388 protein-coding genes, 13 tRNA genes, 2 pseudogenes and 3 riboswitches (1 of these 406 only partly in view) are annotated in these 461373 nt (G+C 57.5%); of the genes and pseudogenes, 241 read left to right on the top strand and 162 right to left on the bottom strand.

Translation table 11 applies throughout. The features are described 5' to 3' along the window. On the top strand, positions 1–187 hold the 3' portion of the coding sequence (locus tag G449_RS16465; RefSeq protein WP_022658712.1) for an acyl-CoA dehydratase activase. The gene continues 4160 nt to the left of window position 1, outside the view; only the last 187 of its 4347 coding nucleotides appear in the window; its start codon lies off the left edge, out of view; its stop codon occupies positions 185–187. A 134-nt stretch (positions 188–321) separates the two neighbouring features. Here the strand turns inward: G449_RS16465 and G449_RS0107605 are convergent, their stop codons facing one another. Beyond that, positions 322–618: a TRASH domain-containing protein gene (locus G449_RS0107605; protein WP_022658711.1), complete on the bottom strand. Its 297-nt coding sequence runs from the start codon at positions 616–618 to the stop codon at positions 322–324. Between the two features lie 105 nt (positions 619–723). After that, positions 724–1239: a 2-amino-4-hydroxy-6-hydroxymethyldihydropteridine diphosphokinase gene (gene folK, locus G449_RS0107600; protein ID WP_027180803.1), complete on the bottom strand. Its 516-nt coding sequence runs from the start codon at positions 1237–1239 to the stop codon at positions 724–726. A gap of 155 nt (positions 1240–1394) precedes the next feature. Here folK and xerD point away from each other — a divergent pair, with 155 nt between their 5' ends. The 10 genes and pseudogenes from xerD to G449_RS0107545 all read left to right on the top strand — a co-directional run bounded on the left by xerD (position 1395) and on the right by G449_RS0107545 (position 12183). Next, positions 1395–2324: a site-specific tyrosine recombinase XerD gene (gene xerD, locus G449_RS0107595; RefSeq protein ID WP_022658709.1), complete on the top strand. Its 930-nt coding sequence runs from the start codon at positions 1395–1397 to the stop codon at positions 2322–2324. 53 nt (positions 2325–2377) lie between these two features. Next, positions 2378–5110 (top strand): CBS domain-containing protein, encoded by a 2733-nt coding sequence (locus G449_RS0107590; RefSeq protein ID WP_027180801.1) that lies wholly within the window; start codon positions 2378–2380, stop codon positions 5108–5110. Positions 5111–5130: 20 nt separating this feature from the next. Then, the gene (locus G449_RS0107585) at positions 5131–5673 is read left to right on the top strand and encodes an HIT family protein (protein ID WP_022658707.1); all 543 of its coding nucleotides are present in this window, start codon (positions 5131–5133) and stop codon (positions 5671–5673) included. Between the two features lie 157 nt (positions 5674–5830). Continuing rightward, the gene (locus tag G449_RS0107575; RefSeq protein WP_022658705.1) at positions 5831–6271 is read left to right on the top strand and encodes a LapA family protein; all 441 of its coding nucleotides are present in this window, start codon (positions 5831–5833) and stop codon (positions 6269–6271) included. Positions 6272–6381: 110 nt separating this feature from the next. Beyond that, the gene (gene mutS / locus G449_RS0107570) at positions 6382–9135 is read left to right on the top strand and encodes a DNA mismatch repair protein MutS (protein WP_022658704.1); all 2754 of its coding nucleotides are present in this window, start codon (positions 6382–6384) and stop codon (positions 9133–9135) included. Further along, on the top strand, positions 9128–9532 hold the full coding sequence (locus G449_RS0107565; protein WP_022658703.1) for a DnaJ family domain-containing protein: 405 nt from the start codon (positions 9128–9130) through the stop codon (positions 9530–9532). The genes mutS and G449_RS0107565 overlap by 8 nt, the downstream gene beginning before the upstream one ends. 97 nt (positions 9533–9629) lie before the next feature. After that, positions 9630–9941, top strand: a pseudogene (locus tag G449_RS16460) (integrase core domain-containing protein); the annotation flags it as partial. A gap of 314 nt (positions 9942–10255) precedes the next feature. Then, positions 10256–10744 (top strand): methyltransferase family protein, encoded by a 489-nt coding sequence (locus G449_RS0107555; RefSeq protein ID WP_022658701.1) that lies wholly within the window; start codon positions 10256–10258, stop codon positions 10742–10744. Beyond that, the gene (locus G449_RS17775; RefSeq protein WP_022658700.1) at positions 10741–11214 is read left to right on the top strand and encodes a MarR family winged helix-turn-helix transcriptional regulator; all 474 of its coding nucleotides are present in this window, start codon (positions 10741–10743) and stop codon (positions 11212–11214) included. Before G449_RS0107555 ends, G449_RS17775 begins: the two co-directional genes overlap by 4 nt. Before the next feature lie 33 nt (positions 11215–11247). Further along, positions 11248–12183 carry an alpha/beta fold hydrolase gene (locus G449_RS0107545; protein ID WP_022658699.1) on the top strand — a complete coding sequence of 312 codons (936 nt, stop codon included), beginning with the start codon at positions 11248–11250 and terminating at the stop codon, positions 12181–12183. A gap of 1232 nt (positions 12184–13415) precedes the next feature. On the opposite strand, the gene G449_RS0107535 is transcribed toward G449_RS0107545, so the two are convergent. Together G449_RS0107535 and G449_RS0107530 are read right to left on the bottom strand one after the other, a co-directional pair. Continuing rightward, positions 13416–13760 (bottom strand): hypothetical protein, encoded by a 345-nt coding sequence (locus tag G449_RS0107535; RefSeq protein WP_022658697.1) that lies wholly within the window; start codon positions 13758–13760, stop codon positions 13416–13418. 363 nt (positions 13761–14123) lie between these two features. Further along, positions 14124–15203 (bottom strand): ATP-binding protein, encoded by a 1080-nt coding sequence (locus tag G449_RS0107530; RefSeq protein ID WP_027180800.1) that lies wholly within the window; start codon positions 15201–15203, stop codon positions 14124–14126. A 1191-nt stretch (positions 15204–16394) separates the two neighbouring features. On the opposite strand from G449_RS0107530, the gene G449_RS16450 reads away from it, so the two are divergent. The 4 genes from G449_RS16450 (at position 16395) to G449_RS0107510 (ending at position 27329) form a co-directional block, all read left to right on the top strand. Then, positions 16395–24950 carry a glycoside hydrolase family 94 protein gene (locus G449_RS16450; RefSeq protein ID WP_211215143.1) on the top strand — a complete coding sequence of 2852 codons (8556 nt, stop codon included), beginning with the start codon at positions 16395–16397 and terminating at the stop codon, positions 24948–24950. Between the two features lie 164 nt (positions 24951–25114). Next, complete coding sequence (locus tag G449_RS16445; protein ID WP_022658694.1) at positions 25115–26269, top strand: DUF6051 family protein; 1155 nt, start codon at positions 25115–25117, stop codon at positions 26267–26269. A 211-nt stretch (positions 26270–26480) separates the two neighbouring features. Further along, positions 26481–26696: a hypothetical protein gene (locus G449_RS0107515; protein ID WP_022658693.1), complete on the top strand. Its 216-nt coding sequence runs from the start codon at positions 26481–26483 to the stop codon at positions 26694–26696. Positions 26697–26954: 258 nt separating this feature from the next. Further along, entirely contained in the window at positions 26955–27329 is a 375-nt protein-coding gene (locus tag G449_RS0107510; RefSeq protein WP_022658692.1) for a site-specific integrase, read from the top strand. 32 nt (positions 27330–27361) lie between these two features. On the opposite strand, the gene G449_RS0107505 is transcribed toward G449_RS0107510, so the two are convergent. Continuing rightward, a tRNA-Glu gene (locus G449_RS0107505) sits at positions 27362–27438 on the bottom strand. 320 nt (positions 27439–27758) lie between these two features. Here G449_RS0107505 and G449_RS0107500 point away from each other — a divergent pair. The 6 genes from G449_RS0107500 (at position 27759) to G449_RS0107475 (ending at position 36151) form a co-directional block, all read left to right on the top strand. Next, on the top strand, positions 27759–29366 hold the full coding sequence (locus G449_RS0107500; RefSeq protein ID WP_022658691.1) for a sigma-54 interaction domain-containing protein: 1608 nt from the start codon (positions 27759–27761) through the stop codon (positions 29364–29366). 542 nt (positions 29367–29908) lie between these two features. Beyond that, positions 29909–31117 carry an ammonium transporter gene (locus G449_RS0107495; RefSeq protein WP_022658690.1) on the top strand — a complete coding sequence of 403 codons (1209 nt, stop codon included), beginning with the start codon at positions 29909–29911 and terminating at the stop codon, positions 31115–31117. 29 nt (positions 31118–31146) lie between these two features. Then, entirely contained in the window at positions 31147–31485 is a 339-nt protein-coding gene (locus G449_RS0107490) for a P-II family nitrogen regulator (RefSeq protein WP_022658689.1), read from the top strand. A 48-nt stretch (positions 31486–31533) separates the two neighbouring features. Continuing rightward, on the top strand, positions 31534–33726 hold the full coding sequence (locus G449_RS0107485) for a glutamine synthetase III family protein (RefSeq protein WP_022658688.1): 2193 nt from the start codon (positions 31534–31536) through the stop codon (positions 33724–33726). 326 nt (positions 33727–34052) lie between these two features. Beyond that, a complete protein-coding gene (gene dapF / locus G449_RS0107480) occupies positions 34053–34910 on the top strand; it encodes a diaminopimelate epimerase (protein ID WP_022658687.1) in 858 nt (285 codons plus the stop codon). A gap of 14 nt (positions 34911–34924) precedes the next feature. Then, complete coding sequence (locus tag G449_RS0107475) at positions 34925–36151, top strand: LL-diaminopimelate aminotransferase (protein ID WP_022658686.1); 1227 nt, start codon at positions 34925–34927, stop codon at positions 36149–36151. A 343-nt stretch (positions 36152–36494) separates the two neighbouring features. Here G449_RS0107475 and G449_RS0107470 read toward each other — a convergent pair. Continuing rightward, positions 36495–36572 (bottom strand) — tRNA-Pro (locus tag G449_RS0107470). Between the two features lie 126 nt (positions 36573–36698). On the opposite strand from G449_RS0107470, the gene G449_RS0107465 reads away from it, so the two are divergent. The 10 genes from G449_RS0107465 to G449_RS0107420 all read left to right on the top strand — a co-directional run bounded on the left by G449_RS0107465 (position 36699) and on the right by G449_RS0107420 (position 48543). Beyond that, positions 36699–37763, top strand: coding sequence for a protein-glutamate methylesterase/protein-glutamine glutaminase (locus G449_RS0107465; RefSeq protein ID WP_022658685.1), 1065 nt, complete (start codon positions 36699–36701; stop codon positions 37761–37763). 23 nt (positions 37764–37786) lie between these two features. Beyond that, complete coding sequence (locus tag G449_RS0107460) at positions 37787–39718, top strand: HEAT repeat domain-containing protein (RefSeq protein ID WP_051135397.1); 1932 nt, start codon at positions 37787–37789, stop codon at positions 39716–39718. Positions 39719–40359: 641 nt separating this feature from the next. Beyond that, the gene (locus G449_RS18275; RefSeq protein WP_051135416.1) at positions 40360–41196 is read left to right on the top strand and encodes a CheR family methyltransferase; all 837 of its coding nucleotides are present in this window, start codon (positions 40360–40362) and stop codon (positions 41194–41196) included. 10 nt (positions 41197–41206) lie between these two features. Further along, a complete protein-coding gene (locus G449_RS0107450) occupies positions 41207–41983 on the top strand; it encodes a ParA family protein (protein WP_022658682.1) in 777 nt (258 codons plus the stop codon). Beyond that, complete coding sequence (locus G449_RS0107445) at positions 41977–42678, top strand: chemotaxis protein CheW (protein ID WP_022658681.1); 702 nt, start codon at positions 41977–41979, stop codon at positions 42676–42678. Before G449_RS0107450 ends, G449_RS0107445 begins: the two co-directional genes overlap by 7 nt. Positions 42679–42789: 111 nt before the next feature. Then, complete coding sequence (locus G449_RS0107440) at positions 42790–43158, top strand: response regulator (protein ID WP_022658680.1); 369 nt, start codon at positions 42790–42792, stop codon at positions 43156–43158. 68 nt (positions 43159–43226) lie between these two features. Next, positions 43227–46406, top strand: coding sequence for a chemotaxis protein CheA (locus tag G449_RS0107435; protein ID WP_022658679.1), 3180 nt, complete (start codon positions 43227–43229; stop codon positions 46404–46406). A gap of 110 nt (positions 46407–46516) precedes the next feature. Next, the gene (locus G449_RS0107430; RefSeq protein WP_022658678.1) at positions 46517–47044 is read left to right on the top strand and encodes a nitroreductase family protein; all 528 of its coding nucleotides are present in this window, start codon (positions 46517–46519) and stop codon (positions 47042–47044) included. A 257-nt stretch (positions 47045–47301) separates the two neighbouring features. Next, the gene (gene rpmB / locus G449_RS0107425; protein WP_027180796.1) at positions 47302–47511 is read left to right on the top strand and encodes a 50S ribosomal protein L28; all 210 of its coding nucleotides are present in this window, start codon (positions 47302–47304) and stop codon (positions 47509–47511) included. Positions 47512–47568: 57 nt separating this feature from the next. Then, the gene (locus tag G449_RS0107420; protein WP_022658676.1) at positions 47569–48543 is read left to right on the top strand and encodes a rhomboid family intramembrane serine protease; all 975 of its coding nucleotides are present in this window, start codon (positions 47569–47571) and stop codon (positions 48541–48543) included. 203 nt (positions 48544–48746) lie between these two features. Here the strand turns inward: G449_RS0107420 and G449_RS0107415 are convergent, their stop codons facing one another. The 3 genes from G449_RS0107415 to G449_RS0107405 are packed head-to-tail and all read right to left on the bottom strand — an operon-like array spanning position 48747 to position 51052. Then, positions 48747–49256 (bottom strand): threonine/serine exporter family protein, encoded by a 510-nt coding sequence (locus tag G449_RS0107415; RefSeq protein WP_022658675.1) that lies wholly within the window; start codon positions 49254–49256, stop codon positions 48747–48749. After that, positions 49253–50155: a threonine/serine exporter family protein gene (locus G449_RS0107410; RefSeq protein ID WP_022658674.1), complete on the bottom strand. Its 903-nt coding sequence runs from the start codon at positions 50153–50155 to the stop codon at positions 49253–49255. The genes G449_RS0107415 and G449_RS0107410 overlap by 4 nt, the downstream gene beginning before the upstream one ends. 3 nt (positions 50156–50158) lie before the next feature. After that, on the bottom strand, positions 50159–51052 hold the full coding sequence (locus tag G449_RS0107405; RefSeq protein ID WP_022658673.1) for an aspartate/ornithine carbamoyltransferase Asp/Orn-binding region: 894 nt from the start codon (positions 51050–51052) through the stop codon (positions 50159–50161). Positions 51053–51314: 262 nt separating this feature from the next. Here G449_RS0107405 and G449_RS0107400 point away from each other — a divergent pair, with 262 nt between their 5' ends. The 8 genes from G449_RS0107400 (at position 51315) to G449_RS0107365 (ending at position 58842) form a co-directional block, all read left to right on the top strand. Beyond that, positions 51315–51977, top strand: coding sequence for an HAD family hydrolase (locus G449_RS0107400; protein WP_022658672.1), 663 nt, complete (start codon positions 51315–51317; stop codon positions 51975–51977). Between the two features lies 1 nt (position 51978). Next, on the top strand, positions 51979–52686 hold the full coding sequence (locus G449_RS0107395; protein WP_022658671.1) for an ATP-binding protein: 708 nt from the start codon (positions 51979–51981) through the stop codon (positions 52684–52686). Positions 52687–52892: 206 nt separating this feature from the next. Further along, the gene (gene metA, locus G449_RS0107390) at positions 52893–53828 is read left to right on the top strand and encodes a homoserine O-acetyltransferase MetA (RefSeq protein WP_022658670.1); all 936 of its coding nucleotides are present in this window, start codon (positions 52893–52895) and stop codon (positions 53826–53828) included. Positions 53829–53869: 41 nt separating this feature from the next. Further along, the gene (locus G449_RS0107385) at positions 53870–54313 is read left to right on the top strand and encodes an RrF2 family transcriptional regulator (RefSeq protein ID WP_027180794.1); all 444 of its coding nucleotides are present in this window, start codon (positions 53870–53872) and stop codon (positions 54311–54313) included. Then, a complete protein-coding gene (gene nifU / locus G449_RS0107380) occupies positions 54297–55133 on the top strand; it encodes a Fe-S cluster assembly protein NifU (RefSeq protein ID WP_022658668.1) in 837 nt (278 codons plus the stop codon). Before G449_RS0107385 ends, nifU begins: the two co-directional genes overlap by 17 nt. A 5-nt stretch (positions 55134–55138) precedes the next feature. Then, the gene (gene nifS / locus G449_RS0107375; RefSeq protein WP_022658667.1) at positions 55139–56293 is read left to right on the top strand and encodes a cysteine desulfurase NifS; all 1155 of its coding nucleotides are present in this window, start codon (positions 55139–55141) and stop codon (positions 56291–56293) included. Between the two features lie 251 nt (positions 56294–56544). After that, a complete protein-coding gene (locus tag G449_RS16430; RefSeq protein WP_022658666.1) occupies positions 56545–57804 on the top strand; it encodes an HD-GYP domain-containing protein in 1260 nt (419 codons plus the stop codon). A 33-nt stretch (positions 57805–57837) separates the two neighbouring features. Next, on the top strand, positions 57838–58842 hold the full coding sequence (locus G449_RS0107365) for a bacteriohemerythrin (RefSeq protein ID WP_022658665.1): 1005 nt from the start codon (positions 57838–57840) through the stop codon (positions 58840–58842). 91 nt (positions 58843–58933) lie between these two features. Here G449_RS0107365 and nrdG read toward each other — a convergent pair whose 3' ends face one another. The 12 genes from nrdG to rplM form a co-directional block, all read right to left on the bottom strand. Further along, complete coding sequence (gene nrdG / locus G449_RS16425) at positions 58934–59449, bottom strand: anaerobic ribonucleoside-triphosphate reductase activating protein (protein WP_022658664.1); 516 nt, start codon at positions 59447–59449, stop codon at positions 58934–58936. Next, entirely contained in the window at positions 59442–59612 is a 171-nt protein-coding gene (gene nrdD / locus G449_RS18270; RefSeq protein WP_034605181.1) for an anaerobic ribonucleoside-triphosphate reductase, read from the bottom strand. The genes nrdG and nrdD overlap by 8 nt, the downstream gene beginning before the upstream one ends. 52 nt (positions 59613–59664) lie before the next feature. Beyond that, positions 59665–61920 (bottom strand): anaerobic ribonucleoside triphosphate reductase, encoded by a 2256-nt coding sequence (locus G449_RS0107350; protein WP_022658662.1) that lies wholly within the window; start codon positions 61918–61920, stop codon positions 59665–59667. A 121-nt stretch (positions 61921–62041) separates the two neighbouring features. Beyond that, positions 62042–62220: riboswitch (cobalamin riboswitch) on the bottom strand. Between the two features lie 605 nt (positions 62221–62825). Beyond that, positions 62826–65441 carry a M16 family metallopeptidase gene (locus tag G449_RS0107345; RefSeq protein WP_022658661.1) on the bottom strand — a complete coding sequence of 872 codons (2616 nt, stop codon included), beginning with the start codon at positions 65439–65441 and terminating at the stop codon, positions 62826–62828. A gap of 269 nt (positions 65442–65710) precedes the next feature. Then, positions 65711–66433, bottom strand: coding sequence for an ABC transporter ATP-binding protein (locus G449_RS0107340; RefSeq protein WP_022658660.1), 723 nt, complete (start codon positions 66431–66433; stop codon positions 65711–65713). A 154-nt stretch (positions 66434–66587) separates the two neighbouring features. Continuing rightward, the gene (locus G449_RS0107335) at positions 66588–67409 is read right to left on the bottom strand and encodes an ABC transporter ATP-binding protein (protein WP_022658659.1); all 822 of its coding nucleotides are present in this window, start codon (positions 67407–67409) and stop codon (positions 66588–66590) included. Then, positions 67406–68443, bottom strand: coding sequence for a branched-chain amino acid ABC transporter permease (locus G449_RS0107330; RefSeq protein WP_022658658.1), 1038 nt, complete (start codon positions 68441–68443; stop codon positions 67406–67408). The genes G449_RS0107335 and G449_RS0107330 overlap by 4 nt, the downstream gene beginning before the upstream one ends. Next, positions 68443–69336, bottom strand: coding sequence for a branched-chain amino acid ABC transporter permease (locus G449_RS0107325; RefSeq protein ID WP_022658657.1), 894 nt, complete (start codon positions 69334–69336; stop codon positions 68443–68445). The genes G449_RS0107330 and G449_RS0107325 overlap by 1 nt, the downstream gene beginning before the upstream one ends. Before the next feature lie 123 nt (positions 69337–69459). After that, positions 69460–70605, bottom strand: a complete 1146-nt coding sequence (locus tag G449_RS0107320) for an ABC transporter substrate-binding protein (RefSeq protein WP_022658656.1) — start codon at positions 70603–70605, stop codon at positions 69460–69462. A gap of 117 nt (positions 70606–70722) precedes the next feature. Continuing rightward, positions 70723–72537, bottom strand: coding sequence for a YcaO-like family protein (locus G449_RS0107315; RefSeq protein ID WP_022658655.1), 1815 nt, complete (start codon positions 72535–72537; stop codon positions 70723–70725). Positions 72538–72709: 172 nt separating this feature from the next. Next, on the bottom strand, positions 72710–73102 hold the full coding sequence (rpsI, locus tag G449_RS0107310) for a 30S ribosomal protein S9 (protein ID WP_022658654.1): 393 nt from the start codon (positions 73100–73102) through the stop codon (positions 72710–72712). 13 nt (positions 73103–73115) lie between these two features. Next, positions 73116–73550, bottom strand: a complete 435-nt coding sequence (gene rplM / locus G449_RS0107305; RefSeq protein WP_022658653.1) for a 50S ribosomal protein L13 — start codon at positions 73548–73550, stop codon at positions 73116–73118. 371 nt (positions 73551–73921) lie between these two features. Here rplM and G449_RS0107300 point away from each other — a divergent pair, with 371 nt between their 5' ends. Both G449_RS0107300 and G449_RS0107295 read left to right on the top strand, forming a co-directional pair. Further along, positions 73922–75160 carry an HD domain-containing protein gene (locus G449_RS0107300; protein ID WP_027180790.1) on the top strand — a complete coding sequence of 413 codons (1239 nt, stop codon included), beginning with the start codon at positions 73922–73924 and terminating at the stop codon, positions 75158–75160. Positions 75161–75174: 14 nt separating this feature from the next. Continuing rightward, a complete protein-coding gene (locus G449_RS0107295) occupies positions 75175–75927 on the top strand; it encodes a hypothetical protein (RefSeq protein WP_022658651.1) in 753 nt (250 codons plus the stop codon). Between the two features lie 175 nt (positions 75928–76102). Here G449_RS0107295 and G449_RS0107290 read toward each other — a convergent pair whose 3' ends face one another. The 6 genes from G449_RS0107290 to G449_RS0107265 all read right to left on the bottom strand — a co-directional run bounded on the left by G449_RS0107290 (position 76103) and on the right by G449_RS0107265 (position 82502). Beyond that, positions 76103–78130 carry a methyl-accepting chemotaxis protein gene (locus G449_RS0107290; RefSeq protein WP_022658650.1) on the bottom strand — a complete coding sequence of 676 codons (2028 nt, stop codon included), beginning with the start codon at positions 78128–78130 and terminating at the stop codon, positions 76103–76105. A 341-nt stretch (positions 78131–78471) separates the two neighbouring features. Further along, complete coding sequence (locus tag G449_RS0107285) at positions 78472–78678, bottom strand: hypothetical protein (protein ID WP_022658649.1); 207 nt, start codon at positions 78676–78678, stop codon at positions 78472–78474. An 8-nt stretch (positions 78679–78686) separates the two neighbouring features. Then, positions 78687–79427, bottom strand: a complete 741-nt coding sequence (locus G449_RS0107280; protein ID WP_022658648.1) for an RNA methyltransferase — start codon at positions 79425–79427, stop codon at positions 78687–78689. Between the two features lie 7 nt (positions 79428–79434). After that, on the bottom strand, positions 79435–80043 hold the full coding sequence (locus tag G449_RS0107275) for a DUF456 domain-containing protein (protein ID WP_022658647.1): 609 nt from the start codon (positions 80041–80043) through the stop codon (positions 79435–79437). 18 nt (positions 80044–80061) lie between these two features. Then, a complete protein-coding gene (locus tag G449_RS0107270) occupies positions 80062–81360 on the bottom strand; it encodes a phenylacetate--CoA ligase family protein (RefSeq protein WP_022658646.1) in 1299 nt (432 codons plus the stop codon). A gap of 83 nt (positions 81361–81443) precedes the next feature. Beyond that, positions 81444–82502: a DUF1786 domain-containing protein gene (locus tag G449_RS0107265; protein WP_022658645.1), complete on the bottom strand. Its 1059-nt coding sequence runs from the start codon at positions 82500–82502 to the stop codon at positions 81444–81446. A gap of 117 nt (positions 82503–82619) precedes the next feature. Between G449_RS0107265 and G449_RS0107260 the strand changes: the two genes are divergently transcribed. Next, a tRNA-Leu gene (locus G449_RS0107260) sits at positions 82620–82704 on the top strand. A gap of 534 nt (positions 82705–83238) precedes the next feature. On the opposite strand, the gene aspA is transcribed toward G449_RS0107260, so the two are convergent. The 4 genes from aspA to G449_RS0107240 all read right to left on the bottom strand — a co-directional run bounded on the left by aspA (position 83239) and on the right by G449_RS0107240 (position 88662). Further along, positions 83239–84642, bottom strand: coding sequence for an aspartate ammonia-lyase (gene aspA / locus G449_RS0107255; protein WP_027180788.1), 1404 nt, complete (start codon positions 84640–84642; stop codon positions 83239–83241). Between the two features lie 697 nt (positions 84643–85339). After that, positions 85340–86344, bottom strand: coding sequence for a beta/alpha barrel domain-containing protein (locus tag G449_RS0107250; RefSeq protein ID WP_022658643.1), 1005 nt, complete (start codon positions 86342–86344; stop codon positions 85340–85342). A gap of 37 nt (positions 86345–86381) precedes the next feature. Further along, the gene (locus G449_RS0107245) at positions 86382–87689 is read right to left on the bottom strand and encodes an MFS transporter (RefSeq protein WP_022658642.1); all 1308 of its coding nucleotides are present in this window, start codon (positions 87687–87689) and stop codon (positions 86382–86384) included. Between the two features lie 37 nt (positions 87690–87726). Beyond that, a complete protein-coding gene (locus G449_RS0107240; RefSeq protein WP_027180787.1) occupies positions 87727–88662 on the bottom strand; it encodes a hydroxyacid dehydrogenase in 936 nt (311 codons plus the stop codon). 268 nt (positions 88663–88930) lie between these two features. Here G449_RS0107240 and G449_RS16420 point away from each other — a divergent pair, with 268 nt between their 5' ends. The 11 genes from G449_RS16420 (at position 88931) to G449_RS0107180 (ending at position 103602) form a co-directional block, all read left to right on the top strand. Beyond that, positions 88931–90916, top strand: a complete 1986-nt coding sequence (locus G449_RS16420; RefSeq protein ID WP_022658641.1) for a sigma-54-dependent Fis family transcriptional regulator — start codon at positions 88931–88933, stop codon at positions 90914–90916. Positions 90917–91113: 197 nt separating this feature from the next. Continuing rightward, positions 91114–91286: riboswitch (cobalamin riboswitch) on the top strand. Between the two features lie 122 nt (positions 91287–91408). Then, the gene (metE, locus tag G449_RS0107225) at positions 91409–93673 is read left to right on the top strand and encodes a 5-methyltetrahydropteroyltriglutamate--homocysteine S-methyltransferase (protein WP_022658640.1); all 2265 of its coding nucleotides are present in this window, start codon (positions 91409–91411) and stop codon (positions 93671–93673) included. 21 nt (positions 93674–93694) lie between these two features. Then, the gene (locus G449_RS0107220) at positions 93695–94828 is read left to right on the top strand and encodes a 5-methyltetrahydropteroyltriglutamate--homocysteine S-methyltransferase (protein ID WP_022658639.1); all 1134 of its coding nucleotides are present in this window, start codon (positions 93695–93697) and stop codon (positions 94826–94828) included. 448 nt (positions 94829–95276) lie between these two features. After that, positions 95277–96695, top strand: coding sequence for a heme anaerobic degradation radical SAM methyltransferase ChuW/HutW (gene hutW / locus G449_RS0107215; protein WP_022658638.1), 1419 nt, complete (start codon positions 95277–95279; stop codon positions 96693–96695). Next, positions 96679–98787 carry a TonB-dependent receptor plug domain-containing protein gene (locus G449_RS0107210; protein WP_022658637.1) on the top strand — a complete coding sequence of 703 codons (2109 nt, stop codon included), beginning with the start codon at positions 96679–96681 and terminating at the stop codon, positions 98785–98787. Before hutW ends, G449_RS0107210 begins: the two co-directional genes overlap by 17 nt. Positions 98788–98863: 76 nt before the next feature. After that, entirely contained in the window at positions 98864–99409 is a 546-nt protein-coding gene (locus G449_RS0107205) for an MptD family putative ECF transporter S component (protein ID WP_022658636.1), read from the top strand. Next, positions 99387–100166, top strand: a complete 780-nt coding sequence (locus G449_RS0107200) for an energy-coupling factor transporter transmembrane component T (protein WP_022658635.1) — start codon at positions 99387–99389, stop codon at positions 100164–100166. Before G449_RS0107205 ends, G449_RS0107200 begins: the two co-directional genes overlap by 23 nt. Continuing rightward, positions 100166–101665, top strand: coding sequence for an ABC transporter ATP-binding protein (locus G449_RS16415; RefSeq protein WP_022658634.1), 1500 nt, complete (start codon positions 100166–100168; stop codon positions 101663–101665). Before G449_RS0107200 ends, G449_RS16415 begins: the two co-directional genes overlap by 1 nt. 11 nt (positions 101666–101676) lie before the next feature. Continuing rightward, positions 101677–102201, top strand: a complete 525-nt coding sequence (gene hutX / locus G449_RS0107190; RefSeq protein ID WP_022658633.1) for a heme utilization cystosolic carrier protein HutX — start codon at positions 101677–101679, stop codon at positions 102199–102201. Then, positions 102198–102707, top strand: a complete 510-nt coding sequence (locus tag G449_RS0107185; protein ID WP_022658632.1) for a flavodoxin family protein — start codon at positions 102198–102200, stop codon at positions 102705–102707. The genes hutX and G449_RS0107185 overlap by 4 nt, the downstream gene beginning before the upstream one ends. A gap of 73 nt (positions 102708–102780) precedes the next feature. After that, positions 102781–103602, top strand: coding sequence for a TonB family protein (locus G449_RS0107180; RefSeq protein ID WP_159060450.1), 822 nt, complete (start codon positions 102781–102783; stop codon positions 103600–103602). Between the two features lie 103 nt (positions 103603–103705). On the opposite strand, the gene G449_RS16410 is transcribed toward G449_RS0107180, so the two are convergent. The 8 genes from G449_RS16410 to G449_RS16390 all read right to left on the bottom strand — a co-directional run bounded on the left by G449_RS16410 (position 103706) and on the right by G449_RS16390 (position 115538). Beyond that, the gene (locus tag G449_RS16410) at positions 103706–104224 is read right to left on the bottom strand and encodes a metal-dependent transcriptional regulator (protein WP_022658629.1); all 519 of its coding nucleotides are present in this window, start codon (positions 104222–104224) and stop codon (positions 103706–103708) included. Between the two features lie 74 nt (positions 104225–104298). After that, complete coding sequence (locus tag G449_RS16405) at positions 104299–105642, bottom strand: MATE family efflux transporter (RefSeq protein ID WP_022658628.1); 1344 nt, start codon at positions 105640–105642, stop codon at positions 104299–104301. A 362-nt stretch (positions 105643–106004) separates the two neighbouring features. Further along, on the bottom strand, positions 106005–106460 hold the full coding sequence (locus G449_RS0107165) for a hypothetical protein (RefSeq protein ID WP_022658627.1): 456 nt from the start codon (positions 106458–106460) through the stop codon (positions 106005–106007). A 328-nt stretch (positions 106461–106788) separates the two neighbouring features. Next, positions 106789–107229, bottom strand: coding sequence for a hypothetical protein (locus G449_RS16400; RefSeq protein ID WP_159060449.1), 441 nt, complete (start codon positions 107227–107229; stop codon positions 106789–106791). Between the two features lie 90 nt (positions 107230–107319). Then, on the bottom strand, positions 107320–107802 hold the full coding sequence (locus tag G449_RS0107150; protein ID WP_022658624.1) for a hypothetical protein: 483 nt from the start codon (positions 107800–107802) through the stop codon (positions 107320–107322). Positions 107803–107814: 12 nt separating this feature from the next. After that, positions 107815–108630 (bottom strand): hypothetical protein, encoded by an 816-nt coding sequence (locus G449_RS17770; protein ID WP_022658623.1) that lies wholly within the window; start codon positions 108628–108630, stop codon positions 107815–107817. 62 nt (positions 108631–108692) lie between these two features. After that, positions 108693–113846, bottom strand: a complete 5154-nt coding sequence (locus G449_RS0107140; protein WP_022658622.1) for a hemagglutinin repeat-containing protein — start codon at positions 113844–113846, stop codon at positions 108693–108695. Positions 113847–113957: 111 nt separating this feature from the next. Continuing rightward, entirely contained in the window at positions 113958–115538 is a 1581-nt protein-coding gene (locus G449_RS16390; protein ID WP_425387159.1) for a ShlB/FhaC/HecB family hemolysin secretion/activation protein, read from the bottom strand. Between the two features lie 433 nt (positions 115539–115971). Between G449_RS16390 and G449_RS0107125 the strand changes: the two genes are divergently transcribed. The 3 genes from G449_RS0107125 (at position 115972) to G449_RS0107115 (ending at position 117573) form a co-directional block, all read left to right on the top strand. Beyond that, entirely contained in the window at positions 115972–116313 is a 342-nt protein-coding gene (locus G449_RS0107125; RefSeq protein ID WP_022658620.1) for a hypothetical protein, read from the top strand. A 62-nt stretch (positions 116314–116375) separates the two neighbouring features. Further along, positions 116376–116852: a GNAT family N-acetyltransferase gene (locus tag G449_RS18105; protein ID WP_081640494.1), complete on the top strand. Its 477-nt coding sequence runs from the start codon at positions 116376–116378 to the stop codon at positions 116850–116852. A 238-nt stretch (positions 116853–117090) separates the two neighbouring features. Further along, positions 117091–117573: a GlcG/HbpS family heme-binding protein gene (locus tag G449_RS0107115; protein WP_022658618.1), complete on the top strand. Its 483-nt coding sequence runs from the start codon at positions 117091–117093 to the stop codon at positions 117571–117573. 251 nt (positions 117574–117824) lie between these two features. On the opposite strand, the gene G449_RS0107110 is transcribed toward G449_RS0107115, so the two are convergent. From G449_RS0107110 to hpsG, 9 genes are all read right to left on the bottom strand, one after another. Beyond that, complete coding sequence (locus G449_RS0107110) at positions 117825–118679, bottom strand: NAD(P)-dependent oxidoreductase (protein ID WP_027180784.1); 855 nt, start codon at positions 118677–118679, stop codon at positions 117825–117827. 14 nt (positions 118680–118693) lie between these two features. Next, complete coding sequence (locus G449_RS16380; protein ID WP_051135395.1) at positions 118694–119251, bottom strand: DUF4125 family protein; 558 nt, start codon at positions 119249–119251, stop codon at positions 118694–118696. An 18-nt stretch (positions 119252–119269) separates the two neighbouring features. Then, positions 119270–120091, bottom strand: a complete 822-nt coding sequence (locus G449_RS16375) for a tetratricopeptide repeat protein (protein WP_022658616.1) — start codon at positions 120089–120091, stop codon at positions 119270–119272. Between the two features lie 81 nt (positions 120092–120172). Continuing rightward, positions 120173–121108, bottom strand: a complete 936-nt coding sequence (locus G449_RS0107095) for a DUF4037 domain-containing protein (RefSeq protein ID WP_022658615.1) — start codon at positions 121106–121108, stop codon at positions 120173–120175. Between the two features lie 114 nt (positions 121109–121222). Beyond that, the gene (locus G449_RS0107090) at positions 121223–122620 is read right to left on the bottom strand and encodes a sigma-54 interaction domain-containing protein (protein ID WP_022658614.1); all 1398 of its coding nucleotides are present in this window, start codon (positions 122618–122620) and stop codon (positions 121223–121225) included. Positions 122621–122724: 104 nt separating this feature from the next. Beyond that, positions 122725–124104 (bottom strand): MFS transporter, encoded by a 1380-nt coding sequence (locus G449_RS16370; protein ID WP_245170746.1) that lies wholly within the window; start codon positions 124102–124104, stop codon positions 122725–122727. A gap of 182 nt (positions 124105–124286) precedes the next feature. Further along, the gene (locus tag G449_RS0107080) at positions 124287–125117 is read right to left on the bottom strand and encodes an amidohydrolase family protein (protein WP_022658612.1); all 831 of its coding nucleotides are present in this window, start codon (positions 125115–125117) and stop codon (positions 124287–124289) included. Positions 125118–125680: 563 nt separating this feature from the next. Next, positions 125681–126577: a (2S)-3-sulfopropanediol dehydratase activating enzyme gene (gene hpsH, locus G449_RS0107075; RefSeq protein WP_022658611.1), complete on the bottom strand. Its 897-nt coding sequence runs from the start codon at positions 126575–126577 to the stop codon at positions 125681–125683. A 303-nt stretch (positions 126578–126880) separates the two neighbouring features. Continuing rightward, positions 126881–129355, bottom strand: a complete 2475-nt coding sequence (gene hpsG / locus G449_RS0107070; RefSeq protein WP_022658610.1) for a (2S)-3-sulfopropanediol dehydratase — start codon at positions 129353–129355, stop codon at positions 126881–126883. 583 nt (positions 129356–129938) lie between these two features. Between hpsG and G449_RS16365 the strand changes: the two genes are divergently transcribed. Then, a complete protein-coding gene (locus G449_RS16365; RefSeq protein ID WP_081640493.1) occupies positions 129939–131138 on the top strand; it encodes a GGDEF domain-containing protein in 1200 nt (399 codons plus the stop codon). 111 nt (positions 131139–131249) lie between these two features. On the opposite strand, the gene G449_RS0107060 is transcribed toward G449_RS16365, so the two are convergent. From G449_RS0107060 to G449_RS16360, 3 genes are all read right to left on the bottom strand, one after another. Beyond that, complete coding sequence (locus G449_RS0107060) at positions 131250–132389, bottom strand: double-cubane-cluster-containing anaerobic reductase (protein WP_022658608.1); 1140 nt, start codon at positions 132387–132389, stop codon at positions 131250–131252. Between the two features lie 31 nt (positions 132390–132420). Continuing rightward, positions 132421–133329, bottom strand: coding sequence for an acyl-CoA dehydratase activase (locus G449_RS0107055; protein WP_022658607.1), 909 nt, complete (start codon positions 133327–133329; stop codon positions 132421–132423). Positions 133330–134110: 781 nt separating this feature from the next. Continuing rightward, a complete protein-coding gene (locus G449_RS16360) occupies positions 134111–134485 on the bottom strand; it encodes a hypothetical protein (protein WP_022658605.1) in 375 nt (124 codons plus the stop codon). Between the two features lie 162 nt (positions 134486–134647). Between G449_RS16360 and G449_RS0107040 the strand changes: the two genes are divergently transcribed. Then, positions 134648–134734 (top strand) — tRNA-Leu (locus tag G449_RS0107040). Between the two features lie 432 nt (positions 134735–135166). Next, positions 135167–135242: transfer RNA gene (locus tag G449_RS0107035), tRNA-Lys, on the top strand. Positions 135243–135404: 162 nt separating this feature from the next. Here G449_RS0107035 and hslU read toward each other — a convergent pair. Then, positions 135405–136718: an ATP-dependent protease ATPase subunit HslU gene (hslU, locus tag G449_RS0107030; RefSeq protein WP_022658604.1), complete on the bottom strand. Its 1314-nt coding sequence runs from the start codon at positions 136716–136718 to the stop codon at positions 135405–135407. A gap of 254 nt (positions 136719–136972) precedes the next feature. On the opposite strand from hslU, the gene tpx reads away from it, so the two are divergent. Beyond that, positions 136973–137476 (top strand): thiol peroxidase, encoded by a 504-nt coding sequence (gene tpx, locus G449_RS0107025; protein ID WP_022658603.1) that lies wholly within the window; start codon positions 136973–136975, stop codon positions 137474–137476. A 119-nt stretch (positions 137477–137595) separates the two neighbouring features. Here tpx and G449_RS0107020 read toward each other — a convergent pair whose 3' ends face one another. From G449_RS0107020 to G449_RS0107005, 4 genes are all read right to left on the bottom strand, one after another. Continuing rightward, positions 137596–138459: a metal ABC transporter permease gene (locus G449_RS0107020; protein WP_022658602.1), complete on the bottom strand. Its 864-nt coding sequence runs from the start codon at positions 138457–138459 to the stop codon at positions 137596–137598. Continuing rightward, positions 138452–139390 carry a metal ABC transporter ATP-binding protein gene (locus tag G449_RS16355; protein WP_022658601.1) on the bottom strand — a complete coding sequence of 313 codons (939 nt, stop codon included), beginning with the start codon at positions 139388–139390 and terminating at the stop codon, positions 138452–138454. The genes G449_RS0107020 and G449_RS16355 overlap by 8 nt, the downstream gene beginning before the upstream one ends. After that, entirely contained in the window at positions 139380–140426 is a 1047-nt protein-coding gene (locus tag G449_RS0107010) for a metal ABC transporter substrate-binding protein (RefSeq protein WP_022658600.1), read from the bottom strand. The genes G449_RS16355 and G449_RS0107010 overlap by 11 nt, the downstream gene beginning before the upstream one ends. 87 nt (positions 140427–140513) lie before the next feature. Next, the gene (locus G449_RS0107005; protein ID WP_022658599.1) at positions 140514–141374 is read right to left on the bottom strand and encodes a pirin family protein; all 861 of its coding nucleotides are present in this window, start codon (positions 141372–141374) and stop codon (positions 140514–140516) included. 124 nt (positions 141375–141498) lie between these two features. Here G449_RS0107005 and G449_RS17765 point away from each other — a divergent pair, with 124 nt between their 5' ends. Beyond that, positions 141499–142395, top strand: a complete 897-nt coding sequence (locus G449_RS17765; protein ID WP_022658598.1) for a M23 family metallopeptidase — start codon at positions 141499–141501, stop codon at positions 142393–142395. A gap of 117 nt (positions 142396–142512) precedes the next feature. Here the strand turns inward: G449_RS17765 and G449_RS0106995 are convergent, their stop codons facing one another. Next, positions 142513–142836, bottom strand: coding sequence for a hypothetical protein (locus G449_RS0106995; protein ID WP_022658597.1), 324 nt, complete (start codon positions 142834–142836; stop codon positions 142513–142515). A gap of 2 nt (positions 142837–142838) precedes the next feature. Beyond that, on the bottom strand, positions 142839–143687 hold the full coding sequence (locus tag G449_RS0106990) for a 50S ribosomal protein L11 methyltransferase (RefSeq protein WP_022658596.1): 849 nt from the start codon (positions 143685–143687) through the stop codon (positions 142839–142841). A 229-nt stretch (positions 143688–143916) separates the two neighbouring features. Between G449_RS0106990 and G449_RS0106985 the strand changes: the two genes are divergently transcribed. From G449_RS0106985 to queD, 4 genes are all read left to right on the top strand, one after another. Then, positions 143917–144693: a class I SAM-dependent methyltransferase gene (locus G449_RS0106985; RefSeq protein WP_022658595.1), complete on the top strand. Its 777-nt coding sequence runs from the start codon at positions 143917–143919 to the stop codon at positions 144691–144693. Beyond that, positions 144690–146438, top strand: a complete 1749-nt coding sequence (locus G449_RS0106980; protein WP_022658594.1) for a YcaO-like family protein — start codon at positions 144690–144692, stop codon at positions 146436–146438. The genes G449_RS0106985 and G449_RS0106980 overlap by 4 nt, the downstream gene beginning before the upstream one ends. Before the next feature lie 359 nt (positions 146439–146797). Next, positions 146798–147436: a 7-carboxy-7-deazaguanine synthase gene (gene queE, locus G449_RS0106975; protein ID WP_022658593.1), complete on the top strand. Its 639-nt coding sequence runs from the start codon at positions 146798–146800 to the stop codon at positions 147434–147436. 8 nt (positions 147437–147444) lie between these two features. Then, a complete protein-coding gene (gene queD / locus G449_RS0106970; RefSeq protein ID WP_022658592.1) occupies positions 147445–147801 on the top strand; it encodes a 6-carboxytetrahydropterin synthase QueD in 357 nt (118 codons plus the stop codon). Positions 147802–148359: 558 nt separating this feature from the next. Here the strand turns inward: queD and G449_RS16345 are convergent. Further along, on the bottom strand, positions 148360–149550 hold the full coding sequence (locus G449_RS16345; protein WP_022658591.1) for an HlyD family secretion protein: 1191 nt from the start codon (positions 149548–149550) through the stop codon (positions 148360–148362). Positions 149551–149725: 175 nt separating this feature from the next. Here G449_RS16345 and G449_RS0106960 point away from each other — a divergent pair, with 175 nt between their 5' ends. Beyond that, positions 149726–150448 carry a hypothetical protein gene (locus G449_RS0106960; protein WP_027180780.1) on the top strand — a complete coding sequence of 241 codons (723 nt, stop codon included), beginning with the start codon at positions 149726–149728 and terminating at the stop codon, positions 150446–150448. A 456-nt stretch (positions 150449–150904) separates the two neighbouring features. On the opposite strand, the gene G449_RS0106950 is transcribed toward G449_RS0106960, so the two are convergent. The 4 genes from G449_RS0106950 to ybgF all read right to left on the bottom strand — a co-directional run bounded on the left by G449_RS0106950 (position 150905) and on the right by ybgF (position 155878). Beyond that, positions 150905–151822, bottom strand: coding sequence for a manganese-dependent inorganic pyrophosphatase (locus tag G449_RS0106950; RefSeq protein WP_022658589.1), 918 nt, complete (start codon positions 151820–151822; stop codon positions 150905–150907). A gap of 184 nt (positions 151823–152006) precedes the next feature. Then, on the bottom strand, positions 152007–153128 hold the full coding sequence (locus tag G449_RS0106945) for a tyrosine recombinase XerC (protein WP_281166537.1): 1122 nt from the start codon (positions 153126–153128) through the stop codon (positions 152007–152009). Then, on the bottom strand, positions 153125–154522 hold the full coding sequence (gene dprA, locus G449_RS0106940; protein WP_027180779.1) for a DNA-processing protein DprA: 1398 nt from the start codon (positions 154520–154522) through the stop codon (positions 153125–153127). The genes G449_RS0106945 and dprA overlap by 4 nt, the downstream gene beginning before the upstream one ends. Before the next feature lie 42 nt (positions 154523–154564). Next, positions 154565–155878 (bottom strand): tol-pal system protein YbgF, encoded by a 1314-nt coding sequence (ybgF, locus tag G449_RS0106935; protein WP_022658587.1) that lies wholly within the window; start codon positions 155876–155878, stop codon positions 154565–154567. Between the two features lie 459 nt (positions 155879–156337). Between ybgF and G449_RS16340 the strand changes: the two genes are divergently transcribed. Continuing rightward, a complete protein-coding gene (locus G449_RS16340) occupies positions 156338–157357 on the top strand; it encodes a hypothetical protein (RefSeq protein ID WP_225529783.1) in 1020 nt (339 codons plus the stop codon). A gap of 122 nt (positions 157358–157479) precedes the next feature. On the opposite strand, the gene G449_RS0106925 is transcribed toward G449_RS16340, so the two are convergent. Both G449_RS0106925 and G449_RS0106920 read right to left on the bottom strand, forming a co-directional pair. Beyond that, the gene (locus G449_RS0106925) at positions 157480–158766 is read right to left on the bottom strand and encodes a CgeB family protein (protein WP_022658585.1); all 1287 of its coding nucleotides are present in this window, start codon (positions 158764–158766) and stop codon (positions 157480–157482) included. Next, positions 158766–160046: a glycosyltransferase family 9 protein gene (locus tag G449_RS0106920; RefSeq protein WP_022658584.1), complete on the bottom strand. Its 1281-nt coding sequence runs from the start codon at positions 160044–160046 to the stop codon at positions 158766–158768. Before G449_RS0106920 ends, G449_RS0106925 begins: the two co-directional genes overlap by 1 nt. A gap of 233 nt (positions 160047–160279) precedes the next feature. Between G449_RS0106920 and G449_RS0106915 the strand changes: the two genes are divergently transcribed. The 5 genes from G449_RS0106915 (at position 160280) to tilS (ending at position 164723) form a co-directional block, all read left to right on the top strand. Further along, complete coding sequence (locus G449_RS0106915) at positions 160280–160987, top strand: precorrin-2 dehydrogenase/sirohydrochlorin ferrochelatase family protein (protein ID WP_022658583.1); 708 nt, start codon at positions 160280–160282, stop codon at positions 160985–160987. Next, the gene (gene ccsA, locus G449_RS0106910) at positions 160974–161801 is read left to right on the top strand and encodes a cytochrome c biogenesis protein CcsA (RefSeq protein WP_022658582.1); all 828 of its coding nucleotides are present in this window, start codon (positions 160974–160976) and stop codon (positions 161799–161801) included. The genes G449_RS0106915 and ccsA overlap by 14 nt, the downstream gene beginning before the upstream one ends. 13 nt (positions 161802–161814) lie before the next feature. Then, positions 161815–163107 carry a glutamyl-tRNA reductase gene (hemA, locus tag G449_RS0106905; protein ID WP_022658581.1) on the top strand — a complete coding sequence of 431 codons (1293 nt, stop codon included), beginning with the start codon at positions 161815–161817 and terminating at the stop codon, positions 163105–163107. After that, positions 163107–163445, top strand: coding sequence for a hypothetical protein (locus G449_RS0106900; protein ID WP_022658580.1), 339 nt, complete (start codon positions 163107–163109; stop codon positions 163443–163445). Before hemA ends, G449_RS0106900 begins: the two co-directional genes overlap by 1 nt. A gap of 138 nt (positions 163446–163583) precedes the next feature. Then, positions 163584–164723: a tRNA lysidine(34) synthetase TilS gene (gene tilS, locus G449_RS0106895; RefSeq protein ID WP_022658579.1), complete on the top strand. Its 1140-nt coding sequence runs from the start codon at positions 163584–163586 to the stop codon at positions 164721–164723. Between the two features lie 915 nt (positions 164724–165638). Here the strand turns inward: tilS and polA are convergent. After that, a complete protein-coding gene (gene polA, locus G449_RS0106885; RefSeq protein WP_022658577.1) occupies positions 165639–168398 on the bottom strand; it encodes a DNA polymerase I in 2760 nt (919 codons plus the stop codon). A gap of 94 nt (positions 168399–168492) precedes the next feature. On the opposite strand from polA, the gene G449_RS0106880 reads away from it, so the two are divergent. Genes G449_RS0106880 through G449_RS0106860 form a run of 5 tightly spaced genes read left to right on the top strand, consistent with a single transcriptional unit; the run spans position 168493 to position 173197 of the window. Continuing rightward, a complete protein-coding gene (locus G449_RS0106880) occupies positions 168493–169620 on the top strand; it encodes an MlaE family ABC transporter permease (RefSeq protein ID WP_027180778.1) in 1128 nt (375 codons plus the stop codon). Between the two features lies 1 nt (position 169621). Beyond that, positions 169622–170542 carry an ABC transporter ATP-binding protein gene (locus G449_RS16335; protein WP_022658575.1) on the top strand — a complete coding sequence of 307 codons (921 nt, stop codon included), beginning with the start codon at positions 169622–169624 and terminating at the stop codon, positions 170540–170542. Beyond that, positions 170539–171507 (top strand): MlaD family protein, encoded by a 969-nt coding sequence (locus G449_RS0106870; protein WP_022658574.1) that lies wholly within the window; start codon positions 170539–170541, stop codon positions 171505–171507. Before G449_RS16335 ends, G449_RS0106870 begins: the two co-directional genes overlap by 4 nt. Then, a complete protein-coding gene (locus G449_RS0106865) occupies positions 171507–172103 on the top strand; it encodes a PqiC family protein (RefSeq protein WP_022658573.1) in 597 nt (198 codons plus the stop codon). Before G449_RS0106870 ends, G449_RS0106865 begins: the two co-directional genes overlap by 1 nt. Continuing rightward, a complete protein-coding gene (locus tag G449_RS0106860; RefSeq protein ID WP_022658572.1) occupies positions 172100–173197 on the top strand; it encodes an HD-GYP domain-containing protein in 1098 nt (365 codons plus the stop codon). Before G449_RS0106865 ends, G449_RS0106860 begins: the two co-directional genes overlap by 4 nt. 105 nt (positions 173198–173302) lie before the next feature. Here G449_RS0106860 and G449_RS0106855 read toward each other — a convergent pair whose 3' ends face one another. Continuing rightward, a complete protein-coding gene (locus tag G449_RS0106855; RefSeq protein ID WP_022658571.1) occupies positions 173303–173689 on the bottom strand; it encodes a carboxymuconolactone decarboxylase family protein in 387 nt (128 codons plus the stop codon). Between the two features lie 105 nt (positions 173690–173794). Here G449_RS0106855 and G449_RS16330 point away from each other — a divergent pair, with 105 nt between their 5' ends. Further along, complete coding sequence (locus G449_RS16330; RefSeq protein ID WP_022658570.1) at positions 173795–174775, top strand: LysR family transcriptional regulator; 981 nt, start codon at positions 173795–173797, stop codon at positions 174773–174775. Between the two features lie 65 nt (positions 174776–174840). Here the strand turns inward: G449_RS16330 and grpE are convergent, their stop codons facing one another. Next, positions 174841–175494 carry a nucleotide exchange factor GrpE gene (grpE, locus tag G449_RS0106845; protein ID WP_022658569.1) on the bottom strand — a complete coding sequence of 218 codons (654 nt, stop codon included), beginning with the start codon at positions 175492–175494 and terminating at the stop codon, positions 174841–174843. A 206-nt stretch (positions 175495–175700) separates the two neighbouring features. Between grpE and hisD the strand changes: the two genes are divergently transcribed. From hisD to G449_RS0106820, 5 genes are all read left to right on the top strand, one after another. Continuing rightward, entirely contained in the window at positions 175701–177005 is a 1305-nt protein-coding gene (hisD, locus tag G449_RS0106840; RefSeq protein ID WP_022658568.1) for a histidinol dehydrogenase, read from the top strand. A 27-nt stretch (positions 177006–177032) separates the two neighbouring features. After that, positions 177033–177914: a phosphoribosylaminoimidazolesuccinocarboxamide synthase gene (locus G449_RS0106835; RefSeq protein WP_022658567.1), complete on the top strand. Its 882-nt coding sequence runs from the start codon at positions 177033–177035 to the stop codon at positions 177912–177914. Positions 177915–178133: 219 nt separating this feature from the next. Further along, complete coding sequence (locus tag G449_RS0106830) at positions 178134–178904, top strand: enoyl-ACP reductase FabI (RefSeq protein ID WP_022658566.1); 771 nt, start codon at positions 178134–178136, stop codon at positions 178902–178904. A gap of 81 nt (positions 178905–178985) precedes the next feature. After that, the gene (locus G449_RS18440) at positions 178986–179126 is read left to right on the top strand and encodes a hypothetical protein (RefSeq protein WP_022658565.1); all 141 of its coding nucleotides are present in this window, start codon (positions 178986–178988) and stop codon (positions 179124–179126) included. 288 nt (positions 179127–179414) lie between these two features. After that, positions 179415–179506: transfer RNA gene (locus G449_RS0106820), tRNA-Ser, on the top strand. Between the two features lie 129 nt (positions 179507–179635). On the opposite strand, the gene G449_RS0106815 is transcribed toward G449_RS0106820, so the two are convergent. Beyond that, the gene (locus G449_RS0106815; RefSeq protein WP_022658564.1) at positions 179636–179932 is read right to left on the bottom strand and encodes a hypothetical protein; all 297 of its coding nucleotides are present in this window, start codon (positions 179930–179932) and stop codon (positions 179636–179638) included. Between the two features lie 303 nt (positions 179933–180235). On the opposite strand from G449_RS0106815, the gene G449_RS0106810 reads away from it, so the two are divergent. After that, positions 180236–180502, top strand: coding sequence for an RNA recognition motif domain-containing protein (locus G449_RS0106810; RefSeq protein WP_022658563.1), 267 nt, complete (start codon positions 180236–180238; stop codon positions 180500–180502). A gap of 350 nt (positions 180503–180852) precedes the next feature. On the opposite strand, the gene G449_RS18435 is transcribed toward G449_RS0106810, so the two are convergent. Both G449_RS18435 and G449_RS0106805 read right to left on the bottom strand, forming a co-directional pair. Next, entirely contained in the window at positions 180853–181065 is a 213-nt protein-coding gene (locus G449_RS18435; RefSeq protein ID WP_159060448.1) for a hypothetical protein, read from the bottom strand. 163 nt (positions 181066–181228) lie between these two features. Further along, the gene (locus G449_RS0106805; RefSeq protein WP_022658562.1) at positions 181229–181516 is read right to left on the bottom strand and encodes a hypothetical protein; all 288 of its coding nucleotides are present in this window, start codon (positions 181514–181516) and stop codon (positions 181229–181231) included. 1328 nt (positions 181517–182844) lie between these two features. Between G449_RS0106805 and G449_RS0106800 the strand changes: the two genes are divergently transcribed. The 11 genes from G449_RS0106800 to tolR all read left to right on the top strand — a co-directional run bounded on the left by G449_RS0106800 (position 182845) and on the right by tolR (position 199371). Then, positions 182845–185787 carry a M16 family metallopeptidase gene (locus G449_RS0106800; protein WP_022658561.1) on the top strand — a complete coding sequence of 981 codons (2943 nt, stop codon included), beginning with the start codon at positions 182845–182847 and terminating at the stop codon, positions 185785–185787. After that, positions 185787–186683, top strand: coding sequence for an ABC transporter ATP-binding protein (locus tag G449_RS0106795; protein ID WP_022658560.1), 897 nt, complete (start codon positions 185787–185789; stop codon positions 186681–186683). Before G449_RS0106800 ends, G449_RS0106795 begins: the two co-directional genes overlap by 1 nt. A 65-nt stretch (positions 186684–186748) precedes the next feature. Continuing rightward, complete coding sequence (locus tag G449_RS18430) at positions 186749–187417, top strand: hypothetical protein (RefSeq protein ID WP_022658559.1); 669 nt, start codon at positions 186749–186751, stop codon at positions 187415–187417. Continuing rightward, positions 187417–188730, top strand: a complete 1314-nt coding sequence (locus tag G449_RS0106785; protein WP_022658558.1) for a DUF4857 domain-containing protein — start codon at positions 187417–187419, stop codon at positions 188728–188730. Before G449_RS18430 ends, G449_RS0106785 begins: the two co-directional genes overlap by 1 nt. Before the next feature lie 118 nt (positions 188731–188848). Then, on the top strand, positions 188849–191440 hold the full coding sequence (locus G449_RS0106780) for a TonB-dependent receptor plug domain-containing protein (RefSeq protein WP_159060447.1): 2592 nt from the start codon (positions 188849–188851) through the stop codon (positions 191438–191440). A gap of 21 nt (positions 191441–191461) precedes the next feature. After that, positions 191462–193396, top strand: a complete 1935-nt coding sequence (locus G449_RS16325) for an extracellular solute-binding protein (protein WP_051135393.1) — start codon at positions 191462–191464, stop codon at positions 193394–193396. Next, positions 193396–194493 (top strand): microcin C ABC transporter permease YejB, encoded by a 1098-nt coding sequence (locus G449_RS0106770; protein WP_022658556.1) that lies wholly within the window; start codon positions 193396–193398, stop codon positions 194491–194493. Before G449_RS16325 ends, G449_RS0106770 begins: the two co-directional genes overlap by 1 nt. After that, entirely contained in the window at positions 194490–195560 is a 1071-nt protein-coding gene (locus G449_RS0106765) for an ABC transporter permease (protein ID WP_022658555.1), read from the top strand. Before G449_RS0106770 ends, G449_RS0106765 begins: the two co-directional genes overlap by 4 nt. Then, positions 195557–198130, top strand: a complete 2574-nt coding sequence (locus tag G449_RS18100; RefSeq protein ID WP_081640489.1) for a dipeptide ABC transporter ATP-binding protein — start codon at positions 195557–195559, stop codon at positions 198128–198130. The genes G449_RS0106765 and G449_RS18100 overlap by 4 nt, the downstream gene beginning before the upstream one ends. A 117-nt stretch (positions 198131–198247) precedes the next feature. Then, positions 198248–198937: a MotA/TolQ/ExbB proton channel family protein gene (locus G449_RS0106755; protein WP_022658554.1), complete on the top strand. Its 690-nt coding sequence runs from the start codon at positions 198248–198250 to the stop codon at positions 198935–198937. A gap of 2 nt (positions 198938–198939) precedes the next feature. After that, complete coding sequence (gene tolR / locus G449_RS0106750; RefSeq protein WP_027180776.1) at positions 198940–199371, top strand: protein TolR; 432 nt, start codon at positions 198940–198942, stop codon at positions 199369–199371. 268 nt (positions 199372–199639) lie between these two features. Here tolR and G449_RS0106745 read toward each other — a convergent pair whose 3' ends face one another. From G449_RS0106745 to G449_RS0106700, 10 genes are all read right to left on the bottom strand, one after another. Beyond that, on the bottom strand, positions 199640–200728 hold the full coding sequence (locus tag G449_RS0106745; RefSeq protein WP_022658553.1) for an ABC transporter substrate-binding protein: 1089 nt from the start codon (positions 200726–200728) through the stop codon (positions 199640–199642). 203 nt (positions 200729–200931) lie between these two features. Beyond that, complete coding sequence (locus G449_RS0106740) at positions 200932–201699, bottom strand: ABC transporter ATP-binding protein (protein WP_022658552.1); 768 nt, start codon at positions 201697–201699, stop codon at positions 200932–200934. An 18-nt stretch (positions 201700–201717) separates the two neighbouring features. Continuing rightward, a complete protein-coding gene (locus G449_RS0106735) occupies positions 201718–202590 on the bottom strand; it encodes an ABC transporter permease (protein WP_022658551.1) in 873 nt (290 codons plus the stop codon). A gap of 4 nt (positions 202591–202594) precedes the next feature. After that, positions 202595–203407 (bottom strand): ABC transporter permease, encoded by an 813-nt coding sequence (locus G449_RS0106730; protein ID WP_022658550.1) that lies wholly within the window; start codon positions 203405–203407, stop codon positions 202595–202597. A gap of 16 nt (positions 203408–203423) precedes the next feature. Beyond that, positions 203424–204125 (bottom strand): ABC transporter ATP-binding protein, encoded by a 702-nt coding sequence (locus G449_RS0106725; protein ID WP_022658549.1) that lies wholly within the window; start codon positions 204123–204125, stop codon positions 203424–203426. 559 nt (positions 204126–204684) lie between these two features. Next, positions 204685–204939 carry a hypothetical protein gene (locus G449_RS0106720; RefSeq protein WP_022658548.1) on the bottom strand — a complete coding sequence of 85 codons (255 nt, stop codon included), beginning with the start codon at positions 204937–204939 and terminating at the stop codon, positions 204685–204687. Next, positions 204939–206003, bottom strand: coding sequence for a DMT family transporter (locus G449_RS16315; RefSeq protein ID WP_022658547.1), 1065 nt, complete (start codon positions 206001–206003; stop codon positions 204939–204941). Before G449_RS16315 ends, G449_RS0106720 begins: the two co-directional genes overlap by 1 nt. A gap of 11 nt (positions 206004–206014) precedes the next feature. Continuing rightward, complete coding sequence (gene gcvH, locus G449_RS0106710; RefSeq protein WP_022658546.1) at positions 206015–206416, bottom strand: glycine cleavage system protein GcvH; 402 nt, start codon at positions 206414–206416, stop codon at positions 206015–206017. 4 nt (positions 206417–206420) lie between these two features. After that, positions 206421–207848 carry a dihydrolipoyl dehydrogenase gene (gene lpdA / locus G449_RS0106705; RefSeq protein ID WP_022658545.1) on the bottom strand — a complete coding sequence of 476 codons (1428 nt, stop codon included), beginning with the start codon at positions 207846–207848 and terminating at the stop codon, positions 206421–206423. Between the two features lie 8 nt (positions 207849–207856). Beyond that, on the bottom strand, positions 207857–208294 hold the full coding sequence (locus tag G449_RS0106700) for an OsmC family protein (protein ID WP_022658544.1): 438 nt from the start codon (positions 208292–208294) through the stop codon (positions 207857–207859). A gap of 205 nt (positions 208295–208499) precedes the next feature. Here G449_RS0106700 and G449_RS16310 point away from each other — a divergent pair, with 205 nt between their 5' ends. Then, positions 208500–209918, top strand: a complete 1419-nt coding sequence (locus G449_RS16310; RefSeq protein ID WP_022658543.1) for a sigma-54 interaction domain-containing protein — start codon at positions 208500–208502, stop codon at positions 209916–209918. A gap of 52 nt (positions 209919–209970) precedes the next feature. On the opposite strand, the gene G449_RS18425 is transcribed toward G449_RS16310, so the two are convergent. From G449_RS18425 to G449_RS0106680, 3 genes are all read right to left on the bottom strand, one after another. Next, positions 209971–210951: a hypothetical protein gene (locus G449_RS18425; RefSeq protein ID WP_159060446.1), complete on the bottom strand. Its 981-nt coding sequence runs from the start codon at positions 210949–210951 to the stop codon at positions 209971–209973. 605 nt (positions 210952–211556) lie between these two features. After that, entirely contained in the window at positions 211557–212105 is a 549-nt protein-coding gene (locus G449_RS0106685) for a hypothetical protein (protein ID WP_022658541.1), read from the bottom strand. A 91-nt stretch (positions 212106–212196) separates the two neighbouring features. Further along, positions 212197–214083 (bottom strand): alkaline phosphatase family protein, encoded by a 1887-nt coding sequence (locus G449_RS0106680; RefSeq protein ID WP_022658540.1) that lies wholly within the window; start codon positions 214081–214083, stop codon positions 212197–212199. Between the two features lie 658 nt (positions 214084–214741). Here G449_RS0106680 and G449_RS0106670 point away from each other — a divergent pair. Beyond that, positions 214742–216316 carry an outer membrane homotrimeric porin gene (locus tag G449_RS0106670; RefSeq protein WP_022658538.1) on the top strand — a complete coding sequence of 525 codons (1575 nt, stop codon included), beginning with the start codon at positions 214742–214744 and terminating at the stop codon, positions 216314–216316. Positions 216317–216502: 186 nt separating this feature from the next. Here G449_RS0106670 and G449_RS0106665 read toward each other — a convergent pair whose 3' ends face one another. Next, entirely contained in the window at positions 216503–217351 is an 849-nt protein-coding gene (locus G449_RS0106665) for a MerR family transcriptional regulator (protein WP_022658537.1), read from the bottom strand. A gap of 495 nt (positions 217352–217846) precedes the next feature. On the opposite strand from G449_RS0106665, the gene G449_RS18775 reads away from it, so the two are divergent. The 18 genes from G449_RS18775 (at position 217847) to G449_RS0106565 (ending at position 233234) form a co-directional block, all read left to right on the top strand. Then, positions 217847–218443, top strand: a complete 597-nt coding sequence (locus G449_RS18775; protein WP_022658534.1) for a BMC-T shell protein — start codon at positions 217847–217849, stop codon at positions 218441–218443. A 20-nt stretch (positions 218444–218463) separates the two neighbouring features. Beyond that, entirely contained in the window at positions 218464–219915 is a 1452-nt protein-coding gene (locus G449_RS16305) for an aldehyde dehydrogenase family protein (protein WP_022658533.1), read from the top strand. Between the two features lie 58 nt (positions 219916–219973). After that, on the top strand, positions 219974–222532 hold the full coding sequence (gene cutC, locus G449_RS0106640; RefSeq protein ID WP_022658532.1) for a choline trimethylamine-lyase: 2559 nt from the start codon (positions 219974–219976) through the stop codon (positions 222530–222532). A gap of 57 nt (positions 222533–222589) precedes the next feature. Beyond that, on the top strand, positions 222590–223522 hold the full coding sequence (cutD, locus tag G449_RS0106635; RefSeq protein ID WP_022658531.1) for a choline TMA-lyase-activating enzyme: 933 nt from the start codon (positions 222590–222592) through the stop codon (positions 223520–223522). 204 nt (positions 223523–223726) lie between these two features. Continuing rightward, positions 223727–224266: a BMC domain-containing protein gene (locus tag G449_RS18720; protein ID WP_022658530.1), complete on the top strand. Its 540-nt coding sequence runs from the start codon at positions 223727–223729 to the stop codon at positions 224264–224266. Between the two features lie 3 nt (positions 224267–224269). Beyond that, on the top strand, positions 224270–225781 hold the full coding sequence (locus G449_RS0106625; protein ID WP_022658529.1) for an acetaldehyde dehydrogenase (acetylating): 1512 nt from the start codon (positions 224270–224272) through the stop codon (positions 225779–225781). A gap of 130 nt (positions 225782–225911) precedes the next feature. Continuing rightward, on the top strand, positions 225912–226199 hold the full coding sequence (locus G449_RS0106620; RefSeq protein ID WP_022658528.1) for a BMC domain-containing protein: 288 nt from the start codon (positions 225912–225914) through the stop codon (positions 226197–226199). 212 nt (positions 226200–226411) lie between these two features. Then, positions 226412–227083 carry a phosphate propanoyltransferase gene (locus G449_RS0106615; protein WP_022658527.1) on the top strand — a complete coding sequence of 224 codons (672 nt, stop codon included), beginning with the start codon at positions 226412–226414 and terminating at the stop codon, positions 227081–227083. A gap of 1 nt (position 227084) precedes the next feature. Beyond that, positions 227085–227915 (top strand): ethanolamine utilization protein EutJ, encoded by an 831-nt coding sequence (eutJ, locus tag G449_RS0106610; protein WP_022658526.1) that lies wholly within the window; start codon positions 227085–227087, stop codon positions 227913–227915. 49 nt (positions 227916–227964) lie between these two features. After that, entirely contained in the window at positions 227965–228558 is a 594-nt protein-coding gene (locus G449_RS0106605) for a hypothetical protein (RefSeq protein WP_022658525.1), read from the top strand. 7 nt (positions 228559–228565) lie between these two features. Further along, positions 228566–228853, top strand: coding sequence for a EutN/CcmL family microcompartment protein (locus tag G449_RS0106600; protein ID WP_022658524.1), 288 nt, complete (start codon positions 228566–228568; stop codon positions 228851–228853). 3 nt (positions 228854–228856) lie between these two features. Then, the gene (locus G449_RS0106595; protein ID WP_022658523.1) at positions 228857–229429 is read left to right on the top strand and encodes a BMC domain-containing protein; all 573 of its coding nucleotides are present in this window, start codon (positions 228857–228859) and stop codon (positions 229427–229429) included. A gap of 29 nt (positions 229430–229458) precedes the next feature. Beyond that, complete coding sequence (locus G449_RS0106590) at positions 229459–229788, top strand: hypothetical protein (RefSeq protein WP_022658522.1); 330 nt, start codon at positions 229459–229461, stop codon at positions 229786–229788. Between the two features lie 45 nt (positions 229789–229833). Further along, on the top strand, positions 229834–230112 hold the full coding sequence (locus tag G449_RS0106585; RefSeq protein WP_108702565.1) for a BMC domain-containing protein: 279 nt from the start codon (positions 229834–229836) through the stop codon (positions 230110–230112). A gap of 201 nt (positions 230113–230313) precedes the next feature. Then, positions 230314–231639: a 4Fe-4S dicluster domain-containing protein gene (locus tag G449_RS0106580; protein ID WP_022658520.1), complete on the top strand. Its 1326-nt coding sequence runs from the start codon at positions 230314–230316 to the stop codon at positions 231637–231639. A 17-nt stretch (positions 231640–231656) separates the two neighbouring features. Then, positions 231657–232208: a BMC domain-containing protein gene (locus tag G449_RS0106575; RefSeq protein ID WP_022658519.1), complete on the top strand. Its 552-nt coding sequence runs from the start codon at positions 231657–231659 to the stop codon at positions 232206–232208. A gap of 239 nt (positions 232209–232447) precedes the next feature. Then, positions 232448–232795: a BMC domain-containing protein gene (locus G449_RS0106570; RefSeq protein WP_022658518.1), complete on the top strand. Its 348-nt coding sequence runs from the start codon at positions 232448–232450 to the stop codon at positions 232793–232795. A gap of 19 nt (positions 232796–232814) precedes the next feature. After that, positions 232815–233234 (top strand): EutP/PduV family microcompartment system protein, encoded by a 420-nt coding sequence (locus G449_RS0106565; protein WP_034605172.1) that lies wholly within the window; start codon positions 232815–232817, stop codon positions 233232–233234. Positions 233235–233698: 464 nt separating this feature from the next. Here G449_RS0106565 and G449_RS0106560 read toward each other — a convergent pair whose 3' ends face one another. Further along, positions 233699–233986 carry a hypothetical protein gene (locus G449_RS0106560; RefSeq protein ID WP_022658516.1) on the bottom strand — a complete coding sequence of 96 codons (288 nt, stop codon included), beginning with the start codon at positions 233984–233986 and terminating at the stop codon, positions 233699–233701. Between the two features lie 86 nt (positions 233987–234072). On the opposite strand from G449_RS0106560, the gene G449_RS0106555 reads away from it, so the two are divergent. From G449_RS0106555 to G449_RS0106525, 7 genes are all read left to right on the top strand, one after another. Next, positions 234073–234549, top strand: a complete 477-nt coding sequence (locus G449_RS0106555) for a cytochrome c family protein (protein WP_022658515.1) — start codon at positions 234073–234075, stop codon at positions 234547–234549. Positions 234550–234640: 91 nt separating this feature from the next. Continuing rightward, a complete protein-coding gene (locus G449_RS16300) occupies positions 234641–236605 on the top strand; it encodes a methyl-accepting chemotaxis protein (RefSeq protein ID WP_022658514.1) in 1965 nt (654 codons plus the stop codon). Between the two features lie 143 nt (positions 236606–236748). Continuing rightward, positions 236749–237099: an ArsR/SmtB family transcription factor gene (locus G449_RS0106545; RefSeq protein WP_027180771.1), complete on the top strand. Its 351-nt coding sequence runs from the start codon at positions 236749–236751 to the stop codon at positions 237097–237099. A 74-nt stretch (positions 237100–237173) separates the two neighbouring features. Next, positions 237174–238316, top strand: a complete 1143-nt coding sequence (locus G449_RS0106540; RefSeq protein ID WP_081640509.1) for a permease — start codon at positions 237174–237176, stop codon at positions 238314–238316. A gap of 18 nt (positions 238317–238334) precedes the next feature. Beyond that, positions 238335–238577 carry a thioredoxin family protein gene (locus G449_RS0106535; RefSeq protein WP_022658511.1) on the top strand — a complete coding sequence of 81 codons (243 nt, stop codon included), beginning with the start codon at positions 238335–238337 and terminating at the stop codon, positions 238575–238577. Between the two features lie 153 nt (positions 238578–238730). Then, the gene (locus G449_RS0106530) at positions 238731–239762 is read left to right on the top strand and encodes an acyltransferase family protein (RefSeq protein WP_022658510.1); all 1032 of its coding nucleotides are present in this window, start codon (positions 238731–238733) and stop codon (positions 239760–239762) included. Positions 239763–239860: 98 nt separating this feature from the next. Continuing rightward, positions 239861–240430 (top strand): hypothetical protein, encoded by a 570-nt coding sequence (locus tag G449_RS0106525; RefSeq protein WP_022658509.1) that lies wholly within the window; start codon positions 239861–239863, stop codon positions 240428–240430. 126 nt (positions 240431–240556) lie between these two features. Here the strand turns inward: G449_RS0106525 and G449_RS18095 are convergent, their stop codons facing one another. After that, on the bottom strand, positions 240557–241435 hold the full coding sequence (locus tag G449_RS18095) for a PhzF family phenazine biosynthesis protein (RefSeq protein WP_022658508.1): 879 nt from the start codon (positions 241433–241435) through the stop codon (positions 240557–240559). A 214-nt stretch (positions 241436–241649) separates the two neighbouring features. On the opposite strand from G449_RS18095, the gene G449_RS0106515 reads away from it, so the two are divergent. Then, the gene (locus G449_RS0106515; RefSeq protein ID WP_051135392.1) at positions 241650–241871 is read left to right on the top strand and encodes a YgdI/YgdR family lipoprotein; all 222 of its coding nucleotides are present in this window, start codon (positions 241650–241652) and stop codon (positions 241869–241871) included. 258 nt (positions 241872–242129) lie between these two features. On the opposite strand, the gene G449_RS0106510 is transcribed toward G449_RS0106515, so the two are convergent. The 3 genes from G449_RS0106510 to G449_RS0106500 are packed head-to-tail and all read right to left on the bottom strand — an operon-like array spanning position 242130 to position 244630. Beyond that, the gene (locus G449_RS0106510; protein WP_022658506.1) at positions 242130–242906 is read right to left on the bottom strand and encodes a MetQ/NlpA family ABC transporter substrate-binding protein; all 777 of its coding nucleotides are present in this window, start codon (positions 242904–242906) and stop codon (positions 242130–242132) included. 51 nt (positions 242907–242957) lie between these two features. Then, the gene (locus G449_RS0106505) at positions 242958–243653 is read right to left on the bottom strand and encodes a methionine ABC transporter permease (protein WP_022658505.1); all 696 of its coding nucleotides are present in this window, start codon (positions 243651–243653) and stop codon (positions 242958–242960) included. After that, on the bottom strand, positions 243650–244630 hold the full coding sequence (locus G449_RS0106500; protein WP_022658504.1) for a methionine ABC transporter ATP-binding protein: 981 nt from the start codon (positions 244628–244630) through the stop codon (positions 243650–243652). Before G449_RS0106500 ends, G449_RS0106505 begins: the two co-directional genes overlap by 4 nt. A gap of 366 nt (positions 244631–244996) precedes the next feature. On the opposite strand from G449_RS0106500, the gene G449_RS0106495 reads away from it, so the two are divergent. Next, positions 244997–246055: a 4Fe-4S binding protein gene (locus G449_RS0106495; RefSeq protein ID WP_022658503.1), complete on the top strand. Its 1059-nt coding sequence runs from the start codon at positions 244997–244999 to the stop codon at positions 246053–246055. Positions 246056–246146: 91 nt separating this feature from the next. Here the strand turns inward: G449_RS0106495 and G449_RS0106490 are convergent, their stop codons facing one another. The 9 genes from G449_RS0106490 to G449_RS0106450 all read right to left on the bottom strand — a co-directional run bounded on the left by G449_RS0106490 (position 246147) and on the right by G449_RS0106450 (position 256177). Beyond that, positions 246147–248216 carry a cytochrome c3 family protein gene (locus G449_RS0106490; protein ID WP_022658502.1) on the bottom strand — a complete coding sequence of 690 codons (2070 nt, stop codon included), beginning with the start codon at positions 248214–248216 and terminating at the stop codon, positions 246147–246149. A 35-nt stretch (positions 248217–248251) separates the two neighbouring features. After that, positions 248252–248824, bottom strand: a complete 573-nt coding sequence (locus tag G449_RS0106485; protein ID WP_022658501.1) for a hypothetical protein — start codon at positions 248822–248824, stop codon at positions 248252–248254. A 13-nt stretch (positions 248825–248837) separates the two neighbouring features. Further along, entirely contained in the window at positions 248838–248963 is a 126-nt protein-coding gene (locus G449_RS18685; protein WP_022658500.1) for a hypothetical protein, read from the bottom strand. Positions 248964–248976: 13 nt separating this feature from the next. Further along, positions 248977–250155, bottom strand: coding sequence for an NrfD/PsrC family molybdoenzyme membrane anchor subunit (gene nrfD, locus G449_RS0106475; RefSeq protein ID WP_022658499.1), 1179 nt, complete (start codon positions 250153–250155; stop codon positions 248977–248979). Beyond that, positions 250149–251159, bottom strand: coding sequence for a sulfate respiration complex iron-sulfur protein HmcB (gene hmcB, locus G449_RS16295; protein ID WP_022658498.1), 1011 nt, complete (start codon positions 251157–251159; stop codon positions 250149–250151). The genes nrfD and hmcB overlap by 7 nt, the downstream gene beginning before the upstream one ends. Before the next feature lie 96 nt (positions 251160–251255). Next, positions 251256–252284, bottom strand: a complete 1029-nt coding sequence (locus G449_RS0106465; RefSeq protein WP_022658497.1) for a hypothetical protein — start codon at positions 252282–252284, stop codon at positions 251256–251258. Between the two features lie 13 nt (positions 252285–252297). Further along, on the bottom strand, positions 252298–254406 hold the full coding sequence (locus G449_RS0106460; protein WP_022658496.1) for an aldehyde ferredoxin oxidoreductase: 2109 nt from the start codon (positions 254404–254406) through the stop codon (positions 252298–252300). 81 nt (positions 254407–254487) lie between these two features. Beyond that, the gene (locus tag G449_RS0106455) at positions 254488–255255 is read right to left on the bottom strand and encodes a 4Fe-4S dicluster domain-containing protein (protein ID WP_022658495.1); all 768 of its coding nucleotides are present in this window, start codon (positions 255253–255255) and stop codon (positions 254488–254490) included. 31 nt (positions 255256–255286) lie between these two features. Continuing rightward, positions 255287–256177: a formate dehydrogenase accessory sulfurtransferase FdhD gene (locus G449_RS0106450; RefSeq protein ID WP_022658494.1), complete on the bottom strand. Its 891-nt coding sequence runs from the start codon at positions 256175–256177 to the stop codon at positions 255287–255289. Positions 256178–256775: 598 nt separating this feature from the next. Between G449_RS0106450 and G449_RS0106440 the strand changes: the two genes are divergently transcribed. The 3 genes from G449_RS0106440 to G449_RS0106430 all read left to right on the top strand — a co-directional run bounded on the left by G449_RS0106440 (position 256776) and on the right by G449_RS0106430 (position 259788). Then, positions 256776–258065, top strand: coding sequence for a molybdopterin molybdotransferase MoeA (locus G449_RS0106440; RefSeq protein ID WP_022658493.1), 1290 nt, complete (start codon positions 256776–256778; stop codon positions 258063–258065). A gap of 94 nt (positions 258066–258159) precedes the next feature. Next, a complete protein-coding gene (locus G449_RS0106435; RefSeq protein ID WP_022658492.1) occupies positions 258160–259047 on the top strand; it encodes an AraC family transcriptional regulator in 888 nt (295 codons plus the stop codon). Between the two features lie 27 nt (positions 259048–259074). Further along, entirely contained in the window at positions 259075–259788 is a 714-nt protein-coding gene (locus tag G449_RS0106430; RefSeq protein WP_022658491.1) for a LysE family translocator, read from the top strand. A gap of 148 nt (positions 259789–259936) precedes the next feature. On the opposite strand, the gene G449_RS16290 is transcribed toward G449_RS0106430, so the two are convergent. From G449_RS16290 to G449_RS0106370, 11 genes are all read right to left on the bottom strand, one after another. Continuing rightward, positions 259937–261532: a DUF4139 domain-containing protein gene (locus G449_RS16290; protein ID WP_022658490.1), complete on the bottom strand. Its 1596-nt coding sequence runs from the start codon at positions 261530–261532 to the stop codon at positions 259937–259939. A 68-nt stretch (positions 261533–261600) separates the two neighbouring features. After that, a complete protein-coding gene (ettA, locus tag G449_RS0106420) occupies positions 261601–263283 on the bottom strand; it encodes an energy-dependent translational throttle protein EttA (RefSeq protein ID WP_022658489.1) in 1683 nt (560 codons plus the stop codon). Positions 263284–263775: 492 nt separating this feature from the next. Beyond that, positions 263776–265050: an L-cysteine desulfidase family protein gene (locus tag G449_RS0106410; RefSeq protein WP_211215142.1), complete on the bottom strand. Its 1275-nt coding sequence runs from the start codon at positions 265048–265050 to the stop codon at positions 263776–263778. 116 nt (positions 265051–265166) lie between these two features. Next, positions 265167–265487 (bottom strand): thioredoxin family protein, encoded by a 321-nt coding sequence (locus tag G449_RS0106405; RefSeq protein ID WP_022658486.1) that lies wholly within the window; start codon positions 265485–265487, stop codon positions 265167–265169. Positions 265488–265578: 91 nt separating this feature from the next. Beyond that, complete coding sequence (gene trxB / locus G449_RS0106400) at positions 265579–266493, bottom strand: thioredoxin-disulfide reductase (protein WP_027180762.1); 915 nt, start codon at positions 266491–266493, stop codon at positions 265579–265581. A 126-nt stretch (positions 266494–266619) separates the two neighbouring features. Next, entirely contained in the window at positions 266620–266805 is a 186-nt protein-coding gene (locus G449_RS0106395) for a hypothetical protein (RefSeq protein WP_022658484.1), read from the bottom strand. Positions 266806–266822: 17 nt separating this feature from the next. Continuing rightward, complete coding sequence (locus tag G449_RS0106390) at positions 266823–267215, bottom strand: PPC domain-containing DNA-binding protein (protein WP_022658483.1); 393 nt, start codon at positions 267213–267215, stop codon at positions 266823–266825. Between the two features lie 49 nt (positions 267216–267264). Further along, on the bottom strand, positions 267265–268188 hold the full coding sequence (locus G449_RS0106385; RefSeq protein ID WP_022658482.1) for a dihydrodipicolinate synthase family protein: 924 nt from the start codon (positions 268186–268188) through the stop codon (positions 267265–267267). 25 nt (positions 268189–268213) lie between these two features. Further along, positions 268214–270199 (bottom strand): TRAP transporter permease, encoded by a 1986-nt coding sequence (locus G449_RS16285; RefSeq protein ID WP_022658481.1) that lies wholly within the window; start codon positions 270197–270199, stop codon positions 268214–268216. Next, positions 270199–271179: a TAXI family TRAP transporter solute-binding subunit gene (locus G449_RS0106375; RefSeq protein WP_022658480.1), complete on the bottom strand. Its 981-nt coding sequence runs from the start codon at positions 271177–271179 to the stop codon at positions 270199–270201. Before G449_RS0106375 ends, G449_RS16285 begins: the two co-directional genes overlap by 1 nt. 366 nt (positions 271180–271545) lie before the next feature. Beyond that, positions 271546–272994 (bottom strand): sigma-54 interaction domain-containing protein, encoded by a 1449-nt coding sequence (locus tag G449_RS0106370; protein ID WP_022658479.1) that lies wholly within the window; start codon positions 272992–272994, stop codon positions 271546–271548. A 199-nt stretch (positions 272995–273193) separates the two neighbouring features. Here G449_RS0106370 and G449_RS0106365 point away from each other — a divergent pair, with 199 nt between their 5' ends. From G449_RS0106365 to pgl, 5 genes are all read left to right on the top strand, one after another. Further along, positions 273194–274132: a bile acid:sodium symporter family protein gene (locus G449_RS0106365; protein ID WP_027180760.1), complete on the top strand. Its 939-nt coding sequence runs from the start codon at positions 273194–273196 to the stop codon at positions 274130–274132. 197 nt (positions 274133–274329) lie between these two features. Beyond that, complete coding sequence (locus G449_RS0106360; RefSeq protein ID WP_027180759.1) at positions 274330–274710, top strand: RidA family protein; 381 nt, start codon at positions 274330–274332, stop codon at positions 274708–274710. Positions 274711–274903: 193 nt separating this feature from the next. Next, the gene (locus G449_RS16280; RefSeq protein WP_022658476.1) at positions 274904–275665 is read left to right on the top strand and encodes a methyltransferase domain-containing protein; all 762 of its coding nucleotides are present in this window, start codon (positions 274904–274906) and stop codon (positions 275663–275665) included. Continuing rightward, complete coding sequence (locus tag G449_RS16275; protein WP_022658475.1) at positions 275662–276720, top strand: hypothetical protein; 1059 nt, start codon at positions 275662–275664, stop codon at positions 276718–276720. Before G449_RS16280 ends, G449_RS16275 begins: the two co-directional genes overlap by 4 nt. Before the next feature lie 118 nt (positions 276721–276838). Beyond that, positions 276839–277585 carry a 6-phosphogluconolactonase gene (gene pgl / locus G449_RS0106345; protein WP_022658474.1) on the top strand — a complete coding sequence of 249 codons (747 nt, stop codon included), beginning with the start codon at positions 276839–276841 and terminating at the stop codon, positions 277583–277585. Positions 277586–277784: 199 nt separating this feature from the next. Here pgl and G449_RS16270 read toward each other — a convergent pair whose 3' ends face one another. Beyond that, positions 277785–278825, bottom strand: a complete 1041-nt coding sequence (locus G449_RS16270) for a M15 family metallopeptidase (RefSeq protein ID WP_245559836.1) — start codon at positions 278823–278825, stop codon at positions 277785–277787. 122 nt (positions 278826–278947) lie between these two features. Between G449_RS16270 and G449_RS0106335 the strand changes: the two genes are divergently transcribed. Further along, complete coding sequence (locus tag G449_RS0106335; protein WP_022658472.1) at positions 278948–280420, top strand: MiaB/RimO family radical SAM methylthiotransferase; 1473 nt, start codon at positions 278948–278950, stop codon at positions 280418–280420. A gap of 126 nt (positions 280421–280546) precedes the next feature. Here the strand turns inward: G449_RS0106335 and G449_RS0106330 are convergent, their stop codons facing one another. Then, on the bottom strand, positions 280547–281128 hold the full coding sequence (locus G449_RS0106330) for a DJ-1/PfpI family protein (RefSeq protein ID WP_022658471.1): 582 nt from the start codon (positions 281126–281128) through the stop codon (positions 280547–280549). 308 nt (positions 281129–281436) lie between these two features. Here G449_RS0106330 and G449_RS0106325 point away from each other — a divergent pair, with 308 nt between their 5' ends. The 7 genes from G449_RS0106325 to recJ all read left to right on the top strand — a co-directional run bounded on the left by G449_RS0106325 (position 281437) and on the right by recJ (position 287065). Beyond that, a complete protein-coding gene (locus tag G449_RS0106325; RefSeq protein WP_022658470.1) occupies positions 281437–281697 on the top strand; it encodes an FmdB family zinc ribbon protein in 261 nt (86 codons plus the stop codon). A 114-nt stretch (positions 281698–281811) separates the two neighbouring features. Next, positions 281812–282693, top strand: a complete 882-nt coding sequence (locus G449_RS0106320; RefSeq protein ID WP_022658469.1) for a YicC/YloC family endoribonuclease — start codon at positions 281812–281814, stop codon at positions 282691–282693. Between the two features lie 2 nt (positions 282694–282695). Then, the gene (locus G449_RS0106315) at positions 282696–282950 is read left to right on the top strand and encodes a DUF370 domain-containing protein (RefSeq protein WP_022658468.1); all 255 of its coding nucleotides are present in this window, start codon (positions 282696–282698) and stop codon (positions 282948–282950) included. Further along, on the top strand, positions 282950–283558 hold the full coding sequence (gene gmk, locus G449_RS0106310) for a guanylate kinase (protein ID WP_022658467.1): 609 nt from the start codon (positions 282950–282952) through the stop codon (positions 283556–283558). Before G449_RS0106315 ends, gmk begins: the two co-directional genes overlap by 1 nt. 172 nt (positions 283559–283730) lie before the next feature. Continuing rightward, positions 283731–284453, top strand: a complete 723-nt coding sequence (gene pyrF, locus G449_RS0106305; RefSeq protein WP_022658466.1) for an orotidine-5'-phosphate decarboxylase — start codon at positions 283731–283733, stop codon at positions 284451–284453. 19 nt (positions 284454–284472) lie between these two features. Beyond that, positions 284473–285327 (top strand): tetratricopeptide repeat protein, encoded by an 855-nt coding sequence (locus G449_RS0106300; protein WP_034605299.1) that lies wholly within the window; start codon positions 284473–284475, stop codon positions 285325–285327. Between the two features lie 4 nt (positions 285328–285331). Next, complete coding sequence (recJ, locus tag G449_RS0106295) at positions 285332–287065, top strand: single-stranded-DNA-specific exonuclease RecJ (RefSeq protein ID WP_022658464.1); 1734 nt, start codon at positions 285332–285334, stop codon at positions 287063–287065. An 83-nt stretch (positions 287066–287148) separates the two neighbouring features. Here the strand turns inward: recJ and G449_RS0106290 are convergent, their stop codons facing one another. After that, positions 287149–289245 (bottom strand): methyl-accepting chemotaxis protein, encoded by a 2097-nt coding sequence (locus tag G449_RS0106290; protein ID WP_022658463.1) that lies wholly within the window; start codon positions 289243–289245, stop codon positions 287149–287151. Positions 289246–289497: 252 nt separating this feature from the next. Continuing rightward, on the bottom strand, positions 289498–290172 hold the full coding sequence (locus G449_RS0106285; RefSeq protein WP_022658462.1) for a tetratricopeptide repeat protein: 675 nt from the start codon (positions 290170–290172) through the stop codon (positions 289498–289500). A gap of 167 nt (positions 290173–290339) precedes the next feature. Between G449_RS0106285 and G449_RS17755 the strand changes: the two genes are divergently transcribed. The 12 genes from G449_RS17755 (at position 290340) to glyA (ending at position 299724) form a co-directional block, all read left to right on the top strand. Further along, positions 290340–290948, top strand: a complete 609-nt coding sequence (locus G449_RS17755; protein ID WP_022658461.1) for a hypothetical protein — start codon at positions 290340–290342, stop codon at positions 290946–290948. A gap of 21 nt (positions 290949–290969) precedes the next feature. After that, positions 290970–291245 (top strand): GIY-YIG nuclease family protein, encoded by a 276-nt coding sequence (locus tag G449_RS0106275; RefSeq protein ID WP_022658460.1) that lies wholly within the window; start codon positions 290970–290972, stop codon positions 291243–291245. Beyond that, complete coding sequence (locus G449_RS0106270; protein ID WP_022658459.1) at positions 291239–291886, top strand: LysE family translocator; 648 nt, start codon at positions 291239–291241, stop codon at positions 291884–291886. The genes G449_RS0106275 and G449_RS0106270 overlap by 7 nt, the downstream gene beginning before the upstream one ends. Before the next feature lie 43 nt (positions 291887–291929). Beyond that, complete coding sequence (gene bla / locus G449_RS16260) at positions 291930–292910, top strand: class A beta-lactamase (protein WP_022658458.1); 981 nt, start codon at positions 291930–291932, stop codon at positions 292908–292910. Between the two features lie 46 nt (positions 292911–292956). Further along, positions 292957–293526: a YceD family protein gene (locus G449_RS0106260; RefSeq protein WP_022658457.1), complete on the top strand. Its 570-nt coding sequence runs from the start codon at positions 292957–292959 to the stop codon at positions 293524–293526. 107 nt (positions 293527–293633) lie between these two features. After that, the gene (rpmF, locus tag G449_RS0106255) at positions 293634–293816 is read left to right on the top strand and encodes a 50S ribosomal protein L32 (protein WP_022658456.1); all 183 of its coding nucleotides are present in this window, start codon (positions 293634–293636) and stop codon (positions 293814–293816) included. Next, positions 293816–294850, top strand: coding sequence for a phosphate acyltransferase PlsX (plsX, locus tag G449_RS0106250; protein WP_022658455.1), 1035 nt, complete (start codon positions 293816–293818; stop codon positions 294848–294850). The genes rpmF and plsX overlap by 1 nt, the downstream gene beginning before the upstream one ends. 15 nt (positions 294851–294865) lie before the next feature. Beyond that, the gene (locus G449_RS0106245; protein WP_022658454.1) at positions 294866–295852 is read left to right on the top strand and encodes a beta-ketoacyl-ACP synthase III; all 987 of its coding nucleotides are present in this window, start codon (positions 294866–294868) and stop codon (positions 295850–295852) included. Positions 295853–296016: 164 nt separating this feature from the next. Then, on the top strand, positions 296017–296781 hold the full coding sequence (gene fabG, locus G449_RS0106240; RefSeq protein WP_022658453.1) for a 3-oxoacyl-[acyl-carrier-protein] reductase: 765 nt from the start codon (positions 296017–296019) through the stop codon (positions 296779–296781). Between the two features lie 69 nt (positions 296782–296850). Then, positions 296851–297084 carry an acyl carrier protein gene (gene acpP / locus G449_RS0106235; RefSeq protein ID WP_022658452.1) on the top strand — a complete coding sequence of 78 codons (234 nt, stop codon included), beginning with the start codon at positions 296851–296853 and terminating at the stop codon, positions 297082–297084. A gap of 61 nt (positions 297085–297145) precedes the next feature. Beyond that, the gene (fabF, locus tag G449_RS0106230; RefSeq protein WP_022658451.1) at positions 297146–298393 is read left to right on the top strand and encodes a beta-ketoacyl-ACP synthase II; all 1248 of its coding nucleotides are present in this window, start codon (positions 297146–297148) and stop codon (positions 298391–298393) included. A 92-nt stretch (positions 298394–298485) separates the two neighbouring features. Continuing rightward, positions 298486–299724 (top strand): serine hydroxymethyltransferase, encoded by a 1239-nt coding sequence (gene glyA / locus G449_RS0106225; protein ID WP_022658450.1) that lies wholly within the window; start codon positions 298486–298488, stop codon positions 299722–299724. On the opposite strand, the gene G449_RS0106220 is transcribed toward glyA, so the two are convergent. Beyond that, entirely contained in the window at positions 299710–300138 is a 429-nt protein-coding gene (locus G449_RS0106220) for a hypothetical protein (protein WP_159060445.1), read from the bottom strand. The two genes, glyA and G449_RS0106220, sit on opposite strands and share 15 nt — an antisense overlap. 42 nt (positions 300139–300180) lie before the next feature. Here G449_RS0106220 and G449_RS16255 point away from each other — a divergent pair, with 42 nt between their 5' ends. From G449_RS16255 to G449_RS0106100, 25 genes are all read left to right on the top strand, one after another. Continuing rightward, positions 300181–300672 (top strand): deoxycytidylate deaminase, encoded by a 492-nt coding sequence (locus G449_RS16255; protein WP_022658448.1) that lies wholly within the window; start codon positions 300181–300183, stop codon positions 300670–300672. Further along, positions 300665–301807, top strand: coding sequence for a bifunctional diaminohydroxyphosphoribosylaminopyrimidine deaminase/5-amino-6-(5-phosphoribosylamino)uracil reductase RibD (gene ribD / locus G449_RS0106210; RefSeq protein ID WP_022658447.1), 1143 nt, complete (start codon positions 300665–300667; stop codon positions 301805–301807). Before G449_RS16255 ends, ribD begins: the two co-directional genes overlap by 8 nt. A gap of 8 nt (positions 301808–301815) precedes the next feature. Further along, a complete protein-coding gene (locus G449_RS0106205; RefSeq protein ID WP_022658446.1) occupies positions 301816–302496 on the top strand; it encodes a riboflavin synthase in 681 nt (226 codons plus the stop codon). Between the two features lie 76 nt (positions 302497–302572). After that, positions 302573–303043 (top strand): 6,7-dimethyl-8-ribityllumazine synthase, encoded by a 471-nt coding sequence (gene ribH / locus G449_RS0106200; protein ID WP_022658445.1) that lies wholly within the window; start codon positions 302573–302575, stop codon positions 303041–303043. 3 nt (positions 303044–303046) lie between these two features. Further along, positions 303047–303544: a transcription antitermination factor NusB gene (gene nusB, locus G449_RS0106195; RefSeq protein ID WP_022658444.1), complete on the top strand. Its 498-nt coding sequence runs from the start codon at positions 303047–303049 to the stop codon at positions 303542–303544. A 14-nt stretch (positions 303545–303558) separates the two neighbouring features. Then, positions 303559–306081 (top strand): leucine--tRNA ligase, encoded by a 2523-nt coding sequence (gene leuS / locus G449_RS0106190; protein WP_022658443.1) that lies wholly within the window; start codon positions 303559–303561, stop codon positions 306079–306081. A 234-nt stretch (positions 306082–306315) separates the two neighbouring features. Further along, on the top strand, positions 306316–307359 hold the full coding sequence (locus G449_RS0106185; protein WP_022658442.1) for a DNA polymerase III subunit delta: 1044 nt from the start codon (positions 306316–306318) through the stop codon (positions 307357–307359). A gap of 186 nt (positions 307360–307545) precedes the next feature. Next, positions 307546–308238 carry a JAB domain-containing protein gene (locus G449_RS0106180; RefSeq protein WP_027180755.1) on the top strand — a complete coding sequence of 231 codons (693 nt, stop codon included), beginning with the start codon at positions 307546–307548 and terminating at the stop codon, positions 308236–308238. A 26-nt stretch (positions 308239–308264) separates the two neighbouring features. Beyond that, positions 308265–310865 (top strand): endopeptidase La, encoded by a 2601-nt coding sequence (gene lon, locus G449_RS16250; RefSeq protein WP_022658440.1) that lies wholly within the window; start codon positions 308265–308267, stop codon positions 310863–310865. A 5-nt stretch (positions 310866–310870) separates the two neighbouring features. Beyond that, positions 310871–311737 carry a peptide chain release factor N(5)-glutamine methyltransferase gene (prmC, locus tag G449_RS0106170; RefSeq protein WP_022658439.1) on the top strand — a complete coding sequence of 289 codons (867 nt, stop codon included), beginning with the start codon at positions 310871–310873 and terminating at the stop codon, positions 311735–311737. Between the two features lie 135 nt (positions 311738–311872). Next, positions 311873–311948 (top strand) — tRNA-Thr (locus G449_RS0106165). Positions 311949–311994: 46 nt separating this feature from the next. Then, positions 311995–312080 (top strand) — tRNA-Tyr (locus tag G449_RS0106160). A gap of 100 nt (positions 312081–312180) precedes the next feature. After that, a tRNA-Gly gene (locus tag G449_RS0106155) sits at positions 312181–312256 on the top strand. Between the two features lie 215 nt (positions 312257–312471). Beyond that, the gene (tuf, locus tag G449_RS0106150; protein ID WP_022658438.1) at positions 312472–313665 is read left to right on the top strand and encodes an elongation factor Tu; all 1194 of its coding nucleotides are present in this window, start codon (positions 312472–312474) and stop codon (positions 313663–313665) included. Between the two features lie 3 nt (positions 313666–313668). Continuing rightward, positions 313669–313818, top strand: coding sequence for a 50S ribosomal protein L33 (rpmG, locus tag G449_RS18090; protein WP_022658437.1), 150 nt, complete (start codon positions 313669–313671; stop codon positions 313816–313818). A gap of 44 nt (positions 313819–313862) precedes the next feature. Next, positions 313863–313939: transfer RNA gene (locus tag G449_RS0106145), tRNA-Trp, on the top strand. Between the two features lie 22 nt (positions 313940–313961). After that, entirely contained in the window at positions 313962–314201 is a 240-nt protein-coding gene (secE, locus tag G449_RS0106140) for a preprotein translocase subunit SecE (protein ID WP_022658436.1), read from the top strand. A gap of 8 nt (positions 314202–314209) precedes the next feature. Continuing rightward, complete coding sequence (nusG, locus tag G449_RS0106135; RefSeq protein WP_022658435.1) at positions 314210–314782, top strand: transcription termination/antitermination protein NusG; 573 nt, start codon at positions 314210–314212, stop codon at positions 314780–314782. A gap of 65 nt (positions 314783–314847) precedes the next feature. Beyond that, on the top strand, positions 314848–315270 hold the full coding sequence (gene rplK, locus G449_RS0106130) for a 50S ribosomal protein L11 (protein ID WP_022658434.1): 423 nt from the start codon (positions 314848–314850) through the stop codon (positions 315268–315270). Positions 315271–315440: 170 nt separating this feature from the next. Then, a complete protein-coding gene (rplA, locus tag G449_RS0106125) occupies positions 315441–316148 on the top strand; it encodes a 50S ribosomal protein L1 (protein WP_022658433.1) in 708 nt (235 codons plus the stop codon). A 168-nt stretch (positions 316149–316316) separates the two neighbouring features. Further along, complete coding sequence (gene rplJ / locus G449_RS0106120; RefSeq protein ID WP_022658432.1) at positions 316317–316841, top strand: 50S ribosomal protein L10; 525 nt, start codon at positions 316317–316319, stop codon at positions 316839–316841. A gap of 51 nt (positions 316842–316892) precedes the next feature. Next, the gene (gene rplL, locus G449_RS0106115; RefSeq protein ID WP_022658431.1) at positions 316893–317273 is read left to right on the top strand and encodes a 50S ribosomal protein L7/L12; all 381 of its coding nucleotides are present in this window, start codon (positions 316893–316895) and stop codon (positions 317271–317273) included. A 460-nt stretch (positions 317274–317733) separates the two neighbouring features. Next, positions 317734–318597, top strand: a complete 864-nt coding sequence (locus tag G449_RS16245) for a c-type cytochrome (protein ID WP_022658430.1) — start codon at positions 317734–317736, stop codon at positions 318595–318597. 3 nt (positions 318598–318600) lie between these two features. After that, entirely contained in the window at positions 318601–319953 is a 1353-nt protein-coding gene (locus G449_RS0106105) for a cytochrome ubiquinol oxidase subunit I (protein ID WP_022658429.1), read from the top strand. 2 nt (positions 319954–319955) lie between these two features. Then, positions 319956–321515: a c-type cytochrome gene (locus G449_RS0106100; RefSeq protein WP_022658428.1), complete on the top strand. Its 1560-nt coding sequence runs from the start codon at positions 319956–319958 to the stop codon at positions 321513–321515. 334 nt (positions 321516–321849) lie between these two features. Here the strand turns inward: G449_RS0106100 and G449_RS16240 are convergent, their stop codons facing one another. Further along, positions 321850–323136, bottom strand: coding sequence for a glycoside hydrolase family 3 N-terminal domain-containing protein (locus G449_RS16240; protein WP_022658426.1), 1287 nt, complete (start codon positions 323134–323136; stop codon positions 321850–321852). 11 nt (positions 323137–323147) lie between these two features. After that, the gene (locus G449_RS0106085; RefSeq protein WP_245559834.1) at positions 323148–323822 is read right to left on the bottom strand and encodes an FmdE family protein; all 675 of its coding nucleotides are present in this window, start codon (positions 323820–323822) and stop codon (positions 323148–323150) included. A 151-nt stretch (positions 323823–323973) separates the two neighbouring features. Here G449_RS0106085 and G449_RS0106080 point away from each other — a divergent pair, with 151 nt between their 5' ends. The 5 genes from G449_RS0106080 to G449_RS0106060 all read left to right on the top strand — a co-directional run bounded on the left by G449_RS0106080 (position 323974) and on the right by G449_RS0106060 (position 328361). Beyond that, the gene (locus G449_RS0106080; RefSeq protein WP_022658424.1) at positions 323974–324531 is read left to right on the top strand and encodes a cysteine hydrolase family protein; all 558 of its coding nucleotides are present in this window, start codon (positions 323974–323976) and stop codon (positions 324529–324531) included. A gap of 98 nt (positions 324532–324629) precedes the next feature. Continuing rightward, complete coding sequence (locus G449_RS16235) at positions 324630–326261, top strand: bifunctional metallophosphatase/5'-nucleotidase (RefSeq protein WP_022658423.1); 1632 nt, start codon at positions 324630–324632, stop codon at positions 326259–326261. Positions 326262–326411: 150 nt separating this feature from the next. Then, positions 326412–327353, top strand: coding sequence for a hypothetical protein (locus G449_RS0106070; RefSeq protein WP_022658422.1), 942 nt, complete (start codon positions 326412–326414; stop codon positions 327351–327353). Positions 327354–327418: 65 nt separating this feature from the next. Beyond that, a riboswitch (Fluoride riboswitch) is annotated at positions 327419–327477 on the top strand. Between the two features lie 152 nt (positions 327478–327629). Beyond that, on the top strand, positions 327630–328019 hold the full coding sequence (crcB, locus tag G449_RS0106065; RefSeq protein WP_022658421.1) for a fluoride efflux transporter CrcB: 390 nt from the start codon (positions 327630–327632) through the stop codon (positions 328017–328019). A 9-nt stretch (positions 328020–328028) separates the two neighbouring features. Next, entirely contained in the window at positions 328029–328361 is a 333-nt protein-coding gene (locus tag G449_RS0106060; RefSeq protein WP_022658420.1) for a DUF190 domain-containing protein, read from the top strand. Between the two features lie 94 nt (positions 328362–328455). On the opposite strand, the gene G449_RS0106055 is transcribed toward G449_RS0106060, so the two are convergent. After that, positions 328456–329790, bottom strand: a complete 1335-nt coding sequence (locus G449_RS0106055) for a competence/damage-inducible protein A (protein ID WP_022658419.1) — start codon at positions 329788–329790, stop codon at positions 328456–328458. A gap of 171 nt (positions 329791–329961) precedes the next feature. Between G449_RS0106055 and G449_RS0106050 the strand changes: the two genes are divergently transcribed. Further along, positions 329962–331245, top strand: a complete 1284-nt coding sequence (locus G449_RS0106050) for an O-acetylhomoserine aminocarboxypropyltransferase/cysteine synthase family protein (protein ID WP_022658418.1) — start codon at positions 329962–329964, stop codon at positions 331243–331245. A 239-nt stretch (positions 331246–331484) separates the two neighbouring features. Next, complete coding sequence (locus G449_RS0106045; RefSeq protein WP_022658417.1) at positions 331485–331940, top strand: hypothetical protein; 456 nt, start codon at positions 331485–331487, stop codon at positions 331938–331940. 99 nt (positions 331941–332039) lie between these two features. Here G449_RS0106045 and G449_RS16230 read toward each other — a convergent pair whose 3' ends face one another. Both G449_RS16230 and G449_RS0106035 read right to left on the bottom strand, forming a co-directional pair. Beyond that, positions 332040–333017: a glycosyltransferase gene (locus tag G449_RS16230; protein ID WP_022658416.1), complete on the bottom strand. Its 978-nt coding sequence runs from the start codon at positions 333015–333017 to the stop codon at positions 332040–332042. A 50-nt stretch (positions 333018–333067) separates the two neighbouring features. After that, entirely contained in the window at positions 333068–333766 is a 699-nt protein-coding gene (locus tag G449_RS0106035; protein WP_022658415.1) for a glutamine amidotransferase, read from the bottom strand. A 473-nt stretch (positions 333767–334239) separates the two neighbouring features. Between G449_RS0106035 and G449_RS0106025 the strand changes: the two genes are divergently transcribed. The 8 genes from G449_RS0106025 (at position 334240) to der (ending at position 342441) form a co-directional block, all read left to right on the top strand. Next, complete coding sequence (locus tag G449_RS0106025) at positions 334240–335010, top strand: DUF4198 domain-containing protein (RefSeq protein WP_022658413.1); 771 nt, start codon at positions 334240–334242, stop codon at positions 335008–335010. A gap of 116 nt (positions 335011–335126) precedes the next feature. Beyond that, a complete protein-coding gene (cbiM, locus tag G449_RS0106020; protein ID WP_022658412.1) occupies positions 335127–335738 on the top strand; it encodes a cobalt transporter CbiM in 612 nt (203 codons plus the stop codon). A gap of 17 nt (positions 335739–335755) precedes the next feature. Beyond that, the gene (locus G449_RS0106015; protein WP_022658411.1) at positions 335756–336460 is read left to right on the top strand and encodes a hypothetical protein; all 705 of its coding nucleotides are present in this window, start codon (positions 335756–335758) and stop codon (positions 336458–336460) included. A 9-nt stretch (positions 336461–336469) separates the two neighbouring features. Next, the gene (cbiQ, locus tag G449_RS0106010) at positions 336470–337231 is read left to right on the top strand and encodes a cobalt ECF transporter T component CbiQ (RefSeq protein ID WP_022658410.1); all 762 of its coding nucleotides are present in this window, start codon (positions 336470–336472) and stop codon (positions 337229–337231) included. After that, positions 337224–337967 (top strand): energy-coupling factor ABC transporter ATP-binding protein, encoded by a 744-nt coding sequence (locus G449_RS0106005; protein WP_022658409.1) that lies wholly within the window; start codon positions 337224–337226, stop codon positions 337965–337967. The genes cbiQ and G449_RS0106005 overlap by 8 nt, the downstream gene beginning before the upstream one ends. A gap of 302 nt (positions 337968–338269) precedes the next feature. Beyond that, positions 338270–339634, top strand: coding sequence for a GGDEF domain-containing protein (locus G449_RS0106000; RefSeq protein WP_022658408.1), 1365 nt, complete (start codon positions 338270–338272; stop codon positions 339632–339634). Beyond that, on the top strand, positions 339631–340887 hold the full coding sequence (locus tag G449_RS0105995) for an RluA family pseudouridine synthase (RefSeq protein WP_022658407.1): 1257 nt from the start codon (positions 339631–339633) through the stop codon (positions 340885–340887). Before G449_RS0106000 ends, G449_RS0105995 begins: the two co-directional genes overlap by 4 nt. Before the next feature lie 186 nt (positions 340888–341073). Then, positions 341074–342441: a ribosome biogenesis GTPase Der gene (gene der, locus G449_RS0105990; protein WP_022658406.1), complete on the top strand. Its 1368-nt coding sequence runs from the start codon at positions 341074–341076 to the stop codon at positions 342439–342441. Positions 342442–342561: 120 nt separating this feature from the next. Here the strand turns inward: der and G449_RS0105985 are convergent. Then, positions 342562–342655: transfer RNA gene (locus G449_RS0105985), tRNA-Sec, on the bottom strand. Positions 342656–342997: 342 nt separating this feature from the next. On the opposite strand from G449_RS0105985, the gene ftsH reads away from it, so the two are divergent. Together ftsH and folP are read left to right on the top strand one after the other, a co-directional pair. Then, positions 342998–345010 carry an ATP-dependent zinc metalloprotease FtsH gene (gene ftsH / locus G449_RS0105975; RefSeq protein WP_022658404.1) on the top strand — a complete coding sequence of 671 codons (2013 nt, stop codon included), beginning with the start codon at positions 342998–343000 and terminating at the stop codon, positions 345008–345010. Next, positions 345000–345878 carry a dihydropteroate synthase gene (gene folP / locus G449_RS0105970; RefSeq protein ID WP_022658403.1) on the top strand — a complete coding sequence of 293 codons (879 nt, stop codon included), beginning with the start codon at positions 345000–345002 and terminating at the stop codon, positions 345876–345878. Before ftsH ends, folP begins: the two co-directional genes overlap by 11 nt. A gap of 49 nt (positions 345879–345927) precedes the next feature. On the opposite strand, the gene G449_RS18420 is transcribed toward folP, so the two are convergent. Continuing rightward, positions 345928–346299, bottom strand: coding sequence for a hypothetical protein (locus G449_RS18420; RefSeq protein ID WP_159060444.1), 372 nt, complete (start codon positions 346297–346299; stop codon positions 345928–345930). Here G449_RS18420 and G449_RS16225 point away from each other — a divergent pair. The 14 genes from G449_RS16225 to G449_RS0105890 all read left to right on the top strand — a co-directional run bounded on the left by G449_RS16225 (position 346273) and on the right by G449_RS0105890 (position 362251). Next, positions 346273–347256 (top strand): GGDEF domain-containing protein, encoded by a 984-nt coding sequence (locus G449_RS16225; RefSeq protein ID WP_159060443.1) that lies wholly within the window; start codon positions 346273–346275, stop codon positions 347254–347256. The genes G449_RS18420 and G449_RS16225 overlap by 27 nt on opposite strands. A gap of 44 nt (positions 347257–347300) precedes the next feature. Further along, positions 347301–348035 carry a diadenylate cyclase CdaA gene (cdaA, locus tag G449_RS0105960; RefSeq protein ID WP_027180748.1) on the top strand — a complete coding sequence of 245 codons (735 nt, stop codon included), beginning with the start codon at positions 347301–347303 and terminating at the stop codon, positions 348033–348035. Beyond that, positions 348022–348954: a CdaR family protein gene (locus G449_RS0105955; protein WP_022658400.1), complete on the top strand. Its 933-nt coding sequence runs from the start codon at positions 348022–348024 to the stop codon at positions 348952–348954. Before cdaA ends, G449_RS0105955 begins: the two co-directional genes overlap by 14 nt. A 156-nt stretch (positions 348955–349110) precedes the next feature. After that, entirely contained in the window at positions 349111–350463 is a 1353-nt protein-coding gene (gene glmM, locus G449_RS0105950; protein WP_022658399.1) for a phosphoglucosamine mutase, read from the top strand. A gap of 134 nt (positions 350464–350597) precedes the next feature. Beyond that, the gene (gene galU / locus G449_RS0105945; RefSeq protein WP_022658398.1) at positions 350598–351470 is read left to right on the top strand and encodes a UTP--glucose-1-phosphate uridylyltransferase GalU; all 873 of its coding nucleotides are present in this window, start codon (positions 350598–350600) and stop codon (positions 351468–351470) included. Between the two features lie 90 nt (positions 351471–351560). Beyond that, complete coding sequence (priA, locus tag G449_RS0105940; protein ID WP_027180747.1) at positions 351561–353942, top strand: replication restart helicase PriA; 2382 nt, start codon at positions 351561–351563, stop codon at positions 353940–353942. Between the two features lie 130 nt (positions 353943–354072). Continuing rightward, entirely contained in the window at positions 354073–355344 is a 1272-nt protein-coding gene (locus G449_RS0105935; RefSeq protein ID WP_022658396.1) for an OmpP1/FadL family transporter, read from the top strand. A gap of 294 nt (positions 355345–355638) precedes the next feature. Next, positions 355639–356316, top strand: coding sequence for an outer membrane protein (locus tag G449_RS0105925; protein ID WP_022658394.1), 678 nt, complete (start codon positions 355639–355641; stop codon positions 356314–356316). Positions 356317–356925: 609 nt separating this feature from the next. Further along, positions 356926–358503: a DnaA ATPase domain-containing protein gene (locus G449_RS0105915; protein WP_022658392.1), complete on the top strand. Its 1578-nt coding sequence runs from the start codon at positions 356926–356928 to the stop codon at positions 358501–358503. 326 nt (positions 358504–358829) lie between these two features. Then, complete coding sequence (gene modC, locus G449_RS16220) at positions 358830–359609, top strand: molybdenum ABC transporter ATP-binding protein (protein WP_022658391.1); 780 nt, start codon at positions 358830–358832, stop codon at positions 359607–359609. After that, a complete protein-coding gene (modA, locus tag G449_RS0105905; RefSeq protein ID WP_022658390.1) occupies positions 359587–360339 on the top strand; it encodes a molybdate ABC transporter substrate-binding protein in 753 nt (250 codons plus the stop codon). The genes modC and modA overlap by 23 nt, the downstream gene beginning before the upstream one ends. A 2-nt stretch (positions 360340–360341) precedes the next feature. Then, entirely contained in the window at positions 360342–361040 is a 699-nt protein-coding gene (locus tag G449_RS0105900; RefSeq protein ID WP_022658389.1) for a molybdate ABC transporter permease subunit, read from the top strand. A 115-nt stretch (positions 361041–361155) separates the two neighbouring features. Further along, on the top strand, positions 361156–362022 hold the full coding sequence (modD, locus tag G449_RS0105895) for a ModD protein (RefSeq protein ID WP_027180744.1): 867 nt from the start codon (positions 361156–361158) through the stop codon (positions 362020–362022). Positions 362023–362044: 22 nt separating this feature from the next. After that, positions 362045–362251 carry a tautomerase family protein gene (locus G449_RS0105890; RefSeq protein ID WP_022658386.1) on the top strand — a complete coding sequence of 69 codons (207 nt, stop codon included), beginning with the start codon at positions 362045–362047 and terminating at the stop codon, positions 362249–362251. A gap of 80 nt (positions 362252–362331) precedes the next feature. On the opposite strand, the gene G449_RS0105885 is transcribed toward G449_RS0105890, so the two are convergent. Next, positions 362332–363156, bottom strand: a complete 825-nt coding sequence (locus G449_RS0105885; protein ID WP_022658385.1) for a nitroreductase family protein — start codon at positions 363154–363156, stop codon at positions 362332–362334. Between the two features lie 32 nt (positions 363157–363188). Between G449_RS0105885 and G449_RS18415 the strand changes: the two genes are divergently transcribed. From G449_RS18415 to G449_RS0105855, 6 genes are all read left to right on the top strand, one after another. Continuing rightward, positions 363189–363638: a hypothetical protein gene (locus G449_RS18415; protein ID WP_159060442.1), complete on the top strand. Its 450-nt coding sequence runs from the start codon at positions 363189–363191 to the stop codon at positions 363636–363638. A gap of 91 nt (positions 363639–363729) precedes the next feature. Further along, positions 363730–366150: a methyl-accepting chemotaxis protein gene (locus G449_RS0105875; protein WP_022658383.1), complete on the top strand. Its 2421-nt coding sequence runs from the start codon at positions 363730–363732 to the stop codon at positions 366148–366150. Positions 366151–366548: 398 nt separating this feature from the next. Continuing rightward, positions 366549–367187: a carbonic anhydrase gene (locus G449_RS0105870; protein WP_034605168.1), complete on the top strand. Its 639-nt coding sequence runs from the start codon at positions 366549–366551 to the stop codon at positions 367185–367187. A gap of 624 nt (positions 367188–367811) precedes the next feature. Beyond that, on the top strand, positions 367812–369839 hold the full coding sequence (locus G449_RS0105865) for a response regulator (RefSeq protein ID WP_159060441.1): 2028 nt from the start codon (positions 367812–367814) through the stop codon (positions 369837–369839). Positions 369840–370208: 369 nt separating this feature from the next. Continuing rightward, positions 370209–370817 carry a rhodanese-like domain-containing protein gene (locus G449_RS16215; protein WP_022658380.1) on the top strand — a complete coding sequence of 203 codons (609 nt, stop codon included), beginning with the start codon at positions 370209–370211 and terminating at the stop codon, positions 370815–370817. Positions 370818–370874: 57 nt separating this feature from the next. Next, entirely contained in the window at positions 370875–371744 is an 870-nt protein-coding gene (locus tag G449_RS0105855) for an MBL fold metallo-hydrolase (protein ID WP_027180743.1), read from the top strand. 150 nt (positions 371745–371894) lie between these two features. Here the strand turns inward: G449_RS0105855 and G449_RS0105850 are convergent, their stop codons facing one another. Continuing rightward, a complete protein-coding gene (locus G449_RS0105850) occupies positions 371895–373196 on the bottom strand; it encodes a serine hydrolase domain-containing protein (RefSeq protein ID WP_211215141.1) in 1302 nt (433 codons plus the stop codon). Between the two features lie 155 nt (positions 373197–373351). On the opposite strand from G449_RS0105850, the gene G449_RS0105845 reads away from it, so the two are divergent. Further along, positions 373352–374446 (top strand): NADH:flavin oxidoreductase/NADH oxidase, encoded by a 1095-nt coding sequence (locus tag G449_RS0105845; RefSeq protein ID WP_022658378.1) that lies wholly within the window; start codon positions 373352–373354, stop codon positions 374444–374446. A 136-nt stretch (positions 374447–374582) separates the two neighbouring features. Here the strand turns inward: G449_RS0105845 and G449_RS16210 are convergent, their stop codons facing one another. The 16 genes from G449_RS16210 to G449_RS0105770 form a co-directional block, all read right to left on the bottom strand. Next, positions 374583–375212, bottom strand: coding sequence for a hypothetical protein (locus G449_RS16210; RefSeq protein ID WP_022658377.1), 630 nt, complete (start codon positions 375210–375212; stop codon positions 374583–374585). Between the two features lie 160 nt (positions 375213–375372). Then, on the bottom strand, positions 375373–376506 hold the full coding sequence (locus G449_RS0105835) for a sulfite exporter TauE/SafE family protein (RefSeq protein ID WP_022658376.1): 1134 nt from the start codon (positions 376504–376506) through the stop codon (positions 375373–375375). Positions 376507–376580: 74 nt separating this feature from the next. Continuing rightward, positions 376581–377756, bottom strand: coding sequence for an NADH-quinone oxidoreductase subunit N (locus G449_RS16205; protein ID WP_245559832.1), 1176 nt, complete (start codon positions 377754–377756; stop codon positions 376581–376583). Next, the gene (locus tag G449_RS18615) at positions 377699–378088 is read right to left on the bottom strand and encodes a hypothetical protein (RefSeq protein WP_034605166.1); all 390 of its coding nucleotides are present in this window, start codon (positions 378086–378088) and stop codon (positions 377699–377701) included. Before G449_RS18615 ends, G449_RS16205 begins: the two co-directional genes overlap by 58 nt. 295 nt (positions 378089–378383) lie before the next feature. Next, positions 378384–379877 (bottom strand): NADH-quinone oxidoreductase subunit M, encoded by a 1494-nt coding sequence (locus G449_RS16195; RefSeq protein ID WP_022658375.1) that lies wholly within the window; start codon positions 379875–379877, stop codon positions 378384–378386. Between the two features lie 18 nt (positions 379878–379895). Beyond that, positions 379896–381824 carry an NADH-quinone oxidoreductase subunit L gene (gene nuoL, locus G449_RS0105820; RefSeq protein WP_022658374.1) on the bottom strand — a complete coding sequence of 643 codons (1929 nt, stop codon included), beginning with the start codon at positions 381822–381824 and terminating at the stop codon, positions 379896–379898. 2 nt (positions 381825–381826) lie between these two features. Beyond that, positions 381827–382129: an NADH-quinone oxidoreductase subunit NuoK gene (gene nuoK / locus G449_RS0105815; protein WP_022658373.1), complete on the bottom strand. Its 303-nt coding sequence runs from the start codon at positions 382127–382129 to the stop codon at positions 381827–381829. Then, the gene (locus G449_RS16190; protein ID WP_022658372.1) at positions 382126–382713 is read right to left on the bottom strand and encodes an NADH-quinone oxidoreductase subunit J family protein; all 588 of its coding nucleotides are present in this window, start codon (positions 382711–382713) and stop codon (positions 382126–382128) included. The genes nuoK and G449_RS16190 overlap by 4 nt, the downstream gene beginning before the upstream one ends. Before the next feature lie 165 nt (positions 382714–382878). Further along, the gene (gene nuoI, locus G449_RS16185; RefSeq protein ID WP_022658371.1) at positions 382879–383568 is read right to left on the bottom strand and encodes an NADH-quinone oxidoreductase subunit NuoI; all 690 of its coding nucleotides are present in this window, start codon (positions 383566–383568) and stop codon (positions 382879–382881) included. A 14-nt stretch (positions 383569–383582) separates the two neighbouring features. Next, positions 383583–384551: an NADH-quinone oxidoreductase subunit NuoH gene (gene nuoH / locus G449_RS0105800; RefSeq protein WP_027180741.1), complete on the bottom strand. Its 969-nt coding sequence runs from the start codon at positions 384549–384551 to the stop codon at positions 383583–383585. A gap of 78 nt (positions 384552–384629) precedes the next feature. Next, positions 384630–385940, bottom strand: a complete 1311-nt coding sequence (gene nuoD, locus G449_RS0105795; RefSeq protein ID WP_022658369.1) for an NADH dehydrogenase (quinone) subunit D — start codon at positions 385938–385940, stop codon at positions 384630–384632. Continuing rightward, entirely contained in the window at positions 385933–386493 is a 561-nt protein-coding gene (locus tag G449_RS0105790; RefSeq protein WP_022658368.1) for an NADH-quinone oxidoreductase subunit C, read from the bottom strand. The genes nuoD and G449_RS0105790 overlap by 8 nt, the downstream gene beginning before the upstream one ends. Continuing rightward, complete coding sequence (locus G449_RS0105785; RefSeq protein ID WP_081640480.1) at positions 386475–387017, bottom strand: NADH-quinone oxidoreductase subunit B; 543 nt, start codon at positions 387015–387017, stop codon at positions 386475–386477. Before G449_RS0105785 ends, G449_RS0105790 begins: the two co-directional genes overlap by 19 nt. Then, positions 387005–387379: an NADH-quinone oxidoreductase subunit A gene (locus tag G449_RS0105780; protein WP_022658367.1), complete on the bottom strand. Its 375-nt coding sequence runs from the start codon at positions 387377–387379 to the stop codon at positions 387005–387007. The genes G449_RS0105785 and G449_RS0105780 overlap by 13 nt, the downstream gene beginning before the upstream one ends. A 163-nt stretch (positions 387380–387542) precedes the next feature. Then, positions 387543–388049: a 4Fe-4S dicluster domain-containing protein gene (locus G449_RS0105775; RefSeq protein WP_022658366.1), complete on the bottom strand. Its 507-nt coding sequence runs from the start codon at positions 388047–388049 to the stop codon at positions 387543–387545. Between the two features lie 89 nt (positions 388050–388138). Continuing rightward, positions 388139–390256 (bottom strand): molybdopterin-dependent oxidoreductase, encoded by a 2118-nt coding sequence (locus G449_RS0105770; protein WP_022658365.1) that lies wholly within the window; start codon positions 390254–390256, stop codon positions 388139–388141. Positions 390257–390773: 517 nt separating this feature from the next. On the opposite strand from G449_RS0105770, the gene G449_RS16180 reads away from it, so the two are divergent. Continuing rightward, positions 390774–391925 (top strand): cyclic di-GMP phosphodiesterase, encoded by a 1152-nt coding sequence (locus G449_RS16180; RefSeq protein ID WP_022658364.1) that lies wholly within the window; start codon positions 390774–390776, stop codon positions 391923–391925. A gap of 102 nt (positions 391926–392027) precedes the next feature. Here G449_RS16180 and G449_RS0105760 read toward each other — a convergent pair whose 3' ends face one another. The 4 genes from G449_RS0105760 to G449_RS16170 all read right to left on the bottom strand — a co-directional run bounded on the left by G449_RS0105760 (position 392028) and on the right by G449_RS16170 (position 415844). Further along, positions 392028–393686, bottom strand: a complete 1659-nt coding sequence (locus G449_RS0105760; protein WP_022658363.1) for an EAL domain-containing protein — start codon at positions 393684–393686, stop codon at positions 392028–392030. 70 nt (positions 393687–393756) lie between these two features. Next, positions 393757–394662 (bottom strand): HDOD domain-containing protein, encoded by a 906-nt coding sequence (locus G449_RS16175; protein ID WP_022658362.1) that lies wholly within the window; start codon positions 394660–394662, stop codon positions 393757–393759. An 855-nt stretch (positions 394663–395517) separates the two neighbouring features. Beyond that, entirely contained in the window at positions 395518–399051 is a 3534-nt protein-coding gene (locus tag G449_RS0105750) for an alpha/beta fold hydrolase (RefSeq protein ID WP_081640478.1), read from the bottom strand. After that, on the bottom strand, positions 399048–415844 hold the full coding sequence (locus tag G449_RS16170) for a non-ribosomal peptide synthetase (protein WP_022658360.1): 16797 nt from the start codon (positions 415842–415844) through the stop codon (positions 399048–399050). The genes G449_RS0105750 and G449_RS16170 overlap by 4 nt, the downstream gene beginning before the upstream one ends. Positions 415845–416080: 236 nt before the next feature. Between G449_RS16170 and G449_RS0105740 the strand changes: the two genes are divergently transcribed. From G449_RS0105740 to G449_RS16145, 11 genes are all read left to right on the top strand, one after another. Continuing rightward, on the top strand, positions 416081–417217 hold the full coding sequence (locus G449_RS0105740; RefSeq protein ID WP_022658359.1) for a KamA family radical SAM protein: 1137 nt from the start codon (positions 416081–416083) through the stop codon (positions 417215–417217). Positions 417218–417226: 9 nt separating this feature from the next. After that, the gene (locus G449_RS0105735) at positions 417227–417952 is read left to right on the top strand and encodes a thioesterase II family protein (protein ID WP_022658358.1); all 726 of its coding nucleotides are present in this window, start codon (positions 417227–417229) and stop codon (positions 417950–417952) included. A 60-nt stretch (positions 417953–418012) separates the two neighbouring features. Next, positions 418013–418699: a 4'-phosphopantetheinyl transferase family protein gene (locus G449_RS17750; protein ID WP_159060440.1), complete on the top strand. Its 687-nt coding sequence runs from the start codon at positions 418013–418015 to the stop codon at positions 418697–418699. Positions 418700–418980: 281 nt separating this feature from the next. After that, positions 418981–420114 (top strand): ABC transporter substrate-binding protein, encoded by a 1134-nt coding sequence (locus tag G449_RS0105725; protein WP_022658356.1) that lies wholly within the window; start codon positions 418981–418983, stop codon positions 420112–420114. A 40-nt stretch (positions 420115–420154) separates the two neighbouring features. Continuing rightward, positions 420155–420778 (top strand): YcjF family protein, encoded by a 624-nt coding sequence (locus G449_RS16160; RefSeq protein ID WP_022658355.1) that lies wholly within the window; start codon positions 420155–420157, stop codon positions 420776–420778. A 284-nt stretch (positions 420779–421062) separates the two neighbouring features. After that, positions 421063–422745 carry an ATP-binding cassette domain-containing protein gene (locus G449_RS17745; protein ID WP_022658354.1) on the top strand — a complete coding sequence of 561 codons (1683 nt, stop codon included), beginning with the start codon at positions 421063–421065 and terminating at the stop codon, positions 422743–422745. Beyond that, positions 422742–423233: a hypothetical protein gene (locus G449_RS0105710; RefSeq protein WP_022658353.1), complete on the top strand. Its 492-nt coding sequence runs from the start codon at positions 422742–422744 to the stop codon at positions 423231–423233. The genes G449_RS17745 and G449_RS0105710 overlap by 4 nt, the downstream gene beginning before the upstream one ends. Further along, the gene (locus tag G449_RS17740; RefSeq protein ID WP_022658352.1) at positions 423230–424540 is read left to right on the top strand and encodes a prohibitin family protein; all 1311 of its coding nucleotides are present in this window, start codon (positions 423230–423232) and stop codon (positions 424538–424540) included. The genes G449_RS0105710 and G449_RS17740 overlap by 4 nt, the downstream gene beginning before the upstream one ends. Before the next feature lie 12 nt (positions 424541–424552). Beyond that, positions 424553–424720, top strand: coding sequence for a hypothetical protein (locus G449_RS18410; protein ID WP_159060439.1), 168 nt, complete (start codon positions 424553–424555; stop codon positions 424718–424720). Positions 424721–424774: 54 nt separating this feature from the next. Then, a complete protein-coding gene (locus G449_RS0105695; protein WP_022658350.1) occupies positions 424775–425920 on the top strand; it encodes an ABC transporter substrate binding protein in 1146 nt (381 codons plus the stop codon). Between the two features lie 9 nt (positions 425921–425929). Beyond that, the gene (locus tag G449_RS16145) at positions 425930–428332 is read left to right on the top strand and encodes an MFS transporter (protein WP_022658349.1); all 2403 of its coding nucleotides are present in this window, start codon (positions 425930–425932) and stop codon (positions 428330–428332) included. Here G449_RS16145 and G449_RS0105685 read toward each other — a convergent pair. Next, on the bottom strand, positions 428313–429182 hold the full coding sequence (locus G449_RS0105685; RefSeq protein WP_022658348.1) for a formyltransferase family protein: 870 nt from the start codon (positions 429180–429182) through the stop codon (positions 428313–428315). The genes G449_RS16145 and G449_RS0105685 overlap by 20 nt on opposite strands. Before the next feature lie 95 nt (positions 429183–429277). Beyond that, positions 429278–429979, bottom strand: a complete 702-nt coding sequence (locus tag G449_RS0105680; protein ID WP_022658347.1) for a M15 family metallopeptidase — start codon at positions 429977–429979, stop codon at positions 429278–429280. A gap of 167 nt (positions 429980–430146) precedes the next feature. Here G449_RS0105680 and selD point away from each other — a divergent pair, with 167 nt between their 5' ends. The 6 genes from selD (at position 430147) to lon (G449_RS0105650) (ending at position 437652) form a co-directional block, all read left to right on the top strand. Continuing rightward, the gene (selD, locus tag G449_RS0105675) at positions 430147–431205 is read left to right on the top strand and encodes a selenide, water dikinase SelD (protein WP_081640477.1); all 1059 of its coding nucleotides are present in this window, start codon (positions 430147–430149) and stop codon (positions 431203–431205) included. Positions 431206–431451: 246 nt separating this feature from the next. Then, positions 431452–431535, top strand: a tRNA-Leu gene (locus G449_RS0105670). A gap of 28 nt (positions 431536–431563) precedes the next feature. Continuing rightward, positions 431564–432907, top strand: a complete 1344-nt coding sequence (gene tig, locus G449_RS0105665; RefSeq protein ID WP_022658345.1) for a trigger factor — start codon at positions 431564–431566, stop codon at positions 432905–432907. 97 nt (positions 432908–433004) lie between these two features. Then, entirely contained in the window at positions 433005–433613 is a 609-nt protein-coding gene (gene clpP, locus G449_RS0105660; RefSeq protein ID WP_022658344.1) for an ATP-dependent Clp endopeptidase proteolytic subunit ClpP, read from the top strand. Between the two features lies 1 nt (position 433614). Next, the gene (clpX, locus tag G449_RS0105655; RefSeq protein ID WP_022658343.1) at positions 433615–434907 is read left to right on the top strand and encodes an ATP-dependent Clp protease ATP-binding subunit ClpX; all 1293 of its coding nucleotides are present in this window, start codon (positions 433615–433617) and stop codon (positions 434905–434907) included. Positions 434908–435213: 306 nt separating this feature from the next. After that, complete coding sequence (gene lon / locus G449_RS0105650; protein WP_022658342.1) at positions 435214–437652, top strand: endopeptidase La; 2439 nt, start codon at positions 435214–435216, stop codon at positions 437650–437652. A gap of 104 nt (positions 437653–437756) precedes the next feature. Here the strand turns inward: lon (G449_RS0105650) and G449_RS16140 are convergent, their stop codons facing one another. The 3 genes from G449_RS16140 to G449_RS0105635 are packed head-to-tail and all read right to left on the bottom strand — an operon-like array spanning position 437757 to position 440397. Then, a complete protein-coding gene (locus tag G449_RS16140; RefSeq protein ID WP_022658341.1) occupies positions 437757–438455 on the bottom strand; it encodes a hypothetical protein in 699 nt (232 codons plus the stop codon). Next, entirely contained in the window at positions 438449–439012 is a 564-nt protein-coding gene (locus G449_RS0105640) for a bifunctional adenosylcobinamide kinase/adenosylcobinamide-phosphate guanylyltransferase (RefSeq protein ID WP_022658340.1), read from the bottom strand. Before G449_RS0105640 ends, G449_RS16140 begins: the two co-directional genes overlap by 7 nt. Continuing rightward, the gene (locus tag G449_RS0105635) at positions 439012–440397 is read right to left on the bottom strand and encodes a hypothetical protein (protein ID WP_022658339.1); all 1386 of its coding nucleotides are present in this window, start codon (positions 440395–440397) and stop codon (positions 439012–439014) included. The genes G449_RS0105640 and G449_RS0105635 overlap by 1 nt, the downstream gene beginning before the upstream one ends. A gap of 246 nt (positions 440398–440643) precedes the next feature. Here G449_RS0105635 and thiD point away from each other — a divergent pair, with 246 nt between their 5' ends. From thiD to truA, 4 genes are all read left to right on the top strand, one after another. Continuing rightward, on the top strand, positions 440644–441447 hold the full coding sequence (gene thiD / locus G449_RS0105630; protein ID WP_022658338.1) for a bifunctional hydroxymethylpyrimidine kinase/phosphomethylpyrimidine kinase: 804 nt from the start codon (positions 440644–440646) through the stop codon (positions 441445–441447). A gap of 120 nt (positions 441448–441567) precedes the next feature. Then, complete coding sequence (gene fliJ / locus G449_RS0105625; RefSeq protein WP_022658337.1) at positions 441568–442005, top strand: flagellar export protein FliJ; 438 nt, start codon at positions 441568–441570, stop codon at positions 442003–442005. Then, positions 441962–443266: a MotE family protein gene (locus G449_RS0105620; RefSeq protein ID WP_027180737.1), complete on the top strand. Its 1305-nt coding sequence runs from the start codon at positions 441962–441964 to the stop codon at positions 443264–443266. Before fliJ ends, G449_RS0105620 begins: the two co-directional genes overlap by 44 nt. After that, positions 443266–444045, top strand: coding sequence for a tRNA pseudouridine(38-40) synthase TruA (truA, locus tag G449_RS0105615; protein WP_022658335.1), 780 nt, complete (start codon positions 443266–443268; stop codon positions 444043–444045). The genes G449_RS0105620 and truA overlap by 1 nt, the downstream gene beginning before the upstream one ends. A gap of 104 nt (positions 444046–444149) precedes the next feature. On the opposite strand, the gene G449_RS0105610 is transcribed toward truA, so the two are convergent. From G449_RS0105610 to flgF, 12 genes are all read right to left on the bottom strand, one after another. After that, positions 444150–445901 (bottom strand): methyl-accepting chemotaxis protein, encoded by a 1752-nt coding sequence (locus G449_RS0105610; protein WP_022658334.1) that lies wholly within the window; start codon positions 445899–445901, stop codon positions 444150–444152. Between the two features lie 348 nt (positions 445902–446249). Continuing rightward, entirely contained in the window at positions 446250–446669 is a 420-nt protein-coding gene (locus G449_RS0105605; protein ID WP_022658333.1) for a YbjQ family protein, read from the bottom strand. A 142-nt stretch (positions 446670–446811) separates the two neighbouring features. Continuing rightward, entirely contained in the window at positions 446812–447807 is a 996-nt protein-coding gene (locus G449_RS0105600) for a hypothetical protein (protein ID WP_022658332.1), read from the bottom strand. Between the two features lie 89 nt (positions 447808–447896). Further along, positions 447897–448532: an HAD family hydrolase gene (locus G449_RS0105595; protein WP_022658331.1), complete on the bottom strand. Its 636-nt coding sequence runs from the start codon at positions 448530–448532 to the stop codon at positions 447897–447899. Between the two features lie 79 nt (positions 448533–448611). Next, a complete protein-coding gene (locus G449_RS0105590) occupies positions 448612–449391 on the bottom strand; it encodes an acyltransferase (RefSeq protein WP_022658330.1) in 780 nt (259 codons plus the stop codon). Then, complete coding sequence (locus G449_RS0105585) at positions 449392–450162, bottom strand: 3-deoxy-manno-octulosonate cytidylyltransferase (protein WP_022658329.1); 771 nt, start codon at positions 450160–450162, stop codon at positions 449392–449394. Positions 450163–450264: 102 nt separating this feature from the next. Then, positions 450265–451179 carry an NAD-dependent epimerase/dehydratase family protein gene (locus G449_RS0105580; RefSeq protein ID WP_022658328.1) on the bottom strand — a complete coding sequence of 305 codons (915 nt, stop codon included), beginning with the start codon at positions 451177–451179 and terminating at the stop codon, positions 450265–450267. A gap of 2 nt (positions 451180–451181) precedes the next feature. Continuing rightward, entirely contained in the window at positions 451182–451973 is a 792-nt protein-coding gene (locus tag G449_RS0105575; protein WP_027180735.1) for an HpcH/HpaI aldolase family protein, read from the bottom strand. Positions 451974–452922: 949 nt separating this feature from the next. Continuing rightward, positions 452923–453642 (bottom strand): flagellar basal body L-ring protein FlgH, encoded by a 720-nt coding sequence (locus tag G449_RS0105565; RefSeq protein ID WP_022658325.1) that lies wholly within the window; start codon positions 453640–453642, stop codon positions 452923–452925. A 27-nt stretch (positions 453643–453669) separates the two neighbouring features. Continuing rightward, positions 453670–454899, bottom strand: a complete 1230-nt coding sequence (gene flgA, locus G449_RS0105560) for a flagellar basal body P-ring formation chaperone FlgA (RefSeq protein ID WP_022658324.1) — start codon at positions 454897–454899, stop codon at positions 453670–453672. A gap of 145 nt (positions 454900–455044) precedes the next feature. Continuing rightward, entirely contained in the window at positions 455045–455830 is a 786-nt protein-coding gene (flgG, locus tag G449_RS0105555) for a flagellar basal-body rod protein FlgG (protein WP_022658323.1), read from the bottom strand. A 59-nt stretch (positions 455831–455889) separates the two neighbouring features. Next, positions 455890–456684, bottom strand: a complete 795-nt coding sequence (flgF, locus tag G449_RS0105550) for a flagellar basal-body rod protein FlgF (RefSeq protein WP_022658322.1) — start codon at positions 456682–456684, stop codon at positions 455890–455892. Positions 456685–457178: 494 nt separating this feature from the next. On the opposite strand from flgF, the gene G449_RS0105545 reads away from it, so the two are divergent. The 4 genes and pseudogenes from G449_RS0105545 to G449_RS0105535 all read left to right on the top strand — a co-directional run bounded on the left by G449_RS0105545 (position 457179) and on the right by G449_RS0105535 (position 460509). After that, a tRNA-Leu gene (locus tag G449_RS0105545) sits at positions 457179–457265 on the top strand. A 121-nt stretch (positions 457266–457386) separates the two neighbouring features. Next, positions 457387–457617: pseudogene (locus G449_RS18770) on the top strand (DUF6538 domain-containing protein); the annotation flags it as partial. A gap of 12 nt (positions 457618–457629) precedes the next feature. Next, entirely contained in the window at positions 457630–459204 is a 1575-nt protein-coding gene (locus G449_RS0105540) for a site-specific integrase (protein ID WP_159060438.1), read from the top strand. Positions 459205–459207: 3 nt separating this feature from the next. After that, entirely contained in the window at positions 459208–460509 is a 1302-nt protein-coding gene (locus G449_RS0105535; protein WP_022658320.1) for a hypothetical protein, read from the top strand. Between the two features lie 510 nt (positions 460510–461019). Here the strand turns inward: G449_RS0105535 and G449_RS16135 are convergent. Beyond that, the coding region (locus G449_RS16135) for an integrase core domain-containing protein (RefSeq protein ID WP_022658319.1) at positions 461020–461373 on the bottom strand (354 nt) is incomplete at its 5' end.

Raw genomic sequence — 461373 nt, 5'->3', positions numbered from 1 at the left:
CTCGGAGGCAAACATAATGGCGCTGGATTACGACCCCGGCAGCAGTGAAGCCAATCAGCTCAACCGCATACGGCTTTTCATGGCTATCGCCAGAGAGAAGGAAAAGGAAAGGGAAGAAGCCGCCCGGCATGCCCGGCACACCTATGCGGGCACAATGGGAAACGACAGAGCTTACTGGCAGCAATAGGCCGCAAAAAAACCGCCCGCTGGGATTATCCCGGCGGGCGGTTTTATGCTACCTGCACAAAATCACATCATGCCCAGCAAACTATCTGAAGCATAAGGGAACAAAATGGCCTGTTCCAGATACGCTGAAAAAGACTATTCTTCGCGGGGGGGCAGTTCCCGGCCGCCTTCTTCAAGGCGTTGCAGGAACTTGTCGCGGCATTCGTAGCTACAGAAACGGTGAACTTTTTCGCCGTCACGCACGGAAATAGAGCCATCAACGGCCACATACGCGCCGCATTCGGGGTCTTTGACCATTTCGCCAGCGGCAACCTTACGCTCCATTTCAGCAGCGCTTTCCTGCTTGTTTTCCTTTTTCTTCTTGTTCAGATCATTGGCAAAAAGGCGATATAGGGCGTAGCCCGCCAAAATCAGAATAAGCCACTTTACCATTTGTTATGCTCCTTAATCCCGTGGCACGGGTCGCGTAAGGCTGGAGTGCAGCCCTTTCAGGCATATTAAAGCCGTTGGAAACAGTATCACAGAGGGCGGCACCAGTCACTGAAAAATTCTGTCCCCTTCCACGCGGCATACTGTACGCGCCAACCAATCCCTTACGGGCAGGCCGTCTACAACGATCAGGGGCGCAATATCAAGCAATGGCCGCATGACAAAAGCCCGCACCGTCAGCCGTGGATGCGGCACAAGGCAATGAGGATCGGTGCTCCGCTCCTGCCCAAAAAGCAACAGGTCAACATCAATCACGCGCGGCCCAAAACGCAGTACCGGGTCAGGACTGCGCACCCGTCCAAGCCTGGCTTCTATGTCCAGCAGGGCGTCCACAAGGCTGCAAGGCCGCCAGCTATCACCGGGAAAAAGTTCAACAACCTGGTTAAGAAACCAGGGTTGCTCCGTGTATTCCTGCGGTTCTGTCCGATAGACGGGGGATACTGCGCCGATGCCCATTTCCGGCAGTTCCGCAAGGGCGTCCAGCGCTGCTGCAAGTTTTTCTGCCGCGTTGTCGCAGTTGGAGCCAAGGCTCACGTAGGCCCGCAGCTTTGTTTGATCTGCCATCAGGTTTCCTTCAGATAGGTTCAGCCCGCTTTTTAGCAAGGTTTGCAGCATATCTTTTTTCGCGGAAAGGATAAAGCCCACCGCATCCAACGCATCCGGGCGGTTTTGATTGCAAAAGGCTTGCTCCGTTGCGGTAAGGCGGCTAGCATGGGCGCATGGCACATCCACGCACCAAAGCCCCTGCCCTGGCAACCCTTTTACCCCTGTGGCGGGATTTTTTACTGGCCCAGCGCGGCCTTTCGCCCAATACGGTTGAAGCCTACGGGCAGGATCTGGAGAGTTTTTTTCTGTACCGGCAGGAACTGGCTCAGGGCGCGGCGGAAGAATCCCTGCCCGACCCCGATGAGCAGGAGATTTTTCTGTACCTTGCCTGGCTGCGCGCACGGCAGAACACAGGGCGCACCCTTGCACGGCGTCTTTCTGCCCTGCGGGCATTTTTCGCCTTTGCAGTTGAAGAAGGCAGGCTGCGTAAAAACCCCGCTGAATTGCTGGAAAACCCCAAATTGCCCCAGCACCTGCCGGAGGTGCTGACAAGGGACGAAATGGAATCCCTGCTTGCCCAGCCAGACCTGCGCGACAAAAGCGGCAAGCGCGACCGCTGCATGCTTGAGCTTCTGTACGCCGCAGGCTTGCGCGTTTCTGAGCTGTGCACCATGTGCGTGCCGGATCTTGACCTGCAACGCGGCCTGGTACGCGTTTTTGGCAAGGGCTCCAAGGAAAGGCTGGTGCCCCTGCACAACCTTATGCAGCAGATGCTGGCAGACTATATCAGCGCATGCAGGCCCCTGTTTGCGCCCACAGGCAACCAGCTTTTCGTCAACCGCTCGGGCCGTGCCCTGACGCGCCAGTACGTGTGGAAAATGGTTAAAAAGTACGCGCTCGAAGCGGGCATCCGCCGCGCCATTTCGCCGCACACGTTCAGGCATTCCTTTGCCACGCACCTGCTCGAGGGCGGCGCAGACCTGCGCGCCGTGCAGATGCTGCTTGGCCATGCCGACATAAGCGCCACAGAAATTTACACCCATGTGCAGGCCGAACGCCTGCGCGGCATACACCATCAATTCCACCCCCGGAGCCGCCAGTGATCCCCGCGCCGGAAACCACCCCACAGGCGGCGTCCGCATCTGTGGCCTCTACGTTGCAGCATACAGCCGGGACAACGCTCATCACCTGCCACGCAAGTGCAGATTTTGACGCCTTTGCAGCCATGCTGGCGGCCCGCTTTCTTTACACCCCGCATGTGCTGCTCTTTCCCGGCACGCAGGAGCGCGGCCTGCAAAAACTCATTGCCGGGCTGGATACGGCGGCGCTGGGCATTGTGGAAACTCCGGCCATTCCGTGGGAGTCCATAACCCGCCTTGTGGTTGTGGATACCCGCCAGCGTGGACGCATAAGCCATGTGGCCCAACTGCTCGACCGTGATGACGTAACCGTGGAGCTGTGGGATCACCACCCGGATTCCACGGACGACATCACAAGCCCGCACACGCACATGGCGCACATAGGCTCTGTCACAAGCCTCATTGTGCAGGCCATTTCGGAGCGGGGCCTCAGCCTCAGCGCGGACGATGCCACCCTGCTGGGTCTTGGCATTTATGGCGATACCGGCTCTTTCACCTACTCTTCAACCACGCAGGCCGATTTTATGGCGGCGGCATGGCTGCTCGGGCAGGGCATGGATGTGAACCGCATTGATGCCCTGGCGGCCCACGAGCTCACGAGCCTGCACATTCAGGCCTTGAACAGCCTGCTGGAATCCACCCAGACGTACAACATCAACAATGTTCAGGTTACGCTTTCAGAAGCGGCCATGGAGCATTATCTGGGTGATTTTGCCTATCTGGCCCACCGCCTCATGGAAATGGAAAGATTCCCGGTGCTGTTTGCCATCGGGCTTATGGACGACCGCATCCAGGTTGTGGCCCGCAGCCGCAACGAGGCCATCAACGTGGGCGACATCTGCGCGGCCCTTGGCGGCGGCGGGCATGCCTACGCGGCTTCGGCCTCCGTGCGCTCCATGACAGTGCATGAAGTGCGCGATATGATTTTGCGCCACCTGTACGCCCAGGCCTACCCCGATAAAACCGCGCGCGAATATATGTCTTCGCCAGCAGTGGGCATTGAGACCACCGCCACCATTCATGAGGCGGATGAACTCATGCTCCACTTCGGGCTCAAGGCCGTACCGGTCTTCATGCCCGATACCCGCCAGTGCATCGGCCTGCTGGATGCCCTCACGGCCTCGCGGGCCAGCGCACACGGCCTTGGCGCATCCACGGTTGAAGACTACATGAGCCGCAGAATCACCACCCTGCCGCCAGACGCAACGCTCAAGGATCTGACCACAACCATCGTGGGGGGCCGCCAGCGCCTTGTGCCCATTGTGGAAGACGACAAGGTTGTCGGCGTGGTCACGCGCACCGACCTTATCAATGTTTTTGCGCAGGAGCCGGGCCATATGCCGGAACCGCGCACCACCGGCGGCAAGGAGCGCAACCTCGGCAAACTCATACAGGACAGACTGCCCCTTGCCAGCCGCAACATGCTGCATCTTGCGGGCAGGCTGGGCAGGGAGCTTGGGCTGCCGGTATATGCCGTGGGCGGCTTTGTACGCGATCTTCTGCTCCAGCGCCCCAACCAGGATATTGATCTGGTGGTGGAGGGCAACGGCATAGCCCTTGCGCGGGCGCTGGCAAAAGAACTCAACGGGCGTGTGCGCGAACACCAGAAGTTCCTCACCTCGGTGGTCATTTACATCGATGCCGCAGGGGCCGAAGCCCGCATCGACGTAGCCACGGCGCGCCTTGAATACTATGAATACCCAGCGGCCCTGCCCACGGTTGAGCTTTCGTCCATCAAGATGGATCTGTTCCGCCGCGATTTTTCCATCAACGCGCTGGCTGTGCGGCTTGACTGCGAACCGTTCGGCCAGTTGGTGGATTTTTTCGGCGGGCAACGCGACATCAAGGAGCGCGTCATCAGGGTGCTGCACACCCTGAGCTTTGTGGAAGACCCCACCCGCTGCCTCAGGGCTGTACGCTTTGAGCAGCGCTATAACTTCCATATCGGGTCAGGTACGGAAAAGCTCATCAAGAACGCCCTCAAGCTCAAGCTTATGGACAAGCTCTCGGGCTTTCGGCTGTTCCACGAATTTCAGCATATCTGCGATGAGGAAGACCCTTCGGCCTGCATTGCGCGGCTCGACCAGCTTGGCGTGCTGGAGGCGGTTTCTCCCATGCTGTCGCTTAATCCCACGCGCAAAAACCTGCTGCTGCGGCTTCAGGAAACGCTCACGTGGTACAGGCTGTTATATTTTGAAGAGGCAGCCCAACCCTGGCTGGCCTTCTTTCTGGCCCTCAACCACAACATGAGCTATGCCGATACGGCAAATCACTATCAGCGTATGGGCCTGCCCGAACCCCGGCGGGCCGACATTCTGCGCCAGCGAGAGCACATGCGCGTGGTGCGCGGCAAGCTGGAGCCGTGGCAAAAAGACCATGAGGCAGGCAAGGAGAGCATCAGCGCCCTGTGCGCCCTGCTGCGGCCCCTTTCGCTCGAATGCCTGCTCTACCTCATGGCAGACACAAGCAACGCCGCCTTGCAAAAAAACCTTTCGCGCTACATTACCCAGTGGCGCAAAGAAAAGACGGATGTGAGCGGCGAAGACCTGCGCATCATGGGGCTGGAACCCGGCCCCGCCTTTGGGCGCATTCTGGACGCCGTGCTTGCAGCCAAACTTGACGGCACGGCCGCAACGCCAGAGCAGCAGATGGATCTGGCGCGCAGCCTCGTGTGCAGTATCGCTGCAAAATCCGGCAATGGGAATGAAGAACAAACCAGTCGGAATTCTTCACTTGCCCAGCGTTTATAAGAGGTGTATAGAAACCAACTATGAAACAACTATGGGCTCCATGGCGCATTGAGTACATTCTTGGCCCCAAGCCAGACTCCTGCGTGTTCTGCCTCCCCGAGCATACGGCGGATGACGAGCAGCGCCTGGTACTGCACAGAGGCCGGATGGCCTTTGTCATCATGAACAAGTTCCCGTATAATAACGGGCATATCATGGTGTGCCCATATCGGCACGTTATGCTGCTGGCTGACCTCAATCCGGAAGAAACCCATGAAATCATGGATCTTTTACAGCAGTGCACGGTGATCTTAAAGCAGCACTTTAACTGTGAAGGCATCAATATCGGCCTGAACCAGGGGCAGGCAGCGGGCGCGGGCATTCGCGAACACCTGCATTTTCACCTGGTGCCGCGCTGGACGGGCGACTCTTCATTCATGGCAGTGTTTGACGAAGTGCGCACCATGCCCGAACACTTGAGCCGCACCTATGCGGCACTGAAACCGTATTTCACGAATGGCGCGGCCAATGGCAAGCAAGACCGCGCCGCTTCCACGCCCGGGCAGGAAGGTTGCGGCTCGTAAGGGCTGCATGACCTTGTGGCGGGGATTGTCTTTTTCGCAGGGGGCGACAAAGACCGGCTGGAGAGCGCGATGCTGTGCCCTCTTGGGCGATGCGGCATTCTCAAAAAGCCCGTGAAGTTTTTTTGAGATAGCTTTATTTAGCCTGAGGAGTATGTCTATGCGGTATATCAAAGTATTTTTGCTCGCCATCCTCTTTTTCCTCGCTCTTGTGTTCTTTTTTCAGAACCAGGGCGCGCTCTCCCAGAGCATGGTGCTCACGCTCAACCTGTTCTTTATTCCCGCCATGTCTTCCATCGCCCTGCCCTTCTATTTTCTGGTCATCGCGGCCTTCGCCTGTGGCGCCTTGATGACTCTGGGCTTTCTGGTGTGGGACAAGGTCAATCTGACCGCCCGCCTGATGAAACAGAAATGGCAGATCAGCAGCCTTGAGCGCGAACTGGAAAAAACCAAGAAAAAGCTTGGCGCAGACACAGCCCGCTCGCAGTTCTTGAGCAAGAACGGCAAGGCCGACGCACAGCCCGCGTCTATGGCCCCCGTTGCCGCAACGGCTGTTGCCGCCGAAGAATCGCTGGTTCCGGATCCTGACAAGCAGCACTAGACTTTTTGCAATCCGCTTTGTGGCGCTGTTCGGCTGAGGGTCTGGGCAGCGCCACAATTTTTTTATGGCTGCGGTAATCCGCAACCGTCACCATCACCCCAAGAATTATTATGTCTGAAGCCCCCGTAAAGCTGACTCCCATGTTTGAACAGTACATGGGCATCAAGGCCGAACACCCCGATGCCCTGCTGTTCTACCGTATGGGCGACTTTTATGAACTGTTTCTTGAAGACGCCAAGGTCGCGGCCCGCGAGCTTCAGATTGCCCTCACCAGCCGCAGCAGGGACGCAGAAAACCCCATCCCCATGTGCGGCGTGCCGTGGCATGCGGTGGAGGGCTACGTGGCCCAGCTCATCGACAAGGGCTACCACGTTGCCATCTGCGACCAGACAGAAGACCCCAAGGCCGCCAAGGGGCTGGTCAAGAGGGCCGTTACGCGCGTTATCACGCCAGGCACAGTGCTGGAAGACGCCAACCTCGCCAGCAAGAGCCATAACTTTTTGGGGGCGCTGTGCCCCTCCGCCTCGGGTGGGGCTGGCGGCCTTGCCTGGGCGGATATTTCCACGGGCCAGTGGTCTGGCGTTGAGTTCAAGCGCGAGGCCGAACTGTGGCAGTGGGTGCAAAAACTTGCCCCGCGCGAACTGCTGGTGCCGGAAGGGGTCGAGCCGCCCCAACGGTGCATTCTGGAAGGCATAAGGCTTGTGCGCATGCCCGCGCCCCAGTTTGACCTCAAACGCGCCACAGAGCGCGTTGTGGCCGCTCAGGGCGTGCGCGAGGCTGGCGCTCTTGGACTGGAAGGCAAGCCGGAGCTCATGCGGGCTTGCGGCGCGCTGCTGGTCTATCTGAGCCAGACGCAGATGCGCAACCCCGACCACCTCATGCCCTTTGTCCCCCTTGATCTTGGCCGCCGCCTGCTCATTGACGATGTGACCGAGCGTAACCTTGAAATTTTTTGCCGCCTCAATGGCCGCAAGGGCAAAGGCACCCTGCGCCATGTGCTGGACGACACCATGACTCCCATGGGCGGCAGGCTGCTTGAAGACATGCTGCGCCACCCCTGGCGAGAGCTTGGCCCCATCACCCGCGTTCAGGACGCTGTGGCCTTTTTTCATGCGGACGATGTCCGCCGCGCCGCACTGCGCGAAGCTTTGAAAAATGTCTACGACCTGGAGCGGCTCTCCACGCGCATCAGCCTGAATCAGGGCGCGCCGCGCGATTTTATTGCCCTGCGCAACAGCCTTGCGGCCCTGCCGGATGTGTATGCCGCCCTGCAAGGGGCTGGCACACCTTCCGGGGCGAATTCTGACACAACTTCCGCTCCTGCGGGTCAGATGCCCAAGAGCGTTGCCGATGTGGTCAAGTCGTGGGACAACATGGAAGACTACGCGGCCCTGCTGCAAAACGCCCTGGTGGACAGCCCCCCTGCGGTCATTACCGAGGGCGGCCTGTTCAAAACCGGCTATAATGCGGAACTTGACCGCCTGCTTGATCTGGCGGAACACGGCGAACAGAAGCTCCAGAACATGCTGGCCGAGGAACAGGAAAAAACAGGCATCAGCAAGCTCAAGCTGGGCTTTAACCGTGTGTTCGGCTATTATTACGAGCTTACGCGCGCGGCTCACAGCGGCCCTGCGCCCTTCCATTTTATCCGCCGCCAGAGCCTTGCCAATGCCGAGCGCTTCACCACGGTGGAACTGAAAGAGCTTGAAGAAGAGCTTTTGTCTGCCGCAGACAAGCGCAAGACGCTGGAGTACTCGCTGTTTCAGGATCTTCGCACCCACATGGCCGCCCAGCGCGAACGCATCATCCACGCGGCGGATATGGTTGCCCAGCTCGACTACTGGCAGAGCCTTGCGCAGGTGGGCCGCACCAACAACTGGTGCAGGCCGGAGCTTGACGCAGAGGCCAATCTGGACATCCGCGAGGGGCGGCACCCTGTGGTTGAAGCCATGCTTGGCCGCGCCAATTTTGTGCCCAACGATTTTCGCCTTGATGCCGGACGCCGCCTGTGCCTGCTCACAGGCCCCAACATGGCCGGTAAATCCACCGTGCTGCGGCAAGTTGCCATCATCAGCCTGCTGGCGCAGATGGGTTCCATGGTTCCTGCCAGCGCCGCCCGCCTTGGGCTGGTAGACCGGCTGTTTTCGCGCGTGGGCGCATCAGACAACCTCGCGCAGGGCCAGAGCACCTTTATGGTGGAAATGATGGAAACGGCCCGCATTCTGCGTCAGGCCACCCGCCGCAGCCTTGTGATTCTGGACGAAATTGGCCGTGGTACCAGCACCTATGACGGCGTGGCCCTGGCCTGGGCCGTGGTGGAAGACCTTGCTAAGCGGGCTGGCGGCGACCTGCGCACCCTCTTTGCCACCCACTACCACGAGCTGACAGCCCTGGAAGGCCGCATTGCGGGCGTGTTCACCATGAACATCGCCATCCGCGAATACAACAACGACATTCTCTTTCTGCACAAGCTGGTTCCCGGCCCTTCAGACCGCAGCTACGGCGTGGAGGTGGCCCGCCTTGCGGGTGTGCCCGGCCCCGTGGTGCAGCGGGCCAGAGCCATATTGCAGGGGCTTGAGCGTGGGCGCGACAGCGCCAGAAGAACCGTGGTTTCTGCGGTCTCCCTGCCGGGCCTGAGCCTGCCGGAGCCAGCAAAAAAAGAGCCGGAACTGCCGGAGATTGCCGCCGCGCCGCCGCGCTCGGAACACCCGCTTGTTCTGCTGCTGCGCGAGCTTAATCCTGATGAACTCAGCCCGCTGGACGCCCTGCGCCTGCTTATGGAATGGAAAAAACTGTGGAGCGACAGCCCGGAATCTGCCCCGCAAACAGACGCCCTGCCGCCGGACGAGGATGCCCATGAGTGACGCCAATCCCTGGTCTGTCATCCAGCTTGTGGCGGAACGCCGCATTGAGGAAGCCCTGTCGCAAGGGGCTTTTGACAACCTGCCCGGCGCTGGCAAACCCCTTGAGATTGAAGACCTGAGCCATGTGCCGGAAGAAATGCGTATGGCCTACAAGATACTGCGCAATGCTGGCTGCCTGCCGCCAGAGCTTGAGGAGCGCAAGGAACTGAACAGGCTTGTGGATCTGCTGGAGCAGTGCGAGGACGAGCAGGAGCGCGTGCGCCAGATGCAAAGGGTGCGCTTTATGATCACGCGGGCCAAAATGCGCTTTCAGCGGCCCATGCAGATTGAGCAGGACGATCCCTATTACGACCGCCTGCTGGACAGACTGTCCGCCAATCCGCGCAAGGCGGGCTGATATCGGCGGCAACGGACATCCACCTGACCCCACAAAAAGCACAATGGCCGGGATATGATATACTCCCATCAGAGTAGACAGCTATACATTGCAGCCAGTTGAATGGCTTTCCGACAACGGTTCCTGCTATACAGCAAAAGAAACAATTACTTTTGCCGCCGCGCTGGGAATCGTCAGCAAATTTACCATGGCTCGCAGCCCCCAAAGCAACGGTATGGCTGAAGCTCTCGGCAAAATATTCAAACTGGATTATATCTTCTGCAATGATCGACCAGATGCCGAAACCGTGATGGCGCCGCTTCCCGATTGGTCTGAAGACTACAATGAAAATGCCCCACACAAGGCCCTGCGGATACTCTCGCCTCGTGACTTTATCCATCCATTGCAAAACTCGGAGCGTCCGGTTTAGCGGGGGCAACTCCAAACAACAACTATCATGCATGCTGCTTTTCGGAATGGCTAACGTTTGCATGCGCAGTCAATGTTGTCTCAAGAATGCTCAGCGTAAAGCAGGTGCCCCCAAGTATCCTTACTGTCATGCGTTCCCGTCAAATACATACCCATTGCTGCATCCACTGTATTTTAACAGGATGCTACCAGAACCATCTTCTGGGAGATGCAAAGAATTCTTTGTCCTCCTGGCTGTCCAACCCGAGATAAAAATTGACAAGTTAGTTGTCATTATATTAGTTGAGCACAGATGCATATGCATGGAGGTGTGTCGTGTCGGTGCCAGCTATAGACTCCCCCGGTATTTCGTGGTTAATGCCGCCACGCTTTTTTATGATTTGTCTGATTGGTGGTGGCGTGGCGGAATGGTTGCTTCCTCCTTTTTTTGTTCCCTTTTCCACGGTCCCTTGGCTGTTACGGCTGGTTGCGGGAATTGCCGTGGCGGGAGCTGTTTTTTTCTTCATGATGTCGGGGCATAGTCGCTTCATTTCCGTCGGCACAGCGGTGAAAACTTGTCGTCCAGCAACCGAACTGGTGACTGGCTCCTCCTATCGGTTCAGTCGTAACCCGATGTATGTCGGGTTAGTCGCTATCCTGCTCGGCGTAGGCGCGGGGGCAAACAGCCTGCCGATGATGCTCTCGGCATTGGCGATGTATCTGTATCTCGACCGGTACGTAATCCGGCGCGAAGAGCGATACTTGCGCCAACGTTTCGGTGCCGACTACAACGCTTATTGTCGCAACGTGAGGCGCTGGCTGTGAGCACATCGCGAAAGTATGCCGACGGCGAAGCCCTGCACACCCTGTTCCGCCAAGTGTTCGCGTTGCAGTCAGCGTTGACTGTCACGATGGATGAGGTTCATGAAAAGGCAGGACTTGGTACGCCTCAGGTGAAGGTAATGGACTTACTGCTGCGGCACTGCACTGCTACGGTGCCAGAGATTGCAGGGGGACTCAGCGTTTCGCGCCAATTCGTGCAGACGGTATGCAACGGATTAGAGGCGCAGGGACTGATCGCATTTTCTGACAATCCGCGCCATCTTCGATCTAAGCTGGCCTCGTTAACCGCATCTGGGCGGGAGGTTTTTGACAGTTTTCGCCAAGCGGAAGCTGCGTTTATCGAAAGTAAATTGCAACATTTTGATTCTGTAGAGGTTGCCGAGGCAACGGCGCTGCTATGCAACCTCTGTAGTTGTATGGAGTGTTTACGGCGCAAAAAATCTTCCAGATAGTCAATTCTGAATGAAACGGATGTGAGGCATAGCATGCGACATGCGTCAGTGAAAATTCTTTTTGTTTTGATGTTGTTACTCTCAGGGTGCGCAGGCCATGCACCATCGCCACTCGAGCGGACTGCCCCTCTCAAACGTGTCGATGTGGGAGAGGTTCAACTCGCAGCACGCGTTATTCATGGTCATGGAGTACCAATCTTATTCATTCACGGGTCGTGGGATGATCACCATAGCTGGTTGCCGGTGGCGGAGGAACTCGCTCGGAAAGATGGCAACCCGATTGTCCTATACGATCGTCGTGGTCATAGTGCGAGTACGAACGTTTCACGCCAAGGGCATATTTCCGACGATGTAACCGATGCAGCTCGTCTAATCCAAAAATTGGGTATTGGGCCAGTTCATGTAGTCGGTCATTCTTATGGGGCGAGCGTGGCGATCGCGCTTGCAAACGAACACCCGGAACTTGTCGCAAGTCTCTTTGTTTATGAACCTCCCGTTTTGGGAATACTGAAAGGGAAAAAAGATTACTCTGAAGCGCTAATGGCAACAAAGCTTTCGATGCAAAAAGCCAAAGAGTATCTTGAAAGCGGCGATATCGAGCTGGGAACGATGTATTTTGTCGAAAATGCGGCCTTTGGCAAAGGTAGCTGGATAAATGTTTTTGACGAGCGTTCCCGCGCCGTCATGACTGCCAATTCGGATACTTGGCTTGATCAGTCACGTGATCCAGAACGATTGGCAATCGATGTTGCAAATCTTAATATATTCAACAAATCTATAACATTAGCATATGGCGACAGAACATTGCCGGCCTACGCATATGTAGCGGTGGAAATACATAAGACGGTGCCGGCAGTACATCTTGCCGTGTGCCACGGTGCCGGGCATGGCGGCCCGATTTCCGCGCCGGAGCAGGTTGCAAGACTCATTGAAGCCCACCTGCAGATCAATACAAAAAATAGCCGATGACGCGCATGGTTTGAAACCCTTCGCCAGCGTTTACCGCAGGATGAGGATACTCCAAATAGAAAGACATCTTGGTTTTCAGCCACCCATTGGGTATTGCTTTCCGACTTCAGGAAGCAGCCTGGAACATTATGGTGGTGCTTTTTTCTGCACTGTCACACTGCCCCCATTAACAATACTGCGCAGCAAGGGGCTTGCCCCCGTGTCTTTGGTGTAGAGCCAACATGACCTTCTGTTTCGCGCACAGGCGCGCTCAACTGGCTAAAGCCGTAAAAAAAGCTCCTACGATTTCTCTTAAGAGCTTGCTTTTTCAATTGGCGTCCCCAAGGGAATTTAAACCTCTGTCGACGGCGTGAAAGGACAGACTCTAAAATTTTGAATTCAACAAATTAGCAATGTCAGAGTGCATCCAGAAGTCTCAAAAGACATCCGCATACCCCCCGAACTGACCCTCTTTTAACCCTCCCTGCTAAAAAGCGGATGTGCTCATAGCCCGAGGGGGCAGGTTCAAATCCTGACCACGCAACCAGACTAAATGAGGCACTTAGGCTAAAAACTGAGTGCCTTTTTCCTTGCCTAATTTTTGATTTGTGCCACCTGTGTGCCACATAAAAATACTTTATTTCGTGAAAAGTCGTGAATCTGGCTTGGTGAGGCCAGAGGTTCACAGCATAAAAAAGCACATCCTTTCCCTTGCCCTGTTCGGCAACCACGAGCAATTATTGCATCCTGCCGGGGGTGGCAATCCGATTGTTCTCCTTCCATCCTTCGGGTACATACCCCAAGTAGCTATCAGCATTGAAAGTTAGTCCACGGGAGCGGTAGAAGAATGAAGAAGACATGGTTCCCCCGCCCATATTTTCCATTACCGATACTTATTACGGCAACGCATCAAGGCGCGTCCTCATGTCATGAACAAAAGACCTCAATACACTGTTAAAATGATCTTTTTTCACGATAGCGGTGTTCATTCCAAGCCCTTTGTGCAACTTCAAATCATCCGAGGCTGGTGGAATACTATCTAGATACTTTTTCCAATTAGATAAAAGACGTTCCATCTCGACACGTTGTTTTAAGCTTATATTCATTGATACTTCTCCATTCCTCTTTCTAGCCTGGGATACCCAGCGAAGAAGGAGGGAGTTTTTGACCCGCGTAACCCAAGTAAAAATTAATGAAATAGACTCAATTGTGAAGCTGTGAACTCTTTTACAAACATGGACGAATAGGATTCATTAGAGGGAGTTAATCAAGCATTTTTTGCCGGGCATATTCTGGAGTTCTTCCTGGTGCACATCTTCAAATTGTTCATACATTGAAAGAACGGTGTAAGCATTGTCTTGTCCTTCTTTCGTTTCATCCCACCATGCAACCCCCCTATTTTTTAAAATCTTTACTATCTGCGCGACAAAGCTGTTACTTCCCCTAGTCTTGTACGATTCCCCGTCGTCAATATCAATTTTCATGGTTTTTCCATCACCTGATGGAAAAATTGTCATACTGTGCCCATCTTCAAGGGTGAATGTCTTTTTGCCGACGCTCTTGAGTGCCACGTCAGCCAACTTGAATAGATAATTCATAAATTCTCCTATCTGTATTTAGACTATCTACACATTACCATGGCAAACAATTACTGTCTTTATAATTTATAATAATTATAATTATTATGCGTAATTAATGTCTCATTTCCGTCACACTAAAGCAGCTATTATTGTTCATTACAAATAATATACATATATAAATCAGAGCATATCGGCCAAATCAATTGCGTTTTATCTTGCATTACCTTGGCGATGCAGCAAAAGCCCCGGCCTTTGGAGTGGCCGGTGCTTTTCTTTGGTGCGGCAGATGTGTGCCTATTTCTGCGGGAAGGTCAGACGGTCATGCCACTCAGCTTCAATACGCAAAATTCATAAAAAGCCTTCTGTCATGACTCACATTAATTAAACCCTTGAATAAATAGCTACATCTTCTCTAAACTCAGCAATCATAGATTCCGTCAAGGACGGCCTGAAAGAAGCAATTTTTTCAGCAATCATCTCTGTGGTCACAGGCGTGTTTGCCCCTCTTTCGCATTCTTCTTCAAAGGCATACTGGGCAACAATTTGGAATAGATACTCAATATCGGCAGGTGTAAATTTTGGCGTCAAATTTACAATATGATCAACATCAACAACGCCACAGTTCATCTTCGCCAAATAGTATTCCAGAATTGTTTTTCTTCCATCGTCATCCAGAGTTCCTACCGGGATGATGCAATCAAAGCGCCCCGGCCGTAGCAGTGCAGCATCCAGCTGGCGGATGTAATTTGTAGCACATACGAGCAGAACCTTGTTTGGCTGGCTTTTTATAAGCGGTACCTGTTTGAGAAATTCGTTGGTAATTGATCGATCGATTCGGTTTGCGCTATCCCGGCTGCCTGCGAATTCCTCAAATTCATCAATGAAAAGAATAACTTCATCCAAGCTTCGCGCTTTTTCCATTATTGCCCGCAGATGTGCCCCAATTTTATCTACACCGTCGACCATAAGCATACTTGGCGCGATTTCTATAAACCACCACGCCAGTCTCCCGGCCATTGCCTTGACAAAATGGGTCTTGCCCGTACCGGGAGGGCCAAAAAAAATGATAGTTTTAGGCGGAATGACGCCATATTTTTGTGAAAGCCCCTCCTCGACCAATGGGAGTATAATCCTCTTGTGAATCAGTTGCTTGGGGGGTTGTGTGTCGGAGATAGTATCCCAAATATCTCTGCTGATGGTGCGCGCGCCCATCTGGACCAAAAGCTTTTCCTGATTGTGCGTAGAGAGTTCCTCATCCGTCCCTATGTTCTCAAGAAAATCGGTGCAGGCAATCTTGAATCCGACATCCCGATTCAGTCTTTCAGACAGAACCCACTTATGCTGCATGATTTTCTGCCAAAGATCCGTCGCTACATCCGCATCAAATTTTGCACCGCTGGCTTCAAAGATTTTGCTGGCACAAATTTCTGGGGAGGGCGTGTCTAGTAGTATTTTATCCAAAATGAACCCCTGGTTGTAATATTGTGTGGGGCAAGTGTTTTCGGAATTGGTGAGTAAATTTGCATGTAAAAACGAAAATATTGCCATATAAACATTTTTACAGTGTTGATATTTTATTTATATTGTAATCTCATAATTACTATTGTCACTATTTATTTCATAAATTATAATTTTACTATATAAAATAGTAATGTATTTTATTGTAAATATAAAAATTATCATAGCACATAGAGCTATTAAATGTATCAAATTTTTTAAATGGCATGATAAATGCCAGCCAATGGGACAAAAAGCTCGCCACAAACCTACATCTGCCATTCTGTAGCGACTGCCTGCCGGTAGGATTTTAGGCGGGTATGCAGGTCAACCCAATATTATACTCCCATCTACACCTCAGATAGCCCTAGCATGAGGCTCGCCAGTCACTAAACTAGTCAGCACGATAGTCAGCTGTCCTTATAGCAGAAATTGCGTAGCACACGCCCTGCTCGCTCACCGGAGAGAACCTTGTCAGCCGCCGCTGCTGATCGTCCCCCTCAAGCTTCAACAATACTTTTGGCGTTGATCCTTTGCGCCTGTTCTCTTTCTTTTTTTGAGAAATATATCCAAATAAGATCATGACTTGTCAGTGATGTTTGATTGTAAAAAAGTAGATCAACTAGTGAAATTTTATAGTATTCTCATTTTATATGTCAATTTTTAATAAAAAATTATAAAATTAAGTTGTGTACTGTATTATATAAATTGTTTATAAAAGATAAAAATAGTCAGTAAAATTTATTTTTACAATTAAATAACATGCATTTTTATTGAATATTTATCCCCTATGTCTTTCCAACTGTACTATTTTTCTTCAGATCGGGCACATAGGAGAGCTTAGGTGATGAGTCGCCTGCGGCATGACAGGCGGCAAGGGATTACGGGGTAATATTGCCTGGAGCAACTAAGCATACATTACAGCAATCTATATTTAACATACTGGAATTATTTGCAATGAATCTATTTAATAAGGCAGCTTCCGGAATACTATCCACGTTGCGGGCGTTCTTTCAGGTAAAACAGATACCATGGAAGTACGCCGGTGAGGTCGGGCAGTATCAACTAGAGCTATTCAGCACTGAGCACCTTGGAGAGCACGGCAGACTACTGGCAGAAAGACACCGTGTTGCAACAGAAAAACACCCGGAAATATTGCTTCCACGGCTTGTGGACAACGAAAAAATGTTTTTGTCCGTGCACAACTTGCTGAATGAAGATGTGCGACGCGGCGTACAAATAGCGCCCGCAGGAGAATGTCTTCTTGATAATTTTTATATCCTTGAAGAGCAGATTCGAGCAGTAAGGCAGCACTTGCCCAAGGGCTACAGCCGGGAACTGCCCCACCTTACCACGGGATTTTCTGCGGGGCTGCCCCGTGCCTATGACATTGCCCAGGAAGCCATATGGCATAGTGACGGGCGGGTGAATGCTGAAACTGTGGCGGCGGTTCTGTCCTCCTATCAAACCGTCTCTGTGCTCACTATGGGTGAATTATGGGCTGTTCCCATCATGTTTCGCTTTGCTCTCATAGAAAACATCAGACACATCACCGCTTTCATTGCTGCATACAGAACTGACCGTGCACTTGCGGTGCATTGGGCCAGCAAGCTGACGCACACAGCTACGGCCTCTCCCAAAGATCTGATCATGGTAATTGCGAACATGGCGCGGTCAAATCCATCACTTACGGGCTCGTTTGTCGCCGAATTCAGCCGCCAGCTCAAGGGCATGGGGCCATCCCTGGCGCTACCGCTCACGTGGGTTGAGCAACAACTTGCTGACTCTGGTCAAACGATCGACCAGCTTGTGCATGTGGAAAATCAGATGCAGGCTGCCAGCCAGCTTTCCATGAGCAATTGCTTCAACAGCCTGCGAACCATTGAATCTGTTGATTGGAAAGGCTTTGTCGATTCTGTAAGTGTGGTTGAAGGTACGTTGCGTAAGGACCCGGCAGAAGTTTATGCAGCCATGGACTTCAATTCGCGCAACTATTGCCGCACTATTATAGAAAAAATGGCGAGGTGCAGCCATCTGACAGAGGACGAGGTTGCCCAGAAAGCCATTGATCTTGCCCGCGAAGGCATGACCCTGCATGGCAAAAACGCTCGCTCCGCGCATGTTGGCTGTTATTTGACTGCAGAAGGCAAGCCTCGACTTGAAACTGCCATATCTGCCCATTTCGGCCCAGTGCAGACCCTTGCACGCGCGGCTGAATATTTACGCGTTCCCCTGTATATATCTACAATCATTTTATTAACGCTATTTTTTACAGCATCTTTCGTCTTTGTCGCCATGGCGCAGGGCGTACAGAATTTATGGGCATCTCTATTCCTTTTACCAATTATCATTGTAGCCTGCCACCTGGCCCTGGCTGTTGCCAATAAAATTGCTTCCATTGCCATCAATCCCAAGCCTCTTCTGAAAATGGATTTTTCCACCGGCTTGCCAGAACGTTTGCTGACTCTGGTTATTGTGCCAGCAATGCTCACCAGTAAAGATTCCATAAAGTGTTTGTTCGATGACCTTGAGGTGCGTTTTCTGGCCAATCAGGACACATCCTTATATTTTGGATTGCTCACGGATTTTTCTGATTCTGCAACGGAAACCGCCCCCAACGACAAACTGCTCGTCCGCATGGCCCGGCAAAAGGCAGCAGAGCTTAATGCCAAATATGCAACAGAAAATTATACCCCGTTTTTTCTTTTTCACCGCCCCCGCCTATGGAATGCGCAGGAAGGAATATGGATGGGGCATGAACGCAAACGCGGCAAAATAGAGGAACTCAACAATTATTTATGCGGCAGAGCCCCGGATGTCTTTTCGGTTGTTGAAGGTGACAGGTCAGTTTTTTCGCGTGTTCGCTACATTATAACGCTTGATGCAGATACACAGTTGCCCCGAGATTCTGCCCGCCAACTTGTGGGGGCCATGGCTCACCCACTGAACCGCGCGCGATTTGATGAGGATAAAAAGCGTGTAATAAACGGATATGGCATCTTACAGCCACGCGTAGAGCCAAGTCTGGCCGGGGCCAATCGTTCGCGCTATGCCCGTTTCAACTGTAAAAAAAGCGGCATTGACCCATACACGCGCACAGTTTCTGACAGCTACCAGGATGTATTTGGCGAAGGCTCATACATCGGAAAGGGCATTTACGACCTGAATACATTTGCCTCCATGCTGTCCGGGCGCTTTCCTGATAACAAGGTGCTCAGTCACGACCTTCTTGAGGGCTGCTTTGCCCGCTCTGGCCTACTGAGTGATGTTTCTTTTTATGAAGATTACCCCGTGGCATATCTTACCGATGCTGCAAGACGTCATCGCTGGATTCGCGGAGACTGGCAGATCATAAACTGGCTGTTGCCCCGCGTCACCGAAGGCGATGGGCAGGTACACAAGAATCCCCTTTCATTGCTCTCACGCTGGAAAATTTTTGATAATCTGCGCCGCAGCTTGACCCCAGCCGCATTGATACTGCTTTTGATCTCCGGGTGGGCCATGCTGTCATTTTCGTGGCAATGGACCTCGCTGGTGGTTGGCTTTATGTTTCTGCCAGCCTTGCTTGAAGCTGTCGTTGCCATGCTCCACAAGCCGGAGGACACGTCTTTCAGACGTCACATGGCGCTTCAATTTTCTGAAATTCCAGGGCATTTTTCTCAACCAGCAGAGGCTTTGCTCTATCTGCCTGTTGAGGCCGCCTCAAATCTGGATGCCATTTTTCGCAGTTTCTGGCGAATGCTGGCCTCAAAAAAACACCTTCTTCAGTGGAATGTATCGATCTGTTCTGGCAACGCTGCTCCCGCTCATCTGAGAGAAACAGTGGCTGCCATGTGGGCCGGGCCAGTAATCGCCTTGCTGGGTATGATTGCCTGTATTGCTTTGGGCAACGCCATGGCAGCAAGCACTGCCATGGCTGGGGTTGTTTGCCTGCTGTGGTTTTTTTCTCCGGTCATGGCATGGTGGACGAGCCTCCCTCTTAAGCGGCATCAGGAAAAGCTCACCCCAGAGCAAACTGTTTTTCTGTTCAGAATTGCGCACAAGACCTGGAAGTTTTTTGCAACGTTTGCCGGTTCTGAAAGCAACTGGCTTCCGCCAGACAACTATCAGGAAGTTCCCACTGGCAGGATAGCTCACCGTTCTTCACCCACAAATATGGGCATTGCGCTACTGGCAAATCTTTCAGCCTATGACTTCGGTTTTATAACCGCAGGGGCATTTCTGGAGCGCACATCAAAGTCCCTGTCAGTGATGGAAAGACTTGAAAGATACAAAGGCCATTTTTTCAACTGGTACGACACCCAGTCTCTGGCACCTCTGCCGCCGCGCTATGTATCGTCTGTGGACAGCGGCAACATGGTTGGACACCTTTTGGTTTTGCGCGCAGGATTGCAGGATTTTGTGGAAAAAAGAGTAAGTCATCCGCTGCTTTTTAAAGATCTGCAAAAAACGCTTGCCATCCTGGTTGAAACTGCCCCCAAACCTTTCGGTGAGGCTGCGAATTCGCCGCTAGGCTCTCTCGGCCTTGAGATGGTAGTGGCCCTACAGTCGCTTTCGCCGTCTGCAAGTCAATTCAAAAAAGATCTTGAACATCTGCAAATATCTGCAACAGAAGCCATGCCACAGCATGATCTGGCTTCAGACACAGTGAAAAATGACTGCGATGGCAGCGTGCAGGAAACATTTTGTCTCAAGTTGCAGGATGCGCTGGACGAGCTTGCGCTTTTTATGCCCTGGACATCACTTCAGAATATTCCCTCTGTTGATCTGCAAGATTTTCATGTGCTTGACTCCCATCTTTCACTGTTTGAGATCGCCGCGCTTGAAGAAACCGTTTTGCCGCGCCTGGCATTGTGCGCCGCAGAGGAGAAAGACCCATCAAGGCAGCATCTTTTTGCTGAGCTTACGGTGCGTGTTGGGGCAGGCAGCCGCCAGGCCAGGGCGCGCCTTGAACAGATAACGGAGATGATGGAGCAGTGCACTGGTCTGTCATGCCTTGAGTATGATTTTCTTTATGATTCCAAGCGTAAGCTGCTATCCATCGGCTACAATGTGGATGAAAACAGAAGGGATGCAAGCTATTATGACCTTCTGGCCTCTGAGGCCAGGCTGGCAGTATTTGTGGGCATCGCTCAGGGGCATCTGCCTCAGGAGAGCTGGTTTTCTCTTGGGCGGCTTTTGGCAACCACCACGTCTCAAAAGCCGGTGCTTCTTTCCTGGAGCGGCTCGATGTTTGAGTATCTGATGCCGCTTCTTGTAATGCCCTTTTATGAAAACAGCCTGCTTGACCAGTCCTGCAAAGCTGCTGTTGCCGCTCAGATCGAGTATGGGAAAAAATGCGGTTTGCCGTGGGGGATATCTGAAAGCGGCTACTGCATGACCGATGCGCGCGCTGACTACATGTACAAGGCCTTTGGTGTGCCGGGGCTGGGCATCAAGCGCGATCTGACCGTAGATATGGTTGTAGCTCCATACGCTTCAGCCTTGGCCGCCATGATAGCTCCACGTGATGCCTGCCTGAACCTTGAACGTCTTTCACAAGGAGGCGTGGAAGGTGAGTACGGCATGTACGAGGCAATCGACTATACCGAATCGCGATTGCCCAGGGGGGAAACATTCGAGATCGTGCGTTCCTACATGGCGCATCATCAGGGAATGAGCCTGCTTGCTCTGGAGGCATTGCTGCTTGATTACCCCATGCAAAAGCGGTTTGAAAGCGATCCTCAGTTTCAATCCGCCATACTGATTTTGCAGGAACGTGCTCCAGAAGCAATTCCAAGCTATGTACGCACGGCAACACGGTCGGGTGTGCCCGCAATCCACAGGTCTGTAAAAGGTGCAACGCGCATTATCGGTTCGCCACACACTGCAAGGCCAGAGGTTCAGCTGCTTTCAAACGGCAGATATCATGTCATGGTAACCAATGCCGGCGGCGGGTACAGTCGCTGGAACAACCTTTCTGTCACCAGATGGAAGGAAGATACGACGTCTGACGACTGGGGTACCTTTTGTTATATCCGCGATCTTGCCACTGGAGAATACTGGTCTACTACCTTTCAACCTACTCAGGTCAAAACTGAGCATTTCAAGGTGATTTTTTCAGAAGGGCGGGCCGAATTTCATTGCCGTAACCTTAAGTATGATATGCATACGGATATTGCGGTTTCGCCAGAACACGATGTTGAACTGAGGCGAACAAAGATCACGAACAACTCTCTGGAACAGAGAACCATAGACGTAACCAGTTTTGCCGAGGTAGTTCTTGCTTCTTCTGCCGCTGATGCCTTGCATCCTGCATTCAGCAATCTTTTTGTACAGACCGAAATAGTTGAAGATCAGTTTGCAATTCTATGCACACGCCGCGCCCGCTCTGAAGAAGAAAATAACCCCTGCATGCTTCACATGATGACCGTGCACGGCGTACCTGTTGACGCCATTTCTTACGAAACCAACAGACGGCAATTTATTGGCCGTGAGCGCACCATAAAAAACCCAAGGGCAATGGACCGGAAAGTTGTTGACCTTTCTGACAGTGCAGGGGCAGTGCTTGACCCGGTTGTTGCCATGCGCACTCGCATCACGCTTGAGGCCGGGCAGTCTGCAATAATCGATGTTGTTTCTGGCGTGGGGGAATCGCGGGCAACGGCCATGACTCTCATTGAAAAATACCGGGATAAGGGAATTGCCGACCGTGTTTCCCGCATGGCTTGGGTTCATGGTCAAATCTTGCTGCGCCAGATCCATGCTACCGAGGTGGAGGCGCAACTTTATACAGGCCTGTCAGACTCCATCTTATACGCCAATGCGCAGCTGCGTGCTGAAAGCTCTGTGCTTGTGCAAAACAGCAGGGGGCAGTCCGGACTTTGGGGGTACACGCTGTCCGGCGATCTTCCCATACTGTTGTTGCGGATAGGAAGCACCGATAATATCGAGCTTGTCCGCCAGCTTTTGCGGGCCCATACCTACTGGAATCTTAAAGGCTTATTGGTTGACCTGGTAATCTGGAATGAAGACAAGGCCGGATACAGGCAGCTTCTGCATGACCAGATCATGGGACTCATTGCAGAGGGAAAAGGCAGTCTTCTTGGGAAACCGGGAGGGATTTTTGTCCTTTCCGCTGATCGCATAGCTGAAGAAGACCGAATCCTGATGCAGGCAGTTGCCCGGGTCATTATTACCGACGACAAAGACTCTTTAGCGCAATGGGTAAAAGGCCGTATAGCGCCTGTCAACACAATTCCCTACCTTGCTCTGTCGGAAGGGCCAAGAGTATCCCGTACCGAAAGCGCCCTGCCTGCCCCCCGCAATGACCTTATTCTCTTTAACGGATTGGGTGGCTTTACTCCTGATGGGCGAGAATATGTTATAATTACGGCTCAGGGCCAGGCAACGCCCGCCCCCTGGGCCAATGTGCTCGCAAATCCACAGTTTGGAACCGTAGTTTCAGAAACAGGGCTCGCCTTTACCTGGAGCGAAAATGCCCACGAGCACCGCCTTACGCCATGGTCAAACGATCCCGTGAGTGATTCAAGGGGTGAGGCCTTCTATCTTCGCGATAATGACACCGGCTACTTCTGGTCCCCAGCCCCTCGCCCATGCCGGGGAAAAACGCCTTACACAACCCGGCACGGATTCGGCTACAGCGTGTTTGAACATACGGAACGCGGTATAAAATCAGAGCTCCTTGTGCATGTTGACGTTGACGCCCCGATAAAATGTATGCGGCTGACGGTAAAAAATGAATCGTCAATACCACGCAGACTGTCGGCAACGGGCTATGTAGCCTGGGTTCTGGGTGACTTGCCGGAAAAAACACGCATGCACATAGCCACAGAAGTTGACCAGATGAGCGGGACAGTATTTGCCTGCAATTCCTACAATTCTGAGTTTCCTGGTCGAACAGCTTTTTTTGGCACAGACGATAGCATTAAATCTGTAAGCTGCGACCGCGCTGAATTTTTGGGTCGCAATGGATCTCTGGACAATCCGGCCGCCATGGGGCGCAGCCGCCTTTCTGGCCGAAACGGTGTTGGCCTGGACCCGTGTGCCGTTATTCAGGTTCCGTTCGCTCTCGCCGCTGGCGAGGAGAGGGTTATTACATTCAGGCTTGGAGTCGGGAAATCCAAGGATGAATGCAGAGAACTTGCCATGCGGTTTAAAGGAGCGGAGGCAACGCAGGAATCCCTGAGCAGGGTCTGGCGGCAGTGGGATCGCCTGCTTGGTTCTGCCTATGTGGAAACACCAGATACGTCTTTCAACGTGATGGCCAACGGCTGGCTGCTGTACCAGGCCATAGCCTGCAGGATGTGGGGGCGCGGAGCCATATACCAGTCTGGCGGTGCATTCGGATTCCGCGACCAGTTGCAGGACGCAATGGCCCTTGTGCACACCGCACCCCATTTGCTGCGCGAACAGATACTTTTATGCGCATCGCGGCAGTTTACAGAGGGAGATGTCATGCACTGGTGGCATCCGCCGTCAGGGCGAGGGGTGCGCACGCACTGCTCGGACGACTACCTCTGGTTGCCACAGGCTGTTTGCCGTTATGTCAGCTCCACCCAGGATACCGGCATACTGGACGAGCCGGTTGCCTTGATCTCAGGGCGGCCCCTCAAGGACGATGAAGATGCTTATTACGACCAGCCATCCGCTTCTGGCAACACGGCAACAATATATGAGCATTGTGTGCTGGCAATCCGCTATGGGTTAAAATTTGGCGCACACGGGCTGCCGCTTATGGGTTCTGGCGACTGGAATGATGGAATGGACAAGGTTGGCGCTGGTGGACAAGGTGAAAGCGTTTGGCTGGCCTTTTTCCTTTTCGATGTGCTTGCCAGGTTTGGTCCCCTTGCGGCAGCGCGCGGTGATTTGCCTTTTTATCAGGAATGCTCAAGTCAGCTGGCGGTGTTGAAAGACAAAATCGAAACCCATGGCTGGGATGGCGGATGGTATCGGCGCGCATATTTTGATGACGGCACCCCCCTGGGCTCGGCAGAAAACAGTGAGTGCCGTATCGACTCCATAGCACAAAGCTGGTCGGTACTCTCAAAAGCAGGGAGTGCGGAGCATGTCAAACTGGCTATGCTGGCGCTGGATGACTACCTTGTGCGACGCGATGACAAACTGGTAACGCTGTTTACACCACCTTTTGACGTGCAGCCCCCCAACCCAGGCTATATCAGAGGATACACGCCTGGTGTACGCGAAAACGGCGGCCAATACACCCACGCAGCCGTGTGGGCGGCTATGGCCTTTGCCCAGTTGGGTGATTCCCGGCGGGCATGGGGAATCTTCAACATCATCAATCCGGTAAATCACTGCAAAACTGCGGAGGATGTGGCGCGCTACGAAGTGGAACCCTATGTGGCTGCCGCCGATGTTTATGCGGCTCCCGGCCTCGTTGGGCGCGGCGGCTGGACATGGTATACGGGGTCAGCCGCCTGGATGTATCGTTTGATGCTGGAATCTCTTTTGGGAATCAACATCGAAAATGGCGCCTTGCGAATTGTGCCCTGCCTGCCTGCTGACTGGGACTGCTGCACTGTCCATTATCGCCATCTTAGTGCGGTCTATCACATAAAAATCACTCAGGAATATGCCGGAGGCAAGAACTTTTCCATCACTTTTGATGGAACTGCTCAAAATGACTTGCTTGTTCCTTTGGTTGATGACCAACGGGAGCATGAAGTATCTGTTGTTGTTCAACAATAAACAATACTGGCATATTTTACCTGATTGTGTCAGCAGGTGTTGAATGGGCGCATATATGTAATGACATTCCAATATTATGTAACTATATTATTTAAACCTGGCTGGCAGTAGTCAATATATATTTATGATATCATTTAAATTACATTTATATCGTACGGAGTTGAATGGTTACGCCTATGCTTTATTCAAAACTTGTCACACTTTTTTCTGGCGGAATCAGCTTTTCAGAGGACGAAGTACCTGTTGGAGATAACTTTGTCGTCAGAAATTTCAGCTTTCACTCACCTGCACGGCAGAGGGTCGACCCGGCAGATTCCCAGACACCTGCCAGCGCCACGGGATCAGAAGTTGATGAAGAAATTCAGGAGAATAATAATTTCAGATACCACGTGATGATGCCAGCCCATATGGAAAAAGCCCGCAACGTTGTCATCATGCTTCATGGCCTGAATGAACGATACTGGACCAAATATCTGCCGTGGGCGGCATCAGTGGTTGAAGCGACTGGTCACGCCGTTGTTCTTTTTCCCCTCGCATTTCATATGAACCGTGCCCCGGCCCGGTGGGCAGATCCGCAACGCATGGCGCACCTGAGCCGCGAGCGGAAGCGTACCCTGCCAACGCTCACCAGTTCCAGCTTTGTCAATGCGGCCATCAGCGCACGGCTTTGCGAACAGCCTGAGCGCTTTATCCAGTCGGGTCTTGAAAGTTACTATGATCTCATCAAGCTTGTGGAGACAATAAAGACTGATCTTCACCCTGCTATCGATAAAGCTGCCACAATTGACTTTTTCACCTACTCCATTGGAACCCTTCTCGGTGATCTTCTCATGATGGCAAACAGGTTGGAGTATTTTTCAGCATCGCGACATGTTTCATTTTGTGGCGGGCCTGTTGTCAGCGGCCTGCACCCGGAATCAAAATTTATTCTCGACAGCGAAGCTGTGGGCAAACTCAGGGAGTGCCTGCTCTCAAAAGAAAGACTTGAAGTTTTGCTCTCCGATAACACCGAGTTTGAAAAGGCCTTTCGCTGTATGCTGGACTATGGCATAGGCAGCAGTGAGCGTGAGGAACGCCTGCGGGACATTGGGGCACGGCGCTACGTGATCGCTCTTGCCGATGACCATGTCGTTATGGTCAACGAAATTCGCAATACTTTTGGCGAAAAAGAAAAAAATGGTATCCATGTGGAAATAATGCAGTATACTTACAAATACAGGCATGAAGACCCATTTCCTGTGCTCACAAAAATGTATAGCAATATTGACAGGCAGTTTCAGCGCACATTTGACAGAATTTGCAATTTTTTGAAAAGATAGAAACAATCTGTGGTTTAATGCAGATAATCGGTCTTTAAAAATTCTTTGACAGAGCATCCATCTGTACAAAATCATAAAGAAACCGCCTTCATTGCGGTTTCTTCTGGCAAGATAGGGTTTCTCTCAATCTATATGCGCGGCTGACCTGCCCCCCTCAAAAAACTTGTCCACCTATAAAATAAGTATAAGGCGGAGCCAAGGAGGGCAGCAGATGGGTCGCAAAGCATTCACTCCAAAGCAACTCATTTTCAATCTTCCCGAAGTTGAAGTTCTTGTGGGACAATGCGAAATTATTTCCATAGCCTACCGTAAAATTGCCGTAACCGGCAAACGTATTATCGATGACGCAAAGACGAAGACATCGGTGTCGATTATCCCATTTTCTGAAATAACAGGTAAAAGTCATCCAGCTGCGAGCAATAGCTGATTCAAACTTTGAAAAAAATTTTTCTTGCGGAAGCGGCAAATGGAAACTTCTGATCTCCACCCCCCGTCGACAATGTGCTGAATATGTCCTGAACAGACCGGGAGCAGTGAGCGCAAGGTATGTACTATTGGGGCTAAAGTGGACTCCCCTGCGGCTTGCGTCCGCTATCTGTGAGTTTCCCGTGTTATCCACCCGGAGCTGCGCAAGGCTCTTGAGTGGTGGCGCGAGGCGAGGCCCTGCAAGGCGGATAACGTCTTTATGCAGATACACTGCGACGGCATGCTGGGCGAGCCCTTTCAGCAGCGCAGCAAGCTTATGGGCACGCTCTCCAAACGAGCTGGTGTTAAGCCTTTCGGCTTCCATGCCATCAGGCATTGCTCGGCAGCGGTGACATTCAAGACTATGGGCCTCAACGGCGCACAGATATTCCTTGGGCACAGCCGGGCAACCACCACCGACCGCTATGTGCGGTCTGCGGGCCTGTATGGAAGTCAGGATGGAATCTTGGCGGCATTGGGCCAGAGCCTGATCGGCTCTGCGGCAGAGAACCTGCTGGAAAAAGTAATGCCCCACGAGGGTCAAGCTCGTGAGGCATTTTGTAACCAAGGCATTGTAACCAATGCCATACAGTAATAGGGCAACTACGTTAACCCTTTGAATTCAATTGGCGTCCCCAAGGGGATTTGAACCCCTGTCGACGGCGTGAAAGGCCGTTGTCCTGGGCCGGCTAGACGATGGGGACGCGCTGTGAAGGGTGTATCTACGGCAATAGGGGGCAGGTGTCAAGCGACTTTTTAAAATTGGCATAAAATTCAGCGGTCAGGGGCTTCGCAATGGTCTGATTAAGCTAATTGTATCCCCAAACCTGTTGCTCCGCTAAATCAGTTACACCGCTATCCCCTTCCCCCACAAAGTCCGTTCTCCCACTCCCCCACTGCAACCTATAAGCTGGCCAGCCCCCAGCCCGCCAACGCAAGCGCCCTCCACCCGGCAGCCCTTTCTTGCGGCTAGTAACCCGCTGACGGATTGCATGTTTGCCCCGGCCTGGGGTATAAGCACGGCATGCAAAAATCCAGCAATACATCTCCCCGTTCCGGCACCGTGTCGCGCTCTCCCGCCAACGCAGACAGCCACCGCGAAGAGCAGCTGCGCCTTTTGTTGGATCTTTCCAATGTGGTCAACTCAGCCACGGATGTAGGGGTTGCCCTGAACAAGGCGCTCCAGCTCATGGCAGAGCATCTGCACATGATGCGCGGCGCGATCACGCTTATTTCGCCCAACAGCGGCGAAATCCGCATCGAGGCTGCCTACGGCCTCAAGCCCGCCGAGGCCCGCCGGGGCCGCTACGTGCGCGGCGAGGGCATCACCGGGCGCGTTATTGAAACCGGGCGCTCCATGTACATATCGAATGTGTCTGAAGAGCCATTGTTCCTGAACCGCACCCGCTCGCGCGATCTGGGCAAGGAGGGCATTTCGTTCATCTGCGTGCCTATCTGCCTCAACGATCAGGTTGTGGGCGCGCTGTCGGTTGACCATCTGCTGGTGGACGATGCCACGCTTGAAGACGAAATGCGCCTGCTTACCATTATATCAACCCTGCTTGGTCACGCTGCCCTTGAATCGCAGGGCCGCATGGATGAAGAAGCTTCCTCGCCCCTGAGGCCTCGCGGCTTTGTGGGCAATTCTGAAGTGATGCAAAAGGTCTACGCGCAGATTGCCCAGGTGGCCCCGTCCAGCACCACAGTTTTTCTACAGGGCGAATCCGGCACAGGCAAAGAACTGGCAGCGCGCTCCATCCATTCGGGCAGCACTCGCGCCAACAAGCCCTTTATTTCGCTCAACTGCGCCGCATTGCCAGAAAACCTCATTGAAAGCGAGCTGTTCGGCCATGAACGCGGGGCCTTTACCGGCGCAAACGCTACTCGCAAGGGACGCTTTGAACTCGCCAACGGCGGCACGCTGTTTTTGGACGAAGTGGGCGAGCTTTCGCTCATGACCCAGGCAAAGCTGCTGCGCGTCTTGCAGGAAAGGGCCTTTGAGCGCCTCGGCGGCATGGAAACGCATTATGTGGATGTGCGCTTTATCACCGCCACCAACCGCGATCTGGAAAAAATGGTTGAGGAAGAAACATTCCGGCGCGATCTGTTCTACCGCCTCAATGTCTTCCCCATTTTTCTGCCGCCCCTGAGTTTCCGGCCAGAGGACATTCTGCCGCTGGCAAACCACTTTATCAAAAAATACGCGCTGGCCAACGGGCGCAATAATGTGCGCCTCTCCCTTTCTGTTATGGATATGTTGCAACGCTATACCTGGCCGGGCAACATCCGCGAACTTGAAAACGTCATGGAGCGCGCCGTGCTGCTGCTGGGGCGCGAAGGCCTTGTGTTGCCCCAGCACTTGCCCCCTGCCCTGCACGGCAGCCGCGCCACCGCCAGTTCCGGCCTCACGCCCGGGCTGATCCGGCAGGGGCTTTCCGGCAGTTTGCAGGAACAGCTGGACGAACTGGAACGCGCATCAATCACCGAAGCGCTTGAGTTCAGTCAGGGCCAGATGGGCAAGGCCGCCGCAAGCCTTGGATTGACGGAAAGGATCATGGCTCTGCGCATGAAAAAGTACGGCATAACCTACAAGGCTTTTCGCCCCGTGTACCGTAAGGACGAAACCGAGTAGATATACAGTTTCTACAAAACGGTATTTTGAAAAAAGGCCAGGATTTGCTCCAAATACGAATTTTTTATAATAAATTCTAGTATGTTATTTAATAATTCTTCGCTCATTACAAAGATGTACCAATAATTTCTACATTTTTGCAATTCTTTTATTTTTTCATATAACATACTTAAATAACATAACTATTCAAAATCCCCCCCATGCGCCAAGAAACAGCGCTCCGGGGGGCCTCTTTTTTTCTACATCAACGTAGAAATATTCCACAGACGCCAACCTCCTGCAATTCTTCCTGTCTGCTCTTAAAAATAAAAATATACATAAAATAAGCTTGTTACATGCTTTCCCCCCACAGTGAAACACATTTGGCACACTTCATGCCTAAGCAGGGTATTGCTGTGGCATCGTGCCGCAGTGTGGGCATGGCGCCAGCCCACGAGGATGAGGTTCTATTAAACGCGGAACGGAACGACGGAAACCAGCCTGCCGCGCTGTGCGGCACCCTGCCTCCCTCGCCGGTCCGAACTACGCTGAAGGATGTCCGTATGAACGCCTCGGATACTGCATTTATTCTGATCTGCGCCTCCATGGTCATGCTGATGACCCCGGCGCTGGCCCTCTTCTACGGTGGCCTGGTTCGCTCCCGCAATATCCTTTCTACCCACATGCACAGCTACGGCGCGCTGGCTCTCATCTCTGTATTATGGGCCGTAGTGGGTTACACACTGGCCTTTGGCGAAGATGTGGGCGGCATAATCGGCGATCTTTCCTACCTCTTCCTCAAAGGCGTGGGCGGCGAATCGGCTCCTGCCGCCACCCAGCTGCCCCACACGGTTTTCATGGGGTATCAGTGCATGTTTGCTGCTCTTACCGTGGCCCTTATTTCCGGTGCCTACGCTGAGCGCATCCGCTTCTCCGCCATGCTTGTTTTCTCCGGCTTGTGGTTGCTCTTCGTCTACTCGCCCATGGCCCACTGGGTCTGGGGCGGCGGCTGGATGAGCAAGATGGGCGCTCTGGATTTTGCTGGCGGCGCAGTTGTGCACATGTCTTCCGGCGCGGCGGCTCTTGCCTGTGCCCAGGCCCTTGGACCGCGGCTTTCCACTGGCAGCTCGCATGCAACGCCCAACAACCTGCCCCTTACCCTGCTTGGCGGCGGCCTGCTGTGGTTCGGCTGGTTCGGCTTCAATGCTGGCAGCGCCCTGGTTTCCGGTCCTCTTGCTGGTCAGGCCCTTGTAACCACCCACATGGCTTCTGCCTGCGGTATTCTTGGCTGGATGCTCGTTGAATGGATTCGTACCGGCAAGCCCACAAGCCTTGGCGCTATCTCCGGCGCACTGGCGGGCCTCGTGGCCATCACCCCCGGCGCGGGCTTTGTGGAAGTGCTGCCCGCCATGCTGATCGGTTTTGTTGGCGGCATCATCTGCTACGGCGGCGTGCTCCTGAAGAACAAGTTCGGTTATGACGACGCCCTTGACGTGGTTGGCATTCACGGCGTTGGCGGCACCTGGGGTGCGCTTGCCACCGGCCTGTTCGCCTGCGCGGCCATCAACAACGCTGACGGTCTGTTCTACGGTAATCCTGAGCAGGCCTGGATCCAGATCGTGTCCATTGTGGCTACCTGGGGTTATTGCTACATAGTTTCCCGGATAATCCTCTATGTGGTTGACGCGGTTGTCGGCCTGCGGGTTACGCCCGAAGAGGAATTCACCGGTCTCGATTTGAGCGAGCACAACGAACGCGGCTACTCCCTGTAGTCCAACGGGAAACAGCAAAGGAACGACCTATGAAAAAGCTTGAAATCATCATCCGGCCCAGCATGTTTGACAAGGTTAAGGACGCGCTTACCGACATGGGCATCCACGGCTTGAACTATGTTGAAATCAAGGGCTTTGGTCGCCAGCGTGGGCACACTGAAGTGTATCGCGGCACCACCATGCAGGTGGACTGCCTGCCCAAGATCAAGGTCGAGGTCGTGCTGCACGACGACATGCTGGAAACTGTTCTGAATGCTGTGGTGTCCATCTCCCGCACAGGACAGGTTGGCGATGGAAAAATTTTCATCAGTGATGTGATGGATGCCATCCGCATCCGCACTGGTGAGCGCGGCGATGAGGCCCTGTAATCGGGCTTTGCCTGATACTAGCAACAACTTGAGAAAGGAGACGAGGGTATGAGTTCCCCCCGCAAAAAGGCTTTGTTCAAAGCAGTGAACACTGCACCGGTCATCCCCACCAGCGCTGATGAAATAGGCCGCAGCGCGGAAGACATCTTTGGCCGCTACGTGTTTGGTCTAGCCACCATGCGCAAGCGCCTTCCCAAGGATGTGTTCAAGAAGCTGGCCAAGACCATCCGCGATGGCGAACGCCTGAATCCCGAAATCGCTGATGTTGTCGCCAACGCCATGAAGGACTGGGCCATCGAAAACGGCGCCACGCACTACACGCACTGGTTCCATCCCATGACCGGCCTCACTGCCGAAAAGCATGACGCCTTTCTGTCGCCCACTATTGATGGCCAGGTCATCAGCGAATTCTCTGGCAAGATGCTGATCAGCGGTGAGCCGGACGCCTCCTCATTCCCTTCCGGCGGCATCCGCTCCACGTTTGAAGCCCGCGGCTATACCGCGTGGGATCCCTCCGTGCCGGTGTTCATCATCCCCGCTCCTTACGGGGCCACCCTGCACATTCCGACGTACTTTTACTCATACTCGGGCGAAGCTCTTGACCGCAAGATCCCGCTCATTCGCTCCATATCGGCCCTGTCGCGTCAGGCCATGCGTATTCTCAAGCTCTTCGGCAACACCACGGCCAGCTATGTGCGCGCCAATGTTGGCCCCGAGCAGGAATACTTCCTGGTGGACAAAAACCTGGCCGCCCTGCGCCCTGACCTTCTGCTTGCTGGCCGCACCCTGATTGGTGCGACTTCGCCCAAGGGTCAGGAAATGGAAGACCACTACTTCGGCTCCATTCCTCCCCGCGTGATGAGCTTCATGCAGGATCTGGAAAACGAGCTGCGTTCGCTGGGCATTCCGGCCAAGACACGCCACAACGAAGTGGCCCCTGGTCAGTTTGAAATCGCCCCGGTGTACGAAGAAGCCAACATCGCCTGCGACCACAACATGCTCTGCATGAACATGATGCGTCACATGGCTGGCAAACACGGTTTTGTGTGCCTGGTGCACGAAAAGCCCTTTGCGGGCGTGAACGGCAGCGGCAAGCACAACAACTGGTCCATCAGCGATTCTGATGGCTCTAACCTGCTCAACCCCGGCTCCACGCCGGTGGACAACGCCCAGTTCCTGGTCTTCCTGGCCGCCGTGCTGCGCGGCGTGCACATGCACAGCGCGGCCCTGCGCCTCGGCACCGTGGGCGCTGGCAACGACCACCGTCTTGGCGCCAACGAAGCCCCGCCGGCCATTCTGTCCGTCTACCTTGGCGAACAGCTTACCGACGTGCTTGACACCATCATCAACGGCAAGGGTTCCAAGAACAAGAAGAGCGCGGTTATGGAAGTGGGCGTTTCCACCCTGCCTCCGCTGCCCGTGGACCTTTCCGACCGTAACCGCACAAGCCCCTTTGCCTTCACCGGCAACAAGTTTGAATTCCGCGCCGTGGGCTCCTCGCAGTCCGTGGCTCCGGTCAATATCGCCCTGAATGCGGCTGTTGCCAGCGCCCTGGACGACATTGCCACCGAGCTTGAAGCTTCGGTTGCTGGCGGCACCGATCTGAACACGGCCCTGCAGTCTCTGCTGCCCCGCCTGTTCAAGGAACACATGCCCATCGTCTTTAACGGCAATGGTTACGCTGAATCCTGGGCTGAAGAAGCCGCCCGCCGCGGCCTGCCCAACTACAACAATACCGTTACCGCTCTTGAGCACTACAGCGATCCCGACGTCATGAACGTCTTCCTGCGTCACGGCATCCTGACCGAGCGTGAAATTCTTTCCCGTCAGGACATCCTGCTGGAAAACTACAGCAAGACCGTGTGCATTGAAGGCAATCTGTTGGCCGACATGATCCGCTCTTCCGTGCTGCCGCCCAGCATGGAAGCCCAGACCAGGGCCGCCGATGCGGTGGTTAAAACCCGTGCCGTGCTTGGCGACAAGGGCGCTGCAAGCGAAGAGGAATACTTTAACGAACTGCGCGGCCACATTGTTGCACTCCAGAAGGGTGTGGCGGTGCTGGAAAAGGCCGTGGAAAAAGCCCAGTGCACCGAAGGCGCGCTGGAACAGGCCAAGGCCGCTCGTGACGGCATCTTGCCCGCCATGACCGAATGCCGCACCCATGCCGACGCTCTTGAGCGCCTGGTTGATGACAACCTGTGGGTTCTGCCCAAATACGCAGAACTGCTCTGGGCTCACTAGGTCGTTAAGAAATAGTTGGGGGCAGGGGGTCTCATCCCGGGGGGGAAGATGGTCCCCTTGCCTCCGGCCCCTGCGGTTCTGCCGCAGGGAGCCACAGGCCTCGCCGTTCGCCGCAACGGACGGCGAAGGCCAGTGGTCATCAAGCGGAGAGTCTGGCGGCTCTCCGCTTTTTTTGCGGCCTTAAACCGCCGCCGCACGGTGGATTCACGGCAGGCGCGCCGCACTGTGTTTACTTTTGCCTTGAATCAGAATAAATACTTATTTGTGATACTGCCAAGATAATTATGGGCAGCCTGTTTCGGCCCCCCGTATGATAAGGAGTATATATGGCTGCAACACTGCGCTTTACAAAAATGCAGGGCATCGGCAACGATTATGTCTATGTGAATGGCTTTGAAGAACGTGTCGAGAACCCCAACGACCTTGCCCGACAGATCAGCGACCGCCATTTCGGTGTCGGGTCTGACGGTCTTGTACTGATTCTGCCTTCCGGCACTTCAGACGTGCGCATGCGCATGTTCAACTCTGATGGTTCCGAGGCTGAAATGTGCGGCAATGCCATCCGCTGCGTGGGCAAATATGTTCACGACCACGGCATTCTTTCCAAGGATGTTATCCGCGTTGAAACCCGCGCCGGGGAAAAAATCGTCCGCCTGCTGTTTGAAGGCGGCGAGGTTTGCGGCGCTACGGTTGATATGGGCGAACCCGTGCTGACCCCGGCCAACATTCCCGTGCTGGTCGAGGGCGACACAAGCGCCCAGCGCTTTGTGGCCCGCCCGGTCGAGGTTGACGGCGCTGGCTACGATATTACCGCTGTTTCCATGGGCAACCCGCATGCGGTTGTGTTCATGAAAGGCATAGACGACCTTGATCTGCCCAAGATCGGCCCCAGCTTTGAGCACCACAGGCTGTTTCCGCAGCGCACCAACACCGAATTTGTGGAAGTGATCTCCTCCACCAAGGTGAGAATGCGCGTGTGGGAACGCGGCGCGGGCGAAACCCTTGCCTGCGGCACCGGCGCATGCGCCGTTGCGGTTGCCTGCGTGCTCAACAACCTTACCGGGCGCGAGCTTGACGTGGAACTCAAAGGCGGCACCCTGCACATCCATTGGGACGAAATTTCCAACCATGTCTACATGACCGGCGGAGCCGTCACCGTCTTTACCGGCACTTACCACATCTGATTCAGAGGAATGTGATGACCAGCGTAAACAGCAATTTTCTCAAGCTGCAAAGCAACTATCTTTTTGCGGAAATAGCCCGCAAGGTCGCCTCCTTCAAGGAAGCCAACCCCGAAAAGCGCGTCATCAGCCTGGGCATTGGCGATGTGACCCGCCCCCTTGCCCCTGCCGTTGTTGCGGCGCTGCACAAGGCTGCGGACGATATGGGCGATGCCGCCACGTTTCACGGGTACGGCCCGGAACAGGGCTATGCCTTTTTGCGCGAAATCATCGCGGAACACGACTACAAGGCGCGCGGCGTTGACCTGAGCCCCGATGAAGTGTTCGTGAGCGATGGCGCCAAGTCGGACGTGGGCAATTTTCAGGAGCTTTTTGCCGCTGACAGCATTGTGGCAGTGACAGACCCAGTCTACCCCGTCTATGTGGATTCCAACGCCATGGCGGGCCGTTCCGGCGAATTTGACGGCAAGCAGTGGGACAGGCTCGTGTACCTGCCCTGCCTCAAGGAAAACGACTTTGTGCCGGACTTTCCCAAAACCCGGCCCGACATCATCTATCTGTGCTACCCCAATAATCCCACGGGCACCGTGCTCTCGCGCCAGGCGCTTCAAGGCTGGGTGGACTACGCCCGCCGTGAGGGCTGCGTCATTCTGTATGACTCCGCTTACGAGGCCTACATCACCGACAGCTCTGTTCCCCACAGCATTTATGAGCTTGAGGGCGCGCAGGAAGTGGCCGTGGAATTCCGCAGCTTCTCCAAAACCGCTGGCTTCACCGGCCTGCGTTGCGCCTACACGGTTGTACCCAAGGCGCTCCAGGTCAGCGATGGCAAGGGCGGCAAGGTTGCGCTCAACGGCCTCTGGAACCGCCGCCAGTGCACCAAGTACAACGGCTGCCCCTACATTGTGCAGCGTGCCGCTGCCGCCACCTACAGCCCGGAAGGCCGGGCGCAGGTCATGGACGTTATCCACGGCTACCAGCGCAATGCAGAAAGCCTGCGTAAAGCAGTAACCGGCATGGGTCTTTCCGTCTACGGCGGCGTCAATGCTCCCTACATCTGGGTGAGCGTGCCTGACGGCATGACCTCCTGGGGATTCTTTGACCACGTGCTGAACAACACGGCGCTTGTATGCACGCCCGGCGCTGGCTTTGGCGCTTCTGGCGAGGGCTACGTGCGCTTGACGGCCTTTGGCTCCCCTGCTGATACGGAAGAAGCCATCAAGCGCCTTGCCTCACTGAGCTAGGTGCATGGCGCGCTCAGCGCGCTCTAGAGCAACGAGACCAAGCATCCGCAGGGCCTATAGCCTCGGTTGCCGCAAAATAGAAGAAAGCCCGTTTCTTGGGGGATGTGATAAGCATCCCTTCAGAAACGGGCTTTCTTGCCGTTAAGAACACACAGGATTCGCGCAAAATTGCTTTTACGGAACATCCTGGCGACATAAAAACGGCCAGTCGCTAATGCATAATTCCTGTTTCCGACTGCCGCCGTCTACAATGGAGCGCTTCTTTATCCTTAAAAGGAAAGATTCGCTTGATGCAAAAACAAAAAAAGGGCTTACGGCGGTCACCGTAAACCCTTGATTTTGCTGGTCGGGATGGCGCGATTTGAACGCGCGGCCTCAGCGTCCCGAACGCTGCGCTCTAGCCAAGCTGAGCCACATCCCGTTGAGAGAGGGAACATAAGCGAGACTGAGTAGTTTGGCAAGTAATTTTTTATTTGTAAAAAAATAATGCCTGACGTAGCATACAAAAACTAGATAGAGAGAGAATTTTTTGGAGTGAGCTTATCCTATGATCAGTGTCCTCGTGGTTGATGATTCAACCTTTATGCGCAACACCATTACTTCACTTCTGGAGCAGGATTCTGAAATCAAGGTTGTGGGCGTAGCCCGCAACGGTCAGGAGGCCCTGGAAAAAGCCGAAGAACTCGATCCGGACGTAATGACGCTTGATGTCGACCTTCCAAGGCTTGATGGCCTTGGAGTTTTGCAGCAGTTGATGAAAAAAACTCCGATTCCCGTGCTGATGGTCAGCTCTCTCACACAGAGCGGCGCAGAAAGCACATTAAAGGCATTAGAGTACGGCGCTCTTGATTTTATTCCAAAAACCATGAGCTGCGACCGGGAGTGTTTTGGGGCGGAACTGCAGCGCAAGGTGCGTGCCATTGCACGGCGTAAAACCATCATCAAACTCAAGTACAGACGCATCAACCAGATTCAGGTTCCAGTTCCACGCCCTCAGCCTTCGCAACCTGCGGATTATGTGCAAACGCCCTGCACCGGGCCGCGCGATCTGGTTGTAATCGGCGTATCCACCGGTGGGCCGCCAGTGGTGCAAAAGATTCTTTCGGCACTGCCTGCCGATCTTCCGGCCTGCATACTTATTGCGCAGCATATGCCGGCGGCTTTTACAAATCCTTTTGCCAAGCGCCTCGACAGTGTTTGCCAGATCGGCGTTACCGAAGCCCAGGACGGTGACAAGTTCAAAACAGGTCACGCGTATGTCTGCCCTGGCGGCAAGCATCTGGGCATTCGCATGCGCGGCCCGCTGCCAGAAATCTTTGTTGCAGAAGAACCGCGCGATGCCCTTTACAAACCTTCGGCAAACGTGCTTTTTGAAACTGCGGGCAAAGCAATGGGAAGACGCACACTTGGCGTGATTCTCACCGGAATGGGTTCAGACGGATGCGAAGGGTCCAAGGTTCTTAAAGAGAAGGGTGGCTGCCTTATAGCGCAAAATGAGGCCTCCTGTGTCGTATACGGTATGCCCAAGGCGATTGTAGACAACAAGCTCGCCAACCTCATTCTCGATGTGGACGATATTGCCAACGCCATCATAACAACGGTCAGAGGCTGACCCCACCGTAGCAGGACATGACTATGAACATGGAAAATCCACAGCACAAAGCAATTCTTGAAGCCCTGAAGTCGGGCGAAAATGACGCGATTCGCGACGCGGCATTCAGCGCTGGCGATCAGGGCCTCCAGGATGCAGTTCCCATGCTCTGCGAACACATCAAAAGCCCAAGTGTGGGCGTACAGGAAGCAGCGGAATACGCCCTGCGCAAAATTCGCGGGCCGCAGGTGGTCGTAGCTCTCCTGCCGCTCCTGAGCAGCGATGAAGCCCCCGTGCGCAACGTGGCCATGGACATTCTGCGCGAAATTGGCTCGGACAGCATTGAGAGCATTCAGCCCTACCTGCAGCACGACGATGTGGACTTGCGGATATTTATCACAGATATTCTGGGATACTGCCGTACGCATCAGTCCTGCCTGCTGCTCTGCCGCGCCCTGCTCAAAGACCCGGAAGTGAACGTGCGTTATCAGGCTGCTGTGAGCCTTGGCACACTGGCTTTTCCCGAAGCCGTCAACCCCCTGTGTCAGGCCATGCACGATGAAGAATGGGTGCAGTTTGCCGTGGTGGAAGCCCTTGCGAAAATCAAGGACTACTCCGCCGCCAGCGCCCTCGTGAAACTGCTTTCCCAGGCCTCGTCCCTTGTGAGTTCGGCCATTGTGGACGCCCTTGGCGATATGGGCGATGTAAAGTCCATTCCCCTGCTCTTCAGTTCGCTTGAAAATGTTCGCGAAGCCCTGCGCCACAAGATTGTCAAAGCTATCGTGCAGATTCTCAACGGGCGCGGCTTGTCGCTGCTGGCTGGCAAATCGCAGGAAAGGCTGCGTTCCTACCTGCTCGACGCCCTTACAGATAACGATGAAGACGTCCTGCTGGCCGCGCTGCAAGGCTTGAGCGCCATCGGGTCGGATGCGTGCACCGAAGACATCATCAACATGGCCGCCACCCTTGACAGCGAACGCCAGGATGAACTTTATGAAGCCGCCATCAAGGCCATTGCCGCCATCGGCTACAATGACTCCGTGCGCGATGCCCTCAACAGCGTTGATGAATCGCGCACCCTGCTGGCAATGGAGGCCTGTCATCTTATGGCAGACCGCCGTTGCGTGCCTGATCTCAAAAATATTTTCTGGGATGCCAGCCCGGAACTGCAGCGCATGGCAGCAGCGGAACTGGCCCAGCTTGGCGATTGCGCCGACTCCCCATTCTTTGTAACAATCATGAATGATTCAGAAGATGCAGAAGTTCTTAAGAGCGCACTGGTCTTCTTCGGCAACCAGCCCACCTGCCCTGACGTGGAAGACCTTGTCTTCGCCCAGCTGGATCACCGCTATGTGGACGTTAAGGAAATGGCGCTGGAAGCCTGCATCAACCTGCACAGCCCCAAGCTGAACGAACGCTTCAAGGAACGCGCCAAGAGCGAAGAGCCCATGCAGCGCATGATGGCCGTGTACGCCCTTGGACGTTACGGCATCCTGGAAAATCTGCCTGAAATAACGGCAGCGCTTGAAGATGAATCCCCCCGCACACGGCAGGTGGCGGTGGAATCATTCCAGAGTCTTGGCGAACAGGCCGAGGAATATCTGCCCCTGCTGCTGCCCCGCCTTTCAGATGAAGACAAGGATGTTCGTCTTGCAGTGATCGACCTGCTTGGGCAGATCGCTTCCCCAACTGTGCTGCCCTACATTCTCAATGGGCTTGATGACGAAAACGAATGGGTTCGCATACGCGCCGTTGATGCGCTGGGCATGCACAAGGTTGCCAATGCCGTTCCGCAACTGGCTCAAATGCTTGAGAATTCAACCCCCATGGTGGCCCTCAAAATTATTGAGGCTCTTGGCAAGATCGGCGGCAATGTGGCCTTTAGCGTGCTGCTGGGTTTGATGAATCATGAAGACCCGGATATCCAGCATGCAGCGGAAGAAGCGGTGGCAACGATCCAGGCCGAACAGGAGTAGGTATGTCTCAGCCCCCTACGTTATTTCCCAAAAGCCCGCTCGGCTCTGCCCAGAACAGCGGCAACGGCTCATCTGCTGGCGGCGCGGCTACTCCCGCAGAGCAACGTCCACGGCTTGGCGTGACGCCAACGCCCGGGGTAGCGCCAGCAGCTCCGGCTGCCAAACCCGTTGCGCCCGCCCCTGCCTCGCCATTCAGAACAACGGCTCCGGCCCCTGCAAGCCCGGCGCAAGGCACAGGCCTGACAGGTTCTGCATTCCGCACACCTGCGGGTGCAGGCGGTGCCACCAGCCCAACTGCGCCTGCGGCAACACGCCCGCCCCTTGGACAATCCGGCCTTGGTCAGACCGCATCCGGGCTGTCTGGAGCGACAACTCGGCCTCCTCTCGGGCAAACTGGTCTTGGGCAATCAGGGCTAGGCCAGTCAGGCCTGGGGCAAACAGCAAGGCCTCCGTTGGGGTCTGCCCTGCCCCCGCGCGCAGCAAGCCCCGCGCCTGCTGCGGGCGGCTTTGGTGCCACACGGTCCGCGCAAAGCGCACCCGCGACCAGCGCCATGCGCCCGCCGCTCACGCCTGCTGCGGCTTTTCGCTCGCCCACGCAAGCGGCAGACAGCACCCGCGCAGCCTCGCCCTTCCGCAAGGATTTGCAGATATCGGACGAAGAATTTCTGCAACTGCGTGATTTCATCTATCAGCAGTGCGGCATTTTCATTGCTGAAAACAGAAAGTACCTTGTTGAAAACCGGCTTTCAAACCGCATCAAGGAACTGAACCTCAAAAGTTACAGCGACTATTACAACTTTTTGCGCTTTGACGGCAGCCGCCGCACAGAGCTCACCAAGCTTTTTGAAGTGGTGACAACCAACGAAACAAGCTTTTTCCGCAATCCGCCGCAGCTTGAAGTGTTTCAAAAAAGTGTGCTGCCCGACATTCTTGACCAGTGCCGCAAGGCTGGGCGCAAAAAGCTGCGCATCTGGTCGGCTGGCTGTTCCACGGGCGAAGAACCCTACACGCTTGCCATCATATTGTGTGAGGTTCTGAAAAGCGAACTTTCCAGCTGGGACATCAAGATCACAGCCAACGACCTTTCCGAGGCCGTTCTGGCGGCTGCTCGCCGGGGTGTTTACAACGATTATGCCTTGCGCACGACCCCCAAGGAAATTGTGGACGCATATTTTATCAAGGAAGACACCCAGTACAGGGTCAAGCCGGAACTGAAGTCGCTCATTTCCTTTGGGCCCATTAACCTTAATGACAGGGAACAGCTCAAACGTATTGAAAAATCGCAGATTGTTTTCTGCCGCAACGTTATCATCTACTTTGACGATGAAATGAAGCGCAAGGTTATCAACGCCTTTTACGACAACCTTGAAATCAACGGAGCTCTGCTTATCGGGCATTCCGAATCCCTGCACAACATCAGCCGCGCGTTCCAGCTTGAACACCACAAGGGAACCATCGTTTACAGAAAAATGAGCTGATGCTGATACCATGTGTGCAAAAGTTCTGGCTATTGCCAATCAAAAAGGGGGCGTCGGCAAAACCACGACATCCATTTCGCTGAGCAGCGCGCTTGCCCGCATGGGGAAAAAGGTTCTTGTTCTTGATCTTGACCCCCACGCCTGTGCCACGCTGCATGCGAGAATATACCCCGAAGGCATCACCTGCAGCCTGCACGATCTTTTTCTTGCGCAGGAAGATGCCTGGCCCGTGATCTGGCCCGATCTTATCCATGTGCAGGCGCTGCCGGGGATGGATGTGGCGCCGGGCAGCATACGGCTTTCAGAGCTTGAAGTTGACTTTCGTGAGCGCCAGGCCAAGGGAAGTGTGCTCCTCCGCAGCCTCACGCATGTGCGCGATGAGTACGATTACATAATTCTGGATTGTCCGCCCCATGTGGGCATTCTGCTGGTCAATGCGCTGGTCGCCGCAGACCTGCTGATAATTCCGATCCAGACAGATTTTCTTGCCTTGCACGGGCTCAAGCTGCTGTTCGACACGCTGCACACGTTGAACAAGGCCCTGGGCAGGCCCGTACGCTACCGGGCGGTGCCCACCATGTATGACAGAAGAGCAAAAGCCTGCACGCGGGTACTTGAACTGATGCGCCGCAAAATGGGGCAATCCATGTTTACAACGGTCATTGGGGTGGACACGCACTTTCGTGAGGCCAGCGCCCAGGGGTGCACCATTTATGATATCGACGCCCGCTCAAAGGGTGCGCTCGGGTATAATTCGCTTGCAGAAGAAGTGGTAAAACTATGGTAAAAACGCCCGAAGAGTACTTTGCAGACCAGTGCCTGGACGTGCCTCAAGCGGCAGACGCAGCGCTGAGCGCTGCGGAACAGGCCTTTGTGCAAAAATATCTGGGCAGCGATGCGTTGCAGACCATGCCGGTGCTCGAACCGGAGCAGGTGATGGCTGGCGCAGCAGGAGAAGCAAAAGACCAAGCGCGCCCAGCCCATCATGGCGGGCATGCAGAAGCAGAAACTGCCCGGCCTTCCTTGCGCACAAGGCTTGCGGCAGAAGAACAGGTACAGATGGTTTCGTTCTATGTGCGCGAACAGGTTTTTTTGCTGCCAGTGCCGGTAATTGTCGAGGTGCTGCGCTACATGCCGCTGACCCGGCTGCCCATGGCGCCCCCCTTTATTGCTGGTGTTGTCAACTTGCGCGGCAAGGTTACGCCACTGCTGCACCTGGATGCATTGCTGACCACGGACCAGACAAAGCGCTATACCGAAAAGAGCTTTATCATCGTTTGTGGCACAGAAGACATGCAGCTTGGCCTTATTATCGACAAAATACATACCATGTACATGGTTTCAAAAGACAGCATCAGCTGGAACATTGAGGCGCAACTTGGCGAAGGGGCAGATTTTCTGTGCGGCCTCGCCAATATCAAGGAACGCCTCCACGGTATTATCGACCCGGAACTGATTGTCGACAAACTTATTGAAGTCTGATCGTCTGCCTAGCTGAGACAGCATACGGTTCGACTTGCCAATAGTCTGAATAATCTCTAGAGTTCGGTGAAATTTTGTACGGCAGCCAACAACAGACGGACAGGATCACCTATGAAAAAACATATTATGGTCGTAGACGACTCCAAGACTATCCGTAATCTGGTAGCCTTTGTTCTCAAGGGCGAAGGCTTCAAGGTCAGCACCGCCGAGGATGGCCTTGACGCTATTGAAAAGCTTTACAGCCTTGAGCCGGTCGACCTGATTGTTTCGGACGTGAACATGCCCCGCATGGACGGCTTCACGTTTATCAAGACCATCCGCGCTCAGGATGCCTATAAGGATATTCCTATTATTGTCCTTTCAACGGAAGGGCAGGAAAAAGACATCCAGACCGGCATGAGCCTCGGCGCCAACCTGTATATGGTAAAACCGGCACAGCCTGAAAAAATGGTCCGTAATATAAAGATGCTTCTGGGATAGCCGATAAGAAAGACAGTATGTGTCCAATTCGGGCCTAGTGTGCTTTCAGCCATATAAAGGTACAGGTTATGAGCCAGGAATTTTTTGATCCGGAACTTTTCGCCGATTTTATCGCGGAAGCCAAAGAACATCTCGAAACCATCGAGCCTAACCTTCTTGAGCTTGAGAAGGCGCCGGACAATCTTGCTCTGCTGAATGATATCTTTCGGCCCATGCACTCCCTCAAGGGCGCATCGGGTTTTCTGGGGCTGAACCGCATCAATCAGCTTGCGCACAAGTCTGAAAATATTCTGGACGAGCTGCGCAAAGGCACAATGGTTGTGACCTCGGAGATCATGGATGTCATTCTGGCATCCACCGATGCACTGCGCCAGATGATCGACAATCTTGAATCCAGCAACGCCGAAGGCGAAGTGGAGATTGGGCACATCATGGCTCAGATCGATGCCATCATGGCTGGCGAAACAGCGCCGCAGCCAGTGGCGGCTGAGCCTGAAGCTGCGCCGCAGCCAGAAGAGATTGTCGAAGCTGCCTCTGTTGTTGAAGAACCTGCCATCAGTGCTGAACAGCCCACGAGGGATGAAGCTGCTGAAGCGTATAGCGAAAGCAGCAACGACAACACGGCTGACACCCCAGCCGCGACCGCCGGAAACGAAGAAGAGTTTACGGCCATGTCTGGCAAGGATTGGGTGCAGACACTGCCCGATCTGCCTACGTATACCCTCACCGCCTTTGGCGAAGGGCACCTGAAAGATTTTATCGATGAGTCTAACGACACCATCGAAAACCTCACAAGCTCCCTGCTGGATCTGGAAGAAAATCCCGTTGGCCGTGATGAACTGGTCAACGATATTTTCCGCTTCTTCCATAACATGAAGGGCAACAGCGGCATTATCGGCTACAGCGAACTGAATTCGCTCACGCACGAAGCAGAAACCCTGCTCAATAATGTCCGTCAGGGCAAGATCACGCCCACCCACGAGCTGATCGACCTTCTGCTTCTTGTGGTTGACGTGCTGGAAGCCTTGGTGCAGCGCATCAATATTGAGGCGGGTTCAGCCACCCCATTCAACATTTCTCCCGTGGTCAAGCAGCTTCAGGAAGCCCAGACAGGCGGCCCTATTTCCCTGCCGCAGGAACTTCTTGACGCCCAGGCCAGCCAGAACGGCAACGGCGACCACCACGAAGCCGCCGAGAGCCAGGAGGACGCAGCGCAGGAGGCCAGCGAGCAGGAAACCCCTGCAGCCGCAGAACCCCCCGCTCCGGTTGAAGTGGTCACGCCGACATTTTTTGCCGTTGGCGCAGAAAGCGACGACACAGAAGCCTTTCGCGTCACGGTGCGCCAGCAGTTTGAAATTATTCATGCCGCGCTGGAAACGCTCAAGAAAGACGGCAGCCACAAAGATTCCATTGATGCCCTCTACCGTTGCCTCATGGCGGTCAAGAACGCCTGCGGCTTCATGGAGTTTGAAGACATCAAGGTCTATGCCGAGCGCACGGCGGGCATAGTGGATCAAGGGCGCATCAGCGGTATTGACTTTGAATTGATGGTTGGCCTGCTGGATCAGGAAGTTTCCATCATCAAGGATATGGTTCAGCTTGCGCTGGACCGCCCTGCCAAGGCAGCGGCACCGAGTGCGCCTGCGACGACTCCGGCTGCCCCGGCTCCCACCGCCCCGGCGGGCGAAAAGCCTGCTGAACCAGGAGCCGAACCCAAGGCCGAAAAAGAACAGGCCGCCCCGGCTTCCACAGCCCCGGCCAGCACAGCCGCACCGAGTGCGCCTGCGTCGGCTCCGGCTACCCCCAAGCAGGATGCCCCGGCTCCCAAGCCCGTCGAACCTGCCAAACCAGCCGCTCCGGCTGCGGCAAAGCCTGCTACGCCCGCAAAACCGGCGGCACCAGCAGTCAAGCCTGCTGTACCTGCAAAACCGGCGGCTCCGGCTGCGGCAAAGCCTGCGGCACAGGCTGCGGCTCCGGCTGCCGAGAACCACAAGGGTTCTTCCACCATCCGCGTTGACCATGAGCGCCTTGATCACCTGATGAATCTCATTGGCGAACTCATCATCAACCGTAACAGGTATACCCTCATCGCCCGTTCACTTGAAGACACCGGGCATGACGTGGATATTTCCCAGGTCGCCCAGAGCCTTTCTGAAACCACCTACGCCATGGCGCGCATTTCTGACGATCTGCAAGACACCATCATGAAGGTGCGCATGGTTCCGGTTTCTTCGGTCTTTTCCCGCTTTCCCCGCCTGGTGCGCGACCTTTCGCGCAAAAGCGGCAAGGAAGTGGATCTGGTCATGGAAGGTGAAGAAACGGAACTGGACAAGAGCGTTGTTGAAGTCATCGGCGATCCGCTTGTCCACCTTATCCGTAACTCTGTTGACCACGGTATTGAACCTGAAGACCAGCGCCTCGCTGCCGGCAAGCCCGCCAAGGGCAAGGTTGTGCTGCGCGCCTTCCACAAGGGCAACTCTGTTGCCATTGAAATTGAAGACGATGGCAAGGGCATTGACCCCGCAAAAATGCGCGAAGTTGCCATCCGCAAGGGCGTCATCACACCTGAGGAAGCCGCACAGCTTGATGACCGCGAATCGCTGGAACTCATCTTTGCCCCCGGTTTCTCCTCGGCTGAAAAAATCACAGATATTTCAGGCCGTGGCGTGGGTATGGACGTGGTGCGCACCAACATCAAGAACCTCAAGGGCAGCGTCAGCACGTATTCAGAGGTGGGCAAGGGAACGCGTTTCACCTTGAGCCTGCCCCTGACCCTGGCTATCATTGACGCACTTATGGTCAATGTTTCCGGTCAGATGTATGCCATCCCCCTTGATGCAGTCTCTGAAACAACCAAGATTGAAGCTGAACGCCTCACGGATGTGAAGGGGCGCAAGGCCGTAACCCTGCGCGGTGAAGTGCTTGGCGTTGTGGAGCTTTCAGAAATGCTGGGCCTGCCCCGCACTGATCCTCTGCCAGATGTGCTTTCCGTGGTTGTTATCCACGACAACGACCGCCGTCTGGGCCTCGTGGTTGACAGGCTGCTGGAGCGGCAGGAAATCGTTATCAAACCCCTTGGCGCATACCTTGGCGACCTCAAGGGTATTTCGGGCGCAACTATCATGGGCGATGGTTCGGTCATCCTGATTCTTGACCCGCACGAAATATATATACTGGCGACCTCCAAAGCCCCCTCCATAGGTGCAGGAGGCGAACAGGGCAAACAGCCGGTTTCAGTAAGAATGTAACGCTACAGGGGGCCAAGAGGCCCCCTTTTCCATTGGAGACGCTGAGCCCGCCAAACCTGCGTCTTTTCAGCTAGCGGCGCCATGCCGCACCAGCCACAAAGGATAATGCCATGCTGGAACTGTTGAGCAACCGCCGCAGCATACGCAAATTCACCGATCAAGCCGTAAGTGATGAACACCTGGAAAAACTGCTTATGGCCGGGCTGTTGGCCCCTTCATCCAAGGATACCCGCCCGGTGGAGCTGGTGGCCGTGCGCGACAGGGCTGTTATTGCCGCGCTGGCAGATTGCCGCGATTCCGGCACCCTGCCCCTGCGCACAGCCCCCCTGGTGCTGGCGGTGGTGGCTGATACCGACAAATCGGACGTATGGGTTGAAAATGCCTCCATTGTTGCCATTCTGGTACAACTGGAAGTGGAACGCCTGGGTCTTGGCTCCACATGGGTGCAGATGCGCCTGCGCACCAGCGGCGCCGCTTCCGCCGAGGCAGAAGTGAGAAAAACACTTGGCATTCCCGGTCATTATGGCGTACTTTGCCTCGTGGCCATTGGTCACAAGGATGAAGTAAAAAAGCCCCGTGAGCTTGATGCGTCTGACTGGGCGCGTACTCACCGGGATTACTTCCGAGTAGCACAGTAACCAGCTCCTGCAGTTTTTCTTGAAAAATTCTGTTGTTCCAGAGTGTTAAGGCCTGTCCGGCTCGATGTCTGGCTGGCTACCCGGCACTTGAACCGCAACCGCCTTTTTTTGAGAAAATTTCTTGCCTTTCCATGCTGCATGAGCTATATGACCTTTTCGCGCGGTTATGCCCACATGCAACGCTGTCATTTTTCGGCGCGGGCTTTGTTCTTGCCGCATTTGAATTGAACTATTTTTTTGCATATACGGAGGAATGTATGAGCAAGGAATGCATCTTTTGCGGCAAAAAGCCCCAGGTCGGCAATCTTGTGAGCCACTCCAACATTAAGACCAAGCGTCGCTTCAATCCCAATTTGCAGCGCGTGCGTCACCAGTTCCCCGACGGCAGCGTGCGGACCCTTTCCGTCTGCACCCGTTGCCTGCGCTCTGGCGTTGTTGTTAAGCCCACGGTGCGTAAGCAGGCCTAACTGACCTCCTTTTGCAGCTTTCAGCCCCGACAGGTTTCTGCCGGGGCTTTTTTGCATATGCGCACAATTCCGCCAAGAATTTTTGCCTTTTCGCGCTACTGGCGCGCCCGCCGCAGGCCCAACAGCCTGCCTCTCGACTGGCGTCCGGTTGCCAGTTTACAAGGCACCGCAGGCTACGCCCGCTTTCGTGAATGGCTGCTTGTACTCAACGCCTGCAGCATCCCGCATCAGACCGTCCAGATGAACGGCAGGGACTACATTTATGTGCCCGCGCTGTTTGAGAACATTGCCCTCATGGAACTGGGGGACTTTGCGCGCGAAAGCACCGCACCGGTTTCCCAGCCCCCCCCGCTAAGGGTTTTTCCCCACGCATACATGGCACTACTGGCGCTGCTGCCGCTCATTCTCTGGCACGGCTGGCGCGTTGGCTGGTGGCCTGTTCCTGCCGCGCTGCCACCGCCAGACATGTGGAGCAGCGCGGGCATTCTTGACGCCGTGCGGGTTCGCGTTTTCAACGAATGGTACAGAACCGTCACTGCGCTTACCCTCCATGCCAGCCTCACCCACCTTTGCGGCAACATGGCCTTCGGGGCTATTTTTATGACCCTGCTGGCCCGCATGACAGGCATTGGCAGAGCCTTGTGGCTTACCCTGCTAGGGGGCGCTATGGGCAATGCCCTGACAGTGCTGTTGCGGCCCCGCCCGGTTTTGAGCATGGGATTTTCCACGGCGCTGTTTGCCAGCATTGGGGCTATTTCCGGCTACATGGCTTGCCAGCAGCAAGGCAAACGCAAGGCCATGCTGCCAGTGGCTGCCGCAGCCGCCTTGCTGGCCATGCTCGGCACTGAAGGCGAGAATACCGACTATGCGGCACATCTGGCCGGGCTTGGCTGTGGACTGGCACTGGGAGCGCTTGAAGCATGGCAGGTGCGGAACTGTCGCAAGCGGTTGAACCAGTGGGCGGCGGGCGCACTCACGGCCCTGATCTGCACTGCTGCATGGTGGTGGGCCTTTGCCGCCATGCGCAACTGACTGTAAAAAAGATCCTGACGTGAACACGCACATCAGGATCATATTTTTAGGCTGTATTTTTTAATCGCCGCTGGTCTGCGCAAATCAGCGCAGATCAGCGCCTTCTCACGCCAGAATCTATCTCAGTCATATCTGCTCCCATCCTCTTTGCGCCTGCCGCGAGCCGCACGGCAACACTATTCCTGCCAGAACAAGCGCCTGATTCAGACCGCATTGCCACCTTGGCTCAGCTTGTGGAATGTACGGCCAAGCGGCGCTTCGCGGTGAAAAAGAAGCAGGGGCAGTATGGCCCCGATGGCCAGAGCGCACATGATGAAAAATGCCGTGAGCCCATTGTAGACAACGCTGACAAGCACAGTCTGGCCCTGAGGCGTCCCGGCTGTGTTGAGAAACTGCAAGGTCGCCAGAATGGCCTTATAGGCAAACATGCCGGGAATCATGGGCAACAGCGCGGGGAACACAAACATTTCCGCCGGTGTATGGCAGCGGCGGGCGATGGGCATGCTGCAAAAGGAAATGATCAACCCGGCGCAGAGCGATGCGCTGGCAATCCCCATATTGGCCTGCAACAGCAAAAAACGGCTCATATGCCCCGTGGCGGCCAGCAGGGCAGCCATGACGGCTATCCGCTTGGTGGGCCGCGATATGGCTGCAAAACCAACTGCGGCAACAGCTGCAAGCGCTCCATCCACAAGACAGTCTATCAGCATCATAGCGAATCCACCCCCATCAGCAGCATGGTTGTAGCCAGCCCCAGAGCAATGCAGATAATGAGCGTACTGGCCTGAATCAGCCGCGAAAGGCCCATAAGCACATGTCCGTCAAGAATATCCAGCATGGCGTTGATCAGGGGGATGCCGGGGATGAGAAACAACACGCTTGCAGCCATGCCCGTTTGCGGCGTGTTGCCCAGATGCAGCAGCACACCCAGCGACGCCACCAAAGAAGCAGCGAACGAGCAGAGAAAAAACGTGACCTTCAGGTCAAGGCCCCAGTGCAGCAGTTTCTGGCGCAGATAAAAGCCCAGAAAGGTTGCGCAAAAAACCAGCCCCATAGCCACCGCATCGCCGTTGAACAAACCGCAAAAGGCGGCATTGGCGCAGGCCACAAGAAAACGCAGCAGCACAGGGTTAAGCGTGGGCACCGCGCAGATGGCGCTGAAATGCTCGCGCGCCTTGGCAAGACTGAGGTTTTCATCGGCAATGCTCCAGCTCAGGGCATTGAGCGCCGCCACTCGCTGAAAATTGGGCGCGCCAGACACAATGGAGCTGACCGCAGTGCGTCGCTCTGCCGGAATGCCCCCTTCGGCTGGCTTGATGACTGAAAGCATGAGGTGCTTGGGGAATATTGCCAGTTCCACCTCAAAACCATATGCCCGTGCAATGCGGCAGGCGGTGCGGTCTACCCGTGAAGTCTGCCCGCCCGCCGCAAGCAATGTGGACGCATAAACCTGTATGAACTCAATAAGCTCTTTGGCAGTCAGAACATTCTGTCCTGTTCCGCAAGCAGCATCGGCTTTCTCAGTACTGGCCTTTGCCTCGCCCGCAGCAGTCGAATCCGCCGCCAATGCAGACAGCGTATTCAGACCGCCCTGCCCGTTTTGCAAACCCATAAACTAGATCCCGCTTTCATTATCAAGAAAAACCCAGTGCAGCATGCGCTTGTGAACCCGCAAACGGTATTCTGCCTGTTGCACCAACAGTGAGGCCTTGCTGGCTAGAATGGAATCGTCAACACGGATGGCCGCTATGGGCGAAGCACTCAGCATAAGATGCGCGTCATGCGCCGCCTTGGCGAGCAGTTCCGGCGTCACTTGCCAGCTTTCGCGCTCTTCGTCCGTCAGGCCGCTACGGCAGCCCGCAAAAACATAGTTGACGCCCCGCACGGCTTCTTCCACACTTTCCACAATGGTAATGCGCGACCCATAGCGCTCCGCAGCTTCTTTGAGCGGCGCTGGGTCCACGCGGGACGGCACGGCAATGCGCAGTGAAATGGGAAACCATGCCGTTGCCGCCATCAGTGAATGCAGCGTGCCGTTGACGCAGCCCAGCCAGCCGCAGGTCACGCCGTCAAGATAGCGTGAATTGCGCAACATACAGGCGATGTCGGCCAGCGCATGCGCCGGATGCGCATCAGGGCTGCCCGCATTGATAAGCGGGAAACGCAGGCACGATGCCTCCATGTCCCACCCGCCCACGGGCATGCCGTACATGTACATGCAGTCAATGTAGTAGCTGAAAACGGGCAGGAGCTGTTCCTGGTAATCATTCATTTCATTGCGCCAGCTGCCACGGCTGCCCTCGTACACGACATTGCCGCCCATTTGCCGCACAGCGGCAGAAACGCAAAGCCTCTCAGGCAGGGAGTGCTGCGAAAACATCAGCAGGGCCACGCGCTGCGCCATAAAGTCTGTTTGCAGCTTCGGTTCCGGCATGCCCAATGCCTGCTGCACCAGCAGCCAGGACGCCTTTTCACCAAGACTCTTGATATTTAAAATATGTCTTGCCATAGATCCTCCGTGACGGTCGTCACATACAGCATCTTGAGCCCGCGATACTGTTCTATCAATGCGTGAAAATTCTGTCCAGCAAAGTACAAAAAGCAACAGGCATCACAAACCCTTATGCGCCTTTTGCGGAACAATTCTTTAACACATTGAAAAAAAAGAGAATGGTGGATTTTTTCGCATTAATACCCATTGAATACTTGTGATTTAATCCGCTTTTCAGCTACAGTACGGGTGCCCGCTTGCAGGGCCCACAGGAGCATACATGAGAGCATTCATTTTTGATCTGGATGGAACACTGGTTGACAGCCTGGAAGACATTGGTCAGGCCTGCAACGATGTTCTTGCCAGTCACGGCTATCCAGTCCATCCCTTGCCAGAGTACAGATTCTATGTGGGCCGCGGCTTTCACAAACTTGTGAATGACGCCCTCCCCGAGGGTGAAGCAGCAAAACTTTCTTCAGACCAGCTGACAGCGTTGATTGCAGAGGCCCGCGCCCGCTACGGCGAAAACATGTGCGAGCGCACCAAGCCCTATGCTGGCATCACCGATGCGCTGCACCAACTCGCAGCTGACGGCCACGCCCTGGCCGTTCTTTCCAACAAGCCGGACGACCTCACCGTTGAACTGGTGCGCCGCTACTTTCCTGATGTGCCGTTTGCCCTTGTGCGCGGCGGCAGGGAGGGCGTGCCCCTCAAGCCGGAGCCGGACGCCCCGCTCGACATGCTGCGGCACATGGACTTTTTGCCAGAGCGCAGCTTTTACGTGGGCGACAGCAACGTGGATATCTTCACCGCCCGCAACGCGGGTATGATCTCAATCGGCGTGGCCTGGGGATTTCGCGGCGCGGACGAACTGCGCGCAGCCCAGGCCGACCATGTCATCGATACGCCCGTGGCGCTGACGCGCATGGCAAAGGAGGCATAATATGAAACGTCCCATCATTGAGATTGACGAAGAAAAGTGCAACGGCTGCGGGCAATGCGTACTCGACTGCGCTGAGGGCGCGCTTGCCATCATTGACGGCAAGGCCAAACTCGTCAGCGATGTCTACTGTGACGGCCTCGGCGCGTGTCTGAACTGCCCCGAGGGCGCGCTGCGCCTTGTGGAAAGGGAAGCGCCCGAATTTGATGAGGAGGCGGCCCTTGCCGCCAAGGCAAAAAGGGATGGAACCGCCCAGCCCCACCGCCCGCACGGCGGCGGCTGCCCCGGCAGCATGGCGCGCACGTTCACCCCGCTGACCGGCAGCCCTGCAACCATGGCCCCCGCCGGATCGCAAGACCTGCGGGCGCAGGTGCCCACCTGGCCCATCCAGTTGCGGCTGGTTCCGCCCACAGCGCCCTATCTGCGCGGGGCCAACATCCTGCTGGCAGCCCATTGCGCAGGCTTTGCCCTGCCCAATCTGCATACGGACTGGATGCGCGGGCGTGTGCCCATCATTGCCTGCCCCAAGCTTGAAGACAATGAAGTGCTGGTCGAAAGGCTCACAGCCATCATCAAGCAGGGCGGCATTGCGGGCATTACCGTACTGCGCATGAGCGTACCCTGCTGCGGCGGGCTGGACAGGCTGGCGCACCGCGCCATTGAGGCCGCAGGCAGCACCTTGACGCCGGAGACGCATATTGTACAATTGTAGATATCTTACAAGAAGTATACGTGGGCAAGAAATGCCCATGTAGGAAATACCTAAAGTCCGCCTTGACAAAACATAGTGTAATGCTATGTTTTACGGGCGGGCTTTTATTACATGGATTGCCCAAAAACCGTAACCCGCAGACGGGGCCGTAAGGGGCAGTGAACGCACTGCCAAGTAAGACTGCTTTGCTGTAAAGGATCATCCACATGCCCATCAAGATTCCTGCTGATCTTCCCGCCTGTGCAGCGCTTGAAAGCGAAAACATCTTTGTGATGACGGAAGATCGCGCTGTCCAGCAGGACATTCGTCCGCTGGAAATCGCCATCGTCAATCTCATGCCCACCAAGATAGCTACAGAAACGCAGTTGCTGCGGCTTTTGAGTAATTCGCCCCTCCAGGTCAACATCACCCTGCTGCGCACTGAAGCTCACGAATCCAAAAATACTCCCGCACAGCATCTTGAGCGCTTTTACAAGACATTTTCAGAAATTCGCCACGGCAGCTTTGACGGCATGATCGTCACCGGCGCTCCGGTGGAACATCTCCCTTTTGAGGATGTGGACTACTGGCACGAACTGCTGGACATCATGACCTTTGCGCAAAGCCGCGTGTACTCCACCCTGTACATCTGCTGGGCGGCGCAGGCGGCCCTGTACCATTTTTACGGTATCCCCAAGTATGCCTTGCCTGCCAAAGTATCCGGCGTGTTCCAGCACGACATCCTGCAGCCCGGCTGTCGCCTGTTCAGCGGCTTTGACGATACCTTTGCCGCGCCCCATTCGCGCCATACAGAAGTTCGCGCAGAGGATGTGAGCAAGCAATCTGCGCTGCGCATTTTGGCAGAATCGCCAGAAGCCGGGCTTGCCCTGGTAGAAAGCCGCGATCACTCGCAGGTTTTCATGACCGGGCACCTTGAGTACGACAGGGGCACCCTGGACGCGGAATTCCGCCGCGATCAGGAACGGGGCATGACCCCCATACCGCCCAGTAACTACTATCCTGCCAACGATCCCAGCCGTCTGCCCAGCATGAACTGGAGGGCGCACGCGCACCTGTTCTACTGCAACTGGCTCAACTACTACGTATACCAGGAAACGCCCTTCAGCCTTACTGCCATTGCCCGTGACCGGCAGGGCAAGTAAGAGTTCATAATCCTGAACCCCTACAGGATACGAGGATGCCTATGCGATTTTCTACCAGAACCCGTTACGGATTGCGCTTTTTGCTGCGTCTGGCGGCCCAGCCCCAGGGCTCTCTTTTGCAACTGGGGCAGGTGGCCCGAGAAGAAAACATCTCATCGGGCTATCTGGAACAGATAGTGCGGGCACTGCGCCCCATGGGCATTTTGCGTGCTGTGCGCGGTTCTGGCGGCGGGTACTCACTTGCCAAGTCGCCAACAGATATTAACATTGAAGAAGTCTTTCAGCATCTTGAGGGTGAAATTTCCCCTGTGCGCTGTCTGAGCAAGGGCCGCCATTGTCAACGCGAATCCCACTGCTCCACCCGGGGCTTCTGGACAGAACTGGACGGGCACATCCGCTCCTTCCTGCAAAAGCGCACCTTGCAGGAAATTATAGACTCAGAGAAATGCTCCGTAACGGGAGGCAATCATGTGGAATTACACTGAAGCAGTACACGACCACTTTCTGCGGCCGCACAATGTGGGTCCCCTTGAAGGCGCCAACGCCATTGGCGAAGTCGGCAGCCTGACCTGTGGCGACGCCCTCAAGTTATATCTCAAGATCAACGACCAGCACATCATTGAAGACGCCAGCTTTGAAACATTTGGCTGCGCCAGCGCCATTGCTTCAAGCTCTGTGCTGACCGACATGGTCAAGGGCATGTCTGTTGAAGACGCGCTCAAGATCACCAACAAGGACATCACCAACGCTTTGGGCGGTCTGCCCAAGCAGAAGATGCACTGTTCCGTCATGGGCCAGGAGGCGCTTGAAGCCGCCATCCGTCAATGGAAGGGCGAACCGCCCGTACCCCATGCCCATGAAGACGGCAAGCTGGTGTGTAAGTGCTTTGGCATCACGGATGCCCAGATTATCCGAGCCATCACTGAAAACGGCCTCAAGACCGTTGAAGAAATCACCAACTACACCAAGGCTGGCGGTGCATGCGGCGAATGCCTTGATGAAATCGCCGAGATTCTGGCCGCCCAGCTCAAGCAGAAGCCCTTGGTCGAGCTCAAGCCCAAGCCGCGCCTCACCAACGTGCAGCGCATGCAGAAGGTGCTCAAGACCATTGACGAAGAAATCCGCCCGCAGCTTGCTGCTGACGGCGGCGATATTGAACTGGTGGATGTGGACGGTCTGCGCGTTGTGGTCTCCCTGCGCGGGCGCTGCGCCCAGTGCCGTTCGAGCGAAGTGACCATCCGCGATCTGGTGCAGCGCCTGCTGCGCGAACATGTTGAAGCCGACATCGTGGTTGAGGAGGCCTAACCGCCATGAAAACCATCTATCTTGACAACAACGCCACCTCGGCTGTTGCGCCTGAAGTACGCGATGCCATTCTGCCCTATCTGAACGAGCTGTACGGCAACCCTTCAAGCATGCACACATTTGGCGGTCAGGTGGCCGATGCGGTCGAAACAGCCCGTGAGCAGATGGCCAGTCTGCTGGGCGCAAACCCGGACGAAATCATCTTTACTTCCTGCGGGTCAGAGAGCGATAACGCCGCCATATGGTCTGCCATCCAGACCCAGCCCGAAAAGCGCCACCTCATCACCACCCGCGTGGAGCATCCAGCCGTGCTCAGCGTCATGCAGCACTGGGAACGCCAGGGCTACCGGGTGACCTACCTTGGCGTGGACAACAAGGGACGCCTTGACCTTGATGAATACGCTGCCGCCCTCACGCCTGATACTGCGCTGGCGTCCATCATGTTTGCCAACAACGAAGTGGGCAATATCTACCCCATCCAGCGCATGGCTGAAATGGCCAGCGAGCGCGGCGTGCTGTTCCATACGGATGCAGTGCAGGCCGTGGGCAAAACGCCCATTGACCTTGCCCATCTGCCTGCGGACATGCTTTCGCTCTCCGGCCACAAGCTGCACGCCCCCAAGGGTATTGGCGTGCTGTATGTGCGCAAGGGTGTGCGCTTCCGCCCGTTTTTGCGGGGCGGCCATCAGGAGCGGGGCCGCCGTGCGGGTACGGAAAATGTACCGTACATTGCAGGGCTTGGCGCAGCGGCTCAGCTTGCAATTGCGCACATGCAGGAAGAACGCGTCAGCGTAGCCATGCTGCGCGACAGGCTTGAACAGGGCCTGCTTGAACGTATCTCCGACTGCATGGTGAACGGCGATGTGGATAACCGCCTGCCCAACACCACCAATATTGCATTTAAAAACGTGGAAGGCGAAGCCATCCTGCTCATGCTCGACAGGCTCGGCATCTGCGCAAGCTCCGGGTCTGCCTGCACCTCTGGCAGCCTCGAACCTTCGCATGTGCTGCGCGCCATGGGTGTGCCCTTTACTTACGCCCACGGCTCCATCCGCCTTTCCCTCTCCCGCTACACCACGCAGGAAGAAGTGGACTTTGTCATCCAGAACTTCCCTGATGTCATCAAGACCCTGCGCATGATTTCTCCCTTCAAGGATTAATCCTGGCTCAAGCCACATTTGGCGCAGATTCCAATGCCTGTAGATTATGTGCCGCACTCATCCGGGTGCGGCACATTTACGTCTCCGGCAAAAACTCTGCGCAACTGCAACATGCGGCTTACGTAACGCCCATGATGCAAAAAAGTACGCTTTCTGTCAGCCTCTGTGCAAATGAGCCTATTGCCTCCGGGGGCCGGTTGTCCTATTATTTTACTTTGAATATCTGTTCCGATTGGTGAGAGTGAGGTTTCATGCGTTCAATTCGCCTTTTTGATCTGCTGATGGGTTTTTCGCGCGCGCTGGACATGGTTACGCCGCTTCTTGCCGGACACCATCTGCGGGTTGCCTTTTTGAGTCAGGTTATTGCCGAACGCATGCGGATATCACGCACCACGCGCAAGTATATGCTTATGGCCAGCATGCTGCACGATATTGGAGCAGTGCCGCTCAAAAGCGATACGCGTGACCTCATATTTGAGCGCAACAAAGCCCTGCACTGCCGGGCTGGCTGGGCCTTTTGCAAGACTGCGGGGCTGCCCAGGCCTGTGTGCGACATGGTGCTGCATCACCATACTGAATGGTGCAGTTATGAGGCCTCCGACCAGCACGCACTGCCAGCCAACTGCATCCACATGGCTGACCGGGTTGACGTGGCCCTGCGGGGCAAGCAGGCTTCTGATCTGCAAAGCATCTGCCTCACCCTGCAGGCAAAAGACAGGGAATACGCCCAAGCCTGCCTTGAAGCGCTGGCAACCCTGGCTCATGATTCGGAAATTTCAGCATTTCTGAACAGCCACGAGCGTATGGAAGAATACCTGACCACGGCATTTGGCTCTGTGATTCTTGGCCCGGTGCAGCTTGTGGAACTGTGCGGGCTTTTTTCGCAAACCATTGACTCCAAAAGCCCCTTCACCGCCACCCACTCCCTGGGCGTGGCCTATACGGCGCGCATGCTGCTCAGGCTAACCCGCATGGCCGACGCCGATGATCTCACGACCATGTTTGTGGCCGGTCTGCTGCATGACATTGGCAAACTTGCGGTGCCACTCGAAATTCTGGAAAAACCAGCGGCGCTTACGCCTGAGGAAGTGCAGGAAATCCAAAAACATGCTGAAATCAGCATGAATTTGCTGGGTTCCATACCTGGTTTTACCTGTGTGCAGGAATGGGGCGGCAGACACCACGAACGCATTGACGGCACGGGCTATCCCCACAAAATTGAAGGAAGCAGCCTGACGCTCCCTGTGCGTATCATCGCCGTGGCGGATGTTTTTACAGCCCTCACAGAAGACCGCCCCTACCGTAGCGGCATGCCTCTGGCCGAAGCCATGAGAATCATCGCATCCATGGCGGAACTCGGCTACCTGGACAAAGGCGTGGTAGCGCTCCTGGCCGATAATGTGCTACGCGTCAATAAAGAGCGCATACGCGCCCAACGCAAGGCCGCAGCAAACTTTGTGGTTATGCGCAGGCTGTGCGATGAGGCGGCAAGGGCTGCCAGGCAACCTTGAACTGGGTAGCCATACCCACTGACGGGGGGAAAGATGGGCGTTCCAATCATTTTTCTGATTATTGCTCCCCTGGCTGGCATTATCGCCATGCAACTCACCCCGCCCTTTTCCCGGCTTGCAGTTGTCCTCTCCCTGATTTTTTCCCTCTGCGGCCTTGTGCTGCTCTACCGATACCTCCTGCTGCCCCTGCGCACGTTCGTAGCTGCCCTTGCGCAACCGGACTGCACTGAAATCCCGTCCATACCCACGGCCTGCGATGTTGTGCGCGCTCTGGAAGACAGCCTCAATGCCAGAGAGGCAACGCTGCGTCACGACCTTGCCGAGGCGCGCGAAACAGCAGACAAACTCCAGCAGGAAATTCAGGAACTGCGCGAAAGACGCGTTGTGGACATGCAGACGCAGCAGACGGCCCTTGCGGCCCTGCGCAAAGCCCAGCCAGAGTTGAACGACCTGGCCACTGCCGCTGATGCGGACAAGGGGCTGCCCGTGGACAGCCCGCACATCAGGGAGCATATTCTTGCCCTTTCTGCGGCGCTGCACCATAGCGAAAGCATATTGCTGCACGCCAGCCAGCTTTTGAACGCAGCCGCCACGGACAAAGACGAAGCAGATACTGCGCTTGCAGAGGCTTTCCCCTGGGATAGCCGTTACAACACGAACATTCCTGTCATTGACGGCCAGCACAAGCTCTTGCTTTCGTACATCAACAAGCTGCACCTTGGAATGCAGAAAGGCTGCGATAAAAAGCTGCTGCTCGAAATTCTTGATGATCTGACGGGCTATGCCTTCAGCCATTTTGCCACAGAAGAAATATTCTTCAGCCGCACGGCTTATCCGCTCACGGCAAGGCACATTGAAGTGCACCAGAATTTCAGAAAAACAGTGACAGAACTCAGGGAGGCCGTGCTTGACGACAAGGCCTTTATTGATATTGCCCTGCTGGAATACCTGAAAACATGGCTGGTGGATCACATACAGCAGATGGATGTGGGCTTTGCCTCCTATGTGACCGGCACAAAGCCCACACCAGAGCAGTAAGCCTTCTGCGGCCAGACCCCAATAAAAAACCCCGCGAAAAGCGGGGAACAGACGTTACCGGCAGAACAAACTGTCAGGACTCGTAAAAAATTCAACAGCTGCGCAATGCTGCCGCTATTCGCTCACGGCTGGCGCGGTCAAGAAGGCGCTGGTTTGAACTGCCCCTGAACTGCAACTCAAGGTCGCGGAGGCTTTCCACATAGGGGCCATCCACAAGAACATCCGTCAGTTCCAGCAGCCGGTTTGTCCAGTAGTCATTGCGGGCAAGCAGGGCTTCAAAGGTGTACCCCGTGTAGGCCATCACATTTTTGCGCATGGCCTGTACACCCTCGGCCACCGCGCAGAGCGCCTGGGCCTGTTCAAAAGGCTCACCCCCAGAAAGCGTCACGCCCGCCAGAAGAGGGTTTTCCCCAATCTGGGCAAGGGCGGCCTCCGCCGTAAACGGAAAGCCGCCCTCAAAGTCGTGCGTCTGCGGATTGTGGCATCCTTTGCAGTGATGCGGGCAACCCTGCGTGAACAGGACATACCTCAGGCCCGGGCCGTCCACTATGGATTCCTCCACAATGCCTGACAGCCGCATGACCCCGGCATTACCGGATTCAGGCATGCTTGACACGATCGCGCTCTTCCGAGCGCTTGGCGTTGTTGAAACGGTCAAGCGTTCCCACAAGGTAACCGGTGATGCGGCGGGTACGTTCAAAACCCACATCCTGACCCACAAGTTTCTGCGCGGGCTTGGTTTCCTCGAACAGACGCGATTTCATTAGCATTGTCGCTCTCCTTGTTCTATAAGCAAAAGTTGATGAAAATTGTATATGACCGCTAGTCCCACTTGGGGGTGTGCGGGTATTTTTTACGCAGTTCTTTAAGCAGCTCGGCGCTCACGCCTTCGCCTTCCTTGCGGCCGCAACGGGGGCAGGCGCCGTTGATCACGCCCACATAGCCGCAGACAGGGTCGCGATCCAGAGGATGGTTGATGGAGCCGTAACCAACGCCATTATCGTGCATAAAACGGATGATGCTCTCAAAGGCCTCAAGGTTTTTGCAGGTATCGCCATCCAGCTCCACATAAGTGATGTGGCCCGCATTGGTCAGCGCGTGGTACGGAGCCTCGATCTGTATCTTTTTAAAGGCCTTGATGGGGCAGTACACCGGCACGTGGAACGAGTTGGTGTAGTAATCCCTGTCAGTGATGCCGGGGATGCTGCCGAACTTTTCCTTGTCGAGGTTGACAAAGCGCCCGCTCAGGCTTTCCGCCGGGGTGGCGATGAGTGAAAAATTGAGCCCGGTCTTTTCAGCTTCGTCATCGCACCGCCTGCGCAGGTGCGTAACAATCTCAAGGCCAAGCTTCTGGGCATCTTCGCTTTCGCCGTGGTGCTGGCCCACAAGAGCCTTGAGCGTTTCGGCAAGGCCGATAAAGCCCACGGTCAGGGTGCCGTGCTTGATCACTTCTTCAATGCTGTCGTCCCAACCCAGCTTGTCGGAATCAAGCCAGATGCCCTCGCCCATGAGGAAGGGATAGTTGCGCACCTTTTTGGCGCTCTGGATCTTGAGCCGATGCAGCAACTGGCGGAACACCAGATCGATCTTGTCGTCCAGCAGTGCGTAGAAACGGCTGATATCACCGCGCGCATCCAGCCCAAGCCGGGGAAGGTTGATGGACGTAAAGCTCAGATTGCCGCGCCCGCACGTAACCTGCCTGTCCTTGTCGTACACGTTGCCAAGCACGCGTGTGCGGCAGCCCATGTAGGCCACTTCCGTATTATAGTCGCCCGGATGGTAGTACTGGAGGTTGTACGGCGCATCAAGAAAGCTGAAATTGGGGAAGAGCCGCATGGCGGAAACATCCATGGCCTGCTTGAAAAGGTCGTAGTTGGGGTCTTCGGGATTATAGTTGACCCCGGACTTCACCTTGAATATCTGCACGGGGAAAATGGAGGTTTCCCCATTGCCAAGCCCGGCCTTGGTGGCGCGCAGCAGGTTTTTGACAACCATGCGCCCCTCGGCAGAAATATCCGTGCCGTAGTTGATGGAGCTGAAAGGCACCTGTGCGCCTGCACGCGAATTCATGGTGTTCAGGTTATGGATCAATGCTTCCATGGCCTGATAGGTGCGGCGCTCGGTGTATTTGAGGGCTTCGCCAGCAGCGTAGGCATGCGCGCGCGTCACAAGTTCGCGCTTGGCCTCGGGGACAGCCGCCACAAGGGCCTCTCCAAAGGCATCGCAGGTGCCAAGGCGCGGGCCTTCGGGCAACAGGGCGATGTTTTCTCTGGCGGCGTCAATGGCTGCCTGCTCTTCCAGATTCTGGGCAATGCGCAAAAATGCGGCAAAGGCGCGCTCATATTCCTTGCGGTAGGTTTTGATAACGCCTTCGGCCATGGCAAAATCAAAATGCGGCACACTCTGGCCGCCGTGCATTTCATTCTGGTTGGCCTGAATGGCGATGCAGGCAAGGGCCGAATAGCTCTCAATGGAATTGGGCTCGCGCAAATGCCCGTGCCCCGTGGAAAAACCATTTTTAAACAAGGGGATAAGGTCAATCTGGCAGCACGTTTCCGTGAGCATGTAAAAATCTTTGTCGTGAATGTGGATATCGCCGTTAAGGTGCGCGGCGGAGGCATCCTTGGGCAGAATGTAGTTGTCGATGAAAAATTTTGAGCCCTCGGAGCCATACTTGAGCATGGTGCCCATGGCCGTATCGCCATCAATGTTGGCATTCTCGCGCTTGATGTCTTCCTGCAGTGCCGGGGAATACGTAAGTTTTTTATAGATATCCATGAGATACGATTCCGCATTACGGATTTTCGTATGCTCGGCCCGGTACAGGATGTAAGCCTTGGCGCTTTTGGCGTAGTCGTACTGAATCAGGGTTTCTTCAACAACATCCTGAATTTCTTCCACATGCTTGAGACTGCGCGATTCCAGCTTTTTGCACACCTTTTCGGTGACAAACAGCAGGTCAGTGGGGGACATGTCTTCACCGCCAACGGCCTGATTGGCCTTGGTGATGGCATTGAGAATCTTGACCGAATCAAAAGGCACTTCCGTGCCGTCGCGCTTTATAATGCTGGCGAGCATGAACTTCGCTCCAACGTGTGGGCTATGAACAAAAAGGCCGCCCGGACAAAACGGGCGGAGAGACCATCAATGGCCCTTTTCTGACGGTTCATCTGCAAAAGCCCGTTGCAGATGCTCCACTTTCTTAGAACGGTTGAAAGCAGGTCTTCCGGCTTGCCTGCCGCTTTTCGGCCTTCCCGGTTTTATCCAGTGGCACACGAGGAAAAGCGGTGTTGAACAGGCACACGGCGGCGGGTCCGCTCCCGATTTTCACGGGAATTCCCTATTAAGCTCCATGGCGCTTTCAATGTCTAGAAAATCTCAAAAGAATTGCACCCTGTCAATAAACACACGCAAAAAAGCTCTCCTAGTGCCGTAGCAACACTGCGAATTCACTATTGAATTTTCTTGCCTGCCCAATTTTTCACTACATCAAGGCCGCAAAACAGCGAGGGCGGGAACAAAAATGTTCGCCCTGGCTGATGCCAGATCAGGCAACCCGACCCGCAACATGTGTGGCTTTGATTGGCGCTGCTGAAACATTTCGCCATGAATTCAGGCATCATGCCCACATGGCGCTGCCGCCCAGGCCCCGTCACTGCGACCGCAGCCGATACCTGGCGAGCTTTCCTCAGAAAGCAGTTCCCGTAACGCAGGCAAGAACTTACTCTACCCACGCCGGGTTTTCAAGACGGCCTCCCCCACGTAAGGGGACTTACCTCGGGCTTGACATTTTTATTTGCCCGCCCCTTGCCGAAGATATCGTTTATAAAAACTTTTTTTGTACGGACAAACAGGGTTTGAGCATTCCGTAACAGCCAATAATCACAAGGGGCCGCATCGGCCCAACTCCGCTTCCGCCGCCGTTTTGCAGGGAAGCTCAATCGTATACCCGATGCGGCCCGTCAACAAACCCGAAACGCCGCCTATGGCAGCAGGATCATGTTGTAAAGGTTTTTGTCGTCCAGATACTTCTGCGCCACGGCCTGAATATCCGCAGGGGTCAGCTTGGCCGCCTTGTCAATGAGCGACTTGCTGAAATCACGGGGCAGGCCCAGCACGGCATCTGTGGCAGCCACGCCCGCGCGGGAATCAAGGCTTTGCTTGTCGCGGTAGTATTCGCCAAGCAGACGGTTGGCTCCGGCTTCAAGCAATTCCGCAGGCAGAGGTTTTGCCTTGATATCGGCAATAATCTTGGCAAAACCTTCACGCGCCTGCGCCACCTTGTCAGGCGTTGTGCCAATGTAAAAAGCCATCATGCCAGCCTGAGGCATGGCGCGGTAAAATGCCGTGACCGTGTACCCGAGGCCCTGCTCGTCGCGCATCTGGCTGAACAGCAGGCCGCTCTGCCCGGAAAGCACAGACTGCAAAAGCATGAGCGCCGGGGCATCCGGGCTGGTGTAGGGCACAGCCTTGAACATCTGGAGCACGTGGGCCTGATTGCGCCCCGGCAGATGCAGATCAAGATTGCGGGCATCACCCCATGAGGGGGCGGGCAAGGAGAAATCCTTTTTGTCTGGCGCGGGCAATGTGCGGGCAAAGGCCAGCACGGCCTCGCGGTCAAAATCGCCTGCCACTGCCAGCACCCAGGGCTGCACGAGCTGTTTGTCCCAGAACGAGCGCACATCCTTGGGCGTAAACCTGGAGAGGTTCGCTTCCGTACCCAGGCTGTCGTAGCCGTAGGGCTGCCCGCCGGGGAAGATGAAGGGGTTCACGCGTGAGAACAGGAAGGAAGTGGGCCTGTCTGCCCGCTGGCGGATTGCGGCCTTCATGTTTTCCGCTTCGCGTTTGATTTCCTTGGCTTCAAACCGGGGCTTGCCCAGCACCTCGCCCAGCATGGAGAAATAATCGACATTAAACCGGGCCGGGCCGGTCAGGGACACTGTAAAGGTTTGCAGGCCCGCCTTGGCGGAGAGCGAAGCCGCGCGGTCGGCGAAATAGCGTTCCATGGCCTGGGCGTCCAGTTTGCCGCTGCCATCGCCAAGGGTGCTGGCCGTCAGTTCTGCCAGCCCCTGCTGGTCAGGCTTCAGCAGGGCGTTGCCGCCGGGCAGCATGAGATCAACCGCCACATAGGGCACAGTGGCATCAGGAATAAGAATGACGGTACGTCCCTGCCCCAGATCGACCACTTCCTGCTGACCCGCAGTAGCCGAAGCCTGCTGCGCAGTTTTGGCAGCGGCGCTGCCGGGCCAGTTCTTTTGCAGCACGGCTTCCAGATCGGGCAGCTTGGCATTTTCAGGAGCAAGCACACGCACCCGCGCCCTGCTGGGATCAAGCCAGAGGTCAATGGCCTGCTGCACCTGCGGCTGCGAAACATTACGCTGGGTGAAGCGCAGATTTTGTTCCGCCACATCGCCGCCCAGTTCAAACTGGACGCTGCCCAGCCAGGAGGCCAGACCGTTGAGCGTTTCCGCCGAGCGGTCCATGCTGTCTTCAAGATTGTAGCGGGCGCGCTTGAGGGCCTCGGGTTTGAAGTCTGCGGCCTTGAGTTTGGCAAGGTCTGTGGTCAGCCCCTGCCAGAAGGCCTCCAGCTTTTCCGGGGCCATATTGGCTGTAATGTACAGCATGCCCGCGCGCGCAAGGCTCATGTTGCCCACGCTGATGCTGTCCACAAGCTGCTTTTCATACTCGTATTTGCGGCTCAGCAGCGAGGTGCCATCGCCGCCAAGCAGGTAGCTCAGCACGTCCAGATCCACAGAGCGCAGGTCCCGCAGGGCTGGCGCAGGAAAGGCCATGCCCAGATAGACCTTGTTCCAGGGGCCGCGCACCACTTCAACACGCTGACCGCCGGGGGCAGTAAGCAAATCAACCTGCGGCGGCGTAACAGCATCGTTGGTGTTGGCCATAGCGCCAAAAAGTTCCTGCGCGTGTTGCATCACAGCTTGCGGGTCAATATCGCCCGCCACCAGCAGCAGCATGTTCTGCGGCTGATACCAGCGCTGCACATAGGCGCGAAGGTCATCGGCAGTGATGGCGCGCACGGTTTCCTTAAAACCAATAATGGGCCGCCCGTAGGGGGTGTTCTGGAGTGTGGACACCTGCAGGCTTTCAAACAGTCTGCTCATGGGCGAATCCTGATCGCGCTCAAGCTCGGAAATAACCACTTCTTTTTCCGACTCCAGCTCCTTGGGATCCAGAGAAGCCTGAAAGGCCATTTCTTTCACCACGTCCATGCCCATGCGCCAGTGAGCGGCGGGCATGTCCGTCATGTACCATGTTTTGTCAAAGCTGGTGGCTGCGTTGAGGTAGCCGCCAAGGGCTTCCACATCGCGCGCCACCTGACCCTTGGGTCGGTGCTCTGTACCTTTGAAGACCATGTGCTCCAGCAGATGGCTGATGCCCGCCTGCTTTGCGTCCTCATTGGCCGAACCGGTGCGTACGTAAAGACGCGTTGCCACCAGGGGAAAGCGGCTGTCCTTGATGATATACACGGAAAGCCCATTGGGCAGTTTGGTCAGGGTTCGCTGTTCGCCCGGTGCGGCAGAGGCCGCGCCAGCCAGCAAGGCCAGCAGCAGGGGCAATAACAGAAGTATGCGTTGCATGTTTGCTCCTTATGGATTTGCAGTCGCAAGGTCGCAGAGGCAAAGGCAGTAAGTGCCCTGCTCCCCGGACTGTTTTTAACCAACATGAATACTAATACCCCCGGCACGGGGTGGCAAGCCGCAGCATTTTGCTCACCTCGGCGGCATGGCTTTATGACATCGCGGGCTTGCTGAATTTTTCGAAGCTTGCAGCAACAAAAAACCGGCAGTCATACGATTGCCGGTTTGAGCGCTGATCAGATCAACGCGGTCTGTAATCAGGGGAAGGCCTAGCCGCCGAGGTAGGCGTCCTTGACCTTGGGATTTTCAAGCAGTTCGCGGCCGGGGCCTTCAAGCACCACCCTGCCAACTTCAAGAATATAGGCATAGTGCGCCACAGAAAGCGCCGCAAAGGCGTTCTGTTCCACCAGCAGGACGGTTTTGCCCTCTTCGTTGATGCGCTTGACGATGTCGAAAATCTCGCGCACCAGCAGCGGGGCAAGCCCCAGCGAAGGTTCGTCAAGCATGAGCAGATCGGGGCGGCTCATGAGCGCGCGGGCCACGGCCAGCATCTGCTGTTCGCCGCCGGAGAGCGTGCCGCCCTTCTGCCAGAGACGTTCTTTAAGCCGTGGAAACAGGCTGTATACCCACTCGATATCATGGGCTATTTCTGCCTTGTCACTACGCGAATACGCACCCAGGTGCAGGTTTTCCTCCACTGTCAGATGGGGCAGGATACGCCGCCCTTCCGGCGAAAGAGAAATACCCTTGCGCACCATGTCTTCGGGCTTGAGGCCCATGAGCGAAGCCGGGGCGTCGCCCTCGTGCCGGGTCAGCAGAATGTCGCCGCTGATGGTTTTGTTCAGGCCGGCAATGGAGCGGATGATACTGCTCTTGCCCGCGCCGTTGGCCCCGATAAGCGTCACAATGCTGCCGCGCGGGATATTCAGGCTTACGCCCTGAACGGCCTGAATGCCGCCGTAGCGCACATGGAGATTACGAATTTCAAGCATGATGCACCCTGTCCATATGTCGGTCTGCGCCGGAAGAGCTTTCCGGGCATGTCTATCTGCTGCGTATGGCCGTTTGCTCTGCTCAGGAGCGGCAAACAGCGCCTTTGCAAGCCGCAACGGGCAGGCGGGCAAGGCTCCGCCGCCCGGGCCACGGCTAACTGACTTTTTCCAGCGTAGCGTCCTCACCCAGATAGGCGCGGATAACCACGGGGTTGTTGCGTATGGATTCCGGCTCGCCCTCGGCGATCAAGGCCCCGTATTCCATGACCCAGATGTACTGACACACGCCCATGACGACCTTCATGTCATGCTCGATCAGCAGAATGGTGAGGTCGAATTCGTCACGGATATGGCCGATAAAATGCATGAGATCCAGACTTTCCTGCGGATTCATGCCCGCTGCGGGTTCATCAAGCAGCAACAGTTTGGGCTCTGTGGCCAGAGCGCGGGCAATCTCAAGCCTGCGCTGCGCGCCGTACGGCAGGCTGCCCGCCTGATCGTTGAGGTTGCCGCTCAGGTTTACCCGATCGGCAAGCTGCCTGCTTTTTTCCACAATGGCCGCTTCTTCCTTATAAAAAGCGGGAATCCCCAGAGGGGCCATCCACCAGGGGCAACGGCGGCGCACATGACAGCCGACCATGATATTTTCAAGCACGGTCATCTGTTGCGACAATCGAATGTTCTGAAAGGTGCGGGCCATGCCCAATCGGCAAATTTCCGAGGGGCCATGCCCCTTCACGCTCTTGCCGTCAAAAATCACATCGCCTTCCTGCGGGGTATAAAAACCGCTCAGAACATTGAATGCGGTAGTTTTGCCCGCGCCGTTGGGGCCGATAATACCCGCGATGGCACCCTTGGGCAGAGCGATGGAAAGATCGCTCACGGCGGTCACGCCGCCAAAACGCATGGTTACGTCCTTGGCCAGCAGCAGTGCGCCCTCGTAACTGGGGGCCTTGGGCAGATTAAAACCGCTCATGCCTTGCCCCTCCTGAAGAACGCGCCCATTGATTTCCAGGTCAGCTCACGGGTTCCCATGATGCCCTCGCGCCGATAAAGAATAATGGCCAGCAGCACCAGCGAAAACACCACCATACGCATGCCGGGGATACCGGGGATTTCAATAAAGCCCAGATCCATGGGTTCTTCAATGGCGCGCAGCCATTCAAGCAGGATGGTGATGACCGTGGCGCCGAGCAGACTGCCCGTCAGCGAGCCAAGACCGCCAGCCACAACGAACATGAGCACGTTGAAGGTCAGCAAAAAGTTGAACATCTTTGGGTCAATGGTGGAGAGGTGGGAGCCAAGCAGCGCACCGCCCACACCGGCAAAAAACGCCCCCACGCAGAACGAAAGCACCTTGTAGCGGAACACGTTGATGCCCATGACCCTGGCGGCGATTTCGTTATCACGTATACAGCGCATCACGTTTCCGAAATTGCTGAATATGAGCCGCGAAAGCACTATGAGCGTAAAGAGCATCCAGATGTAGCACGAAAGCAGGCTGGCATGCCCTGGAATGCCCTTGATGCCCAGCGAACCGTTGGTGATGGACGTAGCGTTGACGATCATGACGCGGATGATTTCCGCAAAGCCGAGAGTGGCAATGCCAAGGTAGTCATCGCCAAGCCGCAGCACGGGCACGGCGATGATAAAGGCAAAGATGGTGGCCACCAGCCCGCCAGCCAGCGCGGAAACCCAGAAAGGGGTAAACAGGTCGGAGAAAGGCCAGATGATGGGTTCAAGAATCCACATCATTTCTTTCTGCTCGGGGCTCAGGATGCACAGGGCCGAAACATACGCGCCGATGGCGATAAATCCGGCATGCCCCAGAGAGAAGAGCCCGGTAAACCCGTAGATCAGGTTGAGCGAAAGCGCCAGAATGGCGTTGATGAAAATGAGCTTGGCGATATAGATCTGATAGTCGCCGAGAAAACTTTCTGCCTGGGAGAGCACAAGGCCAAACAGCAGCATGACCATAATGCTCAGGATGGTGCTTCTGTTCAGGCGCATTAGATTTTCTCCTCCATTCGCTCGCCCAGCAGCCCTGTGGGCTTGAACAGCAGCACGAACACCAGCAGCACAAAGGCGAAGGCGTCGCGGTACCCCGAAAGCTCAGGCATGAAGGCCACGGTCATGATTTCAACAAAGCCAAGGGCAACACCGCCGATAACAGCGCCCTGAATGGAGCCGATGCCGCCGAACACTGCGGCAATAAAGGCCTTGAGGCCAGGCATGATGCCCATGTAGGGGTGCACCTGCGGGTAGCGCAAGGCCCACATGATGCCCGAGGCCGCCGCCAGTGCAGAGCCGATACCAAACGTGAGGGCAATGATGTTGTCCACCCGCACACCCAGAAGGCGCGTAGTTTCAATATCTTTTGAAATGGCGCGCATGGCGAGGCCGGGTTTTGTGCGGTACACCACATACAAAAGCACGGCCACTAGCACGATGGTCATGATCGGCACAAAGGCCGTAAGCGGCAGGATGCGTATGCCGCCAAGCTGCCATTCAGAAACCAGCCATTCTGGCTGCAACACGGGGCGGGGCTGGCCTGTAAAGACCACCACGGCAAGGCTTTCAATAAAAAACGATACGGCAATGGCGCTGATAAGCGCCGAAATACGCGGGGCGTCGCGCAAGGGTCTGTAGGCTATCCTTTCTACAAGGATGCCGAGCACGCTGGCGCCAAGAACGGCGACAACAGCGGCTACACCCCAGGGCCAGCCAAAGGCGAACGTGCCGAAAAATACAAAGTATGCGCCGATCATCAGAATATCGCCGTGGGCAAAGTTGATCAGGCGCAGGATGCCGTAAACCATGGTGTAGCCGATGGCGATCAGCGCATACAGCGACCCAAGGGTCAGGGCGTTAAAGCAGTGCTGCAAAAACATATCAAGGCTCATGGGCCACCTCAGCGCCTCGCAACGGACAAAAGGCCACAATAGGCCCTTCCGCTCGAACAGCGGCAAAAAAATGAAAAAAGCACCCCGCGGCGAATGTCGCCGCGGGGTTGATCTGTTGTTTACTTATTTGGGTGTAACTTCGCCCACGTAAACGCGCTTGCCATCTTTGTATTCAATGATGCCCACGGGCATTTCTGCGTCATGGGTCTTGTTGATGGTCAGCAGGCCCAGAGCGGTGGGCAGATCCTTGGTTTCTGCCAGAGCCTTGGCAATGGCCTTGGGATCAGAAGAGTTGGCGCGCTTGATGGCGTCAAGGATCAGGAAATAGGTGTTGTAGCCAAGAGCGCCGTTAACGTTGGTTTCCTTGTCAGGATAGGCGGCCTTCCACGCTTCGGTGAAGCGCTTGGCTTCGGGGCTCATGTTGGGCATGGCGGGGTCGTAGGGGAAGGTGGTGTGCAGGAAGCCTTCCGCAGCCTTGCCGCCCAGCTTGAGGGTGTCGGGGTTATCCATGGCGTCCGCGCCCATGAGGCGGAACTTGGCGCCCAGTTCGCGGGCCTGCTTCATGATGATGGCGCCTTCGGCAAAGTAGGCGGGCATGAAGACGATGTCAGGCTTTTTGGCAATGAGTTCGGTCAGCTGGGCGGTGAAGTCCTGATCGCCGGAGCTGTACTTGAGAGTAGCAACGACTTCGCCGCCGAGCTTTTTGAAATCGCGGGTAAAGAAGCTGGAGAGGCCCACGGCGTAGTCGCTGGTCATGTCCATGAGCACGGCGGCCTTGCGGAAGCCGAGGGTTTCATAGGCATAGGTGGCGGCGGCAGCGCCCTGATAGGGATCAATAAAGCAGGCGCGGAAGTAGTACTTCTTGCCCTGGGTCACAAGGGGGTTGGTGCAGGAGGTGCCCACGCCGGGAACAGCGGCCTTTTCAGCCACTTCGGCGCCAGCCATGGCCAGCGAGGAACCATAGGTACCGATAAGGGCCACGACCTTGTCGCGTTCCACAAGGCGCTTCACGGCGTTGGCCGATTCGACCTTGTCAGACTTGTTGTCAACCACCACCAGTTCAACTGGGCGGTCAAGAACCTTGGGCATTTCCTTATGGGCGAGACGCACGCCCTCAAGTTCGAGCTGGCCGCCAAAGGCATTCTGCCCGGTCAGGGGAAGGTACACGCCGATTTTGATGGGACCGGCATCAGCGGCAAGCGCCTGGCCGGCAACGCCGAAGGTCAGCGCCAGACCAGCCAGCGCGGCAAGAAATTTACCCAGTTTCATCCTAACCCTCCAAAGGTTGTGCGTTCAGAGCGGCCTGTTCACTTATGGGCCGGTCGCTCCCGACTATACCCGAGTTACCGCCGGGCTGCAATTGTAATTAGCCGTACTTACGGCAACTCATAGACAACACGCGGCATAACGCGCAAAAAGGCGCGCGTCCGGCCTTGAGAACCTGTCCCACTCTGCCGTGAGGGCAAGACCGGGAACAATGGCCCTGACCACGGGGATATCAAAATCCTTGCGGGTCAGATCCACATAGAGAGGACTTCTGCCGTGCGCCGACAGCACCGACTCTAACAAACGGCGGTTGGCGCGGGGGGAGGGCAGGCTGTAATCCGGCAGATCTTCTAACACACGAACGGGCAGTCCCGCTAGTCCTGAAGCTGAAGGGCATGGCGGCTTGGTTTGCGCCGTTGAATAAGGCCACGGGGTTTCGGTGAGCGCAGCCAAGGCAGCCCGCGCGCCGCAAAGATTGGCTCCTGTGGCCCGCGCGACAGTACCGTCACGCCCGGTGACAAAGCACTGGTACACAGGCAGCCCAAGTTCCGTGGTCAAATCCTGAAACTGCACGCGGATGCCGCAGGCAGCGTAGTCGTCAAGCAGCGACTGAATGAGCTGATCGCGGCTGCGCAGCATAAAGCAGCGCGTGCGACTGTAAGGAGTTGTGGCCTCGGCGTCGCGCTCGGCGATTTCCGTAAGGGCGGCAACCACAGCTTCATCCATAATATTTCCAGATGCAAGACCGGTGGAGCCACCAGCAATAAACAGAGCCTGCTCGTCCAGATTGCAGAACAGAAACACCGCCTGCGCAGGCACAAGGACTGTCGCGCCAGATGCGTCCGAGGCCGGGAGCCAGTGCAGGGGGGCATCAGTATAGGGAGCTTCCAGAGGCAGCAGATTGGGGTCGAGCGCCGCTCTGCCCTGCTCCGCCAGTTCGGAAAAACGCGCAAGCGTCAGGGGCAGTTCTGTTTTGCGGCCAAGGATAGTTCCAGCATGGGCGGCAGTGCCCCCCCCCGGCCCAACGCTCACATAGGTGCTGGCGCGTTCCACAATTTCCATGGCGTAGGATGCGCGGGCCGCTGCCAGGGACAGGCCGCGCCCGTAGGCTGTGGCCTTGCCCCGCAATGTATGGCGCACCGAACCGTTGGTTACGGCAATATCCACCTGCCAGCCGCGCAGTAGCGCAATGGGTGAAAGCGATGCCTCATGGCGCAGTTCAGGGCCATCCACGACACCGTTTTCCATCAGCGAGTCCACGGCGCGCAGGTATGTTTCCTGCGCCGGAGGCCGCTGCCAGGGTTTCCAGGCTTCGGCCTTGAATTTTTCGTGCTGCCGGGCCAGTGCATCGGCATGCTCCGCCATGCGCCGGGCTGTGGCATCGAGCAATTCCCCGCTGAACAGGGGTGCTATGCCAGCCTCGTCCGGTCGCGGCAGGGAATGATGCTCGCAGATATTGGCGCGGAACAGGGCGCTCCAGGCGGCGGCAATGGCGTGGTCAGGCAGGGTTGCAGCCCGCAGATACACGGCGGGGCTGTAAGCTGCCAGCCGCTCCGCGGCATCAGGCGGAAAGGACGCGCAAAAGCCGTGGCCCTTTTCTGGCGATTCCGCGCCGAGCAAGGCGCACTCAGCCAGCAGGGCCGCCAGCACTGGCCGGGTAAACTTGTTGCTGGCAGCGTCATAACAACTGGCGGCCAGAAGGTTCAGCTCATCCTGCGCCTTGTCCGCGAGAAGCTTTAGCAGATGCAGATGCAGAAAATCGTCCATTGGCGCGGCCTCAAGCCGTTCCAGCGCGCGGTCAAAATCCAGATTTTCTGGCGGAACACAGGAAAAATAGCCGGTAGTGGCCTGCGTCTGCTCATGGGTGTAGGCATAATCCAGCATCGGCAACACATCAGATGCGGAAGAAAAATTTGAAGTATTGTCGTTTTCCATAAGACCACCACAGATGCGGCACTCCGCAGAGTCGCCGGGATTGGAGCGGGAGCGGCCCGAGCATTCCTACAAAACTGCTCGGGAACTCCGCCAAAAAAAAGCGGGCCGACATGCGACCCGCTCAAAGGCAAAAAGGAAGCCCTCCCATAAAGAGGGCTTCCATAAAGGCATATTAACGCTTGGAGTACTGGTACCGGGCGCGGGCAGCGCGCAGGCCGTACTTTTTACGTTCTTTTTTGCGGGCATCGCGGGTAAGGAAGCCAGCTTTCTTGAGCATGGGGCGCAGGGCCGGATCAATCAGAAGCAGCGCACGGGAAATACCGTGGCGCACGGCTTCGGCCTGACCGGTAACGCCGCCACCGGCAACGTTCACGCGGATGTCAAACTTGTCGGACAGCTTGGCAAGAACCAGGGGCTGACGGATAATCATCTGCAGGGTCTTGCGAGGAAAATAATCCTCAAAGTTGCGGCCGTTTACCGTGATGCCGCCGGAACCGGCGTAGACGCGGGTACGGGCCGTAGCGGTCTTGCGGCGGCCAGTGCCGTATTCAAATTTCTCGCTCATGGCTCTTTACTCCTTAATGCGGCAGCGTCAGCGGCTGGGGATTCTGGGCCGTATGCGGATGTTCGGTCCCGGCGTAAATCTTCAGTTTCTTCAGCATGGCGCGCCCCAGACGATTCTTGGGCAGCATGCCTCGCACCGCAGTGGTCAGCACGCGGGCGGGCTTGTCGGCCAGCATGTCGCCGAGTTGGGTGGTTTTGAGGCCGCCCACCCAGCCAGAGTGCCGGTAGTACTTTTTGTCAGTCATCTTCTTACCGGTAACTTTAATCTTTTCGCAGTTAACAACCACGATAAAGTCACCGTTATCCATATGGGGAGCGAATTCGGGCTTATGTTTGCCGCGCAGGCGGTGGGCTATCTGGCTGGCCAGACGACCGAGCACCTGATCCTGAGCGTCAACCACGAACCATTCACGGTTGATGTCTTTGGGGGTGGGGCTGAACGTCTTCATCGGAGTGACTCCTCACATCTGCAAATATCAGCGGCCATAACGGCAGCAAAAAGATCCATTGCGCGATGTGCCGTCGAACGGGATGACGACAATATCGCAGTAAAGGCAGCCTCAATACTATAAACGCCAATAGCTGTCAAGCGATCGCCTTCATCAGGGGCGAAAAAATGACCACTTTGGCGATACACCGCGTCACCAGGATTCGCGAGTTGTATACGCAACTGCTCATCTCAATCGGGATGCACCCCACATGCCCTTGGCATATGCGGCTTTTTCCCGGCAACAGCGTTGAAGCTCTTGAGCTTTACTCCACTCCGCCCTATAGTGCAAACGGTTTTTTGCGTAGCCATTTTTTTTGGGGGGGGCTTTTCATGCCTGTAATTCGCAAGAATCTTCTACAGCTTATTTTTTCCGGCGCGTATCTGTTACGCTGGAATGACAAGCTGCGGCCAGTGGAACTGCTTGAAATTGACAAGCAGGCCCACAAAATGCTCCTGGCCTGCGTGCTCTGGCACGAAAACTCCCGCAACATGACTGACCCGGAGCGCACCGCGCTTGCAACAGAGATCATTGAGGGCGGGCTGTTTGATTATTTCTACCGGCTCATCATCACCGACATCAAGCCTCCTATCTACTACAGAATCAAGGAAAACCCCGAGCAGTTCCGCCTGTTGACCGAACACGTGCTCGACAGGCTTGAGCCTTCGCTTGCGCCTCTTGGCCCCTTTTGGGAACGCATGCGCCAATGGCATACCAGCCCGGATGACGACACTCTTGCGCGCCGCATTCTTACTGCTGCCCACCTCTTTGCCTCGCAATGGGAGTTTAGGCTCATAGAGCCGCTTAACGCCCCTTTTGATGATGAAATGGGCGACATCGGCCAGTCGTTTCCCGATCGGCTGGATACATTCACGGACTTGCGTGGCCTTACCTCCATGCGCAGCCAGGGTACTGCCCTCTCGCGCCTTGCCAACCTGTGCGGGCAATTGCGCTTTCAGGTGCGGTGGACGCAGGCCCCGCGCATTCCGGCCACATCAGTTCTCGGCCATATGTTTATTGTTGCCAGCTACGCCTACTGTTTCAGCCTTGCGGTCAATGCCTGCCCGGCGCGCGCCAACAACAACTTTTTCTGCGGATTGTTCCACGACCTGCCGGAAGTGCTCACACGCGACATCATCTCGCCGGTCAAGCAATCCATTTCAGACCTGCCAAAAATCATCAAGGAATACGAGGATAAAGAGCTGGAACGCCGCGTATATGGCCCCTTGCGTGCGGAGGGCTTCACCTCGCTGGTGGAACGCATTGAATACTATCTTGGCGCGGCTGTCGGTTCCGAATTTCAGGAATGCGTACGTGAAAACGGCACAGTTCGCGCAGTTGAGGGCTTTCAGGCTCTTGCCGCATGCAACCGGGACGATCTGGATCCCAAGGACGGCCAGCTTGTTAAGGTTTGCGACAATCTGGCGGCTTTTCTGGAGGCGCACAGTTCCATCCGTAACGGCGTGTCCTCCCCCCACCTGCTGGAAGCCCGCGTGCGCCTGCTGAACCGCCTGCGCGAAAGTTCACCCAATATGCTGGGGCTGGATGCCCTGCTTGCCGACTTTGATTAACCCCCACCACCTATATGAAAATTTCTACTCCCCCTGCCCGCTTTGCGGTTTTTCTGATTATAGCGGCAACCCTTGCCTGCCTGTTGCCCGCTGCATGGCCGCGCCCCTGCGGCGCTCTTGCCATATCCAAAGGATTATCCTTTTATGCCAATGATCTGGAGTATTATTATCAGCACCGCCGCACCGAGACGCTGCCAGGCATTTTGCGCACGTTTGACGGGCAAGGGGTGCTGAAAGACAGCCTCAAACAGATCATGCTGGCAACCTTTCTGGCGCAGGTGCTGCGCGATGATCCGTCTGCCCGGCAACGCCTGTTGCCGCCGCAGCCCGGTCTGAGCCGCGATGGACGGCGCACTCTGGCCTGGATGGCCCACCTTGCGCAATTGTCTGATGAAGAAGAGCTGCTTGCCACCCTGCTGCAACCGGAGGAGAAGCTGCTGCTCCAGCAAATTCGGCACAGCCCCGCCCCGCTGGTCAACTGGAACATTTACTCGGAGAAATCCGTATTGCAGATGTATTGGGCGGCCTTTATGGCCTCTGGCAGCAATGAATTTCTTGATGTCATTATCCGCGCGGCCCTGCACTACGCCAAACTGAATTCAGAAGGGCTGCGCAATGACGACACATTTTCCGGCAGCGCCGCTGCGGCGGCCTCATTGTACGACCTCGCTCCACGCCATCCAGCCGTGCAGACCCGCCTTGAACAGTTTCTTAAAAATTCCAGCGGGCCAGAGGCTGAAACATTGAAAACAATTCTGCGCAAATAGACCAAGGCGAGAGCAAATTAACGGGAATATCTGACGGGAACCAGAAGGAGGCGACAATACGCCCCCCCCGTGCCTGACAGCCGAACAGAGCGGAGAGCACAGACCACAAAGAGCAAAGGCTCTGTTCCCGGAGGAACAGAGCCTTTATGCGTTATGGCGGATAAGCCGCTGGGGCTTAAGCCTTCTTCATATGTTCTATAAGATCCATGAGGCTGCGCGCCAGGGCGCGCAGGGATTCCAGTTCCTTCATGGCGACCTGCATGGATTGCGAAGTGCTGGCCGCAATGTGGTTAACATCAGCGACAGACCTGTTGATTTCTTCGCTGGTGGCAGACTGCTGCTCGCTTGCGGCGGCAATGGCCCGCACTTCATCGGCTGTCTGATCCACCATGCCAACGATTTCTTTCAGGGCTTCGCCAGACTTGTTGGAATACTCCGTGGCTTCAGAAATGTTGCCAACGGCCTTTTCCACCTGCTGAATGCTCTGTCCGGCGCTTTGTTGAATGGCCGCAATGGCGTTGCCCACATCAGTTGTGGAAGACATGGTCTTTTCCGCTAGTTTGCGCACTTCGTCAGCAACCACGGCAAACCCGCGCCCAGCCTCGCCCGCACGAGCGGCTTCAATGGCCGCATTCAGGGCCAGCAGGTTGGTTTGATCCGCGATATCTGAAATGACGCCCATGATCTGGCTGATGGCCTTGGCGTGGTCGTCCAGCTGGGTCATGCCGTCCCTGAGGGCTTGCGATTGCCGCTGCACTTCCTGAATACCGACCACGGCCCTGGACACAATCTCGGAACCGACCTCTGCCTTGCGCTTGGCTGCGTTGGAGATATCAGACGCCCCGCCGGCATTCTTGGCGACTTCAAGCACCGTGGAATTCATTTCTTCCATGGCGGTTGCGGTTTCCGCCAATCGGCTTGCGGCATGGTCAAGGGCACCGCTGGTGTTTTCCACCTGCTCTGAAATATCACTGATGGAGGCGTTCAGCTGCCCCACGACCTCTTCTATCTGGGCGGCAGCGCTGATCATGCCCTCGCGCTTGGCCTGCTCCGCCTGTGCCTGGGCCACACGGGCCTCTTCCATGGCGAGCTTGGCTTCTTCGCCCATCTTATGGGCTTCTTCGGCCTTTTCGCTGGCTTCGTGCACCAACTTGCGCAGATTATCTTCCATCGTGCGCAAGGAATCTGCCAGTTGGCCCATGTCGTCGCGGCTGTATACGTCAAGCTGCGCTTCGTTGTTGCCATCGGCCACAGCCTGCGCATAGGCGGTTATTTTGCGTATGGGGGCACTGATCTTGAGGCCGAGAACAAACGAAATAATCAGCTGGAAGACCAGCAGGCCAACGCCAATCCATATGGAATTGCTTATGGCCACGCGTTCCAGACGCTGCAATTCATCAATGGGCATGCCCACAAACCACATACCCACGATTTTGCCGTTGGCATCTTTAACCGGCCAGTAGGCAGAATTATAGTCAATACCAAGAATATTATTATGGGAGTAAACCGTCTCCCCACGCTCAAGCACAGCCTTGAGAATTTCAGGCGATTGCAGCTTGGTGCCGATTGCGCGTTTTCCATCCTGCATGATGGTTGTCATTACGCGCATATCACCCTTAAAAATGGTGACGTTGACGCCAGAAAGCTTTTTGAGCCAGTCAAGATAGGCGGGCGTAACAAGCGAAGTGCCAATAGATACGCTGCCCACAAGCTTGCCATCGTGCATTACAGGAAAGCTGGCCCGGATGGTGAACGGCACCTCCGTGCCAGCCACCACGGCAACGGCGGGCTTGCCCGTGAGGGCAATAACCACGGTTTCCTGATTGGTAACGCTGTCGCCGTGCTTTTTGGAATGCCCACGGCCTATGACTATCCCCTTCTCATCGGTGATGGTCATAAAATCCGACCCGGCCTTTTTCATCAGGACTGAGCCAAGCTTGACCGCCGCATCAGTGTTTTTTTCAGCGACAGCCTTGGCAAAGTCATCATCTTCAGCAATAAGATCAGCGCTTTGCAAAAACTTTTGAGCTGTGGTTTCATTGGCAGAACTGATGACCTGCTGCATCCTTACGATGCCCTTGTTCAGTTCGTCTTCGATCGGAACTTTCATGAAGTAGATTGAGACAAAAAGCACAACGCCACAGCATGTAATCAGCGCGCCGAATAGCGATCCGACATATGTGTGCGCAATAGTCCAACGCATGCCATTCTCCTTGCCAGAAACGTCCACCACAAAAAATTTACCGTATCATAACGCCATGTGGCCGGTGCAGACCAGCCGCCAACGCTCACCCTCTGCGTGCAAAACTCTGCACGGGGCTTACGGCCAGCTTCATTAGAGATAAGTGATCTTCAATCTCCTTAACGGCATGGTTAAAAAAATTAATAGGCCGCAGGTCAAGTTAATTACGAAAAAACGATTTCTACTACATAAAACAGATAACACAAAACATAGGGTTATATTACCAGATACACAAGCTTGGTCAATGGGCACAACTTGTTTGCTTGTTACGTAGAAAAAAATTCACACATAAATCTAGTCTCTTAACGAACAAACTCCGCTCCAAAGATTGTGAATTTTTTTTCAATCAACCCGATTTTTAATGTCGTCAGCGGACGCTGTCCATTGCCGAAAAAAAATAGAAAAAGTTGCAGGTCAGCATTGCGCTCAATAAAATAAACCCGTTCCTGCGTCCTCACAGCATTATGCCATACATGGGGAGCAAGAACGGGCTTTTGAAAAGCCTGCATAGAAAAAATCAGTCTGGCAGCTTGTGGCGTACCTGACGGCACAGGCCCATCAGGGCATCATACTCGTGCCGCAACAGTCCAGCCCGGCTAAAAAGACGCCGCCAGGGCATGAGGAAGTAATCAGGATTGTCGCCATGCAGATAATCAAGACGCAGCAGCATATCCTTCAGTGATTCCATAAGCCTTTCCTGTTCCGCAGCAGTGGCAGCCTTGCCGCCGCGCGGCTCGCCCGAGGGCTTTTCGCCATGACGCAGGGCACGAACGGCGTTGGCGCATGCGTAGCTCAGCAGCAGCACTGCCTGGGCAAGGTTGAGGGAGCTGGCAGCCGGATCCGTAGGAATAGTCACCAAACGGTGGCAGTGCGTAATTTCGTCATTGTTGAGGCCGCGATCTTCCGGGCCAAAAACAAAGGAAACCCTCTCGCCCCTTGCAATAACGGCAGCGGCCTCGCGCGCGGCCTGTTCCGGCGAGAGCAGAGCCTGACGCCAGCCGCCCACGCGCGCGGTGGTGCCAAATACCAGTGCGCTTTGAGCCACGGCCTGCGCCACGTCTTCATGCACTTCAACGGCATCCAGAATATCCTGCCCCTTGGGCGTTGCCAGAGGGCGCGCCTTTTCCCTGTCCCACCGTTCCGGGTCAACAAGGCGCAAGGTGGGGCAGCCCATGTTGACGCAGGCGCGGGCAGCCATGCCTATATTTTCAGGAAAGCGCGTTTTGACCAATACAACTTCAAGACCTTGCAGCAGCATCATAACCTCAGCACAGGCCCCGCAGCAGCGTCAGCAAGACCTGCGTGGGAGCTTCGGGAGAAAAAGCCGGGGGCATCTGGGGCGGCAGCTTGGGCCAGATACGCCCGGCAGCCAGAGCCAGCATGGCCCCGCCTGCGCCGCACTTGCACACGGTGCCGAGAAATCGGCCCATCATGGCGCCAAAGGCCGCGTCCAGAGCCTCGCGCAGGGAGCGCCCCTTGAGGTGCTCCACAACAAAACAGCCTGTCCACGCCCCAGCCAGCGCGCCGATAAGCGCCCCAAGCCCAAAAAAGAGCGGCGCAAGCAGAATGGCCCCCGCTATGGCCCCAATCATCCCCGCAAACGTGCCGGAAGAACTGGAGCCATAGCGTTTGGCCTTGAGTATCTGCATGCCCATTTCCAGGGCTTCGCCCACAAGGGCCATGCCCACCATCATGATCCAGAACCAGACATCCATGGAGGTCGCGCCGGGATGCACCACCTTCCACAACGCCACAAGCCCCAGCAGCACCCAGTTGGCGGGCAGCCCAAAAATGTTGAGCAGCAGCACAAAGCACAGCAGCGTTATGAATGCCCCGGCCAGCAATGAAGCCAGGGGAAAAGGCAGAAAATCCATGCAGCTCTCCGGTCGCTGTTAGTTTTTGTTGCGCATATCCTGCAAGCGCACGGCCTTGCCCTCGGTACGCGGCAGGCTGTTGCTCTCCACAAGCTCGACCCTGGGCGTGATGAGGATTTCATCACGCAGGCGCGAGGCAATGGCTTTTTGCAGGTTTTGCAGCACGCGCATGTCTTCGACAAAATGCTCGTCGCGGATTTCGATCTGCACACGCATGACATCGCCAAGACCATCGTTTTCAAGCAGGATCAGGTAGCTCTGGCCCACTTCGGCAAAGGTCATGATGACCTGCTCAATCTGCATGGGGTAGATATTGACGCCCTTGATGATGAACATGTCGTCCGCGCGGCCAAGGATGCGGTCTATGCGGCGGTGTTTGCGGCCACAGGCGCATTCGCCCGGCAAAAAGCGTGTAAGGTCGCGGGTGCGGTAACGCAGGATGGGCATGCCCTGGCGGCACAGGCAGGTCATGACAAGTTCGCCCACTTCGCCCTCGGGCATGGGCTCGCCAGTTTCGGGATCGACGATTTCAGGGATATAGGCGTCTTCCCACAGGTGCATTCCCGCCTGATGCAGGCACTCAAAGCCCACGCCGGGGCCGTTCATTTCAGACAATCCGTAGGAGTTGTAGGCCTTCATGTCAAAAAGATCTTCGATGCGGCGGCGGAATTCCTCGGTATACGGCTCCGCGCCCACAAGGGCGATACGCAGGGGGAACTGGCGCGGGTCTTCGCCCATGTTGCGCAGGTGCTCACCCAGAATGAGGGCGTATGAGGGCAGAATGTGGGCCACCGTAGTGCGGAAATCCTTGGCAAGCTTGATCTGGCGGCGCGAGTTGCCAGCCCCGGCGGGGATGGTCATGCAGCCCAGGCGCTCCGCGCCAAAATGGATGCCAAGGCCGCCCGTGAACAGCCCGTAGCCGGACATGTTCTGAAAAACATCGTCCCGGCGCACGCCAACCATGTGGATGCTGCGCGCCATAAGGTCGGCCCAGGAATTGATGTCGTTCTGCGTGTGGCAGATGGCCACGGGCGAACCGGTGGTACCGCTGGAGCAGTGCATGCGCACGATCTCGGACTGCGGCACGCACAAAAGCCCCGTAGGGTACTGGGAACGCAGATCCTGCTTGGTGGTAAAGGGGATGCGCCTCAGGTCATCCAGACTGCGGATGGAATCCGGGCCAACGCCCGCTTCGTCCAGGCGCTGACGGTAAAAATCGCACTTGCGCGTCTGGGCCACTGTGCTTCTCAGCCTCGAAAGCTGGGTCTGCTCAATCTGATCCCTGCTCCAACACTCCGCCTCATCAAAGAATTCCATGCCGCCTCCTCAGCTTCATGCCGCAACGCCCCGAGGCGCGCCAGCTTGTAATGCGTATCCACCCGCCGTGGCGGGAAAAAAAGCTACTCCCCGGCCCGGGTGTGCGACCATCCCCAGATTAGGCCGAAACATCCGGCGATCATCATATCGCCGTGCGGGGCCAAAAAACGCCCCTGCCCTTGCAGCAGCGCGCGCTTTGGCCCGGTGATGTAGGTTGGCTCATAGCCGCCGGCTTCTTCACAATACGGGCCAAAAGCCGTGCCGTGCCCGCCGGAGGCCTGCACCTCTTCTGTGGGCAGCCAGTGCTTGCGGAACTGTTCAAGATCACCCAGCAGTTGCTCGAGAGTGCGCATGCCAGTGTGATGCTCGTAAATTCCGCGCACCTGCCCCTTGTACACCAGTGCGGCCACGGTATGCCCGTTGCCCACGTTGATGACCGTGATGCCCTGCCGATAGCTGCGATCCATCACTTCCTTGTCGCACAATGCGCCGAGCAGCGCACTGGCCCCGGTGTCCGCAACAGGGCCGCCTGTTTTATCGTGCAGGGGCACAAGGCGCGTCAACGATGGCGGCGGCGTTTCGTATATCCAGCGCCGGGGATCAGAAGATGCGCCCAGCAGTTCCGTCCACGCGCGCATGCGAGCCTGGCGGTTGCCGTGGGTATGAAAGCCGTGATCCTGCGCAGCGGTCAGCACCAGATGCGGTAGGGGCAGCCCGGCATGGCGCAACAAGCCCCCCCAGAATTCCGGCGAATAATCGGTGAGAAAAACCGGCACACTGCCCTCGGGGCAATTGGAACGCACTTCCACGCCGATTTTGCGCACGACTTCTTCATTATCATGAATACCGCGCGTGGCCGCTGCGGTTGCGCTGACAGAAAGGCCCGCTGCGAGGTGTTCCTTGATGGCCTGAGTAAAGCCGCCGCCCATGTTGGCGCCGTAAAGCCAGATATTGCGTTTGAGCAGGGTCAGCTCACGGATGCGCTGGGCCACCAGCCGTGCCGGGGCTGGCAAAACAAAGCGCGGCCAGTTCTCGCACTCAAGGCCGGGGCGGGCCAAAAGGGCATCCTGCGTGCCGCTGCCTATATCCACGCACAGCACAGGCCCTGTGCCGCGCAAAAACTTTTGAACTATCTCGTCCATACTCACCTCTCATGAACGAAAAAATCTACCTGTATCAACCTTCAAGCGCAAGTCTTGATAAATTTTTGAAAAAAAAGCTTGCCAAGTGTTTCAGTTTGCAGTAGTACATCTTCTCGCGCCGAGGTGGTGGAACTGGTAGACACGCTATCTTGAGGGGGTAGTGAGGATTCTCGTGCGGGTTCGAGTCCCGCCCTCGGCACCATTTGAACTCAGAGAGAGTTCAAAGAAGCCCGTTAAGCTGACAGCTTAGCGGGCTTTCTTCTTTTCAGACTTCTGTCCTGTTCAAGCGATTCTGACTTGCCTCTTCCCTCTTGGGACTCTATGCCCCGTCTTTGAGGTAGAGCCGGAAGCTTCGCCTTTCCGGCCTTTTGCCCCCCCACAAAAAAACCAGACATTCCCCCAACGGCCGTCAGAATGGTCTTCTGAGGCGACTTTTTGCAAATGGCGCAGCATGTTCGGTGGAATGAATATCTCTGATATCAGCAGTTGCCCCAGTTGGATGCAAAGCCCCCCGCCTTCATTCCAAAAAGTTACCGGGAACATTGATTCCGCAAGGTTAAATAAAAAAACAGATCCTACGGGCGCAGCCAAGCAAACCGAAGATGTTTCCGCTGTCTGATTCATTCTTCAACGTAAAATATTCCGCCTAGGTGCAGCGCGGTAACGCGCAGGCCTGAGCGGCTTTTTATTGTCTGAAGTGGCAGATTGCTCCGCAGCGGTACCGCAAGGTCGTGTTTTACAGGTGCGCGCGGCTTGGGCGTGTCATGCTTTCGGGCGAAAGCAGTTTCTCAAGTTGTTCCGCAGTCATCACGCCATGCGCAAGCGCCACTTCAGAAACGGATTTGTTGGTATCCAAGGCTTCTTTGGCTATTGCCGCCGATTTTTCGTAACCGATAACTGGCACAAGATTGGTCACGATACCGATGGAATTGATTACGAGTTCCAGGCAGCGTTCCCTGTTGGCGGTAATGCCTTCCACACATTTTTCCCCAAGCGTTCTGCATCCGATGCCCAGACGTTCCACCGCCAAAAAAAGCGTGTGGGCAATTATCGGCTCCATGACATTCAGTTCAAGCTGCCCCGCCTCTGCGGCCATGGTTACAGTCATGTCCTTGCCAATGACGTCAAAGCATATTTGGTTGATCACCTCGGGAATGACGGGATTGACCTTGCCGGGCATGATGGATGAACCCGGCTGCCGGCGCGGCAGGTTTATCTCGTTAATGCCCGTGCGCGGGCCGGAAGACAGCAGGCGGAGATCATTGCAGATTTTTGAAAGTTTGACGGCAAAACGCTTGAGCACTCCCGAAATCTGCACATAGCTGCCTGTGTCCCATGTGGCTTCAATCAAGTTGTCTGACGTCACCACATTGAGCCCGATAAGGTTACTGAGATGATTGCATACAATACGCGAATAATCTGAAGGCGCGTTAATGCCGGTGCCGATGGCAGTGGCCCCAAGGTTGATTTCAAGAAGCAGTTTACGATTTTTTTCAACGCGCAGAATGTCTTCGCCGATGGTTGTTGCGTAAGCCGAAAATTCCTGGCCCAGCGTCATGGGCACTGCGTCCTGCAACTGGGTGCGGCCCATCTTTACCACATCGGCAAATTCCACGCCTTTGCGCGCAAAGCAGCCCTGAATATACCGCATGTGCTCCATAAGGTTGGTCAGCTCGGCATACAGAGCCAGCCTGAAGGCTGTTGGATAGGCATCGTTGGTGGACTGGGAACAGTTGACGTGGTTGTTGGGGTGGCAATACTGGTAATCGCCCTTTTCATGTCCCATGATTTCCAGGGCGCGATTGGCAATCACCTCATTGGCGTTCATGTTGGTAGAGGTACCAGCCCCACCCTGAATGGTATCCACCGGAAACTGGTCATACAGCTTGCCCGCCAGCAGTTCATCGCACGCGGCGCAGATGGCCTTGCTTATGTTTGCAGGCAATGCGCCCAGTTCCGCATTGGCAAGGGCCGCGGCCTTTTTTACGTAAGCCAAAGCCCTTATCAGCGAAGGGCATTGAGAAATTGTGCGGCCAGAAATGCTAAAGTTCTGCACGGCCCGCATGGTTTGCACACCATAATAGGCATTGGCAGGGATTTTCATTTCGCCAAGAAAATCGTGTTCTACACGCGTTTTCATTTTTTGCTCCAAGGTAGCGGCCATAAGCAGACTGCGCCGCAATACCAAAATGGGTTTTGCGCTTTCCCCCGTAAAGATCCTAGGGGTACTATGCAAGTAAGACAGTCAGGCTGTGTATACCTGAACCCTACCTTGGCAACAAGCATTTGCGGCGCGAGACCGCAGAGATGCCCATGGGTTATACTTCCGCTTTCAGGATTCCAGCGGAAATGGCGGCCACGCGCGATTACGATTGGCTGTTGATTGACGGAGACATGCGCCAAACACTGCGTAGACGCTTCTAGCGCTGCTGGGGCAGATGCTGGATATTGGCGCGCAGACAGTTCTGATCCCCATGGCGATACTGCGGACGAGGCCCGCCGCATGGTGAACGCCCAGCGGTATCCCCTCATGGAGTGCGCGGCGTTGGAGCCAGCATTGCACGGGCTTCACGTGGAGCCGCGTACCCAATGACATGGCGCAGGCGGAGAAAACCTGTGCCTGCTTGTTCAGATTGAAAGCCGCAAGGCGCTTGAAAATCTGGATGAGATCATTAAGGTGATCCCTTGCACCCTACAACACCGCTGAGTATGTTCCCACCCGCGGGGGCCACGCTATTAACGGCGCGGCCCCCGCTTTTTACTACATAATATAATTGGTTGCGCACATCAAAAAAGGGATCACGCCAGGAACCGCCGTGCACGGACGGACGCAAGCCCTACAGGCAACGCGCAGCAGCAAGCTTGGATGCGTGCTGTTTTATGAGATCCTTGGAAGGGTTTTTGCGGTTTTCAGCAGAAACGGCCATGGTAAGGCGGAAGATATCCACGCCATACTCCTTTGAAGCTTCACGCAATGCCGCAGTATTGGAAGAATGACACCCAGCAAGGCCAAACACCAGATCAAGGGGCACTACAGGCCCCCTGTAACTGTGCTTTTCCATGGCGGGCGCAAGCTTTTCATCAATAAACCGCAAAAGAACGTTCAGATCAGCCGTGCGAACCCCGAGCCGGTCGAAAACGGCTACCGCAATCTCCGTGGCCAAATTACCCGCGCTGCGGGCCATACCCATCAAACCACAGTCGATTATGGCGGCACCTTCCCTGAAAGCTGCAACTGCGTTGGGCACGGACATACCCAGGTTGTTATGCCCGTGAAAGCCTACGGGAATACTCACCCGCCGTACCATTTTCTTTACATAGCTGCAGACTTCATCCGGCATCATGGTTCCTGCGGAATCCATAATGGTCACCATATCCACGCCCATATCCTGCAATCGCGCGGCCTCGTCGGCCAGGGCATCGGGGCTGAGCACATAGGCCTTCATCAATGAATAGCAGGCCTCGAGCCTGTGCTTTTTTACCAGTTCAACGGCCTGACGCGCCTTGTCGGCATCACCAGCATTGGCCCCTACGCGCAAAAAACTCAGGCCAGCCTCTGCGGCCGCCGCCACACGAGCTTCCGTAGCGTTGCCAGCAAGAATGAACATACCCAAACGAGCCTTGTCCACCAGCGGCTTGGCCAGGGCCATGTATTGGGCATCGGTCAGCGGGGCGACCTTGCCCTGCTCGTCGCCCGCGGCAATGCCATTGGCATTGCCGTATTCGATATACCGTATGCCGCAATCAACAAGCCCTTTCAGCATAAGTTCCGTCAGATCAGCCGGAAACCCGTTGCCAAGCACATTGCCGCCGTCACGAAGGGTGCAATCAAAAAGTTCCATATATTTCTCCAGAGCACAGTTGTTTAAAGAAAGGCCATTAGCGGAACCGACGCCCTTCAGCGGGGTCGGCCTTCTTGAGAGTCAGCAGGTTAACCAGGCCCAGCGCACCCACAAAAATGAGGATGTAGGCTGGAATCATGATGTCGTTGAACTTGGAGATGAGCCACGTGGCCAGAAACGGAGTGGTGGCCCCGCCCAAAACAGCCCCCATGCTATGCCCGAAGGAAACCCCTGTGCTGCGCACGCGGGGCGGCAACAGCTCCGGGTACATGGAATATGACCCAGCCTGGCACAGGGCATAAGGGATCATGGTGGTAACCAGTGCGAATATGGCCATGCCAAAGCCCCTGCCCATTATTGCGTAGCAGGGATAGCTCAGCACAATATAGCAGACGTAGCAGGCCACCAGCGTTTTAACAGGGCCTACGCGGTCTGTGATGAGGCCGAACACAGGTATGAAGAGAGCCGCGCAGGTCACGGCTATCAGCACGATAAAACCAACTTCGGTGGCAGGCATTTTCAGCACTGTGCGCATATAGATGGCGACATACACGGTACCGCAATACGTGCCCACGTTCTGAACCAGAGAGTACATGAACAGCTTGCACAGTGAAGCAGGATACTGACCTATCAGCTCCTTAATGGGGGCCTCAGAAAGCTTGCCCTCGTTCTTCATGTTGGTGAAGTCAGGAGTATCCTCGATTTTGAGACGCATCCAGAGGCAACCGAGCATGAGGGGCATGGCCACTAAGAAGGGTACGCGCCAGGCCCAGCTGGCGCTTTCGCCAACAAACAGATAGGCGGCCAGCCCGGTAAGGCCAGCGGCCCCGGCCTTGCCCAAATTGGCCACGCTGGGCACAAAGGAAAGATACAGGGAGCGGCGTTCTGCGGGCGCCCATTCACGAATGTACGAAGCCGCGCTGCCTATCTCGCCCCCGGCGGAAAATCCTTGCAATATGCGGCAAAGAATCAGCATGATAGGCGCAGCAATGCCTATCTGATCGTAGGTGGGCAAGCAGCCGATGGCCGTACAGGCCACACCGATAAGCACCACCGTAGCCACAAGCGAAAACTTTCGCCCGTAGCGGTCACCAATGTGCCCGAAAAACAGGCCGCCCAAAGGCCGGACGATAAAGGCCAGACCAAATACGGCCAAGGTGGACAGCAATGAAACCGTGGGGTTGTCGCTGGGGAAAAATTCCTTGGATATGCGGGCGGCGCAGTAGCCGTATACTGAAAAATCGTAATATTCCAAAAAAGTACCGAATGCGGCAGCCGCAGTGGCCTTTTTTGCTTCGCGCAATTTTTGTTGTTCAACCGGCGAGGTTGTATCCGTCTGAGTCATAGCGGAATCCTTTTCGGTAACAGGCTAAAACAAAAGGCTATACCGCATAGGGATAGAGCGGTTTTTCACCGTGCAACACGGCAAGCACATCGTCCACAACCGTATTGCCAACGCGCACAAGCGATTCGTGCGTACTGCCGCCTATATGCATGGTGCCGATAAAGTTGGGCAATTGCAGCAGAGGATTTTCCATGGTGGGGGGTTCCTGCACAAATACGTCGCTGGCAGCGCCGTAAATAGTCTTGCGCACCAAGGCCTCATAGAGGGCAGATTCGTCAATAACCCCGCCGCGCGCGGTGCTGACGATAACAGCCGTGGGCTTGCAGCAGGCAAACTGCGCGGAGCCTATGAGCCCTCTGGTCGTTTCGGTAAGTGGTACGCTCACGCTGATGTAGTCTGCCTCGCGCAGCATGCTTTCAAGAGTTTCATGCAAGTGCACGCCGCGCTCTTTCGCTGTGGCCGCTTTCATATAGGGGTCGTAGACATGAACCTCCATGCCGAACCCGTTCACGGCAATCTGCGCCACGCGTGAACCTATGTTGCCGAAGCCTACAAGGCCAAGCGACTTCCCGGAAATCTCAAGGCCTGTAAGAGTTGCGGGGGCTATGCGCTCTGCCCCTCGGCGTATGTGCTCCATATTGTCGCGCAGCTTGCGCGCAGTGGCGAGAATAAAGCCAAAAACCAGTTCGGCTACTGAATTTACGTTGCTCAGCGGGGTATACACAACAGGTATGCCCCGCTCCTTGGCTGTGACCAGATCAATGGCGTTCACGCCAACGCCGTGCTTGCCGATAACCTTCAGCCCCGGTGCAGCGAGAATCTGTTCGCGCGTGACGGACGCGGCGCGCACAATGACCGCATCCGCTCGGGAAAGGTCGTTTTTTTCCGGATCATCCCACGCCACTACTTCCGCTTCGGCACGCAGTTTGCGCATGGCGCTTTCGTCTATGGGTTCTATGACATGAACTCTCATGGTGTCCTCCCTATGAAACATGGCGAATGCATTCTTGCGCCAAAAAGCAAGAGACATGCCAGTAGAGTCCAGTGGTTGCAGGGCAGCACAAATAAATTAAAAAATTAATATTTTACAGTATATTACAATAAATAAATATTGTTTGGCCTTCGGCCAGCCCCAGAATACCGGCGGGCTCAGAATGATGATGTTGCATCTATCTGTTTCATTTATGTTTCACTTGATATACCATGTATCAAAAGGAAACAATTTGCAGATGGAGACGTCCATGGTTCATATCCGCAGGGAAGACATTCTGTTCATCACCCCAAGCGAACCGATTACCAACACTATCAGCAACATTTTCAGCCGCATCGGTGAGAGCTTTCTTGTTTATGAAGCAGCGCTGGAAGATGCAGTGCGCCTTGCCCAAAGCCATATCGACCAGGGACAGGCCATGGTTGTAGTCAGCAACGGCGGCACGGCTGCCCTGCTTAAAGAAGCCCTCAAAACGCATGTGCTGGAGCTTAGGTATACGAGCGTGGACATGCTGCGCGCAGTCAACCGCGCTTTTGGCCTTGCGGATAAAATCGCGGTGGTGGGATTTGAATCCTTCACCTACAACGCTCTTGCCCTAAAGGATTTTTTTGAAAAACCGGTGATTGTGGAAACCCTGACGGATCTTGCCGATATATCGGAAAGACTGCGGCAGCTCATTGCCAGAGGCGTAAAGGCCTTTGTGGGCGGCTCGCCCGTGGTAAACGCCGCACGGGCTCTTGGCGCGCAGGGCGTACATATCGACATGGATCCGCGCGTCATTCAGGACGCCATTGAAGAGGGCAAGCGCATTGTTTCGCTCCAGAAGGAAAAAGACCTGCGCCTCGGCACAATCAATGCCCTGCTCAACTCCATCAACGATGGCATTATCGGCATTGATGCCTCGGGGCATATTTCTGAGATAAACCGCATCGGCCTTGAGCTGCTTGGCCTGCGGCGGCAGGATGTGGTGGGGCGCGACGTGCGCGAGGTTTTGGGCATGCCCTGGGAATCCTGCATCCAGACGCCTGAAAACGAACAAGCCTCCGAAGTATGCCTGATAGGCGGCAATTCTCTGGCTGTTACCAGTGTGCCCATCCACGTGAACGGGCACAGCCGGGGCGCGGTGCTTACGTTGCAGGAAGTACGGCGCATCCAGTCTCTGGAACAGCGGGTGCGCAAACGGGTACGTGATTCTGGGCATGTGGCCAAAAGCACCTTTGCCGATGTGGTGGGAAAATCGGAATCACTGGAAAAAGCGAAAAAACGGGCCTTTACCTATGCGCAGTCCGAAAGCACAGTTCTCATTTACGGCAAAACAGGAACAGGCAAGGAGCTATTTGCGCAGTCTATCCATAATGCCAGTGCCAGGGCAGACAGTCCCTTTGTGGCCGTAAACTGCGCCGCTCTGCCAGAAAACCTGCTTGAAAGCGAGCTGTTCGGCTATGTGCGGGGGGCGTTCATTGGCGCCAGCGAAAGCGGCAAAATGGGTCTTTTTGAAATGGCCCACTGCGGCACCATTTTTCTGGATGAAATAAGCGAAATGCCTTTGCCCCTGCAATGTCGCCTGTTGCGAGTCCTACAGGAAAAAGAGGTCTCGCGCGTGGGCGACAACAAGGTAACGCCGGTGGACGTGCGCATTATCGCCGCCACCAACCGCAATCTGGCGAAAGAAGTTCAGGCGGGAAGGTTCAGGGAAGACCTGTACTACAGACTGGCGGTGCTCATTCTGGAGCTCCCCCCGCTGGTGGAGCGCTTGGGGGATATTGGCCTGCTGGCGCGGTTCATACTGCACAGAAAATCCAAAGAACAGCACAAGCCCATGCCACCGATAGATCCACGGGGAATGGCGCTTCTGGAAACCATCCCCTGGCCGGGCAATGTACGGCAACTGGCCAATGTTCTGGAGCGGGCCATGGTCATTGCCCCGCATGGTGTGCTTTCTGAAGACATCATGGCCGATTCCCTGCGCAGCTGTCACCCATACGAACAGACATGCCCAAACGACGTTGCCCCAGTTGTCAGCCAACAGAACTCCTCTGCCGCCAGCCTTTATGCTCTGGAAGCACGCGCCCTGCGCGACATGTTGCGGCAATGCGGCGGAAACAGGAAAGAAACTGCGCTCCGGTTGGGCATTGGGCGCGCTACGCTTTGGAGAAAAATGAAAAAATTCGGCCTGTTCGAGCAGGATATTTTGCCCGAAACCAGGGAGGAACCTGAATGGGAAAACAAGCAATAGCACCTGATACAACCATCTGCGCATGGGCCTGCTCCCCCAAGACTCTGCTCTTCTATGAATCTGCTGCGTCTCATTCTTGCGCTCCCATGGCAGGAGCACTACCTTTCAATGCATATCTTTAGGGGGGCGATTTTAGGCCACAGCATGTGGTTATTGCACAAAGTCGATTGTTGACGAAAAGAACAAAACAATATATCAATTTATCCAGATATTGTGATGAGAAACGGAAGGCAGTGAAAATCTGCCGCGGGCGCGCCACTGTAACCGGCATTTACCTGAGTCATGGTCACTGTTTGCATTAGCAGACGGGAAGGCCAGACTGCCACAGGCCGGAAGCCAGGAGACGACTTGTCACAATTGCTGCGACTGGCGCAGCTCGGCAGTGCTGTCTCGCGTACAGGCAAATGCCCGGCCTGACGGATGCCCCGCATCCTGTTCTGGACGAACGTGAAATGGACTGCCCTTTCAACTTCTATTGAAAGGAGCATCCCCATGAAAACCCACATTCTCGGGTTTCCATCAATCGGCAGACAAAGAGAGCTGAAACAAGCCCTTGAGTCTTTCTGGGACGGTACCCGATCCGCCCAATCCCTTATTGAAGTCGCAAACAACCTGAAAAAGCAACACTGGCGCATCCAGCGCGATGCTGACCTTGCTTATGTGGCCACCGGAGATTTTTCGCTTTATGACCGCATGCTCGATATCACCTGCATGCTCGGTGCAGTGCCCGCAAGGTTTGCCGCAGACAAGGCCGATTCACCGCTGGAGAGATACTTCAGCCTTGCACGCGGTGATGCCCTGCGCAATCTCCCGCCCATGGAAATGACCAAGTGGTTCGACACCAACTACCACTACCTTGTACCCGAGATTACGGACAACGCTCCATGGCAGCCGGGTGAACATCCTGTACTGGCAGACACGCTCCTTGCCGTTGATCTGGGCTTTGCGCCCAAGCCAGCTCTGATTGGGCCTTTTACCTGGCTTACGCTGGCAAAATCGCGGCACGAGGCACACAAATGGTCGCGCCTTGAGAGCATTGCCTTGGTGTACGCCGATCTGCTGACCTCGCTCGCCCCTCTCTGCGAAAGTATCCAGATAGAAGAACCCGTGCTGAGCACAGAGTTGCTGTCCCCGGCTGCGGTCAGGCGCTTTACCGAAATATACGCGGGTCTCAACGCCGCCAGCGGCAACAGGCTGATGCTCACAGCATACTTTGGGCCGCTTGAAAAAAATCTCGCGCTGGCTTTGGATTCCGGCTGCGCGGCGCTGCATGTGGACATGGTGCGCGGCAGGGATGAACTGGGCAAAATCCTGGCCGCCATCCCTGATAATATGGCGCTTTCGCTTGGAGCAGTGAACGGGCGTAATATCTGGAAGACGGATTTTGCCCGGATATTGCCGTGCATTGCGCAAGCAACAGCGGCTTTGGGCAGCGAACGGATTCTTGTCGGCTCAAGCTGCTCCTTGCTGCACTCGCCAGTGGATCTGGAGGCAGAAACAGCCCTGCCGGACCATATCCGTCACCGCATGGCCTTTGCAGCGCAAAAATGTGCGGAAGTTGCAAGCCTCGGGAAAATTGCGGAACAGGCTAATTCCGAAGGATTGCAGAGCATCACGGCTGATATGCATGATGCCGCCGCGCATCCCGATCAGTATATTGAAACTGTGCGGCAGCAGGTTGCCGCCGTCACCCCTTCGCAACTGCACCGCCAATCCGGCTATGCCGCCCGCAAAAAAGCGCAAGGCTGGCTTGCCTTGCCTCCCCTGCCCACTACGACCATCGGGTCGTTTCCTCAAACGGCAGAAATACGCAAAACCCGGCGCGACTTCAAAAACGGCAGCATAAACGAAGCCGCATACACGGCAGCCATGCAAAATGAGATCCGCCAGTGCATTGAAAAGCAGGAACAGCTGGGGCTGGACGTACTGGTGCATGGCGAAGCGGAACGCAACGACATGGTTGAATACTTCGGTCAACAACTGGGAGGCTTCTGCTTTACGCAGAACGGCTGGGTGCAGAGCTACGGCAGCCGTTGCGTTAAACCGCCCGTAATCTACGGTGATGTGTACCGCAAAAAGCCCATGACCGTAGCCTGGATACGCTATGCGCAGTCGCTCACGCAAAAGCCGGTCAAGGGCATGCTCACAGGCCCGGTGACCATTCTGTGCTGGAGCTTTGTACGGGACGACCTCCCGCGGGCAGAAGTGTGCAAGCAGATTGCCCTTGCCATCCGGGACGAGGTTCTTGATCTGGAAAAGGCTGGCGTGCGTATCATCCAGATTGACGAGGCCGCCCTGCGCGAGGGCATGCTCCTTACCCGCGCAGCAGCGGAGGATTATCTTCATTGGGCAGTGGAGGCTTTCAGGCTGGCTACCTCAAGCGTTGCCGACAGCACGCAGATACACACGCACATGTGCTACAGCGAGTTCAACGCCATTCTGCCCTGGATTGCCCAGATGGACGCCGATGTCATCAGCATTGAATCCAGCCGTAGCGGCATGGAACTTCTGGAGGCTTTTGACAGGTTCAACTACGCCAATGAAGTTGGGCCGGGCGTGTACGATATCCACAGCCCACGAGTGCCCTCAACGGAAGAAATGGTCGAACTGCTGCGCCGTGCACTCAGGCACATTCCACAGGAAAGATTGTGGGTTAACCCTGATTGCGGCCTGAAAACACGCCAGTGGGATGAAGCTTACCCGTCGCTGGAAAACATGGTTGAAGCCGCAAAAACTGTTCGCGCCGCGCTGGCGTAACCGCATATAAAGGATAAACAAATGAAGACTGAAGAAAACACCGCAGATTTTTGGAACAAACCTCCCTTCAGAGCTGACCATGTGGGCAGTTTTCTGCGTCCGGAATCCATAAAAAAGGCCAGAAAACAACTGCAAGACAAAGAAATCACCCCCGATGATCTGCGCAGGGTGGAAGACGAGGCCATTCGCCAGCTGGTAGAAAAACAGAAACAGTCCGGGCTTAAGGCCGTTACCGATGGCGAATTTCGCCGCAGCTGGTGGCATCTGGATTTTTTTGCCGGGCTTGAGGGCATTCAAAAAACTACCACCAGCAAGGGGTTTATTTTTCACGGCGTGCGCACCAAGGCCGAAAGCGTTGAACTGGCTGGCCCGGTGGGCTTTTCCAACCACCCCATGCTGCGTGATTTTGCCTTTCTCAAATCCTGCGCTGGCGAACACACGGCCAAGATGACCATTCCTTCCCCAGCCATGCTCCACTTTGTTCTGGCTATCCGCAACGAGCAGTTTACCCTGCCCAATTTCTATGGGTCTGAAAGCGCGTTGCTGGATGATATTGCCAATGCGTATAAAGACGCCCTGAAGGCATTTTACGACGCTGGCTGCCGCTACCTTCAGCTTGATGACACGAGCTGGGGTGCCCTGTGCTCCGCCGAACAGCGCGAAGCCCTGATAAAGAGAGGCATTGATCCTGATACGTTGGCGGCAAAATACGTGGACCTTGTAAACGCCGCCATCTCAGACCGGCCCTCCGACATGACGGTGACCATGCACATCTGCCGGGGGAACTTCCGTTCCACATGGTTTTCCAGCGGCGGATACGAACCTGTGGCGCAGGAGCTTTTTGGCAGGGCCAGACTGGACGGCTTTTTTCTGGAATACGATTCCAAGCGTGCAGGCGATTTTACGCCGCTCAGGCACATGCGTGACCAGCAGGTGGTTCTTGGGTTGGTATCAAGCAAGACCGGCACGCTGGAAGACCGTGGTGCCATCAGGGCAAGAATAGATGAAGCTGCACAGACTGTTCCGCTTGAGCAGCTCTGCCTCAGCCCCCAGTGCGGCTTTTCCTCCACAGAAGAAGGAAACACGCTGACAGAAGAAGAGCAGTGGAACAAGATACGCCTTGTTGTTGAAGTAGCGGAAAGCGTCTGGAAGTAGCATGCACACCGGGTCGATGTTGCACGGCCTTTGGGTGATGCAGCAACATTGATGCCCTAGACTGGCTTGATACCATAACGCCCATCTGATGCCCCCAAGCCCCTGCCCTGCGATTATGCGGGCAGGGGCTTTTGCTGGCGGCACCTACTGGCACCCTGTTGCAGATAAGCTGCCGAATTCAGGCAGCGCCCTCAGGTAATTGCAAGCATTTTCTCTCCCCCTCCCATCATCACGATCCCCCTTGCTCCCCTCGCAAATATTGCAGCCAGCAGTGCTGACGGTCTTTGGCTCCCAGCTGCTTCCCCCACCGCTTTTTCATTGGCAACCGTGCGTTGCCGTGAATTGTCGAGCTTTTTTCAAGATGATATTGACATTCTTTTTCAATTTAATTAATTGAATTTAACAGAATTAGTTAAGACTAACTTTTATTTGCAATCGAGGAACGCAGATGCATCCCCAGCCTAACCAGAAAATTTACGAAATGCCCGATCCGGGCAAATTATCGGCGGCGTCAGGGCGCGCGCCCAAAGACCTCTCCGCTTTTTTTGCCAAAGAAGGCGTATGCGCCCTCTCGCACGCCTTTGACGCCAAAATCGCCATGCACCCCGGTACTGGCGGCAACATGATTGAGCCGGAGAGCATGCAGAGCCATATGGATCTGCTTTTGGCCTCACCCCTCAAGGGAAAAACAGTGGCCTACATCCATGTGCCCTTTTGCCAGACGCACTGCCTGTACTGCGGGTTTTACAACAAGGCCTATCACGAAAGCGACAGCCGCCTGTATGCCGACGCCCTGCTGGCGGAGCTGCAAATGTGGCGCGAGCGCAAGGCCGTGCAGAGCACGCCCGTTCACGCCGTGTATTTTGGCGGCGGCACCCCCACAGCCCTTGAAACGGAAGACCTCAAGCGCATTCTTGAAGGAGTGCGAGAGGCGCTCCCGCTTGCCAACGACTGCGAAATCACGGTTGAAGGCAGGCTCACCAATTTCGGGCCTCGCAAAATGGAAGCCTGCCTTGAAGGCGGCGCAAACCGCTTTTCGCTGGGCGTGCAGAGCTTCCATACCTCCATCCGGCAGTCCATGGGGCGGCTGGGTTCGCGCGAAGACATGGAGCGCGGCCTTGAGCAGCTTTTGAGCTACGATCAGGCCGCCGTCATTGTTGACCTTATTTACGGTTTCCCCAACCAGACGCTGGAGCTCTGGCGCGAAGACATTGCCGTTGCGCAATCCCTCAACCTTGACGGGGCGGACTGCTACCAGCTCAATGTGTACCGCCAGACCCCGCTTGGGCGCGGCATCGAACAGGGAAAAATCGCCCCCACGGCGGATATTCCCCTCCAGTCGGCCATGTACGCCGCAGCGGTGGAAGACATGGAAGGGGCCTTCTACCGCCGCCTTTCCCTCAGCCACTGGGCGCGCACTTCGCGCGAACGCAACCTCTACAATCTGTATGTCAAGGCTTCGGCCAACTGCCTTGCCTTCGGCCCCGGCGCAGGGGGCAATCTGGGCGGGCACTTTTACATGAACAACAGCAATTACGCAGAATGGCAGCAGGATGTGCGTGACGGACGCAAGCCTCTGGCCTTTGTGCAAAGCCCCCAGCGCCACTACTTCCTCTACAGGTCGGTTGCCGAGTGTATGGAGCAGGGCTGGATGGATGTAAAAGGCCTTGAGCGTCGTTTTGCCCTGCCTCTTGGTCAAATATGGGAGCCAGTGCTTGCACAGTGGCAACGCGCCCAACTGCTTGAATGGCATGATGGCCGGGTGGTGCTCACCCTGGCCGGGCAATTCTGGCAGGTAAACCTCACCCAACTTTTACTCAATTTTCTCAAGGCGATGCTGGAGGAAAAGAATGTCGCTGCTGCGTAAATTAAACGCTCAGGCCCTGCCCTTGGGCCTTGCCGGTCTGCTGCTCTGGGGGGCGCCGGCCCTGGCCCAGACCCTTGAGACGGAAACCGTCAAGGTTTCTGCCTCAAGGGTGGAAAAGGAACTGCTCGACGTGCCCATGTCGGTCAGCGTGGTCACCAAGGAACAGATCAAGGAATCGACAGCGACAACTGTCGGCGGCCTTCTGGAAGACGTGCCCGGCGTGCAGGTTGTCAATTCGGGCGCGCAGGGGCTGAAGCGCATATCCCTGCGCGGTGAAAACCCCACCCGCGTGCTTATTCTCATCGACGGGCAAAAAATTGCCGAAAACAAGTCCATGGACGGCACGCCGCTGCTCGTTGACCCGGCCATCATTGAGCGCATTGAGGTCATCAAGGGCCCTGCCTCTGTGCTCTATGGTTCCGAGGCGCTGGGCGGCGTTGTAAACATCATCACCAAGAAGGGCGGCACCAAGCCCATCCAGGGGCAGATAACCAGCAGTTACAACGGGTCGACCAAGGGCTTTGACGAAAGCCTGTCCATCTACGGCGCGTACAACGGGTTCAAGTACCGCGCCACTGGGTTCAATACCTATCAGCACAATCTTTCCACGCCTGAAGGCGAGGCCCCGCATTCAAAGTTCAAGGAGCAGTCAGGCTCGGCTTTCCTCAGCTACGACTTCAGCGACAAGTTCACTCTGGGCGGCTCCTACGAGCAGTTTTACAGCGATGTCATGGCCGGAACCACGGAAGACAATTCGTTTTACGTCGATATTTCCCCCTGGGAGCGCAAAAAAGCCGCCGTTTTCATGGAGGCCAGGAACCTCACGTCCTTCCTGCCCAAGCTCCGGCTGGACGCCTTCTGGCAAGACACCCATAAAAAAATGCTCAACCATGTGGAGGCGAACTCCGGCACAACATCCGTGCTCATGAACAACTACGCGGACAATACAAACGAGCAATGGGGCGCGAGCATGCAGAGCGACTGGGCTCTGGGCGAAAGCAACTACCTTATTGCCGGTTATGAATTCAACCGCGACGGGCTGGATGCCGACACCAATACCTATTCCAACATGTCCATTCCCATAAACGCCTTCATGACCAGAAAAATCAATTCCCTCACGCACTACAAGTACGAAGGCTACATGGACACGCATGCCGTGTACGGCCTCATGGAAACCAAACTGCCGTGGGATTTCACCCTCAACTACGGTGTGCGCCAAACGTGGGTGCGCTCAACCATGAACACGGCGCGCGGCGACAAAACCACAACATCCCAGATGATGGGCCCGCCCACCACCACGTATTCCAATCCCAGCGCAGGCGGCGAGGGCAGCTCATGGGAATCGCAGCCGGTATTCAACCTGTCGCTCATGTGGCAGGGCATTGACGACATGACCTTGAGGGCCGGTTTTTCCCAAGGGTTCAGGGTGCCCAACCTGCAGGAGAAATATATCATCTCCAGCATGGGCGGCGGCACGGTTGAACCCAACTCCTCACTCAAACCCGAGCACTCCAACAACTGGGAAGTGGGCGCGCGCTACGCGGCACACGGGCTGGCTCTTGATGCGTCACTTTTCTACACCGTGGCTACGGACTACATTGCCACCGAGCAGACCGGCAACAATATCTACCGCTACCGCAACGTCAGCTCGGCCAAAACCCACGGAATGGAACTGAGCGGCAGCTATGACCTGCCCTTTGGCTTCACCCCATACGTTTCCGCTACCTGGATGAAACGCCAGTATGACAACGGCGACTACACCACGTGGAAAACCGGCGTACCGGAATGGACAGGCCGGGCAGGCGTGCGCTCGCTCCACTCCGTCACCGACGACGTGGACATCATCGGCGATGTTTACGCCCGCTTTGCCAGTCAAACCCAGACCGAAAGCGGCTCCAGCCGCATCGAATACAAAAACGATGCGTGGACAACGGCCAACGCCATGCTGGGCGTAAAGTTCGGCAAGGAAAAACAGTACATGGTTGTGGGCGAAGTACTTAACATTTTTAACCAAAAGTACAGCCTTGAACCCAATGCCGCCATTTACGAACCGGGGGTTCACGCCAACATCAAGGTGAGTGTGGAATTTTAAATCAGGTATCCGCCCTTGTATTGATATTGAATTTCGTATTCATTTTCTATATAAGGGCGGATATTGGAGTTGCACCATGAGTGAACTGGTTCGTCGATACTGGAGCGCCCACGAGCTCGTTGTCATTGGGGTTTTTGCCGCTGCGGCCAAGGTTTCCACATTGTTGGTGGCCCTGGCCGGGGGCGGCATGAATCCGGTTTCGCTGCTGCTGAAAAACCTGATCTACACGACCCTGCTGGTGGTAATGCTCTACAGGGTGCGCAAGGCAGGAACCTTGCTGCTGTTCTCTCTGGTCAGCATGCTTGTGAGCGCCCTGCTGCTGGGGGCCAGCATCACCCTGCTGCCCGCCATCTTGCTGGGCGCTCTGATGGCCGAAGCACTTGTCGCCCTTGGCGGCGGCTACAGTCGGGCATGGGGCCCGGTGCTGGCCGTGGGCGTGTTCGACATTGCGAGCCGGGTCTGTTCGCTGGGGATTTCCTGGTTGTTCATGCGCGAAAACCCTTCCCTGCTCATGGCGGCTGTGCCAGTGGTCATACTGGGGTATCTGGGGGCGGCGGCTGGTCTGTTCACCGGGTACAACGCTGTAAAGGAGCTGCGTCATGCGGGCATTGTTCGACAATAACGCGGCAGACGCCGCAGGCTGGCTGCCCAAGGTGGACGCACGCGCCAAACTGGCCCTGAGCGTGGTGGCGGCAATCGGCTCCCTGGTTGTTTCAAACATTCAGGGGCAGTTGCTGCTTTGCGGATTATCCATGTGCTACGCGCTTTCTCTGCGCAAGCCCATGGTGCTGCTCTGGGCATATGCTTTCTTTACCCTCATGTGCGGCATGGCAATGGGCTGCATGTGGATCATGGGGCTGTTCATGCCATCGCTCAACAAAGCCGGATTTACAGGGCTTGTTGTTCCCTTTTTACGTATGCTTACCATGTTGCACGTGGTTTTGCCCATGGCGCTTTCCACACGTGTGCAGGATCTGCTCAACGCCTTGCGCGGCATGCGGCTGCCATTCTGCATCTATCTGCCCGCAGCGGTTGTGGTGCGCTTTATCCCCACCTTTCTGGCCGATGTGCAGCAGGTCACGGAATCGCTGCGGCTTCGGGGCTACAGACTTTCGCCATGGGGTATTACACGGCATCCGGGGCAGAGCATGCGACTGCTGTTCACCCCCCTGCTGTTCCGCTCGCTACGTACATCAGAAGACCTTGGCATCGCGGCAGAACTCAAGGGGCTGGGCTACGGCAAAACCATGACCCCCTATAAAACCTGCCATTGGGCCCTGCGCGACACCCTGCTGCTGCTTGCGGCCTGTGCGGCGCTGGGGGCGGCTCTGGCGCTGCAAATACATCTGGGCGGAACCAGCCTTGGAGGAATGCGCTGATGCTGCGTTGTGAAAACGTCACCTACACTTACCCGCACCAGCAAACCCCTGCCGTGCGCGACCTCAGCCTTACGGTAGAGCCGGGCGAACTCGTGCTCTGCACCGGCGCAAGCGGATGCGGCAAATCCACGCTCATCCGGCTGCTCAACGGCCTGTGCCCACATTACTTCAGTGGTACGCTGCAAGGCCGTGTGTTGGTCAACGGCAGGCCCACCACGGATCAGACCCCGCCCCAGCTTGCCCGTCAGGCCGGAACCCTGTTTCAGGATCCCGAGCAGCAGTTTTTTGCCCTTAATGTTGAAGATGAACTTTCGTTTGCTCTGGAATGGCAAGGCCTTGGCAGTGAAACCATGTGCCATGCCGTTACCGGGGCCATCAGGCAGTTTGGCCTGGAGGAAATTTGCCGATCATCCATACATCAGCTTTCTGAAGGCCAAAAGCAGAAGGTCGGTCTTGCCTCCCTGTGGACCCAGCGCCCGCAGGCTCTTGTGCTGGACGAACCCACGGCCAACCTCGATCCGGAATCCACGGCCGAGCTGGCCCTCAAGCTGGCCCAGCTCAAGGAGCGTGGCATGGCGATTCTGGTGGTTGACCACAGGCTCTACTGGCTGGCCGACGTGGTGGACAGGGTTGTTGTGATGCGCGAGGGGCGCATTGAAGCAGAGGGCGACTTTGCCATGCTGCACGATGCGGAACTGCGGCGGCGCTTCGGCCTGCGCGAAGCCCGCGTTCCCGATGCGCGCCGCACCCTGCCCGGCTGCACCAGCGCCCACGGGCTGATACAGGCCCGCAACCTCACCCATGCGCACAAAGGCCGCAAGCCCCTCTACGAAGGCGTCAATTTTGACCTGCCCGGCGGCGTCACTGCCATCATCGGACACAATGGAGCGGGCAAAACCACTTTGGCCCGGATTCTTGCTGGCCTCGACCAGCAGCAGAACGGTGAAATCCTCATTCGCGACCAACAGTGCGATGCAAAGCAGCGCATGCGCCACAGCGGTCTGGTGTTGCAGAATGCCGACCATCAACTGCACATGCGCACCGTGGAGCAGGAGGTGCAGACCTGTCTGGAGCTGGCCGGGCAAAAGGATCCCGACCATGCGCGCATGCTGCTTGAAGAATTCGGCCTGCTGCATCTCGCGGGGCGGCATCCGCAGTCGCTTTCCGGCGGGGAAAAACAGCGTCTGGTCGTTGCCTGCGCTCTGGCAAAGCGCCCTTCCCTGCTCATTCTGGACGAACCGACCAGCGGCCTTGACGGGGCCAACATGCACAGGCTTGCAGCCGCCATTGAGCGGCAGGCCCATCAGGAGCGCAGTGTGCTGCTTATCACGCACGATCTGGAGCTGCTGGCTGGCATGGGGCGGCAGGCGCTGCGCTTGCCGCTGATCAGCCCCCGACAAATCGAAACCCCGCTGACGGAAACTCCCGCCCGCAGGCAGCACGGCAACACCCCGAGCATCACTGCCCAACACAACAACCCCACCGCTCAGGCGGTGTAAAGGAAGTTGCCATGACAACGGCAAACGGCAATGCACTGGCAGACAAGGTAGCGTCCCTGCTGGCAGAGAAAAAAATGGTCATGCTGGACACGCTGGCGCAGGCCTGCGGCGTCAGCGAACTTCAGGCGGCAGAAGCCCTGCCCCAGCCCATGCGGGTCTTTGCCGCAGCGGCGGACTTTGACGCCATATGGGCCGACCTTACAGCGTGGGAATCCGCCACATTTATCATGCGCCACGGCGGCAGCGTTGTGGAGATCAAGGGGCAAATCCCTGCGGGCAAGCACGGGGGCGGCTATTTCAACCTTGATCACGGCTGCCCCCTGGGCGGGCACATTTGCAGCAACAATATTGCCCACATGGCTTTTTTGTCCCTGCCCTTCATGGGGTTGGAAAGTCACAGCATCCAGTTTTTTGATGCAGCGGGCGCGGTTGTGTTTTCCATCTACGTAGGGCGCGAAAACCGCGCGCTCATCCCCTCGGTAAAAGAACGCTTTCTGGCGCTGCGCACGGCGCTGGGCATGGAGAATGTGCAATGAAAACTCTGGTGGTCTACTCCTCCCGCACGGGTAATACGGGAAAGGTGGCCCGTGCCGTGGCTGAGGGCCTGCACGACTGCGATATTTGCCCTGTAAAGGATGCCCCGAACCCCAGCGGCTATGACTTTGTGGCCGTGGGCTACTGGGTGGACAAAGGCATGCCCGATGCCGATGCCAAGCGGTATATTGAGAGCATCGAAAACTGCACCGTGGCCCTGTTCGGAACCCTTGGGGCATGGCCTGACTCGGAACACGCCGCTGACTGCAAAAAAAAAGGAGAAGCTCTGCTCAATGAGCCGCAACGCGGCAACAGGGTTTTGGGGTCATTCCTGTGTCAGGGACGCGTTGACCCGGCAGTGGTGGCCATGATGCAGAAAATGGCCAACAACGCCCACCCCATGACGGACGAACGCCGCGCCCGCCTTGAAGAAGCCGCCAAGCATCCCGACCAGGAAGACTGCCGACAGGCGCGGGAATACATCACGGCCCTTGCTGCCACGGTATAACAGAACAGGCCCGCCTGCGGCAGTGCCGCAAAGCCCTGCCGCAGGCGACCTTGCACGCATGGAGGTCAACATCATGAAAAAACTGTCAGTCTTGCCCGGTCTGTGCTCAGGATCAACCATGGCTTCGCTGACGTTGCACGGCGGCCTTATCGCCCTTGCCCTGCTGTTGGGTGGACAGGCCTCCTTGCCGCAGGAAAAGGTCTATCGGGTGTCGCTTGCGCAGATGGCTGCCAGCGTTCGCCCCTCTGCTGCCCCGGGCCTGCCGGATGGGGGCACGGCAGCTCCGGCGAGGGCGGTCACGCCGCAAGAGGAGATGAAGCCGCAGGAAGCGCCCCAGCCGCAACCTGTGACCAACATGGCGCAGGCGGCTGAAAAAATGGTTTCGCCAGTCAAAAAAAAGACCAGCGCGAGCAAGCCCCCGCAACAAGCAGTACAGCGGGCCGTGCAACGATCCGAATCGGTCAAACCTGTGCAAACCGCCGCTGCCGTGCAGACGCCGCAGCAAACTGCCGCAGAGGCTACCCCCGGCACTGGGGCTGAGCCGCAGGCCAGGGGCCTTGCAGACGGCAAGGGAGCTGCGGGGCATGGAAAAAACGGCGCGGAATCAGGCGGCGCAGCCAGCCCAAGCGTGCTGCACAAACTGCTGGGGGCCATAGAACAGTATAAAAACTACCCCAAGCACGCACGGCGCACCGGAGCCGAGGGCACAGCCATTCTGCTGGTGCAGGTGGGCAACGATGGCAAGGTCACTGGCTCCTCGCTGCACAGGGGCAGCGGTCACGGCGTGCTGGATTCAGCCACGGAGCAGTTGGGTACAAGGCTTGCCGGTCTGGATACCGAAGTTCGCGGCAGCAGCTTTAGCGTGCGGGTGCCTGTGGAATATTCGCTCCACTAGAGCGGATTGGCCGAGAGTACCCCCGCATGCGCTGATAACGCGAAAACCCGCCCTGTTGACGCATGCAAAATGCCTGCACGGCACATCGATTTGGGCCTGTCGGTCAGTCTTTTACAAACTCTTTGCGATGCACGATTGCTGGCGGCGCCTTGGGGCTTGCCGCATGTTGCTTTGTGGCGTGCTCTTCGCGCAGGGCTTCGGTTTTTTGCTGCCAATGCTCCCACTCGCTCTGCGTGTGGTGCATGTACAGCACAAACTGCCGCCAGCGCAGCATTACATCCTCAGGAATGATGTGTTCCAGCTCACAGGCCACACTTGCGGCTCTGTCTTCTGAAAGTTGCAGTACATTCTGAAAAAAATCTTTCAATACCATGTTGCGATGCGCCAGTTCCTGCCCGGCACGAAGCCCTTTTTCGGTCAGATTTACAAGGCTGTACGGGGCGTAGGTCACGTAGCCGCGCTTTGCCAGCTCGCGCAGTGCGTTGGTCACAGAGGGGCGGGCAACTCCGGCGGCATCAGCAATGTCGCTGGGCCTACAGGCCCCGGCGGCAAATTCCTGCCTGAAAATAATGGCGAGATAATTTTCCAGCGCTGGCGAAAGCTGCTTTTCGTCTTCGGGCATTGGGGGCGGCTCCTTGATATACCTCTGTCTAACATTCTTTGAATACTGTTAACTTGTAGGGTATATCAAAGAGATCACAGGCTACCAAGCCATTTTTTTTGCCTGTACAGGTACAGCAGGCACAGGGTTCCGATTGCTTCGGCGCAGGCCATGGACACAAAGATGCCAGTGGCCCCCAGATGCAGCAGATAGGTCAGGGCATAGGCCAGGGGTACGCAGATGCCCCAGCGGGTCAGGGCAGTAATGCGGCTGGTAAGGCGCGTGGCCCCTGCGCCATCCAGCACTGCCTGCAACAGCATGCCCACTACTTCCAGCGGCAGTTTTGCGCAGGCGACCAGCAGAAAAATCCCTGCCACCGTTACGGCGGCCTGGTCGTGGGTGAACCAGCGAGCAACGGCGTGTCGGCTCAAAAACAGTGCCGCTGCCGCCACAATGGCGATCATGGCCACCTGTCGGGCATAGTGCAGACCCATGCCGTAGCATTCAGCCTTGCGCCGTGCGCCCAGCAAATGCCCTGTCATGATGGCAAGGGTCATACCCATCGCCGCCACAGGAAAATACAGCATGCTGACAACCCGCATGCCGAGCGTCATCCCCGCCAGTGTTTCCGCAGCATTGCCGGGCATGTTTGCAACACAGGCCAGCAGGGCCATGCTGCCGCTCTGCCCTGCCAGACTGCCCAAGGCTGCGGGGATGCCAATGCGCCACAACCTCGGCAGGGCGGCCCTGTTCCACCGCCAGCTTGCAAAGGATGACCGGCTGATGATTCCCCGCCGCACCGCCAGAGCGATATTGCAGGCAAAACCCAGCACAGACGAGGCAACGGTTGACCACGCCACCCCTGCATAGCCCAACTGGGGCAGGCCCCAGCGGCCCAGCCCGCAGCCCACGCTGCCCACATAATTGACCAGCGCCACCAGACACAAAGTGGCAAAGGGCAGCCATACCATTTTGTGCGCACGAAATGTGGAATTGAGAATTATCATGCTGTAATAAAAAGGCAATTGCAGGGCATAGGCTTGGGCAAAGAGGGAGGCGGCAGGGGCAAGCTCCGGAGAAGACAAACCATGAAGAGGTACGATCCGCAATGCCAGAAGGGCCAGAGCAGCAACGCAGCTTCCGGCAAGCAGCGATATGCAGAGAACCAGCCCGGCATATCGCCGTGCCCGCAAGAGCAGCCCAGCCCCCACGGCGCGGCTGACAGTGGCCATACAGCCGCTGACAACCGTAGACGTGACAAGCATGAGAAAGGCGAAAACCTGAGAGATACCGCCAAGCACCGCGAGGATTCGACCATCGATCTGACCGCATACCCACAGGTCGGTCATGGAAACCGCCAGATGGCACAGCATGAGGCCCATCTGTGGAACAGTGAGCTTCAGGACTTCCCACGTTGTGACGGGCAATGATTGCGACATGCCCTGACAGTGGCGCAAAAAGTTATTCAAGTCAAATAAAGTTAGTTAAGATTAATCAATGAGTGCCACTCTGCTTGTTGAGTTGTGTGGGATGCGAACAAGTTTCCCTTCAAGGGGGCACAAGGAAGTTTGTAGAATTGGTGCTGACAGCGATGTGATTTCCAGGTTCATCAAGGCTTTTGCCAGCCGCCAACACGGCATTGCCCCGGCGGCGTGCTAGCCGCCCATGCCGCCTTATCTCTGCCCCTGCCTAACCCTGCCAGCCATGCAAACAACGAGGTTGAGGGAAAGCACGCTGACTCAAATTGCACTCCTGTTATTCGTCCATATAGGCAAGTTATGATAATTATTTGATCAATTCGTTATTGAAATCTCATGTATTTACAATTTGTAATTATGCCATCTTTATTAACTATGAAATTCATTACGGTATAGTAATCTACATTGATATGCATTGGTGAAAGATTAAACGCAGGGGCATCAACGCCAATAGACTCATCTTGATTGTAATAGTAGTAATAGGCATATACACGGCCACCGTCTGGAAGTTCTTTATAAACCTCTTTTGATTCAAACTTTTCGCCATTATAATCCCCGTTTACGCAGTAGTTGATATATTTCTGCACAACAAATGCGTACATGCCCTGGCGAGCATTCATATGTTTTGGCATCCAGAGAGTGAAGCCGTCCGTATCAACAAAATTTTCCGGATAACGGCCAAAAAGGCCGCTCTGGCTTCTGTCTGGCAATGGGCCGCAGGCACAGAGCAGAGCAAACAGGCAGAGGAGTGCAATATTTTTGTGTATGGAAGTTCTCATTTATCAGCTATCAGCTTGAAAGGGGCAGATCGTTCAGAGTACTGCTTTGGGGCCTTGATCACCAACATGCCCGCCTGCGCGCCCACATTTTGCACAAATGCAAAGAGGTCAGCCCATGCACGCAAAAGCCTGTTCCGCAGCCGTTGGCATCTGGAGCTTTACGAATCATCGTTACTGCCTGCCAATGTGCATTGCGCCCACCCCATACACGCATCTGCTAAGCCACAGACAGCCCAGCAAAAAAGATTGCGGGAATGCATGCTAGCATAAATTGCACTGCTGCTATTCGTTCATATAGGCAAGTTATGATAATTGTCTGGTCAATTATTTATTGAAATCTCTTGTATTTGCACTGCGTTATTATGCCATTGTTATTTACTATAAAGTTCATTATTGTATAATATTTAACCTTTATTTGTGTTGGTTTTAGATTGAATGCTGGCGCATTGACACCAACATCATGATCTTCTGTGTAGTAGTAGTAAGCATACACGCGGCCACCGTCAGGAAGTTCTTTATACACTTCATCTGACTTAAATTTTCCTCCATTATAGTCGCCATTTACACAATAATTTATATACTTCTGCACAACAAATGTGTACATGCCCTGGCGAGCATGCATGTTCTTTGGCATCCAAAGAGTGAAGCCATTTCCATTGTCATAGTTTTCTGGATACTCCCCAAAAAGGCCGCTCTGGTTTCTATCTGTGGATGGGCCACAGGAGCAGAGCAGTGTGAACAGGCAGAGCAGGGCAATGTTTTTGTGCATAGGTCTTCGGGGTTTTTTGTTTTGTGTATTCGTCTGCCCAGCGCAGCATTGTCTGTAAAATGGGGTGCCTTCTACGTGCAATTGCACATACTACGGGGTTAAACCATCGTCCGTGCCGTGTTTTAAATTGTATCCGCCAGGATATCTGGCCCACGTGCAGCCATAAATTTTGCCATTTTTGTCCGTATACAAATTAAAAACAGTCATACGCTTTATGTTAAACGTGTCCATTGTGACAGAAGATGCTGGCTGGTCGTAATAATAATAGGACCAAATTCTGTCTCCTTCGTCATTGTACTTCTTGTATGTATACTTTTGAGCAGGGTGCTGCTTGTTAATATACTTTCCAATATAATAACCCTCAGAACACATTTCTTCTTCAGCTCTGGCAATATATTTCCATGATTCAATCATTCTCATTTTTCTTGGGATCCACATTTCGACAACTTTCCCCGTATTAGTGTCTATTACGGGCTTTTGGGGTGCCTCAGCAGTCGAATACTTGCTCAAGTCAGGTAAGCATCCCGATAGCATGATTATCAGGGCGAAAAATATCAGTATATTGCGTAGCATTTCAGGCTCCTGTTAGTGCTGCGTGTCTGCCTGTGGCGGGGCGGGCTGCAGGGCTGGCTTTAAAAATGGCAGTGATTTTTCAATGTGAGTTTTTGCAGCACTCCAGGCCCCCTTGGGGTCTGTAAGCCAAAAGGCGACTTTATCCAGCGTAGCAGGATACCCATAGAGGCCCAAGGCATCGGAAATTTTACCAAACAGAGGGCTGATCGTGATGCTAAAATCCTGGCTATTGTTTGTTTGCATGGCATTGTTGGGGTCGCGGTTCAGCCCATCCAGCGACTGACCGGGATTATTGCGCACGATTATTTCACCTTTGCCAATGGTGGCATAGGCGGTTTGGGTGCTCTCTGACCGTGCATAGGTTAATTCGGCAGGAGAAAACATGACATCCTTCGTCCAAGTATCCCAACCTTCTTTCATGCCATCTGTTTTCGCAAAAACATCCTGCGCCCACTGGGGAAGATGCTCATACTTATTTGATTCATTTTCGTTCTGCTTGTCGCCTTGCGGTTTTGCCTTGTCTTGCTCTGCGCTGGCGTTATCCTTTTTGTCAGCACCTGTATTGTTGGTACCTTTGGGGAGAATTTCACCCCCTACAGTGGTAGTGGAGTCCCCATTGTTACCTTTATTGGCCGCATTATCCGTGTTGTTTGCAGCCTCATCCTTCGTCTCATAATCCCATTTTATCCCCCAGCCAGTGCTGGTCTGCGTGGTTTTGCCCACCACATTTTCGTAGCTAAGCGTGCCGGTATCCAATTTAAGATTGTCATTAACAGCGGCGATAACAGCCCCGGCCACATGGGTGTTGTTCTCAGTGTAGATATTCACACTATTGCTGCCCAAAATTGACGTTTGCTCGCCAACCGTTCTGCTGCTGCCGTCTGCTGACTTTACACCCAGCGATGCATCGGCTGTAAAGCCCCGCCAACGGTTGCCCCGGCTTTGATGTCATAGCTGTTGGACGAATAGGAAGATGAATTCTGAAGGCTCGACACGTTCAGGTTGCGTCCCACAGTCATGCTTACGTCCTTGCCCGTAAGGTTGGCCCCGGCAATGGTGGTGTCCTGCCCTGATGTGGTTTTCAGCGTTTCGCCCGCCAGCAGCTTGGCATTATTGTATTCGTGGGTATCGTTATCGGCAGACTTGCCGCCCAGTGCCATATTACCCTGATAGCCAAATCCAACGCCATTTTTTCCAGCCTTTGCCCCAATACCAACACTTGCACTTATTTTGCCACTGGCGCTGCTGGCACCGGAAGAAGACTCTGCCGCGTGAATGGTCAAATCGCGTCCGGCGGCAATGGTGATATTGCGTTCTGCCTGAGCCTGCGTGCCCTGCATACTCACGTCCTGCCCTGCGGCAAGGGCCATATCCCGCCCAGCGCTCAGATCAGAAAGCACAGCGGTGGATTTATGGCTTTCGCTGCTGCTCCATGCCGAGCTGACACCTACGGTCAGGCTGCCTTCTGCCTTGGAGTCTGGCAGTGCTGCGGCACTATTGACAGCTTTTTTGGCATTGGTCACGCCTTCAACAACGCCATCCGCTTGGGCAGCACCCCGAGCATTGTTGTAAATGTTCTTGGCATTGGTGGTGGCATTCTGCTTGACGGTCAGATTCAAACCAACACGCAGGCTGCGTTCGTATTCGCTGATAGATTCCGTATTTGTTGCTTGCGCAATGTGAATGTCCTTGCCTGCGGTCATGCCAAGGTCTGTTCCGGCTTTTAGGCCAGAACCCGACATGTTTACATTTTGCCCAGCATTTACGGTCATGGTGTTACCCGCTGCAAGGGTGGTGGCCGCATTGGTGCTGCTGGCCGTTTCCCGTCCCTTGGCAAGATTCTGATAACCAACAAAAAGATTGCTTTCCTCTAGCCCCAATGTGCCGCCAACGCCAAATCCCGACGAAAACTTCTCCTTGCTGGACGAGCTGGTGTTGGTGCCGCCCAGAATATTGGCGTCGCGGCCTGCGTTGATGGTAACGTTGTTGCCTGCCGAAAGGCTGGAGCCAACAACGGATGTATCGCGCGAGGAGGCAACAGTTATGTTCTGTCCGGCATTCAGCTTTGAGCCCACGCTGGTACCCTGCGCGTTTTGCTCCCGCTTGCCCTCAGTGCCAAAAATGCTGCTGAAAGAGCCGCCCCCGCCCAGGCCGAAGCCAGTCTGTTTTTTGTACGACCATGAAGCCGACTGATTGGCGGCGTCGAGCACGCTTACATCGCCATTGCGCGCGGTGAGGTTGAGGTTTTGCTGGGCGATGAAGTTGGAGGCCGCAATGCCCACACTTTTGCCAGCATCAAGAGTGATATTTTGCCCCATAAGGTTTGACGCCACCTGGGTAACAGAAGAGCTGCCGCTGGCCTTGGAAGAAGAGCTGAGGCCCAATGCGCCCGTGGTGGACTTGGTGGAAGCAAAATAAGAGCTGTTTTGCCCGGAGACCACGTTGATATTGCCAGAGGCCAGCACCGAGAGGTCTTGCGCGCTGACAAGGTTGGAGCCAACAACCGTGGCATGCCCAAGCCCGGTTACGCCCGCCGCAAGCGTAAGATTGCCGCCCGCGCCGACTGTGGAAGCCTTGTTGGTGCGGTAATCCTGCGTGACCGTTTTTTTGGAGCTGGAGGAGAACAATCCGCCGTTGCCGGATTTGGTTTTGACAAATGAACTGAAGGTGTCCTGCACCGAGACGACAGAGAGGCTCTTGCCAGCCGCCAGCACGGCATTGCCCCCGGCAACGACCTGCGAGCCTGCTACGGTCATGTCATTGGCGGCGGTCATGGTCAGGTTGTCGCCTGCGGCCACGGCTGAGCCGGTGTGCGTTACCCGGTCTTCGCGGCTGTGAACGCCGTCGCCCATATGGAACTCTTCCGTAACCGTGCCAACGGTCATATTTCGCCCGGCCCGCAAGGCAATGTCGCCGCCAGCATTCAGGGTGCTGCCCGTGATGGAAACATCGTTGCCAGCCACGGCGGTTACGCTGTTTTTGGCCTCAATGCCCGCCTGCGCCAGCACATGGATGTTAGCTGCATTGCCGGGATCTCTGGTGGTAAGGGTTTGCGAGGTTATGTTGTTGCCGGCCTGCATGGCAATGTTGGTGCCCTGCATAAAGCCGCTGTTGTTGCTGATGTTGTTCAGCGCCGTCAGATTCAGGTCGCCGCCGCGCAGCAGGCCGCCAGTATTGCTGATATCGACAGAGGCAATATTGACGCTGCCGCCGCTTATAAGCCCTTCGTTCAGCACGCCCTTGCCCGCGTTGATGTACACATTTTTGGCCTGAACGCCGCCCCCGGCGGTGATGTCCTCTCTGGTGGCCGATGCCAGATACACATGGGGCACAAGCACCTTTTGCCCCATGTATTCCTCCTCCACCAGCCAGACCATATCTTGCGTAAGGGCTGCTGCCTGCGCCGCTGTGAGGGCCACGCCCGCCGTCAGGTTCAGATCCTTCTGCTGGGCAACCGCCGCATCCATGAGCCCGCGCATCTGATCCGCATCGGTGCTGTAACCGCCAAGAAAACGCCTGCCCGTGCTTTCAAGAATCTGCTGCTGCACAAGGCGTGTTTCATAGAATGCATCGCCCAGCAAAACTACCTGCTGGCGCTTCTGGTCCAGCCCAACGCGGCTGAGAAAGTAATCCGAACCGTAAAAATTGCCCAGATTGGTGAACCGGGGGTCGGTTACTATCAGATAATGGTGGCCAGGCGAGTCTACAGCGTGGAACATGGGGCTGCCGGAAAATGGATATCCCTTGCTGGCAGAATTGCTGTTGGGCTGGGAAATGCCTTGTCGCTGGCTCAGATTGCTGAATGTGCCAGAAACGTTCATGTACAGGCCTGAATTGGCGGAAAACACCGCAGGCGAGCGCCCTATTTCGGTGAACTCTTCCTTGTACGAGCGAAAATACTCGCCGGTAAAGTCATCGTCTGAATCCCAGCCCTTCATGGTTTCACGGGTAGTTTTGGTGTGTTGCAGCACGCCGTCCTTGTTTACGGCATTGCCCGCAGTAGCGGAAAGATTCTTACCCGCCGCAATGGTGCTGTATTCGTTGTTAAGAAAATCAGCGCCAATTATGATGTCTCCACCCGCCAGCATCTGGCTTGAAGGGGAATCCTTGAGAATGTAGTCGTTATATTCGTTGACGTAATACCACAGTTGCCTTCTGTCGCAGCCGTGCCCAAGCAGTGCAGCGTTGCATTCATGCCAGGAATATGAGGAGACGTGATTCCCCCGCGAGGCAATTTCAAATTCTCGTTTCTTGTTTTCAACTGTAGCGGCATTTATGCTTAATGTATCCCCGGCTGATATTGTGCCTGACAGATTGCGCACTACATTGGAACGCGTATTGCCCATGTATGTGATGGCAATATTGCGCCCGGCGTATATTTCGCCGCCATCGTTGAGCAGCAGACCTGCCGTTGCCAGTTGCTGATCCCTTGCGGCATAGATCACGCCGCCAATGCTGCTCAGGGTTGTTGACGAGATTGCAACATCTTGCCCGGCGGAAACAAATCCACCCCGCAAGATCATGTCGTCAGAAGTAACAACAAGGTCATTCCCTGCGGCAATGCTGCCTGTGGCGTCCACCGTGGCGCTGCCTGCCTGAAATTGGGCGTCCGCAGCCGCGCGCAACACGCTGTCCTGCACTTCCATCAACGCGGCTTTCACTGCCAGATTGGTGTACGCTTCTACTGTGAATTTTCCGGCAACGGTCAACTGGCGCACATCCAGGCCAATGTTCTGCCCCTGCACCAGACTGTCTGACAAAAGGTAGGTTCCGCCAGTCAAAAGCAGGGCATCCTGAACGGATATGGTTGAAGACCGCACATTGGCTGTATTGGTAACCGCAATGCCCACACTGCCGCCAGAAAGCACCTTCGCCTGATTGGCCTCCAGCGTGTCGGCAACAATGGTTGTTTTGCCATGCTGCGTAAGCCCGCCGGAAGAATCCACGCCTGAAACGACCCTCGCCCCTGGCTCCAGTGCCAGAGCGTTTGCCTGTATGGATAGATTCTCGCCAGCAGCCAGCACGCCGGGGGTGGAAACCCTTGGCGCGGAGACTCCGAGGCTTTTTGCCGCCGCCGCGCTTTCGTCCACACGGATTTCCGTATTGCTTGCAAGCATGGCATCGCCGCCCGACGAGGCTTCGCGCAGGCGCAGCTTGCCATCGGCGGTAATAACCATCTGGTCTGCGCTCTGCACCGTGCCCTCAAGGTTGACGCCAACGCCTTTTTCTGTGGCGACCAGGGTTATGCGGTTGGCGTACATGCCGCCAAGGGCAGAGGAATCAATGGCAACCTGAGGCTTGGGATTGGCAGGATCATCCGCCAGCGGCGTAACCGTGCCATCTGTGGCAATGTTGTTTCTGCCAGCCACTACCGTGACGTTTTTGCCGCGAACCTGGGCTTCTACGGAGGCTGTACGGGCCAGCAGGGTAAAGGCATCGGTATTGTCCGCATTGATGCCAGCGCCTTCAATGCTGATATCGCCGCGCTGCACCTCGTGCCCGGTCAACGCCCCGGCGGGGTTTACCTGCGGCACGCCGGTGCTCAGCGTAGCGCGCGGCACATTGATGAAGCCGCCGCCGTTAACCGTGATGCCGTTGGGGTTTGCCAGAACAACATCCGCAGGGCGGCCGCCCACCTCGATGTAGCCCTCAATGCGCGAACGGTTGGCGCTTGTCACCTCGTTGAGAATGGTGCTGGCCTCGCGCGAAGAATCACCGTGAAAATTGGGATTGCCCGTAATAATGCCGCCAATCTGCGTAGTAACAGTCCGATAGCTGTTGTTGAGAATCAGCCCCTGCTGGTGCACATTGAAGTCTGAATACTGGTTGTGCGAAAGGCCCGAGCTGTTGGGCGCGGTAATGTTGACGAGCGGAACACCGTTGGCCGAAACATCCATGGATGGGCGCTTGCTGCCGGGCGCGTTGGGGTCGGGGGTTACCCCGCCCGCAGCAAATGCGGATGCGGCAAAAATGGGAGAAAGAATCAGTTGCGCCGAAAGTATGGCGCACAATGCCACGGAGTGTATTGGTGTACGGTGTTCCATGATGATTCCCTAAGTGTAAATATCAGGCAAATTGAGCCTGAGCTGTTCCAAACGTTTGCTCTGCTTTGCGCCGCAGGCATCAGGCGGATGCGGCATCTGCCAGTGCTGGCGTTAAAAGGTGTAACGCACGCTTACTGACCAAACATCGCCCTTATCCTGCACGTAATCCGGCACTGTCAGCGGTTTTGACCACGATGCCTGCACCGAAAGCTTGCCGCTGGTGCGCACGCCGATAGTCATGCCTGTCAGCTCGCCCCATTCGTAGGGGTCTTTGGCATCGCGGCTTATGCCGCCGTAGTCGTAGGCCGCGTAAATTTGCACTGGCCCAAGCGGCGAAGCCGTCACCGGTTCCAGAATCTTTGCCGGAACAGTCCAGGCCAGTTCGTTGCGCATATAGCCCCCGCAATCACCGCCCACGGGTGTTTCGCGAAATCCGCGCACAGTGTAGGGGCTGCCCACATACAGGCGCTCCGCGCCGTACATGGTTTGCTCGCTGGTTTGACCAAAGGCCGTAAGATTCCACGACCATTGCTGCTGGCCGAGCTCAAATGGCCGCTGCCAGCCAACCGTGCCTGTGGTTTTGCTGAACCGCGTGTGGGGAGTTGTGGAGGTTTCCGGGCCGGGAACACTCCATGACATATTGGGAATGCCCCAGATTTGCTCCGCCTGAAGGGTCAGTACGCCGCCAAGCATGCGGCGCACATAACTGGCCGCAAGCCCGGTGGTGGTAAGCCGATAGCTGCTGGCCAAAAGACGCACGTCTTCAAAGTGGTTTTCCACGTCTCTGTATTGAATAAACGTACCCAGAGAGAGCTTGCCGTTGCCGTCCCGCCAGATAACCCTGTCCAGTGCGAGGCGCATGGCAGAGGTGGTGCCGCTGCTGGTGTAGGCCTGATTCAATCCGTATATCTGCGTCGTGTAATTGAAACGGCTGGCACTGCCGCTCAGCAGCCAATAGCCTAACGGGATTGAAAACAGCCCGGTGACGCTCTCGCTCGCGCCTTCCCAGTCATTTTTGAACTGGCCGAAAACCTGGGGCATGGAACCTGTGTAGTAGAACGAAAACTGGTCGTTGCAGCCGATGAAGTTGTCTTTTTCCAAGCCCAGGGTGTATTCCGCGCGGCCTGTCGTATCCTGCCCCAGATTGTCAAAGCCAACACTTGGCCGCCACGTGCGTTCCTGCACGTTATCAATGACCACCTTGCTTTCGCCTACCTGCGAACCCGGCGCTATGGACATGATGGCCCTGTTGGAAGGCAGACGGTTGAGCTGATCCAGCCCCTGCTCAATGTCCCTCAGCTGAAGAACCGAGCCTTTCACAAAAGGGAAGATTGTTTTGAGCTGGCGGGCGTTCATGGTGGAACCGGGCGACATTTCAATAGATTCCACCCTGCCCTCGATAACGCGGATGTGCAGCACCCCAAGTGAAAGATCCTGCGGCTCCAGCACAGCTCTGGAACCAACATAGCCTTTCTGGACGTAGGCGTTGGTGAGTTCTTGCAGCACCGTATTGATGCCGCCCAGCGTAAGGCATTGCCCCTCGTGAGCCTGCGTGATCGCCCGTACCTGATGCGAGGAAAGCAGGGTGGCCCCTTCCACACTGATTGTATTGATAGGTATGCAATGACCTGTTTCTTTATGCGGCTGGGGCTTGGTTGGCTCTGGCTGCTCTGCGGGCGGGGTCAAAAGCATCCTGCGGCGCTGGTTATCTTCCATCTCTCGCAGACGCTGATCGTGTAACTCTGCAGCTCGATCAGGAGAAAAAGACGGCATTGGTGCGGCGGCATAAGCATTCTGCATAAGCAACAGAATCACCGTGAGGCATACAGCTATTTTTTGCATCGCGGGTGTATACTAGTAGCCGATAATAGATGCAACGATATATAAATATTAGTTGATTAGTCGGTTTATTATAGCTAGCTGAAACTAATTGAGAACTAGTACAAATAAAAAAATTTTAATAAAAATTATATATTCAAAACTGCATAGGATGTACTTTCGCACGGATACAACTCAAAAAATAAATATAATATTATCTTAGCGAAATTTATGCTTTTTTACTTCGACTTCTGCTCTGGAATCCTGCCTTGCAACGAAAGCTGGCAATCTTTGTCAGCAAATCGCAATGTCGCGGGGTGGAATGCGGACTAATACTTTAGAATTATACATTGATATAGAAACAATTATTATATATCAAAAACAAAAAATCAGGATGGACAATATGCTTTTAATAAGAGCTGCAACAATACTTTTTGGTGCTATTTTGGGATTTTATGCCGTACAGTTCATCCGAAAGTACAGATTGAACCTGAAAACAATTTCTGAGCTAAGACGAATAAACCTATATCTTGACCTGGAAATTGAAGACTTGAGAGCAGAGCTAAAGAAATATAAAAAAGACGAACCTGAAATCAGCTTTGAAGAAACAAGTGATGCGCACGGCAGCATTGAAAAACCTGCGGATTAGATTTTTACCGATGATTTGTAATTATTTTTTTCTTAATTGATGCGCAATGAACAAGGATTACAATGATAAAATTTATAATGAAGTCGCTTTGCCTTCATGATGTTCACTCACTGCTTCAGGGAAAGATTTTATTAAGCCAGATAAACTGTGCAGAATATCTACTTCCTCATGTTGTTCTTCAAGCGGCTCTTGATCTCCACACGCGTGGAACAGACTGGTTTTGGTGCTCCCCACGGCTCTTTATAGATGATATCACCGGGCAAACCCTGGGCACTGCATCGTTTCTGCCCACTAACGATTCTAGTGTTCATGAAATCGGTTATGGCACAGCAACAGAATTTCAGGGAATGGGGATTGCCTCACGCGGACTTGCATTGATGCTGGCAGGAGCGCAGGCCCATGATTCCGCCATGCGCTATATGGCCAAAACAGCCATCAACAACCTGGCCTCGCAGCGCGTTCTTGAAAAGAACGGCTTTACCCCCTACGGCAAAACCATAGATGCGGAAGACGGCGAGCTTGTTCTCTGGGGCAGATAGCTGCGCTGTCACCTCCAATCAGAAACACAGCGCCGCACTTTCGGCGTGTCGGACGGAACGGCCCTATCAAGGCAAACCACAGGCAGGCAATCTGCAGCCCGTTTAGCCACAAAAACGATATTGTTCTTTTTTACACAAAGGGATACTCTCAAGCATCAGGAGTCGAATCCGCATTAACGGTTTCGTCCCCACCACGGTTGAAATTCTGTTTCCTTAACATCAACTAAGGAGTAGCACCGTGCGCCGTATATTGCCTGTTTTTCTTGTCCTTTTGCTTGTTGCCTTCAACGCTTACGCCTCGGCACCCGCAAAACAGCTTCCCGGTGATCTTACCCTGGCCGAAGCACAGACAGTGCTCAACACTGCACTGGCTTTCTCTGTAAAACAGGGCATCCCCATGAACATTGCCGTTGTGGATGCCGGGGGCAACCTCAAAGCCTTTGTCCGTGAGGATGGGGCCTTTATTGGCAGCATCGATATTTCGCAAAAAAAGGCCATAACGGCCCGCTATTTCAATATGTCCACTGCCCAGCTTGGCGCTGCCTCCCAGCCGGGTAAAGAACTTTATGGCATTGAAGTCACCAACAGGGGTCTTGTCATCTTTGGCGGCGGCGAACTGCTGATCCGCAATGGCGTCATTGTCGGGGCCATCGGCGTGAGCGGCGGCAGCGTGGCTGAAGACACCGCCGTTTCCAAGGCTGGCGCGGCGGCGCTCAAGTAAACCAACACAAAAGGCATCAAGCCCACACAAAGCATATTATGGGGCCTCCCGCATGTTTTCTGCACAGAACCCGCGCGGCAAGCCCCAAAAACAGCCCCCATCAGGCAAAAACAGGTACTCCTTCCGGTATACTCTGCCCGCCTGATGGGGGTTCTTTTATCGAATTTTATGACTTGCCGCTGTTTGCCAGCGCATTTGTGCGAGCTGAAAATACTTGCCAGTCCGACAATATAATTATGCTGAATCAGCCCCTAAACTTCGTGCACCGCTGCGCAGTCCTTCTTGCCCAGCCCCGCAGCCTCGCCACGGCCGAACCGGGCAAAAACCATATCCAGCAGGGGCACATCCACATTCATGCCGTGAGCCATACCGCAGCCAAGGCGCAGATCTTTGAGGGCAAGTTCCAGCGCGAACCTCGGGGGATCATACTCCCCTTGGGCCATGGATTTTCCCCTGGCATCAAGCTGAAAACTTTGCGCGCCAGTTTCGCCAAGCAGTTGCAGCAGCAGGTTTTTTTCCACCCCGGCGGCCTCGCCTATGCGCAGCCCCTCGCTCAAAACAGCAAGATTTGCCATGCCCACAAGATTGCTGACCAGCTTGACCGCGCAGGCTGCTTCCACCGTACCCACATTGTTGAACACGCCAAGAATGGGCCAGACTTCGGCCAGCCCGGCAATGGCCTGCTGGTCGCCGCCCACAAAGAGCGGGGCTTCGCCGCGTTCCGCATGGGCTGGCGTTTTGCCAAGGGTGCATTGAATGTAGGCAATACCCTGCCTGTCTGCGGCTTCGGCAAGGGCAAAGGCAGTATGGGAATCGATGGTCGAAAGTTCCACATGCACGGAACCGGGCTGCATGTGCGCGTACAGGCCATCCGGGCCAAGCGCTTTTTCCGTCAGATGTTCCGGCAGGGCCAGGCAGGTGAATACGACTTTGCAGGGAGCCATGTCCGCCATGCTCATGGCGGGTACGCCGCATTTTCCGGCGGCAATGGTTTTGTCCCTTCCCTCGGCGCTACGGTTGTAAACGTGCACGGTTTTGCCCGCGCGAATAAGATTGCGCGCCAGCGGCCCGCCCATTGCGCCTACGCCGATAAAACCAAATTCCATATCTAGCGCCCCTGCTATTTGCCCTGCGCTGCGGCTTCGCAGGCGTCAATGCCGCCCTTGCCCAGCAGGCGCATCAAAAAGTCGTGCCGCTCCACCACAAGGTTACGGCCTTGCTGGCGCGCGCGGCGCACCTGCGCGGCGTAGAGTTCCAGCGTTCTGTCCGAAAGCGTTTCAAGCTCGCAGCGCAGGTAACGGCGAAACATACCCTGACCGTTGCTTTTTATGACGTGCGGATAGCGCGTCTGAGCCTCATGCAGAAAGGCCTCTTCGGCATCGGCGATTTCATCCAGCAGCGGGCTTGTGCTCAGGGGCGGCAAACGGTCGTCCATGCGGGCGTATTTTTCAACCATGAGGTTGCGGCTGTTCACTTCCGCCTGCCGCAAATCGGCAAGGTACGAATCCAGCACGGCATCTTCGTGCGCGGAATGGGCCATTTTGCGCATAGCGCGAAAGGTGTCTGGCCGGGTCTGGCATTCTGAAACGCCGCCCTCGTTGTTGGTGGCCAAAAACATGGCAAGCTCGCGTTCAATGATCTCGGCAAGCGCTGCTTCCCGATCAAAAATTTCCTGCATAGCCTATACTCCTTCAGCTCAGGCCGTGGGGGCCGCAGCCGCTCTGGCCTGATGGCAGATTTCAAGATTCTTTCTGTAGCCCTGCGCTTCTGCGCCCATGCCTAGACCAAGTCGGTCGTACATGCTCACAGAATCCTGCAAGGTCGCGGCGGCCTCGTCCCACTGCCCGGCAGAGGCCAGCGCCACGCCAAGATTGCCCAGAGAAAAAGCCGTTTCCTCGTGCTCGCCCAGCAGTTCCCGCCGCAAAGCCACGGACTGACGGTGCAGGGCGATGCCTTCGGCAAGCTGCCCGCGTTCTTCGCAGATGCGCCCAAGGTTATTGAGGCAAACACCCAGTTGCGGCACGCAGAAACCCTGCTTTTCCCAGATTTCCTTGGCGCTGAGCATGAGGGATTCCGCCCGGTCAAAATCGCGCTTGCGGTAATAGGCGGAAGAAAGACGCAACTGCGCTTCCGCAACCTGTGGGGAATCCGACCCGCAGGCCTCAATGGTAAGCCGCAGGGCTTCGCGCCCAAGATCAAGGCTTTCTTCTACCTTTTCAAGCCCAAGCAGTGCATGGGCAAGGTTCTGCATGGCCCCGAGGGTCATGGGCGCTGTGGGGCCCATGGTAGCGCGCAGCAGGGCAAGGCTTTCCTGCAGGGCCTGAACGGCTGCATCCGGGCGTTGCAGGGCAAAATTGGCGCGGCCCATGCCGTCCAGAGCCAGAGCGCGGCAGAGGTCATCGCCGGGATACCGCGCAACAAGCGCCTCAAGCGCTTCAATGCACTTTTGCGGTTGGCCCTGTTTCATCAGATCAAGGGCGGGGCGCAGTTCATCAAGCCATTGGCGTTGTGCGGCCATCGGCAACTCCTCATGGAATAGGTGCTCGACAGAGTAAAAAGGCTTTCTAATGCAGCCAGAGGCAAGGGCTGCGGGGCAGGATCAGCCTTGCAGCATATCCATATGCAGCAGGGCTGGCTCTTCTACATGCCGCAGAATCTGCGGCCCATGCTCCCAGAGCCAGTTGCCGGATGCACGGCTCAGGTCCACAGCGCGCAGATGCGCCGCCGCCATGCCGCAAAATTCTTCCACCGCCGCAACAATCTGCGCCCCATGCTCCTGATTGGCCGGGGTCTGCGCCACAAGGCTCAACGCGCGCGCCAGTTGCGGGCCGAGCACGGGCAAGGTTGCGGCCAGCTTGCCCGCCCATTTGTAAAAGGGCATGTAACGGCGGTTGCACAAAAAGACAAAGGAAAGCGCCGCCTCCGCAAAGCGCGCCGTTGCCAGCATGACCGCCACAGAATCATTGCGCTTGAGGCTGCGGGGCAGATTGTATTGCCCGGCCTGTGCCATGATCATGCAGCGGGCAGCCATCTTTTTGAGCAGCACATCGCGCGGATAGCAAGCCAGCAGGGCATCACGCCGCCGCGTAAATTCGCCGCCCCTGTCTTCAAAAACCTGCCCGTTGGTGCAGGCCGCAAGCTGATGCTCGGGGATGGCAAGCCACTGCTGCCAGGTGGCGGGCACGTCATCCAGCCCGGTAAAAAAGGCGTAAAAATCTTCAATGGGCAGCGGCCCTACCCTGCCCTGTCTGCGCTCGGGCGCAAGCCTGCTTTCAAAGCCCTGAAACTCGCGAGGCAAGCGGGCAAAGGCAGCCTCTATGCGCGGCAGCTCTGCCCGCAAAATCTGGCGCGGCAGCCAGAGGCAAAAGGCCGGGCCAAAGTCGTGATCCTGGGATTCCACATCATCGCAGCCAAAGCATTCCGAGCCTTCGCCCACCAGACCAGCGGCGGCCACGTCCATAATGTCGGGAATCTCCGCCCGCAAAGCGGGAAGGCAGGCCGCATAAAATTCACGCGCAAGGTTCAGCCCCTTCATGCATACTCCAGAATATTCAGTCGCGCTGCAATGGCGCAGGTTGCAACAGCCGCCGCTGCGGAAGCCCACGGCAAACAATGCCGCCCATGTGGATTGATCTGGCAGGCGTAGCCGCTAACCATGCTTGATGGCTTCAATTTCCTTAACTTTGCGAAATATGGTGCTGCGGTCCATCTGAAACTGGCGCGAAAGCTCGCTGATGGAGCCGTAGCGCTGCATGCCCTTTTCGATGACCGCAGTTTCCACTTCCTTCATGATGCTTTTGAGCGAGCGGCCTTCAATGGAGGGCAAGGCGTAGCGCCCTTCGCCGGATTCGCTCGGCGGCAAGGGGCGGATGCCCGCCAGATCGCGCACGCCCACAAGCCCATGCTTGCAGGTCACCACCAGCCCCTGCACGAGGTTTTCCAGCTCGCGCACATTGCCCGGCCATGTGTGGTTTTGCATCACCTGCTTGGCTTCGTCAGAAAGATTGACGGCCTTGCGGTACTTCTTGCCGTAAAAGGTAAAAAAGCTCTGCGCCAGCGGCAGAATATCCACGCGGCGCGAGCGCAGGGGCGGGATGTTCAGCACCGCCACCTTGAGGCGATAATAAAGGTCGGAGCGGAACATGCCCTTGGCGACCTCGCGCTCCAGCTCCTTGTTGGTGGCGGCCACAACGCGCACATCCACCTTTTTGGGCACTGTGGCGCCCACGCGCAGCACTTCCCAATCCTGTAGCACCCGCAGCAGGCGCGACTGCATGGTCATGGGCAGTTCGCCAATTTCATCAAGGAACAGGGTGCCGCCCGAGGCCGCCTCCACAAGCCCGGCCTTGCCATGCTTGCTTGCGCCGGAAAAACTGCCGGGAACATAGCCGAACAGTTCCGTTTCAATCAGGTTTTCAGGGATGCTGCCGCAGTCCACCTTGATAAAGGGCGCATCGGCCCTCAGGCTGTTGCGGTGGATGTGCCGGGCCACAACGTCCTTGCCCACGCCGGTCTCACCCAGCAACAACACGGTTGCGTCAGTCTCTGCAATGGCGGAGGCTTCGGCGTACAGGCGCTGCATGACAGGGCTTTGCACCACGCGCGGGTACTGGTTGCCCGTGACCCCTTCACTGCTGAGATTCTGAAAAGTTTCAAGCAGTTCGCGCTGCGCGGTAATTTCTTCACGCAGTTCGGTCAGCGCCGTGATGTCACGGATGACAGTCACAACATAGGCGACCTTGCCCGAGGCGTCCTTTACAGGGTGCCCGTCAAGCAGCAAGGTGCGCCCGTTGTAGAGGTTCTGTACACTTGAGACCTTTTGCCCGGTTTCCACAATGCGCGGATTAAGCACAACGTCAAAAATGCCGTTCTGGACCATGTCCTGAATGCGGTTCCCCATCATCTTTTCACGGGAAATACCGGTCAGTTCCGCATGGCGCTTGTTCACGAGCGTAACGATGCCTTCCCGGTCAGTAACGCAGATAGCGTCCCGGAAGGTATCGCAAAGTTGTTCTACATAGTCTGCTAGCATGTGGGGATTGTACATGCATTATCTCCCAGGGCGCAAGTATGCTCCCACGCCCGGTTTACGGGCATGGGAGCAAATGAAAGGCGCTGCCGTCCGGCAAAAGCCGACAGCGTGTTCCATTGTTAGAACCCTTCGGCGCTGGTGGCTTCTACCATTGCGGTCTTAGGGGTTTGGGTAACAGTATTGCTGGCCTGGGCATTGCGGCGGGCGCGGGCCATGCGGCTGAGCCACAGGGTGGAAAGCGCGCTGAGCACGCCGATGCCAGCCAGATAACCGCAGAGGTACCAGGGCGCGCCGTCGGCCATGCCGGTGAGCATGGCGGCGACCATGGGGGTCATACCGGAGGCGAAGATGGCGGTGAACTGATAAACAAAGGAGATGCCGGAGTAACGCACCGAGGCGTCAAAACTTTCGGAAAACACGCTGGACATGGTGCCGAACACGGCGGCGTGAAGGATGCCGAAGGGCAGCGCCAGGGCAAGCACCACGCACAGGTAGTTGCCGGAGAAGTTATGCAGCACCCAGAAGGCCGGGAAGCTGGAGATACCGAGCAGCACAGCGCATACGCCGTAAATTTTGGCTTTGCCGTGCTTGTCGGCCATATGACCCCAGAAGGGGATAAAGCAGGACATGACGAGAGAAGAAATCATCACGGCGGTCAGGGCTGCTGAGCGGCCAATGCCGTGCTGCTGCGTAAGATAGGTGAGCGAATACACGCCAAAGACGTTGAAGGACACGCCGTCGATAAAGCGTGCGCCCATGCAGGCCAGCATCATCTTGGGATAACGCTTGAAGGCGTCCAGCAGGGGATACTTGGCTTCAGGCATCTTCTCCTTGGCTTCAGAAAAGTCCTTGGTTTCCTGCACGGTGCTGCGCATGTAGCCGCCAACGGCAAGCAGCACGGCAGAAAGCAGGAAGGCAACGCGCCAGCCCCAGTTAAGGAAAGCTTCGTCAGTAAGAACAACAGAGAAGAAGCCCACGATGCCCGAGGCAAGCAGCAGACCAAGCGACATGCCGATCTGCGGCAGGCTGGCGTAAAAGGCGCGCTTGTCTGCCGGTGCGGATTCATAAGACATGAGCACAGCGCCGCCCCACTCGCCGCCAAGGCCAATGCCCTGGGCAAGACGGCAGACGATCAGCAGGATAGGTGCCCAGATGCCAATGGTGTGGTAGGTGGGGATAAGGCCGATGCAGACAGTGGCGATACCCATGATTTCCAGGGTCAGGATGAGCATTTTTTTACGGCCCAGCTTGTCGCCGAAGTGGCCAAAAATCACGCCGCCCAAAGGCCGCGCCACAAAGCCGACCGCAAAAGTGGCAAAAGCAAGCATAGTGCCGATACGCGCGTCAAAATCTGGAAAATACAGCTTGTTGAAGAAAAGCCCGGCCACAACGCCGTACAGGAAGAAGTCGTACCATTCGATGACGGCGCCGATGATGGACGAAGCCACAACGCGGCGCAGATTCTTCTTCTGGTCGTGAGTCATTTGTTCGCTATGCATGGTTTTCCTTTGATCCTTTTGCCTGGATGTTCATACTGGCCTTTGCGCCAAAGCGCTAGCGCCCGGGGGGAACATTCCCTGAAGCCACTTCGTTTATTCACTACCAGGACACGAAACCAATTCCGCTCCCGGTCAAAACTCACTGGGCAGATGCGCAGCCTCGCGGCCTGCGCCTGCAATCATTAAAGATTGAGCAGACGCGCCGCGTTGTTGTACATGACGTTTTCAAGCGTTTCCGGCGTAAAGGGGAGCCGCTTGTACAGCTCGATCTGCTCCTGAAAATCCATAAAGGGCGCGGCGCTGGCAAAGAGCACCTTGTCGCCGATGAGGGTATTGGCGGCCTTGATGTAGCCCTCGGAGAAAGGCTGTTCCTCGTATTCCGCAAGGTCGATGTACACGTTGCGGTTACGGTGCACGGTCATGATGACCTCGCTCACCCAGGGGTAGCAGCCGTGGCTGATAACAATCTTGAGCTTGGGAAAGTCGGCGGCGATGCGGTCGATGTGCCGGGGGTGGGCATCGTCCATCACCGCGCCATCCACCAGAGTGGCTGGGCCGGTTGTGATGACGATGGGCACGTCAAGTTCGCAGCATTTGGCGTAGATGGGATAATACCTGGCATGGCTGGCAGGAATGCGCGCAAGATACGGGTCAATGGCCGCGCCGCGCATGCCCTTGTTCACCATGTTTGTAAGCTCTGCTGTGGCATCCATGCCCTTGTGGGGATCAAGACCGGCAAAGCCGATGAACTTGTCCGGGTACTGTCGCATGAGCTCAAGAATGCCGGGATTGGCGGATCCAAGACCATAGGTGGTTTCAGCGTCACGCCCTGTCACAACCCCTTTGACCACGCCCTGCTTTTCCATGTCGGCAACGATCTTTTCAATAGGCTCTGGCTTGGCCCGGTCAGCGTATTTGAAAAGTTCAAACATGCCGCCGAACACTTTGTTGGAAAGCATTCCCTTAACGGCGTCAGGGGTGCTGGGGCGAAAACGGAAATCAATGATGTTCATGAAACATTCCTTTAGGAATAAAAATTGTGCCTCGCGGCTATGCATCCCTAAAGGCAAGAAGCGTGCCTATTGTGAAATTGAGTGCAAAAACAAACCTCCTAATAGTGATGGCAATTGATATTGTTAAAAAATATCTATAATATCAATGTATTATAAAAAATATGGAGGGAAAATATATTTCTGAAAAAACTGCACCGGTTGGCTGCACTCACACATAGTGCTGCACACTGCCCTCAATCTGATTACAAATGGCAAAAACTAAGAAGAATTATTTTATAACTACATAGAATAATTCTATATTTTAATCAGGAATAAGAATTGTTTATAATTTCCCCCCGCATGCATCCACTTGTTGCAAAAATGCAACAAACCAAAAAACAATATTTTATTATTATAAATAAGCATGTTATATAAAAACTGAGCAACCAACTTGTGCAAAAAAACACACACCAAATAGCTGGCTGTGCATTTTTACACAACCACGAATATTCATCCCCAAAAACAGAACGCCAGGGCCTTGCGGTCCTGGCGCTTGATTCCATAAAAATACAACAAATTCAGCACTAAGAAGCAATTTTTCTCAAGTGCTCCATCTTTGCTTCATCAAGCTTTGCGCCTTCCAGTTCATACTGGCGGCCAAGGTAGCCATACTTGGGCTGCCCCATACGGTGGTAGCCTAACAGCTCGTACTGAATATTGGGCCGGCGGGGGATCGACTCGCGGATAGCCAGGATATCGTCCTCGGTGTCATTGAATCCGGGGATAACCGGGGTGCGCGCAAGTATGGGCAACTGGGGAAAGTCCTCGCAGACTCGTGCAAAATTGCGCAAAATCAGCATATTATCCACGCCCGTATGCTTTTTGTGCTGCACAGGGTCAAGGCTCTTTATGTCAAAAATAAGCTTGTTCAGGTGCTTGCAGGCCTCATGCAGATGCTCGTAGGGATAGCAGCCGCAGGTTTCGATGGTGGTATTGATGTGATGTTTGCGGGCCTCGCGCAGCAGGGCATTGGCAAATTCGTGCTGCATGAGGGCCTCACCGCCGGAGAGTGTCATGCCGCCGCCGGAACGGTGATAGAACACGCCGTCCTCTTCAACTTTATCAAGTACCTGACGCACAGACATGGTTTCGCCGTATACGCTCTGCGCGCCCGAGGGGCAGGCCCGCACACAGGCAAAGCACTCGCTGCACTTGCTGCGGTCATGCGCAATCAGGCCATCCACAAGGCTAAGCGCGCCCGAAGTACAGGCATTGAGGCAGCGCCCGCAGACCTGGGCAGTAAGGCAACGCGAGGGATTGAAGGCATGCTCGGGATGAAGATTCTGCGACTCGGGGTTACTGCACCAGCGGCAACGCAGAGGGCAACCCTTGAGGAAAACCAGGGTGCGGATACCTTCGCCATCGTGCACGCTGAACTTCTGTATATTAAAAACAACACCTTGTACTTGTGCGTCAGTCATGGGGTCATCCTTGGTGTGCGGCCAGCCCTGGCGCGCCGTTTGAGTAAATTCAAAAGGGGAAGGGATTGCTCCCCTCCCCCCGGAGCGTTGGCAAGGTCAACGCGGTCAGAAATCAGGAGCAGATGGCGGGCTTGCGCTCTGTTAAACGGCTGATGTCTGCGCTGAAAATTTGCGGGAGGGGACTTGCCCCCTCCCCTGACGGTCTGTTTGTTTGAGGGTTTTGGAGAGTATCGCTGCGAGGGGCCTTTGGTATCCGGCAAGAAACTTGACGCAGTCCGGCAAAAGCCCCTCGCGGCGATATATTTAGAACTGGGCGTGTTCGGTACGGTCGATGATGTCGTTCTGCAAGTCGCGGGAAAGATCGCAGAAGTATGCACTGTACCCTGCGATACGCACCAGCAGGCTGCGGTAGTTGTCGGGTTCTTTCTGGGCGTTGAGCAGGGTCTGCCTGTTCACGATGTTGAACTGCAGGTGCCACAGCTTGAGGTCGCACCAGGTGCGGATAAGGTTCACGATCTTCTCCGTGCCTTCATCGCCGGAAACGCACTTGGGCGACAGCTTGATGTTCAGCAGGCGGGAAGCGCGGTTGGTCATGCCGTAGTTCTTGGAATGGTAGTTGGAAAGCAGAACCGCAGTGGGGCCGTTCTTGTCCGCGCCGTGCGAAGCGGAAGAACCGTCGGAAAGCGCAGTCCAGGCATGACGGCCATTGGGCGTGGCGGAAACCACCTTGCCAAAGGGTACATGCGAGGTGATGGGCACGTAGCGCACGTCCACATGCACGCCGCGATCGCGGGAGCTCTTTTCGGCTTCCACCTGGGTCACGCGGTCAACGTCCTTGGCAATGCTGTCCACGTAGGGATCATTGTTGCCGTAGCAGGGGGCGTTGCGCAGCATTTCGCGCACGGGTTCGGCGCCCTTGAAGTCGGCCTTGCAGGCTTCCACCACTTCTTTCATGCTCAGGCGTTTTTCTTCAAACACCAGCTTTTTGATGGCGGCAAGGGAGTCCACAACAGTGCCGTAGCCCAGGAATTCAAAGTAGGAGTAATCCACGCCGCCGGGGATCTTTTCGCAGTGCAGATCCATGAGGTTTTCCATGCACAGGTTGTGCAGCACGGAAGAAAGCGGCGCGGCAAAGTGCTGCGGGCGCAGCTTGTCCACCACATGCTGCTGCTGGAAGGCCTTGCGCAGCAGGTTGAGGTGCTGGGCCTTGTAAGCTTCGTAAAAGTCTTCCCAGCACTTGAAGGAGGTCGCTTCGCCCGTTTCAAGGCCCACAACCTCATCGCCGTAGTGCTGCATGCGGCCATTGTACATGGTCATTTCAAGGGCGGTGGCAAAGTTCACGTACACGCAACCGGAGGTGTAGGTATCGCGGTTGGGCATGCGCGTTTCTGTGCAGCCGGAAACGGCGTAGTCCAGAGCTTCGTTGACCGGGCAGCCCTTGATGGTGTTGAGGAACACCACTTCTTCATCGTTAATGAGCTTGGGGAAGCCGGAGCCGTCCTTGATGGTCAGGGCCACTTCGCGCAGGAAGCGTTCGGGCGAACGGGAGTGGATGCGCGCGGCAAGGTCGGGGTAGTTGAGCGGGAATTCGCGCTTGGATTCAAGGAACAGGTAGGTCAGATCGTTGGTGGCGTCTTCGCCATCGGGGGTCTGGCCGCCGATGGTCACGGCTTCCCAGTGAGCATAGCCTTCCTGAAATTCAACGCCCGTGGGGTTGATGTACAGGTCGATGAACTGGGCCATATCCACCCACATGCATTCAAGCAGTTCCTTGGCTTCTTCGCGGCTGATGATGCCTTCTTCAATGTCCTTTTTGTACAGGGGGTACAGGTACTGGTCCATACGGCCATTGGAGATGATGGCGCTGGCCTTCTGCTCGATGCGCGAGAACATCTGCACAAACCACTGGCACTGCATGGCTTCGCGGAAGCTGCGGGCAGGGTGAGCGGGCACGTGATCGCAGGTTTCGGCGATCTGGAGCAGCTCGGCCTTGCGCTTGGGGTCGCCTTCCTTGGCGGCAAGTTCACGGGCCAGATCGGCGTGGCGCTTGGCCCAGATCATGATGGAGTCGCACACGATGATCATGGCTTCGAGGAAGGGCTTCTTGTCCCACAGATCAACGGAGTTGGTCAGATCAAGGGTGGCAAGCTTTTCGCGGGCTTCTTTCTGGATGTCGAGGAAGCCGCGCTTGATGACCTTTTCGTAGTCCGGCACCCACTGAAGGGCCGAGCGGTAGGACGAGGTTTCGCTCACCACGAACTTGGACTTGAGGCCGCGTTCGTCCACATAGGTGACGTTGCGGATTTCGGCAGGCAGGGTCTTGTTGAGGTGTTCATGGTAGGTCTTGCCTTCCCAGTAGGGGGCAATCTCTTCCATAACAACCTTGATGTCTTCCTGCGAAATCTGGAAGGGGCTCTTGTCGCGGTGCTCCAGGTCGGCCAGTACTTCGCGGTAAAAGTCGCCGTCGATTTCAGGGTACAGAATGCCGTAACGGCCAAACTTGCCCACGCGGCCAGCAATAAGCTGGTTGGGGGTAATGTATACGGTGATTTTTTCGGCCACGTTTTTCAGGGCCTTGGCCCAGCGCAGGGTCAGCAGTTCACCTTCGGTTTCGCGCATGGATTCGGTGAAATACTTGGCGCGCTCAACGTCCACGTGGGGAAGGCTGAACTGGTTCTGTTCCAGAATGCCGTAAACGCGCTCGCGCCCTTTACGGTCAACGCTCTTATTGACAACGCGTTCTTCCTGGGGGGACATGCAGCAACCGCACTGACTCATGATGAAACTCCTGAATGGTGATTATGTTCAAGCGAGATGCTTGTGATATTCATCTCAATGACCACCTATGAGCATCATCCGTGCCATTATATTTAACTATATGTAATATTTATATTTTTTAAAAATATCTCCAAAATTTCAGAAACCGCCATCAATTCTCATTGTTGCAAATTTACAACATATTTTTTATAACATACTAAATTTGCAATATAATTTAAAAAGGTGTTTTTTTGCAACAGTGCAAAAAAACACTTTTTCACAATCTCACCTTTTTGCCATCGCTTGTACTGCCAATACCGCCAGTTCACCCACTACAGGCATATCCCTCCCAGACAAAAAACGTAACTGCGTGGTTACTTATGCAAGCTGGCAATAACTTCAACCACACTTTCGATGTTAATATTTGCAGATTAAGTTAACTTATATTTACGCAACCAATTTGACTCATAAAAAATTTTGCTTCAATATCTTGTTTATTATAAGATAATTATTTCGAAAAGTTGAGATGCTTGATCTCAAATATAGTTTATTGTAGCGTATAAATTGAGAAGCCATCATCGCATTTTTTTCAAGGGAATATGATATGCTTAAGAAGTACTATACAGAATCAACAGACAGAAACAAATTTGATAAAACCTTCTCACGCGCAGAGTTAAAATTACTCTCTCTCGTTGTTATTTCCATAATAATAACTGCGGTGTTGATAACTTCAATTTTCTATTATTACAGAAATCTTGATTTAAAACTCATAACAACCATGAGGTCAGACGCCATTTTTTCTCTCCTGCTTGACCGCATACCGCCAGAAAACTTCACTGCAATTTATAATGACAAAGATGCGGACTCGCACCTTTACAATAAGGTGCAGCAAGAGCTTGACGACGTTCGTAAAATAACCGCCGTCAGGTATCTCTACACGGCAAAGCGCAATTCTGAAGGCAATGCCATATATGTTGTTGATGGCCTGCCACGGGATTCAGAAGATTTTCGTGCCAGCGGTTCGCCCATAGAAGCCGAAATTCTCCCCGCTGTGAACAAATGTCTGGATGGTGATGTTTTTCATGGAACAGAGATCCTTAATACATCATGGGGCATGATCATTCCGTCTTGCGAACCGATCAAAAGCAACGGAGTCACGGTTGGCGCTCTTGTTATCGAATTTGACGGGGAATATTTTGCTGAAAATACCGCAAGCTCCCAGCGGTATTACATCATTGCTTCCATTTGCATTGCCATTGGCGTTGGCTTTGTGGCCATTGTGCTGATTCGCAGCTTTTCCATTCCGCTCTATCAATGGCTCGCATATACAGATTTGCTCACAGGCGCAATGAACCGCAACGCCTTTGAACTGGCCACCCACAAGCTACGCGGCGCAGAGCAGCAAAAAAACATTACTGTGGTGTCGTGCGACCTGAACAAACTTAAAGCCATCAACGACCAGTTTGGTCACTCGGCTGGCGATGAACACATCAGGGCCCTTGCCCAGCTTCTTATGAAAAATTTCAGGACTCAGGGCTCAACGTACCGCATTGGCGGTGATGAGTTTGTTACATTGCTGTTCAACGCCAGCCTGGACGCAACAGAAAAAAAGATTGCTGAAATTTGCGTTGAGGCACGACAAGTTACCATTGGAAACTTCTGCCTGTGCTTTTCGTACGGCATTGCGCAATTTGACCCGGCGCAGGATGACAGCATTGACGACACCATTTCGCGGGCAGACGTTAAGATGTACCATTACAAGTGCGCAAAAAGAGAAGCTGAGGCTGCCAAGACCATAATCTGAGGCCCCAAGCGCATCCGCATCCGCAAAAAAAATCAGGCGGCCTGCCCTGCCCCGTAATTACATTCGGGAGCAGCGCGGGCCGCCTGACGCTGGCGGGAGTAACCGCAGCTTTTACAGCATTTCGATAAACGCCTCTACGCGAACCTTGAGCTGCTCCGTATCCGTTTCAGAGTAGTCTGTTTCGATTTGCAGGAAGGGCAACTGCAAGGAATCCTGAACAAATTTCTTGAGAGAGGACGATTCCACCGCATAGGTCTGGCAGCCCTGCCAGGTCTGGTCAACCACAGCATCCACCGCGAAATCTGCCGCCAGTTCCTTGATGGCCTCGTAGCGGCGCGGATTGGGCGACATGACGGCACAGGGCACATCCAGATAACGGCGGGCCATCTCGGTCAGCGGGTCGCCCTGCTCGTCCATCATCACGCGGGTTTTCTTGTAGCCGGAGCAGTTATCAAGGCAGACCACGCTGCCGCCGCATTCTTCAATCAGGCGCACAACCTTGTGCGACCCCATGCCCACAGGAACGCCCGTCAGCAGTATGCGCGGCGCGCTTGCGGCAACGCCTGTCTGCCCCGCATCGGCCATTTTGCCAAGTTCGTCCGCAAGCTCCAGCATCATGGAGATGCCTTTTTCCTTATCAGGGAAGAAGGACGTTTTGAACCCGATTTCCAGCAGCTCCATGCCCGTGATGGGCGAGGGTTTGCGCTTTGCCAGATCCATAACGGCCTTGAGGGCCATGCGCTCACGGTTCATGAGCTTGATGGCGTCGCGCAGTTTCTGCTCTGTGATGGATACGCCAAATTCTTTTTCCAGATAGGCGATGAGCAGCTCAAACTGATGCCGCCAGTATGCAAGGGCGTCATCATTCTGCACCTGGGGCAGTTGCAGCAGAAAAACGGGTTTGTAGGCTGCAAGCAGCTCGTACATTTTCTTTTTGCCGTCACAGGTGGTGTCGGCCACAACCACATCTGCCGCGCTCAGGTAGGGGCAACTGTCTTTAAGCGCAAAGCCGAAGCTGCTCTTGATGAGCGGACAAAGGGCGCGGGGCAGCATTTCTTCTGCCGCGGGGATGGAATCGTTGCGGGTGCCGCACAAGGAAACCGGAATGGCCCCTGCGGCCACCGCTATTTCAGAAGGGCTGTACAGGCAGTACTGGCCCACAACTTTTTTACCTTCCCTCTTGGCCTCCTGCACTGCCAGAGCGTTTTTTTCAAAAGCGGTAATAATGCGGTCAAAGCTGGCACACTTCATGATGCTTTCCTTCCTTGCGAGGTTATTGAGGTTATTGCTGTGTATTGAGAGCGCGGTCTTTTTTCGCGCACAAATCTGCGGCAATCAGGGCCGCCCCGAGCGCACCCACAGTCTGCGGGTCGTGCGGCACCTGAACGGGCAGGCCGAGTTCGTCTGAAAGTATGGCGGCAAAGGCGGGGCTGGTTGCCAGACCGCCGGTAAATACGCATTCCCCCTGCATGGGGATGCGCCGGGCAAGGGCGCACATTCTGCGGGCAATGGCGCGGAACACCCCTGCTGCTATATCTTGCGGCGGCGTACTGCGGGCCAGCAGGCCCACAATTTCCGTTTCTGCAAACACGGCGCACATGCTTGAGATGGCCACAGGCTTGCCAGTAGCGGCTGCCTTGCCCAGTTCGTCCAACGGCATGTTCAAAATACCCGAGAGCACCTGCAAAAAACGTCCGGTGCCTGCCGCGCACTTGTCGTTCATCAAAAAATCGCGCACTGCGCCCGGTTTGCCCGCGGATTTGAGCGCGCCCAAACTGGCCGCGCCGCCAGCTGCATCCAGACTGCCCGCATCCAGATTGGCCGCTTCCGATTCACGCGGGATATCCAGGCTTATTACCTTGCTGTCCTGCCCGCCGATATCGAGCACAAGCCCGGCGCGGGGGAAAAGATGTGCAGCGCCCCGCGCATGACAACTGATCTCCGTAACCGTTTTGTCGGCAAAAGGCAGGGCAATGCGCCCGTAGCCCGTGGCAGTGACATGCCTCAGATCGTTGCGCGCCATTGCGGCAGCCTCGCAGGCATTGTTGAGCGCAAATTCGCCCGCCTCGGCGGTATTCCAGCCTGTGGGCAGCACTGCCCGCCCGGCAATCTGCGAGCCGCCGTTGGGCAGCAGCTCAAGCACAACGGCCTTTGCAGCCACAGAACCCACATCAATTCCAGCTACATACATAGCGCATACTCCTGATCGTACCCATTGCTGCGGTACAAAAACGCAAAACAAAACCCGCCGCACAGCGCAAGGCTGTGGAGCGGGCAATATGACAAAAGCGCCAGCAGCGCAGTGCTGCAAGGCGGTCAATACAATGGAAAGCCTCGGCAACTAAACTGCTACATGGGGAAACGTGGGGAGATATGGAACAAGAGCAGGGGTACGGCAGGCAATAAAAAAGCCCCCGCTTCCTGCCTAGGCTATGGGAAGGGGAAACAGGCGGGCGCTGACACGCCGCCTCGAATGAGGGCCTCCAACCTGAAGGCGCTGATGCTGTCATGACCCGCCGCCCTTAAAGGCAGGCAAGACACGACAATCCCTATAAGAAAACACAGGATACCTCGCTGTTGCAGATGCCGCCGACATGATTCGGCCTAAAACTGTGTAACAAGTTAGCGTAAGGACATCAGCTTGTCGATAGGGATACACACGCCATTGAGTAATAGTGCCACAACCTGTTCTATGGCGCTGGCAATCAAGATATTAAGAGCAATCACGAGACGTAAGTACAGCAGCTGGCCCCTACATAAGCAGCAGACGGGTCATCTGCGATATTATCTTTATATGTTAGTACATTAAATGCCATTCGTCTTGCAACATCGACATCAGAATATCATCCTCATACCTGCCATTATACATAATAGAATCGCGCCGGATGCCTTCTACCCTGAGCCCTGATTTTCATACACGCGTTGCGCTTGGGTGTTGTATGAAAACGCATTCAGCTCAAGACGATGCATCTTTAATTCATCAAAAACAAAGCTGCAAACGGACTGAACTGCCCATGTTTCAAGTCCTCTTCTCTATATGCATTTTGAAGGATAGCAATGCGAAAATGAGCACTGCGAAGAACAGGATCAATTTCACTCACCACGCATTCACCAATAATATTTTTGTCCGGTGCCATGAGTAAAAATAGATATCTGTCGGCAGCAGCAATAGATTTACTAAAAAAAGAAGTGACTTCTTCTCTTGTAAAGCTAGCTTTGCACCCTGTCATTTTCACAAGTTCTCTGTCCAATGGATTGTAAATCTGTCCATAGTAAGGTTCTGAATCTTCAAGACTGGCAGACCGTAATAAAAATCCGTCTCTTTCCAATACAATGTTGGTGATCATTCTCGAACTCTCAGCCAGCCAATGCTGTACTGCGGCGCCGGGCTGCTTTTGGCCCAATCAGAGAGCCAACCGCGCTGAGGGCTTGACGAATCGGCGCTCCTTGGGCTACAAAGCCACTCACGTCATGCATATGCGGCATTGCCCATGTGTCTTGGTCAGTCTGCCGGGATGGTGGAATTGGTAGACGCAGCGGACTCAAAATCCGCCGAGGGCAACCTCTTGCGAGTTCAAGTCTCGCTCCCGGTACCAGCAAAAAATAAGGGCTTGCAAAAATGCAGGTCCTTTTTTTTGTTTGCTGCGTGACCCCATAGAGAAAAAAGCCTGCGCTGGTATCCGGCTTGCCCCGGTTTTGGTGTAGAGCCATTTTAACAGACTGCGCTTCGCTGAATCAAAATCACGGTCTTTTAATGCCCGCTCCTGTCAGGCACACCAATCAGGCTGTGTAATTTTACTAAGTGGATTCACGAGGGAGTCAGCCGCGGCTGGATTGCCATGCCTCACCGGCAAAAAGCTTTTTTGCCTTCACAACTTGAAAATCTCCCCGTCCAGAGCGGAAATTTAACGGTTCTGCCGCGTCGATATTTGCAGGTAATGGCCTGACGCGCAAAATAATTTTACAAAAAAAATCGTATCCGCTTGACACTTCCCCCCCATTTGCGTAAACACCTCTTCACGCAATGCGGGTCATTAGCTCAATTGGTAGAGCAGCTGACTCTTAATCAGTTGGTTCGGGGTTCGAGTCCCTGATGGCCCACCAGAAAATCCAGGTTCGCGGTTATACCGCGAACCTTTTTTCTTTTGTTCTCCATGTAGTTACAATAAAACCGGCCAGTGGCCGGTTTTATTGATCTTTGGTACTTCAATTCCTTGTGCTCTGCTTCCGCTGTCACGTTGCCGAAGCCGCGCACAGACCCAGAGCCTACAGAATATACTGGCTCAAATCCTGATCGTCGCGCACATCCTGCAAGTGCTCTTCCACATAGGCCTTGTTGACCACCACCTGCGCGCCGGGCATTTCAGGCGCGTCAAAGGATATGTCAGCCAGGATCTTTTCCATGATGGTATAGAGCCGCCTCGCGCCGATATTTTCCGTGCGGGAATTGGTGTCTTCCGCAAAGGCCGCGATTTCTTCCAGCCCGTCATCCGTAAAGCTCAGGCGAATCTGCTCCGTGCCCAGCAATGCTTCATACTGCTTGGTCAGGGCGTTGTCCGGCTCCTTGAGGATGCGCAAAAACTCTTCCTTGCCAAGAGGCTGCAATTCAACCCGCAAGGGAAAACGCCCCTGCAATTCGGGGATCATGTCCGATGGCTTGCTGAAATGGAAAGCCCCCGCCGCGATAAACAGGATATGATCCGTGCGGATCATGCCATACTTGGTGTTGACCGAGCTGCCTTCCACAATGGGCAGCAGGTCGCGCTGCACGCCCTCGCGCGAAATGTCTGACGTGCGGTTTTGCGAGGAACTGGCGATCTTGTCGATTTCGTCAATAAAGATGATGCCCGTCTGCTCTACCCTTTCGCGGGCCTTGTCCACCAGAGCCTCCTGATCCACAAGCCTGCCTGATTCTTCCTGCACCAGCACGGAAAAAGCGTTGCGCACCTTCATTTTGCGGCGGCTGTGCTTGGGCGGAAAGGCCTTGCTGAACATGTCCTTAACCTGCCCGCCCATCTGCTCCATGCCGGGGATGGCAAACAGGTCAACGCTGCCGCCTCCCTGCTCGGTCACATCCACTTCCACTTCACGGTCGTCCAGAAAGCCAAGGCGGAACTGCTGCAAGAGCTTTTCGCGCGTGGAGGCGCGCTCTTCCGACCCAAAGGAGCTGGGCAACAGCAAATCCATAAGGCGCGATTCCGCAGCTGCCTCGGCAGCCTTGCGCACACGGGCATTTTCCTCATCGCGCACAAGGTTTATGCCGATTTCCATGAGGTCGCGCACCATGGATTCCACATCTCGCCCCACATAGCCCACTTCGGTAAACTTGGTGGCTTCAACCTTTACAAAGGGCGCGCCTGAGAGCTTGGCCAGCCGCCGGGCAATTTCCGTTTTGCCCACGCCCGTGGGGCCCATCATGATGATATTCTTGGGCGAAACTTCATCGCGCAACTCCGCCGAAAGATGCTGCCTCCGCCAGCGGTTGCGCACCGCCACGGCAACCATGCGCTTGGCCTGTTCCTGTCCCACCACAAATTTATCAAGCTCGGCAACAATGCCGCGAGGTGTCAAAGTACTCATCAAATTCTCCTGCTGTAGGCACATTCTTATGTAAATATAGGCATTGCCGCGCGCATGGCAATGGAGAAGCAAAAGGTTTTCTCCACCGCCGCAGCGTACCGCCGCGCACTGCCCTTGCGAACACTTTCCTGCAACGATACACTGAAAAGGTGAGAGCGAGAAATCTGGAAATCCTACCTCGCTAATAATAATCATTGACAATAAAGCCTTGATAGCACAGAATCCAAGAACCCTGAAACAATAAGGAGTTTCCTATGGATACAGTTACGTTCAAAGGCAATGCCATGCATCTTGAAGGCACCCAGCCCGCCGTTGGCGGCAAGGCTCCCGACTTCACGCTGACCGCCAACGATATGAGCCCCCGCAGCCTGAAAGACTACGCTGGCAAGGTGCTTGTGCTTGTATGCGTTCCCTCGCTGGATACTCCCGTATGCGATATGGAAGTTCGCCGCTTCAATACCGAAGCCGCCGCCCTGTCCGACAAGGTGCGTATTGTGGCCGTGAGCCGAGATCTGCCCTTTGCGCAGGCCCGTTGGTGCGGAGCTGCTGGCGTAACCGCTGTTGAAGCCCTCTCCGACTACCGCGCTGGCGCCTTTGGCAAGGCCTATGGCATCCTGATCAAGGAGCTGGATCTGCTGGCCCGCACGGTCTTTGTGGTCGCCCCCGACGGCACCCTGGCTTACAGCCAGCTTGTGGGCGAAGTTACCCACGAGCCTGACTACGCCGCCGCTCTGGAAGCGGTCAAAAAGCTGGCCTAGCTCGAACAGCTACCCCAAAAGCCAAAACGCCTTCCCCAACTGAAAGGGGAAGGCGTTTTTTTTGTGGTATCGGCCAGAGCGGGCCAGAGCAGGCGCAAAGATGCGCTGCGGCACTGCCGTCAGGAGCGTCTGCGGCCCGTGGCCTGAGCGGCAAAGAGGCTCACCGCAAACCAGCAGCAGGCCACAAGAATAATGGTGGCCCCGCTGGCCGTAGCCAGCCATTCCTGAGCGGAAAGGGTCAGCCCTGCGAAGGCGGATGATGTGCCCACCAAAAGCGCCCACCAGAACATGCCCCCGGCAGAACGGGCAAAATTGCGGGCCGTGGCGGCGGGCACAATGAGCATGGCCGTCACCAGCAGCACGCCCACCGCCCATACAGAAAACATCACCACCAGTGCCAGCAGCCCGGCAAAAGCATACTGCCACATTGCCACGCGTACACCGTGAACCCGCGCCATAACCGGATTCAGGGCAATATACATCAGCCTGTTGTAGCCCACGGTCTGAAACAGAAGCAGGGCAATAAAGAGCAGGGCCAGAAAGCCAATTTCACCATCGGTGATGGTAAGGATATCGCCGTACAAAAAGCGCTGCATGTCCCTACCTACGCCCTCGGCACGGCTCACCACGGCAAGGCCAAAGGCCACCACGGCAGAAAAAACAATGCCGATGACTGTGTCGGACGAAAGGTCGCTCTTGCGCCGCACAGCCATGATGCCAAGCCCCACCAGTATGCCAAACAGGGGCATGGCAAGACGCGGCGGCACAGCCAGTATCAACCCCAGCGCAACCCCGGCAAAGGCCGAGTGCCCGATGGCGTCTGAAAAAAAGGCCATGCGAAAATTGATAACTTCCACCCCGAGTACAGAGGCCATAGGGGCCAGCAGCAGCACTCCGAGCAAGGCCTGCTGCATGAAACGCATTTGCAGGCAATCGAGCGGAATCATGGAAATAAGCGCATATATTGGGCTGAGATCAGGCACGGGAACCTCCCTGATCCGACGATTTTTCGCCGCAGGGTTCACTTTGTGAGGCGCTCATGCGGGCAGACAGACGGGAATTCAGGCGCGCATTCAGGCGGGCGGCCTCCCGCCGCTCTATGGACGCATAGTTGGGCAGCAGGCCCTCGGCTTCGCTCACCACGCCGCACTGCGGGCAGCCGGGGTCTTCAGGGTCGCACTGGTCCGGGTACAGGTGGATAGGCACGCCAAAAAGTTCCATAAGGGTGGAAGATGTCAGCGTGGCGCGCGGCGCGCCTGTGGCGCATACTGTCTTGTTGAGGCAGATCACGTGGGTTGCGTAGTGCGCCACCAGAGGCAGATTGTGGCTGACCATGATCTGCGTAAAGCCGCGCTCGTGCCGGGCGGCATCCAGCAATTCCCAAAAGAGCCTCTCGCCGCGCACGTCTACGCCTGCCGCAGGCTCGTCCAGCACCAGCAGTTCCGGATTGCGACCAAGAGCCGCAGCCAGCAGCACACGGCGCAGTTCGCCGCCAGAAAGGTCACCCATGCGGCTCTGCTCCAGATGCTCGGCCTTGACCATCTGCAAAAGCTGCCGCCCCTCGCTGCGCGCCCAAGGGCGCAGGCCCAGCCACAAGGGCTGGCGCTGGCGGCTCAGGGCCAGAAATTCGCATACGCGCAAGGGCAGGCTGCGATCCATAATCAAATGCTGCGGCACATAGGCCATGCGGGGCTGATGCTCTAACCCAGCGAACTGGATACGCCCTGTATAGGCCATTTCGCCAATAAGGCAGAGCAGCAGCGTGGTCTTGCCCGCCCCGTTGGGGCCCACAAGAACCGTGCTGCCGCCAGCGGGCGCGGTGGCGCAGATATTGTTCAGAATAAGATTGCCCCCCCGGCTGAGGCATACATTCTCAAAGCAGACCGAGGGGGCAAGCAAGCTGTTATTTGCCAAAGTACTTCTCTAACGTGGCAATATTTTTTGACATAACGGTTTCGTAATAATCAAGGGGCGCGCCAGACGGCCCCGAGGCCAGAGGGTCAAGCTGCACTGCCGGAACACCCGTTTCCGCCGCAAGGGCGAGCACGGGCTTGTCCGAATACTGGGGCTCGCCAATAAGCACAACCGGCTTGAATTCTTTTATCTTTTTTACGAGATCAAGCAGACGCGCCGCAGAGGGTTGAGCCTCTTCATCTTCCTGAATCACATCCACAAGGTTCAGCCCGGCATCGCGCACAAGGTAGGCCATGCCATCGTGCAGGGCCACCACATTCTTGTTGGCGGCATTGGCCCCTACGGCGGCAAGGCGCTGGCCCAGAGCCTCAAGCCTTGCGGCATAGGCATCCGCAACCTGCGGGCAGTTTTTTGAGGCAACCGGCGCAGCAGCAGCAAGGCCACGGCCAATATTGCGCGCCATCACCGCAGCTTGCAGCGGGCTGGAAAAAGCATGCGGATTCAGGCCGCCGTGGTCGTGCCCATGGTCATGGCCGTGTTCGTGAGCATGATCATGCCCTTTTGCCGCTGCCGCAGGGTTGTGGTCATCCTTATGGGCTGCGTCCGCCTTGCCGTGGTCGGCATCGTGATCTTCGTCATGTTCTTCAACAATGGCGTTTATGCCCTTGCTGCTGTCGATGACGGCGATCTTCTTGCCTGCGGCGGCAAGGGGTTTTTCCAGAAAGGACTCCATGCCCAGGCCGTTGATGATCACAACATTGGCCTTGGAGAGTTTTTGCATGTCCTTGGGGGTCAGCGCGTAGTCGTGCGGGCAGCCGGTCTGGGGGGGAATGAGCAGATCAACCTGCACATCCGGGCTTGTCTGGGCAACAGCGCGGGTCAACAGATATACGGGATAGGTGGTGGCAAGAACGCGCACCTTGGGCTCAGCGGCAAACGCGCCAGTAACCGCAAAAGCGGTTACGAGCAGCGTGCATAAAAGTGCCAGGCCGTGATGTTTGCCCTTGCGAAACAAGACAGAAATACAATTGCTCATGGTACTTGCTCCTGTTTGCAAAGCAAAATGGTCAGATAAGACCCCGCAGCAGCCGTGTCAAGCCGGGTATTTTCAACCCGACAGCGGTTAATCCTGAGCGGACGGAAGCCAGTGTTTGATGAATCTGCCTTCTTCAATTTCAAAATACGCCTGCATCAGCTCCTCATCCGTATTCATGACAATGGGGCCGCCCCAGGCAACCGGTTCCCGCAAGGGTGCGCCGGAAACCAGCACAAAGCGGCATTCCTCTTCGCCGCCTTCAAAGGCCACGGTGTCCCCATCGCCCAGCAGGTAGGCGTGCCGGGCCAGCATCGGCTCCCTGCCCTCCATCAAGAAGCAGTCGCCAGCATACAGATAGGCAAAAACAGTGTGGGCGGGGTTGGTCTCCACCTGCCAGCGCGCCCCGGGTTTGAGCCGCACGTCAAGAAAACGCACGTCCACATAGTCGCCCCTGGCAGCGCCTTCAACGCCCTTGTATTCACCCGCGACCACGGCCACGGAAGCGGCCTCTTCCTCAACACGCGGCACCATGTCAATGGTGATGTCGCGGTACTTGGGATCGGTCATCTTGTGCGTGGCTGGCAGATTGATCCAGAGTTGCAGACCGAGCATGCGCGGCGAGGCAAGGGGCATCTCCTGATGCAGAATACCGCTCCCGGCGGTCATCCACTGGCAGCCGCCATCGCGGATAACGCCAGCATTGCCCAGGCTGTCCTTGTGTTCAATGACGCCATTCACAAGATAGGTGAAGGTTTCAATGCCCCGGTGAGGATGCATGGGAAAACCCTTTACGTAATCCTCCGGATTTACGGAATCAAAGGCATCAAGCATAAGAAAGGGATCAAATGTTTTGACTGTGGGCGAACCAAGCACGCGCACAAGGCGCACACCTGCGCCATCAATAGTGGGACGCCCCGTGACGTCTCCGGTGATGGATCGTAACTGCATGTGCTGCCTCCTTGTGCCGGGCTTTTCGCCGTATGTGCAGTAAGCCTGGCTTGCATTTTTTACAGTGCACCGTATGCTGCCGACCTGTTCGCGCTCAAAACGCAGCCACAGACGGGGAGAATACGTGTCGAAATTTCTGAGCAGACTCGCGCTTGGTGCCCTCTGCATAGCCCTTGGCTGCCCTCCCACGGAACTTGTTGCCGAGGGCGCATCGGTCGCGCCCGCTGCCGACAGCGCAAAACCTGCCACGGAACTTGCTGCGGAACCCAGCGCGGGCCAGCCAGACAGCCCAGAATCCAAGGCCGGACAAACAGACGCGCAAAAAACATCTGCCAGCAGCCAGCATGCAGCGCCTGAATCTTCCCCAGCAATACCGGAATCAGCCCATCCCGGATCAGCCGCCAATGCCGAGGTTTGCCGTTCCTTGCCGCCCCTGCGAGAGCTGATTACATCCCCCTTTGGCAACCGCCGCATGCCCGGCTGGCTCAGCAGGCGCGGCGTGGTCATGCGCGATCATGGGGGTGTAGACATCCGCGCGCACATGGGCTGGCCTGTCACGGCCTTCAAGCCCGGCACAGTCATCCGCGCTGGAGAAAACGGCCCACTGGGCATCTCCGTTGACATCCGACAGGAAGACGGCATGACGGCGCGCTACGGGCACATGTCAAAAACTCTGGTAAAAACCGGGCAGCGCGTTACCGCAGGCGAACCCGTGGGGCTTGTGGGGTGCACCGGCAGAACCACCGGGGCCCACCTGCACTTTGGCCTGCTGGACGCCTCCGGCAAAGCCGTTGATCCTCTGCCCTATCTGCATTCTGCTGATGAAGTGCTGCGCCCCGACCCGGCGGACATACCGCCTGTCATTGAAGCGCAGTCTTGCGGGCCTGTGATGCGCGGCCCCAACGGACGCCCTACCCGCATGGGCAATACGCGCATGGGCAATACGCGCATGGGCACTACGCTGAAAGAGCTCGACAACTACACTCCGCCGCCCATCCCCACCTGGGATCAGCGCCGATAGCAAGAACAGCCTGCATCTCGCGTTGAGTTCCGGGCAGATTCCCGCCCCCGATCAGGGTGGAACGCCGCGCAAAGCAACGGCCAGATCAATGACCTGAGCAATGCCCTGATTCCAGGCCTAATTACGGGTTCGCCGATCTGCCGCCGTGCGGGACTTCTTGCGCGCCTTGGGCCACAGGGCCGCCACAAGCACAAGCTGCCCAACCACCAGCACCGGGTCGCGGTCAAACAGGCCCGCGCCGAGCACAAGGCCCGCTCCAAGCAGGGCTGCGCCACGGCTAGCGTAAAACCTGCCCGCAAACTGCAAGACCACACCAAGCCCGACCAATATGGCAAAGAGCATTGCCGGGGCGGTTTCCGGCGCAAGAACAATGGGCAAACCGGGCAACGCAGACGAAATATCCGCCTGCGCCGCCGCAGTTGCCAGAGCAAATACCGTCAATGCTAATCCCAGACCAGCGCGCACCACTCGCCGTCAATAACGCGGCGGGGCTTGGGCAGGCATTGGGCCATGTAGGCTTCTTCCACGCTGTCGGCCTGAATTTCAAGCAGGCCGGAGAGCACCAGGCATGCGCCGGGCTTGCAGGCCCACACAATGCGCTGGGCAAGATCAATCAGCGGGCGGGCCAGAATATTTGCCAGCACCAGATCATAGGTACGGCCTTCGAGCGCGTCTATGCTGCCAAGGCCCACTTCAAAGCCCTCGATTCCGTTGATCTGCCTGTTTTCAATGGCATTTTCCACGGCGAGCATGTCGATGTCGTAACCTTCACCGGTCAGGCCGCTCTTGCAGCAGGCAATGCCAAGCACGCCCGAGCCAGTGCCGAGGTCCAGAAAATGCTGGCCCGGCTTGACGCGCCCGGCTTCCACAAGCTCGCTCAGCACGGTGAGGCACAGGGCCGTGGTGGCATGATGGCCCGTACCAAACGCGCTCTTGGGCTCGATAACAATCTTTTCCCGGCCAGGAAAATCATTGCTGTCGGCAAGCCAGGGGGGCAGCACCACAAAACGGTTGCCGCAGGGCACAGGCGTAAAAAACTGCCGCCATGCTGCCAGCCAGTCCTGATCCTCAAGCGTGGTCAGGGTGTATTCCGCAGCGGGAATGCGGGCCTGAAGGTCGCTTTGCAGGTTGTTGATGAATTCGGGGTTTTCGCAATGCACGCGAAAGCGGGTTTCACCAGTGGGCAGGGTTTCTTCTTCCCAGCCAAAGGGCACACCCAAGGTCAGCAAGCCGGTGGCGCGGTCTGCATCTTCTTCGGCCACAACCATTTCCAAACGAAAAATCTGCTTCATAATCCTCTCGCTCAGTGTTTGCGGCGGGGCCACTGGCACACCAGCCGACCAGACAACAATGCCAGACTTCCCCTGCCGGGTCGAGTCCCTCTGGCGGGCTGAACCTCTTTTGCGGGGCGCTGGCCCTCCGCAATACCTACTTAATCAATAAGGATTGCCATGCACCTCAAATGCGGGTATAGTAACTAACTTATCGAAGCCTTTGTATTCCCCTTTGCAAGGAACATCCATGTCTGACCCCCAGTGCACGCCTCTGTCACCCGAGGAAACATCTACCAGTCTTTCCCCAGCCCATGCCACCGAACTTGAGACCCTGCTGGAACGCATCCGCACCGATTTTGATGTGGAATTCGAGCCGCTGCATGTGGACGAAAATCCCCTTCAGGTGCTCTCCATACAGAACATGAGCGCCCATCTGGACAAACTGCTGCAACGCAAGGCCATCCATGATCCGCTCAAGGATCTGCCCCTGTGGGCAAAGCTTTGGCCCGGTTCTTTTGTGCTGGGCCGCCTGCTGCGCAAGTACGAACCGCAGGGCAAAAGCCTGCTGGAGCTTGGCGCAGGCTGCGGCGCGCTGAGCCTTGTGGCAGCCCGCTACGGCTTTGCGCGCGTGGTGCTGAGCGATGTGGTGGAGCAGGCCCTGCGCTTTGCCAGGGCCAACGTGTTGCGCAACGGCCTGGGCGACCAGATTGAAGTCACCCATGTGGACGTGACCGCGCCGGGGCGCGACCCGCGCTTTGCCAGCGGTTTTGACATTATCGCCGCCTCGGAAATTCTCTATCTGGACGACCTGCACAGGCCGCTGGTCAAGTTTGTGGATCGCCACCTCGCGCCCGGCGGCAAGGCATTTTTCTGCACTGATGTAGCCCGCGCCAAACCCCATTTTGGCAAAATCGCGGCCAAGACCTTCAAGATAACCGAAGGCCGCATCGGCGTTAAATCCCACGATGAAAACGGCGAAGAACAGCGCCGTCTGTACAGCATTCTGATTCTGGAGCGGCCATGAACGAGCAGTTGCCCATTATAACTCTGACCCCCTGCCCCAAGGGCTACACGCGCGATCTGGACAAAACCATGAGCCCCGCGCAGACCATTGCCCGCGTTCGCGAGCGGCTGGATTCCTCCCGCCTCGACATTTTGTCAAAAACGCGCCGCGTGGACGTAGGCAGGCTTGGCATACCCGTGTTCCTGAGCGTGTGCGGGGCCGATGCCCGGCGCATCATGCCCACCCGCAAACAGATGGGCAAAGGCTCCTCCGCCGAACAGGCCGAAGCTTCGGCCCTTATGGAACTGATGGAGCGTTTTGCCTTTTTCAGCTTTTGGGAAGAACGCCCCCACATGGTCAGCGCCACATGGAGCGAGGCCGAGGCCCGCTTTGGCAACGACCTGCTATCCATTGAGGCCATGCTGCGCTCGGTGGACGACACCCTTTCGCCGCAGGATGCCCGCCGTGTGCTTGACCTCACGCACTGGCAGTTCTACCCCGCCACCCGCCTGCTGGACGGCAAAACCGTATGGCTGCCGCTGGACTGGTTCAAGCTGCTTGGCGAATTTAACGGCACTTCGGCTGGCAACAGCCGTGAAGAATCGCTGCTGCAAGGCCTGAGCGAACTGATTGAGCGCCACGTGTGCTGCCGGGTTGACCGCAACCTGCCCACCACGCCCACCATCGACCCGGCATCCTGCGCCTTTGACCCGGTGCTGGCCGAACTGCTGGCGGCCTTTGAGCGCGAGGGCATACGCATTGTGCTGAAAGATTTTTCGCAGGGCATGCCCCTGCCCACGGTTGCCGCCGTGGCCTGGGATCCCAAAACCTTTCCCGACAGTTCTGAAATCATCTATACCGCCGGCACTGCGGCTTCTCCTGCCAAGGCGGCCATCCGCGCGGTTACGGAAGTTGCCCAGCTTGCAGGCGATTTTTGCACCCGCGCCTGCTACGAGGCCTCGGGCCTTTCCAAGTACACGGCCCTTGAGCAGATCAACTGGCTTATCGAAGGCCCAACCGTCTCCCTTGCCAGCCTGCCCACCGTGGAAAACGCCGATATCCGCGAAGAACTGCTCACTGCCCTGCGCGGCCTTGCCCCGCTGGAGCTTTACGCGGTAGAAACCACGCATCCGCGCCTTGGCATCCCCACCCACTACAGCATTGTGCCGGGCCTGCATTTTCGCGAGCGCGACCGCAACCAGAGCCTTGGCCTCTTTGTGGGCCGCAAGCTCGTAGAGGAAGCCGATGCGGAGACAGTGCTGCACGGGTTGAAAGTGCTGGAATCATGCTATCCCGGCGCGCATTTTCTGCCTTTTTTTGAAGGCATGCTGGCCCTGCGCGCGGAAGACTTCAACACTGCCCGCAGCGCCTTTGCCGCAGCCGTGCCCCTGCAACCGGACGCCGATTCCCAGGCTCTGGCCTCCTTTTACCTTGGCTATACAGACACCCTTGAATGCCGCTGGCAGGAGGCCCTGCCCGCGCTGGCAGCCGCAGCCAGGCTCTGCCCGGACATGAAGGAATACGGCAACCTGCTTGGCGTGGCCCACTTCAAGACTGGCGACTATGCCAAGGCGGCTGAGGCCTTTAAGGCTGTGCTGCGGGTGGACAAAGGCTCTGCAATGGATCTGGCCAACCTCGGCCTGTGCGAAAAATTCATGGGCAATGCCGGGCAGGCCCGCGAATATCTGAGCGCCGCACTGGAGCTTGACGCCAGCCTGGATTTTGCCCGCAATCATCTCGCAGAGCTGGAAGGACAGGCGAACTGATCAGACTCCATAACTGGCTCCATAACTGGCTCCATCCCCCAATCGGGAATTGGCGTGCATGTCTGGCGTAATGCCGCAAACACGGTTTTGCCGCACTGAATGCGTTAGCGCCGGGGTTTTGATGCTTCCGTGCAGGAGTACGGGCGCGCAAAAATCCCGGCGCTTGCTTTTCAAAAACTGCAAGTCCTTTACCTGGATGCTGCCAGCACTCCACCGATATTCTTGATAAAATACACATTTTGCCTCAGCATGTCTCTGAGGGTATAAGAATACGCGCTTCACGCAAAAAAATTGCGGCTGCCTGCCTGTGAGGTAAAAGGCAGCGCATGGCAACTGTGCGGTGGAACTGGAGAAATATAGTGAGCTTTGCAGTCAAGGAAATTTTTTATACGTTGCAGGGGGAAGGGTTCCACGCGGGCCGCCCCGCGGTTTTCTGCCGTTTTTCCGGCTGCAACCTTTGGTCAGGGCGGGAAGAAGATCGCAAATTTGCCAAATGCCCATTTTGCGATACAGACTTTCTCGGGGCCGAGAAATCGGGCGGAGAATTCAAAAACGCCCCTACGCTGGCCCAGGCGATCTGCTCTTTTTTCCCCAGCTATACGCATCCGGGCTATCGGCCTTACGTGGTCTTCACAGGTGGGGAGCCTGCCCTGCAACTTACGGAAGAATTGTTGCAGGAGTTGGGCCGCTACGGTGTGGAAACAGGAATAGAAACCAACGGGACGCTCGCCCTGCCCAAAGGCCTGGACTGGATTACGGTCAGCCCCAAGGCGGGAACGAAACTGGTTGTTACATCCGGGAGCGAGCTAAAGCTCGTCTGGCCTCAAGAGGGCATCTCCGTACAGGATTTTGAGCAACTGGATTTCAAACATTTTTTTCTGCAACCGCGCGATTATGCAGGTCAGTCACAGGCAACAGAAGATGCTGTCAGAATCTGCCAGGATCGCCCGCTGTGGAGGCTCAGCCTCCAGACGCACAAGTTTATCGACATTGCTTAGGAGAACATATGGATATTTACGTTACTATGACGTTTGACGCGGCGCATCGGCTGCCCGCTGTACCGGCAGGCCACAAATGCGGCAATCTGCATGGGCATACTTTTGTTGTTGAAGTTTATGTGCAGGGCGAAGTGTCTGAAACCAATGGCTGGGTTGTTGATTTTGGCGACATTAAAGCGACTGCGAAGTCGTATGTTGACCAGCTGGATCACACGTATCTGAATGATATTGAAGGGCTTGAAAATCCCACCAGCGAAAATATCGCCATCTGGCTCTGGGGCAAGCTGGATCCCCAGATCAGGGGGCTTTCAAAAATCGTGGTTAAGGAAAGCCCCACGTCTGGCGCCGTGTACACCGGGAAGTAGGGGGAAGATAGCAACGACAGATAGGAGGGGCGGGCGGATTTTTCTGACTCTCAATTTATCCATTTGATCATGGCTGAACGAAATATTCAGAGAGCTGTTTTCAGCACATCAGAAGAATCTTCAATCATGGCTGAAGCAGCTTTTGATTCAAAGCAGAAGCGTTCTCTGGCATTAACGCGGCGCGGAGGGAGATCACCTGAGCGAGCGGAGCGAGGGAAGGAAGCTCCCGCAGCTATAGCCGCGTTGCCCTCGCCCTTTTGGGGGATTTGAAAACCTCAAGGGGGTGCTCCGGGGGGGATGCAAGGGGGGCCGCGAAGGGGGCGAAGCCCCATAACCGGCCCCGCCTTGCCGCGCGCCGCGCAGGCTTCCAAAATTTCGCCGGAGGGCGAAATATCGTGCCCAAAGAGCAAAAAATTTAATCAACCTCAGTGGGTAAGCTGAAATCGCGTGCCACACAGGCGTCCCAAACTCCGCCAGAAGACGGAATCCTGTGCCCACAGGGCAGAAAATTTCAGGAATTTCAGTTAGCCGCCCGCCGCGCAAGCCCCCAAACGTCCCCTAATTCCAGAAAACCCTCGTCATAACCTCGCACTTCCCCAACATGCCAGGTTCAAACTGCTTGCCCTCGCCATCACTGATGGTTATGCGCACGGGCACGTAAACTTCCGGGCGGGTCGCAGTTTCACTGGCATCCTTGCTATCCGCAAGGGCATTGGGCGGCAGGGGCTGCGGGTCGAGCCTGTCATAGACGCGCCCTTCAAGCTTGGTATCGTTTTTCAGGGTGATAGAACACTTCTGGCCCGGTTTGAGGGCATTGGCGGCATCCTGCGTAAAAAAGGCCAACAGCCAAAAGGATTTTTGCGCTTCTTTGCCCTCGGGCAACAGCAAGACCACGGATTCGCCGCGCTGCACAGACTGCCCCGGCATGGCGATGCCGCGCAGAATGCGCCCATCTTGCGGGGCGTAGAGATTGCCGTCCACAGCATTTTGCGGCACTGCATTCATGGCAGCGCCCAAGGCCCCTGCCACATATTTTGGCGCATAGCGGTTGCTTGAGGCCAACTGTTTGTACCGCAGTGCTTCCGCGCGCACTCGGGCAAGCTCCTGATCTATAGCTGCGCGCACAAGGCTGACCTGTTCAAATTCCACAATGGCCCGTTCCTTGGCAAGGCGGGTCTGAGCTTCCACCTGTTTGGCGGCTGCGTAGCGCGCTCTGCCCACAGCGTGTTCACCGCCCTGGCTATCGAGGGTGCGCAGGGCAAGCTGGGCGCGCACATGCTCTGCCACGCGTTCTTCGCGCGCCTTCTGTTTGAGATCTTCATCATGCCTCGCCAGTGCAATGCGGCGCACCATCTCCTGTTCCGAATCCTGCGCCTGTCTGAGGCGGGCTGCGGTTTCTTCAATGCTCGGCGGGCCAGCCATAGCGCGCAGACCGGCTGCCTCGCGCCCGGCTTCGCCCACACGGCCAGCATAAGTTCTGGCGTCCAGCCGGGCCAAGACCTGCCCTTTTTTGACGCGGTCGCCCTCTCGAACAGCCACGGATTCGACCTTGGCGGGGAATTCGGACGAAACGGCATACACCATGCCGTCGAGCATGGCCCAGGTGCTGGTTACACGGCCAGATTCAATCCACCACCACCCGGCGGCAACCAGACAGCCTATCACCCACAGGGGCAGCAGGCGCAAAAACATGCGGCCATGCTTTTTCAGTCTGGGTTCGGGCATTTGCAAATATATTGGTTCGGGCATGTCGTGTCCTGTGGGGTTGGAGCATTTTCATGACATTATCATAAAAACATGCAGATACCGTACCATACTGCCCGCAATGCTCTTTACAAGCCGCGCGCAGACGCTTACAAAAGCTGCATTCACGGAGAAGCGGCTTTTTGCCGTCAAATCTCCGCCAGGGGAGTCGACACATATCATGGTCTTATCGCGAATCTGCGCCCTGCTTTGCCTGGGCTGTCTGCTTGCCGGCTGCGGTACCACCCGCCCTGTAGTTGTGGTGGAAAAAGACGAATTCATGAAAATGGCGCATAACATGCCCAAGGAACTCCAGGCCCGAGACCTGCTGGACAAGGACGGCTCCTACACGGCCCCCATGTCGTTCAAGGGCTTGAAAGACTACGGCGACATACTCTTCACCCGCCTTTCGCCCTCATTTATGCTGCAAAACGATACGGCGCACGATGTGTATCTTGGCGAGACATTTTCCGCCACCATCCTGCCCGACAGCCGCGTGCAGCGTTTCCCTAACGGTTTCAGCATCAATCATGCCACGCAGAAGCTTAAAGTCAATATGGTCGGCATTGCGGACTGGAACGGGGACGGGCAGGATGAATGGATAGTTTCCTGCTTTGTAGAACCCAAGAGGGGCGGGCGCACCCGCATTTATTATGTGCTTGTTCCGCCGCCGCTCAATGATCAGGAAAAACTCAAGGGCACCGTTGCTGCCGTATATGAATGCTTTGGACTTTCCTGCACGCTGTACGTGCGCGACAGCAAGGTCATTCAGCGCGATGCCGCCGATCCGCTCTTGCCGCCTACGGAAGTGCATGACGTGGTGCCCGGCTTGCAGCCTGTCACTACCCCGCCCGACAAGGCCAAACAAAAGAGCGGCGAAGGTCTGGAAGAGCGCAGCCTCTAGGCCGCACACTCGTCCAACCCTGCAGTATAAGAATCAGAGGCTGTCGGTTCGCACAGAACTGACAGCCTTTTTGCATCCGAGCACCAAGTAGCGTCGTCCAGCTCCCAACTGGGTTGCGTGTCAGCAATACATGTACTGGCCCCGAATAGACCAGCACAGAGCTGCTATCCCCCCGATTTTGCCGCAAGTTGCGCGCCCCTGCATGGCAAATGCCGCCAAGGGGTAACGGAACAGTGCGGCATTGTTCAGCAGTATCACCACAAGCCGCAATGGCACAAATCGCTCCCTGTGCGGACTATTATGCCCCCCGCCCACCCACAAAGCAAAAGGCAGCCCCTGCCGCTCAGAGCGCCAAAGGCTGCCGCAATAAAAAAACCCGCCAAGGCAGGGGTTCGGTTCGCAAAAACCTGCTTCCCTGCCCCGGCGGGGCAAAATCATTTCAAGCTTAGCTAAAGCTTACTTGAAAGCCTTTTCAAAGTTGGGCACGACCTGCTTTTTGCGGCTCATCACGCCGGGCAGCCACACGGATTTGCCTTCGGCCTTCACGCCAAAAGCTTTTTCCACCACGGAAGGATCGTCAGAAACGATCAGCATTTCAGAGCCTTCCTTCATGATGTCGGTGAGCAGCAGGAACACGCTGTGACGGCCTTCGCCCTTCACGCGGGCGATTTCGGCCTGAAGGCCGGCCTTGACGGGTTCCAGAATGGAAAGGTCGACCACTTCGAGCTGGCCGATGCCAACTTTCTTGCCGCCCATGTCGAAGTCCTTGTAGTCACGGAAGACCAGGTCCTTCATGGAGGTGCCTTCAACGGCGCTCTTGACCTTGAACATTTCCATGCCCAGAGTCATCACGTCGCTCACGCCCGCGATCTTGGCCAGTTCTTCAACGGCCTTCTTGTCGGCGGGGGTGCAGGTGGGGGACTTGAAGATAACGGTATCGGAGAGGATGGCGCACAGCATGCCGCCAGCGATGCCCTTGGAAATTTCCACGCCGTAGAAGTCAAACATGTTCTTCAGCACGGTGCAGGTGCAGCCCACGGGCCAGATCCAGGCTTCCAGGGGCGCGGAGGTGGTCACATCACCAAGCTTGTGGTGATCAGCGATACCGAGCACACAGGCGGAATCCATTCCCTTGGGGGCCTGAGCCAGATCGGAATAGTCCACCAGATACAGATTTTTGCCAGCCACATCGGCAACAACCTGGGGAGCGGTGAGACCGAACTTCTTGAGCACGAATTCGGTTTCAGGAGTGGGCGCGCCCTGGGCGGCAGGGGTAACGTCCAGACCGCGCTTGCTGTACAGGTCGGCGGCGGCAATGGCAGAAATGATGCTGTCGGTATCAGGATTCATGTGACCAATAACTAATGCGGACATGACAGTCTCTCCTTCCGGTATTGTTCGGGTATGCGGTTCAGTACGACCGCTTTGTTCTCTTTAGCACAAAGTCCTGTCCATGCCAAGGTCTTCGCACAAAAAAACCCGAAACAGATTAGTGAACACTCTACCCCACAAAACACATCTATATGAAAATAAACAATATTTTGACTTAGTGATTTTTTTATTTTTTCGTCGCCTTGGGATGGGCCTTGTCGTAGGCTTCCATCAAATGCTCAAGGCTTACCTGCGTGTAGCGCTGGGTGGTGGTCAATCTGCGGTGCCCCAACAGCTCCTGCACACTGCGCAGATCGGCCCCTGCCGAAAGCAGGTGCGTGGCAAACGAATGGCGCAGGCTGTGCGGCGACACTGTAAAATCCAGCCCGGCCCGGCGGCACAGGCGCTCCACAATGCGCGCGGCCTCCCTGCGGTTCAGGCGCGAACCGCGCGAGCCCACAAACAGGGCCTGCTCTTCCGGCAGGGCCAGAAGCGGGCGTTCGTCAAGCCATGCCTTGAGGCTCTCGCACGATGTGTCGGAAAGCGGCGCAAGCCGCTCGCGCGAGCCTTTGCCCATAACGCGCAACACGCGCGATGAAAGCTGCACATCATCAATATCGAGGCCAAGCGCCTCCGAAATGCGCAGGCCAGAACCGTAGAGAAGTTCCGCCAGGGCAAGATCGCGGCACAGCAGGCGCGCGGATTCGGCGCTCTCTGTCCCGGCCTGCCCATGCTCCGCATCCAGCAAGGCAAAGGTTTCGTCCACATTCAGAGCGCGGGGGTGGCGTTTTTCCTGCCGGGGATTGCGCACCTGTGCGGCCACATTTTCTGTTACCACACCATTGCGCTGTTGAAAACGGAAGAATGAACGCACAGCCGCCAGTTTTCTGGCCATGGAGCTTTTGGCCTCGCCCTGACGGAACAGCCAGGCCAGATAGGCCTGCACGTGCCGCCGGGTGACGGATTCAGGCCTTCCGAGGTCAGCATCCTGCCCGCGCAAAAATTCGATGAGTTGCGCAAGATCGCTGCCGTAGGCTTTGAGCGTGGCGGGCGAAGCGCCCTTCTGCACTTCCATCCAGGCCAGAAAGGTATCAACAAAGAGCTTTGCCCGGTCGGGGCCGGGTTTGCGTTGCCCGCCAGCGGCCTGTTCCTGCGTGTTTGGCGTGGCTGCCTCGGTCAACGAGCCTTGCGTTTGCTTGCCCGCAGTTTTTTTGCGCGCTGTTGTTTTGGCCGCAGCAGCACCGCCCCCGGCCTTTTGGCTGGCGGTCGCGCCGACCGGGCCTTTTTGCCCGCCCTGCGCCCTGCTCATGCCGTTACCTCATAGCGCGCGCCGGGCAGACGCCGCACCTTGCCCAGCATCTCAAGCCCCACAAGCGCGGCATTGGCTGCCGCAGCGCTCAACCCTGTGGCATCAGCCAGGACATCGGCATGGGTGGGGCCATGCTGACGCAGATACGCAAGCAGACCAGCGTTGCCATCAGCGGCAGCGGCGTTTTCCGCAGCGGCGCGCTCGCCCTCATTGAGGGGCTGCACTGTGCTGCATGCATTGCTGCTGGCATCATCTATAATAGGTGCATTTTCGCTGGCATGCTCCCCGGTTGGGGCATCCTGCCCATTGGCCTTGCCGGGTTTGCCAGCCGCCGCGCCCTTGTCTGCGGTGCCCCGGCCCGCTGCGCTGGGTGCTGACGCTCTGGGCGTGCCTGCCGCCTTGGATGATTCCGGCGCAGGCACATCCTCCAGCAGTTCTTCCTCTTCACCGGGAACACTGCCCTCGCTGATGCCAAAGGGCCGCAACTGCTCCGCCAGATCGCGCAACACGTCCTCCGCGCTGAATACGGCATGCGCGCCCTGACGCACCAAATCCTGACAGCCAAGGCAATGGGCATCCAGCGCTGGCCCCGGCACGGCGTACACTTCGCGGTTTTGCTCCAGCGCCAGCCGCGCCGTGATAAGACTGCCCGACCGCTGGGCGGCCTCCACCACCAGCACTCCCAGCGAAAGCCCGCTAATAATGCGGTTGCGGATGGGGAAATTGCCCGCATGCGGCAGCATGCCGGGTGCAAATTCAGAGATCAGCAGGCCCCGGCGCTCCATTTCATCAAAAACAGTCATGTTGCCAATGGGATAGAGCATATCAATGCCCGTTCCCAACACGCCGATACTGCGACCAACGCGCTCAAGCGCGGCCTCATGAGCAACCCTGTCTATGCCCAGCGCCATGCCGGAAACAATGGCAATACCGCAGGCCGAAAGGCAGCGCGCCATGTATTCGGCCACAGACCTGCCATGTTTGGTGGCCTTACGCGAGCCAACCACCGCAAAACCCGGCGATTGCAGCAGGGAAAGATCACCCCGGCAATAGAGCAGCAGGGGCGCGTCAATAACCGGGCGCAGCAGCACGGGGTATTCAGGGTCTGTCCACAGGACTATGGATGCGGCAAGATCGCGGGCGCGATCCCATTCTTCTCTGGCAGTGACACGCCACGACCCCGTAGCCAGTTCGGCGGCCTGCCCCTTGTTGACGCCCGCCTCAGGCCAGAGTTCGCGCGCCTGCACGGCGGCGTAGGCCGAGCCAAAGTGCCGTGCAAGGCGTGCGGCAGAACGCGCGCCCAGCCCACGGCAGTGCCGCAAGGCAAGGCTGGCCCAGTATTCCTTGCGGGCGGCCTCGTCCATTGCAGCCAGAGTTTTACACGGCTGGCTCATGCCGCCACCGCTGTATGGCCCAGCGCCGCTGTGCAGCCCATTTTACCGGGCCAGACCACGCGACCGGGCAAGCCCCGCCGCTTCTGAGTTGGGAAACTGCGACAGCAGCTTTTTGTACGCCTGCGCGGCGCCTTCCTTGTCGCCCATACGGCTCAGGGTCATGCCGGTTTTCAGCAGGGCATCAGCATTCTTATGATGGCGCGGCCACTGACTGTTGACCTTTTCAAACTGCGCCAGCGCATCCTTGTACTTTCCCTGGGCGTAGTATCCCTCGCCAATCCAGTATTCCGCATTGGCGGCAAAACGGCCCTGCGGATATTCCTGCAAAAATGTCTGAAAACGTCCAATGCTGTCTGCGGCCCGGCCAGACATGGCAGGCTGCAGGGCTGCCTTGTATGCGGCCTCCTCGCCCTTGCCGCTCTTGGGCAAGGCTGCGGGCTGGGTTTGCGCCGAAACAGCAGGCGTGGCGGCAGCGCTTGCCGCAGAAGCAGGGGCCGAAGCAGGAGCAGGTGAGGCAGCGGCTTTGGCAGCTTTGCCCTTTGCGCCGTTTTTGGCGGCGGCATCCCCAGGCAGGGGCGGCAGGCCCAGCCCCGGGTGCTCGGGCGGCAGAGCAAGATCAGAGACCGGCACAGAAGGCACGGGAACATCAGGATTGCCCCCGGCTGCGGCAACGGGAGGCAGCATGGGCTGAACCGCCCCCTTTCCGCTTGCGGCAGAAGCCGCAGGGGGCAAAGCCGACTCGGGCGGCAGAGCAAAAGATGCAGCGGATCCGCCAGCCGCAGACCCCGCCGCGCCCTTGGCGGCAGCTTGCGGCTTTTCTGCGGGGCTTTGCTGTGCAGCGGTCTTTGCCGCAGGAGTTTTGGGCATGGCCTCGGCTTCGGCCCTGGCGGTCTCACGCGGGGCGGCAGCGGGAATGGGCCTGATTGTGGCGGCGGGATCAATAGCACGGGCGTTGGGCGTTGCGGAATTTGCCGATGCGGCGTTGGTTGCGGGCTGGCTTTGGGGGCGCTCAGAGCTTGCCGCAACCGGGCCATGTGCGGAAAGCTGGGCGCTTTCCGGCTGGGCAGGCGCAACCACAGCGCTTTTGTGGGGCTGCGGCGGAATAATGGGCACCACGGTCATGCCGGTTTTTTGTCCGCCACGGGTGCGCACTTCGTAAACCCTGTTATTGAGCTGGGCAACCTGGCTATCAAGCGTGTTTACGCTTTGCTCCAGCGTACGCAATCGCTGGTCGGTCTCGCGCAGCAGCTTCTGGTTGGTTTCGCTGGTCGATTCCACCTGACGCATTTTGTCAGAAGAAGCGCAGCCAGCAACCAGCGCAACGCAGGCCAACGGCACAACAATCAGTGTTTTCATCCCGGTCTCCAGCACAAGAGCATTCTTGCGTTGAAATATCGCTCAATGCATCAAAAGCCCGCAACAGACGCCCATCAAAAAAATTTCGGCCCGGTCTTGTCGCTTGCCCGGCTGCTAAAGCCGCCAGAACTGCAAACGCACAAGCCCATCAACCTGCCAACCTTTCTTGTGCCTCAACCCCGGCCATATTTCAAGAACTCTTGCAGCGGCAGCGTTTTTCAGGCAAGAACAGGCTTGCTCACGCTCGTACTACATAACAGATACGGACAACCGGAGCATCGCAGCATCAAAAAGTCTGTTCCGCAGCTTTTGGTGTGCCCTGCGCCCGGCTGCAAACGGGATTTTGCCTTCATTCGCACGTGCACAGGTGGCTCACCCGAAACACGGCAGGCAAAAGGCGGCAATAATCCGCATGAACAGTTCCTATCCGGCATCAAGCCAGACCGGAGGCGAAGCCAGATGAATTTTTTCCAGGAAATGGCAGCGGCCCTGACAACTTGGATGGACGCGTTGCGGCATCTTGGACAGTCCTTTCCCATGGCGCGCATGGGCCTTGACGCCCTGAGCATAGCCCTACCGCTCGCGGCCCTGCTGGCCTTTGCGGGCCTGGGTTTCATGTCTGCCACCGCACGGGCGCTGGCGGTTACGCGCAAGCGCGCCTCCTATGAAAAATGCGCGCGCCAGCTGGCCTTGCTCTCATTGCTGCTTGGCTGGGCGCTGCTCATCTGCGGCAGGGTCTGGCTCTTCTTTACGCAAAGCTCCTATACGCCCGACTCCATCTCCGACTTCATGGTTGAAATGAGCTGGATCATGCTCGGTCTGGCCGTGCTTATCAACAGCATGTATTTTGCCTTGTGGAAATTCTTGCTCAAGCTGCCCATGCTGCATGTGGGCATGGGCGTGGTCAGCGGCATTCAGGGCATCATCGCCACCGTGGCGTCCCTGGCTGCGGCTCGCCTGCTCACGGCACTGGCCCGCCCCGATGCGGACTTGCTGACCCTTGGGCACATTTATGTTCCCGGTTTTGGAACCCCCTTCTGGTGCGCCCTTTTCTGGTCGCTGCCCCTGATGCTGGCCGTGGCTGGCGGCATGGGCGCTTTCTGGCTTGTGCTGCGCCGCAAATATGACGACTTTGGCCGCGACCACTACAATACCATGCTCCCCTGGTGCGCCACATGGGCGCGCAACGCCTGGGCTGTTTTCTGGGTTATTTTGCTGGCATCCTCGGTGTTTGACGTGCAGAACGCCTGGCAAAACGACACGTTTACCGCCACTGACGCCATTATGGAAAGCGCAGAGCTGCTGCTCTGGCTTGTTCCGGCCCTGCTCTGGACATTCGTGGCCCGCAGCGCCACCCCCATGCGCCACAAGATCACCCTGCTGGCCGCGCTGGTGCTGGCAGTTGCCATCATGCTGCCCTTCTACCTCAACATGACGGAAATCACCCTGCCCCCATCCATGACCGATATTGTGCAATAGCGGCTAATTGCCGCATGGATATGACGTAAAAACCCCGCCTCCACGGCGGGGTTTTTCGTATCTGCGCGCTGCTGGCAAAACCGGGCATGGCGCACAAGGAATTATGCAACGATATTGAAAAGTTATTTTTTGCCGTACTGCCTGCGCCATTCATCGAGAAACAGCAGGGCAGCCTCGGTTTCTGTCAACACGCCGCTACGGGCGCGCAAGGCATTGATGACATCGTCAAATCCGGCATTGGGGCCAAGGCCAAGCCCCTGCAACATCGCCGCCATGTCCCTGCGAATCTCGGGCGAAAGCACGGCCTCAACATCGGACGGCATGCCGCCGGAAGAACCCAGCTCCACCGGCCAGGGGCCGAGGCGCTGCTCCACAAAGTCGAGCAGCGCGGCCATGCGTTGCTCATACGTATGATCGCGCAACACCCGCTCCCGTGCGCAGGCGGCAAAGGCATGACGTTCGTCCGGATGGGCCAGAAAATACTCAATGCCCGCGTAAAATTCTTCCAGCGTGCCAAAGGTTGCCAGTTCATCCTGCGCAAACAGCTCGGGCATGAGCGCCCGCCTGTCCACAAGCTGAAAGGCCCCCATGCACGCCAGTTCAAAAGTGCGCGGATTGACAAAATCACCCTTGCTCACAAGCTCCGCAGTGCCAAGGCTCGAGTGCAGATTCAGGTTGACGCGCGTGGCATTGTAGATTTTGACGCTCTCATCCGCATCAATGCGCGCGCCGCCGCGCTGCACGTGGGGCGCAAGCAGGCTCTCGCCGTCCCAGTCCGACCCCCAGATTTTAAAATCACGCCCCACAAGCTGACGAAAAGCCAGCCGACGGTTGGGGTAACCCGCGCCAAGAAAGCCGATATCGGCCCCATATTCGCGCTTTTCCTGCTCGGTCAGCTCCAGTGGCTTGTGGAAATCCGGCTGGGCCGCCAGCGGCAGATACAGGGCATTGCCCTGCCCGATGCCCGAGAGCATGGATAAAAAAGGCTCTTTCTGGATAACGGCAAAAACATCGTACAGTGGTGCGTAGGCCTTCCAGTAATCAAAAACCTCGTGATCTTCCACAAACCACATGGCTGTACGCACGCCCGACCTGCGCAAACGCTGCAACAGGCTGCGCCCTATGGGAGCCTGCGCCAGGGCCAGCACCAGATGCGGCTCCTGCGCCTGAACCTGCGCCCACACGGCCTGAGAAACCACCTGCAAAAAAGAATTTTCCAGTTGGGCAGTCTGCGTCGGGGCCAACCCAAGGCCGCGCAGCCCGGTAAAGGCCGGATGCAGCAAGGGAGCCTCAAACACGCGCACGCTGTGCCCCAGCCCGCTGAGGGCGCTGGCGCAGTAGCGGCCGATGGGCAGCGAGCCGCCGTACATGGGCAGCACCACAAGAATTCGCAGAGGAGCGGCGGGCATCAGCAGTATCTCCCTGGCGGCAACATCCAGTCCGCATCGTTATAAAGCCATTCGTCAAGATTCGGAGCTTGCGGGGCAAGAGCGGCGCTTTCGTCCGGCATGGGCAGATGCAGGCGCGCAGCCAGAAAATCGCGCACGCGCCTGCGCTCCTGCGCATGCGGGTCACTTCCCGCGAGCAGGTGCGGCAGCGTGCCCAAGGAGTCCATGCCCGTGCGCCACAACTGCAAATCCGCTGGCAGGGGCGGCCATGATTCCGCCTGTGCGGCGGCAAAGGGCGCGCCCGATTTTAGACGGGCAAGTACTGCGGCAATGGAGCGCAAAAGCTCCACCTGCGCCAGGGGCTGACCACAGGCTACATCGTAGGGACAAGGGGCGGTTTCAAGACACGGCCCGCAGGAGCGCGCCGTCTGCCACACATGATGGCCCTCGCCGTATGGCCCGGTTTCGTGCAGCCAGGCTGAAGAGAGAAAAAAACCAAGCACAGGCACGCCAAGGTGCGCGCCAAGGTGCATGATGCCCGTATCGGGCGTGATCAGCGCATCCAGCTCGTCTACGGCGTCCACAAGGGCGGGCCAGTCTGTTTTGCCGCTGCAATCTTCAACCCTGTCGAGCATCTTGCCGGGCAAATGCCGCATGAGCTGACGGGCAGCGGGCTGCTCCGTCCTTGAACCCAGCAACAGAATGCGCGGGCCGCCCAATGCCCCAAAGGCTGTGCGCACCACCTCGGCCAGCACGGGCACGGGCAACGAGCGGCGCGATTCGCGCCCTGCCAGCACCACGCCGAGCCCTCGCCCGCCGGGGGTCGCCGCAGGGTTGACCCTGCGGGGCTCAACCGGCTCTGGTGCAAAATGCGCCCAAAAATCCACAAGATTCATCGTTGCCAGCGCGCGCCGCTCACTGAGGCGGAAGCCAAGACGCGCCCAGGGCGAGCGCGAAATGCCCCCGGCCTCTGGCCGGTACCCCTGAACCTGTTCCACCTCAAAAACTCGGCACAGGGCCGCAGTAGTGCCGGAAAAATTGCAGTTGTACACGGCTTCAAAGGGCAAGCCCTGCCAACGGACCAGCAAAGCGGTGTTGCGCGCCAGCGCTTCTGCCTCGGGCCTGCCGTGCACCGACAGGGCGTGCAGCTCGGCAAAGGGATAGAGCACCCTGGCCAGCGGAACCAGGCTGACATCCACGGCAAGATGAACCTCGCCGCGCAAGGCCAGGCTCAACAACAGGCGCTTGGTCTGCACCAGATCGCCAAAGCGTGCCGCCTGTATGACCAAAAATTTGGGCATGTCGTTCCGTATGGTTGTTGATGGCAGTAGTCAGTCAATAGCCGCAAGCATGCGTAAAACTGCCAATTGCCCACAATCTAAGGCAATCGGGCCACCTAGGCAAGCAATGTGCGGCGCAGCTGCGCTGCACAACAATCGGAGCTGCGCAAATACGGTGGAGCGCTGGCCCTTTGCAAAATATTTCGCGCTGCTGTATGCTCACCTTCAAGCTTCTTTCACCATCTGGATCACACATGCGCGCACAACAGCCCCCCGCCCCGCTCTACCCCATATTTATCTCGCTTTCAGGCATCCGTTGTCTGGTGGTGGGCCTTGGTCAGGTGGGACAACGCAAACTTTCCGGCCTGCTGGCCTGCAATCCGGCATCCGTGCTGGTGCTCGACCTTGCCGGGCCTGCGCCGGAATCAGCGCCGGAAGCGGCGGAACTGCTGCGCGACCCAAGGGTACGCTTTGAACGCCGCGCCTGCGAGGCTGCCGACCTCAATGGCTGCGGGCTGGTATTTGTCGCCACGGGCAGCGCTGCAGAAAACAGCCGCATTGCCGCCCTGTGCGCTGCTGCGGGTATTTTGTGCAACAGCGTAAGCAATCCGGATGAAGGCTGTTTTCAGGTACCAGCGGTGGCCCGCAGCGCCCCGCTCGCGGCGGCGCTTTCCACTGGCGGGGCAAGCCCCGCGCTGGCCCGCCGCTGGAAGGGCGAACTTGAGCGCTGGCTTGAACCGCGTTCGCGCATGGCAACCCTGATGGGTCGGCTGCGGCCACTGGTTCTTGCCTTGGGGCACGATACAGGGCAGAATACCAGATTGTTCCGCAAGCTGGCAGAATCACCTCTGCAACAGTGGCTGGAAGAACACGACCATGAAAACTGTACGCGTTATTTGCAGGCGGCGCTTCCGCCCGCACTGCACGCCAATATAGCGGAGTTGCTCCATGATCTCCCCTGAATTTTCCACCGCCGTAACCCTGCTGCTCTATGGCTCTGCCAGTGTTGCAGGGCTTGCGGGCATTGCCGCGCGCAGCGCCCTGTGGCGCAAGATAGGCTGTAGCGTGGCGCTGGCGGGCTTTGCCTGTCAGACGCTCATGCTCTTTCTGGGCTTTCACAAGGTCCTGCCCGGCGGCCTGAGCGCTGGCGCGTACTTTCAGCTCATGGCCTGGTTTGTGGTGCTCTGCGGCATTGCCGCCTGGGCCAAGCTGCGGCAGGAGATTCCGCTGGTATTCGCCACGCCGCTTGGGCTTATGCTCTTTGCCATGTCGGCCCCGTATCTGGCGTCAGTGGTGCAGGTTCCGCCCTCGCTCAACACCTCATTTTACGCCCTGCATATCGGCACGCTCTTTTTGAGCCTTGCCCTGCTGGCGCTGGCCTTTGCCGCCGGAGCACTCTTTCTGTTCATGGAGGGGCGCATCAAGAGCAAACTGACCATGAAGGGTTTTTGGCTCGACATGCCCGCCCTCTCCATGCTCGATAAAATCAACGCCATCACGACCATGATCGGCTTCCCCATGTATACTCTGGGCATCGTTTCCGGGCTTATCTGGGCCAAGCCGGTATTTGGCGGCACGGTGACGGGCGACCCCAAGGAAGTTATCAGCATTGTGATCTGGCTGTTCTACTCCGTGCTTTTCCACAACCGCCTCACCAAGGGCTGGAAGGGCCGCAAGCCTGCGCAACTGGCTGTTTTTGTATTTATTCTCTGCCTCTTTTCAATCATTGTGGTGAATACCTTCATGGAAACACACCACGCATTCATCCGGCGCTGACCGGGCTATCATCATGGACTGTGATATCTTTCTTGTCGGCCTGAATCATCGCACTGCCAGCGTGGACGTGCGCGAGCGCTTTGCCCTGGTCAACCACTGCGATGAAGAGCATTGGGCCGTGCCGTGTGTTGGCGCGGTGAGCGAAAGCGTAATCCTTTCCACCTGTAACCGCGTGGAGCTGCTGGCCGCCGGCAACGGCGACGTGGCCGGACAGGTGCTTGAAAACTGGGCCGTTGCGCGCGGCGCAAAGCCCGAGGAACTCAAGCCCTACGTCTACGTGCACAAAAATCTGGAAGCGGTGCGCCATCTGTTTTCTGTGGCGTCCAGCCTTGATTCCATGGTGCTGGGCGAACCGCAGATTCTGGGCCAGCTCAAAACCGCCTACCGCAAGGCGGTCAAATGCCACGCCACGGGCGTTATACTTAACAGACTGGTACACAAGGCTTTTTCCGTAGCCAAAAGGGTACGCACAGAAACTGCGGTGGCCTCCAGCGCGGTTTCCATCAGCTATGCCGCCGTGGAGCTTGCCAAACGCATTTTTGGCGACATGAAGACCCACAAGGCCATGCTGGTGGGCGCGGGCGAAATGGCCGAACTTGCCGCCATGCACCTTTTGCAGTCGGGCATTGATGAAATTCTGGTTGCCAACCGCACCCTTGAGCGCGGGCAGGAGCTGGCAAAGCAGTTCAAGGGACGGGCCATCCCCTTTGAGGACATGGCAGAGCACCTGACAGAGGTGGACATCATTATCACCTCCACCGGTTCGCAGGAACCCATCATCCGCGCGCGCGACATACGCGCCGTGCTCAAGGCCCGCAAAAACAGGCCCATGTTCTTTATCGACATTGCCGTACCGCGCGACATCGACCCGGACGTCAACGGTCTCGACAACGTGTATCTGTACGACATTGACGACCTCAAGGAAGTGGTGGAAGAAAACCTCGCCACCCGCCGTGATGAGGCCGCCAAGGCCGCGGATATCGTCAACGAGGAAGTACTGCTGTTCTCGCGCTGGCTTTCAAGCCTCGATGTGCAGCCCACCATCGTTGACCTCATCCAGCGCGGCGAGCGCATGGGGCAGGAAGAACTGGCCAAAACCCTCAAAAGGCTCGGCCCGGTGAACGATGAAACCCGCGATGCCCTTGAGGCTCTGGTGGGTGCGCTGGTACGCAAGCTCAACCACGACCCCATCATGTTTCTCAAGCGCGGCAGCATGTCCCAGGAGGGAAACGGCCCGCGCATCAGCATTGCACGCCGTATTTTCAATCTGGATAAAACTGGCTGCCCCTATTCGGAGGAACATTGATGCGCTGGTACGGAATTGATGACATTACGGAAGAAGATACCGCAAAGCTGAGTGCCACCCTCACCCAGATGGAGCTTACCTCGGGCATGGACGGCCTCTTCTGGCTGCCCGTTCCCGCCGACATGCTTTCGCCAGTGCAGCAGGAGCATGAGGAAAGCTGCGGCCCCCACGTTATGGGGCTGGAAATTGAAGAAAATTTTGTCCGCCTTGAACTGCTGGTGCGAGCGCGTGGCCGTATGCGCTGCGAGTGCGTGCACTATGCCTCGCCCGAATTGCGCGACCGCATGATCGTATGGCTTGAGAACCTGCTGGTGGAACTGGGCATCAATCCGGCCTAGGCGCTGCTTTTCGATATGGCTTTGGGGACGGCGCTCACTGCCCCCAAAAGCCCTTCCCCCACTGGTCATTCCCAGCCTTACAGACGCAAATCTCTCCGGGCCGATCTTCTGCCCATATATCCTTGCCGCAGGCATGCCATGATCAAATACGCGCCTACGCTGCAAAACATCCCGCCCGCTGCGGCCCGTCTTTGCCTTGAGGTGGAGCGCTTTTGCCTGACGCGGCTTGGGCTTGCACGAGGTTCGCGGCTGCTGCTTGCCCTTTCCGGCGGGGCCGACTCCACAGCGCTCGCCCTCGTGCTGCGCCTGCTGGCCCCAAGGCTGGGGCTGAACCTCCACGCCCTGAGCGTTGACCACGGCTTGCGGGACGAATCTGCGCAAGACGCTATATTCACACTCCAGTTATGCAACATCCTGAACATCCCCTGCATCGTGCGACAAGCCGATGTGCGAGGTCTCGCCGATAACAGCGGCATTGGCATTGAAGATGCCGCCCGCCAGTTGCGCTATGCCCTGCTTGAGCAGGAACGCAGCGCCGTTGGGGCCGACTTTATCGCCCTCGGGCACCACGCTGGCGATGTGAGCGAGGACGTGCTGCTGCGCCTCACGCGCGGCACAGGCTGGCCCGCCCTTGGCGGCATGGCCGCCCGCGATGACGAGCGCCATCTGCTGCGCCCTCTACTGGCAACGGACGCGCAAGCTCTGAAAGCATTGTTGGTCGAATGCGGCATTGACTGGCGCGAGGATGCCAGCAACCAGAGCCGCCAATACAAGCGCAACAGGCTGCGGCTGGATGTGCTGCCCCTGCTGCGCGAAGAAAATCCCTCCCTTGACCGCACCCTGCATGACCTGTGGCAAATGGCGCGCATGGATGAGGATTACTGGAATACGGCGCTGGACGCGGCTCTGGCAGAACATCCGTGGATTGTGAGGGGGCTTGCAACGAAAATTTCTGGGATGAAAGATGTTGCCGAAGGCCCCAGCCTGACCTTGCCCGCGAAGTTGCTGGCAGGGCTGCACCCTGCTGCCCGATTACGCCTGTATGTGCGGGCTGTGCGTTTTTTGTGCCGCCCTGCGGCAGGGAGTGGTGTTGAGGATTCTGACAGTACGGGACAGATTCACGGTCAGGCCCGGGCGCGCACTTTGTTGGCTCTGGATGATGCTCTTGCCAAGGGGCGAGGGAATACGCGGTTTCAGTTGCCCGGCGGGCTGGAAGCGTATCTTAAGGGTGGGAGTGTTGTTTTTCATCGCTGTGCGGTGCGGGATAATCGCGCTTAGTAATTTTTTCGCCCTTCGGACATTTGGTTTCGTCCCCAGCTGAATGGCTGACTTAATTTTTTGAGTTTTCTGCCCTTCGGGCACTTGGTTTCGCCTCCCGGCGAAGGTTATGCGCCTCCCCGGCGCGGGGCAACGAGGGCAACGCGGCTATCGCTGCGGGAGCTTCCTTCCCTCGCTTTGCTCGCTCAGGCGATCTCCCTCCGCGCCGCGTAAATGCCAGAGTGCGCTTTCTCTTCGAGTATATTTCGTTTCAGCCGAATACCAGTGATAAATTATATAGTTGCAAGCAATTCTCTGGACTGATTTCTGACGCAAAACGTATACTTGCATTCTTTCAGAAGCAGCGAAAAAAAATTCGTGCCGTCCCTGCCTCATCAAGCTACCACCAAATCGGGAACTGACACTTCGCATATCGGCCTCACAGCCTCAGCCCGCGTTACAACCTATCCGCCGCTCTCCTTCCCATTGCCTTTCTTGTTTTTTGCCTTCATTGCCTTTTCCCCGTCATTCGCCATCAGGAGCTGGTCGAGAAGTTGCCTTCCTTAAACTCGCCGAAGCGGATGCGAAGGCGATGGTTGGTGTTGGGCGAATTTGCAAAATACGCATTTTTCTGGCCTGACAAGGAAAAATCCTGTTTTTAAGCGCAGCGTACTCAAGTACGTGAGCATTAAAAGCAGGATTTTAACGCAGTCAGGGCAAAAAAGTCGGGTTTGCGTAAATCAGCCTGACAGGCTCACCCCAAACCGCAAATCAACCCAAAAGCAACCCAGCATGGCGGGGTTCATTCCCGGCGCAAGATGGATTTTGTTCTCAGGCAAGGAAGACAAGGCGGCTTTGAGGGAGTGTGCTCTTTGGCACTCGACCGAAAAAGCCGCCGCAGTCTGACGCAGCCTGAGAACAAAAGACGCTTGCGCCCTAGTGGGCGGAACCCCAATCACGCCCCTGCCCCCAGTCAACAACCAAAGGTACAGACAAAGCCACGCCGCCCGGCGCAACCCCGCCCATAAGCGCCGCCACCCGCTCACCCGCGGCAGCCGCAGCCTCCGTGGGCACTTCCAGCAAAAGTTCGTCATGTACCTGCAAAAGCAACCGGGCATCCAGCCGCTTCAACTCCGCATCATGGGCCACAGCCAGCATGGCGAGCTTGATGATATCCGCCGCTGACCCCTGAATCACGGTATTGATAGCCTGTCGCCGCGCCAGCGCGTAGTTCTGCCCGTTGGCGGAATGGATATCGGGCAGCAAGCGCCGCCGCCCGCCAAGGGTGGTCACATAGCCTTGCCGCTTGGCAACAGCCTCCACCTCTTCATAAAACTGCTTAAGGCCTGTAAGCCGCTCAAAATAGCGCGCAATGAATTCCTTGGCCTCGTTGGTCGTGATTTTCAGTTCCTGAGCCAGTTTTTGCGCGCCCATGCCGTAGATAAGACCAAAGTTGATGGTCTTGGCATTGCGCCGCTGGTCGGGGCTGACCTCGCTGGACGGCAGGTCGTACACCAGCGCGGCCGTGCGGGCATGGATGTCCTCTCCGTTGCGGAAGGCTTCAAGCAGGGCCGTATCCTGCGACATGTGGGCCAGCACGCGCAGTTCAACCTGCGAATAGTCGGCGGAGACAAGGGCATGATCCGGCCCGGCGATAAAGCACGAGCGCATGCGCTTGCCCAGCGGCCCGCGCACGGGGATGTTCTGAAGATTGGGATTGCTGGACGAAAGCCGCCCCGTGGCCGTGGCCTTCTGGTTAAAGGTCGTGTGGATGCGCCCGCGCGGGTCCACAAGACGCGGCAGGGGATCCAGATAGGTGGAGCGCATTTTTTCCAGTTTGCGGAACTGAAGAATGCTCTCTACCACAGGATGTTGCCCGGCCAGTTTTTCCAGTGTTTCCTGATTGGTGGATGCCTGCCCGCCACGGGTTTTGCGCGGCGAGGGCAGCTTGAGCATGTTGAACAAGACCTCACCAAGCTGCTGGGCCGAGCGGATGTTGAACGTGGTTCCCGCTGCGGCAAAAACCTCCTGCGTGAGCCTGTCGATCTCGCCCTGCACGTCTGAAAGAAAGGACTGAAAGGCCGCTGCGTCAATGGCGACGCCGCGCGCCTCCATCTGGGCCAACACAGGCGTGAGCGGCAGTTCGAGCGTGCGGTACAGGTCGAGCAGGCCGTCAGCCTCCAGCCGCTGCTCCATGGAAGCGGCCATGCGCAAAGCCATGCAGGCGGGGCCGTTGCCGCCCTGCCCTTCGTGCAGGGGTATGCCCCAGCGCACAGCCAGACGGGGCCAGCCGTAATCGCTTTCCTCAGGGTTAATGAGGTAGGCGGCAAGGCCAAGATCAAAGAAAAACGGCGGATTGGCCTCGGACGGCAGCTTGCGCCAGCAGGCGGCGGCTATCAGCTGGGCCTTGAGGTCAGACGTCACCAGCCTTTGCGCCCCGGCAAGCCACGTGCAAAGATCATCCACAGTGCCGCCCCAGCGAAAATCATCGCCGCCAGCCACCGCCACATGGGGCGGTTTACCCGGCCCGCCGGGCCAGATTATTGCGGCCTCAAGCCCTGCGCAGAGGGGCAACTGCCCTGCTTCGCTCAGGAGCGGAGCTTCGGGTTCGTCGGCCACATCCAGCAGGCTCATCTGTGGGCCTGCCCCGGCTGCGGGCCGGGTTTTTGAAGGAGACTTTTCGGCAGGAGCCATCAGCGAACCCTGGGCAGCGGAGCGAGACGCGGCGACATCCGCACCAGTATTTGAGCCAGCATTCGATGCAGACTCGGCCGGAGCCGCTGCCGAACCTGGGGGGGCGCTGCGCTGCAAACGGGCCAGCGTTGCCATGTCGCGGCGCAGGGCGTGCAGTTCAAATTCGTCCGCCATGCTGGCGCACTGGGCTTCATCCAGCGGGTTGACGGTCATGTCGTCAAGGGTCAACCCCGTGCACACATCCAGCGAAAGAGAAGTGAGCTGCCGCCACAAAAACATGTTTTCAAGGTGGTCGCGCAGCTTGTCCTGAATCTTGGGCCCAAGCAGGGCGAAATGGTCGCGGATGTCTTCAAGCGTTGGACATATTTCAAAAATTTTCTGCGCTGTCTTGGGGCCAATGCCCGGCACGCCGGGGATATTATCGCTCGTGTCGCCCACAAGGGCCTGCACATCAGCCCACTGGTCGGGTCTGAGGCCGCTTTCCGCCGTAAATTCTGCGGCAGAGAGCAGTTTTTCTTCCTTGAATGCAGGGTCCCACATGTACACGTTGGGGCCGAGGCACTGCTTGAGGTCTTTATCTCCGCTCACGATAACCACGGGCCGCTGGACGGAAAAACGCGCCGCCAGCGAGGCTATGCAATCGTCAGCCTCGCAGCCGTCGGAAATTTCAACAGGAATGCCAAGGGCCTTGACCATACGCACAATGGGGTCCATCTGCCGCACCAGATCTTCGGGTGTGGCGTCACGGTTGGCCTTGTACAACGGGTACAGATCGTGACGGAAGTTCTTGCCCTTGCCGTCCTTGACGAAGAGAAAATGGGCGGGCCGTTCATCGCGCAGAATGCGCAGCAGCACGCGCGTTACCACCACCAGCGCGTTGGTGGGAAAACCGTCGGAGCGCTGCATGTTCTTGTTGGCAAAAAAACCGCGATATATAAAGGCAGAGCCGTCCATAAGAAAGACAGGTTCGGCAGAAAGATTGAGGCGTTGTTTCAGCGACATGACAGCCCGGTGGTTTGGGGTTTCAAAAAGGTTTCAAAACGGTTCGCAGGCCAGGATGCTTGCGAAGATGTTGTGCTACGCGTATAGTATAGTGATGGAAACAAGTCCGCAAGTGACCGTATCTGTTCAAGGGCCGCTGCTGCGCGTGAGCGTTGGTGGGCGCTGGAATCTGGACGAACCCTGGCCTCTGGAGGCCATGGCCGCCCTGAGTCAGGTAGCCGACCAGCGCATCCGCGAAGTACGCCTTGAAAACGCCGACCTAGGCCAGTGGGACAGCACCCTGCTGGTTTTTCTGGTGCAGATGGTCAAGGCGGCGCGCGCCCGTGATCTGCCGGTTCATACTGAACTGCCCGAAGGCCTCGAGCGCCTTATCAAACTGGCCTTTGCGGTTCCTGCCAAGGCAGGCTCCGAACGCAGCAAAACCGATATGGACTTTGTGACCCGCGTGGGCGAAAGTGTGCTGGCCCTGCCGCCCAAGATCGCGGACTTTCTGAATTTTCTTGGCGAGATTGTGCTTTCCATCTGGCGGCTGTTTCTTGGCAGGGCCAAGATGCGCCCCATGGATCTGTTTGCCGCCATGCACGAATGCGGCGTGGCCGCCCTGCCCATCATTTCACTCACCAGCCTGCTGTTTGGCCTGATTCTGGCCTTTGTGGGCGCAGTGCAGCTCACCCAGTTTGGCGCGCAGATTTACGTTGCGGGCCTTGTAGGCATTGGCATGTTGCGAGTCATGGGGGCCATCATGGTAGGCGTGGTCATGGCGGGCCGGGTGGGCGCTGCCTACGCCGCCCTTATCGGCACCATGCAGGTCAACGAAGAGGTGGACGCCCTCTCAACTCTTGGTATTTCTCCCCACGATTTTCTTGTGCTGCCGCGCGTGCTGGCCCTCATGGCCATGATCCCCCTGCTGACCCTGTATGCCGACCTCATGGGCATTATCGGCGGTTTTCTGGTGGGCACCACCATGCTGCGGCTGAACCCGATGGAATACATCAACGCCACCATCCAGATGGTGCCCTTCAAGCATCTGATTATCGGCCTTGTGTACGGCACGGTTTTTGGGGCCATTGTGGCCGTGGCCGGGTGCTATCAGGGCATACGCTGCGGGCGCAGCGCCCAGGCTGTAGGCCAGGCCACCACCACGGCAGTGGTGCAGGCCATCGTGGGCATTATTGTGGCGACCGCCATCATCACCGTTATCTGCAACGTGCTGGATGTGTAACATGCCTGACGCCGCCCAGCCCTCCATTATCCTGCCAAACACGGACGCGACCAGCGCTCCTCCGTCCCGCCCAGCCCCTGCCGTGCCGGATGAAGACGTGCGCATCAGGGTGCGCGACCTTACGGTGGCCTTCGGCTCCTTTGTGCTCATGCGCAACGTGTCGTTTGACGTGCGCGTGGGCGACATTTTCATGGTCATGGGCGGCTCAGGCTGCGGCAAAAGCACCCTGCTGCGTGTGCTCATGGGCCTCAAGGAGCCGCAGCAAGGGCAGATTTGCTATAACGGCGAAGATTTCTGGGCTGGCACGGAAGAAAGCCGCAGCCGCATCATGCGCAACACGGGCGTGCTCTTTCAGGGCGGTGCGCTGTGGAGCTCCATGACGCTGGCGGAAAATGTGGGGTTGCCCCTGCAACAGTACACTGACCTCACCGATGATGAAATCAGGGAACAGGCCTCGCTCAAACTGGCTCTTGCGGGTCTGGCCGGATTTGAGGATTATTACCCCTCAGAGATCAGCGGCGGCATGCGCAAACGCGCGGGGCTTGCCCGGGCGCTGGCGCTCGATCCGCAGATTCTCTTTCTGGACGAGCCTTCCGCAGGGCTTGACCCTGTCAGCTCCCGGCTGCTGGACGACCTGATACTGGAGCTACGCGACAGCCTTGGTACAACTTTTGTTATTGTTTCTCACGAGTTGCCGAGTATTTTCACCATAGCCAGAAACAGCATCTTTCTGGATGCGCAAAGCAGAACGGTCACTGCCAGCGGCAATCCCAGCGAGTTGGTGAAAGACCCCAATACAGACCAAAGCGCAAAGCTCTTTCTGACCAGAGGCGGCATGCGCGACCGGAATGAAGACGCAGGCGAAAGCGCTACGGCGGCAACTTCGCACGCTGCAACTTCGCACAAGGAACAATCCCGATGAACTCGCAGTCATACAAAACAACTGTCGGCGCTTTTGTGCTGGGGGGCCTGGCCCTGCTGGTGCTGGGCATCATGCTGCTCGGCGGTGGCCGCCTTTTCAGCAATGATCTTGAATATGTGATGTACTTTGATGGCTCGGTCAGCGGGCTTTCCACGGGCGCACCGGTTGTGTTCAGGGGCGTGCCCATGGGCAGCGTCACGCGCATAAATCTGGTTGCCAACGCGCGGGATTCAAACGTGACCATCCCCGTCTATATCCGCATTGACGAACGCAGCTTCGTGCGCGCCAGCGGCGCTGCCGCGCCCTCCGAGTCATTCCAGCAGGAAATCATACGCCGCATGGTGCAGCGCGGCCTGCGGGGGCGGCTGCAACTCCAAAGCCTCATCACCGGGCAATACCGCGTGGAGCTTGATTTTTATCCTTCCACGGCGGCCAACTTCCGCTCCGCTACGCCGGATATGGAAATCCCCACCATTCCTTCGCCCATTGATACGCTGCAAAGCACACTCTCGCAGATGCCGCTGGAACAGATGGTAAATTCTTTCAGCGCCGTGCTGCAAAACCTTGCCCTCGGCCTCAGTGACGACAAGCTGGGCAAGGCGCTTACGGCATTCACCAACACCTTTCAGGAAGCCCACGGCATTCTGCACGAAGGCTCCATGCGCACCAATACGGAACAGGTTCTCAAAAGCCTGAGCACGGCCAGTGCCTCTGTTGAAAAAGAGCTGCCGGCCACGCTGGTTTCCTTCCGCGAAGCCATGCAGAGCATGGCGGTTGCGGCGGATCAGTTACGCGTGGTCACAGCTTCGGCCCAGGGTATTCTGGGGCGCGATTCGCCCACCATGAACGACCTGCGCCGCCTTCTCAAAGAGAGCACCGATACCATGCGCTCCATGCGCGCCCTGGCCGAAATGCTTGAACGTAATCCCGAAGCTCTGCTACGGGGCAAGCAAGGAACACGCTGATGCAACGCAAAATCCTTCTTCTTTCGCTGGTGCTGCTCACACTTTTGAGCGGCTGCGCGCGCAGCACTCCCACGCGCTACTATCTGCTTGAAAGCGCCCTTGACCCGGTCAAGGCCGACACGCTGCCCAGCAAAAACCTGCGCGTGGCGCAGGTTACCGTGCCGGATTATCTTGACCGCAACAGCATTGTCAGCCGCGTGAACGGCGAAACAGAGCTTGTGGTTTCGCAATTCCACGCCTGGGCGGAGCCCGTGGGGCATGGTGTGCGCCGCGTGGTGCAGGAAGTGCTGACCCCGCCCTTGCTGGCTGTGGGGCTGAACGTGCTGGCGCCGGGCGACGACACTCGCGCCGACTATGTGCTGCTTGTGGATTTGCAGAGGCTGGACGGCAATTTCGACTCCAGGGCCGTGCTTGAAGCGCGCTGGACACTCAAAAACCGCCACGACGACGTCATCGCCCGAGGCATTTATGCCGATGCTGAACCGGTGGCGGGCAAAACCTATGATGTGCTCACAGCGGCAGAAAGCCGCATGGTGCGCCGCATGGGTGAACATCTAGCCGCCCGCCTGCCCGTACTCACACGGGGCAAGTCATGAGCTGGGCAGAAGAATCCGCCGATCCATCCCAGGTAGACAGGCGCAACATCATCCTGCTTGTGGATGACGCGCCTGAAAATCTGCGCATTCTCAGTGAATGCCTGCGCGACAAATACACAATCATGTTTGCCAAAAACGGCACGGACGCCCTGCGTCTGGCCCTGCGGCACCCCCCGCCAGACCTGATCCTCCTTGACGTCATCATGCCCGGCATGGACGGGTATGAAGTCTGCAAACGCCTGCGCGGCGATGCGCAGACCCGCGACATCCCGGTTATGTTCATTACGGCGCAGAATGAAGAAACTGACGAAGCCAAGGGCCTTTCTCTGGGCGCGCAGGATTACATAACCAAGCCTTTCCGCTCTTCGCTGGTGCGCAACCGCGTAGCCAACCAGCTCAAATTCAAACTCTACCGCGACCATCTGAACGATCTGGTGCTTGCCCGCACACGCCAGCTTGCCCTTACGCAGGAAGCCACCATTCACGCCATGGCAAGCCTTGCGGAATGGCGCGATACGGAAACCGGCGCGCACATCAAACGTACGCAGAACTACGTGAAGGCGCTGGCCGTCTATATTTCGCAACTGCCCGAGTACAGGGACGAACTGGACGCCGATGCCATTTCGTGGCTCTACCTTTCAGCGCCGCTGCACGATGTGGGCAAGGTCGCCATTGCAGACACAGTGCTGCACAAGCCCGGCCCCCTCACCGATGAGGAATACGAAGCCATGAAGGAACACACCACGCTCGGGCGCGCGGTGCTGGCCTCGGCTGACAAGTTTCTGGGAGAAAATTCCTTTCTGCGCATCGCCAGCGACATTGCCTACTGCCACCACGAGCGTTGGGACGGCAAGGGCTACCCGCGCGGGATTGCTGGCAAGGACATTCCGCTTTCAGCCCGCCTTATGAGCGTGGCCGACGTGTATGACGCACTGCGCAGCAAGCGAGTCTACAAACCCGCCATGCCGCACGAAACAGCCATGCGCATTATTGTGGAAGGACGCGGAACCCAGTTTGACCCCGAAGTGGTGGACGCTTTTTTGGCCATGCAGGAGCAGTTCCGCAGCATCGCCGCGAAATATTCAGACATATAGCTGCTCCCGAACTTTGCCGCATAATGGCGGGCTTCTGCTTCCGCCCTGCATTTCCCCATTTTCTGACGCAGCGGCTGCCAACAGCAACCGCCGCGCCTGTCTGCCCTACACTTTCTGCCCATCCTGCCCGTCAAAAACATCCCTGGCGACAAACAGGCCGTTCAACGCGGCGGGAAAACCCGCGTACACGGCCATCTGCATAATGACCTCCAGTATTTCCTTGCGGGTGCAGCCCACATGCAGGGCAGCCGCAATATGCACGCGCAGTTGCGGGGCCGCGTTGCCCATTGCTGTCAGGGCCGCCACAACGGCGATCTCCCGCTTTTTCAAATCCAGCCCTGGCCTTGAATAGATATCCCCGAACGGAAATTCCACAAGGTATCGCGCAAAATCGGGGCAAATAGCCCGCACGCTTTCCAGCACTTCTTCTCCGCCGCGTCCATCAACCTGTTCCAGCATGGCAAGCCCTGCGGCATAACGATCAGTCTGCATGACATTCTCCGGTGTAATGGCCTGGCTCAATGCCGTGGCCCTGATCAGACTTTTATGCCCATGCCCGCGCTTTGCCTCTTGCCTTTTTGGTGATACCTTTAAAGCATGGCTAACGATCTTTTTGACATCCCCGACTGGCGGCTGCTGCGCTATTTTTCTGTAGTTGCAGAAGAAGGCAGCCTGCGGCGCGCCGCTGACAGGCTGTATATGACCCAGCCGCCCCTGAGCCGCCATATGCGGCATCTGGAAGAAATGCTGGGCCTCACGCTGTTTGAGCGCCACAGCCGAGGGCTGACACTCACGGAGGCAGGGCTGGAAGTGCTGCGCATTGCCCGCCCGGTACTGGGAGCACAGGACGCCGCAGGACTGCGTTTGCGGAGGCTCGGACATGGCAGGAATGGATCGGAAGCGCCCTTGTCCATTGGTCTGACAACAGCCTTTGAACAGGGCATTTTTGCGGGCTTTATAAAAAGACTTGATACTCTCAACGGCAGCCCGGTGCGGTATGTGCGCCAGCCTTCGCCCCAACTTGCGCGGGGAGTTCGCCGGGGCAGGCTGAACGCGGCGCTGGTGGCTCTGCCTCTTGATGCTGCGGGCGTGCATGTTAGCCCCCTGCCGTATGCGGAACCTCTGCTTGCAGCTTTGCCCGCAGCATGGCTTGCAGGCCTGCCCCCTGCAGGCAATGGCGCAGCAAAACTGCAAGACCTGAACGGCAGACCTCTTTTCTGGTTTCGGCGCGAGAACAATCCCGCGTACTTTGACCATATGCGTGGCATTTTCACCCATGTGGGCTTTGCACCAGTATATCTGGAAGAACCGGAAGAGCACGACGTGCTGCTGGCCCGCATTGCCCAGGGGGATGGCATGGGAATGCTGCCGCGTTCATTTTCCGCCATTGGGCGGAGAGGTGTTGTCTTTTGCCCGCTGGCGGAAGGGGAACTGCTGGAACTACGCCTGGGCCTGGCGCTGCAAGTGGGTGGTGCTTACGACACGGACGGCAGCGCCCATGAGGGTGACGAGCCGGATACGACATTACAATTACGGCAGATCATTGCCGAAGCTGCCCATTTTCTGGGCACGGCATAACCAGCGCAAAAAACAGAAAAGCCCGGCATCCGAAGACGCCGGGCCCAAAAACCGCGTAAAAAAAATTACTGTTTTATCATCACCTTGGCGGGGCGGAGCAAGCGGTCGCCCAGCTTGAAACCCCGTTGCAGCACACGCGCCACAGAGTTGGGGGCAAAATCGGGGCGGTCTTCAAAACCCACGGCTTCATGCACGTTGGGATCAAATTCTTCGCCTTCCTCACCCATAGGCCTGAGGCCGTGCTTTTCCACCGCATCAAGCAGGAGCTTGTGGGTCATGGCCACACCCTGCAACATGTCCTTGCAGGCTTCGCTCTTGCTGCCGTAACGCAGGGCCAGATCAAGATTGTCGAGCGTGGGCAGCAGGTCGCCCAAGACCTTTTCAGCCGCGTAGCGCATCTGCTCTTCATGCTCGCGCGTGAGGCGCTTCTTGAAATTGTCCATTTCTGCGGCATTGCGCAGGCGCATTTCTGTCAGCTCCGCCTTGCAACGTTCTTCAAGGCTTTCGGCTGAAGCCGCCTTGTCTGCCGGGGCAGTATCAGACTCCTGCACGGAATCGGCAGCGGGGTTTTTGCCCGCATTTTGACCGAACAGAATACCATCTTCTTCAAGAAAACCATCTTCCGGTCTTTCGGGCTGGCATTCTGCCCGGTTATCCGCCTGGCCGCCCTGCTGACTGCCCTGCTGTCCGAATGAGTGGTTCATTTTATGACGCTGCATGCTTCCTCCTGAGTCGACCCCGGCGGGGTCACGATGCTTCCCGTTAAGTAAGTATGCTTGTCCACCCTGTCAAGGCGCTGCCGTAACTGCAAAAAGTTTTGTTCCGGCTCCACTGCCCCAGCACTTGCGCCAGTTGACAGACATCTGCGCCTCGACATTCTGCGGCGGCTTCTGTATATTGCGCGAACCAGAAGAGGAACAGCACTATGACATGCCGAATTTTGACGCTGCAACATGAACAGGAATGGCCCGCGCTGGCCCAGTGGCTGCAAGGGCGGCACAATCCCGGCAACGGGGTGGAAAGCGCCGTAACCGACATTATCAACGCTGTGCGGCAAAAGGGCGACGATGCCCTTGTGGAGTACACGCGCAATTTTGACTGCCCTGACTTTGCCCCGCCCCTGCGCGTGAGCGAGCAGGAAATCGCCAAGGCGGCAGCCTCCGTTACCATTGAAAGCCGCGAAATCATCGGCGAGGCTGCGGCCAATATTCGTTCTTTCCACGAAGCTCAGGTTGAGAAATCGTGGTTTCTCACCCGCCAGGACGGCAGCATTCTCGGCCAGCAGGTTACATCTGTTGACGCGGGCGGCCTGTATGTTCCCGGCGGTCAGGGCGGCAATACGCCCCTTGTTTCCAGCCTGCTCATGAGCGCCATACCCGCCCAGGTGGCCGGTGTGCCGCGTCTGGCCGTATTTACGCCGCCCCGCAAGGACGGCACGGTTAATCCGCACATTCTTGCCGCAGCGCATCTGCTTGATATTGATGAAGTTTACCGCGTTGGCGGGGCATGGTCCATTGCGGCCATGGCCTACGGCACGCAGACCATTCACCCCGTGGATGTTATTGCCGGGCCGGGCAATATTTTTGTCACCACTGCCAAGCGCTTTGTGCAGGGCATTGTGGGCATTGATATGATCGCCGGGCCGAGCGAAGTGCTCGTGCTGGCCGATTCTTCCGCCAACCCCGCATGGCTTGCTGCGGATATGCTTTCGCAGGCGGAACACGATGCCCTGGCCTCGGCCATCTGCATCACTGACGATGCCCGTCTGGCCGATACCCTCCAGCAGGAGCTGAAAAAGCAGTGCGCCGCCCTGCCCAGAGCCACCACCGCCGCCCGCGCGCTGGAAGACTGGAGCGCCATTGTGGTTACGCCCAATCTTTCCGTAGCTGTGGCAGTTGCCAACATGGTGGCCCCGGAGCACCTTGAGCTGTGCACCCGCGACCCCTGGGCCGTATTGCCCTTTATTCGCCATGCCGGGGCCGTGTTCATGGGCCAGCACAGCCCCGAACCTGTGGGCGACTATTTTGCCGGGCCCAACCATGTGCTGCCCACACTGGGAACGGCGCGTTTTTCATCGGCTCTTTCGGTGCAGACCTTCTGCAAAAAGACCAGCATCGTGGCCGCTTCTTCAACCTTTTTACAGCAGAACATGCAGTCCATAGCCGCCCTTGCCCGGCTGGAAGGCCTGGAAGCCCACGCCCGCTCCGTTGAAGCGCGCGGGAAGAAATAGCAAGAGCCAGAGGAATCAGGAGCCATCATGAAAGTCGTGGTAAAAACCGAGATCAGCGCCTATCCCCTTCTTTCTCGCGGGAAAGTGCGCGACATCTATGATGTGGACGAAAAAACACTGCTCATTGTCACCACTGACCGCATGTCGGCCTTTGACGTGATCATGAACGAACCCATCCCCTACAAGGGCGTGATTCTTAACCAGATCACCCTGTTCTGGATGGAAAAGTTCAAGGATATCATCCCCAATCACTTGATTGAAAGCGATGTGAACCGCTTCCCCGCCGCTCTGGCCCCTTGGAAGGACGAGCTTGAAGGCCGCGCCGTCATCGTGCGCAAGGCCAAGCCCCTGCCCGTGGAATGCATTGTGCGCGGCTACATCACCGGCTCCGGCTGGAAAGATTACAAGGCCACCGGCACCCTGTGCGGCTACAAGCTGCCCGCCAACCTGCGCGAATCCGACAAGCTGGAACCTGCGCTGTTTACGCCCTCCACCAAGGCCGAACTGGGCCAGCACGATGAAAACATCAGCGTGGCTCAGGCTGGGGAACTGCTCGGCGCGGAAACCGCCGCCCAGGTTGAACGCACCACGCTTGCCATTTACGAGGCCGGGCGCACCTACGCCGCCGGGCGCGGCATCATCGTGGCGGACACCAAGTTTGAATTCGGCTTTATTGACGACAAGCTGCACCTCATTGATGAAGTGCTCACGCCCGATTCTTCCCGCTTCTGGCCCGCTGACCAGTATCAGCCCGGTCAGGGCCAGCCCAGCTTTGACAAGCAGTACCTGCGCGACTGGCTGGAAAAGCAGCCCTGGAACAAGCAGCCCCCGCCGCCCGCCCTGCCGGAAGAAATCATTAAGGCCACGGCGAACCGCTACCAGGAAGCTTACGACATCCTTACAAAGTAAAAAAATTGAGCGCGTCCGGTACAACAGTGCCGGGCGCGCCTTTGGCGTGGGAGCCTAGGCACTTTTTTCACAAAAGCGCCGGGCTGTACCATCGACCTGCCGTCCACTGTCCGACAGCGCCGTATATTGTGCAGCTTTTTCGCCCAGGCGCGCTGCCGCTGTTCTGATACACTTTAGTGCCGACTCGTTCGGCTCGCATTGTTTTTTTCAGGAGGATCCATGCTGCTGCAAGGAAAGAAAGCTCTTATACTGGGTTTGGCCAATAATAGAAGTATCGCTTACGGCATTGCCAATGCCCTCAAGGAACAGGGTGCCCGTCTGGCGTTCAACTATGTGGGAGATGCCATCAAAAAACGCGTTGACCCCCTGAGCGAAGAGCTTGGCGGTGAATTCACCTTCCAGTGCGATGTGTGCGATGACGCGCAGATTCAGGCCGCCGCAGATCTGGTCAAAGAGAAGTGGGGCGATCTGGACATTCTTGTGCATTCCGTGGCCTTTGCCAATCGCGAAGACCTGGGTGGCCGCTTTGTGGACACCTCCCGCGAGGGCTTTCGCCTTGCCCTGGACGTTTCCGCCTACTCGCTCACCGGCGTCTGTCGCGCATTTGAACCCCTGCTGCACGAGGGTTCTTCCATCATGACCATGACCTATCACGGTTCAACCAAGGTCATTCCCGGCTACAACGTCATGGGTGTTGCCAAGGCCGCTCTTGAGGCCTCCGTGCGTTACCTCGCCTGCGACTTCGGCACCAAGGGCATCCGCGTCAACGCCATCAGCGCTGGCCCCATTAAAACCCTTGCCGCTTCTGCTGTTTCCAGCATGAAGGATCTGTGCAACATTGTTGACCGCAACGCCCCGCTGCACCGCAACGTCACCACTGGCGACGTGGGCGGCACGGCCCTGTACCTCGCCTCTGACCTTGCCCACGCTGTGACGGGCCAGGTCATCTATGTGGACAGCGGCTTCAGCACCATAGGCGTGATGGGCTAACCCCCTGCGGCCAAGAACAAGAACGCGCGCTTGCGCAATGGCGCGGCCTCAGCAGCCTGATGCCGTCAGAAGGATCAGAGCATGGACGTCCTGACACTCAACGCTGTAGGCATTACCGTTATGGCGGTCTTTGGCCTGTGGGCTTTTTATCGCGCCGCGCAGATCACCAAGAAAAAGCGCAAAGATGACGAGACCAAAAACAAGGACCGCAAAGACGATTAGCCAAGGCCGATCGCGTGCAGCCCCTGTTGATATATTATGCAAGGCCCGTCCGGGATTCCGGGTGGGCCTTGCCTCTTGGGGGGGCGCTGTGGGACTTTGCTGCGCTGTAGGGCTTCGCCAAGCCCGATGCTCTGTGCGGCGAATAGGAAAGGGGCGCTGCATTGGGGCGGTTGATACCCTTACGACAACTTTTTTTGCAACAAACTGCCCTGATTCATTTTTTTCTCTTGCAATTCCCAAATGCCTGCTATATAGGTATTCGGCTTTGAGCGGTGCACAACACCGAATGGAGAGGTGTCCGAGCTGGTCTAAGGAGCACGATTGGAAATCGTGTGTACGTTAATAGCGTACCGGGAGTTCGAATCTCCCCCTCTCCGCCAGATTTCAAGGGGTTACTGGAAAACAGTAACCCCTTTTTTATGATGGACGAAAACTCCCCGCTTAGGGAAGTTTTCGTCCATAAAAGAAATCAAACAATACTCTGCACCGTGCGCCATTTTCAGCCGCTATCACCTACGGCGCTGGCCACATCCCTCGTACATGGAAAGAATCTTGAATATATCGTCATGATTCTGAGAGGACTCATCAGCTTCGCCCTGTGCCCGCTGCTTGAGTATCTTTTCCGCCCTTTTCAAAAAGGCGTCGGCACCTTTAGTCTTGTACGTCTCATCTTCCCCAAGCGAGATATTAACTGTTTTTCCATCGCCCACGGGTTCAATCGACATTTTCTGCCCATCATGAAAGGTAAAAACTTTTTCTTCCTTGCTTGTAAGAATATTTGCGACAAGCCGTAGTTTATAATTCATACATACTCCAATTTTTTCTATTTCAATCAACAATCATACCAACATAAAATTACGGTGTCTAAATAATAATAAAAAATAATTTTTTAGATGCTATCTCACTGCCCAGACTGATGATAGTTTTATAAAAAATGTAAATTCAAGCTGTAATATCTCTTCCCCACCAAGAACATTCATTGACATTTTTCAAGCCTCGCCCTATATTTTCTCATCATTGATTGGGTATAGTAAATTTTTCGCCAGAGACTTTACATGGGTAAGGCTTCAAGCAGAAAGTCTACCTCCCTTAACCCCTTGGAGTCTCACATGGCTACTTCTATTTATGTCGGTAATTTGTCCTGGTCTGCCACTCAGGACGGCGTTGAAGCTCTCTTCAAGCCCTACGGCGATGTTCTTTCCGTGAATCTGATCTCTGATCGCGAAACCGGCCGCGCCCGTGGCTTCGGTTTTGTTGAAATGGACGAAAGCAGCGCCATCAACGCTATTTCCGCTCTTGACGGCAAAGAAGTTGACGGCCGCGCCCTGCGCGTGAACAAGGCTGAGCCCAAAAAGCCCGCCGCCCGTCGCTGGTAAGTCCAGTACGCATTTAAAATGCAGGAAGGCCGTGATTTTCACGGCCTTTTTTTTATCTGAAATAGCCAAAAGCCCTGCGTACAGAAAACTTCAAACATTCCTGAAAAGTATCAGCCAATTTGTACCAACAATTCGGCCTGAACGGGCACAGCAGTTTGCCTCAAAAAGCAATCAGATTATCCGACCGGCTACAACGCACGGGGGTGAATCCCTCAAGCAACCACCATCCAACCAAAAGGGTGTGAAGTATTTTCCCCCCAACAAGGCACAACAACGCTCAGCCCGTGGACTTTTTAGCGTTGCCTCCTATGGGGACAGTCCATCACACCCTTTTTATTTATTACCCAGCTTTATAATGACGTTGCGTCAAGACGCGTTCTCAGTTCATTTGCTACAAACCGCAATTGACTACTAAAATTATCTTTTTTCACCAACGATGTATTCATACCGAGCCATTTATGTAATTTCAAATCATCTGATGCTGGCGGAAGACTTTCTAGATATCTTTTCCAATTAGATAAAATTCGCTCTATTTCAGCACGTTGTTTTGAGTTAATTTGCATAATTCATTCTCCTGTTCATGTTCAAAAAAATTGTACCTCCTCACACAGGCAAATAATCGTTGCCCATTGTAAAATAAAAGCAAGTGCGGATTGATTGTAGAATAAGTCATCCCTGTGTAATGCTCGCAGCATCATACACCACCACAAAACGGTTCAGGAAGCGTCATTCAAGATTATTTTTGTACATGGAAAGCACCTGATCAATACTGTCTTGCCCTTCCCGAGTTTCATCCCATCCGGCAATGCCTCTACCTTCTAATATCTGCTCAATTTTTTTTACAAAATCTGCAGCTCCTTTTGTCTTATATGAAGCACCATCATCGATGATGATGTCCATTATCTTACCATCGCCCACTGGCAATATTTTCATTTCGTGACCATCTGCAAGGGTGAATCTTTTTCCACCATTGCTTTTGAGAGCCACAGAAACAAGATCAAGCGGATATTCCATAGCTACTCCCATCAATCAATACCTGCTTGCAGAGTACCACAACAAATTAACAGTGTCTCTAAAATCACTATAATTAAAAAAACTAACAATAACGAGCATCAACAATAAAACTACACCAGTTACACATACAATTAACCTTATTGTCACTTAACTGTACGCATTGGCAGACACTGAAATCTCTTTTCACAAATTTTCGGGCGAAGTGCGCTTAACCATATTTAATAATTATATATTATTATTATTTTCATCGTTCCTTTTATCCCTGTTTGCAAACAGAAAGTCCCAAATACCGGTCAAACTAACCTATGAGCTAGCAGGGAAACAAAAAGATACTCTGAGATGTCCACTTTCATGCCATCCAGGTCTATGTCTCCACTCAAACGCATGGCAGGCTTTCGTGGTTAATCCCTTTTGACTACTGGCAACAAGAAGATTATGTTGCCCGCATGAACAAAGAAAATCTCCCTGTCATTCATCCCTGTATCAAATGTGGAAAAGCCCCCAAGGTTGAAGTATCCAGACCTGAAGGCAGAGTTAACGACATATATCGGCTTGTCTGCGAATGCGGAAACTGCCCTTTGCAGTGGTCTGTCAGCGAATCGGCTGCCATCAGGCTATGGAATTCATACGTTGCATCCTGATAATCAGTAGTGCTGCCATTTTTGTTGGAGTCTGCAAAGAACAGAACAATAAACAGAAGTATGCATGATGCCCTGAGTGCCTTTGATTATCATACCATTACCTCATTAATGCAGACTTATTAGCTAGTTGCGGCTTCGCGCAGCATATTCTGGCAGATCAGATACATTTTCAGCGAATCTCAGCAGGATTGCGTCCCCGCAGCTTCAGGACTGATGCCGGGAAAACGCTCAGCAGCCATTCAGCCACCACAGGCAAGGAGGAGGAACACAACTCCTCCTTCTTTTTTTACGCACCCGCAACTAATTGCAGCCACTGAAAATCCGCCATAGAAAAAAATCCCTGACACCGCCCTAGCAGCAACCTGCTTCCCCCCTCTCTCAACGGCAACCGCCACACTTTCATTCCTCGCCGCCTTTCAAAGGATATTCCTTTTTCAATTGCAATCTACAGTCAACATTTTATAAAAACTATTTTAATTTAGCCGGTTATATAAACGCTTCAGCTACAGGCCTCTGTGCAGATTTTCTGATATTTTTTATTCAATCATAACGCCTTACAAATAACTCATCATTATAATTGACACTATCCAAGTTTCTGGCTACTTAGCTAAGTCAAAAGAAATTCAATTTCATTTCCAGATAGCGACTTTCATTACTCCAAGCACTCAAACATGCGGATATGAAGACATGCCCTTATTTTTGACAGAATCAATCCTTGCCCTGTGCATTGTGTTAACATTCTTAACTTCCACATCATTTGCAAAAAATATTTTTGCAAACAGCCCCTCGGAAGCTTTTTGGTACGATGGCAAATGGGCGCACGAGCATTCTGACCTGCCGCCAGACCCTGCCATCACCTTTGGGCGTCTGCCAAACGGTTTCCGTTATGCGATCATCCCCAACGCCAAGCCAGCAGGCCGCGTTTCCATGTATCTGGATGTTCAGGCCGGTTCGCTGATGGAAACGCCCAGCGAGTTAGGCTACGCCCACTACATTGAACATATGGCTTTCAACGGAACACGCAATTTTGCGCCAGGATCGCTCATTCCCTTTTTCCAGCGCCACGGCATGAGCTTTGGGGGCGACACCAATGCCCATACCGCCTGGGCAGAAACCATCTTCAAGCTCAACCTGACATCCTGCGACACCAGCACTCTTGCCATGGGGATGAAAATCCTGCGCGACTTTGCGGATGGCATCCAGTTTGCCCCAGAAGAGGTTGCCAAGGAGCTGGGCGTTATTCTGGCAGAAAAAAATGTGCGCGACAGCGAAGCCATGGCAAGCAAACGCCAGCGTACGGCCCTGCTCTATGAAGGCACAGCCTTTGTGAACCAGCCCATCGGTACGGAGGATTGCATCCGTGGGGCTACCTCCGAGCGCCTGAAGGCCTTTTACCGCAAATGGTACCATCCGGAACGCATGATTCTGGTTATCGCAGGCTCCGTCACTGCCGATCAGATCAGCCCGCTTGTGAAAAACAGCTTTGCAGACATGACGAACCCCGGCCCGGTGCCCTTCCCCTCGTCATGGGGCGAGGCGAGGCTTGGCGGCATCCATGCGCAAGGGGAGCAACGCGCCATCAGCGGCGAGGAAATTTCCGTGATCATGCGCTTTCCGCGCATGCACCAGCGCGACACGCGTCTGAATCAGCAAAACCAGCTTGTGGATTCAGTACTCGGTTACTGTATGCAACGACGCCTGCTGGAGCGCGACCAGCACGACAATCTCTGGAACAACGCCCGCTTTGCCAGTAACTGGCGGCAGGGCCTTACCCCTTCTGCCGCTATCGGCCTGACAACGCACTCCGGCGGCTGGCAACAGGCGCTGCCTGCCCTGGCGCAAGAAATAAGGGCGGCGGTAACGCACGGCTTCACCCGGCAGGAGATAGCACAGGCGCTTGATTTTGCAGAAAAAAGAATTTCCCGCTTCAAGGAGCAGCGCGCTGGCATGAGCAATGCCGATGTGGCAGACCAGTTTGTACGCACCGCCAATGCGGACTACGTTCAAACCGCCCCCGCCTTTGATCTGGACCTCTTCCAGCAGTTGCGGCCCGCCATCACCGAAGATGCGGTCAATGCAGCGCTTCGCTCCATGCTGGCAATGGACGATGTTTTCCTTGCTGTGGGCAGCGCCACGCCGCCCGATGCAGCCGCCATCCTCGCCGCATGGCAAGAGGGCCTTGCTGCGCAGCCAGCGCCCAGGGTGCAGACAAAATCCATTGCCTTCCCCTACCTTGAACTTCCGCCGGCAGCATCGGCAACTGCGGCCCCCACAGATGCGCCCATAGCCAGCCGCGATCTCTCCCAGCCAGGCAGCCCAGCCGTAACCCTCCTCCAGACCCGTCTGAGCGATGCCGTTGAATGCTACGTGCTTCCGCTTAATTTTGAGCCCAACAAGGCCTCGGTGCAGCTTCTCTTCGGCAAGGGATACGCCAACTTGCCCGACAACGTCATAGCCCTTGCCCAAACAGCCAGCGCAACCCTGGCAGAAAGCGGCCTCGGCGCGCTCTCGCGCCTTGAAACGCAAAAACTGTCGGAGCGCATGGGCGGCAGGGTCGGCGAGGTGCACGGCCCCAACAATGCCATCATCAGTGTTGAAGGCGACTCCCGCCAGCTTGAGCTACTGGTGCAGGCGGTGTGGACGCAATTCAGCGACCCGCAGCCAGAGGGTGCCGACCTCCAGCGCGCCCTGCGCAAACTTGAGGCTCAGAACCGCAAACAGACTGAAACAGTTGAAGAAGTTTCAAAAATAGCCGGGCAGACATTTTTTTACAGCAATGCCCGCAGATATCAGCCCCTCAGGCCCGAGGAGGCAGCCAGCCTTGGCATTGACGATGTGCGCAGCTTTATCGCCGCCAGCCGTAAAAAAGAGCCTGTGCGTGTGATCATCAGCGGAGATATTGACCCCAATGCGGCAATTTCACTGGCAAAACGCTACTTCGGTCACATCACAACCCAGACTGCGGCTGCGGAAGAAAAAACAGCCCCGCTGGAATTTCCTGCTGGCAAATCCGCAAGCATTCTGGTTCCGGATTCTGTAGATCAGGCCGTTATCCGCAAGGCATGGCGTCTTGACTTCGCGCCGCAGGGCAACAGGGAGGTTCTGGCTGCCCGGCAGCTTGCGGCAGCGCTGCTGCGCGACAAACTGCGCCGCGATCTGCGGGAGCGCATGGGCGCAAGCTACAGCCCCAGCGCATTTTATCGCACCATGTCCAATGAAGACGGGTATTCCCTGCTCCAGGTCGATGTGCACACCAAAAGGGAGCAGATGGGTCAGGTTACGGAATATCTGGGGACTCTCGCCCCCTGGAAGGTGAGCCAGCAGGAGCTGGACCGACTGCGCCTGCCCATGCTCACCCAGGTTCAGACCAGCCGCAGCAACACCCAGTACTGGCAGCGCATGCTGCTGACAGAACTGGCTACAGGCTACCCCTATCTTGAATGGAGCAAAACAACAGAGAGCAACCTGCAAAACTGCACAAAAGAAGCTGTAGCGGAAGCTCTGAAAGACCTTCTGGCAGCTCCCTCCGCCATATGGACAGTTGCGGCGCATTCCCAGCCCAGTGCCGACCAGGGCAATATCGCCAGGCCCAGCCCCAGCAAGGCCAATACAGCCAAGGAGGGCAAGTGATGGAAGAGCTTATTTCATGCAAGGCTCTTCGCCACAGCTACCACGGCACAGAGGTGCTGCACGGTGTTGATTTCAGCGTGTCGCGAGGCGAGATTGTGGGCTTGCTGGGTAAAAACGGCGCGGGGAAAAGCACCAGCATCAACATCCTGATGGGCTTCATGCAGCCGGATTCGGGCCGGTGCATGGTCATGGGGCATCCAAGCCACGCCATACCGCCGCAGGTGCGCGCACGTATCGGTCTGCTGCACGAGGGCTTCATCCAGTACAATTTCATGACCATCGGCGAGATTGAACGCTTCTATTCCAGCTTTTATCCACAGTGGGACAGGGGCATCTATTATGATGTGGTGGGCCGCATGGACATACCTTTCACCCGGCGCATCACCAGACTTTCCTGCGGGCAGCGCTCGCAGGTCACCTTGGGCCTCATCTTGGCGCAACGGGCCGAACTGATGATCCTTGACGATTATTCCCTAGGCCTTGATGTGGGCTACCGCCGGCTGTTTCTCGACTTTTTGCGGGATCACGTGCGCCGCTACGGCACCACGGTATTGCTGACCTCGCACGTGGTGCAGGAGCTGGAAAACCTGCTTGATTCACTGGTGGTTATCCACAAAGGAACAGTTTTGGCCAAAGAACGTCAGGCGGATTTCATGCGTTCATTTTTGCGCTATGATCTGCCGCTTTGCACTGCCGCAGACGAATTGCGCAACAACGATGGCCCCCTGCTGCGGGTCGAGCGCGGCGCAGACCGGATGATGCTGTTCAGCCGGGCCCAGCCGGATGAAATGCGAGCTTTTCTTGAAGCACGAGGGGTAGCTTGCCCGGATGGCGCGCCCCAACCCGTGCCCATGACCTTTGAGGACGCTTTTGTGGGTCTGACGGGCAGATACTAGGCATCTTCAGCGGCAATCTGCCCTGAACGGCGCAGCAACACGGCATAGAGCAAAGCAGGAAGGACATGATCAAGGCACTGTTTTTTAAGGAATGGATCAAACTGCGCTACTTCTGGTGCATCCCCTTTATTTTCGCTGGCGCGGCCCTTGCGGATTACCACCTGACGTTCAAGGGCGTGCTTTCCATGCACGGAGCCGTGGACACATGGAACGGGCTGATATTCAAGGAGAGCATCTATTTTGGCTCTCTCCAGTGGGCCTTTATTCTTGGCGGCATCTGGCTTGCCTCGGTGCAGATGGCCCCTGAATGCGTGGGCAAAAGACTGCGCCTGCTCTTCCACCTCCCGGTCAACGCCATTCCTGCTCTTGCTGTTCAGGCCGTCACCGGTCTGGGCCTGATGGCGCTTGTATTCTGCGCCGCATCCGCAGGCTTTGCCCTGATAAACAATCACCACGGCCTGCCGCCGGAGCTTTCCGTACCCATGTTCAAAACCCTTTTGCCCTGGGGAATGGCTGGCCTCACAAGCTGGTGCGCCACTGCCGCCGCCATTGCCGACCCTTCGTTCAAACGCAAGATATGCTTTGCCTTGGCGGGATTCGCCTATGTAACCATGCTGACTGGTGGGCGAGGCTTTGCGTCCATGAGCAACAGCATATGGCTTTACGCCGCCGCCTGTCTGCCCTGGATTCCGGCTGTGGCCGCTGCCGCCCTGCGGGTCAAGGAGGGAGAATAATGCGTATTTACTGGCTGCGCCTTGCCCCGGTGTTTCTGGGTATTTTTGTTCTGGCCTGGTTTGTTCCGCAACTGTACCTGCGGGCCACACGGGCGGATTATCTTCAGCTAAGCGCTGTGTACAGTTCAGTAAAAAATAACTTTATCATTTTTGAAACCGGGCCTTCGGTGTTCCAGTTCAGGGACGAGGAAGGCAACCGCATCAGCCAGCGCGATGGCCGCATGACCCTGCCCTACATGTTTTCGCGCGATGTGGAAAAATGGGGCGGGTTCCCCATGAGCATTAACGGGCGCTCCGTCACCTTCAGGGATGCGCAGGAAGGTGTCCGCCTGCGGGCAACCCCGCGCGAGGTCATGCTCCCGCAGTCCCGCGTTCTTGTTCTTATGGAATCCGCGCCTGAAACCGCGTCCTTTTCCCTGCCGCCAGACATCCTGCTGCTGGACGACACCCGCCTGCGCTTTGTGAATTGCGCCGACGGCAAGGAAAACACCGGCAAGGGAACCGCCTTTACCGCCGCAGTGCTCACCGCCGGGGCGCAGTTTCCCCTTCAGGCTGCGGGCAGCAATGCCGACCCCTTCAAAAGCATGGATGAAGGCCTCTTTTTCGTGGATGCAAAGGGTATGCTCTTCCAGTTGCTCATGGTGCGCGGCAAGCCCGAATGCCGCAACACCGGGCATCTCATCCCCGGCAAAACGCTGCGCGTGGATGTGCGCGAAAACAAATACAGCGACCTGCTGGGCACCATCGCCACAGAAACCGGTCTGTACATCAACAGGCGCAGTCAGGCCCCCATGCGCCTGCCTTTGCAGTATCTGCCTGATGTGCAGAATGTTTCGGTGTGGGCCACCCCGCTGGACGCGACCTTTAACGTGAGCACTCTTGGCTCGCGCCTGGCGCAGGATGTGCTTGTGATCGCCGCCGACGGCAACCTTAAAATCATCCGCAACCTGCTGCTCAGCCCCCCCGCAACGGTTGTTGAACGGCAAATGAACCAGCAGCGCTGCCTTTCATTCCTCTGCCCGCTGACTGTGGTGCAGTTTGAACCGCATATTGCCGGAACCAGCCTGAAAATCGCCCTGCCGGAATATCCCCTCTGGGCCGCAGGCGGAAATCTGCTGAGCCTGATCCTGCTTCTCGCTGTACGGAAGCGGCAGGACAACAGACGCATGGAATCCGGTACGCTGCTGCGCACCTGCGCACCCGAAATCCTGCTTGTACTTGTTTTTGGTCTGCCTGCCCTGCTGACGCTTCTGGTTGCAGGCCCTCTGGCACGAATGCTGCCCCAGGGCTGTAATTGCGGCAGCGCCGCTTAACATACACGGGTTGATGCTGCGCTCACGCGCGCGAAAGGCAGTGCGTCTGCAATATAGTGCACGGGCTTTCGGTTTGTCTGTCACAGGAAGAAAGGTAGCCTTAAAGATGAAAAGGAAATTGCATTCTTTTTTTAAGAAAAAAGCGCTCTGCGTGCAGCTTATTCTGCTGGCTGCGGCGCCGCTGGCGCAACTCCCCTCTGCGCGCATGGCGCTGGCTGTGGAATCGGAATCGCCTGATGACGCCGCCATTGAGGAGGCCCTGCGCCGCAATGGCGCACCCGCCCCAGCTCAGCAGGGCAAACCGGCGGAAGGCGCAGCTGCGGAGGAATCAGCCGGAAAAGTACACCGGCTGGAAGGGGTGCAGGTTCGCGGCCAGACAGAACAGCCCGGCGAAATTTTGATCGACCGCCGCACCATGGACATGACCCCCTCAGCCACCAACAGCATCAATGACCTGTTGCGCGGGCAGTCCAACGTGCAGTTTGACTCGTCCTCACGCAGCGGCATGCTCGGCGGCGAGATCACACCGCCCAAGATCTCCATCCGCGGCGCGAAACACTACGAAAACAACTTCATCATCAATGGTCTGGGCAACAACAACCTCATCAATCCCGGCGGGTATGAACACACTGCCAATAGCGGCATCCCCACCGGCGATTCGCAGTCCATCATGATCAGCACCGACATGCTGGACACCGTGAAGGTTTACACGGAAAACGTGCCCGCCAAGTACGGCGACTTTCTTGGCGGCGTGATTGACGCCAAGCTGCGCGACGCTGCCTCCGACAGGTGGCGCGGCATGGCGGCCCTTCGCTATACGGACAGCAACCTGACGCAATTTCACTACACCAGCAGCGACAGCAACGTTCAGCCCCTCGCGGGCAACAATTACCAGCCGGAATTTTACAAATATTATCCTTCACTGCGTCTGGAAGGCCCCCTGTGGCAGAACGGCCCCGGCGTCATGATGGCCTATGCCAACACCACATCCATCATACCGCTCAAGCTCAAGGCTGGCGATGGCTCCGTGACCGAACGCCGCCTGAATGAAAATTACCTCTTCAAGATCAACACGCCGGAGAGCAGCCCGCTGTATCTGAGCCTTACCACCATTTACGCGCCCTACAAAGCCACACTCTTCAACGCCAATTTCAAGGACGGCGGCGAATACAGCGTAAACGGCGGCGGCGTTGATATGATGCTCAACAGCCACTACGACTTTCCCATCGGGCGCTGGAGCAACGACATCACCTACAGCAAGAACAATCTTGACAGAAAAAATAGCAAAGATGTCAATTATGTATGGAAAATAAGTCCTTCCACCAAAAATTGGGCCTATAACAACAATCTGGCAACGGAAGGCGGCTACGGCAACTACACCCAGCAGCAAACTACCCTGAGCTGGGCCAGCAGCATGGACTTCAAGGCCTTTGGTCCCAAGTACTTCACCCATCAGCTGGAAACGGGTTTTGAACTCAAAAAGATCATGCTGGAGAGCGAACGCGGCGGGTACACGATTTTTACCAACGCCGCACTGGCCAGCGGGGCATCAGGATCGTACGGCAACGGCGTCATAACTGGCGAGCAGTATGCCAAGACAAAGCAGGTTTACAACGACCTTGAGCGCCGCGAGAGCGTGTTTGCCCCGGCATTTTATTTACAGGACACCATCAAGGTTGAACGGGTGACTCTCCGCCCCGGTGCGCGCGTTTCCTACGATTCGCTGACCGAAAACACCGATGTGGCTCCGCGCTTTTTTGTCAATATCGACCTGCTCAACGACAACCGCTTTAATGTTTTCGGCGGTTACAACCGCTATTACGGAACTCAGGTAATGGAACGGGCCTTGCGCGGCAGCTCATATTATCAAACCTTCACGCGTCCGAACTGGAACTCCCCCTGGGTTGCAGGCCCCAAAGCGCCCCCCGGAGCGTTCCGTCTTGGGTCCCTCAAAACGCCGTACAACGATGAATACACGTTTGGCGCCTCGGCTGACGTGTGGGATACGCTGTTCAAGGCCACCTACGTCAAACGCGACTACCGCAATCAGCTCAAGGGTGCAATGGTCAAGGAAAACGGCATCAGCTACTCCCAGTATTCCAACGACGGCAAAACCGACTACAAGGGCATCACGCTTTCTGCCGAGCGCACCTTTGATTTTGGCGACTGGGGCAAGCACACGGGCGAGCTTTCCGCCACATGGTCCAAAACCGAAGGCAACTATACGGACTGGACAAACGATTCCTACAATGAAACGGATTCCACCATCCGCGATCCAAACTTTGTGCTGCTCAACGGCGTGGTCACGCCAAAAGGCGACATGCCTGCCAGCAACTTCAACTCTCCCTGGGTTATCGCCTATACCCACAGCGCCCAGTTCTGGGAAGACCGCCTGCGCCTCATGGGCCAGTTGCGCTGGGAACAGGGCGGAAAACGCCTTTACAACGATTCCGGCTCCACCAGTGTGGTCGGGCCTTCCGGCCTTATCCTTTCGTCCTACAGAACGGCCTATCAGGAAGACAGCCTCAACGTGGACGCCAAGCTGAGCTTTGACGCCATCAAGTACAAAGATCAGACCCTTACGCTGGAAGTGGAAGCGCTCAACCTGCTGGACAGAAAAAACCTGTCCAACCTCAGCACCAGCGCCACATCGCAGGGCACTTACGCTCTGGGCCGCCAGTTTTACTTTGGCGTAAAATACACCTTTTAACGCATCTGGAGCCAACACGTCATGCATGCTGAAACGGCAGCGGCAGCCGCCACCCCACGTCATCCAGCAATGAATCGCGCGCCTTACGGGCCGCTGCGCGGTATTCTGGCTGCGCTCATGGCTGGCATGTGCGCGGCGCTGCTGGCCACCGTAACAGTTTCACCCGCCCTGGGCGCGCCCCATGAAGTTCTGGGCCTGTGGGAGGATGCGCTGCAAAGCGAATCACTCCCGCCATTTACCCACGTCAACCCGGACGCGCCCAAGGGCGGGAGGCTCCGCCTGAGCGCCATTGGCACATTCGACAGCTTCAATCCCTTCAGCCCCCGCGGCGTCAGCGCGGCGCAGCTTGGCCTGACCTGCGAAACGCTTGGCGTAAGCCAGCGCGGCACGCAGGAGTTCATCATGCGCGGGCTGCTGGCCGAAAGCTTTGATCTCTCTCCTGACCGCACAACCTTGCGTGTGCGCCTGCGCCCGCAGGCCAGGTTTTCTGACGGAACCCCTGTTACAGCGCAGGATGTGGCCTTTACGTTCACCGCACTCATCAAGCAGGCCTCGCCCGTCTACCGCTCCTATTACGAACAGGTACAAGGTGTAGAAATTGTTGGTGAACATGAGGTGATCTTCAAGCTTTCCTCCGGCACCAACCGCGAACTGCCGCTCATTGTCTGCCAGATGCCCGTGCTGCCCGCCCACTGGTGGCAGGGCCGCAATCTGGGCGACCCGCAGACGGACATCATGCCCGGCAGCGGCCCCTACCGTCTTGCGGGCAGCGTTATGGGCTCGCGCCTCATTTACGAGCGCCGCAAAGACTGGTGGGGGCAAAATCTGCCCGTCAATCAGGGTCGCTACAATTTTGAAACGGTTCAGGTGGATTATTACCGTGATGTTTCCGTTGCGCGCGAGGCCTTTTTTGCCGGAGAAGCGGATTTTTACAGCGAAAGCAATATCAAGGACTGGACCAATGCCTACAACGTGCCCGCCGTGCGCGATGGACGCATTACCCGGCAGCTCCATAAGTATACCAGTCCTGTGGGCATGGGCGGCATTTTCATGAACACCCGCCGCCCGGCACTGGCGGACAGGCGCGTGCGCCAAGCGCTGAACCTGCTGTTTGACTTTGACTGGATGAACAGCGCCTTCTTTTACAATGCCTACATGCGCTACAGCAGTTTTTTCACTGGCTCCCCCTTTGCGGCGCAGCCCCAGCCATCCGCCGGAGAGCTTGAACTCATGGAGCGCTGGCGCGACAGACTTGATCCCGCAGTTTTCGGCCCGCTGCCCGAGCAGGCCACCGGAGGGCGCGATACCGAACGCCAAAGAATGCGCGCCGCCCTGCACCTGCTGGACAAAGCCGGATGGCGCATACAAAACGGCGAGATGCTCAACGCTCAGGGCCAGCCCCTCAGCCTGACCATCCTGACCAGTTCGCCCTCCATGCAGCGCGTGTACACGCCCTTTCGCAATACGCTCAAAAGGCTGGGCATCACGCTCAACGTGCGGCTGGTGGACCAGACCCAGTACGTCAGCCGCGTACGGGCATTCGACTTTGACCTTATTCAGGCCACGGTGCGGCAGTCGTCCAATCCCGGCAACGAGCAGCGCAACTACTGGTCTTCCACTGCTGCGGGGGCGCGCGGTTCGCGCAATTATGCGGGCATACGCGATGCTGTGATCGATACGCTGGTGGACGAACTGGTGGCGGCCCCCACCCGCGAGGACCTGCACACCCGCGCCGCACTGCTGGACAGGCTGCTGCAACAAGGCTGCTACGTCATCCCCGCATGGTACAGCGGCAGCATGCGCATTGCATGGTGGAAAGACCGCATCACCCCGCCGGCAGAGCAAGACAATGAGGGTGTGGACATCATGGCATGGCATATTCCGGCAACCGGGGCTACGCCGCCCGCGCAGGCGGTTCCCGCCGCCGCTGTGCAAACTGACAGGGAGGCGCGCTGATGCTGCGTTACACTCTTCGCCGTCTGTTGCTGATATTCCCCACTCTGCTGGGCATCCTGACCATAAACTTTTTTATTGTGCAGACAGCGCCCGGCGGGCCCGTGGAGCAGTTCATCGCCATGCTGGAAGGCAGCGGCAGCGCCTATATGGAACGGGTGGGCAGCGCCGGAGCCGACCTGCCCTCAGCAGGCATGGCCGATGCAGCGGAAAGCGCCTATTCCGGCGCGCGCGGGCTTAACCCGCAGACGCTGGACGCCATCCGCAAACTCTATGGTTTCGACAAGCCCATCCTCACCCGCTATGTGGAAATGCTGCGCGACTTTGCCATGTTTGATTTCGGCAAAAGCCTCTTCAAGGCAGATAGCGTAGCCGGGCTGCTTGTGAACGCCCTGCCAGTTTCCATAAGCATCGGCGTGTGGAGCACCCTGCTCATTTACCTTGTGTCCATACCCGTAGGCATAGGCCGGGCCGTACGCCGGGGCAGCACCTTTGACTTCGCCACCGGGGCCGTCATGGTGGCGGCCAGCGCCATCCCCGGTTTTCTGTTTGCCGTGCTGCTGATCGTGCTGTTTGCGGGCGGTTCCTACTGGCAGATATTCCCGCTACGGGGCCTGCACTCCCTGGGTTACGAAAGCCTGCCCTTCTGGCGGCAGGCGCTGGACCATCTGCACCACATGGCCCTGCCCGTGCTTTCCATGACCGTCGGCGGTTTTGCCGGGCTCACCATGCTGACCCGCAATTCCTTTCTGGACGAGCTGAGCAAGCAGTATGTTGAAACAGCGCGCGCCAAGGGCCTGAGCGAAAGAACCGTGCTGTACGGGCATGTGTTCCGCAACGCCATGCTGATCATCATTGCCGGGCTGCCCGGCGCGTTTGTACGCATGTTTTTTGCCGGGTCGCTGCTTATAGAGACCATATTCTCGCTCAACGGGCTGGGGCTACTGGGGTTTGAGGCCGCCATGCAGCGGGATTATCCCGTCATGTTCGCCACTCTCTATATCTTCACGCTCATCGGCCTTGTGACGTCCATCATTGGGGATCTGACCATGACAAAGGTTGATCCCCGCATCGACTTCGGCGGGAGGAGCAAGGCATGAACCCCATCACACGCCGCAGATGGCAGACATTCCGCAGCAACCGCCGGGCATTCGCCAGCCTGTGCCTGTTCTGCCTGTGCTTTGCCGCCAGCCTGTGCTCCGAGTTTCTGGCCAATGACCGCCCCCTGGTGGTGAGCTATGAACACCGGCTCTACTTTCCCATGTTTCACACTCTGGACGAGCGCGTTTTCGGGGGCGACCTGCCCATTGCCGCCGACTTTGCAGACCCATTCATCCAGACCGCCATTGCGGAGCGCGGCTGGGCCTTGTGGCCCCCGGTGCGCTATTCTTTCAACACCATTTCGCGGCAGGAAGGCACGACCTTTCCCGCGCCGCCAGGGCACGGCAACTGGCTGGGCACGGACGATCAGGGGCGGGACATTCTGGCGCGTCTGCTCTATGGATTCCGCATATCCGTGCTGTTCGGCTTGTGCCTTTCGTTTTTCGGCTGCGCCGTGGGCATGGCTGCGGGCGTTGCGCAGGGCTATTACGGCGGGCTGCCAGACCTGCTGTTTCAGCGCTTTATGGAGGTGTGGGGCGGGATTCCCGTTCTGTACCTCATCATCATTATTTCCAGCGTCATGACCATGGGATTCTGGGCGCTGCTTGCCCTCATGCTGGCCTTTAGCTGGATGCGCGTGGTGGGCGTGGTGCGGGCCGAGAGCCTGCGGGCGCGCAACATGGAATACGTGCGGGCGGCCCGTGCGCTGGGCGTGCCGGATAAAAGCATCATGCTGCGCCATGTGCTGCCCAACGCCGTTGTGGCCCTGATTTCCATTCTGCCCTTCCTGGTCAATGCCTCCATCGTCACCCTCACGTCACTGGACTTTCTGGGTTTCGGGCTGCCGCCGGAATACCCCTCGCTGGGTGAACTGGTGGTGCAGGGCAAAAACAACCTTTTTGCCCCGTGGATAGGCCTTGCCGCCTTTTTTACCCTTGCGGGCATGCTGATCTGCCTCGTTTTTATTGGCGAGGGCCTGCGCGATGCCTTTGACCCCGGCGTATTCTTGAGCGGCAGTGCGGCAGACGCGGAAACCCCGCAAAACACATGGAGGGAGCAGGCATGAGCCTTCTTGACGTTCAACACCTGCATGTGGCCTTTGCCAGAGCTGATGCCAAAACCGGAAGAGGCATATCCGCCCCAGCAGACCTTAGCACGACTACGCGCACGGTAGTGCGCGATGTTTCGTTCAGTGTGGAAAAGGGCCAGTGCGTTGCCCTTGTGGGCGAGAGCGGCGCGGGCAAAACCCTCACCTCCCGTTCCATCGTGCGTCTGCTCCCCGGCGGGGCGCGCGTAACGCAGGGGCGCATTCTGTTTAAAGGCGAGGATGTGCTCAACCTGCCGGAAAAGTCCGTCATGGCCCTGCGCGGACGCAAAATCGGCATGGTTTTTCAGGATCCGCTGGCAGCGCTCAATCCCCTGCACCGCGTGGGCGATCAGGTGGCCGAATGCCTGCGCGCGCACGAAAGCCTGAGTGAGGAGCAGGTGCGCTCGCGTGTGCTGGATCTCTTTGACCTCGTGCGGCTCGACCATGCTGCGGAACGCTACAGGGCTTACCCGCACCAGCTTTCCGGCGGACAAAGGCAGCGCATCATGCTTGCGCTGGCCGTGGCCAACAAGCCCGACCTGCTCATTGCTGACGAACCCACAACAGCTCTGGACGCCACCGTGCAGCAGGCCATTCTGGAGCTTTTGCGCGACATGCGTGCGGAACTGGGCATGGGCCTGCTGCTGGTGAGCCATGATCTGGGCATGGTACGGCGCTTTGCGAATACCGTTCACGTGATGCGCCACGGCGAAATTGTGGAGTCGTCCTCTTCGCTTTTTGCTGACCCGCAGCACGAATACACCCGTGCCCTGCTCCACACAGGCAGCCGCCAGTGGGCCGAGGATGTTCCCCGGCATGGCGGCAGCCCCATTCTGAAGGCGCAAGGTCTGAGCGTGGATTTTTGCCGCCCGAAAACGCGGCTTTTCCAGCGGGCGCAGCCCCCCTTTACCGCGCTGGACAACGTGAGCTTTGCCCTGCACCAGGGCGAATGCCTGGGTATTGTGGGCGAGAGCGGATCTGGCAAATCAAGCCTGGCCCTGGCAGTGCTGCGGCTTGTGGCCAGCCGTGGCGGAATCCGCTTTATGGGCAAAGAAATCCAGAGCCTGACCCATGCGCAAATGGCGCCCCTGCGCGCCAGCATTCAGGTGGTCTTTCAAAACCCCTATCTTTCGCTCAATCCGCGCATGTGCGTGCATGATCTCATTGATGAGGGCCTGCGCGTGCACGCCCCACGAGCGCAAGACAGGCCGCAGCGCGTTCTTGAGGCACTGCGGGATGTGGGACTTTCCCCGGCATATGCCAGCCGTTTCCCGCACGAACTTTCCGGCGGCGAACGCCAGCGCGTAGCCATTGCGCGCGCCCTTGTGCTGCGGCCCCGCGTACTGCTGCTTGACGAACCCACTTCATCACTGGACAGGGCGCTGCAATTCCAGATTATTGAGTTGCTGCGCGGCTTGCAGCAGCGCTTTGGCATGTCGCTGATCTTTATCAGCCACGATCTCACCCTGGTAAAAGGCTTTTGCCAGCGTGTGCTCGTGCTGGACAATGGCAAATGCGTGGAACAGGGGCCAGTGCGAAAGGCCTTTTGCCAGCCGCAGTCAGCCAAATTGCGCGAGCTGCTCAAGGCTTCCGCCCAGAGCGAAGGCCAGCATCTGCCCGCCGCTGGCCCTGTAGCGGCGCGCCCCACCCTGCGGCGCATCAATCCGCAGAAACTGGGCGCTGCTTCCGCCACATCCCGCAAAACGCACAAAAGAGGCCTGCTGTTCTCGCTGGGCGTACACGCCGGGCTGCTCGTATGCCTGTGGGGCATTCCCTTGCAGGCCTCTGGCGGCGGCGAATCGTCCATGCGGGTCTCACTCGTGGGCATGGGCATGGGCACCGCCACGCAAGGCGCAAGCCATGCCTCGGCCACCAACGGCACTGATCCCAACGCCACAGCCAGGGAGGAGCGCAACGCTCCGGTTGAGGAAAAAGAACAGCCCAAGGACAAAAAAACGCCACAGGCCGAGCCGCCGGTTGAACAGCCGGATCTGATACTCAAAAAGAAGTGCGAACCAAAGCGCCCGCCCAAAAAGGAACATCAGCAAAAAAGGCCCACGGCCAAAACAGAAGACCGCCCCCCCATGGAAACACCGCCGCCCTCGCTGGGCAGTGATACCCGGCAGGGGCCGGATGCCGAATCCGCTGGCAGCGCCGCCGAAGCTCAGGGCAGCGGCAGAAACGATGGCGGACAGGGCGGCGGCAGCGGCGGCGGGCTTGGCATGCATCAGGGGCGTGGGCAGGGAGCTGGCTCGGTATACGGCTTCAACCAGTGGGATCAGTCGCCAGTGGCAATCCACCGGGTCAAGCCCAACTACCCGCCTGCGGCAAAACGCACGGGCAAGGAAACCACCGTTATTGTAAGGGCCGTCATTGACGCCCAGGGCAAGGTGGTGCGCGCCGTGGTTCTGCCAGGCAAGGAAACGCAGCACTTCATGGAAGAAACCCTTGAAGCCGTGCAGCGCTGGCGCTTTGCCCCCGGCAAGGTGGGCGGCAAACCTGTGATGTGCGTAGTGGAATTTCCTGTCGACTTCAGCATCAACAGGTAACATGCTCAACATTATACGGTTTTACTTGAATTTATCGCTGTCTGGTTGACAAAGCTTGCGGAGCGTACTACCACACAATAGCTTTGAATTTCAATTTCATATTCTTTGGGGGATATAATGGATTCCATGATTCAGGCGGTGTTGCAGGCAACATTTGTTTCCAAGTGCGTGCTGGCGCTGCTCTTGTGCATGTCTGTGGCAAGCTGGGCCTATATGTGCAGCAAATGGCTGTTGCTGCGCACAGCCCAGCAGCGCACGCAGGCGGGGCTGGCGGCGTTTGACGAGGCCGGGGAGCTGAGCCGGGCGCTGCCTGTGCTGGCAAATGACAAGCACTCCCCCCTTTTTGGCATTGCGCGCCGCGCCATCCGCGAATTCAACCGTATTTCCCGCACGGGTGATGTTGACCGCCTGTTGAACGACAATGTACGCAGGGCCCTGCACTTTGCCGTTGCGGAAGAACTCGCCGTTCTCAAATCATCCCTGGCCCTGCTTGCCACCGCAGCCAACACGGCCCCCTTTATTGGCCTGTTCGGCACGGTGTGGGGCATCATGCATTCCTTCACCGCCATTGCCCAGATGAAGAGCGTTTCGCTGGCAACCGTCGCGCCCGGCATTGCCGAGGCGCTCATCGCCACCGCTGTCGGCCTGTTTGTGGCCATACCTGCTGTGTGTGGTTACAACGTGTTCCGCGCCAAACTGGCCCATATTGAGGGCGTATGCATCAACTTTGCAGGGCAGATGCTCAACCGCCTGCAACACGAAGCACCGCAACACGCTGACGGCATAGCCTTTTCAGAGGAGCGCTAGTCATGGCCGCATCTTCCGCCGACGACGATTTTGTTGCCGATATCAACGTCACGCCCTTTGTGGATGTGATGCTGGTCTTGCTGATCATCTTTATGGTCACAGCCCCCATGATGACCGAAGGGCTTGATGTAGCCCTGCCCAAGGTGGAAACCTCCGAAGTGCTGCCCACGGATGACGACCACGTTATCCTGACGGTCAAAACAGGCGGAGCGCTGTTTCTCAACGAGCAGGAAACAGACATGGACAATCTTCCGGATGCCCTGGGCGCGCTGGTAAAGGACAGCGGGCGGCAGCTCTTTGTTCGGGCCGACAAGGATGTTCCCTACGGCCTTGTCATGAGCGTGATGGACAGGGTGCGCGGCGCTGGCATCAAGGACGTGGGCCTTGTGACCACCTCTGTGCCGGATGATGGAGCTGAAGATAAAGGCAAATAATCAGCGGTCAGACCAATTGCTGATTGCAGGCCGGATACCCGCGATATTCCCGCACAGACTACCCCCGCAGCAATCCTCCACGAGCTTTACGGGGGGCAAGGTCTCCCCCGCCCTGCCCCCGCGCACGGCCTTTCACTTTCATCCGCTGTCATTTCCTTTCATCCCCTGCCCTGCCATAAAAAAAGGGGCCTGTTCTTGCCCGGCAATAGGCAAAGAACAGGCCCTGTACTGCCGGATTTACATCCGGCGCGTGTCCGTGGGGGAGGAGCTACTTCCAGCTGGCAATGGGCAGCTGAACCTGCTTCAGGAACTTGTCGGTATTGATCTGGGCGTCCTTGAACTTCTTGATTTCAGCAGGCGAGAAGCGCTTGATGCTGCCAAAGAAGTCGGCCACAGAATTCTGCCACTTGTCGGCCTGCGATTCGCCCTTGGACCTGTCGAGCAGAGCCATGGTTTCTTCGTAAGACCAGCGGGGGTGGATCTGGATGTCGAGCTTGGCTTCTTCGTCAGTCATGCGGATGCCGGCGAATTCGTTCATGTACTGACGGTATTCCTTGATGATGCGGGGGCTGGGGCCTTCTTCGCGCAGCATGTTGGAACCGCGCAGGTACACGCGCAGGAACTTGGCAACCAGTTCGGGATTTTCATCGCACCATTTTTTGTCGCCCACGAGCGAAGACACGGTGATGCAGTCCATGTCGGTCATGGAGCCTGCGCGCTGCCACTTGCGGGAATCAGCCACAAAGGTAAAGGGCGCCCACAGGCACACTGCGTCGCCAATGCCCTTTTCAAAAGCAGGCACGGCAGAGGGCTGTTCCATGTTCACCAGGGTCACGTCGGCTTCGGTAAGGCCAAGGATGCTCAGCCACTTGCCGATCATGTAGTGAACGGTGGTCTGGGAGGTGTACAGGATCTTCATGCCCTTGACGGTTTCAGGGCTGCCGTACACGTTGGGATACTTGGGGTTGTAGCCCTTGACCTTGGCGGCGGGGCTGTCGGGGCGCAGGTAAAGCACGTGCACTTCGCCTTCGCTGATGATGGGGGCCACGGAGTAAATATTGTAACGGATGCCGCCGATCAGCTGACCGCCAACGCCCGTGGAACCGAGCACCCATTCCTTGGCGGGCAGGGCTTCCATCTGGGCAGGGCCGCTGTTGAACAGCAACATCTTGATGTCCAGGCCTTCTTCCTTGTCCCAACCCATTTTCTTGGCGTACCAGATGTTGAAGCCCGGGGATTCGTCCATCCAGCAGGTGGAAATTTCAACGGGCTTGTCGGCTGCCAGAGTGGCGACGGGACCGCCGCAGATGACAGCGCCCATGCACAGCAGAAGCGCGACCAGAAGCAGTTTTCTCATGCATGACTCCTAATTGGTTAGTGGACAGATCCGCTTTTGACGAAAAACCTTTCAACTGCTTGAACCTTCAAACAAACCACTTGAGCAACCTCGGCAAGTGCATACAGGTTTGCCGAGAAATTTAAGCTGCCGCATGCGCGGCAAGGGCCGTACCGTTGGCAGGCGCACCCAGTGCGGCGCGGCCCTTGCTAATGTGCGCAATGCTAGAGCGTAAGCTTCTGTTCTTCCGTAATTCTGGCCCGCAGTTCGAGGAACGCGGGATCCATGGTGTCGCGCGGGCGCGGCAGCGGCACGTCATACGAGGTGTGTACATGCCCCGGCAGCTTGTCTTCCATGGTGACGATGCGGTCGGCGAGGAACAGGGCTTCATCGATGTTGTTGGTCACAAAAATCATGGTGCGCTTGTCCATGTGCCAGATACGCTCGGTTTCCTGCTCCATGAAAAAGCGGGTCTGGGCGTCAAGCTGGCCAAAGGGTTCATCAAGCAGCAGCACCTCGGGGTTGAGAGCATAGGCGCGGGCAATGCCCACACGCTGCTTCATGCCGCCCGAAAGCTGGTGAGGATAGTAATCCTCAAAGCCTTGCAGACCCACCATGCCAAGATAGTGATTGGAAATCTCACGGATCTTCGCAGGCTCAAGCCCACGCACCTCAAGGCCGATTTCCACGTTCTGGCGCACGGTCTTCCACGGAAAGAGCTTGTAGCTCTGAAACACCAGACCGATCTGCGGGCCGGGGGCCACAATCTGCTTGCCGTCCAGATAAGCCGCGCCGGACGAAGGCGCTTCAAGCCCGGCGAGAATGCGCAGCAAGGTTGTCTTGCCGCACTGCCCCGGCCCGAGGATGACCAGAAACTCCTGATCGCGCACCTCAAGGGAGATGTTCTCCAGAACCGGAACCACCTGGGTTCCCTTCTGGATGAAGGTTTTGCATATATTGTCACAGACAATTTTTGGCTGCGTGTCTTTCACGTTCAGCTCCTTGGCTCTCTAAAGATTCTCGATTTCACGCTGCCAGGGGCACAGCTTGCGGGTCAGCAGATCCATCCCCAGGGTGAACACCAGCGAAACGGCGGTAATAATGAGCATGCCGCCGATAATCATGCCGGGGTCGGACAGTTTCATACCCTGCACAATGATGTAGCCAAGGCCGGAACGGGAATTCACAAGCTCCGCAGCCACAACGCACGTCCAGGCGCTGGACATGGCGATCTGCAAACCTGCCGTAATGGCGGGCAGCGCGCCGGGAATGCACACAAGGCGGATTTCGTCCCAGCGTTTGCCGCCGATGATGCGCACCACATCGAAAAATTCGGGTTCGATGAGTTGCAGGCAGCTGTAAGAGTTGAGCACCACCGGCACAAAGGAGCCAATGACGATGATGAAAATCTTGGGCGCTTCGCCAATGCCGAACCACAGGATGGCCACAGAAATCCAGGCCAGGGGCGGCATTGGCTTGAACATATCGAAAATGGGTTTCACAACGGCGCGGAACGTTTCGTTGAAAGCCATGAACAGACCCAGCGGGATGCCAAAGCCAGCGGCAATCAAAAAGCCGATGATAACGCGGCGCGTGCTGATCCACAGATGTTCGAGCAGGCCAAGGCCGGAAAGCTTGTTGACGCTCAGGTCGTGCAGGCTTTCAACCACCTGAAAGGGCGTGGCCAGGGCGCTGCTGTACCCGAACACGTTGGACGTGGCAGCCCACTGCCACAGGCCGAAAAAGCTCACCAGTGAAACGATGTACAAGAAGTATTCGCTCTTGAGGGCACGTATCAGCGAAAACTCGTATTTTTTCGTGTTCTTGATGGTTTCATTGCAGACGCTCTGGGTCTGCCCGTTGGACGCCGAGGAAGACTGCATGGCGCTATCTCCTGATGCCGGCCAGCAGCCGGGATTCGATCTTGTCAATGATGAAACCGATGATTGCGCCGGCTATACCCACGCTCACCATGCCCACCATCACAAGGTCGGTACGGCCAAGCATGCGGCCGATGGTGATGAGGTAGCCAAGGCCCTTGTCTGCGGCCAGCAGTTCGGCGGCAACCAGTGTCACCCAGCAGTAGGCCAGGGCGATCTGCAATGCGCCAAACACCATGGGCAGCGCGGAAGGAACGCAGATGGAGGTAAATATCTGCCAGTCGGAAGCGCCATAGGTTCTGGCCATCTGAATATGTACGGGGTTGGTCATGCGCACGCCGGTATATGTATTGATGACGCACGGCACGATGCCCGAAAGCCAGATGATAAATACCTTGCCGGGCAGACCGATGCCAAACCAGAAAATGGTCAGCGGGATCCAGGCAACCGGCGGAATGGGCCGGATGATTTCAAATATGGGGCGCACAAGGCCGCGCACCGTGGTGAACCAGCCCATTGCAAGGCCCAGGGGCAGGCCCACAATCAGGGCCAGCACGTAGCCCAAAAAGGCTTCCTGCATACTTGTCCAGGCGTGGTCCAGCAGCACTGCGCCGTCAGGCGCGGGATTGGTGAGCTTGTCGAACATGAGGCTCAGAATGTCGTAGGGCGAGCTGAGCAGCGTGCCGGGAATGCGCCAGTCGTTGCTGTCAGCCGGGCCAACGCACATCTGCCACACGCCAAGGAAAATACAAACGCTCAGAACCGGCAGGATGCGAAGCCGCATGGGCTTGCGGTAGGTTACTTTTTCATTGCATTGCATAAGCTGTCCCTTTTTCCTACCACCAGCGGATGAGGTCTGTGACCTGGCGGCGAAGTTCGACAAAACGCGGATCCCTGAAATCCCTCGGGCGCGGCAGGTCAACAACCACTTCCGCCCTCACCTTGGTGGGCTTGGGGCTCAGCACCAGGATGCGGTCAGCCACATACACGGCTTCTTCTATATTGTGCGTAACAAAAAGCACGGTGCTCTTGAGGGTCTGCCACAGCTTCACAAGCTCGTCTTCAAGGTAGAAGCGCAGCTTCACGTCAAGCTGGCCGTAGGGCTCATCCATGAGCAGCAGATCAGGGTTCACGGCAAAGGCGCGCGCCACGGCGATACGCTGCATCATGCTGGCCGAAACCTGGTTGGGATACAGCTTGGCCGTATCTTCCAGACCCACCATCTCCAGGATCATATCAAGGCGTTCCCTGAGCTGCTTGGGCGGAACCTTTTTTATGCGCATGCCATAGGCCACGTTTTCTTCCACGGTAAGCCACGGCAAGGCCGTTGGTTCCTGAAACACAAAGGCCAGGTTATGCTTGCGCGGATTTGCCACTTCACCATCAATGTAGATGTTGCCGGAGGTGGTTTCCGTAAGTTTGGACATGCAGTTGAGAAAGGTTGTCTTGCCGCATCCCGTAGGCCCGACTATGCAAACCAGCTCTCCGCGCTTGATGGTAAAGTTGACCTTATCCAGAACGGTAAGATCCCCATACATTTTCGTTAGATCCCTGACTGCTATTTTAGCGTCGGAACAGGCACAGTCATCGGTTTGCTGCACGGCTGCACTCCTTGGTGAGAGTTGTTAAATGTCCCGGTCTGCCGTCCGGGTGCGCAAAAGAAGCCAAACGCCCCTGAAAGCTGCCAATGGGCTGCCGGGATAGTTGCGCGTGCTTCGAAATTCTTTGTGAGTCATTTTGCATAATATATACCATTTTTCACAACTCCTGCAAAAAACCGCTTATCATCAGCTATTACAGGATATTTTTTACTCAACATGCTCTTGTTGCGGCACTGGTTGCGACACGAACGCGCATTTTGCGACACATGTGACGCACCCGCTATTGACGCGCATATTTGGGGCTTGCGCGGGCCGCTGTACCCGATTTTTCCAGGCCACGCTAGGGAATAAAAGAACAACCCCTGCCGGGATGCCCTCGTCCCCCCCATCTCTCCGCACAAGGGAGGCGACAATTACGTCGCACTTTCCTCCGCAGGGGATGGTTTGATCTTTCCGGTTTTGATCGGGCTTGCCGTTTTGCGCGGCCTGCCCTGCGCTAGATATTGCGCAAAACACGCTGCCTGCCATCAGGGGTGATTCCGTACGCAACGCCCTGATCGGATTCATTGCAAACGATCACAATACCCACACCCTTGAGGGCTTGCAGCTGGGCTTCAATGTTCGCCGCATTGATCTGCCTTTCGCCCGCGTATTCTGGTTCCAGGGCCACGCACACCTCACTGGCCATGCGGGGGATGCCGTCCAGCAGCAATCTGCCCACAGCCAACCGCAAAGGCAGCCGGATACGCATCACCGCCGCTCCCGAGCAAGGCGCAAGGCGGTTCCGCTCTTGCCCTGCATGACAACCAGCACAATGCCCGCCACTATCACCACCGCGCCCGCCACAAGATTACGGGTAACGGTAACGTTGGTAAAAAGGGCGCTGAATAGTATGCCCCAGAGGGCATAGGTCACGTTCAGGGCCATGGCCCGGCATACGCCGGTCATGTTCATGGCCGTGTACCAGCAGCGGTACGAAACGCAGCCCACCAGGCCAGCGGCTATGCAAAAGGGCAAACCGGGGCTGGCAAGGGCCTGCAGCAGCAGGTCAGCCGCGTTCAGACCGGGCCGGGTGCGCTCCAGCAGCACAAAGGCCGCAGGCACGATCACCAGCACATACAGCAGGCTGGAAACGATCTGATAGACGTTCAGAGCCACGACGGGCTCGATAAAATCCATGCCCGCCGTTACGCACACGCCTTCCGATGCCCAGCCAAAGGCGGCCAGAAAGGCGAACCCCAGCCCCAGATAAAAGGCCTGACCGCCCACCCCGCCCTGCGGTGCAGACCAGCCCACGGTAAACGCGCCCGCCACGCAAAGCGCAAGGCCGCACATGGCCCTTGCGGAAATGCGCTCTTTCAGAAAAAAGCGCGCCAGAACCGCCGCAATTGCCGGATACAGGGTGGAAATGGGCAAGGCATAGGCTGGCCCTGCCAGCGAAATGCCCATCAGGTACCCCCCCATGCCGAGGGGAGCGCCCATAAAAGCGCCCATTATACAAAACTTGCCGGGCTTGCTGCAAAAGGTGCGGAACACCTCCCGCCCTTTGCCCTGGGCCACATTGAGAACAAGAGAAAGACAGGCCGCGCTAATGTCGTGACAGCCTGCGGCAAACAGGGGGGCCAACAGCCAGAATTCAGGTATGCTGAACGGCTCTTTCACCAGCCCCTGCTTCAGAATAGGGCCATCAAGACTGAAAATTACCCCGGTCAGCGCAGCGAGAAAAAGCCCCTTGCGTACATATGCCGCATCCCGCGCAGAGGTGCTACACGCGCCCCTGTCGCTTTTCGGGCCGTTGCCGGAAGGGCCTTTCACCGCTTTGCCTCTTAGCCCTTGCGCAAAAGGTTGAGGTAGGCGGCGCTGTCGGCCAGAGTTGCAGCCTCGGCAGGGTCGTCCATACGGATGCGCAGCATCCAGCCTTCGTTGTAGGGCTTGGCATTGACGAGGGTGGGCGTGCTTTCCAGCGTTTCATTCACTTCAAGCACTGACCCGGCAACAGGCATGAACAGGGCGTTGACGGACTTCAGCGATTCAACGGTGCCGAATTCCTGACCGTTTTTGTATGTTGTACCCACGGCGGGCAGATCAACAAAAGCGATCTCGCCAAGCTGATCCTGGGCAAAGTCGCTGATGCCTACGGTGGCGGTTTCGCCTTCCACGCACAGCCACACGTGTTCGTCGGTATAGCGCAGGTTTTCGGGCAAAGCCAATTGGTCAAGATCTTTCATGATACTACTCCTCTTCCATACGCAGGGCAGCGTCGCCAATGGCTTCGGCCAGCGTGGGGTGGGCGTGAATGGTGGTGGCTATGTCGTTGATGGAAGCGCCCATGCGCAAAGCCAGAGTTGTTTCGGCAATAAGGTCGGTGGCGTGCGCGCCAGCCATGTGCGCGCCCAGCAGGGTGCCGTCGCTGGCATCCGCCACCAGCTTGCAGAAGCCGGGCAGCGCGCCCATTGCCTGAGCCTTGCCAAGTTCGCGCACCTGCACAACTGAGGTTTTAACCTCATAGCCCGCATCGCGCGCCTGCTGCTCGCTCATACCCACGCAGCCGATTTCCGGCGAGGTGAAGATGGCCGAAGGTACAAAACGGTAATCCATGGGAGCGCCCTTGCCGCCGGTCAGGCAGTCGTTAACGGCGCAAAGAGCCTCGGCGGCCGCCACATGGGCCAGCATGACGCGCGCAGGGCCAAGGGCATCGCCAATGGCATACACGCCGGGCAGGGATGTGCGCATGTATTCATCAGCGCGTATCCAGCCGCGTTCGTCCGTGGCAACACCGGCTTCCTTGAGGCCAAGCCCGGCGGTCATGGAGGCGCGGCCCACAGAAACAAGCACCATCTCGGCGCTGATGGGGCGTTCGGGCCTCGCGGGCGCGCCGCTCACAAAGGGCGATGGCGCAAGCACGCCGCTGACGCCGTTTTCATCCACGCGCACATGGGTGAGCGTTTGCCCGAGTTCGCAGGCAATGCGGCGCTTTTTCATCTCGCGCTGGAGCAAGGTGCTGATGTCGGCATCCACCGAAGGCAGGGGCAATATCCTGTCCTGCCCTTCAATCACTGTGACAGCGGAGCCAAAAGCCCGATAGATGCAGGCCAGCTCGCAGCCAATGACGCCGCCACCCACAATGATGATGGAGGCAGGCACATGCGTGAGCTTGAGAGCATCGTCGCTGGTGAGAATGCGCTTGTGGTCGGCTGTCAGGCCCGGCAGGTTCACAGGATGCGAACCCGTTGCCAATATGACGTAATCCGCTGAAAGACTGGAGCTTGCGCCGTTGCCGGTCACCTCCACCGCGCCGCCGCAAAGCAGACGCCCCTTGCCGCGCACCAGGGTTACGCCCAGGGCGGCGCAGGTCTTTTCAAGGCCCGAACGCAGGGTGGCGCAAACGCGCTCCTTGCGCTCGTAGACGGCCTGCGGGTCAATGCTGACGCCGCCTTCAATCTTGACGCCGAACTGCACCGCCTGCTGGGCAATCTCCAGCGCTTCCGCAGACGACTTGATAGTCTTGGTGGGTATGCAACCATTGTTGAGGCAGGTGCCGCCAAGTTCGGCGCACTCCACGAGGGTTACGGCCATTCCGGCCTTGGCGGCCGCAAAAGCCGCCGTGTAACCGCCAGGGCCGCCGCCCACAACGATCATGCTTTTTTTCTGGTCGGACATGCGGGCTCCTAATCTTCGTCGTCGGCGAGCCTGAGGTTGTACTTCACGGGGAAGGCGGCCTCCAGCGAGCCCGTGACCAGGCAGCCTTGACGCATGATCTTTTCCACCCGGTCAAAAATAAATTCGTACTCTTCATCCAGATGCACGGTAACATCGATATCAATGCCCGTTACCCTGCCCCGGCCCAGATCATCGGTGCCGGTGTGCAGCGTGGCCCTGGCCTCGATTTTGTCGTACTTGGCATTGCGCGTATCCAGGGCCTTGTCCAAAGCGGCGCAATAGCAGTACAGGGCTGAGGCGGCCAGGAGCTTTTTGGCCGTGCCGGAACGTTCTTCGGGCGGAATCTTTTCGCCGTCTATGGTGAGCACGCCAAACGCGCCGCTCTCCATATCCAGATCCACCTTGCCGCCGCGGCGGCAGAGAGAAACACTGAGTTCATGTGACATTTCAAAGCCTCCAGGCTGAAAAAACGCAAGGGCACCCTGCTCTCGCGCGATTTGGCCTGTCTATTGCACTAATAGTGCCATCAGATTGCCCTTGGCTTCATAACTCCATCCGCGCTTGTGTTTTATGGCACATGCCGCTAGTATCCCGGCCCGGAAGCGACATTTGTGTCGCGACAAACGACATTTTTTGCAAGGTTGCCGCCACATGCTTTCATCGCCCCCAGTTCCCCCCATTAACGTGGAAAAAAGCTATCGCCGCTTGCTCAATCACCTGCCCGGCATGGCCTATCGCTGCCGCGTTCTCAATATCGACGCGCCGGAAAGTGATTATCTCCAGTATGAACTGGAGTTTGTAAGCCGTGGCAGCTACGAGTTGCTGGGGGTGCCAGCCGAAGACATGGTGCTTGACCACCACAACACCATTGAACTGATGACCCACCCCGATGACCTCGGCCCCAGCCGCAAAGCCATCCGCGACAGTATTGTCGCCCACGAGCCGTATCAGGTCATGTACCGGCTTTTGCTGCCCTCAGGGCGCGTCAAGTGGCTGTGGGATCAAGGGGAAGGCGTGTACGATGATTCGGGCGTTCTGCGATATCTTGAAGGCCTGATCATGGACGTGAGTGAGCAGAAATTTCAGGAAATGGCCCTGCGCGAAGAAAATCGAGAGCTGCGTACCTCTGTTATCAATCTTTACGGCCTGGGCAACATTGTGGGCAAAAGCGAGCCCATGCGCCGCGTATACAGCCAGATTCTCAAGGCGGCAGAAACAGATTCAAACGTCATCATTTACGGTGAAACCGGCTGCGGCAAAGACCTTGCCGCCAAGAGTATTCATGAATACAGCGGGCGCAAGGGCCGCTATGTGCCGGTAAACTGCGGCGCAATCCCCGAGCAACTGCTGGAGAGCGAATTTTTCGGGCATGTGAAGGGGGCGTTCTCCGGCGCGCATGCCAATAAAGAGGGCTACATAGGCGCGGCCAACGGCGGTACGCTGTTTCTGGACGAAATAGGCGAACTGCCGCTGCACCTTCAGGTCAAGCTGCTCAGGGCCATTGAAAACAAAATGTACACCCCCGTGGGCGGCAATACGCCCAAGGAATCCTCCTTCCGCCTCATTGCCGCAACCAATCAGGATCTCTCAAAAATGGTGCGCGAAAAAACCATGCGCTCCGATTTTTATTACCGCGTCAACGTGCTTTCCATCACCCTGCCGCCCCTGCGCGAACGCCACGGCGACATTGCCCTGCTGGTGGAGGCGTGGCTTGAAAAGCGCGCCCTGAACCTTATTCTGCCGCCCCATGTGCGGCTGGCTGTGGAGCAGTACGACTGGCCCGGCAACGTGCGTGAGCTGCACAACTTTCTTGACCGGTACCTTGCCTTTGGCGACGAGGCGCTTCTTTCGCTGGGGGATGCCGGGCGGGCCGACCTGCTGCTCAACACGCCCCAGGGCATCAGCCTTGATCAGGCCGTACTGCAACTTGAAGAACGCATGATCCGGCAGGCGCTTGAAAAGTGCCGCTGGCACAGGGGCAAAGCCGCGGAAGAACTGGGGCTGAACCTGCGCACCCTGCAACGCAAAATGCGCAGAATGTCCGGGGGGAGTGAAAAACTGCAAGGCTAGAAGACAATTATCTGCAATACTGGATAGCTTTTTATCTTATCCCGCATGCCTGTCACGAACGGCGTGCGGGATTTTTTTTATGCGCATTGACAGGATCAAGACCAAAGCAGCGGCATAATTCATCAGAAACCATGCGGTTTTTATCAAGCAGCATGCAATAGTCATTGTCCACCCAGGCCTCAATGGCCGCTATGCCCTCGCGGTCAATAACGCGCCAGCCAGTACCTCCTTCATTGGGGTCATCCCATACGCGCACAAATTTTAAAAACAGGGTCAGTATCTTTAATTGCGGGCTGAAATGGACTTTGACGCAAGAGCATACTGTCCATAGTGACAGTTCTTTGCGTAACGTCTTGTACAACACAATATTCAGTATGATAGGCTTGTTCAATTCCCTTCGTGGATTTTCAAAACCCTTAAAGCTATCAAGTTGCACTCTTAATCCGCCTGACGACATATTCACCACCCGTATCGAAGAACATATACTTTCATCAACATAGCTAACTGTCGCCTTATCCATATCATTCACAGATTTTGGCAACCGATTGTTGCAAATCCACAGAGAAATTTTTTTGAGCATCAGCGGCGTGAGTCCAACGCGCTCATGCCGCTGCAGATCACGCTGCACATATTGTTGTGGCATGGCAATCTCAACAATGCATTGCTTTGACTCAGTATCTATATGATTTGCGATAATCCGTGTTTTAAAAATAAAACCATGCCTGATAGCAGGATATGAAATTCCAAGATATTTTTCTGCAATTGCATGAGGTACTTTTACATACAGGCTACAACGCTCGCCTTTAAGAATATCAGGCAAAAAACGTTTGTTTGATTTAAGCAATATTTTTTGTGGAGAAATATACAGAACATCACAGGCAACGTTTTCAAGCTGGCGTTGTCTGTCTACAAAAAAGAGCCGCAACAACAGATAGTGCCTTTGTGCGGCCACAAAGATTTTACCGGGCTGAACGGATCGAAACCGGAGCGATGCCCTCCAGAAAAAGTCAACAATTGTTCTGAGAAACTTCATGTATCCCCCCAATTGTCAAACTTAAATGTACAATCGCACACTACCTTGCATTCAAACTTGGCAAACATTCGCAGTATACTCAGCCTAACGTGTTTTGCACGCCACCATCAATAATACTAATACTTCTCCATTTATTATTTACATATTCAGTTTTAATGACAAATGCTGACTATTATCAAAACAAAATAGGCATACTGCCAAAAGCACTATTGATTACTTAATTTTAACAATTCCAAATTTATCAGAGAATAACAAGTGCAGAGACAACATTTCAGCACTTAATACAAATAGTTATGCCGCAACAAACAGTTATAAAAATATAAGAATGCTAACTATTGCCATATACATCATAACCATATTTAATAAATACAGAAAAAACCTCAATCAGCAGTTATCGCAGGCTTTTTCATCAGCCAAACCGTGTTAAACAGGATTAAACTGCTTGCATACAGATAAAATAACAGCCTGCGGAGACTGAACATGAAGTTCAATCCCCGCAGGCGATTGGAGGAAGGTATGGGTCGGAACCGCAGCACGGCTGCGGTTCCAGATAACCGCGCAAGCCATGCCCCCACACGGCAGGCGCGGTCACAGCGGCAAGAAAATTAGGCGCAGTCGTGCTTGTCCCATGGCTCGCGGTTATCGCGCTGGATAACCGATTCCATGCGCACCAGGGCTTCCTTGAGCTTTCTGATTTCATCAAGCTTGAGGTTGGGATTTTTCATTGCCTGATAAATGATGCCGCCGGTGCACTGGGCGCTGACGGGCAGATCCGCAATGGTGGCAATGGTAACGGCTATGTCCTGCGCGTTAACGGCGCGGGCAACGGCACCGGCCTTGCTGTCCACAGCCAGACCATAGAAGGCCACACCGTCAGCGGCGGCAACCACCACCAGGGTGCGGCGGTCGGCGGCTTCCAGAGCAGCAGCCAGAGCGGCCTCGTCACCCTGCACCACCAGCAGCGCGTCTTCCGCGCCTTTAAGGGCGGCAGCTTCAACTTTTTTGCCGCCAAGTTCCAGGCCCAGAGCTTCCAGACCAGCGCTGTCGGCATTGGCCAGCAGGACGGCCTTTTTCTTCAGCTTGTCCAGCGCTTCGGATGCGCCGCTGAGCGCAACGGAAGGCAGCATCAGGAGAATCGCTTTCTTTTCAGCCATGATCTTATCCTTGTCGTCCACCCCGCTGACGCGGGGCTTTGTGTTTTATCGTGCCGGGGCAAAAGCCGTGCCCTTGCCCCGGTATGGTGAATTAATCAACCAGATTGGGGTTTTCCATGATCTGGTAAATGGGCGCGCCTTCGGCATCGGCGGGCACAGGATTGCCCGTGATGTAGCAGAAGGTGGGCACAATGTCGGCCAGCCAGCGCGGGCGGGTATAACGATAGCCCTTGCGGATGTTGGGGCCGCGGAACATGAGCAGGTTCTTGAGGCTGCCGCAGCCGGATTCGCCGGTGGGAAGACCGTAACCGTGTTCGGCCATGTATTCGGGTTTGAGCACGTACACCACATCGCCAGCCTGCGCGCCGCCCATGCCAAACACGTGAGCGTCTTCCTTGCGCACTGCCAGCAGCACGGGGCGGTCGCCCGTGTCGGGATGCTTGTAGTCCAGCAGGGCGTTGATGATGCGATCGCGCACGTTTTCGTAGTCTTCCTGCTCAACAATGCCGCCGGGGTAACGGCCCTTCAGGTTCACGTACACGAACATGTAGCGCTGCGGCACGGCAAGCGACTTGCTCACATCAAGCACGTAGTTGAAGCCTTCGGTTTCCTCGTAGATATCCCAGTAGTTCTCGGACTTCTTGGGTTCGTAAGAGCACAGACCCGCTTCCTTGAGGGCGTGGGCCGTGTTGAGGATGGGGCCAAGGGGTGTTGCACCGTGGTCGGAGCATACGCACATGACGGTTTCATCGCCCATGATGTCCATGAGACGTCCAAGCAGACGGTCTTCCACTTCGTAGATGTAGCGTTCCATCTTTTCGGCCTTGGTACGAACCGCATCGTCCGTGCTGTCCAGCTCGCTGAGCCAGCCGTGATAGAACCAGTCAATGGGGTGGGAATGCATGTAGAACAGATCCCAGTCCGCATTGGCCTTGATAAGCGACTCAATGGTGTTCCAGAGCCATGCGCTGTGAAAGTCCACCAGTTCGCACACGGTGTCGGTATCAATAATGCCGTGCAGATAGGCGACCAGACCAATATCGTTGGCCGTGATGTGCTTGGTGAAGTCAATCTGCGCGGCGGCTTCAGCCGGGGCGATAAAACCGCAACGGCCAGCAATGCCCGAGATGTAAAGCTTGAATTCTTCCGCATCGTCAGAAAGCTGCATGAGCTTGGCGCGGAGCACGCCCTTTTCGGTGCGGCCATCGGCCTTCACGACAAAGTCGTGCTGGGCAGGTTCGCTCCACTGGCCAAGCTGGATGGTAAAGAAGGCCTTGGCGTAGTCCTTTTCAGGGCAAAGGGCCATGCGGTCATAGCCTTCATCGCCACTCTGCCACACAAGGCAGTGCCAGGTCTGGTCTTCCAGGGGTTCGATGGCTTCCTTGAAGTGCATACGCACGTTCATTTCAAGGGGTTCTTCGCCTTCCGGCAGGTTGGCCCAGCCTTCGGCATCATCAAAGGTGCCCTGGGAACCCATGGGATAAAAATCTGTGGAGATAACGCTTTCAGAGCACAAATATTCCTTGTGCTCATTGCCATGCAGGGGCCAGCGCGTTTCGGCGGGGCTGAGGCCCTCGCCCATGATCATGACGCCGTGCTGCATTTTGGACGGCCAGGACATGGGGTAGTTGACCACGAGGCACTTCTTTCCAGCTTTGTCCCACGCGTCCCAGATGGTCTCTGCGGTGAGGATGCTGGAACCGAAAGCCTGCGAGGTTTCCTTGTAATCAAGGCTGCGGCCTTCATGATAGTAATAGTAGTCTTCCACGCCGTGGGTGCGGGGCCATGCGCCCGTGCAGATAGTGGCCCAGGACGGCGGAGTGACCGTAGGCAGATTGAAACCTTCGGGAATGTAGCTGCCCTCCTGCATGAACTTTCTGAAGTTATCGAGCCCCCCCTGAGCGAGCATTACTTCAAGCCTTTTAGGAATAAGGCAGTCGTAACCTATAAGGGCGGCGCGCTTTGCTTTTGCAGCCATGATTAAAACTCCTTCGTAGTACCGACGGGCACTGTTGTGATATTAACGCGCCCCTCCCTTCAATTTGCATGCCAAATGATTCACAACGTCCCCTGCCCTTTCGCCATGCCCGCCAGACCTCACTTTTTCCCAATCCGTTCTTTGCGGAACATGCAGCAACGCCCAAATTGACGACAAATGTGTCGTGTTTTTCAATCAAAATTGTTATAATACTTAATTTATTGAATTTTTATGAAAAATTTTTTTGTCGCAACATACGACAACTCTGCCGCGTATTTACCCCATTCATAAGCAATACAGTAAAAAAGTAAATTAATTCAGCATGGTGAAATTTGGCACACAGGATGCAAACATGCAACAAACCTGTTCTGACCAAACACACCGTGAGGCGTCCTTGGCTGCACCCATGCCTGTTGCTGCTTTCCACAGCTCCCTCTTTGCGCAAAAGCACCTGCACGGCAGTGCGCCCTGCGGCGACCTTTTTGCGCAAAGCGCCGCACCGTCCCCTTGCATTCTTTACATCCCCTGCACCAGACCAGCCGGGCCAGGCCTCGCCCGGCAGGATCGGATACGCTTCCCTTGAGCGCGGACAATTTCGCCCCCGCTCTCTTATGGATCAGGCTGTAGCAAATGGATAACGTTTAACTTGGGAGGTACTATGTCTTTGAAACGGAAAACCATTCTTTCCGCAGCAGCTCTTGCGCTTACATTGGGGTTGGCGTTTGGGCAGTCTGCCGAAGCGGTGGATTTCAAGGCACGGGGCATCTGGTCGATGGGCTTTGGCGTGGGCGATTCCAGCCTGACCAAGGACGTGACGACCAATGGGGCAAAACAGAAAGCCAACAACTCTGACCAGTTTGTTTCGCGTCAGCGCGTCCTGCTTTTCCTTGACGCCATTGCTTCTGAAAACCTGATGGGCAGCGTGCAGTTCAAGCTTGGCCCGCAGGATTGGGGCAGATCCGGTCAGGGTTCCGCCCTTGGTGCGGACGGCACCCTGGTGCGCGTGACCCAGGCCAACATGCAGTGGTCGGTTCCGCAGACCGATCTGAAGTTCAAGATGGGCTTGCAGTATCTGGCCCTGCCCAACGCCGCTGGCGGCTCTGCGGTGTTTGACACCCAGGCTGCCGCTGTGGTTGGCAACTATGCCTTCAACAAAAACGTGGGCCTCACCGCCCTGTGGATGCGCCCCTTCAACGACAACTATCAGGGCGGCACCTACAACAACGTGATCAGCAACGACAAGGCCAGTTATCTTGATAACATGGACCTGTTTGCCCTGAGCATGCCCCTGACCTTTGACGGCATCAGCATCACCCCCTGGGTCATGCCCGGCATGATGGGCCGCAACACTGGCAAGTTTGGCGCGTTCACCAACTATGGGCTCAATGATGGCTCCCCCGCCACCTCCCTGTACCCCTACCTGAACAAGATCGGCGCGGGCCACGGCCTTAACGTGACCGGCGTGACCAATGCCTCCAAGGAATACGGCACCGTGTTCTGGGCTGGCCTGCCTGTTAAGGTTACGGCTCTGGAACCCTGGAACATTGAATTCGACACCAACTACGGCTTTGTAGAACAGATGGGCAGCTTCAACGTGATGCGCCGCAACAACGCCAACGATGTGGTTCACGGCAGCACCCAGCGCCAGGGCTGGCTGGCCAAGGCCCTTGTGGAATACAAGCTCGACTGGGGCGTGCCCGGCGTGTTCGGCTGGTACGCTTCCGGCGATGACGGCAACGTCAAGAACGGTTCCGAGCGCCTGCCTTCCGTATGTGCTTACGGCAACTTCACGTCCTTCATGGGCGATGGCAACCTCGGCTGGAGCCCCAACGTCAACTTCATGGACAAGTCCCTGTCCTACGCTGGCACCTGGGGCTTTGGCGCGCAGATCCGCGACGTCAGCTTCCTCGACAGGCTCACCCACACCTTCCGCGTGGCCTACTGGGGCGGCACCAACAGCCCCTCCATGGTCAAGTACATGGACCATGCCAATGCGTGGGATTCCACGTCCAACATGTTTGACGGCCCTTACATGACCACCAATGATGGCCTGCTGGAATTCAACGTGATTTCTTCCTACAAGATTTACGACAATCTTGAGATGAACGTTGAACTGGGCTACGTGGCCAACTACATGGACAGCAGCACCTGGAACAAGAGCTACCAGAACTTCGGCTCCTACTCCAAGCAGGACGCCTGGAAGGGTCAGGTGGTCTTCCAGTACAAGTTCTAAAGATCCGGCGGTTCCTTCCTCCGGTACAGGCCTGCTGCCAACCACGCATACTGGTCGGCGGCAGGCCCATTTTTATGCACTGCGATTGTAAATATTACGCAAAAAAGGCCGTTACCCGGACTCTCCGGGCAACGGCCTTCACTTTTGCCGGGCTGTGCCAAACACCGCCCGGCGGCATGCTTCCGCCTAAACGAATGTGTCGTTGGGGCGGCGCACCCGCACTAGGACTTCGGTCACAAAAAGCGCTTCATTGTTGGTTGTCCAGTAATCGGTGACATACCGTTCAAACGCATCCGATGCATGCACATAGCTGTTGGATGCACACCAGCGTTGCAGCTTGCGGTAGGTGTCGCTGATGGTTTCGTAAGGGCCTATGTGGTAGCAGCTTGCCATGAGCACGCCCCCAAGCGTCTGCATCAGCTCCGGCTTGCAGGGGCGCATGGGGCGCTGCAAAACCTGTATGGGCTGCTCCACCTTTTTCAGCCTGTCGTCTACCGAAGAAAAATGGACAATGACCGGCCCGGCAATATTATTGTCCAGCGATTCAACATAATTGGTGAAACCCATATTGATGATGGTGGACTTGATGTCCAGAGAGAACACCTCGTCATGAAACAGCAGGTTCTGCGGCGGAACATATTTGACCGAGACCTGCCGCAGGTCGTTATCCAGTACCATTTCCGCCTCGTGCAGCAGCTCAAGCCAGTCATGGATGGAGGCCGAGCGCAAACGCAGCACGTCTTCTTCCTGCCGCAGGTCTTCCATCTTGGTAGTAAACATCTCGCGCAGTGCCCGCAGCGAGGCGTTGCTGTCCGCATCAAAGGCCGCGCGGATTTCTTCAAGCCGGAATCCCATCTGCTTGTAATATTTGAGAGGCGGCACGGAGAGCACATCTTCATGCGTGTAATAGCGGTAGTTGTTGGCTCCGCGCAGGCGAGGCGTGATGAGGCCCAGCTTGTCGTAAAAACGCAGGGCCTTTTTTGAAATATTCGAAGTCTCACTCATTTCGCTTATGGTGTAGCGCTGAGAATTCATGAAGCTCTCCTGAATGTGCGGTGTCCGGCTTGGGGCGTACCCTCCTTGATAGTGCAAAAGTCGTTCCGGCCTCTTCCTCTCATTGCCCCCACCCTCAAGGCGCTCATGCCGTCTGAACCATCTGTCTGCGCCTGCTTCCCCAAATCTGGCCCAAGGTTCCAGTTTTAGGGAAGGTCGGCGCCCATTGCCGCAAAAAACAGACATTTATGCGACAGGCCCGTAATTAAACGCAAAAATGCCGCTGATTCCTCTGCGCGCTCCGCAGCCGCCATGCGCTCGCATTGCCGCGCAGCAGGCGGAAAAATCAAAAAAAATCCATGCAAGGGGCCAAAACCCGCCTACCGCAAGGGCTGCAACAAATTTCACACACAAGACGAAAAAAATCGGGATATGGCTTGACTTTTCCCTATAGGGGAACGGCTAGAAAGGAACTAGGAGATTTGCTCCGCCCGGCTATGCCCGGACACGAACACGGGTCCCCACGAGGTGAGTTGTATGCAGTATACAGGTGAAGAAGCCCTTGGCCTGATTGAAACTCTTGGCATGGTTCCGTCCATTTACGGCGCTGACAGCATGCTCAAAGCCGCAGATGTTGATCTTGTCGGCTACGAAAACGTTGGCTCCACGCTCGTTACCATCATGGTTCGGGGCGATGTGGCCGCAGTAAAGGCCTCTGTTGACGCTGGCGCCGCTGCTGCCGCCTCTGTGGGCAAGCTTACGGCCACCAACGTCATGCCCCGCCCCGCGCGCGGTATGAGCGGCATTGTCCGTGCGCATACGCTGGACGAAATACAGGAAGACGACCCCGGTCTGCGCGCCCTGGGCATGATTGAAACCTTCGGCATTGTCTTTCTTATGGAAGGCGCGGACGCCATGATCAAGGCCGCCGACGTGGAACTGATCGGCTACGAAAACGTGGCCTCCGGTTACTGCTCCGCCCTGGTGCAGGGCGATGTGGCCGCTGTGCAGGCCGCCGTGGCCGCTGGCATCAAGGCCGTGAACAATATGGGCGCTACCGTTTACAGCTCCGCTGTGATCCCCACGCCCCACCGTCGTCTTGTCAGGCTTGTAAGGCGCTACGCCCTGAGCTGACCGGGTTCATCGGAGGAAACATGATCGGCGACAAGGATCTTATTTCCATCCAGCAGGCTCGCATCCTTGCTGAAAACGCGGCTGACGCTCAGACGCGGCTTTCCGCCATGCCTCAGGAATCACTGGACACGGTGGTGGAAGCCATGGCTGAAGCCGCTGCCGCTGAGGCCCAGTCGCTTGCCGTCATGAGCCACGAAGAAACCGGATGCGGCGTGTGGCAGGACAAAATGGCCAAAAACCTTTTTGCCTGCCGCCGCGTCATACAGAGCGTACGGGGCATGCGCTGCGTGGGCAGGCTGCCCCAGAGCGCCGATGCCGCGCAACACGTGTTTGAAGTGGGTGTGCCCGTGGGCGTTATAGCCGCCCTCAGCCCCTGCACCAACCCGGTTTCCACCACCATCTGCAATGTGCTTGCGGCGGTTAAGGCGGGCAATTCCATTGTGGTTTGCCCCCACCAGCACGCCGTGGAATGCACCAGCCGCGTGGTGGCGGCCATGTCTGCCGCTGGTCAGGCCCACGGCCTGCCCGAGGGTTCCGTGACCTGCCTGACCATGGTCGCCGACAGCGGCATTGAAGAACTCATGCGCCACCGTCTTGTGGCTCTGGTTCTGGTAACCGGCAGGGACAGCATGCTTGAGGCGGCGCGCCACAGCGGCAAGCCCTTCATCTACGGCGGCATGGGCAACGGCCCGGCCTTTATTGAAGCCACTGCCGACATTTGCAAGGCCGTGGACGACATCCTTGCCAGCAAGAGCTTTGACAACGGGCTGGCCCCATCTGCCGAACAGTGCGTCATTGTGGACGGCAAGGTCGAGCCGCAGGCGCGCCGGGCATTTGAGGCGAACGGAGCCTGTTTTATCAACGAGGCGCAGGCCCAGGCCCTGAGCGAAACCATGTTTCACCCCAATGGCCGCCGCAACCGCGCCATGTTGGGGCAATCGGCAACAGTGCTGGCCGAAAAAGCGGGCATTGCCGTGCCGCAGGGCACGCGTGTGCTGCTGGTTGAACGCCGCTACGTAGACCCCGCCGACCCCTTTATCAGGGAACTGCTGGCCCCTGTGCTTGCCTATTATGTTGAACCGGACTGGCGGCATGCCTGCGAAAAATGCCTCGAACTTCTGCTGCGCGAGGGTCACGCCCAAACCATGACCATACACAGCCAGGATGATGAGATCATCCAGCAGTTCGCGCTCAAAAAGCCCGTGGCCCGCATGCTGGTCAACACGCCTGCCGCTTTTGGCGGCATGGGCCTCACCACCGACCTTTTTCCTTCCATGACGCAGGGCAGCGGTCTGGCCGGGCACGGATTCAGCTCCGACAACATTTCACCAATGAATCTCATTTATCGGCGCAAGGTGGGTTACGGCGTTCGCGGCTTCTCGTTCAGGGAACAGCAGAGCGACCAGACCGACCCCGTTTCAGACGCACTGCGGCGCGTTTTGCGCAAGGCTCTCAATGAATTGAACAGGTGATGCGGAACAAGCCCCGGCAACAGCCGGAGCCGCCATCGCAAACCATGGAGGAATCAACGTGGATCTTCATGATTTTACTCAAAAGATAGCAGAAGTCACCAAAAGCCTGACGCCCGAAGAGCGCGAAACGCTGCGCAAGATATTTGCCACGTCTTCCGGCTCGGCTGTTACCCTCACGCCCACTGCCCCTGCGCAGCATTCCGGCCCCAAGGCTGGCGTGTCTGACGGCGTCAACGTGCCTGACGGCCCTACCGAGCGCCACCTCAAGCTCAAGACCAACTATCTTTTGCAGATGCCGCGCATCACCATTCACCGTGCGCGCGCCATTACCAAGATTGACAGCGAAAACCCCGGCATGCCGCGCATTCTGCTGCGCGCCAAGGCTTTCCGCTACTGCTGCGAAACAGCGCCCCTGGTCATTCAGGATAACGAACTCATCGTGGGCGCACCCAACGGCGCGCCGCGCGCTGGCGCGTTTTCGCCCGATATTTCCTGGCGCTGGCTGCGCGACGAGCTGGACACCATCGGCTCCCGCCCGCAGGACCCCTTCTATCTTGCTGAAGAAGACAAGAAAGTTCTGCGCGAAGAAATCTTCCCCTACTGGGAAGGCAAGTCCGTTGACGAATATTGCGAGGCCCAGTACCGCGAAGCCGGTCTGTGGGAACTTTCGGGCGAATCCTACGTGTCCGACTGCTCGTACCACGCCCTCAACGGCGGCGGCGACTCCAACCCCGGCTATGACGTCATCCTGATGAAAAAGGGCATGCTGGACATTCAGCATGAAGCGCAGGAACACCTGACGCACCTGGATTACGCCAATCCCGAAGATATCGACAAAATCTACTTCTACAAGTCGGTGATCGAAACCACCGAAGGCGTCATGTGCTATGCAAAGCGCATGTCGGAATACGCCGCCCATCTTGCGGAAAAAGAACACGATCCCAAGCGCAAGGCCGAACTGCTCAAGATTTCCGAGGTCAACGCCCGCGTTCCCGCCCATGCTCCCACCACCTTCTGGGAAGCCATTCAGGCTGTATGGACCGTGGAATCCCTGCTGGTGGTTGAAGAAAACCAGACAGGCATGTCCATTGGCCGCGTTGACCAGTACATGTACCCCCTCTACAAGGCCGATATCGAAGCTGGCCGCATGACCCCCTGCGAAGCCTTTGACCTCGCTGGCTGCATGCTCATCAAGATGTCTGAAATGATGTGGCTCACCAGCGAAGGCAGCTCCAAGTTCTTTGCCGGATACCAGCCCTTCGTGAACATGTGCGTGGGCGGCGTTACCCGTGAAGGACGCGACGCCACCAACGAGCTGACCTACCTGCTCATGGACGCAGTGCGCCACGTGCGTATTTACCAGCCCTCGCTGGCAACCCGCGTGCACAATTCCTCGCCGCAGGAATACCTCAAGAAAATCGTGGCCGTCATCCGTTCCGGCATGGGCTTCCCCGCCGTGCACTTTGACGACACCCACATCAAGATGATGCTGGCCAAGGGCGTGAGCATTGAAGACGCCCGCGACTACTGCCTCATGGGTTGCGTGGAACCGCAGAAAGCGGGCCGCCTCTACCAGTGGACCTCCACTGCCTACACCCAGTGGCCCATCTGCATCGAACTGGTGCTCAACCACGGCGTGCCGCTGTGGTACGGCAAGCAGGTCTGCCCCGACTCCGGCGACCTGAGCCAGTTTGACACCTACGAAAAGTTCGAGGCCGCGGTGAAGGAGCAGATCTGCTACATCACCAAGTGGTCCAGCGTTGCCACGGTCATTTCCCAGCGCGTGCACCGCGACTTTGCGCCCAAGCCGCTCATGTCCATCATGTACGAAGGCTGCATGGAACACGGCTGCGACGTGGCCGCTGGCGGCGCCATGTACAACTTCGGCCCCGGCGTGGTCTGGAGCGGTCTTGCCACCTATGTGGACTCCATGGCCGCCATCAAGAAGCTTGTGTACGAAGACAAGAAGTACACGCTTGAATACATGAACGAAGCCCTCAAGGCCGACTTCAAGGGCTACGATGCCGTGCTGGCAGACTGCCTTGCCGCGCCCAAGTATGGCAACGACGACGACTACGCCGACGACATCGCCGCCGACCTCGTGTCGTTCACCGAGCAGGAGCACCGCAAGTACCGCACGCTCTACTCCATTCTGAGCCACGGCACCCTGTCCATCTCCAACAACACGCCCTTCGGCCAGCTGCTTGGCGCATCCGCCAACGGCCGCAGCGCATGGCAGCCCCTTTCCGACGGCATCAGCCCCACCCAGGGCGCGGACGTCAAAGGCCCCACCGCCATCATCAAGAGCGTGTCCAAGATGTCCAACGACAACATGAACATCGGCATGGTGCACAACTTCAAGCTCATGTCCGGCCTGCTGGATACCCCCGAAGGCGAACAGGGCGTCATCACCCTCATCCGCACGGCCAGCATCCTTGGCAACGGCGAAATGCAGTTCAACTATCTGGATAACCAGACCCTGCTTGATGCGCAGAAGAACCCCAAGGACTTCCGCGATCTGGTTGTGCGCGTGGCTGGCTACAGCGCCTTCTTCATCGAGCTGTGCAAGGACGTTCAGGACGAAATCATCAGCAGAACCGTGCTGCGCCACTTCTAGGCCGCCCGGTACTTACGGCAACACAAGCGTAACGGCATACGGCAGGGGAAAAGCACCGTGATCGAAAGAAAAGCCATAGTTTTCAACATACAGAAATACAATATGTATGACGGTCCGGGCATACGCACCATCGTTTTCTTCAAGGGCTGCGCCCTTCGCTGCAAATGGTGCTCAAACCCCGAAAGCCAGCGTCGGCGCTGTGATGTGCTGTACAAAAAAGACCTTTGCATCTCCTGCGGCGCGTGCGTGCCCGTCTGCCCCTCAGGCATTCACGCGCTCGCAGGGACGCAAGGCCAGCATACCGTAAACAGGGAGCTTGACTGCATCGCCTGCGGGCGCTGCGTCAAGGCCTGCCCTCAGGGGGCGCTGGCCATCGCGGGCGAATGCAAGGGCATTTCTGAGCTGCTGGAAGTGGTGGAACAGGACTGGCCTTTTTACCAGAGCTCCGGCGGGGGCGTTACCGTTGGCGGCGGCGAGCCCATGCTCCAGCCGGAAGCCGTGGCAAACCTGCTCCTGGCCTGTAGGCACAAGGGCATCAACACCGCCATGGAAACATGCGGCTATGCCCGCCCCGAAGTGGTGCGCCAGCTTGCCGAAGTGGTTGATCTTTTCCTCTTCGACATCAAGCACATGAACCCGGAAAAGCACTACGTCCTCACAGGCGTGCGCAACGAGACCATACTGGCGAACCTGAGCTGGCTGCTTGAAAACGGCAGCAACGTGCGTATCCGCATGCCCCTGCTGAAGGGATACAACGACGATGCGGAAGAACTGCACGCCGTAGGAAAATTTCTGTATAATTACAAAGGTATGAAAAACCTGAAGGGTGTTGATCTGCTCCCCTACCACAAAATGGGCGTCGGCAAGTACGCCCAGCTCGACATGGAATACCCTATCAAGGACAACCCTGTGCTTGATGACCGGGATATGGCGACCATGGAAAGCATTTTGCGTGGCTATGACCTCGATGTGAAAACCATCAGGCATTAGAGCAATTTCAGCGTGAAATTGCTCTGCGGCTGCGAAAGCAGACGCCCGCAGTGGAGGCATAAGCGCAATTTATTTGCGCTGTTAAGTGCCGAAACTGGCGTGTCTTAAACTTTGAAAATGTACATTTTCAAAGTGAATGTGTTCCAGAGAAGACCATTTTAGACAAACCCGCGCCGCGCCCTTGCGCAGTGAAGGAGAAAAAGCATGCTGGCATTAGGACTTGTGGAAACGAGGGGCTTGATAGGGGCCATTGAGGCTGCCGACGCCATGCTCAAGGCGGCAGACGTGCGCCTGCTCGAAAAGTCCCTTGCTTCCGGCGGGCTTGTGACCATCACCATTGCGGGCGAAGTGGCTGCCGTGCAGTCCTCCGTGGACGCAGCAGCGGCCTCCATTGCGCGCATTGAAGGCGCGGAGTGCGTTTCGCGGCATGTCATCCCCCGCCCCGATGCGGAGCTTGAACATATTTTGCTGTTGCAACCGCGCAGCATTGAGATTGAGGCGGCGGCCCCGGCAGAGGCCGCACAGGAAGGCCAGACAAGCATGACTGACCCCGCCGACACGGCGAAGCCCGCCACGCAGGCCGCGCCCCCGAGCAAGGAAAAGCTCTCGGGCATGAGCATAAACAAACTTCGGCAGTTGGCCAGAGACCTTCAGGTTCCGCTCACGCGCGGGCAGATTGTCTCCTCCGACAAGAAAACGCTGATAGACGCCATTTGCCGGGCGGCTCTGAAGGAAAAGGAGTAAGAAATGGTCGATAAGGATTTGCTCTCCATTCAGGAGGTGCGCGCACTGGTTCGCGCTGCGCGCAAGGCGCAGCCGGAATTCGCACAGATGAGCCAGGAGCGTGTGGACGCCGTGATCAAGGCCGTTTCCGAAGCTACCGCTGCCCAGGCTGAAACGCTGGGCGCAATGGCTGCGGAAGAAACCGGCTTTGGCAAGCCGCAGGACAAAAAGACCAAGAACCTGCTTGCCAGCGAAAAGGTCTATGCCTGCATTCGCGACATGAAGACCGTGGGCATTCTTTCCACCAACAACCAGACCAAGGTTGTGGAAGTGGCCGTGCCCGTGGGTGTGATTGCGGGTATTGTGCCCTCCACCAACCCCACGTCCACCACCATCTACAAGTCGCTCATCTCGCTCAAGTCGGGCAACGCCATTGTGTTTACGCCGCACCCCAGCGCCCGCAAGTGCATTGCCAAGACGGTGGAAATCATTCAGGGAGCGTTGCGCAGCTGCAACGTGTCGCCTGATCTGGTGAGCTGCATCACCATTCCCACCATCGAAGGCACCAACGAACTGATGAAGATCTGCGATCTCATCCTTGCCACGGGCGGCCCCGGCATGGTCAAGGCCGCGTACAGCTCCGGCACGCCCGCACTGGGCGTGGGCGCTGGCAATACGCCCGCCTTCATCGAACGCACCGCTGATATCGAAAGCGCCGTGACCAAGATCATGAGCAGCAAAACTTTCGACAACGGCACCATCTGCGCCTCCGAGCAGTCCATCGTCACCGAATCCTGCATCGCCGCCAAGGTGCGCGCCACGCTGGAAGCCCAGGGAGCCTACTTCCTCCAGGGCGAAAAGCTGGAAAAGGTCAAGAACGTCATGGAACGCGGCAATGGCAGCATGAACCCCGCCATTGTGGGCCGCGACGCCCAGACCATTGCACGCATCGCCGGCATCGACGTACCCCAGGGCACGCGCCTGCTCGTTTCGGACGAAAAGGGCGTTGGCCCCAAGTATCCTTTCTCCAAGGAAAAGCTCACGGCCCTGCTCGGCTTTTACGTGGTGGAAGACTGGCATGAAGCCTGCGAACTGTGCACCGCTCTGCTGCACAACTGCGGCGCTGGCCACACCCTTGCCATCCACTCCAACAACGAAGAAATCATCCGCGAATTCGGCCTCAAAAAGCCTGTTTCGCGCATCATGGTCAACACGCCCGCCACACAAGGCGCGGTGGGCCTCAGCACCGGGCTGTTCCCCTCGTTCACCCTGGGCTGCGGCGCCGTTGGCGGCAGCGCCACTTCCGACAATGTCACGCCCATGAACCTGATCAACATTCGCCGTGTGGCCTATGACCTCAACTCCCAGTGCTGCTGCTCCGGCAACGGGCACGGCGCGGCCAGCCATTCTGCCCCTGCCGCCTCCTGCTGCTCCAGCAGCGGTCATGGCACGTCTGCTCCGGCTGCGGGCGCTGGCAACATTGATATCAACGCCGTCACCGAACTGATTGTGGCCGAGCTGAAGAAGGTTCTTTAGCAGCAGCTACACCGGGCTGGCCTGCGCCAGCCCAATGTAACCGTAACAGCCCGTTATTGCGGAATGCCCCCAACGGCATGACCCGCTCAGGGGCACAACAACATACGCAAATAACGCAAGGAGAATAGCTATGACCGCTTCCGCCAACGCTCTGGGCATGATCGAAACCCGTGGTCTTGTGGGCGCCATTGAAGCCGCCGATGCCATGGTGAAAGCCGCCAACGTAACCCTTATTGGCCGCAGCCAGGTGGGTTCCGGCCTTGTCACCGTGATGGTGCGCGGCGATGTGGGCGCTGTTAAGGCCGCCACTGACGCCGGTGCCGCCGCTGCCAAAAAGGTGGGCGAACTCGTGAGCGTTCACGTGATCCCCCGCCCCCACAGCGAAGTGGAAATGATTCTGCCCAAGCGCGAAGCCTAGTCTTTGCCGTATTTGGCCCCCCGGCGCACACTGGCGGGCAGCGCGCTGCACGTGAGCAGTGCCGGGGGAGCCACAGGCAGAACGCCTCTACGGAAACGGCGCGGCGTTGCCCATGAAAAGACGCCCGCCAAAGGAATTTGAGCCTGCGGCCCAATTCCCGCGTATTTACAAGGCGGTTGCCCAATGCGCAGCCGTTGCATGCTGGAGCCAAGATGAACGAACAAGCGATCAAGGACATTGTGACAGACGTTGTGCGCAAGGTGCTGACAGAGCAGTGCGCCAGCAGCGGCAGGGAAGAAACCATGAACGCCGGGCCTATCCCGGTGGAGATTTCCGCCCGTCACGTCCATCTGAGCGTCGAAGATGCGCTGTCGCTGTACGGTGAGGCCCTGCGACCCGAAAGGCCGCTCTCGCAGCCGGGACAATTTTTGTGTGTTGAACGTGTGCGGCTGATCGGCCCCAAGGGCGTCATGGACAAGGTGGCAGTTCTTGGCCCAGCCCGCAGCGTTTCGCAGATCGAGCTTTCCAAGACCGATGCCCGCATTCTGGGCATCAATCCTCCGGTGCGCCAGAGCGGCGACACCAAGGACACCCCTGGCATTGTGCTTGCATCTACCACGGGCATTGTGGGCCTGGAATCGGGCGTGATTGTTGCCGCCCGCCACATCCACATGCACACCGATGATGCCGAACGCTTCGGCCTCAAGGACAAGGACAAGGTCGCCGTGCGTCTTGATACGGAACGGCCCATGATTCTTGAAGACGTGCTGGTGCGCGTGAGCGACTCCTTCAAACTTGCCATGCACATTGATGCGGACGAAGGCAACAGCGCAGGCTGGAAGCCCGGCGTCACCGGCGTCATCGTGCGGCGCTCAAGGGGCTGATATGGACTTTGCCGCAGCGGACAAACTGATCGCCACGCTTGACCAGTGCCGGGAAAATCCCCGCAAGGTCAGCCCCACGGAGCCTCTCTATGTGGGTGTAGACCTTGGCACCGCGTACATTGTGGTGGTTGTGGTCAATGCCAAACGCGAGCCCGTGGCCTGTGCCATGCGCTTTGCCCAGGTGGTGCGTGACGGTCTGGTGGTGGACTACGCGGGCGGCGCGCGCATTGTGCGCGAGCTGACCGAAGAGCTGGAAGAACGCCTTGGCCGCAAGCTTGAAAATGCCGCCATTGCTGTTCCGCCCGGCACCAGCGAGCGCGACTGCGCAACCCACCGCCATGTGGCGGAGGCCGCTGGCTACCGCGTTACCGCCCTGCTTGACGAACCCACTGCGGCCAACAGCGTTTTGCAGGTGCGCGATGGCGCCATCGTGGATATCGGCGGCGGCACCACCGGCATTGCCCTGTTGCAGGACGGCAAGGTTGTGTACGTGGCGGACGAACCCACGGGCGGGACGCACGTTTCGCTTGTGCTGTCGGGCAATTACGACATCCCCTTTGACGAAGCTGAAGACCTGAAAAAGGACGCGAGCCGCCACAAGGAACTTTTGCCCGTGGTGCGCCCCGTGATTGAAAAGATGGCGGCCATCATCAGGAAGCACATTCAGGGGCGCAAGGTTTCGGCCCTGTACCTCGTGGGCGGCACCTGCTGCCTCGCTGATATGGAATCCATCATCCAGAAAGACACAGGCGTGCCCACATTCAAGCCCGCCAATCCTTTTCTGGTGACGCCGCTGGGCATCGCACTCAACTGTACTGACTCGAGCCTTTAGCTTTTACGAATATAATTCAAAGCCTTAAATGATCATAGGAGCGCGGCATATGCCCGTGGAACTGAACACACTTATTACCGCCGTGGTGCGGGCCGTGCTGGATCAGCTTGATACCAGGCCCGCGTCCGTGGCTCAGGTGCTGGCCCCCAGGGACGAAGCCCTCGCCCGTCAGGTGGAAAAGCGCCTTGGCAGCGCCATGCAGGTGTGCTTTCAGGGGCAGAGCGCCGGGCAGGAACCGGCCCTCTACATCCTGCCGGAGCTTTCCTGCCCGGATATGGCGGATCTGGCGCTGGGGCGCGGTTCAAGCCTTGCCCAGCGCGAAGTGCTCGACCTGCTCTTGCAGGGCAAGCAGGTGCGCACCCTTGGCTTTGCCTACCGCGCACACGCCGCCACTGCCCCGGACGCGCTTTTGCGCCTGTATGAAGAATATGAAGCGCGGCTTGCGGCTTTTGGCCTGACGGAACTCACCGAGGCCGCGCCGGAAGCGTCGCGCACGCGCGATTGTCTTATAACCGCAAACCATGTGGCCGAGGCCGCCGCAACGGGCGCGCGCACCCTGCGTGCTCCCCAAGGGGCCGTTGTAACACCGCTGGCGCAGGATGCGGCGGCGGAACGCAACATGACCATTTTGAAAGATCTGTAGGTGTCGCATGCTGATAGGCATTGTCGTCGGTAACGTATGGGCCACGCGAAAGGAAGATTCCCTCAACGGGCTCAAGCTCATGGTGGTACAGCGCCTTGACCTCGCCCATAACAGGCTGGCCGAAAGTTTTGTGGCGGTGGACTGCGTGGGAGCCGGTATTGGCGAGCGCGTGCTTATCACCACCGGCAGCCCGGCCCGCAAGGCTCTGTACAATCAGGAATCCCCTGTTGATGCAGCCATTGTGGGCATTCTGGATCAGGAAGAAATGATGGGCAAAAGCCCGGAGAGCGAATAGCTCATGGATACGCTGGGCATTGTGGACAGCCGCAGCATAGCCGCTGGGGCGGAGCTGGCCGATATCATGCTCAAGGCCGCTCCGGTCACGCTGGTGCGCGCTTCCGTTGTCTGCGCAGGGCGCTTTCTCATCCTTGTGGGGGGAGACAGAGAGGCGGTTGACGCCTCGGTGCATGCCGCCAGAGCAACGGAAGCGCGCCTTGCGGGCAGCTATGTTGTTTCCAATGTGTCCAGCCAGGTGCTCAATGTTCTGCGGCGCATGCCCGCTGAAATCGGCGGCGCGGCCCTGGGCGTTGTTGAATGCCGCAACGCGGCGGACAGCGTCATAGCGGCAGACAAGGCCGTCAAACAGGCGGCTGTGTCGCTCATGCGCATGGTTCTTGGCCAGGGCATTGGCGGCAAATCATACTTTGTGCTGACAGGCGATGTGGCCGCCGTGCGTGAAGCCGCAGCCGCAGCCGCTGACGTGCTGGGCAACAACCTGATGCATATGGTGGTCATTCCCCAGCCCGACCCGGAAGTGGTCAGCGCGCTGGCGGGCACGGCGCGGCGCAGCGCCAATGACGCCCAACAATAACCCGCGCCTGCGGAACGAACGAGGCACATATGGGAAAAACGCTGATAACCATTGATAATCTTGATCAGTTCATCCACGGCAACAAGCTTGTGATGGACTCCGCAAAGATTCTGACCCCCGGAGCGCGCGATGAACTTTGCAAACGCGGCGTCCAGCTAAGCTACGATGAGGCCGCCGCGCACTGCGCACATGGCGAATGCTCGCAGCACGCGCATGACGGGCATGACGAACACTGCGATGACCTGCTCATCGGCGTGGCCGCCATCATCAAACAGCACTATGGCATCACCGACCCCGATGAACTGCGGAAGGTGACGCTTGAAACCGTGGCAGTGATCGGCAAGAGCCTTCACGCTTAACCCTCTGCCGCGCATACGCAAACATAAAAGGAGATTACAATGGCTATAATGACTGACGCTCTCGGTATGGTTGAAACCCGTGGTCTTGTTGGCGCTGTGGAAGCTGCCGATGCCATGGTCAAGGCTGCCAACGTGACCCTTATCGGTCGCGAACAGGTGGGTTCCGGTCTGGTGACCGTGATGGTGCGTGGCGATGTGGGCGCTGTTAAGGCCGCCACCGATGCGGGCGCTGCCGCTGCCTCGCGCGTGGGCGAGCTTGTGAGCGTGCACGTGATCCCCCGCCCCCATGAAGAAGTGGAAATGATTCTGCCCAAGTGCAAGTAAAGCCTGAAGCCGGGCAGTGTGATTGCGGCGGGTGCGGTTAGGACAGTTTACGAAGGGAATGGGGTAACTGCTCTGCAAGGATTTTTCTGAAAATCCTTGCCACGAAATGCGAGCAGGCAGGCTTGGCCTGTCGCAAGCGAACATTTCAGGAGTGAAATGCTCTGGCGGCCCGCTTTGCGATAATTCCAGTGAGAGGACATCATGGGAAAACCAATTGTTGACGCCATTCGCGCGGCTGGCGTGGTAGGTGCGGGGGGCGCAGGCCTGCCCACACACGTCAAGGCCGACGCCGCCGCGCAGACGGTGCTGGTCAACGGGGCTTCGTGCGAACCGCTGCTGATGAGCGATCCGTATCTGATGGAAACACAGGTGGACACTCTGGTGCGCGGCCTCGAGGCCATGATGGATTGCACAGGGGCCGGGCGCGGCATCATCTGCCTCAAGGGCAAACACGCCCATGCCATGCAGAGTGTGCGCGAAGGCGTTGCCCGCCTTGGCAAGGGGCGCATCGAGGCCTTTGAACTGGGCGACTTCTACCCCGCCGGCGACGAGCAGGTGATGGTGTATGAAGTGCTGGGCGGCATTGTGCCCGAGCGCGGCATTCCCTTGCAGATTGGCGCGGTGGTAAGCAACGTGGAATCGCTCTGCAATGTGGCCCACGCGCTGGACGGCAAACCTGTGACCCACCGCTACCTCACCGTGGGGTGCGAGGTGCGCAGGCCCATGGTGGTGCGCGTGCCCGTGGGTACCAGGGTTGCCGAGGTGCTGCAATTTGCGGGAGGGCCGACCATTGACGAATACCGCGTGGTTGACGGCGGCCCCATGATGGGCCGCGTGCTGCCCGACACGGATCAGCCCGTCACCAAGACCACAAGCGGTCTGCTTGTGCTGCCGCCCGATCACAACGTGGTGTGCCGCAAGGTCATGGACCCGCACACGGTCAAACGCCTTACGAACACCATTTGCTGTCAGTGCTCGCAGTGTACCGATCTTTGCCCTCGGCAACTGCTTGGTCACAGCCTGCACCCGCACCGGCTTATGCGCGTGCTCGACGGGCAGGCCGTGGATTCACCCATCGCGCGCGAGGCCCTGCTCTGCTCCGAATGCGGCATCTGCGAAAAGTTCGCCTGCCCCATGGGCCTTTCGCCCAGGGAAGTGAACGCGCAGCTCAAAAAGGAACTCATGGCCGCCGGGGTCAAGTGGGAAAACAGGGGCGAACCCCTTGTGGCCTCGCGTTTCCGCGACGAACGCAGGATTCCCACCACCCGCCTTGTAAGCAGGCTTGGGCTTGCGGGTTATGAAGCACACCCGCACTTTGCAGGCGACTACACGCCTTCGGAAGTGCGCATTCCCCTGCGCCAGCACATAGGCGCGCCCGCCCTTGCCGTGGTGCATGCGGGCGATCACGTCAAAACAGGCGACCTCATCGGTGAAATCCCCGAAGGGGCCATGGGCGCGCGCGTACACGCCAGCATTGACGGCGTGGTCACTGCCGTTGAAAACGGCATCATAACCATCAAGGCGTGAAGCAACAGGTGAGCGGCATGAAATTACGCACTATAGGCTGTGTGGAACTGAACAGCATCGGCGTGGGCATTCAGACGGCGGACGAAATGGTCAAAGCCGCCAATGTGGAGCTGGTTATCTCCCGCCCCACCTGCCCTGGCCGTTATCTTGTGGTCATCACCGGCGATACCGGAGCCGTGACCAGCTCCGTGCAGACCGGGTTGCACCTGGGCGCGGATATGGTGGTGGATTCCTTTATCATCCCCAACGTGCACGAAAGCGTTATCCCTGCCATGAACGGCACCGCCATCAGGGAAAAGATCAACGCTCTCGGCATTATTGAAACATATACCGCGGCCTCCTGCGTGCTGGCGGCAGATGCCGCAGCCAAGGCGGGCGATGTGCAGCTTGTGGAGCTGCGCCTTTCTGCGGGCCTGGGCGGCAAAGCCTTTGTGCTCATGACGGGCGAGGTCAGCGCCGTGCAGTCATCCGTGGACGCTGGCGCTGCCAACGTGACGGACGGCGGCCCGGTGGTCAGCAAGATTGTGATCCCCTCGCCCAGCGACGATCTCAAAAAGCAATTGCTCTAGAAGCAGATGAACTTTGAAATGCTTCACATTTCAAAGTTGTCATTCTGCCGAAAAATGCGATTTTCGGCAGAATCCACGCCACGGTGTGGCGCGCTGCGCTCGCGTGCAGCGTTAGAGCATTTAACCTTTTTCAAAGTTGAAATGCTCTAACCAGTTTATTCTCGGGCAACCCCTTGCGCGGGGAGTCTGACTCCCCGCGCGCCCATCAACATTCCCTCAAGCAAACAGGCAGCCGCACCATGGAAGAAGCGAAGCAGCGCGTCATACAGGAGTATGTGCCGGGCAGGCAGATCACTCTGGCGCACCTTATCGCCAGCCCCCAGCGCGACATTCCCCTCAAGCTCGGCCTTGACGAAAGCGCAACGGACGCCATCGGCATCCTCACCATCACGCCCAGCGAAGGCGTGATCATTGCCGCAGATATAGCCACCAAGGCCGCCGATGTGCAGATCGGCTTTCTGGACAGGTTTGGCGGCTCCCTGCTGCTCACCGGCGATGTCGCCAGCGTGGAAGCCGGGCTGCGTGAAGTGCTGCGCTATTTTGGCGATGTGCTCCACTACGACCTGACCGATTGCACCCGGTCATAGGCCTGCCGTGCGCCGCATTATGCTTATGGGTGAGAGGGGCGTGGGCAGACGCACCGTTGCCCGCCTGCTTGGCTGCACCGTGCCGGATCTGCGGCGTACCATGGCCGTGGAATACGCCGGAGAATTTGTTTTTCCTCCGCCGGAATTTCTCGAAAATCGCCGCTTTTACTGCGCCCTCATCACCCTGGCCACCGAATGCGCGGCCATTCTTTTTGTGCAGGACGCCACCCGCCCCACCTCCGCCTTCCCTCCGGGTTTTGCCCGCATATTCAATCGCACCGTCGTTGGCGTCATCAGCAAGACAGACATGGACGCAGCCAACACGGAACGCGCACGACGCTTTCTGCACAGCGCGGGGACAGCGCAAATTGTTGCGCTGAGCTCCGTCACCCTCGCTGGCGTGGACGAACTACGCGCCGCCCTGCCGCTCAAAGCCTGATCCCTTTCAGGCACGGGCCATCGCAACATATACGGTCAGGCCATCCCCCCCCCCGCATCAACCATTCCCCAGAATCTGTATCAATTCAGTCAATATCCGTGCGGAGGTTCATTTCTCCAGCAGGATCCCTCCACGCGTACGCACCATACCCGCGCCCATGATTTGTATTTCATGGCTTTTGCATAAAAAGCAAAAAGAGTTCTATACATATTTTCTTATCACACGATACAAGATAGCAGTGTTCAATCAACATTGTGCCAAAAACTTTATGTATTGCATAAAAAATGCTCCACATATTGCAACTTTACTATCATGATATTTATGACATGATCTTGCCTGCTTTCGGGAGTCTATTCACTTTAAAAAACTTTTATGCTAACCACCCAAAAATGTGCTTATTTTCGGCGCTATTTTAGAAAATTGCCAATACAATCTAAGAAGATATTTTTTTAGATTAAAAAAAATTATCCATAAATAATACTATTATCGCTTTTCGGTTTGTTCATTGCTTGATCAGTGAGTGCAATTTTCAAATTTATGGGTATAATAACGTCAAAAAACGGCATTATAGAGTCTGCATCGCATCCAGGCAAAGCTGCGGCTTTGGCCTGATCAGCGTCCATAACAGCAGGAAAAACAGCATAAATTTCAAACTGGGCATAATCATTTAATAAAACATGCCGAAAGCCACTGCTATACTGCGGCATTGCCCGCGTAAAATTATAGGGTTTCCGCACAGATTCACGATTCATGGCTTTACGTTTTTTGAAGTGACAAAGTCTCCGCTCCTCACTGGCGCTACTGGCTGGCTGCAAAAACAACCATCAAAGAGAACGTGATGATGCTGTATTTATCTAAAAAATGTTTACTTTCAGCCTTATTTTTAGCGTTTATTCAACTATTTTTTATTCAAACGGGCAATGCAGACAACACCAAAACCTACATTGGTTCTAAAAACTGCGCCCCATGCCATGAAGAGCAGTACAATTCTTTTATCAAGCATTCCAAAAAAGCCCATTCATGGAATTCCGTAGCCATCATGAAGCCCAAGCTCAAGGAGCACGAGCTTCAAAAATGCTACGAATGCCATACTACAGGCTATAACAAGGGTGGATTCAAAAGCATAGAAACAACGCCGGAGCTGGCCGATGTTGGTTGCGAAACCTGCCACGGGCCAGGCAGCGAACATGCGGAAAACCAGGACCCTCAATCCATCAGCAGAAAGCCTGCCGTGGAAACCTGTACGGCATGCCATAATCCCGAGCGGATTCAGGATTTCAAATTCAAGCCACTGATCTTTTCCGGCGCGCACTAGTTCGGGGGTAGCAATGCTTTTATCCAGATCGCTTAATTTCAAAATTACTGTATCTATTGTCACCATTACGTTTCTCGTCATAAGCTGCATAATGTCCCTGGAATATGCCGGGGTTAAAAAGCTTATGACTGATGAAATCCGCTCCAGCGCGCATATGGAAACAGGGCTGATCTACATGGGCATTGAAAAGCCCATGATTGTGGGCGACAACAAGGGAACTGCCGACGAGTTCGGCAAGATCAAAAGTAAATTCAGGCATATTACCGCCTACATGACCTCATACACGGGCAATATCACCTACAGCACGGACGACACCACCCTGCGCAAGGATTTTGCCACCGTAGAAACGGATAAGGAGCTGGCGGGCCTGCATATGCGCGGCCTCAAACAGCCCATTGAAGAAGCCGTTTTTATTGACCAGAACGGAAAAAAAATTCTGGGCAGCGTTTTTTCCATTGCCAACCAGCGCAGGTGCCATCATTGCCACGGCGAATCTGAACCAATCCTCGGGCAGCTGGTGATGAAACTTGACGTCACCAATGCCTGGACTGCCATGGAAAACCAGTTGCTGCGCACGTCCATTATGGGGGCTGTGGGCCTGCTGGCCCTCATTGCCTTTACGGTGCTGGCGATCCGCCATTTTCTCATTGGCCGGATTTCGCGGCTTGTTGCCAATGCCGGGCAGGTGGCCGCAGGCAACCTTGCCGTGGAATTTGACCAGCAGGGCAAGGACGAGCTTGCCACGCTCTCCACCGACATTGGCAAGATGGTGGCGCAGCTCAAAGACAAGCTTGGCTTTTCAGAAGGCGTGCTCAATGGCATTGCCGCCCCCTGCCTGATCATTGGCGCAGACAAAAAAATTCTCTGGCTTAACCAGCATCTGTGCGATCTGCTGGAAAAAACCGCAAAGCCCCAGAGTTTTCTCGGTCTGACATCGGGCAGATTTCTGTGGAATGACGAAAACCGCGAAACCACAGCCGTGCGCGCCGTGCTGCACCGCAAAAAATTTGTGGCCGAGCGGGAGCTCCCTACAGAGAAAGGCAACCTGCGCCACGTCACGGTTACTGCCACGCCCTTTTTTGACATGGATAATACCCTCATGGGTTCGGTAACATTCTGGAACGACATTACCGAGATCAGAAAGAATCAGCGCCAGATTGAAAAGAACGGCGCCATGGTTGCCAGAGTGGCGGAAAATGCTGGCGAAATTGCCACCCACCTGGCCCATATATCCGACCAGTTGCTGGAACGCATAGGCCATACCAGCGAAGGTACAGCCAACCAGCAAAACAGAATACGCGAAACCGCCACCGCAATTGAGGCCATGAACGCCTCCATAGTGGATGTGGCGCGCAACGCTGGCGATGCCTCCGGCAATGCCGATCAGGCCCGGCAACGCGCCCAGAGCGGCCAGAAGATCACCGACCATTCCATTGAGGCCATAGCCGATGTGCGCAAGCACACCACCACCATGAGCACGGGGCTGCACGATCTTGGCAGCAAGGCGCAAGACGTGGGCAAAATCCTTGGCATCATCAGCGATATTGCCGACCAGACAAACCTGCTGGCGCTCAACGCCGCCATTGAGGCCGCCCGCGCTGGCGAGGCAGGGCGCGGATTTGCCGTGGTTGCCGATGAAGTGCGCAAACTGGCGGAAAAAACCATGCAGGCCACCATGGAAGTTTCCTCCGCCGTAAAGGGCATTCAGGACAGCGCCCACAGCAATATTGCGCTGATGGACGAAACTGACGCCAGCGTACGGCAGAGTGTGGAGCTTGTGACGCAGGCCGGAGAAGCCTTGCAGGAAATTGTCTCCCAGGTCATGCAGACCGCAGACATGATCGGCATAATCGCCACCACGGCTGAAAAGCAGTCTGCCGCTTCTGAAGAAATTAACGGAAACATCGGCACGGTTGATTCCATTGCGCTGGATATTTCCAATGCCATGACAGAGCTTGGCGTCACTGCCCGCGAAGTGGCCCAGATGGCCGCCGACCTGCGCGAGACCATTGCCTCCATGAGCAATGGGAATGGCAACGGACACAGCGGTTCCTAGAAAGGCACAACCGCTGCCAATGGCGCGCCCGGCGCACCACAGGCCCCAATATATCACTTACTTAAAAGCTGCGGCGAAGGCTTGTTTGCCGCAGCTTTTTTCGTCCTCTTGACACTGATCAATTAATGTTGAAATATCATTTTATGGAAAGCAAAACTGCCGCCAATATCTTTGAAGCCCTGTCGTCCGAGGTACGCCTCGACCTGTTCAGGCTGCTGGTCAAAAACGCTCCGCAGGGGCTGGTGGCTGGCGAAATCGCCCGTCAGCTGGATATTCCATCCACCAACCTCTCCTTTCACCTCAAGGCCGTTGTGCACAGCGGCCTGGTTACGGTTGAAAAGGAGGGACGATTTATGCGCTACAAGGCCAGCATCCCCCTGATGCTTGAAGTGATTGCCTATCTGACGTCAGAATGCTGCTCCGCCAACCCCGGCGAATGCCAGAAGTTCCGGACGGCGAGCGGCGTATTACCAGGCATCCTCCCGAAATTATGAATATAAGGGCGCTGCCCTTTTTTTCGCCTCAACAAGCCAACTATCCAACAAATATCAAAATGAAGGCACTCGCCATGAACACGCCTCTTCAACAAAAATGCTGCTGCAAAAACAATGCGGTGCAGCCCCACAAAGCGCCAGAAGCGCGCGCCTGGAACCTCAGATACGCTGCGGCTATTACCGCCCTCGGCGCGGTGTGGTGGCTGGCCTATTCCGTCATCCAGCCTGCGGCGCACTGGCTGACTGTGGGCCTTATGGGTTTTGCCCCTGGCTCGCCCATTGCGGAATCCGTGGAGTTCTTTTTCTATGACACGGCAAAAATTCTGCTCCTGCTGGCAGCGCTTATCTACGCCATTGCCTGGGCGCGGGCAGGGCTCAACGTGGAGCGGGTGCGCGATTATCTGAGCGGCAAGGCAAAGGGTGTAGGCTATTTTCTCGGCTCCGCCTTTGGCGCGATTACGCCATTTTGCTCCTGCTCAAGCATACCGCTGTTTCTTGGCTTCACCACGGCCAGCATCCCCATGGGCATCACCATGTCCTTTCTCATTACCTCGCCGCTTATCAACGAGCTGGCCGTTGTTTTACTGTGGGGCCTGCTGGGTTGGAAGATCACCGTGGCCTACGTGGTTGTGGGCATGATCGCTGGCATCATTGGCGGCTGTCTCATGGACGCCATCAAGGCCGAGCGCTGGCTGCACCCCTTTATTCTTGAGGCCATGGCCAACATGCCCGCGCAGGCGGAAGAAGCCAGCGGCACGGATGCCGCCCCGGCCTGCTCCCCGCAGATCACTCTGCGCCATCGGCACGATTTTGCTTGGTCTGAAACATCCACCATCTTCCGCCGCGTGTGGAAGTGGGTGATCATCGGCGTTGGGCTGGGCGCGGCCCTGCACGGCTTTGTGCCGGAAAACTGGTTTGCCGAGCATCTTGGCGCCGGGGAGTGGTGGTCGGTGCCGCTTTCCGTCCTGCTGGGCATCCCCCTGTATTCCAGCGTTACGGGCATCATCCCGGTTATGGAAAGCCTGCTGACCAAGGGGCTGCCCATCGGCACCACTCTGGCCTTCTGCATGAGCACGGTTGTGGTCAGCCTGCCGGAAATGCTCATGCTGCGGCAGGTCATGACAGGCAAGCTGCTGGCTGTTTTTGTGGGTTATCTTTTGCTTATGTTCACCCTGGTGGGCTGGCTGTTCAATCTGACAGGAGCATTCCTGGCATAACTTTCAGGAGCAAAACAAATGGAAATCAAGGTATTCGGCCCCGGCTGCGCGCGTTGCGTAGAGGCGGAAAACGTGGTGCATCAGGCTGCGGAACAGGCAGGCGGTGAAATTTCGGTGCTCAAGGTATCTGATTTCAGAGAAATCATGGCGGCGCGCATCATCTCCACCCCGGCGGTGATGGTCAACGGCCAGATCAAATGCACGGGCAGGGTTCCCACTGGGGATGAGGTCGCCAGCTGGATTGCGGAGGCCAAGGCTTAATCCCTGGCTCCCGCCCCTGCCATTGCCAACACATACTCAGACGTTTTCGGCCCGCCGCGCAGATGCAACCCGCTTGCCCTGCGCGGCGGGTCACGTTATTGTCGGGCATTGTTCCGGGTGCTATTTCGCATACTTCCACCAAGGCCGCCCCCAATGCACTATCCCCACATTGCCCTGCTGAAAACCAAGTGCCTTTTTCTGGTTGTGGTCATGCACTGCGTCATGTTTTACGCCACGCCCTTTCCGTTCTGGAAGCTCTATGCGGATACCCCGCAGCCCTGGGCAGATTTGTTCACGGCCATCTCCGGCTCTACCCTTATCCAGTGTTTCATGTTTGCATCGGGCTTTCTGTTTGCCGCCTCGTGGGATGCCGGCAAGCGCACCCCCCTGCAACACGCGCTGCACAGGGGGCGCAGACTCCTGCTGCCCTGGTTTGGCGTGGGCATGCTCTGGGTAGCCCCGCTCTACACGCTCTTTTCCATCCCCGCGTTTGGACATCCGGCGGACGCAACACTGCTTGAAACATGGAAATCCGTTTCACTCGGCCTGTTTACAGACCACCTGTGGTTCTTGCTGGTGCTGTTCTGGCTCACCCTGTTCTGGATTATCGCCCTGTGGGTGCTGCAAAAGCTGGGGCGCGACACGGCCCTTACCGGCGGCATGGTGGCCCTTGTGGCCGCGCTGTACTTGCAGAACTATGGCGGCTGGCTCAAGTGGTATTGCCTGTGGGAAGCGCCTTCGTTCATTCTTTGCTACTACATGGGCATTGTTGCGTTCAGAAATCACGAGGCCCTCAATGCCTTGTGCCGCACCCGCCCGCTGGCACTTGGGCTTGGGCTCACGGCGCTGATCGTTCTGCTGTGGCCCTATGCGGGCGCGCCTGTGAGCGGCTGGATTGTTTCATTGCTCTGCGCCCTGCTGGTGTATCATATGTTCTTGCTCACAGCCGGGCTGTACCCGCTGTTGCAGTCATTTGCGCCTTTTGCCTGGTTTGAGCGCAACGGTTTTCGCTTTTATCTTTTTCATCTGCCAACGCCCCTGCTGGTCTTCATGTGGCTTTACAAGCCCTTGCAACTGCCGCCCGTTGCCTTTGTGCTGCTGAACATTGCCATTACCCTAGCGGTGACGACTGCCCTTGTGGCCGCAAGCCGCAAGCTGGAAGAAAAGTTGGGCATAAGATTATAAAAATTCAGTTAGTTATAGCACCCCCCGTTTTTTAGATCTGACTTTTGGGGGCACTTTGTTGCGGCACTGCGCGGAATCTTTGCTCTGGAGAAAATACCATGATGGGGTTCTTGAAGCTGGTGTTGGCCTTCGCGCCCTGGCTGTCGTTTCTGATCATTGCGCACGGCAGCCTGTTTCGGTTGGAGCTTGGCCTTGGCATCGCTCTGGCCCTCAGCATCCTCATGGGTGTGCTCAAGCTGCACCGAGGGGTGATACTGTGGGTGGGGCTGGCCTTTTTTAGCGCGGCATCCGTGCTTGTGATCGGCTTCCAGAACATGTGGACAGTGCGGTACATGGGCGTGCTTGCCAATGGTGCGTTGGCGCTTGGCACATGGGCAGGGGTCGTCATGCGCAAGCCGTTTACCCTCGATTACGCCAGGGATCACACCGATCCGGCGCTCTGGGATTCCCCCATTTTTCTGCGCACAAACATGATTATTACTTCTGTCTGGGGTGGGGCCTTCACCTGCAATGCCCTGCTGGCGTGGCTGAAAATGAAGGAGCTCTTTTTTTCAGAACTTACTTACGAGCTGATCTCCTACACCTTGCTCATAGGTGTGGCCGTATTTACCCAGTGGTACCCGGCCTATCTGCGGCAGTTGAGGGCCAGTCAGCAAGCGGCGGCGTAACGCCGCACACGTATTTTACAAATCACGCACGGCAACACTCAATAATAAACAAAGGACTGCACCCTATAATCAGGCGCAATCCTTTGTTTATTTGCAGGTGCGGCTTCGGCAACAAAACCGCAAAGGTCAGAGTAAATATCTGCCCTCAATTCTGATTGTCGCACTGCCGCCAAACAGCACTTTGCCCGCTGTTTCCTTCAGCTTGACCACGTTAAACGCCACCTTTTCCCCATTTTGTTCGATTGAAACAGCGCTGCCGTCCCACAGGGAATTTTTAAGCATATAATAGCCAAAAGCCGAATTCCCCGACCCTGTCGCCGGGTCTTCAAGATAGCCAAAGCGGGGCGCAAAAACCCGTGTACGCATTATATTCTGGCTACATGCAACCTCTGAGCTGAAAACAAGAATAATATCCACATCGCTGTCGATGCAAAACTGCTTCAGCGCTGCTTCATCCGGGTGCATGGCGAGGACTGTTTCCAGCGAGGCAATGGGCACAATCAACGTGCGCAGGCCAGCATCAATACATTCCACATTCAGATCTTTTCTGATTTCTGAATTTGAAACAGCCAGATGTTGCGCGACGGCGTCCCTGTGTGGCTTTACAGGCAGTTCAACCTTGTCTGGCGCTGTAATAAACACCGCGTCGGAGGTGGAAATTTCGTTGTAAACCTTCAGGCCGCCCTTGCTTGTGGTGATGGTTATTTCCGGTTTTTGCAGCAGCATGGGGTCGTTGGCGATCAGATCGTACATGCAGGCAATGGTGCCGTGCCCACAAAACGCAACCTCGCATTCAGAAGAATAATAGCGCAAATGATAGTGCGCGTCTTCAACCGGTGCGCAAAATACCACTTCTGATACAAAGCCTTCATGCTCCCTGGCCACAGCCAGCATGTCCTTATCCGCCAGGGGCCGCCCTTTTTCAAGATACAAACAGGCTGCCGGGTTTCCAGACGAAAAATGCGAGGTAAAGGCATCTATCTTTTTATACGGATAACTGCTCACTTTTGCTCCTTATGCCAAAAGGGATGTGGAGTGGGGGCTGACCATTATGGGTCGAGGCACCCGCAAGCTGTTTCGGCATGAATATTTTACGCCATGAAAAATACTGCGCGCATTGCGTATTGGCAAGCATTCCGATTGGGTGTATGCGCTTTACCGCGTCATGAACGAGCCCGCCAACGGCCCATATTTTTTGCAACAGCCGAGGATGTTACGCATGAAAAAAATCGCCCTGATCCTTGCCCTGATGATGAGCACCTTTATGCTCACCGCCTGTGGCTCCAAGTACATTGCCGTTACCAAGGATTACACCATCTACATCGGCACCAAGAAGCCCGTTATCAATCCCGAAAACGATTCCGTGAGCTTTGAGGACGACACAGGCAAAACCCACACCATCCCCCGCGAAGACTTGAAGCAGGTTCGTCCCCTGCCCTAGCGCATTTTTTGCCGACCGCCCAGCGCGGCAAGGGTGCAAAAGAGCAGCCGCCTTACAGCTCCATCTGGAACCGTAAGGCGGCTGCCTTAATTTACGCCGTAAAACGAATACTAGAGCATTTTAACTTTGAGAATATACATTCTCCAAGCGTTAAAGACGCCAACTCCGGTGCTTAACAGCGCAAATAAATTGCGCTTACACCACCGTGGCGGGCGTTTGCTCACGCAGCCGCCAGAGCAATTTCAAGATGAAATTGCTCTAGAACACAGGCACGATGCCGCGTTCAACCAGATTCTTCTGGATGTATTCCTTCACTTCAGGGGACTGCACGGCCTTCATGAGGGCCTTGGCCTTGGGGCTGTCCTTGTCTTCATTGCGCACAACAATGATGTTGGCGTAGGGGGATTCGCTGCCTTCCATCACGAGGGCGTCACGCGAGGGCACCAGACCGGCTTCACCAGCAAAGTTGGTGTTGATGACCGAGGCGGTCACGTCGTCAAGGGTGCGGGGCAACTGGGCCGCGTCAAGTTCGTGGAACTTGAGGCCAAGGGGGTTCTTGGTGATGTCGGCCACGGTAACGAGCGCGCCGGACTTGATGGTGATAACGCCGTTGGCTTCCAGCAGGCGCAGGGCGCGGGCTTCGTTGGTGGGATCGTTGGGCACGGAGACGCTGTTGCCCTTCTTGAGATCGGCAAGCTTTTTGATCTTCTTGGAATACACGCCCAGGGGTTCGATATGCACCTTGCCGATGGAAACAAGGTCAAGCTTCTTTTCCTTGTTCATGTTGTCAAGGTAGGGTTCGTGCTGGAAGAAGTTGGCAAAGAGCTGCTTGCTGGCCAGCGCCATGTTGGGCTGCACGTAGTCGGTAAATTCCTTGATGACCAGGTTGTAGCCTTCCTTGGCAAGCAGGGGCTTGGCCGCCAGCATAATGTCCTTATGCGGGAAGGGGGTCACGCCGACAACAATGTCTTCAGCGGCGAACGAGGGGGCGGCCAGCGCCAGAACCATGGCCAGAGACAAAAGCAGACGTTTCATAAGCGCTCCTGCAAGGGTAAAGGGTAAAAAAGTTCACACGCCGCCGCAGGGCTACCGCAAAATCTTGTACAGAAAATTGCAGACGCCCTGAATGAGCAGCACGAGAAGGCAGAGAATAATGACCGAATACACCATGATATCGACCTGAAAGCGGTTGTAGCCGTATTTGACGGCCAGATCGCCCAGCCCGCCGCCGCCCACGGTTCCGGCCATGGCCGAATACCCAAGCAGCGTAATGGCGATAACAGCCACGTTCAGCACAATGGAAGGCAATGCTTCAGGAATCAGCACACGAAAGATGATCTGCGTGTTGCTGGCCCCAAAAGACCGCGCAGCCTCAATAACGCCCCTGTCCACCTCAAGAAAGCAGGTTTCGATAAGCCGCGCCACAAAGGGGGCGGCGGCGATGGTCAGCGGCACGATGGCCGCCGCGCTGCCAATGGAGGTGCCCACCACAAAACGGGTAAAGGGAATGAGCGCGATGAGCAGAATGATAAAGGGGAAGGAACGCAGCAGATTGACCACAAAATCCACGGCCTGATACACCGAACGGTTGGGCTTGAGGCCGATGGGGTTGGTGACGATCATGAGGATAGCCAGCAAAAAGCCCGAAATGAGCGAAAACAGCGTGGAGAGCAGCACCATGTCCAGCGTTTCCCACGTTGCCGTAATAATTTCCGGCAGCTTGTCCAGAAACCGCTCCCACAGCGGGTAGTAGGCCGCAAGGCCGCTCATGTTCTCAATCATGCTTGTTCACCCGCGTTTTCAGAATAGGCCAGAATCTCCCAGAACAGGTTCTGCGTTTTCAGATAATGCAGCACTGCGTCCAGGTCTTTGTCCTGCACGTTGATGATAAGAAAGCCGAAAACATCGTCGAGGTAGCGTTCAAGCTTGCCGCCAACGATGGAAAAATCGATTTCCAGGGTGCGCGCCATCTGCGTGATGACGCTCTGCTGCGAAATCTCGCGCGGGAACATAAGGCGGATGTTGGTGCCGCCGGGAATGAGCGTATACTCGTCCTCCACCATGGCGTGCATTTCCTTGGTGGGCGACAGAAAGAGATTTTCCGTCTTGCCCATGGCCACGGTTTTGCCGCCATCCAGCATGAGCAGGCTGTGGCAGAGGCGTTTGACCACTTCCATCTGGTGCGTAACCATGATGATGGTAAGGTTGAGCCGCCTGTTGATGTCTTCCAGCAGGTCGAGAATGGACGAAGTGGTCTTGGGATCAAGGGCGGAGGTGGCCTCGTCGCACAGCAGCACGCGGGGATTGAGCGCCAGCGCACGGGCAATGCCCACGCGCTGCTTTTGCCCGCCGCTCAGGTTCTGCACACGCTGTTTGGCCCTGTCGGCAAGGCCCACAAGCTCAAGCAGCTCCATAACACGCTCTTCGCGCTTGGCAACGCCCCACAACGAAAGCGGAAAGGCCACATTGTCGAACACGTTTTTGCGGGACATAAGATTAAAATTCTGAAAAATCATGCCCATTTTGCTTTGCAGCATACGCAGGGCCGTGCCTTCAAGGGAGGCAACTTCAACGCCCATAACTTTGACACTGCCCATCTGGTAGGGTTCCAGGCCGTTAAGGCAGCGTAACAAGGTGGACTTGCCCGCGCCGGAATGCCCCACTATGCCGAAAATCTCCCCCTCGTGCACGTGCATATTGAGCTCTTGCAGCACGAGGTGACTTCCGTAGAGCTTGCCAAGATTGGTTACCTGAATCATGCGATGGTTCCTGAGCCTGTTTTCGGTGTCGCCAGACAATGCGATATTTGTCCGCGAAAGTAAAGAATTCACGCAGGCACAGCATGAATAACCCGGCATTCTACCCCAAGGCGGCGTTCAAAATCAAGCTGCCAGCTGAGGCCCCGCATACGGCGGCGCGCAGGGGCAAACAAGGCCCGCGCAGGTTAATGTCGTAAGGGTATTATCCGCGATGCCCCGCGCAGTTCCGTGACCACGCTCCCCTTGCCGCCCTCGCGCCACGGGATGCCAGCCAGCATGTGATGCCGGTCATGGACAGCCATACGCAATGGTGACACAACCAGTGGCGCAATTGTTTACCTGAACAGTCTGAAAGGATATTCCGCCATGAACCAATCTGCCGATTCCGCGCAAAAGGCTGCACGGCCTACAGCGCCAGCGTATACCCCCCTCGCAAGCAAGTCTCCCAAACGCCGCCTCACCCCCACCCTGCTCCGGCGCGGCATACAAGGTGCATTCGCCATTTTTCTTGCTTGGGTGGGCTGGAATTTTTACCTCTACGTGCAGTGGGCCACGGGAAAAAGCCAGACGTTCACGCCCAAACCGCCCTCGGTGGAGGGCTTTTTGCCCATCAGTGAACTCATGGCCGCGCGCCGCCTGTTTGAAACCGGCATGTGGGACGTTGTGCACCCTGCCGGGCTGACGCTCTTTTTGGCAATCGCCCTCATGTCCCTGCTGTTCCGCAAGGGATTTTGCGGTTATATCTGCCCTGTGGGCCTTGCCTCCAACCTGCTGGGCCGCCTTGGCGAGCGCCTGGGCCTGAACCGCAATCCGCCGCGCAAGCTGGAGCTGGCGCTCCAGGCCATCAAGTATATTCCGCTGGCATTACTGTGTTATTTCAGTTTTTTTGCCATGAGCGTGGACGAAATTGATGCCTTCATGGGCGCGCCCTTCAATATGGTGGCCGATTCAAGCATGCTGTTTTTCTTTTTGCGGGCTTCAACCACCACCTTGATTGTGGTTGGCGTGATTGTGGCGGCCTCGCTCGTGGCGCGCAATGCGTGGTGCCGTTTTCTCTGCCCTTACGGCGCGTTTCTGGGAATTCTGGCTCTGGCAAGCCCTGTGGCGGTGCGCCGCAATGCGGCCACCTGTACAAGCTGCCGCCGCTGCCAGCGCGCCTGCCCTTCGGCCATCGCCGTACACGAAAAAACGCGCGTCAATTCGCCGGAATGCCTTGGCTGCACCGCCTGTATTGAAGCCTGCCCGCAAAAAGACTGCCTCCACCTTTCTGCGGCCCGCAGCCGCGTGCCCTTCTGGACAGTTGCCGCTGGCTGCCTTGTGCTGCTTTTTGCCGCGTACCTCTGGGCCGTGGGCACCGGGCACTGGGTTTCAGAAATTCCCCCGGCCATGCTGCGGCGCTTCCACATGATCCAGTTTGGCGGGTAAGCGGTCATTCCCTCAGGGAGTTATAAAAACAGCATGGCGGCAAAGGGAATACCTTTGCCGCCATGCTTTCATTTATGATTGCCGTGGCCTTTTACCAGACCGGGGCTTCCGCCGGGTCACGCTTGATGTGGCAGGCCTGACAATCCGTTGCACGGGGCTTTTCAAGCTTCATGCGGGTGTGGCAGTCCATGCAGCGCTGGTGGTAGGCAGCCTTGAGCAGTGGTCTGCCGTCCGGCATGGTGGTTACGCCTGCGGGCAGATTTGCGGGATGGCACGAAACACAGCGCGGCGGGGTCATGCCCTCTTTAAGGCGCGGGCTGTTGTGGTGGCAGGCGGCGCACTCCAGACCATCCTTGGCATGCATGCCTTGCAGACCTGCGGCCTTGCGGCCAATGCCAGCCCGCAGCTTTTGCAGATGCTGCGCATGGGCAAAGTCCACTGGGCGGAATTCCCTGCTCATGAGTTCTATGCGTACCTTTTCGGGCAGGCCGTCAGAGACAGGCCCAAGCTTGGGCGCGTCAGATACCTCAACGGCTGGCTGAGCGCCTTGAACGGGAGGCGGCGTTACCGCAGGTTGCAAGGCCTTGGTCGCAGCAACGTTGGCTGCAGGGTCGGGCTTTGCAGTCTGATTTTTGTCCGGCGGCGGCAACAGGATGGCAGAAGACGCAAGCGCTGCTTCCGAAGCGTCGGCAGACTGCTGCGCAGCCTTCACCGCAGCGTCCACGGGCAGCAGGATTGCCGTGGGCGCGAGCTTGGCGTTCTGCTGTGCATTTTGGGCGGGCAGGTTTTGCGGCAGGGCCGGGGCATCCAGCCCAACAGTTCCGTTTGCCTTCTCTGCGTCCTGGGGCGAAGGCAGATTGCTGGGCAGCATCAGCCCCACAGTGCCCTTCACGCCGGGGGCGGCGCGGTGGCAGAAGGCGCAGTTACTGCCGCTCTTGCTCACGGGCCTTGGAGTATGGCAACCCGCGCATTCCGACGCGGAGGTGGTCAGGCTGGTGTGGCAGTTCACGCAGGAGTTTTTGGACGTAACAGAGTGCATGGCCTGCGCCAGCGGAATATTCTTGCCCTTGGGGTCGCCGCTGGGCGTGTGGCAGGTGATGCACGACTGCTTGACGCTGGTGTGGTGGCAATCCACGCAGTTGAGTGCCCTTTCGTGCAGGCCGTGGTCAAAAGGCACGGCAGGCATGACCGTAGGCCATTTTGGCCCTTGCGGATACAGAGGCGAAAGCGGCACCTGAGGCGGCGTAACCTTGTCGGTCAGCACCACGCCCGTGGGCCTGTTCATGGTCATGATGGAGGGGCTGGCCTCAAAGCGGGGCAAGGCCTCAAAGCGCGCCTTGTCATGACAGGTGGCGCAGTCCACAGGGCCGTGCGGCAGCTTTTGCTCCGCCAGCGAGGCGTGGCACTTCATACACACTTCATGCGCGGCGGCGCGCAGGGGCGGCGGCGTATAGGCGGCATCCCTGGTGGCAAGTGCCGAGCCGGGGCCGCTTTCGTGACAGGTGCGGCATGAATCGATATTTGGCGGCAAGGTGGGTGAAAAATCCTTGGCATGGTGACAGGTCACGCAACGCTGAGGATCGTTCTCCGCCAGGATTGCTCCGGGGGCCAGACCGGGCTGCGCCTTTACAGGGAACGCGCCGGAGGTCAGATGCCGCTGGTGCAGGGAGGCGTCCATCTGCGGTTTGTAAGGCTTTTGCACGGGCAGCTTTGCGGCATCGGCAATGGTGTGACAGTCGCGGCACTGCGCAAGGGACGGGCCAGCGCCCTTTTGCGCGTGACACGTGGCGCAGGCCGCATGAAAGGCCTCCTTGCGCGCGGCAGGATCGCTGGAATTCATGCCAGCAAAGGCACTGAACACAGGCGTTTGCATAATATTGACCGGCAGGCCAGCGCTGTTCTTCTCCACGCCGGGATCAGCCGCGTGGCAGCTCGCACAGGCGTTGGCCTTGGCGTGGGCCGCATGGTTAAAGGCCACAACAGGCATTTTCAGTTCCTTGGCGCGCTGACCGCCAAGGTAGATGGTGTTGCCCGCCAGAGGCGCAGAAGCGGCCTGAACACCAACAGCAGAAAAACACAGCGCCGCAGCAACCAACGCGCTGGCAGCCACAAACCGCATGGCGCAAGCAAAAACGAGGGCTGTACTACATATGGTTCGCATTAACTCCCCCTTGGGGACTTTGATCAGAAAAACCATCAGCGCAGCAACCGTGCAAACTGGCAACGGGGCGCACACCACAAAAAAACATGCCCGGCAACAAGGTGCAGCAAAAGCCAGAATCCATACCCCGGTATGCCCGAGCGGGCAAGCAGGCCCGAGAAAGGCAGCAGCACCAGCAGAGCCATAAGCCGCCAGTCCGCCTTGGTGGCGGCAGCGCGCAGGTCGGCCAGCAGCAGGTGACGCAACGGCAGAGCCAGCGCCCCAAGCGTCAGCAGCACAGCAAGGCCGTCTGCCCAGCGAAAGGCCATGCCCGGCCAGTCAAAGCCCAGGCCGCGCCCGATAAGCACCGCATGGCCGGGGGCAAACAGCACCACCACCAGAGCCATAAACACCAGCCAGAAAATGGCGTCGTTGACCAGCACGCGCACAGGCCACTGCCCGCGCAGCAGATCAAGCGGTACAAGGCGCGCGCGCCAGCGGGCCGCGAAATCCGCGGGATTGCAGCCGCTGGCCTTGCACTGGCGCAGGCGCAGCACGCACCCGGCCAGACATCCCAGCAGGGATATGAGCAGCCCCCAGCCAGTGAGAAAGGATATCAGCGTTGTCATAACGTGCTCCAGCCTAATCCTTGCCGTTCAGAAAGAGGTAAAAGCCCAGCAGGCCGAACAGGGCAAAGCAGATGAAAATAAACATCCAGCCCGTGCCGGACATCAGGGATGCGTAAAGCGAATAAAATACCGTTTGCATGGCGTCCTCCCTGTCAGGCTTCGGGTTTGTAATCAGGGTGATCGCGCAAAACGGGCATCTTGGCGCACACAAAGCGGTACACCGTCACAAGCCCCACCAGCATGAACAGCGAAAGCGTGATCTCGCCCAGCGAGGGAAAATACTTGAGGTGGGTGGGCAGATTGTAGTTGTAGGCCACAAGGCTCACGTCCATGCGGTTGAGCATGACCCCAAACACAGCCAGCCCCGCCGCAAGGCGGATCATGCCGTAACGCCGCTCGCGCACGCCCACGGCAAACATGAAGGCAGGCACGATGACCAGGGCCATTTCCAGCAGCCACAAGAGGCCGTAACCGCTGAACACGTACTTCCAGCCATTGTCGAGCGTGAGGCCGCCGATCTTGATGACAAAATAGCCCATCATCACCAGCGATGCGCCCCGCGCAAGGCTCAGGCTCACGCCGTCAAAGCTCTTGGCGTGGTTCTCGTCCATGTACTTGTGCATGCCGGCGTGGGCCAGCGTGCCTTCAAAGATCACCATACTCAGCCCGGCATAGAGGCTCGACACAAAGAAATACACAGGCAGCCATGACGAGTACCACAGGGGGTGCATCTTGGAGGGAACCATCACATACAGTCCGCCCAGAGAAGACTGGTGCAGGGTGGAAAGGATGATGCCCAGCGCCACCAGCGGCATGATCAGCTTCATGAGCATGGCGCGCAGCTTGTTCCACCCCAGCCACTCGCAGGGGATTACAAACCACAGCACAGCCATGACGCAGAGGTAAAAGAACTCGCACACGCCCACGGTAAACAGGAGTGATGTGGTGCCCTGCGACACAAAGACGGGATACGGCAGCCGCCAGGGCTGGCCCACATCGTACAGCAGATCGGCAATAACAAAGGCGTAGCCGAAAAAAGCCGTGGTCAGCGCGGGCCGCCACATGGAACGCAGATTGTTGAAGCCGAAGATGTAATAGCCCGCCGCCAGCGTAAAGCCGCCAGCAGCAAGAGCCACGCCGCACAGGAGGTCAAAGCCGATCCACAGGCCCCAGGGGTAGTAATCATCAAGATTTGTGACCGCGCCGATGCCCCAGCCAAAGCGCATGACCGTGGCCACGGCTCCGCAGAACAATATGACGGCGGTGATGATGTTGCCCGGCGTGTTGAGCAGGCCAAGCGTATTTTTCAGCAGTTCCGAAGGCTTCAGCATTGTCCGCCTCCCTGGCCCTTTTCAGGATTATGGTCAGCGGGCTTGCAGCCGCAGGCCTGTGCGCTGTCTTTTGCATGGGCGTCAGCGCAGCTCTGGCCTTTTGCCTGCTGCGCACCTTCGCAACGGGCCTGCTCCACCATTTTTTTGTAATGCTTGCTCATGGAATACGCGCCGCCCAGAATCACCGGCCAGATACCGGCAATAACGGCGATGGAGCCAAGCATGCCGCGCGTAAGTTCCGGCGCGGAAACAGCGGGCACATCCGGCTGCCCCAGATCGGCATGCGGCACGGGCGAGAGGTAGAGCCAGTTGGTGCCGCCCATCTCATGCTCGCCATAGATGTGGTCTTCGTACATGCCGGGATTGTCCATGATGCGGCGGCGGGCCAGTTTGACAAGGTCGCTGCGCCGCCCAAAGACCAGAGCCTCCTTGGGGCAGGCTTCCACACAGCCGGGCAACAGCCCCTGCTTGAGGCGCGGGGCGCACATGGTGCACTTGTACACCAAAGGGTTCCAGGCGTTGTTGTAGTCGTAGGCAGGCACGTAAAAAGGACAGGCCATCATGCAGTAGCGGCACCCCACGCAGAGCTTGGGGTTATACACTACCGGGCCTTCCTCCGTTTTTACAAAGGCTTTGACAAAACAGGCCGAAGCGCAGGCCGGTTCCTGGCAATGATTGCACTGCAACTTGCGGAACACGGGGGCATGCCCTTCCGGCTGATATCTGTTGACCACCGTATATGCCTTGAATGTGGGCCTGCGGGTCTGCTCAAATACCGAGCTGTCGTCAGCGGGCTTTTCCAGAGGCGGCAGCACATCGGCATTGACCTTCTGGCAGCCTTCCTCGCACTTGCGGCAGCCGATGCAGCGCACTGAATCGTGCAGCACGCCCACGGCATCGGGGCTGCCGTCATAGACAAAGGGGGCTGCCCCGGCAGCACCGGGAAGCGCTGCTCCGGCCACGCCGCCGAGGCCCAATATTTTCAAAAACTGTCTGCGCCGCATGGCGATCCTCCCCTGCTTGCGCATTGCATCATTTCATGCCCCATGTCTGCCGTGGGGCAAGCCGCCAAGGCGGCGCCGTAAACACGCCCCTGCGGCCTATGGGCTGGCAATGGCCCCCACGTCCTCTTTTTCCGCCAGAAAGGCGGCGTAATCCTCATCGAGGTAGCGGGTGGAATACAGATACACCGTGCCCACGGAGCTTTCCGTAAACCTAATGTCCGCGTATTCCCCGGTTTCCGCCATATCGCGCAGGCACTGCTGCAAGGCTTCGGCCTCAAAAAGAAAAGGCGGGTATTCAAATATCTCAAGGGGCACAGGCCGGGGGTAGTCGCGCGAGCTGTCGCGCACCACGCTGGCGACCTGCACCATACGGTTGTTGGCTGTGGAAAGAATACCCGCATACAGGCTGCTCATCTGCGGCTTGTAATGATAGTATTCCTTGCTGTCCCAGGCGGTAAAAGCCGCCACGTCTTCACTTTCGGCCAGCAGTTCGGCCAGCAGGGCCGCCGCGTACTCGCGCTCCACCACACGGGGAGCGGCAGCGACCTCTGCGGGTTCCGCTGCGGGTGCAGATTCCTGTGCCTGCGCCGGGTCAAATCCTGGCTCCGCCAGCGCCTCTGCGGGATGCAACAGCGAACTCAGCAACTGCCTGCGGCTCAGCAGACGGCGGGTTTTGCGCAGGCCCGGCACTTCCGGGTCAGGGGCAGAGCCGGGCTGGGCCTTTTCCATGGCCTTGATGCGGGCCATATCTGCGGTCACGGTCTGGGAATCCGGCCCTTCAAAACGCGGGTCGGGCAAAGCTTCCAGCTCCTGACGCACCTGGGCAACGGTAACGGGCGGCGCAAGCGCCGCGCGTTCCATAAAAGCGGCCAGCAGTTCATCGGCGGTCACAAGGCGTTCATCACTGCTGAAATCGGCCAGTGTTTCCACCAGCAGAACCTTGTCGGCCTTGCGCTGGTCCACCAGTCGGCGGCTTTCGGCCTCTTCGACCGGGGCGGCTCCGCCGGTCTGCTCTATTTTCTGGACGGCTGCGCCGATCCGGTCTGATTCCGGGGCGACTGCGCCGCCCCCGGCAAGGGGGGCGGCCGTCTGCGACTGATTCTGGGCCTGATTCTGAATGCTCATAGACTCTCCAAGGTTACGCGCCGGGGACCAGCTTTTCCTTGGTCATGGTATCGGCCACGTCATTGAGGCCCAGCGAACGGTAGTGGTTCGCGCTGGGCAGGCCGGATTTCACATCCCAGCCCTGCACTTCGTAGAACAGGTCGAGGCTCTTTTCGATATCGGCCTTGTCCATGCGGATGGTACCCTTGGTGAAGGGAGCTTTGTTCTTTTTGTCTTCAAACAGCCAGTTGGGGTACTGGTCGTGCTTTTTGCGCATGTCCGTGGTCTGCATCTGGCGCGCGGTGTAGGCGCGATGCAGGTTAAAGGCGCGCTCGGCGCAGCGGTCCAGTTCCTTCACATCCAGATTATGGCCGGTAAGAATGCGATAATACTTACTTTCAAGACTGTTATCGCCCATGTAGCCATCCTGCTTGTTGGGGGTGGAAATCCACGGCCCCATCCAGTTGCAGAACGAAAGCATGTCGTGCAGTTCCTTGCGCTCGATGGACCACTTGGCGCGGATCATCTTGTACTTGTTGGTGGGCTTGTAGTCGCCGATGGCATCCACCGCGTCGGCAGAACCCCAAAAGTGCTCGGCAAGGCGCTTCTGCACATCAATGGGCAGGCCGCTGCGTACAAAGTTGCAGTTGGAGTGGCACATGGGGTCGCGGTTGTACTGGGTGTTGATGACGCACCCGGTCTGGCCATCGTCCTCGTTGGCGTGATGCTTGGGATGCCCCATCTTCCAGTAGACGGTGCGGTGGTCGTCCTTCCACTTTTCTTCGGGAATACCCATTTTTTCAAGCATATAGCCAGTGCCCATGCCCAAAAGTTCGCCAAATTCGCCTTCCTTGTAGGCAATGCGGTGCACGGCAGTCTTGATGAATTCGGGATTGCAGGCGTCCACCATTTCCCAGGGAATGGACTTGTATTCGTCCGCGCCGAGCTTCTGCTTCCAGATGCCGTCTTCATACATGGTGCTGAAATCGCGGAACAGCTGGCCGTAGTTTTCCCACACGCCAAGGTCGTCCATGAGTTCAATGCCCACAAAACCGGCCTGACGCGCCAGATCGCTCTTTTTGCGCGAAAGCTTGGGGAACCACTCGCGCCCGCCAAACATGCCCACGCAGGTATTGAACTGGATGGGGCTGACGCCGAACTTTGCCGCCGTGTCTTCGTCCTTCATCACTGTATAGCAGCGGATGGGGCAGGAAAAACAGCCGTTGTTGCGCACGGTGTACTGCCACACGTTGTCGCCCAAAAAATAGGCGGCATTATTGGTGCGGTATGAAATGCGGTTGAGCGAACGCACATCATTTGTGAGGGTGACGGGGGCTTCAGAAGCGCCCCAGCGCTTGCCCGGCGCGCCCACCCAGCGGGAGCCCGCGCTCCAGAACTCGAAAAGGGGGCTTGGAAAGCTGGGAACCACATGCTGGTTGTTGGCGCCAATGATTGTGCGGTGGTAGTTGATGAGCTTTTCCCAATCGGCCTTGTCGCCCGCGATGTGCACGGGCTGGCTGCCCTGAAGGGCAATGGCCTTGAGCATCTTTGAGCCCATGACGGCCCCGATGCCGCAACCTGCGGTGTGGGCGCGGCTGTTGACCACCACGGAATACGGAACCAGATTTTCACCGGCGGGTCCGATGGCGGCAACTGTACCGTCAGCCCCCACTTCTTCGCTGATAACGCGGGTGGTGCGGCGGGTGCCCTGGCCCCACACATGGCTTGCATCCTTGAGCCACGCCTTGCCATCGCGCACATGCAACCACACGGGGCGCTCGGCCTTACCCTCAATGATGAGGAAGTCGTAACCCGCGTATTTCAGGTGCTCGGCAAAGTTGCCGCCCATGTGACCGGAACCGATGAGGTGCTGCGGCCACGAAACAGGCATGATGGTTGTAACCGCCGTGCGTCCGCTGCACAAAGCGCCCGTACCGGCCAGCGGCCCCACGGCAAAAACTATCTTGTTGGCTTCGTCATAAGCCCTGGTCTTGGGCGCGACTTCGTCCCAAAAAACCTTGTAGCCAAGGCCCGTGCCGCCAATAAGGTCAAGATACTGATAGGTGTCTTCAACAGTGATGCGGCCCGTACTCAGATTGACCCGCAGGCCCTTACCCTGATAACCGCCAAATTTCCTTGCCATAAATTCCTCCGGCTCGCTGATGGAGCGTACTTCCTGTGAATGCCCGCTGCGCCTCGTTCTGCAAGGTGCAAGGGGTGCGCGCTACTGCTCGTATTTGAGGTTACGCGGCCCGCCGGGCGATTCCACATGGCAGGCGTTGCAGGCGGCGCGGCGGTCATCGGGCACCATAAGCGAGAACGAACCGCGAGTGGTGGCCTCGCGGGTGCGGTCGCTCCACGGCACATAGCGCAGTGCGGCTGCCGGGCAGGCATCCACGCACTTGGGCGCGCCATTGCACAAAAAGCACTTGTCGGCCTTGCCCTGCTCTTCATCAAAGGTCATCACGCCCCAGGGGCAGGCCTTCTGGCACAGGCGGCAGCCCACGCAGCGGTCTTTGAGCACCATGCGCGTGCCCGTGCCCTTTTGGGCGATGATGGCATTTTGCGGGCAGGCCGTAGCGCAGGGCACCGGGTGCGGACACTGCTTGCAGGTATCCTGGATCACCAGCGAGCCTGAGCCGTAAATGCCCTTGGTGGTGTTTTCCAGCCCGCCCTCCGGCCCAAACATGGCATTGCGGCTTATCTTGATGCGCGCAAGTTTGGGGTCGGCCTTGCCATCGTTAAACTCCGTACAGGCAAGCTCGCACCGCTGACAGCACACGCAGAGGGTGGGATCGCCCACGATCATGCCGGCTGCTTTTTCCATAATCACCAGCGGCGAGGCCTTCATGGTGGCCAGGGCCTCGGAAGCTTGCAGCGTGGCCAGCCCAAGAGCCGCGCAGGAAGTTACCTTGATGAATCCACGGCGCGAAAGGTTTTCGAGCAGCATATCTTCATCGGCACGTTTCAGTTTGTTCAGCATATCAGCCATACAGCGCTCCTTGTCATGATCGACAACGGCATCACGGCAGCACAAGCTGCCCGTTTTCATGATATATGTGCATACTGCCGGACTTTACATTGCCCAGCAGAGTCAACCCGTTTGCACGCGCCATATCCACGGCGCGCGACATGGCGCGAGAAAGGGATGCAAAAACCGGCACGCCCGCGCGCACGGCCTTTTGCGCGATTTCAGAGGCAATGCGCCCGCTGCTGATGATCATATGGTCAGCGGGGTTCAGCCCTTCCACAAGCATGTAGCCCACGAGGGTATCAATGGCGTTGTGGCGGCCAATATCAAGGCAATAAAAAACCATGCCCTGCCTGTTGAGCAGAGCTGCATTGTGGCAGCCGCCTGTCTGGTGGAATACTTCGGAGCGCTCTTCCAGCTCCTGCGCGGCCCGCAAAATGACTCGCGGCTCCCAGCTGGGAACTTCCGCGCGGGGCATGCGGCGCAATTTTCGGGCAGCCAGGGGAATGTTCCAACCCATGGCCGAGGTGATGGTGAGCCTGGGGGCGGCCTGCTCCGTAGAACCAGCCGCCTTGCTACAGCAGGCCCCGCGCAGCAGCACGTCCACCCGCACTTCTTCCGCCCCATCGGGAGGCATTGCCCCGGAGGCGACGGCAGGCAGGGGCGTTACATCCACCCCGGCGAGATCATGCAGGCTTTCAATGAGGCCGCAGGAATAGAGAAATCCCGGCACAAGGTAGCGCAAATGCTGCCCTGAACAGGCCACGCGCACAAAGGGCACGCCGTTGACATGCATGGTCAGCGTCTGCTCCCGGCACGACAAAAATACGGACGGAGCAACCTTGCCATTGCTGTAGGTCAGGATATCGTAGCTGCGCACCGTGGCCGGGGGAGAAGCCAGCGGCAGAACATCGCCTGCGGTTAAGTTTTTGAACAAAGCCATAGCACCCCTTCCTTTACTATGCGGAGCCGCTGCCCTTACGGGGGCGGCAATTTACGGCAATCCACAACTGCCTGCCCGTGTGCGCCAGAACTCATTGGCGGCCTGGGACAAACTGGAGCAATATCTGGGCCAAGCAAAGGCCAAATCTGGGCCAAATATGAGCCAAAACTGGCTCAAACCTTCAGACTGAACGTTGATACAATTTGTTCTTTTTTTCACATTATTCCCGCAATGAACAATGTGCTCTTTTCAATTCTGCCTGATATCTTGTACTCTGAGAACAGGTGGAGAGAATAACCCTGCGCCAGATGTTGCCCGTGAGCGGTGGGGGGGATACCGCATGGAAGACATGTGCATTCGCGCAACCAGCTGGCTATGCGCAACAATTACCTGACAATCTTCATGGTTTTTATTGTTTGCGTGAACAAAGCTTAGGTAAATCGCTTTGTGCAGTCAAGCACATGTGTTATTTTTCACCAAGCTAATTTTTTTACAACATGCTAAAATATAATAATATTTACAATTCCATTGTAAATTAGTATAGTTACAAAAATAAAGAATCAGCTACTGGAATGCACTCCACAAGGGAGGTCAAGGCGTGTCCCTGTATTTTTGCCTGCGGGAAACTGCGGATATTACCGCCTTTATTGCAGGAGCAAGCCCCCTGCAGCCTGAAGCTGTATCCGTAAACGCTGCCCTTGGCAGGGTGCTTGCAGCCGATATGCACGCGCCTGTTCCCTGCCCTTCCACGCACCGCTCCACACGCGATGGGTATGCGGTGCGCGCCGCAGACATTGCCGGGGCAAGCCCCGCAGCCCCGGTGCTGCTCCACATGACGGGTGAAAGCCGCATGGGCAGGCCCTGCGGCGGCACACTGCAAAAAGGCGAGGCATGGCGCGTCTACACGGGCAGTACCTTGCCCGAAGGCGCTGACGCCGTGCTTATGCAGGAATTTGCGATGCTGGGGGATCAGTCGGCAGAGTCGAAGGATGCTCCGCCAGTGGTGGCAGTTTCCACCCCGTGCGCAGTGGGGGAAAATATTCTCGCGCCTGGTGCGGACATGCCTCAGGGCGCACTGCTGGCACAGGCGGGAACGAGGCTTGGGGCGCACAATATGGCCCTGCTGGCGCAGTTTTTCAAAGATGTGCCGCTGTACCGCAAGCCCGTGCTGGGCGTGCTTTCCACTGGTGACGAATTTTGCGGTTCTGCTCCGCAGAACGGTTTTGCCGCCTGCCGGAGCAATACCAATGCCCTGCTTCTGGAGGGGTTGACCGCCTCTCTGGGCGCGCGCTGCCTGCACCTCGGCACTGCGCCGGACAATGCGCAGGCTCTGGGCCAGCATCTGCGCGCGGCCGTGCCGGGCGGCCCCACGCCCTGCGACGTTATAGTGGTTATTGGCGGTTCTTCCGGCGGCAAACGCGATTTCAGCGCACAAGCCATAGCAGGCCTGCCGGGCTGCGAGATATGCGGGCATGACCAGCGGGTAAGCAGTGGCCGCCCTCTCACCCTTGCCCGCATGGGGCAGACAGCCATATGGGGCTTGCCGGGGCATTCACTCAGCCTTGCGCTGGCTGCGCAGGTTTTTCTGGCACCGCTACTGCAAAGGCTCGCCGGGCAGCAGGCCTCGCCGCAGCATATGAACCGGCAACCCGCCGTACTGGCGCGTCTTGGCCTTGCCCTACCGATGGAGGGGAACGCCCCCACCCACTACCCCGTGATACTGCGGCGCGAGCTTGGGCGCATAACGGCCTGGCCTGTTGCCGCTGGCACTGGCAAAACCGCCGTGCTGCGCGACATGGACGGCTGGATAACCATGCCCGGCAGCGATGATATGTCCAGAGGCGGTTTGCGTCGTGGCGCAGCAGTGCGCGTGCGCCTCTTTGCCTGACCCCCTGCCCGTCTGCCCAGGGCGGCACCCGCTTGCCATGCCGCATGGCTGTGACTACACTTGCAGGCACATCAACTGCAAACGGTGAAAAGCCATGCCTCCCCGCCCTTCTGCCCCACAGCAAACCTTCATTTCTCCGGACAAATATCCGTATCTTGAGGTGCGCACCACGCTGCAAAGTACCCTGCCCTACGCCGAGCACTTCCATTCAGCTTTTTCTTTCGGCCTTATTCTTGAGAGCGGCACCTGCTTTACGCTCATGGGGCAAGCACACGAGGCACTCAAGGGAGACATCGCCCTGATTGCCCCCGGCCTGCCGCACAGTTGCAATCCTCTGCACGGCAAGGCGCGCAGCTACCTTATGGCCTATTTTGACGCGGCATGGTTTGCGCGCAGCATCTGCTGCCCCTTGGGCATTGCCGAAGCGTACGAAGTAACAATGCCCGTTGTGCGCGACCCGGCGCTTTTTCAGCAGGGGATTGCCGCCATGGAGGCTTTTTGCAAAGGCGCGGATGATGCGGAAATACGTTTTGCAGCGCTTTTCAGGCAGCTTCAATGGGAATACGGTTGCCTCGCCAACAGTGCGGAACCTGTTGGCAAAAAGATGGACTATCCCCTTGCCGCCGCAAACATTCTGCTGCCCGCCGACATCGCGTCCATGGCAGGTGAAAACGGCCCGCCTGCCACAGACCATGCGCCCGTTACATCTTTGGCCCGCAGGGCTGGCCTGCGGCGCGAGAGCTTTTCGCGCGCATTCCGCCGCACCGCAGGCTTGCCGCCCAAGGCGTGGCTGCACTGCCTGCGGCTGGAAAAGGCCCGCGCCATGCTGCGTCAGGGCAAGAGCATTGCAGATGCGGCCCTTGCGGCAGGCTATGCCGATCAAAGCCACTTTCACCGCATGTTTGTTAAGTTTTATTCTGTCACGCCCGGCTGTTATCAACGGGGACGGTCACATTCGTACAATACGCGCAAACAAAAATAGGGTGTGCTGTCCGCAAGGAGGCCACCCATGTCTGTTTCCACACTGATCCCCGCTGCTTTTCCCGCGCTGGCTCTGGCGCACTTTCTTGCCCTGCTCAGCCCCGGCCCGGATTTTTTCCTTATTATTGGGCATGCCGTGCGGCATCGGCTGCGCGGCTCGCTGCTTATCTGCCTTGGCATCGCCCTGGGCAATGCCCTGTATATCTGCCTGGCGGTTTCCGGCTGGTCGGTCATGCGGCAGATGCCCGCCCTGTACCGGGTGCTGGAGCTTGCGGGCGCGGCCTATCTGGCATGGCTGGGCTTTTTGCTACTGCGGGCCAGCCGGGAGGCCGCCAACAGCAAGCCCTCGCCAGACCAGCCCACACCAGACCAGCACGCGCCAAGCCAACCTTCACATAACCAGACAGGCAGCCTCGCCACAGGCCATGCAAGCCCCCTCTCTCCCGGCAGACAATTGCTCACGGGACTTGGCTCTGCCCTGCTCAATCCCAAAAACGCGGTTTTTTACCTCACGCTTATGACTGTCATCCTCGGCCCCTCCGCCACCCTGCCGCAGCAGGCCTTTGCCGGAGTGTGGATGACCCTGCTGGTCTTTGCCTGGGATGCCGCCCTTGCCGCCGCCATATCGCTGCCCGGCGCGCAGCGGGCGCTGGAAAAACGTATTCCGCTTATTGAAGGGCTGGCAGGGCTGACGCTTGCCAGTATTGCCCTCTGGCTGACGCTACGGCCCCTGTTTGCCTGAGCATGCCGTAACAAAGGCAGAAAGCCCGCGTCATTGCAACGCGGGCTTTCATTGTATCAGGCAGATATATCTCAGGATAATGGTTCGACGAACTCGGGCTTGCGGGGAAGGAATCCGCCCCCGTAACGCACCTTACCGCCTCCGAAAACTAGGGCGCATCGGGATTCAACTCAATCTCCACAGGCGAGGTGATGGTCAGCTCATGCTTGACCTCGGCCTTGCCGCCCGCTGGCGCATCCACATTCCAGAACAGCAGATGTTCCTTGGCATCCTGCTGGGCCTGCGGCTTGTCGCGGTAGGTCACGGTAACGCCCTGATCCACCAGCATGGGCATGGGCCGTTCAAGGCGTACGGTCACGGCCCTGTCGCGTGTGTTGCGCACGGTGTACGTCCAGCCCCATGTCCAGGTACGGCTCTTGCCGATAAAGCCCTTTTCGCCGCGCTGGCGCAGATCGGCAACGGCATTGACCTGCACGCGCGGATCCGCGCCAAAGTAGAGCGTAACCTCGTTGCCCTTGGGGCGGAACTGCCCCATGCCCACGCTCTGCCCGTCCACGCTGAATTCGGCCTGCCCGTCAGGCCAGGCCTGCCCCTCGGGCAGGGTGTGACGCGCCATGAGCCACACGCGGCTGTCGCCCACGGAGGGACGCGCCAGCCACTGCAAGGGAGCCTTCCATTCATCCGCCAGCACCAGCAGGCGCGAGCGGCCTTCGGGCAAGCCCTTTTCTCCGGGCGTCCAGGCGGCGTACATGCCGCTGGTGTCGGCCTCCACTGGCGCGGCGGGGGCAGCTTCGGGCATGGCGGCATCCGCTGCCATCAGCATGCGCGGGGCCGACTTGGCAAGGGGCTGGGCCACGGGCTGAGGCTGTGAATCAATCACCCAGTGCGGCAAAGGCATGGGTTCACGCGGGCCTTGCCCACGGGAAACAAGCGTCAGGCGCGTATCTGTCCAGTCCATGCCGGAAAACTGCCACACCTCGGCCATAAAGCGCACGCTCACGGCATCGCCCTTGTCGGGCTGTACGTCAAAAACATAGGCAGGCCGCCAGCCGCAATTGCGCAGCGTATAGCTGTAACGCACAGGCAGCGTGGCAGCGGACACCGGCTTTTGCAGGGTGATCAGCACTGTCTGCCCAAGCTCGGGGCTTGGCGGCAACTGCTGCAATTCCTGCTTCAGCAGGGCCAGACGGCGCTCCAGATCAGCTTTTTCGTAGCTGAGGGCCGGCACTACCTCGGCCACGCGCTTTTCGCGCTGGGTCATATCCTGAAAACTGCCCTCGGCGGGCGCGCCTTCCCACAGGGCCAGCTGGGCCTTTACGGCATCAAGCTTGCCCGCAAGGGTCATCAACGCGTGCTGGCACTCTTCGCGCAGTTTGGCAAGATTGCCGCCCTGATCGAGTGTTTGGGGCAAAAATGCCCAGCGTACGATGGTATGGCCCGGTATGGATATCTGAAAATTTTCGGCCCCGGCGGGCAGCACCACGCGCACCTGACTTGCGCCATCGGCGGAAACCACAGCTGCCTGCTGCTCCACCTCAAGCAACCCGCCGGAAGGCGTGAGACGCGCGGCCTGCGGCGCTGCTGGCGTGTTGGGCAAGGCTGCGGCCTGCGCGCAGAAAGGGAACAAGCCACTCAAAAAGCATAGCATCAGAGCAGGCAGCACATGCCGCCCACTGGCAGATTTGCGGCAAATGCCAAGACCGGAAAGAAAAAAACGCAGGGGAGAAAGGACGGTGTACGACATTGGCCCTCCGGCGAAAACCGCCGCATACAAAGCCGCCGCGCCGCAAGATACGGCGCGGCGGCGGGCGGCTAACGCGTCAGTTTGCGGTACTTGATGCGGTGCGGCGTGTCGGCATCCTTGCCGAGCCGCTTTTTACGGTCTTCTTCGTAGTCCGTATAGTTGCCTTCATAAAACACCACGCTGGAATCGCCTTCAAAGGCCATGATGTGCGTGGCCACGCGATCGAGGAACCAGCGGTCATGGCTGATGACCAGCACGCAACCAGCAAAATTGTCCAGCGCGTCTTCAAGGGCGCGCATGGTGTTTACGTCAATATCGTTGGTGGGTTCGTCAAGCAGCAGCACGTTTGCGCCAGACTTGAGCATGCAGGCCAGGTGTACACGGTTGCGTTCACCGCCCGAAAGCACGTCCACCTTCTTCTGCTGGTCAGCACCGTGGAAGTTGAAGCGCGTGCAGTAGGCGCGGGCGTTGACTTCGCGCCCGCCCAGCTTGATGGTTTCAGCACCGTCGCTGATGATCTCGTACACGGTCTTGCCGGGCGTGAGCGATTCGCGGCCCTGATCCACATGGGCAAACTGCACTGTTTCGCCCACCTTGAGCGTGCCGGTGTCGGGCTTTTCCTGCCCCACAAGCATCTTGAACAGGGTGGTCTTGCCCGCGCCGTTGGGGCCGATAATGCCCACAATGGCGCCGGGGGGGATGATGGCGTTGACGTTTTCCATCAGTTCCCTGTCGCCCATGCCCTTGCTGACGCCCTCAAGCTCAAAGACAACCTTGCCAAGGCGCTGCCCCGGCGGAATGTAGATTTCCAGATCAGCCGCGCGCTTTTCACTCTCGTGCGAGAGCATGGCTTCGTAGGCGTTAAGGCGCGCCTTGCCCTTGGCGTGACGCCCCTTGGGCGACATACGCACCCACTCCAGTTCGCGTTGCAGGGTCTTCTGGCGGTCGGCTTCGGTTCTTTCTTCGTTGGCGAGGCGCTTCTGCTTCTGCTCCAGCCAGGAAGAATAGTTGCCCTTCCACGGAATGCCCCGGCCACGGTCCAGTTCCAGAATCCAGCCCGCCACATTGTCGAGGAAGTAGCGGTCATGGGTAACGGCAATAACCGTACCGGGGAAGGTGGAAAGGAAGCGTTCCAGCCATGCCACCGATTCGGCGTCAAGGTGGTTGGTGGGTTCGTCAAGCAGCAGAATGTCGGGCGATTCCAGCAGCAGGCGGCACAGGGCCACGCGGCGGCGCTCGCCGCCCGAAATCTGGGCAACGGGCATGTCGCCGGGGGGGCAACGCAGGGCGTCCATGGCCATTTCAAGGCGCGAATCCAGATCCCAGACGTTCTTGGCGTCCATGAGTTCCTGCACTTCGGCCTGACGGGCGATGAGGGCGTCCATCTCGTCCGCTTCCATGGGCTCGGCGAACTTGGCATTGATCTCTTCAAATTCGCGGGCAATGGCGGTGAGGTCGCTCACTCCGTCTTCAACCACTTCGCGCACGGTACGGGTTTCGTCCTTGAGCGGCTCCTGTTCCAGATAGCCGATGGTGTAGCCCGGGGCCAGCACGGTCTTGCCGTCAAAGGCCTGATCCACGCCCGCCAGAATGCGCAACAGGCTGGATTTACCCGCGCCGTTCAGACCAAGCACGCCGATTTTGGCCCCGTAAAAGTACGAAAGAGAAATGTCTTTCAGCACTTCCTTCTGGCCATGACGCTTGGTGACGCGGATCATGGAATAAATAATCTTGTCCGGTTCGTTACTCATGATGCTCCTCAAAATTTGGTGACGCTTCCGGCCCTGCGGCGTTTGAGATAACGCGGGGCGAAGCGCGCGCCAAATGGGCGCGCTGGATTGATGACAAACCCGGCCATGCAGGCCAAGGGTTTGCGCCGCCAAAACGGCAGCTCCGTCAGGCGGATAAACGGGTGCCCTGTGCTGGCAGCCCGCAGACATATGCGGTTTGCCGCGCACGGCGTACAGAGGAAGCCTTTGGTCAGACAGAGAGGCCCGCAGGCCCGCCAGACTCGCCAATGCACTGGGCGCTCGTGTAATATATGAGCCTATCCGTTAGCGGATTGTTTTTCAAGTGGCCTCGCGCTCCAGCAAAGACGCGCCCTGCGCAGAACTGCGATCTGCTGCCACCACAAAAGCAAGCGCGCCTGTCAGGCCAAAACCCGGCAGGCGCGGCAATGGCGCAGCAAAAACGGCACGTCTGTAGATCAGGCGCAGGCCCAGAACCAGACGCAGGCCTGCCGCCTAATCAATCATGATATGCAGCACTTCAATATCCGTTTCGCGCATGCCCTCGCGGGCCAGACGGGAAACACCGCGGATGGTTTCTTCCACATCGCCCTTCACAATGCCCTCGCCAGCGGGAAAAACCTTGCCCTGCATGGAGAGATCGTGGGCAGTGATGGCGGCATCCACCGCCGATGAAATCTTGGCCGCGCACGAGCTTTTTGCGCCATCGCACACAATGCCCGACACATTGACCAGGGTGTTGATGATGGTGTCGGCAATCTGCTGAAAGCTGCCGCCGTGCATCCAGGTAATGGCCGCCCCGCTGCCGCAGGCGGCGCTGACAGCCCCGCAGTAGGCCGAAAGCCTGCCAATGCCCGACTTGTTGTGTATGGCCACAAGATTGCTGATGAGCAGCGCCCGGTAAAGCTTTTCGTCCGGCAGGCCCAGTTCGCGGGCGTATTCAATGACCGGCAGCGAAACCGTGATGCCCTGATTGCCGCTGCCGGAATTGATGATAACCGGCAGATCGCTGCCTCCCATGCGGGCATCGGAGCCAGCGGCTGCCACCGCCGTGGCCCGGGTGCGCACATCGCTGCCGCGCGAATCAAGCAGGGAGCGGCCAACACCCATGGAGTACTGGTGGCTCAGGCCTTCAACGGCAATATTGCTGTTGCACAGAATCTGCTTGTCCAGAATATCGCGCACATCGTCGATATTGCAGTTTTCGGCAAAATCAAGAATTCCGGCGATGCTCATGAAAGCGCGGCTTTCTTCATGACTCTGCACATCAGGCTTGTATTCCCCACCCTGAAGAATTTTGCCGTTTTTTTCAACGCGCACCACATTGGTGTGCTCTTCGGCAATCTCCACCACGGCGCTGCTTTCGCCAGCCACCGCAGTTATCAGGATGTGCAGGTTAACAATGCTTTTGAGCAGCTCCACAGTGCAGAATCCCGCCGCCACAAGCTGACGGGCGCGCTCCGCATCCGCCGGGGTGACCGGGGTGAGCACCTGCAACTGCAAGTCGGGGTTGCCCCCCACCGCGCCGAGCGCGGCAGCAACGGCAATACCCTTTTGCCCGCCGGAATTGGGCACAACAACGCTCTTGGCGTTCTTGATCATGTTCCCGCTGCAAGCCACTGTCAGGCGGTCTGGAAAGGTTCCGAGAACCTTTGCCGCCAGCGCTCCGGCAAAGGCAATGGCAATGGGTTCGGTGCAGCCCTGGGCCGGGATCAGCTCTTCGCGCAGGATTTCGAGATATTTTGCGTAGGTATCCATAGTATCCATCATGGTCATATGCGCCCAGTAAGCGAACGCAACTATGCCCCATGTCAGTTTGTATTGTCCTTGGTCTGCCTGCGGTCAGGGAGAAAACTCAGCCAGTACCGTTGCGCCGCCCTTTAAGGCTATTTCAGCAGGGATTCCGCCTTGGCACGGATGTTTTCCACGCTCAGATCCTGATTGGCGACGCGGTCAACCAGTTCGCCATTTTTGTAGAACAGGAACACAGGCACGGTCATGATTTTGAGTTCAATGCAGAGCCTGCGACTTCCGGCAATGGGTATCTTGCAGAACTTGACCCGGCCCTCAAAACTTTTTGCCAGTTCTTCCACTTCCGGCATCATGGCCACGCAAACGGAGCACTGCTCGCCCCAAAACTCCACAACTACCGGCTCGCTGCTTTGCAGCACTTCCTGTTCAAAACTGTCTCTGTCTATTGCAAGCATGGGAATCTCCTTGCCGATCTGCCGTACCGCAGATGGCGATTATTTTTACTGCACAGCCCAAGGCCACGCGGGCCGCAAGGCTGGAAATTCGCTAGCGGGATTGCAGCCAGTGATAGGCGGAAATGGCAGCCAACGCACCGTCTGCCGCCGCCGTGACAATCTGGCGCAAAGGGGTGTCGCGTACGTCGCCCGCTGCAAAAACACCCGGAACAGATGTGCGCAGGTGGGCATCCGTAGCCAGCCAGCCGCCATCAGCGCGCTGAAAGCGCTCATCAAGAAATGCCGTATTGGGTTCAATGCCCACGCATACAAATACACCCGCCACTTCAAGCCCGGTGCATTCACCGCTGGCCGTATTGCGCAGGGTCATGCCCTCGACCATCTCGCTGCCGTTGATGCTTGCCACTGCGCTGTTCCAGACAGGAATAATCCTGTCACTGGCGAGGGCGCGGCCTGCCAGCACGCTGTCCGCCCTGAAGGCATCCCGCCGATGAACAATATATACCTTGCTGGCAAAGCGGGTCAGATAAAGGGCTTCTTCCACCGCTGTATTACCGCCGCCCACAACGGCCACGGCCTCGCCTTCATAAAAGGGCGCATCGCAAACAGCGCAGTAGCTCACCCCCGCCCCGGTCAGCGTGTCTTCACCGGGGCAGCCAAGCCGCCGATGGGTAGCGCCGCTGGCGATGATGACGGATTGCGCCGCATAGTCGCCCCTGGTGGTGTGGATAATCTGGCGGTCGCCCTGCGCTTCCAGCCCGAGCACGTCGCCTCTGGCAAAGGTGCAACCCAGATGTCCGGCATGCTCGCGAAAGGATTTGTCCAGTTCCGGCCCGCTCACATTGGGCAGACCGGGCCAGTTTTCCACATCAAGCGTATTGCATATCTGGCTGCCGCCATTGCCGCTTTCCAGCAGCAGCACGTTGAGGCCCGCCCTGCGGGCATATATGCCTGCGCTGGCTCCGGCAGGGCCAGCACCGATAACGACAAGTTCATGCTCCTGCATGGTATCCGCCAACTTTTGTTTTTTTGGGCCGCGCTCCCCCTGCCGCTGCGGTTTCCCGCAGCGGATATCCGGCAAATCCATTGCGCCGGAAGGGGTGCGCCCGTATTAAATGAAGAGTGTATGCGCCTACAGTTTGGCGCAGGTTACCTGCTGGCCGCTGGCGGGCGCTGGCGAACCAGATGCAGACTTGCCGCCCGAAGTGATGGGCTTTTTGCAATGGGGGCAAAGAACCGTGCCGCGCACCTGCGAGGGGCGCAGAAAACGGTGGGATACCCTGTTGCAGTGTTCGCAGGTAAAGGTAAGAAAAGGCATGATCTTTCTCCAGAAATTTATTGTTCCAGCAGTCCCATGACCACCATCTCAACCTGAACCAGCACCTTGGCGCCATCGGCCATGCCGCCCCCAAAAAGCGTTTCGCCCTCGTGGGTTACAGAGCCGTGCAGGTGAACGCGCACCTCATTGTTCTCGCGCCACATTTCGCCTGTGATGCCGTTGACTTCCAAGAACTTTTCAATGGTTTTTGATTTCACCGGCGGCGGCATGGCTGTGCAGGTTACGGGGTAGTTGCAGATAATTTTTTCAAGGGAGCCAATGCTTGAAAGAATAAAGGCCCGTTCAAGTTTCTGCTGCTCAAAAAAATCCCGTAGTCCCTGAAACAGGTCAGAGCCTGGACCAAGGCGCAATTTGTACCATTTAGGCTGGGTCAGTTCTGTTACTTGCATGAAATCCTCGATGCTCGCCGTAATAGTTATAAGCTGTAACTACGAGGCATCACTTGAGGTTGTAGATTTTTTTGAGCTCAAATTCTTCAATCAGCCACTTCATGCCTTCCTGAATTTCGGGGCTTACATCGCGCATGGGGCGCTTGCAGTGACCGACAGGGAAGCCCAGCAGGCGCACAAAGGTCTTCACCGCCACAGGGTTGGTGGCAGCGTAGCAGGCCTCCATGATGGGCAGCAGCTCGTTGTAAATCCTGCGGGTGCGCTGCACGTCTTCAAAGTTCTTCCAGGGGCGGGACATTTCAGCCATGGCGCGGGGGTGAATATTGCCCGTCACGTTGGCGGTTCCCGCGCCACCAAAGGCCAGCACGGGCAGGGTCAGGGCATAGGCGGGCGAATCGCAGCACAGGATGGGCAGCTCGCCGTGGGTGCCTTCCTGAATGGTGGCAATCTGGCCCACGTTGGGCATGGCTTCCTTGTCGGCCACCAGATTGGGCACGGAATTGAACAGGGTGATGACTGTTTCCGCGTTGACGTTGGCCACGACTCTGGCGGGGTTGTTGTACAGGCCCACGCTGATATCCACAGAAAGGCAGACATCAATGAGGTATTCCAGGACGGATGCCTGATCCGGGCACAGATAGGGGGGCACCACAACAACAATGCCGTCCGCGTCCTGCTCCTGCGCGTAACGCGCAAGCTCGATGGTTTTTTCGGTGTCGCCGTGGGTCACGCCAAAAAACGCATGGATCTTGCCCTTGCAGTAGCGGGCCATGTCCTTGATGACGGTCTTTTTTTCTTCAATGGTCAGGGTCGTGGGTTCGCCGGTGGACCCCAGCACCAGCAAGGTGCTGGTGCCGTTGGCGGCGTGAAAATCCACAAGATCATGCATCACACCAAGGTCAATGGTGTTATTTTCGGTAAAGGGGGTAACAATCGCTACCCAGGAACCTTCAGGGTAAATCAGCTTTCCCATCTTCAATCTCCTTTAATGCTCTGCCTCAGGCAACAGCACGGGCCTGCACGGCCTTGCTGCTCATTTTACAATATGCGCCGGTAACAAATACAATGCCAAGGCCAATCATGTCTGTGATGCTGCCGGGAATAATCAGCAGACACGCGCCCACAATCAACAGCAGGGCCACCGGCAACGGTATGGGGCGGAAAAACCAGCGTTCCATGCCGCCAGCCAGAGCAACGGTGCCAATGGTGGCGGTAACAAAAACCTGGAGGATGTTCTGCCACTCGCCCTGCATGAGCAGAGCCGGGTCATACATGAAGAAAAACGGCACAATAAAGGCCACGCTGCATAAACGCGAGGCAATCAGGCCCGTGCGCATCATGGAGGCGCCCGCCACTTCCGCGCCAGCGTAAGCAGCAACAGCCACCGGCGGCGTGACCATTGAGATCACCCCGAAATAAAATACGAAGAAATGCGAGGAAAGCACGCTGAAGCCAAGCTCGCGCAGGGCGGGAACCCCCAGGGTCGCCACAAGCACGTAGGCCACTGTGGTGGGTGTGCCCATGCCCATGAGGAGCGAGGCAAGCATGATCAGAATCAGCGCGACTATGGTGCTGCCGCCGGATATGGAAATGACCACAGAGGCGAGGTTAAGCCCCACGCCAGTGAGCGACACAACGCCGATGACAATACCCGCGCCAAGGCAGGCAACCGCAATCAGGATCATGCGCCGACCAGCGGTGGAAAGTATTTCAACAAAACGGCGCGGCCCGATGGCAAACTTTTTATCGCCCCACGAAACAACCACGGCAGCCGCAGCGGCAGCCATTGCCGCCCTGAAGGGCGTGTAGCCGAACATCATGATCACAAGCAGGGCCACAATGGGCAGCAGAAGATAAAGTCTTTTGACAACATCCTTCATGCGGGGCAGCTCCTCCTTGGGAACCCCCACAAGGCCCAGCTTGGCAGCCTCAAAGTCCACCATCATGAGGATGGAGAAAAAGTACAGAAAAGCCGGAATCACCGCCGCCTTGCACACCTCAAGGTAGGGTATGCCCAGCGTGTCCGCCATCAGGAATGCGGCTGCGCCCATGACCGGGGGCATGATCTGCCCGCCGGTGGAGGCTGCGGCCTCCACCGCTCCTGCAAAAGTGGGCTTGTACCCGGCCTTTTTCATCATGGGGATGGTGAACGCGCCCGTGGCGTAAACATTGGCGGCAGCCGAACCGGAAATGGTGCCGAAAAAGGCGCTGGTAATAACAGCAATCTTAGCAGGGCCGCCGCGATAATGGCCTGTCAGCGCGCGGCCGAGATCCATGAGCACATCGCCCGCGCCGCACCTCTCAAGAAAGGTGCCGAATACAATGAAGGCGGCAATATAGGTGGCCGAAACACCAATGGCTGAAGAATACAGACCCTCAAGCCCAAACCCCAGATAATCCACCACTTCGTTCCACGAAAAACCCTTGTGCGCGAGCATGCCGGGGATGTGGGCACCCCAGAACGCATAGGCCAGAAACAGCAGGCAGACCACCAGCAACGACATGCCCACCACGCGCTGGATAAGCACCAGAACCAGCACCAGGGCAGTGATGCCGCTGATGGTCTGGCCGAGGGTCAGGTCGTCAACCATGACCAGACGTTCCGCAATCTGGTCTGCCTGAATGGCTGGCAGCGCGAAAGCGGCCAGAGCCATCAGTGCCAGCACGAGATCAAGGGGCGCAGGCCCGCGCTTCTTGCTGGAAGGATACACCAGAAAGGCCAGCGATGCGGCAAACATGACGTGGATGGGCCGATGCACATAGGCCACCGGCATTCCAAAAATCGTGGTGACGCAATGGTAGCCCGCAAACAGCAGGCAGCCAAAGAATATGAGGTATTGCACAAGCCTGGCAAACCCCTGCTGGCCAGCAACTTCGCCAAAGTCATTGCTGGCTTCGCCAGCAAGTTCTTTTTCCACAGCGCTGCGGGCCAGATTGACCTTGGGTGACGCGCCTGCAGCGTCCTTTTGCTCGGAAGAAGCCATTATTTCACCCAGCCCTTTTCCTTGTAATAACGCAGGGCACCGGGGTGAATGTATTGCACGGCAATATGATCAGCGCTTTTGCTGGGGTCAAAGACCGAATAGGTCTGGTGCACATTGCGGATCATCTCGGGCTTTTCACAAAGCACCTTGGTCAGGGCGTACACAGCATCGTCCGGCAGGTTGGCACCTACGGGCAAAACCACGGTTTCGGCCATGTGCGGCGTATCCTTTGTGATAAAGTAATACTGCCCGGCCTTGATGGTGTAGGTCATGTAGCCATCGCTGCTCAGCTTGTCGAGAACCGCCTGATCAATAGGCAACATCTTCATTTTGACGGTGGTGATCAGCTCGTTGATAGACGAAACGATGGGGCCTACATAGGCGTCCGCATGGCCATCCTGAATAAGGGAGGAGGCTTCCGCATAGGAAACGTAGCTCACGGAGCCGCCCCATTCCTTGATGTCTTCAAACGAGAAACCGTACTGCTTGAGCATGTTCTCGGAGGCAACCGCAGGGGAGGAGCCTTTTTTGGAGGTCAGCAGACGGATTTTGGGCTTGGTGCTGGCGATGTCCGCAATGGAGGTGTAGGGGGAATCAGCACGCACAAGAAAAAAGCTCATGGGCATGGGCGCCACATACATCATGATTTTTACGTTCTGCACAGGCTTGCGGCTGGCGAACACGCCCTCGGCCTTAAGGCTTTCTTCATACAGCTTGATCATGCTTGTACCAAGGTCAGCCTTGCCCGCATCAATCTTCAGCAGGTTTTCCACTGAGCCGCCAGTGTTGACGCTCACGGTAGTGCCGGGCATGACCCCGCGTGCAGCTTCGCCGATAACGCCGCCAAGGGCGTAAAAATCGCCGCCAAGCGGGCCAGAGGTAATGGTAAACGTTTTCAGCTCCGCCGCCTGGGGCATCTGGGCCAGCCCAGCCGCCAGCATAACCACGGTAACCAACAGCGAAATCAAACCCTTTTTCATAGAATACTCCTGTGTACGGTTTATCCCGGCCTTCAGTAAGGCACGGCAGGTCGCTGGCACTTGGCAATACTCTGGGGGGGGCCAAAACCATTAGCACCCTATCAAAATTCATTCCAAAATCATATACCCTCTCCCAGGCCTTGCGGCTCTAGCACTTACTGCACTTACCCCACACCGGGGCAAAGAGCTGCCAGATGCAAAATTGAAAACATCCAGAACAAATATAGTTACATTATTTAACATTTCAATGCCTTATTGCATTCTCAAATATGGGAACACATTTCTCAAATATGAGAAAGGGCCTTTCCGTTGCTGCATGCAAATGGCCTGAAAAGGCGAGGCTGCCTGTTGTGTTATTTCAGCGAGCTAATGCAGCAGATTATATTCCTGTAGTTTACGGTACAATGTGGCGCTGCTGATGCCCAGACGCTTCGCCAGAAGTTTTTTCTGCTCCGTGCTGGTAGCTACGCCGATCAGGCGTTCCAAAAGCTGTTTTTCGTGCGCCGCAAGCATTTCCTTGAGCGTTGTTGCAGGCGATGCTCCTGACCGCCTGGCAAAAAAATGCTGCGGCAAATCATTGGCCCGTATCAGTGGGCCTTCAACAACGTTAACAAGATACTCAATGATATTGCGCAATTCACGTACATTCCCCGGCCATTCATGGCCCATGAATGCGTCAAAAGCCACGGGATCAAGCCCGCGGATGTCGCGGCGCAGCTCTCGCCGGTAGCGGGCAAGAAAGCTCTCGATAAAAACAGGGATATCCTCACGCCGCTGACGCAAGGGCGGTATATGGATGGGGATGACATTCAGGCGATAGTACAGATCGTTGCGAAAGGTTCCCTGGGCGACCATTTCCTGTAAATTGCGGTTGCTGGCGCACAGAATGCGCACATTCACCGGGATGGACGCAGAACCGCCCACCCGCTGCACGCATTTATCCTGAAGCACGCGCAGCAGTTTGGCCTGCACGGGCAAGGGCATCTCGCCCACTTCGTCCAGAAACAGGGTACTTTCATGGGACAGTTCAAACTTGCCCATGCTTCCGCCTTTTCTGGCGCCCGTAAACGCGCCTTCTTCGTAGCCAAACAGCTCGCTCTCAACCAGATTTTCAGGAATGGCCCCGCAGTTTACAGCCGTCATCAGCCGCTTGCCGCGCCCGCTCATACTGTGGATGGTGCGGGCCAGCACCTCCTTGCCGGTGCCGCTTTCTCCGCTGATAAGCACGGTGGAATCCGATGTGGCGATCTTCTGCACCAGGGCCAGAATATCCCGAATGGCAGCGCTGTTGCCCAGCAGGGGGGTTTCTTCCAGTTGTTTGCGTTCACCGCTCACGACCGCATCAAGCTGGTGCTCAAGAATGCGCGAATGCTGCTGCGTGACAAGTTTGCTTTCAATCAGCATGCTCATATATTTGAGGAATTCCTGAAGTTTTTCCTGATTCCCCAGCAGCCGCCCACGCTCGTCCTCGTTAAACGCAACAATGCCAATAACGCCAGCCACCTTGTTGTTCAAAAAGATGGGGTAGGCCATGTCGGCGAGTTCATTGCAGTTCTCGCGGTTGGCGCACACGCTGCAAGCCTGATCGTTCTGCACGTTTTTGACAAAGGCCGGTTTGCCGGTTTTGAATACTTTGTCGAAAAAAGCACTGTGCGCGATCTTCCGGCTGATAAGCGACTCATATTCCGCCGTGCCGCCCACGCGCACCAGATTGCAGTCAACCACGGTAACGGGCGCGTCCAGAATGGAAGCAACCGCAAGCACATAGGCCTGCACAAAAGACTGGATTTGCATAAGGCTGGAAAGTTCTGCCATTCCTGCTGCTCGTGGGTATGAAACTGTTCGGAAGATGCAGAACGCATGGCGCGCCACGGCGAATCAGCACCTGAAAGTACCTGAGCGATACCTTTTGCCCAAACCAAGTGCAAGTGCCCTCGCTTGCCACCGTGAACGCTCTCTGCCAGTATGCGCCTCACACCATTGCGGCAGAAAACCGCGCAACAGGAGACAAAGGTTGAGTATCTTACAGCGCGCTGGCAATGCACTTACCCGTTACATGGGAGCGCTTATTCTGACATGCTCGGCTTTGGCTTTGTGGAAGCCGGAGCTGTTCCGCTGGGTGGCCCCGCATGTTACGCCGCTCCTGGGGTGCATCATGTTTGGCATGGGCATGACCCTGCGGCTCAAGGATTTCAGCATGGTATTTTCCCAGCCGCGCGCCCTGCTTCTGGGCCTGCTGGCCCAGTTCGGCTGCATGCCGCTGCTGGCCTTTGCGCTGTGCCATCTGTTCGCCCTGCCGCCCGATCTGGCAATGGGCGTCATTCTTGTGGGCACGGCCCCCGGCGGCACCGCCTCCAATGTGCTGACCTTTATTGCCAGAGGCGACGTGCCGTATTCCGTGGCGCTTACCTCGCTGACAACCGTTGTCGCGCTGGCGCTCATGCCGGTGCTCACATGGCTGCTGGGCGGCGTGTGGGTTCCTGTAGACATGGGGGCCCTGTTCGTTTCCATTCTTAAAATTGTGGTGATCCCGGTTATTCTGGGCATTGCGGCGCACCGTTACTGCGGCAGGCTTACCGAGCGGGCCATCCCCTTTTTGCCCCCGATCTCGGCGCTTACCATCACGCTGGTGGTGGCTGGCATCATGGCCATCAATGCCCCGAACATCCTTGAGGCCAGCGCCAATATCTTTCTGGTCGTCGTGTGCCACAACCTGCTGGGTTTGGCCTTTGGCTATGCCGTGGGCCGCATCTGGAAATTTGATGAACCCCGCTGCCGCGCTCTCTGCTTTGAGGTCGGCACACAGAACTCCGGCCTGGCTACAGCCCTCGCACTGGCGCATTTTTCTCCGGTTTCAGCCATTGCTGGCGCGCTGTTCAGCGTATGGCAGAATATTTCTGGCGCGCTGGTTTCAAACTACTTTCATGGTAAAAAGCTGAAACCGAACCCGTAACCGAAGCCCGGAGCAGAGCCGCCTCCCCAGACCGAACGCCACGCCACGAGCTGCCGGGCTTTGACTCTGGCGCGGTGCTGTGCCAAGTTGTCCGCAGCCGCCCGCCGCTGGCAGGTTATGCCATTGGCTACACCTTGCAGCAGGCCGACGGCTCAGTACCTTCACCCTTTACCAGCAATCTTGAAGAAGGAAGCGCCATGAGCAAGGAAGTCATCAGCACGAGCAAGGCCCCCGGGGCAGTCGGCCCTTACAGTCAGGGCATCAAGACCGGCAACATGTTCTTCTTTTCCGGTCAGATTCCCATTGATCCCGCCATCGGCAAGCTGGTGGAAGGCGATGTGAGCGCTCAGGCGGAACAGGCTTGCAAAAACGTTATGGCATTGCTGGAATCACAGGGCCTGACCGCCGCCAATGTGGTTAAAACCACAGTATTCATCACCGATATGGGCAACTTTGCGGCTGTTAACGAAGTGTACAAAAAGTATTTCACGGCCCCCTGCCCCGCGCGTTCCTGCGTTGAGGTCAGCAAGCTGCCGCTTGGCGCGCAGGTTGAAATTGAGGCCATTGCCACGCTGTAATTTTTAGCCGCAACACGGGCGGCATGGCCCGGTCTTCAACCGCAACGCGGCTCTTGTTTGCAAGCAGCCGCGTTGCGGTTTGTTTGTGACCTGACGCCTCGGCAACACCGCCGCATCAGGGTGCTTTGCCGATTTACAGATGCTGTAAAATAGTGGAATATGCAGAAGATTAACGGCAAATGCGAGGCGTGGTATGGATGACCGACAGTCGGATATCACAGGGCAGTATGCCCTGCATATGCAGAAGCAGCTTGTGCAGCACTGCCTTGCCCCCTGGCCTCGCCGTAGCCGCACCCTGCTTGAAGTGAACTGCGGGCGCGGCGAGCTGTTGCCCCTGCTGTGGGAATACGGCTTTGACATGACCGCCACGGAGCACAATCCCGAGTTGCGGGCGGAGGCAAGCCGCATGGCTGACCGCGCCGAAGTGCTGGCCGCCGCTGACGATCACCTGCCCTTTGATGATGACGACTTTGACTGGGTTGTGCTGCACCTTGCTTCACCCAGCACCGAAAGCACGCGCAAGGCCATAGCCGAATCTCTGCGCGTGGCCTCCGCAGGCCTTGCCCTCACATTCTGGAACTCGGCTTCGCTTCCCTTTATGCTCCACCTGCTTGGCGGCCGCAAAACTGCATGGCCCGGCCCGACCTTCTGCTGGTGGCAGATATGGCGGGCGCTCAGGAGCCTTTCGGCTGGCCGCATCAGCGGGGCCAGTGTTCTTGCCGGGCCGCAGGGCACATGGAATGCATCGTGCGCCCTTTCCGGCTGCAACAGGGTCTTGCCCTGGCTGCCCGTGGGAGCATGGGGCATTATCCGTATCGACATGGCAAAATCCCGCCCGGTCACGCCGCTGCCTTTACGGCTCGGACGCAGGCGCATGCGCCGCGCAGAGCCTGTTCTGGAATGCGGCCACAAATCTCAGGCCAAGGCTGCCGACACAGAGAGGAAAGCGCCATGAACCTGTCCTTTATTACCCCCATTGTGGCATTCATACGCCAGCACTTGCTGGCGCTGGCTGCAGTGCTGCTTGTGATTCTGGCGGCGGTGGGCGGATACAGCGGCTGGCGGTACTACCAGTACAGGCAGACTGCCGAATTTGCCTTTGCGCAGATAAAGGACGCACTGCACCCGGCCAAACCTGCAGAACTGGCGCAACGCGTAAACTTTGACGCCATTTCCCTCCCCCTGGCCAAGGCCGTTGCAGAGCATTACCCCTTTTTAAAAAAAGGGCCAAACCAGCTGCGTGATCTGAGCGACATGATTCAGGTCGGTCTGCTCAAGCAGGCGCGCGTCAAGGAAGAACCCGTCAAGGAAGAAACTGACGAACTGGTGCGCCTCAGAACCCCCCTGTATGTTCTGCCGCCAAACTTTTTTACCCAGTTTTTTACAACCATGACCTTGCAGAACCCCACGGAGAATACAGCGCTGATAGCCGCGCAAATTCGCCACCCCGTGCTGAACAAACAGTTTTCACTGCTGCTGCGCATGGACAAAACCCCAGAGGGATGGAAGCTGGACGACATGGTCAATGCCGAGGAGATGGTTCGCCAGTACCGCGAGTTCCAGATGGAGCGCATGGTCGCGCAACGGCAACTGCTTCTTGACAAAAATGCCAAGATAAAAAAACGCATGGAAGATACACTTCCTCTCAAGGCCTGCACAGCCAGCGCAGGTTTGATTTCAGACGGAAAGACTCTTCTTGTTGTGGTGGACGTGCAAAGCAAGAACATCAGCACAATCCCCGTCAACAACGTGGATATTTCGGTCAAAATTTTTGCGCCAGACGGCAGGGAGCTGATGCAGCGTTTTCTTAATGCCGTGCAGCCCACATTTCCGGGTGATACGTTTGAACGCAGATGGACAATTGAAGTTGACGGCACAAGCCCGCTTGGCAAATCCATTGCGGCGGCGCGCAAACTTACCTGCGAGGCTTCGTGGAAAACCCTGGGCCTCGCCAATGGAGAGATGCTGCACTTTGCCATAGCGCCTGATCTGCTGGAAGAATTTCAGTAGTTTTCACAGTCACCTGTCCACTATGCCCTTTTCTCGCGCAGGCGAATGTGTCATAGTGATGAGGTTGGCGGGCCGCACAACGCCCGTGCCAGCCTACATAAACTCAAGGAGCCGCAAAATGTCGGGCCTCAGCCGTTCCATACACCTTACGGTGCATATCCATAAAGATCCTGCCGCTATGGCCGAACGCGCCGCCCACATTCTGGCGGCAGCCTGCGAAGAAGCCATCGCCGACAGGGGTGTTTTCAGAATCGCGCTCTCCGGCGGGCAGACCCCCACGCCACTTTTCCGCCTGCTGGCGGGCAAAGACTGGGCCGACCGTCTTCCCTGGGACAAAATGACCTTTTACTGGGTGGATGAACGCTGCGTTGGCCCTGATCACCCTGACAGCAACTACGGGCTTGCGCGCCGCGAACTGCTGAGCATGGTTCCTGCCATGCACTTTTTCCGCATGCGCGGCGAGGAAGATCCCGTTGAAGCCGCCGTCAAATACGAGCAGCAGATCCGCGCCGAATTCAATCTCGGCCCGCAGGAACTGCCCCGCTTTGACTTTATGCTGCTGGGCATGGGAGAAGACGGCCACACGGGTTCCATTTTCCCCAATTCGCCCGCCCTTGCCGAACGCAAGCGCCTTGTCATTGACCAGTACGTGCCTGAACGCAAGGCCGACCGCCTCACGCTCACCCTTCCTGTCATCAACAACGCCCGCTGCTGCATGTTCCTCGTGACCGGCAAGGAAAAGCACGATGTGCTTTCGCGCGCGCTCAACCTGCTGGCCGAACCCACCCTGCCCGCACAAAAGGTGCGCCCCGGATTTGGCGAACTGATCTGGGTTGTGGACGAAGCCGCCGCCCGAGGCGTGTAAGCCACCCCATTCACGGATATCTCAATCAAAGCCACCCGCCATCGGGTGGTTTTGATTTGATCCCCCCGGCAAGCAGATGCAGGCCCCTGCGCCTTCCATCAAATGCGGCAATACTGAAACGCAAAAGCTCCTTTTTCAAGGAGCTTTTTATTATCAGCCTGCAAGTTGTATAAGCGGAAAAACTTTCTTTCTGCCTGCGTTACGGAGCGATGGCAGCATCGTCGCCAGCAGGCTTTGCCTCCACAGCAGGACTGGCGGGTTGCTGCTCTGAAGGCGGCGTTTCGGCCTTTTCCGGCTTCTGCACGGGCTTCCGTACTGTCTTGTGCGCGGGCTTCCGCGCGATATCCGGGGCTGCCTCCTGTACGGATTCCTGCTGGATATCCTGTTTGGGCAAAGGCTCCAACCCCTGCCACACGCGGGCCTTGCAGATGATTTCCGGCCTGTATTCAAAATGCATCAGGTCATATTCGTGCCATTTTCCGCCCCAGATAAAGCCCTCGTTTTCAAAGGCTTCCACAATGGCGGAGGGATAGCTTTGCTGCAATGGGTGCGGGCGCAGTTTGCTCCAGCGCCAATAGGTGGCAATGCCGGGGCTGATGTCAAAGGCAATGCCGAACGCGTGGGGGCTCAAGCGGTTCTCGCCCGCAATGCGCCGCCAGGCAAACCCGCCGTCCATTTTCAGCAGGGTTTTCAGGCGAGGATCCTGAGCGGCTTGCGGGGCAAGATGAGCGTTTGCCCTGTTCATGGCTTGCGCCGCTGCGGGCGAAAGATGCAGATGCTGCCCCAGCAGGCGGGCCTGTACCAGATGCCCCCCAACAGCCTTGGGCGTGGATCCGTAAAGGGCTTGCAGCAGATCGTAGGAGCGCCGCCGCCCCGGCGAAACACCCAGAGGAGTATCGGGCCGCTGCGGCTCCAGAGGATAGGGCTCGGCCATGCTCGTCCGCACGCTCACTACCCACTCGGATTCATGCGAGCCAGCCGGGGGAACCGCCCCCGGCGCAGCGCCATACAGCACGCGGCGGCCATCGTTAAACACCAGCCACTGGCCCTGCGCGTCCGTCGTCATGCCTGTAATCTGCGGATAGGCCCGCCGCAGACAATAAAAATCCACCTGCGCGGCATCATCAAGCCCTGCGGGCAGATCTGCGGCGTCAATCAGACCGTTGGCAGCAGCCGCCCCAGTGGCTCCGCTTGCAGGCGCTGCATTGGCAGACGCAGTTGCGGGCGCGTTCGATGACACAGCCGTCTCGGCATGCACGACATGGGCACAGCACAAAAAAATAAAAAGCAGCAATATTGGCATGAAGGCACCCTAGCCGCCCCCGGCTTGTCAAGGCAAGCGCTTTTGCGTACATCTGCGCCATGTCTGCCTGGAAATTTTATCTGGTCACGTTCGGCTGCAAGGTCAATCAGTACGAAACCCAATCACTGCGCGAAGCCTGGCTTGCCCAGGGCGGCGTGGAATGCAGCGCCCCTGCCGAGGCGGATGTGGTGTGCGTCAACAGTTGCGCCATCACCTCCAAAGGCGAAAGGGACGCGCGCAACGCCGTGTTCCGCCTGCGCAGGGAGGCTCCGTCCTCGCGCCTGATTCTTACCGGTTGCGCGGCGCGGCTCTTTGCCGATTACAAACCGCGCCCCGGCGCCATTTGGGCCGCCCCTGATCTGCTGGTGCCGCAGGAAGAAAAAAGCCGCCTGCTGCATGGCCCATGGGCCGACCTTGACGGCGAGGGCGTCACCCCGTCCGCCGGGGTGATGGAGGCTACAGCACCTGCGGCCACAGTTGCCGCCTTGACGCCCGCACAGGCCGAGGCGCAAGCAAGCAAGCAGGCATTTCCGCCATTTCAGATTTCCGCCTTCAAGCGCGCCCGTCCGGTACTGAAAGTGCAGGATGGCTGCGCCCACCGCTGCACCTACTGTATTGTTCCCTCTACGCGCGGCAAACCCCGCAGCCGCCCGGTGGATGAAGTCGTTTCCGAGGCGCGCCGTCTGTTGCAGGCAGGCCATGCGGAAATCATGGTCTCAGGTATCAATCTGGGCCAGTACGGACGCGGCACGGATACGGGCGACTTCTGGAATCTGCTGCGCACGCTTGACGCGGCTCTTGCGCCGGAATTTGCCGGGCAGGCGAGGCTGCGCATCAGCTCGCTGGAACCCGGCCAGCTCAATCAGCAGGGGCTGGACGCCCTGCTTGCCTGCCGCATGCTCTGCCCGCATCTGCATATTTCTTTACAGCACGGCAGTCAGGCGGTGCTCAAACGCATGGGGCGCGGCCACTACACCCCGACCATGCTGGAGCATGCCGTGAGCGCGCTGGCCTCGCACTGGCCCATCATGGGCCTGGGCGCCGATATCATCGCGGGCTTTCCCGGCGAGACGGAAGACGACATGCGCCAGTTGCTGGAGCTGATCGACCGCCTGCCCATGAGCTACGCCCACGTGTTCCCGTATTCGCGACGGCCCGGCACAGCGGCAGACCGCTTTGACGGGCAGATTCCCCACAGCATCAAGCTTGAACGCGCTGCCCGCCTGCGCGAAGCCGTGGGCCGCAAGCAGCAGGCATTTCTGGCAGAACAGCTCAAACTGCCCCGCATGCTGGTGGCGGCAGACAATCCGCAGGCATTTGCGGACTCCGCAACGGATGCGGCCCCCACGCCGGAATCTGCGGGCAAGAACAAGAAGAACTCAGTGAAAGGCGTGAATGAATACTACGCCGGCTGCTCCATCCGCCTGCCCGCACAAGGCAAAAGACCCGGCGCGGATGCGGGGCTGTTGCCCGCACGCCCCGTGGCCCTTACCGAAAAAGGTCTTGTGGTGGAGTTGATAGAACAAAAATAAGCGCAGCGCCTCAGTGCCTCTGTACACTGCATAAAAGAAAAGGAGAGCATGGCTCTCCTTTTCTTTTATCTGTATAAACCTGTGCTGCTCTTTCGGTGAACCCCTTACAGGCCCCCCGCAAGCAGGCTAGATGCTGATCTTCGCGCCCAGCAGCTTAACAAACTCGGCGATCAGGGCGGGATGGGCAGGCCACGCGGGGGCAGAAACAAGGTTGCCGTCCACAGTGGCGCTGGTGAGTGTTTCGTTAAAATCGCACCAGATGGCCCCGGCGTCCACCACATCGGGTTTGACCGCCGGGTAGGCAGTGCAACTGCGGTTTTTCAGCACCCCAGCCGTCACAAGAATCTGCGGGCCGTGGCACACAGCGGCAATGGGCTTTTTGGCGTCGTTGAATTCGCGCACGATTTCCAGAATGCGGGGGTTCAGACGCAGATATTCCGGAGCGCGGCCACCGGGAATAACAAGACCTGCGTAGTCAGCGGTGTTTACCTTGTCGAAATCGTAGTTGATACCGAAGTTGTGTCCGCGTTTTTCAGAATAGGTCTGGTCGCCCTCAAAGTCATGGATGGCCGTACGCACACTTTCGCCAGCCTTTTTCCCGGGGCAGACAGCATGCACTTCATAGCCCAGCATCTGCAACATCTGGAAAGGCACCATGATTTCATAATCCTCAACATAGTCGCCAGCCAGCACCAGAATTTTTTTCATATGATCCTCCAAACGGGGAGCGGCCCGTTAACGCGGTCGCCAAGACCGGTTGTTGCGCGGCGGCCGGGCGGCAAAACACCGCCCTTGCCTTGACCGTATATATACTTATATATGCACACAAAGCATGTGGGCAAGCCCCTGACGCCCCCTGGCCCGCACAATTGCGCACCTGGGAGGCTGGTCGATTTCTGACCGCAGCGGCCTGCGCAAGCTTCAGAACATTTTCAACAGTAATTATTCTGGCGCCCCCCATGTTGCGGTATGCCGCCGCAAGGGTTTCATTCCGGCAACGAATCAGGAGAATAATCATGCCCATGTACGATTTTGTCTGCACGGCCTGCGGCAATAAATTTGAAGATCTTGTTTTTGGCGATGAAGTACCCGCCTGCCCCAAGTGCAGCTCCCCCGCCACAGAAAAGCAGATGTGCGTACCCAGCCCGCTGAAAACCGGGGCTTTCCCCTACAAGCCCGGCCCGGTGCGCCCCATGGGCAAAGGCATGCCCCCCTCCTGCGCGGCTGGCGGCGGCTGCGGCGGCTGCAGCGGAAATTCCGGCGGATCGCAGGCATAATACGCTGATTTTAAAAATAAAAAATGCATACCCGCAGCGCCGGGCCAAGGGCATTTGTTGCATTCGCAAGCCCCTTGCTCTACACTGACGCATATCTTTAGCAGGAAGGAAGCTATGCTCCGCAGCATGACCGGCTTTGGCCGCTGCCTGGTGGAAAACGACTACACCACCCAGCAGTGGGAGGTTAAAAGCGTCAACAGTCGCCATCTTGACCTCAAGTGGCGTTTGCCTCTCTCTATACGCAGCCTTGAACCGCGCCTTGAAAAAGTGGTGCGGCGCTATGCCTCGCGCGGGCGCGTGGATGTGAGCCTGGTCTTGCAGTATGCGCCGGGCAACACCCCTGCCATGCGGTTTGACATGGTGCAGGCAGCAGCCATGCTTGATAATTTGCAGGCACTGGCTGATGCTCGCGGCGAGGCCTATGTTCCCGACTTCAACGCGCTGTTGCAGATCCCTTCCCTTTGGGGCGACAGCGGCGAGGAGCTGGACGAAGACACCGCCCGCTGCCTTGAAGAAGGCCTGGCCCTTGCGCTGGAAGACTGGAACGAGGCCCGCTCCGCCGAAGGCCGCTCCCTTGCCACCGACATGCACTCCCGCATACTGCGCATGGAAGAATGGACAGGCCTTATTGCCGACCGCGCTCCCAATATCAAGGAAGAACGCGCCAATGCCCTGCGTGAGCGCCTGAGCGAGGCCCTGTCCCAGAACGGGCAGGAGCTGGAAGAAGGCCGCTTTTTGCAGGAATCCGTCATTCTGGCAGACCGCCTGGATGTGAGCGAAGAACTCACGCGCCTCAACACGCATCTGGCGCGCCTGCACGACCTGCTGCAAACCGGCGGCGATGCCGGACGGCGGCTCGACTTTACCTTGCAGGAGTGCTTCCGCGAGATCAATACATGCGGCAACAAGCTGCCTGATGTGCAGCTTTCGCGCATGGTGGTTGATTTTAAAAACGAACTGGAAAAATGCCGCGAGCAGGTTCAGAATCTGGAATAAACATGCCTCGCGAACGTCTTATCAATATTGGTTTTGGCAACTATGTGCTGGCGGGCCGGGTTGTGGGCATTGTCAGCCCTGCATCTTTGCCCATGAAACGCCTTCGCGAAGACGCGCGGGCTGAGGGAAGACTCATTGACGCCACCCAGGGGCGCAAAACGCGCTCCATTCTGGTGACGGATTCAAACCACGTCATACTTTCCTCCATCCAGCCGGAAACAATCAGTCAGCGCTTTGCGCAAGAGGAAGGGGACTGATGCCCCGCGAAGGCATAGCACTGGTGCTGAGCGCACCGTCTGGCGCAGGCAAGACCACACTGGTCAAACGCCTGTTGGCGGAATTTCCGCATATTGGCTACTCGGTTTCGTGCACGACGCGGCAACCGCGTCAGGGCGAAGTGGACGGCAAGGACTACATTTTTCTGAGCCACGAAGAATTCGAGCTGCGGCGTGCACAGGGATATTTTGCAGAATGGGCCGAGGTTCACGGCAATTTTTATGGTACGCCGCTGGCTCCTGTGAAGGAAAAGCTGCATCAGGGCCAGGACGTGCTTTTTGACATTGACGTGCAGGGCGCGGCGCAGCTCAAGCTTTCCCTTTCGGAAGCCACGTTTGCCTTTATCCTGCCCCCCAGCCTGCACGAGCTTGAAAACCGTTTGCGCGGGCGCGGGCTGGATGACGAGCCAACTATTGCGCGCCGCCTTGTCAACGCGAGGTCAGAGATTCTTCAGGCCCGATGGTATGATTCTGTCATTGTAAACGACAATCTGGATCAGGCCTACGATACCCTGCGGGCGGTGTATGTGGCTGCGGGGCTTGCACCTGCGCGCAATCCGCACCTGCTGGATGAGATTCTCAACCGCTGATGCGCGCTGACCGGTACTGACAGATTCTGCTGTGGGCTGCTCCGCAGACCGCCAGCAAGAATGATCCGCCCCCGCCGCAGCACGGCATGCGTGTTGGGGCAAAAGACCTGAAACCGCATATTTTGTTCGTACAGCCGGATTTCTGGCCGCGAGCAGCAGCACAGGAAGCAACATGCCCACGCAGCAGCACAGGCCGCAGCATCGGCCACAACTGGCGGTAGCTCTGGATTTGCCCGAAAAACAGATTGCACTCGCGCTGGCGCGCAAACTGCGCGGCACGGTTCCCTGGTGCAAGGTGGGCATGGAGCTGTTCACCCATGCAGGCCCCGGCCTGCTGGAAGAACTGTCCGCAATGGGCTTCAGCGTTTTTCTTGACCTGAAGTTCTACGATATCCCCAACACCGTGGCGCAGGCTGTCAAAGCTGCGGCGGCGGCTGGGGTGAACATGCTGACCCTGCACTGCCAGGGCGGTGAACGCATGTGCCGTGCAGCGGCTGAGGCGGCAGCCGGGGTTTCCGGGCCGCGCCCCCTGCTCTTTGGCGTGACAGTGCTTACAAGTTTTGCGCCCGGCGAAATGCCCGGCATCGAGGCCTCGCCCGCCGATTTTGCTCTGGCTCTGGCCCGTCAGGCGGGGCCGTGGGGGCTTGACGGCGTGGTCTGCTCAGGGCATGAGGCTACAGCCATCAAGGCCAGTTGCCCCGGCCTGCGCTGCCTTTGCCCCGGGATCCGCCCTGCGGGTTCCGCCGCTGGCGACCAGCGCCGCGTTATGACGCCCGCTCTGGCCATTGCGGCAGGAGCTGACTATCTGGTTGTGGGCAGGCCCATCACGGCTGCGCCGGACCCGCTGGCAATGGCCCGGCAGATTACGGAGGAAATGGCCTCCGCGCACACATAAAGAAGTATTGAGGATGAGCATGGCCGGTCAAACGCCCAAAAGCGCGCAAGGCGATTCCCACAACAGCGGCAAAACCGATGTTCGCGGGGTCTTCTCCACTCAGGAAGTCCGCAGGGTGGGTACTGGCACGACCACGCGCAAGACCGTGCAAAAAACCTTCTGGTTCATAGAGCAGCACGGCAAGGAAATTGACTGCCAACCGCTCAATACCAACTATGTGCCCAGCGGCCCCAAGCGCAAAATCACCCTGGACGAGCTTATTTCCAAATTCTCGCCCGAGCCGGAATTTTACCTCAATTCCGTTTTCCCCAAAATGCAGGAGATGCAGCGCAGCATTGATAACGGCGACGAACATCGCGAAAATGGCGAAAACTTTGCCGCCGAATTTGAATACACGCGCGCCCTCAAGGTGGATGAAGAAAACGTGCGGGCCAACTTTGGCATTGGGCTGACCTATCTTGAGCGGGGCGACAACGCCAAGGCGCAGGACATTTTTCAGCGCCTGGTAAAACTCGAAGCCGCATTCGAGCCAGAGCACAAGCACCTGTTCAATGAATTTGGCATCAATCTTCGCAAAAGCAAGATGTTGCAGGAATCGTTTGAATACTACCAGCGCGCTCTTGAACTTTCGCCCACTGACGAAAACCTGTACATGAACATGGCCCGCGTACTGCTTGAACTCAAAGATATCGGCCAGTGCGTTGATTATCTGCTGAAAGCGCTTGAGCTGGCCCCACGGCACGAAACCTCGCTCAAATTCCTGGCATGGCTTATTCAGAAACAGCTCGTACCCGCCGACCGCTTAGAAGGAGTACGCGCCGCACTTCAGGCCGCACAAAACGGGGCCGCGCAGAAACCCAAAACGGCGGGCTAACGCTTTGAAAAACTGGCTGATCCGCGAGCCTGTGCAAAACATCTGCCCCACGCCGCCCCGGCAATGGGCAGATGCTCTCTCCATCTCGCCCCTTCTTCTTGAGATTCTCTGGCGGCGTGGCCTTTCCGAAAGGGATGCCATGGACGCCTTTTTGTCCGCCCGGCTTGATACGCTCACGCCCCCTGACCGCTGGCCCCAATTGCCCGAAGCATCCAGTCTGCTGGCATCTGAACTGCTGGCCGGAAAAAAACTGGCAGTCTGGGGCGATTATGACGTGGACGGCGTGACAGCCGCCACCTTGGTGCTGGATGTGCTTGAAAGCCACGGCATCCACGCGGACTGGCATATCCCCGACAGACGCAGCGAGGGCTACGGCCTTAACGTGCCGCATATTGAGGCGCTGGCCGCCCAGGGCTGCGGCGTGCTGCTCACGGTGGACTGCGGCATTTCAGACATGCAGGCAGTGCAACGCGCTCGGGAGCTTGGCATGACTGTGGTGGTTTCCGACCACCACCTGCCGCCCGAAGAGCTCCCCCCTGCCCACGCCATCTGCAACCCCCGCATCCTCGCCGCAGAAGATCTGCCCTACCCGCACCTTGCTGGTGTGGGCGTGGCCTTTTACCTTATGGGGGGCGTCAACGCCGCCCTTGCCCCGCATACGGGCAAAAAGCACAACATGGGCGATTGCCTTGATTTGGTGGCGCTGGGCACCCTTGCGGACGTCATGCCCCTCACCGGAGAAAACCGCGTGCTCGTGCGCGGCGGGCTTGCCCGCATTGCGCGGGCGGAACGGCCCGGCATGGCGGCCTTGAAAGTTGCTAGCGGAATGAACGCCGCGGCGGCGTTAAGCGCCGGACAGGCTGTTTTTCGCCTTGCGCCGCGCATCAACGCCGCTGGGCGCATGGGCAAGGGCGAGCTGGCCCTGCGCCTGCTGCGCGAAAAAGATCACGTTGCCGCCGCAGGCATGGCGCAGGAGCTGGACGAACTCAATCTGGCCCGCCGTCAGGAAGAAGAACGCATCTACGCAGAAGCCAAGGCGCAGGCATCAGACATCCTGTCGCGCGGGCCGCGCGCTGGCCTTGTGCTCTACGGCAAGGACTGGCACCCCGGCATCGTGGGCATTGTGGCCTCGCGCATTGTGGAAGATTACTACCGCCCCACCATCATCGTATGCGACGATCAGGGCAGCCTCAAAGGCTCGGGCCGCTCCGTGCGCGAATTTGATCTGCACGGAGGGCTGACCCGCACGGCAGATTGCCTGCTGAACTTTGGCGGGCACCGTCAGGCGGCGGGCGTACGCCTTGCGCCGGAAAGGCTGGAGGAATTTCGCGCACGGTTCGACGCTGTGGCGGAAGAAGTGCTTGGCCCCAACCCGCTGCTTCCCAGCATCACGCTGGAATGCGAGCTGGGCTTCAAGCTGGCAGGTGATCACAACTTTCTCAAGGAACTTGAACTGTTGCAGCCCTTTGGCCCCGGCAATCCCGAGCCGGTATTCCAGTCGCCCCCGCTGCTGGTCAAGGAACGTTCTTTTCTTGGGCGCAGCAGGGAACACGTGCTTTTGCGCCTGACGGACAGCGCCAGCGGCATTACCCTTTCTGCAAAGGCCTGGCGCATGGCTGACGAACTGCCCGCCTCCCTCATCAACAAGCACATTCTTGTGGCCTACACACCGCGCATCGACACCTACAACGGCATTGCCTCGGTAGATATTGCCATCAAGGACTGGCGGCCAGCCTGACCGTCCAGTCTTGCAACAGACGCATAAAGGGGCAGCCCGGCACCAATCAGCCGGGCTGCCCCTTCTTCAGTATGTGAGGCGCGTTATCCCCGCTTCATTTCTGCAATCAGGTCGCTCAAGGCCTTGGCCTGACGCGTAAGATCCGTCACGGCCTGGGCCGCTTCGTCCATGGCTCTGGCGGTCTGCATGGAGATATCGTTAATCTTCACTATGGTCTGGTTGATTTCATCGCTGGTGGCAGACTGCTGCTCGCTGGCAGTGGCAATGGCGCGCACCTGATCCGCCGCAAGCTCCACACTGTTGACAATGTGGGTGAGCGCTTCGCCAGACTGCCCCGCAAAATCAGAGGCAACCTCCACCTGTCGCAAGGCAACTTCCATAACCTCCACGCTCTTGGCAGTGCTGGTCTGGATGGCCTTGATGGCATTGCCGACATCATGGGTTGAGGCCATGGTTTTTTCTGCCAGTTTGCGCACTTCGTCCGCCACCACGGCAAAACCGCGCCCGGCATCGCCAGCACGGGCGGCCTCTATGGCGGCGTTGAGGGCAAGGAGATTGGTCTGATCGGCAATGTCAGAAATCACGTTCATAATGCGGTTAATTGCCTGAGCATGGTCGTTCAGTTCCGCCATGTCGCTCTTGAGCCCGTGCGAAATCTCGCGCACCTGTCCGATGCTTTGCAGGGACTGCTGCACAATGCTTGAACCATTTTCAGCGCTGCTGCGCGTCTCCTCGGAGGTGGACGAAGCAGCCGAAGCGTTACGGGCCACTTCCTGCACCGTGGCGTTCATCTGGTTCATGGCTGTGGCCGCTTCGGTAAGGCGCTGCGCTGATTCTGAGGCAGCCTTCTCTGACTGCCCTATCTGCTCGGAAAGCCGCGCCGAAGCCGAAGCGAGGATATCCGCCACGCCTTCAAGCTGCCCCGCAGCAGCAAGCATGCCCTCTTTGCGCGCGTTTTCCGCCTGGCTGGCGGCCTGCTCTGCGCGTTCAGTTGCCTGACGTGCCTGTTCTGTGGCCTTATGCGCCGCAGCGGTTTTTTCCTCGCTCTCGCCCAGCAGGCGCTTGATGTTGGCCATCATGCGTTCCATGCCAAATGAAAGTACGCTGAACTCGTCGCCTCTTTTTTCAGATGTTCGCAGCAGCCGCTCCTCCGCCGCGGAACATTCGAGCCTGCCGCCAGCAATGGCCTCGGCAATGCCGGAAAGCCCGCCCAGCAGGTGCACGATACTTCGCACACTCAAAAAGATGACGATGCCTACCACAAGGGCGCAAGCCACCGCCGTCAGCACGTTATTGACCAGCATGTCGCTGATGGACTCATAAAGAAGGGTTTTGTCCAGCTCCAGACACAATATCCAGCCTTCATCGGGCATATCTGTATAATACAGAATTTTTTCAAGCCCTTCGGCATTCACAAATTCAAGGCGGCCCTTTTTGTTTTTAAGAACTTCCGTCACCCAGGCCGAGCCTGTTTCTTTCTGCCCGATGCGCTTCAGGTCGGGGTGCTGTACAATGACGCCTTCCGTATTGATAACAAAGGCCAGGCCCACATCACCAAGATCAATCTTGTTTGTGGTGGCGTTGGCCAGCTTGTCGTTGTCTGTACCCCCGTAAATGACGCCTACTATCTTGCCTTTGTCCTTAACGGGCATGCCGATGATGGTGGTCATTTTTTTGGTGGCCACGCTGACCAGCCCCACAGAGCTGACCACGCCCTTCATGCCGTTGATAAAATAGCTGCGCTTTGAAAAATCTTCGCCAATAGTGCTGCTGAACTGCTGCGTATCGCCCTTTTTGCTGTGCATAATGACTTTGCCGTCAGGAGCAATAAGGCCGCATGTGGCAATATTGCTGTTCACATCGGTAAAGTTCTTGAGGGCGTCATGGGCGTGGAGAAAAAGCTCATCGTTGTGGTCAATGGGAGCGCCATTGGCATAAGCTTCAAGAAAGAGGCGAAGGCGGCGATTTTCGGCAATTTGGGCAAGCGCTTCCTTCATGGATACAAAGACCGCGTTCAGGCCCACTTCCTGCCCTTTCAGAATGGCCGCAATATCCTGCCGGGTCTGCTTTCGCAATGCGTCTTCAGACATACGATGACTTATGCCAGCCACAAGGGCCAGGCCAAGCATGGATGGAATAAGGATGTACAGTGACATCTTCGTCAAAAGACCCAGCTTCATAGTGCCTCCCGGTACCTGACGCCCGTTCTGAAAAAAGGAACAGTTTTCAGTTTTATCGTCATATTTCGGATATGCAATAGGGCAAAACGCACTCATGCCTGCACGAGCCAAGACTAACGGATACCTCAACATGAACGATTCTGACCCTTATGGCAATGGGCAGAAATCGTTCAGTGATTGCTTTCAAAAAACAAGATGCCCCCGGTCAGAATAACTCGGGGGCATCGCCTTGCAATAAAAAAGCGTTATCGGTTACGGCATGGTGTACACGCGTTCGGTGTTAAAGATATTGCCTTCTTTTTCAAGCCCTTGAGCTGCGGCTTTGCTGTACCATGCAGCGGCTTCTGACGGATTTACAGGCACACCTACGCCAAATTCATAGCATGCGCCCACGTAACGTTGCGCCTGCGCAAAGCCCAGGTCGGCAGAACGCTTGGCCCAGGCAAAGGCCTGATCCTGATCTTTGGCAAACCCATACCGCCCCTGGCTGTAATAAAGCGCAAGGTTGAACTGGGCTTCCGCATTGCCAGCAGCGGCGGCGCGGCTCATAAGATCGGCCACGGCTGTATCGTTTTTGGGAACCCCGGCGCCCAGTTCATACAGATAGCCCAACTGCACCTGCGCCTCGGCGTAATTCTGCTCAGCAGCTATGCGAAACCACTTGGCAGCGGTTTCCATATCCTGCGCCACGCCAAGGCCGTTTTCGTAGCAGCGGCCCAGCAGCACCTGAGCGCGCGGATTGCCATCGCCGGCCAGAGGTTGCACCATCTGCACAACCCTGTTGTATTGACCGATATTGTACGCAGTCCAAGCCTCATCCAGCGTTTGCTCGGCGCTTTTGGCGGGAGCCGCCTGAACTGTAGCACCCATTCCTGAACCCAGGGCCAGCGCTGCGGCCAAAAGGATTGCAGAACCTATTTTTTTCATAAACGTCTCCTTTGATTCCGGCTTTGCCGCCGGAGTTGCACGGCCAGACAGTAGTACCAGCGCGGGCTGTTGGCAAGCCGCCCCTTGACGCCGTAGCTGGCAGAAGGCACAAACACAGCAGGGCGCAGGGCTTGCCCAACCTTTTTTGCGCTCTGAGGAGATTTTGCATGACTGTTCCCCCAAACGGCCCGCGACACTACCAACCCGATACTTCTGAACAGGCTGCGCTGCCCGAGGGCGATGCGGGCAAGACGGGCGCGCCGCGCGTGGTTGATGTGGAAATTCTGCACGACCATGAAGGCTCACGCAATGCCGGCCAGCACACAACAGGACAAGGCAAGGCCAGAGCGCAGGGCAACGGGTGGAATAGTGCCCCCGGCTTCGGCCCCTATAAGGATGGAGCGGGCACAGGTTCGGGCCAGGCAGAGTCGGGGCGTCAAGAGTACCGCAGCAGATTTTTCTACCGTGGAACCTTCGGTCAGCCCGGAGGCCTAGGCGGCATGAACCTTGGCCGCGTGTGGATGGGCGGCAACGACCAGACAGGTTGCCTTGCAGCCAGTGTGACCTTTGCCCTTTTTATGGTCTGCCTTGCCCAGTTTGGTTTTCTTGCGGGCATCGGCTTTGTCTTCTTCCATATAATAGGCACGGTCATGGGCGTTATGCGCGATCTGCGGCAGTTCAGCACGGGCCGCCTGCCCAATCCGTGGACATGGCGCATCGGCAACTGGGCTGTTTCGTTCCTGCTGACGGCTTGGTTTGCCGGAGCCTTTGACTGAGCCGCGCCGAGGTTATGCGCAATGACTGACAGCCCTTGGCTCGTCTACCTGCTGGAGTGCGCTGACGGCACGCTGTATTGCGGCATCACCACAAATATGGAGCGCCGTCTGGGCCAGCACAATGGGCAGGTTCCAGGCGGGGCGCGCTACACGCAGGGGCGGCGGCCCGTACGGCTCATTGCCAGCCGGGCCTGCGGCTGCAAAGGTGACGCGTTACGGCTTGAACTGGCCGTCAAATCACGCCCGCGCCCCCAAAAACTACAATTTCTGCTTGATGGAGAGAGTGTTTCATGCTGACACCTGATGCAATGATGGCCTTTTTTGCCGCCGCTCTGCTGCTTAGCATTGCACCTGGGCCGGACAATATCTTTGTGCTCACCCAGTCTGCTCTTTTTGGTGTTGGCGCTGGCATAATCACCACGTTAGGGCTTGTTACGGGCCTGTGCGTTCACACTACGGCAGTAGCGCTGGGCGTTGCCGCCATTTTTCAGACCTCGGCCCTGGCCTTTACCCTGCTCAAAGTAGCGGGCGCGGGCTATCTGCTGTGGCTTGCCTGGCTCTCGTTTCGCGCCGGGGCATCCACAACAGATGTGACGGATGGAGCCGCCAGCAGCACTGGCAGCAACTTCCCCGGCTACATGACGCTCTATCGCCGGGGAATAGTGATGAACGTCACCAACCCCAAGGTTTCACTATTTTTTCTGGCCTTTCTGCCGCAATTCTGCGACCCCGCTCGCGGCAGCGTGGCCTTGCAGGTGTTGAGCCTCGGCGGCCTCTTCATGCTGGCTACCATCGTGGTTTTCTGGACTGTGGCCGCCCTTGGGGGCCGTCTGGCCGTATGGTTCAACCGTTCAAAGCGCGGGCAGGTCATGATGCAGCGCGTGGCGGGCTGCGTGTTTGTGGGGCTGGCTTCCGCCCTGATGCTCAGCGGGCGCTGATGCGCAACGCGGGCCGCTCGTTTATGAATTTACAGGTGTGCTGATGCATTCACGCTCCCGCTACTCCCGCCGCTCTGTTCTGGCTGGCCTTTGCGCCCTGCCGGTTGCCATGTTTGGAGCCGCGATGGGCGCGCCTGTCTTCAATTGCGCACTGGCCGCTGCCAGCCCCGACATCAGCGCAAAAGACCTGCCCAAAATGCTGGCCGAGCTTGAGGCGTCAAGCGGCGGCAGGCTTGGCGTGGCAGCCAGTGTCAGCAATGGCGGCAACGTATTGTCGTACCGAGGGGATGAACGCTTCCCCATGTGCAGCACCTTCAAAGTGCTGGCGGCGGCAGCTGTTCTGCGGGACAAACCGGATATTCTTGAACAGAGAATCCATTTTGCCAAAAACGACATCCAGCCCTGGTCGCCCGTTTCGGAAAAGCATCTGGAAGACGGCATGACTGTATCAGAGCTGTGCGCAGCCATGCTCCAGCACAGCGACAATACGGCTGCCAACCTTGTGCTTGCCCAGTTGGGCGGCCCTGCGGGCTTGACCACCATTGCCCGCAGCTTTGGCGACACTACGTTTCGCCTTGACCGCTGGGAAGTGGAGCTGAACACAGCCATTCCCGGCGATGCGCGCGATACCACAACGCCCATTGCCATGTGCCGCACCCTGAACGGCCTGCTTTGCGGCAATCAGCTGAAAGCGCCAGCCCAAAAACAGCTGACGGACTGGATGCTGGGCTGCGCAACCGGGGCCGGGCGCATCCCCGCTGGAGCGCCGCAGGGCTGGCGCCCGGCGCACAAAAGCGGCAGCGGAGAAAACGGCACCGCCAACGATGTGGGCGTACTGTTGCCGCCGGGCAATCCCGGGCAAGCAGCCAAGGCCCGCAATGGCAAAAACAAACCGCGGACTGTGGCCCTCTACCTCACGGGATCGCGCCTGACCGGATCGGGAAACGACAAAATCCTTGCCCAGGCAACTCGTCTGGTCTGCGCCGCAGAAGGGCTTGCGACGCCGCTTGACAATATGTATTGACATGATTGATCAGCAAAGGTATGAAGTCCGACTTTCGAGGTATCACATGCAGAACTATCGCATTTCTCTCAATGACCTTTCCCCCGAGGGCAAGGAATTTACTCTGGACGACCCCGCCATCTGGCAGGAGCCCATGGAGGAATTCCACCTGGAGTGCCGCGTGAGCAAACCACTGTGCGCACGCATTCTGGTTTTGCCCACGGACGGCGGCTGGCTTGTGCGCGGCACGCTTGAGGGAGAAGTTGTTCTGCCTTGCAGCCGTTGCGCGGAAGATTCCATAGTGGCCATTGCCGCGCGCTTTGAAGATTTTGAGAGTCTTCCTGGCGGCAGCGATGATGAAGACGAAGAAGGAAATTACGCCCCCCTGCCCGATATGGATGGCGTGACCGAAGGCCGCATTGTGTTTGAACGCAACGCCCCCATGCTGGACATGGCCGCCATTTGCTGGGAAGAATTCATGCTGGCCTTACCCCCGACACCCCTTTGCCGGGATAACTGCAAAGGCCTGTGCGCCGGATGCGGGGTTAATCTTAATGAAGGCATGTGCGCCTGCACAGAAGATGAAGGCGACCCCCGCATGTCGGCATTGCGCGGCCTCACTCTGCACAAAAACTAGACAATCACAATTTTTTTTACTAATCTGCTGTGTCTTGCGGGCGGGCATGTGCGCCAAGCCGCCCAAACCCGCACAAACATTCCGCAAGACAGGAAAAGGAGACTACCATGGCCGTTCAGCAAAACAAGAAATCCCGTTCCCGCAAGGGCATGCGCCGCTCCCATGATCGCGTGGCCGTGCCTGCCGTTATCTACTGCTCCTGCGGCGAACCAACCGTTCCGCACAGCGTGTGCCCTAACTGCGGTACCTACAAAGGCCGCCAGGTGATCGCCAAAAGCGAAAACGAATAATGAACGAGCGCCCCATCATTGCCGTGGACGCCATGGGCGGGGATTTTGGCCCCTCTGTGGTTGTGCCGGGAGCTATAGAAGCTGCAAGGCTTTATGATCTGCATGTCCAGCTTGTGGGCGACACCCCCAAGCTGGAGGCCGAGCTCGAAAAGCTCGATCTTGCCAATGTGCATTTCGACATAGTTCAGGCCGATGATGTGGTGCATATGAACGAAAAGCCTTCGGACATTCTGCGCCGCAAGAAAAACGCGTCCATCCAGGTGGCCTGCCGTCAGGTCAAGGATGGCGCGGCGGATGCCGTTGTCAGCGCCGGACATTCCGGCGCTACGGTGGCTTGCGGCATGTTCATCATGGGGCGTTTGCCCGGAGTGGAGCGCCCTGCTCTTGCCACCCTGCTGCCCACGGAAAAAAATCCCGTGGTCGTGCTGGATGTGGGAGCAAACGTGGATTGCCGCCCTTATCATCTGTTCCAGTTTGGCCTCATGGGCGATGCGTTTGCCCGTGACCTTCTGGGCTATGCCTCCCCGCGTGTGAGCATCCTCAGTATTGGCGAAGAAGAGGGCAAGGGCAACAGTCAGGTCAAGGAAGCCTACGACCTACTTAAAATGGCCCAAAACCTCAACTTTGCGGGCAATGCAGAAGGGCGCGACATCTTTATTGGCAATATCGACGTGGTTGTCTGCGATGGTTTTGTCGGTAACGTGGTCGTTAAGATGAGCGAGGGGCTGGCCACTTCTCTGGTGCGCATGCTCAAGAAGGTATTTACGTCCGGCGTTTTGCCCGCCATTGGCGGCATGCTGGCCAAGGGCGCTTTCAAACGCTTTGCCCGCACCATTGACTATGCAGAATACGGCGGCGCTCCCCTGCTGGGCCTTCAGGGCCTGGCAATTGTCTGCCACGGACGCTCCAGCGCCAAGGCCATGACAAACGCCATCAAGATGAGTGGAACCTTTGTGCGCAAGGGAACCAACAGCCGCCTCGGTGAAACCATTCTTGCCAACGAGGAACTTACACGTTTCTCCCGCGCTATATAACCCTACGGTATTTCTATGAATCCACTCTGTCATCTGCTCGCCTTGAGCGCCTATGTGCCGGATACGGTGCTGACCAATAGCGATCTCGCCAAGGTGGTGGACACCAATGACGAATGGATTGTTACCCGCACCGGCATCAAACAGCGCCACAGGCTGGGCGATGCGGAAAACGCCTCGGATCTCGGCCTCAAGGCCGCCCGCAAGGCGCTTGTGGAAGCCGGGATGGACGCAGGAGAGCTCACCCATATAGTTGGCGCAACCTGCACCCCTGACGTGCTCTCTCCCTCTGTGTCCTGCATCATTGCCGGACAGCTGGGCGCGGGCAAGGTCATGGCCTTTGATATCAGCGCGGCCTGCTCGGGCTTTCTGTACGGGCTTTCCATCTGCCGCGCCCTGTTGGCGCAGGATCCTGACGCCAAAATTCTTTTTGTCTGCACAGAGGCGCTTACCCGCCGTGTAAACTGGGCAGACCGTTCCACGTGCGTGCTTTTTGGCGATGCGGCCACGGCCTGCATTGTGAGCAGCGCTTCCAACAACGCCATGTCTTGCGTTGAAGACGTGGTTTGCCACAGCGACGGCGTGCAGCGCGACCTTATTGTGGTCGGCGGCGGCACCCGCTGCCAGTACGGCCTTGGCCAACCTGTTGGTGAAGACTTTTTCATCACCATGCAGGGCCGCGAAACATACAAGCATGCCGTGCGCAACATGGTGCACGTGTGCGAGGAAGTGCTTGCGCGCAACGGCCTTTCGGGCGCCGATGTGGACCTGCTGGTGCCGCATCAGGCAAACATGCGCATTATTGAAGCCGTGGGCAGCCGCCTTGAATTGACAGGCGATCGCGTGTTCACCAATGTGGAAAAATACGGCAACACATCTTCCGCCTCCATTCCCCTGGCACTGACCGAAGCCCGTGCCCAAGGCCGCATCCGCCCCGGCAGCCGCGTTCTTATGACGGCTTTTGGAGCAGGCCTTACCTGGGGTGCCGCATTGTTACGCTTTTAAGGCAATGCGCCTGCGGGATTGCCCCGCAGCACAGCGCCATGTATACTGAATTTCAGTCAGGCCAGGCCGTAAGCTGGGCAGCGCCGTTGCAAAATTAACGCAAAAGGGCGATCCACGGGATACGGTCTCCTTTTTTACAGGACTCAGACAAAGGCGATACAAGCATGAGCACAGCGCAATCCTCCCCTGCAGCCGGACTGCCGACAGCCCTGGTTACCGGCGGTTCGCGCGGCATTGGTCGGGCCATTGCCCAAACCCTTGCCCGTGACGGCTTTCAGGTATTTCTCACCTACGTCAGCAAACCCGAAGAGGCGGAAAAAGTCGCTGCCGACATCTGCGCCGCTGGCGGCAAGGCCCAGGCCTTTGCACTTGATGTCAGCAACAGCGAGGCTGTGGCCACTTTTTTCGCAACCCAGATCAAGGACAAGGTTGATCTTGCGGTGCTGGTGAACAATGCCGGCATTACCAAAGACTGCGTTCTTATACGCATGAAGGACGAAGACTTTGACCGCGTTATTGCCGTCAACCTTCGCGGCGCGTTCGTCTGTACGCGCGAAGCCGCAAAAATCATGAGCAAGTCCCGCAAGGGACGCATCGTTAATATTTCTTCCGTGGTGGGGCAGATGGGCAACGCGGGGCAGGCCAACTACGCTTCGGCCAAAGCCGCCCTCCTGGGGCTTACCAAGTCCTGCGCCAAAGAACTGGCCGCCCGCCAGATTACGGTCAACGCCGTAACGCCGGGTTTTATCGAAACGGACATGACCGCGACACTCAGTGCCGATGTACGGGCGAGCTACACAGATAGCATCCCGCTCAGACGCATGGGCAGCGCCGAAGATGTGGCAGAGGCCGTGGCTTTTCTTGCCTCGGACAAGGCGGCCTACATCACCGGGCAGGTGCTGGGAGTGAACGGCGGCATGTACTGCTAGGCATTTACTACGGAAGACACCCGGCCAGGGCCGGGGTTAAGCAGACCACTAATTTATCTGGAGGATACCATGTCTGACGTTACTGAAAAAGTTACAAAAATCATCATCGACCAGCTCGGCGTGACCGCTGAAGAAGTGAAGCCCGCTGCTTCCTTTGTGGAAGACCTCGGCGCCGACTCCCTTGACCTTACCGAACTGATCATGGCCATGGAAGAAGAATTCGACATCGAAATCGCCGATGACGACGCCCAGAAGATCCTGAAAGTACAGGATGCCATCAGCTACATCGAAAACAAGCAATAATAACGCTTGTTATAGTATATGCAGCGCGGGGGGGTCTGCCCCCCGCCTCAAAGGAGCATGCATGACCCGTCCCCGCGTAGTAATCACCGGCATAGGCGGCGTTACGCCCCTCGCCAATGATATTGAGAGCACCTGGAAAAAACTGCTCGCAGGCGAGTCGGGCATCGCGCCCATCACGCTTTTTGACGCCTCCGCCTACGATTCCCGCATTGCCGGTGAAGTGAAAAACTTTGTCGCCGAAGACTACATGCCCATGAAGCAGGCTCGGCGCATGGATCGCTTCACCCAGTTTGCAGTGGCCTCTGCCAAGATGCTGCTTGAAGACTCCAAGTACGAAATCACCGATGCCAACGCCTACGATACGGGCGTGATCCTCGGCGTCGGCCTGGGCGGTCTGCACACCATCGAAACCTACCACGCCAAGCTGCTGGAATCCGGCCCCCACAAAATTTCGCCCTTCATGATCCCCATGCTGATTTCCAACATGGGGCCGGGACAGATTTCCATCTTCACCGGCGCCAAGGGCTCGAACATCGTCACCACCACGGCCTGCGCCTCTGCCATCCACGCTCTTGGCACCGCCTACAGCGAAATGGTTCTGGGCCGCGCGACCGCAGTTATTTCCGGCGGTGTTGAAGCTACTGTTACGCCTCTTGGCGTGGCCGGATTTACGGCCCTCAAGGCCCTTTCCACGCAGTTCAACGATGAACCTGCCCGCGCATCCCGCCCCTTTGACGCAAACCGCGATGGCTTTGTCATCGGCGAAGGCGCTGGCCTGCTGCTGCTGGAAACGCTGGAATCCGCGCAGGCGCGCGGCGCTAAAATTTATGCGGAAATGGTTGGTTACGGCGCGTCTGGCGATGCCTACCACATGACCGCCCCCCGTGACGACGGCGAAGGCATGGCCCGCGCCATGCAGAACGCCCTGCGCGAAGCTGGCATTGACGCTTCGGCCATTGGGCACATCAATGCCCACGCCACGTCCACCATGCTGAACGACAGCACGGAAACCAAGGCCATCAAGACCGTTTTTGGCACGTATGCCAAGAAGGTCAAGATTTCGGCCACCAAATCCATGACCGGGCACCTGCTCGGCGCGGCTGGCGGTATTGAATCCGTCTTCACGGCCCTTGCCCTGCATGACGAAATGCTGCCCGGCACCATTAACCTTGAAAACCCCGATCCCGCATGTGATCTCGATTACATGGCCGACGGCTCCAAGCACATCGCCTGCGAATACGCCATGTGCAATTCCTTCGGCTTCGGCGGCACCAACGCCAGCGTGATCTTCAAGAAGTGGCAACAGTAGCCGACAGTTTTTACTCGGCCTCTGCCCTCCCCGTTTGATAATCATCTGCCCGCCGTTGTGGCGGGCAGAACATTTCAAAAGGATGCGACGTCATGGACGAAATCCTGCTGCAAGACCCGGAACTGGCGCGAGCCATCACGCTTGAATCCGACCGTCAGATGAGCAAACTTGAGCTCATCGCTTCTGAAAACTTTGTTTCCCGCGCCGTTCGCGAAGCGCAAGGCAGCGTACTTACCCACAAGTACGCCGAAGGCTATCCCGGCAAGCGCTACTACGGCGGCTGCGAATATGTGGATATAGCCGAGACCCTGGCTCAGGATCGCGCCAAGCAGCTTTTCAACTGCGAATACGTGAACGTGCAGCCGCACTCCGGCTCGCAGGCCAACATGGCCGCCTACCTCGCTTTTCTGAAGCCCGGCGATACTATTCTGGGCATGAACCTTTCGCACGGCGGCCACCTCACCCACGGCAGCCCGGTGAACTTTTCTGGTCGGCTGTTCAACATTGTTTCTTACGGCGTGCAGCGCGAGACGGGCCGCATAGATTATGACGAAGTCGCCGCCCTGGCCCGCGAGCACAAGCCCAACGCCATTGTTGCCGGCGCAAGCGCTTACCCACGCGCCATCGACTTTGCCCGCTTCCGCCAGATCGCTGACGAAGTCGGCGCCAAGCTGGTGGTGGATATGGCGCACATCGCTGGCCTTGTGGCCGCCGGTCTGCACCAGAGCCCGCTTTCGTACGCCCACATCACCACCACGACCACGCACAAAACCCTGCGCGGCCCCCGTGGCGGCATGATTCTTTCTACCGAAGACATGGGCAAAACCCTGAACAGCCAGATTTTCCCCGGCATTCAGGGCGGCCCCCTCATGCACGTTATTGCGGCCAAGGCAGTGGCCTTTGGCGAAGCCCTGCGCCCCGCCTTCAAAACGTACCAGCAACGCGTGGTGACCAACGCCGCCGTGCTTGCCAAGTATCTTATGGATGCCGGGTACGACCTTGTTTCCGGCGGCACGGACAACCACCTGATGCTGGTTGACCTGACCAACAAGGACGTCACGGGCAAAGATGCGGAACACGCTCTTGATCAGGCGGGCATCACCGTCAACAAGAACACGGTGCCCTTTGAAACCCGCTCGCCCTTTGTGACCTCTGGTGTGCGCCTTGGCACTGCTGCCCTGACCACGCGCGGCATGAAGGAAGACGACATGCGCACCGTGGGCGCGTTCATTGTGGATGCCATTGAAAAGCGCGAGGACGCTGCCGCTCTTGAAAAGATCAGCAAGAACGTTGAAGAATTTGCGCGTCAGTTCCCGCTATTCGCCTGGTAACGGGCTGATTTTCGGGCGGTTTTTCTGACGCCTCGGCCCCGCAGGCAACTTTGGGGGCAGGTGCCGGAAAAACCGCCAGATATAATCATAGAGGGGCTGCGCCCCCTTTGACAAAGCCCCGGTTTTGAGAAAAACAGGGGCTTTGCCTTGCATAGACAGGCAGATAAAAAACAGCTGTTTCACCACAGCACAGCACTGCCGATGCAGCGGGACGACCGGAACCGCAAGCGCTGCCTGACGCAGCATCACGGCAAAATAGCCCCACACTGCCAGTCGCGGATATTTTGACGTCAGGCAAAGAAGGCAAGGGCGCGGTGATGGGAGCGTACTCTTCTGGTACGCGACCGGAACCGCAAGTGCTGCCTGACGCAGCATCACGGCAAAATAGCCCGACAGGCAACTTGGCATTTTCACCAGCCGCCTGTACACTACCACCAATCAACATACGGGTGTGTTATGCAGCGAATGCCGTGGCCGGAATATTTTATGAACATCACGTACCTGGTGAGCGGGCGTTCCACGTGTACGCGGCGCAAGGTGGGTGCGGTGGCGGTTAAGGACAAGCGCATTTTAGCCACGGGATACAACGGGGCTCCGGCGGGGGTTCCGCACTGTCTTGAGGTGGGGTGCCTGCGAGAGCAACTGGGCATTCCTTCGGGGCAGAGGCACGAGATATGCCGGGGGCTGCATGCGGAGCAGAATGTCATTATTCAGGCTGCCGTGCACGGCATCAATATCAGTGGCGCAGAGATTTATTGCACGACGCATCCTTGCGTGTTGTGCAGCAAGATGTTGATAAATTGCGGCATACGCCACATTTATTATGCGGAATATTACCCTGACGAGCTTGCGGAGCAAATGCTCAAGGAAGCCGGGGTCATTGCGGAAAAGCTGGATTTTGCACCGCCTGTTATCAGCGCCCAAGCCGGAGTAGACTACCATGTCTGAACTGGATTTTGTTCCCTTTATGCGTGAAGCCATTGATCTTGCAGAAAAAGGTCGGTGGCATGCCTGCCCCAACCCCACGGTGGGGGCGGTGCTGGTGCGCGATGGGCAAATTGTGGCTCGGGGCTGGCACCACGCCGCCGGAGAGGATCATGCAGAAGTGGACTGCATCAAGGATGCGGCCTCGCGAGGCATAAATCCTGCGGAATGCACCCTGGTTGTCACGCTTGAACCGTGCTGCCATCAGGGCAAAACACCCCCCTGCACCGAGGCCATCAAGGCTGCGGGCATCAAAAAGGTGGTCGTGGGCCTTGCTGATCCCAATCCTGTTGCCTGCGGCGGCGCTTGCCAGCTGCGCGAAAGCGGCGTTGAAGTGATTGAAGGCGTCTGCGAGCAGGAATGCCGCGACCTTGTGGCCGATTTTCTGATCTGGCAGCAGCACAAGCGCCCCTATGTAATGCTGAAAATGGCCGCCACCCTTGATGGACGCATCGCCACCCGCAAGGGCCAGTCAAAATGGATAAGCTGCGATAAATCCAGAGAAGAAGTGCAGGAACTGCGCGCGGGCATCGGCCTTTGCGGCGGCGCTATTCTCGTGGGCGGCGGCACCTTTCGCACTGACAACCCACAGCTTACCGTGCGGGGCGAAAACGCCGGGCCGCAGCCTCTGGCCTGCGTACTTACCTCACGCCTGCCCCAGCCCGATGCGGATTTTCACCTGCTTAAAGACCGCCCGGAACAGACAGTTTTTATGGTTTCGCCCGCTGCGGCGGCCTCCACCACTGCCAAGGCCCTGCGCGACATCGGCGTGAGAGTTCTGGCGCTAGGCCCCGGCATGCACGGTGGGCCGGACTTTCCCAATCTGCTGCGCGCAGTGTGGGAAGAACTGAACTGCCCCTACATGCTTTGCGAGGGCGGCGGGCATCTGGCCCTGAGCCTGCTGGAAGCGGGCCTTGTGGACGACTTCCGCCTGCACCTTGCGCCCATGATTCTGGGCGACGAAGACGCCCTGCCGCTCTTTTCCGGTCGCGCGCCCCTGAGCCTGGAAGACGCCCTGCGCATGCGCGTGAGCAATACGCACCTGTGCGGCGAGGACATACACATTCACCTGCGGCCTCTTGAAGCCGCCAAGGCATAGGCGGGCGCATGTTCACCGGCATTATCCAGGGCCAGGGCGAGGTTCTCGCCCTGCGCGACACCGGCACGGAACGCAGGTTCACCCTGCGCCCCCTGTTCAGTCTGCCCTCCATAGTCGATGGCGAATCCATTGCCGTCAACGGCGCATGCCTTTCGGTGGAAACCCACGGCGAAGGCGTGTTCACAGCCTATGCCTCCGCAGAAACCCTCTCGCGCACCACGCTGGGCAAGCTCAAGACCGGCGACAGCGTGAACATGGAGAGGGCACTGGCCCTGGGTGACCGCCTTGGCGGGCATCTGGTGAGCGGGCATGTGGATTGCCTTGCCACGGTGCGCAGCGTTACGGGCGCGGGCCAGTCGCTGTGCTGCCGCCTTGCCTTTCCCAAGGAATACGGGGTGGAGGTCATTGCCAAGGGCTCCGTGGCCCTTGACGGCATCAGCCTTACCATCAATGATTGCGGACCTGATTTTCTTGAGGTCAACATCATTCCCGATACGCAGAAGCGCACCACCATGCGCAACTGGCGGCCGGGAACACTGGTGAATATGGAAACCGACCTCATCGGCAAATATGTGCGCAGCCTTTTGGGGGCCTGGGCTCCCGGCAGCAAGAGCGCGGCAGAGCAAAATGCCGCTGCGCAGACCAGCGGGTTAAGCCGCGAGATGCTCTTGCGCAACGGCTTTTTCTGAACCTTTCCACTTACAGAAATATTACAAAAAACGCGTTAGCGCGCGGGCACTTGCGCCAACGCGCCAAGGAGTTGCCATGAGCACTGTTACCACCATCGCCGGACAGTTGGACGCCAAGGGCCTCAAGATCGCCATTGTGGCCACCCGTTTCAACGATTTTATCGTAGACCGCCTTGTGGGCGGCGCGCAGGATTATCTGGAACGTCACGGCCTTGATACCGCCAACATCACCATTGTGCGTATTCCCGGCGCATTTGAAATGCCGCTGGTCTGCCAGAAGCTGGTCAATTCCGGCAAGTATGACGGCGTGTTGGCGCTTGGCGCGGTTATTCGCGGCGGCACCCCCCACTTTGACTACGTGTGCGCCGAGGCCAGCAAGGGCATTGCCCAGGCCATGATGCACTCCGGCGTTCCCATCGGCTTTGGCCTGCTGACCTGCGACACCATTGAACAGGCCATTGAACGCGCCGGTTCCAAGGGCGGCAACAAGGGCGTGGAAGCTGCGGCAGCCATGCTGGAAACCATCCGCGTTATGGAGCAGTTGTAACCCATGGCAAAAGCCAAATCAGCCACACGCCGCGGCGAACGCGAACTGGCCTTTCAGGTTCTGTACGGCCTTTCCTTCACCCCGGCCCGTGATATTGACGATCTGCGGCGCTTTTTTCGCATTTCTCCTGACTATCTTGCCCGTTGGGAAGGTCAGGAACCGCCCAGCCATCCCTCTGGTTTTGCCTGGGAACTGGTGGCAGGCGTGTGGAGCAAGAGCGACGAGCTGGACGCAGCCATCACCAATTTTTCTCGCAACTGGCGCGTAGACCGCATGGGCCGCGTGGAGCTGACCCTGCTGCGCCTTGCCGTTTTTGAAATCATGTACCGCAGTGATGTGCCGCCCAAGGTTGCCATCAACGAGGCACTGGAACTCAGCCGCCAGTTTGGCGAAGGCAACGCCAAAAGCTTTATCAACGGCATTCTTGATGCCGTGGCCAAAGCTCTGGAAACCGGCGGAATCTCCCGGCCCGCTGCCGATCCTTCAACCATATCCGAGTAATCCGGTAAAGCCCCATGACGCACGAACGCTATAATCCGCAAGCTATCGAAGAAAAGTGGCAGTCTCGCTGGCAGGCCGAAAACGCTTTTGCCTGCACCCACATGAGCAACAAGCCCAAGTATTATGTGCTTGAAATGTTCCCCTATCCTTCGGGCAATATCCACATGGGCCATGTGCGCAACTACGCCATTGGCGATGTGGTGGCGCGCAGCAAGCGCATGCTGGGCTTCAACGTATTGCACCCCATGGGATGGGACGCCTTTGGTCTGCCTGCGGAAAACGCGGCCATCAAAAACAATACCCATCCCGCCAAGTGGACATACGCCAACATAGACAACATGCGGGCGCAGCTGAAGCGCCTTGGCTATTCCTACGACTGGGATCGCGAAATCGCCACCTGCCGCCCCGAGTACTATCGCTGGGAGCAGATGTTCTTTTTGCGCCTGCTGGAAAAAGGGCTCGTGTACCGCAAAAAGGCGGCGCAGAACTGGTGCCCCTCGTGCCACACGGTGCTCGCCAACGAGCAGGTTGTCGATGGCCTTTGCTGGCGTTGCGACAGCCGCGTGGAGCAGAAGGATCTGACCCAGTGGTTCCTCAAGATCACGGCTTACGGCGATGAACTGCTGCAAGACCTGCAAAGCCTTGAAGGCGACTGGCCCGACCGCGTTATCGCCATGCAGCGCAACTGGATTGGCAAATCCACGGGCGCGGCCATCACTTTTGGTCTGGAAAACGCGGGCCTCAAGGCAGAAGGCGTCACGGGCATAGACGTGTTCACCACGCGACCCGACACGCTCTTTGGCGTGACCTTCATGACGCTGGCCCCCGAGCATCCGCTGGTGGAAAAGCTCATCGAAGGCTACGAAAAAGCCGATGAAGTGCGCGCCTTTGTTGATCGCATCCGCAATATGGACCGCATCGACCGCCAGTCCGATTCTCTGGAAAAAGAAGGCATCTTCACCGGTGCCTACGCCGTGCATCCCTTTACCGGGCAGCGCGTGCCGCTGTGGCTGGGCAACTTTGTTCTGGCCGATTACGGCACCGGCGCGGTTATGGGCGTGCCCGCCCACGACCAGCGCGATTTTGAGTTTGCCCGCAAATACGGTCTGCCCGTACGTGTGGTCATCAGCCCCAAGGATGAGCAGATTGAGCCTGAAACCTTGACCGAAGCCTACACCGCTGAAGGTTTCATGGTTAATTCCGGTCCCTTTGACGGCACCGCCAACGAGGACGGCAAAAAGGCCGTGGCTCAGGCGCTGGAAAAGGACGGCAAGGGCAAGGCCACCACGCAGTTCCGCCTGCGCGACTGGAACATTTCGCGCCAGCGCTACTGGGGCGCGCCCATCCCCGTCATTTACTGCGACAAGTGCGGCGTGGTGCCTGAAAAGGAAGAAAACCTGCCCGTGCTGCTGCCCATGGACGTGAAAATCCGCGAAGACGGGCGCTCTCCCCTGCCGGAAACGCCGGAATTCGCCTCGTGCACCTGCCCCAAGTGCGGCGGAACCGCCCGGCGCGAAACCGACACCATGGATACCTTTGTGGAATCCTCGTGGTATTTCGCCCGCTACACCAGCGCCCGCAAGGAAGATGGCCCCTTTGACGCGGAGGCCCTCAAGTACTGGCTGCCCGTTGACCAGTACATTGGCGGCGTGGAACACGCCATCCTGCATCTGCTCTACTCGCGCTTTTTCACCAAGGTGCTGCGCGATCTGGGCTTTTTCCCTGCCGAACTCAACGAGCCTTTCGCCAACCTGCTCACCCAGGGCATGGTGCTGAAAGACGGCAGCAAGATGTCCAAGTCCAAGGGCAACGTTGTTGCGCCTTCCGACATGATCGCCAAGTACGGCGCGGATACGGTGCGCTTGTTCTGCCTCTTTGCCGCGCCAGCCGAGCGCGACTTTGACTGGTCGGATTCTGGCATCGAAGGCGCGTCGCGCTTTATTGGCCGCGTGTGGCGTCTTTTTGATGACGAAAAAGACCGCCTGCTGCCCCTCAAGGCCTGCCAGTCCACGGCCGAGGACGCCCAGAGCGAGGAAGCCCGCGACCTGCGGCGCCGCGAGCACCTTACGGTCAAAAAATGCAGCGAAGACATGGGCGACCGCTTCCAGTTCAACACGGCCATTGCCGCAGTAATGGAACTGGTCAACACCATGTACCTTTCACGCGAAAAGCTTGGCGTCACGGAAGGCGACCGCCGCGTATTCTCGTCGGCCATGGCCTCCGTGCTTACGTTGCTTTCGCCCATCACGCCCCATGTTTGCGAAGAACTGTGGCAGCACCTGGGGCACGGCACCCAGCTTGCCAGCGAACTTCTGCCCAAGTGGGACGACGCCGCTACCGTTCAGGACATGCTCACCGTGGCCCTTCAGGTCAACGGCAAGCTGCGCGGCACGGTGCAGATACCCGCCGCCGCGGACAAAGCCGCCATGGAACAGGCCGCACTGGCTGATTCCTCCGTACAGCGCCACATTGACGGGCTGACCGTGCGCAAGGTGGTGGTGGTTCCCGGCAAACTGGTCAACATCGTTGCCAACTAATTGATTATCATGGCGGAAGGGACTGTTTTTCGCAGATGAAAAACGCCCCTTCCGCCTGTGTACCCCTTCCCCGTTCCCCCTTTTGTACCTATACTGACTGCGTTGGCAGTTTTACCAGATGACAAACCTGGATTTGCGGGATTTATTCCAAGGCGGAATCTATTCCGGGCGGGTTTTATTCCGAGGCTGCTACGGCAGTCTTTTTTTTATCAATTTTCAGAACCACGGAACATCATGAGCGCGGCACATCCCGGATTCAGTTTTCTTGTATGCCCTGACGGGCAGTTGCTGCGCGCGCGCATGGAGCAGCTGCTTTCTTCCTTTCCGCCCGCCAGCGGGCAGTGGGAAAGGCACGTCTACTGGGGTGACGAGGAACCCTCGCCGCGCTTCTGGGAGCAGCTCACCCTGCAAGGGCTGTTCGGCGCGCCGCGTGTGCTGGTGGTGCGGCAGGCCAACTTGTGGCCCGCAGCGGTGTGGAAAAAGGTATCGCATGCGCTGGCCCGGCCCTCAGAACAGTGCTGGCCCTTTTTTTGTATGGAAGTGGCCTGGGACAAAGGTCAGCCCAAAATTCCCGCACATATTGCCAAGTTGCGCTGCATGGCCTTTGCCGATCAGCAGGGCTGGATATGGCGGCAGGACGGCCTCAACGAACGGGCGGTCAAAAAGCACGTGCTGCAACGCTCGCACGAGATGGGGCTGCGCTTTGAACAGGACGCCCTGGAGCAGTTCTGCGCCTCTGTGCCGCCCGATGCCATGGCCATTGAAAATGAGCTGATCAAGCTGCAACTGCTGCGCAATACCGCGCAGGATGCTGCCCGGGAGAAATCACAGGCAGATTCTCACGGGGCGGATCAGGTTCCCGACCAGGGCACCATTACCCTGGCCATGACCGCCACGGCTTCGTGGAATCCAGAGTGCAACGTCTTTGACTGCATCCGGCACATGGAGGCGGGCAACCTCACCGCCGTGTGGAAGGAACTTTCGCGCAGCCAGGACGGAGACAGCCTGCTGTTTTCTTTGCTGGCCCTGCTGGCGCGCGAGTTGCGCCTGCTCTGGCAACTGTGGGCGGGCGAAAAGGTTCGCGTACATCCCAACGAGGCCTCCTTTAAAAAGCAGTTGGCAACCCGGCTCGGCCCCGCAGTGCTCGCGGAGTGCATGTCCACTGTTATGGATGCGGAGTTGCAGGTAAAGAGCGGCCGCAGATCGCCAAGCCAGAGCCTGGACTATCTCGCGGCCCGCATGACAGACCTGTTTGCCGCAGGCCGCACCCGCACCTGACGCAACCCGCCGGGCAGAACATCGCCGCGCCAGCCTCGCGCGGTGCAAATGCGGTTATTGCGGCCCATATTCCGCTGCGGCCCGCATTTATCATTTTCGCTCACATAAAAAACGGCAAAGGATTTGCGGGATGCATGCGCCTTTATCCGCCCGCCCCCTTGCGCAACCTCCAAGACTGCTTATTTTATGACAGCAAAGCCAACATCCACCCCGCCCACAAGCCTCGGGCATCGTGAGCGGCTACGGCAAAGACTGGAACTGGAACCCACAGCAGTGGCGGATTATGAAGTGCTGGAGCTGCTGCTTGGCTACGGGTTGACCCGCAAGGACACAAAGCCCCTCGCCAAGGAACTGATACAGGAGTTTGGCAGCATCCGCGGAGCGCTGGACGCAAGGCCCGAAGAACTCTTGCAGGTGCCCGGTTTCGGGCCGGGATTGCTGGCCTTATGGCGTGTTTTGGACGAAACGCGGGCGCGCTACGCCGCGGCAGAGCTGCGGCAAAAGGAAGTTCTGGCAACACCCGAGGCCGTGGCCCGCATGGCGCAGGCCCGGCTTGGCACAAGCCCCCACGAAGAATGCTGGCTGGCGCTGGTAGACAGGCGCAACCGCCTTATGGCCTGGGAGCGCCTGCGCAGGGGCGGCATTGCAGAAGTTTCAATCTACCCAAGGGACGTTCTTGAAGCGGCCCTGCTCCGTAAGGCAAGCGGCATAATTCTGGTGCACAACCACCCCGGCGGCAACCCGGGGCCTTCGCAGGAAGACCGCCTGCTGACAGAAGAACTGCAAAGACTGGCGCCCCGCATGGGGCTGCGCTTTCTGGATCATGTCATCGTTACTGATGGAGACTGCTACAGCATAACGCAATCGCAACGCATTTGAATCGAAAGCAGTCGGGGAGAATATATATGGCTGACATCAATGAAAAAGACATTTTGCTGCATCAGGAAGAGCCCATTGAGGCAGAACCTGCCATCGACAGCGAAACGGACAAGGCGGAAATGAACGCGCCCGAAGCGCTGGATCACGAGGGCAGCCTCAATACAGCGGCGCAGAGCATTCCCGACACGCTGCCCGTGTTGCCCGTTCGAGACGTGGTTATCTTCAACTATATGATCCTGCCGCTCTTTATCGGGCGCGACAAATCCGTGCAGGCCGTGGACGCAGCCCTGAAAAACGGACGGCACCTGCTTGTGTGCGCGCAAAAAGAAGAAGCCACCGAAGACCCCAAGCCGGAAGACCTCTACGAGGTCGGCACCGTGGTGCAGGTTATGCGCATGCTCAAGATGCCCGATTCGCGGGTGAAAATTCTTGTGCAGGGCGTCAGCCGCGCACGGGTTACGGGCTACCGTCAGGTGGAACCATTCCTTGAAGCGCGCATCGAAACCCTGCCCGAACAAATCCCTGTGGTAGATGCCACGGTGGAGGCTCTGTTGCGCTCCGTGCGCGAGCAGAGCGAAAAGGTGCTGACCCTGCGCGGTCTTTCCTCGCCAGACGTGCTTGCAGTTTTGCAGGGTGTGGACGATCCGGGCCGCCTGGCCGACCTTATCGCCGCCAATATGCGCATGAAAACCGCAGATGCACAGCGCATTCTCGAAGCGGAGAATCCCATTGACCGCCTCATGCTGGTCAACACACAGTTGCAACGCGAGGTGGAAGTCGCCACCGTGCAGGCGCGCATACAGAGCTCGGCCCGCGAAGGCATGGACAAGGCGCAGAAGGATTATTTTTTGCGCGAGCAGCTCAAGGCTATCCGCACCGAACTTGGCGACAAGGATGAAGACGGCGAGGAAGACCTTGAAAACCTCAAGCAGGCCCTTGAAAAAGCAGGCCTGCCCAAGGACGTGCGCAAGGAAGCCGACAAGCAGTTGCGCCGCCTTTCGGGCATGCACGCCGACTCTTCCGAGGCCAACGTGGTGCGCACCTACCTTGACTGGCTGGTGGAACTGCCGTGGAAAAAGCTTTCGCGCGACAGGCTGGATATTGTCCATGCCAAGGAAATTCTTGACGAAGACCACTGCGGGCTCGACAAAATCAAGGACCGCATCCTTGAATTCCTGAGCGTGCGCAAGCTCAATCCGCAGTCCAAGGGCCCCATCCTCTGCTTTGCGGGCCCTCCCGGCGTGGGCAAAACCTCGCTTGGGCGCTCCATTGCGCGGGCGCTGGGCCGCAGATTCCAGCGGCTTTCGCTGGGCGGCATGCACGATGAGGCGGAAATCCGCGGGCATCGGCGCACCTACATAGGCGCCATGCCGGGGCGCATCATTCAGGCCCTCAAGCAGGCCGGTACGCGCAACCCCGTTATTGTGCTGGACGAAGTGGACAAGCTGGGCGCGGATTTCAGGGGCGATCCCTCATCCGCCCTGCTGGAAGTGCTTGATCCGGAACAGAACTACACCTTCAGCGACCACTACCTGAACGTGCCCTTTGATCTTTCAAAGGTTATGTTCCTCTGCACGGCCAACCATCTGGAAACTATTCCGGCGGCCCTGCGCGACCGTATGGAAGTCATTTCCCTGCCCGGCTACACCTTGCAGGAAAAGGCCCAGATCGCCCGCAAGCATCTGCTGCCCAAAAAGGTGGAAGACAACGGCCTTGCACCCAAGGATGTGGAACTGACGGAAGAAGCCCTGGAAAAGATCATCCGAGAATACACGCGCGAGGCTGGGCTGCGCAACCTTGAACGCGAGCTTTCCTCCATCTGCCGCAAACTGGCCCGCCGCAAGGCCGAGGGCAAAAAGCCGCCCTTCATGGTTGACGTGGCCGATGTGGAAAAGCTGCTGGGCGCGCCCCGCTTTATTGAGGACGAAAAGGAAAAGAAGCTCATACCCGGCATGGCTCTGGGCCTGGCCTGGACGCCCGCTGGCGGCGAAGTGCTGACAGTTGAAGCCACTGTCATGAAGGGCAAGGGAGGCCTTACCCTCACCGGGCAGCTTGGCGATGTGATGAAGGAAAGCGCCCAGGCGGCCTTGAGCTACATCCGTAGCCGTGCGGAAGACCTTGGCGTTGACCCCGGCTTTGTGTCGCAATACGACGTGCACGTGCACGTGCCTGCGGGCGCAACGCCCAAGGACGGCCCCTCGGCAGGCGTTACGCTGACCACGGCCCTCATCTCCGCCCTGAGCGGAAGGCGTGTGCGCGCAGACCTGTGCATGACCGGCGAAATCACCCTGCAAGGCCGGGTGCTGCCTGTGGGCGGCATCAAGGAGAAGATTCTGGCGGGCGTGGCGCGCGGCCTCAAGCATGTGGTCATTCCGCACCAGAACGTCAAAGACCTCGAGGATGTGCCCAAGGAACTGCTCAAGCGCATCACCGTGCACCCTGTGCACCATTATGACGAGCTGCTGCCCATCGTGTTTGAAACCAAGGGCGGGCGCGGCAGTTCCGCAACGGGCAAGGGCGGCAAAAGCAAGGTGGAAGAATCCACAGGCGTAGCTGCCAATGGGACGGCAACAGCCAAAACCGCTGGCGCCAGAAAGCCCAAGCGGCCCGCAGAAGCCGGAGCCTGACATTCGTGCGCCTCAAGCAATATATAGATGAAGCGACAGAACAACTGACAAAGGCGGGGGTGGACAGCCCCCGCCTTTGCGCAGAAGTGCTGGCGCGCGAAACGCTAAAAGGAGATCCTTCCGGATCCGCCCGCCTGTTTTGCATTCTGGAGGCAGGGCGGGAGCTGACAAACAGGGAAGAAAAAGAGTTTCTGGCGCTGGTGGCCTGCCGGGCCACGGGGCAACCCCTGGCCCAGATCATCGGGCGCAAGGAATTTTATGGACGTGACTTTGCGGTTACGCGGCACACCCTTATTCCCAGACCAGAAACGGAACTCATTGTGGACAATGCTCTGGAGCTGCTGCCGGAAGAACGCCTCAGCTTTGCTGACCTGGGCACTGGCACGGGCTGCATTGGCATCACTCTGGCGGCGGAGCGCCCCTGCTGGAGCGGTATTCTGCTGGATATCTGCCCCAATGCCATTGCCGTTGCCGCGCAGAATGCAGAGCGGCATAGTGTGGATAGCAGGATAACGGCGCTGCGGGCAGACATGCGTACTCCGCCGCTCAAGCCGGAATCACTGCGCCTGCTTGTGAGCAACCCTCCATATATAGCTGATGCCGAGCGGCACATGGTTATGGATGAAGTGCTGCACAACGAGCCGCATAGCGCCCTGTTCTCTAAAAACAACGGCCTGCTCCACCTGAAAGCAGCCGTGGATGCAGCCGCGCTTGCACTGCAGGATGACGGTTGGGTTTTGCTGGAGCACGGCGCAAATCAGGCGGATGCCGTACACGAAATGCTGTCTGCAACGGGAATTTTCAAAAAAATTGAAAATAAACGGGACATTGCCCAACTTAACCGTTGCACATTGGCGAGGAAAGGGCTATAAGGCCAAATCGTTTCCGCGCAAATGCGCGAAAAACGGTAAAAAGCAACACGGCTCACTGTAATTTGAAAAAATTTGAGCCAAAGCGAATTTTTTGCTTGCAAAGCAGAATGAAAATCGCTAATAAGCTGTGTTGCCGCTGGCGTAGCTCAACTGGCAGAGCAGCTGATTTGTAATCAGCAGGTTGCGGGTTCGAGTCCCATCGCCAGCTCCACAAGAAGCTGAACGAAGATCGGACATTCCGACTTTTCGGCAAGAGTGGAGGGGTTCCCGAGTGGCCAAAGGGAACAGACTGTAAATCTGTCGTCGTAAGACTTCGGTGGTTCAAATCCACCCCCCTCCACCACCACTTTTCCGTTGCCAAATACTGGACGGTTGGTGGCTGGTTTGAATAAACTGCCTTGGCTGTAGGAGACAGGACGCCTGTCGGGGAACTACGGTAGCGTGCGGGAATAGCTCAACGGCTAGAGCATCAGCCTTCCAAGCTGAGGGTTGCGGGTTCGAATCCCGTTTCCCGCTCCAAAATCCTGCCTGAATCCGCCTCCCCCTCAGTCACCTTGTCCGCCAATGCACGTTCCCTGGTGTCCAGGGACTGAATGCGGATAGCGGGCCGCCCAACGGAACTTCCCACTGCCGCAGCCGTTACGCGAGGAGCAGGCGTTACAGCTCTACGAATTCAAAACGAATTTAGTAACGCAGGTAAAACGCAAACATTTTTTTCTCCAGGGAGACGTACAATGGGCAAGGAAAAATTCGAACGTAAAAAGCCCCATGTAAACATCGGCACCATCGGCCACATCGACCATGGCAAGACCACCCTCACCGCCGCCATCACCAAGATCGCCGGCCTGAAGGGCTCGGGCAAGTTCATTTCGTATGACGAAATCGACAAGGCCCCCGAAGAAAAGGAACGCGGCATCACCATTTCCACCGCACACGTGGAATACGAAACCGCTTCCCGTCACTACGCCCACGTTGACTGCCCCGGCCACGCCGACTACATCAAGAACATGATCACCGGCGCTGCCCAGATGGACGGCGGTATCATCGTTGTGGCCGCCACTGACGGCCCCATGCCCCAGACCCGTGAGCACATCCTGCTTGCCCGTCAGGTCGGCGTGCCCCAGCTCGTGGTGTTCCTGAACAAGTGCGATCTGGTTGACGACGAAGAACTGCTGGAACTCGTGGAACTCGAAGTTCGCGAACTGCTCTCCAGCTACGACTTCCCCGGTGATGACGTTCCGGTTATCCGCGGTTCCGCCCTTAAGGCTCTGGAATGCGATAACCCCGACGCGCCCGAAGCCAAGTGCATTCTTGACCTTCTGCAGGCTTGCGATGACTTCATTCCTGAACCGGAACGCGACATTGACAAGCCCTTCCTGATGCCCATCGAAGACGTGTTCTCCATCTCTGGCCGTGGTACCGTTGTTACCGGTCGTGTGGAACGCGGTATTCTGAAGGTCAGCGACGAAGTGGAAATCGTGGGTATCAAGCCCACCCAGAAGACCATCTGCACCGGCGTGGAAATGTTCCGCAAGCTGCTTGACCAGGGTCAGGCTGGCGACAACATCGGCGCCCTGCTTCGCGGCACCAAGCGTGACGACGTGGAACGCGGCCAGGTTCTTGCCGCTCCCAAGAGCATCACGCCCCACAAGAAGTTCAAGGCTGAAGTGTACGTTCTCTCCAAGGAAGAAGGCGGCCGTCATACCCCGTTCTTCTCTGGCTACCGTCCTCAGTTCTACTTCCGTACCACTGACATCACCGGCATCATCAACCTGCCCGAAGGCGTGGAAATGGTTATGCCTGGCGATAACTCCCAGTTCATCGTTGAACTCATCGCCCCCATCGCCATGGAAGGTGGCCTGCGTTTCGCCATTCGCGAAGGCGGCCGCACCGTTGGCTCCGGTGTGGTGACCGAAATCATCGAGTAGCATATGCGAATTAATATCATACTGGCCTGCACCGAGTGCAAGCGCCGCAACTACAGCACCCGGAAGAACAAGAAAAACACTACCGGTCGGCTGGAAATGAAAAAGTATTGTCCCTGGGATAAGAAGCACACTGTGCATCGCGAAACCAGGTAAAATAAACTTCCGCCGGGGGGCGATAAGCCCCCCGGACGGTGTGCAGGGCAGTAGCTCTAACGGCTAGAGCGGCGGTCTCCAAAACCGCATGTTGGGGGTTCGAATCCCTCCTGCCCTGCCATTTTTTATCTCCGGATTACACCATGGCAAAAAAACAAGCTCAAGCTGCCGACCTTAAGGCGGACAAAGGCCCGAACCCTGTCGTACGGTTTACTCGCTACGTTGAGGACGCCAAGGCCGAATTGCGCAAGGTCACCTGGCCCACGTTGCAGGAAACGCGCAAAGCCACCTTGGCCGTTTTGGGCTTTGTAGCCGTGATGGCTGTCATCCTGGGGCTGGTGGACTTTGGTCTGTCTTCCCTGATCAAGACCCTATTGTCCTGAAGGCCGATATGAAAGACCCTGTTATCGACGAAACTTCCGAGCTCTGTAAAAAAGCTCGCTGGTACATCGTGCACACCTACTCGGGTTTCGAGCAGCGTGTGCAGAAGACCATTAACGAGTTGCGCCGCACCGGACAGGATGAAGGGCTTATTGAGGAAGTTGTTGTTCCCACTGAAAAGGTTATTGAACCTACCAAGGGCGGACAGCAACGCACCTCTACGCGCAAGTTCTATCCCGGGTATGTCATGGTGCGCATGACCATGACGGATCTTTCCTGGCATCTGGTACAGTCCATCCCCAAGGTCACCGGCTTTGTGGGCGGCAAAAACCGTCCTACCCCAATGCGTGAGAGTGAAGCACAGCGCATTCTCTCCCTGATGGAGTCTCGCCAGGAAACGCCAAGGCCCAAGTTCAACTTTGACCGCGGCGACGAAGTACGCGTTATTGAAGGGCCGTTTGGCGGCTTCAATGGCGTTGTGGAAGACGTCAACTACGACAAGGGGAAACTGCGCGTTTCCGTTTCCATTTTTGGTCGTCAGACCCCTGTGGAACTGGATTTCGTGCAGGTATCCAAAGGTTAATGACTTGCCCCCGCGCGACAGGGCTTTGCCTTGAACTGCGCGAGCAGCGATGAAGGATAACTCAAATGGCCAAGAAAGAAGTTGCCAAAATCAAACTGCAGATCCCCGCTGGCGCGGCTAACCCCTCGCCGCCGGTTGGTCCTGCCCTCGGTCAGCACGGCCTGAACATCATGGGTTTCTGCAAGGAATTCAATGCCCGCACCATGGAACAGAAGGGCACGATCATTCCTGTGGTCATCACCGTGTACGCCGACCGCTCTTTCACCTTCATCACCAAGACCCCTCCGGCCTCGGTGCTGATCATGAAAGCCGCCAAAATTGAAAAGGGTTCCGGCGAACCCAACCGCAACAAGGTTGGTAGCCTGAGCATGGCGCAGATTGAAGAGATCGCCAAGCTGAAGCTGCCCGATCTGAATGCTGCAAGCATTGAGTCTGCGGTGAAGTCCATTGCTGGTACCGCTCGCAGCATGGGCATTGACGTTAAGTAAGGCCCATTTAAAGCCGTGAGCGCCCTTGGGCGCTCGTTGCATATACGGCACATTGGTCTTACGGCTGCAAAAGCTTTAAAATGCTTGGCAGCCATCGTTGAAATCAATTGTACTGCCGCCTTTGCGCAAGACAAAGTTCGGCAGGAGATGCAAAACGAAAGGATTATCTCATGCCCACACATGGCAAGAATTTCCGCAAGGCGCTTGAAGGTAGCAACCTTCAGGAACGCTTCAGCATTGAAGACGCCATCAGCAAATCGCTTGGCGCTTCCTTTGCCAAATTTGACGAAACTGTTGATGTGGCCGTGCGCCTCGGCGTTGACCCCAAATATTCCGACCAGATGGTTCGCGGCGCAGTGACCCTGCCCCACGGGCTTGGCAAGACCGTACGCGTGGCCGTGTTCTGTAAGGGCGAAAAACAGGCAGAAGCCCGCGAAGCCGGTGCAGATGTTGTGGGTGCCGAAGACCTGGTCGCCAAGGTCAAGGAAGGCTGGCTCGAATTTGACGCCGCCGTTGCCACCCCGGACGTTATGGCTCTTGTGGGCCAGATCGGTCGCGTGCTTGGCCCCCGTGGCCTTATGCCCAACGCCAAGACCGGCTCCGTCACCTTTGATGTGACCAAGGCCGTTACCGAACTTAAGGCCGGTCGCGTGGACTTCAAGGTTGACAAGGCTGGCGTGCTGCACGCTCCCCTTGGCAAGGTCTCCTTTGGCCCCGAAAAGATTCTGGGCAACCTTAAGGCCCTGCTTGACGCCGTGAACCGCCTTAAGCCTTCCGCCGCCAAGGGCAGCTACATGCTCTCCATGGCAGTGTCCACCACCATGGGCCCTGGCTTCAAGGTTGACATGACTCAGGTTAAAAAATTTCTTGAGGGCTAAGCTCTCAAGGCTGTGGGCGCACTGTATGTCAGTGCGCCCACAATCTGTCTAAGGATATGGAATTCGAGTCGAAGACGACAGGTGGGCGCAAGCTCTTAATACCCTGTCCAGACACTTCTTCTTTGGCTCGGCATTCCACCTGGCAACCCCGAACGTGAGAGGTATCACGTGAACAGGTCTGGAAAAGCCGTAATTATTGAAGCCGTTAAGGCCCGCGCCGACAAGGCTTCTTTTGCGGTTATCACGGACTTCAAGGGCATGACGGTGGAAGAGCTGACGAACCTGCGCGTTTCTCTGCGTAATGCAGGCGGCGAATATCTCGTCGTTAAAAACACGCTTGCCCGTATTGCTCTGACCGACGGTACGCACAACGCTATCAAGGATAATTTCCATGATAACTGCGGCGTAGCCTTTGGGTTCGATGACCCCGTGGCGGTGGCCAAGGCGCTCAGCGATTTTGCCAAGCAAAGCAAGCTCTTTGAGCTTCGCTGCGCCAGCCTGGACGGCAAGGCTATGACTGCCGCCCAGATTGACGCACTGGCCAAGCTGCCCGGAAGGGAACAGCTCCTCGGTCAGTTGCTCGGCACCATGAACGCCGTGCCCACCAACTTTGTTTCGCTGTTTGCAAACGTGGTGCGTGGTCTGCTTTATGCCCTCAAGGGCATCGAAGATCAGAAATCCAACGCCGCATAGCAAGCAACCATCGAATTATTTGCACTCAAGCCAAAGATCAGGAGACTTATCATGGCCGTTACCAAAGAAGAAGTTGTTGAATTTATCTCCAATATGACCGTTCTCGAACTTTCTGAGTTCATCAAGGAACTCGAAGAAAAGTTCGGCGTTTCCGCTGCTGCGCCTGCCGCCGCCATGATGATGGCTGCCCCCGCTGCCGCTGCTGAAGCCGCTGAAGAAAAGACCGAGTTCGACGTTATCCTGAAGGAAGCTGGCGCCAACAAGATCGGCGTCATCAAGGTTGTGCGCGCTCTGACCAGCCTGGGCCTCAAGGAAGCCAAGGAAAAGGTTGACGGCGCCCCCGCTACCCTGAAGGAAGGCGTGTCCAAGGATGAAGCTGAAGAAGCCAAGAAGCAGCTGACCGAAGCCGGCGCCACCGTCGAAGTGAAGTAAGTTCGGTTTATACCGTGCTTTTGAGGCGGAACCTTCGGGTTCCGCCTTTTTTGCGGTCAATCCCTGACAGCCTAAATTATACAAGCATTCCATGGCGGTGTGCCTCCCGCCAGCCACCACCCTCCTCCAATCCGCTGGTCCTTGCCAACTTGACCCAAGATTTCAGGCCCATATGAAAAAAACGCTTGTCCCGCCTTGTTGACATAGCGGGAAGTTCTGATACCCATATACAATATATCTTGAAAATTCGCGGCCTCAGCCTGTGGCCGGTCTGCCCTGTTTTTGGCTTCAAGCTGGCCTGTTTCTGTCACGGTCACCGCTGGAGCAGATCAACATTGAACATGCTTGTCTGTTCTGCATGGATTTTTGTAAAAATCCGCGCTGCGAGGTGCTTGCATGGCGAAGGTAATCCACCGTCACGCAAGCATTTCAACGTAAAAAAGCTCTAACCGGAGCCGCCATGAACAACCGCACTCTGCTTTACGCCCTGACGCTCACCTGTATTCTGCTGATATTTGGCGCATGGACGCTGGCCTTTTTCCATTACGGGGCTGCCGTGCGGCAAACCCCTGCGCCGCAGGCGCTGGCAACCTTGCAGGCAGGCCCGGCAGCAGAACCGCAGTTCAATCCGCCAAAGCCGCAGGACGCGCCGGAAGACATGCGCGAAGCCGTCATGCTCGGCTACAATATTATCAACGATACGGCGCAGTACGCCCCCGAGCACGTGGGCAACGAACTCGCCTGCGCCACCTGCCATCTTGAAGGCGGCACCAGCAAGGCGAGCATCACCCTTGTGGGCGTTGCGGCAACCTATCCTCGCTTTCTGCCAAGCCACGGCTACAGCGCCGATCTTGCCCAGAAAGTGCAGGACTGCTTTGCGCGCAACCTCAATGCCGCGCCCCCGGCCCTCGACAGCCGCACCATGCAGGCTGTGCTCGCCTATCTGCACTGGATTTCAAAAGATATTCCCGTCTATGCCAAGCTGCCGTGGGCCCTGCCCGCAAAGCTTGACAGCAACCACAAGCCCGATGCCGCCAGCGGGGCCAGCGTGTATGCAGACAACTGCGCCTCCTGCCACGGCGATGCGGGCGACGGTTCCCCCCCGCTCTGGGGCAGTGGCGCATACACTGACGGCTCCACCATGCACGACATAAACACCTTTGCCGTGTACACCCATCGCTTTATGCCGCCTGAGGCAGCTAACCTCACGCCGGAACAGGCCCTTGACGTGGCGGCCTATGTGGACGGCCAGCCCCGCACCCATTACGCGCCCGCCAAGCCCGCAACGGCAACTGGCGCGCCCAAAGCGCCGCAGGGGAAATAGGCCATGAACTTTCCCATCCTGCATATTCCTGTGGTGGGCGACGGCATGACCATTGCCCTCAATGCTGTGCTGCACGTTTATATCAGCCACGGGCTGGCCATCGGCCTCATGACCATGCTGGTGATCTTTCAAACCCTCACGTGGAAGGGCAAGGGCGCGTTCTGGGCCGACATTGCCCGCCGGTTGCTGGGGCCGCTGGTGGTGATTACCACCTCTGTGGGCGCGGTCACGGGCGTGGGAATATGGATTCTGACCGGAAGCCTCGCTCCGGAAGGCATTGGCGCGCTTATCCACCTGTTTTTCTGGCCATGGTTTATTGAATGGTTCGCCTTTACCGCCGAAGTCATTTTGCTGCTCTGCTACTACTACCAGTGGGATCGGCTGATAACGCGCAAACCCGGCACACTGGCCGCCATTGGCTGGGGCTATGTGGTGGCGTCCTTTATCTCTGCGGTTCTTATCACCGGCATTCTGGGCTTCATGCTTACCCCGCAGGGCTGGCCGTGGGCCAGAAGCTTTGCCGAGGCCTATTTCAACCCCACCTTTGTGCCGCAGTGCTTTTTGCGTGTCGCCGGCGGTATGGCGCTGGGCATACTGCTGCTCATGAGTTGGATTGCCTGGCGCTTCAAGGGCACGGCGGAAGAACGCGGCAGAGCCTTACGCGTCTGCGGAACAGCGCTGCTGCTCTCTCTGGCTGTGACGGCAGCGGCCACCTACGTGTATTTTTCGCGGGTGCCGCAAACCTACCTCACGCACTGGAAGTTCTCAGTCGCCACATCCTACCTCTCGCAAATGCCGGACTTTCTGCCTGCGGCCAACGCGGTTGCCGCGCTTGTACTCGTGCTGACGGCGCTGGCGGCGCTTGGACGCTCACGGCTGGCATGCCGATTGCTGTGCATTCCGGCCCTGATCATGAGCCTGTGCTTTGTCATGGAATTTGAGCGTGTGCGCGAATTTATTCGCGGCCCGTACCTGATGCCGGGCTATATGCATGCCAGCCAGATAACCCTTGTGGAAAGCGAAGCGCTGGCCGCCCAGAACGCCCCACTGTTGCCCCGGCTGCGCTGGGTCAACACCAGCGGCAATCTGCCCCCGGCAACCCAGGCCGCCAGAACGCTTTTTGCGGCCAATTGCGGCGTATGCCATGCGGAAAGCGGCATCAACGGCATTGATCAGCGCCTTGCTGGGCGCTCGGCAGACGGCATCAACGCCATGCTGGGCATTACGCAGAGGCTGGCCCCCTACATGACGCCCTTTGTGGGTTCGGAGCAGGAACGCGCACTGCTCACGGAGTATCTGTTCCAGCTTTCCTCCAACTATTCCCGCCGCGCCCAACAAGCCGCCAGGGAGAAGTAGCCATGCAGCAATGGACAGACCTGTTTCTCAACAAACCCTTGCCCGAAGGCTGGATGCAGGGGCTGCTCTTCGTCACTTTCGGCCTGCATCTGCTCTTTGTGCTGCTCATGCTTGGCACGGCCATACTGAGTCTGCTGTTCTTTCTGCGTGATCTGCTGCGGCAGCCCACGCCCGATCAGCACTGGAACGAACACGTGGCCCATTCCCACATGGGCCTCAAAAGTCTGGCCGTGGTGCTGGGCGTTGGCCCGCTGCTGCTCATGCAGATAAGCCATCCGCATGCCTTTTTTACGGTTACAGGGCTTTTTTCATATGCGTGGCTGGCGATTATTCCGCTGCTGATCGCGGCCTTTCTGCTGTTTGACGGTTTTGCGCACAAGCTGGGCACCAGCGCGTGGCTGGCCCTCATCTGCGGACTGGTGGGCGTTGCGGCCCTCATGACCGTACCCGCCATCTTTACCGGGGCGCTGACCCTCATGGAACGCCCTGCGGAGTGGGCCGACTTTGCCGCCCGCGGCATCCGCTTTGACGCGCAGTGGATGCCCCACTGGGTGCTGCGCTACCTGCACGTGCTGGGCGCGGCTGTGGCCTTTGGCGCGGCTTTTCACCTGTTTTTCTCCGCCAGAAATGAAAAACAGAAGGCCCCTCTGCTGCGCAAGTGGCTGCTAGGCGCTCTTGCGGCTCAGGCAGTCATAGGGCTGGCCCTGCTGGCAACCATACTGCCGCAACTGTCTGTCCCGGTGCTGTCGTTCATAAGCCTTGGAGCAGTGGCCCTTGGCGCGGCGGTCTGGATTCTGAGGCCGGAATCGTCAACCGCCGATTACCGTTTGCTGGCCCTGCTGCCCCTTATCTTCGTCTCCATGCTGCTGGCCCGCCAGCTCATGCAGAACGAGGCGCTGGCCCCTGGGCAGGCGGAGGCTACGGCCCAGCGCGAACAGCGCGTTCAGGAACTGGCCCCCTTCAGCCAGAAGGCTCTGGACGCCTTTGCCGTCAAGCTGCGCACCGTGTACGACAATGGCGACACCATCTATGACGGCGCATGCGAGCCGTGCCACGGCCTCACCGGGCATGGTGACGGGGCGGAAGCCTCACGCCTGCGCATCCCCGCCACAGACCTGACCACCATGCGCACCGACCGGGATTATGTGTATGAAATGGTGCGCGACGGCATCCCCGGCACAGGCATGCCCTATTTTCGCATGTTCGACCGCGAAAAGCTGGAGAGCCTGCTGGACGTCATGGGCAAGCGCTTTGGCATGTATGCAGCCACGCCGCCGCCCCCGCGCGATATCAGCCCTCTTTCGCTTGAAGTATGGATAGGCACCTGCGCCAAATGCCACGCGGCCAACGGCAGCGTCAGCCCCTCGGGGCGGGCCATGCAGCCCCCGCCGCCCGATTTCACGCGCAGCAGCCTGACCCACGGGCAGGCCCTCAAAATCATTACCGAGGGCTACCCCGGCACAGGCATGCCCGGCTACCGGAACCAGCCCCAGACCGTGCGCGAAGACCTCGCCATCATCTGCAACAGCTTCCGCGCTGCGCATAACAAGAACGGGAAATAGCCTGGGCGGCGGGCTGGCCCTCAGGCCTCGTTGCGCCATACAGGCTTGCCTGACCAGTTTCAAAGAGTCCCATAACAAAGCCCCCGTTCCATGAAGGAGCGGGGGCTTTGATTTCAATCAGTTACTTACACTGTTTGCGGGCGGCTTTTCTGGCCTTGCTGCGCAAACGCCGTTCTTCGTCATCAAGCAGGGCACGCTGCTTGTCAAAGGGTATTCAACCGCAATTCAGCCGGTCTGTGGGCAGCCAGCCTTTTTTGAGGGCAAGCAGGTATATGGCGGCAATACCGCCAAACACCAGCAGGAGAATCAATGTATCCATAAAACCTCCGCCGCTTTATCTGGTCCAGGGATAGAACGCCGAAGATCCATCGGCGGCGGCCCTGGCGGCAGTGGCGCGGCTTGCGTACAGGTTAGTGATGCGCAGCCATGATTCCATGATCCGCTGGCGCGAAATGCGCCCGCTTTCCACAAGCCCGCGCAAGGCATCAAAGGCTTTGCGGGGCAGGGTTTCGTCCCAATACAAGTTATTGCCGAACAGCAGAATGTCCACCCCGGCGTTGACGGCCAACAGCATTGCCTGCTCCATGCCGTAATGGTCGGTGATGGCCTTCATCTGCATGTCATCGCTGATGATCACGCCCCGCCAGCCCATGCGCCCGCGCAACAGGTCGGCAACAACAGCGCGGGAAAGCGTGGCAGGATACTGCGGATCAAGCCCCTTGTGGTACAGGTGCCCAAGCATCACCATGCCGGGCCAGCCCTGTGCAAAGGCCTGCGCGTAGGGCGCAAGGTCGGTCTTGGCATTCCAGCTGCGGGTGATGTCCGTCAGCCCCAGATGCGAATCCTTCTGCGCGCCGCCCTGACCGGGAAAATGCTTGAGCGCGGGGATGATGCCGCTTTGCGCCAGCCCCTGCCCAAAGGCCAGCGCGTGCGCGGCCACAAGCGCCGGATTGGGGCTGAAGCTGCGCTCCAGCGCGCCAATGGCCGGATTGGCGGGATTGCTGTTCACATCCGCCACCGGGGCCAGATCAACAGAAATTCCCAGCGAGGCCAGTTCCACACCCAGCTGCCGGGCGATGGCGCGGGTTTTCTCCGGGCTGGCCGCGCCCATGTTCTGGGCGGAAGGCAGATCGGCAAAACCGCGTTGCGGCTTGAGCCGCCGCACCCGTCCGCCCTCCTGATCAACAGCTATGAACATGGGGCAGGGGGACGCCGACCGCAGCGTGGCCGTGAGCCGCCGCACCTGCTGGGGCGAAATGATATTGCGTTCACCGCCGGTGGTAACATCCCGGTCAAACAGGATAATATGCCCCACATGCCCGGCGCGCACCAGCGCAAGAAAGGCATCGCCCTGGGGCAGATCCGCCCCGCGAAAGCCCAGCATGAGCATGGAGCCGATCATGACGTCCAGCGATGGCGCGGCACTGCCCGCGCTTGTCTTGGCGGGCGCGGCCTGCGCAGCCGAGGCCCCGGATCGCAGCAGGGGCGAAAAACAAAAAATCAGCGCCAGCCCAAGCAGACAAAGCGTGACCCCACCCTTGCGCGCGGCAGCAAAAAGAATCTGGCTGTCGGAACAGCGCGAAACATTGGGGAATTTGCCCCTGTTTACAGCATCAGACACGGCTTTTTACCTCAGCTTTCAGGATCAAGCGTTGTGTAGGGAGCCTGCCCCTGGCAGCCAAGGCACTGCGGGCCATGATCCAGCGGATAGGCCTCGCCGCAGCGGGGGCAAATACCGATGGTGCCCATATGGCCATGTCCCAGAAAAACCTTGTCCACCTGCACGCGTTGCACCTTGCAGATGCTGTGCCCGGCTTCTTCAATTTGCCGTTCAAGCTCCACAATATCCTGCGCATGCTTGGGCTTTTCTTTCATGAACCAGCTACGGATTTCCGGATAGGCGAATAGTTTTGCCGGGTCTATGCTCACGCGCACGCCCACGCCCGTCTTTTTATTGTACAGCGCGAGCGCGTAGAGTCCCAGATCGCGCACATGCAAACGCTTGTTGCCCGTGCTGCACAGGCTGAGCAGCTGCACCGCGTCCGGCAGGCATTTGCTGGTTTCCGCCACTGCTTCAAAAAGGGTTCCTTCGGGCAGCATACCCTTGGCAAGCTCGACCATATAGCCGCCGATAAGCAGACCGGGGGCCGCGCAACCGTGAAACTCCTCTGCGATCCCGTGGAACTGCGAAAACGTATACGCGCCGATATTCATGGATATTCCGTCGTGCTGCCCGCCGTGTGCGGAAGATAAGGTGGGGTGCGCAGGCAGGATGGCTGCGCCGAGAGGCAAAATGCCTTCCGTCACTTGGCATCATTTGCCGCCCAGCGTCAAGTACGCGCTGCAGCAGTGCTTGACCCGGCAGAGCGCGGGCTGCTATCGGTTGCACACGGTCAGATTCATGCACCAGCATTCCGCACTAACCTTTCGGGCGGCATATCCGCATGAGGCACCTCACATGCAGGCTCTTATAATCATAGATATTCAGAACGATTACTTCCCCGGCGGCAAGATGGAGCTTTGCGGCAGCGAGGCTGCGGCCAGTAATGCCGCCCTGCTGCTCCAGGCTTTTCGCAAGGCAGGAAAACCTGTTTTTCATGTGCAGCATATTTCGCTTGCGCCTACGGCCACTTTTTTTCTGCCCGGCACAACGGGGGCGCTTATTCATGACAGCCTTGCTCCTCTGACGGGCGAGGCCGTGGTGGAAAAGCACCTTCCCAATTCCTTCCGCGACACCACACTGCTTGGTCTGCTCCATGCGCAGAATATCACGGACATCGCCATAGCGGGCATGATGACCCACATGTGCGTGGATACCACCACCCGCGCCGCCTTCGACCTTGGCTTCACCTGCCATCTTGCCCACGATGCCTGCGCCACCCGCGATCTTGGGCACGATGGCAAAACCGTATGCGCCGCCCATGTGCAGACAGCGTACATGGCGGCCCTTGGGCAGGTATTCGCTCAGGTGCGCAGCACGCAGGAACTGTGCGCGTCCATCAGCCAGAGCAGTTAGGTCATTGCATCCACAAACTGCTCTGAACCGCGCAACACTCCGTTTACACTGCACATCAACGCCTATGCGCGCTGCACACTCCATCAGGGGGCAATATCATGGCGTCATTCCTGTTGCGATTCCGTTTTTCCGCACTGGCCCTGTTTTTATGGGCCAGCCTGTTTACGGGCTTTTCGCTGGATTCCCTACCCTGCCATGCGCAGGAAAAGGCAGGCCTCGAGCTGCTCTTGCTGCACACCAACGACCTGCACTCCTACCTTGCGGGCAGGGATGCCCACGGCAACGCCTGTCTGAAATCCGAAGGCTGCACGGGCGGTTTTGCCCGCCTTGCCACAGCCATGAAGCGCGCCCGCGCGGAACACGACAACGTGCTGGCCGTGGACGCTGGCGACCAGTTTCAGGGCACCCTGTTTTTTACCGCCAACAAGTGCCCCATGCTGGCCGACATCAACAGCCTGATGCCCTATGACGCCATGACGCTGGGCAACCACGAATTTGACGACGGCTGCGAAGCCACTGCCGGATTTGTGCGGGCGCAGCCCTATCCCGTGCTGGCCGCCAATCTGGATGCCCGCCCCGGCTGTCCCCTGCGCGGAACGCCGTTCCGCCCCTGGATCATCAAGGAGGTGCGCGGGGTCAAGGTGGGCATTGTGGGGCTTGCCAACCCCAGCGTGCGCACGCTTTCCGCAGCCTGCCCCGAAACGTGGTTCTACAAGAGCGAAACCACGCTAAAAAAGGCCGTGGCGGAGCTGGAAAAGCAGGGAGTGCGACACGTCATAGCCGTGACGCATCTTGGCCTGCCAAAGGATCTGGAACTGGCCCGCAGCGTGGACGGCGTGGATATCATCGTGGGCGGTCACACCCACGACTACCTTGGCCCAAAATCATCCAAGGGGCCGTACCCCATTGTGGAGCATTCGCCCTCGGGCAAGCCTGTTCTGGTGGTCACTGCCGGTGCGCTTGCCAAGTATCTGGGGCAGCTCGATGTGACCTTTGACGCGCAGGGCGTCCCCGTGCGCTGGCAGGGCGAGGCCCTGCCGCTGGATGCCTCCATTCCGCCCGACCCGGCTGTGGAAGCCAAAATCACCCAGTATGCCCAAAAGCTGGAAGCCTTCACCTCCGTTACCGTGGGGCAAAACAACCTGAATGCGCCTGACGGCCTGCACCAGTGCCGCGTAGGTGAATGCCTTTCCGGCCTGATCGCGACCGATTCCATGCTGGATTATGGCCGCGCATACGGAGCGCAGGCCGCCATTATCAACGGCGGGGGGCTGCGCGCCCCTCTGCGGCAGGGCGCGTTGAACCTTGGCGACATGCTGGCCGTGCTGCCCTTTGGCAACAAGGTCATCATTCGCGATTTCAGCGGCGAGCAACTGCTGGCAGCGCTGGAACACGGCGTGGCCGACTACAAAGGCGTGGGATCGCCCCTGCTGCACACGGCGGGGCTGCGCTACGTGTATAATCCCGCTCTGCCGTCCGGCAAACGCATTGTGCGCGCAGAGCTGCTGGACGCGGGCGGAGCCGCGCGCCCCCTTGACCCTGCCGCCCGCTACCGGGTGGTTCTTGTGGATTATCTGGAACGCCGGGGCGATGGCTACGCCATGCTTGCCAAAGGATCGCCCGTGGAAGCCCCCGACCCGGTGGATGTGGACGTGCTGGCGGCATACATCAAAAAATTCAGCCCGCTGACGGCCTTGCCGCCTGACCGCCTGATCCGACAGACAAACTGATTGCCGCAAGGGACGCAGGCTGAACCGCGCGGCTCCTGCGCACAGATGCCTGACCATGCCACGCGTGCCTGAGAGTACCAGAACATGCCTGCCCTTGGGACTTGCCAAGGGCAGGCATGTTGGGCAGTGTGGCGAAAAAGTTGAGGCCTTATGAATTCCCGCGACCTTATCATGGTCCTTTCTTCGCTGCTTTCCATGGCGGCGGGCGTTTTTCTGCCCCAGGCGGCAGAGCCGCTTGCCGCAATGCCGCGCCTTATTCTCATTTTCATGCTTTACATGAGTTTTCTGGCTGTGGGCATGGAAGCCCTGATGCGCGAAATACGCCACATGAAGGGCACACTCTGCTTTCTGGTGGCCTTGCGGCTTGCGGTGCTGCCGCTGCTGTGTCTTGCGGTCTTCCGCCTGTGCATGCCCCAGTTTGCGCTGGGAGCCTTTCTGCTGGGGGCTGCGCCCGTGGGGGTCATGGCCGCTGTTTTTTCGCTTATGGTGGGGGCCAATACGGCGCTCATTCTTGTGGCCAACATCGCCACGTCCCTGCTGCTGCCCGCAAGCCTGCCCGCCGTGCTTTCCGCTACCGATGCCGCGCTGCGCCTGCTGGGGCTTGAGCCGCTCAACATGCCCGCGCATCTGGAACTGGGGCACATGAGCCTGTCGCTCTGCGTGACCATTCTTGTGCCCTTTGCCGCCGCGCACCTTACGCGCATCCACCTTGACGGGCTGCGCAACCTGCTTTTGCGCTGGCAGTTCCCGCTCATAACCGTGTCCATCGTGGTTTCCAACATCGCCATTTTCAGCCACTACGGCGACCTGCTGCGCCAATCACCCGATTTGCTGCTCAAATCGTTGGGCGCGGCCTCCCTGCTCTGCCTCGTCATGACACTTGCCGCCATCCCCCTGGCCCGCCGCATGAGCAGGCAGGTGGGCATGGCCTTTCAGATTTCATTTGGCGTTATCAACAATGTGCTGGTCATGATCGTGTGCATGGAATTTTTCAGCGCCACAGAGGCGATCATGGCCGCCGCCTACCTGGCCCCCCTGTACGTGCTGCTGTTTTATTACCGCCTGTGCAGCCGGGATAAAAAGCAGGGCTGACATTGCAGTGAATGCGGTGCCCTTACAGCGAAAACGGGTTTACTTGCGGCCCCGGCAGATGTAGAAATCACTCAGGGGATGGAGTTCCCCTTGAACCGCATTTGCTGATAACTCCTACCAGGGCCAGGGCGTTGGTAGACTATTTTGCGACCGCGCCCAAGCGCGGTTGCTTTTTTTATTCAACGCCGGGGCATTACCGCTGCCATCGGCAAGCATGAAAACGCGGGCAGCGTGGGCCTTTAACAGCCGTACTTGCACCGCATAACGGATTGACGCATGGTCAAAAACGTTCTTGTCATCACATTGGGGGCCGGGGCCGGGGCCTGCCTTCGCTGGGTGCTTTCAATGCTGCTCAATTCCATCTTTCCGGCTATTCCGCTTGGTACGGTGGCCGCCAATTTTCTCGGCGGGTTCGGCATCGGGCTTTCGCTGGGTGTGTTCAACTCGCTGCCCGGTCTGGCCCCCGAATGGCGGCTGCTTATCATCACCGGTTTTCTTGGCGGCCTCACCACCTTTTCCACCTTCACGGCAGAGATCGGCACCCTGCTGCAGGAACAACGCATAGGCATGGCCGCCGGGGCCATAACCCTGCACGTCTGCGGCTCGCTGATCTGTTTTTTCATGGGCCTTGGCGCGGTTTCGCTTCTCAAATCCCTCTTTCGTTAGGAGCAGGCCATGAACGGCTACAAACTGACATTTTATACGCAGCAGGGGCGCTCGCACGGGCACATGAGCATTGCGGAATGGCTACTCAAGGAAGCAAAGGCCATTGGCGTTGAGGGCGCAACCTTTGCCGCGGCGCAAGGCGGTTACGGGCGCGACGGCAAATACCACAGCGCACGCTTTTTTGATGTGGGCGAGCAGCCCATGGAAGTGACCATGGCCGTGAGCCCGGAACACAGCGAGCAGCTTTTTGCCCGCATTGAGCAGGAAAATCTGCAAATCTTCTACATGAAAATCCCGGTGGAATTCGGCATCACCTGCTCGGGAAAAAATCAGCCCGCCTGACCGCAGACGGCCCCCTCCCAATTAAGACCCCCCCGGCGGAAGCGGCCTCTCAGACCGCTTTTGCCGGGGGGGGCACAGTTTCAGCCCATAGAAACTAGGCCTGATCCAGACTCCACTGGTCTTCCACTGGCAGGTCGGCAAGACGGCGGCGCAGCATGTCCAGCGCATGGCTTGAGGCAAGGCGGCGAGTCCAGTCGCGGCCCAGATAACGTCCTTGCGGGCGCATGACGCGCAGCCAGACATGCTCCGCATCACTCAGGGCAATATACACAAGGCCCACAGGCTTTTGCGGCGTGCCGCCGCCGGGCCCGGCCACGCCCGTGATGCCAATGCCGTAATCCGCGCCGCTGCACTCGCGCACGCCCTGAGCCATGGCCCGCGCCACCTCAGGGCTGACGGCCCCCTGCGCGCACAGCACATCGTGCGGCACGCCGAGCAGCCGTTCCTTGGCCTCGTTGGCGTAGGTTACCATGCCGTAACCAAAAACATCCGATGCGCCGGGCTGGTCAGTGATGCGCTTTGCAAGCAGACCGCCGGTGCAGGATTCCGCAGTGGCAAGGGTTTTGCCCTGACGCGCCAGTTCCTGCACCACCACCGTCTCCAGCCCCGCAACATTCACGCCGTACACAAAGTGCCCCAGCAGTTTGCGCACCTCCGCCACCATGGGGGCAGCCAGGGCCTCGGCAGCGGCGGCATCCTGCGCCTTGGCCGTTACCCGCACAAACATTTCCGCATCGCCCGCATAGGTTGCCGCCGTGGGATTGGCCCCACCAGTCAGCCCCGCAATGCGCAAGGCCGCCACGCCCTCGCCTATGCCAAAGGTCTTTACCATAAACGATGAAATGACCGACCCGCTCATGCTCCGCAAAAAGGGCACGGCGCTGTCGTGCAGCATGGGCAGCAGTTCGGAAGGCGGCCCAGGCAGCATGAGTACCCAGCGCCCCTCGCCCGCAGGCGTGGCGCAGCCGGGGGCCGTACCCGCCAGATTGGGAAAAGCCACGGATCCGCGCGGCAACATGGCCTGTTTGGCCTGATTGGCCGACATGGGGCGTGTGCCAAAATATTCCCGCAGCCGCGCCATGCTGTCCGCATGTTCCTCAAGCGGCGCTTCGGCCACCAGAGCTACTGTTTCCTTGGTCAGATCGTCTTCCGTGGGGCCAAGGCCCCCGGTGGTGATGACCACCTGCGCGCGTTCCAGGGCCTCGCGCAGGGCTTTCTCAAGCCTTTGCGGATTGTCGCCCACGGTATGCACCTGCAAAAGATCCATACCCAGTGCGGAAAGCTCCCGCGCCACATGGGTTGCATCCGTATTGACCGTATGCCCCAGCAGGAGTTCTGTGCCGACCGATATTATTTCCGCCTTCATGCGGCCTCCGTTTTTCTTGATGCGCGTCCCGCCTGCAAAGACGTGGAACGTGCCGTTGAGCATCCTAGTCTCCCAGCCTGCACGGCGCAAGACTGACGCGCCGCGCACGCAAGATTTCCCGGCAGGGCTTGCTTGACAAGCCCAAATATCTGGGCCAATCATTTCTTATCAATTTACTAAGAAATTATTTGTCGACTAGGATCATACAAACTGCAAAAGAATCAGGGGACAGAGATGAGCGAAAAAAAGAAACCACGTTTTGAAACCCTGCAGGTTCATGCAGGGCAGGAACAGCCGGATCCGGCTACCGGGGCGCGCGCCGTACCGATCTATCAGACAACATCCTTTGTTTTTGACGACTGTGCGCACGCTGAGGCTCGCTTTAACCTCAGCAATGCCGGCAACATATACAGCCGCCTGACCAATCCCACGCAGGACGCTTTTGAACAGCGCGTGGCAGCGCTTGAGGGCGGCGTTGCGGCCCTGGCCACGGCCAGCGGCGCCGCAGCGGTCACCTATGCCCTGCAAAATCTGGCCGAAGCAGGCGACCACATTGTGGCCGAAAAAACCCTCTACGGCGGCACCTACAATCTGCTGGCGCACACGCTCAAGGCCTGGGGCATAGACACCACCTTTGTGGACCCTGATGAACCCGGCGCTTTTGAGCGCGCCATCACACCACGCACCAAGGCCATTTTTATTGAAACCCTGGGCAACCCGCACAGCAATATTGTGGATATTGAAGCGCTGGCGGATCTGGCCCACAAAAACGGCATCCCCCTGGTGGTGGACAATACCTTTGCCACGCCCTGGCTGCTGCGCCCCATCGAGCACGGGGCAGACGTTGTTGTGCATTCGGCAACCAAGTTTATTGGCGGCCATGGCACAACCCTTGGCGGCGTGATTGTGGACGGCGGCAAGTTCGACTGGGAGGCCTCAGGCAAGTTCCCCCGGCTGTGCGAGCCGGAACCGAGCTACCACGGCCTGAGCTTTACCAAGGCAGTGGGCGCGGCGGCCTATGCAGTGCGCGCCCGGGCCATCCTGCTGCGCGATCTTGGTGCAACGCTTTCGCCCTTCAACGCATTTATCCTGCTGCAGGGGCTGGAAACCCTTTCGCTACGGGTTGAGCGCCACGTCAGCAATGCGCTGGCAGTGGTGGAATATCTGACCAAGCATCCCAAGGTTGAGCGGGTCAACCACCCGTGCCTCGCCAACAGCCCCAGCCATGCCTTGTATCAGCGCTATTTTCCCAAGGGGGGCGGCTCGATCTTTACCTTTGAGGTCAAGGGCGGCGCGGCGGAGGCCAGGGCATTCATCGACAGGTTGCAGGTCTTTTCCCTGCTGGCCAACGTAGCAGATGCAAAATCGCTGGTTATCCACCCCGCTTCCACCACGCATTCACAGCTCACCGCCGCGGAACTTGCCGAAACGGGCATCCGACCCAACACGGTCAGGCTCTCCATTGGCATTGAGCACGTGGATGATATTATTGAAGACATTGCCCAGGCCCTGGGCTAACCCGGCCCGCTGCACGGCGCACGCCGCGCACCCGGAACCGCAGCACGGTTTCAAAGGCCCTGCCGCTACACGCGGCGGGGCCTTTTTTAGCCTGGCTGGCTTGAGTAAAAGGCATTGTCTTTTCAGGGGCCATTGCATACAACTGGCTGATCCATTGTAATACACTGCGACCGGGACAGCCTGTCCCCTATGGGCAACCCCCCGCCGTTAACTGTGCGCTCTCAAGCAGGAGAATTTTCATGTTCAGAAAATTTGCGGTTCTTCTTTTTGTCATGCTCCTGGCCACGCCCGTGCTGGCAGATGAGGTGAGTACAAAGTATATTTCCGTAGACCTTCCCGACAACTGGAAGGCCGTTATGGCTCCCACAGAAAATCAGGGAACCACCACCGTTATCTTTTCAAATGCTTCGGGCAATTCCACGGTGGGTTTTGTGACCGGGCCCAACGGCGGCGCGGATACCAAAACTGTTGCCGAAATGTTCGCCAACCAGTTCAAGGCGCTCAAGCCCCCGGTGGAAAAAAACGGACAATACACCTTTGCCTTCACCCAGCAGCAGACCCCTTGCCAGTCATGGGTGGCGGCGTCTGGCGATATTTTTATGGTCACGACTATCACCGGTGACCGCAAGCTTGGCCTGGCATTTATCAAAAAATATGTAAAGAGTGCGGAATACGCCAGTTTGCTGCCTAAGTAGGCGAATTCTCTCGGCCAATTTCAAGGATTGATAAAACATCAGGGGCTGTCGGCATTGCTGACAGCCCCTGATGTTATTTCCTGCCCCCAAAAAGTGCATTCACAAGGGGGCGCATTCCTGCCCGCAGCCTTTCCAGATTCTTTTAAGACGATTCACCACGGCATCTGAATAAACGTCGTTAGTGCGGCCTGCCGCAACAAGATTGTCCAGCAGCTCCTTGCTGCGACTCAGGGCCTGTTGAATGGGCGCATAGGCGGGATCTTCCTCCAGCACGACGTTATAACCATCCATATCCTTGATGCGGTAGCGCAAGGGCACCTTCCAGTTGCGAACACACATGTTGTACAGATGATAATTCAATACAAACAATCCCATACCGCCGGACTCATCCTTGAACAGCCGGGCATGTTCCTTGCCCTTATTCAGATCCGTATCTTCGTACTCCGAATTGTCGTACTTGCCGCCGTTTACAAAAAAATCATTGGCGTCATAATAGTATTGCGGCAATCCGGCGCAGTTCATGCGGGCACCGTAATCCCCGTCATCTGCGCCGTAGAGGCCGTAATCTTCGCTCCAGCAGCCCAGTATGTCTGAAACACTTTTGGGGATGATAATGGCGCTCCCCATTAAATTGGAATTGCAAATGCCAAGTATGCCGTCTTCGCTGGTGATCGTGCCTGGGTTTTTCACCATATCATGCGCTTTGAATGTTGGCCCCAGTGTAGAAACAGGGGCCCCGTGCGCCCACAGCCTGAAAAGATTCTCAAGCCAGTGGGGCGTTATTACCGCCATATCGTTGTCGAGCTTCATGTAATAGGGGGCGTCCACAGCGCGCCAGCCGATGTTGCAGGCGCAGGATATGCCCATATTGCGCGGCAGCAGAAAGAGATTGTCGATAATCCCGTCTTTGTGCAGTTCCACCAGCCGATCACGCAGGGATTGATCGCTGCCGTTGTCCACCACTGTAACCGCAAATGAAATGCTTGGTGCTGTTTTGCGCAGAGCCACCAGCGTCTTCTGCGTAAGATGATACCTGTTAAAAACAGGTATGGTGATGTTTACAACAGGATTGGCCATCTGAACACTCCTGTACCGACCAGTGATTCAGAATGATGTGCAGACTTACTCTAGCGAACCTCTTCCATCAACCAGCGGCGCATAAAAGCCAGCCCTGCGGCCCGCGCCTGAGCGCCAAGCCTATGAGCGTCTTCGCGTATGGCGCGGGGGTCAAAGCCGTTGACGCCAAGTTCGCAACAATGGCCCACAAGCCAGGTTTCCATCAGGACCGCGTCCATTTCTGCATGAAACTGCAAGCCAAGCTGCCCCGGCCCGGGCCGGAAGGCCTGATGCGGCGTGATGGACGTTGAGGCAAGCAAATCGCTACCGCGGGGCAGATCAAACGTATCGCCATGCCAGTGCAGCACAGGTGCGCCCGCAAGCTCGGCCAGGGGGCCGCTCAATCCCGCCGGGGTGAGTTCAACCTGACCCCAGCCAATCTCTTTGGCAGTTCCGGGGTACACATCGGCATCAAGAGCGCTGGCCATAAGCTGCGCGCCAAGGCAGATGCCCAGCAGCGGGCGGCCAGAGGCAAGGCGGCTTGCTATAAGCACCTTTTCATCGGCAAGGAAGGGGTACAAATCTTCCTGATACACGCCAATGGGGCCGCCCAGCACCACGGCAAGGTCGGCATCTTTCCACAGCTCCGGCTCCAGGGGCACAACCCCGGCCTGCACATAGCTGATCGCAAAACCCGCTTCTTCAAGCGGCTGCACAAACACACCCAGATTTTCAAAAGCCACATGCTGAATAGCAACGCAACGCTTCATACTTTCTCCCGATGCTGAAATGCCTTTTACACTGACTGCCATATGGGCAAACACGACAAACAGCGTTTGCGCCCGTCACTCTGCGGGCATTCTGAACGCCACGGGGGGAAGTTGTACGCGCCCAGGAAACCAACCTCGAGCAATGCACCTGTTGGTGCAGAGGCTCACCATCCTAACATCGCAGACTCCAGCGGCTGTCGCGCAATCATAGCGATCCTGAGCATCTTTGCTGCGTCTTCCCGCACAATCTTCAGGGCAATTGCAAAACAAATCTGCCCTGATTGAACTGCGCCAGCCGTCTGCACCAGCAGTTTTCCATCTCACATAGTACGCAGCTTGTGGATGAAGCGCAAGAATGCCGAGCCTGCCCGGCAAAAACATCTTGCTACAAATTTATTTTTTTTGTTACTACACATCCAGCTACGTCATGCCATAGCGGCAACCCCCTCCACCTCAACCAACAGGAACTTTCTATGTGGAAAATTTGCTGCGCCAGCCTTGCTCTGCTGCTCATGTGGGGAACCCAGGCCCAGGCCCATTTCGGCATGGTCATTCCCTCCACCCCCACGGTTGCCGACAAAAAGGACGCCAATGTGCAGTTGGAGATTTCCTTTGCGCACCCAATGGAGATGCAGGGCATGGATATGGCCGCGCCTGCGGCGGCTACCGTCACCCATGACGGGAAAACAGAAGACATCAAGGCAACGCTCAAGCCCGCCACCGTGCTGGGTCACAAGGCATGGCAAACCACCTATGGCATCAAAAAGCCCGGCGTGTACCAGTTTGCCGTTGAGCCAGCCCCCTATTTTGAACCTGCGGAAGACAAGTTCATCATCCATTATACCAAGACCGTGGTGGCCGCCTTTGGCGAAGAGGAAGGTTGGGATGCCCCCCTTGGCCTGAAAACGGAAATCGTGCCCCTTACCCGCCCCTTTGCCAACTACACAGGCAATGTATTCCGTGGCCGCGTTCTGCTTGACGGCAAGCCCGTTGCCGGAGCGGACGTGGAAGTGGAGTGCTACAACAAAGGCAAGGCGCACACCGCCCCCAACGATTTTTATGTCACCCAGGTAGTAAAAACCGATGAAAACGGCGTCTTTACCTATGGCATTCCCTGGGCGGGATGGTGGGGTTTTGCGGCCCTGAACACCTCCGCCGAAAAAATGGAATACAAGGGTGAAGCCAAGGAAGTGGAACTGGGCGCTGTGATGTGGGTGAATTTTGCCGCACCCAAAACCAAGTAATACTGCGCCAAGTATGGCTGCGGCAAGCCGGGCCGGAAATTGCCCCTTCCGGTTCGGCCTCTGCGCCAGCGGCCTTGCAAGGTGAAGCCAGGCAAAGGCCCATCAAAGGATTGATCATGCATATTGCCGAAGGCGTTCTTTCCCCTGCCGTGCTTGCCACGGGTTACGCCCTTACCGCCGCCGGAACGGCCCTGGGCCTGAAAAAACTCGATTATGACCGGCTCATGACCGTGGCCATTCTGGCCGCGACTTTTTTTGTCGGCTCGCTTATCCATGTGCCCATCGGCATTACCAGCGCGCACCTTATTCTCAACGGCCTTCTGGGCGTGATACTCGGGTGGGCGGCCTTTCCGGCCATTCTGGCGGCACTGGCGCTACAGGCGCTTCTGTTCCAGTTTGGCGGCCTTGTGGTGTTGGGGGTCAACACCTTCACCATGGGATTTTCAGCCGTTGTGGCGGGCTATGTGTTTCGCGGCCTGTGCCGTGCGTGGCCCACACCCGCAGGACAAAAGATTGCCGCTTTCTGCGGCGGCGCTCTGGGCGTTATGGGCGCGGGCCTGCTGACGGCGGTGGCTCTTGCCTCCAGCGATGAAGGCTTTGCCACAGCCGCGCGGCTGCTGTTTTTGGCGCATCTGCCCATCATGCTGGCCGAAGGTCTTATTACCATGCTGACCGTGGGTTTTATCGCCAGGGTCCGCCCTGAAATGCTGCGCCTGAGCGCGGCCTGAGGCCATAAGGAGTCTCCATGCTTTCCATTTGCTCGCGCAGGGCATTCTCGCCCGTATTGCCCGCACTGCTGCCCATGCTGCTTTTGCTTATCACGCTGGTATTGCCCCAGGCGGCCCATGCCCATCGGGTCAATATTTTTGCCTGGACAGAAGGGGATCAGGTTGTTGCGGAATGCGGCTTTAACGGCGGCAATAAGGTCAAGCAGGGACAGGTGGTAGTGTACGATGCTGCCACAGGCGCAAAACTGCAGGAAGGCCGCACCAATGATCAGGGCGTGTACCGTTTTCCTGTTCCCGCTGAGGGCAAGACCCACGGCCTGCGCATTGTCGTCAAGGCTGGCGAAGGCCATCAGAACGAATGGATGATGGACGCCGCCGAACTGGCGGCTATTCAGACGCCCACAATTCCCGCCAGTGCACCGGAAGCGAAGGACACGGCGGCTCCTGCTGCCGAAAAAACATCTCCGGTTACACACGCAGTATCCGCCGCAACCCCCGGAGCAAAAGGCGCGGCCGCACCCGCCCCAAGCGCTGTCGGCGTCAGCTCCGGGGAACTGCAAACCATTGTCAACGCGGCGCTGGACGCAAAGCTTGGCCCCATACGCCGGGAACTTGCGGAAATGCGCGTGTCCCGCCCCGGATTTTCTGAAATTTTCGGCGGCATCGGCTGGCTGGTGGGTCTGGCGGGCATTGCCCTTTACTTCAAGGGGCGTCGGGGGTAATGGCTGGGAGTGTTTGACCAGCCCTTTGTTCGCCCATCGCTCATACAGCGTATTGACCCCCGCGTTCGCATGGCCTTCGCAGGGGGGCTTGCGGTATGCATCTCGCTGCTGCACAGCCTGACCGCCTGCGGCATGGCCCTTGCTCTGGGGCTGGCACTGCTGGCGGTGGCCAATCCGCCTGCCCGCGCGCTGCTGCAACGCCTCGGCGCCATCAATATCTTCATTGTTTTTCTGTGGTGTGTAACGCCCCTGACCACGCCGGGAACCCCGCTGGCGCAATGGGGAATGCTCACAGTCAGCGCCGAAGGCGTGCGCCTTGCACTGCTGGTGAGCATCAAGTCCAATGCCATTGCCTGCATCTTTCTGGCGCTTGTCGCCACCATGGACGCCCCCACCGCCGGTCATGCGCTGGAGCGGCTGCGCTGCCCGCCCAAGCTCGTTTTTCTCTTTCTTTTCACAGCCAGATACGTTCACGTCATCGCCCAGGAATGGCACACCCTGCTGGTGGCAGCACGGTTGCGCGGTTTTCGCCCGCGCACCAGCATGCATACCTACCGCACCCTGGCATCCTTGCTGGGCCTGCTGCTGGTGCGCAGTTACGAGCGCTCGCTGCGGGTACGCGAGGCTATGGTTCTGCGGGGATTTTCCGGCCATTTCAGATCGGTGACGGTATTCCACGCCCAAAAGGGCGACTGTATTTTCGCACTGGGCCTGCTGCTGTGCATGGCGGGGATAATCGCGGTTGAATGCCTGGGAGGCCTCAATGTCTGACCACCATCACGATGCAGCCATTTTCAGCCTTGAGGGCATCTGCTTTGCTTACGGGCAGGGCCACTCGCCGCGCACCGTGCTGTGCGATGTGGATTTTTCGCTGCATCCAGGCCAGCGCATCGGCCTCTATGGCCCCAACGGCAGCGGCAAGACAACGCTTTTCCGCTGCATCACGGGCTTGGCGCGGCCTCAGGCGGGTCAGGTACTGTTTCACGGCACCCCCCTCAAGGACGAAAAGGATTTCTACGATCTGCGCTGCAAGGTGGGCTTTGTGCTGCAACACGCAGAAGACCAGCTCTTTTTCCCCACTGTGCTGGAGGACGTGGCCTTTGGCCCGCTGAATCTCGGTTTTTCAGCCGATGATGCCAGAGATTGCGCTCTGGACACCCTGCGCGATCTCGGCCTGGCCGGATTTGAAAACCGCCTTACCCATCGGCTTTCCGGCGGCGAAAAAAAGCTCGTATCCCTGGCTTCAGTGATGGCCATGAAGCCCGAAGCGCTGCTGCTTGACGAACCCACCAACGGTCTCGATAACGATGCCCGCCAGCGAATCATCGACATTTTGGGCAGCCTGGACACGGCGCGCATAACCATTTCCCATGACTGGGATTTTCTGGCGCAAACATCCACCCAGTACCTCACCATCGCCAACAATCGACTGAGCGCCTGCGCCCCCTCCTCTGCCCACGCCCATATGCACGCCCACCCGCTGGGCAACGAACCCCACGAGCATTAGCCAAAACAATCTTGCTGGCGAAAATCTTCAACAATGCTAGAACAATACGCCAGCAGCTATCTGCTATAAAATAATTCTCCAGCCTGCCGCCTCGCCCCGCCCGTCTGTAAAGCAGTGCAGGCGTTGCCCACGGGCTTGCCCCCGGCAGGCCCCCCGTTATGATTTCCGCGCCCAATATCTACTTGTATATATAAAATGACAGTAGCATTCTTTCCTGAACAATAGTAGGGTCGCGCAGCAATTTATGCTCTGCGTCAGATTCCTGTCTTTTGGCACCATATCTTGGCCTCCCAAGGATTGCCATGCGCGAACCCCATCCCAGCCTCCCCCTGCCGCTTATCCAGACGGACACGACCGATGCCGTGCTGGAATGGCGCGTTGCCTCAGACCTCCTCAGCTTCAGCCTTGGAGCCGGGAGGCTGCTCGGCATTGAGGCAAATGCTCCTTGCAGCATGGCGGCATTTCTTGGCGCATGCCATGAGGATAAAAGGGAGATACTCGGCCAATCGTTGCAGACATTTCTCGAAGGCCACATCGGCGCGCATATGGAAATATGCTTTCCCATCAACGGTCTTATGGCGCGAACCCAGCTTATAACCCTTGCGCGCAACGGTGCCGGGCAGGCAGAGCGTGTGGTTGGCTGCATCAGCGCGGTGGAACGTCAGACGCAGCAGCTTTTGCCATCCGCGCGTTTTTCCATGCAGCACCTTGCCACGCCGCACTCCACGCAGGATGCCGCCCGCCTGATGCTGGCGCTCAATGCTTCCGGCGATGGACTGTGGGATTGGGACGCCAATACCAATACCGTCTACTACAGCCCCCGCTACATTGAAATGCTGGGCTACTCTGCCGAGATTTTCCCGGCAACGCTGCGCAGCTGGGAAGAGAAGATTCATCCGGAAGACTACGCCCACGTGGTGCCCATACAAAAAGACATCATTGCCTCGCCCTCCCACGGCGACACCTTTGAATGCACCTACCGCATGCGCAGGGCAGACAACACCTGGGCCTGGATTCTTGGCCGCGGCAATGTTACGCAGCGCGATGCCAGCGGCAGGGCCACACGTGTGGTGGGCCTGCATACCGACATCAGCGCAAGCCAGGCCGACAGAGCCCACCTTGAGGACATGGTGCGCAACGACCCGCTCACAGGTTTGCGCAGCCGAACTTTTTTTACCATGACCGTGGAGGAGCTGGAGCAAAACGCCGTTCGGCCCGTGGGGATAGTCGTTGCCGATGTCAACGGACTGAAAATGATTAACGATTACCTTGGGCACGAAGAAGGCAATACCGTGCTTTGTCAGGCGGCCCTGCTGCTGCGCGGCGGGCTGGATTCCGCAGCCTGCGTGGCGCGCATGAGCGGTGATGAATACACCGTGCTACTGCCTGGATGCGACAGACTGAAGGTTGCCGAAATTTTGCACGAGCTCATGCAGCGCTTTGAAAGGCACAACAGCCAGCAAAACCGTCCCCCGGTCTTGCTGGCAATGGGTTCCGCCTGCACAGAAAACATGCAGACAAGCATTGCCAACGCCATTGTGGAGGCAGACCGGGCCATGCTGCGGAACAAACTGACCACAAGGGCCGAGACACGCCAGCGCGTTCGGGACTGGATTGAAAACCACACCTTTGCCAAGGTTTCCATGAACGACTGCCGCTATCTGTGACGCGCAACAGGCAGGCCAGCGCAGGCCGCGCCCCCGCCGCTCTTGACGCAAGGCTGGCTTTGCGCCAGAGTATCCCCATGTCGGAAGATAACCCTCCCCCTACGCAGGCCCAGGACTCTGGCATCGGCATCAGCAGGCAATCGCCGCTGGAACAGCCGATAGTCCAGGAGACCGAAAGCGGCCAAAAGTTGTTACAGTTCCTGCAAAGGCGGCTGAACTTGCCCCCCACCCTGCTCCACCGCTGGGTGCGCACTGGTCAGGTGCGCATCAACGGCAGCAGATGCAAGCCTTTTGCCCGTGTGCAGACAGGCGACATTGTTCGTCTTCCTCCCTTTGCCTTCAAGATGGCGGAAGAAAGCGCGTCAGAAATGGCCCCCCAGCCGCTGACGGATACAGCTCTCGACACGCAGCCGGTTGACTCGCCTCCTTTGCCGCCCATGATCGGCACAGACGGGTACCTGTGGGCTTTTAACAAACCCGCAGGCCTGCCTACGCATCCCGGCACCGGGCATGACGACAGCCTCAGTTCCCGGCTGGCCGCCTACTTCGCAAGCGCGCCCTTCAAGCCCACGCCCGTGCACAGGCTGGACAAGGAAACCTCGGGCGTACTGCTGGTGGCTGCCTCGTACGAAGCCCTTGCCAAGGCTCAGGACGCCATACGCGATGGAACGATGGCCAAGGAATATGTGGTCTGGGTGCAGGGCCGCTGGCCCTTTGCCGAAACGCAGCTTCTGCGCCACTTTCTGCGTAAGGACACAGCCCAGGGCTACGAAAAGGTGCGCCCGGCTGCTCCCGGCGAGGCCGACAGCCGCGAGGCCCTGTGCATGGTTCGCCCCCTGAGGGTGGAGCAGGCGCAAAGCCTGCTGCTTGTGCGCCTGCTGACAGGCCGTACGCATCAGATCCGCGTACAGCTTGCCGCCGTGGGGCATCCTGTGATTGGCGACACCAAGTACGGGCAGGCTGCGCCCCCGCGCCGCCATGTGCCGCGCGGGGCCTACGCCCTCCCGGCCCCGGCCCGCATGGGCACGACAGAAAAATCTGCCCTGGAGCCGGAAAGCCTGCTGCTGCATGCCCTGCGCGTAACCATGCCCTGCGGACACGTATTTTCATGTCTTCCGCCGTGGCCTGGCGCGCATGCCCTTGAGCAGATGCCAGAGCCTGTCGCGGCCATGACGGCCCCGGAACATGGGGGCGGATGCGGGGTCTTCCCTTTGACGGAACAAAGTGCTAAAAATAAATTTTTACGCCAGTAAAGCAGTCTCAAAACCCAACTGTCCTGGCTGCCGCGCGGCCTGCGCGGCACTACACGCCAGAAGCCTCAGAGAGCATATGCTCCGGGCGCTTTCTTTTCATCGGAGCGCATGACCGCATGGCGGCGCACTCCGCTTCACGCTTGCAATCTCGCCTGGCAAATCCCAGGCGTACACTAAGGTATTCTCATGGCAGATACATTGCCCCGCGTCATTCTGGTGGGTCGCCCCAATGTGGGCAAATCCACCCTGTTCAACAGGCTTATCCGCAGCAATCGGGCCATCACCCATGACCGCCCCGGCGTGACCCGCGACCGTATGGACGGCGTGGTGCGCCGCAAGGACACCCCCGTTTTCGGCATCGTTGACACGGGCGGCATCACTCTTGACGCCCACTCCGCAGTGGTGGAAGGCCCCGAAGGCATTCGCGGCTTTGAGCGCGACATTCTTGCGCAAACCGAGGCGGCGCTGGTCGGAGCCGCTGCCGTGGCCTTTGTGGTGGATTCGCGCGACGGGTTGCTGCCCCTGGACGAGCACCTTGCGGCCCATGTGCGCCGCAAGGGTCTGCCCACTATCTGCGTGGTCAACAAGGTTGACGGCGTGGAGCGCGAAGATGAACTCATGGCCGAATTTCACGTCCTGGGCTTTCCGCTGCTGGCGGTTTCCGCCGAGCACGGGTACAACATCACCGCCCTGGTGGAAGATCTGGTAGCTCTGCTGCCGGAAGAAACCTCCACCGAGCCGCCCGCGCCGCCGACCCTCAAGCTTGCCATGCTTGGCCGCCCCAATGCGGGCAAATCATCGCTCATCAACGCCATTTCCCGCAGTGACCGCATGATTGTTTCCGATGTGGCAGGCACCACGCGCGACAGCGTTGACGTGCGCTTTGCGAGCGGTGGGCGCGACTATGTATTTGTGGACACTGCGGGTGTTCGCCGCCGCACCAAAATCAGCGACAGCCTGGAAAAGTATTCCGTCAACTCGGCCATCAAGTCGAGTACCAAGGCCGACGTGACCCTGCTGACACTGGACGCCGCCGAAGGCGTGAGCCAGCAGGACAAGCGCCTCATGGACATGCTGAATACACGCAAAACGCCCTTTATGGTGCTTATCAACAAGTGCGATCTGGCCCCCCGCGACTCTCTGGACAGGCTCAAAAAGAACATAGCCGAAATGCTGGCCTTCTGCCCGCATGTGCCAATTCTGAATGTTTCTGCCCTCAAGGGAACCGGTCTGAAAAAAATCCTGCCCCTGGCAACCCAGATTCACGAAGAATGCAGCGTGCGCATTTCTACCGGCAAACTCAACCGCGCCATGGAAGAAGTGCTCGACAAGCACCAGCCGCCGGTGGTCAAGCGTGTGCGCGCCAAGTTCTTCTACCTCACCCAGGCGGAAACCGCGCCGCCGACCTTTGTGTGCTTTGTGAGCGATGCCACCCGTGTTCCTGAAAGCTATACCCGCTATCTTGAACGCGCGTTGCGCAAAATATTTGGCATCACGCATGCCCCCATGCGCCTGCACCTGCGCTCAAGCCACAAGAAAAAATCTGAAAAATAGCGGCAGGACTGGCTGAAAACAGGCTGCCCGCAAGACAAAAAAATCCCCCGGGTCAAACCGGGGGACACGGCAGTCTGCAAAAGACGGCAAGCCAAATGAGCCTGGCTAATAGAGCTTGAATGGCGGAGACGTATAGGGGTCGAACCTACCACAGACCGCAAGGCCTGCCACCGGTTTTGAAGACCGGGCGCCACACCGGTGACGAAACGTCTCCGCATGGGCGCACCATAGGGCAAAAGCCCATTGCCCGCAAGAGGGCAAACTTATTTGGCCTTTGCAGCACAGCAAAAGCAGCAAAGCCCGCAGCACAGTTTGACCATGCGCAACACGCCCCGACATGCTGCTTTGACTCCTGAACGTCAAACCTCCATTGCCAAGTGTGTTTTGCGCATTATTATGAACAAGACAAGCGCAGCCGAAACCCTGTTGCCTGAACTGCAAATGCCCACAAACATTTGACACCAGCCGCATACAGGTAGTAATTTCTTAACTGTGCTGGCCATATATCCGGCCTGGCCGTGCGCCACCGCGCGCGGAAAACGTAACGGAGGCAGTGTTGAATCAGATAAGTCGCAACCTGATGCTGTGGGCGATAATCGTCCTGGCGATGGTCATGCTTTTCAATATGTTCCAGCAGCCGCAGGGGATCACCCAGCGGGTGCCCTACTCAGATTTTCTCAGTCAGGTGGACAACGGCCAGCTCCTGTCCGTGACCATTCAGGGGCACACCCTCATTGGGCGCACCTCTGACGGAAAAACCGTGCAGTCCTATGCTCCGCAGGACATCGGCCTCGTAAACCGCCTTATTGAAAAAAAGGTCGAAATCAAGGCCGAACCGCCGGAAGAACAGCCATGGTACATGACCCTGCTGGTTTCATGGTTCCCCATGCTGCTGCTGGTGGGCGTGTGGATTTTCTTTATGCGCCAGATGCAGAGCGGCGGCGGCAAGGCCATGAGCTTTGGCCGGTCGCGCGCGCGCCTGCTCAATCAGGACAGCACCCGCGTTACCTTTGCTGACGTGGCTGGCGTTGACGAAGCCAAGGACGAGCTTTCGGAAGTTGTGGAATTTCTCTCCAACCCCAAAAAGTTTACCCGCCTTGGCGGACGCATCCCCAAGGGCGTACTGCTTGTGGGCCCTCCCGGAACGGGTAAAACCCTTCTGGCCCGCGCCGTTGCTGGCGAGGCCGGGGTGCCGTTCTTTTCCATTTCCGGCTCTGACTTTGTTGAAATGTTTGTGGGCGTGGGCGCTTCGCGCGTTCGCGACCTTTTTGTTCAGGGCAAGAAAAACGCGCCCTGTCTGATATTTATTGACGAAATCGACGCCGTTGGCCGTCAGCGTGGCGCTGGCCTTGGAGGCGGACATGACGAACGCGAGCAGACCCTGAACCAGCTGCTTGTGGAAATGGACGGCTTTGAAAGCAATGAAGGCGTTATCCTCATTGCCGCCACAAACCGCCCCGATGTGCTTGACCCCGCCCTGCTGCGTCCTGGCCGCTTTGACCGTCAGGTGATGGTGCCCACACCCGACCTGCGTGGCCGCCGCCGTATCCTTGAAGTGCACACCAAACGCACGCCTCTTGCTGGCGATGTTGATCTGGAAGTGCTGGCTCGCGGTACACCGGGCTTTTCTGGAGCTGACCTTGAAAACCTGGTCAACGAAGCTGCCCTTCAGGCCGCAAAGCTCAATCAGGATCGCCTGGATATGCAAGATTTCGAGTATGCCAAGGACAAGGTTCTCATGGGCCGCGAACGCCGCAGCCTTATCCTCTCTGAGGAAGAAAAGCGCATCACAGCCTACCACGAAGGCGGTCACGCCCTGGCTGCCCGCCTGCTGCCCGGTTCCGACCCCGTGCACAAGGTTACGATCATTCCGCGTGGCCGCGCCCTCGGCGTGACCATGCAGCTGCCGGAAGAAGACCGCCACGGCTATTCGCGCACCTTCCTGCGCAATAATCTGGTGGTGCTGCTGGGTGGCCGCGTGGCGGAAGAAATTATTTTTGACGATATCACCACTGGTGCCTCCAATGACATCGAACGCGTCACCCGCATGGCCCGCAAAATGGTCTGCGAGTGGGGTATGAGTGAAGCTGTGGGTACGCTGGCCATCGGTGAAACCGGCGAAGAGGTTTTTATTGGCCGCGAATGGGTTCAGAACAAAAACTTCAGCGAAGATACGGCACGGCTCGTGGATTCGGAAGTAAAGCGCATTGTGGAAGACGCGCACAGCCGCTGCCGCAAGCTGCTTGAAGAAAATCTGGATGCCCTGCACCGCGTTGCCCAGGCGCTTCTTGATCGCGAAACCATCACTGGCGAGGATCTTGACCTGCTCATGGACAACAAGGAACTGCCCCCGCTCGACATCAACGGCAAACCCGTGCCCGCCAGCACTGCCGCGAAGGGGGGCAAGGCTGCCAAATCCGGTGCAGAATTTGTTATTGAGCCGGATACGGACGCTCAGGCCCCTGAACAGAAGGCTGAACACAAGCCGGAGCAGCAACCGGAGCAGGCGGAGTCCAAACAGTCCGAAGCCGAGAACACCCGGAACAACAGTAAAGAAAATGACCGATAGCATTTGCCCGGCCGCTCTTTCCAGGGGCGCAGACTGGCATATTCTTGGGGGGCGGGCGTTGAAGACGCCCTCCCCCTTTGGCGTCATGGGCATTGTAAATCTGACCCCAGATTCCTTTTATGACGGGGGTCGCCACAATGCCCCGGCATCGGGCCTCAACCATGCGCTGACCCTGCGCAACCAGGGTGCAGACATTCTTGACCTTGGCGCGGAATCGTCGCGGCCTGGAGCCGCGGAACTGCACCCCCAGCAGGAAACCGAGCGTCTGCTGCCGATTCTGACAGGGCTGCGCCAATCTGCGCCCGGAGCCGTAATCTCTGTTGACACCTACCATGCCGCCACGGCTGCCGCTGTGCTGGACATGGGGGCTGTCATCATCAACGATATTTCGGCCTGCGCCTTTGATCCCGCACTGCTGGACGTTCTTGCGCAGTACAAGCCCGGCTATGTGCTGATGCACAGTCAAGGCCGCCCGCAGACCATGCAGCACGATCCGCGCTACACGGATGTGCGCCGCGAAGTGCTGGAATTTTTTGAGCGCGAGATGTCGCGTCTGGTGCGGGCGGGCCTGCCGGAAAACCGCATTGTGCTTGACCCCGGCATCGGCTTTGGCAAGACGCTTGAACACAACCTTGCCCTGCTGGCCCATCCGGAAGACTGGCTTGCGCTCGGGCGACCCGTGCTCATGGCCTTGTCCATGAAAACCGTTTTTGGCGGGCTTCTGGGCCTGCCGCCGCAGGAGCGCGGTCTGGCAACAGCCACGGCCACGGCAATGCTGCGCGGCAAGGGCGTGTTCTGGCACAGGGTGCATGATGTTGTTGCGGCCCGTCAGGCCCTGACTGTTGCTCTGGCTCTTGAGGCCAGCTAGGATTCAAACCGTCAACGATTGCGAGTCTGCCGGTATGGTGCGATTTTTTTCAACGCGCCCATTCACTGGAATGCTGCTCATCACGTTGGCCTTCAACTTGCTTTTGACATGGGTTTTGATTGACCGCAAACAGCAGCTTGAGCGGGTCAAGCTTGAGAGCATCGCCCGCTCGCAGCGCGATAATCTCCAAAACGATCTGTTGCGCCTGATATTCAAAACAGAAACCCTGAACGCGCTTGTTATTGACAACAAGGGGAACATTCAGGAATTCGAGCGTGTTGCCGCTGCCCTGCGCGATGAGGACACCATTCAGGCCTTTGTTCTCGCTCCGGGCGGCACCATAGACAAGGTGTACCCATATACGCCTGCCAACAGCCTGCTGGTGGGGCAGGATATGCTTGACGGCAATCTGGGCTGCCACGAGGCAATCACAGCCCGTCACGGCGCCCCCCTGACCCTGGCCGGGCCGATACTGCTCCCCAACGGGGATGCGGCGCTGGTGGGGCGACTTTCCATATTCCTTCCTGATGCTTCCGGCCGTCCTCAATATTGGGGTATTGCTGCAATATTGCTACGTTTTCCTGACGTGCTGACAGCCTCGGACCTTTACCTGCTGGACAGCATGAATATCGATTTTGGCCTTTGGCGCACATCCTCCCATAAAGGCGATGCGTTGCTTATTGCTGGTAGCGCGGATTCAGAAAAAGACGCCGGCAGCATAGACATGCCTGTGACAATTCTTAACGCTCACTGGCTGATCCGCATGTCGGCAGGCGTTGCGTGGTTCAGATCACTGGAATCATGGCTCTATGTGGGTATGAGCGTTCTTCTCAGCCTCTTCCTGGCAACTCTAGTTCAAAGAAATCATGATCTTACGCAAATTCGTACCTATCTTGAGGCCATCGCTTACAGAGACGCCCTCACGGGTGCTCTCAACAGGCGTGGTCTCTTTGAGGAACTACAGAGGCGCATAGCCTCACCAGTTGCAAAAAAATTTACCTTATATTACGTTGACTTAAATAATTTTAAAGACGTCAACGACACCTATGGACATGAGGCGGGCGACCGAGTATTGCAACTCTTCGCGGAGGTTGTTCGCGCACATGCCCCGGTGACCCATATTCTGGGGCGTATGGGCGGCGATGAGTTTGTACTGCTGCTCACCGGTCCCCCGGCCGAGGAAAGGGACAAGGCCGCCTTTACCCGAATGCGCGCCGACCTTGCAAAGGGTTTGCCAGAGCTGAACATACCTGGGCCGATCACGTTCAGCATGGGCAGTGCAGTGTACCCTGATGCTGCCCTCACAGTGGATGCGCTGCTCTCCTGCGCGGACACTGCCATGTACCAAGACAAGGAACGCGCCAAAGCCCACAGCTGACAGCGCTACGGGTGCCCGATACACTTTGTTGCAAGGAACACACCGTGTTTGACCGTATTGCCATAGACTGGCGCGATGTAATGGATATAGCAGTGGTCAGCATTCTGCTGTACCAGGTTATCCAGATGCTGCGGGGTTCGCGGGCGCTGACAGTCCTTACAGGGCTGGGCCTGCTTACGCTGCTGTATTTCTTTTCAAACGCTCTCGGCCTGTACACGCTTACCTGGCTGTTGCAGCACATCTTCAGTTCCCTGTTCATCCTCATCGTCGTTATTTTTCAGGCCGACATCCGTCAGGCTCTGGGCGAAATGGGCGCACGGCCTATCTTTCGCCGATCCAGCATAAAGAATATCGGCGTGGAAGAAGTGGTGAGCGCCTGTGTTGAAATGGCCCGGCTGCGGGTGGGCGCACTTATCGTTATTGAGCGCAGCATGCGCCTTGGCGATATGATAAAGCGCGAGGGCGTGCGCATTGATGCGCAGCTTTCACGCCAACTGCTCATGAATATTTTTTACCCCAAGGCCCCCCTTCACGATGGAGCCGTGGTTATCAGCCGTGGCAGAATTACCGCTGCGGCCTGCATTCTGCCGCTGGCCGAAGCCAAGGGGCAGAACTTCGGCACACGGCACCGCGCGGCACTGGGCATTGCCCGTGAAAGCGATGCGCTGGTCATTGTTGTTTCTGAAGAAAGAGGCGAAATTTCCGTGGCCCTCAAGGATGAGCTTATGCGCGCCCTTGACGCTGCCCGCCTCAGGCAGGTGCTTAATGAAATCCTCTGATCCCTCACGCCGCCCCCCGCATCTGCTTTCCATGCTGCTGGCGATCTTTATCGCCGTGAGCATGTGGTACATGGTCAGCGTTCGCGACAGGCTGGAAGCGCAGATTGAAGTAAACCTTGATTATTTTGGCATCCCCGCCAATCTTGTGGTGACTGACGGACTCATCAACAAGGCCATTGTGCGCCTGCGCGGGCCGGAAACTCTTTTGCGCTCCATAACGCAGCGCAAGATTATTCAGGCTGTTGACCTTTCCTCCATCAAAAAGGGCACCACGGTAGTTCCGCTTTCGGCAGAACATCTGGGCGCAGGCTTTCGCGCGTTTGAGCTCATTGATGTGCAGCCCCCGCGCATTGTGGTCAAGGCCGACAACGTGCAGGAGCGCAGCGTACCCGTCAAGGCGGTTGTGGATTCGCCCCTTCGCAGCGGTGCCCTGACTGTGGAAAATGTCAGCGTAACCCCGGCAACCGTGGTTTTGCGCGGCCCGGAGTCAGTTGTTTCTGCCATTGCCAGCGTGCCGCTGACCATCATGCTTGACCCCAAGGCAGCGGGCACAACAACGCAGCAGACCATCACGCTGGACACGCCAGGCATGGTCACGGCTACGCCGCCCTCCGTCAAGGTGCAGTACACCATCACCAGCGGGCGCACCGTTATATCGCGCCGCTGCAAGGTGGAAATTGCCAAGGAAAGCCGCCTGGCCTATACGGTGAATCCCGATGAAATTGCCGTGCTGGTGGAAGTGCCCGAAGCTCTGGCAAAGAACAGCCATTACCTTGGCGAGATGGAAGTTTCCCTCATTACACCGGAGATCCAGCCGGGAGAGAGCGTAAAAACGCCCCTGCACTTCAAACTGCCGGAAGGGATGACTCTCTTGAACCCGGTTACGGAAGAAGTTACGGTAACAAGGAAAAAGAAATAAGCGCCGCCCTTCAACTGCCGCATCCGGCAGCCTGCAAGGAACGCAACCCCGCCTTGCCCTTGCGCCTGGGCACGGTACATACGACAAAACCCAGCAACTGCGCCCACGCTGAAACGCGTCTGAGCGCTGCAAAAGAATTAGAGGTAAGGAGTTTTCATGGCTGAGCGTCTTTTCGGCACAGACGGACTGCGCGGCACGGTCAACAACTATCCCATGACCGTGGATGTAGCCCTGCGACTTGGTCTGGCGGCGGGCGTGCGCTTTCGGCGCGGCGACCACCAGCACAAGGTGGTCATCGGCAAGGATACGCGCCTTTCAGGCTATATGTTTGAATCTGCGCTCACTTCCGGCCTGTGCGCCGCCGGCATGCACGTGATCATGACCGGCCCGCTGCCCACCCCGGCCATATCCTTTCTTACCCGCAGCATGCGGGCAGACCTTGGTGTGGTGATTTCCGCCTCGCACAACCCCTTTCACGACAACGGCATCAAGTTTTTTGATGCCGATGGCTACAAGCTGCCCGACCTGACCGAAGACGAGATATCGGCCATGGTGCTGGATTCGGACTTTAAGTGGCCCTACCCGGAAGCGCGCGGCGTAGGCCGCGCCACCAAGATTGAAGACGCAGGGGGCCGCTATATTGTTTACACCAAAAGCTGCTTCCCTCCCCAGTTGACGCTTTCGGGCCTGCGCATTGTGATTGACTGCGCCAACGGCGCCAGCTACAAGGTTGCCCCTCTGGCTCTTGAAGAACTGGGAGCCGAAGTTTTCCGCATCGGCACAAGCCCTGACGGCACCAACATCAACGAGCACTGCGGCTCGCTCTATCCCGAAGTGGTGGCCGCCAAGGTGCGCGAGGTTCGGGCCGATGTGGGCCTTGCGCTGGACGGCGATGCCGACCGCCTCATTGTTGTGGACGAACACGGCGACATCATTGACGGCGACCAGCTCATGGCCATGTGCGCCCAGGCCATGATGGCCCGGGGCGAACTGCCGGGCAATCTGCTTGTTGCAACCGCCATGAGCAACATGGCCCTGGAAATTTTTATGAAGGATCACGGCGGTTCGCTGCTGCGTACAAAGGTGGGCGACCGCTACGTTATGGAAGCCATGCGGCGCGAAGGCGCAATGCTTGGCGGCGAGCAGTCGGGCCATCTTATTTTCCACAAGTACAGCACTACTGGCGATGGCCTGCTGGCGGCCCTGCAAATTCTGCGCATCATGCGCGAAAAGGACAAGCCCCTCTCCGAACTGGCAGGCAGGCTCAAACCCTTCCCGCAGGTGCTGATCAACGTGCGGGTGGAAAAACGCCTGCCCTTTGAGGAACGCCCCGCCATTGGCGAGGCTGTTGCCAAGGTCGAGGCGGAACTGGCCGGACGCGGGCGTGTGCTCTTGCGTTATTCCGGCACGGAATCTCTTTGCCGCGTCATGGTGGAAGGCGAAAACCCCGAAAAGGTCAAAGCTTTCGCCGAAGATCTGGCCGTTGTGGTAGAGCGCGAGTTGCGCTGATTTGACTGTTGAACTTCGCGGCGGCACTTCCGCATCGGGCAGGTACTGCTTGCAGTATGGCTGCTATCCGTTTATTGCTTGCATCGGTTTGCCGCTAATAAAACTTGTTTTGTCTACCCCCCTTGGAGGCATGCATGAAGGATATTCGTAAAGTCGTCATTCCCGTGGCCGGATGGGGCACCCGTTCCTTGCCTGCAACAAAGAATATTCCCAAGGAAATGCTGCCCATCTACAACAAGCCCGTCATCCAGTATGTGGTTGAAGAAGCGCAGCGCGCCAATATCGAAGATGTAATTTTTGTCACCAACCGCGACAAGACGGTTATTGAAGACCACTTCGACTACAACCTCCAGCTTGAGGGCGTACTGGAACGCGCCGGCAAGCTCGACAAACTGGCTGAAGTGCGCAAGGTGGCCGAGATGGTCAACATCATGTCCGTGCGGCAGAAGCGCCAGCTTGGCCTTGGGCATGCGGTGCTGTGCGCACGCGAACTTGTGCGTGATGATCCCTTTGCCATCATGGTGGGCGATGACCTCATGTTTGGCGGCGCTCCCGGCATCGGCCAGCTCATTGAAGTGGCCATGGCCGAAAAAATGCCGGTCATCGGCGTGATGGAAGTACCGTGGGAGAAGGTCAGCCGCTACGGTATCATTGATGGCGACGAAGTGACCCCCGGCGTGTTCCGCGTCAAAAACATGGTGGAAAAACCCGCCCGTGAAGACGCGCCCTCGCGCATGGCTATTGTTGGCCGTTATGTACTCACGCCTGATATTTTTGACTATCTTGAAAAGGCCGAACCCGGACACGGCGGCGAAATCCAGCTCACTGACGCACTCCAGGCCATGGCTCAGGAAAGGGGCATGATGGCTGTGCGTATGTCCGGCATGCGCTTTGACGCTGGCGACTGGGCGGAATTTCTCACCGCCAACATCTACTTTGCCCTTCAGGACGAAGAACTGCGCTACGATCTGCTCAAGCTGCTCAAGAATTTTGTGCAGTTCCATTAAAACCCGCTGCACATACGTATTGCCCCAAGCCTCCTCTGGTTCGCCAGAGGAGGCTTGCCATTGGTGCCGTATTACGTAACTCTGCCCTACATGTACGCCACAGTCGCCCTGCTCACTCCGCCCTACGCCAGCCTTACCTACGCGCTGCCGCCCGAATTTCCCGCCGATTTCTGGCAGCCCGGCTTGCGCGTGGCCGTGCCGCTGGGCCGGGGCGAGCGCACCGCCCTGCGCGCCGCAGTGCTTTTGCGCGTCAGCCCCACAGCCGACGTGCCGGAAGGCGTTGACTGCAAAAGCCTTGGCTGGCCCCTGGAAAACGCCCCTCTGCTCCCCGCTGTGCTGCTGGAACTGGCTGAAGATCTGGCCCGCCGTCAGGGGCTGCACCCCGGTCATATTCTGGGGCATGTGCTGCCACAGGGTTTGCGTCTTGCACGGGTGCGACTGCGCAATATCGAATCGGGCAAGGCTGTAGCCTGGACTCTGGCGCGCATCCGTGAAGCCCTGCCTGAACAGCGTCAGGCGCTCGCCGAGGCCCTTTGCAAAGGCACTGCCCGCATGCTGCCCCCCGGCACAGACGCCGCCAGCGAAGAATTTTGCCTGCTGCGCGTTGATCCGCCCTGGCCTGTGCGGCCCTCGGCCAAACGCCAGATCGAAATTCTGGACTATCTGCACCAGCACGGCAGCGTGAGCCGCAGGCGGCTTGTGCAATCCCTTGGGCAGGCCGTAACCCCAGCCCTCCATACCCTGTTGGAAGCCGGGCACGTCAACCTCGCGCGAGACAACGGCGTTGACGATGATGACGCTCTGGACGCCACAGAGCAAAGCCTGTTGCCGCCCCCGCCTGCCCCCTTTGCCCTTAACGATGAGCAGGCACGTGCGCTTGAAAGCATGCTGGAAGCCCTGCGGGCAGAGGAGGCTTCCTCCCGCCTGCTCTTTGGCGTGACCGGCAGCGGCAAAACCGCAGTATACCTTGAACTTGCCAAGGCCTGCCTTGCGACGGGCAAAAGCGTCATGCTGCTCGCACCCGAGGTGGCGCTGGCCCACAAACTGCGGCGCGATGCCACCTGTGCGCTGCCCGATGCTCCGTTATTTTTCTACCACGGCTACCAGTCGCCTGCACGGCGGGAAGCGACCTTTCGCCAGATGGCGCAAAGCGACACCCCCTGCATCGTCGTGGGTACGCGTTCGGCACTGTTTCTGCCTGTGCCGCATCTGAACTGCATTGTGCTTGACGAAGAGCACGACGGCTCTTTCAAGCAGGACGAAAGCCTGGCCTATCAGGCCAAGGAAGTGGCGTGGTTCCGTGTTGCCCAGGCAAAGGGGCTGCTGGTGCTTGGCTCTGCCACGCCAGACCTCAAGACTTTTTATGCTTCTGAAAACGGCCATCTGCCCATCCTGCGGCTGCCGCACCGCGTGGGCGGACGCGAACTGCCGCCGGTCGAACTGGTGGACATCAGCTCCCTTGCGCCCGGCTCAACCAGCATGGACGGCCTGCTGGCCCCACAGAGCGAAGCCGCACTGCGCGAGACCATTGAGCGCGGCGAGCAGGCCGTGGTGCTGCTGAACAGGCGCGGCTACGCCCCTCTGATGTACTGCCTTGACTGCAACCGCACCCTGCGCTGCCCGCACTGCGAAATTGGGCTCACCTACCACAAGGGGCTGGAAAAACTCGTCTGCCACTATTGCGGCTATAGCCGCCCCTTTCCCTCGCCCTGCCCAGAGTGCGGCGGCATGAACTTTTTGCCCATGGGCGAAGGCACAGAACGCCTGGCCGAGCGCCTGAGCGTACTGGCCGGGGGGCCTGTGCTGCGGCTGGACAGGGACAGCACCCGCAGGCCCGGACGCATGGAAGAAATTCTCGCGGCCTTTTCCCGACAGGAGGCCCCCATACTGGTGGGTACGCAAATGCTCTCCAAGGGGCATCACTTTCCGCTGGTGACGCTGGCCGTCATCGCGGATGCGGACCTTGGCCTGAATCTGCCGGACTACCGCGCCGCCGAGCGCACATTTCAATTGCTGGTGCAGTCTGCCGGGCGCGCTGGCAGGGGCGACAAGCCGGGCCGGGTGCTTATCCAGACGCGTGATGTGGAGCACTACTGCTGGCAGTACGTGCGTACCGCGGACTATGAGGGCTTTTATCAGGCAGAGCTTGCCAAACGGCGGCTGCGCCGTTACCCGCCCTTTGTGCGCCTGGCGCTCATTCGCATATCCTACGCGCTGAACGAACAAGGCGGCCCCCCTGCTCTCAACGATCTGGCTCAGGCGCTGCGCGGCAAGGCTGCGGAACTGGGCGTGCAGCTTCTTGGCCCCGCTCCTGCCCCACTGTCCCTGCTGCGTGGGCGCAAGCGTTTTACATGCTTGATAAAAGGGCAGGACTGGCAGGCGCTGCGCTCGCTCTATTTCTTTGCTTTGTCACAAAAAGCTTCAAGACACTTGCGACTTTTCCTTGACCTTGATCCGATAAATATGTTGTGACAGCCCATTACTGTTGTCGAGGGCGGCCATACAGCCGCGTCCGTTTCTGCGACACCACAACCGTACCAGCGTGCTAAGGTATGCCGGGATGGGCTGTTGTGCGCTTTTTTTGCATCTTAGTGGAGGGGTGATGAAGGTTTTTCGTGCTGTATGTCTGGCGCTGGCTCTGGTGGCCTGCTGCGCGCCCGTGGCCTGGGGCGAAGGTTTCGCCCTGAATGAATGGAGCGCCAGAGGTGTTGCCCTGGCTGGCGGCATGGTAGGCCGCGCTGATGATGTTTCGGCCATTGCCTATAATGCCGCAGGCATTACGCAACTGCCCGGCACGCGCACGATGGGCGGCTTTGCCCTCATCAGCCCTTCTGGCGGGATTTCCACCAGTTATGGCGGCCGCGAAACCTCGACCTACACGAAGCCCGCCCTCTGGAATGCTCCGCACGCCTATCTGAGTCATCAGCTCAGCGACAACGCATGGGTCGGTCTGGGCGTTTTTTCGCGTTTCGGCCTTGGCAACAGCTATTCCGGAGACTGGGCGGGCAGGTACAATGTCTATGACATCGGCGTGCAGACTATTTCCTTCGTGCCTACCCTTGCCATCAAGCTCAATGATACTGTCTCGTTTTCTGTAGGCGTGGAAGCCATGAACGCCCACATGTACATGGGCAACAAAATTCTGACCTACAACAACGGCAAAAAATTTGACAACGACATGCAGCTTGAGGGCAACGGATGGGGTTATGGCGCTCACCTTGGCCTGCACATGCACCTCAACGACCAGTGGTCGGTTGGCCTGTCCTACAAGAGTCAGGTGACCATGAACATCAACGGCGATGTGGAATTCGCCTATCAGGGCGACAACGCCATCAGCAAGGCCAAACACCTGCCCGAGGCCAGAAACTGCGGCGCAAACACCGTGCTTCAGTTGCCCGATTCGGCAGCCCTGGGCGTTACCTACAAGCCGCTGGACAATCTGAGCTTTGAAGTGGGCACGGTCTGGACCCGCTGGTCCACCTACAATGCCCTGAACATCTATATGGACAGCGGCTACAGTTCCATCAACAACAAGGAATGGCGCGACGGCTGGAACTTCAACGGCAGCGTGGAATACAAGCCCCTTGACTGGTGGACCCTGCGCGCGGGTTTTTCGTATGAAACGCCCGTGGTCAATGAAAGCCACGCCGACTTCATGATCCCCACCAATGGCCGCAAAACGCTCAGCGTGGGTACTGGCTTCAACTGGAATAACTGGACCGTAGACCTCGCCTACGCCCACCTGTGGATCAATTCGCTTGACTACGGCGGCACCGATGCCAAGGGCATATCGCCCGAGGTAGGCATTACTGGCGGCAATTCCAAGGATGTTTCTGCAAACATCTATATGCTTTCAGTGGGTTACACGTTCTAAAAAACAAAGCTGGCCAAACGCGCCCCGCTGACGTTGCGAAGACGGCGGGCGCTTATGGCGCAATAGTATATGAACCCGGTTGTTAAAAAGCAGCCGGGTTTTTCTTTTTTGTACAGAATACATTTGGTTTCCTGTTGAGTCAAAGCGTTGCAGCATACTGTTTTGCATGGTCAACACAGTAAATATACGTCATCACTGCTGCCAATATAGAAAAAATATTGACATTTTCTAATGTTTGTTTCAACTTTAAAGCTGCCTTCATTTTTTTGGAGGAAAGTACCTAGGAGGACTGTCATGAAACGCTTTATTCTTGCGTTGGCGCTGGTGCTGAGTCTGGCACTGCCCAACATTGCCGCTGCTGAAGGCAACGGCATGTATCTGGCCCCCAAATTCCTGATGAGCTTTCAAAATACCGGCCAAATTGAACGCTCCCGCGCCATGGCTGGCTCAGGCGTAGACCAGTACAGCCAGTTCACCCTTGGTGGCGCCCTGGCCCTGGGCTATGACTTCTGGCCCCAGCAGATGCTGCCCCTGCGTGCCGAACTTGAATTCGCCATGCGCGGCAACAATGAAAAGACCTGGAGCGATGGCGGCGCGGCGATCAAGCAGGTCAAGGGCACCTGGAACTCTTCGACCCTGTTTGCAAACCTGTTCTGGGATTTCCACAACGACAGCATCATGACCCCTTATGTGGGTGGTGGTCTTGGCATGGCCTTCAACTACGCTGGCTATGACTTTACCGCCAACAACGGCGACAAGTTCAGCGGCGATCAACGCACCACCAACTTTGCCTGGAACCTGGGCGCTGGCGTTGCCTTCAACATCAACGAGCACTTTGCCATTGATGCGGGCTACCGCTTTGTGAGCCTTGGCTACAACGATGTAAGTGTCACCTCTGCTGGCAACAAGTACAACGTTGGCAACCGCCCCTACGAAAACGAGTTCATGCTCGGCCTGCGCTACGGCTTCTAAGCCGCAGATAAGCACCGCGGCCTCCCAGGAGGCACAGCAACGTGCTGTGGACGGTAGATTCAGCACGAGCACCGCTTGCGCTGTCCGTCCCTCAGGAACAAAACCCCGGCTCAGGCCGGGGTTTTTTGCATTCTGGCGCCAGGCGTATTCACCTGCTGCCCGCATGCTCCGGGCATGCCTGGATATTTTCTTAACTTTCTTTAATATCAACAGTTCTTATATAATTTTCGTGGAAATTCCGGTCCAGTCATGCGGCATGAAACCACCGAAAATTTCTTTTTCCCCCTTGACAATCTGCCTTGCCTTACGGTGCGCATAGTTTGCTGATGCCTTGTTAAAAAATGAAGTATACATGAGAAAAACAGAGAAAAAACAAATTGTATTTGTGTAAAACTTTTTGACATCATGTTTAAAACACCAAGACATCCCATGAAAGCCTTGCGCTCAAAGGATATCCCATCATAGGGGCTACAGGCCGAGTAACTAAAAAACATTAAAATTCAGGCCTATTAGATATAAACAAAGTTGGGGATAAGAAATTGGCCTCATGTCTCAAACAGCTCGGAATCATCAATTGCCCCAAAATCTGATTTTGGGCTACAAGGCTGCATGCGCGAACAATGGTCTGAAATTTCTGAAAATCTCAAGAAAATGCTGCATTCCGGCGTTTTCAAGGTCTGGATTGCACCCTTGCGGGCACAAGTGCACGCGGGGGGGCTTTTGCTTACCGCGCCCAATGCTTTTGTGGCCAGCTGGCTTGAAGGCAAGATGCTCTCCACCTTGCGTGAAGCAGCAGCCCCGGTGCTGGGACTTGACCCAGCTTCTGTTGACGTGCGCATTACCGCTGCAGGCGATACCGCCCACAGCAGCAAGCCTGCGGCTAACCTGCCAGCCCGTGACAGCCGAGATAAATCGGCCTTTGCGGCCAGCCCTATGCAACAGCCCTCTTCTTTTGCCCTGGCCCATGATGCAGAAGCCCACGCCAAACAAGCTGACACGGCAGAGCAGTTCGCACACTCATCTTCCATACTGAACGCGACATTTTCCGGTTTGGCGGCCAACGCCACGGAGGCTGCCAGCCGTCAGGACACTGCCGCACAGCAGATGGCGCGCCCGCCGTTGCAGGCCACCCTGCCCATCAGCAGCACCCCGGCCTATCGTCTGGCGACCAACTGGCGCTATGCTTTTGCGGACTTTGTAGTTGGCCCCACCAATAATATGGCTGTTGCGGCAGCTCAGGATGTAAGCCGTAGCAGCGGCTGCGTACGCACCCTGTTCATGAACTCTGCCCCTGGCCTTGGCAAAACCCACCTGGCACAGGCCGTTGGCCGCGCCATTGCAGAAGAACGCAGCGGTGCGCGCGTGGGCTACCTGACGGCAGAAGATTTTGCCTCGCGCTTTGTGGCTGCCCTGCGCACCCACGACATCGAAAATTTCAAAACCCGTTTCCGTGATCTTGACGTGCTGCTGCTTGAAGACGTGCATTTTTTCCAGGGTAAGGAAAAAATGCAGGACATGGCGCTTGCCGTGGTTAAAAACCTTCAGGCCAAGGGCGGACGCGTCATTTTTACCTCATCGTTTTCGCCGCGCGAACTGCAACGCGTGGACAGCCAGCTTGTGTCGCATTTCTGCTCGGGCATCCTCACCGATATTGGCCGCCCCACAGAAGACATGCGCCGCCACATTCTTGAGCGCAAGGCCAAGAGTTATCAGGTGCTGCTGCCCGACTCCGTTTGCGAACTGCTGGCCTGCCGCCTTGACGGCGATGTGCGCCAGATGGAATCGTGCCTGAACAGCCTCATCTTCAAGGCGCGTCTGCTCAATTGCGGTCTGAACCTTGATCTGGCCATGGAAGTGCTCAGCCAGTATGCCGAGATCAGCTGCGGGCCGGACATGCCCACCATCGTGCGTCTGGTCTGTGAAAGCTACGGCCTCAACGAGCGCCAGCTCAGCTCCCGCTCGCGCCGCAAGGAATGCGTGCTGGGCCGCAACACAGTGTATTATCTCGCGCGCAAACACACAGAACTGACTCTTGAAGAAATCGGCGAAAAATTCAACCGCCGCCATTCCACGGTTATCAAGGGCATCACCAGTGTGGAACGTGAACTTTCCAAAGAAACCAGCCTTGGCCGCCAGATTGCCAGGGCCGTCAAACTTATCGAACGCAATGCAGGCATGGGCGCATAAGCGCCCTCGGCCCTGCTGACGCCCTCTTTCCTCCTGCCCGGTCTGGGGGCGCAGAGCATCTTCTGCCTTCCATACCCAATTTTTTCGTTTCGCATGCTTGTCTGAAGTGAGGCCCCTGGCCTTGCAGGCCTCTAGCTGCGTGCAACACAGCAAACGCACAAGTCTGCTCCGCTTCATCCCTCAGGACATGCAGACTGTCCCTGCGATCGCGCCCCAACATTCACGCTTATGATCTAAACCGTGTATTTATTGATACATGGCATCACTCTCCGTATGGTCTTAATGATCGCTGGATATGACGCTACTGGCCGCACAAGGCGCCGGTCATGCCCACCCCGCATTCAGGACAGGCCATGCTGCACGTAGACATCCATAAAAAACACGGCGAGTTTGAACTGCAACTTGCATTTACGCTTGCTGAGTGCGGCATTGCTGTGATCTTTGGCCCTTCCGGTTCCGGAAAAACAAGCCTTATCAATTGTATTGCAGGGCTGGAAACGCCCGATGCAGGGCAGATACGCTGTCACGGCATCACCTGCTTCAACGCGGAACAAGGCATAAACCTGCCGCCAGAAGGCAGACGCCTGGGCTATGTTTTTCAGGACGCCCGCCTGTTTCCACACCTTTCTGTCCGCGAGAACCTGCGTTTCGGCCTCCGGTTTCATGCCGCCCACGCCAGCAAGGATGCGCCCGCCCTTGATGACGTTGCCGATCTGCTCGATATTGCCCCGCTGCTGCACAGACGCCCGGCCCATCTTTCCGGCGGAGAAAAGCAGCGCGTTGCCATTGGGCGTGCCTTGCTCTGCCGCCCGCGCCTTCTTCTCATGGACGAACCCCTTTCATCGCTGGACATGAGCCTCAAGGATGGCCTTATGGCCTACATTGCGCGCATTCCGCAGCAGTGGAACGTGCCCGTGCTGTACGTCACCCATTCGCCCGATGAGGCCTTGGCCCTTGGCAACAGCATGCTGCTGTTGCGCCATGGCCGCCTTGAAGCGCAAGGCATGGTTGAGGTTACCCTTCGCAAGGCGCACGGTCTGGGCCTGTTGCCGTACCCCACCTTTTATCTGTCAGGAGCCGCACATGAAGCCTCTGGTATTGCCTGAACGTTTTCGCCTTTTGCTGATACTGACCGCATGCATCCTCGTTTTTGCGCAGTCGGCCCATGCTGACGGGCCATCCATCACCACCGGTCTTGGATACAAGCCCATGGTGCAGCAGCTGTGCGCGGCCTATGCGCAGCAATCGGGCGTAAAACCCACAGAAATGTACAGCGGCAACATCGGGCAGATAATCGAACAGGCCAAGGCGGGGAGCGGCGTCAGCATTATTGTTTCGGAAAAAGGCACGTTGCAGGATTCCGGCCTGGCCTTTGCCGCCTATGAACCGCTTGGCGAAGCCGTACTTGTGCTGGCGTGGCGCAAAGGGCTGCACCTTGCCTCGGCGCAGGATCTCACCAAGCCGGAATTTGCCAAAATCGGCTATCCCGATGCCAAGGCGGCCATTTACGGCAGGGCAGCAGTGGCCTTCATGAAGGGCAACAACCTTCTGGAGCCGCTCAAGGCAAAGCTTTCCATGCTTTCCACTATGCCTCAGGTCTTTTCCTACCTTGTTTCCGGCGATCTTGACGCTGCCTTTGTGAACGAGGCCATTGCCCGCAAGCAGGGCGACAGCGTTGGCGGCTGGATGGAAGTGCGCGAGGGTTATACGCCCATGCTGCTGGTGGCGGGTGTTGTGGCCGGGCAGGAGAACAAGGCCGAAGTGCGCTCGTTCATGCAGTTTCTGAAAACCCCGGAGGCGCAGCGCATCCTTGCTGGCAACGGCCTGCGCCTGTAGCCATGCAGCTTCATGAACTGTGGCGCGCCCTGTGCGCGCCAGAAGTCAGCTTTTCCGTGCTGCTGACCCTGCGGGTCTGTAGCGCCTGCCTGATCTTGCACGCGCTGACGGCCATTCCTCTTGCCCGGCTGGGCATGGCGAAAAATCCGCATCTGCGGCGGGTGATCAACTTTATCATCACCCTGCCGCTGGTTTTTCCGCCCATGGCGCTGGGCTTTTTGCTGCTCATGCTCTTTGGCCGCAACGGCTGGGGTGGCATTGCCCTGCGGGAGACACTGGGCGTCAGCCTGGTGTTTTCGCAGGGGGGCATCATTCTTGCCGCATGGCTGGCAGGGCTGCCCCTTGTGGTCAAGCCCGTGCAAACGGCGCTGAACAATCCCGAACTGCTGCGCTTTGAGCAGGCGGCGCGGGTGTGCGGCGCCTCTCCCCGCAAGTGTTTTTTTCTTGTGACCTTGCCGCTCATCCGGCATGGCCTTGCCGCCGGGCTGCTGCTGGGCATCACGCGGGCCATGGGCGAGGTGGGCATCAGCCTCATGCTCGGCGGCAACATTGCAGGGCGCACCAATACACTCTCTCTGGAAGTGTTCAACGCCGTATCCACAGGCGAATTTCAGCGGGCAGCCCTGCTCTGCGCCATACTGGCGATAATCAGTCTTTTGCTGTACCTTGGCATTGACTGGTGTCAAAAAAGGTCATTCTAGAGCATTATCACTCCGCTGCTTCAGCGCAAATACACGATTCTGCGCCGTTGACGGAACATTCTCAACTGACATTGCTCTAGCCTGTATAGTGTTCTGCATTTACAAGGAGCATGTCATGCACTTTCCCTGTTCCGATACATGGCTGGAGGGCCTGCTGGCAGACGACTGCCCCGGCCTTGACCTTACGGTAGAACTGCTCGGCATTGCCGCGGCTTCTGGCGTCATGCGCTTTGCGCCCAAGGCGGATTGCACCATCAGCGGCGTGGAAGAAGCCGAATTGCTCCTGCGCAAATGCGGCCTTTCTGTCAGTCGCACCGCCGCCAACGGCGACAGACTTGCAGCGGGCCAGCAATGCCTGGAGGCCACAGGCCCAGCCGCCGCCCTGCACCGTGGCTGGAAGCTGGCCCAGACCCTTATGGAATACATGACAGGCATTGCCACGCGCGCGGCGCACATGGTGGAGCAGGCCCACACCGCAAACCCCGCCGTGCGCGTTGCCGTGACACGCAAAAACTTTCCCGGCGCCAAGGCCATCTGCCTGGAGGCGGCCATGAACGGCGGGGCCATCATTCATCGGCAAAACCTCTCGGACAGCATCCTCATTTTTGACCAGCACCGCGTTTTCCTGCCCGGCGAACAACAGACCTCGTTGCGCAACGTGGCAGCCATGATGGACAAATTGCGCGCGAAAGCGCCTGAGCGCAAGATCAGCGCCGAGGTGGACACCTTTGACGATGCCCTGCTGGTGGCAGAAGCAGGCATTGATATTGTTCAGTGCGAAAAATTCGATTGCGAGACTCTTGCCGCAACTGTGGGCGCAGTGCGCGCCCTGCGCGACGACATCGTCATTCTGGCCGCTGGCGGCGTCAACGGCGGCAACGCCGCCCAGTATGCGGCCACGGGCGTTGACGTGCTCGTCACAAGCTGGCCCTACTTTGGCAAACCGGCAGACATCAAGGTTGTTATGGAAAAAGCCCCCTAGGGCAATAATCGCGGAGGTACAGATGCCTTTTGTAAATATCAAGGTAACAGGCGGTGCAGAAGCCCCCACTGCGGAGCAGAAAGCAGAACTTATCAGCGGCGTCACGGAACTGCTGCAAAGGGTGCTGCACAAAAATCCCGCGACTACCGTGGTTCTTATTGAAGAACTTTCCACGGATAACTGGGGCATCGGCGGCGAAAGCGTTACCGTACGCCGCCGCAAACAGTAGCAGCCATCAAATAAGCACGGCGGCAGCCCGGGCATGAAACCCGGCTGCCGCCTTTATTTTTTTGCTACGGAGATAAAGCCCTACAGCCAGGTGACATCCAGCGCCTTGCGCGGCGGCCTGAAGTGGGGGGCAAGCAGTGGAAAGCCCATCATCTGCGCCGCATAGACCTGCTCATCGTCCTTAACGCCCGCAAAGGCCCGCAGAACGTGGGCAGAGTGATGCCCCATGGCAAAGCATACGTAGCCGCCCCAGCAACAGCCCACCTTGTGCCCGTGGGCCAGCAGCTCCAGATAGGCGGCGGCAATGGAGGCATCCGCAGGCCCCCAATGCCCCTTGGGGGCAACAATCAGGGCAATCTGCGGAGCAGTGCGGGTGATGACGTCATACCCAGCTTCCCATGCCCGCACGAGGCTTTCGGCATGCACATCCTTGGCAGTGGCAGGGTCAATTTCCGGCAGGGCACGCAACCAGTCAATGACAAGGGCTGCCAGCTTTTCCGTCTGCTCGCGAGTTTCCAAAACAATCCAGCGCAGCTCCTGCGTGTTTTTGGCCGTGGGTGCAAAGCGCGCGCCGTCAAGAATCCTGTGCAACAGTTCGCGCGGAACAGGTTTGTTTTTGAAATTCCGCACCGAACGGCGCGAAAATACGAGTTCTTCAACCTGCTCGGCCGAAGGTAGCTGATCACGCCGCAAGGGGCGGCTGTCTTGCGATGAAAGCCCCGGCGCGGAACAGGCATTGGCCGGGCAAAAGGCCATGCACTGCCCGCAACCAATACATACCCTGACCTTATGCAAAGACATGGAGGGGTATTCACCAACATTGCCATCAATAATCTGAATGGGGCACACTTTGGCGCAAATTCCGTCCTTGCGGCACAATTCTGTATCTACTATAAAAGAATTCATAGGCTCCCTGGCGTTATAACGCATGGTCAAAAATGCAAAATGCCGCCTTTGCAGGCATGTGCCTGCTCAGGGGCTTGTATCCTGCACATAAAAGCGGCGGTTTACAGGCTGCCGCAGGGGTGAATACTACGGTAATACCTGTCAAAAGGCAAAAATCCGCCAGCGCGCCCATGGCCCGCCCCTCAGCGGCAGGCATCGGCAGAACCTCCGCCACTGCTGCCGCCTCTTTTTTCAGCAAGCCGCTGCCACTAGTTGCAGTATCCTTCAGCTATCAGTTTCCCGCTTTTAGATTCCCACTCCCAGTTTTCAAAAAAACGATCCCGCAAAATTATCGGAATGGCAATTTTGAGAATAATTTCCCATTATTAAACAATATCATCTGGGAACTTGTTTTTTTCACACTGTTATGGTATCATTTCTTCTTGTGTTCTGAGCAAATATACTCCGCCTTATACTATTTGTTAGCAAATAATGGCGCTTGAATCTTTGTCTTTTTACACAACCTGTCACAAGCCTAAAGTTTTTTCACAAGCACGCGATAGTATTTTAAACTATTGCATATGGAGAACTCTGATGCAATTACGAGCAAAAGTCTGCATCCCCATAGCTGGCATCACACTTGCTATCGGCATTTGTTGCTATTTTGTCATTCAAAAGCAATTTGAAAGACTTAACGAAATAAATATACAGACTTTGGTCGAAGCCCGCTCCTCGCAGATGAAACAGGCCATTGAACTGTGCAGCGAACAGGCCATGCGCATGGCCGCGCTGGTGAGCAGGCTGCCCGAGGTTGAGGCCGCCTACAGAACAGCCATGGAAGGCGACATTAACGATGAAAACAGCGCCGCCGCCCAAAGGGGGCGGGAAATGTTGCGCGCTTCCCTCGCTCCCATGCTGGATGGATTCAAGGCGGTTATCGGTGAAAAACCCCAGATACACTACCACTTTCCCCCGGCCCGGAGCTTTGCGCGCCTGTGGCGCGACAAACAGACCAAGCGGGGCGACAAGTGGGTTGATATTTCAGACGATCTTTCGACCTTCCGCCCCACCGTGCTTGAGGTAAACAAGAACGGCAAAGCCCTGTGCGGGGTCGAAATCGGCAGCGGCGGCTTTGAAATCCGGGGCCTTGCACCTGTCACAAGCCTTTCGGGCAGCCAGCTGGGTTCTGTTGAAGTGCTGGTGAGTTTTACCCACGTTCTGAACGGCCTGAGCGCTGGCGAGGGAGAATCCTCGCTGCTGTACATGAACGCCGAGCACCTTAAGGTTGCCACGGGCCTGCAAAACAAGGAAAAGCACCCCATTGTTGCCGATTCATATGTTCTTGTGAGCGGCACCAAGGACGGCAAGGTTGAGGGATTGCTGGACAAGAGCTTTCTGGATGCAACCCGTAAGGGATCGACCACCCGAATTGTCGGCTCCACCCTGCTTTCCGGTATGCCCATTACAGATTTCAAGGACAAGCAGATCGGCGTGCTCGTGTTCAGCACTGATCTGTCTGAACAGCAGGGCATCATGAGCCACGCGGGGATCATCCTTGCGGCGGCCTTCCTTACCCTGCTTGTGGTGCCGCTGGTCATGACGTTCTTTGTGCTCAGCATAACAGTGCTGCGGCCAGTTCAGAGCATCCGTCAGACCATCCAGGAAATTGCAGAAGACAGGGCTGTGCTGGCCAACCGCCTGAAGTATTCCTCCTCGGACGAAATCGGCGCGCTGGCCTCATGGTTCAACCGGCTGCTGGACAAGATTGAAAGCATGCTCACGGAGGTGCAGGGATACAGAAACCTGCTGGATTCCGTGCCCGACCCCATCTTTGGCGTGGATGACGACTACCGCATTATCATCGCCAACAAAGCCACAGAAACCTTGCTTGAAAAGGATATCACAAAGCTTCGCGGGCAGTTCTGCCACGACAACTTCAATACCGAAGTGTGCCAGAGCGACGACTGCCCCATTGCGCAGTCCAAGTGCAGCGGCAAATCTGTGGTGGCGCGTATACTTGATATCGGCACTGCGGAAAATCCGCATTATATTCAGCCGTTCAGTGATGTGCTGCGCGACAACCAGGGCAATAAAATCGGCTATGTGGAAATTGCGCGCGATGTGACCACTCTGGTGCTGAAAGAGCGCGAAATTGAAGCAACCATGAAGCATATGCAGGAAGTGAATACCTCCATAAGCTTGGCGGCTGACAGCCTGACAGAAGCTGTGGGCCTGATGAAGGACCGCTTCCAGCAGGTTTCGGACGGTGCGGATGCGCAAAATGGCCGTGCGCAGGAGACCGCCACCGCCATGGAAGAAATGACTTCCACCGTGCGCGAGGTGGCGCAAAATGCTTCTTCCGCCGCTGACCAGACAGAAGACGCGCGGCAAAAGGCCCGGCATGGCGCAGAAATTGTTGATGAAGCAGTTTCTGCCATTGCAGAGGTCAACAGCCACACCGGTGCCCTGCTCAAGGAAATGGAATCCCTCGAAACCCATACCGAGGGCATTGGCAGAATCATGGGAGTTATCTCGGATATTGCCGATCAAACCAACCTGCTGGCCCTTAATGCGGCTATCGAAGCAGCCCGCGCGGGCGATGCCGGGCGCGGTTTTGCCGTAGTGGCGGACGAAGTGCGCAAGCTCGCGGAAAAGACCATGCAGGCCACCAAGGAAGTCACAGAGGCCATTACAACCATTCAATCTGTGGCAAAGGGCAACATGCAGGAAATGCGCGACACTGCCGACACTGTCAGCAGGGCCACTGAAATGGCCAACCAGAGCGGCGTAGCGCTTTCCCAGATAGTGGAAATTGTCGCCAGTGCCAGCAATAGTGTGCAATCCATCGCCACGGCAGCGGAACAGCAATCCGCCACAAGCGAAGAAATCAACCGCGCCATTACAGATGTGAAGCATGTTGCAGAAACCACCAACACCCTGACGCGCGAACTGCACGGCACCGTTGCCGAACTTTCACGCCTTGCAGCACAGTTGAAAGCGCTGTCGCAAGGATAAGTTCCCGTAGATCCCGAACAGGCGCAGATATCACAGGGCCCGCATCAGTCATGCTGATTGCGGGCCCTGTAGCCCCTTCTTGACGTTTGGCACAAGATGCCCTACCCACAAGCTATGGAACGTTGAGTCAAGGGCGTGCTCAAGCGCCAGCACTGATCCTGCGGTAGCTCAGGCGGCAGCTCAGGCGGCAGCACTGACCAGGCACCAGAGCCGACCAGGCCAACGACGGCCTGCCCTGCAGACCAAAGCAAAGAAGTCATAACCCTATTGCAGACAATCCGGCAGCCCCCCCCTTGCTGTCAGCGGCGCAATACCAATGTTTCACAAATTTCGCCCCCCCCCAAAAAAATCCCGCAACTACGCACGTCCCAACCAACCATGCTTATTGAGGTTATTTGATGAAGAACGTTGAACGCTTGCTTCAGGGAAATGCATTTTTCCAAAAAAACTACTTCTGCAAGCATGAAAATGAGCTTCTGGAACTTGTTTCCAGCGGCCAGCACCCCAAGGTGCTCTATATCGGCTGCGCCGATTCCAGGGTTATTCCATCGCTTATCACCAACACTCCTCCCGGCCAGCTCTTTGTGCTGCGCAATGTGGGCAACTTTGTAGCCCCTTACAAACCGGACGAAGACTATCACGCCATGGCCGCAGGTATTGAATATGCCGTAACAGCCCTGAATGTTGAAGAAATCATCATCTGCGGCCACACCTATTGCGGCGCCATCGCAGCCCTGTACAAGGACATTCACGATGAGGCCTTTGTGCACACGCAAAAATGGCTTTCGCTGGGCAAAAAAGCCAAGGAACTTGCCACGCTGGCACTTGGCAAGGAAGTTGGACAGGATAAACTGCTGCGCCTGACAGAAAAACTCTCCATCATTTTTCAGATAGAAAACCTCATGACATACCCGTGCGTGCGCGACAGAGTAAAATCGGGCGACCTGCACGTTCACGGCTGGCTCTACTATATTGAATCTGGCGAAATCAAATATTACGACCCAGACGAGCACGATTTTCTGGCCCTGAAAAAATAACGGCCCAGAGCGCAGGCCAACGCGCTGCTTTTTATTGCGACATGCAGTGACAGCGGATTTTCCAACCATGGAAAATCCGCTGTTTTTATATACCTTCCAGTGTTTCGCATGCTGCGATACGGGTGCAGGCATTGATGCCATTTGCCAAATGCGTCCCCGCTTGCTCGCAAGACATCTGCAACCTGTTTTGAAGGCGCACTTCTGTGCGGGTCTTTTATCCTTCAGGCGTGCCTACCAGCAATCGCAGTCATATATTTATAAATTTACAACGATACAGAGAAATTGCTTTATAAGAAAAATTCACATTTACACCAGATAAATTTTATATTTAACTAAGTTGAAATACATTCCAAGCTAGTCAGCCTCAATCAAGGGACTACTTCCATGAACAAAAATCTGACAGATCAATTCATGAAGTGGAATAGTTCAACAAATATTGCATGCTGTCTTTTAACTCGGATTGAAGGCAATACATTTTCCATCAGTGCCGCCAATACAAGATTTACTGAGCGCCTAAAAATCGCTGACTTTGAAAGCTTAGAAAAAATTATCGAAAACAGGGAGCACCTGAACAAATCGCTCTCCCAGGATATTGCGGAAGAATGGACAGTGTTTTGCGAAACCATGCATTGCTTCCTTGATTGCCGCTGCCAGCGGATTGAAGAAAACGTTTGCGTACTGTGGATTTCTGCCGCAGAACAGCAGCCGATTGATGTTCTGTCTGATATTCCAATCGGCATCATCCGCATGAAGGTCACGCAGGGGCCTGCCACGCTTCACTGCACCTACATGAACAGCGAGGCGCTGTTCATGACAGGCACATCGGGGAGTGAGGCGAGCAAGTGCTTCCACGCCAGTGATCTCATGCATGTTCACAGTGCCGACGTGTGCAGGGTAGAACACATGCTGGCAATGTTCACCTCCGGCAAGGCCGTGCCGCCTCTGGAGTGCAGACTGCGCCCGCAAGATGGGCACGTCAGATGGATTCGCGTCAGTCTCTCCTGGGTTATTCCCCAAAAAGTTCTGCAACTGGCATTTGTCAACATTTCCACTGAAAAGGAGACCCTGGCGCACAACCGGCAAAACCAGGTTCTGCTGCAAAAGATTCTGGACACCACCCAGGCTGCAATCTTCTGGAAAGACGCTGAAAGGCGTTTTATCGGCGTAAACAAGGCTTTTCTGGAATATTACGGCTTTGATTCCGAGCAGGTGCTCCTGGGCAAAAATGATGAAGACATGGGCTGGCACAGCGACCCCGACCCATACAAAAATGATGAACTGCGAGTGTTGCAGGGCGAAAACACCACGCGGGTTCCCGGCATGTGTTTTTGCAAGGGCGAAAACCGCCACATTGTAGCCAGCAAAAGCCCACTTTATGAAGACGGAAAAATTGTAGGCCTTGTGGGCAGTTTTGAAGATGTCACAAGTGAATACATGTTGCGCAAAGACGTAGTGGATCTCAATGCCAAGCTGCACACAGCGCTGAAGAAAGAACGCCAGGCCAACCGCGCAAAGTCGGACTTTCTCTTGCGCATGAGCCACGATATGCGCACTCCCCTTGCCACCATTGTGGGTTTTTCAGATCTTGAGCTAAAAAAGCACAGGGAGCCTGACCTCACCAAGGCCTTCTCCACCATAAAGGCGTGTTCAAATTTTCTGCTTGCCATTCTTTCTGACATTCTTGACCTGCAAAAACTCTCTAACGGAAAAATAGACGTTATACCTACAATTTGCACTGGCGCACATAGCGCAAAAAGCATTGAGTCCATCATCAGGCCCCAGGCGGAGGCAAAAAACATCACATTCATAACGCATTTCAACTGCACAGCAACCACCTGCCATGCGCAGATCGATACGCGCAAGGTTCAGCAGATTATCGTCAACCTTCTGAACAATGCAGTCAAATACACGCAACCCGGCGGCACCATAACATGGCGCAATGACATCAGCGGTGAAAATGCCGACAGTCTTGTTGTAACCCACGTTATTTCTGATAACGGGCCGGGAATCAGCAAAAAATTTCAGGCCAGAATGTACTCCCCGTTCACGCAGGAAGATCATGTTTCCAGCGCAGGCAGCGGGCTTGGGCTGGCCATTGTAAAAAATCTGGTCGACATTCTTGGGGGCAACATCACCTGCAAATCTGCGCCGGGCCAGGGAACGACCTTTACGGTGATTTTGCCCCACAAAAAAGCCACCGCCGCAGATATTACCGCTTTCCACAAAAAAAATTGCAAGCAGCACGCCGCAGCCTCACTCAAGGGAAGGAAGATCCTCATCTGCGAAGACAACGTCATCAACAGTGAAATCCTGAAAGAAATGCTAGAAAGTGAAGGCATGTTGTGCGAGCAGGCGTTCAATGGCAGCGAAGGGGTGGAAAAGGCCAAAGGCCGTAATTACGACATCATCATGATGGACATTCGCATGCCTGTGATGGACGGCTATCAGGCCACCCGCGAAATACGGGAGTTTGATGTGGACACCCCCATTGTGGCGCTTTCCGCCAATGTTTTTGCCGATGAAATACAGAACGCCTTTGAATCCGGCATGGACGAATTTCTGGAAAAACCGGTTGTTATGAGCAAGATGTTTTCAGTTCTTGGGCAGCTTCTTTCCCCCACGCCTGACGCGCCTTTGCACAGGCCGGATTAAAAACTCGCCAGCCCGTCAGAAGCTCTCTTTTCAGAAAAAAACCCTTCATCCCTCCCTGCCAGCTTGCGTCTGAACTGTTTTCCACCCACAGTGCAACCATAAATCACATTGTTGTAACTATCACAGCTATGCAGGGCGCATTATAAAAATGTGACTTTTCCAATCGGGTCTTGCACCCCCCGGAAACATGATTACCTGAAAAGAACGTAAAGTAGTCAACTACTATAGTGTCCCCTCTTGCTGCTTTGCAGTCTGCCCATAGTGAGGTATTATGTGCAGGACTGCACCATATGCGGCAAGCCACAGATACGGCTATAAACGGATCTTCATACCCTTCCAACCGGAGGCTGTCCCCCGAAGGAGGCCATGATGACAACTATTAAGAGCATCAGCGCGCAAGCCCTGCGGCAAAAAGACCTCAAGCAGGCGCTCATAGTGGATGTGCGCACCCCCATGGAATTTGCAGAAAAACGCCTCGACTTTCCGACCATGCTGGCCCCGGTGACGGAGCTTGATCCTCACATGGTTGCCCTGCGCAGCGGGGCATTGACAGACACCCCCATTTATACCCTTTGCGCCAGCGGAAAGCGTGCGCAAACGGCGGCGGCCAAATTTGCCGAAGCCGGATTTGCGGACATAACCGTTATTGAAGGCGGCCTTGCGGCCTGCAAGGAAGCTGGATTCCCCACCACAGGACAGGCGCTGCCCAAAACAGGCGAAACCTCACCCACGCTGGACAGGCAGGTGCGCCTTGTGGCCGGGGCGCTCACAGCCCTGTTCGTTTTGCTGGGGCTTTTTGTACACAAGGCATTTCTGGTTGGCGCGCTCTTTATTGGCTGCGGGCAGGTATTTTCCGGCCTTACCAACTGGTGCGGCCTCGCGCTGCTGCTCACACGCGCACCCTGGAACAAAAAGGGCTGCTCTGGCGGCGCCTGCCCCATTGGCGCCGGCAAAAGCCCCGGCGCAAGCTGCCAGTAATGCTGCTTCCCCCTGGTGCCGGAACTTTCACCCTAGCTTTTTGCAAAGGAGTTCGCCATGTCTGCACCCAACGTGCGCGGATTTTTTGACCCCGTTACCGCTACCTGGACATATGTGGTCTGGTCTGCAACCGATGCCCAGAAGCGTTGCGCCATTATAGACAGCGTGCTGGATTTTGACCTTCACGCCTGCCGCACATCCACTGTTTCTGCCGATGCCGTTATTGATTTTGTCCGCCAGCAGGGCTTTGTGGTGGAGTGGATTCTTGAAACCCACATCCATGCCGACCACGTCACCGCAGCCAGCTATATCAAGGAAAAGATGGGCGGGAAAATAGCCATCAGCAAACACATGCTGGATATCATTTCCACCTGGACGCCCATCTTTCAAACGCAGGAGGACACGCCCGCAGACGGCTCGGCCTTTGACCATCTGTTTGAAAATAATGAAGAATTCACCATTGCCGACATGCCCGCAAAAATCATCCACACGCCGGGGCATACCCCCGCAGACACCACCTATATTGTGGGCAATGCGGCCTTTGTGGGCGACACCATCTTTTTGCCCGATGTGGGTTCAGGCCGGTGCGACTTCCCTGGCGGCAGCGCCGAGGATTCGTATGATTCCTCCCGCAAGCTCTTTGCCCTGCCCGACGACCTGCGCATCTATGTAGGGCATGACTACCCGCCTGAGGGTGTGCGAGGCCCGCAGTGCATGGCAACCGTTGGCGAGCAGAAAACCGCCAACGTGCGGCTGAACCTGCAAGTGGGCAAGGCCGAATTTGTGGCAAAACGCAAGGCGGACGATAACGGCAAGGCTGTGCCGCCGCTCATATTGCCCTCCCTTCAGGCCAACATGCGCACAGGAAAATTCGGCAAGGCCGTCAACGGCCTGCAATTTGTAAAACTGCCCCTGAACCGCATGTAAGACCAAGGACAAATATCCAGCATACAGACAAAGCCCCTTCTTCCACCGGCATGCCGGAATGGACGAAGGGGCTTTGAGAACATGCCTGACTAAGGCCGGAGCGTCAAAAAGAAGGAGGCTTGCGACAGAGCATGGGCCTTGTAATTTGGGCTACTTTTTGCCGTACACTGCCCTTGCAAGGCCAACCGCAAACGGCCCCGCCATCCCCGTAGGCGTGGTATTGGTAAGCGCCACAAAGGATATGCCGTTGGCGCGATCCATGAAAAAATGGCTTCCGTATGCGCCGCTCCAGCTCCAGGTGTTCTGGCCCGCGGGGTATTCCGCCTCTTCAGGGTGTAGCAGCACCGCGCCGCCAAAACCAAATCCCCAGCCCGGCGCAACAACTTCGTTGGTTTTACCTGCGGTTACACTCAGCCGTTGCGACAATATGGGACAGACCTGATCGGCAGTCATGGCCTTCGCGGTATCCGGTTTGAGGATGGAGCCGCCGTTTTCGCGCACGGCCTCGAGAAATTTCAGGTAGTCTGCCGCTGTTCCAACCATCCCTGCCCCGGCGGAGGGAAAGGCCTGTTCGTCCAGCGCCCTCCCCGGCTGAAAGCGCGTTGCGGAAACAGCATTGGACACAATTTCAGTTTCCGCCATGCGCTGGGCCTTGCCATTGGCCCACACATAGGGTGCGGCAAGCAGGTCAGGATCATCTGCCATAAAGCCTGTGTGCGTCATGCCCAGCGGCCCGGTTACAAGCTCCTGCACCACATTGGGCAGCTTGTCCCCGCCAGCCCGTGATACGATTTCGCCCAGCACATCAATGGCAAGGGAGTATTTCCAGTCTGTACCCGGCTCATAATAAAGCGGCACCGTGGCAAGCCGCCAGATGTTTTCTTCCAGCGTGATGGGCGGGTCATCCAGTCCATCGGAAACTTCGGCCAGCGCCATGGGGCCATCGGGCGGCTCCGAAAATCCATAAGAAAGCCCGGCAGTGTGCGTGAGCAGGTGCCGCACGGTAATGACCGGATCCGCCTTGCCCGCAAGCGCAGGGGTAAAGGAGGGGATCCAGCGGGTTACGGGATCGTCCAGAGCGATCATGCCCTTCTCCACCAGAGCAAGTGCTGCGGCGCTCGCAATGGGCTTGCTCATGGAGGCCAGCCGAAAGCGCGTATCCGGACTCATGGGGGTGCCTTTTTCCACATCGGCCATGCCCACAGCCCGCGCATAGACCACCTGCCCCTGACGGGCAACCATGACCACAGCCCCCACTATGCGGCCCTCGGCCACAGCCTTGTTCAACACGGCATCAAGCCGCTGGGCCAAAGCCACATCGGCTGGCTTTTCGGCGTTGGCGGCGCTGCTGCCAGCCGGAACCAAGGCGCAAAGGGCAACAATCAGCAGGGCAACAAACCGGGACGCCAGTTTGCCCGCAAACAAATTCATTATTTTTTTCTGCTTCTGCACGCATCCTCCCCGAAGGCAAAACTGCCCTGCCCTATTTCTGCTGATAGAGCCATTTTTGGTCACATATGTAAATACCGGGCACACTTTTCACAAGCATTGGACGCTTAACAAAGAAAAAGCATTCCGCTAGGATTAAAACCAAGCAGGAGGACACCATGAATCCACTCTTTTCTCCCATCAAACTCAAAGGGCTGACACTGCCCAACCGGATAGTCGTCCCCCCCATGGATCAATACTCGGCAGAAGAGGGCCGCCCCGTGCAATGGCATGTCATGCACTACGGCACTCTTGCCGTTTCCGGCGCCGGGCTGCTCATTGTGGAAGCTACGGCTGTGGAAGCGCCAGGGCGCATATCCCCGCAGGATCTCGGTCTGTGGAATGAGGCGCAGGAAGCCGCCCACAAGGCCATGCTCGATTCCATCCGCTCCTATTCTTCCACGCCCATCGGCATCCAGCTTGGGCATGCCGGACGCAAGGGCGCTACCGGACTCCCCTGGGAAGGCGGCAAGCCGCTCATGCCCGGGAACGGCGGGTGGGAAATATGCGCCCCCTCCGCCCTGCCCTATGCCCCGGGCCATCAAAAACCAACTGAACTCACGGCGGCAGACATTGCCCGCCTTACAGAATCCTTTGTCGCTGCAGCAAAGCGCGCTGTGCGCGCCGGGTATGACGCCATTGAGCTGCATGCGGCCCACGGCTACCTTATGCACGAATTCCTCTCGCCCCTCAGCAATGCCCGCACCGATGCCTACGGCGGCAGCCTCGCAAACAGAATGCGCTTTCCGCTGGAAGTGCTGGCAGCGGTACGCGCTGTTGTTCCGCCCAATTACCCGGTGGGCGTGCGCGTTTCCGGCACCGACTTTGCCGAAGGCGGCTGGAATGCGGAAGAATGCGCTGTCTTTGCCAGGGCAGTTGAAAAGGCAGGGGGCGCGTACATACACGTTTCCGGCGGCGGCCTTTCGCCCGACCAGAAGATTACCCTTGCGCCCGGCTATCAGGTGGCGCTGGCTGCGGCGGTCAAGGCCGCAGTGAGCGAGCTTCCTGTTATTGCCGTGGGCCTCATCACAGAGCCGGAACTGGCCTCAAGTCTTGTGGTTACAGGGCAGGCCGACATGGTGGCCATTGGCCGCGCAATGCTTTACGATCCGCGCTGGCCCTGGCATGCCGCTGCCGCTCTTGGGCAGACCATTGCCGGGCCGTCGCCCTACCTGCGCAGCAAGCCGCATAACGTGAAGGATCTTTTTGCGTAAGGGCTGATTTCCACAGCGCACACTCTAATGCAGAAGGCCCCGCTATCTTTATTTGATGCGGGGCCTTCTGCATTGACCAGCCAGATCAATACCGCGTGGGGATTGCTCCCGGCGCAGGATCTCGGAACATATCCGACTAGGGTGCGTCCACCTTGTGGGCCGGCGCTTGCGGCTGAGCCTGCGCTTGCGGCTGGGCCTGAGGTTCTGCTCCGGCATTGGCCTCGGGGCTGTTTACGATCTGGGTTTCCAGCGGGGCCGCCCCGCTGCGCAACTGCCAGCGCGTGATGGTCTTGGTGCTGAACATCCGCAGCGGTATATAAAAAAGAATGAACCAGAAAACCATGCTCGGCTGATTGCCAAACAGCGGCAAGGAAAAAGGCAGCTCAGGGCTGATCATGCCAAACCGCAACTGCATCCAGGCCAGCATGATGGGAACGGGCCACAGCGAAGCCACAAACAGGGCGTTGCTGAGCGAAAAATAATAGCCAAAAGCCTCATGCCCCTGGCGGTTTACGGCCTTGAAGGCTTCCTTGCCGGAGTTCTGCAGGGCGGATTCGCTCAGTTCATGGTAGTGCCGCATGTCATCCTGCAATTTTTTCAGGCGCTTGCGGTGCATGCGCTGGGCCATGCGCAGTGTGGCAATGCCTATAAGGCCCGCCACCAGCGCAAGAACTGCTGTTCCCAAAAAGTAGGCTGCCTCGGGCTGCGGCACCATGCGGTACGGCAGCACAAAAAAAGGATCAAGCCAGACTAGAAGTTGTTCCATATCTCAGAGGCTCCGTATTTCGCGCCGGGCTGATTCTACGCCCTTGCGCACGGGCAGATTACCATTCTGTTGTAAAAAGGAAACACTGCATCCCCGTGGGCAGGCCAGGGGGATGCAGTGTTTTTCATGTTTTCAGCATGTTCCGGACATAGCCGGAATACTAGCCGAACATCTTGATGTTGAAGAAGCCGCGCAGGATGTAGTCGGTGCCGACGTACAGGGCCAGCACGATGAACAGGCGCTTCAACCAGATTTCGGAGAAGAAACGCGAGGTGTAGGGGCCGACAATGGAGCCCACGGCAATACCGGCCAGTTCAAGACCGACCAGATTCCAGTCCACCAGCGCGCCGTGCAGCATGAGGGTGGTGATACCGGTGATCATGCTGAGCAGCACGGCCAGAGCGGAGGTACCGGCAGCCAGGTACATGGGAAGCTGGGTCACGCTGGTGATGAAAGGCACCAGCAGGAAGCCGCCGCCCACGCCCAAAAAGGCCGCGATGCTGGCGATAACCACGCCGCCGAAAAAGGGCAGCAGGGGGTTGAAGGCAAATTCCACGCCGCAGAAGGTGAACTGGCAGCTGGTCATGGAGAACTTGATGAGCTTCACGCCCGTGGGGGCAACAACGCCTTCGCCCTTGGACTTGGCGGCAGCTTCAAAAGCCTTGGCGGCTTCCTTGGCCTTGGCCTTGGAGCGCTGACCGGCGGGGGAGGTTTCCCACATCAGGTACAGGCCCAGCAGCAGCACGAAGAGGCCAAAATAGCCCTGGTAGGACGAGAAGTTCAGCTTGCCGGCAGTCAGAGAAACAGCACTGAAAGCGCCCACGATGGAGCCAAGGCCCAAGGCGAAGCCCAGGGGCAGCACAAGACGCTTCATGCGGTAGTAGCTGAACGTGCTGATAACAGCGGAAAGACCGGCGAGCATCTGGTTGGAGGCGCGCACGGAGTCGGTGACGGACTTGTTAAGGGGCGTCTTGCCAAAAGATTTGGCATACGCGCCAAGGCCGTGCACGGTCATGTGGCCCACGCCAGCCATAACGCCGCCAAAAGCGCCCACGGTGGAGAAAATCCAGCCCACCCACAAGGCCCAGCCAAAGGCCAGAATCATGTTGACCTTGGGGCCGCCGGGGATGCCGAGATAGCCGGGTTCAGCCTGCATATTGAGGGTATTGGGAGCCGTTTCCACCTGTTTGGCGATGGCATTGGCAAGCACACTGCCGTCAGCGGCAAGGGCGACACTGGCGGTCAACACCAGAAGTGAAGCCACCACGCCGAAAAGTACCCACTTGTTTCTCATTCCAACTCCTCCCGATCAACGTCGCACAAGCGAACGGATAATAATGCCTGAAAGCGGCCAGTTGAGGCGGCTTCCTAAAAAAACACATGCACCCACGAAAGCAGCGTCTGCGGGAACACGCCCCACAACACCACACCTGTCAGACAGCACAGAAGTACAGCCCTCACGCCCGCACCGCCCGAAGCTGCCTGTATGGTGGCGGGGTGATTTGCCGGGGCCTCCTGCATGTACATGCGTCGTGCCACTCCAAGATAATACCATGCGGAAATGGTGCTGCTGATCACAGCCACAAGCACCGTTACCGTATACCCTGCCGAAAAGGCTTCTTTAAAGAGCATGAATTTGCCCATAAAGCCCGCAGTCGGCGGAATGCCCGTCAGGGAAAAAAGAAAAACCAGCATGGCCGCAGCAAGGGCGGGATGTCGTGCGGCAAGGCCCGAGTAATCATCCAGATCTTCACCCGCATCAGCCAGCGGATTATTTCCCTGTTTTTTCCCGTACACGGCAAGGTAGCCCATGATGGCAAAGGCCCCCATGTTCATGCACAGGTAAATGGTCAAATACGCCGCCGTGGCGCGCAGGCCGTCGGCTGTGCACGCGGCAAGCCCCAAGAGGGCATAACCCGCGTGAGCTATGGCCGAGTACGCCAGCATGCGTTTAAGGCTTGTCTGCATTACGGCAGCGATATTGCCCAGAAGCATTGTCAATGTGGCCATCAAGGCCAACGCCCCGCTCCACTGAGCGCCCAGTTGCGGCAAGGCCATGACCAGTACGCGCGCAAGCACGGCGAAACTGGCTGTTTTGGCCGCCACAGACATAAAGGCGGTCACGGTTGTGGGCGCGCCTTCATACACATCAGGCACCCACACGTGGAAGGGCGCGGCAGCTACCTTGAACCCCATGCCTGCCAGCATAAGCGCCAAAGCAACTACCAGGGCGGGCATGGTCTGCCCGGTTGCGGCAACAGGCAGTGCCGCAGCGATCTGCGCAAGCTCGGTATGCCCGGTAAGCCCGTACAGCAGGGACATGCCAAAAAGCAAAAGAGCTGAAGCGAAACTGCCCATCAAAAAATATTTAATGGCCGATTCACTGCTGCGCGGATCGCCAGTGCGCAGGGCCACCATCGCATAAATGGGCAGGGCCATGAGCTCAAGCCCCAGATAGAGCACAATGAGATCACCAGCCGAGGCCATTACGCACATGCCCAGTGTTGAACATACTGCAAGGCAGTAATATTCGCCCTGACGCATTTGGGCATGTGAAAAAAAACTTTCGCCATTAACGCCGTAAAAGCAAGTGCTACTACGCAAATGGCTTTAAAGAGCGCTCCAAAACCGTCAGCACGGAACATTCCGTCAAAAGAAACACTCCCGCCGCCCGCAGAAACTGCTACAATTGCTGCAAAAGCTGTTATTGCACCAACGACCGTCAGCCATTGCAGAAAAGTCCGCGCCCTTGGAAAAAACATGTCGGCGCACAGCAGGCCAATGGCCGTGGCCAAGAGCGTCAGTTCCGGCAGCAGGGCCGGAAGTTCTTTCAGCAATGGCAGGGCCGAAAGAGGCGCTACGGATATGGCTGTCATGATAGCTCCTATGGTGTTGCCCTCGTGCCGCAAGACACGTTGTCCGCCATCTGTCTGGGACATGCGCTGGCCTGTGGCGGGGGCGCAAACATTTATTGCCTGTGCGCGGGCCGGAACAGTGTCGTGCCGCCCTGCCCGCGATGTCGTCTAGACCAGATTACCTTTGAAATGCTTCACATTTCAAAGGTGTCATTCTGCCGAAAAATGCGATTTTCGGCAGAATCCACGCCACGTTGTGGCGCGCTGCACTCTCGTGCAGCGGTAGAGCATTTAACCTTTTCAAAGTTGAAATGCTCTAGTTTGCGGCAAAAACCGCAAAGGCCTGCTGGGTATCTGCCACCAGATGTTCCACCGTAACGTGCATGTATTCCAGCAGCACGTTTGGGAAGATGCCGATGCCAACGATGAGCAGGCTCATGGTCAGCAAAATGGCTATCTCGCGCCCATCAAGTTTTTCCCCAACCAGACCGCGCACGGTTTCAGACACCTGACGGAAAAACACGCGCTGATACAGCCAGAGCATGTACCACGCGCCCAATATCAGGCCGGAAGACGCCACCACCGCAGCCCAGGGCGCGCGTTCAAAACCGCCGAGCAGGATCAGGAATTCGCCCACAAAACCGTTGGTGCCGGGCAAACCCACCGCCGCCAGGGTAAAGACCATAAAAAAGGCCGCCAGCACAGGCATCACCGAGGCCAGTCCGCCGTATACCTTGATCTCGCGTGTATGAGTGCGGTCATAGAGCATGCCCACGCCCAGAAAGAGCGCGCCAGTCACTATGCCGTGGTTGATCATCTGCAAAATGGAACCTTCCACACCCTTTTGGGTCAGCGAAAAAAGCCCCAGAGTCACAAAGCCCATATGACTGACGGAACTGTAGGCGATCAGCCGCTTTACGTCCGCCTGCGCAAGGCAGACCAGCGCGCCGTACACAATGGCGATGACGGAAAGCACCAGCATGGGCTTGAGCAGCACCCATGCGGCATAGGGAAACAAAGGCAGCGAGAATCGCAAAAAGCCGTACGCGCCCATCTTGATCAGCACGCCAGCCAGAATGACCGAGGCCGCCGTGGGCGCTTCGGTATGCGCATCGGGCAGCCAGGTGTGCACGGGCCACATGGGCACCTTGACCGCAAAAGCGGCAAAAAAGGCCCAGAACAGCAGCAATTGCAGCCGGGGGGCAAAGTCGTTGCGCGCCAGCGCCATGATGTCGAAGGTATGCCCGCCCTTGAGGTAGAGCAGGATGATGCCCAGCAGCATCAGCAAACTGCCCAGCAGGGTGTACAGAAAGAACTTCACCGTGGCGTAACTGCGGCGCGGCCCGCCCCACACGCCAATGAGCAGGAACATGGGAATGAGCATGGCTTCCCAGAAAATGTAAAACAGCATGAGGTCAGTGGCGCAAAACACGCCCACCATGGCGCTTTCAAGCAGCAGCAGACTGATAAAAAACTCCTTGGCCTTGACCTTGATGCTTTTGTACGACACCGCCACGCCCATCAGGGTTATGAGGGCCGTCAGGGGCAGAAACAGCACGCTTATGCCGTCCACGCCCAGAGCGTAATTGATGTTCAGGCTCTCAATCCACGCGCAGTTTTCCACCAGTTGCATCTGCCACAGGCTTTTATCAAAGCGGCCCAGGGCCACAAAGCTCAGGCACAGCTCAATCAGGCAGACGGCAAGCGTGCCCAGCTTGATGGTTTCTTCATTGCGGCGCGCAACAGCCAGCAGGGAAAGCCCACCCGCCAGAGGCACAAAGATGAGCAAGGAAAGAACAGGTACAGACATGCGATCTCCCCGCCGTTGTTAGGAAAAAAAGCCCAGTTGCAATACCAGCAAGAGCGCTGCCGCGCCCCCGGCCAGCCATGTCAGATAATGCGCCACCTGCCCGTCCTGAAGCTTGCGCAGGCTTGTGGACAGTCTGCCGATGGCGCGCGGCACACCGTTGACAACGCCTTCAATACCGCGCGTGTCCACCACGCCCAGCAACAGGTTATCCGCCAGCCACAGCGTGGGCCGCACAAGACAGGCCACATAGATTTCGTCCACCCAGTACTTGCGCGAAAACAGTCGGTACAGGCCGCTGAAAGCCCTTGCCACCTTGCCCGGCAGTTCCGGGCTGCGGCAATACATGAGCCAGGCCAGGCCGATGCCCGCAAAGCCAGCAGCTACGGAAACAGCCATCAGCCCAAGCTCCACAGCGCCGGATACATGCACGTGCGGGTGCCCCGTCACCGGAGCGAGAAACTCCGCCCAGTGGTTGGAACCGCCCAGAACATGCGGAATGCCCAGCCAGCCCGAGGTCACAGCCCCCACGGCCAGCACCAGCAAAGGCACAGTGACCACGCGCGGCGATTCGTGCAGATGCTCGCGCTGGTGCTCCGTCCCCCGAAACTGGCCCATAAACACGCTGAAATACAGACGGAAGGAGTAAAAAGCCGTCATAAAGGCCACCAGTACGCCCACGCCCCAGGCCAGATAGCCCGTGAACGTGCCAGCGTTGAAGGCCATGAGCAGGATTTCATCCTTGCTGAAAAAGCCAGCCAGCCCCGGCACACCGGCGATAGAGAGCGAGGCCAGCAAAAAGGTGGCGCTGGTAATGGGCATGTACCCTCCAAGCCCTCCCATGGAGCGCATGTCCTGCTCGTGGTGCATTCCCAGAATCACCGAGCCGCAGCCAAGGAAGAGCAAGGCCTTGAAAAAGGCATGGGTAAACAGGTGGAACACGCCAGCGCCGTAAGCCCCCACGCCGCAGGCAATGAACATGTAGGCCAGCTGGCTGATGGTCGAATAGGCCACCACCCTCTTGATGTCGGTCTGTGTGAGCGCGATGGTGGCGGCAAAGAGCGTTGTGACCGCGCCTACTACCGTAATGACGGCCAGCGCCGTGGGCGACAACGCAAACAGGGCATTGCAGCGCGCCAGCATGAAAACGCCCGCCGTCACCATGGTGGCCGCGTGGATAAGCGCGCTCACCGGGGTGGGGCCTTCCATGGCGTCGGGCAGCCACACATGCAAAGGAAGCTGGGCCGACTTGCCCACCGCGCCGCAGAACAGCAGCAGGCAAATGAGCGTGGGCGCGCTGACCGTATAGCCGCACAGGGTAAAGGTCATGCCCTCAAGCATTCCAGCCTGGGGCAACACGTCCGCATAGTGCAGGCTGCCAAAGATGGTGAAGATGCAGAACAGCCCGAGCAGGAAGCCAAAGTCGCCGAACCTGTTGACGATAAAGGCCTTCTTGCCCGCGTCCGAAGCGGAATCCTTTTCATAATAAAAGCCGATGAGCAGGTAGGACGAAAGCCCCACAGCCTCCCAGCCAAAAAAGAGCTGCAAGAAGTTGTTGCCCATGACCAGCATGAGCATGGAAAAGGAAAACAGGCCAAGATAGGCAAAAAAGCGGTAATAGCCCTTTTCGCCCCGCATGTAGCCCACGGAATAGATGTGCACCAGGGTGCTGACGCTGGTAACCACCACCAGCATGACCGCCGTGAGCTGGTCCACCAGAAAGCCAAAGGTCACGCGCAGGTTGCCGGAGGCTATCCATGTATGCACATCGGCATTGACGATATTGCCAGCCAGCACATCCCGCAGGGCAAGCAAGGCGCAGACAAGCGAGACGCCAATGGCCGCAATGGGCAGCCAGTGGGCGCGCTCACCCCATTGGCGGCCGCAGATCAGGGTGAGCACAAAGGCCAGCAACGGGCACAGAGGAATAAGCAGCAAATATATTGGCATGTTTACCCCCGCATCGTGGTTATGTCTTCGTTACGCACACTTTTGTGGCTGCGGAACAGACAGATGACAATGCCAAGCCCCACTGCGGCCTCGCAGGCGGCAACGGTGATGATGAAAATGGTAAAAGCCTGCCCGCGCAGAGCGTCCATGAAATAGCTCATAGCCACCAGATTGAGGTTGACGCCGTTGAGCATCAATTCAAGAGAGAGCAGCATCACAATGATGTTGCGGCGCGTCAGAAATCCGGCCACGCCTATGCAGAAAAGCACTGCTGCCAGCGCCATGTACCAGGAAAGGGGAATCACGCCGCGCCTCCTTGGTCTTTGTTGCCGCTCACGCAGGGGCAGGCCTTGTTTTCGGCCTGCGCCGGGGTGGGTGTGCACACGGGCTGCCTGCGCGCAAGGGTCAGGGCAGCCACCAGAGCCACCAGCAGCAGCACGCCCGCAATTTCCAGCGAAAGAAAATGGTTGGTGAACAGCTCGCGGCTCAAGGCCTTGGTGTGCGTGACCTCGCGCAGGGCTTCAAGGGGCCATTGGCCCTTGCCGCCCGGTACAAAGCCAGCCACGCCCCAGAGCATGCCGCCGCACAGGGCAGCAGCCAGCGCGTAGCCCACGAGGGGCTTGGGGGTCAGGGCAGGCAGCCGCAACTCGCGTTGCAGGTTCACCAGAAAGAGCACAAAAAGGTACATGACCAGGATGGCCCCGGCATAGACGATGATCTGTATGGCAGCCAGAAATTCGGCCTGCAAGGTCAGGTAGACCGCCGCCATGTGGAAGAACAGCAGCAGCACCAGCAACACGCAGTGAATGGGATTGCGCAGGCTGATAGCCAGCACGCCGCACACGGTTATGACAAAGGCGCAGTATAGAAAGAATATTTCACCAAACACCGCTCCACCTCCGCAGTGGACTTGCGCTCTGTTCCGGGATGCCTCGGCAAGGAGGCCTGTCATCCACGCTCACCGCCCGTCCTGCCGTGCATGCCTTTTCCGCTACGGGCAAGGAGGCCTGCAACGTACGGGCATTGCCGCAGATCAACACAGATTTTTGGCAGATCATTGCGCAGCACCGTCCTGATTCGTCTGACCATGGCCGGGCGCGCTCGGGGTCGGCTCCGCATATTGCGTGCGAACCTGCGCAGCACGGTGATTCTTGCCCACCCACTGCTCCGCTCCGCTCCATTCCGCATCCACCGCAACCCGCTTGGTATGCGCCAGCGCGCCCTCGGGCATGTTGCGGGGGCGGCACAGGGGGTTCACATAGCCTTTCATGTCGCCCTTTTGCGCCGCAAAGTCGTCCCAATTGTCCAGCAGGGCCTGCCTGTCGAACATGAAGGCCGAACGCCCGTTGGCTGCGTAAGCATAGACTTCCGTCAGCACGATGGCGTTCACCGGGCAGACCTCCGCGCAGTAGCCGCAAAAAATGCAGCGCAGGGCGTCGATGTTGTAGGCATCCACGACGCGGCTGTTATCTGCGGCGCGGCTCCAGCGGATGCGTATGCAGTGCGAGGGGCATACCCGCGCGCAGCGCATACAGGCAACGCAACGGCTCTCGCCGGTTGCGGCATCGCGCACCAGGGCGTGCCGCCCGCGAAAACCCGCGGCGACCACGGGTTTTTCTTCCGGGTACTGCCGCGTGATGGGGCGATTGAACATGCGCCGCAAGGTCAGGGCCATGCCCTGGGCTATTTCTGTCTGCAACAGGGTTTGCAGCCAGTTGCGGGGCGCTTTGTACTGAATCTGCATCTTTGCTCTCCTCATCAAGAGGCTAGGGCCTTGCCCAGGGCGGTAATCACAATATTGAAGAGCGCCAGAGGGATAAGCACCTTCCAGCCAAGGGCCATGAGCTGGTCGTAGCGGTAACGCGGCAACGTGGCCCGCACCCAGAAAAAGAAAAACATGACGCCGTAGACCTTGAGCACCAGCCAGAACGGCGGGAAAAAGTCCACTTCCACCGGGCCGCGCCAGCCGCCCAGAAAGCAGACAACGCCCACCGTGGCCATCACAAACATGGACGTGTATTCGGCCATAAAAAACAGGGCGTAACGCATGCCGCTGTATTCCGTGCAATAGCCGGAAACAAGCTCGCTTTCCGCCTCGGGCAGGTCAAAAGGCACGCGGTTGGTTTCTGCCAGCATGGCAACGCAAAAGATGAAAAAGCCGATGCACTGACGGAAGGCGAACATGCCGAAAAACGAATCACCCTGCGCCGCCACAATGTCGCCCAGATTGAGCGAACCGGAGAGCAGCATCACGCCCACAAGGCTGAGGCCCATGGCGATTTCATAACTGATTACCTGCGCCGAGGCCCGCAACCCGCCAAGAAAGCTGAACTTGGAGTTTGAGGCCCAACCCGCCAGCACAACCCCGTAGCTGCCAAGGGAACTCATGGCGAACACAAAAAGCAGGCCGATATTGATGTTGGACAAAGCCCAGCCCTCGGCCCACGGCAATATTGCCAGCGAGGCAAAGGCAGGCACCAGACAGATGATCGGAGCCAGCATGAAAATGGGCTTGTCTGCCGCCGAGGGGATGATGTCTTCCTTGAAAAAGCTCTTGATGCCGTCCGCAATGGGTTGCAGCAGCCCAAGCCAGCCCACGCGGGTGGGGCCCATGCGCATCTGCATATGGCCGATGACCTTGCGCTCAAAGTATGTGGCATAGGCCACATGCAGCAGCACGACCACCAGAAGCACGACAAGTTGCAGCACAATTACCAGAACATTCATGGTTTCCCTGCCAGATTGGTTGTAGCCGTAAACCCGGTTGCCCTGCGCAGCCATCGGCCTTGCAGTCTGCCCCTTGGTTTACCGGTCAGATTCTCCCAGCACCACGTCCATGCTGCCGATATTGGCGATAAGGTCGGCAATAAGCCCGCCCGGGGCAATGCTTGCCAGCGCGCCGATATGGATAAACGACGGGCCGCGCACATGCATGCGGTAAGGCCTGCTGCTGCCGTCGCTCACAAAGTAGAAGCCAAGCTCGCCCTTGGGGGCCTCCGTGGCTACGTACACATCGCCGGGCATATAGATATTGTTATCGTGCATGACCTGCCGCAGGCTGCCGCCAAAAAGCGCTGTTTCAGCCTTGCTGCGCCACGCCCTGTAGGGCATGAGCAGGTCGGGGGCGTCTGCCGCAAGGGTCGCGCCGGGGGGGAGCTGATCCACGCACTGTTGCAGAATGCGCACAGACTGGCGCATTTCTTCCATGCGGCAGCGGTAGCGGGCGTAAATATCGCCATCGCTGCCCAGCGGCACTTCAAAATCCACCAGATCATAGGCATCGTAGGGTTCGTGCTTGCGCACATCGTAATCCACGCCAGAGCCGCGCAGGCAAGCCCCGGTGAGGCCGAGAGCAAGAGCTTCCTTGGCGTTCAGCACGCCAACGCCCACCGTGCGCTGCAACCAGATGCGGTTGGTATCGAGCAGGGTTTCGTACTCAAGTATGCGCTTGGGGAAGATATTGAGAAAATCCTGCAAACCTTCCATGAAGCGCCCTGTCACGTCCTGCCGTACGCCGCCGATGCGCGGATACGTCAGGGTGAGGCGCGCGCCGCAGAGGTCTTCAAAAAGATCCAGCAGCATTTCGCGTTCGCGGAAGCAGTACAGAAAGACGGTCATGGCCCCGATATCCAGCGCATGGGTGGCAAGCCAGAGCAGATGCGAACACAGGCGCGACATCTCGCAGGCAATGGTGCGGATGTAACGCGCCCGTAGCGGAGCCTGCACGCCCAGCAGCTTTTCCACCGCAAGGCAGTAGCCCGTGTTGTTGGACATGGCGGCGATGTAATCCAGCCGGTCGGTGAGGGTGAGGGCCTGCGCGTAGGTGAAGGTCTCGGCCATTTTTTCAAAGCCACGGTGCAGATACCCCACCTGCGGGTCGCAGCTCAAAATGGTTTCACCCTCAAGCTCAAGGTCGAGGCGCAACACGCCGTGCGTGGCGGGATGCTGCGGCCCGAGGCGCAGGCTGGTGCGATCCTCATCGCTTTCGTCAAAGCAGTCAAAGTCGTCAGCGTCTTCTGGCAGTTCCCTGCCCAGCAGTTCCTGCATGTTCTGACGCCCCACAGGCTGGCCGTGACGCACAGGGCATTCAATGCTCTGTTTGAGGATATCACTCATGCTTTTCTCCCCCCTGCCAGCTCAGGGCGTCCGCCGCCCTGGCGTGTTCGCGCAGTTCGGTCAGGCCAGACCATTCAGGCACGCCGCGCGAGGGGATGCGCACAGGATAGGCCTTGCGCAGGGGGTGGCCCTGCCAGTCATCAGGCAACAGGATGCGGCGCAGGTCAGGGTGCCCCTTGAAGTGTATGCCCATGAGGTCAAAGACCTCGCGCTCAAGCCAGTTGGCCACAGGCCACAAGGGCACGGCGGAATCAATGCCCGCACCGGGATCGTCCAGTTGGGCGCGCAGACGCAGGGCAATGCGCTGATTCACGGAATACAGGTTGTAGACGACCTCAAACGCGCCAAGGCCCTCCTGCTTGCGGCGGCTGTTGTCCACCCCGCAGAGCGAGCGCAGGTGCATCATGTCAAAATGCTCCCTGGCGTAGACCAGCACATCAAGGATGCGACTGTGGCGCAGCAGCACTGCCGTCTGCCCACGAAACTCCTGTATGTCGAGCACTTCCTGCGGAAAAGCCTCACGCAGCAGACGCGCTATCTCCAGGGACTCCATCGAAATTGCTCCTTGTTAATTTTCTCCTGCAACTTGATAAAGCCATCAAAAAGCGCTTCCGGCCTCGGGGGGCAGCCCGGCACATAGACGTCTACCGGGATAATCTGATCCACGCCCTGAGTTACGGCATACGACTGAAAAAGCCCGCCGCTGCAAGCGCAACTGCCCATGGCGAGCACGTAGCGCGGCTCGGGCATCTGGTCATAAACCCTGCGTAGCACCGGGGCCATTTTTTTGCTCAGGGTTCCGGCCACCACCATGCAGTCTGCCTGTCGGGGGCTGGCGCGAAAGATGATGCCAAAGCGGTCAAGATCGTGCGTTGACGCGCCTGTAGCCATCATTTCGATGGCGCAGCAGGCAAGGCCAAAGGTCACTGGCCAGATGGAGCCGCAACGGCCCCAGTTGACCAGGGCGTTGAGCGGCCCAAGCACGGCGTTGGCGCCGGGGAAAAACCGCAGGCCGTCCTTGTGCACCACAGGCGGCTGGTCGCCATGCGCGGCGGTGCGAGTTTCTACTTCACCCATTCAAAGGCCCCCTTTTTCCAGGCATAGGCATAGGCCAGCACCAGCAGGGTCATGAAGGTCAGCATTTCCGCCAGCCCAAGGCTGCCCAGATGCACAAACTCCACTGCCCAAGTGTAGAGGAAGATGGCTTCCACATCGATGATGACAAAAAGAATGGCAACGTAATAAAATTTGATGGAAAAACGCGTGCGTGGCTCGGCGGTTGGCTCGTTGCCGCACTCATAGGGCATGAGCTTTTCGCGGTAGGGCCGACGCATGCGGAAAAACCGCCCGAAAAACAACGTAAGCACGCCAAAAAGCAGCGCAATAACAAGCAGCAGCAGAATGGCAAGATACTCTTCTCCGGCAACCGTAGGCACCATAAAAAGCCACCTTGTTGAATGTCTTCGTCATATTCCGGGCAGGCAGGGCCGAACAATCGCACGACCCTGCTCCGTCACCGGCGTCTCCTGCCAGAGCCGCCGCCAATCAACCTGAACATTCTGCCGCAGGCCCTGTAAGGCACCGCAGAGAACAAAACACGTTCTAGCGGACAACAGGCCTGTTGCGCTGCATCTGCCCGGCAAATTCCTGCCGCCTCTCCTGACTGGCCGCATCCGGCGTGGAGAATTGCAGACAGCTCATGGCGCAGGTTGTTACGCAGGCAGGCTTGAGGCCCTGATCAATGCGGTCGCGGCACAGGTCGCACTTATCCACCTTGCCGGTCTGGGCGTTCCACTGGGGCGCGGCCCAGGGGCAGGCGGTAATGCAGGCCTTGCAGCCCACGCAGGCCGAGGTTTCCACATAGACAATGCCATCGTCTCTGCGGCGCATGGCCCCTGTAGGGCAGGCCTTGACGCACCAGGGATTTTCACAGTGAAAGCACGAGGTGTACACAAAACCCAGCGCGGGCTTGGGTTCTGTCTGCTCAACGGAAAGAACGCGGCAGAAAAAAGCCCCCGGGCCGCCGTTGTGCAGGCTGCGGCACTGAACCTCGCAGGCCTTGCAGCCTATGCAATCCGCCGAATTGTGCATGACAATATATTTGCTCATAACCATCCTCCCACGCGGCTCGGTGGGTTGTTCCCGTAAATTTCCTTGCAGTATCAGGCCATGCCTTTGACAATATAGGCAGAGTCCGCCTAGGCAGCGCCGGAACCGGCCACCTTCTCCAGCGTGACAAAATGCTCCTGCATGGCAAGACCGCCGCCGCCCATATCCTGCATGCCCAAGCCGCCGCGCAGGCACTTGCTGTCAGAGATACCCTGATTGATGGCCCGACTTTCGCAAGGCAGGTCGTGCCCGAAGCCGTGCACCACAAAAATGGCCTCGGGATGAATGGCAGAGGTGATCTTGACCCCGGCCTCGCCCATGGATTTGCCTGCGGCATCACGCACGCGCACCCGGTCGCCGGGGTTGATGCCAGCGGCCTTGGCCTTCTTGTTATTGATCCACACGGTATTTTCAGGAACCTGCTCAAGCAGCAGCGGATTATTGATGGTATGGCCTTGTGTATGCACGGCCACCCGCCCAAAGGTAATGCGGTAGGCCCCCTCCGGCGGCGCAACGGGCGGCGTATAGGGGGGCAGCATGTTTTGGCCGCTGCCCTTGCCGTAGCCATCGCTGGTCAGTTCCACCTTGCCCGAGGCAGTGGGGAAGGAATAATTTGCCAGATCCACATACAGAGGATCGCTGGTGAGCGAAACAAAGCCCTTTTCGGCAAAGTCCGCGCTGGTGAGGCCTGTTCCTTCAAGCTGAAAACGCCACACGTCCTCCGCGCTTTCAAAAACCAGCGGATCAAGCCCGAGGCGCTTTGCCAGACCGCCGATAATTTCCCAGTCGGCCTTGGTGTCATAACGCGGCGGGATAACGCGGTTGCGCACAAAGAACTGCGGTTTGAGGCCGTTCTTGGTGGCAATGATGCTTTCGCGCGAAAGATAGGTGGAGAGCGGCAGCACTACATCTGAATACCATGCAGTGTCTGACCAGGAGAACGTGACGCTCACAAGCAGGTCAAGGCCGTCAAAGCGTTTGCGCAGCGCATCGGGATCGGGATAGCCCTGCAAGGGGTCGTGCCGCCAGCACATATAAGCCTTGACCGGAGCTGCCCCCTGCGGAGGATTGCTGATGGCTTCAAAAGCCTTGTGCAGCAAGCCCTTACCGGAGTCGAATGCCTTGTTGTCAACGCCAAGGCCATCAGCGCGCAAGCCCTTGGGCGCGGGGAAAAGATCCGTAAACTTCTTGAGCCCGGCCTTGCCGCATTCCTTGGGGGTACGGCCCGGCACTATGCCGCCCTTGACGCCCACGCCGCCCAGCAGGGCCGTAATGACCAGAGCAGTGCGCGCAACCTGAAAAGAATCCCCGTAGCGCGAGGTCATCCAGCCGGGATGCCAGATCACATGGGGAGCCGCAGCGGCAAGCGATTGCGCAAGGCGCACAATGGCCTGCGCATCGACCTGACACTGCTCGGCCGCCCATTCCGCCGTATAAGGAGCCACAAATTCGGCCAGTTCGGCAAAACCCGTGGTGTGGGCGTCCACATAATCCTTGTTGTAGAGCTTGCGGGTAATAAGCGTGTTGATGATGCCCAGATTGAAGGCGTAGTCCGTACCGGGGCGGACAAGCAGAAAATCATTGGCCTTGGAGGCCGAAACATTGTGGCGGATATCAATGACCGTCAGCTTGCAGCCTTCGCGCAGGGCCTGCATGACGATTCTGGCCTCGCCAAGGTTGATAGCTTCAAAAATGTTGCGCGTTTGCAGTACAATGTGCTTGCAGTTGGCAAAGTCGTTCACGGCCATGCCGCGCCCGAGGCCCATGACAGCCTTGCTGGCGTGGTGGGTATTGAGGTCGCACGAGGTGCTGTGCGTACAGACGTTGGGCGAACCGATGCCGCGCATGAATGCGCGGTACAGGTCGGTAAAGGGGCCATCTCGGTCAGACCACAATACGGCTTCCTTGCCGTGTTGCTGCTGCACTGCGGCAATTTTTTGCGCAACATAGTCAAAGGCTTCTTCCCACGAAACCTTTTTCCACTTGCCCTCGCCCCGCTCGCCAACGCGAATAAGCGGGCTCTGCGGGCACTCCGACTCGCGCTCAAGGGCCTTTCCAGCCACGCCGCGCGCGCACAAGGCACCCTTGAGGGGACTGTGCGGGTTGCCGTAAATCATACCCACGGAACCATCTTTTACTTCTACAGAAATTGGGCACCTTGCGGTGCACATTCCGCATACACTCTGAACCAACTGCATACTGCCCATAGTGCTTCTCTCGTGCGAGTAAGTGATATTGTCATCTGCCGTGTCACATCGGGCCAATCCCAAAAACAGCCCGAAGTGAAAAAAGGGGCTTCAGATGTGCCGCTGCAAACGTTTCAAAGCCACCGTAACTGTACCAATCTTGTCTGATTAGATAATTAGGAAGCATTGTCGCTAGCACAGTTTTTTTTTAATTTCCAGCCAGGTTCCTGTTTTCACACACTTTCTTTAAACCTTAATTTAATTGTAGTTTTTATAACTTGAGTGCATACTCAATTTTTTTTATTTATAATTTCAGCATATTGGAAATCATATTTTTTATACGAGAGTGATAAGATATTAATTTCACATTGATGCAGAGCTACCGATCAAATTGAGATCTGACGCAAAAAGAAATTTTGAACAATCCAATCAGTTAGTTGCAAAAACGGCGCGTTTTATCCCTTTACTCCTAAAATTTTGAAGTGTTATATTATTGTAGTGAAAATCAACGCAAATACCTGCCAAAGGATCCACCAGCATGCCTGCGGAACGGATACCTATAGCAAACCTGAAGCCGGGAATGTACGTGCTCAATCCGGGCATTTCCTGGATCAATGCCCCGCTGCTCTACATGCGCGAGGGTCTTGTGGCCGATCAGGCCGAGGTTGACGGAATCATCCAGCAGGGCTTTACCGAGGTAATTCACGATCCGGAGCGCGCCATTCCCGCCTACGAACTAGGCTGCGCTCTACCACGCGTTTTTTCATGCCACCTTGCGCAGGCACGAAGAGCGCACGCTGCCGCCTACGCTCATGTAAAAGCCGCCATGACTTCCGGCGAGTGCGGCAGCGCCGCCATTGCAGGGGCGGAACCCTGCGTTAAGTCCATCATCCTTGCCCTCAAGCGTAATGCCAACGCCATGCTGACCCTTGCCAACCTGAAAGGGCGTGACGAATACACGTACAGGCACAGCGTCAACGTGGCCATTTTCGCCGTTGCCTTTGCCCGGCATCTGGGCCTCACGGATCAGCAGCAGCAACTTGCCGGCATGGCCGGGCTGTTTCATGATTACGGCAAGGCGCTCGTGCCGAGAGAAATCCTCAACGCGCCGCGCACACTTTCCCCTCCTGAATTTGCCGTCATGCGCTTGCATGTGCTGCTCGGCTATGACGCCTTGCGCAAGATACCCAATATCGCACCAGAAATTCTGGAGGGCACAGCCCAGCACCACGAAATGCACGATGGCCTCGGGTATCCCTACGGGCTCAAGGGCTCAGCCATCGGCCTTTTTGGGCGTATCATCTCTATCTGCGATGTGTATGACGCACTTTCATCCAGGCGCGTATACAAAGCGGCCCTTTGCCCCAGCCATGCGCTGGCAATCATGTACAAAATGAACGGAACGGCATGGCCGCGCGGTTTTGCGGATTCTTTCATAAGAATGGTGGGGGTCTTCCCGCTAGGAACGGCGGTTAAACTTTCAGACGGGCGCATGGGCCTCATAAGCAGCTGCGACCCCAATTTTCCAACCCAGCCAACGGTGATCATTGTCAGAAAATCCAGAGGCGTAGCCTATATGGAAGACAGGCTTGACCTGTCGGCGGAAAACAAGATTTGCGTGAGCCGGGCGCTTTCATTCGATGAGACGGAAAATTGGGATATCCCACGCCTTTTGGGCATAACGGAATGAGCGGAATGAGAGCGGATGAAGGCAGTCAGCTTGCAGGCTGAGCAGGGAGGAAACGGAAGATGGAAAAGAGAAAAAAGAAGGAGGAAAAAGAAAAGAACAGAATCAGACTGTGCGCTTGAGCGCGGTGATTTCTTCAATCTGGCTTGGTGCAAGCTCTTGCAGGGCAAATTCAGGCCTTGCCAGATAAAAGCCCTGAGCAAGATCAAAACCCAGAGCAACAACGCTGGCGAGTTCCTCATGGGTTTCCACACCCTCGGCCACAGTGAGGATGCCCTTTGAGCGGCAATATACAAGAATATTTGAAAGAAATTCCCTCTTGGATGCCGGGGCCTTGTGGATGGCGCGGATAAAAAAACTGTCGATCTTGAGAATCTCGGGCGAAATATTCAAAAGCCGCAGCGCATTTGAGTGGGCGCAGCCAAAATCGTCAATGGCGATAAAGGCCGCTAGCTCCTTGCGCAACTGGCGCACCTTTTGGGCAAGGCCCTCCTCGCTGCTGGCGGTTTCTATGATTTCAAACACCATGTTGCGGCTTATGTCTTCATAGCGCGGGTGCATGTTGCGCAGCTCCCGGGCATCCAGATACTGGGCGGAAATGGCGTTGAAAAATATCTTTCTGGCGCCGAGCGAAGGGAGGTTCTTGCCCATCCAGTCAAAAATCATCCTGAACGTCAGATGCTCCAGCTGAGGCAGTTTTGACTGCGCCTCTGCCAGTTGCAGCACATCAAGCGGCGAGGCAAAATGCGGCGTCGTGGAGCGCATGAGCGCCTCATAGCCGTAAATAGCGCCATCTTTCAGGCTCACAATGGGCTGAAAGGCAAAGCGGATCAGCTGGCCTTCAAGCAATTCGTCCAGGCGTTCCTGACGGCTCAAGATATTGGCCTTGGCCCGGTAAACTTCGGGATTGAACCGCATGAGCGTGCCGCGATTGAAGTTCTGCACTTCAAACATGGCGTGGCTGGCATAATTCATGAGCACATCGCCGGTCATGGCATCGCTGGGATACACGGCCACCCCGAGCGAGGCGCGTATGCGCACAACTTCATTGGGCAGTTCAATGGTGGTGTTCAGCAGGGTTTTGCGGTTATCCTGCGCAAAGCGCAAGGCGCTTTCTTCATTATCAAAACCGTGGGCAAACACTGCAAATTCGCTGCCTGCCGTGCGGGCCAGCAGCACGGCGTCATTTTCGCACATCTGCAAGGCTTCAACCACCTTGCTTATGTACAGATCGCCCCCATCATAACCATGTGACTCATTAACATACTTGAGATTGTCCAGACCGCACGAAAGCAGCACGCCAAATTTTCCGGGCTGCATCTGCAAGGCTTCGCGCACGCCGCGAACAAAGGCCCGGCGGTTCATGAGGCCGGTTTCCACATCGTGATTCTGGTCGTGCTCGACCTGTTTTTTGCAGGTCTGCGCCTGATTGATAAGAAAGGTCAGCCCGTCAGAGAGGTCGCCCATATCGTCAACCGCAGGCATGGGGTAGCCCGCGCTGAATATGAGCAGTTGCCGCGCCAGGCGTTTGAGCTTGGCGTGCAGGCTTTCAAGGTGCGTGGAAAAGTGACGGCAGGATTTGGGCGGGCGGACAGACAGATCCCCCTCTGCCAGTGCCGCCGCGTAGACAGAAAGATCCGCGCAGGCCCGCGTAAGCTCGCACAGTTTCTCTGCTGTGGGCTGCTGCCCGCAGCCTTCAAATTCGGCCAGCGCAGCGTCAAATTGCCCGTGCAGCAGATTATCAAGGCCGGTTTCAATATCCATGTGCGCGCCTCAAGTGTGAGCCTCAAGAAAAGTTGAAAAAAACAGATGCGGCATCAGGCCCACGCACGGGCTATGCATCAAGCTCAGCAAAACCGGCTTCCTGTATTCTGACCATACTTTCAAGCACAGCCGCGCTCACGGCATCAAGATCGCACCCCTCGGGCAGGTGTTCTCCCGCCTTGCTCCTCAGCGTGGGCGCATCGTGGCTGCAATGCGCCAGGGCGTTGGCCGCAGAAAGCAGACGCGCCTCCATTTTATACGTTGTGGCAAGTTCGGGCGAATGGTGCAGGTTTATGGGTTCGGTAAGCACCAGTGGCAGCTTCCACTGATGCATCACTGCCGCGCCGATAAGCCCGTGATCCATGCCAAGCTGCGCGGTTTCAGCCTCGGAACTGCCGCAATTTTCGGCCTGTTCCATTTCTGCCGTCTTTTCCCAGAGGTCTGGCCGTGCGGCAGCAAAAAAAATCTTGCCCACATCGTGCAGCAAGCCAGCTATATATGCCTCGTCCGGCACCATGACCAGGCGCTCGCCAGCGCAGGCGCAAGGCCCGCATACGCCGTTATCGCCGCCAAGCAGATCCGCCAGGGTTCGGGCAATGGTTGCCACACAAAGCAGGTGTTTCCAGAACGCCGCAGTATCAAAACTTTTGGGAAGCTGGGCCTCGCGTATAAACGACGACATGCCCACCATGAGCACAAGCAGGCGCACTTCGCGCAGGCCCATGATGCTGATGGCTCTTTGCAAGGTAGAAACCTTGAATTCAAGCCCATACGCAGCCGAATTGGCCACTGTGAGCACACGCGTTGCGAGCCGGGGGCTTTTTTCAATCAGTGCAACGACCGATCGCACCGAGGCATTGGAGCCTTCCTGGGTAACCGCAAACAGCAGGGGGAGCAGCTTGGGTTCAAACGGCAGTGCCGGCGGATTTTGCAAAAGCTTTTGCAAAAACAGCCTGGACTCTTTTTGAGATTGCATGGCAAAATCCTGAGCTAGGGTTTGCACTGCCCCTGCGCACGGTAACACAACTTGCCCAGGCAGATGCCTGAACCCAAAGCCTGTCATATACGAAAAGTCAGGCCAAAGACAATAGCGCGCAATTCTTGATAACTAATACCAAATTGGCCGTAAAATCGGCACAGCCTGATACAAAAGTAGATATTTATTTATTGGGAACAAGAAGGTATCAACACGAGACCACACACCCTCGCACCATATCCAGCAACGATCAGACAAAAGAACTGAACAAAAATAGCAACATCGCTGCAAAATAAAAAATAAATACCGCAACGCATGCAAAACGATTACATATATACTGTTACGCAAGAACAAATGATTACAATTACGTGCGAATATATACAGCAACCACTTCAACACTGCGTGTGTACCAGCAAGGCAAGTACCAAATGCGCACTTATCAAAACAGGTATGCACAAAACACATCGGCATACTTCTGCTTGCCTGACGGGCTGTTGCCTCAACAAGTATTCGGCTCTCAAGGGGCAGCTTCAGCAAGCTGCCACACGCCGGCAAAACATGCGGGCGACAAAATAAAAAAATGCCGGAAAAAAACAGCCTTGCAAGCGTAAGGACGACTGTTTCATTCCGGCACATAAAATTCAAGCAAAAACTTTAGGGGGAAAATAAAAAAAATCTTACAGAACCAGAAAAAGCCTTTATGGCAGCAAATACCGTGCAAAAGCTATCTGCAGAGCTGGTATCACGCCTTCCCTAAATAGAAATAACTCTCATTTTTTGCCGACAACAGTTTTACAACATTGTTAAGAAATACTCTAAGCCGATATCTAGACTTTTTATAGAAAATATTTCCGGCTATTTTTCATTTTCAAGATATTCCAAAATGAGCAGGGCCACGTTTGCGGCAAGGCCAGCAGAAAGCATGGTTTCGTGGGTGCCTTGCGCCCAGCGCAGCGAGATGTTTTCTTTTTTCAAAAAACGGCCCCACCCCTGATAATCATCATTCATTATTATCTGCGGGTTGCTTGCAAAATCCAGCGCGCGCACCAGCAACAGCTTGCAGTCTGAAGGGCTTGGCCGCTCATAGCGCGCAGCCGCCAGGGTATTGCCGCGATAGGTCAGCAGCAGGTTATCCATCTGCACGGCGCTGAACCCGGCAGGTAACAATCCGCTTTTCTCTCCGCATTCCACAAGGTAGCCCAGTTGCCGCTCGCGCGGCATGGCGCGCAGCTTTACGGGGTCAAAGGCCATGCCTTCCTGCAAAATGAGCTGCAACAGTTCAATGTCATCCTTGGCCGCCATCTGCTTTGCGCGGGTATTGTCGGCCACGGTATCAAGAATGATGACAGGCTCGCTGCGGTTGCCCAGTGCCGCATACCGCCGGGAGCATTCATAGGCCAGCAGACCGCCGAAACTCCAGCCGCCCCAGATGATATCGCGGCTCTCGACCTTGAGCATTTCGTCCAGATAATACTCCGACAGACTTTCAACAGTGTGCAGCTCTGTGGTAAGCGACGTGCGCCTTCGGCTGAAGCCTGCCGCTTCAACAGCGTAGACCGTATATTTTCCGCCAAGCAGGCGAGCGAGGTCGCTGTAGCAAAACACGCTGCCGCCAACAGGATGAAACAGAACAAGGTTCTTGCCGCCCTCGCAGTGTTGCAGCTGGATAACAGGGCTTTCGCGCTTTTCGGTCTTTCCGGCCAGCAGAGCCGCGAGCTGCGCGATGCTTGAATGCGTGACCAGCTCGTTCACAGCCACATGCACGCCCATTTCATTTTCGATCATGGCAATAAGCCTGATGGAAAGAATGCTGTGACCGCCCAGACTGAAGAAACCAGCGTCGGCATCGGTAATATCAACGCCCAGCAGGCGCTTCCATATCCCGGCCAGTTTTTCTTCCACCGGCCCGGCAGGCATGCGCCCACGCTGAATTTCCACCCCGCCCAGGGGTGACGGCAAAGCCTTTTTGTCTATCTTGCGATTGAGCGATAGCGGCAGTTCCATCATGGAAACAAAATAGGCGGGCACGCAGTACGGCGGCAGGTGTTGCTCAAGATACCCGCGCAGCACGGCCATATCCACATTGCCCACCACATAGGCGGCGAGGGTTTTTTCCTCCCCGGCGCGGAAGGTATCCGCCACCACGGCCACCTGACGCACGCCGGGAAAGCCCGTCACGGCCTTTTCCACCTCGCCAAGCTCCACGCGGTTGCCGCGTATCTTCACCTGCTGGTCTTCGCGCCCACGGTAAAAAACAAGGCCGTTCTGCACATAACCGTTGTCACCCGTGCGATAGCAGGGCTGGCCGTCTTTTTCCACAAACGCGCCGGGGCTGGCGTTGTTCAGGTAGCCGCGCGACACGCCATCGCCAAAAATCCACAGTTCGCCAGTAACGGAATCTGGCAGTTCCCGGCAATTTTTGTCCATCGCGCAGATGCGCACGCCTTCAAGCGGTCTGCCAATGGGATAGGCGGTAAAATCCTGATGATTACCCGCATCTATGCGAAAGGCGCTACTGTCCACCGTGCATTCCGTAGGGCCGTACACATTGAACAGCACCACACCCTCGTTGCCGGGGATGGCGTAAAATTTGCGGATCACATCGGGCCGCAGCACTTCGCCCGCCAGCAGCAGCGCCTTGAGAGGCAAGGGCTGACGCTGCTCGGCAAGCCAGTCTGTAAGCACATTGAAAAACGCGGGCGTCATGTCGCACAGGTCAAGCCCGCGCTCACGCGCGCAGGCGCAAAAAAGCGAGGGGTTCTTGCGTTCTTCGTCCGACAGCACGTGCAGGCTCTTGCCGCTGAAGACCGACACCGCCAACTGCTGCACCGAGGCGTCAAACGACAGGGGCGCAACCAGCCCCACCCTCTCGCAACCCGCCGCATAGGGGCGCAGGGCGCGCAAAATATGCATGAGGTTGCGGTGCTCTACCACCACCCCCTTGGGAGTGCCTGTTGAACCGCTGGTATACACGATATAGGCAGCCTGGGCGGGATCGCATGGAGGCAGGGCTTGCCCGCCCGCAGGCGGCAGATGCTGCGCCCCGAACCGCGAAACCGGAACCTGAGGACGACTGCCGCCATGGCGGATGGCCACATCATAGCGGAAGGACTGCGCCCCGTGCTGTTCGCCGCCATCTCCACGGCTTTGCTCATGGTTTTGCCCCAGAACGCAGGGAGAGAACGTCACTTCCACCGGCACAGGGCAGCGCGCCGCCCACTCCGTAAAAAACTGGCGGGGAACAAACAGCTCGGCAGAGGCATCAAGCCGCAGCAGGCCAGTTTGATTGCCGGTGGCAAGGGCATGGGCCTGCAAGGCAGCCCGCAGATCATCGCGGCAATCCAGATCGCGCACAGCACCCACAAAAACCAGACCTTCTGGCGTGAGCAGCTGCACGGCGTGATTCAGCACCCTGCGCAGATAATTGTAGCCGGGGAAATTTTCCACCACGCCGTTCATGACCACCACGTCAAAGGTTTGGCCTTCAAGAAAATGTATGTCCGCCGCCTCCATACGATACGGCGTCACCCTGGCGGCAGCGTCAAAACTGGCAAGGCGGCTGAGTTCATTGCGGGCCATATCCACAGCCGCATATTCCTGCGCGGCTCCGGCAAGCGCCTGCGCCACGCAGCCAGACCCGCTGCCCACATCCAGCACCTTGCGGCCAGCCGCAAACGACTTTGCACTGTGAGCCTCAGCTTTGCTAGCCAGCCCGCATTTCTCAAGCACGGCAGCAGCCATGACCGCGAGCTCACTTTGCGGGCAGGGGGCGGCGTCAAAATCGCTCTTCCAGCCCATGTCGCTGCCCGCCTGTGCCACCTGCTCCCAGTATTCCGTGCTTACAAGGCCTGTGCCTTTTTCGGCGGCATCGTCATAGTCCTGCGCATCAAGGCAGAGCACGTGCCGGATGCCAGGATTTCTGTAGTGAAAATACTCGGCCTCGCGCAGGCATGCGCTGTCGGCAATAATCAGGCTTGCAGGCCGCAGCATGGCCTCTTTGCGGCTTTGCGGCTGCTCGCGCTCCAGGGGCAGATACACTGCCCCGGCCCGCATAACGCCAAGGGCCGCAGCCAGGTACACCGCGCCGCGCGCGCACAGCACGCCCACCACGGGCTCGTGTCCATAACCCTGTGCACGGATGAAACGGGCAATGCACTCCGAAAGAACATCCAGCTCCCTGAAGCTCAGCCCAGGGCCGCCCCCGGTCAGGGCTTGGGCTTCTGGCCTTGCGTCAGCAATGCTGCGGAACAGGTGCTCAAGGCTGGCAAACTCCTGCCCTGCCTGCGTGGCACCCGCTGTTTGCGGGCCGGAGCCGAAAATACTGGCAGATTCAGGCCTTGCAGACTCTTTTGCAGGAGCAGCAAAGGAAAAATCCGATAACTTCATCATGCCGCCCCTTCAATTATGCCTTCAAGAAAATTCCCGTAATAGGCCAGCCAGTCCTGAGCGGTTTCCGCCCCAAGCTGCTGCGGATCGTACGCAAAATGCAGGGCCAGACCTTCCTCCTGTTCCCGAACCGAGCAGAACAGACCGCAACCCCCCTCTTGCGCATCGGGTGTGGGGACGCCCCCCCGCGCAAATGCAAAGCCCAAGCGCAGGCCGCTTTGCATGGCGGGCATGTCAGTATCAGCAAGGGCAGAATCCCCGTGGTCAGCATCTCCCACATCGGCCTTTTCCGTCAGCCCCTTTTGCGTGCAGGCCAGCAGTTCATCAAACTCCATATTGTCGTCAATGCTGAACCTGATGGTGCGCTCTGGCGACACTTCGACCACAAATTGCTCCTGCTGGGTCACCTTGCCCATCAGCACGGCAAACACCGCCAGCAACACAGCCTCGGCAGATGCCCCCTTGCCCGCCGCCACGGCCTCAATGCCTTGCCGCACGGCTGCCGGGGCCAAGGCCTCGCACGTTTCAAGGCTGACCGCACCGCCAGCGGCGCACGGCAGGTCAGTAGGCGTAAAGCGCAGCGGCGCATCCGCAGGCGCGGAGGTCATGAGTTCAAGCATGCGCACATAATCGCGGGCCATGCGCAGTACATCGGCCTCGCTGAACAGGCCTGCGTAGTATTCAAGGGCAATGCTTATGCTCTCGCCAATATCGCTCACAAAGATGGAAATATCCGTCTTGCTGGAGAATTTGCTGAACCGCAGGGATTCAAACAGGCCCTGCCCTTCGGCGGCAAATTCAAAGTTCATGTACGAGAGAATGATCTCCGAGAGGGGCGATCTGTCCGGCCATGCAGTCTGCCTGAGGTCGGCCAGCAGGCTGTTAAGGATGTACGCCCGGTGACGCATTCCCTCGTTGCTGACCTGCCGCGTGGTGCGCAGCAGGGCGGAAAGCGGCTGGTCGGGGTCAACGCTGAAACGCAGCGGCAGCACGGAGGCCAGCATGCCCGCCGTGTTGAGATGTTCGCCCCGCCCGTCCATCGAAACAGCGACCACAATATCCTGCGAGCCGGTGTAGGCCTGAGCAAGCAGGCTCCAGGCGCAGAGCGAAACCTGATAGTTGGTCAGCCCTTCCCTGCGGGCCAGGCCCTTGATGGCCTGTACAAGCTCCGGTGCAAGGTCAAATTCATACGTGCCGCCCCTGCCCGTATGCACCCGGGGGCGGGGATGCGATGCGGGCAGGTCCAACCGGGGCAATTCGCCCTTGTAAATATTCTGCCAGTAGGCTGCGGCTTCGGCATCGGGATGCGTGACCTGTTGCCAGGCGATATCCTTCATCTGCGCAGTCACAGGCGCAAGCTCCTGGCCATGATACAGGCGGTACAGCTCCACATTCAGCAGCGACATGGTTCTGCCGTCCCCAAGGGCGTGGTGCACATCGAGGAACAACACCTTTTCACCCGCATCGGTCACAAGCAGGCAGGCGCGAAAGCCCGTTTCGTTCCGCAGGTTAAAGGGCCGGATAACAGCATCCTTGTGCGCAAGATCGGGGATGCGCCTTTCTTCAAGGGTAAATCCCGTAAAGGGGTGAATAATCATGGCCGGACGCTCGGCCTCAAAATCGCAAAAGCTCGTGCGCAGCGCCTCGTGCCGCTCCACAAGCTGGACAAGGGCCTTTTCAAGCCGCGCCGCATCCGCATCGGGCGGCATCACAAGAAATGCTGGCAGGTTGAATCCCAGATCGCCCTCGCTGACCATATCGGCATACAGGATGGCAAGCTGCTCGTTGCCCACGGGGTACTTATCCAGAACTGGCGTTGTTTCCTTGGCTTTTTGCAGCGGCTGCGCTGGCTTGCGCGAGGCAAGGGCGCAGTCGATGATATCGCCGAGGGTGTCGCTTTCCAGCAGATCCGCCACCGCGAGGGCAAGCCCCGCCTCCTTGTCCAGCCGGTTCACAATACGCGTGGCGGCAATGGAATCGCCGCCCAGATCAAAAAAGTCGTCCTCTCTGGTCAGCGGCCTGTCATAGCCAAGACAATCGCGGATAATCTCAAGCAGAGCTGCCCCATCAATAAGGTCGGCATCGATGCGGGGATGCGCCTTCGGGGCATTGCCCTGCGCCGCTCCACCGCTGATTGACGCGCTGCCCAACATGCTGCCGGTCAACTCGCTCCCGGGCAGACCGTTAAGGGCAAAATCCGCTGCGTTTTCGTCCGTCATGCCCACAGCCACAAGTTCCTCGCCGCTGGCAAGCGCGGCCTCAAGCACAGCAAGGGCCTGCTGCGGCGCAAGCATGGTTGCGGCCTCCGGCCCGTTGCCAAGCCCCTCGCGGGCGGCCATGCCCACGCCCGACCATGTGTTCCAGTTAATGGAAAGCGCGGGCAGCCCAAGGCTACGGCGATATCGGGCAAAGGCGTTCAGATAGGCATTGGCGGCGGTGTAATCGCTCTGCCCCGGCGCACCCACAAGGGCAGTGCGCGATGAAGCCAGCACAAAGAAGGCCAGATCATCGCCAAGGGTTGCCTTGTGCAGGTTCCAGGCGCCAGCCACCTTGGGGGCCAGCACGGATTCGTATCCCTGCCTGTCGCTGGTCAGCAGATAGCCCCTGCCAGCCACGCCAGCCGTATGAATGACGCCCTGCACAGGGCCGACCTCGCGCCGGATTTTTGCAAAAACCTCTCCAACCTGCGCGGCATCCGCGACGTCGCAGCGGAAGTCGGCAAAGGGCACGCCCTCCAGCGCATGGGGCGGCAACTGGCTGCTTCTGTGCAGCAAAACCACGTGCGCGCCGTGGCGCTCATAAATCTGGCGCGCCAGCGTCTGGCCCATGCCCCCAAGACCGCCGGTAATCACCACGCAACCGTCCTTTGTGATGACAGGCGTGGCAGCAGAGGCAGGCGCTGACGGCAGCTTGACCAGCTCACGCACACGCACAGCCCCATCGCAAGCCGCCACATACGGCCCGTCAACCAAGCCGAGGCTGGCCGCAAGGGCCGCTACCGAAGCTGCGTTCTGCGCCTCAAGCTCCACATAGGCGCAGGAAATCCTGGGCTCTTCCCACGGCAGGCAGAGCAGCGGCCCCATGTATAACGCGCCCTGCGGCAAAGACTCCTGTTGCGGTTCATGAACGGAACAGCCCGGCACAAAGGCCCCGCTGCCCACAACGGTGACGCGCAGGGGGCGGCGCAGCCCGCCGCTGCAAACCTCTTGCAGCAGGGCGCAGAGCGGCCATGTGTCGTTTTGCGCGCCAGACTCAAAGGGGGGCAGCCAGAGCAGATGATCTGTGGGGCCAGCAAGAATTTCACGCGCCAGAGCGAGGATTTCATCCGCCTGCAAGGGCAAGGGACGGCGCGCGTGGGCAAGCGGCTCAAGGGCCTCACCCAGAATGCTACCCTGCCCGCCAAGCAGCATGATGTTTTGCGGCCCGACAACACAACCTTCCAGATCGGCCTTTTTCCATCCAATGGCGTACAGTTCCGGCTGCGGCTGGTCACGATGCAAAGGATGAATCTGCGGCGTATCCGGACCGGGTTTGCCAGCGGCCTGTCCCTTGCGAAGGGCCATAAAGGTCATTCCTTCAAGCTCCGCAACAATCTGGCCCGAGGTGTCCGTCACTGTGCAGTCGGCCACGATCATGCCCTGCTGACGGTCAGTGATACGCACCAGCGCAAAGGCCTGCGCTGTCAGGGGGCTGTGGAGCCGCACCATGCGGCAGCCAGCGGGCACAAAACCGTAAACGCCCCGCAGGGCAAGGCTTGCGGCAATGTCCATCATGGCCGGATGCCAGCGAAAGGTATTGAAATCCGCCCGATAGGCCTCGGGCAGGCACAGCTCTGCCAGTAGGGTATTACCGTCCTCCGCCACCCAGAGCGCCTTGCGGCACTGCCAGCGCCCGCTGACCATGAGCGGCGAACCTTCCGGCGTATCTTGCTGCGCAATTTCGCGCAGGCTTTCGCGCAAAGTGGGCAGATTCAACGCCGCAGGGCGGGCAATCCCGCCGCGCACAAGGCCGCTGGCGGCCACGCTCCATGCGCCGGTGGCCTGTCCTTTAGTAGAAGCCTCGCCAGTCTTGTGGACGGCAGGCTCAAAGTGGTGCAGTTCCACGGCAAGGGCATCGCCCTGCTCCTGCGTCAGCAGCACGGCGCGGCAGCCGGGGCCGCAAGTTACGGGCTTGCGCCAGCGCAGGTCGTGCAGGCTCAGAGGGGCGGCTCCGCCAATCCATCCCAGACAATCCAGCAGGCTCATGCCCACCAGCAAGGGAGTACCTTCAAGCCTGTGCTCCGCCGCAGGCCAGAAATCCGGCCTGTCCACGGCAAGGGCAAAGGCCTTTCCGGCAGGAGTCATGACAGGCTCGGAAAGAAAGTGCGCGGCAAAACGCGGCCACAGCGTAGCGGCTGCGAGGGGGGCTGCGGGCAGATGCACCCTGTAGACGGGCTTTTCTGCGGGCCACGCAATACTTGCCCCGGCAAGATAGGCGCTGGCGGCTGCCTGCGCCGCTTCCCGCGAGGCAAAGAATGCGACGGGGAGCGGATTTTCCATGCTGTCCCGGCTGTCATGGCGTGCCGCATTGCCCACGGCAACGCCCGTAACCCCTGCGCCCAGCTGTTCAAGCAGTTCCTGCCGGGAACGCGCCACACAGGCCGCGCGCACAGGCAGGGCATCCCGCCCGGTCATGAGGGTGGCGGCAACAGCATGCAGGGGCCAGGCCTCGTTGCGCGCCACGGCCGCCGCGACCGCCCGGGCGTAGCCCTGCAACAATGTTTCGTCCGGGGCGGAAAACACCACGCACTGCCAGTGCCCATCGTCCTGCGGCAAGGGCCCCGCCTGATGCTCCGCCACAATCACATGGGTGTTCACGCCGCTGAGGCCAAAGGAACTGACGCCGCAGCGCCAGGGCCGCTCCTGCGGGGGCAGCGGCTCAAGCATTTGCGCCACGCGCACGGGCGCGGCCTCAAAATCAATATGGGGATTGGGCCTCTCAAAATGCGGCTGCGGCGGCACAAGCCCGTTTTCAAGACAGAGCACGGCCTTGGCAAGGCCGGCAGCGCCAGCGGCGGCATCCAGATGCCCCAGATTGCCCTTGACCGAACCGATTAGCGCCTTTTGCCCCCGCCGCGCGCCCTGCCGGGCAAAGGCCCTGCGCAGGCCTTCGATTTCCACGGGGTCGCCCAGAACCGTCGCCGTGCCGTGGGCCTCAAAAAACTGTATGTCTGCCAGCGAGACGCCCGCATTCCGTGCAGCGCGGTCAATGACCTCGGCCTGCGCCTCGGGATTAGGGGCGGCCATGCTGGAGGACTTGCCGTCCTGATTGACGGCGCTGCCGGGGATCACCGCATGTATGGCGTCGTGATCGCGCAGTGCGGCATCCAGCGGCTTGAGCAAAAATACAGCCGCCCCTTCGCCCGCGCCAACGCCTTCGGCCCCGGCGTCAAAGGTTCTTGTACGGCCAGAGACAGACTCGATGGCAAAGGCCGCATCGGCCTTTACAGGCAGATCAATAACATGCGCGCCGCCCACAAGGGCCACGGCGCACTCGCCCTCGTGCAGGCTGCGGCAGGCCTGATGCAGGGCCGCCAGCACAGACGAGCAGGCCGTATCAACGCTGGCCGCAGGGCCGTGCCAGTTTTTCATATAGCTCAGGCGGGCCAGCACATTGGAAGGCACATTGAGCAGGTAGGTCTGCTCCGCCTGATCGGGAAAGGCCCGCGTTACGGCAGTCTGGAACAGGCGCACAGGGCTTGCCCCCACAAAAACGCCCACATCGGCGTTTTCCAGGGCGCTGCCGCCGTAGCCCGCATCGTCCAGAGCCCGCAGGGCTGTTTCAAGAAACACACGCTGGGCCGGGTCAAGCAGGCTGGCATCGTTGGGCGAAAGCCCGAACCGCCGGTAATCAAATGATGAAATATCCGAAAGATAGGCCGCCTCGCGCAGGCGGGCATCATCAAAGGCAAGGCCCACGGCATCAAATATCTGCCGCGTTTCACCGCGCCGTTTTCCGGGCATGGGAATATTCATGTCCGCGCCTCTGGCAAGATCGCGCCAGAAGCTCTGCACATCGGCATAGTCGCCAAGGCGCACGGCCATACCGATAATGGCTATGGGCGCTGTGGTTGCGCGGCAGGCTGCAACCGTGCTGCCAACCTGCTGCGTCCGCGCAATAAAGGCTGCCTGTGCGCGGATGGTGCTTTCTGAAAAAAGCCCCGCCAACGTGAATACTCCCGGCCACTGCTTGTCCAGCAGGGTGTGCAGCCGCACCAGCAGGAGCGAATTGCCGCCCGCGTCAAAAAATCCCAGATCAGGCCCGGCCTGCACCTCTGGCATGACCTGCCGCCACACTTCGCGCACGGCCTCGATCAGTGCGGGAGACATGCCGGGTTCCAGACCAGACTGAGGGCCAGCTTGCCCGTCAGACTGCAATACAATCGGGCCATGCGCACCGGGGACGGCACCCTTTTCTCCACCCGCCAGCAGAGGCTGGCCCTGCAACCGCTTGCGGTCGGCCTTGCCCGAAGGACTCAGCGGGATATCTTGCACCACAAAAAAGCGCGCCGGACACATGTAGTTGGGCAGCAGGGCCGCAAGCTCCGCGCGGATGCCCGCCAGATCAAGTCGTGCGCCGCCCTGCGGCAGCAAAAAGGCCTCAAGCGCCGCGTATTCGCCAATGCGCCCCATCCGCACCACTGCCTGCGACACGCCCCGGCAACGCCCAAGCGCCGCCTCGACCTCGCCAAGCTCAATGCGGTAACCGCGAATTTTCACCTGATCATCGTTGCGCCCGAGGTATTCAATGCCGCCATCAGCCAGCCAGCGCCCCAGATCGCCCGTGCGGTACATGCGGCTGCCGGGGGCAAAAGGATCATCCATAAAACGCTGGGCCGTGAGTTCGGGCCTGTTCAGATAACCTCTGGCAACCTGTATGCCCGAGATATAAATTTCACCCGTTACGCCCAGCGGCACCGGGTGCTTGCAGGCATCCAGCACGTACAGCCGGGTATTGCTGACCGGGCGGCCAATGGGCACCGCATGGGGCGGCGTATGCAGGCAGGGCTGCCACGACACGTCCACGGTGGCCTCGGTGGGGCCGTAGAGATTGTGCAGTTCCACCTGCAACTGCTCCGCATGCGTCAGGGCATTCCACCGCGCCACAAGTTCTCGGGGCAATGCCTCGCCGCTGGTGAACACATAGCGTAATGACCGCAGCCTGCGCACATCGCCGGGGTGCGCCTCCAGATGATCCAGAAAAGCCCGCAGCATGGACGGCACAAAGTGCAGCACCGTGACCCGGCGGGCCTCTATGGCCTGTACAATGAGAGCAGGATTTTTCTCCGCATTCGGTTCCAGCAGGGCAATGCCCGCGCCCTGCCACGACCACCAGAACAGTTCCCACACCGACACGTCAAAGGTGATAGTGGTTTTTTGCAACACCACATCGCCCTGCCCAATGGGAAAGCGCGGCTGCATCCACAACAGACGGTTGGCAACGCTGGCGTGTTCGATAGGCACGCCCTTGGGCTGCCCGGTGGAACCGGAAGTAAAGATCACGTAGGCCGGGGAATCCGGCGGCAGCGGTTCCGCTTCATAATGAGGAACACCGCCGGGCACCTGCGCGCCAGCGGTCAGCGCCTCAAAATCAGGCGAGAGTACGCGCTGCCCGTACTGCCCATTCTGGCAGAAGGCTTCCACAAAGCGCGCCTCGCACAGCACCGCGCACTGCCCGAGGTCTTCAAACACAGACCGCATGCGCTCGGCGGGCAAGGTGGCGGCAAGCGGTACATAGACGGCCCCAAGCCGCAACACGGCAAAAATGCAGGCCATCATTGCGGGCGAGCGGTCAAAGCACACGCACACATACTGACCGCGCTCCACGCCATGCCCTTGCAGCCACGCGCACACGGCATCGACCTGCGCGTTGAACTGCGCGTAGGAAACAGCCGTACCTGCGGCGTCCAGCACTGCCGGGGCATGGGGGGTGCGGGCAGCCTGAGCGCGAAAACGGCTGTCCATGTCGGCGGCGATATCCAGCGGTTCTGCCGTATCGTTAAAGCTGGCGAGTTCTGCACGCTCCTGCGCTGGCAGGATATCCAGTTCGGCCAGGGGTTTTGCATCGTCAGTCAGCGCGGCGTCCGCAAGGGTCAGCAGGCGCTCGGTCATGCGGCGGACTGTCTGCGGGCTGAAAAGCTCGGTGCAGTATTCCACATCCACCGTATAACCGCCGTCCGCCCGCTCCTTGAAGTAAAAACTCAGGTCAAACTTGCTGCACTGGTGCGGCAGGGGCAGAGGTTCCATGCACAGGGGCGCGCGGCCAAAATTGTTCCAGCTTGCGTCTTCCAGCGCGGCAAATACGTCAAACACGGGATTGCGCGCGGCATTTCTCTCCACCCCCACGGCTTCGATAACTTTTTCAAAGGGGCAGTTCTGCGCGGACAATGATTTTCTGAAGGCGGCATCCACCGTGCCTGCCAGCTCGGCAAAGCCGCCTTGCGCGTTCATGCGCGCCCGCACTGCGAGGGTGTTGACAAAGAGGCCCACAACTCCCTGAACCTGCTCATGCTCCCTGTTTGCCGCAGGGCAGCCCACAATAATGTCGTCCTGCCCGGTATGGCGGAGCAAAAAGGCATCCACCAGCGCAAGCAGCACGGGAAATACCGTTACCCCGGCCCGCAAGGCCCAGTCTTTGAGGGCGTGACTGCGCTCAAGGCCCATATCAAAACTCTGCACGGCCCCTTCAAAACGCTGCACCGCCGGGCGGGGGTAATCCAGCGGCAGGCGCAGACGCTCCGGCAAGGGAGCGAGGTCGCTGCATATCTGCTCAAGCCCTTCCGCCTCCCGCTGCGATTCCCACAGGGCGTAGCTTGCAAAATCCAGCTCCAGGGGCCGCCACTGCGGCACGCTGCCTTGCAGCACAGCGCCGTAGGCTTCGTTGAGTTCGCGGGTGATAACTTCCGCCGACCAGCCGTCAAAAATGATGTGATGGAAGCAGAACAACAACGCATGGCTGCCGTCCTCCTGCCGGAACAGGGCCACGCGCACCAAGGGCCTTTCCGGCCCCAGAGGCAGGCTCATGCCCAGATAGGCGGCATCGGTAAGGGGAGTGTCGTAGCATTCAAGCCGCAGGCCGCCAGCAGGGGCAAGTCTTTGCTCCGGCGCATCCAGCGCCACGCGCAGGCGCAGGGCGTCGTGCCTTTCCTCAAGCAGGGTAAGAGCCTTTTGCAGGGCCACGGCATCCACGAGGCCGCGCAACCGGGCCGCAAAGGGAATCACATAAACCTGACCACCCTCATGCAGCTTTTGCAGAAACCAGATGCGCTGCTGGGCTGGCGACAGGGGGTAGGCTGCAAGCCCTTCCACTCGCGGAATAACAGCATCCGGCTTTGCCAGACTGCCAATGCGGGCGGCAAGGGCGCGCGGGCTGGGATAGCCCATCACATCCTCGATGCCCACAGCCACAGAGAGGCTCTTGCTCAACTGCGAGAGCAAACTCATGGCTATCAGGCTGTGACCGCCAAGCTGGAAAAAATCCGCATCCACAGAATCCACAGGGCAACCAAGCACGGCGGCATAGGCAGCGCGCACGGTTTCCGCCAGTGCCGCCACATCCGGCCCCTGCGGGGCCTGGGCTTGCACGGCTGCGGCGGCAGCGTTATCGGGCGCATTTTCTGCCCCGCACCGCTCTGCTCCGTCCTGCTCTCCGACGGGCCTTTCTGCGCCCGCCCCAGCATTGTTCGCCGCTTCTTCCAGCGCAAGGCAGGTACGCCTGGCCCCTGAGGCCGCTGCCGCAAGCACGGCATGCAGCCCATTGCGCAGGCCAAGCGCCCTCTCTTCGGGCAAGCGCTCGGGATCATATAAAAAGCGAAAACGCAAATTCACGCCGGGAATAACCGAAATGCCCAGGGCGTAAGGCAGCTTTTCAAAACCGCGCATGTCGCACAGTTCAACACGGTTGTGATCAAAACACGTATCGACAGGATAATTTTCAAAGACCATCAGGTGGTCGAGCAGATTTCTGCCCATTGTCGCCAGGGGCACATAGCCATAGCGCATCTGTTGCAGATTCTGCTCCTTCACATGGGCCAGCAGCGCACCGAGGGAGTCGCTGGCTGTCCAGCGCGCCCGCAGCGGCAAGGTCTGGATGAACAGCCCCACGGCGGACTCAATGCCCGCCAGCTCCGCCGGACGACCGGAAGTGACCACGCCAAAGACCACATCGCGGCAGCCATTGTTGACATTGCCGAGCACAATGGCCCACAGGGCCTGAACAAGGGCGGAGAGCGTCACCGCCTCTGTTTTTGCCAGTTCTTGCAGGCTGGCGCTTCGGGCGGCGTCCAGTTCCAGTTCCACTGTCTGCGGTTCGCCAAATTCCCCGGAGGCGGCAGCGCGGGGAGCCGGTTGGGCCAGCTCAACCCCGGTCGGCCCGCTGAAATCCTGCAACAATCCGGCCCAGTATGCCCGCGCCGCACGTTCATCAAACTGCGCGCGCCAGCGGGAATAGGCCTCCAGCGGGAAAGGCTCCGGCAAACGGCTGTTTTCTGGCCCGCCCTTGGCCCCGGCCAGGGCAAAAAGCTCCCGCAGCAGCACACCCATGCACCAGCCGTCCATAAGCAGATGGTGGAAGCACCAGCTCATGACCACGCGGTCTGCACCCCGGCGGAAAAACCGCGCCCGCAGCAGAGGGCCGCGCTGCACGTCAAAGCCGCGCTGCCGTTCCGCGCGCAGCAGGGCCTGTGCTTCTGCCTCGGCCTCAGCTTCCGGCAAGTGGGAGAAGTCGTGGAACTCAAGGCTGGTGCGGCCCTTGCGCAACACCACGCGGTAAAATTCGCCCTCCACCGGCATGGGAAAGAGGGAACGCAGGCTTTCGTGCCGCGCGGTGAGCGCTTCCCACGCGCACATGAGCGCAAAAATATCCACCGGGCCGCGAAAATGAAATTCCACCTGCTGGGTGTAAACCCCTGATTGCGCAAGCAGAGACTGATATAGCAAGGGCGCATGGCCGGCATCCGGCTGCGCGGTGCGCTCCACATCGTCCGCATGGCAGCCGCAGGCGGCAAAAATGGCATCCAGGGTCTGCTGCGGCAGATAGGCGGGCAGGGTTTTCAGGGCGGCAAGCCAGCTCTGGAGCAAGCCGAAAACCCAATCCTGCGGCAGACACTGCGGGCTGAACCACGCCCCGAGGTGCAGGATGCCCTGTTGGTCAAAAAAGACCGAAAGTTCCAGCGGGGCGTCCGCCTCCATGTCGGTGTGGACAAGCTCGGGAACAAGCCCCGGCGCCAGAGCCGAAATCATCAGGGAGGCCTCTTCGTCTGGCAGGCCCGTCACGCGCCCCAGATAGTTAAAGGCAATCTGCGCCGCATAGCCAAATTCAGCAGGGTTTTCCTGCCGCAGGTACCCATAGGCATTGCAGTTTTCAGGGCTGAAATGCTGGGCCAGCCACGGGCCAAGGGCTTCGCGGGCCTGCGCGCAGTTCAGGGCTGGCTCAAGAGGCATGGGGCAAACTGCCGTAAACCAGCCAAGGCTGCGGCTGGCGTCAAATCCGGGCAAAAGTTCATCGCGCCCGTGGCTTTCAAGCGTTACGCGCACCGCCTCCTTCTGCCCTTGGGCGTGCAGGGCGCAGGCAAGCGCGGCTAGCAGATCGGCCTTGGCATCGGTGCTGTATTCCAGCCGAAAGCCCTCAAGCTGCGCGGACAGACGGGCGCGGCTGACGGCCCTGTCCCGGCCCCTACCTTGCGGCAAAAGGGCGCGCAAGGGTTCGCATGGTTCTGCGCAGGCAGCCCGCCACAAAACGCGCTGTTCCGCAGACGGGAATGCCCCGGCAGCGCGCAGCCGCTCAACCTCGCGGGCGCGCAAGGCAAGGCCGTGCACTTCATGCGGGGCAATACCGGTGCGGCAGTAATGGAGCAAGCCCTGCCGCAGGGTTTCAAGCGAGAGCGCGTCCAGCGCAAGGTGATGCCCCACCAGCAGCAAGAAGCGCCTCTCGCCCTGCCGGGCCAGCATGGCCCCCAGAGTTTTGCCGCATGCCGCATCAAGGCCCGCCGTGATCTCCGCTACAGCTTCGCGCAGCAGGCTTGTCTGCTCCACAGCATCGGCGAAATCGCGGCAGTGCAGGGCTATTTTTTGCGGTTCGGCCAGCAGCACGGCATGATCCGGCACAAAGGCCATGCGCAGGGATTCGTGATATTCCGGCAGGGTTTGCAGCCATGCTTCAATGGTTGCCGTTGGCACGTCCGCGCGAATTTCCAGTGGCAGCAGCATGAAAAACTGCTGCCAGTGGCTGGGATGCGCACCCAGGAAATAGCGGGCAAAAGGCAGCAGGGGAACCTGCTCGCCAGGGACAACAGGCGTGTAATCCATTGCCTGCGGCGCACAAGGGCCGCTGACGGCGCTTTCCAGCAGGGTGCAGAGATCGCCAAAACGGGGCTTGCGCAAAAAATCCGGCGCGCTCAAGGCGGTTATGCCGCTGCGGCGCAGAATGCCCGTTATCTGGATAGCCTTGATGGAATCGCCGCCATCGCGGAAAAAGTCGCTTTCTTCCTGCACGGAGCTGGCGGGGTGCAGGATCTCGCGCCATGCATCGGCCAGTACCTGCCGGGGATTGCGGCGGGCAAGGCCTTCGCAGGCGCGGCGCATGCTCTGCGCCAGATCATCCAGCAGGGCCGGGGCATCGGCAATGCAACCCGCGTCATACTCCAGCACAATGCGCGATGCCGTGCCCGTTACAAGGGTGAAACTGGCTGTGAGCTTGCTGGCCCGCAATTCCAGCTCCAGCCTGTTCAGTTCAAGCCCCGGAACTCCCACTGGTTCAAAATGCGCATGCGTTGCCAAAAATTCGGGCACAATATTCGTTGCGCAGTAACGGCTGTGTTCAATGGCCTGCCGCATCTGCCGGACGGCATCGGCCACGGCGGCGCTGTCTTCAAGGCCGTCAAGGCGCACACGCAGGGGGACGGTGTTGACGTAGAACCCGGCAGCGCAAAATTCGTCCTGCGTTTCGCGCAGGCCCATGGGCACACCCAGCAACAGCTCCTTTCTTTCAAAACGGCGGCAGAGCGCGCGCCCCGCCAAGGCCACAAAGCACGCCAGCACGCTCGCGCCAGAATTTTTTGCCAGAATTTCAAATCCCTGCGCGGTTTCCGCATCAAGATCAACGCCGATCATGGCGCCCTTGCGACTGGCGGCCCCTGCGGCCTGATTCACCGTGGGTACTGGCGGCGTAAGCACCGCCTGCCAGTAGGCCGCATCATCGGCGCAGGCTGGCGATGCCGCATAGGCGGCCTGCCTGCGGCAAAAAGCCTCCTGCACAGCCAGCAGGCCGCGCACGGGCGGCTCGCCGCGCAAATAACGCAAGGCATTTTGCAGCAGGATTTCAAGGGTTTCGCCATCACCCGCCACATGGTGCACCAGCACCAGCACCTGAACGCATTGCGGCAAAACTGCGGCCACAAGGCGCACGGGAGGCTCCACACGCAGATCAAAAGGCGTGTGGATCTGCTGGTCAAAAAATACCGCTGCTTCGCGCGCATCGGCAATGGCCACGCTGCACAGGTAGACCTCGCCCTTGCCCCGCGCAAAATGGGGATTGTCTATATCGCCCGCCACTGTGCAGTGAAAAAGCTCCTGCGCGTTGGCGGCCCTGCGCAGACCTTCCAAAAAATCCGCAGTTCTGTCGCCCCGCAGTTCGAGCAGAAGGGGCATGTTGTAGTCGATGGAGCCTTCGTTAACCTGCTGGTACGCCCAGATGCGGAACTGCCCGGTGCTGAGCGGCGCGCTTTCAATGCCCGCAAGGGCCGACTCCGCACGAACGCCGCCAAGCAGGGCTTCCACATCAAACAGCGTTTCGCAGCTGACAAAACTGCGGAAGGAAATATCAACGTCGAAGGTCTTGCGGATGGCATGCAGCAACGACATGGCGTTAAGGCTGTTGCCGCCCTGGGCAAAAAAGCTCTTTTCGGGATCATAGGCCCGGCCAAGTACGCGCTCAAAAATCTCCAGAAGCCCCGCATGGGGCTTACGGTCACTGCCGCCCTGAGCATCGCCCCGCCGTGCAAGGCTTTGCAGCGCCTTGCGGTCTATCTTGCCTGTGGGGGCAAGGGGCATGGCTTCCAGCACATGCCAGGCCGAGGGCACCATGTAGGGGGGCAGGTTTGTTCTGCTCCACGAAACCACCGATTCTATGGATGCGCCGGGCCGCAGCACAAAAAAAGCCGCAAGGCTGGCCTGACCGCCCGCATCCTTGACGGCCTGCACCGCCGCCTGACTGACGCTTTCGCAGCTTTCAAGCAGGCAGGCCACTTCGGCCAGCTCCACCCGGTTGCCACGGATCTTCACCTGATCGTCAGCGCGGCCCAGCAGAAGGATTTCGCCCCTGTCCGACCACAAGGCCAGATCGCCGGACGCGTAAAAACGGGCGTTTCCTTCCTGCGGCATGTGGATAAAACGTTGCTCCGTCATTTCAGGCTTGTTGTGGTAGCCGATGGCAAGGCTTGCCCCGCCTATCCACAGCTCGCCCGCCATGCCTGCGGGCAACTCGCGCCCCTCGGCAGTGCGGATGGAAAGCGTCACGTTGGGGATGGGCCTGCCCACGCCGATGGGTTGCGGCTCAAAGGGCGAAACTTCCTTCATAGTCGCGCAGACGCAGGTTTCCGTTGGGCCATAAGCGTTGAAATAACGCAGGCCCTTGGCATAGTGCAGGGCATCGCCCACCACCGGCGGCTCGCCCGCCGTTATGAGTACACGCAATCCGGGGAACGGCTCTCCCTCAAAAAGATTGAGGTACGAGGGCGGGAGGGTGACAACGGTGATGTCGTTATCAATCATGTACTGCCGCAGCGTCCAGGGCGCGTTGCGGCACTGGTCGCTCACCGGGTACAGGGCGGCCCCAGCCAGCAGAGCCATGAACATTTCCGACAGCGAGGCGTCAAAAATGGGCGGCGCAAACTGCAACACATGATCATCGGCCTGCACGCCAAAAAGCTCGACCTGCCCCTGAATCATGTTGGCAAAGCCGCCGTGCGGAGCCAGCACGCCCTTGGGCTTGCCCGTGGAGCCGGAGGTATAGATCAGGTAGGCTCCATCCCCGGCCAGAGGTGCTTGCGGCAAGGGACTTATGGGGGCTTGGCGGTAGGCAAGATCGGCAAGATCAAGCGTGATGTCTGCCCCGGCGTCTTCCACAATATAGGCCATGCGGTCGGGTGCGGCCTTGGGATCTATGGGCAGATAGACCGCGCCAAGCCGCTGTATGCCCAGCACAACTTCGGGCAAATTGGCTGTGCGCTGCGCCGCCACAGCCACAATGCCGCCCCGCCCAACGCCCTGCCCGGCCAGCCACGAGGCGCAGCGCAAAGAATTTTCGCGCACCTGCGCGTACGAAAGGGCGTTGCCCCATTCGTCCCTGACGGCAACGCGCCCGGCAAAGGCATCCGCCGCCGCGTCAAACAGTTCGGGCAGGGAACGGATATCGTACTTTCTGGCAGGGCCGCTGCGCCACTGCGCAAGCTCCCGCTTTTCTTCATCCAGCAGGTAGTCAAGCTGCGGCGGCTCAATGCCAGCGGCAAGCTGGGCCACGACGCTCTCAACGCGGGCGACAAAACGCTCCACATCCCTGTTGCTCAGATGGTTGCGGCTGTTGCGCACCGTGAGCGAAAAGCAGCCCGAGCGCAGCTCCTGCATGACCAGGGTACCGAAAAGGATAGGCTCCTTGGCGCTGTGCCGCTGCTCCGCCTCGACAATCGGGAATTCTGGCGTGCCGGGAGGTGTATTGGGCAGAAAATTGACAAAGGTATCTGCCAGAAAGGCAAAATTTTTGCCTTCAAGCTGGCGGGCAGCCAGTTGGTAAGGCGTGCGCACATGACGGTAAAATGAGCCGTTCTGTGCGCTGACGGCCTCCAGCAACCCTGCAAAGGTATCGTGCGCGGCCACGTTTACCAGCAGGGGCGGCAGCGACATCATGGCCCCCTGCCGCCGGTACAGTACCTTGCGCTCCCCATAGGCCACGGGGGCAAGAGCCACAATGTCCTTTTCTCCGCTCATGAACGACACGATGAGTGCGTAGATGCCCGTAAAAAACACCGCGGGGCTGACCTTGTGGGCGGCGATGAGCGCGGACGTTTCGCGCGAGGCTTTTTCTGACAGCACAAACTTCTGGTGGCGGCTCTCGCCAAGCACATCGGGCCGCCCCGGCAGGGCGCGCAGCAGGCGTTTTTCTGGCAGGCGGGAGAGGTGTTCCTGCCAAAAGGCCATGTCTTTCTGAAAACGCGGCGAGGCGCAGTGCGCCTGATCTTCAAGGTAGGCTTCTTCGCAGGAGCACGGCTCGCCAAGGTCTGGCGTTTCTCCGCGCGCGAGGGCTGTGTAAACGTCCGCAATAACAGCTATGTGAAAAAAGAACGCCAGCCCGTCAAGCACCACGTGCGAGCACTTCATGGCAACGATGCAGCTTGCCTCGCCAGTGATGACAAGGGCGTAGCGCATAAGGGGATTTTCGACCGGCTCTTCAAAAAACTCGTCGATCATGCGGTCGGCAGCGGCGGCGGGGTCCGTTTGCGCAGCAACGTCCAGAACCCTGAAATCAGGCTCCTGCGGCTCACCCACAAGAAAGTACGGCTCGGCTTCATCCTGGCACAGAGAGGCGGCGGGCAGAGGCGTGAAATGCAGGGTACGCTTGATGGCCTGGCGCAACAGATCGGGATCGAGCAGGGTGCCAATGTGATAACAGCCCCGGATGGAGGTTTCGGCATAGTCGGACAACGCCGCTTTTGCCGAGAGCCACAGTTCTTTTTGACAACCGGTTAAAGGCACAATCTTTGCCATTCCGTCCCCCACTGCGGCTTTAATGCGCTTAGTGCAACATGGTGGGCAAAATAGCTTACAGCCTGTATATTAGCAAGTTTTACATATACTTTGGACAGTTTTTGCCGTAAATTCACCAACAGAACAAAAACCGGATATCGAATGCATTTCCTCAACAATAACTCTGTATCCGGGTATTCAGGCACGCCCAAAACGTCTGAACAACAGAAATCCATCCGCAAACCGAGGCCGGAATAATGGACGCTGAACCTTGCTGGAAATGCCTTGACTGGAAAAAGGAACTTGCCAACAATGTCGTCACCATCGACCAGTTGAAGCAATACGCTACCTTCAGTCCACAAGAGGAAGCAACACTTCGTGAAGTCGCCAAGGTGCACCCGGTCAACATTCCCCGCTATTATCTGAGCCTTATAGATAAAAACGATCCCAGCGATCCCATACGCCGTATGTGCTTTCCTGATGCGGAAGAACTGGTGGTTGCCGGATCCATGGGCGCGACCACTGCCGACCCCTATGGTGATGACAAGCACGACAAGGGCAATGGCGTACTGCATAAATACGCCTGCACTGCGCTGCTGGTCACAACAGAATGCTGCGCCATGCACTGCCGCCACTGCTTTCGCCGCCGCATTGTAGGGCACTCCAACCAGCAGACCTTGCGCAACTTTGCCGGGGCGCTGCAATACATTGCCGACCATCCAAAGATCAACAACGTCATTCTTTCCGGTGGCGATCCGCTGACGCTGGCAACCCCGGTGCTGCAAAAAATGCTGGAGGGGCTGGCCGAGATCGACCATGTGGATTTTGTGCGCATAGGCACGCGCATTCCGGTCACCTATCCGCTACGTATCTTTGACGATGCCCTCATGGATGCCCTGCGCGCCTTTGCCGAGCGCAAGGCTCTGTACATTGCCACGCACTACAATCATGCGCGCGAGATCACGCTCACCTCGGCCGAGGCCATCAAAAGACTGCGTCTGTGCGGGGCCACCATCAACAATCAGGCGGTGTTGCTGCGCGGCGTCAACGACAGAGCAGAAGACATTGCCGAACTGATGAACAGCCTGCTTTCCATTGGGGTGAACCCCTATTATCTGTATCAATGTATGCCTGTTTCGCGGGTACGGCACCATTTTCAACTGCCTCTCAAGCAGGGCATTGCCATTGTGGACAAGGCCAAGGCGCAACTCAGCGGCTATGGCAAGCGCTTCAAGTACATAATTGGTCATGACATCGGCAAACTGGAAATCTGCGGCATCAGCGAGGGCAATATTGTTCTCAAGCAGATGCATGCCCGCATTGGACACGAAGAACAGGCCTCGCGCATCATCATCCAAAAACTTGATGACGATGCCGGATGGGTTGAACTGTAGGCGCAACACATGCAACACATGCAACACACGGCTACAACACTTTTCTGCATTCCTCACGCCGGAGGCAATACCGCCTTTTATGCGAGGTTCAACGAGCTTTTTCCGGCATGGATCACCATAAGACCTCTGGAGCTGCCAGGCAAAGGCCGCCGCTGCCGGGAGCGGCTGCTTACCAACATGGAAAGCATGGGGCGCGACCTGCTGGAGCAGATACGCCCCGCCGCCCACACTGGCCCTTATGCCCTTTTTGGTCACAGCATGGGCGGCCTGCTGGCCTTTCTTTGCGCGCGGTTCGCCTGCGATGCGGCATTGCCCCTGCCCATGGCCCTGTTCATTTCGTCCGCCACCACGCCAGGGCTGATGCGCACCGGGATTTCACGCCCTGTTGATCAGCTTCCCCCAGGCGCGCTGTGGGACTACGTAGCCCGCATGGGCGGCATCCCGCCCGAGATTGCGCAGTCGCAGGATTTCAGAAACTACCTTGAACCTGTGCTCCGCGCTGATTTTATGGCCATCGAGGGCTGGCAGCCCGCCCCCTACAGCCCATTGCCCTTGCCTATCCACACCACCATCGGCAGCCATGACCTCGTTACCGAGGCTGACGCCCTGCAGTGGCAAAACCTGACAGACGCGCAATGCACGGTACGCACCTTCAGCGGCGGCCATTTTTACGTTCAGGACCACTGGCAGGAACTGGCAGACCACATGACCCGCACCCTTCAAACAACGGATTAGGCGGTGCTGGCGCAACGTTTTTGCAATTGGCGCGCGCCGTCCGCCCCGGAAAAATCCATTTTGTGCGTTGGCCTGGAGCTTGAGAATATTGCGGACTGGCCCAGCCTGTGCGCGCCCCACACCTCCCCGCAGGAGCAGCAGGAGGCCGGGCGCTACGTACGCATAGAAGATGCGGCGCGGCATCTGGCAGGCAGAGCTTTGGCGCGGCGTTTGCTGCTCGCCGCCTTTGGGCAGAACAGTGCCGCAGAGTTTGCCCGCTCCCCTTACGGCAAGCCCTTTTGCCCCGGAATATCCGCTGATTTTTCCATCAGCCATTCGGGCAGCATGGTGTGGGTGGCCCTTTGCCGCTGCGCAAGCGTGGGCATTGATGTGGAAAGGATGCGCCCTCTGCCCGATGCGGCGGAGCTGACCAGCCAGCTGCATCCGCAGGAGCAAAAAGACCTGCTGTCCCTGCCCCCTGGGGAACTGCAAGCGGCCTTTTACCGCTGCTGGACGCGCAAGGAGGCCGTAATCAAGGCTGTGGGCATGGGCCTGAGCATGCCCTTGCAAAGCTTCAGCGTGCACACCGGGCCGCAAGAGAGCGGCTGGATAGCATCCTTCACTGCAAATGCTGTTCACGGCATGGCTGCAATGCTTGAGGGTGGCGGGCAGTGGACAAGCCGCGACATCAGAACAACAGATGGTTACCAGTGCAGCGTTGCGGCCCATAGCCCCTGCCTGAACGTCGTGGTCCACCTTGCCTGTTGATCCCTGCAACCCGCCAAAAAACATGCAGAAATGCCGATGCGCGCCCCAAATTCATGTGGACGATACCGCTTTTCCTCTGATATGTTGAAACATGCGCGCATGGTTTTGCGCCCGTGTGAAATTCCGGATGGCCCAACGCCGCCAATAGCGCAGATTACCATAAAAAAACGTTTGTCTGCTCTGCACGGATTTTGGAAGAACTCCACTCCAGTTTTGGGGTAGAACCGCCGAGCGGCGGACACTCTGTGTCACCAAGAACGCATCATAGGGTATTTTGTTCCATGAGCAGCAGCCTCGGATCGTTCTTCCCCGCACTTGCCGCAGCACTTTGCTGCGCAGTATGCCTGTGCGCAAATGTGCAGGCAGCCCCCCCCCGCGCGCCTGTGGAACAGATGGCAGCGCCAGCCCCGGCACAAGCCCAGCCCAAGCCCTCGCGCCCCAAGGTTGCAGCCTATTTTGAAGCCGGGCCGTACTGGGAATTTACCCTGCTGCAAAAAGAAATCATCAAGGCCCTGAGGCAACGCGGGGTTGCCGACCGAATCACCCTGCCGGACGAACTGTACATCAGCCCCGGCTGGGATGCCTCTGAGAGCGTTTACCGCGCTGAGGCCCGCAAACTGATGCAAAATCCGGATATCGATGTCATCATCAGTATGGGAACAGAGGCCACCAAGGCCCTGCTGGCTGAAAACAACGGCAAAACGCCCATCATGAGCGTTGACGTCGCCGACCCGGCGGGCGCTGGCATTGTGGACCGCGCCACCGGCAAGGGCGCCGCCAACCTGACCATCCGCTACACCAAGGACAAATGGTTCAAGGTCTTTGCCCTGTTTCATGAGGCGCTGCCCTTTCTTCGCCTTGGCATCATGTATCACGACAGCCCCGAGGGCCTTTCATACTCCAACGTGCGGGAAGCGCGCGAAGTTGCGCGCGAGCGTGGCTTTACCCTTGTGGAATACCCCTTTCTGGACAAGGCGGAGAGCATGGAATCGTGTACCAGGGGCGTGGACAGGCTGCTGACCGCTGGCGTGGATGCCTTTTACATTTCGGCCCTCAACTGCTTTGACTGGACGCAGGCCAATCCTCAGGCCATCTTTGACACGCTCAACGCCCACCACATCAAGACCTTTGCGCGCGACGGCAGCGTGCATGTGCGCAGGGGCGCGCTGATGGGGCTTTCGACCCTTGATTATGTTCCTCTTGGCAAATTTTATGCTGACCATATTGCCGCCCAGCTTGGCCTGTTGCCGCCCAATACCCAGCTTGAAACAGCGGCCTACACGCCCAAGATTGCGCTGAATCTGGTGACTGCCCAGAAGATGGGCATGGATCTGCCGCTGATTCTGCTCATTTCGGCAGACGAACTCTTTGACGTCACACTGGCGGGCGTTGATAAAACGGCCGTTACCCAATAGAATTCCCGTAACCCTGAAACCGGTCACAACGAGGTTGCACATGACAAAAGATACGTTGGAAAACAAGGTCGACGGCGTTGAAGATCAGATGGCCTGCCAGGCCGAAACCACTGCTGAAACGGAAACGTGCGAACGCGCCTGCCCTTCGGAAGAAGTGGTGGACGCCATCATCCGCAAGCGTGTGTACGGCGCTATCGGCCTTGGTTTTGTGCCGGTGCCCCTTGTAGATTTTCTGGGCCTCTCCGCCCTCCAGATTGAGCTTATTCACGCGCTGGCCCAGGCCCACGGCGTTGAATTCAAAAAGGAACGCGTCAAATCCATCATTTCTTCGCTGTGCGGCGGCCTGCTGACCACGGCAAGCGTGCCCCTGGCCGCCTCGCTGCTGAAAAGCATTCCGGTCATTGGCTTCACCGCGGGCGCGGCCACCATCAGTATCATGGGCGGTGCCAGCACCTATGCCCTTGGCTGGGTTTTTGACCGCCATTTCAGAAAGGGCGGCAACCTGATTGATTTCAATGCCGAAGAAGCCAAGACCTACTTCAAGGAAAAGGTTGAAGAAGGCAAAACCTTCGTCGGCAAGATCAAGAACAAGATGAAAAAAGAAACCAAGAACGAAGCCGCCGCTGAAGCCCCCGCCAAAGAAGCGGGCACAGACGCGGCCTAATATCGGCGATCTCTGACGGTTTCGGGAATCGGAGCCTTCCGTATGGGCCAGGCAACTGGCCCTTACGGAAGTGTTGGCTATTACGCCCGCCGCTCACAGCCGCGCGTATGCCAAAATTGGCCGCCAGAGCATAAATCCCAGGCCTTGGCAAAGGCCGAGGCTGGCCGCTGAGGCAGCGTTGACGATTGATTAGCCAGAGTCCCTGCACTGCAAAGGGGCGCATACAAGACCGTCGGGCATGCTGTAATGCGCGGCGCACCTGAACACCGGGGCCACAGAACCACATGCTGCAACTGAAAGAATCGCTTTTTCTGAAACTTCTGTGGGAACAGGCCGGCGAGGAAGGCAAAAAAATTGCCGCCGCGTGCCTCGGCTCAGGCATAATGCAAGGGCTTGCCGTTTTTTCGGTGCTTCAGGGCTTGCAGCAGCTTTCTGAAGACGGGCTGGAATTCAGCACCTTTCTTGCTTTCATGGTGAGCCTCGCCTCCTTTTATTTTCTCTTCCGCTACATCACAGGGCGCTCGGCGCAGATTGCCCTGCGCGGCATCATGGAATGGCGCATGCGCATTGCCGCCAAGCTGCGCGGCGTTTCCCTGCTGGAATATGAAAAGCTGGACAAAAACCGTATCCAATCCGCCCTGCTTGACGGACGCGAAATGGTTGTTGAAGCGGCCCGCATGCTGGTGGCGGCCTCGGCCAACACGGTGATGGTGGTGCTCTCTTTTGCCAAGATGGCGACTGTCTCCATTCCCGGTACGCTGGGTGTTTTTCTTTTTCTTGCTATGGGGTTCTGGATTTTTCTGCACCTTATCAACAAGGTGCATGCCCACATGGGGCCAGCCATGCAGGCCGACCAGCGCTTTTGCGCAGGCCTGCGCGATCTCTACGCCGGGCTGCAGCAGCTCAAGATGCACAAGCCCAAAACTACGGCGCTGTTTGGCGAACAGATCATCCCTGATCTTTCTGTGGCATCAGAAGCCCGCGATGCTACCGAGCACAGACACGCCCTTGGCATATCATTTTTTGCCATGTTCAATCTGCTGATTCTGGGGCTGATACTTTTTATCATGCCCAAGATTCTGAACCTCGAAACGTCGGAAACCTCCTCGCTGCTGGTGCTGTGCATGTTCAGTCTGAGCCCGCTCATAAGCCTGATTACGTCAGTGCCCATGATGGCAAAGGTAGAAATGAGCCTGCAGGAACTTGCAGCCGTGGAAGCGCAGATAGACGCAGTGACAGAGCCCTTTGAAAACGCAGGCGTCAAGGCGCGATGGCAGCAGGCCGACCCCATAGTGCCATCTTTTGATTCCATTGCCCTGCACGATGTGCGTTTTGACTACCATGACCGCAACGGCATGCGGCTTTTTGGCATTACCGTAGACAGCTTTGAGCTGCGCAAGGGCGAGCTGGTGTTTATTCGCGGCGGCAACGGTTCGGGCAAGTCCACCTTCATGAAGGTGCTGGCCGGGCTGTATGCGCCCGAGAGCGGAGAAATGTTCCTGAACACCGTCATGCTTTCCGACGTTAACATGGAATCCTACCGCAACCTCTTCACCATTGTGCCTACAGACTATCACCTGTTTTCCCGCCCCCTCGGCCTGAACATCACCCCGGCCCAGCTCACGGACGTGCTGCGCACCCTGCACATGGAAACCAAGGTGAGCCTGCTGGAAGACGGCACGTTTTCCACGCTTGATCTCTCCGCCGGGCAGCGCAAACGCCTTGCCCTGGCCTGCGCGCTGCTTGAAAAGCGCCATATCTACCTGTTTGACGAAGTGGCCGCAGATTTCGACCCTGTTTTCCGCCGCTATTTTTACGAAGAACTGCTGCCTGACATCATCCGTCAGGGCGGCACCATCCTGGCCATATCCCATGACGACCGCTACTTCCATGTGGCCGACAGGGTGCTGACCATGCGCGAAGGCGGCTTTGTGGAAGAACCCGCAGGCGAAGGGGCGCAGGCATGACCGGCCATTTTCTGCGGCCTGCCCTCTTCCTGACGGCCCTGCTGTGCCTGTGCGCCACGCCCAAGGCAGAGGCCAAAGACCTTACAGGCAATACAAACATCCAGTTTGTGCGCGAACTGTACAACAATGTGCGCGACACCCTGCCCTCTGAAGTGAATGCTGCGGAGAACATGCAGACCATTCAGAACAGGTTGAAATGCTACGAAGAAAACCACGATTACGGGCAGCGCATTCAGGTTTGCAATAACAAATACGTCAAGAGCCTCGTGCACCACGCCCGCAAGGGAATCCATTCGCGCCCCAATCTTGGCGAATTTGTGCTCAATGTTGATATGTGCCCCATTCTTTACAATATCTGTATGGGCCAGACGGAAGACGACAAAGAACGCTGCATTCTGTTTGAAAGGCAGTGCATAGACTATACGCTTGATATGTTCTGGCGCGGCTCCGCGCAATATACACAGCAAACCTATCGGTTGGATCAATGAAAAGCGTCTGTGCAAACATACGGGAAATGGTGCGCCGCAATCGCCTGCGGATCATAGTCGCGGGCGTTGTCGCAACGCTGCTGCTCCTGTTTCTCTGGCCGAGTATTGTCATTTCCATCAAGCCCGGCGAGCTGGGCGTTCTGTACGCGCGCTTTCGCGGCGGCACACAGTTGCAGCACACCTACGAGGAAGGCATACATTTCATCCAGCCGTGGAACATCATGTATATCTATGATGTGCGCGTGCAGGAAGAAACCCAGAACATTGATGTGCTGACCGTGGACGGCCTGACCATCAATGTGCAGATTTCGTTGCGTTTTCAGATCATCCGCGACCGCCTGCCCAACCTGCATCAGGAGATCGGGCCGAACTACCGCGACAAGGTCGTCATTCCCATCATGAATTCCGCAGTGCGGCAAACAATCGGCAGCTATCGGCCAGACGACCTCTACTCCACCGCGCGGCAGGAACTGCAAGACCAGATGCTGGTGGACGCAGTGGAAGAAATGGGGCGCATCCCCGTTCTTATTCAGGGTTTTGTGGTCAAAAGCATCACTCTGCCCGAAGTGCTGCGCGAGGCCATTGAACGCAAGCTCATAGCGGAACAGGACTACCTGCGCTACAAGTACATTCTGCTTGAAGCCCAGCAGGAGGCCCGCCGCAAGACAATTGAAGGCGAAGGCATCAAGGCCTACCAGGCGCTTGTCAACGAGAACATGACGCAGAACTTCTTGCGCTATGAAGGCATTCAGGCCACCAAGGAGCTTGCCACGTCGTCCAACGCCAAGGTGGTAGTGATCGGCGGCAAGGACGGCCTACCTGTTATTCTCAATGCAGATTCGCCCACAGGCGCAGCCGCGCCAGATACTGCAAACGCTGGCAAAACGGGCAATCAGGGGGCGGCCCCCAAGGCTCCCGCGCAGGGCACCCAGCAGACGCCTGCCAAACCAGATATGTCGGGAACAGATTCGGTCAGCCCAGACCAGAAGCGGCCCGAGGATATGCGGCCTGGCCAAAATCAGCCAGGGCAGATGCGGCCAGAATCCGGCAGAACGCCCCCGTTCCGCCCCAATTCCCATTCCGGCCTGCGCCCCCAAATTCAGTACGATTCCCAATCAGGGGCGCAGTATGCGCCGAAGTACGGGCCGCGTAACGACTCCGCAAAGCAGGATTCTGCCGCGTCTGCCGACGCCCAAGCCCCCACCGGGGCAGGCTGGATCGCCCCCGGAGAAAATGTATCGGATTACATCCAGAGGTTGAATAAAACACTGCTGCAACCGCACCGTGGCGGCGCTGTCAGACAGTAAGGGAGGCCCGCTGTGCTATTGTTCGCTCTCATACTGGGCATGAGCCTGCTGATCGGGCTTTTGGGCATCAATTCCCGGCTGGGATTCTGGGGTAACTTTTTTGCCAGTGTTCTGCTGACCCCCCTGGTGGGGCTGCTGCTTGTCCTCGCCTCGAACCCCAAAAAGCCCAAGGGCTGCTAGGCTGCATAGGAATACGGTTCTGATGAACACACTCTTTCACGCGGCGCAGTAGGCATGCTTTTTCCAATTACAGCCAATGGCCCATGCCCTTTGCTGCGCCCGCAGAAAAACCAGGCGCAATGCCCCCATGCAACCGCTCTTTTTCCCCGCATCGCCACGCTGATTCTTGCCATGCTTTTTCTGGGCGGCTTGTTTTTCGTCTTCTGCCAGCCCGCCTGCGCCAATCCGCCTGTAAAACGCATCGGCTATCTCGAGGCCGGGCCGTTCTGGCTGTTTGACAACACCTGGAGCGCCTTTCGCGATGGTATGGGCAAGTATGACGACATACGCTGCGAATACCCATCTGACGCGCGCTTCAGCCCCGGCTGGGAACCAGCGCAGATGCGCCGCCTGCCTGAAATGGCAAAACAGCTTTTGCAGCGCAAGGATCTCGACCTAGTGGTGGGCATGGGCACGGCGGCGGTCAAGGCGCTGCTGGCCGTCAACGATGGCCGTTTGCCCATTCTGGGCATGGGCATGGCTGACCCTGTGGCTGCCGGGGTTGTCAAAAGCGCGCAAGATTCCGGCGTGGACAACTTCACCTGCCGGGTGGAGGTTGACCGCTGGTCTTCCATGTTCCGCGTTTTTTACGATGTGGTGCGCTTTCACAAAATGGGCATCATGTTCCAGAACAGTCAGGAAGGCCGCGTCTACGCGGCACTTGGCGATGCCCAGGCCATTGCCTCGGAGCTGGGATTTTCCCTTGTGCTCTACGATGGCCTCTCCTCCACCGAAAGTGCTGAAGAATGCCGCAAGGGGCTGGATGAACTGCATAAACAGGGCATGGACGCCTTCTTTATCGGCCCGCTGAACTGCTTTGATATCGGCGGCGAGGGCATGGCCCCGCTGTTGCAAAAACTGAATCAGTGGAAGATCCCCACCTTTGCGCGTGACGGGTCGGAATATGTCAAATCCGGAGCGCTCATGGGCTTTTCCACCTGGAATTTCGGCCCCAGCGGCATAGCTCTTGCCGGGCAGGCCCACGCTATACTCAGTGGCACGCAGCCGCGCACCCTGCCCATGCTTGACCAGTCCGAACCTTCCATTGCCCTGAACCTTGGCACCGCCAAGGCCATCGGCTTTGACTTTCCCTTTGACGTGCTGGTAACGGCGGACGAACTGCACGAAACCATCAGCCAGCCGCACCCCGGTACACCCTAAGGATTTTCCGTGCTTATCCGCGCCACGCGCAAACTGCGCATCAATGCCCTGCTGCTCGGGCTTGGAGTTCTGCTGGTCACTCTGGGCTTCAACGTGCTGCTCTCGGTTTCCACGCTGAATACGCTGGCAACCGACATGGTGCTTTCCGGCTATCGCAGCGGTGCTGAACGTCTGGCCCGCGATATTGAACGCGGCATGCGCTTTGGCAAGCCGCTGGCTTCGTTCGCCGGAATGGACGAAATGCTGGCGGAACTGGGTCAGAGCGCGGCGGGCATCAAGCGTGTGACCATTATTGATGCCAGGGGTTCCACGCTCTATGTGCAGCCAGCCCAAGATTCAAAAGCTGATAGCACGTTGCCCTCCGGTGCAACATCCCAAACCAGCGAAGACAAAGACGGCCCGCAAGGCGCAATCAAAACCGCCGATGGCTACCGCCTGAGCATTCCCCTGAACAACAAAACACCTGTGGGACACCTGCTGGTGGACATTGACGGCAAGCCCATCAATGCGGCTACAGAAGATTTTCTGCGTCTGTCATCCCTGCTGCTGGCAGCGGCCTGCCTTGTGGCGGGGCTGATTCTGGCCGGGCGTCTTGGCCTGCTGACCGGGCAACGCGCGGTGGGTACAAGCCTTTCAGGCATGACCAGAATGCTGCTCGTCATCATCGGCACATCACAATTGCTCTACGCCTGCGGCACGCTGGTACTGTTCGACACCTTTGTCAAACAGGCCGTACGCACCAAGGCCGACATCCTCGCCGAAGGCACCGGGCGCGATTTTGAATACCTCATCCATAAGGGCGTGGATATTGCCAGCCTGCGCGGCAAGGATCAGGCGCTTGAGCAGCTGCTTGCAGCCAACAGCGAGCTTGCGGGTGCACAACTGCTGACGCCTGAAGGCAAAGCTGTAGCCTCTGCCGGGCACGTGCCCGACACCACGCTCACTGTTGAAAAATCACTGAGCACCTACTGGCCCAGCCGCTTCCGCCAAAAGCAGGAGGTGCTGCGCCTGCAACTGGCCGTGCAGCCCCAGGCGATCACAACCCGCATATCGGCGCTGGCCCTTGACCTTGGGGCCTCGCTGCTCATCAGCTTTTTGCTGTTGCTGGAGCTTTCAAAACTGCTGGGGCTTATCGCGCAGCGCAACCTGCCGCCAGATGCTGCGGCGAACGCCCTTGGGGGCAGCCACCACTCCCTCGCCGTGCAGGCATTGCGGGCAGCTGGCTTTGTATTTTTTTTGGGCTACGACATGGGCATATCGTTCATTCCGCTGCTGGCCCGCCAATTGTATGAACCGTTCATGGGCCTGAGCCGCGATGTGGCCATCGGCCTGCCCATCTCGGCAGAGATGGTCAGCGCGGGCATTGCCCTGCTCTTTTCCGGCGGCTTTTCGTTGCGTTACGGCTGGCGAAAGGTCTTTGCCGCAGGCACTCTGGCTGCGGCTGTGGGGCTGATGATGGGCGGCATGGCCAACAGCCTGCACCTGCTCATTCTGGGGCGCGTTGCCACAGGCTTCGGCTTTGGCCTTGTGCTCATGGCCGGGCAGATCGGCACCCTGGGCAAGGCCAATGCAGGGGCTGGGCTCACCAGCGTGTTCGCTGGCATATTTTCCGGCAGCATCTGCGGCTCCGCAGCGGGGGCCATGCTGGCGGATCATGTCTCGTTTCAGGCGGTGCTGGCGACCGGGGCTTGCACAATATTGCTGGCGCTGTTCACCGTGATGCTCGGCAAGGAACCTGCGGAGGCCGCAGCAAGCAGTTCCGATAGCGCGGTCGGCCAGGACTCTGGTGCGCAGACCGCCGCGCATGGGCACATGTTTTCAGGCTGCATGCAATTGCTGCAAGACCCGCGCATGCACATGATACTCTGGCTGGTGGGCATACCCGCCGCCATGTGCCTGACCGGATTTTTGCACTATCTGCTGCCGCTGAGGCTGGCAAACGCCCATGTGGATCAGTCGGATATTGGCCGCATATTCATGCTCTACGGCCTGTGTTTTATTACGGCGGGGCCATTGCTTGGCAAATGGATAGATCACAGAAAAGACAAATCCCTGTTTCTGACGCTCACGGGCCTGCTCTCAGGCATTACGCTGCTCATTGCGGCAACGGCCACAAATATGGCTGGAGCCGCCGCTGCGGTCATCTCCCTTGGGCTGGCCCAGTGCCTTGCTGCTCCGGCATCCATGATCTGCGTTCTCACCCTTGCTTCGGCGCAAACCCTGGGCCGCGAAAAGACCGCCTCGATTTACCGTGGCCTGGAACGCATGGGGCAAGTGGCGGGGCCTGTGGTGTTTGGCATTGCCATAACCGTCATGGCTCCAGCCAGCGCGCTACTGCTCATGGGCGGCATCGTCTGCGCGCTTTCCTTGCTGTTCCACCTGCTATGGCGGCTCAGGACTCCAGCGAACTGACCAGCGCCCGCAGTTCGGGCATGGCGGGATCAGTCAGACCGCCGGGCAAAAACCACGACAGGACTTCATGATAATCTTCAGGCAGAACGATATGCCCGCCCTTCTGGATAAACCTGCGGAATTCGTCTTCGGTGGGATAGCTGAAATATTTTCGGCCTTCGCTGCTCTGCACATGGGTTGTCAGCTCGCGCCCCGCCTCCAGTTCCGGCAGATGGCGCAGCAGGGCGTCTATACCCGCAAAATAGGTATGCACAAAGTTCCACAGCAGGGAGCGGTCGTAGTTGATGGGCCACCAGCCGATCTCCACGATGGGGCCGGTATCCAGCCCTGCGTCAAGGTGGAAAAGAGTGCAGCCAGAGCGCTCATTGCCATGCTCCATAGCCCGAAAAGGGCTGCACAGGCCTTGCAGATCAGGCAACGCGCCGGGATGCATGCCATAGGTGCCAAACCGGGGCATATCTATGACTTCCGTGGGAATAACGTAGTCGTAGCGGCAGGAGATAACAACGTCCGGCGCAAGGTCGCGCATGGCTTGGCGGGAGGCGGGCGACCGCATGGGACCCCACATCTCCATATCAATGCCGTAACGCTTTTTCAGGCCCGCATAGGTCTGGCACCGTGCCGCACTGCCATGAGCGAAGCGGGTTTCCAGCCAGGGCAGAATGTGCTCGAGCACCATGTTCCGCTCATGGGCCACAAGGCTTGCCGCGTAGGCATTGCTGCACTCCGCGTCCAGCACGTAATCTGAAAGAACCACAAAAACATCGTGCCTAGGGGCAATGGCTGCCAGCAGCCTGTTAAGGGCGACACATCCTGCAAGATCCTTCTTGGCGCAAACGACAACTTTCACGGCATATCCTTTCGTGGAACATTGCCCAGCATGCTACGCCGCAAGGTTATGCATGAAAAGAAGAAATCCACCGTAGTTATGCGAGGAACCTCAGTTTATTCCACCGCAAAATTGAAATAGGTATCCGTGTAAGGCTCATTTTTAAGCGTGTAGTGCCACCACTCTTCTTCATAGCGCTTGAACCCGGCATTTTCCATAAGGCCCAGAAGCACAGCCCGGTTGGCCTCCTGCTGCGGGCTCAGCCCCTTGGCCCCGTGGTGCGAGGCCGCGCCAAAAAAGTCAAAGGGGGTACCCATGTCCACTTCTTTGCCGCTCTGCCTGTCAACGAGGGTGAGGTCTACCGTGCTGCCGCGCGAATGCCCGGAGCGCGTGGCAACATAGCCCAGATCAAACACCCGCGCCTTGTCTACCTGCGGGTAAAAAATCGCCTTCATGCGCGTGTCGGCGGCGTTCATGCCCCAGCGCACAAAATGATCCACTGCCGACTGGGGGCGGTAGGCGTCATAAATTTTCAGAGTGTAGCCCTTCTCTTCCGCAGCCGTAGCGGCCTTGCACAGGGCATTCGCCGCTGGCTCGGTCAAGATTGCCCGGGGTGCGAGATATCCATTGATGCGCTCTCCCACAAAGTTGTAGGAAGAAAAATAGCGTATTTCCTGAATAATATTCTGGCATTTGTCGCTTACATGCACAAAACCATCGTGCATGGCCGCCTGCGCGTGCCAAGGAAACAGCATCCCCAAGGCCAGCACCAACATCTGCAAAAAAAGAAGCGGATCGCATTTACGGCGCGCAATCATGGTCGTCTCCTTAATTTTTTCAGCACCCTGCGCTGACGGTAAAACCCGGTACACCAGTTCGGCATTGCACATTATAATGGTTCTGTCGTCAACATGTCATATTTTGACCTTTTACCTTCAAGAAGGCATACTTGGCGGATGAACACAAAACTACCAGGGAGCGCAGCATGAAACTGCTGGAAAAAGCCCGCGCGGCCGGTTGAGCCGCCAAGCTGGCTCCAGGGGCCCTGGAGCGACTTTTACGCGGCCTGCCGTCCGATACGCGCCCTGACCTTGAGGCCAGGGTTCTGGCTGGTCGCGCCCGGAACGAAGACGCCGTTGTGCTGACCGTTCCCCCTGGCTGCGCCCTGGTGCAGACCGTGGATATTCTTGCGCCCATTGTCAATGATGCCTTTGCCTTTGGCCGTATTGCCGCCGCCAACGCGCTTTCGGATGTCTACGCCATGGGCGGCCAGCCGTGGAGCGCCATGAACGTGGCCTTTTTTCCGCAGGCTCTGGCAGAGGACGACCCGCAGCACATACTGGAAAACATCCTGCGCGGCGGCCTTGACGCCATGAACGAAGCGGGGGCCGTGCTGGCTGGCGGTCACACGGTGCAGGACGAGGAACTCAAATATGGTCTGGCGGTCACGGGCATCATAGATCCCTCCCACATGGCCCGCAACGATGGCCTGAAACCGGGCCAGACCCTGCTGCTGACCAAACCGCTGGGCACAGGAGTGCTCGCCACGGCGGTCAAGGCCCGCTGGGACGGTGCCGAAGAAAGCGAGGCCGAGGTTACACGCTGGTGCTCCCGCCTCAACAGTGTTGCCGGGGGCGTTGTGCGCGACCTCAAAATCGCCGCCGCCACAGACATAACAGGCTTTGGCCTTGGCGGGCATGCGCTTGAAATGGCCCTGGCCTCAGGCGTTACCGTGGTACTGAATGCCGAGGCCCTGCCCCTCATGCCGCGCGCTCTTGAATACGCGCGCGATGGGCTTATACCCGCAGGCAGCCACCTGAACAGAAAATATTGGGCCTGTTCCACTCTTGTGGAAGATGGCGTGGACGAAGCGCTCACGAGCCTCGCCTTTGACGCGCAGACCTCCGGCGGGCTGCTGCTGGCCGTGCCGCCAGAGATGGTGCCGCAGGCGCGCGAAATGCTGCTGGCTGGCGGTGATCTGGCCTGCGAGGTGGGCAAGGTTGTTGCGCCAAGGCCTGACGGCGCAGCCCTGGTGCTGCGCTGATGCCGCACGGGCGCGACCGGGGCTGAGCTGGGCATATGGCGCATGCCGTCCCCACGCCGCGTGCTCCGCACCGGGATGGTGATTTCGGCCAGTTTTTTTTTAAAAAAATGCTTGCCGTACCGCCATTGCGACTTATTTATGACGGAGATTTTCGGTTAACGCCCTCCCGCCCGGCACAGCCCCGGCATCAGGCGCGCCGCTCACGGCTTGCAGCCCACCGGCAAGTGTGCTATGGAAACACGCTTTGCGAGAGTGGCGGAATTGGTAGACGCACTGGACTTAGAATCCAGCACCATTGGTATGGGGGTTCAAGTCCCCCCTCTCGCACCATCTACCTCACCAAGAAAAGGAGTCCCTCGTGGAATATAGCGCAGAAGACATTTCGCCGGTCAGAAAAAAGGTCGTCATCACCACCGAAGCCCAGGAAGTGGAAGCAGCCATCATGGGCGCCGTGGCGCTGTACAAAACATCGGTGCAGCTGGACGGTTTCCGCAAGGGCAAGGTTCCGGCGTCGGTCATCGAACAGCGCTTCCGCGACAAGATTTATGAAGAAGCCCGCCAGGATCTGATTAACGTCCATATCAACGACGTGATGCAGAAGCTCGACGTTTCGCCCCTCGCAGGTGTTGACGTGGATGCCAAGGGCACCTTTGAGCGCGGTCAGGGCTACGAATACAGCATCGAGTTTGAAATGCTGCCCTCCTTCACCCTTCCTCCTTATGAAGGTATGGAAGTGGAGCAGGAAAAAGTGGTCGTGGACGAAAAGGAAGTGCAGGAAGTTATCGACCGCATCCGCCGCGACCGTGGCGAGCTTGTGCCCGTTGAAGGCGCTGGCCCCGCTGTGGACGGTCAGGTTGCCACCATCGACTTTGCCGCCTTTGAAAACGGCGAGCCACTGGAAGGCGTGAAGGCCGAAAGCTTTGACCTCGCCCTTGGCGAACGTCAGGCCCTTGAAGATTTTGAAGCCCTGGTGAAGACCATCCGCTACGGCGAAGAAGGCGAAGGCCAGATCACCTTCCCCGAAGATTTTCTTGCCAAGGATCTGGCAGGCAAAACCGTCACCATGAAGGTGCGCGTGCACGCCATCAAGGAGCGCAAGCTTCCTGAACTGAACGACGACCTCGCCAAGACCGTTGGCCTTGAAAGCGTGGAAAAGCTGCGCGAAGCCATCACCGGCAGCTATACCCAGAGCCGCGCCAACCTCAACAAGAGCGCCGCGCAGAAGACCCTGCTTGACCGTCTGCTGAAGATGGTTGAATTTGAACTGCCGCCCAGCCTTGTTGACACCCAGGTGCGCACCCTGCTGGGCGACATGGCCTCCCGCCTCGAACGTCAGGGCCGCAGCATTGATTCCCTTGGCAAGAGTATGGACGAACTGCGCGCCGAAGTGCAGCCCCAGGCTGACGAACTGGCCCGCTCGCAGGTTCTGCTGCTCTCCGTTGCCAAGAAAGAAGCACTTGACGTTACCGACAATGAGGTCAACACTCAGATTTACCAGATGAGCATGCGTACTGGCGAAGATTTCAAGACCCTGCGTGAAAGCTATGAACGCTCGGGCATGATCTTTGTGCTGCGTGACCGCATGCTGGCCGACAAGGCCATGGATCTGATCTACGCCAAGTCCAAGGTGACCGAAGTGGAGCCCAAGGCGCCAGCCGAGGGCGACGCCGCGCCGGGCGCACCCGCCAGCGCTCAGGACTAACTGAAGTATAAGGGAGGCGGCCTTAAGGCCGCCTTTTGGTTTTATTTTGCGGCAACACCGCACCTAACCGGCCCACACGCCGTGCCAAGAGGCTCATATGTCGCTTGTCCCCATGGTTATTGAAACCACAGGCCGCTCCGAGCGGGCCTATGACATCTATTCGCGTCTGCTCAAGGACCGCATCGTTTTGCTTGGCTCCGAGGTCAACGATACCGTTGCTTCCCTCATCTGCGCCCAGTTACTGTTCCTTGAATCGCAAGACCCCGAAAAAGAAATCTATCTCTACATAAATTCCCCCGGCGGCTCTGTTACCGCCGGGCTTGCCGTTTATGACACCATGCGCTTTATCTCTTCGCCGGTGGCGACTGTGTGCATGGGCCGCGCCGCCAGCATGGGCGCATTTTTGCTGGCCGCTGGCAAGCCTGGCATGCGTTTTGCTTTGCCCAACAGTCAGATCATGATTCACCAGCCTTCGGGCGGTTTTCAGGGTCAGGCCACGGATATTGAAATCCATGCGCGCGAGGTGCTGCGCCTCAAGGAACGCCTCAACCGCATGTTGGCCGACAACACGGGCCGTCCCTACAAGGATATTGTCAAAGCTACCGAACGCGATAACTTTTTGACTCCTGAGGAAGCCAAGGAACTCGGCATCATTGACCGCGTGCTTGTATCGCGCAATGAAATGGCTCAGGAAAAGAGCGAGTAATATGGCCAAGAACGATAAACCTACGGTGAGCGAACCCCTGCGCTGCTCCTTTTGCGGGCGCACTGAGCTTGAGGTTCGCAATCTCATCGTGCAGGACGGCGCCAGCATTTGCGACAAATGCATCAAGGCCTGCAACGAAATTATCGCCCGCGACCAGATGGAAAGCCCCGAGAGCGAAGAACGCCTTCTTTCGCCCCAGGAAATCAAGGATCGTCTTGACCAGTATGTCATCGGACAGAACGACGCCAAGAAAATCCTTTCTGTAGCGGTACACAACCACTACAAGCGTGTGTTTTACGCCAGCGCCCTGGGCGACGAGGTTGAGCTTGAAAAAAGCAACATCCTCCTTGTAGGCCCATCGGGCAGCGGTAAAACCCTGCTTGCCAAAACTTTGGCCCGCGTACTGCGCGTGCCCTTTGCCATTGCTGACGCCACAACCCTCACGGAAGCTGGCTATGTGGGCGAAGATGTGGAAAACATCCTGGTGCAGCTGCTCCAGAATGCGGACTACGATCTGGAAGCCGCCAGCAAGGGCATCATCTATATTGACGAAATCGACAAGATTTCCCGCAAGGGCGATGGCCCCTCCATCACGCGCGACGTCTCCGGCGAAGGCGTGCAGCAGGCCCTGCTCAAGATCATTGAAGGTACAGAGGCCAATATTCCTCCCAAGGGCGGGCGCAAGCACCCCCAGCAGGAATTTATCCGCATGAACACGAGCAACATCCTGTTCATCGTGGGCGGCGCTTTTGTGGGCCTGGACAAGATCGTGGGCGGCCGCATGAGCGGAGGCGCAATGGGTTTTGGCGCCAAGGTGCGCGCCAGCAAGGAAATGCCCCTTGGCGAACTGCTCGACAAGGTGCATCCGCAGGATCTGGTGAAGTTCGGCCTTATCCCCGAATTTGTGGGCCGTATCCCCATCATCACCCATGTGGACGAACTGGACGAACCCGATCTGGTGCGCATTCTCACCGAACCCAAGAACGCTCTGGTGCGCCAGTATCAGAAGCTCTTTGAGCTTGAGAATGTTGACCTGCGCTTTACGCCAAATGCCCTCAAGGCCATTGCCGCCAGGGCCATTGAGCGCAAAACTGGCGCGCGCGGCCTGCGCAACGTGATGGAACGCACCATGCTCGACATCATGTTCAAGCTGCCCTCCCTGCCCAATGTGCGCGAATGCCTGATCAATCAGGCTGTTATCGACAAGGGCAAGGAACCGGTGCTGCTGTTTGGCGACAAGGCCGAAAGCGCCGAGACGTCCAAGGCCCAGGCCGGGGGCGACAAGGCCTCTTAGCCAGCCGCCTGAATTGCGCGCTGTCTGCCATGCAGCAGGCACGTAAAGGGGTACCGTCAATGGGTTGACCCCGCAGGTTAAAGCTGGCGCGTTGGCAGCATTATTGTTGCGGCGCACCGTGCGGGTTTTCCTCAAATCCGCGCTGAGAAATGATTGCAAGGCGACCCCTTTGCGCCCCCAAAACGGCCAACCAGCCGCAGGGCAAGCGCAGAATGCTTCGCCTGAAGCTGCCATTTCAAAGAAAAATGCTCCAAGTTCCGCCGGACGGCGCAGACCGTCGTCCGGCTTTTTTTTCAGGGGAGAATTATGACAGACGACATGCGCGGCTCTGACGCTTACATTGAACTGCCCATCATGCCTTTGCGCGAGGTGGTCATGTTCCCCCGCTCCATCATGCCGCTCTTTGTGGGGCGCGAGGCCTCCATCAAGGCCATCGAAGCCGCACAGGCCACCTACAGCAAGCAGATATTTCTTGTGGCCCAGCGCGAGCCGGAGCTGGAAAAGCCCGATGCTCAGGATCTTTCGCCTGTGGGCGTGGTCAGCAAGGTGCTTCAGATGCTGCGCCTGCCCGACGGCACCATCAAGGTGCTGTTTGAAGGCGTGTACCGCGCCACGTGGGAAAACCTGCACGAAGACGAGCAGTGCACCATGGTGGGCGTGCGCCGCCGCGCCGAAAAGCAGAGCCGCCCTGAAGAGCGCGAGGCTCTGGTGCGCGCCGTGCACGAGGCGCTTGAAGAATACGGCAAGAACAACAAAAAAATTTCGCAGGAGGCTGTGCTCTCCATTCTTGCCTTGCAGGAAATCGGCCCTCTGGCCGATGCCATCATCCCGCATCTCAAGGTTGATTACCGCAAAAAGCAGGAAGCCCTTGAGATCGACGATGCCACCCAGCGCCTGGAGCTTGCCTATGAGCTTTTGCAGGGCGAGGTGGCCCTTGCCACGGTTGAAAAGCGCATCAAGAACCGCGTCAAGGTGCAGATGGAGCGCAACCAGCGTGAATATTACCTCAACGAGCAGATCAAGGCCATCAACAAGGAAATGGGGCGAGATGACGACCCCCAGGCCGAAGTTGACGAAATAGAGCAAAAACTCAAGACCCGCGACATGCCGGAAGAAGCGCGCGAAAAGGCGCTCTCCGAAGCCAGAAAGCTGCGCAGCATGCCGCCCTCTGCGGCGGAATACACTGTTGTGCGCAACTATGTGGACTGGATTCTGGATCTGCCCTGGAACGACCTCAAGCAGATAGACATCAACCTTGAAAAGGCGCGCGCAATTCTTGACGGCGACCACTTTGGCCTTGAAAAGCCCAAGGAACGCATTCTGGAATACCTTGCAGTGCAGAAGCTGTCCCAGGGGCTCAAAGGCCCCATCCTCTGCTTTGTCGGCCCCCCCGGCGTGGGTAAAACCTCGCTTGCCAAGTCCGTGGCCCGCGCCACCGGGCGCGATTTTGTGCGCCTCTCACTTGGCGGCGTGCGCGATGAAGCCGAAATCCGGGGGCACCGCCGCACCTATGTGGGCGCGCTGCCGGGCAAGATCATCCAGTCCCTCAAGCGGGTGAAGTTCAACAATCCCCTCTTCTGCCTGGACGAAGTGGACAAGATGACCTCCGACTACCGTGGCGACCCCGCCTCGGCCCTGCTGGAAGTGCTCGACCCGGAACAGAACAATACCTTCATGGATCACTACCTTGATCTGGAGTATGATCTTTCCAAGGTTTTCTTTATCACCACGGCCAACTCGCTGCACTCCATCCCTGTGCCGCTGCTTGACCGCATGGAGATCATCGAGCTCAACAGCTACCTTGAAACGGAAAAACGCCACATCGCCCGCCGCTTCCTGCTGCCCCGCCAGCTGGAGGAGCACGGCCTCAAGGAAGGCAACATCCGCGTGTCGGACAACGCCATTCTCGAGATCATCCGCTCCTACACGCGCGAGGCCGGGGTGCGTAACCTTGAGCGCGAAATTGCCGCCCTGTGCCGCAAGACCGCCATCAAGCTTGTGGAAGACGATGATACCGAAAAGTGCGTCAACATCTCGCGCCAGAGCCTGCCTTCCATGCTGGGCGTAAAAAAATACCGCCATGACGAACGCGAAAGCGAACCTCAGGTCGGGGTGTGCGCTGGTCTTGCCTATAATCAGCGCGGCGGCGAAATTCTGCTGGTGGAAACCAGCCTCATGGGCGGTTCTGGACATGTGGTGACCACTGGTCAGCTTGGCGAAGTCATGACGGAATCGGCCAAGGCGGCCCTTTCGTATGTGCGTTCGCGGGCCGAAGTGCTGGGCCTTGATCCCCGCTTCCACCGCAAGATAGATATCCACGTGCACGTGCCTGCTGGCGCAACGCCCAAGGATGGCCCTTCGGCTGGCATCACCCTGGCGACGTCCATCACCTCCGCCCTGCTGGGCATTCCCGTGCGCAATGATGTAGCCATGACCGGCGAAATCTCCTTGCGCGGCAGGGTGCTGCCCATCGGCGGCCTGCGAGAAAAACTGCTGGCAGCGCGCCGCAGCGGCATCAAAAAGGTGATCATGCCCCGCGATAATGAAAAAGACCTCAAGGAAGTGCCGGACGAAGTGCTGCGCGACCTGGAGATCGTTTTTGTTGACCATGTGGATGAAGTGCTGCCTCAGGCCCTTGCCGCCACGGCGGAAGAAATCTTCTCCGGCCGGGCTACGGCGCTGCCCATCAGCCGCATTCTGCGACCCGAAAAGCACGATGACGACAAGAATCAGCCTGCGCAGTAGCGCACGGCGACAGCGATAAAAAATCAGCGATAAAAAAAGGGAGCCATCTGGCTCCCTTTTTTTATTCCTAGCTGGTGCTTGGTCGCGCCAGTCAGCAGATTCTGCTACGGCTCCACAGCGCGGCTTTCTGCCGCCACCTTGCGCAGCAGGGATTCCATATTGGCTACAGAGGTCAGACGCATCTCGCCGTTAGCGGATGTCACCCGGCCCGTCACGCCATAGGATTCGCCGTTGCCGCCATCATGCACCACAAAGGGCACAAGCCAGCCATCGCCATCGCGTCGGGCCTGCCCCACGTTTTTGATTTCCTTGCGCCCGGTTGAGGCATCGGCAAACAGAGGGGCAAGCAGCCCCTGCGCGGTATTGCCCGAGGGCTTGCGGCCAGCAAATGCGCCGGAAGAAATACCATTGAGCACAAAGGCCCGGGTTTCGTTCAGCAGCAGGGAGCGCACGTTGCCCTCCTTGGACGCTGCCTGCGTAAAGAGCAGGGCAACCATGGGCGGCAGATCCTTTGCCGCTTCCGGATCCTGCGCGCGGCGCACAAAAAGATTCAGCGCCTGCTCAAGAATCGCGTCCACATCCACCTGCCGCTCAAAAGCGGTCACGTCAGACTTGTCTACAGCGCCGCCAGCTTCCAGAATGCACTGGCGCGGATCATTTGCGGCAAAGGCAAAGCCGGACTGCACCACAACCGCCGCCCATAGCAGGGCCGCTGCGAAATAATAAGGCACACGAGCCAAGACCCTGCCGCCCGATTTTGCACCCGCTTCCACACTGGCAGTCCACCCAACAAAATTCAGCATATTTCCTCCGGCAACTGGCCCTTGAGCACAAGGGGCAGACCGCAGCTTACAAAAAGTACCGTGCCGCACACGCGGGCCAGCGCCTGATTGGCAAGACCCAGCGTATCCTGAAAACGACGTCCGAGGCTCGACATGGCAACCATGCCAAGGCCCGCTTCCACACTCACCAGCGCCAGCGGCAGTGGATAGGCCGCAATGCTGGCGGCCAGAGCCTCCACACGGTCAAGAATATCCCTTTCCGTCATGTCCGCAGCCATAAGGTTGGCTACCCACAGGCTAACGCAGTCAAACAGCACAACCCCCGGGCCCTTGCCGCCGGGCTGGGCCGCAGGCATCAGCGATGCCAGAGCGCCAGCCGGATCAAGCGGCTCCTCAAGGCAATGCCAGCCCTGACCGCGCTCCTGCTTGTGCAGGGCAATACGCGCCGCCATCTCTTCATCGTCCTCGCGGCCCGTTGCCAGATACAGCCGCTGCGGGGCTTGCGCCTCGGCCCAGCGCTGGGCCAGACCGCTTTTGCCGCTGCGTGTGCCGCCAACAAAAAGAACTGCTGCGCCCATTACTGCTGACCGCCCACGCGGGGGGCTGGCGCACGTTCTGCACCGCCATGCGCGTTTTCCGCAGGCAGTGCGGGGGTCGCATGCCCCTGCGGCGGGGTCAGCTGAGGGGAGGTCTGCACATGCCCGGCGTTTTGTGCGGCATTGGGAGCCGCAATAGGGGCCGCATGGGCTGCACCATCAGGAACCGCCCCTTGTGCAGGAGTTTGCGGCTGGAACTGAGCGCCTGTTCCAGCCTGCGCACTGCGCCGCGCCAGATCGCGCAACACGCCCGCCGAGGCCTGCACCGAGGCAAGGGCCTGAGCGTCCGCGCGCAGGCGGCGGTCAACCCACTGGGCCACAAACAACAGGGAATCATCGTCCAGAGTCTGCCCGCCGTTCTGGCGTATGGCCGCAACCAAGGTGCGCTGCAAGGCGGCACGTTCCTCAAGCGCACGGCGGTACCGGGCGCTCAGGCCGTCCACCCGCAGTTGCGCTGTGGATATCTGCGCTTCTGGAGCATTGTTCTCGCGCAGCTGGTCTACCGCGAACACGGCTTCGGCCATCTGGGCGTTGATATCTACAACACCCTGCGCGGCTTTGTCCTGTTCACGCAGGCGGGCATCAAGGTTGGGAACTGAGGCCACGCCTTCAAGTGCGCCAGCCAGAATTACAAGACGCCCGGCCAGCGCCATGTGCAACTGGCGGATATGTTCAGGCGTAAAACCCTTGGAGGCCGCATCACGGTTGACGGCATCCAGAAAGCGATCCGCATACAGGGTATACAGCCCGCGCAGCATGGTGGGATGAAAGGCATAGCGCAGCAGGGCTTCGCGCCCGCCCTTACCGTCCGTGACGTTGGCAAACTTTGCACCGTATCGTTGATTGAGCGCCTGCACACTGACGTTCAGTGTGCCGCTCTGCGGGCCGGGCCTGAAACGGGCCACAACAAAGGCCGCCAGATCTTCCACAAATTCCATGCGGATATGGCTGTCTTCCGTCACCTTTTGGGGCATCTGCACCCCGTTCTGCTGCGGGTACAGCCCGGCGGGCGTTAAGCCATCCACAGGCGCGCCCACGCTGCCCTGCACTGTTTGCCCGGCCAGTGTGCCGGGGGAAGTGGGCGGGCTGACAACAGAAATGGGCGGTGGCGGGGGCGCATCGCGCAGCACATCACCCACACCGGCCAGCGGAGTGCCGCTGGTGGCATTGTTTATGATGTCGGCGGCTTGGTCCTTCCACTGGTCGCGGGTTGATTTATCGCGTGTAAGCCAGTAGGTCGCGCCGCCCAGGGCCAGAACCGCCAGCAGCGCCAGCACCACGGCCTTGCGCGCGCCCGCGCGGGCGGGACGGGGCTTGGGCATATTCACTATGTCCGGCACGTCCAAAGGCTTTTTTTCCAATTTCATAAAATTCTCCTACTGCGGCAGGCATGGGCCGTGGCACAACGGGTACAGCCCTGAGCGCCGCAAAAACGGCATACCAGGCCATTATTTCCGTTTATTGCGCGTAAATGCTAGCATTGCTTCCCTGCGCTGTGAAGACATTTTCCAGAGAGTTTCTGGATACGAGGCAGACATTGCCCGCATTGCACCCCGGCGGGCGGCGGGGTATAGTAACTAAATTCGTACGCAGTTTTTTATGAGAGGCTTTTTATGCATACCCCTGCCAACATCCTCACCATCGCCGGTTCTGATTCCGGCGGCGGCGCGGGCATTCAGGCTGACCTGAAAACGATCATGGCGCTCGGCGGTTACGGCATGAGCGTCATCACCGCCCTGACCGCGCAGAACGGATTGGGCGTTACAGGAATTCATGCGCCGGATGCAGATTTTGTGCGCTTGCAACTGCGCACGGTGCTTGAAGGTTTTTCCGTCAAGGCCGCAAAAACAGGCATGCTCTTTTCTGCCCCCATCATCCGCGCCGTTGCGGACGAACTGCGCAACCGCGACTTCCCCCTTGTGGTTGACCCTGTTTCCGTGAGCCAGAGCGGTAGCCGCCTGTTGCAGGAAGACGCCGTGACAGCGCTGGTGGAAGAAATGCTGCCCGGCTGCGACCTGCTGACCCCCAACCGCCCTGAGGCGGAAATGCTCACCGGCATGAGCATCAACAGCCTTGAAGACGCAGAGGCCGCAGGCCAGAAGCTGCTTGCCATGGGTGCGCGCGCAGTGCTCATCAAGGGCGGGCACATGGAAAGCTCCATCGTTGTTACAGACTGCCTGTGCATACCCGGCGAACAGCCCAAGCACCTCCCTCAGGCCAAGGTGGAGACGGAAAACAACCACGGCACGGGCTGCACGCTTTCTGCCGCCATCGCCACAGGGATTGGGCGCGGTTTGCCCCTACAGGTTGCTGTAACCCGGGCGCAGGAATTTCTTAATCTTGCCCTGCGTAAAAGCTACGCCCCCGGCAAGGGCTGCGGCCCTGTGAACCACGCTGCGGATTTAAACATCAAATAGGCATTTGCCCGCCTGTCAGCCGCACGGTCCTTTTCCTCCGCCGCATGGCAGGCGGATTGGCCCGCTGTTTGCAGTTTCCCCCTGAGGATATTCAGGGCGTCAAAATCAAGGCGGTGCGGCGTGCCTTTTCGTTTCAACTTACAGAAAATACTCGACTACCGGGAACAGCTTGAAGAAGAAGCCAAGGTTGATCTGGCCAACAAGCAGAATCTCCTGGAAGAAGCGCGCGCACTTTTTGAACGTCTGAAGGCTGAACTGCGACAGACCGAAGACCGCTTGTTTGAATCAGCCCTTGTTCCGCAGGCGGAACGCTGGCTGCTGGAACAGTATGTAAAAGGATTGCGCGGCGATGTAGCCAATGCAGCCTTGCAGGCCCGCATGCACGAACAGCTTGTTGACGAAGCCCGCAAACTGCTGGCTGCGCGCGCCATTGAAAGAAAACTGCTGGAAAAGCTCAAGGAGCGCCAAAACCAGCAGTATATTCGTGAGGAACAACTGAAGGAGCAACGCGTCAATGACGAAACAGCCACACTCCGCTACAAAGCTCCGGCTCTCTAAACTATTCCGCTGGCTGGCGGTGCTCTGCTTTATGAAGCTTACCATCCTCGGCCTTTTGCTGCTGGATGTGCCCGTACCCTCCTGGCTTGGCGGATCACCCAAGGATGCCACGGTAGCCGTGAACGAGCCGCACAATGGGCAGGAGCGGACTGAAACCGTGGATCCTGTTGCAGATGCGGCCCCCTCTGGCCTGGCGCAAAGCGTCAGTTCTACACTTTCGTCCATGGGTTCGGCCCTTGATTCTGTTGTAGACAACATCAAGGACAAAACTGAAAGGAGCCAGAGCGACCCGCAAGGTTCTGCCGCCGCCCGCATGGCCGCAGCGGTCAAACCCCATGCAGATCAAACCACCAGCGTGACCGATGCCGCCCTGCCCGCCCCGCTTATCCGTACAGCGGCCTCAGGCGGCGCACCTGAAACTGCGGCGGCTTCCAAGGCTCCCGGCCAGACATTTTCTCCAAATTTTCCCGAACCGCAGGCCCTGCCTGCCCCACAGGCGGAACCGGGCACATCCGCCCCCTCCGGCAGCCTGATTGTTTCTGCCAGACCCAACCGCGCCAGCGAATCCGAATGGCTGGACGCCCTGGGTCTGAGCAATCTGCCCATCCCCGGCCTTGGCAGCGTGCAGGCCGCACACGCGGCAGCGCTGGACATGCCTGTTCCCCAGACGCCCACTGGCGGGCAATCGCCATTTGCTCCCGCAGAGCAAACGGCCCCGCTGACCATACCCGGCGCACCGCCCATCCCGGCAAACATTCCACGCGGTCAGGGCACGGACGGCGCACCTTTGCCGCCGCGCGGCGCGGCAGGCAACAACGACGGCTTTTTGCCCCCCTTGCCGCAGGGGCAAAGCTCGGGCACGCTGCCCGTTCCCACGGTGCAGCAGCCTCAGGGCGCGTATTCCAACGACCCCAATACCAAGGCCCAGGAACTGGCGCGCCAGCAGCAGGACATTCTTGTGCTGCGCCAGCAGATGGATCAGCGCCTCAAGGATATTCAGGAAACTGAAAAGAAAATGCAGGACATGATCCGCGAGGCCAGGGGCATTGAAAACGAAAAAGTTCACCGGCTGGTGCTCACCTATTCCATGATGAAACCCAAGGCAGCAGCCAAGGCTCTGGAAAGCATGGACGAACGTGTGGCCATCCGCATTCTTTCCGGCATGTCGCCCAAGCAGTCAGGCGAAATCCTCACCTACGTTTCCCCGGCCAAGACAGCCAAGCTTACGGAGCTTATCACCCGCATGAGGATACCTGATTAATGCGCCTCAAGCTTTTGATCGCCTATGTGGGCACCTGCTACAGCGGCTGGCAGATACAGGAAAAGCCGAGTCCGCCGCCCACAGTTCAGGGCGAGATGGAAAAGGCCCTGCGCACCATCACAGGGCAGAACATACGCGCCCACGGCTCGGGCCGCACCGATTCCGGCGTGCATGCCCATGGGCAGGTTGTGCACTGCGATGTGCCCGATGCGCGGGCCAACATGGACTGGCGGCGCAGCCTCAACGCCGTTTTGCCCCGCGACATCCGCGTTCTGGAGGCCATGCAGGCCGCGCCGGACTTTCACGCACGCAAGGATGCCCTGCGCAAAACCTACGCCTATCAGTTCTGGCTGGAACAGACCTTTATGCCGCCGCAGCTGACGCCCTTTGTGTGGAAATGCGGCCCCCTGAATGTGGAGGGAATGCGCGCCGCCCTGCCCCACCTGACGGGCCTGCACGACTTTGCCGCGCTGCGCAATGTAGGCACGGATGTGGAAAGCACAGAGCGCACGGTGCTGCAAGCCGAGCTGCACGCAATGCCCCCCTGCGAATTTTATCCGCCGCACGCCCCCATGCTGCGCTTTATTGTGACTGCCGATGGCTTTCTCAAGCAGATGGTGCGCAATATGGCGGGTCTGCTGGCTGCCTGCGGCCAGGGCAAGGTATCGCCAAAGGATATCCCCGCCCTGCTTGCCACACGCGACCGCAGGGATGTGCCCTCCGTCACTGCGCCTCCGCAAGGGCTGGCGCTGGTGAATGTGGTGTATCCCGAGGCCTGATAGCCGCACATACTGGTGTGCCCCCTCTGCCGCAAACAAAAGCCCGTCAATACGAAAGGCCGTCCATCTCTGAACGGCCTTTTCCTTTTACCAATGACTTTTGACTAAGCCTGATTTTTCATTTTTTCTATAACCCGCTGGAGTGACTGAGCCTGTTGCGTCAGGTCTGCAACCGCACCGGAAGCCTGCTCCATAGCTTGAGCGGTTTCCGCAGAAATTGTCGCCACCTGCTCAACAGACTGATTGATCTCCTCGCTGGCGGCGGATTGCTGCTCGCTGGCTGTAGCAATGGACTGAACCTGATCGTTGACCAGATGGACGAGCTCAAGAATTTTCTTGAGTGATTCGCCGGAACGTACCGACATGTTGGTTGCACTTTCAATTGTCACAGCAACCTGCTCGACATTCTGGATATTCTTGCGGGTGCCAGCCTGAATGCCCGTAATGGCCTGACCCACTTCCTGCGTGGCAGACATGGTTTTTTCCGCCAGTTTGCGCACTTCATCCGCAACGACGGCAAAACCTCTGCCCGCATCGCCCGCGCGAGCGGCCTCAATGGCGGCGTTCAGCGCCAACAGGTTGGTCTGGTCGGCAATGTCGGCAATGACCCCCATAATCTGGCCGATGCTCTCCGCCTGCTTGCCCAGAGCATCCATATCTTCCTTGATGGCAATGGACTGCGTGTGGACGGATTCAATGCCCTTAACTGCATCGTCGAGTATCTGCGAGCCTTCCACGGCCTGCTCCCGGGTCTGATGCGAAACATCCGCAGCCTGCTGGGCATTTTTGGCCACTTCCAGCACAGTGGCGTTCATTTCTTCCATGGCCGTTGCGGTTTCACGCACACGGCCCGACTGCTCGTCAGCCCCACGGCTGGACTGCACAATCTTTTCAGAAAGCGCTTCTGACGCGGACGACACGATCTGCACGATCCCTTCAAGCTGCTGCGCCGCATGGAGCATGCCTTCCGCCTTGGCCCGCTCTGCCCGCCGGGTTGCCTCCTCGGCAAGAGCGGTTGCTTCCTGCGCGGCTTTAGCCTGCTGCTCGGCCTGCTGCGATTTGCTGTCTGCTTCGGCAATTTTGGCTTTGAGATTGCCAACCATTTTTATGAGCACACCGTAAACGCCGCCATCGCCGGAATACGGTTTAAATGCCAGATCAAGCTGACCGGCGGCTATCTCCGATGCCACATGATGCAAATAACCGGGATCCTCGCCGAGCTGCTTTGTTACACCCCTGATAATCAAAATGGAAATTGCTGTGGCAGCGAGCATGACCGCGATTATCAACGAGATCGTAAGCAACTTCCCCCGTTCGTATGCAGCTTCCGCGTCAGCAGATGAAGTTTTGCTTCCTTTGTTATTGATATCAATAATAACTTTTAGCTGATCAAGGGCCTCAACATACTGCGCCCTGGCCGGGCCAAGCACCAACTTGACAGCTTCTTCAGTCTTGTTGCTTTTGGACAGAACCTCAATCTTCGCGTGATTTTCCAAATAGCCCTTCCATGCCGCAAGAAACTTTGGAAATGCTATTTTTTCCTCAGGTTCGGTAATTAATTTTTCATATTCTTTAACTTTTTCATTAATACTGCCTGTCAAATTCTGTATCTTGTTTTCATACTGCCGCATCAATGATTCATCTGTTGTAAGGATGTGAACAAGCTCATTGCGCCTGTATTCATTCACCATACTGTTAATCTCACCAACAGACTTGATTGTTGGAAGCCAGTTTTCAGAAATATCCTTGACATCTTTATTTATAGAAGACATTCCAACAACAGAAACAAATCCAATAATTATTGAAAATGCCGTCAACAATACTGCAAGAAACACAAGTTTTATCGAAAGTCTCATAATATGCCCCTAAAAAACTATTGCAAATTTACAGTGTTTATCCATTCAAAGTATAAGAATATACTCTTTACAGACGACTCAAACCTTCATCATACTTATCGTTTACATTTATCAATACTTTATATAGTTTCAAACTATATTTTTTATCTATTATTAACAGCATGATACAAAAACATACTATTACGCTATACATAAAAATAATCGTAACTCTTGTAGTACAGTACTCACGCCCACTATCAAAAAATAAACGGACACCCATAAATAGCATTCAACGTTGCACCTGTTACAAATGCCAAAGCCCCCGCTCACCTTGAGCGGGGGCTTTGGCATATATCAGTACCAGCCTGATCAGATAATTTCGCTGAGGCCGGATTGCTCCTGCGCCTTGAATTTCTGTTGCAGCATGAGCGGCAATGCTTCCGGGTCGGCGGGGTCATACTCAAACATTACGGCAGTGCCGAAGCAGGAAAAATACTTACTGCCATCGGGATGAAAGGCCACGTTTTCATTATAGCCCACAATAGCCTGTGCGCCCTTGTTCATGGCCCTTGCCGCCATGCCAAAAAAGGCTTCGTCCGAGTCAAAACCCCGGCAACAGACCAGGCCAAGCACCTTGGCAATACGCCTCCCCTCCACCTGATGTGTTGTCACCACAGGAAAGCGCCCGGCCAGAAAAACCTCACGCACTCTGGCGGTTGCGTCAGAAATGCCCACAGTTCTCTCGGCCTTGCGGCTTTTTTTATCGTGGCCTCCCAGCAAAAAAAACATGCTGAACCTCCAGATCAGATGGATATTCGGGTATTTGACACCCGTTTACATTCAATCTGCAAAGGTCTTGCCAAACAAACTTAATCATTAAACTACAGCATGTTACAAAACAATCAACGTAGGCAGTCAGAACATTGACTCGTCAGCGTATCTGGTTGGCAACCTTGACAAAATCATTGTAGGCGGCCCGGGTTGCCAGAGCGGCCTTGTTCATTTCAAACCGTACAGGAACGTAAAATTCTTCTTCAAGCCCCTGGTCAAAAAGTTGCGCGTAGCTGCCGGCCTGCTTGAGAAAAGCACGGTACTGACGCTCCAGTTCCGGCGCTGCCATAAAGGGAGGCCGCCCGCCGTCTGCAATGGCTGCGGCAAGCTCGTCACGCTGGGCCTTAAGCGCATCTCTGTCCGGCTTGCCGGGTGTAAGCAGGGTTGCAGTTTTGCCAAACACGGCAAAAATGCGTTCCGCAGCCTGAATTTGCCGTTTAAGCGGGTGGTTGCGCAGCAAGATATCTTCTGCCGGGGCAGCCTCGCCCTCCACAATCGCCATATAGGCATCGCGGGCAACAATAAAGGCGGCATGTTCCTTGAGTATTTCCGCAGCAAGGGCCTTGCCCTTGATGCCGTTATCCTGAATGCTCTCGTCGGCCACGTACTTTTCGAGCAGGCGATAATCAGCCCGCATGTCTACGATGGCTTTATTCATGCTCTGCACGCAGGCGGCCATTTTTTGGGTCTGCTCAGGAGTAAAAAGGCTGACCGGAGGCGTCAGGCGGCGGGCAGGGGCGGTATCCTGATCCGTGTTCAGCTCCGGGCGTTTGGCCAATTGCCACTCTGCCAGGTAATACTTGGTGTAGGCCGCCAGCACATCGGCCTGGGCATAACGCCCGGTTGCCAGAGCCATCGAGGCAGCGTTGGAAAAAGCCACCAGCCGGTCTGCCCTGTCCAGCTCTTCAGGGCTGGGAGGCGGGGTTGCTTCTTCCACAGCCTGTGCCTGAACCGCAGTTTCCGCCTTTGGCGCGCTGGGGGAGGATTCGGCAACGGGCTTGCCGTTTGCGCCTTCTTCCTTTTTGCCGGAGTCGCAGGCGGTCACAAGCAGGGCCACAGTCAAGGCCAGCAGCAGAGCAAGAACTATTTTTTTCATCGGCGTATATGAGCGAACGCCCCGCGTTGCAAGGCAGGACGTTCAGTAGTGGTTACAAGTAGTTGCAAATCTGCCAACAGGCAGGATTCCTAGACGCGGGAGGCTATCCAGGCGTTCAGGCCCGTGAGGTCTTCGCCCCAGGGGAACGAGCCGCCCTTGAGCTCCGGCCCCACGCCGTAAAACAGCGTACCCACGGTTTCGGCTGCGTCCCTGTCTGTGGGGGCGTCGCCCACCATGAGCACATCGGCGGGGTCAAGCTTCTGCCTGTTCACAATCTGCGCCAGCAGCACGGCCTTGGCTGGCGGGGAGCCGTGGATGGCGTCAAAATAGCCATCCAGCTTGCGCTCGCGCAGCACGGCCAGCACTTCTTCGTGCGGCGCGCCGGAGCAGACAAACATGGGCAGCTTGCCGCGCCAGGAATCAAGCGTTTCCTGAATGCCGGGTATCAGCTCGCAGCGGCGCAGTTCGTCCAGCACATATTCGGCAAAGCGGTTGCCAAGTTCCTCTGATTCCTCGGGGGTTATGGTCTTGCCCAGCACATCTTCATAAAACCACTCAAACTTCTTGTAACGGCTCACGCCGCCGTGCACCTTGTGGTACATCAAAAAGCGGTCGCGCGCCTCGGGGCCAAACGGTTCCATCAGACGGCCAAAGGCCCGCGTTTTCACGGGCACGCTGTCAAGAATGACGCCATCGCAGTCAAAAACAAGGCATTGCAGTGACATAATATTCCTTGAAAAGCTGTTCGAGTCCGGGGCCGCATGGCCTCCGCTTGCCAGAGCATTCCAGCATGAAAGGCTCGCATTAATCCCAGTGCTTCTGACCGCCCTGCCCGCGCATGCCGATAAGCTTGGCCGGAACGCCGCCCACAATACTGAAGGGGGCCACATTGCGCGTGACCACCGCGCCAGCGCCCACCACAGCCCCTCGGCCAATGCGCACATCTGGCGTAATGACGCAGTTGGCGCCAATCCACACGTCTTCTTCAATAATGATCTGACCGGGAACATGCCCCTGGTGCATGATCGGCACATCCTGACGCGCAATGCAGTGGTTAGCCGCGCGGATAACCGTTCCGGGCCCCACGGCGGTTTGCGCGCCTATCTCTATGCGGCCCGCGTCCGCCCCCACGTGCACATTTGGGGAAAGGGCCACGCAGTCGTGCAGCACCAGGTCGCCGTCAGAGGCGGTAACAAAACAGCCGCGCCCCATGCGCACGCCGTTGCCAATGCGCATGTTGCGGCAGCCCGCAAGGCTCAAGCCCGTGCCAAAACGCGCCGAGCCGCAGCTTTTGAAAAGCCACCGCCAGGCAAACAGGCGCAAGGCAAGGCCCAACGGCGTGGGGATCCAGGCAAAGCTGGCCAGCCATAATTCTTCAAGCGCCGCCGACACCCGGCTGAACAGCCCTGGCCCTGCATGCGGCTTTGGCTGTGCGGCCTTGGCTTCGGACTGGTCAGACTGCCCTGCCGGTGCCGAAGTTTCGGCGACAGCGCCGTGGGTTTGTGCCCCCACGGCGCTTGCGCTTTTTGAACCGTCAGCGGCCTTGTCCCCTTGTGCAGGGGTGGAATTAAGCTCGCCCGCCATTTACTTGCGGTATTCCTTCATAAGATCATCACCTTCCATGAGGCGGGCCACGCGGGCCAGATCTTCAGGGGTGTCCACGCTCCACGATCGGCAGTCGGTGGGCACCATGTGCACCTTTTCGCCGTGCTCGAGAATGCGCATCATATCCACGGATTCATAAATTTCCAGCGGGCTTTCGGGCATTTCGTTGAAGTGCAGCAGATAGTCGCGGCGGAAGGGAATGATGCAGACCTGCTTGCGCATGGGCACCTTGTCCGAACCTTTTTTACGCGAAGGAATGGGCTCACGCGAGAAATAGAGCGCATTGTTGAAGTGGTCCACAACGACCTTGACTTCGTTGGGATCTTCAAATTCCTCAAGGGTATCCATATCGGCCATGAGGTTGACCACGTTGATGGAAGGATCAGCCAGCATGGGGGCCACGGCGGCATCGATCATTTCGGGGCGCACCATGGGTTCATCGCCCTGCACCATGACCACGATGTCGGCCTTCTGACCGGTGGCGGCTTCGATCTTCAGCAGGGCTTCAGCGGTACGCGTGGAGCAGCGCACGTGATGGTCGCCCGTCATGACGCTCTTGAGCCCGGCGTCCTTGCAGTAATTTTCAATGATCTCGTCGCAGGTGGCCACATAGGTGGCGGAAAGGCACTTGCTCATGGCCGTGCGAAAGGCCACATGCCCCACCATGGGAACGTTGTGGATAAGGGCAAGCGGTTTGCCGGGGTAACGGCTGGAACCCATACGCGCGGGAATGATGGCAATGATGTTCATCTGACGGCTCCTTGTGGCCTCAATAATTTGTGTGCGTAAAAAACTGCATCCAATCATGCCGCAAACAGGCGCAGGCCCTTGCGGCAACTGCCGTTCCCAGGTTTAGTCGTCAGTGGATACGAGGTATCCGCCCTCAGACGCCAGCTCGGGGTGCAGCTCCTTGTGTTCCTCTTCCATCACGCGCAGGATGCCCTGCCCCAGATCAACAGTCAGCGGCGGCACCAGCTTGCGGCCCACCTTGGGCATAAAGGCATAAGGCGTGACCTGATAATGCCCGCTGTTGGGATCATTCAGATAATTGATGGTCAGGTCCTTGCCGAGCATTTCACCGATCATCTTGAACAGATCGCCCACGCGCATGGGCTGATTGCCAGAGATGATGATGTTCTGGTTTTCAAACTCGGGATCAAGCACGGCCAGGGTGGCTGCCGAGGCATCGTCCACGTGCACGTATTCGCGCAGGGCCGTGGGCGCGCCGTAGTAGGTAATGGCGCCGTTGGCAAGCGCCTCGTAAACAAACCTGTTGATGGCGTTGCGGCGGTCGGAACGCGGGCCGTACAGCGAGCCGTAACGCAGGATGGTGTACGGCAGGTTGTGCATGGCCTGATAGTTTTCGATATACAGTTCGCAGGCCTGCTTGCTGCAACGGTAAAAACCGCCTGACTTGCCGTACACGTACAGGGAACTGGCAAAAACATAGCGCTTTACGCCAGCCTTGCGGCAGGCCTCAAGCACCATGACATTGCCCAGCACGTTGATGCGCGCAGTGTCCACCGGGCGGTTATTGGCCTCGCCGATGTCGGCAATACCAGCGTAGTTGAAGACCATGTCCGCACCGGCTACAGCGCGGTTGACGGTTTCTTCATCCAGAATATTGCCTGCAAGCATGGTCTGGTCGGGCCGCAAAAAGGATGAAGGATGCAGGTCAACAATGGTGACCGCATGCCCGGCTTCAGAAAGCTTGTCGCAAATATGCGAGCCCAGAAAGCCGGACCCGCCAAAGACGGTAATATTCACAGTTATTCTCCCGAATTGGGGCGTTCAGCCGCCCGCCACAAAAAGACCGAATCAATGCCATACGCGATAAAACGGCTGCCAGCGGCAATCTGCCGCTCAAGCTCCGCAGGGTCAGGCTGCACAATGTGCAGGCCCATGCGCGCGCCTGCCTTGGCGCAACCTTGGGCAATCCGCGCCATGGCAGTTTTGAAGTCCGGGTGGTCAAACTGACCCGTAAGCCCCATGGAGCCGGAGAGATCGTAGGGGCCGACCATGATGGCGTCCAGACGGGGATGCGCCAGAATGGCCTCCAGATTTTCCACCGCGCGAATGTGCTCGATCTGGGCCACCAAAAATATCTCGGGCGCGCGGCTGGCGCGGTACTCGTCAAATTTTTTGCCAAACACGTTAGCCCGGCAGTAGCCCACGCCGCGGTATTCGGGCGCGGTTTCCCCCGCAGCTCGCCAGGTGTCCTGCCCTGGGTACACAGAAAGATCAATGGCCCGGTCAAGCTGCGCGCGGCTTTCAATCATAGGGAAGATCAGCCCCTGAGCCCCGGCTTCCAGCGCGGCCTTGATCTGGGTTTTGCTGGCTTCGCCAAGGCGCGCGAAAGGAGCCGCGCCACCGCATTCAATAGCGCGGAAAACATCCGGCAGCCCGGTGCGGCCAAAAGAGCCGTGTTCCATATCAACAGCAACCCAGTCATAACCGGCGCGGGCCATAAGCTCGGCCACGTCAGGCGAGGGCAATTGCAGCCATGTGCCAACTGTGGCCTTGTCTGCCGCCAGCCGAGCACGAATTTCATGTACAGTCATATCAAGCGGCATGCCGCCGCAGGGTTGAAGGTTACGACAAACGTCCTTTACTATACGCCCTGCGTCCACCGTGCGCAATACGGCCAGAGGCCCTGCCGCCAGTGGAAATACAAACCCAATACTCACAAACTCACCGCACTTTGAATCCAATGCAACAGCAGATACCCCATACTGCCCTTCCAAAGCCATTTTGCGCCAGAAATGCGACAGCAACACGGCGCTTTTGATGATCTGGCAGTTATGAGAATGAAATTGTTACTTTTTTATCAAAGAAGAAATAGAGAAAAGACAGGGCTTGGCCTTTTAGCATGAGCATGCTAATAAAAAAGCCCCCCGTGGGTAACGGAGGGGCTTGGATAGGAACCAGACTGCGGCAGAACAGTCTGGTTCGCAGGAGGAGGCTGGAAAAACCAACAAGAACGTCAACGCCTTATGACGCTGACACTTGTATATGGACACTCCGAAACTGGCATTGCCAGACGGGTGTTTGAATCCACTCTCCGCCGGGGCTCCTGGATCGAAAGATTCAGGAGCTTTTTTATTTTTGCCCACAAATCCCTTGCGGGGGCACAGACAAAACAAACAAAGGGCTTCGGCGCAGAGCCCCAGCTCTTCAGCCTACGGGCTCAATGAACTGCAATCAACATAGAATGGAAGAATCCTTAGGTCAAGGAGCTGCGCAATTTTTCACATATTTTTTGCGCATTTCTTTTTATCCGCTCCGATAACTATCTAAATATAATAATAAAAAAATAACGACTATTTTTCTATAAACTTTTAGTTCTTTATAATCAGGAATTAATAGCAACTTTTACCTTAAGGCATCCGGCTGTTTTGAATGTAGCCGGCAAGCAGATTTGCCTTGTTTTGAAGGTTCCACGCAAACACCCCGTCAACGCATGCAGCGTTGACGGGGTGTGCAGAGATTCCCGGACTGTGAATGAAGCGCCTAGAAGGGCCAGACGTTATCCATAAGCCGTGTGAACCAGCCGGGCTTCTGCTTGTCGGCCAGAACGCCCTTGCCGTAATATTCAATGCTTGCGTCCGCAATCTGGGTGGAAAGGACGCTGTTGTCGGCGCTTACGTCCTTGGAACGGATCATGCCGCGCACAACCATGTATTCTGTTTCTTCGTTGACGCGGATTTCGCGCGCGCCCTCAATCTCCATCAGGCCGCCCGGCAACACCCGGAGCACACGTGTGGCCAGCGAGGTGGTCACGTAGTTCTCACGCTTGGTCTTGCCCGTGGCCGTCAGACCGCTGGCAGACCCCGTATTCAGGATGGGCAAGCCCACCGCTGGTTGCGGCCCCACAGCGACAAAGGGAATGAAGCCTGCGTGATCCTTGTTGAACATGGCGGAAACCTCGTAATCGTTGGAGCCTTTTTTGTTGGCTGTGGTTTCCGCCTTATTCTGGGCCTTGGTATTTTCCACCAGTTTGACCACAACAATATCACCGACGCGCCGGGCGCGGCTGTCTTCAAAAAGGGTATCAGTTTCGCTGGCGGCAAAAATCGACCCCGGATTGTTGGCCGAATTGGCCTCCTGCCGATATTCCTGTGGCGGTGTTACCGGCGGATGCAGTGCAGGTCGCCGGGTTGGGCTGCCGCCGCAGGCGACGCAGAACAGATAGCTCAGCGCCAGAACGGGTATTATGTATCGTGCCTGCATATGCTCCTCTCCTTCCACCTTTAAACGCTAGTGGATTTCCACGGTGCTGCCATCTTTGACAATGGCGTATACCTGTTTTTTGGTTTGCAGATTCCGTACCGCAATGGTGGCCCCCGGTTCGCCGTCGGCGAGGGCCTGGGCTTGCGTGGCTATGCGCAGGTTGCCCTTTATATAGATGAGGTTGACCACATCGCCGCGCCTTACCATCAACTGGCTCACAAGGTCGCTCTGTAAAATTGGCTCGCCGGTATTCAGCGCACGGTTCACCTGCCAGGGGCCGCCGCGCCCATCCCACGGCAGATCACGCAGCTGGCTGGCATTGACCTTCATAAAGGTGACGGACTCTGCCGCCAGGGCTTCCCCTTTGTTCATGGGGCGCGATGCCGCAGGAGCCGTTATCCAGAGCGTGAGGTTGACCGTGCCGGAAATGCGCCGAAGCACGTTGCCGTCCACTTCCTGCACAGCAAAGCGCAAGGGCACGCGGCCGGGCGACAGTTTGCCCGGTTCAAGCTGCACCCGCTGCTGCGCATGGGCCAAAAAAATGTAATCCGGCAGCCGGAAATCGCTCAGTTCCACCTGCCCTGGCATGGCGGACAATTGTGGTGTCAGACTTTTGACCACGTAGGAACGCAGGTCTTCCTCATGAAACACCAGCCCCCCGCGCTGAATCACCAGCGAAGATGGCAAAATGCAACGCCCGGCAACTTCCTTGCCCAAGGCCTGCCGCAAAGCCTGCGAAAGGCGAGAATGGCTGATCTGCAAGGGCTTGCCTTCTTCCGGAGGCGCAGGCCAAAGCTGCTGCGCGCGCAGTTGCGCCCAGGTATCCTGCCCCATCTGCCCCAGCGGGACAGCAATATCACCCAGCAAAACCATATCTGAATTGGTGACCGCTGCTGAAAGGATTTTGATTCGCCAGTCGTCAGGGCCAAGCATGTTCAGTTGTCCATCCTGCGCCACGGGGGCTTCGCCTGCGGCAAGCTGGTTGCGCGCCTTGGCGGCCCGCTGATCCTGCGCATCGTCCGCAAGGGGCATTTGCCCTGCCTGCGCCTGGGGAGTGCGCAACTGTGTGACTATCTGATTGGGCGAACGGCGATGGTTGCGGTCATTATCCTGCCAGGTGGCACTGGGAACGCCGCCCTGCGGAGCCGCCACGGAAGCCGTAGCCCACAGGCAGCACACCAGAGCCGCAGCCAGAAGCGCGCGCAAAGGCAGCACCTGACCATCCCGCATTGCCCATATGACCTGCAAAAACCGCATGACGCATACCCCTAAAGTCTTTTCACGCTCAAATACCTGCCTGACGGCGAAGCAGCAATGCTGCCATTTCCCAGTAAGCCTTTCTTGGCGCGGATTTTTTCAAAATCAGCGCAAAGCAGACAAACATTTTCGCCAATAATCAACCCTAGCTGCGCTTGAGCTGCACAGCGATGCCCAGCATGGAGTCTGATGTCTGGATGGACTTTGAGTTCACTTCATAGGCGCGCTGGCCCACAATCATGTTCACCATTTCGTCCACAACTTCCACGTTGGACATTTCCAGAAAACCCTGAGCCAGGGTACCCACATTGTCTGTACCGGGTACGCCTTCTGTAGCATCACCCGAAGCCTCGGTGGGCGTGTAGAGGTTGCGCCCGCGGGCATCAAGGCCCGCCGGATTGATGAAGGTGTAGAGCGGCAATTCGGCCCCGGCCAGTTCCTGCCCCTGCGCATCCAGAGCCGCCATGTGGCCGGAGGATGAAATGGAGATGGTCTTGGTTTGCGCGGGCACGGCAAACTGCGGTTGCAGAATATAGCCGTTGGCGGTGACCACGGTGCCGTCCTGATTGAGCTTGAAGGAACCGGCGCGCGTGTACATGAGTTCACCGTTCACATCCACCTGGAAAAAACCGTCGCCTTCAATGGCTACGTCCAGAGTGTTGCCGGTGTTCTGAAAATCACCCTGCGTAAAAAACTTGTGCACAGCCGTGGGACGAGCGCCCATACCGACCTGGATACCTACAGGCAGGCGGTTGTCACCCTCGGTGATGGCGCCAGCCATACGCATGGTCTGGTACATGAGATCTTCAAACTCGGCCCTGCTCTTTTTAAAGCCCGTGGTGTTGACGTTGGCCAGGTTGTTGGAAATCACGTCGATATTGAGCTGCTGGGCCACCATGCCGGTGGCGCCTGTCCAAAGCGATCGCATCATGGGAATTTCTCCTTATACATAACCAGCGCGGCTGCCGGTTGCTGCTAAACCATCACCGGTTAACCCTGACGGCGGCCCACTTTTTCGTTGGCAGCGCGATCCAGCGTGTCTGAGGTCTGCATGACCTTTTGATAGGCTTCAAACTGGCGCTGCACTTCGATCATGTTGACCATTTCGGACACGACTTCCACATTGGCGGCTTCCGTAAAGCCCTGCTCGACACGCGCGCCATTGTCGTAGGCATTGCCTTCAACAATCTGAACTCCGTCACGCGGACGAAAAAGATTGCCGCCCATTTTTTCAAGATTCTGCGGATTGTTCACGCTGACCAGGGCCAACTGGTCAATAACGTTGCCATCGGCAAGTATCTGACCATCACCGCTGATCTGCAAATGGCGCGTACCAGCCGGAACGTTGATGACGCCGCCAGCGCCTTGCACGGCGTAGCCCTGCGGCGTCATAAGGACACCATCGCCGTTAAGCACAAAGGCTCCGCTGCGCGTGAGGTACTGCCCCGTAGGCGTAGTGACCCGGAAAAAGGCGTTATCACCGTTAATGGCAACATCAAGATCGTTGCCGGTATATTGCATGGATCCTTGCGAAAAATCTGTGTGCGAAACGGCCACGCGAACCCTTGCGGCATTCATCGGTTCGGGAAACAGGGGCGTAGACTTGAGGTTCAAAATCGGCTCCCGAATCTCGTCAAAGGCAAAGGTGGGCATGGTGTCCTTGAACGCCAGCGTTTCCCGCTTGTAGCCGCGCGTGTTCACGTTCGCCAAATTATTGGCGATGAAATTCATGCGGTGTTCTGTGGTCAGCGCGGCAAAAAGTCCGCTAAACATGCCTGCTTGCATAAGCAGCTCCTTGTGTTGGCAGCAGCGCTAAAGATGAAGCGCCGCCGTCTACCTCGGGCCTGATGGCCCTTGCCAGAACTTTTGCAATATGCGGGCCAACACCCGTACATTTGGAAATATTCCCTGCATGCCCGCGCAGCCCCGAAAATGCACAGAAGACACAGGTGGCGGCAAGCAGAGCTACCAGCAGGGTGCAAGCCGGTGCCCAAGCGCCAATCAGACGATTCTGAGGTCGCTCCCCCCATATTATTGATAAAAGAGTTTACGCGAAGCGCCCCGCCAATGCGGCTGAGCTGCCGTGACCACAGGCAGCCCCTGCCGGAGACAAAAACGGCATTTGCACGCAACCCTCCCTGACCAGCCCCCCAATTGGCCCCAAGAGCCAACATCTTAAAAAGCTGAAGCCTATCGTACTTACCGCAATAAACTTTTTTTTGCCGAAATCAAAAAAAATGCTTGCCAGCCCCCCCCTGTTGGCGTAAACACATCTTCGCGCCGAAGTGGTGGAATTGGTAGACACGCTAGGTTCAGGGTCTAGTTCTCGCAAGGGAGTGGGAGTTCGAGTCTCCCCTTCGGCACCATAAGAAGATAAGGGATTACAACAGTTTGTTGTAATCCCTTTTTCGTTTACCCACGGCCTGAAATGCGCCTTTCCGGCCTTTTGCCCCCCCAAATCAGACCTCCCTCAAAAGAGGGTCACAAATGGGGTCACAAGCGAGTCGATTTATGGCGCAGCCTTCTTTCGTCCATCCTCTCCGTTCCGGCAAAGCTCCCAGCTTCCTTTACCTAAAGAATGGAATTTTCTACTATCGCTACAGGTTCCCTGGTTGGCTGATAGCCCACATGGGGCGCACAGAAATTCGCTTCAGCTTGCGCACTGGCCATCGGCCCCAAGCACTGCGCCTGGCAAGGGACCTACATTCACGCCTACAGCGAGCCCTAGAGATGGAAGACCTACCAACGCACGAAGAACTCCAGCGTCTGCTTCAACATGCGCTGGATGAGGTTCTCAATGAACCCAACAAAAGTCTGGTGGCACCGGATGAAATTCGCAGGCGCTTGAACGGCTACCTCCGGTTCCTTCTAGATGCTGACGCACAGTCGGACGAGGGGCGGCCTATTGCGCACGAGCTAGACCAGAATGGTTCGGTAATAGCGTCGATTGGCCTCGACACGGCCATGCTTGAATCTGCCATAGAGCAACAACGCCAGCTGAATTCATTTGACGGAGTTGAAGATTGGCTTCCCCTGAGCATTATGGAAATGATTGCTGAGCAGGTGTTTGATCGCAGAGAGATTGGGCACGACAACGTCATGGCCTTGGCGAAGTCATATATGGCCATGCAGGTGACGTTTAAAAGAATTCAGGCGGCGCGGGTCAGTGGCGACTATGGGCCAGAGCAGGCGTTCTATAGCGCCGAGAGCACTCCCTACCCTCGTTCCACTACTGTGCCTGCCCCGGTTTCCACACCGATTGAAAAACACCCGCAGCCTTCGCTTTTACTCAGCGAACTGATGGAACGATATTCATCTACCCGCCTATCAGATGGCGCGTGGAAAGAGCATTCTGTCAAAGATCACCTCAGCCGCCTGCAAAATATCCTTGATATACTGGGTGACAAAGACGCGGCATCTGTCACTCGCGAAGAGATGCGCATGGTTCGCGACACCCTACGCAAATTGCCTCCTTCGAGAAAGAAAAGTCCAAAGTACAGAAACAAAAGTATTGCTGAGCTTCTTGCAATGCCCCACGCTGCAACCATTTCCGTTAAGACCGTAAACATAATCGTTGAAGCCATATCAGGCATGTATGAATGGGCAATTCGTGAACAGTTGCTGGCCATCAACCCTGCCAAGGGCCTGAGCATTCGCGACCCTCAACCTGACGTTGAAAAGCGTGATCCGCTTACCCCTGAAGACATTAAAACCGTTTTTTTCAGCGGGGATTACAAGCCCTCAGCATTTACCAAACCGGCCTACTACTGGGTGCCCCTTATCGGCCTATACACGGGAATGCGGCTTGAGGAAATTTGCCAGCTTCACTGTGAAGACATTTTCCAGGATCCCGAGGGGATTTGGATCTTTGACATCAAGGAATCTTCAAATGATGGACTTAACGACAAGATTCTAAAAAACAAAAACTCACGGCGGTTTGTGCCGATACATAATGATCTGATTGAGTTGGGCTTACTGCGCCTTCGAGAAAAGCTTGTAGGTCATAGAGAGTGCCGCCTGTTCCCAGAACTCAAAAAAACACCATCATCGCCCAAATATGGCAAGCAGGTGGGGAAAACGTTTAGCCGACGACTGGAAAAGAAAAAGATTAAAGGCGCCAAGAGCTTTCACTCACTACGCCACTCGTTCTCTCAATTTTTTAAGGTCAGAAACCTGCATAATGACATGTTCCGCCAGATCTTCGGGCACGAGATCGCAGAGCTGGCAGGTCGGCAATATGGGGAGCGGTTCAGCGCTAAGCAATGCTTGAGCCTTATTTCTATGATAAATTTTCAGGAGCAGTAGTTTATGCCTTGGTATCGAATTGTGCCCAAGACTGGAAACCTAAAATATTTGGAACTTTCTGGTGGCGCAGATGATGAGCGTAAGTTGCGGGCCGTGAAGGCACTCTCATGCTGGTCGACTCAACGCAAACCCAAAAACAAAAAAGAACTTGTGAAAGAAAGTTGCAACCCAGTTATATTTATTAAGAAAAGTGAAAATTATAAGATAGATGCGTATACAACTATCAGGGCGATCGCAGAATATTTAAAAGTTCCTGCGGCATTATTTATTCGTGTCGTTGAATCTCCGCGCGGGGTATATGTCTGTTTCTACACAAATAAGGTTAGCTGCTACGGCCTTAAAAGAATCATGGAAATAATTTTTAATAAAATATTACATCCAAACTTTCCAGGATGTAGATTTCAAGCGTCGATACCTACTAAAATTTTTTCCCAATTTAAAAACCAAGATAATTGCTCCAGTGAATACTGTATGTCACCAGAAAAATTTTCAAAAAAGTTTTCAATTGGCATGACTTTTCTAGAAAATGAACTTAATGATGCACGCAATAAAACTCCTAAAGCTTCTATAGACCTTTCAATGTTAGTCTTGAAGACAATACTTGAACACCTTATCTCCAATACGACGTCAAGTGACCAGTTGATATTTCCAATCATTGAAGATGTATTACACAGCTGTAGATATTTTAAAGAGATAATTCATATATACGGGGACAATACATACCGGCACAAAGCTATCCAGAATTTTTTGTTTTCTCTAGGTGATGTCGGGAAGAAATATTTAATAAAAAACATTTTTGACACAGAAATTAGAAAAACAATAGAAAAAACTTTACAAACTACCCCTGACCTGAATCCAACCGAATTTAACCGACTGCGAGTCCAGACCAATGGCCTACTTACTATTGCTAGCCATGGGGAGATCAAACCGCTACGTTGCAGCAAAGTAAGCCCCCCCTGTGGCGCATGGTGCGGGGCGTGTTCACCGGTAGAGTTGCTAGCGAAACCAGATATTCGCCAAGGCTTCATCATGTTCCCATCAGCTTTAAGCCAGACCGCCGAAAAATTTGTGGAACAGCTACCCCAAGACAGAGCTCTATTTCGCAGGGCAGAGCTTCATACTAAGCTCCCAAAATCTATGCGAAGTTCCTATGACGTTGACCAAGCACTCTCGCATCTCGTTGCTATCAAATATATAACTCAGGCAAAAACAGTTTTGCAAAGATTTAAACCAGGAAAAGAATCCAATTTTTTTATGATAAACTGGCCTGCAGTCAAGGACAGGATTGCCATGCTGAAATCATGACAGCTTGGGCTCCACGTTAAATCAGACTCTCCAAGTTTTGATAAAGCGGATAAACTCGCAGGTAAGTGCCCCCTTGGGCCCTGTGCGGGACATTTCCACTATAGTCGCGCAAACCAACGAGGAAGTATCACTGCTTCTATCTGGTCCATCATTGCAGAAGACGTAATCCTATTCAATTTTTTAAAAAAAACGTAATTTATATTCGCATGTTAACATAAAATCACTGTATTTTAAATGCCGGCACACATGATGCTTTGGCTAACACACAGTATCCACCTGTGGTTACTGACGGCTTGAGTACGCTGATGCCATGGGCTTAACATGCAGACCTCTTGAAGCGAACATTTTAGTCAACGACCGCTGCGGCAAGGATATTGGGGAAGCCTCCACAGTTAGGCTTATTTGGGCACTCGTTCGAGGCATAGTTTCAGCACCTCATCCTCAGTTAGGGGGGGTGTCCGCTCGAAGTGGGGGGCATACTCCACGGCTGAAATGGGGGGGACTCTGACCTTACCCCACTGCGTATACCACTTGTAAGTTAGTGGTTCCCAATGGGTTGCAGGTTATATTCTTTGCCCGAAATTCTTCCGGTGTCAGCCAGCCTAAGGAACTGTGCGGTCGCCGCTGGTTGTAATCCTGCCGCCAGGCTTCGACTGTTCTGCGGGCATCGTGCAGGGACAGAAACACGTTCTGATTTAAGCACTCATCTCGGAATTTTCCGTTAAAGCTTTCAATGTGTCCATTATCTGTGGGCTTCCCTGGACGAGTGAACTCTATCTGCACGCCGTGTTCAAAAGCCCAGGTATCCAGGGCGTTACCGCTAAATTCTGGCCCGTTATCAACCTTGATACGTTGCGGCAGCCG

It is taken from the genome of Desulfovibrio desulfuricans DSM 642 (genome assembly GCF_000420465.1).
Taxonomy (GTDB): domain Bacteria; phylum Desulfobacterota; class Desulfovibrionia; order Desulfovibrionales; family Desulfovibrionaceae; genus Desulfovibrio; species Desulfovibrio desulfuricans.
The sequence above is the reverse complement of the archived record's forward strand: the minus strand, read 5'-3'. Positions and strand labels throughout refer to the sequence as shown.

Excerpts from the sequence above, each read along its gene's own strand:
- G449_RS0107605 (WP_022658711.1), bottom strand. The coding sequence starts at position 618 with ATGGTAAAGTGGCTTATTCTGATTTTGGCGGGCTACGCCCTATATCGC.
- folK (WP_027180803.1), bottom strand. The coding sequence starts at position 1,239 with ATGGCAGATCAAACAAAGCTGCGGGCCTACGTGAGCCTTGGCTCCAAC.
- xerD (WP_022658709.1), top strand. The coding sequence starts at position 1,395 with ATGGCACATCCACGCACCAAAGCCCCTGCCCTGGCAACCCTTTTACCC.
- G449_RS0107585 (WP_022658707.1), top strand. The coding sequence starts at position 5,131 with ATGAAACAACTATGGGCTCCATGGCGCATTGAGTACATTCTTGGCCCC.
- G449_RS0107575 (WP_022658705.1), top strand. The coding sequence starts at position 5,831 with ATGCGGTATATCAAAGTATTTTTGCTCGCCATCCTCTTTTTCCTCGCT.
- mutS (WP_022658704.1), top strand. The coding sequence starts at position 6,382 with ATGTCTGAAGCCCCCGTAAAGCTGACTCCCATGTTTGAACAGTACATG.
- G449_RS0107565 (WP_022658703.1), top strand. The coding sequence starts at position 9,128 with ATGAGTGACGCCAATCCCTGGTCTGTCATCCAGCTTGTGGCGGAACGC.
- G449_RS0107545 (WP_022658699.1), top strand. The coding sequence starts at position 11,248 with ATGCGACATGCGTCAGTGAAAATTCTTTTTGTTTTGATGTTGTTACTC.
- G449_RS0107535 (WP_022658697.1), bottom strand. The coding sequence starts at position 13,760 with ATGAATTATCTATTCAAGTTGGCTGACGTGGCACTCAAGAGCGTCGGC.
- G449_RS16445 (WP_022658694.1), top strand. The coding sequence starts at position 25,115 with ATGGTTACGCCTATGCTTTATTCAAAACTTGTCACACTTTTTTCTGGC.
- G449_RS0107515 (WP_022658693.1), top strand. The coding sequence starts at position 26,481 with ATGGGTCGCAAAGCATTCACTCCAAAGCAACTCATTTTCAATCTTCCC.
- G449_RS0107510 (WP_022658692.1), top strand. The coding sequence starts at position 26,955 with ATGCAGATACACTGCGACGGCATGCTGGGCGAGCCCTTTCAGCAGCGC.
- G449_RS0107500 (WP_022658691.1), top strand. The coding sequence starts at position 27,759 with ATGCAAAAATCCAGCAATACATCTCCCCGTTCCGGCACCGTGTCGCGC.
- G449_RS0107495 (WP_022658690.1), top strand. The coding sequence starts at position 29,909 with ATGAACGCCTCGGATACTGCATTTATTCTGATCTGCGCCTCCATGGTC.
- G449_RS0107490 (WP_022658689.1), top strand. The coding sequence starts at position 31,147 with ATGAAAAAGCTTGAAATCATCATCCGGCCCAGCATGTTTGACAAGGTT.
- G449_RS0107485 (WP_022658688.1), top strand. The coding sequence starts at position 31,534 with ATGAGTTCCCCCCGCAAAAAGGCTTTGTTCAAAGCAGTGAACACTGCA.
- dapF (WP_022658687.1), top strand. The coding sequence starts at position 34,053 with ATGGCTGCAACACTGCGCTTTACAAAAATGCAGGGCATCGGCAACGAT.
- G449_RS0107475 (WP_022658686.1), top strand. The coding sequence starts at position 34,925 with ATGACCAGCGTAAACAGCAATTTTCTCAAGCTGCAAAGCAACTATCTT.
- G449_RS0107465 (WP_022658685.1), top strand. The coding sequence starts at position 36,699 with ATGATCAGTGTCCTCGTGGTTGATGATTCAACCTTTATGCGCAACACC.
- G449_RS0107460 (WP_051135397.1), top strand. The coding sequence starts at position 37,787 with ATGAACATGGAAAATCCACAGCACAAAGCAATTCTTGAAGCCCTGAAG.
- G449_RS0107450 (WP_022658682.1), top strand. The coding sequence starts at position 41,207 with ATGTGTGCAAAAGTTCTGGCTATTGCCAATCAAAAAGGGGGCGTCGGC.
- G449_RS0107445 (WP_022658681.1), top strand. The coding sequence starts at position 41,977 with ATGGTAAAAACGCCCGAAGAGTACTTTGCAGACCAGTGCCTGGACGTG.
- G449_RS0107440 (WP_022658680.1), top strand. The coding sequence starts at position 42,790 with ATGAAAAAACATATTATGGTCGTAGACGACTCCAAGACTATCCGTAAT.
- G449_RS0107435 (WP_022658679.1), top strand. The coding sequence starts at position 43,227 with ATGAGCCAGGAATTTTTTGATCCGGAACTTTTCGCCGATTTTATCGCG.
- G449_RS0107430 (WP_022658678.1), top strand. The coding sequence starts at position 46,517 with ATGCTGGAACTGTTGAGCAACCGCCGCAGCATACGCAAATTCACCGAT.
- rpmB (WP_027180796.1), top strand. The coding sequence starts at position 47,302 with ATGAGCAAGGAATGCATCTTTTGCGGCAAAAAGCCCCAGGTCGGCAAT.
- G449_RS0107420 (WP_022658676.1), top strand. The coding sequence starts at position 47,569 with ATGCGCACAATTCCGCCAAGAATTTTTGCCTTTTCGCGCTACTGGCGC.
- G449_RS0107415 (WP_022658675.1), bottom strand. The coding sequence starts at position 49,256 with ATGATGCTGATAGACTGTCTTGTGGATGGAGCGCTTGCAGCTGTTGCC.
- G449_RS0107410 (WP_022658674.1), bottom strand. The coding sequence starts at position 50,155 with ATGGGTTTGCAAAACGGGCAGGGCGGTCTGAATACGCTGTCTGCATTG.
- G449_RS0107405 (WP_022658673.1), bottom strand. The coding sequence starts at position 51,052 with ATGGCAAGACATATTTTAAATATCAAGAGTCTTGGTGAAAAGGCGTCC.
- G449_RS0107400 (WP_022658672.1), top strand. The coding sequence starts at position 51,315 with ATGAGAGCATTCATTTTTGATCTGGATGGAACACTGGTTGACAGCCTG.
- G449_RS0107395 (WP_022658671.1), top strand. The coding sequence starts at position 51,979 with ATGAAACGTCCCATCATTGAGATTGACGAAGAAAAGTGCAACGGCTGC.
- metA (WP_022658670.1), top strand. The coding sequence starts at position 52,893 with ATGCCCATCAAGATTCCTGCTGATCTTCCCGCCTGTGCAGCGCTTGAA.
- G449_RS0107385 (WP_027180794.1), top strand. The coding sequence starts at position 53,870 with ATGCGATTTTCTACCAGAACCCGTTACGGATTGCGCTTTTTGCTGCGT.
- nifU (WP_022658668.1), top strand. The coding sequence starts at position 54,297 with ATGTGGAATTACACTGAAGCAGTACACGACCACTTTCTGCGGCCGCAC.
- nifS (WP_022658667.1), top strand. The coding sequence starts at position 55,139 with ATGAAAACCATCTATCTTGACAACAACGCCACCTCGGCTGTTGCGCCT.
- G449_RS16430 (WP_022658666.1), top strand. The coding sequence starts at position 56,545 with ATGCGTTCAATTCGCCTTTTTGATCTGCTGATGGGTTTTTCGCGCGCG.
- G449_RS0107365 (WP_022658665.1), top strand. The coding sequence starts at position 57,838 with ATGGGCGTTCCAATCATTTTTCTGATTATTGCTCCCCTGGCTGGCATT.
- nrdG (WP_022658664.1), bottom strand. The coding sequence starts at position 59,449 with ATGCCTGAATCCGGTAATGCCGGGGTCATGCGGCTGTCAGGCATTGTG.
- nrdD (WP_034605181.1), bottom strand. The coding sequence starts at position 59,612 with ATGCTAATGAAATCGCGTCTGTTCGAGGAAACCAAGCCCGCGCAGAAA.
- G449_RS0107350 (WP_022658662.1), bottom strand. The coding sequence starts at position 61,920 with ATGCTCGCCAGCATTATAAAGCGCGACGGCACGGAAGTGCCTTTTGAT.
- G449_RS0107345 (WP_022658661.1), bottom strand. The coding sequence starts at position 65,441 with ATGCAACGCATACTTCTGTTATTGCCCCTGCTGCTGGCCTTGCTGGCT.
- G449_RS0107340 (WP_022658660.1), bottom strand. The coding sequence starts at position 66,433 with ATGCTTGAAATTCGTAATCTCCATGTGCGCTACGGCGGCATTCAGGCC.
- G449_RS0107335 (WP_022658659.1), bottom strand. The coding sequence starts at position 67,409 with ATGAGCGGTTTTAATCTGCCCAAGGCCCCCAGTTACGAGGGCGCACTG.
- G449_RS0107330 (WP_022658658.1), bottom strand. The coding sequence starts at position 68,443 with ATGCGCCTGAACAGAAGCACCATCCTGAGCATTATGGTCATGCTGCTG.
- G449_RS0107325 (WP_022658657.1), bottom strand. The coding sequence starts at position 69,336 with ATGAGCCTTGATATGTTTTTGCAGCACTGCTTTAACGCCCTGACCCTT.
- G449_RS0107320 (WP_022658656.1), bottom strand. The coding sequence starts at position 70,605 with ATGAAACTGGGTAAATTTCTTGCCGCGCTGGCTGGTCTGGCGCTGACC.
- G449_RS0107315 (WP_022658655.1), bottom strand. The coding sequence starts at position 72,537 with ATGGAAAACGACAATACTTCAAATTTTTCTTCCGCATCTGATGTGTTG.
- rpsI (WP_022658654.1), bottom strand. The coding sequence starts at position 73,102 with ATGAGCGAGAAATTTGAATACGGCACTGGCCGCCGCAAGACCGCTACG.
- rplM (WP_022658653.1), bottom strand. The coding sequence starts at position 73,550 with ATGAAGACGTTCAGCCCCACCCCCAAAGACATCAACCGTGAATGGTTC.
- G449_RS0107300 (WP_027180790.1), top strand. The coding sequence starts at position 73,922 with ATGCCTGTAATTCGCAAGAATCTTCTACAGCTTATTTTTTCCGGCGCG.
- G449_RS0107295 (WP_022658651.1), top strand. The coding sequence starts at position 75,175 with ATGAAAATTTCTACTCCCCCTGCCCGCTTTGCGGTTTTTCTGATTATA.
- G449_RS0107290 (WP_022658650.1), bottom strand. The coding sequence starts at position 78,130 with ATGCGTTGGACTATTGCGCACACATATGTCGGATCGCTATTCGGCGCG.
- G449_RS0107285 (WP_022658649.1), bottom strand. The coding sequence starts at position 78,678 with ATGCAGGCTTTTCAAAAGCCCGTTCTTGCTCCCCATGTATGGCATAAT.
- G449_RS0107280 (WP_022658648.1), bottom strand. The coding sequence starts at position 79,427 with ATGCTGCTGCAAGGTCTTGAAGTTGTATTGGTCAAAACGCGCTTTCCT.
- G449_RS0107275 (WP_022658647.1), bottom strand. The coding sequence starts at position 80,043 with ATGGATTTTCTGCCTTTTCCCCTGGCTTCATTGCTGGCCGGGGCATTC.
- G449_RS0107270 (WP_022658646.1), bottom strand. The coding sequence starts at position 81,360 with ATGGAATTCTTTGATGAGGCGGAGTGTTGGAGCAGGGATCAGATTGAG.
- G449_RS0107265 (WP_022658645.1), bottom strand. The coding sequence starts at position 82,502 with ATGGACGAGATAGTTCAAAAGTTTTTGCGCGGCACAGGGCCTGTGCTG.
- aspA (WP_027180788.1), bottom strand. The coding sequence starts at position 84,642 with ATGAAAACGCGTGTAGAACACGATTTTCTTGGCGAAATGAAAATCCCT.
- G449_RS0107250 (WP_022658643.1), bottom strand. The coding sequence starts at position 86,344 with ATGGAACTTTTTGATTGCACCCTTCGTGACGGCGGCAATGTGCTTGGC.
- G449_RS0107245 (WP_022658642.1), bottom strand. The coding sequence starts at position 87,689 with ATGACTCAGACGGATACAACCTCGCCGGTTGAACAACAAAAATTGCGC.
- G449_RS0107240 (WP_027180787.1), bottom strand. The coding sequence starts at position 88,662 with ATGAGAGTTCATGTCATAGAACCCATAGACGAAAGCGCCATGCGCAAA.
- G449_RS16420 (WP_022658641.1), top strand. The coding sequence starts at position 88,931 with ATGGTTCATATCCGCAGGGAAGACATTCTGTTCATCACCCCAAGCGAA.
- metE (WP_022658640.1), top strand. The coding sequence starts at position 91,409 with ATGAAAACCCACATTCTCGGGTTTCCATCAATCGGCAGACAAAGAGAG.
- G449_RS0107220 (WP_022658639.1), top strand. The coding sequence starts at position 93,695 with ATGAAGACTGAAGAAAACACCGCAGATTTTTGGAACAAACCTCCCTTC.
- hutW (WP_022658638.1), top strand. The coding sequence starts at position 95,277 with ATGCATCCCCAGCCTAACCAGAAAATTTACGAAATGCCCGATCCGGGC.
- G449_RS0107210 (WP_022658637.1), top strand. The coding sequence starts at position 96,679 with ATGTCGCTGCTGCGTAAATTAAACGCTCAGGCCCTGCCCTTGGGCCTT.
- G449_RS0107205 (WP_022658636.1), top strand. The coding sequence starts at position 98,864 with ATGAGTGAACTGGTTCGTCGATACTGGAGCGCCCACGAGCTCGTTGTC.
- G449_RS0107200 (WP_022658635.1), top strand. The coding sequence starts at position 99,387 with ATGCGGGCATTGTTCGACAATAACGCGGCAGACGCCGCAGGCTGGCTG.
- G449_RS16415 (WP_022658634.1), top strand. The coding sequence starts at position 100,166 with ATGCTGCGTTGTGAAAACGTCACCTACACTTACCCGCACCAGCAAACC.
- hutX (WP_022658633.1), top strand. The coding sequence starts at position 101,677 with ATGACAACGGCAAACGGCAATGCACTGGCAGACAAGGTAGCGTCCCTG.
- G449_RS0107185 (WP_022658632.1), top strand. The coding sequence starts at position 102,198 with ATGAAAACTCTGGTGGTCTACTCCTCCCGCACGGGTAATACGGGAAAG.
- G449_RS0107180 (WP_159060450.1), top strand. The coding sequence starts at position 102,781 with ATGAAAAAACTGTCAGTCTTGCCCGGTCTGTGCTCAGGATCAACCATG.
- G449_RS16410 (WP_022658629.1), bottom strand. The coding sequence starts at position 104,224 with ATGCCCGAAGACGAAAAGCAGCTTTCGCCAGCGCTGGAAAATTATCTC.
- G449_RS16405 (WP_022658628.1), bottom strand. The coding sequence starts at position 105,642 with ATGTCGCAATCATTGCCCGTCACAACGTGGGAAGTCCTGAAGCTCACT.
- G449_RS0107165 (WP_022658627.1), bottom strand. The coding sequence starts at position 106,460 with ATGAGAACTTCCATACACAAAAATATTGCACTCCTCTGCCTGTTTGCT.
- G449_RS16400 (WP_159060449.1), bottom strand. The coding sequence starts at position 107,229 with ATGCACAAAAACATTGCCCTGCTCTGCCTGTTCACACTGCTCTGCTCC.
- G449_RS0107150 (WP_022658624.1), bottom strand. The coding sequence starts at position 107,802 with ATGCTACGCAATATACTGATATTTTTCGCCCTGATAATCATGCTATCG.
- G449_RS0107140 (WP_022658622.1), bottom strand. The coding sequence starts at position 113,846 with ATGGAACACCGTACACCAATACACTCCGTGGCATTGTGCGCCATACTT.
- G449_RS16390 (WP_425387159.1), bottom strand. The coding sequence starts at position 115,538 with ATGCTTTTGACCCCGCCCGCAGAGCAGCCAGAGCCAACCAAGCCCCAG.
- G449_RS0107125 (WP_022658620.1), top strand. The coding sequence starts at position 115,972 with ATGTCGCGGGGTGGAATGCGGACTAATACTTTAGAATTATACATTGAT.
- G449_RS18105 (WP_081640494.1), top strand. The coding sequence starts at position 116,376 with ATGATAAAATTTATAATGAAGTCGCTTTGCCTTCATGATGTTCACTCA.
- G449_RS0107110 (WP_027180784.1), bottom strand. The coding sequence starts at position 118,679 with ATGGAATTTGGTTTTATCGGCGTAGGCGCAATGGGCGGGCCGCTGGCG.
- G449_RS16380 (WP_051135395.1), bottom strand. The coding sequence starts at position 119,251 with ATGCAGGAAATTTTTGATCGGGAAGCAGCGCTTGCCGAGATCATTGAA.
- G449_RS16375 (WP_022658616.1), bottom strand. The coding sequence starts at position 120,091 with ATGGCCGCACAACGCCAATGGCTTGATGAACTGCGCCCCGCCCTTGAT.
- G449_RS0107095 (WP_022658615.1), bottom strand. The coding sequence starts at position 121,108 with ATGAAGGGGCTGAACCTTGCGCGTGAATTTTATGCGGCCTGCCTTCCC.
- G449_RS0107090 (WP_022658614.1), bottom strand. The coding sequence starts at position 122,620 with ATGTACAATCCCCACATGCTAGCAGACTATGTAGAACAACTTTGCGAT.
- G449_RS16370 (WP_245170746.1), bottom strand. The coding sequence starts at position 124,104 with ATGCATAGCGAACAAATGACTCACGACCAGAAGAAGAATCTGCGCCGC.
- G449_RS0107080 (WP_022658612.1), bottom strand. The coding sequence starts at position 125,117 with ATGAACATCATTGATTTCCGTTTTCGCCCCAGCACCCCTGACGCCGTT.
- hpsH (WP_022658611.1), bottom strand. The coding sequence starts at position 126,577 with ATGACTGACGCACAAGTACAAGGTGTTGTTTTTAATATACAGAAGTTC.
- hpsG (WP_022658610.1), bottom strand. The coding sequence starts at position 129,355 with ATGAGTCAGTGCGGTTGCTGCATGTCCCCCCAGGAAGAACGCGTTGTC.
- G449_RS16365 (WP_081640493.1), top strand. The coding sequence starts at position 129,939 with ATGCTTAAGAAGTACTATACAGAATCAACAGACAGAAACAAATTTGAT.
- G449_RS0107060 (WP_022658608.1), bottom strand. The coding sequence starts at position 132,389 with ATGAAGTGTGCCAGCTTTGACCGCATTATTACCGCTTTTGAAAAAAAC.
- G449_RS0107055 (WP_022658607.1), bottom strand. The coding sequence starts at position 133,329 with ATGTATGTAGCTGGAATTGATGTGGGTTCTGTGGCTGCAAAGGCCGTT.
- G449_RS16360 (WP_022658605.1), bottom strand. The coding sequence starts at position 134,485 with ATGATCACCAACATTGTATTGGAAAGAGACGGATTTTTATTACGGTCT.
- hslU (WP_022658604.1), bottom strand. The coding sequence starts at position 136,718 with ATGAGTACTTTGACACCTCGCGGCATTGTTGCCGAGCTTGATAAATTT.
- tpx (WP_022658603.1), top strand. The coding sequence starts at position 136,973 with ATGGATACAGTTACGTTCAAAGGCAATGCCATGCATCTTGAAGGCACC.
- G449_RS0107010 (WP_022658600.1), bottom strand. The coding sequence starts at position 140,426 with ATGAGCAATTGTATTTCTGTCTTGTTTCGCAAGGGCAAACATCACGGC.
- G449_RS0107005 (WP_022658599.1), bottom strand. The coding sequence starts at position 141,374 with ATGCAGTTACGATCCATCACCGGAGACGTCACGGGGCGTCCCACTATT.
- G449_RS0106990 (WP_022658596.1), bottom strand. The coding sequence starts at position 143,687 with ATGAAGCAGATTTTTCGTTTGGAAATGGTTGTGGCCGAAGAAGATGCA.
- G449_RS0106985 (WP_022658595.1), top strand. The coding sequence starts at position 143,917 with ATGTCTGACCCCCAGTGCACGCCTCTGTCACCCGAGGAAACATCTACC.
- G449_RS0106980 (WP_022658594.1), top strand. The coding sequence starts at position 144,690 with ATGAACGAGCAGTTGCCCATTATAACTCTGACCCCCTGCCCCAAGGGC.
- queD (WP_022658592.1), top strand. The coding sequence starts at position 147,445 with ATGGATATTTACGTTACTATGACGTTTGACGCGGCGCATCGGCTGCCC.
- G449_RS16345 (WP_022658591.1), bottom strand. The coding sequence starts at position 149,550 with ATGCCCGAACCAATATATTTGCAAATGCCCGAACCCAGACTGAAAAAG.
- G449_RS0106960 (WP_027180780.1), top strand. The coding sequence starts at position 149,726 with ATGGTCTTATCGCGAATCTGCGCCCTGCTTTGCCTGGGCTGTCTGCTT.
- G449_RS0106950 (WP_022658589.1), bottom strand. The coding sequence starts at position 151,822 with ATGTCCGCATTAGTTATTGGTCACATGAATCCTGATACCGACAGCATC.
- G449_RS0106945 (WP_281166537.1), bottom strand. The coding sequence starts at position 153,128 with ATGAGCAGGGCGCAGGGCGGGCAAAAAGGCCCGGTCGGCGCGACCGCC.
- dprA (WP_027180779.1), bottom strand. The coding sequence starts at position 154,522 with ATGAGCCAGCCGTGTAAAACTCTGGCTGCAATGGACGAGGCCGCCCGC.
- ybgF (WP_022658587.1), bottom strand. The coding sequence starts at position 155,878 with ATGAAAACACTGATTGTTGTGCCGTTGGCCTGCGTTGCGCTGGTTGCT.
- G449_RS16340 (WP_225529783.1), top strand. The coding sequence starts at position 156,338 with ATGAATTTTTTCCAGGAAATGGCAGCGGCCCTGACAACTTGGATGGAC.
- G449_RS0106925 (WP_022658585.1), bottom strand. The coding sequence starts at position 158,766 with ATGCCCGCCGCTCCTCTGCGAATTCTTGTGGTGCTGCCCATGTACGGC.
- G449_RS0106920 (WP_022658584.1), bottom strand. The coding sequence starts at position 160,046 with ATGCCCAAATTTTTGGTCATACAGGCGGCACGCTTTGGCGATCTGGTG.
- G449_RS0106915 (WP_022658583.1), top strand. The coding sequence starts at position 160,280 with ATGCGCGCACAACAGCCCCCCGCCCCGCTCTACCCCATATTTATCTCG.
- ccsA (WP_022658582.1), top strand. The coding sequence starts at position 160,974 with ATGATCTCCCCTGAATTTTCCACCGCCGTAACCCTGCTGCTCTATGGC.
- hemA (WP_022658581.1), top strand. The coding sequence starts at position 161,815 with ATGGACTGTGATATCTTTCTTGTCGGCCTGAATCATCGCACTGCCAGC.
- G449_RS0106900 (WP_022658580.1), top strand. The coding sequence starts at position 163,107 with ATGCGCTGGTACGGAATTGATGACATTACGGAAGAAGATACCGCAAAG.
- tilS (WP_022658579.1), top strand. The coding sequence starts at position 163,584 with ATGATCAAATACGCGCCTACGCTGCAAAACATCCCGCCCGCTGCGGCC.
- polA (WP_022658577.1), bottom strand. The coding sequence starts at position 168,398 with ATGTCGCTGAAACAACGCCTCAATCTTTCTGCCGAACCTGTCTTTCTT.
- G449_RS0106880 (WP_027180778.1), top strand. The coding sequence starts at position 168,493 with ATGGAAACAAGTCCGCAAGTGACCGTATCTGTTCAAGGGCCGCTGCTG.
- G449_RS16335 (WP_022658575.1), top strand. The coding sequence starts at position 169,622 with ATGCCTGACGCCGCCCAGCCCTCCATTATCCTGCCAAACACGGACGCG.
- G449_RS0106870 (WP_022658574.1), top strand. The coding sequence starts at position 170,539 with ATGAACTCGCAGTCATACAAAACAACTGTCGGCGCTTTTGTGCTGGGG.
- G449_RS0106865 (WP_022658573.1), top strand. The coding sequence starts at position 171,507 with ATGCAACGCAAAATCCTTCTTCTTTCGCTGGTGCTGCTCACACTTTTG.
- G449_RS0106860 (WP_022658572.1), top strand. The coding sequence starts at position 172,100 with ATGAGCTGGGCAGAAGAATCCGCCGATCCATCCCAGGTAGACAGGCGC.
- G449_RS0106855 (WP_022658571.1), bottom strand. The coding sequence starts at position 173,689 with ATGCAGACTGATCGTTATGCCGCAGGGCTTGCCATGCTGGAACAGGTT.
- G449_RS16330 (WP_022658570.1), top strand. The coding sequence starts at position 173,795 with ATGGCTAACGATCTTTTTGACATCCCCGACTGGCGGCTGCTGCGCTAT.
- grpE (WP_022658569.1), bottom strand. The coding sequence starts at position 175,494 with ATGCAGCGTCATAAAATGAACCACTCATTCGGACAGCAGGGCAGTCAG.
- hisD (WP_022658568.1), top strand. The coding sequence starts at position 175,701 with ATGACATGCCGAATTTTGACGCTGCAACATGAACAGGAATGGCCCGCG.
- G449_RS0106835 (WP_022658567.1), top strand. The coding sequence starts at position 177,033 with ATGAAAGTCGTGGTAAAAACCGAGATCAGCGCCTATCCCCTTCTTTCT.
- G449_RS0106830 (WP_022658566.1), top strand. The coding sequence starts at position 178,134 with ATGCTGCTGCAAGGAAAGAAAGCTCTTATACTGGGTTTGGCCAATAAT.
- G449_RS18440 (WP_022658565.1), top strand. The coding sequence starts at position 178,986 with ATGGACGTCCTGACACTCAACGCTGTAGGCATTACCGTTATGGCGGTC.
- G449_RS0106815 (WP_022658564.1), bottom strand. The coding sequence starts at position 179,932 with ATGAATTATAAACTACGGCTTGTCGCAAATATTCTTACAAGCAAGGAA.
- G449_RS0106810 (WP_022658563.1), top strand. The coding sequence starts at position 180,236 with ATGGCTACTTCTATTTATGTCGGTAATTTGTCCTGGTCTGCCACTCAG.
- G449_RS18435 (WP_159060448.1), bottom strand. The coding sequence starts at position 181,065 with ATGCAAATTAACTCAAAACAACGTGCTGAAATAGAGCGAATTTTATCT.
- G449_RS0106805 (WP_022658562.1), bottom strand. The coding sequence starts at position 181,516 with ATGGAATATCCGCTTGATCTTGTTTCTGTGGCTCTCAAAAGCAATGGT.
- G449_RS0106800 (WP_022658561.1), top strand. The coding sequence starts at position 182,845 with ATGCCCTTATTTTTGACAGAATCAATCCTTGCCCTGTGCATTGTGTTA.
- G449_RS0106795 (WP_022658560.1), top strand. The coding sequence starts at position 185,787 with ATGGAAGAGCTTATTTCATGCAAGGCTCTTCGCCACAGCTACCACGGC.
- G449_RS18430 (WP_022658559.1), top strand. The coding sequence starts at position 186,749 with ATGATCAAGGCACTGTTTTTTAAGGAATGGATCAAACTGCGCTACTTC.
- G449_RS0106785 (WP_022658558.1), top strand. The coding sequence starts at position 187,417 with ATGCGTATTTACTGGCTGCGCCTTGCCCCGGTGTTTCTGGGTATTTTT.
- G449_RS16325 (WP_051135393.1), top strand. The coding sequence starts at position 191,462 with ATGCATGCTGAAACGGCAGCGGCAGCCGCCACCCCACGTCATCCAGCA.
- G449_RS0106770 (WP_022658556.1), top strand. The coding sequence starts at position 193,396 with ATGCTGCGTTACACTCTTCGCCGTCTGTTGCTGATATTCCCCACTCTG.
- G449_RS0106765 (WP_022658555.1), top strand. The coding sequence starts at position 194,490 with ATGAACCCCATCACACGCCGCAGATGGCAGACATTCCGCAGCAACCGC.
- G449_RS18100 (WP_081640489.1), top strand. The coding sequence starts at position 195,557 with ATGAGCCTTCTTGACGTTCAACACCTGCATGTGGCCTTTGCCAGAGCT.
- G449_RS0106755 (WP_022658554.1), top strand. The coding sequence starts at position 198,248 with ATGGATTCCATGATTCAGGCGGTGTTGCAGGCAACATTTGTTTCCAAG.
- tolR (WP_027180776.1), top strand. The coding sequence starts at position 198,940 with ATGGCCGCATCTTCCGCCGACGACGATTTTGTTGCCGATATCAACGTC.
- G449_RS0106745 (WP_022658553.1), bottom strand. The coding sequence starts at position 200,728 with ATGAGAAAACTGCTTCTGGTCGCGCTTCTGCTGTGCATGGGCGCTGTC.
- G449_RS0106735 (WP_022658551.1), bottom strand. The coding sequence starts at position 202,590 with ATGCAGTCTTCCTCGGCGTCCAACGGGCAGACCCAGAGCGTCTGCAAT.
- G449_RS0106730 (WP_022658550.1), bottom strand. The coding sequence starts at position 203,407 with ATGCAATGCAATGAAAAAGTAACCTACCGCAAGCCCATGCGGCTTCGC.
- G449_RS0106725 (WP_022658549.1), bottom strand. The coding sequence starts at position 204,125 with ATGTATGGGGATCTTACCGTTCTGGATAAGGTCAACTTTACCATCAAG.
- G449_RS0106720 (WP_022658548.1), bottom strand. The coding sequence starts at position 204,939 with ATGCGTATCCGGCTGCCTTTGCGGTTGGCTGTGGGCAGATTGCTGCTG.
- gcvH (WP_022658546.1), bottom strand. The coding sequence starts at position 206,416 with ATGAAAGATCTTGACCAATTGGCTTTGCCCGAAAACCTGCGCTATACC.
- lpdA (WP_022658545.1), bottom strand. The coding sequence starts at position 207,848 with ATGTCCGACCAGAAAAAAAGCATGATCGTTGTGGGCGGCGGCCCTGGC.
- G449_RS0106700 (WP_022658544.1), bottom strand. The coding sequence starts at position 208,294 with ATGTCACATGAACTCAGTGTTTCTCTCTGCCGCCGCGGCGGCAAGGTG.
- G449_RS16310 (WP_022658543.1), top strand. The coding sequence starts at position 208,500 with ATGCTTTCATCGCCCCCAGTTCCCCCCATTAACGTGGAAAAAAGCTAT.
- G449_RS18425 (WP_159060446.1), bottom strand. The coding sequence starts at position 210,951 with ATGAAGTTTCTCAGAACAATTGTTGACTTTTTCTGGAGGGCATCGCTC.
- G449_RS0106685 (WP_022658541.1), bottom strand. The coding sequence starts at position 212,105 with ATGGCTGAAAAGAAAGCGATTCTCCTGATGCTGCCTTCCGTTGCGCTC.
- G449_RS0106680 (WP_022658540.1), bottom strand. The coding sequence starts at position 214,083 with ATGGCTGCAAAAGCAAAGCGCGCCGCCCTTATAGGTTACGACTGCCTT.
- G449_RS0106670 (WP_022658538.1), top strand. The coding sequence starts at position 214,742 with ATGTCTTTGAAACGGAAAACCATTCTTTCCGCAGCAGCTCTTGCGCTT.
- G449_RS0106665 (WP_022658537.1), bottom strand. The coding sequence starts at position 217,351 with ATGAATTCTCAGCGCTACACCATAAGCGAAATGAGTGAGACTTCGAAT.
- G449_RS18775 (WP_022658534.1), top strand. The coding sequence starts at position 217,847 with ATGCAGTATACAGGTGAAGAAGCCCTTGGCCTGATTGAAACTCTTGGC.
- G449_RS16305 (WP_022658533.1), top strand. The coding sequence starts at position 218,464 with ATGATCGGCGACAAGGATCTTATTTCCATCCAGCAGGCTCGCATCCTT.
- G449_RS18720 (WP_022658530.1), top strand. The coding sequence starts at position 223,727 with ATGCTGGCATTAGGACTTGTGGAAACGAGGGGCTTGATAGGGGCCATT.
- G449_RS0106625 (WP_022658529.1), top strand. The coding sequence starts at position 224,270 with ATGGTCGATAAGGATTTGCTCTCCATTCAGGAGGTGCGCGCACTGGTT.
- G449_RS0106620 (WP_022658528.1), top strand. The coding sequence starts at position 225,912 with ATGACCGCTTCCGCCAACGCTCTGGGCATGATCGAAACCCGTGGTCTT.
- G449_RS0106615 (WP_022658527.1), top strand. The coding sequence starts at position 226,412 with ATGAACGAACAAGCGATCAAGGACATTGTGACAGACGTTGTGCGCAAG.
- eutJ (WP_022658526.1), top strand. The coding sequence starts at position 227,085 with ATGGACTTTGCCGCAGCGGACAAACTGATCGCCACGCTTGACCAGTGC.
- G449_RS0106605 (WP_022658525.1), top strand. The coding sequence starts at position 227,965 with ATGCCCGTGGAACTGAACACACTTATTACCGCCGTGGTGCGGGCCGTG.
- G449_RS0106600 (WP_022658524.1), top strand. The coding sequence starts at position 228,566 with ATGCTGATAGGCATTGTCGTCGGTAACGTATGGGCCACGCGAAAGGAA.
- G449_RS0106595 (WP_022658523.1), top strand. The coding sequence starts at position 228,857 with ATGGATACGCTGGGCATTGTGGACAGCCGCAGCATAGCCGCTGGGGCG.
- G449_RS0106590 (WP_022658522.1), top strand. The coding sequence starts at position 229,459 with ATGGGAAAAACGCTGATAACCATTGATAATCTTGATCAGTTCATCCAC.
- G449_RS0106580 (WP_022658520.1), top strand. The coding sequence starts at position 230,314 with ATGGGAAAACCAATTGTTGACGCCATTCGCGCGGCTGGCGTGGTAGGT.
- G449_RS0106575 (WP_022658519.1), top strand. The coding sequence starts at position 231,657 with ATGAAATTACGCACTATAGGCTGTGTGGAACTGAACAGCATCGGCGTG.
- G449_RS0106570 (WP_022658518.1), top strand. The coding sequence starts at position 232,448 with ATGGAAGAAGCGAAGCAGCGCGTCATACAGGAGTATGTGCCGGGCAGG.
- G449_RS0106565 (WP_034605172.1), top strand. The coding sequence starts at position 232,815 with ATGCTTATGGGTGAGAGGGGCGTGGGCAGACGCACCGTTGCCCGCCTG.
- G449_RS0106560 (WP_022658516.1), bottom strand. The coding sequence starts at position 233,986 with ATGAATCGTGAATCTGTGCGGAAACCCTATAATTTTACGCGGGCAATG.
- G449_RS0106555 (WP_022658515.1), top strand. The coding sequence starts at position 234,073 with ATGATGCTGTATTTATCTAAAAAATGTTTACTTTCAGCCTTATTTTTA.
- G449_RS16300 (WP_022658514.1), top strand. The coding sequence starts at position 234,641 with ATGTCCCTGGAATATGCCGGGGTTAAAAAGCTTATGACTGATGAAATC.
- G449_RS0106545 (WP_027180771.1), top strand. The coding sequence starts at position 236,749 with ATGGAAAGCAAAACTGCCGCCAATATCTTTGAAGCCCTGTCGTCCGAG.
- G449_RS0106540 (WP_081640509.1), top strand. The coding sequence starts at position 237,174 with ATGAACACGCCTCTTCAACAAAAATGCTGCTGCAAAAACAATGCGGTG.
- G449_RS0106535 (WP_022658511.1), top strand. The coding sequence starts at position 238,335 with ATGGAAATCAAGGTATTCGGCCCCGGCTGCGCGCGTTGCGTAGAGGCG.
- G449_RS0106530 (WP_022658510.1), top strand. The coding sequence starts at position 238,731 with ATGCACTATCCCCACATTGCCCTGCTGAAAACCAAGTGCCTTTTTCTG.
- G449_RS0106525 (WP_022658509.1), top strand. The coding sequence starts at position 239,861 with ATGATGGGGTTCTTGAAGCTGGTGTTGGCCTTCGCGCCCTGGCTGTCG.
- G449_RS0106515 (WP_051135392.1), top strand. The coding sequence starts at position 241,650 with ATGAAAAAAATCGCCCTGATCCTTGCCCTGATGATGAGCACCTTTATG.
- G449_RS0106510 (WP_022658506.1), bottom strand. The coding sequence starts at position 242,906 with ATGAAACGTCTGCTTTTGTCTCTGGCCATGGTTCTGGCGCTGGCCGCC.
- G449_RS0106505 (WP_022658505.1), bottom strand. The coding sequence starts at position 243,653 with ATGATTGAGAACATGAGCGGCCTTGCGGCCTACTACCCGCTGTGGGAG.
- G449_RS0106500 (WP_022658504.1), bottom strand. The coding sequence starts at position 244,630 with ATGATTCAGGTAACCAATCTTGGCAAGCTCTACGGAAGTCACCTCGTG.
- G449_RS0106495 (WP_022658503.1), top strand. The coding sequence starts at position 244,997 with ATGAACCAATCTGCCGATTCCGCGCAAAAGGCTGCACGGCCTACAGCG.
- G449_RS0106490 (WP_022658502.1), bottom strand. The coding sequence starts at position 248,216 with ATGCGAACCATATGTAGTACAGCCCTCGTTTTTGCTTGCGCCATGCGG.
- G449_RS0106485 (WP_022658501.1), bottom strand. The coding sequence starts at position 248,824 with ATGACAACGCTGATATCCTTTCTCACTGGCTGGGGGCTGCTCATATCC.
- G449_RS18685 (WP_022658500.1), bottom strand. The coding sequence starts at position 248,963 with ATGCAAACGGTATTTTATTCGCTTTACGCATCCCTGATGTCCGGCACG.
- nrfD (WP_022658499.1), bottom strand. The coding sequence starts at position 250,155 with ATGCTGAAGCCTTCGGAACTGCTGAAAAATACGCTTGGCCTGCTCAAC.
- hmcB (WP_022658498.1), bottom strand. The coding sequence starts at position 251,159 with ATGCGGCGCAGACAGTTTTTGAAAATATTGGGCCTCGGCGGCGTGGCC.
- G449_RS0106465 (WP_022658497.1), bottom strand. The coding sequence starts at position 252,284 with ATGAGCATTCAGAATCAGGCCCAGAATCAGTCGCAGACGGCCGCCCCC.
- G449_RS0106460 (WP_022658496.1), bottom strand. The coding sequence starts at position 254,406 with ATGGCAAGGAAATTTGGCGGTTATCAGGGTAAGGGCCTGCGGGTCAAT.
- G449_RS0106455 (WP_022658495.1), bottom strand. The coding sequence starts at position 255,255 with ATGGCTGATATGCTGAACAAACTGAAACGTGCCGATGAAGATATGCTG.
- G449_RS0106450 (WP_022658494.1), bottom strand. The coding sequence starts at position 256,177 with ATGGCTTTGTTCAAAAACTTAACCGCAGGCGATGTTCTGCCGCTGGCT.
- G449_RS0106435 (WP_022658492.1), top strand. The coding sequence starts at position 258,160 with ATGCCTCCCCGCCCTTCTGCCCCACAGCAAACCTTCATTTCTCCGGAC.
- G449_RS0106430 (WP_022658491.1), top strand. The coding sequence starts at position 259,075 with ATGTCTGTTTCCACACTGATCCCCGCTGCTTTTCCCGCGCTGGCTCTG.
- G449_RS16290 (WP_022658490.1), bottom strand. The coding sequence starts at position 261,532 with ATGTCGTACACCGTCCTTTCTCCCCTGCGTTTTTTTCTTTCCGGTCTT.
- ettA (WP_022658489.1), bottom strand. The coding sequence starts at position 263,283 with ATGAGTAACGAACCGGACAAGATTATTTATTCCATGATCCGCGTCACC.
- G449_RS0106410 (WP_211215142.1), bottom strand. The coding sequence starts at position 265,050 with ATGATGGATACTATGGATACCTACGCAAAATATCTCGAAATCCTGCGC.
- G449_RS0106405 (WP_022658486.1), bottom strand. The coding sequence starts at position 265,487 with ATGCTTGCAATAGACAGAGACAGTTTTGAACAGGAAGTGCTGCAAAGC.
- trxB (WP_027180762.1), bottom strand. The coding sequence starts at position 266,493 with ATGCAGGAGCATGAACTTGTCGTTATCGGTGCTGGCCCTGCCGGAGCC.
- G449_RS0106395 (WP_022658484.1), bottom strand. The coding sequence starts at position 266,805 with ATGCCTTTTCTTACCTTTACCTGCGAACACTGCAACAGGGTATCCCAC.
- G449_RS0106390 (WP_022658483.1), bottom strand. The coding sequence starts at position 267,215 with ATGCAAGTAACAGAACTGACCCAGCCTAAATGGTACAAATTGCGCCTT.
- G449_RS0106385 (WP_022658482.1), bottom strand. The coding sequence starts at position 268,188 with ATGGGAAAGCTGATTTACCCTGAAGGTTCCTGGGTAGCGATTGTTACC.
- G449_RS16285 (WP_022658481.1), bottom strand. The coding sequence starts at position 270,199 with ATGGCTTCTTCCGAGCAAAAGGACGCTGCAGGCGCGTCACCCAAGGTC.
- G449_RS0106375 (WP_022658480.1), bottom strand. The coding sequence starts at position 271,179 with ATGAAAAAGGGTTTGATTTCGCTGTTGGTTACCGTGGTTATGCTGGCG.
- G449_RS0106370 (WP_022658479.1), bottom strand. The coding sequence starts at position 272,994 with ATGGCAGAACTTTCCAGCCTTATGCAAATCCAGTCTTTTGTGCAGGCC.
- G449_RS0106360 (WP_027180759.1), top strand. The coding sequence starts at position 274,330 with ATGAGCAAGGAAGTCATCAGCACGAGCAAGGCCCCCGGGGCAGTCGGC.
- G449_RS16280 (WP_022658476.1), top strand. The coding sequence starts at position 274,904 with ATGGATGACCGACAGTCGGATATCACAGGGCAGTATGCCCTGCATATG.
- G449_RS16275 (WP_022658475.1), top strand. The coding sequence starts at position 275,662 with ATGAACCTGTCCTTTATTACCCCCATTGTGGCATTCATACGCCAGCAC.
- pgl (WP_022658474.1), top strand. The coding sequence starts at position 276,839 with ATGTCGGGCCTCAGCCGTTCCATACACCTTACGGTGCATATCCATAAA.
- G449_RS0106335 (WP_022658472.1), top strand. The coding sequence starts at position 278,948 with ATGTCTGCCTGGAAATTTTATCTGGTCACGTTCGGCTGCAAGGTCAAT.
- G449_RS0106330 (WP_022658471.1), bottom strand. The coding sequence starts at position 281,128 with ATGAAAAAAATTCTGGTGCTGGCTGGCGACTATGTTGAGGATTATGAA.
- G449_RS0106325 (WP_022658470.1), top strand. The coding sequence starts at position 281,437 with ATGCCCATGTACGATTTTGTCTGCACGGCCTGCGGCAATAAATTTGAA.
- G449_RS0106320 (WP_022658469.1), top strand. The coding sequence starts at position 281,812 with ATGCTCCGCAGCATGACCGGCTTTGGCCGCTGCCTGGTGGAAAACGAC.
- G449_RS0106315 (WP_022658468.1), top strand. The coding sequence starts at position 282,696 with ATGCCTCGCGAACGTCTTATCAATATTGGTTTTGGCAACTATGTGCTG.
- gmk (WP_022658467.1), top strand. The coding sequence starts at position 282,950 with ATGCCCCGCGAAGGCATAGCACTGGTGCTGAGCGCACCGTCTGGCGCA.
- pyrF (WP_022658466.1), top strand. The coding sequence starts at position 283,731 with ATGCCCACGCAGCAGCACAGGCCGCAGCATCGGCCACAACTGGCGGTA.
- G449_RS0106300 (WP_034605299.1), top strand. The coding sequence starts at position 284,473 with ATGGCCGGTCAAACGCCCAAAAGCGCGCAAGGCGATTCCCACAACAGC.
- G449_RS0106290 (WP_022658463.1), bottom strand. The coding sequence starts at position 289,245 with ATGAAGCTGGGTCTTTTGACGAAGATGTCACTGTACATCCTTATTCCA.
- G449_RS0106285 (WP_022658462.1), bottom strand. The coding sequence starts at position 290,172 with ATGAAAAAAATAGGTTCTGCAATCCTTTTGGCCGCAGCGCTGGCCCTG.
- G449_RS17755 (WP_022658461.1), top strand. The coding sequence starts at position 290,340 with ATGACTGTTCCCCCAAACGGCCCGCGACACTACCAACCCGATACTTCT.
- G449_RS0106275 (WP_022658460.1), top strand. The coding sequence starts at position 290,970 with ATGACTGACAGCCCTTGGCTCGTCTACCTGCTGGAGTGCGCTGACGGC.
- G449_RS0106270 (WP_022658459.1), top strand. The coding sequence starts at position 291,239 with ATGCTGACACCTGATGCAATGATGGCCTTTTTTGCCGCCGCTCTGCTG.
- bla (WP_022658458.1), top strand. The coding sequence starts at position 291,930 with ATGCATTCACGCTCCCGCTACTCCCGCCGCTCTGTTCTGGCTGGCCTT.
- G449_RS0106260 (WP_022658457.1), top strand. The coding sequence starts at position 292,957 with ATGCAGAACTATCGCATTTCTCTCAATGACCTTTCCCCCGAGGGCAAG.
- rpmF (WP_022658456.1), top strand. The coding sequence starts at position 293,634 with ATGGCCGTTCAGCAAAACAAGAAATCCCGTTCCCGCAAGGGCATGCGC.
- plsX (WP_022658455.1), top strand. The coding sequence starts at position 293,816 with ATGAACGAGCGCCCCATCATTGCCGTGGACGCCATGGGCGGGGATTTT.
- G449_RS0106245 (WP_022658454.1), top strand. The coding sequence starts at position 294,866 with ATGAATCCACTCTGTCATCTGCTCGCCTTGAGCGCCTATGTGCCGGAT.
- fabG (WP_022658453.1), top strand. The coding sequence starts at position 296,017 with ATGAGCACAGCGCAATCCTCCCCTGCAGCCGGACTGCCGACAGCCCTG.
- acpP (WP_022658452.1), top strand. The coding sequence starts at position 296,851 with ATGTCTGACGTTACTGAAAAAGTTACAAAAATCATCATCGACCAGCTC.
- fabF (WP_022658451.1), top strand. The coding sequence starts at position 297,146 with ATGACCCGTCCCCGCGTAGTAATCACCGGCATAGGCGGCGTTACGCCC.
- glyA (WP_022658450.1), top strand. The coding sequence starts at position 298,486 with ATGGACGAAATCCTGCTGCAAGACCCGGAACTGGCGCGAGCCATCACG.
- G449_RS16255 (WP_022658448.1), top strand. The coding sequence starts at position 300,181 with ATGCAGCGAATGCCGTGGCCGGAATATTTTATGAACATCACGTACCTG.
- ribD (WP_022658447.1), top strand. The coding sequence starts at position 300,665 with ATGTCTGAACTGGATTTTGTTCCCTTTATGCGTGAAGCCATTGATCTT.
- G449_RS0106205 (WP_022658446.1), top strand. The coding sequence starts at position 301,816 with ATGTTCACCGGCATTATCCAGGGCCAGGGCGAGGTTCTCGCCCTGCGC.
- ribH (WP_022658445.1), top strand. The coding sequence starts at position 302,573 with ATGAGCACTGTTACCACCATCGCCGGACAGTTGGACGCCAAGGGCCTC.
- nusB (WP_022658444.1), top strand. The coding sequence starts at position 303,047 with ATGGCAAAAGCCAAATCAGCCACACGCCGCGGCGAACGCGAACTGGCC.
- leuS (WP_022658443.1), top strand. The coding sequence starts at position 303,559 with ATGACGCACGAACGCTATAATCCGCAAGCTATCGAAGAAAAGTGGCAG.
- G449_RS0106185 (WP_022658442.1), top strand. The coding sequence starts at position 306,316 with ATGAGCGCGGCACATCCCGGATTCAGTTTTCTTGTATGCCCTGACGGG.
- G449_RS0106180 (WP_027180755.1), top strand. The coding sequence starts at position 307,546 with ATGACAGCAAAGCCAACATCCACCCCGCCCACAAGCCTCGGGCATCGT.
- lon (WP_022658440.1), top strand. The coding sequence starts at position 308,265 with ATGGCTGACATCAATGAAAAAGACATTTTGCTGCATCAGGAAGAGCCC.
- tuf (WP_022658438.1), top strand. The coding sequence starts at position 312,472 with ATGGGCAAGGAAAAATTCGAACGTAAAAAGCCCCATGTAAACATCGGC.
- rpmG (WP_022658437.1), top strand. The coding sequence starts at position 313,669 with ATGCGAATTAATATCATACTGGCCTGCACCGAGTGCAAGCGCCGCAAC.
- secE (WP_022658436.1), top strand. The coding sequence starts at position 313,962 with ATGGCAAAAAAACAAGCTCAAGCTGCCGACCTTAAGGCGGACAAAGGC.
- nusG (WP_022658435.1), top strand. The coding sequence starts at position 314,210 with ATGAAAGACCCTGTTATCGACGAAACTTCCGAGCTCTGTAAAAAAGCT.
- rplK (WP_022658434.1), top strand. The coding sequence starts at position 314,848 with ATGGCCAAGAAAGAAGTTGCCAAAATCAAACTGCAGATCCCCGCTGGC.
- rplA (WP_022658433.1), top strand. The coding sequence starts at position 315,441 with ATGCCCACACATGGCAAGAATTTCCGCAAGGCGCTTGAAGGTAGCAAC.
- rplL (WP_022658431.1), top strand. The coding sequence starts at position 316,893 with ATGGCCGTTACCAAAGAAGAAGTTGTTGAATTTATCTCCAATATGACC.
- G449_RS16245 (WP_022658430.1), top strand. The coding sequence starts at position 317,734 with ATGAACAACCGCACTCTGCTTTACGCCCTGACGCTCACCTGTATTCTG.
- G449_RS0106105 (WP_022658429.1), top strand. The coding sequence starts at position 318,601 with ATGAACTTTCCCATCCTGCATATTCCTGTGGTGGGCGACGGCATGACC.
- G449_RS0106100 (WP_022658428.1), top strand. The coding sequence starts at position 319,956 with ATGCAGCAATGGACAGACCTGTTTCTCAACAAACCCTTGCCCGAAGGC.
- G449_RS0106080 (WP_022658424.1), top strand. The coding sequence starts at position 323,974 with ATGCAGGCTCTTATAATCATAGATATTCAGAACGATTACTTCCCCGGC.
- G449_RS16235 (WP_022658423.1), top strand. The coding sequence starts at position 324,630 with ATGGCGTCATTCCTGTTGCGATTCCGTTTTTCCGCACTGGCCCTGTTT.
- G449_RS0106070 (WP_022658422.1), top strand. The coding sequence starts at position 326,412 with ATGAATTCCCGCGACCTTATCATGGTCCTTTCTTCGCTGCTTTCCATG.
- crcB (WP_022658421.1), top strand. The coding sequence starts at position 327,630 with ATGGTCAAAAACGTTCTTGTCATCACATTGGGGGCCGGGGCCGGGGCC.
- G449_RS0106060 (WP_022658420.1), top strand. The coding sequence starts at position 328,029 with ATGAACGGCTACAAACTGACATTTTATACGCAGCAGGGGCGCTCGCAC.
- G449_RS0106055 (WP_022658419.1), bottom strand. The coding sequence starts at position 329,790 with ATGCTCAACGGCACGTTCCACGTCTTTGCAGGCGGGACGCGCATCAAG.
- G449_RS0106050 (WP_022658418.1), top strand. The coding sequence starts at position 329,962 with ATGAGCGAAAAAAAGAAACCACGTTTTGAAACCCTGCAGGTTCATGCA.
- G449_RS0106045 (WP_022658417.1), top strand. The coding sequence starts at position 331,485 with ATGTTCAGAAAATTTGCGGTTCTTCTTTTTGTCATGCTCCTGGCCACG.
- G449_RS16230 (WP_022658416.1), bottom strand. The coding sequence starts at position 333,017 with ATGGCCAATCCTGTTGTAAACATCACCATACCTGTTTTTAACAGGTAT.
- G449_RS0106035 (WP_022658415.1), bottom strand. The coding sequence starts at position 333,766 with ATGAAGCGTTGCGTTGCTATTCAGCATGTGGCTTTTGAAAATCTGGGT.
- G449_RS0106025 (WP_022658413.1), top strand. The coding sequence starts at position 334,240 with ATGTGGAAAATTTGCTGCGCCAGCCTTGCTCTGCTGCTCATGTGGGGA.
- cbiM (WP_022658412.1), top strand. The coding sequence starts at position 335,127 with ATGCATATTGCCGAAGGCGTTCTTTCCCCTGCCGTGCTTGCCACGGGT.
- G449_RS0106015 (WP_022658411.1), top strand. The coding sequence starts at position 335,756 with ATGCTTTCCATTTGCTCGCGCAGGGCATTCTCGCCCGTATTGCCCGCA.
- G449_RS0106005 (WP_022658409.1), top strand. The coding sequence starts at position 337,224 with ATGTCTGACCACCATCACGATGCAGCCATTTTCAGCCTTGAGGGCATC.
- G449_RS0106000 (WP_022658408.1), top strand. The coding sequence starts at position 338,270 with ATGCGCGAACCCCATCCCAGCCTCCCCCTGCCGCTTATCCAGACGGAC.
- der (WP_022658406.1), top strand. The coding sequence starts at position 341,074 with ATGGCAGATACATTGCCCCGCGTCATTCTGGTGGGTCGCCCCAATGTG.
- folP (WP_022658403.1), top strand. The coding sequence starts at position 345,000 with ATGACCGATAGCATTTGCCCGGCCGCTCTTTCCAGGGGCGCAGACTGG.
- G449_RS16225 (WP_159060443.1), top strand. The coding sequence starts at position 346,273 with ATGCTTGACGGCAATCTGGGCTGCCACGAGGCAATCACAGCCCGTCAC.
- G449_RS0105955 (WP_022658400.1), top strand. The coding sequence starts at position 348,022 with ATGAAATCCTCTGATCCCTCACGCCGCCCCCCGCATCTGCTTTCCATG.
- glmM (WP_022658399.1), top strand. The coding sequence starts at position 349,111 with ATGGCTGAGCGTCTTTTCGGCACAGACGGACTGCGCGGCACGGTCAAC.
- galU (WP_022658398.1), top strand. The coding sequence starts at position 350,598 with ATGAAGGATATTCGTAAAGTCGTCATTCCCGTGGCCGGATGGGGCACC.
- priA (WP_027180747.1), top strand. The coding sequence starts at position 351,561 with ATGTACGCCACAGTCGCCCTGCTCACTCCGCCCTACGCCAGCCTTACC.
- G449_RS0105935 (WP_022658396.1), top strand. The coding sequence starts at position 354,073 with ATGAAGGTTTTTCGTGCTGTATGTCTGGCGCTGGCTCTGGTGGCCTGC.
- G449_RS0105925 (WP_022658394.1), top strand. The coding sequence starts at position 355,639 with ATGAAACGCTTTATTCTTGCGTTGGCGCTGGTGCTGAGTCTGGCACTG.
- G449_RS0105915 (WP_022658392.1), top strand. The coding sequence starts at position 356,926 with ATGCGCGAACAATGGTCTGAAATTTCTGAAAATCTCAAGAAAATGCTG.
- modC (WP_022658391.1), top strand. The coding sequence starts at position 358,830 with ATGCCCACCCCGCATTCAGGACAGGCCATGCTGCACGTAGACATCCAT.
- modA (WP_022658390.1), top strand. The coding sequence starts at position 359,587 with ATGAAGCCTCTGGTATTGCCTGAACGTTTTCGCCTTTTGCTGATACTG.
- G449_RS0105900 (WP_022658389.1), top strand. The coding sequence starts at position 360,342 with ATGCAGCTTCATGAACTGTGGCGCGCCCTGTGCGCGCCAGAAGTCAGC.
- modD (WP_027180744.1), top strand. The coding sequence starts at position 361,156 with ATGCACTTTCCCTGTTCCGATACATGGCTGGAGGGCCTGCTGGCAGAC.
- G449_RS0105890 (WP_022658386.1), top strand. The coding sequence starts at position 362,045 with ATGCCTTTTGTAAATATCAAGGTAACAGGCGGTGCAGAAGCCCCCACT.
- G449_RS0105885 (WP_022658385.1), bottom strand. The coding sequence starts at position 363,156 with ATGAATTCTTTTATAGTAGATACAGAATTGTGCCGCAAGGACGGAATT.
- G449_RS18415 (WP_159060442.1), top strand. The coding sequence starts at position 363,189 with ATGCAAAATGCCGCCTTTGCAGGCATGTGCCTGCTCAGGGGCTTGTAT.
- G449_RS0105875 (WP_022658383.1), top strand. The coding sequence starts at position 363,730 with ATGCAATTACGAGCAAAAGTCTGCATCCCCATAGCTGGCATCACACTT.
- G449_RS0105870 (WP_034605168.1), top strand. The coding sequence starts at position 366,549 with ATGAAGAACGTTGAACGCTTGCTTCAGGGAAATGCATTTTTCCAAAAA.
- G449_RS0105865 (WP_159060441.1), top strand. The coding sequence starts at position 367,812 with ATGCATTGCTTCCTTGATTGCCGCTGCCAGCGGATTGAAGAAAACGTT.
- G449_RS16215 (WP_022658380.1), top strand. The coding sequence starts at position 370,209 with ATGACAACTATTAAGAGCATCAGCGCGCAAGCCCTGCGGCAAAAAGAC.
- G449_RS0105855 (WP_027180743.1), top strand. The coding sequence starts at position 370,875 with ATGTCTGCACCCAACGTGCGCGGATTTTTTGACCCCGTTACCGCTACC.
- G449_RS0105845 (WP_022658378.1), top strand. The coding sequence starts at position 373,352 with ATGAATCCACTCTTTTCTCCCATCAAACTCAAAGGGCTGACACTGCCC.
- G449_RS16210 (WP_022658377.1), bottom strand. The coding sequence starts at position 375,212 with ATGGAACAACTTCTAGTCTGGCTTGATCCTTTTTTTGTGCTGCCGTAC.
- G449_RS0105835 (WP_022658376.1), bottom strand. The coding sequence starts at position 376,506 with ATGAGAAACAAGTGGGTACTTTTCGGCGTGGTGGCTTCACTTCTGGTG.
- G449_RS16205 (WP_245559832.1), bottom strand. The coding sequence starts at position 377,756 with ATGCGTCAGGGCGAATATTACTGCCTTGCAGTATGTTCAACACTGGGC.
- G449_RS18615 (WP_034605166.1), bottom strand. The coding sequence starts at position 378,088 with ATGACAGCCATATCCGTAGCGCCTCTTTCGGCCCTGCCATTGCTGAAA.
- G449_RS16195 (WP_022658375.1), bottom strand. The coding sequence starts at position 379,877 with ATGTCTGTACCTGTTCTTTCCTTGCTCATCTTTGTGCCTCTGGCGGGT.
- nuoL (WP_022658374.1), bottom strand. The coding sequence starts at position 381,824 with ATGCCAATATATTTGCTGCTTATTCCTCTGTGCCCGTTGCTGGCCTTT.
- nuoI (WP_022658371.1), bottom strand. The coding sequence starts at position 383,568 with ATGCAGATTCAGTACAAAGCGCCCCGCAACTGGCTGCAAACCCTGTTG.
- nuoH (WP_027180741.1), bottom strand. The coding sequence starts at position 384,551 with ATGAATGTTCTGGTAATTGTGCTGCAACTTGTCGTGCTTCTGGTGGTC.
- nuoD (WP_022658369.1), bottom strand. The coding sequence starts at position 385,940 with ATGAGTGATATCCTCAAACAGAGCATTGAATGCCCTGTGCGTCACGGC.
- G449_RS0105790 (WP_022658368.1), bottom strand. The coding sequence starts at position 386,493 with ATGGAGTCCCTGGAGATAGCGCGTCTGCTGCGTGAGGCTTTTCCGCAG.
- G449_RS0105785 (WP_081640480.1), bottom strand. The coding sequence starts at position 387,017 with ATGGGTGAAGTAGAAACTCGCACCGCCGCGCATGGCGACCAGCCGCCT.
- G449_RS0105780 (WP_022658367.1), bottom strand. The coding sequence starts at position 387,379 with ATGGTGCCTACGGTTGCCGGAGAAGAGTATCTTGCCATTCTGCTGCTG.
- G449_RS0105775 (WP_022658366.1), bottom strand. The coding sequence starts at position 388,049 with ATGAGCAAATATATTGTCATGCACAATTCGGCGGATTGCATAGGCTGC.
- G449_RS0105770 (WP_022658365.1), bottom strand. The coding sequence starts at position 390,256 with ATGGGCAGTATGCAGTTGGTTCAGAGTGTATGCGGAATGTGCACCGCA.
- G449_RS16180 (WP_022658364.1), top strand. The coding sequence starts at position 390,774 with ATGCCTGCGGAACGGATACCTATAGCAAACCTGAAGCCGGGAATGTAC.
- G449_RS0105760 (WP_022658363.1), bottom strand. The coding sequence starts at position 393,686 with ATGGATATTGAAACCGGCCTTGATAATCTGCTGCACGGGCAATTTGAC.
- G449_RS16175 (WP_022658362.1), bottom strand. The coding sequence starts at position 394,662 with ATGCAATCTCAAAAAGAGTCCAGGCTGTTTTTGCAAAAGCTTTTGCAA.
- G449_RS0105750 (WP_081640478.1), bottom strand. The coding sequence starts at position 399,051 with ATGATGAAGTTATCGGATTTTTCCTTTGCTGCTCCTGCAAAAGAGTCT.
- G449_RS16170 (WP_022658360.1), bottom strand. The coding sequence starts at position 415,844 with ATGGCAAAGATTGTGCCTTTAACCGGTTGTCAAAAAGAACTGTGGCTC.
- G449_RS0105740 (WP_022658359.1), top strand. The coding sequence starts at position 416,081 with ATGGACGCTGAACCTTGCTGGAAATGCCTTGACTGGAAAAAGGAACTT.
- G449_RS0105735 (WP_022658358.1), top strand. The coding sequence starts at position 417,227 with ATGCAACACATGCAACACACGGCTACAACACTTTTCTGCATTCCTCAC.
- G449_RS0105725 (WP_022658356.1), top strand. The coding sequence starts at position 418,981 with ATGAGCAGCAGCCTCGGATCGTTCTTCCCCGCACTTGCCGCAGCACTT.
- G449_RS16160 (WP_022658355.1), top strand. The coding sequence starts at position 420,155 with ATGACAAAAGATACGTTGGAAAACAAGGTCGACGGCGTTGAAGATCAG.
- G449_RS17745 (WP_022658354.1), top strand. The coding sequence starts at position 421,063 with ATGCTGCAACTGAAAGAATCGCTTTTTCTGAAACTTCTGTGGGAACAG.
- G449_RS0105710 (WP_022658353.1), top strand. The coding sequence starts at position 422,742 with ATGACCGGCCATTTTCTGCGGCCTGCCCTCTTCCTGACGGCCCTGCTG.
- G449_RS17740 (WP_022658352.1), top strand. The coding sequence starts at position 423,230 with ATGAAAAGCGTCTGTGCAAACATACGGGAAATGGTGCGCCGCAATCGC.
- G449_RS0105695 (WP_022658350.1), top strand. The coding sequence starts at position 424,775 with ATGCTTTTTCCAATTACAGCCAATGGCCCATGCCCTTTGCTGCGCCCG.
- G449_RS0105680 (WP_022658347.1), bottom strand. The coding sequence starts at position 429,979 with ATGATTGCGCGCCGTAAATGCGATCCGCTTCTTTTTTTGCAGATGTTG.
- clpP (WP_022658344.1), top strand. The coding sequence starts at position 433,005 with ATGTCGCTTGTCCCCATGGTTATTGAAACCACAGGCCGCTCCGAGCGG.
- clpX (WP_022658343.1), top strand. The coding sequence starts at position 433,615 with ATGGCCAAGAACGATAAACCTACGGTGAGCGAACCCCTGCGCTGCTCC.
- lon (WP_022658342.1), top strand. The coding sequence starts at position 435,214 with ATGACAGACGACATGCGCGGCTCTGACGCTTACATTGAACTGCCCATC.
- G449_RS16140 (WP_022658341.1), bottom strand. The coding sequence starts at position 438,455 with ATGCTGAATTTTGTTGGGTGGACTGCCAGTGTGGAAGCGGGTGCAAAA.
- G449_RS0105640 (WP_022658340.1), bottom strand. The coding sequence starts at position 439,012 with ATGGGCGCAGCAGTTCTTTTTGTTGGCGGCACACGCAGCGGCAAAAGC.
- G449_RS0105635 (WP_022658339.1), bottom strand. The coding sequence starts at position 440,397 with ATGAAATTGGAAAAAAAGCCTTTGGACGTGCCGGACATAGTGAATATG.
- thiD (WP_022658338.1), top strand. The coding sequence starts at position 440,644 with ATGCATACCCCTGCCAACATCCTCACCATCGCCGGTTCTGATTCCGGC.
- G449_RS0105620 (WP_027180737.1), top strand. The coding sequence starts at position 441,962 with ATGACGAAACAGCCACACTCCGCTACAAAGCTCCGGCTCTCTAAACTA.
- truA (WP_022658335.1), top strand. The coding sequence starts at position 443,266 with ATGCGCCTCAAGCTTTTGATCGCCTATGTGGGCACCTGCTACAGCGGC.
- G449_RS0105610 (WP_022658334.1), bottom strand. The coding sequence starts at position 445,901 with ATGAGACTTTCGATAAAACTTGTGTTTCTTGCAGTATTGTTGACGGCA.
- G449_RS0105605 (WP_022658333.1), bottom strand. The coding sequence starts at position 446,669 with ATGTTTTTTTTGCTGGGAGGCCACGATAAAAAAAGCCGCAAGGCCGAG.
- G449_RS0105600 (WP_022658332.1), bottom strand. The coding sequence starts at position 447,807 with ATGAAAAAAATAGTTCTTGCTCTGCTGCTGGCCTTGACTGTGGCCCTG.
- G449_RS0105595 (WP_022658331.1), bottom strand. The coding sequence starts at position 448,532 with ATGTCACTGCAATGCCTTGTTTTTGACTGCGATGGCGTCATTCTTGAC.
- G449_RS0105590 (WP_022658330.1), bottom strand. The coding sequence starts at position 449,391 with ATGGCGGGCGAGCTTAATTCCACCCCTGCACAAGGGGACAAGGCCGCT.
- G449_RS0105585 (WP_022658329.1), bottom strand. The coding sequence starts at position 450,162 with ATGAACATCATTGCCATCATTCCCGCGCGTATGGGTTCCAGCCGTTAC.
- G449_RS0105575 (WP_027180735.1), bottom strand. The coding sequence starts at position 451,973 with ATGACTGTACATGAAATTCGTGCTCGGCTGGCGGCAGACAAGGCCACA.
- G449_RS0105565 (WP_022658325.1), bottom strand. The coding sequence starts at position 453,642 with ATGCAGGCACGATACATAATACCCGTTCTGGCGCTGAGCTATCTGTTC.
- flgA (WP_022658324.1), bottom strand. The coding sequence starts at position 454,899 with ATGCGGTTTTTGCAGGTCATATGGGCAATGCGGGATGGTCAGGTGCTG.
- flgG (WP_022658323.1), bottom strand. The coding sequence starts at position 455,830 with ATGATGCGATCGCTTTGGACAGGCGCCACCGGCATGGTGGCCCAGCAG.
- flgF (WP_022658322.1), bottom strand. The coding sequence starts at position 456,684 with ATGCAAGCAGGCATGTTTAGCGGACTTTTTGCCGCGCTGACCACAGAA.
- G449_RS0105540 (WP_159060438.1), top strand. The coding sequence starts at position 457,630 with ATGGAAGACCTACCAACGCACGAAGAACTCCAGCGTCTGCTTCAACAT.
- G449_RS0105535 (WP_022658320.1), top strand. The coding sequence starts at position 459,208 with ATGCCTTGGTATCGAATTGTGCCCAAGACTGGAAACCTAAAATATTTG.